The sequence below is a fragment of the Saccharopolyspora phatthalungensis genome (genome assembly GCF_014203395.1).
GTDB lineage: Bacteria > Actinomycetota > Actinomycetes > Mycobacteriales > Pseudonocardiaceae > Saccharopolyspora > Saccharopolyspora phatthalungensis.
The window spans coordinates 5426757-5888129 of the sequence record NZ_JACHIW010000001.1 but is presented as its reverse complement, the minus strand read 5'-3'; the positions used below and the strand labels follow the sequence as shown (position 1 = coordinate 5888129).

Below are 461373 nucleotides of genomic sequence, written 5' to 3'. Positions count from 1 at the left end.
GCCTGGCCGAATGGCCCGGGCTGGACCCGGAAATCGTCAACGTGCAGGGCGGCGCGATCGCGATCGGCCATCCGCTGGGCGCCTCCGGCGCCCGGATCCTGGGCAGCCTCGCCCACCAACTCCACCGCGCCGGCGGGGGCTGGGGCCTCGCCGCCATCTGCATCGGCGTCGGCCAGGGACTGGCCGTCGTCCTGCACGCCTGAGTGCGTCCCGGGCTTGCGTTGGAACGACACCGGAGAACAGGCTCGGCGCAGGGGGAGCTGCGATCACACATGGAACCCGGACGCTGGCCGGGCGCCGCCCACGCCTTCATCGACTGCGCGCTAGTCGCACACGCCGAATGGGAGAACCGGTGAACGTGAACTACGAGCTGACCGGACCGGACGGTGCTCCGGTCGTCGTGCTGTCCAACTCGCTGGGAACCGACCTGACGCTGTGGGACGAGCAGGTTCCCGCGCTGACGCGGGAGTTCCAGGTGCTGCGCTACGACCAGCGCGGCCACGGTGCCACCCCGGCCAAGCCCGGTCCGTACACCCTCAAGCAACTCGGCCGCGATGTACTGGCGTTGCTGGACGCCCTCGGCGTCCGCAAGGCGCACTTCGCCGGGCTATCGCTGGGCGGCATGACAGGCATGTGGCTGGCCGAGCACGCGCCGGAGCGCATCGACCGGCTCGCGCTGATCTGCACCTCCGCCGAGCTGGGCCCGGCGTCGATGTGGCGGGACCGCGCTGCCCTGGTACGGCAGCGGGACACCCGGGCGATGGTCGTGCCGTCGCTGCCGAAGTGGTTCACGCCGGAACTGGCCGGACGGGCGGACATCGTCGAAAAGTTCGGCGGCATGCTCGTCGCCGCCGACGCCGAGGGCTACGCGGGCTGCTGCGAGGCCATCGCGGAGATGGACCTGTTGCCCAAGCTCGGTGAGATCACCGCGCCGACGCTGGTCATCGCCGGCGCCGAAGACCCGGCCACGCCGCCGCCGCACGCCGAACGGATCGCCGCCGCCGTTCCGGGTGCCCGCCTGGAGGTGCTGTCCCCGGCAGCGCACCTGGCCAACGCCGAACAGCCGGAGGCGGTCAACCGGCTGCTGCTGGACCACTTCACGAGGAACCTGTGCGCAGCATGCTGACGCTGGCGATCCTGGCGGCGGTGGGCTGCGAGGATGAGTTCGCGATGCACGTGAAGGAGGCCCGTCGCAACGGGGTCGTACCCGAGCAGAGCCGCGAGGTGCTGATGCACGTCGCGCTCTACGCCGTGGTTCCCCGCGCCAACAGCGCCTTCGCGATCGCCAACAAGAGCCGCACCGAACAGCGGCCGGATTGACCCGAGACCCGCAGGAGATCGTCATGGAGTCCGTGTCCGACACGAGCGGCGGTTACGTCCAGTCGCTGGCGCGCGGGCTCATGGTGATCCGCGCGTTCAACGAGTCCAATCCGGAGATGACGCTCTCCGAGGTCGCCCGCGCGACCGATCTGTCGCGCGCGGCGGCCCGGCGGTTCCTGCATACCCTGGTGCACCTCGGTTACGTGTGGACCGACGGCCGGGTCTTCGCGCTGACGCCACGCGTGCTGGAGTTGGGCTTCGCTTACCTGTCGAGTGTGTCGCTGCCGGAGATCGCCCAGCCGTACCTGGAGCGGCTGGTGGCCGAGGTGCACGAGTCGGCGTCGGTGTCGGTGCTGGACGGCGCGGACATCGTCTACGTCGCCCGGGTGCCCACCTCGCGGATCATGACCGTGTCGATCAACATCGGCACCCGCTTTCCCGCCTACGCCACCTCGATGGGTCGGGTCATCCTCGCGGACCTCGACCCCGCCGCGCTGGACGGCTATCTGTCCGAAGTGGACCTCGCGCCGCTGGGCCCGCACACCATAACGAGCCCCGCCGAGCTCAAGACCGAGCTGGCGCGCATCCGCGAGCAGGGCTGGGCCCTGGTGGACCAGGAGCTGGAGGCGGGCCTGCGCTCGATAGCGGCCCCGATCCGGGACCGCGCCAACCGGGTGGTCGCGGCGGTGAACGTCTCCTCGCACGCCTCCCGCACCAGTCCCGAAGACGCGCGCCGGAACCTGCTGCCACCACTGCTGGAAACGGCGGCCCGGATCGGTGCCGATCTCGCCGTCGCCCCCAGTTCCCGCGCCGTCTCCCGCCGTGCCCCGGGGTATGCCGATTTCCGTTGAAATCGCGGCGGTCCCGGGTGACATGCGCGAGTTCCGACCCGTGCACACTGATCATCGGGATCAGTGACGGCGAGGGAGTCGACCATGTGGACCGATGCGCGGGAGGACCTCATCAGACGGGCGGCGGCGCTGCGGCCGCTTTTGGAGCGCAATCGCGCCGAGGGCGAGCAGGAACGCCGGCTCGCCGACCAGTCGATCGCCGCGCTCGACGAGGCCGGTCTGTTCCGCGCGTGGGTGCCGCGCCGGTTCGGCGGGCTGGAGCACGACCTGCGCACCGTCATGGACGCTACCGTCGAGGTGACCCGGGGCGACGCGTCGGCGGGCTGGCTGGTGCTGATCCTCGGCTGCGGGGACTGGCTGACCGGGCTCTTTCCCGACCGGGCCCAGGAAGAGGTCTTCGGCACCGACCCGGACACCAAGGTGTGCCAGGTGCTCACGCCGAAGACTGCGGCCCAGCGCGTCGACGGCGGCTGGCGGGTCAGCGGCAGCTGGGCACCGGCCTCCGGCTGCTTGCACGCCGGTTGGGCGATTCTCGGCGTGTCGTTACCGGAGCACGGCGACGAGCCGGCGGGTGCCGCGTTCGCCTTGACCCCGATGAGCGAGCTGAGCATCAAGGACACCTGGTTCACCCTCGGCATGCGCGCGACCGGCAGCAACCTGCTGATCGGCGAGAACGTGTTCATTCCCGACCACCGCGTGCTGCGCCGAGCACCAGCGGCGCGGGGCATCTTCCCGCGCAAGCTGAACGATTCCCCGCGTTACCGCACCGCCCTGATCCCGACGCTGGCCACCTTCCTGATCGCCCCGGTGCTCGGCATGGCCGAGGAAGCGCTGGAGCACGTCGTCTCCCAATCCGGCCACAAGGGCATCGCGTTCACCAGCTACGAGCGCCAGCGCGATTCGACCGCCTTCCAACTGGCCGTGGCCGAATCCGCGATGAAGATCGACGTCGCGCGGCTGATCGCGCACCGGTTGGCGGCAGTGGTGGATGGCCATGCGCTGTCCGGAACGTACCCGGACTACGTGGAACGAGCCCGACTGCGCCAGCACTCCAGCCACGCGATCCGGCAGTGCCGGGAGGCCGTCGACGGGCTCGTCGGCGCCTACGGCGCGGCCGCGATGTCCGAATCGGACTTGCTGCACACGATCCTGCGCGACATCCAGACCGCCAGTCGGCACGCGATCGCGCACCCGGACAGCAATGCCGAACTGTTCGGCCGCGCCCTGCTCGGCATCGAACCCAACATCACCGAGATGATTTGAGCGCCACCACGTCGGCCAGCACGATGCCGGGCTCGGGAAGCCGGTGCGCCGCGGGGCTGTCGTAGACCGCCAGGAGTTCGCCGGAGGGCAGCAGCGCGATTCCTTCGGCGTGGTCGTCGCCTTCCCCGTGCGGCAGGTCGAGCTCGCGGTGCAGTTCCTCGCGATGCACCACGTCCGGGGCCTGGATTTGGGCGGCGCCGCGCCAGCGGTAGACCCGCACCGGGCCATCCAGGTCCATCGACGGCCCGGCCAGGAGCAGCAGGTCGTCGCCCTGCGCGCAGATGTCGCGGATCCCGAGGCCGTCGAGGTCCAGGAAATGCTTGGCGTAGCGCCCGCCGTCGAAGGACTTGGTCAGTTTCAATTCGCCGTCGTCCTCGCGCGGCGCCACCTGCAGCACGACCGCCCAACCCCGCAGCACCGGTCCGCGCAGCCCGAGCAACACCCGCTCCTGGCCGGGATCGCCGTGTACCGCGATGCCCTCGATGTCCAGCCCGTTGTCCTTGCCCGGAATCGCCAGGAACGACGCCAGGTGGTCATCGCCGTCGAGCACGTCGATCAGGCCGGGTCCGCCGAGCGCGGCGCTGCGACCGCCTTCCGGGGTGGTGCCGGCTGGAACGTCGTCGGCTAGGGCGATGCGCGCGAGCACCCGTCGGCTCGGCTCGGGGCTGACCGAGGCCAGCCGCTTCGCCGCCTTGGCGTCGGAATGCCCGTCCTTGATCTTCTTGCGCGTGGTGCTGTGCGAACCCACCACCCACAGATACGGGCCGTTGCGACAAATCCCTTCGATGTCGACCTCGTCGTCGGCCTCGCCCGGTAGCGGCACGACATCGGCCAGCGGGAAGCTGACGTGGTCGCGGTATTCGGTCGGCCGGTCGGCGGAATCGCCGGTCAGCCGTTCCACGGTGGCGGTCTCGTCACCGGCGATCCACAGGTGCTCGCCGTCGGTGCGCACCGCGGAGAGGTTGGCGTGCGTTGCGTCGGCGACCGCGGCGGCTCCGAAACGCAGCCGGACTCGGCGTTCGACGTCCATGTGTCGTTTCTAGCAGTACCGCCCCACCTGGTCACCTCCGCGAACCACTCGATCCAGTGACAAGCGGAACCGCGTGCCGGGCGCACCGGTCGAAGCGGTGTCATCGTCGATCATCGAAGGGAGGTTCGCGTGGCAGACATCCGGGTCAGCTTGCGCGGTGGGCCGGCGGACGGCCGCGAGGTCACCGTGTCGGCGGACGCGTCGGGTAAGCCGATCCCGCGTATCACGTTGCCCGCGCACGCCCGGAACGCCCAGGCCGTTCCGCCCCTGCTGATCTACGAACGCGGTGCCCGGCGCCCGGATGACAGCTGGGAATTCGACTACGCCGGCGTCGAAACCTAAGGTCTGTTTTATCAGCGGCGTAGGCCGCGTGCGGTGTGGGACTCGGCTTGCACCGCCGCAAGTTCTGACGAGATCGCATGTCTCTAGGCCGGCAGGACTCCCGCACGGGGCAGCCCGTAACGCGTCAACACGCGCAGAACGATGGCAACCTCGACGGTCTTGATGCCATCGAGCGCGGCCAAGTCCCTGGTAAGCAGCTCGGCCAGGTCGTCCTCGTCGCGGAACGCCCCGTGGTAGATCATCGAGGAAGTGCCGGCCACCGTCGACACCCAACGCGCCGTGGGAAGGCGGCCCAGTTCGGCGGCGATGCCGTTGATCGAGCGCAGCTCGGTGGTCAGCGAGATCACCGCTTCCAGCGGAAACCCGAGCACCGCCGGATCGATCTCCACATGCGGGATCACGATCCCACGCTCCAGCAGGGACTGGGCGAGCCGGTAGGCGGTGGACTGGCTCAGTGCCAGCCGACGCGCGATGTCGGCGGCGCTGGCCCGCCCGTCCTCCTGCAACGCGCGCGCCACCCGCCGCTCGTCCTCGCCGAGTTGCGTGCGGATCACGCCCCCGACGGCCGGATTCCGCTCGCGCAGCCGGGTTTCCTGGTCTGGGGTGAGCCGGTCGAGCTGCCAGGTTGCCGCCGAGGCGTAGCAGCGCAAGGCGATTTCGGTGTGGCTCGACGTGACTCCGGGGATGCCGCCGATGCGTTCCGCGATCAGGTCCGCCTTCGCGGCTCGCACGGCAGGTTGCAGGATGCAGTAGACGTCGGCCCGGCCGGAGATGATCGCGGCGAATTGCGTTTCCGGCAGCGCCGCCACGTCGTGGACGACCTGCCCGGCAGCCCCGGGCCGCGTGGCGATCCACAGGTGCAGCGGATGCGCCGCGCGCACCGACCAGTTCAGCTGACCGACGATCTTCAGCAGTCGCGCTTCGAGCAGCCGGGTCAGCCGCCGGCTCGCGGTGCTAGCCGACATCCCGAGTATTTCGGCCAGCAGCCGCACGCCCGCGCGCGGCGCGCGCTGCAGTGCCGCGACCAGGTCGAGGTCAACGGCGTCCAGCGACTCGGCCATACCGCTGAGCGTACGAGGCGCTGCTTGACCCGACCCCGGGGTGCGTGGCGAGGGTTTGCGGGTTCGGCCGGGGTGCGGTGCCACGGTGGACGCGGTTTCAATCGAAACTGCGGACCGCGGACGACTGCCCGGGGGTTCGCCACATCGGGTAGAGGGTCGGGCCGTCGCCGGAGAGGAGCATCGGGCCACCCAGGTCCCCGAAGCCGAGGCGCAGGTAAAGGTTACGGCTTCGGGCGCTGCTGGCCTCCAGGTAGCACGGGACGCCCTCGGCGTCCCATTTCCGCAGGGATTCGCGGAGTTCCCGGGTGCCGACGCCGGTGCCCTGCACCGCCGGGTCGACGCCGATCATGGACAGGTACTCATGAGGCTCGTGCGGATGGCGTTGCGCGCTGAGAGCGCCGAACTCGCGGAAGCGGTGGGCGCGAGGCCCCGCCAGGTCGTACAGGCGCTGGGTGTCGGCATCGGCGAGCATGCTCGGCGGCCCGGTGCGCGCCGACAGCCAGACCTGCACCGCGAGACCGTCCCGACTGCTGATCACTCGACCAGCCGTTTCGGTGTGCGCGAGGACCATCGTGAACCATTCGCGGTACACCTGGTGGCGGTGTGCTCGGTCGGGCATCAGCCACCGGGCGAAGGCGTCGTCACCGAAGGCCCGCAGCAGCGTGCGCACCCGCAGATCTTCAGTTGACATCCGCGGTCTCCTTCTCCAGTAGGACCGTGCTGGCGCGGGCCCCCATCCCGATTCGGGCGTAGGCCACCGGCCGGACTCGCTTCAACACCGCGCCCCAGATCGCGCCGAGCAGCAGCACGACGAGGAAGCCCAGCGGCACCGCCCACGCCGCCGGGTCGCCGTCGGGCACGCCGAGCACGGTGCCGAACGAAGCCACCGTCAGGATCAGCACGACTGCGAGCAGCAGCGCGGCCATCGTCGGGGCGATGGTGGTCCGCCACCGGCCGTGCGCATGGTCGTGCTCGCGCACGAAGTAGCCGACGACCGCAAGCGAGGTCAGCAGCACCAGCGTCAGCACCCCGAGCGCGCCGATCGAGGCCCCCCAGAAGAACAGGTAGGTGATCGGGTCCAGGCCGGTGACCACGACCAGCGCCACCACGGCCACCGCGATCGCGGTGGTGGTCCACGAGCCCGCGGCCGGGGCCGAGGTGCGCGGGCTGATCGTCGCCCACCAGCGCAGACCGATGCCTTCCCGGCCCAGCGCGAAAAAGTACCGGGCGCAGACGTGGTGGAACGACAGCGTCGCGGCGAACAGGCTCGTGACGTAGAGCGCCGAACCGATGGTCACCAGCGCCGTCGGTAACCGGCCCGCGGCGAGCACGAAGAGCAGTTCCGTGGAGTGGTTTTCGGCCTGCGACACGATGTTGTCCGGCCCGGTGGCCACCGTCATCGCCCAGGTCGACAACGAGTACAGGCCGCCGATGACGACCAGGGAGATATAGGTCGCGTAGATCACCGTGCGCGGGTCCTTCGCCTCCTCGGCCAGCACCGTTGAGTTCTCGAACCCGATGAACCCGGTGAAAGCGATCACCAGGATCACCCCGGCCGCGCTCGTCATCAGCTGGGTGGGGTTGAGCGTGTCGAGCACGACACCGGCATCCGATGGCGCGGACACGAACGCCGCGTCGTAGATCAGGATGATCGCGATCTCGGCAAGCAGTAGCACGCCCAGCACGCGCCCGTTGACGTCGATGCGCAGCACGCCGAGCACCGCGATCACCGTTAGGCCGATGCCCGAGAACACCCACCACGGCACCGAAAGGCCGCTGACCTGCCCCACGAAATCGACCGCGCCCACGCCGAAACCCCCGGCCAGGCTGGCCAGGACCATCAGGTAGGAGACCAGCGCGACCCCACCGGCCGCGGTGCCGGCCTCCCGGCCCAGCCCCTTGGCGATGTAGGCGTAGAACGCGCCGGCGTTCTCCACGTGCTGGGACATCGTGACGTACCCGATCGCGAACAGCCCGAGAACCAGGGCTATCGCCAGGTAGCCCAACGGGATCCCGGTCACCCCGGACACCGCGAACCCGCTGACCGCGCCGCCACCGACCACCGTCTCCGGGGCCGCGGCGGCGACGGTGAAGAACACGATCGACGTCACGCCCAACCGGGCGCGAGCTAAGGCGGCGGTCACTTTGGACGGTGGCAAGGGCTCGCTCCTCAGGAAGTCTCGATCAGTGCCTCGGGGTGATCGCCGACTGCCCACGGGCGGCCGCGACCTCATTGATGAGGGTCCGCAGCGGACCAGGGATGCGCGGCTCCCAGGACTCCATCCGGTAGTCGCCCTGCCGCGCGATGTGTTTGGGCAGCCGGACCTGGCGGAGCAACCCGGTCTCGCGCACCAGCAGCGCCAGGGTGATCTCGGCGAGCCGGGCCGGGATGGTGATCACGTCGCTGCCGGCCGTCGTTTCGGAGCTGGTGAACAGCACCTCCAACTCTTCCTCCGCTTTGCTCGCCCCGGTTTCGGCGAACCGCCAGGCCGCGGCCGTGCCGCCACGCCAGCCGGCCGACACCGGCACCTCGCGCAGCACATCGGTCATGGTCAGCCGGGCGCGCACCTTCTCGGTGGCCGTCAGGCCCAGATACTCCAGCCAGGTCCGCAGGTCGTGTCCGGGCTCCTGACGGATTTCCCGCAGAATCACCCAGGACAGGAAGTCCGGGCATCGGCCCTTGCCACTGGGCCGGACGCTCGGCGTCACCGCGATCTCCTCTTCCAGGATCAGCTCCGCCAGCAGTGCCCCGGCGCAGCCCAACGCCACCAAGGCGCCGTCAATCCTGGCCGAAAGCCGATTTTCTCCGGTGTGCGCCGCCAGGAAGAACCGGTCCGCCACGCGCAGCGGGAGACGCGCGGGCTCCTGCCCGGAAGCCGTCAACGGTCACCCCCGGCCGAAGTGCCGATCAACACGCGGTCGCTCCTGTCCGATGGATGCCCGAGTTCTTACCGTGCCCGAGACGGCGCACAGAGTAACGTACGTGAAGCACTGTTCAAGATCGTCGCCGGGGGCGGCACAGATCAAAAACAGTGCGCGTTTCAGGGCCGGGGAAGCCGGGCGGGAATGGGCGCTCGCCCGGCGACGTTGACTTCGACCTAACGCGAAGTTCGAGGATGGTGCCCAACCACGTCGGACCCACCTGAAGGGGACTGTGATCATGACGGTGAGCTGGGAGACCATGCGCTCCTTCGCCAGCGACAAATCCGTGACCCGGCAACGCCTTTCCCCCGGCCTGGCACGGCGGATCCTGCGCTACGCCCGGCCCTACACCCGCGACATCGTCCCCTTTCTGGTGCTGGTGGCCTTCGCGGCGGTGCTCGGCATCGTCAACCCGCTGCTGTTCAAGGCGATCATCGACGACGGGATCGTGCCTCGGAACATGGCAGTGGTCGTCTGGCTGGCGGTGGCGGTGGCCGGTGTCGCGTTCATCGAGGCAGCGATTTCGCTGTTGCAGCGCTGGTACTCCGCGCGACTCGGCGAGGGCCTCATCTACGACCTGCGGTCGGAGGTCTTCGACCACGTGCAGCGGATGCCGGTGGCGTTCTTCGTGCGGGCCCAGACCGGCGCGCTGGTCAGCCGGCTCAACAATGACGTCATCGGCGCGCAGCGGGCGCTGACCAGCACCCTGTCGTCGGTGGTGTCCAACGTGCTGAGCCTGGTGCTGGTGATGGCCACCATGTTCACCCTGTCCTGGCAGATCACCCTGATCGCGTTGGCGCTGCTGCCGCTGTTCCTGCTGCCGGTGCGCTGGATCGGGCGGCGGCTGCAGCGGGTGACCCGGGAGCAGATGAAGGTGGACGCCGAAATGAGCTCGCTGATGACCGAGCGTTTCGGCGTCGCCGGGGCGATGCTGACCAAGCTGTACGGCCGTGCCGACGAGGAGTCCGAGCGGTTCTCGCGGCGGGCCGCGCGGGTGCGCGACATGGGCGTGGTCTCGGCGATGTACAGCCGGGTGTTTTTCGTCGCGCTGACGCTGCTGGCGGCGCTGGCCACCGCGGTGGTCTACGGGCTCGGCGGCGGACTGGTGCTGGCCGGGGCCTTCCAGCTCGGCACCCTGGTGGCGCTGGCGACGCTGCTCAGCCGCCTGTACGGGCCACTGACCGCATTGTCCAATGTGCACGTTGACGTGATGACCGCGCTGGTCAGCTTCGACCGGGTCTTCGAGGTGCTGGACCTGCGCCCGATGATCCGGGAGAAGGCGGACGCGCAACCGCTGCCCGCCGGGGCGGCCGACATCGAGTTCGACGCGGTGTCGTTCGGCTACCCGGCGTCCAGCGAGGTTTCGCTGGCGTCGCTGGAATCGGTGGCGCGACCGGACAACGCGCCCGCGCACGACGTGCTGCACGACATCTCGTTCCGCGCCGCCCCGGGTCAGACGATCGCACTGGTCGGGCACTCCGGCGCGGGCAAGACGACCATCACCAACCTGGCCGGACGGCTCTACGACGTCGATGCCGGCGCGGTGCGCATCGGCGGCGCGGACATCCGCGACGTGTCGCTGGCCTCGCTGTACGCCACGGTCGGCGTGGTCACCCAGGACGCGCACCTGTTCCACGACACGATCCGGGCCAACCTCACCTTTGCCCGGCCCGACGCCACCGACGCGGAGCTGACCGAGGCCCTGCGCACCGCGCAGCTGGGACATCTCGTCTCGTCGCTGCCGGACGGGCTGGACACCGTGGTCGGCGACCGCGGCTACCGGCTCTCCGGCGGGGAGAAGCAGCGGTTGGCGATCGCGCGGCTGCTGCTCAAGGCACCGCCGATCGTCGTGCTGGACGAGGCGACCGCGCACCTTGACTCGGAATCCGAAGCGGCCGTGCAGAAGGCGCTGAAGACGGCGCTGTCCGGACGAACGGCGCTGGTCATCGCGCACCGGCTGTCGACGATCCGCGAGGCGGACCGGATCCTGGTCGTCTCCGAAGGGCGCATTGCCGAGGAGGGCACGCACGCCGAACTTCTGGTTCGCAACGGCCTGTACGCCGAGCTGTACCGCACCCAGTTCGCGCAGCAGGACGACGGCGAGGAGGCCGCCTGAGTCAGCTCGACTTCGGCGGGCCGGTGGTGAGGTCTCGTGCCGGGTCCAAGTGGGCGAGCACGGCGGTGCAGAGTTCGTCGAGTTGGCGCACCTGGGCCTCGGAGAGCCCGTCGAAGATCAGCTGGCGCACCTTGTCCACATGCCCGGGGGCCGAGGCGACGAGCTTTTCGTACCCCGTGTCGGTGAGCTCCGCGACGTAGCCGCGCCCGTCGCTGCACGCGCGGTGCCGACGCACCCAGCCCTGCTGTTCGAGCCGGGCGACCACGTGCGAGACCCGGGACGGCGAGGCGTTGGACCGGGCCGCGAGATCACTCATCCGCAGGGCGCGCGCGGGTTCTTCGCTGAGCATCGCGAGCACCCAGTAGCCGAAGTGGGTAAGCCCGGCGTCCCGTTGCAGTTGCGTGTCGAGCGCGGCGGGGACCACGGTCATCAGGGCGGCGAACTTCCGCCAGGCGCACTGCTGCTGCTCGGTGAGCCATCGCGATTCGATCACCCGGCAAGCATACGCGGAAGTAATTGAACCTTCATATACCAGGGCTTACCGGCGGTCCAGCAGTTCCCCGGCGGTCCGGGTGTTGATCACGCGCTCGGCGGGCACGTCGCACTCCTCGGCCCGCACGCACCCATAAGACAGCCAGTCCAGCTGACCGGGGGCGTGCGCGTCGGAGTCGATGCTGAACACGCATCCGGTGTCGCGGGCGAGCCGGATCAGCTCGCGCGGCGGGTCGAGCCGATCCGGACGCGAGTTGATCTCGACCGCGACACCGTTGTCCCGGCATGCCTCGAACACCGCCACGGCGTCGAAGGTGGACTGCGGGCGTTTCTTCTCACCGATCAAGCGGCCGGTGCAGTGCCCCAGCACGTCTACGTGCGGATTGCTCACCGCCGCACACATTCGCCGCGTCATCGCCGGTGCCGCCATCCGCAGTTCGGAATGCACGCTGGCCACTACGACGTCCAGCTCGGCGAGCAGATCCTCGTCCTGGTCCAGCCCGCCGTGCGCCAAGATGTCGACCTCGATGCCGGTGAGGATGCGAAACGGGGCGAGGCGCTGGTTGAGTTCGGCGACCACGTCCAGCTGCCGGCGCAGTCGCTCGGCCGTCAGGCCGCGGGCCACGGTCAGCCGGGGCGAGTGGTCGGTGAGCACCATCCACTCGTGCCCGAGTTCCCGGGCGGTAGTGGCCATCTCGGCGATCGGGCTACCGCCGTCGGACCAGTCGGAATGCGTGTGGCAGTCGCCGCGCAGCGCCGCGCGAAGCCGCCGCCCGTGCTCAGGAACGTCCACTTCGGACCGCAGTCGCTCCAGGTACTCCGGTGTCTCGCCGCGGTGTGCCGCCGCAATCACGGCTGCGGTGGTTCTGCCGATGCCCTCCAGCTCGGTCAGCCGACCGGATGCCACCCGCTCGTCCAGGTCCGGCAGGTCGTCCACGACCGCGGCCGCGCGCCGGAACGCGCGCACCCGGTAGGTCGGAGCGCCTTCGCGCTCCAGCCAGAACGCGATCTCGCGAAGTGCTCGTGCCGCATCCACGCCGTCCTTCGTAGCCGCTGCCCGGCCCTCGCGCCACCGGCGATTCGTCCCGGAGCTCTATCGCCGGGGCGGCACGCAGCGTTAGATAGCCTTCAGAAAATCGTTTTCCGCGAGCGCGAGGTGGAGAGTGCAGCAGTACGAACTGGCGGTGCTGCCCGGCGACGGGATCGGCAACGAGGTGATGCCGGAAGCGTTGCGGGTGCTCGACGTGGTCGGCGCGAAGTACGGTGTGCGGTTCGGCTACCGGCATTTCGACTGGAGTTGCCAGACCTACCGGAGCACCGGGCGGATGATGCCCGCCGACGGCCTGGACCGGTTGCGCGACCACGATGCGATCCTGCTCGGCGCCGTCGGCTGGCCGGGCGTGCCCGACCACCTCTCGCTGTGGGGCCTGCTGCTGCCGATCCGTCGCGAGTTCGACCAGTACGTCAACCTGCGGCCGGTCCGGCTGCTGCCCGGGGTGACGCCCCCGGTCCGCGACAAGCGGCCCGGCGACATCGACTTCTGGGTGGTCCGGGAGAACACCGAGGGCGAGTACTCGCAGCTCGGCGGCCGCCAGGGCGAGGGCACCCCGAACGAGATGGTGCTGCAGACAGCCGCATTCACCCGGCGCGGCACCGACCGCATCATGCGCTACGCCTTCGAGCTGGCCCGCAAGCTCGGCAAGCCGCATGTCACCTCGGCGACCAAGTCCAACGGCATCTACTACTCGATGCCCTACTGGGATGAGCGGTTCGCGGCGATCGCCGCGGAGTACCCGGACGTCACCGTCGACCAGGACCACATCGACATCCTCTGTGCCCGGTTCGTGCTCAGCCCGGAGCGTTTCGACGTGGTGGTCGCCAGCAACCTGTTCGGCGACATCCTGTCCGACCTGGGGCCCGGCGTGACCGGCACGATCGGGGTGGCGCCATCGGGCAACATCAACCCGGAGCGCACCTACCCGTCGACGTTCGAACCGGTGCACGGCTCGGCACCGGACATCGCCGGCCGGGGCATCGCCAACCCGATCGGTCAGATCTGGTCGGCGGCGATGATGCTGGACCACCTCGGCTTGACGGAGGCCGGGGCCGACGTGGTCCGGGCCATCGAGCACGTCCTGGCCGACACCACGGCACCGCGCACCCCGGACCTCGGCGGCAAAGCCACCACCGAAGATCTCGGCAAGGCCGTCGCCGCCGCGCTGCCGGGCTGACCTGCTAGGTGCCGATTCGCGCGGCGACCGCGAACAGCAGGTCTTCCTGCCCGGGGGAGCAGGCCAGCTGGACCCCGACCGGAAGGCCGTCGATGGTGCCCGCGGGGACGGACACGGCCGGGAGGCCCGCCACGTTCCACGGCTTGGCCAGCGATAACAGGGCGCCCCGGACCGTCGAGACCGTGCCGTCGATCTCGATCTCGCGCTGGCCGACTTCGGGCGCTACCACACAGGTGGTGGGCGTGGCCAGCAGATCGACCCGGGACAGCAGGTCGTGGACCTCACTGCGCCACTGGTCGCGGGCCCGCAACGACCGCACGTGCTGCCAGCCCGTCGTCTTGGCGGCCGCTCCCAGGAGCTCCAGCACGTCGGGGGTAAACAGCTGCGGATTCTGCGCCACGCGCTCGGCATGGATCGCGTAGGCCTCGCTGTACTGGATGCCCGCGAACGCCTTGTGTATGCCCACTGGATCGCGCAGCTCGACGTCCCGCATCGAAAGGCCCCCGACGTCCAGCGCCGCGCGAGCGATCCGTTCGACCCGCGGATCGGTTGGGTGCAGCGTGCCGGGCGGGATCCAGCCGATGCGCGCGGCTTCCCCCGTCTCATGGCAGAAACTGCTGCGCAGTCCGGCAAGCACCCGGTAGGCGGTCCGGCAGTCGTGGGCGGTCCGGGCCAGCACGCCGACGTGATCCAGCGACTGCGACAGCGGGAACACGCCGTCGGTCGGGATCGCGTTGAAGGTCGGCTTGAAGCCCACCACCCCGCACAACGCCGACGGGATCCGCACCGACCCGCCGGTGTCGGTGCCCAGCGCCAGCGGCACCATCCCGGCGGCGACCGCGCCCCCGCTGCCACCGCTCGACCCGCCGGTGACCCGGCTCGTGTCGTGCGGGTTGCGGGACGGCCCGTTGTGCGCACTGTCGCCGGTGGCCCCGAAGGCGAACTCGTGCGTCGTGGTCTTGCCGACCAGCACCGCGCCACCATCGCGCAGTCGCCGCACGCATTCGGCGTCCGTCGCGGCCACGTAGTCCGCGAAGTGCGCCGAGCCCATCCTGGTGGGCAGCCCGGCGACATCGATGACGTCTTTGATCGCCACGGGAATTCCGTGCAGCGGGCCGCGGTCCACGCCTTCGGCCAGTTCCGCGTCGGCCTTCGCGGCGGCCTGCCAAGCGCCCTGCCGGTCCACGGTGACGAAGGCGTTCAGGCCGGCGTCGAGCTCGTCGATGGAATCCAGCGCGCCGCGCACCAGTTCCGCCGCGGTCACCAGACCGGCACGAAGTTGATCGGCGAGCTCGTTGATCGTGCGGTTGGCGAAGTATCCCGCCGGGCTGTGCTGGGTCAAGTACGCGCACCCTTCTCCCCTGCGATCGCCGCAGCGCGGCACCGGTGCGCGATCATCCTGCGCTCCGACCGGCGAATCCGTCAACGTTCCTACCGGCAGCCGCCGCTGTAGGAAATCACAGCGGTAGTAGACGCGGCTCGCCCACCAGCGTCAGCGCGGGTACCGGCGCCCGAAGGCCGTCATGACCGGCGAAACTGCCGGTTGCTGGACCGCGTGAGCAAGCCGCGCGCGATGATTTCGAGCACGACCAGGATCGCCACCGACTCGACCGCAAGCAGCGCCACCAGCACGTACAACTGGACGACCCCGGCCTGGATGGGGGTGGCGCCGCCGAGCAGCATCCCGACGAACGCGCCGGGCAGCGTCACGGTGCCGACGGTGCGGGTCTGGTCCAACGCCGGCATCAGGGCACTACCGGCCACCGGCCGGGCCACCTCCAGGCGCGCCGCGCGATCCACCATGCCCAGGGCCAGCGCCGCCTCCACCTCGCCGCTGCGCTGTTGCAGCTCGTCCAGCAGCCGCCGCCCGGCCAGCGCGGTGGCCACCAGTGCGCCGCCGATCAGCTGCCCCACCAACGGAATCAGCACCAAGCCGGTCAGCGGCACGGCACCGGTGACGACGAGCAGCAACACCGCCGGGGCGACCCCGGCGGCGATCGGCAGCGCGGCCCACAGCCACGTGCGATCGTCGGTGATTCGCCGCCCGGCGGTGTGCGCGGCGATCGCGAACATCAGCACGATGAAGGCGGCCGCCAGCGCCGTCCACCTGACGATGTAGGCGATCAGCAGCGAGACCACGAGCAATTGCACCGCGCCGCGCACGCCGGCGAACAGTACGTCCCGATACCGGGCCAGCCCGCCGAGCCCAGCTACCGCCGCGGCGGCGACCAGAAGCAACGCGATAGCCACCCCGAGAGCCGGGGTGACCGGAATGGATGCAGAAGACACTGCTCGACTCTAGGGCGCGCGGCCGACTCCACCGCGCTGACCGGTCCGGTCAGCGCGGACTGTCGCGGAGCTCTTCCGGCTCGGCAATCACGTCGACCAGCGCTCCGTTGCGGGTCACGGTGATTTGCAGCGGTCGGCCGATGGCCTCGGCGAACATCAGCCGTTGCAAGCCCTGCGCATCGCGCACCGGGCTGCCGCCCGCGGTCAGGACCAGGTCCCCGCGGTGCAGCCCGGCCCGCGCCGCCGGGCTTTGCCGCACCACATCGACCACTCGCAGGCCCGTGTCCTGCCCGGTGCGTTCGGCCAGCTTGTCCGGCAGCGGCGCCGGGATGGTCACCAGGCCCAGGAAGGCGCGGCGGACCCGGCCGTGCCCGACCAGCGAGTCGATGATGCGGCGGGTGGTGGCGTTGATCGGGATCGCCAGGCCCAGCCCGACCCCGGCGACCGCGGTGTTGACCCCCACCACCACACCCCGCGAGTCCGCCAGGGCACCACCCGAGTTGCCCGGGTTGAGCGCGGCGTCGGTCTGGATCACGTCTTCGATGATCCGGGCCGCATTGCCGCTGCGCGCGGGCAGCGACCGCCCCAGCCCGCTGACCACCCCGGCGGTGACCGAGCCCGCCAGCCCGAGCGGATTGCCCACGGCGACGACGAGTTGGCCGACCACCAGCCGGTCGCTGTCGCCGAGCTGCACGGGTGGCGGTGTCTGTCCGGCCGCCCGGACCACGGCCAGGTCGGAAAGCGGATCCGTGCCGACCACGGTGAACGGGGCGCTGGTGCCGTCGGCGAAGCGCGCCGTGCCGTCGGTGGCCCGGCCGATGACGTGCGCGTTGGTCAGCATGAAGCCGTCGGCGGTGAACACCACCGCCGACCCTGCCGCATCGCCCCACTCGCTGGACGAGTGCAAGCCCGCCACGCTGGGTGTGATCGCTGAAGCCACGGCGGCCACCGTCTGCGAGTAGGCGTCCAGACCGTCGAACCGCTCTTGCCAAGCACCGGCCATCTCGGCCTCCAACCGCAATGTCTGCTACTGCGAAACGCCGGATGAGCCCCGCTCATTCCACCGCGGATCGGTCGTTGACATCGGTGGTCGCGCCCGCGCGACGGCGGGCCGGTCACGCGGATGGAGCCCGCCCTTGTCACCGCAGGTCGCCTGGTCGGTGCGACGACACGTGGTCTTCGCACCGAAGCGGCGGCTCGGGCGCGGCGGGCGCGGCGGTGTGCGCTAACGCAACGCCGCTGGAAAGCAACAAGGCCGACGCGACACCCAACGTGATTCGCCGAAGTTCCTTCGTGATCATGGTCGTGACTCTAGGCACGGGGCGGATCGAGCCCTACCGCAGTAATACTCGGAGGCGCGTAGGGAATAGTGAGCACGCGGAGCGCGAGGGGCGCCCGATCGAATTCGGATCACTCCGGCTCCTGCGATTTCGCACCGGAAACCGGGAATCTTCCGGCCCCACCCGGCGGACGGCACCGACTCACACCACGACGATCTCGGTCCCGGCCAGCGCTCGGAACGGCGCTAGGTCTTCGTCGGTGGCGCCGTGATGGCAATAGTGGGCAGCCGCGTAACAACAGGGCCGAAAGGCCCGAAATTGTGATTTTCCACTGCTTCCCGGGACCGGTGGGCGCCGCGGAATCGCCCCTGACGGCACATCAGCAACAGCCGTCCCGGCCGTTGCGCACGTTAGGGGCCCGCCCTGCCGAGCGGCCTTCCACCCCCGGTTATCGTGGTCGGCAACAGCCTGCGAACTATTGACGTTGGGAACCGCCATGGCTGAACCGCACGGCATCGACCCCTTCGACGCGACCTTCGCGCGTGACCTCGCGTGGGCCCAGAAGCTCCGCGAGCAGCTCGCCGAAATGCCGACGATCGAAGAACCCGAACAGGTCGACTGAAAGCCTCATCCCTCCGGCTCGGCGGCTCGCCCCGCCGGCAGGTGTTCGGCCAGCAGTTCCAGGAGCTTGTTGACCTCGACCGGCTTGCTCATGCACTCGGTGGCTCCCGCCGCGATGCTCGCCTCCCAGTCGCCCTTCATCGCCTTCGCGGTAATCGCGACGATCGTCAGGTCCCGGTAGCGCGGCATCTCCCGGATGATCCGGATCGTGGCGTTGCCGTCCATCTCGGGCATCATCACGTCCATCAGCACGATGACGATATCGGCGTGCTGCTGCAACGCGCACAGCCCGGCCAGCGCGTTGTCGGCGTGCACCACCTGCAGGCCGTGCTGTTCCAGCAGCAGGGTCATGGCTTGCACGCTGCGGTAGTCGTCGTCGACGACCAGCACCTTCTCCCCGTTGAACCGCAGTGACGCGTGCTCCTCGGGCTCGCTGCCGCGCAGCATGTGCTGGTGGCCTTCCTGCCGGATCAGTTCGGTGGACCGCATCGGCGGATCGATGCCCTCGACCGCCACGTCCAGGCTGGTCTCCGCCGCGCTCGGCACGTAGGTCCGCGGCACGCGTTCCGGCTCGGCCACCGGCTCCCGCTCCGGCTCAGCGCGCTCGCCGCCCTTGCCCGTCGGGGGTTCGACCGGCAGGTAGAGGGTGAAGGTGCTGCCCTGGCCGGGTTCGCTGTGCACCTGGAGTTCACCGCCGAGCAGGGTGGTCAGCTCGCGACTGATGGACAGCCCCAGCCCGGTGCCCCCGTACTTGCGCACCGTGGTGCCATCCACCTGCTGGAACGCCTCAAAGATCAGGGTCAGCTTGTCGGCTGGGATGCCGACCCCGGTGTCGCGCACCGAGAAAGCCAGCCGCTGACGGGCGCGTTGCAGGCCCTGGCTGTGCACCTCGCTGGGTTGGGCCGAGCGGATCCGCAGCTCGACGCCGCCCCGGTCGGTGAACTTCACCGCATTGGACAGCAGGTTCCGCACGATCTGCTCCAGGCGGTTGCGGTCGGTGCGCAGCGTCGACGGCACCGCCGGGGACACCACCACGCTGAAGTCCAGTCCCTTGTCCGCCGCCAGCGGCCGGTAGAGCGACTCCACGTGCGCGGCGAGGTCTGCCAGCTCGACGTCCTCCGGCAGCAGGTGCATCTGACCTGCCTCCACTTTGGACAGATCCAGCACATCGTTGATCAGCTGCAACAGGTCAGTGCCCGCCTGGTGCACGGTCTTGGCCAGGTCCACCTGCTGCGGGGTGAGGTTGCCCTCCATGTTGTCGGCCAGCAGCTTGGCCAGGATCAGCACGCTGTTCAGCGGGGTGCGCAGCTCGTGCGACATGTTGGCCAGGAACTCGGACTTGTAGGCCGATGCCTGGGACAGCTGCCGCGCCCGCTCCTCCAGCTCCTGACGGGCCTGCTCGATCTCGATGTTCTTCAGCTCGATGTCCCGGTTCCGGCTGGCCAGCAGCGCGGCCTTCTCCTCCAGCTCGGTGTTGGAGCGCTGCAGCTCGGTCTGCTGCTGCTGAAGTTGCTCCGAGCGCGCCTGCAATTCCTTGGCCAGGTGCTGGGACTCGGCCAGCAGCGCCTCGGTGCGCGAGTTCACCACGATGGTGTTGACGTCGACGCCGATGGTCTCCTTCAACCGCTCCAGCAGGTCCAGGTGCACCGGCGTGAACAAGTTGACCGACGCCAGCTCGATCACCGCCAGCACCTCGCCCTCGAACAGCACCGGCACGATGGCCACGTTCGTCGGCGAGGTGGCGCCGAGCCCGGAGCTGATCCGGACGTAATCCGGCGGTGCGTCGCTGACCAAGATCGACTTGCGGTCCGCCGCGACCTGCCCGACCAGCGACTCACCCAGCTCGAACCGCAGCGGCGGCGTACCGTTCCGGTCGCTTGGGCGGCCGTAACCGGCGGTGCGCTCCAGGATGGAGCGGCCGTCCTCCCCCGGTCGCCGCAGGAAGAACGCCCCGTATTGGGCCGACACCAGCGGGGCCAGTTCGGTCATGATCAGCTGGGCGAGCGCGTCGAGGTCGTGCTGGCCCTGCATCAGTGCCGAGATCCGCGCGAGGTTGGTCTTCAGCCAGTCCTGCTCCTGGTTGGCGTTGGTGGTTTCCTTGAGGTTGCTGATCATCGCGTTGATGTTGTCCTTGAGCTCGGCGACCTCGCCGGAGGCGTCCACCGTGATCTGCCGGGTCAGGTCGCCCTCGGTGACGGCCGTGGCGACCTGCGCGATCGCGCGCACCTGGGTGGTGAGGTTGCCGGCCAGCCGGTTGACGCTCTCGGTCAGCCGCCGCCAGGTGCCGGACACGTCGGCGACCTCGGCCTGGCCGCCGAGCTTGCCCTCGGTGCCGACCTCGCGGGCAACGCGGGTGACCTCGGCGGCGAACGCGGAGAGCTGGTCGACCATCGTGTTGATGGTGGTCTTGAGCTCCAGGATCTCGCCACGGGCGTCCACGTCGATCTTCTTGGACAGGTCGCCACCGGCCACCGCCGTGGTCACCTGGGCGATGTTGCGCACCTGGTTGGTCAGGTTGCGGGCCATGATGTTGACGTTGTCGGTCAGGTCCTTCCAGGTACCCGCCACGTTGGGCACCCTGGCCTGGCCGCCGAGGATGCCCTCGGTGCCGACCTCGCGGGCCACCAGCGTGACCTGCTCGGCGAACGCGCGCAGCGTCTCGACCATCCCGTTGATGGTCTCGGCGAGCGCGGCGACCTCGCCCTTGGCCTCCACGATGATCTTCTTCGACAGGTCGCCGCCAGCCACCCCGGTCGCCACCTGGGCGATGCTGCGCACCTGGTTGGTCAGGTTGTCGGCCATGATGTTGACGTTGTCGGTCAGGTCCTTCCAGGTACCCGCCACGCCGTGCACCCGCGCCTGGCCACCGAGCTTGCCCTCGGTGCCGACCTCCCGGGCCACCCGGGTGACCTCGTCGGCGAACGCGGAGAGCTGGTCGACCATCGTGTTGAGGGTGTTCTTCAGCTGCAGGATCTCGCCGCGCGCGTCCACGTCGATCTTCTGCGTCAGGTCACCGCGGGCGACCGCGGTCGCGACCTGCGCGATGTTGCGGACCTGCACGGTGAGGTTGTTGGCCATGAAGTTCACCGAGTCGACCAGCCCGCGCCAGGTGCCGGCCGCGCCGGACACCTCGGCCTGGCCGCCCAGCCGCCCCTCGCTGGCCACCTCGCGGGCCACCCGGGTGACCTCCTCGGCGAACGCGGAGAGCTGGTCGACCATCGTGTTGATGGTCTCCTTGAGCTCGCGCGTCTCGCCGGAGACCTCGACGGTGATCTTGCGGGTCAGGTCGCCGGCGGCGACGGCCTTGGCGACGTGCGAGATGTCGCGCAGCTGGCCGGTGAGGTCGGCGGCCATCCCATTGACCGAGTCGGCCAGGTCCTTCCAGGAGCCCACCAGCCCCGGCACCTGCGCTTGGCCGCCGAGCTTGCCCTCGGTGCCGATCTCCCGCGCCACCCTGGTGATCTCCTGCGCGAACAGCGACAGCTGGTCGAGCATGTCGTTGACCGCCGCGCTGAGCCCGGCCATCTCGCCGGGCAACGCCACGTCGGCCGAGCGGCGCGGCATGCGCTGTGACAGGTCGCCGCGAGTCAGCGCCCCCAGCACCCGGTTCAGCTCGGCCATCGGCGCCAGCAGGGTGCGGATCATCTCATTCACGGAGTTCGCGGCGATCGACCAGCCACCGCGCGAAGACCCGTTGAAGTCGACCTTCGCGATCGGCCATTCGCCCCGCTCCGCGGCGGCGCTGAGTCGCTGCAGCTCGCTGACCAGGAACTGGTTGCGTTCGGCGAGCTCGTTGAACACCGTTGCGACTTCGCTGGCCATGCCGCCACCGGAGAACACCAGGCGACGGCGGAAGTTGCCATCCCGCAGCTCACGCAGCCCCATCACCAGGCGCGTGAGCATCGCGTCATCGGTCATCAGCGGGAGGGAATCGGGCTCCGCGGACGGGATGTCCGGCGGCTTTGACGACATGACGGCCTCCGCACCCGGTCAGCGCTTGCCGCGCGAATCACGGTCCAACCGCAGCTCGGTGGCCAGCACGGCGGCCTCGCTGCGGTGCCGCATCGCCAGCTTGGCCAGCATTTGGGACACGTAGTTCTTGATGGTCTTCTCGGCGAGATACATCCGCTTGGCGATCTCCCGGTTGGTGAGCCCCTCACCGATCAGTTCCAGCACCTGCCGCTCCCGCACGGTCAGTTCGCGCAGCGGGTCGGCTTGCTCCTGCTCCTTGCGCAGCCAGGACAGCATCGCCTCGGTCTTCTTCGGGCTCAGTAGCGACTGCCCGGCCCCGGCGGTGCGGATCGCGGTGACCAGCTCCTCGCTGACCACACCCTTGAGTACGAATCCGGCAGCGCCAGCCATTATCGCGTCCATCAGGGCGTCGTGGTCGTCGAAGGAGGTCAGCATCAGGCAGTGCAGCTCCGGCAGCTGCGACTGCAGTTCACGGCAGAGCTCGACGCCGTTGCCGTCGGGCAGGCGCACGTCCAGGACCGCCACCCGCGGTTGGGCCTTCGGCACCCAGGCCAGCGCTTCGGCCACCGTGGCGGCCTCACCGACCAGCTCCAGGTCCTCCTCGGCGGCCACCAGTGCGGCGACTCCCCGCCGGATCACATCGTGGTCGTCGACCACGAACACGCGTGTGGTCATCTGAAATCCTCGCCCCCTTCGACCCGGACTCCTAGGGCGGGCACTGACCAGGATAAATAGCCCTACTTCGAAGCGCCGGTCAGAAGTCGCCGAACAGGGGCGGCGTCCGGCGCCCGGCTCGGCGCCGGACGCCGGGCGCTGGCCTCACTTCGTCGCGCAAACGCTCTCCACGAAGTGCGCCAACTGGTCGTCGCTGAGGTGCCGGGCCAGGTCGGCCTCGCTGATCATGCCGACCAGCCGGTGGTCGGCGATCACGGGCACCCGCCGGATCTGGTGCTGCTCCATCATCGACAGCACCTGGCCGACGTCGGAACGGGCGTCCACCCAGTACGGGATGCCCTGTGCCAGTTCGCCGGCCTTCACCTCGGCGGGGCTGCGGCCTTCCGCGCAGCAGCGCAGAACGATGTCGCGGTCGGTGATGATGCCGTGCAGCCGGTCGTCCCGGCCGCAGATCGGCAGCGACCCCACGTCGAGGTCGCGCATCATCTGCGCGGCCTTGTACAGGCTGTCGTCCTCACCGATGCATTCCGCCCCTGCATGCATGATGTCGCGCGCCGTGGTCATGACTGATCCTTTCGACTGCCCCTGCAAGTGCTCTCGCACTACCCGCGCAGCTCACCGGCAAAACGCCTCCGGGACCGTTGCCGATTCAATGGAAATCAGCGGGTTGATCTCCATTGAAATCGACGACGAAGGGTCAGAATTCGCGCATGAACCGGTCGAATGCGGCGTTGGCCGACGCCCACTCGTGGGTGATCAACTCGGTCGGCACTCCTGGCCGCCGTTCGGCGTCGACGGTGACGACGAACCCCGGCTCGGAAACCCGGCGGCGCAGCTGCACCAGGCACCCACTGGCCGAGCGGCCGAACCGTTCCCCGTTGTCCCTGGACTCGACCTGCCCGGGTTGCAGGGCAGACGCGTTGTTGTTCGGGTTATCCGCCATGAGCCCGTTGTAGCCCAATCCGGCGGCCCAGGCACAGTGTTTACCGCTTCGTATTTCACCGAGGCGGCCAACCGCCGGGCCGCGGGCCGTTCGGCCAGGGTGGCTGCGGCGGACGCCCCGGCGGCGGACGGTGCCCGCCAGGCTGGTAGGTCGGCAATTGCGCCGCCGCCAGTTGCGCGGGCGGGGCGAAGAAACCCGACCGTTCCTGGCGCGCCCACGGCGGCGCGGGCGCCTGCGGCAGCCGCCGGAAGAACGCGTCCCGCGCGCTCCGCATCAAACCCAGGATGGCCTCCCGCCGGGCGAAGAACGCCTCCGGCGCGATCGTGTTCTTCTCCGCCTGGGCGTGCAAGAGCGCGAGTTCGGTGGCCGCCAACTGGTAGTCGCCCATCGCCCGCGCGCCGGTCGTGCCCGCCTGCGCGCGCGCCCAATGCCTGGCCTGTCGCCGACCGGCCATGCTGCCGAGCATCTGCACGTCATTGGGCTGTACCAAACCGCTCGGGATGTAGGCCGGCAGATACCTGCGGATCAGATGCACCAGCCGCTTGCGGTCCAGCACCAGCACCACGATCACCGCGATAAGCACCAAGAACTGCAGCAGGTAGGCCGCCACCATGCCCGGGAAACCGGCCAGTGTCAGGCTGCCGTTCCACAGCGCGTGCAGGAACACTGCGCCGCACCAACCGCCGACCACGGCGAAGAACCGGCCTACGCCGCGGTGCGTCGCGGCGTAGGCGACGCCGAGCCCGGTCATCGCGGTGTACAGCGGATGCCCGAGCGGCGCGATCACGCCGCGGATCAGTACCGTCACCCAGATGTCGCCGGTCTCCGCGCCCAGGCCCTGCATGTAGTAGAGGACGTTTTCGACCAGCGCGAACCCCAGCCCGCACATCCCGGCGTAGACGATCCCGTCCGTCGGCCCATCGATCTCGTGCCGCCGCACCCACAGCAGGTAAAGCAGCAGCGCGCCCTTGAAGCTCTCCTCGACCACCGGCGCCACGATCGACACCGTGATCGCTGCGGCGGTCTCGGCGCCCAGCACCGGTGCCATCAGGATCTCGCTGCCGGTGTTCACGATCAGCGCCCCGATGATGGCCACCCCGGCACCCCAGCCCAGGGCCAGCCACAGGTTGAGCTGCGGCTCCGGTTCCAGCCGGTCGATCAAAAGGATCAGCGAGATGAGCACCACCGCGGTCGGCAGCGCGAGCCCGGTGCCGATCACGACGTTCACCGGGCCGCCCTGCCACAGGTAGAAAGTCAGCGCCAGCAGCAGGCAGAAACCGGAGACCGCCAGGCCGATGATCAACGGTATCGGCGCGCGGTTGGAGCTTCGGCCTTCCAGGACGGACCGAGGACTGAGTGCGGGCATGCCCGCGAGCGTAGGAGATGAGCCCGGGTCCCCGACGCCGAACCCGGCCAATTCGCGGCAGCGTCTCGCCGTCCGGATCAAGGCCGCCTGGTTCGCGGTGTTCGAGATGCCAGGTGGTGCCGACTCCCGCATCGGCGTCGGCACCACGCTCCGGCGTCAGTTGTTCTGCGGGAATCCGAGATTCACGCCGCCGTGCGAGGGATCCGGCCAACGCGTGGTGACGACCTTGGTGCGGGTATAGAACTGGAGGCCGTCCGGGCCGTAGGCATGCGCGTCGCCGAACAGCGAATCCTTCCAGCCGCCAAAGGAGTAGTACGACACCGGTACCGGGATCGGCACGTTCAAGCCGACCATGCCGACCTCGACCTCTTCGCAATACTGCCGCGCGGCGCCACCGTTCTCGGTGAAGATGGCCGTGCCGTTGCCGTAAGGGTTGTTGTTGAGCATTTCGATCGCGGCGTCGTAGCTGGGCACTCGCAACACCGACAACACCGGACCGAAGATCTCGTCGGTGTAGATCGACATGTCGGTGCCCACGTGGTCGAACAGCGTCGGCCCGAGCCAGAAGCCGTCGGCCCCGCCGTCGGCCCGCACCCCGCGCCCATCGACCACCAGCTTGGCGCCCGCCGCTACCCCGGCGTCCACATAGGACGTCACGCGATCCCGGTGCGCGGCGGTGACCAGCGGGCCCATGTCGCAGTCGCGGCGGCCGTCGCCGATGTTGAGCTTCGCCATCCGCTCGGCGATCTTGGCTACCAGCTCGTCGCCCACCGGATCGACGGCGACGACCGCGGAGATCGCCATGCAGCGCTCCCCCGCCGAGCCGAACCCGGCGGACACCGCGGCGTCGGCGGCCAGGTCGAGGTCGGCGTCCGGGAGCACCACCATGTGGTTCTTCGCGCCGCCGAGCGCCTGCACCCGCTTGCCATTACCCGTGCCGGTCTCGTAGACGTAGCGCGCCACCGGCGTAGAGCCGACGAACGACACCGCCTTGACCGTCGGGTGCGCCAGCAGCGCATCGACCGCGACCTTGTCGCCGTGCACGACGTTGAGCACACCCTCTGGCAGCCCGGCCTCGTGCCAGAGCTGCGCGATGAAATTCGCCGCCGACGGGTCCTTCTCACTTGGCTTAAGCACCACGGTGTTGCCGCAGGCGATGGCGTTCGGCACGAACCAAAGCGGCACCATGGCCGGGAAGTTGAACGGCGAGATGACCCCGACCACGCCGACTGGCTGACGTACCGAGTGCACGTCGACGCTGGTCGAGGCGTTCTCCGAGAAGCCGCCCTTGAGCAGGTTCGGGATGCCGCAGGCGTATTCGACGTTCTCCAGGCCGCGCTGCACCTCGCCGGCGGCATCGGAGACGACCTTGCCGTGCTCAGCGGTGATGATCTCGGCGAGCTCGCCCTTGCGCTGGTTGAGCAACTCGCGGAAGGCGAACAGCAGGGTGGACCGCTTCGCCAGCGAGGTACGCCGCCAGGTCTTGAGCGCTTCGGCGGCCCGCGCCACCGCGGCGTCCACATCGGACTCCGCGGCGAAGGCGACCCGCTTGGTCACCTGCCCGGTGGCGGGGTCGAAGACCTTTCCGGTGCGCTGCGGGGGCGCGTCGTCGAACCTGCCCGCGATCCAGTGCCTGATCATGTCTGTCATGCGTGGATCTCCTGCCCGGCCAGCGAGATGGTTTCGGTGAGGATCCGCAGCGCCTGCGCCGCTTCTTCCTCCGTCAGCGTCATCGGCGGCGCCAGGCGCAGGACGTTCCCGTGCAGCCCGCCCTTGCCCACCAACAGTCCGCGCTGCTTGGCCAGTTCCATCACCCTCGCGGCCGACGCAGCCGCCGGCCGCCGGGAACCGGGTTCGACCAGCTCGACGCCGATCATCAGGCCCTTGCCGCGCACGTCGCCGATCAGCGGGCACTGCCCGGCGTGCCGCCGAAGCCCGTCCAGCAGCCGGGACCCGAGCTTGGCGGCGTTGTCCTGCAGGTCGTGGTCGAGCAGGTAGTCCAGCGCGGCCTTGGCGCCGCCGGTGGAGATCGGGTTGCCGCCGAAAGTCGAGATCGAGTTCGCGGTCAGGCAGTCCATCAGCTCGGCCTCCGCGACCACGCCGCCGATGGCCAGGCCGTTGCCCAGCCCCTTCGCGAAGGTCATTGCCGCCGGGGTCACGCCGTGCGCCTGGATGCCCCAGAAGTGCTCGCCGGTGCGTCCCCAGCCGGTCTGCACCTCGTCGGAGATCAGCAGGATCCCGTACTCGGCCAGGACCTCGGCGAAGGCGCCGAACAGCCCGTCGGGCGGGGTGGCGAAGCCGCCGACGCCCTGGATCGGCTCGGCGATCATGCAGGCGACGTCGCCGGCGGTGGTGGTCTCGATGACCTCACGCAGGTCGTCGACGCACGCGGCGATGTAGTCGGCGTCGGAATAGTCCCGGAACGGGCTGCGGTAGCGGTAGCCGCCGTGCACATAGCTCACCTTCAGCGGGGACAGCGAGCTCGCCGCCCAGCCGCGGTTGCCGGTCACGCCGAGGGTGCCGAAGGCCCGCCCGTGGTAGGAGTTGCGTAGCGCGAGGACCTGGTTGCTGCGCCGGTATTGGGTGGCCAGCAGCAACGCGGTCTCGTTGGCCTCGGTGCCCGAGCCGGTGAAGAAGACCTTGGGGTTGTCCAGCCCGGACAGCTCGCCGATCTGCTCGGCCAGCTCCACCTGCTGCCGGATCAGGTACAGCGTGGAGGTGTGCAGGATGCCGGTGTCGACCTGGCGGCGGATCGCGTCGCTGATCTCGGCGACGTCGTAGCCGATGGCGTTGGTCAGGATCCCGGCGAAGAAGTCCAGGTAGGTGTTGCCCGCCGCATCGGTGACGTGCCGTCCCTTGCCTCCGACGATCTCGATGGGCTCCTCGTAGTAGAGCGCCAGCCAGTTCGGCATGGCGGCGCGGTGCCGGGCCAACAAGGATTCCGTCATCAGTTCCCTCTCTTGGCTGATGTCCTGCTCCGGCCAGTCTGCTCGGCCCGGGTTGCCGCTGCCAGGGACAACCTGTATCGATATGTCCCGGTAAGCATTACAGTGTGTGCACCGGGGAGGGTTCGATGAAGCCGATCTCGCCGGATGTGCTGGCGCTGCCGACCGTGTCCGAAGTGCTCGACCTGCCGGTGCTGCGGCGCGGCAAACCGCGGGTGGTCGCCGGGGCGTCCGGCCTGGACGGGCGGGTGCGCTGGGTGCACGTCGCCGAGATCGCCGAGATCGCGCCGCTGCTCAGCGGCGGCGAGCTGGTGCTGACCACCGGCATCGCGCTCCCCGAGGAGCCCGCGAAGCTGGTGCGCTACGTCGGCGAACTCGCCGAGGCCGGGGCGAGCGGGCTGGTCGTCGAGCTGGTGCGCAGGTGGCGCGACCGGGTGCCGACGGCGCTGGTGGACGCGGCGCACCGGCACGATCTTCCGCTGGTGACGCTGTCGGAAGAAACCAAGTTCGTCACCGTCACCGAGGCGGTGATCGCCCGGATCCGCGATGCCCAGCTGGCCGAACTGCGTGCGACGCACGCCATCCACGAGACCTTCACCGCGTTGACCATCTCCGGCGCCGAACCTGCCACAGTCCTGCGCGAGGCGGCTCGGATCGTCGGTCGCCCGGTCGTGCTGGAGACCCTCGCGCACCAGGTGCTGGCCTACGACTCCGCAGGCCAAGATCCGGTCGCGCTGCTGTCGGAGTGGTCCGAGCGCTCCCGTTCGGTGGTGCAGTCCGGCCGCACCTCCTACGACCCGGGCCAGCAGTGGCTGACCACGGTGGTCGGGGCGCGCGGCGACGACTGGGGGCGGCTGGTGATGCTCGGTCCGGAGCCGCCGCACCGGCACGTCGTGGTCGTCGAGCGGGCGGCGTCGGCGCTGGCGGTGAACCGGCTGGTGACCCGCGACCGGGAGAGCCTGGAGCGCCAAACCCACCGCACGCTGATCACCGAGCTGCTCGCGGGCAATGCCGACACCGCGGATCTAGCGGCGCGGGCCGCGGGCGTCGGCGTGCCGCTCGAAGGGCCGCTGGTGGGCATCGCCGTCCGCCCGCACACCACGACGACGGTTGCCCCGGCCATGGAAACCCAGCAGGTGCTCCGAGATCTCGCCGAGGCGACCGCGCTCGCCGCGCGCAAGGCGAAGCTGCCGGTGCTGGTCGGCGTGGTCGACGACCTGACGGTCCAAGCCTTGGTGGTGCTGCAACCGCCCGATACCGACGCCGTGCTGACCCGCTTGGCCGCCGATCTGCGCCGCTCGGCCGGGACTCATTCGCTGGCGCTGGTGATCGCGGTCGGCAGCACAGTCGGCTCGATCTCCGGAGCTCGCCGGACGCTCACCGAGGCCGCGCAGGTGGCCGAAGCGGCGCTGCATATCGACGACGGCACCCGCGAGTTTCACCGCCTGGACGATGTGCGACTGCGCGGACTGCTGCACCTGTTGCGCGGCGATGAGCGCCTGACCGCGTTCGCGGAGCGCGAGCTGGGGCCGATCATGGCCAATGAACGGCTGCTGGATGCGTTGCGGTCGCTTTGCCAGCACGGTGGGAACAAGTCCGCCGCAGCTGCAGCGGCGCACCTGTCCCGCACCGCTTACTACGCCCAGCTGGCGCGCATCGAGCAACTGCTCGGCGTATCGCTGGACACACCGGAATCACTGGTTTCCCTGCATGTCGCGCTGCTCGCTTGGGACCTGCACAGCCGAACGTGAAATCCGGATTGATAGCCCAGATTGATAGCTCCGGGGGGGAATGGTGGGCCGAAGCCCGCCTCGGGTGCCGGAATCGCCCACATTTAGGCGAAATCGGAAACTACCGTGGCGGGTGCGGCGCTACTACGGTGTTGCCGCCGCTGTGGCGTTCCGGATTCACGACTCTGGACCTCCGGCTCTCGCAAGCCGGTCGATTCCCCAGTTGCGGCACCAAGTTCTCCAGGGCTGGACCGCGCACCTGGTCAGGAACCGCGCCTGCATTCGAGCGCCGTAGCGCTTCGCAGCATGCCCGGTTCCGGCACCGGCGGTAACCGCACGGCCACCCGAGAAAAGCGCCCCGGGGGCGGGTGTAGCCTATGGCCGCTGGCCGCGTGCTGACGGCACCTCCCCCCAGTGGCTGTCGGTGCGCGGCTGGCCTTGAGTGGCCATTGCGCAGAACTGGTTTCCCGCGCAACCACTCGCTGGGCGCAACGGAAAGGGCGCTGGTGTCACCGGTTCTCGTGCTGGTCATCGCCGGCTTGGTGGTGTTCGTCGGCGCGGTCGTACAGGGCAGCGCGGGCCTGGGAATGAACCTGCTCGCCGCGCCGCTGCTGGCCATCATCGAACCCGAACTGGTTCCGGTCCCGCTGCTGGTCGCTTCGTTGATCCTGTCGGTGCTGGCGATGCGCCGCGAGTTCGACGACATCGACTGGCGCGGCACCGGGTACGCGATCGCCGGGCGCGCCCCCGGCACCGTGCTTGGGGCGCTGGCCGTGGCGATGCTGCCCGCCCGCGGATTTTCCCTGGCAGTGGGCGGATTCGTGCTGTTGTGCCTGGCCGCCTCGATGGTGTCCTGGCGGCCGCAGCCCACCGGCCCGGCGCTGGTGTTCGCGGGGTTCGTCGGCGGGGTGCTGGGCACCGCTTCGTCCATCGGGGCGCCGCCGGTCGCGTTGCTCTACCAGCACGAGGACGGGCCGCGGATCCGCGCGACGCTTGCCGCCTACGTGACCTTCGGGTGCATCCTGTCGCTGGTCGCGTTGGGCGTCAGCGGGCAGATCGGGTTGCCCCAGGTCTACGGCAGCCTGGTCCTGCTGCCGTTCATGGGCGTCGGCTTCGCGCTGTCCACACCGCTGCGGCGTTTCCTGGATGCGGGCTGGATGCGGCCTTGTGTGCTGGCCCTGGCCGGTGGCAGCGCGCTGTTCCTCATCAGCCGAGCCCTGATCGGACGCCGGACCGTACACACCCGCACCGGCGGTTGGCGCCCTTCGGGTGACGAAGTGACACCTGTCGCAGGGGCGTTGAGCTGAACGGGTCACGCTTGACCACCACACGTCACACGCGCCGCGCGCGTGCGTCTCCTCCGCGGAGGTGGGGAAAATGTTTCAACCCCAACATCATTGTCAACCGGCCGAACACCAGCGGCACCCGGTCGGCGGAATACCACCGCAAGGCCGACCGGAAAGCGAGTCCATCGACACCCGCCATAGACGCACCGCCTCGGCGGTCGAGCGCACCGACCTGAGCAAGCCGCGGCCGACCTGCCTGGATTTCCTGCCGGTGGGCAGGCTGCTCAACCGGATCGCCTCGTGAGCGCCACCGTCGCGGTGCGCTTCGCCTTCGGCGTGGTCGGCGAATCCCGCCGCCAAGCGCACCTTGCGACCGCCCCCGACACCGGCATCCCCGACCGCTGGCGGACGTTCTGTGGCCTGGAGATCCCGGCAAGTCTTGCCGAGGTGTCGGCACGCCCCGCCGGCATGCCGTGCATGCGATGTCTCGGCACTCCCGGCGGAACCGGACGGCTGCTCCCTGGCCCGGCATGATCTCCGCACAAGACCAACCGCACCCGCTCGGAGATCGGGCGGGTGCGGTTGGTCGCGACGGTCAGCGCGAGCGTCGATCAGCTTTACCGAGCAACAGCCAGGGAAAGCGCGAAGTCCTCGGCGTCGTCGAGCCACCAGTGCCGTAGCTCGAAGCCCGCGACCGCGAGCTCGTCGCGGACCCGGTTGTGCCGGAACTTCGCCGAGATCTCGGTGCGGATCTCCTCGCCCTCGGCGAATTCGGCGGTCAGCCCCGGCTCCGGCAGCCGGACCCGCATCGGGCGGTCGGCCCGCAGCCGCATCTCGATCCATTCCTGCTCGGCGTTCCATAGCGCCACGTGCCGGAAACGCTCGGGATCGAAGTCGGCGCCCAGTTCCCGGTTGAGCACCCGCAGCACGTTGCGGTTGAACTCAGCGGTCACGCCCTGCGAATCGTCGTAGGCGCGGACCAGCCGGTCGGGATCTTTCACCAGGTCGGTGCCCAGCAGCAGCCACTCCCCCGGCCGCAGCGCCGCGCGCACCGCGGCGAAGAAAACCGCGCGTTCGGTTGGCAGCAGGTTTCCGATGGTGCCGCCGAGGAACGCGACCAGCCGCGCGGTGCCCGCATTCAGCGCGGCCAGGCCACTGGTGAAGTCGTCGACGACGCCGCGCACCTCAAGCTCCGGGTAGTCCACCGCGATGGATTCCACCGCCGCGCGCAGCGCGGAACCCGAGACGTCCAGCGGCACGAACCGCTGCAAGGTCTCGTTCTTGCGCAGTGCGTCTAGCAGCAACCGGGTCTTCTCCGACGATCCGGAGCCAAGCTCCACCAGGGTGGCCGCGCCCGTGATCTCGGCGATCTCCAGCGCCCGCCGGTGCAGGATCTGCTGTTCGGCGCGGGTCTGGTAGTACTCCGGCAGGGCGGTGATCCGCTCGAACAGGTCGCTGCCGACCGCGTCGTAGAACCACTTGGGGGACAACCACTTCGGACGGTCGGTCAGTCCTTCGCGGACGTCGGCGCGCAACTCGCGGGCCGCGTCGGCGTCGGTGAATCGGATGACCAGTTCCGGCTCGCTCATCGCTTCCCCTCCGACAACGACGTCACCTGCACGTGCTCGGTGTCCGCGACGAGCAGGCACCGGTCCGGAACCTGCACCCACCCGGCCTCCGGACCGAAGGGCTCGGAGGCCACCGCCACGGCCCCTTCGCCGCGACGCACCCATAAGGAATGCCACCAGGTGGTGGCGATGAGCCGGGTACCGTCGGTGAGTAGCAGGTTCAGCCGTGAATCCGGCGCGGCGGCGACGACCTCGTCCACCATTTCCCGCACCGCCAGGTCCGGCTCGGTGCCTTCGGTCAACCGCTGCCGAAGCAGCGCCCACAGCACCGCCGAGTCGGTCAGCGCGGGCAAGGTCAGCAGGTCCACGATCTCCAGCCGGGCGGCCGGCTTCGCCAGCGAATCGGGCCAGCCGGTGACCCGGCCGTTATGGCTGAACAGCCACCTGTCGTCGGCGAACGGGGCGCACGCGCCGACCGCCACCGGCATGCCGACGGTCGCCGAGCGCACCGATGCGACCGCCGCGCCGCTACGCACGTCCACGGCCGTCTGCCGAAAGGATTCATCCGTCCACATCGGAATGGCGGCCCGGTAGCCGGTGACGGTGCCGTCAGTCCGGTACCAGCCGACGCCGAAGCCGTCGGCGTTTACGGTGCCGCCGCCGCGCATGTCGTTGGGTGCCCACGACTGCTCCAGCAGTGAGTGGTCCGGTTCCAGCAGCAGTTCGGCCAGCGAGACCGCTGGCCCCAGATACCCCAGGTGCCGGCACATCGGTCAGTCTCGCTCCTCGCGTCGTGGTGTCCGGGCGCACCGGAACCCGGCGAAGATCTGCCGCCGGATCGGATAGTCCCAGTTCCGGAAAGTGCCGCGGCAGGCGGCCGCGTCGGTGCCGAACGAACCGCCGCGCAGCACCTTGTAGTCCGGGCCGAAGAACACCTCGGAATACTCGCGGTAGGGAAATGCCGAAAATCCCGGGTAGGGCGCGAAATCCGTGGCGGTCCACTCCCAGACGTCACCGATCAGCTGCCGCGCGCCGCACGGCGCGACCCCGCCCGGATACGCCCCGGCGGGCGCCGGTCGCAGGTGCCGCTGGCTCAGGTTGGCGTGCTCGGGCCCCGGTTCGTCGTCGCCCCACGGGTACCGCCGGGACCGGCCGGTGGCGGGATCGAACCGCGCTGCCTTCTCCCACTCGGCTTCGGTGGGCAACCGCTTGCCCGCCCACGCCGCGTACGCCTCGGCCTCGTGAAAGCTGACGTGCACCACCGGTTCTCCCGGCGGCACCGGTTCAACGTGGCCGAACCGGCGGCGCAACCAGCGCTCGCCGTCGTGCCACCAGAACCGCGGCGCCCGCATGCCGGTTCGCTGCCGGTAAGCCCAGCCCCCGTCGCTCCACCAGCGCGGATCGTCGTACCCGCCGGCGTCGATGAACGCCAGGTACGCGCCATTGGTGACCGGGGTGGTGTCGAGGTAAAAGTCCTCGACGTGCACCCGGTGCGCCGGCCGCTCGTTGTCCAGCGCCCAGGGCTCCGCGGAGGTCCCCATGGTGAACGGCCCGCCCGGTACGAACACCTCGGGCGGCAGCCCGGCGTCCACATCGGACGGAGGCGGATCCGCCGTGAGGGCAGGCGGCCCGTCCCGCAGCTGGTGGGTGGCCAGCATCGTTTCGTCGTGCTGCTGCTCGTGCTGCACGATCATGCCGAAAGCGAACGCGTGCTCGACGAGCCGCCGGCCTTCCAGCGGAGCGCGGTCGAGCAGGTCGAAGACCTTCGAGCGCACCGTTGCGACGTACTCGCGCGCCTCGACCGGGCCCAGCAGCGGCAACTGCGGGCGGTCGGCGCGGGAGTGCTGGAACGCGTCGTAGAGGTCGTCGATGTCCGGGCGGATCGCCGGTGCGCCGCCGACGTCGCGGACCAGCCACAACTCCTCCTGGCTGCCGATGTGCGCCAGGTCCCAGACCAGCGGCGACATCAACGGCGAGTGCTGCTTGATGAGGTCCCCGTCGTCGACGGCCTCGGTCAGCACGGCACTACGCTGCCGGGTGCGCGCCAACTCCTCGGCCACGTGCGCGCGCAGGTCCGCTATCCCCAGATCGGCCAGTTTTCGCGTGCTTTCCACCGGTCACCTCCGGTTCTTCAGCGGTCGCCGACGGCGGCGAGCCGCCGTGCGACGAAGTCCGCCAGCCGGTCGGACAGCCCGGCGGGACTGTCCGGTTCCTCCAAGCACCGACACGCCAGCTCGAACACGTCGCGGGCGCCGCGTGCCAAAGTCCGGTCCAGCAGCCCGTGCCGCGCGGCGTGCACCCACCGCCCGACCGCCGGGGACGTCATCGCCAGCACCTTGTCCACTGTGGACTCCTCGCGGAACAGCGCGATGATCGCCCCGGCGGGCAACATCCAGTCCTGGCCGGGTTGCGCGTCGAGGTAACGGACCTCGAGATAGCCACGCGGCCGCACCGGCGGGAACACCGTCGACAGGTGGTAATCGAGATCGTCGCGGGTGGGCGGATCCGGCAGCGCGCCGTGGATCCACTCGGCGAAGCTGACGCCGCTGGGCGCGGTCCAGTCGCTGCTGTTGCGGCGCAGGCACACGATCGCGGTGTCGAGCACCCGTTTGGCCCAGCTTCTCGCCGGGTCGGCCGTGATCGGACCGGGCCGGGTACGCGGCGGATCGGTGCGCAGCAGCGCGCGGGTCCGGGTGGACACCCAGCCGGTACGTTCGCCGAACAGCATCGGCGAGTTCGCGAACGTCGCCATCATCACCGGCCCCAGCGCGTGCAGCGCCGCCCAGCGCGCCGCGACCCGGTGCGGCTCACCGGCGTCGAGGCAGACCTGCACCCCGGCGGTGCTGCACATCATCAACCGGCCGTCCAGTCCGGTGCGGTCGAAGGCGGTCTCCATCGCGGCGTAGCGCGGCACCTGCAGGAGCCGTTTCGGATGCCGCCACGGGTCGGTGCCCTGGTCGCCGAGCACCAGCCCGGCGGCGCGCAACCGGCGCTCGACGTAGGCGGCGTCGGCGGCCACGACGCTGAACAGCGACTGCATGGACGTGGTGGGAAGGCTGGAGACCTCGACCTGGCCACCGGGTTCGACGGTGAGCACCGAGCCGTTGGGCAACCTGCGGTGCGGACTGTCCGGGACCAGGGAGCGCGGAGCGTGCGGGCCGAGTGCGGATATCAACGTCGCGGCGTCGAGCGTTCGGCCCGGATCGTCGGAATGGTGAACGGTCCATTCGAGTTCGACGCCGAGCAGTCGCGGAGGGCCGTGCTTGAAGCACACTGACGCGACGTACGCCTCGGCCTCGGCTCGGGTGCGGACCTGCGAGGTCGGAAAGTCAGCGGCAGCATGGTCGGTCGAAACGGGCAATATCATCACCGCCTGAAATTGGCCGGTTACCGACGCTACCGCGCCCCCCTGATGACCGCGACCCTTGTTCTTATTCCCGACAACGGCTAGCAGCCTATGATCTGGAGGTAGCTCGATCGGCTGGTACCCGCGCAGCAAAACGTACGTACGGATTGCATTGTGGCGGCTCGACCTGCGACGATCAATGCATGCCTCGGGTCAGCCAGGACCACCTCGACGCCAGGCGCCGTCAGATCCTCGACGGCTCCCGGAAGTGTTTCGCGCGTTTCGGCTACGAAGGCGCGACCGTTCGGCGGCTGGAAGAAGCGACCGGCCTGTCCCGCGGCGCGATCTTCCACCACTTCAAGGACAAGGAGTCGCTGTTCCTCGCGCTCGCCGGGGACGACGCGACCCGGATGGCCGACGTGGTGGCCGAGCAGGGGTTGGTGCAGGTGATGCGTAACCTCCTCGACGAGCCCGCCGACGGCAGCAGCCAAGGCCCCGGGGCGGACTGGCTGGGTACCCGCCTGGAGGTGTCCCGGCGACTGCGCACCGACGAGGATTTCCGGGCCCGCTGGGCGCAACGCTCCGAACAGTTGACCAGCGCCACCCGCGCCCGTCTGAAGTGGCAACGCGACGCCGGCAATCTCCGCGACGACGTCGACGTGGACGTGCTGACCGCCTACCTGGAGCTGGTGCTGGAAGGCCTCGTGTCGCACCTGGCGATGGGCCTGCCCGCCGAGCACCTCAACGCGGTGCTGAATCTCGTCGAGGAAAGTGTCCGTCGCCACCGCGGCATCTGACCCGGCGCGCCGGACCGCGCCCTCGGCGTAGTCTCGCTACGGCGAACGGCTGAACACGAGCCGATCGCACGGACCGGGTACACGCATACGCGAGTCGGGAATACCGCGGCCGGGGCGGATCCGAAGGTTACGGGGACCGCCCGCGGGAGATTGCCCGGCACGCACTTCGAAGGAGCTTGCGGCGCATGTGGAGCGAGTGGTGGAACCGCTTCCTCGCCTCTGATCCGTCCCTGCGTCGACTGCGCACCGCGACCCGGGTGACGCTTTCGGTCGCGCTCACCCTCGCCATCATGCTGCCGCTGCTGGCGTGGTGGGGGCAGCCGCTACCGCTGGCACTGATCGGCGCGGTGGTAGCGATCAACGCCTCGCTCGGCGTCAACGACCCCGACCGCCGCCAGCAGCAGGTCACCAACCTGCTGATGCCGCTGCCCACGGCATTCGCGCTACTGCTGGCGATCCTCACCGCTCCGTGGCCGCTCGTGCACGCCCTGCTGTTCCTCGTGGTGATCTTCGTGTCCACCTACGTCCGCAGGTTCGGGCCGCGGTTCTTCCCGCTGGGCATGGTCGCGTTCATGGGCTACTTCTTCGCCATGTTCCTGAACCCGCAGCTGCCCCAGCTGCCCGCGCTGATCATGGCGGCGGTGGCCGGAGCGCTGGCGGCGTTCTCGATGCGGTTCCTAGCGCTGCGAGACGACCCCGAAGGCGTGCTCGAACGCGGCCGTCGCACGCTGCGCGCCCAGGTACACGGCCTGCTGCACGCCGTGCGCGACGTCGGCGAGCACCCGGATTCGGCGCAACGGCGCCGCGAACTGCACAACCGGTCGGTCCGCCTCAACGAGACCTCGCTGATGCTGGAGAACACCGTCGGCCAGCTCGACACCCTCGACGAGGCAGGCCGCGAACTGCTGCGGCAGCGCATCCTGGACGTCGAGCTTGCGGCCGAGAACCTGCTCACCCCGCTGATGCGGCTCATCGACCACCCAAGCGGCGGCGACGCCGCGCCGCACGCGATCGGCGCTCTGCTCGCGGTGCTGCGCACCGAACCACGGGAGATCCGCGAGGCCACCCGGCTCGTCGCCGAGCGGATCGAACGGCAGGGGTCGGTGGCGGTCGCGATGGCGGTGCGGCGACTGGGAGCCGGGCTCGCGGAGCTCGCCGACGCGACCGGTCAGCTCGGCGAACGCCAGGCCGAGGTGCCGCAGGAACCGGCCGGGGAACGGGAGCCCGAGGCCGATGCCGAGACCGGGTTGCGGCGGCCGGAGCTGCGCGTGGCGGTCCAGGTGACCTGCGCGACGGCGCTGGCGATCATCCTCGGCCAGGTGGTCTCGCCGAACCGGTGGTACTGGGCGGTGATCACCGCGTTCGTCGTGTTCATCAGCACCAACAGCCGCGGCGAACTCCTGATGCGGGCGTGGCAGCGCACCGCGGGCACCCTGCTCGGCGTGGTGGCCGGCATCCTGGTCGCCGCGCAGATCACCGGCAACGCTCCGGCGGAGATCGCGATGATCCTCGTCTGCGTGTTCCTGGGCTTCTACTTCGCCGGTTATTCGTACGCGATGATGACGTTTTTCATCACCATCTTGCTCGGCGCGCTCTACGGGATGCTGGGCACCTTCGACGCGTCGGTGCTGGAGACCCGGCTGTGGGAGACCGCGATCGGCTCGGCGGCGGGCGTGCTGGCCGCGGTGTTCGTGCTGCCGACCCGAACCCGCTCCGTGGTGCGCACCAACATCCAGGACTTCCTGCTGTCGCTGCGGGACTTCCTGCGCGGCACCGGTACCGAGATCGGCGAACGCGGCGAGGTCACCGGGCTGCAGGAGTCGATCCGGGAGCTCGACGACGGGCTGCAACAGGTGATCAACAGCGCGAAGCCGCTGACCAGCTACCGGCTGCGCTCCCGGCGCAGCCAGCTCCAGCGGTCGGTGGCGATGCTCAGCGGCTGCGCCTATTACGTGCGCAATCTGGCGGTCGCGCTGTCGGCCACAGTGGACATGGTCGACGACGACACCCGCAATCGACTGGCCGAACTGCTGTGGGCACTGGCCGACGCGGTGGAGTCGTTGACCGACGAGGCCCAGGTGAGCTTCGAGGCGGCGATCACCTTGGCGCACCGCACGGCCGACGCGCTGCACGACATCGCCGAATCCCTGCCGGACGGCCCGACTTCCCTGCACCGCAGCATCCGCTGGCTGGACCGCACCGCGCAGGTCGTCGAAGACCTGGCCCGTGAGCTCGGCGCGGCCGCCCCCGAGAAGCAACCCACCGCTTGAGCAGTCCAACGAAGGTGGATTAGACCGAGACACCGCGCCCGGTGGCAGTTACGTTCACCGTGCGAAGCGCCTGCGCGCGTGACCGGTTTTTCCGGTCTCGATCGATCAGCCACGAGCGCGAGCTTTCGCTTACCCACCGGACCGCACCACATCAGGGATGTCGCCTTGGACCCGAATCTCTCCGACGAACTCGCCCGGCTGCCCGACCTGCTCGACGGCATCCGGCGATATGCCGTCGAGGTGCTGTCCGGGATCGCGGACCGGCCGGTCGCGGTCCCGCCGCAGGCACCGAGGCCGACGCCGCTGTCCGACTCGGGGATGGGCACCGAGGGCGCGCTCGAACGCTTCCGGAGCCACTGGGCACCCGGTTTCTCGGGCAGCGCAGGACCGCGCTACCTCGGGTTCGTGACCGGCGGCGCGACCCCGGCCTCCCTCGCGGGAGACTGGCTGACCAGCACGTTCGACCAGAACGCGGTAATCGCCGGTGACTCGTCGGCGCTGGCCCTGGAACGCGAAGCGGTCGGCTGGCTGCGCGAGTTGTTCGGCCTGAGCGCGGGGCACGCCGGTGCGTTCGTCACCGGCGCCACGATGTCGAACTTCGTCGGATTGGCCCTCGCCCGCGAATGGGCTGGCGAGCGGATCGGGGTTTCGGTGGCGCGGGACGGAGTTGCGGCGCTCGGGAACCTGCCGGTGCTGTCCGGCAGTCCGCACACGAGTGTCTACAAAGCACTCGCGATGCTGGGCCTGGGTCGTGGGTGCGTTCGCGAGGTGGCCACGCTCCCGGATCGGGAGGCCGTCGACGTCGATCGGCTCGCTGCGGAACTGTCCGCGCTGAACGGTCGCCCCGGTGTCGTGGTGGCCAACGCGGGCACCGTCAACACCGTGGACTTCGACGACCTGCGGGCGATCTCGGCCCTGCGGCGGCGCTATCCCTTCTGGCTGCACGTCGACGCCGCCTTCGGGGGGTTCGCGGCGGTGTCCCCGCAATACGCCGAGCTGGTCGCCGGGCTCGACGAAGCCGACTCGGTGTGCGCGGACTTGCACAAATGGCTGAACGTGCCCTACGACAGCGCGATCCAGTTCACCCGTCGCCGAGACCTTCAGGTGCGCATCTTCCAGAATTCGGCCGCTTATCTGGGCCTGCCCACCGACGATCCGGACTTCATGCACCTCACGCCGGAGAATTCGCGTCGACTGCGCGCCCTGCCGGCGTGGTTCACGCTCGCCGCCTACGGGCGGCAGGGGCACCGCGAGATCGTCGAGAGCGATGTGGCACTGGCGCGCGAACTCGGCGAGCGCATCGAGGAGATGCCGCACCTGCGGCTGCTGGCACCGGTACGCCTCAACGTCGTCTGCTTCACACTCGCCGGTGCTCCCACGACGGAGCGAGTCGCCGAGCTGGCGCGCACCGTCACCGAATCCGGGGTCGCGTTCCTCACCCCGACCGTCTACAAGGGAACGCCGGGCCTGCGGGCGGCGTTCAGCAACTGGCGCACCACCGACACGGACATTGTTCGCATTGCGGATGTCCTGCGAGGGTAACCGTCCGTCCTTATCGGACATTCGAATCGACCCGGCAATACGGGCTTTCGAAAATAGGTGCGCAACGACTTGGATCAACTACGCTGCGAGGCTGTCCGGTTCCATTCGGTGAGGAGACACCAGTGAAGCGCTCGATCGCACTCGGTCTCGCCGGGGCGGCGGTGCTGGCCAGCACCGCTGTCCCGGGGATGACCGCCCAGGCCTCGCCCGGCCTGCAGTTCGGGGCGTGTCCGGAGGACATCAGCCGGCCCTTCCCGCAAATACAGTGCGCCAACCTCGACGTGCCGCTGAACTATGGCGCGCCGCACGGTGAGAAGCTGCAACTGCTGATCTCGAAGTTGCCCGCACGCAAGCCCGAGGCTCGCCGGGGCTCGCTGCTGATCAACCCCGGCGGCCCGGGCGGTGCGGGCGTGACCTTCGCTGGCGCGCTCGCCGGTAAATTGCCCGCCCAGGTGCTGGACTCCTACGACCTGATCGGCTTCGACACCCGCAACACCGGGCACAGCACCCCGATCACCTGCGTAGATCCGGCGACCTACTGGAAGAACCCGCTGCCCGACCCGGACTCGCCGTACACCCGGGAGCAAAACTGGCAGCGTGCGCAGGAGTACGCCGACGGCTGCCAGCAACGGGCCGGCAAGTACCTGCCGCACCTGAACACGCTGACCAACGCCCAGGACATGGACAGCATTCGGAAAGCGCTGGGCGAGCAGAAAATCAGCTACCTCGGCTACTCCTACGGCACCTACCTGGGCGCGGTGTACGGCCAACTGTTCCCGGCACGCGTGGACCGGATGATCCTGGACAGCGCGGTCAACCCGGACACCTCCGAGGTCTGGTACCGCAACAACCTCAACCAGGACATCGCCGCGCAGCGGCGGCTGGGCCAGTACTTCGACTGGATCGCCCAGCACGAGCGGGTGTTCCACCTCGGCACGGACCGCGCCCAGGTGCAGGCTGCCTGGAACGGTATCCAGGCCGAACTGCGCAAGGCCCCGCGCGGCGTGCTCGGCCCGTCGGAGTTCACCGACATCACCTTCAACGCCCTCTACAGCGAGAGCGACTGGACCGCGCTGGCCGAGGCACTCGCCGACTTCCGCCTCCGCAACGACGACCACAAATTGCTCGCCAAGGTGTCGGCCAAGGACGCGGCGGCAGAAAACAGCAACGCCATCTACAACGCCGTGGAATGCGCGGACGCCCCCTGGCCGACCAGCCGCCGCGAATGGGAGCGCGATTCCACGGAAATCGCCGCCGAGAACCCGCTGGCCGCCTGGTACAACAGCTGGACCGTCGCACCCTGCCGGGTCTGGCACGGCCCGCGGCAGCGGCCGCTGAAGATCACCGGGGCCGGACTCCCGCCGGTGCTGGTGGTCAACTCGGTGCACGACGTGGCCACGCCTTACGAGGGCGCGCTGGAGATGCACCGGTCACTGCCGTCGTCGGTGCTGATCACCGAGGACAACGCCGGCAAGCACGGGGTGTGGGCGGTGGCCGGGAACGCCGAGGTGGACCGGATCGGGACCGACTACCTGGTCGGCGGCATGGTGCCGGCCGGCGACGTCCACGTCCCGGGTCACCCGTATCCGGACCCGGGCAACCCGCAGAACGTCCGGGCCGAAACCCTGAACCTGCCCTGAGCCACTGCCGAACCGCCCGAGAGGCCGGTCCCGGGATCGCCGGGACCGGCCTTGTCACGTCAGTTGACGCCATGCATGTAGCGCTTGATGCTCTTCGAAGCCATCAGCAGCAGGATCGCGCAACCGATCGTGGCCGCGCCGACAAGGCCGAAATAGCTCTGCTGGTTCTGCACCGAATACAGCTTCACCACCTGCGCGCCCAGGCCCTGCCCCATCGCGATGGCCAGGAAGTACAGGCCCATCGTCTGGGAGGCGAAGACCTTCGGTGCGAGCTTGGTGCTCGCCGACAGGCCGACCGGCGAGAGCATCAGCTCGCCGACGGTCATGATCACGAACACCAACGCCAGCATGATCGGCAGCTGCTTGCCGTCGCCGACGACAGCCTTCGACAGCACCGCCCACAGGAACGCGACGCCCACGAAGAACAGCCCGCCGACGAACTTCTGCGGGGTGGACGGCTGCCGCTCGCCGAGCCTCATCCACAGCGCGGCCATCACCGGCGCCAGCGCGATGATCGCCAGCGGGTTGATGGACTGGAACCACGACGCCGGGATTACGAACCCGAAGATATCCAGGTCGGTGTCCGCCTCGGCCAGGTTGGCCAGCGTGTTCGGCTGCTGCTCGAACAGCAGGAAGAACAGCGCGGTCGCCAGGAACAGCGGGATATAGGCGATCAGCCGGTCGCGCTCGATCTTGGTGATCTGCTTGCTGGAGAGCATCACCGCGAAGTACACGATCGGGAGCAGCGCGGAGATCACGCTGATCACGTTGACCAGGCCGCCCAGCCCCATCACGCCGGTCACCGACAAACCGACCAGAACCGCGACGAACAACAGGGCGATGCCGCCGACCCGCCCCAGCACCCGGCCCTTGTGCCCGGCGGGCAACGGGTTGACCGGCAGCGACCCGGCCGAGCCGAGGTTTTTGCGCCCAAGCATGAACTGGATCACGCCGAAGGCCATACCCACGGCGGCGGCACCGAAGCCGAGGTGCCAGCTAACCTTCTCGCCGAGCGTGCCGGCGACGAACGGGGCGACGAACGCGCCGAGGTTGATGCCCATGTAGTAGATCGAGAAACCGGCGTCGCGGCGCGTGTCGTGCTCGCCGTAGAGGCTGCCCACGAGACCCGAGATGTTCGGCTTCAGCAGGCCGGTGCCGATCACCAGCAGCACCAGTCCGAGGGTCACGGTGCTGATACCGCCGGGCAGGGCCAGGCTGATGTGACCCAGCATGATCACGCAGCCACCGTAGAACACCGCCCACTGGGCGCCCATCACCCGGTCTGCCAGCCAACCGCCCAGGATGCCCGTCATGTAGACCGAGGCGCCGTAGACCCCGACCACTGACAGCGCCGTCGACTCGGGGATGCCCAGGCCGCCCTCGGCGACCGCGAAGTACAGGTAGTACCCGAGGATCGCGCGCATGCCGTAGTAGGAGAACCGCTCCCACATCTCGGTGAAGAACAGCGTCAGCAAACCACGGGGATGTCCGAAGAACCCCTGCTGCGGTGCGTCCGCAACCGTGGATGTACGCACGATCACGTCCTCTCGTATCAGTGACCAGGCGGCGGTAGCCGCTCGAAAGACCGGCGGCAGGCTACGTCTCCGGCAAGTGGATTAGACCAGCGAGGCGTAAACCCGCCGCGACGCGGGACCGCACCCGCGCCTCGAACCGGCCACACTGGACGCATGGCCAGGGATTTCGCCGTCACCGCAGACACCCCAGTGACGGAATTCACAATGGACGCCAGGAGGAATCATGCAACTGTTGGACGCGCACCGCAGGGCAATGTCGGAGTTCGACGATCGGGTGGGTCGCATCGGCACTGAGCAGTGGGACGCTCCGACGCCATGCACGGACTGGAGCGTGCGGGATCTGCTCAACCACCTGGTGTTCGAGCAGCTGTGGGCGCCCTGGCTGCTCGATGGCGCCACGCTGGACGAGGTCGGCGACAGATTCGACGGTGACGTGCTCGGCGCGGATCCGGTTGGGGCATGGCGCGAGGCCGCCGCGGCGGCCCGGCGGGCGTGGGACGAGCCGGCGGCGACCAGCGGCGAGGTGAACGTCACCGGCGGAGTGATCCCGACCGAGGACTACGGCTGGCAGATGACCCTGGACCTGGCCGTACACGCCTGGGACCTGGCCCGCGCCATCGGCGCCGACGACCGGCTGGACCCGGCGCTGGTGGCGGCGGTGCACACCGTGTTCGCCCCGCAGATCACCGCCTGGGAGGGGATGGGGATCTTCGCCCCGCCGCGACCGGTGGCGGCCGATGCCGACGAACAGACCAAACTGCTCGCGCTGCTCGGACGATCGCGATGATGTCGGCGCCGCGGCAGCACCGGCGATCACGGTATACTCGCGTCGTATTTCTCCGTTTTCCGTCGAGGAGTGAGTTTTTCGGTGCCTGCGGCACAATCCCCTGATGGCAGTACCGGGCCGGGAGTTAGTCCCGGCTTTCCGTTGCTGATGGCCGGTGTCCCAGGGCGGGGTGGCCGGTAATGGATGTCTTGTGGGCCGTGCTGGGCCTGGTGTTCGTGGGTGTTCTCACGCTGGGCACAGGTCTGGCGGTCGCGGCGGAGTTCTCCCTGACGTCTCTGGAGCGCAGCACCGTCGATGCTCATGCGCGCCGGGTGGGTGACCGGCGGGCCAGGGCGGTGCAGCGGGCGCACCGGACGTTGTCGTTCCAGCTTTCCGGTGCTCAGGTCGCGATCACGTTGACCACGTTGGTGACCGGGTATGTGGCCGAGCCCTTGATCGGTGATCTGATCCAGCCGCTGCTGACTGGGGTGGGGTTGGCCGGTGACGCGGCCGAGGCGGTGTCGTTGGCCGCGGCGCTGTTGCTGGCCACGACGTTGTCGATGGTCTTCGGTGAGATGGTGCCCAAGAACCTCGCGATCGCGCGGCCGCTGCCGACCGCGCGGGCCGTCTCGGGGTATCACGCGGGGTTCTCGCGGGTGTTCCGGTGGTTGATCGATGGGATGAACAACAGCGCCAACTGGGTGGTGCGCCGGTTCGGGATCCAGCCGCAGGAGGAGTTGCGGTCGGCGCGGTCGCCCGAGGAGTTGGGCTCGATCGTGCGGTCCAGTGCCGAGCAGGGCACGCTGGATGAGGCCACCGCGGAGTTGATGGACCGGTCGTTGCGGTTCGGCGACCGCAGCGCCGAGGAGCTGATGACCCCGCGGGTGCGGGTGGAATCGCTGTCGGCCGACGACAGCGTGGTCGATCTGCTGGATCTGGCCCGCCGGAGCGGGTTTTCCCGGTTTCCGGTGCAGGGCGATGATCTGGATCAGGTGCACGGGGTGGTCCATGTCAAGCAGGCTTTCGGTGTTCCTGCGTCCGCCCGCAGGTCCACCCCGGTCGGGTCGCTGGCGCGTCCGGTTCCCACGGTGCCGGCCACGCTGGACGGGGACGCGCTGCTGAACACGCTGCGCGGTTCGGGGCTGCAGCTGGCAGTTGTGGTCGATGAGTACGGCGGGACCGCAGGCATCGTGACCCTGGAAGACGTCGTCGAGGAGATCATCGGCGACGTCCGTGACGAACACGACCGCCGGGAGATTCCCGCGGTGCGCCGGACCGGGGAGGGCACCTGGATCATCTCCGGGCTGCTGCGCCCGGACGAGCTGGCCGAGGCCACCGGGGTCGGGCTGCCCGAGGGCGACTACGAGACCGTCGCCGGGTTCGTGCTGGCCCAGCTCGGCCGCATCCCCGAGCCCGATGATCACCTCAGTGTGGGTGAGCAGGTGCTGACGGTGACCCGGATGGACCGCCACCGCATCGCCGAGCTGCGCCTGGAGGACACCCCTGCCAGCGATCCCGCCGAGGTGACCCGATGAGCGACGGTCTCGCGATTTTGCTCGCTGTGGTGCTGCTGCTGCTCAACGCTTTCTTCGTGGGCGCGGAGTTCTCCCTGCTGTCCTCGCGGCGAGATCGGCTGGAAGCGCTGCTGGCCCAGGGCACCACCCGGGCCCGGGTGGTGATCAAGGCCAGCCAGGAAGGCTCGCTGATGCTGACCAGCGCCCAGCTGGGCATCACGCTGTGCTCCCTGGGCCTGGGACGGCTGGGTGAACCGGCCGTGGCCCACCAGCTGCAGGCCCCGTTCGCCGCCCTGGGCGTGCCCGAGCCGGTCACCCACGCCGTGGCCTTCACCCTCGCGCTGGCGCTGGTAGTCGTGCTGCACGTGCTCGTCGGGGAAATGGTGCCCAAAAACCTGGCCATCGCCGAACCCGAACGCCTCGCGCTGTGGCTGGTGCCCCCGCTGGTGGGCTTCGTCACCCTGGCCCGGCCTCTGATCGCGTTGTTCAACCTGATGGCCAACACCGTGCTGCGGCTGCTGCGGATCACTCCCAAAGACGAACTCGACACCGCCTACACCTCCAGCGAGCTGGCCGAACTGCTGGTGGAATCCCGCCGCGAAGGCCTGCTCGAACACGCCGAACACCGCAGGCTGGCCCAGACCCTGTCCTCGGCCGAGCACACCGTGGCCGACGTGCTCGTCGCCCTGCCCGAGTTGACCACCCTGCCCGCCCGCCCCACCCTGGGCGATGTCGAACGCGCCGTGGCCGGCACCGGCTTCTCCCGGTTCCCCCTCCGGCACCACGACGGCACCCTGCACGGCTACCTGCACATCAAAGACGTCCTCGACCAAGCCGGACACGACCCCGCCACCCCCATCGCCCCCACCCGCATCCGCCCCCTGCCCACCGTGGCCGCCCATGCCCGCCTCGACCACGCCCTGACCACACTCCGCCGCGCCGGAAGCCACCTCGCCGCCGCCACCGACACCCACGGCACCCCCATCGGCGTGGTCGCCCTCGAAGACCTCGTCGAGGAATACGTCGGCACCGTCCGCGACACCACCCACGTCAACTAACACGGGCCACTGCCCCCGAGGTCCGCCAATTTCCCTTGAAATCGCCGTCGCCGGTGCACATCGGGCCGGGCGGCCGATGAGAATCGGCGGCAGAACGGGTCTATTCAGGCGGAAGCAGCCGCACACGAAGGAGCCGTCGATGACCGCGCTGCCCGACCTCGGGCCCGCCGCACGCCAGCTGGCGAGCCTGCTGGAGAACATCCCCGACGAACAGCTCACCGCCCCGACGCCGTGTGCCGAGTACACCCTGGGCGATCTGATCGACCACGTCGGCGGTCTGACGCTGGCCTTCGCCGACGCGGCCCGCAAAGACCTCGGCGGGATCACGTCACAGGGCCCGTCCGGCGACGCTGCCCGGCTGCCCGACGACTGGCGCACCCGCATCCCCCAGCAACTGGCTGCGCTTGCCGAGGCGTGGCAGCAGCCCGCGGCGTGGGAAGGCATGACCCGGGTCGGCGGGATCGACCTGCCCGGCGAGATCGCAGGCAAGGTGGCGATGAACGAGCTGGTGGTACACGGCTGGGACGTCGCCAAGGCGTCCGGGCAACCGTTCCGCTGCGACCCGGAAACAGTGGCCGCGAACCTGGAGTTCGTTTCGCGTTCGGCGGCCGAGGGAGGGCTGTTCGGTCCACCGGTCGAAGTGCCCGCCGACGCCCCCGCGCTGGACCGGACGATCGGGCTCACCGGCCGGAACCCCGACTGGCAGGCCGCCTGACTCGCCAGTCCCGCACGTTCCAGGGCCGTGCTCCACCACAGCCGTCCGCCGGGACGACCCCGGCGGACGGCGAATGGTTTCTCTCTCCCCGGTGCCTCGCAGCGACAAGGGAATCGCTCGCACGCCGCGACGGGTCAAGGAACCCGGAAGCCGAAAGGGAGTTCGAGGCGGTGCGCGGCGAGTAGCTCGGCATCGGCCAGCAACTCTGCGGTGGGGCCGTCGGCGACCACCGTGCCGTTGTCGATCAGCACGCTGCGCGGGCACAGTTGCAACGCGTACGGAAGATCGTGGGTGACCATCAGCATCGTGCCGCCCCACGCCAGCAGCACCTCGGCGAGTTCGCGCCGCGCCACCGGTTCGAGGTTCGACGACGGCTCGTCCAGCACCAGCAACTCCGGTCGGCAGGCGAGCACCGCGGCCAGCGCGACCCGTTTGCGCTGGCCACCGGAGAGATGCAGCGGCGAGCGGTGCGCATGCTCGGCCATGCCCACCGCGTCGAGCGCCGACTGGACGCGTTCTTCCAACTCCGCACCACGCACCCCGAAGTTCGCCGGGCCGAACGCGACGTCCTCGCGGACCGTCGGCATGAACAACTGGTCGTCGGGGTCCTGGAACACCAACCCGACGCGGCGGCGGATCTCCTTCAGATTCCGCGAATCCACCGGCAGCCCGCCCACCTCGATGCGCCCCGACTCGGCTCGCAGCACGCCGTTGAGGTGCAACGTCATGGTGGTCTTCCCCGCGCCGTTGGGGCCGAGCACCGCCACCCGCTCGCCGCGTTCGACACGCAGGTCGACGCCGGCCAGCGCGCGATGGCCGTCCGGGTAGCGGAAGGCCAGCCCGAACGCCGCCAGCGCCGGGACCGACTCCGGCGCGGCGGTGCGCTCGGGCAGTGGTTCGCTCAGACAGTCCACAAGGCCACTCCCAGGACGACTGCTGCGACCGCAGGCGGGGCCATGCCCAGCCACCATGCCGCCGAGGACGTTCGGCGCGACTCGCCGAGTTCGGGCATCGCACCGCTCCAACCCCGCGAGACCATCGCCAGGTGCACGCGTTCGCCACGCTCGTAGGACCGGATGAACAGGGTTCCGATCCCGCGTGCGGTCGCGCCGACCTGCCACAGGAACCGCGGATCGTGGCCTCGGCAGATGCGCGCGATCCGCATCCGCTTGGCCTCGTCGACGATCACCTCCGCGTAGCGCAACATTAGCGTGATGATCGTGATCAGCAGCCGCGGCGCCCGCAGGCGCTGCAAGCCGACCACGATCTCCCGGGGCGCGGTCGTGGCTGCCAGCAGCAGCGACGCGGCCAGGCCGAGCGTGCCCTTGACCAGGATGTTCCAGCCCGCCAGCAGCCCCTCGGTGGACAGCGCCAGCCCCGCTACCTCGGTGGTCGCGCCGCCCGCGGTGAACGGCAGCACCAGCGCGAGCACCACGAACGGCACCTCGATCAGCAGCCGGCTGGTCAGCCAGCGCGGCGGAATCCGGGCCACCAGCGCCAACCCGATCAGCAGGACGGCATACCCGGCGAACGCCCAGAAGACCTCGCGCGGCGTCGCGACCACGCACAGCACCAGCAGGAAAGCGGCCACGATCTTGACCTCGGGCGGCAGGCGGTGCAATACCGAATCACCGGGCAGGTGCAGCGCACTGGCGTGACCGGCGCCCACCGTTACTCGCCTCCGGTCCGGCGGCGCAGGCCCCAGAACAAGCCGCCGGCGGCCCCAAGCGTGACGGCCGCCCCGATAACGCCGGCCAGACCGGTCCAGCGGTCATCGCCGCCGACGGTGTAGTCGGCCAGCGGCCCCCCGGAAAACACGTGTTTCGTGACGTTCTGCGCGATGCAGTGGCCTTCCAACCGCTCGCCCTGCGCTGTCTGGACCACGGTGCAACCGCGCTGGGTCACCGAGTCCAGGCCATCCGGGGCGGAATCCGCGAAATAGGCCACTCCGCCCGCGATGACGAGGACGAACAGCCCGAACACCAGCAGGAAACGCCGACGCGGGACGCTCATCGAACGGCCTCCTTAGCTTGCTTCCCGGTGCGCAGCAGGTGGATCAGGTCTGGTCGGGCGGCGGCGACGGCACCCACTGTGACAGCTGTGATCACGCCCTCGCCGATGCCGATCAGGCAGTGCACCCCGACGACCGCGAGCGCGGCGGTGCCGGTGCCGTAGCCCGCGGCACCGCCGATGGCGTATTCGAGGACGAAGCCGCAGGAGGCGGCCACGGTGTTCACCCAGGCCGCGACGAAGGCCGTCACCAGCAGCCCGGCCCGGCTGCGCGATGCGTAACGGCGTAACGCGAGCGCCACCAGGTAGCCGATGGCGGTGCCGATCAGCGCCATGTTGGTGATGTTCGCGCCGAGCATGGTCAGCCCGCCGTCGGCGAACAGCAGCGCCTGCACGACCAGCACGATCGCCACGCACAGAGCGCCGACCCACGGCCCGGCCAGGATCGCCGCCAGCGCCCCGCCGAGCAGGTGGCCGCTGACACCGGGCAGTACCGGAAAGTTGATCATCTGAACGGCGAAGACGAACGCGGCAACGAGCCCTGCCATCGGCGCCGTTCGGTCATCGAGGTCGGCCCGCGCGTTGGCCAGCGCGACGGCCAGCCCGGCGATCGCCACGACCGCGAAGAGCAGCGCCGTCGGTGCGCTGAGCAGCCCGTCACTCATGTGCATGGCGAGCGTGGTGGTCGGCACGTCGCGTTCCCCCTCCTGGCCGGAACAGCTGCGCATCGAGGGTAGTTGCCGCAATGCCGTTATCACCAGTAGTTGGCAGGAGGTCTAGATCGCAGTTCGGCGAGAAAAAACCGTCGGCCCGGACAAAATTCCCGGGCCGACGGTTCAAGTCGTTCGATTAGTCGCGGACGGCCAGCGCCAGCTCTCCGTTGGCGTCCCGTTCGGCGTCCAGCACCTTGTCGCCGAGCAGCGTCGCGACCTGCGGTTCGAGAAACACCCGAACGCCGGATTCCTCGATCACCTCGTCGCCCTCCTGTGGCTGGTCGGTGATCGACGCCTGCAGCCCTTCGTCGGCCGGCGCAATGCGCAGGCCCGAACCTTCCGGAGAGTCGCCGCCGACGAGGACAAGCTTGATGACCTCCACGGCGCTCTCACTGATCGTGAGCATGTGCTCCACTCCCTCTCGGAGCTTTTCAGATGAAGGGGCCACCGTGTCATCCGGTCCAGCCCGGGCGCAAACCGAAACCTGATCGGCGTGTCGCATCTGCCCCGAGCACCACAACGCCCCCAGCCGCAACTAAGGGCCGGGGGCGCTGCGGGCGGTCACACCTGGTAGGCGTCCAGCGGCGGGCAGGAGCAGACCAAATTGCGGTCGCCACGCGCACCGTCGATGCGCCGCACCGGCGGCCACACCTTCACCACATCGGTGCCCAACGGGTAGGCCGCTTCCGCACGGGAGTAAGCGTGGTCCCAGTCCTTGGCCAGCGAGGCCGCCGTGTGCGGGGCGTGCACGAGCGGGTTGTCGTCGGCCGGCCACTGCCCGGCGACGACCTTGTCGATCTCGGCCCGGATGGCGATCATCGCCTCGCAGAAGCGGTCCAGCTCCGCCAGGTTCTCGCTCTCCGTCGGCTCGACCATCAGGGTGCCGGCCACCGGGAACGACATCGTCGGCGCGTGGATGCCGTAGTCGGCCAGCCGCTTGGCGACGTCGTCGACGGTGATGCCGCTGGTCTTGCTGATCTGCCGCAGATCGAGGATGCACTCGTGCGCCACGAAGCCGCCCTTGCCGGCGTAGAGCACCGGGAAGTAGCTGTTGAGGCGGCGGGCGACGTAGTTGGCGGCGGCCACCGCGGTCAGCGTCGCGCGGCGCAGACCGTCGGCGCCCATCATCCGCACGTACGCCCAGGAGATCGGCAGGATCGAGGCGCTGCCCCACGGGGCGGCGCTGATCGGACCGACGCCGGTGGCCGGTCCGGCCGCCGGCTGCATCGGGTGGTTCGGCAGGAACGGCGCCAGGTGCTCGCGCACGCCGATCGGACCGACACCCGGACCGCCGCCGCCGTGCGGGATGCAGAACGTCTTGTGCAGGTTCAGGTGCGAGACGTCGGAACCGAACTTGCCCATCCGGGCCAGGCCGATCAGGGCGTTGAGGTTCGCGCCGTCGACGTAGACCTGGCCGCCCGCATCGTGCACGAGGCCGCACACCTCGCGCACGGTGTCCTCGTACACGCCGTGCGTGGACGGGTAGGTGATCATGATCGCGGCGAGGTCGTCGGCGTGTTCGGTGACCACCTCGCGCAGGTGTGTCATGTCGATGTTGCCGGCGTCGTCGCAGCGCACCACGACCACCCGCATCCCGGCCATCACCGCACTGGCGGCGTTGGTGCCGTGCGCGCTCGCCGGGATCAGGCACACGTCCCGGTCGGCGGCACCCCGGCTGTGGTGGTAGGCCTGGATCGCCAGCAGGCCGGCGAATTCGCCCTGGCTGCCAGCGTTGGGCTGCAGGCTCACGGCGTCGTAGCCGGTGACCTCGGCAAGCCAGGTCTCCAGGTCCTTGACGATCGACAGCAGCCCTTCGGCGTCCTGGGCGGGCGCGAACGGGTGCAGCGAACCGAACTCGGGCCAGGTGATCGGCTCCATCTCGGCCGTCGCGTTGAGCTTCATCGTGCACGAGCCCAGCGGGATCATGCTGCGGTCCAGCGCGATGTCCTTGTCGGACAGTTGCCGCAGGTAGCGCAGCAGCGAGGTCTCGGAGCGGTGGGTGTGGAACACCGGGTGGGTGAGGTATTCCGAGGTGCGGGACAGCGCCTTCGGCAGCGCGTCCGGGGTCTCGGCGTCGAGCTCGTCGATGTCGACGCTCGCGATGCCGAATGCCTGCCACACGGTCGCCAGGTGCGCCCGCGTGGTGGTCTCGTCGCAGCTGATGCCGACATGGTCGGCGTCCACCCGGCGGAGGTTGATGCCGCCCCGGCGGGCCGAGGCGACGACGTCATCGGCCTTGCCCGGCACCTTCGCGACGACGGTGTCGAAGAACTCCCGGTGCAGCACCTCGATCCCGCCGCGGCGCAACTGCTCGGCGAGCACTGCCGCCATCCGGTGCGCGCGGGTCGCGATCGACCGAAGCCCGGCCGGGCCGTGGTACACCGCGTACATCGACGCCACGACGGCCAGCAGCACCTGCGCGGTGCAGATGTTGCTGGTGGCCTTCTCGCGGCGGATGTGCTGTTCGCGGGTCTGCAGCGCCAACCGGTAGGCCTGGTTGCCGTCGGCATCCACGCTCACCCCGACCAACCGGCCCGGGAGTTGCCGCTCAAGTCCCTTGGCCACGGCCATGAACCCGGCGTGCGGACCACCGAAGCCGATCGGCACGCCGAAGCGCTGCGTGCTGCCGACCACCACGTCCGCACCGATCTCGCCGGGCGAACGCAGCAGCGTCAGCGCGAGCAGGTCGGCCGCGACGACGACCTTCGCGCCGCGCCGGTGTGCCTCGGCGATGATTTCCTCCTGGTCGCGCACCGCACCGGAGGCGCCCGGGTAGGACACCAGCGCGCCGAAGAACTCGCCCTCCGGCAGCGCCTGCGCGCCTGGAGACAGATCGGCGACGACGACCTCGATGCCCAACGGCTCCGCGCGGGTCTCGATCACCGCGATGGTCTGCGGCAGCGTGTCGGCGTCCACCACGAACCGGGGCGACTTCGACCGGCCCGCCCGGCGCGCCAGCGTCATGCCTTCGGCCGCGGCGGTGGACTCGTCGAGCATCGACGCGTTCGCCACCGGTGCCCCGGTCAGGTCGGCCACCATCGTCTGGAAGTTCAGCAGCGCTTCGAGCCGGCCCTGCGAGATCTCCGGCTGGTATGGGGTGTACGCGGTGTACCAGGCGGGGCTCTCCAGCACGTTGCGCCGGATCACCGGCGGCGTGATCGTGCCGTGGTAGCCCAGCCCGATCATCTCGGTGTGCGGGTGGCAGCGGCGCGCCAGCGCGCGCAGTTCGGCCAGCGCCTCCGCTTCGGTGGCCGGCTCGGGCAGCGCGAGTTGCAGGTCGCCTTCCCGGATGGTGTCCGGCACGGCGCTCTGTCCCAGCTCCTCCAACGAGCCGACGCCGATCACGTCGAGCATGTGGGCCAGCTCGGCCGGCATCGGCCCGACGTGCCGGTCGGCGAACGGCGTACCGTGCTCCAGGGCGGCCAGTGGGATGCGGTCGTGGGTCACGTCGGTCATCGCCAAACCTCAATCATCGCGGCGAACAAAGGGCGGCAGTGCAGCCGCGGCTGCTCTGCTCTCCCCCTCTGTCACTGTCCGCGAAGCGAACGCCTGAGAGCTTCACCCGGAGCCCGGGCTTGCACCGTCGGCGGGATGCACCACGGCCGTGGTGCGCCCTCTTTCCAGAGGTATCTCGCCCGTGCGGTCCAGGTGGCCTGAGAGGTTGACGGGGAGGCTTGCTCCTTCGGCGCCGACCGCGGCCGAAGCCGGGGCCGGACTCTCCCGCACGGGGTCGGCGATGTAAGCGGCAGCTTACCCGATCAGCCGGCCACATAGGACCCGCGATGTCACCCGCCGCACACCGCCCGGTCGGGCACCGGGCCGGGATCAGCCGGTTTCGGCCTGTCGGTCCCGCCGCCGACGGGACAACTCGTCGTCGACCGCCGGTGCCAGTTCGCCGCCATCGGCCCGTTCGGCCGGGAAGTCGTGGATCGTGCCGCTGATCTCGCGCATCGCGCCGCTGACGGCGATACCGAACACCCCTTGGCCACCCTGCAACAGGTCGACCACCTCCTCGGCAGAGGTGCACTCGTAGACCGTCGTCCCGTCGCTGAACAGCGTGAGCCGCGCCAGGTCCTGCACGCCTCGGTTGCGCAGGTGCTCCACCGCGACCCGGATGTTGTGCAGCGACACCCCGGTGTCCAGCAGGCGCTTGACCACCTTGAGCACCAGGATGTCCTTGAACGAGTACAGCCGCTGCGAGCCGGAACCGGCGGCGCTGCGGATGGACGGGCCGACCAGCTTGGTGCGCGCCCAGTAGTCCAATTGGCGGTAGGTGATGCCGGCGATCTGGCAGGCGGCCGGGCCCCGGTAGCCGACCAGCTCATCTGGTAGCGAGGCGTCGGGGAACAGCTCGCCCTGCTCCGCGGCAGCATCCCGGTTGGGTGCTTCCTCGACCACGCCTGCCTCCCCTCGTCCGGCACCAAGCCGACGACGACGATCACCAGCGCCCGAATCATCACGATCCAAGGCCGCGAACACCGCCCAGCGGCCGAATCACACCGGAGCAATTCGCGTAACTTGACGGTATGCCCGGCCCGCGGGGAGGTCAACGCGACGCGCGGACACCCGGACGACCCGGCCCCCGCCTGCGGGCGCAAGCGGGGGCCGGGATGTCTCGTCGGGCGGATCGGCAGGATCAGGTGTCGGCGCCGCGGAAGTCCTCCGGCGATACGGAGTCCAGGAACTCGCGGAACTTCTCCACCTCGTCTTCCTGCTCGTCCGGGATGACCAGCCCCGCTTCGTCCAGCACCGATTCATCGGCGTGGATCGGTACCCCGATGCGCAGCGCCAGCGCCACCGAATCGCTCGGCCGCGCCGAGACCCGCACATCCCCGTCGAACACCAGCTCGGCGAAGAAGGTGCCGTCCTGCAGATCGGTGATCCGCACCTGTTCCAGGTCGCGCCCCAGGGCGCCGATAACGTCCTTCAGCAGGTCGTGAGTCAGGGGTCTTTGCGGCCGCACGCCCTGTTGCTCCAGTGCGATGGCGGTCGCCTCGACCGAGCCGATCCAGATCGGCAGGTAACGCTCGCCGTGCGCCTCGCGCAACAGCAGAATCGGCTGGTTTGCTGGTAGTTCAACTCGCACGCCGACGACGCGCATCTCGCTGCTCATCGTCACATCGCCTCCTCCAGCGCGCCGAAGCGTGACATCCCCGTCGAGGATCGCGCACCGACGCCTCCGACGCTACCCGCGATACGGCGGACACGCCCATCCCTGATAGCGGTCTGGTCGACCACCGAATTCGCGGCCTTCCTGCCGGGTGCATCTGGCCCGAACCGCTGGCTGAGCTCCTCATCGAGCATTACCCAGCACGATACACCGCCCACCGGCCGGTGAAACCGGTGCGGAGGAAGGCACTGGGACGGAGAAACCGGTTGCGACGTTGGGAAATTCCCCGCGCGAGGACGCAGTTGATCTCGGCTGCGCAGTACCTTGACGCGCCAGCGGGGCGACGCCGCCTCGGCGTCGCCCCGCTGGCAGATCGAAAAATCGTTTCCGAAGCCCTCAGCGGGCGCCTGGCCCCCCATCGATCGGGCCGGTCAGGAACACCAGTCGAAACTTCCCGATTTGCACCTCGTCACCGTTGGCCAGTACCGAGGTGTCCACCGGTTCCCGGTTGACGTAGGTGCCGTTGAGGCTGCCGACGTCGACGACCACGAAGTCGTTGCCCTCGCGCCGGAACTCGGCGTGCCGACGGGAAACCGTGACGTCGTCGAGGAAGATATCGCTGTCCGGGTGCCGCCCCGCGCTGGTGGTCTCCCGGTCCAGCAGGAATCGCGATCCCGCGTTCGGGCCGCGCTTGACCACCAGCAGGGCGGACCCTGCGGGTAGCGCATCGACCCCGGATGCGGCGGCGGGCTCCGGGGACGCACTCTCGGTGCTTTCCGGCTCCGAGAGGAAGGGCCTGAAGACCGAGGTGGTCTCCGGTGACTGCTCCGGCGGAACGTCGCCGAAGCCGCTGTTTTGGCTCACCTGAGCTCTCCTCTACGCGGATAGATCGTGCCAAGTATGTGCCCAACGTACCGTGCTGGGACAGGCACGGGGCGCGCGACTCCCGACATCTTTCTCCCTCGCCCCGACGGGCCGACGATCATGCCTGGTCGGTTAGCTTCCGGTAGCCCTCGGCGTCGAGCAGGCCCGTCAGCTGGGCTGGGTCGGCGAGCCTGAGCTCGACCATCCAGCCGTCATCCAGCGGCGCCGAGTTGACCAGCTCGGGCTCGTCCTCCAACTGCTCGTTGCGGGCCACCACCTCGCCGGTCACCGGGGCGTAGATCTCCGAGACGCTCTTGGTCGATTCCACCTCGCCCATCGGGTCACCGGCGGCGACCTGCCGACCAAGCTCCGGCAACTGAACGAACACCACGTCGCCCAGTTGCTGCTGGGCGTAGTCGGTGATCCCGATGCGCACCCGGTCCTCGGCGGTGCGCCGAACCCACTCGTGTTCTTCGGTGTATTTGATCTCGTCCGGGGCCGTCACCTGGTCCCGCCTTCCTGGTCCGCTGGTGCTGTGGATCACCGGCCACGGTGGTTCGCGTGATCGGTCCGGCGAGCGTATTCACCATGCCGCGCGGGCCGCAAGGCGACCCCGCAACGGTTCGGCTAAACCGACTTGGAGCGTGCCTGGTGGACCGCCGCCACGACCTGTCCGAGGTAGAGGATGCCCGCCCACAGGTAGAGCGCGCCGCCCCAGCAAGTCAGGGCGTAGGCGATCGGACGCGCCACATCGGACAGCGGGAAGTCCTCCTGCACCAGCAGCAACAGCGGGAACGCGTACATCAGGCAGAAGGTCGCGGCCTTGCCGAGGTAGTGCACGTCCGGCGGTTCGTAGCCGTGCCAGCGCAGCACCGGCAGGCACAGCGTCAGCACCACGTCGCGGATGATGAGCGCGGCGGCGACCCACCAGGGCACCACGTCGCGCAGCACGAAGGCGACCAGGGTCGCGACGATGTAGAGGCGGTCAGCGGCGGGGTCGAGCAGTTCGCCGATGCGGCTGTACTGGTTGAGCCAGCGGGCGAGCTTGCCGTCCAGCCAGTCGGTCAAGCCGCTGATCACAAGGACCAGCAGGGCGAGCAGATCGGCCTTCGGGCCGAGCAACAGCCAGAGGAACACCGGAACGCCGGCCAGCCGGATCACGCTAAGCAGGTTCGGCAGTGTCCACCAAGGATCCGCCCACACGCCGGCGGCGGCCTCCCGGATCCGGGCCATGCCGGGATCGGGGCGCCCTGCCGAGGGGTCCTCGCCCGCCGGGCCGGGATTCATCCCGCGGCTCCCGCTCGTGGTGTCGTCCGTGGTGCGCTCAGCATCCTGCACCACGAGCCTCCCCTGAGTGGTTGAGCGTCTTGCCCCGTTTTCGGGCGCAACCTGTGCGTCCCTACTGGATCAGGGTCTCACATTCATCGCACAACACACTGGGCGGCCGGGTGCCGCGGAGCAGGTCGATCGGGTCACGCTGCGTAGCGGGAGCCCGCCTGGGCCGCCGGTTGCGAGCTAGGCACGCGTGCGGCTCCAGCCGCGGCGGAGGAGGTCGGCATCGGTGAGGAACCTGGCCCGACCGCGGTCGTCGACGCCCGCCCAGCGGGCCCCGGCGGAACCCTCAAGCACATACGAATGGCCGCCGCTCCACACCACGCTGCATGGCGCGGTTGGCAGTTCGGCGGCCGAGGAGCCGTCGCGGGATTCGACCCGGGCGGCGGAAGCCTCGGGGGCGGCAGCCTGGGCGGCGGTTGCCTGGGTATGCAGGGCCGGTTCCGTGCTCATCGTTCGTAGCACCTCCGATTCGTTTGTCGGCGCGATGCGTGCCGGCGTTAGCCCGATCTTCGACCTCGGCTCGATTGTGGGCGTCCGAATACGCTCTGTCGCGCGGATTCCCCCTTGTAGAGACAAATGGGCACATTGCGTCGCCGAACTGCACACCGCACGGGCACGGCTGTCGGCGCGGCTGAAGACCGATTGCCGTTCATCCGATCATCCGTGTTTCGGCTGTGACAAACGTGTTTCGCGGTGTCAGGGTCGGATCGGCCTGCGCGTAACCGGCACCGTCGCGAGTTGTGCGGGCCGGGGATCCCAGCGCCGACCGCGACTGGCGGACCGGGACGCTCACCGGACGGCGGCAGCCTCGAACGACCTGTGACCCTGGCGTCACGCAAGGTAGTGCGGTAGGACCACAGGCAACATCGGCGCGTGTTGGAGGTATGTGGTCATGGGTGCCTATGCCGAGGCCTACCGGCGGAGTTTGACCGACCCGGGGGGTTTCTGGCTCGACGCGGCGGCCGCGATCGAATGGGAGCAGGCACCGTCGCGGGCCTTGGACGCAACCGCTGATCCGTTCTTCCGGTGGTTCTCCGACGGCGTGCTCAACACCTGTTTCAACGCGCTGGACCGGCACGTCCGCGACGGTCGCGGCGAGCAGACGGCGCTGATCTGGGACTCGGCGATGACCGGCGAGGTGCTTCGCTGGACGTATCGGGAGTTGCTGGACCGGGTCGCGTTGTTCGCTGGGGCCTTGCGGGCGCAGGGCGTGGCGGCGGGCGATCGGGTCGTGATCTACCTGCCGATGATCTCCGAGGCCGTCGTGGCGATGCTGGCCTGCGCCCGCATCGGGGCGGTGCACTCGGTGGTGTTCGGCGGCTTCGCGCCGAAGGAATTGGCGGCGCGGATCGACGATGCCCGGCCGACCGTGATCGTCGCGGCGTCGTGCGGCCTGGAGCCCAACCGGATCGTCGAGTACAAACCGATCGTCGACGAAGCGCTGCGGATGACCGAGCACCAGCCGGACCGGGTGATCGTCTTCCAGCGCGAGCAGTCCCGCGCCGAACTCGGGCCCCGCGATGTGGACTGGCACGACGCGCTGGCACAGGCCCAACCGGCCGACTGCGTGCCGGTCCAGGCCACCGATCCGCTGTACGTCCTCTACACCTCGGGCACCACCGGGCGCCCCAAGGGTGTGGTGCGCGACAACGGTGGGCACGCGGTCGCGCTGCGCTGGTCGATGGCCAACATCTACGACATCGGGCCCGGCGACGTGTTCTGGACCGCCTCCGACGTCGGCTGGGTGGTGGGCCACTCCTATATCGTCTACGCGCCGCTGCTGACCGGTGCGACCACGGTGGTCTACGAGGGCAAGCCGGTCGGCACGCCGGACGCCGGTGCGTTCTGGCGGGTCATCGCCGAGCACCGGGTGAAGGCGTTGTTCACCGCGCCGACCGCGTTTCGGGCGATCAAGCGGATGGACCCCGACGGCGAACTGCTGGCCAAGCACGACATCACGAGCCTGCGGACGCTGTTCCTGGCCGGTGAGCGGCTGGACCCGGAGACCTACCACTGGGCGTCGCAACGGCTCGGCGTGCCGGTGATCGACCACTGGTGGCAGACCGAGACGGGCTGGCCGATCTGCGCGAACCTGCGCGGGCTGGAGCCGATGGCGGTCAAGCCCGGGTCGCCGACCGTACCGGTGCCCGGCTACGACGTGGCGGTCCTGGACCAGGCCGGGCAGCCGCTGCCACCGGGGACCGACGGCGCGATCTGCCTCAAGCTGCCGCTGCCGCCGGGTACGCTGCCGACGCTGTGGGGCGACGACGAGCGGTTTCGCGAGTCCTACCTGTCGCGTTTTCCCGGCTACTACCTCACCGGCGACAACGGCTTTGTCGACGCCGACGGCTACGCGTTCGTGATGGGCCGAACCGATGATGTGATCAACGTCGCCGGGCACCGGTTGTCGACCGGGTCGATGGAGGCGGTGCTCGCGGCACACCCCGCGGTCGCCGAGTGCGCCGTGATCGGCGTGCACGACGCGCTGAAAGGCCAGGTGCCGCGCGGGTTCGTGGTGCTGAAGTCGGGTGTGGAGATCGCCGAGGCGACGCTTCGGGACGAGCTGGTCGCGGCGGTGCGTGCGCAGATCGGTCCGGTGGCGGCGTTCCGGGACGTCGCGGTCGTCGACGGGCTGCCCAAGACCCGCTCCGGCAAGATCCTGCGCAAGTCGATGCGCGAGATCGCCGATACCGGGAACACCAAGGTGCCATCGACCATCGAGGACCCGGCGGTGCTGGACAAGCTGCGCCCGGCGCTGCGCGGCGACTGGTAGGCGACCCCGCCGGCGCACGGGTGATCATCCGAAGTAATGGGGTGGACCGCGGCTTCGATTGAAGCCGCGGTCCACCCACCCCCAGGGATCGTGACGTTCCGGTTGAAATCGTTGTCCCGTAGGAGATGCGCCGGTCGCCGTCGACAACGGCGGTGCGGTCGGGATCTCTCAGACGACCTGGTCCAGGCCCATTGCCGACAGCGCCGTGCGGAACTTCGCGGCGCTCTCGGCGAGTTCGTCGGCCGGGTCGGAGCCCGCGAGGATGCCCGCGCCCGCGAACAGCCGCAGCGAGTCCGCCTCGATGTCGGCGCAGCGGATGGCGACCACCCACTCGCCGTCCCCGGCGGCGTCGCACCAGCCGACCATGCCCGCGTAGTAGCCCCGCTCGAACGGTTCGGTTTCGGCGATGACCTCGCGGGCCCGCTGCACCGGCGTGCCGCACACCGCCGGCGTGGGGTGCAACGCGTCGGCCAGCTCCAGCGACGAGGTCGCCGGGTCCCGGAGTTCGCCGGTGATCTCGGTGGCCAGGTGCCACATGGCGCCGGTGCCGACCACCGAGGGCGCAGGCACGCCCAGATTGCCGCAGAACGGCCGCAGTGCCTGCACCACCGCGTCCACGACGGCGGCGTGCTCGCGATGATCCTTATCCGAAGTGGACAGTTCGGCGGCGAGACGCCGGTCTTCGACCGGATCGGCGCTGCGCGGCCGGGAACCGGCCATCGGATTCGACCGCACCTGCGTGCCGCGCCGGGACACCAGTAATTCCGGGCTGGCCCCAAGGAAGGTGCGCTGCAGCCGCGGCTGCGGGCCGAAGCTGTCCCGGGTGCCGTCCTCGCCACGTCGCGGCAGGTCCACTGCGAAGGTGTAGCTCGCCGGATCGGCCAGCGCCAGGTTTCGGAGCATGCCGCGGACGTCGACCGGTCCGCCGGCGGTCAGCTCCAGCGAGCGTGCCAGGACCACCTTGCTCAGCTCGCCGTCGGCCATCCGGCGCAGCACCCGGCTGACGCTGCGCTCGTACTCGGCGGGCGTGGGCACCGAGCGCACCGCGCAGTCCGGTGCGCGGCTGCGCGGAGCCTGCGGTACCACGACGTTCAACGGGGCCGCCCGAACGACTTCCTCGGGCATCACCAGGTGCGCGGGCAGGCTCCCGCCGAACGGGACGGCGCCGACCACTATCGGATTGCGACGGCCGAACTCGGTTGCGCTGTACAGGAAATCCGACACTCGCCGAGGCAGTTCCTCGCGCGCGCAATGCGTCTTGGGCACGGTCGCGGCCACCCCGCGAGCCAGCAGCACGCTGTGCGGCGCGGAGAAGAAGAACGACGAACCCGCTTCGTAAGCCGCCAGTAATCGGGCCGCGTCATCGGCGACGACGCCAATACTGTCGATTTCGGTGTCGAACGTGGTCATGACAACCTTTCCGGGTTCACGTCAGGCGCGCAGCGTGGCGCAGCGCCGAGCTCGGCGAGCGCGGTGGTCACCGCAGCCCCGGTACCCTGGCCTGCGCCTGTCACGATGGCGACATTGCCGCCGATCCCCGTCCGGTTCATCGCACCCTTCTGTTAACTCAGGCTAGCCTAACCTTTGTAGGCGAGCCCGAGTTTAAAACACGGATGGGCGCAGGTGGCACTCCACCAAAGGTGGCATTGATCACCGAGGGCGATGAATAATGCGCGGTCTCTCGACCGCTGGTGGCCGCCATTACTTCCACAATCGGCCATTACAAACACAATCGGCCAGTACAGCCCAACCGGCCAGTGCAGCTACAACCGCTTACGACGGTGCGCGGTCAGTCGGCGATGCCCTGGACGAAGCCCAGGTCGAGGAGGTCTTGCGGCCGCAAGCGCAGCAGTCCGGCGAGCTCCGGGGCCTCGGCCGAGTCGCGCTTGAGGATCGCCGCGCTGGACTCCGGTGCGATCACGGCGAAATACGCGTCCGACGTGATCCAGGTCCGCTCCGGAGCGGTCAGCGCCAGCGCACCGCCCGAACCGCCCTCGCCGATGACCAGCGTGGTGATCGGCACCCGCGCTTCGGCGACCGCGGCGAACACCTCCGCGATGGCCGGACCGATGCCGCCGCGTTCGGCCGCTTGGTCGTTGGCCGCGCCCGGGGTGTCCACCAAAGTCAGCACCGGGATGCCGAGCTGGTCGGCGAGCCGGATCAGCCGGGCCGCGGTGCGGAACCCGGGTGGGGTGTTCGCCGTTCCGGTTTGCGCGACGAAGGCCACGGTGCGTCCGTCGTAGTCGCCGAAACCGCAGATCATCCGGTCATCCCGGCCGCCGGCCCGGTCGCCGCCGATCTCGAAGCGACTCGCGAAGTAGGCGTCCAAGTACGCCTGCGCTCGCGGCCGGTCCGCCGATCGCGCCCGCTGCACCGCGTCCCAGCCGGTCACCGGCAGCTCACCACTGGTCAGCGCGGCCGGGACCGGGGCCGGCTCCGGCGGACGGACGAATCGCTGCGGATGCAGCAACGACACCAGCTCCGCCAGCGCCCCGGGCAATTCGGCGTCGCCGACGATCTGGTCCACCTGGCCGTCGGCGAGCTTGCCCTCGGCGTGGAACGCCTCGCCGGTGTCGGCCGCGCTGCGGACCCGGCTGCCGCCGAAGGCGACCGCCGCGCCGGGCGAGGCCAGCACGACGTCGGCCGCCGCCGCCAGCGCCGCCCACATGCCGCCGGTGGTCGGATTGCGCAGCACCGTGACGTGCGGAATCCGGTCCCGGCGGGTCAGTAGGCAGGCCCGCGCGATCGCCTGCAACTGGCGCAGGGCGCAAATCCCCTCCTGCATCCGGCTGCCGCCCGAGGCCACCAGGGAGATCACCGGCAGCCGCAGTTCCCGGGCCTGCTCGAACGCCGCCACGATGCGCGCCCCGGCCGCCTCGCCGACCGAGCCACCGAGGAAGGCGAAGTCGAAGACGACGAGCACCGCCTCCCGCGACCCGAGCCAGCCCCGCCCGCACAGCACCGACTCGTCCGCGCCGGTCCGGGCGGTCGTGCGGGCGCGCTGCTCGTCGTAGCCGGGCCAGCCCAGCGGGCCGTCCACAGCCGTCGGCCTGGCCGGGGGCTCGAACTCCTCGAACCCCCGGCTGATCGACTCGACCAGCCCGCGAGCAGCGGTGTGTTCAGCCATCCCGCAGCGCCTTCTTCTGCACCTTGCCCATCTCGTTGCGCGGCAACGCATCGAGGTACCGGACCACGCGCGGTCGCTTGTGCGGGGTGAGCAGCCGGGCCACGTGGTCGGCCAATTCCTGCTCGGCAACCTGCTGGCCGGGCGCGCGCACGATCCAGGCAACGATGCGCTCGCCTAGGTCGGCGTCGGGCTCGCCGGTGACCGCGACCTCCGCGACCGCCGGGTGTTCGAGCAGGCAGTTCTCGATCTCGCCCGCCCCGATCTTGTAGCCGCCGCTTTTGATGATGTCGGTGGCCTTGCGGCCGACGATCCGGATGTAGCCGTCCGGCGCGCGGGTGGCCACGTCGCCGGTGCGGAACCAGCCGTCCGCGAATGCCTCGGCGGTGGCGTCCGGCCGGTTGAGGTAACCGCTGAACAGGTTCGTGCCCCGCACCAGGATCTCGCCGACCGTCTCGTCGTCGCTGGCCGTGATCTCGCCGCCCTGCTCGTCGACGAGCTTGAGCTCGACCCCGGCGAGCGGGCGGCCCACGTATCCGGGTCGCCGGTCACCGTCGGCCCGCACGCCGCAGTTCATGATCGTCTCGCTCATGCCGTAGCGCTCGACGACCCGCAACCCGGTCAGCCGCTCGATGCGCTCGTGCTCCGCGGCTGGCAGCGCCGCGGACCCGGAGACCAGCAGCCGCGCCTTGCCGACCGATTGGCCGATCCACGGGTCGCGCTCGGCATCCTCGGCCAGCCGGTGGTACATGGTCGGCACGCCGAACATCATCGTCGCGGGCCCGGCGAGCTCCTCGGCCACCGCCGCCGAGGAGAACCTGCCCAGGTGGTGGACCGTGCCGCCCAGCCGCACCGGCCCGAGCGTGCCGAGGATCAACCCGTGCACGTGGAAAAGCGGCAGCGCGTGCACCAGCACGTCGCGCTCGGTCCACTCCCAAGCCTCGGCGAGCGCGTCGAGGTTGGCGCGAATCGCCCGGCGCGGCAGCACCACGCCCTTCGGCGGCCCCGTGGTGCCGGAGGTGTAGACGATCAGCGCGGGGTCGTCGTCCTCGGCCTCCGGCGGCAACTCACCGCCGCGGACGCTCAGGTCCACCTCGTGCACCGGCACGTCACTGAGACCGTCCGGCGGCTGGAAACCGGGCGGAGCGAGCAGGAGCTCCGGCTTGCTGTCGCCGAGGATGTGCGCGAGTTCCCGCTCCCCCACCTTGGGGTTGATCGGCACCACCGCGGCGCCGGCGCTCAGCCCGCCGATGACGGCCGCGCAGGTTTCCGGCGTGGCGGTCGCCCACACCGCGATCCGCCTCGCCGCGCCGACGCGCTCGGCGATCCCGGCGGTCACCGCCGCCAGATCCCGGTAGTTCAACGCGTGCACGCCGAAGCGCAGCGCCTCCTTCTCGTCGGGCTTCCGCAACTTGGGGAACAGCACCTGCGCCGCGCCGGCCATGACCACCTCCACGCCTCTCAATGTCCCGCCTGTGAACCCACGACGCCCGGCGAAGAGAGCCGAAAGTGGTCCACTGGCTCGACCACTTTTGCGCCGTTCGCGACACCGCGTCAAGAGAGTGTGGCAAAATTGGCTCATCCACTCGGCCACATGGTCGGTGTTAGCCTGATCACTATCCACTGTCCGGCCTGGAGGAACCCGGTGTCCGAAGCGCTACGCCCGCTCGCCCGCCCGCGCCTGTACGAACAGGTGGTGCAGCGGCTGCGGGAGCATGTGGCGGACTGCGGGCTGCGCGTGGGCGACCGGCTGCCGCCGGAGCGGGAACTCGCCGAGCGGCTCGGTGTCAGCCGCGCATCGGTCAAGCAGGCGATCGTGGTGTTAGAGGTGCAGGGCCTCGTCGAGGTGCGCCACGGCGGCGGGACCTACCTGCGCCGCGCATCGCTGGATGCGGAACCCGTCGCCGAGCTGGTGGCGCGCAAGCGGCGCCTGCCGGACGTGCTGGAGGCGCGGGAGGCGTTGGAAACCAAGCTGGCCGAGCTGGCCGCGCAGCGGCGCACCGAGGCCGACCTCGCCGAGATCGACGCGGCGCTGGCGGACATGCGCCGCGAGATCGCCGAGGGCGAACTTGGCAGTGCAGGCGATCGCCGGTTCCACGCCGCGATCACCGCCGCCGCGCACAGCTCCCTGCTGGCCGACTTCATGAGCACCATCGCCGCGGAGATCGCCGAGAGCCGGCAGGAATCGCTGCGTCAACCCGACCGGCCGGGCAAGTCGCTCGCCCAGCACGAACGCATTGCCGAAGCGATCCGAACGGAAAACCCGCGCGCGGCCGTCACCGCGATGCGCCGCCACCTGCAGACCGTCAGCCGGGTCCGGCTGCTCACCTGGGACCCCGACGCCGAACCCGCCGCACCCGGTGATGATTGAGGCGCGCCGTCGATCGACTCGGTCAAGGCTTTGGTCAAGGCCGCCGGGCAGCCGGATGGGTCGCGACGAGCGGCGGTAGGTAAGCTCGGCCAGCCCTGTTTCAGCTGCTACGGAGCATGTGACGTGATCGACCGCCCTGATTCGCGATGCGGGCATGCCGCCGGTCGGGTAGCCGGGTGATCGCGTGGCTGCTGACCACTGCGGGCACCGCCGCGCTCGGCAGCGTGTTCCCGCTGGTCAACATCGAGCTCTACCTGCTCGGCGTGGTATCCACCGTGCCCGGCGTCAGCTGGTGGGCATTGGGGCTGGCCGCTGCCGTCGGCCAGGTCGCCGGAAAGACATTGTTCTACCTGGCGGGCAAGGGCGGCTTCACGCTCGGCGAGCGGCTGCGTGAGCGCGTCGAAGCCAAGCGGCGGGGCAGGTGGGCCGCCTGGTTCGAGAAGTTCCACCGGCGGACCGAGGAACGCCCATGGTGGGGCCTGGGTGTGCTGTTCCTCAGCGCCATCCCCGGCATCCCGCCCTACAGCCTGATGTGCTTCCTATCCGGCGCGGCGGGCATCCCGCTGACGGGCTTCCTGGTCGCGAGCCTCATCGGCCGGTCGCTGCACTTCCTAATCGTCGCCGGCGCGCCGGAACTGTTGCACTGGCTTCCCGCCGCGCTGGGCTCGTGAGGGCAAGCCCGGGCATACCGAGGCGCTCGGCCGGGAATCCCCGTAGTTCAGCCAACACTGAGGGGAGCCAGCCGCGATGGCCAATAAGGACGAACAGGATGCCAAGCAACGACAGCTCGACCAGGTCCGCCAGGACCTCACCGACACCGAACTGACCACCCAGCAGGGCGTGCGCATCGACCACACCGACGACGCCCTGAGCGTGGGCGATCGCGGTCCGACGTTGCTGGAGGACTTCCACGCCCGGGAGAAGATCACCCATTTCGACCACGAACGGATACCCGAGCGAGTTGTGCACGCCCGCGGCGCGGGCGCCTACGGGCACTTCCAGCCCTACGGCGACGGGCTCGCTGGCCTCACGAGCGCGCAGTTCCTGACCGATCCGAGCGAACGCACCCCGGTCTTCGTGCGGTTCTCCACCGTCGCGGGTTCGCGCGGCTCCGCCGACACGGTCCGGGACGTACGAGGTTTCGCCACCAAGTTCTACACCAAACAGGGCAACTACGACCTGGTCGGCAACAACATGCCGGTGTTCTTCATCCAGGACGGCATCAAATTCCCCGACTTCGTGCACGCGGTCAAGCCCGAACCGGACAACGAGATGCCGCAGGCCGCCTCGGCGCACGACACGTTCTGGGACTTCGTCTCCCTGCAACCGGAGACGCTGCACATGGTCATGTGGTTGATGTCCGATCGCGCGCTGCCGCGCAGTTACCGGATGATGCAGGGCTTCGGCGTGCACACCTTCCGGCTGGTCGATGCCGAGGGCCGCGGGACGTTCGTGAAGTTCCACTGGAAGCCGTTGCTGGGCAGCCATTCGCTGGTGTGGGACGAGTGCCAGAAGATCGCCGGCAAGGATCCCGATTACAACCGGCGCGACCTGTGGGAGTCGATCGAGGCCGGGCAACACCCCGAGTACGAGCTCGGGGTGCAGTTGGTCGAGGAGTCCCGGGAGTTCGACTTCGACTTCGACCTGCTGGACGCCACGAAGATCATCCCGGAGGAAGTGGTACCGGTACGCCCGGTGGGAAAGATGGTGCTGGACCGCAATCCGGAGAACTTCTTCGCCGAGACCGAGCAGATCGCCTTCCACACCGCCAATGTGGTGCCGGGCATCGACTTCACCAACGACCCGCTGCTCCAGGCCCGCAACTTCTCCTACCTCGACACCCAGCTGATCCGGCTCGGCGGTCCGAACTTCGCGCAACTGCCGGTCAACCGCCCGGTGGCGGAGGTCGCCAACAACCAGCGGGACGGCTACGGCCAGCAACGCATCCACAAGGGACAGAGCAGCTACTTCAAGAACAGCCTCGGCGGGGGCTGCCCGGCGCTGGCCGACGAAGGCGCCTTCTCGCACTACCAGGAGAAGGTCGAAGGCCACAAGATCCGCAAGCGCAGCGAGAGCTTCAAGGACTTCTACAGCCAGGCCACCCTGTTCTGGAACAGCATGGCGTCCTGGGAGAAGGAGCACATCGTCGCGGCGTTCCGCTTCGAGCTCGGCAAGGTCGACCACCAGCACGTGCGCGTGGGCGTCGTGCAGCAGCTCAACGACATCGATCATGAGCTGGCCGTGGCGGTCGCGGCAGGCGTCGGGGTGAGCCCGCCGAGCGGCGGCACGCCCAACCACGGGCGCAGCTCCCCCGCGCTGAGCCTGGCGAATTCGGTCACCGGCACCATCGCCACCCGCCGGGTCGCGGTGCTGGTCGCCGACGGCGTGGACGCCGCCGAGGTTGCGCAGATCCGGCACGAGCTGGCCGAACGCGGCGCGACGGCGGAGGTCCTCAGCCCGCGCGACGGCAAAGTCAGCAGCGCGGACGGCGACGAGGTCCAGGTCGACCGCGCCATCAACACGATGGCCTCGGTGCTCTACGACGGGGTGATCGTGGCGGGCGGTGCGGGCAGCGCGCGCATGTTGTCCGCCGACGGGTATGCCGTGCACTTCGTCACTGAGGCCTACAAGCACAACAAGCCGGTGGCGGCCAGTGACGAGGGCATGGAGCTGCTGCAACGGGCCGGCGTCGCCGAAGCCCGCAAGACAGGCGGCGCCAACGGTGTGGTCACCGAGCTCGGCGTGGTCACCGCGGCCCACACCGGTGGTGCCCTGCCGGACGGGTTCATCGCGGAGTTCGCCACCGCGCTCGGCAAGCACCGCGTGTGGGAGCGTGACACCTCTGCCGTGCCTGCCTAGCCTTCGTCCAAGATCACGCGGGGTTCGCGCCGCGCACCGAGGGTCACGTTTCGTACCGAATGGATCACGTACCGCGAGGCTGATTAGCTCTCCGTGCCCGGGTCTTCTACGGTGCGTGCCCGTGAGTGTTTTGCGAACGATGCCCGTCGAGGACGTTCTGAACCGTGGCGAGCGGAGCGGACTGATCCGCCGGCTCTCCGGGCGCGATCTGATCGGCTTCGGCATCGGAATCATCATCGGCACCGGCGTGTTCACCCTGGCCGGGATCCAAGCCAAGGAGCACGCCGGTCCCGCGGTGGTGCTGTCGTTCGTCGTCGGCGGCATCGTCGCGGCGCTCGCGGCACTGGCCTACGCCGAACTCGCCTCGGCGGTGCCGACCGCGGGCAGCGCCTACACCTACGCCTACGCCACGCTCGGCGAGCTGTTCGCCTGGATCATCGGCTGGGACCTGCTGCTGGAGTTCGCGCTGGGCGCGGCGGTGGTCTCACGCAGCTGGTCGGGCTACGTCGCGAACCTGCTCGGCCTGCCGGAGGCGTGGTTCGGCGAGGGCGCCACGGTCAACGTCGGGGCAATCCTGATCATCGCGATCCTCACCGTCATCGCGGTGGTCGGCATCCGCGAGTCGTCCTGGGTGACCAACGCGCTGGTCGTGGTCAAGGTCGCGGTGTGCGTGCTGGTGATCGTCGCCGGGCTGTTCTTCTTCAATGGCGCCAATCTCGACCCGTTCATCCCGCCCGCACGGCCGGCCGAGGCCACCGCGAACGTGCTGGAACAGCCGCTGGTGCAGGCGGTGCTGGGCATGGAGCAGTCGGTGTACGGCCTCGGCGGCATGCTCACCGCCGCGGCCGTCGTGTTCTTCGCCTACACCGGCTTCGAGGCGCTGGCCAACCTCGGCGAGGAAACCAAACGGCCCAAGCGTGACCTCCCCGTCGGGCTGCTCGGCAGCCTGATCGTGTGCACCCTGCTTTACGTGGCAGTCGCGGTCGTGCTCAGCGCGATGGTCGACTACCGGCAGATCGACGAGGGCGCCCCGCTGGCCGCGGCGTTCCAGGCCGTCGGGCAGCCGTGGGTGGCGGCGCTGATCGCGCTCGGCGCGGTGACCGGGCTGACCTCGGTGATGATGGTCGAACTGGTCACCATCGGCCGGATCGGCTTCGCGATGAGCCGCGACGGGCTGCTGCCGCCCAAGCTCTCCCAGGTGCACCCGAAGTGGGGCACGCCGCACCGGATGACCATCGGCGGAGCCGTGGTGATCATGTTGTTGGCCGGGTTCATCCCGATCTCCGAGCTGGCGGACATGGTCAGCATCGGTGCGCTGTCCGGTTTCATCATCGTCGCCCTCGCCGTGCCGGTGCTGCGCCGGCGCAAGCCCGAACTCAACCGGCCGTTCACGATGCCGCTGTCGCCGGTGCTACCGATCATCACGGCGCTGGCCTGCCTGTACTTGATGTCCAACTTGGACATCATCACCTGGCTGCGGTTCGCCGCGTGGCTGGTGCTGGGGCTGGCGATCTACTTCGGCTACGGCCGCCGCCGCGCCCGGCTCGCCACGCCTGCGGCCGAACGGGCCCGCAACTGAGCCTTTTCCGGGGTTCCGGTCACCCCGCGCCGCGCCGGCCGAGCACGACTTCGGCGATGGCGACCAGGAGCGCGGCGGTGACGAAGCCGACGGAGACGATCAGGCCATTGGAGATAGCCGCGTCGAAGCCGCCGGTGGTCAGGGTGCCGAAGAACAGGCCGGAGGCCGCCGCGGTGCCCACGGCGGAGCCGATGCGCTGGCCCGTCTGCTGCACGCCGGCCGCGGTGCCGCCGTGCGCGGAGTCGATCTCGCTGAGTGTCACCGTCTGGTTCGGCGAGATCACCAGGCCGCTGCCGATTCCGGCGATCAGCAGCGGCAACGCGGTCACCAGCCCGACCATTGGGCCCGGGTGCACGGCCAGCAGCAGGTCTGTCGCCAGCAGCCCGGACAGCGCGGCGGCCAAGCCGATGATCACCAGTCGTCGGCCCATCCGGTGCACGATCCGGCCGCCGAGCGCCGACGCGACCGCCGAGCCGACCGCGAACGGCGTCAGCGCCAGCCCGGCATGCAGCGCCGAATACCCGAGCCCTCGCTGGAAATACACCGCCAGCACGAAGAAGATGCTGGTGAACCCGGCGAAGTACAGCAGCCCCAAGGTGGTGCCGAAGGAATAGCTGCGGATCTTCAGCAGCCGCAGGTTGATTAGCGGCGCGTACCCCCGCGCCTGGTACCAGTATTCCCACGCCACGAAAAGCACCAGCAGCACCGCCGCGATGATCAATAGAAACCACGGGGTGTCCCGGCCGCCCTCCTGCTCGACCAGCGGGAGCAGCAGGCACAGCAGGCCGCCGCCGAGCAGCAGCACTCCGACGAGGTCGAGGCTGCGGGTCTGTTCGCGTCCGCCGTCGCGCGGCAGCACCCGCAACCCGTAGAGCATCGCGACGACCCCGATGGGCAGGTCCACGAAAAACACCCAACGCCAACCGTGTTCCTGCCCGGCCAGCTGGATGATCAACCCGCCCAGCAGCGGACCGATCGCCGTCGAGATGCCTACCACCGCGCCGAACAGGCCGAAGGCCTTGCCGCGCTCGCGGCCGTGGAACAACTGCTGCATCAGGCCCAGCACCTGCGGGTTGAGCAGGCCCCCGGCAACGCCTTGTAGGAGCCTGGCCACGACCAGCCACAGCGGGTTCGGGGCGAACCCGGCCAGCGCGCTGGCCAGTGTGAAGGCCAGCAACGCCAGCAGGAACATCCGGCTGCGGCCCCGGTCGTCGCCGAGCCGGCCGGCCGGTACCAGGACCAATCCGAAGGTCAGCGCGTAGCCGGAGACCACCCACGACAGCGCGGCCGCGGGCGCGTCCAGGCCCTGCTGGATCGACGGCAGTGCCACGTTGACGATGCTGACGTCGAGCAACGTCATGAACCCGGCGACCAGGCAGAGGGCGAGGACCCGCCAGCGTCGTGCGGCTTCGTTCTCCACAGCAGTCCTGACCGCCGGCTTGGTGCGATTCACCGTTTCAGCTCAGCACGTTCGTTCTACGCGCGCAGCATCCGGTGCGGACTGGGACAGCGGCCGACTGACTCATCAATCGAATTCGATGCACAGTGAGCCATCGGAAGTCGTCTCATATAGGAAACTGACCATTCATTATGTTCGGAATCGACATGAGAGCGACGGATCGCAACACCGCTGGACGATTGCGATTATCGCAATGGCTTGTTAGCGTTCCGGCCTGTGCAGGACACGACAGCGGCGTTGCGCCAGCGGGTGCGCGACGTCTTGCGGAAGCATCCGGGCAGCCAGCGAGCCTTCGCCGAGCGAATCGGGCTGGACCCGACCAAGCTCTCCAAGTCGCTGAGCGGGGCCCGGCGGTTCACGCCGGTCGAACTCACCCGAATCGCCGAGCTCACCAATGTCACGGTGAACTGGCTGATCAACGGCGACGACGAGTTCGAGACCGTGGCCGCCGCGCCGCAACGCACCGCGCGCCCCGAGCGCGAACCGGCCGATTTCCGCGAAGCGGGCCGCTACCAGCAGATCCTCGATGCCGCCTGGAAGCTGATCGCCGAGCGCGGTTACCACTCGGTGCGGGTCGCCGACGTCGCCAAGGCCTGCGGCACAAGCGCCGCGACGATCCACTACTACTTCCCCGGCCGCAACGACCTGCTCACCGAGACCCTGCGGTACTCGGTGCGGTTGGCCTTCGACCGGCAGGTCGCCGAACTGCACACCATCGACGGCGCCCACGAACGCTTGCTGCGGTTGGTCGAGCTGCAGCTGCCCACTCCCGGACTGTTGCGCTCGGAGTGGTCGATCTGGTTACAGGTGTGGAACGAGAGCGCCCTCAACCCCGATCTGCAGGTGCTGCACAGCGATTCCTACACCCGCTGGCACGAGACGATCGCTCGCACCATCCGGCAGGGCCAGCGGCAGGGCGTGTTCGCCGAGACCGACGCCGAAGAACTCACGGTGACGCTGACCGCGCTGATCGACGGGCTGGGCATCCAGGTGCTCACCGGACGTCCCGGCCGGTCGGTGGAGCGGATGCGCCGGGTGCTGCGTGAGTTCGTCGAACGCGAGATCGTCCGGCACTGACCGGCGACCCCAAGCCACCTGGGCGCGGAATCCGGTGCGCCCAGGCGATCAGACGCACCTCACGAGAGGAGTGCCCGATGGGCAACGAAGTGATCGTCACCGCCGCGCTCACCGGAGCCGGTGACACCACCGGCAAGAGCGAGTTCGTTCCGGTCACCCCGGAACAGATCGCCAAGTCCGCAGTGGAGGCCGCCGAAGCCGGCGCGGCCGTCGTGCACATCCACGTCCGCAACGTCGAGACCGGGCAGGGCTCCCGCGAGGTGTCGCTCTACCGCGAGGTGGTCGAGCGGATCAAGGAAACCGGCGTCGACGTGGTCATCAACCTGACCGCCGGGATGGGCGGTGACCTGATCATCGACCAGGAGGACCCGCTCAAGCCGGTCGACGGCACCGACCTGGTCAACGGCCTGGACCGGTTGCCACACGTCGAGGAACTGCTCCCGGACATCTGCACGCTGGACTGCGGTTCCCTGAACTTCGGCGAGGGCAGCCAGCTCTACATCTCCACGCCGGACATGTTGCGGGCCGGCGCCAGACGGATCCAGGAGTTGGGCGTCAAGCCGGAGCTGGAGATCTTCGACACCGGCAACCTGTGGTTCGCCACCAAGCTGATCGAGGAGGGGCTGATCGACGCCCCGCCGCTGTTCCAGCTGTGCGCGGGCATCCCGTGGGGTGCCCCGCCGAATCCGGGCCTGCTGCAGGCGATGGTGACGATGCTGCCGGGCGGCGCGAACTGGGCCAGCTTCGCCATCGGCCGCGACCAGCTGCGTTGGGTCGGCCTGACCGCGGCGCTGGGCGGCAACGTCCGCGTCGGGTTGGAGGACAACCTGTACCTGCGCAAGGGCGTCAAGGCCACCAACGGGCAGCTCGTCGAGCGCGCGGTGACGATCGTCGAGGGCATGGGCATACCGGTGGCCTCCCCCGACCAGGCCCGCGAACAGCTCGGCCTGAAGAAGCGTTGCCCCGAAGGGAACTCCGCAAAGTGAACGAGCACATCCCCTCCCCCGCGATGGTTCGGCGGGTCGCCTGCATCGGTACCGGTGTCATCGGCGGCGGTTGGGTCGCGCACTTCCTGGCGCGCGGCTACCGGGTGACCGCCTGGGATCCGGCGCCGGACTTCGAGGCGAAGCTGCGCCGGCTGGTCGACGCCGCGTGGCCCGCCCTGGCCGAACTCGGGCTGGCCGCGGGTGCCTCCGGCCAGAACCTCGTCATCGCCGCGACGCTGGAAGACGCCGTCGCCGATGCCGAATTCGTGCAAGAGAGCGCGCCGGAAGACCTGGCGCTCAAGCGCGACCTGCTGGCCCGCATCGACGCGGCGACCCCGGTGGGCGTCGTGATCTCATCCTCCACCTCGGGATACGGCATGACCGAGATGCAGGTGGACTGCCCGACACCGCAGCGGCTGGTGGTGGGGCACCCGTTCAACCCGCCGTACCTCATCCCTTTGGTCGAGGTGGTCGGCGGCGAGCGCACCGAGCAATGGGCGGTGGCGTGGGCCTCGGAGTTCTTCGAGGTCGCCGGCAAGTCCGTGATCACCATGCAACGCGAGGTGCCGGGCTTCATCGCCAACCGGCTACAGGAGGCGATCTGGCGCGAGGCCCTGCACATGGTCGCCAACGGCGAGGCCACTCCCGCGCAGATCGACGCGTCGATCACCGAGGGTCCGGGCCTGCGCTGGCCGCTGCTCGGGCCGTGCCTGACCTTCCACCTGGCCGGCGGCGAGGGCGGCATGGCGCACATGCTGGACCACTTCGGCCCGTCGCTGAAATCGCCGTGGACTCGGCTGGCCGCCCCGGAGCTCACCGACGAACTGCGCGACGCCATGATCAAGGGCTGCGAGGAGGCCGCCGGCGGCCGCAGCATCGCCGAGCTGGTCGCCGAGCGCGACCGAGCGGTGATCGCGGTGATGCGGGCGATCGACGGCGTGCGCAACGGCAAGCCGTGACCGTGCTGCGCAAGTATCGTCAGCGGGTCCGTCCAGAGTGGATCGACTACAACGGTCACCTCAGCGAGGCGTACTACGTGCTGGTGTTCGGCCTCGCCACCGACGCTGTGCTGGACCAGGTCGGTGTCGATGCGGCATACCGCGCCGACACCGGGTGCTCGGTGTACACAGTGGAGGCTCACGTGCGCTACCTGCGGGAGGTCAAGCCGGATTCGGACCTGGTGGTCACCAGCCGCATCGTGGGCATCGGCGCGAGGAAAGTGCGCATCTGTCACGAGATGGCGGTAGGTGGCACGCTCGTCGCGACCGAGGAGATCATGGCGTTGCACGTCGACAGCAAGCAGGGCGGCACGACACCGTTCCCGGATGCGGTGGCCGAACGGCTCACCGCGCTGATCGAGCCGCCGCCGGATTACGCGGGCCGGTCCATCGGCTGAGCGTCGGCGGGTGCGCGGAAACCCCATTCGGCGGGTTCCGCGCACCCGGACCCACGGCTCTGTCGACCAGCACCGTCGTCGCGCGGCTGGCAGCGACGCGCACGGAGTTGGCGGCATCCGTTCGGCCGCTCCGGGCGTACCGTGGTCACCTGGGGTGAGCCTCGCGCCGCACGGTCGAGCTCGTTACCGTGGCGGTTACTCGGACCAGCTACCCACTGGAGGATCGATGGACCCCGAAACTCCGGAAGGCGACGCCGCCGAACAGGCCCGCCTGGCCGAGGACGTGCTTGACGACGAGGAGCCGGAGCCGGTCGAGGTGCCCCTCGACGCCGACCCGGCTGACCTTGCCGAGCAGCACCGCGCTGTCCCGGTCGACGAGGAGTACGACTGACCGGCCTAGTGGCGATTTCAATGGAAATCGGCGCGTTGATTTTCGTTGAAATCGCCGCACCCCGGGTCCGGCAGCACGCGGCCGGGGTTGAGGATGTTGTGCGGGTCAAGGGCGTTCTTGATCGCGTGCTGGGTCCACAGCCCCGCTTCGTCGAGTTCCTTGCCCAGCCACCGCCGCTTGAGATAGCCGACGCCGTGCTCGCCGGTGATGGTGCCGCCGAGCTCCAGCCCCAGCGCCATGATCGCGTCGAACGCCTCCTGCGCACGGACCGTTTCGTCCGGGTCGCTGGCATCGAAGGCCACCACCGGGTGCATGTTGCCGTCTCCCGCGTGCCCCGCGCACATCACCTGCACCCGGTGCCGCTCGGCGATCCGCCCCAACCCCTCGACCAGGTCCACCAAGCGTCGCCGGGGCACGCACACGTCGTCGATCAGTAGCGACAGGCCCATGTTCTCGTGCGCGTCGCCGCACAGCCGCCGGGCCTGCATCAGCAGCTCTCCCTCGGCCGGGTTGTCGGCGACGACCACCTCGGAGGCGCTGAAGGAACGCGCCACCCGCTCGAAGGCCGCCAGATCGCCCGGCGCGGCCTCCCCTCGGTCGGACTGCACGAGGAGCATGCCGGCCATGCCGTCCGGGAAGCCGAGATCGGCGATGCGCTGCACCGCGCGCACCGTCGGATCGTCCATGAACTCCAGAACCGACGGCCGGTAGCCCTCCCCCAGGTAGCCTGCGACGGCGCGAGCCGCGTCCGCGATGGCCGGGAAGAACGCGACCGCGGTCAGCGGTTGCGCGGCGGCCGGCCGCAACGCGACGGTGACCTCGGTGACCACGCCGAGGGTGCCTTCGGAACCGACGATCAGCCGGGTCAGGTCGTAACCGGCCACGCCCTTGGCGGTGCGGCGGCCGGTGCGCATCACCCGGCCATCGGCGAGCACTACCTCCAGACCGCGCACGAAGTCACCCGTGACGCCGTACTTCACGCAGCACATGCCGCCCGCGTTGGTGGCCACGTTGCCGCCGACGGTCGAGATGCTGCGCGAGCCGGGGTCGGGCGGGTAGGACAGCCCGTACTCGGCGACCTTCGCCGCGAGCACGCCGTTGATCACGCCGGGTCGCACGACCGCGATCTGCTCCTCGGCGTCGATCTCGACGATTTCGTCCATCTTCTCCAGCGACAGCAGGATGCAGCCGTCGATGGCGTTGGCCGCGCCGGACAACCCCGAGCGAGCGCCCTGTGGCACCACCGGAATCCGGTTCTCGTGCGCCCACTTCAGCGTCGTGGCAACGTCCTCAGTGGACCGGGCGCGGACCAGCACCGAGGGCGTCCCCGCCGGGCAGAACGTGGCCCGGTCGCTGCGGTGGGCCTCCAGCACGTCGAGGTCGTCGAACACGGTGCCTTCGGGCAACTTCTGCCGCAGCGGGTGCATATCAGTGGCGGTCATCGGCTGTTCTCGTCTCCGGCCTCGGGGACATGGTCTTACCACTGAACCTAACCTGTGCCGCCCCTGGTCTCCCAGTCCCGCGCCAGCCCTGGAACGATCATAACTAGCCAAACCGCAACAAGCGGCTGCGCGCGGGCGCGAGGAATCAACCCGCCCAGAGGCCGAACAAATTGGCGAATCCCTCGCGCCAGCTCGGCCACGTCGGTCGCCAGCCCATCGTTTCGCGCAACCGGAAGTTGGTTGCGCCGCGCTGTTCGGTCAGTTGGTGCACTGTCAACCAGTCCAGTTGCGCCTTGGCCTGGTCCAGGGTCAGCGACACCGGGGCCGGGCCGCCCGCCATTCGCGCGTAGGCCGGTAACCACTCCGTGGATTCGGCCGGCTCGTTGTCGACGACATTGTAGGTGCCCGGCTCGCCGTTGGTGAGCATTTCGAGCACCGCCCCGGCCGCATCGTCAACGTGGGTGAACGACGTCAGGCCGACGCCGTCGTACACCAACGGCAGCTCGCTGCCACAGACCCGCTCATGGATCGCCCCGCCCGGGGCGTAATGCGTGTTCGGTCCGTAAAGCGCACCGTAGCGCAGCGCCACGCCCTCGATGTCCGGACAGGTCAGCAGCGCTTCTTCCATCGCCGCTAGGGCCCGGACGGCGCTGCCCCAGCAGCCCGGCGCGTCCGTCCACAGTGGTGATTCCTCGTCGAGCACATCGTGCCCGTGCGGCCGGTAGGCGGCCGTCATGCTCTGCCCGATGATGCGCCGCGCACCCACTTCGACGGCGGCGTCGACGAGGTGCTTCGCGCCGCGCTCGCGCAGCTGTGCGGTGCGGCGCAGGCCCTCGTCCTGATCGGCTTTCCCGAAGCCAGAGGTCTGATCGATCACCACGTCCGGGGCCGCGCGGCGCAGCTCCCGGCTCAACCCGGCCGGGTCCAGCAGGTCGGCCACGGCGACATCGTCGACCGGCGCCGTGCCGTCCAGCCGGCCCGCGTGCCGCACGAGCGCGGTCACGTGATGACCGCGCTCCCGCAACAACGGAAGCAGTGTTCTCCCGACCACGCCGGTCGCACCGGCGACAACCACACGCAGGGGCACTTCGACCTCGCACCGGGTTAAACGTCAGCGGGCTGGAAGCGTACCCCGGCGGCATACCCCGTATTGGGTGAAAAGGTTGTCCTCCTCGGCGGCAGACCGGCACCGCAGACGGCCCGAATCTGCCGCCCATCGGAGGCGGCACCAGAGCTCACTCCGATGCGTTCGTCATGCCTGACAGGCACGACCTGTTTCAGATGGCGCGGATACCCGCGGCCTGCGGCCCCTTCGGGCCCTGGGCGATCTCGAACTCCACCCGCTGGTTCTCCTCCAGCGTGCGGAAACCGGAGGAGTCGATCGCGGAGTAGTGGGCGAAGACGTCAGCGCCACCGCCGTCGGGCGTGATGAACCCGTAGCCCTTCTCCGCGTTGAACCACTTGACCGTACCGGTAGCCATTCCTTGTTTCTCCTGATTCTGCTGGCCAGGGTCAACACTGCGCAGACCCCAGGTCGCCGAGCTGATCACCCGTACCCGACGCGGCGCCGAAGCACCACGGCATAAAAAAAGTGCCTGCGTTCTGGCAGGCACTTTCCAGTACTGCTAGGACCAAAACTGCAACCGATGCAACGCTAGCACTCCGACTGCGGGTTGTCACACTTCGATTGCCCCATGTCAGCAGGCTGCTTGGCGCGTCGCCACAGTGGATCCACAGGGCCGCTCAGGGGATGCTGAGCAGAGCTTGGCCACGCGCCTCGGCGGCGATGTTCTGCTCGGTCCGGTGCTCGGCGAGTTGGAGCGCCGCGGCCCGCGGCGTGAGCCTCTCGGTGTCCCAGGCCGCCAGCAACGGCGGGATCTTGGCCAGCATCTCCTCCCGCAACACCTGGAAGGACAGCACCGGGTCGGCGTCGACCCGCCCGAGCAGCAGCCACCAGGCCCACGCCGCCGCCCCGGCGTTGGCCACGAAGTCCGGGATCACCGGAATGCCACGGGTCGCCAGCATCTCCTCCGCGTCCGGGGTGACCGGGGTGTTGGCCGCCTCGATGATCACCTTCGCGTTGACCTGCGGCACCTGCGGCGCCTGGATCGCATACGAGACGGCAGCCGGAATCAGCACGTCCGCCTCGACGGCGAGGACGGCTTCGCGCGGCAGCTGGCGCACGTCCGGGGGAACCTGAGCGCGGTCGATCTCGCCGAAGCGGTCACGAGTCTCCAGCAACGCCGGAACATCGAGCCCGTCCGGGTGGAACAGGGTGCCCACCGCGTCGGCCATCGCGACGACCTTCAGCCCCGCCTCGTGCAGATAGAACGCCGCGCCGCCACCCATCGTGCCGACGCCCTGCACCGCCACCGATGTCGTTTCCGGCACCCAGCTGCGGGCGTGCACCACACCCAGGCAGCACTGCGCGACGCCGTACCCGCCGACCACGTCGCCGAGCAGCAGGCCGCCCGGTACCGGGGCGTTGAGTCCGGCGCGGACCCGACGCAGCGTGCGCTCGGCGTCCGGGGCCCGGCGGATCGCCGCGTGATAGGACTGATGCAGCCCAAGCTCGGCGAACACGTCGTCGATCAGGTGTTGCGGCACCCCGAGGTCCTCAGCCGTCACCCAGTGGGCGTCCAGCCACGGCCGCATCGCCTGCAGGAAGCGGCTGAGCACGCCGCGGGCTTCCGGATCCTTCGGGTCGCAGTCGATGCCACCCTTCGCACCGCCAACCGGTAGGTCGAACACGGCGGTCTTGCGCGCCATGCCGCGCGCCAGATCCTCAACCTCCGACAAAGTGCAGCCGGCGCGCATCCGGGTGCCGCCGGTCGCGAGACCGGACACCAGGCTGTGCACGACCAGATAGCCATTGCATCCGGTCACCGAGTCCGTCCAGATCACCCTCATCAGCGGGTCGCGGTCGACGAGTGCCACGGGCCGAACCTCCTCTCAGAGCGCATACCTGACACGGGCGCGAACGCCCGAGATTCATCTGGGAATAGATGTTTCGGCGACCCGCGGGGCACCCGCGTCGGTCACCGGCACTGCCGAAGACTTCGGTCAGTGATGTCGCAGCCAGAGCGAGGAAGAAGACAACCAACGAGCCGGGCTCGGATTGCGGCAGGAATCAGTTCGCATCGCACACCTCCCGCGTCGGCCCGGATGGCTCGAAATTAAACGGGGAGTCGTCGGATTGTCAACAATCTTCGCTTCGCTCATGTGTTACATCATCGGAACGGGTGCGTGTCCCGCGGTTACCCCCCGGTTGGCATGCGCGGAGGGCAATCGCGAGCCCGATCAACTCGGCCGAATGCGTCACTCCGATGGGGCCTTAAGCTTCCACGCACGACGTACGACGGATCGCGCGAACCGGGCCACGAACTTTGGCGGAAACGCCACCCGAGGTTCCCGCGCGACTGGGAGGATGCAGGCATGAGCCAACCGGGACCCCACGACCGACCGGGATCGCTGGACGAGGTCGCGCAGCAGCAGCTGATCCAGGAGATCGGCCGGGTTGTCGTGCGCGCCCTGCCCCCTGGCTGGCAGGAAGCCACCGTCGAGTACCGGGAACTGGGCGACCACCACGAACTGGTCGCGCAACTGCTCGCCCCCAACGGCACGGCCGTCCCGCTGGCCGCGCCCGCCGATGTCCCGGAACTGTTCGTGCGCTTGCGCAACGGCATGTACCAGCCGGATCGCGGCACCTGGGTTAGCGCTTTGTACCGGCTGCAACGACCGGGCAGCTACACCGTCGACTTCAACAGCGACTACGAGCCCAACTGGCGCATCGCTCCCCCGCCCGAAGCCTTCGCCGACGAGCTGCGCCGCTATCCGCGTCCCGCGGCAGTCACGCCGGAATGGCTGGCGACGCAGGCCGGGGGCGGCGACGGCGAACAGGGGCTGCGCACCGCGGAGGTCTTCGACGACGACGGGCGGCCGATCACCGAGCGGCCGGAGGTCAACCCAACGGAGCGCGACCAGGTCGTGGAATACCTGGAGCAGGCGCCGATCGTGCTGGCCGCGCGCAGCTACGACACCGACCGGCTGGACCCGAACCGCAGCCCCGCGGTGCCGATGACCTTCCACACCGACGGCAGCTGGATCTGGCCCGGCGCGGTCGGCTACTACCTGCGCCAGCACGGTGTCGCGCCGGAAGCGGAACTACTGGCGCACATCCGCAGCCGCGGCTTCCGGCTCCCGGAGGTCGACGAACCGGTGCGGGAGCAGGCTGTCGCCGTCATCACCGGCGAATGGCGCGGCTGACCGAGCATCCGCGGGCTTCAGCGGCTACGCCGTTGCCCGGAAGTTGGGGTCTGACGGGTCTGCTTCGCGACGCTGACTCCTGCGACAATCCCGGCATGCGCGAGGTGGCCTTCGTGGGCGGGCCGGTGGCCACAATGGACGCCGCCCGCTCGTTCACCGACGCCGTCGCGGTGCGCGACGGCCGGATCGCGGCCGTCGGACACCAAGCGGTGCGAGCTCAGCGGACCGCGGCCACCGAGGTGATCGACCTCCGCGGCCGGCTGCTGCTGCCCGGCTTCCACGACGCGCACGTGCACCCGGTCTTCGGCGGCATCGAGCGGCTGCGCTGCGACCTCACCGAATGCCGGGATGCCGCGGACTGCCTGCGGCGCATCGGCTCCCACCGGCCGGATGCGGGCTGGGTGCTGGGCGGCGGCTGGGACATGGGTCAGTTCCCGCACGGCACGCCGAGTCGGGCCGCCCTGGACGTCGTGACCGGCGATCGCCCGGCGTACCTGCTCAACCGCGACCACCACGGCGCGTGGGTGAATTCCGCGGCATTGCGGTTGGCCGGGATCGACCGGGACACCCCGGATCCGCCGGACGGCCGGATCGAACGCGACGTCGCGGGTGAACCCGCCGGGGCCTTGCACGAGGGGGCCACCCGCCTCGTCGAACGGGTGCTACCACCGACCAGCCCGCAGGAGTACTTGACGGGACTGCTGGAGGGCCAGCGGCACCTGCAGTCCTGCGGGGTGACGTCCTGGCATGACGCCATCATCGGGCCTTACCTCGGCTACGACGACACGCTGGAGACCTACCTGACGGCCGACCGGGCAGGGCTGCTGACCGGCAAGGCGCGCGGCGCGCTGTGGTGGGACCGCACCCGGGGCCGGGAGCAGATCGAGGAGCTGCGCGACCGACGCCGGAAGGCGCGCGGGCGACGGTTCCGCGCCGATGCGGTGAAGATCATGCAGGACGGGGTGTGCGAGAACTTCACCGCCGCATTGCTGCTGCCCTACCTCGGCAGCCACGGCAGCGGGCTGTCCTTTGTGGATTCCGAGGTCCTGTCGGCCGTGGTGCCGGAACTGACCGCCGACGGCTTCCAGTTGCATTTCCACGCCATCGGCGACCGGGCGGTGCGCGAGGTGCTGAACGCACTCGCTTCGGAACCTACCGGTCGGGACCTGCGCCACCAGATCGCGCACGTGCAGGTGGTGCACCCCAGCGATGTCCCGCGGTTCCACGAACTCGGTGTCGCCGCGACGATCCAGCCCCGGTGGGCGGTCAACGACGCGGCGATGACCGAGTTGACCGTGCCGCACCTGGGACATCGGCGGGCCGGGTGGCAGTACCCGTTCCGGTCGCTGCGCGCGACCGGTGCGGTGCTGGCGGCAGGCAGCGATTGGCCGGTGTCCGACGCCGATCCGATGCAGGCGGTGCACGTAGCGGTCAACAGGCGCGAACCGGACACCGACGATGCGCCGTTCTTACCGGAACAGGCACTGGATCTGGTGGATGCGCTCGCCGCGTACACCGTCGGCAGTGCCTGGGTGAACCACGTCGAAGGCGAGACCGGCACCGTCGAAGTGGGCAAAGCGGCCGATCTCGTCGTACTCGACAGGGATCCGTTCTCGTTGCCGCCGGAGGAGATCGGGCAGTGTCAGGTGGACCTGACGATGGTCGACGGCGTGGTCGTGCACGAGCGGAAGGCGTAACGCACCGCATCCCCCCATTGGGCTGGTCGGGCGACGTCGATTCCCGATCGTGTGGAACCACCGTCGCAGGCATTGGCCGCGATGATCTTCGCTGGTTTCGTGCGCAGGGTCCGTGAACAACGCAGAGAGGCCAGGTACGCGAACAATGCAGCCCTTTCGACTGCCGGACTTTTATCTGTCCTACCCGGCACGGCTGAACCCGAACCTGGAACGGGCACGCGAGCACAGCAAGACGTGGGCTTACCAAATGGACATGATCGACGTGCCGCAGCACGGCGTGCCGATCTGGGACGAGGCCGACCTCGACCGGCACGACTACGCGTTGCTGTGCGCCTACACACACCCGGACGCGGACGGACCGGAGCTGGACCTGATCACCGACTGGTACGTATGGGTGTTCTACTTCGACGACCACTTCGTCGAGCTGTACAAGCGGAATCCGGATCTGACCGGGGCTCGCGAGTACCTCGACAGGCTGCCTGCCTTCATGCCGGTCGAGGGTCCGATCACGGCGGAACCGACGAATCCGGTGGAGCGCGGCCTGGCCGACCTGTGGACGCGCACGGTACCGACGATGACGCTGGACTGGCGGCGGCGCTTCGCCGAGAACACCAAGCACCTGCTGGACGAATCGCTGTGGGAACTGGCCAACATCACCGAGAACCGGCTGTCCAATCCCATCGAATATGTCGAGATGCGCCGTAAGGTGGGCGGCGCGCCGTGGTCGGCGAACCTGGTGGAGCACGCCGTCGGCGCCGAGCTGCCCGCCGAGATCGCCGAGTCTCGCCCGATGGAGGTGCTGCGTGACACGTTCTCCGATGCCGTGCACCTGCGCAACGACCTGTTCTCCTACGAGCGCGAGGTGCGGGACGAGGGCGAGCTCAGCAACGGCGTGTTGGTCTTCGAGAAGTTCCTCGGCTGCACGACGCAGGAAGCCGCGAACGCGGTCAACGACCTGCTGACCTCACGGCTGCATCAGTTCGAGCACACCGCGGTGACGGAGGTGCCGCGGCTGCTCGACGAGTACGGCATCGACCCGGCGGGCCGGTTAGCGGTGCTCGGCTACGTGAAGGGGCTCCAGGACTGGCAGTCCGGGGGCCACGAGTGGCACATGCAGTCGGGTCGGTATCCGGACGGCTCCGCCACGTCGACCGTGTTGGCCGGACCGACCGGTCTGGGCACCTCGGCGGCCTACATCGTCTCGGCGCTGATTTCCACCGCGCCGCAACGGATGCGCAGCTTCACGCGGGTTCCGTTCCAGAAGGTGGGTGAAATCCGGCGGCGCGAGATCTACCTGCCCTACGAGGTCTCGATGTCCCCCCACCTCGACGTCTCGCGGGAGCACACCGTGGAATGGGCCCGCGCCATGGGAATGTTCGACGAAGTGCCACTGATCTGGGATGAGCGGCTGTTGCGGGCCAACGACCTCCCGCACTGCTCGGCCGGCCTCGACCCGGACGCCACGGTCGAAGAGCTGGACCTGTCTTCGGCCTGGCTGACGTGGGGCACCTACGGCGACGACTACTACCCGCAGATCTTCGGCCGCACCCGCGACATGGCCGGCGCGAAGGCGCTCGCCGCCCGGCTGAAGGAACTCATGGCCATCGAGGGCACCAGTCCGATCGTTCCGGTCAACATGCTCGAAAGGGGCCTGGCCGATCTGTGGAGCCGCACCACCGGCCCGATGCCGCGGGAAGCACGCCTGAACTTCCGGAAAACCGTCGAAGTCATGCTCGACTCGTGGCTTTGGGAACTGGACAACCAGCACCGGAACCGCATTCCCGACCCGATCGACTACATCGAGATGCGGCGACAGACCTTCGGTTCGGACCTCACGATGAGCCTGTCCCGGTTCTCGCACGGGCAGTCCGTGCCGCCGGAGATCTACCGGACCCGCACGATCCGCAACATGGAGAACTCGGCCATCGACTACGCGACGATGGTCAACGACGTCCATTCGTACCGCAAGGAGGTCGAGTTCGAGGGCGAGGTGCACAACTTGGTGCTGGTGACGCAGAACTTCCTGGACTGCGACCAGGATCGGGCCTTCGACGTCGTCCACGACCTGATGACGGCGCGGATGAAGCAGTTCCAGCACACTGTGGACGAACTGCCGACCTTGTTCGAAGAGTACGGCCTGGACTCCGAGGCCCGGGCCACCCTACAGCGCTATGCCTCGGAACTGCAGGACTGGATGGCCGGAATCGTGAACTGGCACCGGGAATGCCGCCGGTATTCGGAGCTGCGCTACAACGTGCCGCTCGGCTCGACGCCGAGCGTGCCCTCGGGGCCCACCGGCCTGGGCACCTCGCTGGTTCACTTGGCGCCGGACTGGGACCCGGTGCTGGGATGAGCTGGAGTTGATGGCGTTTTCGCGCGAAATTGACGGTCTTTGTGTGCAGGGGCCGGTGATTTCGCGCGAATCGCCCACCCGACGTTCCGGCCACATTCGTCCGGAGCTCGCGTTGGCGGCTCGGTCCCGTTGCTCAAGCCAAGGCGTCGAACACGTGCCGACCTACCATCGCGATGCGATCGCAGGCGGGCCCGCCGCGGTAACTGGTGCGGGAGCGTTCGTCGGCGAGCTCGTCGACCAACACCGCGACCACCGCGCGCGGGCGGTCGGTGCCGATCAGCCCGACATCGTGGCGCAACGCCAGCAACTCGCCGGTCTTGTTCCAGCACCGCACGCCGTCGGGCAGCAATGCGGGAAGCCGGTCCCGGACCCGCTGCCGGGACAGGACGTCCAGCGCATGCTCGGTCAGCTGCGGCGGCAGCGCCACTCCCCTGGCCAGCGCGTCGAGCACGCGCGCCTGGTCCAACGCGGTGGTCTCGTTTCGCCCGGGCGCATTGAGATCCATCAGCCGCCGCTGGACGCGGGTCGCCTTGCAGCCGAGGTCGGCGGCGCAATCCCGGATCGCCCCGAATCCGACCACGTCGATCACGGCGTTGGTGGCGGCGTTGTCGCTGATCACGATCATCAACGCGATCAGGTCACCGAGCGAGATCCGCGACACGCTGGGGAGTTCGCGCAGCACCCCGAACCCGCCGGCGCGCTCGGCAGGCAGCTCGACCTCGGTGTCCAGCCCGACCCGGCCGGCCTGCACGGCGCGCAACGCGGCGATCATGATCAGCACCTTGATCGTGCTGGCGGCATGCACCATCCGCTCCGCGCCGACCAGCACGGGCTCCCGCTCTTCGAGGTCCCACGCCGCGAAACCCACCCGCCCCGGAAACCCGTCCAAGACCAGTTCGGCGCGCAGCCGCTCCGCAAACCCCACGCTTGCCTCCACCGGTCTCGTGCAAGGCACTGGTCTCTCCGGGCTCGATACGACCTGGCTCCCGCTGCGCGGCGATCGCGGTGTCCATGTCCAGTGCCGCGGCGACCTCGGCGTCGCTCCACACTCTCATGCGCTTGCACCCTGCCACATCAGCCAGTGCGGCCACACCGGCCGCAGTGTTGGCAGGAATGGACTTCATCGCGCCCGGAGATCGATCACGAGCATCAGCGTTACTGTCGCTCAGGAGGAACAGAAATCACTCTTCTGATTCTCCGCGAACGTGGCTTCGACGATTTACGGTGATCCCGGCGGCGGAGGTGGCCGCGGCACACCTGCGCACGAGTACACCAACGAGCTGGAAGAGGTGCATGTCGGTGCAGTCGACGTTGAACTCCGTGATCGGTCCGGACGCCCCCGCCCGGGTCGACGGCGGAGGCGAGTACCTCTCGCGCAACCCGGCGAACCTGGAGGACGTGGTCGCCAAGGTCTCCCTCGGCGGACCCGAGACGCTGCCGGCCGCGACCGAGCAGGCGCAGCGGGCCCAGCGGGAATGGGCCCAGGTGCCCGCGCCGGTGCGCGGACGGGTGGTGGCCGGGCTCGGCCGGCTGGTCGAGGCGAACAAGGAGTCGCTGGCGCGGCTGGTCACCCGCGAAATCGGCAAGCCCTACGCCGAGGCGCTCGGTGAGGTGCAGGAGATCATCGACACCTGCGACTTCTTCCTCGGCGAGGGCCGCAGGCTCTACGGGCAGACGGTCCCCTCGGAGATGCCGGACAAGCAGCTGTTCACCTTCCGCGTGCCGGTGGGCGTGGCGGTCGTGATCACCGCGGGCAACTTCCCGGTGGCGGTGCCTTCCTGGTACATGGTGCCCGCGCTGCTGTGTGGCAACGCCGTGGTGTGGAAGCCCGCCGAGTACGCCGCGGGTGCGGCGCGGGCGCTGGCCGAGCTGGCCTGGCGCGCCGGGGTGCCCAAGGGCGTGCTCAACCTCGTCTACACCGATGGCGAGGCCACCTTCAAGGGGCTGGAGTCCGCGCTGGCGGCGGGCACCGTGAACAAGGTCGGCTTCACCGGTTCCAGCGCGGTCGGCGCGCGGGTCGGCGAGCTGTGCGGCCGGTACCTGCAGAGCCCGTGCCTGGAGCTGGGCGGCAAGAACCCGATGATCGTCGCGCCGGATGCGGAACTGGACCTGGCGGTGGAGGGCGCGCTGTTCTCCGGGTGGGGCACCGCCGGGCAGCGCTGCACCTCGCTGGGCAACCTGATCGTGCACCGCGACGTGCACGACGAGTTCATCCGGCGGCTCGACGCGGCGCTGCGGGCAGCCGCGATCGGTGACCCGACCGGTGATGTGCTCTACGGCCCAATGCTGGACCAGAAGTTCGCCGACAACTTCGAGACGATCCTGGGCACCATCGCCGACCACCACACCGTGCTGGGCTCGGAATCGGTCGGGCGGATCGGCGAGTCCAAACCGCGCAAGGGTTTCCGGGGCGATGCCTCGACCGGCCTGTACTACCACCCGGTGCTGCTGGACGGGCTGCGCCCGGACGACCACGTGTTCCGCAACGAGACCTTCGGCCCCATCGTCGGGGTCACCACCTACGACACCTTGGACGAGGCCATCGAACTGGGCAACGCGCCGGGGTACGGGCTGTCCGCTGCGATCTACACCACGGACCCGGCCACCGCATTCCGGTTCCGGGAGGGCATCGGCGCGGGCATGGTCAGCGTGAACAATTCGACCTCCGGCGCGGAGGCGCACCTCCCCTTCGGCGGCAACGGCAAGTCCGGCAACGGCAGCCGCCAGTCCGGCATCTGGGTGCTCGACCAGTTCACCCGCTGGCAGTCGTTGAACTGGGACTTCTCCGGCAAGCTGCAGAAGGCCCAGATGGACGTCGACACCGTCGAGCCGGAGCTGGACTTCCGGCTACCGCCCGAGCTCGGCGGTGCCCGGTGATGCTGCCGGGCCGGGCCGAGGTCGTGGTGATCGGCGGCGGGGTGGTGGGCGTCAGCACCGCCTTCCACCTCGCCGAGGCCGGGGTGAATGTGCTCCTGCTGGAGCGCGACGAGCTGGGCGAAGGCAGCACCAGCAAGGCCGCGGGCGGGGTGCGGGCGCAGTTCTCCGAACCGGTCAACATCGAGCTCGGGCAGCGCAGCTTGCGCGCGTTCGAGAACTTCGCGCAGCGGCCCGGCGGCGAAATCGACCTCAAACAGGTCGGGTACCTGTTCCTGCTGGCCTCCCCCGAAGACGTCGCGACGTTCGAGAACAGCGTGCGGGTGCAGAACGAGCTCGGCGTGCCGAGCAGGATGCTGACCGTCGCCGAGGCATGCGAACTCTCGCCCTACGTCGTGCCCAACGGGCTACTGGCCGCGGCCTTCTCCCCCACCGACGGACACTGCACGCCCGAAGCCGTGGTGCAGGGTTATGCGCAGGCGGCCCGCCGGCACGGCGCCCTGCTGCGACGGCACTGCCCGGTCACCGGGATCGAGGTCACCAGCGGACAGATCAGCGCGGTGCACACCGACTTCGGCACCGTCGAGACGTCCACTGTGGTCTGCGCCGCGGGTGCCTGGTCGGCGACGGTCGGTGCGTACGCCGAGGTCGAGCTGCCGGTCCTGCCGTTACGCCGGCAGATCCTGGTCACCGAGCCCGTGCCGGATCTGCCGCCAAGACTGCCCTTCACCATCGACTTCGAAACCAGCTTCTACTTCCACGACGACGGCCCCGGCCTGCTCATCGGCATGTCCGATCCCGACGAGGAGTACGGCTTCCGGCTGAGCACCGACGACCGCTGGCTCGGTCGGCTCACCGACGCGGTGGGGCAGCGCGCGCCGCGGCTGGCCGACATCGGCGTGGCGCACTGCTGGGCCGGGCTCTACGAGATCACGCCGGATCACAACGCCCTGGTGGGCGAGGCCGAAGGACCGGGCCGGTTCCTCTACGCCACCGGGTTTTCCGGCCACGGTTTCCTGCAGGGACCGGCCATCGGCGAGGTGATGCGCGACCTCGTGCTCGGCCGGCCGCCGGTGGTCGACGTCACCGGACTCGACGTCCGCCGCTTCGCCGGGGCCGAGATCCGTCCCGAGCACAACTGTGTCTGAACCCTCCTCTCCCCCGACCGGGCTGCGCGCGGCGCAGCTGAAGAAGGAGCGCGAACCGTGCGTGATCTGTTGCAGGAGATCGACGAGTGGGGCCCGGAGAAGGTCGTGTGCGTCTCGGACGCACGCACCGGCATGCGCGGCGTGCTGGTCATCGACAACACCGCCCGCGGCACCGGCAAAGGCGGCACCCGGATGAGCCCGACCGTCACCGTCGGCGAGATCGCCCGGCTGGCCCGCGTGATGACCTGGAAGTGGGCCGCGGTCGACCTCTTTCACGGCGGCGCGAAGGCGGGCATCTTCGCCGATCCGGACTCGCCGAACAAGGAGCGGATCGTGCGGGCCTTCGCGCGGCGGCTGGCCGACCAGATCCCGGCCAGCTACGTCGCCGGGCTGGACATGGGGATGACCGAGCACGACGCGGCGATCATCCAGGACGAGCTCGGCGATCGTGGCGCGGCGGTCGGCGTGCCGGAGTCGCTGGGCGGGGTGCCCTACGACCAGCTGGGCGTGACCGGTCATGGCGTCGCCGAGGCAGTGGACGCGGCGCTGGCGCGGCAGGGCCGCGGCGTTGCCGGGGCGCGGGTCGCGGTGCAGGGCTTCGGCGCCGTCGGGGCGGCTGCGGCGAAGCGGCTGCATGAGCTCGGCGCCCAGCTCGTCGCGTTGTCCACAATAGACGGATCGGTGCACGATCCGGCCGGGCTCGACGTGCCCCGGTGGCTGGATGCCCGCGCCGAGTTCGGCGACGCGTGTGTGGCCAAGGCGTCGGCCGATCAACGGATACCGCGCGGCGAGGAGCTCGTGGTGGACTGCGACGTGCTGATCCCGGCCGCCGGGCAGGACGTCATCGACGAAGCCGTCGCGGCCCGGATCCGGGCCGGGTTGGTGGTGGAGGGCGCGAACCTGCCCACCACGCCCAAGGCCCGCGAAGTGCTGGCGGCCCGCGAGGTCACCGTGGTGCCGGACTTCATCGCCAACGCCGGCGGCGCCATCGCGGCCGGTTTCGCGATGGACGCTCGGCATTCCGCGTTCCGGCCGGAACCGGCGGCGATCCTGCGGACCGTGGCCGAGCGGACCCGCGCCAACACCGTGCTGGTGCTGGACACGGCGCGGGCCGAAGGGGTGCTGCCGCACCATGCCGCGCTGGGCCTGGCCAAGCAGCGCGTGCGAACTGCGATGGAGCTGCGGGGCCGGGTGCCCGAGCCCGCCACCGCATGAGGGCTGTCCGTGAACTCGACTGGCGTGGCGGAACCCCGGGCGCGATCCCGGTCCGGGGTTCCCGGATCAGGCGTGCCCGATGCACAGTGGGGCTGTCATCCAGGGACGACGCCTGAGGACCCGCGGCGGTGCCGTCCGAGGACATCGGCCGAGCGGCTGTGCCGCTGCGAAGACAGGAACTGAGCAGCCTATGAGGGCGAAGTCAATTGGTGATGTTTCCGGTTTTGGGCGTGCGGCAGTGTCCCCGCGGGTGTGCGGGGTTGATCATGGTGGGTGGTGATGTGGTGGGTGGCGTGACTGGCCGGGGTGGCGGGTGCCTGCGCCCACTCTCCGTGCTCGACCTAGCGAACAACCGGGTTTGTCCCAACAGCCCTCATCCGAGCTTGGGTGGAGGGTGGGCGGGGCGCCCCTGCTCAGTTCCGGGTTCTGCCCAAGGAGGAGTCGGGTTCGCCCCGCCCATGGCCAGTGTCGCGCTATGCGGCCTGCGGCGCCACCTCCTTCGTAGTGCCGGCGGCAACCGCCGGATCCCAGGCCACCCGGCGGGTGACGACCACGAACAGCTGTCGCAGCAGTGCCGCTGCGAGGGCCGTGCGGGCTTGTCCCGGGCGCAGCGGGTTGGTTTCACGGGTGGTCAGGTGCGTATAGCGGGCGGTGTAGACCGGGTTGTGGGTCAGTGCGCCCCAGATGGCCCGCCAAGCGGCGGTGCGCAGTCCGGGGCGGCCGCGGCGGGAGACCGTGGTGATGCCGTGAAAGTTCCCGGATTCGTTGGCACGTGGGCACAACCCCGCATGCTTGACCCAGGTTCGGGCACAGTCGAAGCGCGCTGGGTCGCCGGTCTCGGCGAGGATGGCGGCGGCCCCGACGACCGACAACCCCGTGATGGTGGTGACCAACGTGGACAGTTCCAGGGTGTCGAGGACCTCGATCATGCGGGCCTCAACGTCGGCGAGCTGCCCCAGGGCATGGTGCCAGTCGTCGAGTGCGTAGGCCGCTCGTTCGCAGGCCGCGGCTTGCTCGGTAGCAACCCCGCCAGGTGTGCGAGCGGCGTCGAAGATCGCGCGCAGAATGCGCAGATTGCGGCGGCTGCCACCCCAGCGGGGAAGTTCGTCACGCACTGCCGCGGCAAAGGCATCAAAGCCCATCGCCATGATCCGGGCCGGGTCGGTGGACACCGCCATGGCCACCCGCCAGGTCAGCGTGTCCAAAGGCTTGCTCGCGGTGGACAGCACCGCAGGCCAGGCACACTCCAGCAGATCACGCAAACGCTGCCGGGCCGACCCCGCGGCAACAAGCTGATCGGCACGGCGAGCCCCCAGATGCCGCAGGCGACACCAGTGCCCCTCCAGCACATAGGGCACGTAACAGCGCAGTTCCGCGACGCGTTTGGCGATGATCGTGGCGTCTTTGAAGTCCGACCGGTCGCGGGTGAAGTCCTCTTCCTCCCGGCCACGGTGCACCAGCATCGGGTTCACACACACCAGCTCAACTCCGCGAGCGCGGGCCCGGTCCAGCAGCGGCTTCCAGCGATGCCCGGTCGGCTCGCACCCCAGCACCACACCGGCGAACCCCGCCTTGGCGGCGACCGGCCCGGCCCAGTCCAGGATGTCATCGATCACCCACGCATCCCCGCTGAACATGCGTCGGCCCAGCACCCGCGAATCGTGATCGGCGACCACCGCCGCCTGCTTGGCCAAGGCCAGATCGACCGCGACCACCGCGAACTCGCGGCGCACGATCGATCGCAACCGGGTCAGCCGCTCGTTCCGACGACGATCACCGCGCGTAAGCGCCCTGACATGAGACACAGCATCCTCCTCGATAGCAACTGATCCAGAACCCGAACACTCACAAGAAGGAGACCTGCGCAATGAACTCCGGATCAACCACTACCCGTACTTACTAGGGGTCAGGCGTGTTCAACCCGATCCACTTGAGGACGCTGCAGGAATGCGTCCGTACCGGCTCGTTCGCCGAGGCCGGGCGGGTGCTCGGCTACACCGCATCCGCCGTGTCCCAGCAGATGGTGCTGCTGGAACGCGCGATCGGCGCGACGCTGTTCGAGCGCTCCGCGCGCAGTGCTCGCAGCACCGCGCTGGCGATCCGGCTCGCCGACCGCAGCCGCGACGCGCTCGGCGCGCTCGACGCGCTGGAGCGCGAGGTCCGGTCGATGGTCGCCGGCGAGGAAGGCAGCCTGCGGCTGGCCAGTTTCGCGACCGCCAACGCCCGGGTGCTGCCGGACGTGCTCGCCGCCGTGATCGCCCAACGGCCCAGCGCCGAGGTCCAACTCGACGAGGGCGAACCGGACGAGGTGCTCGACGGTGTGCTCGACGGCGTCCTGGACGCCGCCGTGGTGTTCGAGTACGACCTGGACCCCCGGCAGTGGCCGATCGAGCTGTGCGTGGAGGAACTGATGGCCGAACCGCTGCGGCTCGCGCTGCCCGAGACGCACCGGCTCGCCGGAGCCCCCGAGGTGGACCTGCGCGAGCTCGCCGGGGACGCCTGGATCTGCACCCGGCAGGACACCTCGGGCGCGCGGGCGCTGGTGCGACTGGCCGCCGCGGTCGGCTTCGTACCGAAAATCACCTTCCGCAGCAACGACTATGCCGTGATCCGGGACCTGGTGGCCCGCGATCTCGGGGTGGCGGTGCTGCCGGGGCTAGCGATCCCGGACGATCGCGTGCGGATTTCCCGGATCGCCGGCTGGCAGCCGCACCGCCGGGTCAAGGCGCTGTACCGCAAGCAGAACACCAACCCGCTGCTGCCGATCGCGCTGGAATGCCTGGCCAAGTCCTGCGCCCAGGTGGCCAACGACTGGCACGGGGAACCGGAGGCGTCATGAGCGGGGATGTCCAGGAAGGCCGACCGGGTATCGGCGTCCCGCACCACGCCGAGGCGCCATGTGGTCGTGAGTGATCGTTGCGGCGAGAACCGGGGCCGTCGCCGACGAGCGGCGTTGCGCAGAACACGGAGGAACGATGAGCGACAAGACCGAGCCGGTCGACGAGCACTTCCGGAACGCGGTCGCCGCGTTGCCACCTCGACCACCCGCGACGTCCGGGCTGGCCGAGGAGTTGCTGGCATTGTTCGACGCCCAGGCCGGTAGCAGGCACCTGGACTTGCGGGCGCGGCTGCTGGGTTCGCAGGGGAAGGGCTTCTACAGCATCGGTTCGTCCGGGCACGAGTCCAACGCCGCGGTCGCCGCCGCGCTGCGGCCGACGGATCCGGCGTTGCTGCACTACCGCTCCGGCGGTTTCTACGTGCGCCGCGGGTTGCAGGTGCCGGGCCAGCACCCGCTGCGCGACGTGCTGCTGGGCATCGTCGCCTCGGCCGACGAGCCGATTTCCGCCGGGCGGCACAAGGTTTTCGGTAATGCCGAACTGTCCGTCATCCCGCAGACCTCGACCATCGCCTCGCACCTGCCACGCGCGGTCGGATTGGCGTTCTCGCTGGGCCGGGCGGCCAAGCTCGGGGTGCCGGCGACCTGGCCCGCGGACTCCGTGGTGGTGTGCAGTTTCGGCGACGCCTCGGCCAACCACTCCACCGCGACCGGCGCGATCAACTCGGCATTGCACTGCGCTTTCCAGGGCTTGCCGATGCCGTTGCTGCTGGTGTGCGAGGACAACGGCATCGGCATCAGCGTGCGCACGCCGCAGGGCTGGATCGAGTCCACCTATGGTGACCGCAACGGCTTGCGGTACTTCACCGTCGACGGCGCGGATCCGCTGCGTTGCCTGGCGGTGGCCAAGGAGGCCGCGGACTGGGTTCGGGAGAACCGCGCTCCGGCTTTCCTGCACCTGAGGACGGTGCGGTTGATGGGGCACGCCGGGTCGGACGTGGAGTCCGGTTACCGGTCCCGAACCGAGATAACCGGGGATTACCGACGCGATCCGCTGCTGGCCACGGCAAAGGCGCTCGTCGACAACGGGATTCTGCGGCCCGACCAGGTGCTCTCGCGCTACGAGGACAAGCGTGCCGAGGTCGCGCGAATCGCCGATGAGGCGCTTGGCCGGCGAAAGCTGCGCAGCGCCGCCGAGGTGATGGCCACGATCTGCCAGGACCGACCGGACGCCGTCGCACGCCGGGCGGGCGAGGTTCCCCCGCGACGCCAGGAATCCTTCGGCGACCGGCTCCCGGAATCCGAGGGGCCGCTGACCCTGGCGCAGGCGATCAACCGGTCGCTGGCCGACGAACTGGCCCGCGACCCGCGCGTCGTGGTCTTCGGCGAAGATGTCTCCCGCAAGGGTGGGGTGTACGGCGTGACGCGCGGGCTGCGCAAGAAGTTCGGCGGCAGCAAGGTGTTCGACACGCTGCTGGACGAGCAGAGCATCTTGGGCACCGCGCTCGGCGCCGGGTTGGCCGGCCTGCTGCCGATCCCCGAGATCCAGTACCTCGCCTACGTCCACAACGCGGCCGACCAACTGCGCGGTGAGGGCAGCACGCTGAGCTTCTTCTCCAACGGCCAGTACCGGAACCCGATGGTCCTGCGCATCGCCGGTTATGGATACCAGAAGGGCTTCGGCGGTCACTTCCACAACGACAACAGCGTCGCCGCCCTGCGCGACCTGCCTGGCGTGGTGATCGCATCGCCGTCCCGGCCGGACGATGCCGCCGCGATGTTGCGCACCTGCGTGGCGGCCGCGCACGAGGACGGCCGGATGAGCGTGTTCCTGGAGCCGATCGCGCTCTACCACAGACGCGACCTGCATGAACCCGGCGATGGCGGGTGGCTGGCGCGGTATCCCGCGCCCGGCGAACACCACGTGCCGATCGGGCGCGCCCGTGGGTATGGCGACGGCGACGACCTCACCCTGGTCAGCTTCGGCAACGGTGTGCCGATGAGCCTGCGAGTCGCGAACCGGCTGCGGGAGCGCGGTATCGGGGTCCGCGTGCTCGACCTGCGGTGGCTGGCGCCGCTGCCGATCGAGGACCTGCTCGCCGCGGCAGGTGCGACCGGCCGGGTCCTGGTGGTGGACGAAACCCGGCGCAGCGGAGGCGTTTCCGAACCGGTGGTGACGGCGCTCGTCGACGGTGGGTTCGACGGCCCGATCGCCAGAGCCACCAGCGAGGACAGTTTCATCCCGCTCGGCGCGGCGGCCTACCACGTTCTCCTCGACGAAGACACCGTCGAAACGGCGGCCCTGGAACTCGCGAAGAAGTGACCCGCGAGCACACTCGACCTCATTCGGTACGCCAGCAACTGATCGTTTGGGTGTGCCCAGCTTCCCCAAGGGACGCCGGGGAATTCGCGTGACGCTCAGCGGTCCGGATCGCCGAAGACCTTGCCGGGGTTGAAGATCCCGGCGGGATCGACGGCGCTTTTGACCGCTTGGTGCATGCCGATCACCGCCGGGCTGAGCTCGGCGTGCAAGCCCTTGCGCTTGAGCAGGCCCACGCCGTGCTCCCCGGTCACGGTGCCGCCCAAGGAAATGGCGTCCGCGACGATGTCGTCGAAGGCCCGTTGCGCGCGCAGCCGGGCTTCCTCGTCGCCGGGCGGCGTGATGATCAGGGGGTGCAGGTTGCCGTCTCCGGCGTGCGCGATGTTGGCTATCCGGGTGTCGTGGCGCCGCGCCGCCGCCTCGATGCGGCCCAGCATCTCCGGCACCTTCGCGCGCGGCACGCACACGTCCTCGGTGAGCACCGGGCCGAGCCGTTCCAGCGCCGGGTACGCCAGTCGGCGCGCGGCGAACAGCGCGTCCGCCTCGTGCTCGTCGGTGGATCGGGCGCTCCAGGTCGCACCCGCCGCGTCGAAGCAGCGCAGCAGCGCGTCGACTTCCTGTTCCCCCGCTGCGCCAGGCGCGTCCGAACGGCCGAGCAGCAACACGTTCGCCTCCGCGCTCAGGCCCATGTTCTTCCACTCGTCGACCGCCTTCAGGCAGTGCCGGTCGAGCAGTTCCAGCGCCGAGGGAACCACCCCGGCCGCCGCGACGGCAGCCACCGCTTCTCCTGCCTCCACAAGGGAATCGAAGTAACCGACCACGGTGCGCTCCGGGGCGCGCAGGCCGGGCAGCAGCTTCACGGTGATCTCGGTGATCACCCCGAGCGTGCCTTCGGAGCCCACGAACAGCCCGCACAGGTCGTAACCGGCAACGCCTTTGGCGGTGCGGCGCCCCAACCGCACCACGTCGCCGTTGCCGACGACAGCCTCCAGGCCCAGAACGTAGTCGCGGGTCACGCCGTACTTCACGCAGCACACGCCACCGGCGTTGGTGGCGACGTTGCCGCCGATGGTCGACCACGGCGAGCTGGCCGGGTCCGGTGGATACCAGGCCCCGTGCTCGCGGCAGGCCGCCCGCAGATCGTCGTTGACCACGCCCGGCTGCACCACCGCCAGTTGCTCCCGCGGATTGACCTCCAGGATCTCGTCCATCCCCTGCAAGGAGATGAGCACGCAACCGTCGATCGCGTTCGCACCGCCCGACAGACCGGTCCCGGCACCTCGCGGCACCACCGGAATTCCCAGCTCGGCGCAGATCCGCACCACGGCGACCACATCATCGGTGCTGGTCGTGCGCGCCACCGCCAGCGGCTTGCCGTACGGGGCCCATTCGGCATCGTCGTGCGCGAAGCGAGCAACGGAATCGGGGTCGGTCAACAGCACCGGCTCCGGCAGTCCCGCGCGTAGCGCCGCAAGTGCCTTCTCCGCCGTGCCCGACATGTCCTCCTCCGTCCGCTGCGAACTCCTCCCACATTAACCAATGCGGACCACGCCGTTGCCCCGCGGCGACCGTGACCCACCGACTGCTCGCCGTGCGTTCGCCACGATGACGGCGTTCAGCGACCGCCAGACGGCTTGCCTACCGCGACGGCTCGAACGACGAGAAACAGCCAGGTGTCACGCCGAGAAGTGGCGCTGCCAGATCTTGCGCGACGTGGCGATCGGGTCGGCGACCACCGTCGAGGGGACGTTCCACACCCGGGCCCGGCGATCGGCGGTGGTGTAGGGGGGCCAGCCCGGATCGCCCGTGGCGGCAAAGGAAACCCAGGCCTTGCGCAGCTCCCCCGACAGGGCCTCGAATTCGGGCGGGGGCGCGCCACCGAACATCGGCTGGGTCAGCTCGCTCTCGGCGACGCCGAAGGTGAACGGCACGTCCAACCCGTGGCACGCGCCAAGCGCGCCGCCGCGCGCCGGGCTCGGCCAGGCGAATTCGTACAGGTAGCTGCGCCCACCACCGGCGGCGTGTCCCTCGGCGCACCACAGCGACGGCATCCGGAACACCTGGTCGCTGACCATCAGGGTGTACAGGTCCGCATCGCCGATACCGGGGAATCCGGTGCGGTACTCGTCGACCATCGACGGTGCGAGCCGCAGTCCTTGCGCCAACTCCGCCGGATCCTGTGCCTCGGCCGGCAGGTCCACCGTGAACAATCGGCCCTCGTCGGTCAGGTAACCGCTGATCAGGTCGACACCGCGGCCCGCGCCGCCGCGCAGCGCAACCCACGGCAGTTCGCTGAGCACTAAGCCGTCGAGGACGACCGCATACGGCGTGGCGTTGGTCCAAGCCGAGCGGTTCTGGTTCATCTCCATCATCGCGGGCATCTGCGCCCCGTGCACCGCCTCCGGCGGCAGCTCCCCGAGCGCCTCCGCGGTGGCACGCACTCCCAGCCTGCCGATGATCAGCTCACCGAGCTCGCGGCTTTCGTCTTCGTCGCAGAACAGGCTGCCGACGCTCTGCGCGATGGCGCGACGGAACAGCCCAGTTCCGGCAGAGCCGCCGAGCAGCGTGGCCACCGAGGTGCCGCCGGCGGATTCGCCGAAGATCGTCAGGTTGTCCGGGTCCCCGCCGAAGGCGGCGATGTTGTTGTGCACCCAGTGCAGCGCGGCGAGCTGGTCCAGGATGCCGCGGTTGGCCGGGGCGTCGGAGACCCAACCGAAACCCTCGTAGCCGACCCGATAATTCACCGTCACCACGACCACGCCGGCGCGGGCCAATCCGGCGCCGTCGTAGGACAGGGCGTCACTGGTGCCGCCCAAGAACGCGCCGCCGTGCAGCCAGACCATCACCGGCAGGCCGCCGCCGCGGTCCGGGGTCCACACATTGAGGCTGAGGCAGTCAGTGCTGTCGCCGGGATGCCACACCGCCGGGAGGCCCGGCACCATCGCCAGCTGCGGCACCGATGCGCTGAACGCCGAGGCGTCGCGCACGCCACCCCAACGCTCCGGGGCCAATGGGGCCTGAAACCGCCGCGCGCCGTCCAGCGGTGCCGCGTACGGAATCCCCTTGAAGACGCTCAGTTCACCGTCGGCGGTGCCACGGACTGCGCCGTACTCGGTCCGGACTACAAGATCCACGCCTCCATACAACCACCAGAACCCGGGCTGCGCGGGTCTAGGGCGATCGGCGCGGGTCATGCCTTACGACCAGTCGTCGAGTTCTGCCACCGACAGCGGCAACGCCGCACTGAACTTCTCTAGGTCCGGCAGCGCCGCGCGGTTGGCTTGCACGCCGACGTGCACAGTGTCGCGGTACTGCGACACCGCGAGGGACAACGCATGCCCGGGCGCCAGCGGGGCCACCGGGAAAAGCTCGGTCAGTGCCGCTCCGTTCAACGTGGCCGGGAGGTCCGGCAGCGGCACGTTGGTGATCACCGTGTCGAACAGCAGTGCCGCGCTCTGCCCGGCCAACGGGGTGGCCACCTGGTGCACGATCTGCGGCATCCGCCCGGCCAGCACCGGGAACGCGCCGGGCCCGCGCAGCGGACCCGCGCTCTTGTTGCGGCCCATGTCGGCCCGGATCGCCTGCAACCGCGCAACCGGGTCCGACTCCCCCACCGGCAGGTCGCAGAGGTAGCCGGAAAGCTGGTTGTTCCCACGCGTGTTGTTGCCGCGCCGCCGGCTAACCGGGATCAGCGCCCGCACCGGCAATTCGTCGAGCGGGTGTCCGCGGTCTGCCAGCCACCGGCGAAGCGCACCGGTGAGCACCGCGAGGACCACGTCGTTAGTGGTGCCGCCGTGCCGGGCGCGGATCCGCCGCAGGTCGGCCAGGTCGATCGGGATCAGTGCCAGGCGCCGCGCCACCGACGAGGAAGCGCGCAGCGGGGAATCCGGGAGCGGCACCCGCATGTTGCGCACCACCGACGAGGCGATGCTCAGCGATTCACCGGATTTCGACAGGGTTCCGCGCACCGTGTCGATCAGCTGCTGCGGTCGCCGGAGCAAGTCCAGCGCGCCGCCGCGCGGGCTAGGCGGTGCCTGCGCCGCAGGTACGAAGCCGTCGAGCAGCCCCAAACCCACCTCGACGGCGTCCCTGCCGTCGACCAAAGCGTGGTGGAACTTCACCAGCACCGCGAACCGGCCGCCGTCCAGGCCGGTGATCAGATGCAGCTCCCACAGCGGACGACGCCGGTCCAGGGGGTAGGCGATCAGGTCCGAGATCAGCTCGGCCAGTTCCTCCCGGCCACCCGGCGACGGCACCTGGTGGCTGTGCACGTGGTCGGCCGCATCGAAGTCGCGCGCTTCCGCCCAGCGGGCTTGGCCCGGGAGCCACGACTGGTCGATCCGCAGCCGTAGCCGCGCGATGCACTGGGCCCGCTCGGCCAGCAGCTCCATCAGCCGCACCCGGGGCACCGGTTCCGTCGGCTGGAACACCGCGACCGCACCGACATGCATCGGTGCAGTCTCCTGTTCCAGGCACAGAAACGCCCAGTCAAGCGCGTTGACCTCACTCATCGTCGCCATCGCCGTACCTCGCCGCGCAATTCGAAAACAGGTTTCGGACATCATCGATTCGGGACCGGAATAGCCAATTTGTCAGCCGCGTTACGGAATGGTTTCCGACCCCGAAACACCTAGCGACCGGCAGATCCGGGCGGCGATCTGATCCGCGAGCGTGTCGAATGATCGCCCGGCGGACGTCGCGGCGGGTTCGTTCTCGGCAGGCGGTGCGATCTCGGCGCCGAGGTCACTTCCGACGTGCGGCGCTGGCGGCGGCAATCCTGGTAGCAACGGCACTGACATGGTCCTTCCTGTCTGTACGGGCAACGTCCGACAGCGCCAGAGCCGCGACAACGCTTGCGTCACGGCACTCGGCGGCGCCGTTTTCGACCCGGTGCGCCGTTGCACTTAGGTCCGAATTGGACTGAGTGTGACTCGCTGGACTGAATTGTGCCAACCGAACGGGCGTCGACTTTAGCGAAAAAAGGAAAGATGAAACCGACGGTACTCGGAAATGGTGAATCGGCGCGAGCATTGATCGCTCCGGTGGGTGGCAATCCGGCCCGTGCCGGTCACCCGCAAGCGTGCGCGATAGCCGCCCGGAACGGTCCCGGCGACCGGCTTCGATGACCCCTCGCACCGACCCGTCCCGAAGCCGAAGCCTGTTCACGTGACCGAAATCACTCCAATTTCAAGATCGGCAAGGTGCCCGCCGGGCTGTACGACAACGAAAAACCCCGCCGCCCCCGGCGGTGTTCTCCGGGGGCGGCAGGGTTTCGGCTCGACGCGTCAGGCGGCTTTCAGGACGCCGTCGGAGAGCCCGAGGTTGGCCACCACCTCGCGGGTGGCCTTGGCCCGGTTGAGGCTGTAGAAGTGCAGCGCCGGCACCCCTTCGGCGATCAGCTTCTCGCACAGCCGGGTGGTGATCTCCAGCCCGGCCGCCCGGAAACCGGCCGCGTCCTCGCGCAGCGGGTCCAGCACCGCCGACACTTCGTCCGGGATGGTCATGTTGCTCAGCTGCGTCGTCATGCCCAGCACCCGCGGCGTGGTGATCGGCATGATTCCGGGCAGCATCGGCTGGTGGCAGCCGCGCTGCGCCAGCCGGTCCCGCAGCCGCAGGAAGTACTCCGGCTGGAGGAACATCTGCGCCACCGAGAAGTCCGCCCCGGACCGCAGCTTGTTGACCATGTGCACGGTGTCGGACTCCAGGTCCACCGAACGCGGGTGCATGTGCGGGAACGCCGCGACACCCACGCTGAAGTCACCGCACTCGCGCACCAACCGGACCAGTTCGTCGGCGTAGGTGATGCCCTCCGGGTGTGGGGTCCACTCGCCCATCGGGTCGCCCGGCGGGTCGCCGCGGATCGCCAGCACATTGCTGATGCCCTCGGCCGCGTACGAGCCGATGACATGCCGCAGCTCGGCGATCGAGTGGTTCACCCCGGTCAGGTGCGCGACCGGCAACAGGGTGGTGTCGCTGGCGATCCGGCCGGTGGTGCGCACCGTGCGGTCCCGGCTCGAACCGCCCGCGCCGTAGGTCACGGACACGTAGGCGGGATCCAGCGGCTCCAACTCCCGGATGGCCCGCCACAGCTGGCGTTCCTCCTCGTCGGACTTCGGTGGGAAGAACTCCACCGAGAACACCGTGCGGCCGGGGCGCAAGCGGTCAATGACCCGAGTCATCCCTGGTCTCCTTCTCCCCAACTAGGTCGTTTCCAAGCGGTGCCGGTCGCGTACCGCAGGCACGCGACCCACACCGCCGCGGACTCCCAGACGCCGCCTCGCGAGGCCGACCCGATGTGGTGCACAACGCTTGCACACGAGACGGGATCCGACAAATAGGCGAGGTCTGCGGTTCCGCCGCCCGCACCGCCGAACAAGTCGCGTGCGCAGACGTCCTCGGTCGATCAGTAGCGGTAGTGGTCCGGCTTGTACGGGCCGTTGACGTCGACGCCGATGTAGGCCGCCTGCTCCTTGGTGAGCTTGGTGAGCTTGACGCCCAGGGCATCCAGGTGCAGCCGCGCGACCTTCTCGTCGAGGTGCTTGGGCAGCACGTAGACCTGCTTGTCATACTCGCCCGGCTTGGTGAACAGCTCGATCTGCGCGATCGTCTGGTTGGTGAACGAGTTCGACATCACGAAGCTCGGGTGCCCGGTGGCGTTGCCCAGGTTCAGCAGCCGGCCCTCGGACAGCACGATGATCGAGTGACCGTCGGCGAAGACGTACTCGTGGACCTGCGGCTTGATCTCCTGCTTGCGGATGCCCGGGACCTTCTCCAACCCGGCCATGTCGATCTCGTTGTCGAAGTGGCCGATGTTGCCGACGATGGCCTGGTGCTTCATCTGCGCCATGTGCTCCGCGGTGATGATGTTGAAGTTGCCGGTCGTGGTGACGAAGATGTCCGCGGTCGACACGACGTCTTCCAGGGTGGCGACCTGGTAGCCGTCCATCGCCGCCTGCAGCGCGCAGATCGGGTCGATCTCGGTGACGATCACCCGGGCGCCCTGGCCGCGCAGCGACTCCGCCGAACCCTTGCCGACATCGCCGTAGCCGCAGACCACCGCGACCTTGCCGCCGATCAGCACGTCGGTGGCGCGGTTGATGCCGTCGACCAGCGAGTGGCGGCAGCCGTACTTGTTGTCGAACTTGGACTTGGTGACCGAGTCGTTGACGTTGATCGCCGGGAACAGCAGATCACCGGTCTTGGCCAGCTCGTAGAGCCGGTGCACGCCGGTGGTGGTCTCCTCGGTGACGCCCTTGATCTCGCCGGCGATCTTGGTGAACCGCTTGCCGTCGGCGGCGAGGCTGTTGCGCAGCGTCTCCAGGATGACCTTGTACTCGTCGGGGTCGTCGGCGGTCGGCTGCGGCACCGCCCCGGCGGCCTCGAACTCGACGCCCTTGTGCACCAGCAGCGTGGCGTCGCCGCCGTCGTCGAGGATCATGTTCGGGCCCTGGTCACCGAACTGGAACAGCTGGTCGGTGCACCACCAGTACTCCTCCAGCGTCTCGCCCTTCCAGGCGAACACCGAGACGCCCGCGGGCTTGTCGGGCGTGCCGTTCGGGCCGACGACGACGGCCGCGGCCGCCTCATCCTGAGTGGAGAAGATGTTGCAGGACACCCAGCGGACCTCGGCGCCCAGCGCGACCAGCGTCTCGATGAGCACCGCGGTCTGCACCGTCATGTGCAGCGAACCGGCGATCCGCGCGCCCTTGAGTGGCTGCGAGGCCGCGTACTCCTTGCGGGTGGCCATCAGCCCGGGCATCTCGTGCTCGGCCAATCGGATCTGGTGCCGCCCGGCCTCGGCCAGCGCCAAGTCCTTGACGGCGAACTCCAGGCCGTTGACCTGCTGCAGCTTCGCGCTCATGGTTTCCTTTCTCGTTTCCCCACGGGTACGGGTGTCGTACGGGTGAATCAGGTGTTGAAGTACTTCGCCTCGGGGTGGTGGGCGATGATCGCGTCGGTGGATTGCTCGGGGTGCAGCTGGAACTCTTCGGAGAGCACCACGCCGATGCGCTCGGCCGCCAGCAGGTCGACGATCTTGGCCCGGTCCTCGATGTCCGGGCAGGCGCCGTAGCCGAAGGAATACCGCGCGCCGCGGTAGCCGAGCTTGAAGAACTCCCGCACGTCGGCCGGGTCCTCCTCGGCCACCGAACCGCCCGAGGCCCAGCGGAGTTCCCGCCGGACGCGGCGGTGCCAGTATTCCGCCAGCGCCTCGGTCAGCTGCACGCCCATGCCGTGCACCTCAAGGTAATCCCGGTAGGCGTTCTTCGCGAACAGCTCGTTGGCGTAGTCGGCGATCGGCTGACCCATGGTGACCAGCTGCATCGGCAGCACGTCCACCTGGCCGGTCTGCTCGGCCTTCTCCCGGCTGCGGAAGAAGTCCGCCAGGCACAGGCGCCGGTCGCGCTTCTGCCGCGGGAAGAAGAACCGGTGCCGTTCCGGAGCGTCCGGCTCGTCCTTGTCCAGCACCAAGAGATGGTTGCCCTCGGTCACGCACGGGAAGTAGCCGTAGACCACGGCCGCGTGCTGCAGGATGCCCGCGGTGGACAGCTCGTCGATCCAGTGCCGCAGCCGTGGCCGGCCCTCGGACTCGACGAGTTCCTCGTAGGACGGTCCCTCGCCCTTCTTCGCGCCGCGCAGCCCCCACTGACCGAAGAACGTGGCCCGCTCATCGAGCAGCGCGAGGTAGTCGGCGACCGCGACGCCCTTGACCACCTTCGAGCCCCAGAACGGCGGCGTCGGCACCGGCGAGTCGGCATCCACATCCGATCGCGTGGTGTCGTCGTAGCCGGGTTCCTCGCCCTGCTCGGCTTTGCGCTTCTCGGCGATCCGCAGCGACCGCTCGCGGCGCGCCTTGCGCTCGGCCTTCTTCGCCGCTTCCGCCGCGTCTTCCTCGGGGGCGTCGCCGCGCTTGACCGACATCAGCCGGTCCATCAGGTGCAGGCCCTCGAAGGCGTCCTTGGCGTAGCGCACGTCGCCCTGGTAGATGTCGTCGAGGTCATGCTCCACATAGGACCGGGTGAGCGCCGCGCCGCCCAGCAGCACCGGGTATTTCTCGGCGATGCCCCTGGAGTTCATCTCCTCCAGGTTGTCCTTCATGATCACGGTGGACTTCACCAGCAGCCCGGACATGCCGATGGCGTCGACCTTGTGCTCCTCGGCGGCCTCCAGGATGGCGTTGATCGGCTGCTTGATGCCGATGTTGACCACGTCGTAGCCGTTGTTGGACACGATGATGTCGACCAGGTTCTTGCCGATGTCGTGCACGTCGCCCTTGACCGTGGCCAGCAGCAGCTTGCCCTTGCCGCCGGAGTCGTCCTTCTCCATGTGCGGTTCCAGGTAGGCCACCGCCGCCTTCATCACCTCGGCGGACTGGAGCACGAACGGCAGCTGCATCTGCCCGGAGCCGAACAGCTCACCCACGACCTTCATGCCGGCCAGCAGGTTCTCGTTGATGATCCGCAGCGGCGGTTTCTCGCCCATCGCCGCGTCCAGGTCGACTTCCAGGCCGTTGCGCTCGCCGTCGACGATCCGCCGTTCCAACCGCTCGAACAGCGGCAGCTTGGCCAACTCCTCGGCCCGCGAAGCACTGCTGGACTTCGCGGTCTGGCCCTCGAAGATCTGCATGAGCTTCTGCAGCGGGTCGTAGCCCTCGCTGCGCCGGTCGTAGACCAGGTCGAGCGCGACCTGCCGCGGCTCCTCCTCGATCTTGCTCATCGGCAGGATCTTCGAAGCGTTCAGGATCGCGGTGTCCAGTCCCGCTTCCCGGCATTCGTTGAGGAACACCGAGTTCAGCACCTGACGCGCCGCCGGGTTGAGTCCGAACGACACGTTCGACAGGCCGAGCGTGGTCTGAACGTCCGGATGGCGCTTCTTGAGTTCCCGGATCGCGTTGATCGTCTCGATGGCGTCCTTGCGGACCTCTTCCTGACCGGTGGTGATCGGGAAGACCAGGCAGTCGATGATGATCGCGGACTTGTCCAGCCCCCAGTTGGTGGTCATGTCCTCGATCAGCCGCTCGGCGACCCGCAGCTTCCACTCGGCGGTGCGCGCCTGGCCTTCCTCGTCGATGCAGGTCACCACGACGGTGGCACCGTGCTCGACGACCAGCTTCATCACGCGTTCGTACCGCGATCCCGGCTCGTTGCCGTCCTCGTAGTTCACCGAGTTGACCGCGCACCGGCCGCCCAGGTGCTCCAGACCCGCCTCGATCACGTCCGGCTCCGTGGAGTCCACCATGATCGGCAGTGTCGAGGCGGTGGCTAGACGGGACGCCAGTTCCCGCATGTCGACCGTGCCATCGCGGCCCACGTAGTCCACGCACAGGTCCAGCATGTGCGCGCCCTCGCGGGTCTGCGCCTTCGCGATCTCCACGCAATCGTCGTAACGGCCGTCCAGCATCGCCACGCGGAACGCCTTGGAACCGTTGGTGTTCGTGCGCTCGCCGATGTTGAGGATCGATGCGTCCTGCTCGAACGGCACCGACTGGTACATCGACGAGATCGACGGGATGTGCTCGGGCTCGCGCGCCTGCGGCGTCAACGGCGCGACCGCCTCGGCCACCGCGCGCACGTGCTCGGTGGTGGTACCGCAGCAGCCGCCGACCAGGCGGGCGCCGTAGGAGTTGACGAACCCGACTAACGCCTCGGCCAGCTCGTCGGGCTGCAGCGGGTACACCGCACCATTGGGGCCGAGCTGGGGCAGACCGGCGTTGGGCATCACCGAGATCGGGATCCGGGAGTTCTGCGCCAGCACCCGCAGATGCTCGCTCATCTCCGCGGGACCGGTCGCGCAGTTCATCCCGATCAGGTCGATGCCCAGCGGCTCCAGTGCGGTCAGCGCCGCACCGATCTCCGAGCCGACCAGCATCGTTCCGGTGGTCTCCACGGTGACCTGCGCGATGATCGGCAGCTTCCGGCCGGCCTGGGCCATCGCCCGCTTCGCGGCGACGATCGCGGCCTTGGTCTGCAGGAGGTCCTGCGAGGTCTCCACCAGCACCACGTCGATGCCGCCGTCGAGCATGCCCAGCACCTGCTCGACGTAGGCGTCGCGCAGCACGGCGTAGGGCGCGTGCCCCAGCGTCGGCAGCTTCGTGCCGGGCCCGACCGAACCCAGCACGAACCGCGGCCGCTCCGGCGTCGAGTACTCGTCGGCGGCCTCGCGGGCCAGCGCCGAGCCCGTCTCGGCCAGTTCCCGGATCCGTTCCGGGATGTCGTACTCGCCGAGGTTGGCCAGGTTCGCGCCGAAGGTGTTGGTCTCGATCGCGTCCGAGCCGGCCTCCAGATACCCCCGGTAGATCGAGGACACCACGTCGGGCCGCGTCACGTTCAGGATCTCGTTGCAGCCCTCTAGGTTGGCGAAGTCGTCCAACGTGAGGTCGAACGCCTGCAACGCGGTGCCCATGCCGCCATCGGCGACGAGGACCCGTTCGCCGATGGCGGCCAGGAACCCGCTCGGATCGTTCTGCCGGTCTGCCATGCCCGTACTACTCCTGTCCTCAGCGAAGCTTCGGCTGGACCTCGGCTGCGGCGGCGTCACCGTATGCCTCGGCGATGCGGGCGACGAACGAGTCGCGTTCCACCTCGTACTCCTGCGGTCCGTCGGTCTCCAGCGAGACTGTCGCCAACGTGCAGCCCAACTGCAACGAGCGCTCCAGCCCGAGGTCGTGGGTCAGACCGGCCAGGAATCCGGCGCGCAACGCGTCGCCGACGCCGGTGGGATCGCCCTTCTGCTTCTCCTTCGGGGGCTCGACCTCCAGGGTCGGCTCCGTCTTAGAGTCCACCTGGACGCCCTTCGGGCCTAGCGATGTCACCCAGATGCCAACCCGCGATAGCACCTCGGCGTGCGTCCAGCCGGTGCTCTGCAGCAGCAGCCCGTGCTCGTACTCGTTGGTGAACAGGTACTCGGCGCCGTCCACGAGCCGGCGGATCGCGTCGCCGTCCATCCGGGCCAGCTGCTGGCCGGGGTCGGCGAGGAACCGGTAACCGCGGTCGCGGCACTCCTGGGTGTGCCGCAGCATCGCGTCCGGGTCGTTGGCCGAGATCACCACCACGTCCAGGCCGCCGAGCCGGTCGGCGACCGGCTTGAGCTCGATCTCGCGGGCCTCGGCCATCGCGCCCGCGTAGAACGAGGCGATCTGGTTGTGGTCGGTATCGGTGGTGCACAGGAACCGCGCGGTGTGCTTGGTCTCCGAGACGTGCACCGAGCCGGTGTCCACCCCGTGACGCTCCAACCACGAGCGGTAGTCGTCGAAGTCGCGGCCGACGGCGCCGACCAGGGCCGAGCCGACGCCAAGCTGGCCGAGACCGAAGGTGATGTTGGCCGCGATCCCGCCGCGCCGCACCTCCAGCTCGTCGACCAGGAACGACAACGACACCTGCTCAAGACGATCAGCGACGAGCTGCTCGGCGAACCTACCGGGGTAGGACATCAGATGGTCGGTGGCGATCGAACCGGTCACCGCAATCCGCAAGGCAATACTCCTTCACCAGGGTCGGCGGCTGCCGCCGCCGACCATGTAGCTCAACTGGACCCCCGGGCCGGCACAGGAGAGTGCGGGACGCGGTCCCCACGCCCCGCAATCTGCCGCGACGGCTTCCATCGGTCGAGGTCAAATACCGGCGGCGCTCTTCAGTGCGGCCGCCCGATCGGTGCGCTCCCACGGCAGGTCGACGTCGCTTCGTCCGAAGTGACCGTACGCCGCCGTCTGGGCATAGATCGGCCGCAAGAGGTCCAGGTCACGCACGATTGCGGCGGGACGCAGGTCGAACACCTCGTTGATCGCGGCCTGGATCTTGACCGGGTCGACGTTTTCCGTACCGAAGGTCTCCACGAACAGGCCCACCGGGGCGGCCTTGCCGATCGCGTAGGCGACCTGCACCTCGATGCGACTCGCCAGGCCCGCGGCGACCGCGTTCTTGGCCACCCAGCGCATCGCGTAGGCGGCCGAACGGTCCACCTTCGACGGGTCCTTGCCGGAGAAGGCACCGCCGCCGTGGCGGGCCATGCCGCCGTAGGTGTCGACGATGATCTTCCGGCCGGTCAGGCCCGCGTCGCCCATCGGGCCGCCGACGACGAACCGGCCGGTCGGGTTCACCAGCAGCCGGCTGTCGGAGGACTCCAGGCCGACCCGCTCGATCTCCGGGTCGATGACCTTCTCCTTGATGTCGCCGGTCAGCATGCCGTCGATGTCGATGTCGGCGGCGTGCTGGGTGGACAGCACCACGGTGTCCAGCCGCACCGGCTGGTCGCCGGCGTACTCGATGGTCACCTGGGTCTTGCCGTCCGGCCGCAGGTACGGCAGCACGCCGTCCTTGCGGACCCGGGTCAGCCGCCGCGACAGCCGGTGCGCCAGCGCGATCGGCAGCGGCATCAGCTCGTCGGTGTCGGTGCAGGCGTAGCCGAACATCAGGCCCTGGTCACCGGCACCCTGCTTGGCGATCTCGTCGAGCACGCCCTCGACCCGGGATTCGTGCGCGGTGTCCACGCCCTGCGCGATGTCCGGGGACTGGGAGCCGATCGCGACGTTCACACCGCAGGAGGCACCGTCGAAGCCCTTCGCCGAGGAGTCGTAGCCGATCTCCAGGATCTTCTCCCGCACGATGGTCGGGATGTCCGCGTAGGCGTCCGTGGTCACCTCGCCCGCCACGTGCACCTGCCCGGTGGTCACCAAGGTCTCCACCGCCACCCGCGAGCGCGGGTCCTGGGCCAACAACGCGTCCAGCACGGCGTCGCTGATCGCATCGCAGATCTTGTCCGGGTGTCCCTCGGTCACCGACTCACTGGTGAACAACCTGCGGTTGATCTCACTCACGACTGCTCCTCACCTCACAGCTGATGCAGCATTGATCCTTGCGTACGATAGTGATGTTCCCCGGCATGGGGGGAGGGGTTCAGGCGCGGGCGTGGATAATGCCCCAAGCGAGGTTGCCTGCTTTTCCACCGGCCACCCAATTCTTCAGCCCGGTTTTCATCTTGGTGCGGTACTCGTCGCTGATCCGGTCCGCCAGCTCCGCTTCCTGGCTCTCCAGCACCTCCAGCACCCGCGCGTAGTGCGTCGGCAGGTGCTCGGTCAGGTCCTCGAAGTCGAAATTCTGCAGCCCGAGCCGGGCCAGCTCGCGGCGGTAGAAGCCGGGTGAGCCCATCGTGTCCAGGTTGAGCCGGTCTAGGATCGGCCCGAGGTCCTTCATCCTGGCGCCGTCGGCGGCCATCGGATCGGTGAAGATGAAGGAACCCCCGCCCTTGAGCACGCGGGTCACCTCTTCCAGCACCCGCTCCCGGTCGCCGCTGTGCAGGATCGCATCCTGCGACCAGACGATGTCGAAGGCATTGTCCTGGAACGGGATGTCCTCGAAGGAACCGTCCTTGACCTCGATGAGCTCGTCCAGCTTGGCGGCGCGGTTGAACTCGACGTTGCGGGCGTTCTCGACCTCGCTGAGGTTCAGGCAGGACACCTTGCAGCCGTAGGTGCCGGCCAGGTAACGGGCGGCGCCGCCGTAGCCGGAACCGATGTCCAGGATGCGGGTCTCCGGAGTAATCCGGACCTTGCCGGCCATCTGCTCGACGGTGCGCCGCGAGGCGGCGTCGATGTTCTCCTCCGGGGTCCGGTAGAGGCCGACGTGAATGTCGTTGCCGCCCCAGACGTGGTAGTAGAAGTTGTCCGCGTCCTCGGAGTTGTAGTAGTCGCGGGCGGTGTGCACCGCGGTGGAGTACACATCGGACAGTTCTTCGTCCGGCCGGTACTTCTTCTCCGCCACGTGGATGAAGAAGTCCGGTTCGGAGTCATGGTAGGTTTCCTGGAAGTCACCGTAGGTGTCGATCCGCTGGAAACCGACCTCACGCATGAGCCGCCGCATGTAGTTCTTCCGCAGCGGATACATGTTCAGGAAGAATTCAGATTTATCCGGGAACGTGTACTTGAACCGCGCCAGCCCCTCGTCCACGTAATCGGGCTCCGCGGAAACGTCCTCACCGGCGTAGTAATAGGTGTGCTTCGAGGAGAACCCGCTGTCCAGAATCGAGTCATAATTGCGCTGATCGATGATCAAAACGCCGTCGTGCTTGAGCATCGCGTAGAACTCGGCGAGCGCCTTGCGCCGATCTCGCTCGGAGAACAGGTGGGTGAACGAGTTGCCCAGGCAGATGATCGCGTCATATTCACCGTGGACGTCACGATTCAGCCAACGCCAGTCGGCGTGCACCACGCGCAGAATATGCCCGCCGTAGGTAAGCCCGTTGCTGAATGCCTTGGCCAGCATCTGCGGGCTGCCGTCGGCACTGACCGCCTCGAAGCCCTCCTCCAGCAGCCGCACGGAGTGGAACCCGGTGCCGGTGGCCACGTCGAGCACCGAGCGGATGCCGCGGGCCTTGAGCTGGTCGATGAAGAACGAGCCCTCGCTCTGGTAACGCTTCTTCCAGTCGATCAGCTCATCCCACTTTTCGACGAAACCGCCGACGTACTCGTGGGTGTAGTGGTCAGATTCGCGCACTTCCAACGGGTTCTCGCCGAACACCTGCTCCTCGCGCGCCACCAGATCAGCGGTATCCGGCGATCCGGGGCGCTCGCTTGAGGCAAGATCGTCCACGCTCTTGGCCATTCTTCACTCCCACCACTCACGTTGGTCATGCGCCACCGCAGGACTCGGGTACGCACAAATCCGTGCCCCGAGATCGTCTCGTGGCCGTGTAGGGTCGCCACTGCGAAAAAGGCAACGCCAGGACCGGCGCGGGCAGCCGAGAAATGCTCAAGGCCGCAACAGCTACGCCGATCACGCCCGGTCGGCACCTTTGCCAACCAGCGCTGACGCGATATTTCTGCGTCGGTTAACCAAACTAGGCGAAGGAGATCGCAAAGCAAGCGTACGAACGTGTGACACTAATCACTGAAATGCGATGATTGCGTGATTGGGATTGTCACCCTGGGTGAAAAAATGCGCCGCTACCTGCGCCGATTCAACGCATTTTCGGAACAGATAACAATCACGCAAGTGCGGAACGTCAGCAAACTGTGTATACTAGCGCGCGCACCCCGTACCACAACAACCGAAAATTGCACAACCGCGAGTGCCGACAAAAATGTTAAGACTAGGCGTCGGGGCGGTTGACTTTTCTGTTTTCAGTATTTCCTATCGCGCCGCGGAGCACGGATGTTACGATGCCCGCCGCTCCGGCGCGAACCATTTTCGTACCGCCAGGCCCGGCCCACCGGTCTTCATCCACTGCCCTCCCCCCCGTCAGGCTCGCACCACGTTCCCCCTGCTGAGACGCCGGCGGGAAGATCATCGCCGGATCAGCTCAGGAGAAAGTGTGGCACGCGCTATGAGCACGTGCCACCGCAAAATCCCCCGTCCGGAGTCAGCCCGTCAACTCCGGGAAGTCCTCTTCGCGGAATTCGCCCTCGGCGCCACCCCCCGACCGGTGCAATTCGTTCTCCCGGCCGCGTAGTTCCACACGCCTGATCTTGCCGGAGATCGTCTTCGGCAATTCGTAGAACTCCAGCCGCCGCACCCGCTTGTACGGGGCGAGGTGCTCACGTGCGAAGCGCAGGATGGACAGCGCCGTCTCCCGCGTAGGTTCGTGCCGCCCGGCCAGAACCACGTAGGCCTTCGGCACCGCGAGCCGGATCGGGTCCGGTGACGGAACCACCGCCGCCTCGGCCACCGCCTCGTGCTCCAGGAGCACGCTCTCCAGTTCGAACGGCGAGATCCGGTAGTCGGAGGCCTTGAACACGTCGTCGGTGCGGCCGACGTAGGTGATGTAGCCGTCGGCGTCCCGCGCCCCGACATCGCCGGTGTGGTAGTGACCTGCGCGCGTCACCTCGGCGCTACGCTCGGTGTCGTCGGCGTAGCCGGTCATCAGGCCCACCGGCCGCGGCTGCAACGCGAGGCAGATCTCCCCCTCATCGGCGGGCTCGCCGGTGACCGGGTCGAGCAGCGCCACCTCGAAGCCGGGCAGCGGGCGGCCCATCGAACCGGGCCGGACCGCTTGGCCGGGCGTGTTGGCGACCTGCACGCTCGTCTCGGTCTGGCCGAACCCGTCCCGGATGGTCACCGACCACGCGCGCCGCACCTGCTCGATGATCTCCGGATTCAGCGGTTCCCCGGCACCGACCACTTTGGACGGCGGCGTGGCCAGCGTGCTGAGATCTGCCTGGATGAGCATCCGCCACACCGTCGGCGGGGCGCAGAAGCTGGTGATGCCGCAGCGTTGCATTTGCGTCATCAGCCCTGCGGCGTCGAAGCGGGTGTAGTTGTAGATGAACACCGTCGCCTCGGCGTTCCACGGCGCGAAGACGTTGCTCCACGCGTGTTTCGCCCAGCCCGGCGACGAGATGTTCAGGTGCACATCACCCGGCTCCAACCCGATCCAGTACATCGTGGACAGATGACCGACGGCATAGGACACATGCGTGTGCTCGACCAGTTTCGGTTGCGCCGTGGTGCCGGAGGTGAAGTAGAGCAGCATCGGGTCGTCGGCGCGGGTGGGACCGTCCGGCGTGAACCCCTCCTCGGCGGCAGCGCTGTCCGCATAGGATTCCCATCCCGGGACCGACTCGCCGACGGCGATGCGCGTGTAGTCGCCGGGCACGTCGGCGAACTTCGCCGCATCGGCCGACGTGGTCACCACGTGCCGCGCCCGACCGCGGTCGATGCGGTCGCGCAGGTCGGCCGGGCCGAGCAGCGGGGTCGCCGGGATGATCACCGCGCCCAGCTTCATCGCGGCCAGGATCGTCTCCCACAGCTCGACCTGGTTGCCGAGCATCAGCACCAGCCGGTCACCGCGGGACACACCGAGCCCGCGCAGCCAATTGGCCACCTGGTTGGAACGGTGCGTCATGGCGCGAAACGACACCTGGTGCTCGCTGCCGTCGGCGTCGACGATCCACAGCGCGATGCCGTCCCGCCGCTCGCCGATCGTGTCGAACCAGTCCAGCGCCCAGTTGAACTCGGCCGGCCGCGGCCAGTCGAACTCGGCGCGCGCGGTGTCGTAGTCCTCGCGGTGCCGCAGCAGGAAGTCCCGGGCGGCCCGGAACTCCTCGGTCGCGGTGCCTTGCTCGGGTGGAGAATTGACCGTCACGTGCACTTCCTCCTGGACTCGGCAGCTTCGCCGGATTGCTTGAGCGGGCCAACAACGTAACCTCAGGAGCCTTACCGATCCATGCCGCTTGCTCCGATTTGCGGAGGTTCTTTCGCCCGCGTTGACTGTGCGTGCGGGCATGGTCATTGTTGTCGATTAATGGTGATTTCCCGTCACCTTGCCGACAAGTCGGTCTGGAGGCACTTGTGCTGCTGCGCGCCCTGCTGCTCACCACGCTGTTGGCCACCGCATCGGGGATTCCCGCAGCCGCCGCGGCGGCCACCCCGTGGCGCCTCAAGCCGCCGCCGCTGACCACGCCGTGGACCGACCAGGTCGGGCCGGACAACGCCCTCCCCGAATATCCGCGCCCGCAGCTGACCCGCGAACGCTGGTTGAACCTCAACGGATTGTGGAGCTACGGCGGCGGATCCACCCCACCGGCCGAGGCGACCGAGCAGATCCTAGTGCCCTATCCACCCGAATCCGGGCTTTCCGGGATCCAGCGCCACGACGACCACATGCGGTACCAGCGGACCTTCGCGGTGCCGCCGGACTGGGCCGGGCAGCGACTACTGCTCCACTTCGGCGCGGTGGACCAGAAGGCCGAGGTGACGGTCAACGGCCGGACCGTAGCGGTGCACGAAGGCGGCTACACCGGGTTCAGCGCCGACATCACCGACGCGATCAAGCCGGGCACCCAGCAGGAACTCGTGGTGGTCGTCGAGGACCGCAATGACGCCAACCCGTATCCGGTGGGTAAGCAGCGCAACAAGCCCGGCGGGATCCTCTACACCGGGGCATCCGGCATCTGGCAGACGGTCTGGCTTGAGCCGGTGCCCGACGCGCACATCGCCAAGCTCGACATCACCCCGGATCTCGGCGGTTTCAACCTGACCGCAAGGACTTCGGCACGCGCGGGCGAGCGGGTCGAGGCCGCCGTCCTGGACCCCGAGGGCCGCGAGGTGTCACGCGCGAGCGGTCCGGCCGACGAGGCATTGCGGCTGCCGGTGGCTGATCCGCACCTGTGGACCCCCGAGGACCCCTACCTCTACAACATCTCGGTCCGGCTCCTGGGCAGCGATGGCCGGACCGTGGACGCGGTCGGCAGCTACGCCGGGTTGCGCACCGTCGAGCTGCTCAAGGACCCACAGGGGCGCCCGCGGATGGCGCTCAACGGGCGGATCCTGTTCCAGCACGGGCCGTTGGACCAGGGCTACTGGCCGGACGGGATCTACACCGCGCCGACCGACGAGGCGCTGCGGTTCGACCTGGCCGAGACCAAGCGGCTCGGCTTCAACATGGTCCGCAAGCACGTCAAGGTCGAACCGGCCCGCTGGTACAACTGGGCAGACCGGCTGGGCCTAATGGTGTGGCAGGACATGCCGTCGCTGCCGATCGATCTCACCGACCCGCCGGGCAGCAACCCGCCGCCGAATGAGCAGGCCCGCGCGCACTTCCGCAGCGAGCTCACCGCGATGATCGACCAGCTGCGCAGTGTCACGTCGATCGTGGCGTGGGTGCCGTTCAACGAGGGCTGGGGCGAGTTCGAGACCGCGGCGATCGCCGAGCTGGTCCGGCACACCGACCCGACCCGGCTGATCGACGCCAGCAGCGGCGTGAACTGCTGCTACTCGCTGCCGGACAGCGGCGCGGGCGACATCTACGACGACCACACCTACGTCGGGCCGGGCAGCCCCGAGGCGCGCGGGGCGCGGGCGTCGGTGGACGGCGAGTACGGCGGGTTGGGGCTGGTCGAGGAGGGCCACCTCTGGCCGGGGCAGCCGGGCGCGTACGAGATGACCACCAGCCGCGCCCGGCTCACCGACCGCTACGCCGAGGTCAGCCGCGACCTGGCGCGCATCGTCGAAAGCCGCGGGCTGTCCGCGGCGATCTACACCCAGACCACGGACGTGGAGAACGAGGTCAACGGGTTCTTCACCTACGACCGACGGATCCGCAAACCCGATTTGGACGTCGTCCACGCCCACAACCGGGCAGTGATCGACGCGGGCACCCTGTGACGATCGGCGGACCGGGACGATCGGCGGACCGGGACGATCGGCGGACCGGGACGATCGGCGGACCGGGAGGACTGGCGGACCGGCCGCCCTTCCGGCCACAGTGGAACGGGATCACGATGGGTGATCGGCGCTTGGCCTCGTCATCTCCAGGAGGTTCAGGATGCGACGCATAACTCGACGAGCCGCACTCGCCACCGCGGCGGGTGCGACCACCGCCGTCACCCTCGCCGGGCAGACCGCCGCTCAGCCGCCCGGCAGCGCGCAGACCGCGAACGGTCGGCTGTACGAGATCCGCTCGGAGCGGCAGCGCGCGGTGATCGCCGGGGTGGCGGCGACGCTGCTCTCCTGGCAGGTCGACGGTGTGGAGCTGCTGCTGACGCATCCGGCCGACGACGTCGGCGAGGGCTACCGGGGCAAGACGATCCTGCCCTGGCCGAACCGGATCGACCACGGCCGCTACACCTTCGGCGGCCGCGAATTGCAGGTTCCGATCAACGAGCCGAAGCGGGATGCGGCACTGCACGGGCTGATGAGCTTCGTGGAGTGGCAGCCGGTGCGGCACGACCGCGACGGCGTGGTCCTTGAGTACCTGCTCCCGCCGCAATACGGCTACCCGTTCCGGTTGGCGTTCCGCATCAAGTACGAAGTGGACGCCACGGGAGTGCGCAGCACGCTGAGCGCGAAGAACGTCGGCAGCACCGATGCCCCGTTCGGCACCGCCAACCACACCTACCTCGCCGCCGGTGGGGACCGCATCGACGACATCGTCTTCGAGCTGCCCGCCGACACCTACTACCTGGTCAACGACCGGCTGATTCCGACCGGCACCGCCCCGGTCGGTGGAACCGAGTACGACTTCCGGTCGCCGCGGCGGATCGGGTCGACCGAAATGGACACCGCGTTCACCGGCCTGCGCCGCCGACCCGGCGGCGAAGCGGTGGTGCGGTTGGCCCGTCCGGACGGCGTGACGGCCGAGCTCTGGGTCTACCCGACGCACGGCTACCTGCAGGTCTACACCGACGACAGCCCGCCGACCGACCGGCCGAAGCGAGCCGGGATTACCGTGGAGCCGATGACCTGCGCGCCAAACGCGTTCGTCACCGGCGACGGTCTGATCGTCCTGCGGCCGGGCGAGTCCCACTGCGGTAGCTGGGGTTACCGGATCGCGGACTGACCGGCCGGATCCGCACCATGCCGGTGCGGTGCCGCCGCGGCCGATGATCGGCCGCTTCGCCGACCAGTACAGTGGCCGGGTGGCCGAGTACATCCAGATCCCTACTCCTGCCGGGAAGTTCGACGCGCTGGCGGCCGGTCCCGAGGACGGCCGTCCGGTGCTGCTGCTGCACGGCTTCCCGGAGGCGGCGGTGCAGTGGAGCGAGCAGTTGTCGGTGCTCGGCGGTGCCGAGTGCTTCGCGGTCGCCCCGGATCAGCGCGGCTATTCCCCCGGTGTGCGGCCGCAGCAGGTGGCCGACTACCGGATGGAGGAACTCCTCGGCGATGTGCTGGCCATCGCCGAGCACTTCGGCTGGCAGCGCTTCGACCTGGTCGGACACGACTGGGGCGCGGCGGTCGCCTGGACGATGGCGGCGGCGCACCCGGACCGGATCCGCACCCTGACGGCGGTCTCGGTACCGCACCTCGACCCGTTCGGCGACGCGGTGCGCAACGACGAAGACCAGCACCAGCGTTCGGCCTACACCCAGGCCTTCCAGTCCGCCGGTGCGGAGAAGGCGCTGCTGGCGGACAACGCGAAGAAGCTGCGCCAGATCTACTACCCGGGCGTGCCCCAGCACCACATCGACGACTACGTCCAGCGGCTGACCGAACCGGGCGCGTTGACGGCGGCGCTGAACTGGTACCGCGCCACGCGCCTCGGCGGCGGCCAGATCGGCCCGATCACGGTGCCGACGCTGTACGTCTGGAGCACCGAAGACGTCGCGATCGGATCGACGGCCGCCATGGCCACGGCCGATCACGTCACCGGCCCGTACCGGTTCGAAATGCTGGAGGACATCTCCCACTGGATCCCGGAGGAGACCCCGGAGACCTTCACCCGCCTCCTCCTCCAACACCTGGTGTCCCATCCGGAATAAACGCCTGTGGCTGGGCGGAACCGCCGGCGGCGTCAGTCGAGGGTGGGTAGGGCGTCGGCGAGGAAACCGACGAACTCGCCGCCGATGGCTTCGAAGACCGTTGGGTCGTGACCTCCTGGGCGCATCGTCACCACCGGGGTGTTCGGGTGTTGCTCGACCAGGCGGAGGATTCCGGGCAGGAACGGGTCTTCGTCGCCGGTCCAGACGCCGACGGGCACGTCCGCCAGGTCTTCCAGGCGCCGCAGAGGATCGACACTCTGCCACTCCTCTTCCGTGGCGAAGGCGTTCTTCTCCCGCATGTGATCCCAGGTCAGCGGCAGGGCGGGCGCGACATCGGCCACCGCCGCAACCGGTTGGCCGGACCGGTTGCGTTCGGCCGCGTAATTCAGCGCGCCGAAGCCTCCGGTGGAGATGCCCGCTACCGCGAACGGCAGCCCGTCGGCGTTGCCCATGCCGCGTTCGCGCAACCAGCGCGGCAGCTCTTCGTGGAGCATCGCGGCGAGTTCGCCGTTGGCTGATCCGTCGTTCCAGTAGGGGTTGTAGCCGCCGTCGACGACGGCGAAGCCGAACGGCGGGATCGAGCCCTCGCGGTGCAGTCGCTCCAAGGCCGCGAGCGTGTCGTACGGGATTGGGGTCGGTCGCACGCCGTCCCGGCCGTGCAGGTAGAGCACGATCGGCAGGTCCACAGTGGACTCCAGTCCGGCCGGATACGCGAGGTAGAGCTGCACCGGGGCCTGGCGGTGCTCGGAGTGCACGTACTCCGCCCGGATGACCGGCACATCCTGTGCCGGCAGAGCCGGTTCGACCGCCGGTGCGGTTTGGGGCGGTGTCGCGCAACCAGCCAGGCCCGCAACCAGCAACGCCGCCAGCGGCAGGCGACGCCGTCGGAAGGTCCGTTTGCGCGCCACGCCACCTCCGTAGTCCGGTTGATGCGGTTCAGCAGCGTATCGCCCCGTTCGACCGTTCCTTGGACCGCAGGGGGCGGCGAGCAGGGCAGCAACTGCCAATCCCGCGCCGTAATCGCACACCACGAACCCGCCCGCACCATCGCCACCCTGCCGTCGGGTCTCGTAGCTGATTTCATTTCATCATGGGCGGCTTCCTTTCCGCTTTATTTATGAAGTGTGGTTGAGACCGGGCCGTCTGGGCGGTGTCGACCTTCATGTCCGGATCCTCTCGAACCGCGTAAAACACGGCCGTAAGTTCGAATCCGAAAGGCTCCAGCAGGGGCAAGCCACATTTCGATATGCCCACTTTCAGTCCGGCTACCGGAGGTGCCGCCACTACTGCCAACGGGTGAATATGCGTGGTCATCTGCGGCCCTCAGCTGCGCCTTCGCTGCTCGACCAGTCTCGCGTGACGGCCGACACTTGCCGGATGCTTGATCACGCGAGTAAATTCTAGATCACCACTGGGGCGGTTACTGGCGTGTTCACATGCGTCAAAGGGGGACTCATGACTTCCACGGGATTCGGGCGCGCGCGGCGCGGCCACGATCTCCTGTGATCAAGCGAGCTCGGCTTAGAACAATTTTCGCGATTTCTCACGGATAACCCGATTTCGGGTTGTCCAGCGCCGCGCGCGATTCGGCGTCGGCGCGCGAACGGACTACTTCCTGGGGGCTACACCTGTGCAAACCAACGAAGCCCTGCTCGGCTTCGGCGCGCTCGTCGACCTGGTTCGGTCCCGGCAGGCTGACGTGTGGGAGCCGTGGCTGCCGATGGGCGATCCCGATCCGGCCTCCGACGGGCCAGTGGCCGCGCTGCTGCGGCTGATGCACCACGGTGAGCCTGCGCCCGCAGCGGCGCTCGACGCCGCGGCGGTGGACTTGCTGCTCGGCAGCGGGTTCTGCACGGAGGAAGGCGACCTGCTCGTGCCCGGCCGGTTCCGCGCGACCGCCTTCCGCGGGCTGGTCGTGGCCGCCGACCGCGACTACGGCCACGGCGGCGACGAGGTGCATGTTGGCAACGAGTCGCTGCGCTACACCGCGGCCGTGCTGGCCGCCCGACCGCGCGGGCGGGTGCTGGACGTCGGCTGCGGCTCGGGCATCGCCATGCTCGCCGCAGCGCGCACCGCCGATGAGGTCGTCGGGCTGGACATCCTGGACAGCGCGATGACCGCGACGGCGATCTCCACCGCGTTCAACGGGCCGCCCGCGCGCTGCCGCGCCGAGCGCGGCGACTTCCGCGACATCGGTTCCGGCGACGTCGACTGGGTGATCGCCAACCTGCCGGGCGTGCCAGTGCCCGACGGGCTCGCCTACCCCGCGGCCGGGGCGGCGGGCGCCGACGGGCTGGCGCTGATCCGCGCGCTCTGGGAGTGGTTCGCCGGATCGCGCGCGCGGCGACTGGTCATGCGGTTTCAGTCCCTGGGGACGGCGAGCGAGCCGATGGCCCTGGACGAGTTGGAGCGCATCCTGCCGCCGGACGCCGACATCTCGGTTGTAACGGACTCCACGGTGCCCGTCCTGATACGCAACGCGATCACGGCCGCGCGCGCCGCGCAGCTGAACCCGGGGCACACCGAGGCAGAGGTGCTCGACCTGCTGCAACGCGCTTGCCTCGACCGGGGTTGGGACCACTACCACTGCTCGACGCTGCACGTGACCCGGGCGGGCTCCGGAGTCCGGCGGCACGTCCTCGGCGGGGCCGACCACCGGCCCGGCGCCCGCTACCGGGCGGGCGCGGAAACGGTGTCCGATGTGGAGATCGCCGCGGCCACCGGGCTGCGGCTGCGCGAGTTGCCCGACGAGTTCTGGTCGCTCGACGGCTCGGCGGCGACCGCGCTGGTCGTGGACCGGCTCCCCGAGGTGCGCGCGGAACTGCGCGACGGGCGCAGCCCCTTGGCCATCGCCGCGGCGATGGCGGGCGACGACGCGCCCCAGCAAGCCGCGCTGTGCCTGGCGCTCTCTCTGGTCGCGCGGGTGCTGTGCGACCGCAAGGCCCTAGAACTCCGCGGTGGCACGGACCACCCGAGCCCGGTGAGGAACTTATGGCTGGTGCCTGGGAAGTAATCGACTCCATCGACCGCGTGGACGCCGAGGAGTGGAACCGGGTCGTTGCACTGTCCGGCGGCTCGGTGTTCCACACCCACGAGTGGCTGCGCTCCTACGAGACGGCACCGCCCGCCCCGCTGTTCGCCGTGCGGCACCTGCTCTGGCGCCGGGACGGGGAACTCCGCGCGGTCGCGCCGATGTACGAGGTAGCCGAGGACCCGCACTACACCGGCTACGGTCCGGACTACGGTTTCGACCACCCGATCCTGCACACCCGGATGCTGGTCGGGCACTCCTGGTACTCCTACTTCAACGGCATCTGCTCGCTGGACCCGGCCCCGGTCGTCGCCCCCGGGCTGGTGGCCACCATGGGCGAGGTCGCCGAGTCCTTGGACACGCCCCTCTACGGGTTCCCCGGCGTCCCCGAGGGCGACGCGTTAGGCCCGGAGCTGGCCGCGCGCGGCTTCACGCCGATGTACACCGAGGCGGCCAGCGGGGTCGACTTCGCCGGCACGGCCGAGGCGCACATCGCGCGGCTGCGGCCGAAGGTGCGTCGCGAGTTCGGCAGGCTGGTGCGCCGGTCGGAGTCGCTGGGGACGCGGGTCGAGTTCGCCGCGGACCCCGACCACCTCAACCGGTTCGCCAAGCTGGTCGAGGACGTGTGCGCCCGTCACGGCGTGCCGTCGATCAACCCTCCGGAGAGCCTGCGCAGCATTTTCGAGCACCTGCGCGACCATGTGCATTTCACCACGGTGTGGAAGGACGACCGGCTGCTCGGCGGGTTCGTGCTGCTGCACCACGAGTCCACTTTGTACGCCTGGATCGCCGGGCTGGACTACGAGCACCACAAGGAGTACGGCACTTACCACGTCCTCTACGCCCACACGCTGCGCCTCGCCGAGCGGTTGGGGGTGCGCCGCATCGAGATGGGCCGCAGCATGTACGGCTTCAAGGTGCGGATGGGCTTCCATCCGAGACTGCTGGTCTCCTGGTTCCGGTCGGGCACCGAGCGCGGCCGGGAGCTCCTGGCCGACGGCTCGGCGGTGCTGTCCGCGGCGGTGCGCACCCGCGAGCGGATCGCCGAGGCGTACCTGGCCGACAAGGCCGCTCCCCCCGCCGAGTTCGTGGGCGCGCCCCGGTTCCGCGCCGAGGCGGGGCTATGCATGTGACGGCGGTGTGGCACCGCTGGCGGACCGCGCTGCTGGCCGGTCTGGTGCTCGGCGTGGTCTTCGGGGTGGTCGAGGGGTTCTCGATCTTCTACTCGGCGTTCGTGGTCGACCTCGGGCTCGACCGCGCCGACGCCTCCGGCATGTACGCGTTCTACCTGCTGACCAGCGTGCTGGCCGCGCCGCCCGGGGCCCGCCTCGTCGCCTGTTTCGGCCCGCGGCGGGTCATCGCCGCGGCGTTCCCGGTGTTCGCCGCCGCGGTCGCCGCGTGCGCGCTGCTGAGCAGCCTGTGGCAGTTCTACGCGATCTACGTCCTGGTGCTGGCGGCCACGACGACCCTGCTGGTGGTGGCTAGCCAGGTGCTGATCAGTGCCTCCTACGACCGGGACCGGGGCAAGGCGACCGGCATCGCCTACGCCTGCCTCGGTGTGGGCGACTTCCTGCTGTTCACCGTGCTGGGCTTCGTCGTGGAGCAGGCGGGGTGGCGGGTGGGCTACCTCGCGGGCGGGGCATTGGGCCTGGCCGGGGCGCTGGTCTTCCTGCGCGCCAGCCGGGGCCTGGGCGGTCCCGCGCCGGCCCTGCCGGCCGAGAAGCCGGTCGAGCCACGGCCACGGCGCCCGCTGGGCAACCCCGTCCTGTGGCTGGCCTGCACTGCGGCGCTGGCCGCGAGCGTGACCGACTTCTTCACCTTTCAGACGGTCGTGCCGTACCTGACCTCGCAGGGCTGGGGCACCTCGCTGTCCGGCTTCATGCTCGGCCTGGCCGGGCTGAGCTACGCGGCCGGACAGTTGGCGGGCGGCGCGATCTCCGACCGCTGGTCCCGGGAGCTGGTCGCCGTGGGCAGCGCCGCGCTGTTCCTGGCCGGCCTGGTCGTGCTGTGGCTGCTGCCCGGCCCGCTGCTGCTGACCGGCGCGGTGGTGCTCCTCGGGTTGTCCGTGGGCTGCACCATCGGCTGCCGGGTTGCCGCGGTCGGCGACCTGTTCGCCGGGCCCACGCTGAGCGCGGCGACCGGGACCGTCCACATCGCCAGCGCCATCGGCTCGGCCTTCGCGACCTGGTTCGGCGGGCTGAGCTACTCCCTGACCGGCCACTACGGCTGGAGCTTCGCCGTCGCGGGCGGGTTCGCCTGCCTGTGGGTGGTGGCGCTGGTGCTCGCCGCCCCGCGCCGGGCTCGCCGCGCGCTCCCCGCGACCCCCGAACCGTTAGCCGCCGGATGACCGCCGTGAACCCACACAAAGGAGGCACGCACGTGGAGGTCGAACGGGCCCACGGACTCACCACCGGCCGGGTCACAACCGCCGAGGCGCTGGCGGCGCGCTGGACGGCCCGTTCCGCCGACGTCGACCTGGTTCGCGTCGTCGACCCGGCGCCCTCGGACTGGGCGCGGCTGGCGCGGGCCGGGTTCGCGGTCAAACCCGCGTGGATCACCTGGCTGTCGCCGACCTGCGGCTCGGAGGAGGAGTTTCTCAGCCGGCTGTCGGTCAACGAGCGCCGCAACGTCCGGCTGGGCTCGCGCTTCACCTCGGAGAACGGCATCGAGTTGCGGACGACCGACCCGCTAGACCCGGAGTCGTTCGACGCGTTTCTCGTCCTGTACGACCGGCAAATCGCCGGGATGCGGTACGGGGTCCCGTTCGCCCGCCAGCAGCGCGAGGACATCCTGGACCTCGGCGGGGACTACTTCCTCGTGCGGGCCGTCGACGGCGGCGCCCTGCTCGGGTGCTGCGTGTGCTGGAAGCGGCCGGAGTTGTCCACGGTGCAGATCCGCTTCGTCACCACGGCCGAGGACAGCAGGCGCAACCGGCTGGTGCGGGCCATGTACATGCAGGTGTTCCAGGCCGCCCGCGAGCTCGGCTTCGGCACCGTCTCGCTGGGTACCGACCCCGCCCTCTACGGCCACATCGCCAAGCCCGGCCTTTTCGGCGCCAAAAGCAGGCTGGGGTTCACCCCGATCCCGGCGCGGATGTTCGCCTCCGACGACGAGCCCGACGAGGCCGTCCGGGTGCTGCGCCTGTCCGCCCTCACCGACCCGTCCCTGCTTATCTCCTACCACCTGCCCGCCGACCACGCCGAGCCCGTGGACGAGAAGACCCCGCTGCGGCTGGACGTGCTCACCGCGGGCCAGGAGGTCGATACCAGCCCCTACCGTGCCTCGTTCCTGGCCGAGGTCGGGGTGCGGCGCGTCGGCCACGGGTGATCCGCCCGGGGCCGACCGCCACCGCAGTTGCCGGAGCCGAACCATCCATCAAGGTCCTTGAAGGGGACTACTACGCCATGTCTATCGAACTGAGCGTCACACCGCGTTTGGAGATCGACTCGACCAGCCCATACTGGCATCGCGACCAGCCGACGACGACCGCGTTCCGGGTCGACCCCGGCCACGCGCGGCTGCGGGCGGCGTTCCCGGGGTCGTGGTCGCGGCTGGTCGAGGTCAAGTCGCTGCTCGACTGCTACGCCATGGTCGACGCCGGGGTCACCCCGCCGGGCGACGGGCCCGACGGCGTGCGACTGGAGCTGGCCCGCCGCGTCGCGGGCGCACTGTGGTCGGTCGCCGAGATCGAGCGCGCCGGGGGCCGCGCGGCCCTGGCCGACACGGTCTCCGCGTCGGCCGAGCTGTTCGCCCTGTACGCGGCCACCGGCGAGTGGAAACCGTTCATCGTCGAGCCGCCCACGGGCGACCAGCCGTGGCTCTACTGCGGCAGGCTCAGCACGTGGAGCCCGCGGACGGCCCGCGACCCGTTAAGCCTGCTCGTGGTCGTCCCCGACGCCGACCGGCAGCGGGTGATCACGGACACCGACGCCGCGTTCGCCACCGTCACCGACCTCGCGGGCCGCGCGCTGGGCGGGCCGGCGCGGCTGTGCGACGAGAAGCCGGACATGCACATCGGCGAGCTGGTCCTGGTGGGCGGGGAGTCGGCCTTCGGGCACAAGAACTTCGCCCACTTCTTCCCGCTGGAGACCCCCGGCGGCTCGGTGCTGGGCCGCGACTTCACCGTCGTGTTCGGCAACGTCTTCGAGGAACGCGTCGGCCGGTGCTCGGTGCCGCTGCTGCGTGCTGCCCTGGGTAACGAGCCCGCCCGGCACGCCCCCGGCCGGTTGGTCGACAGCCTGCTGGTGTGGTTCCGCGGCCACGACTTCGGCCACTTCTGGCGCCGCGCCGACCGGCCGGATACCGGGGCGGCGGTGCGCGAGGAGCTGGGGCCGTTCATGGCCATGGCGCTGGAGGAGACCTACGCCGACTGCCACGGCGTGCTGACCGCCGCGGCGCTGAGCGACCGCGACGACTTCGGGGTGGCGTTCTGCGCCGAGCACATCCGGTACCTCTCGCGGCGGGCCAGCGACTTCGCCGACAGCGTCGCCGCGACCCTGGAGCTGGGCTGGCTCGGCGAGCGCGGGATCACCCTGCCCGCGGGCTCCAAGGCGTGGTTGGCCCAGGCCGAGCCCGCGATCGCGGAGCTGATCAGAACCATCCACGCGGTGCTGTGGGAGGGCGACCGGGCGGGGATCGACCCGCTGTTCGACGCGATCGGGGCCGGGCAGCGCGCCGCGGCCCGGTTCGAGGGCAGCCTCGCCAGCCACCCGACCGATCTGTCCTACGTGTTCGCCTGACCGGCGGCCGGCCCGGGGCGCGCCCAGCGGGGGCACCCCGGGCCGGCGTCCACTGTGGAAGTCACGCCGCTCTGGCGTGCCTACCCGGCGGCAGAGAACGACACTCACACCATCACCGGCGCGACGTCCCGCACCACCAGCACGACCGCCAAACCGACGAAGATCAACGCCGACAGGGCCGTCATCACCGCCTGCCCCCGCACTCCGACCTTTTTCCCTGACCCGGCGACCGCGAACGCGATCACCGCTTCCAACCCCGAGGCGACGCCGAACCAGGTCACCGTGAACAGGACCACCCCCGGCAAGCCCCCCACCTCCTGCGCCCGCACCATGCTCGGCGTCCCCGTCGCCACCCAGAACGTCCACGTCAGCGGATTGGCCAGGTTGCTGGCAACCCCCTTCCAGAACGCCCACCCCTCGATCGGCTTGCTCCCACTACCCCGCCACAACACCCGACTGTCCCGCACGGCTTGCGCCGCGAACACCAAGAACAACACCGCCCCCACCGCACTGACCCAGACCTGGGCCTCAGCCACCGCCACCATCACCCAGGCGAACGCCAACGCGGGCACCAGCAGCACCAGATCGGCCGTCGCCGACCCCAGGATCACCTTGAAGCTGTCCCAGAATCCCCGAGCCGCCGCCTCCTGCAGGATCGTCACGAAGATCGGCCCCACCGACAACGCCGCGCCGACCCCGAGCAGCGCGCCCAGCCAAAGGATCTCCCCCATCACCCACCACTCCCCACGCCGGGCGGGCAAGGCTCGGCCAGGTGTGCGCCCCCGCGGATCTCCTTGAGTGTCAACAAAACGATGGACGACACCGTCCGGGTCACCCCGGGCAACGCTCTGATCTCGGCCAGCAGAGCCCGCAATTCGTCCGGCGACCCAGTACGCGCCTTCAGGACGTAGCTGTCCTCCCCATCCACGTCATGGCACTCCACGATCGCCTTGCTCTCCCGCACGTAGGACTCAAACGGCTCCTGCTCGTCGTGCGAAGCCACCGTCCCCACCCGGATGAACGACACCAGCGCCTGCCCCACACTCCCCGGCGCGACAATCGCGCTGTATCCCCGAATCACCCCCTCGCTCTCCAACCGCTTAACCCGCGCGTACACCGACGGCCCCGTCAACCCCACAGCCTTGCCAAGAGCGGCGTGCGTACTGCGCCCGTCCTCCTGCAGCAGCGTCAACAACTGCAGGTCAACCTCATCGAGTTGAGTCACAGATCGTTAGCCTTTCACCGCTAACACGAATCTTTCCTAGGACAATAGAGTAGGATACAAACGACTCGTTGACTACCGGGCAGTACGGGTGAAGCACCCCGGTGAGCGGTCAACTACCTCGGCAGCGGTAGTGCGGCAAAGGACCGCTCGTTAGCACGAACGCTCACGAGCGGTCACGTTTCGAACCGTGAGTCCCTCCGGACCGTCGCCAAAGGGACTCACGGACCCCCAGCGGTCAGCCCGCGACGAGCATTCGTTCGTCGTCGAGCAAGTTGTGCCGCATCGCGAAGGACGCCGCCTCCAACCGGGAATGCACACCGAGCTTGGTCAGCACGGATTGCACGTGCGTACGCACCGTCGTGGGCGCCACGCCGAGTTGCTTGGCCATCGCCGTGGTGTGCGCGCCGTCGACGAGCATCCGCAAGCACTGCCGTTCTCGCGCGGTCAGGTGGGTTGCGAGCCGACGGGCGTCGGTCGTGCCGGCCAGCCGAGGTGCTCGCGAGGCGGCCATTTCGACGACGACCTCGCCGTCCATGACCCCGCGAATCGCTCCGCCTAGCACCGCCAGCCCGCACATCTTGTTCACGTACCCCGCGGCCCCCTTCCCCAGCGCGTCGCGCATGCCCTGCACGTCTCCGTCGGCGGTGAGCACCAAGACCTTCGTGTGCTCGCCCGCGTTGAGGATCTCGCCGATCACGTTCAGCCCGTCGCCGTCGCCGAAATACCGGTCCAGCAGGCAGATGTCCGGCTGGTGCTCCCGGACGGTCGCGACGACACCGGCCATGTTGTCGGCGGTGCCGACGATGCGGCAGCCGTGCCGCGGCAGTGTCGCGACCAGCGCATCGACGAAGATCGTGTGATCGTCGCCGAGTACCAGATCCACCATGTCGTCGTTGCCCCCTCGATCGCCGTGCTCAGGCCGCGCAGCCGGGCGGAAACACCAGCCGCGCGCGGGTACCCCGGCGCGGCGCCGGGTCGATTCGCAGGTCGGCCCCGCAGCGACGCGCCAGGGCCAGCACGATGCCCAGCCCGAGCGAGGACGAACCGCTCGGCCCGTTGCCGAAACCCGGCCCGTCGTCGGTGATCTCGATGCGCACCGCACCAAAGTCGCCGCGCCGCACGGCCACCGCGACACGTCCGCCGCGCCCGGCGGCCCGCACCGCGTTGTCCACCAGATTCGACACCATTCGCCACAGCAACGTCTGGTCGGTGCGCATCCGGAGGTTCTCGGCTGCGTGCAGCGTGATCTCGGCCGGTCCGGACAGCGATTTAACCGCGACGAGCTGGGCCAGCAGATCGCGCGGCGCGAAGACCTCCACGACTGGTTGCGCGGCCCGCAGCTCCACCAACTCCTTGAGCCGGTCCAGCTCCAGCTCCATCATCTGCAGCCAGCGGACCGTGTCGCCGGGCAGCGATGGGTCGCCGCGCAGCCCGTCCGCGAGATAGGACAGCGTCGCAAGTCCGTGCCCGAGATCGTGCAACAGGCTGTGCAACTCCGTGCCACCTCGCGAACCTGGACCCCGAGTTCTCGTGTGTCCAGGCGGTCTTGCCGAATCGGTCATCGTGTGCACCGTGACTCCTCTCCCCCGCAGCAGTCTGTGCTACCCGGCAAATCGGATGGCCCGCGCGCTGTGTTGCAGCTATTCCCCGAAGGTGTCTGCGGCTACTCCTCGTGCGGAGCGCGACCGGACTCCAGGCACGAGGAAGTACCGTCCCTGCGGTAACCCCACTACCGTCCGTCATCGGCCCTCGTACGCTCCGACAAGAGCATCAGCGAGCGCCGCGACCCCGTAGCGGCCGTCCACCCGGGCGCGGGCCGTGGCGGCCAGCCGCTCGGCGACGTGGGGCGAATCCAGCAGGTGCGCCACCGAGGCGGCCAGCAACTCGGGGCGCCGGGGCGGCACCAGCAACCCGGTCTCACCCGGGGCCACCACGTCGCTGACCGCGTTGACGGCGGTGGCCACCACCGGCACCCCGCACACCATGGCCTCGACGATCGCCAACGGCAGCCCCTCGTAGCGGCTGGGCAGCGCGAACACGTCGAACGCGGGCAGCAGCTCGGCGACGTCATCGCGCTCACCCGCCAGCACCACGCGGACGCCGCTCGCGGCGATGTGCGCGCGCATCCGCTCGGCCAGCTCCCCGCCGCCGACCCACACCCCGACCACACCGGGGCGGCCCAGGGCTCGCAAGGCGGAGACGAAGTCCTCCGGGGACTTCTGGTAGGTCAACCGTCCGACCGCACCGACCACGACGTCCGTCGGCGCCAAACCCAGCTTCCGCCGCGCAAGCTGCCCGGCCCGCTTGGAACGCCTGGGCGCGTCCTGGTCGACGGCCACCCCGATGGTGCGGATCCGTTCCGGGCGGACCAGCCCGAGACGCAGCGCCTCGACCGCCACCCCGTTGCCCACGCACAATGCGAAATCGGTGATCCGCCCGAGACCACGCTCGATCCCGACGTAACCACGTCGCCGGAACCCGCTCTGGAACTCGTGGAACGGGAATCCGTGGTAGGTGTGCACGATCCGGCCGACACCGGTCCGCCGCGCCGCGATCCGGCCCACTGCACCGGCTTTCGCGCAGTGGGTGTGCACGACGTCGAAGCGGCGCCGGTGCAGCAACGCCGTCAACCTGTGCAGGGCGAATAGGTCGTGACCCGGTGAAATGGGCGCACGCAGCGCAGGCTCGACAATCACCTCCAGCCCGGCGGCCTCGGCGTCGGCCACCAGCTGGCCGGAGCCGGCGATCACCGCGACCTGGTGCGTCGCCGGATCCAGTGCTTTCGCCCCGCGTAGGGCCATCACGCCGGCGCCGCCTTCCAGGCGGGTGATCACCGTAGCCACCCGCAACGGCCGGGCGCTCATCGCTCGGTGTTCCCGTCCGCCTCGGCGCCCTCGTTCGCGTCCAATCCGGCGGCGCGGGCCACGCTGACCGCCTCCAGCTGGCTGTGCACCCGGAGCTTGGCCAGGATGCTGCGGGTGTGGGTGCGGACTGTTTCGGTGGAGATCAGCAACTCTTCGGCGATCTGGGCACCGCGCTTGCCGGCGACCATGCCGGAAAGCACGTCCCGCTCACGGTCGCTGAGCACATCCAGCGGCCCGTTGCGCTGCTCCGCCCGCACGGTGTCCTCACGCAACTCGCGCAGCACCGCGCCGAGCAGTTCCGGCGGGTACCAGCTGTGGCCGCGGCACACCCCATGCAGCACCTCGGTGAGGTCCTCGACGCTGCTCTCCTTGCGCACCCAGGCCGCCGCGCCCGCCCGCGCGGCCTCGACGGCCCGCCTGGCGTCGCGGACCCCGGTCAGCACCACGATTCCCGCGGTGGGCCGGATTTCCCGCAGGCGGCACACCAGCCGCCCGGTGCCGGTCCCGGCCGCTTCCACGTCGAGCGTGATCACGTCCGGCCGGGACCGCTTCACCACATCGAACAGTTGCGGGTCGCTGGTGGGACAGTGCCCCACGACCCACAGGTCCGGAACCTCCGCCAGCCGGGCGCTGAGCGCCTCGGCAAGCATGAGCTGGTCATCCACCATGAGCAGTCGCACCATGTCCACCGACCCAGCATGGACCGATCCGTCCGGTTGCTCCTCCCTCAAATGCACGAGAACAGAACCCCGTGGCCGCACGAGATGCCCCCTCGGGTTCAACTGGCCGAAAGGTCCGCTGGCGGCGGAACGGGGCTGGTCACCGGATCGATCGCCCGTCGGCCCGGGCTGCGCCAGCGGCCCGAGGACTTGGACAGCCAGGCCCCTGGGATCGCATACAGCGCGACCGCCGCGTCCAACACCCGCAGCATGAGGAAGAAGCAGCCGAACAGCAGGAAGCGCGGCTGGCGCTGCAGCAGTGCCACGATGCAGGTCAGCATCAGGTCCGGGATGAGCACGCCGAACAGCAGGCTCGGCAGTGTCGCGAACCCGGCGATGAACGCATGGACCTCGCTCACCCCGGGCACCGCCAGCACTCCGCTGAACAACTCCGGCACGACGAGCACTGCCGCTACGAACGGCAACAGCACCAACAGCACGCTGCTGGTCAACATCTCCATTAGTAGCAACGCCAGCATCAGGCTGAACAGGTTGACCCGCGGCGGGTGCAACCGAACCGTCTGCCACAGCCCCAGGGCCCAGCGTTTGCACTGCTTCACGTAGTCCTTCAAGTTGCCCGGGTCCTGCGTCGCGGCCACGGCCGACGGCGTGAAACCGACCTTGCCGAGCCGCTTCTGGTAGACCTCGAAGGTCATGTTGAAGTCCTCGATGACCAGCCCGGGCGGGTTGACCTCGATGTGCGGCAGCACCGAGGTGCGGTACATGCTGGCGAAGCCCGGCACGATGTGGGTGGCGTTGACCCGCCGCCAGGTCTGGCCGAACTTCAGCAGGTACTGGGTCATGGTGTAAATCCGCTGCCGGTGGAAGGCCACCAGCTTGCCGATCGGCCCGAGCGCGCGATCCTGCCACGATGTCTTGACGCAGCCCGCCACCGCGACCACGTCGGGATCCTCGAACAGCGGCAGCGCCGCCCGGAAATATCCCGGATCGACGTGCGTGTCGGCGTCCAGCAGCATCACGACCTCGAACCGTCCGGCCAGGTCGAATCGGCGGATCGCCTCCTGCAACGCGCCCGCCTTGCCGACGTTGCGCGCGGTGCTGATCACGTTGACCCCGCAGCCTTGCGCGAGTTCCACCGTGCGGTCGGTCGAGCCGTCGGAGACCACGTGCACGTTCTCCGGCGGCACGAGGGCCGTGATCGCCTGGATGCTGTCGACGATGACGGTTTCCTCGTTGTGCGCGGCCATCAGCACCGCCACGTCCTCGACCCCCGGTCGCCTCGGCGGATCGGTGAGCAGGCGATACCGCCCGCTGACGGCGCTCTGGTCGGCCGGCGCCGTCTTGCCGCGGCGCTGCCACCAGCGCCGGGTCGAGGTGTCGAGCACGCGCATCAGCCCGATCAACCCCCACAAGGTGAAGTTAGTGCCGAACACCGCGATGGCCAGCACCCACCAAGGAATCATCCCGCCCTCCGGATCCGCGCGCCGCTCAATCGTCGAGCGGCAGGCTCTGTTGCAGCTCCCGCCACGTGTCGGTGTCTTCGTAGCCGTACATCCACAGGTAGACGCCGCGGATCCCAGAGCCGCGCGCCGCCTCGAACTTCGCCTTGGAACTGGCGGTGTTCTCGAACCACACCTCGTGTTCGCGCCCGTGCGCGTCGGTGTACCGGAACCACGGCGACTGGGTCGGCGGGTCGTAATTGACCTTCGCCCGGTGCTCGGTCGCCAGCCGGAACGCCTTCAACCAGGTCAGTGCGGTGCCGTGGCCGTCCACCCAGTCGTAGCCGTAAAGCGGCACGCCGAGCACGACGCGTTCCGGCGGGATCTGGGCTTTGGCGTAGTCCAGCACTTCCCGGATCCAGGTGATCGGCGCGATGGAGCCGGGCGGCGAGGTGGCCCAGTGGAAGTCGTAGCCCATCAGCCGGACCTCGTCGGCGGCCCGGCCGATCGCGGCGTAATCCTGCGCCACGTTGCGTTCGTCGTACCCGGCGTCCGAGGTCTTCGCGAACACCGCCACCGACAGCGTCTTACCTTCCTCGTCCAGGGCCTTGCCCAGTTCCGTGACGAAGGCGGTGAACACCTGCCGGTCGCCGGCGCGCAGGTTCTCGTAGTCGATATCGATGCCCGCGTAGTCCTCGCGCTTGACCAGCTCGACGATCTCCTCCACGTGGTCGTGCCGCTTGACCGGGTCGTGCAGCATCCTGGCTACCGGCTCGTACTCCCATTTTCCGTCCGTGATGTTGGCCAGTGACGGGACAATGGGAATGCCCGCCTCGCGCAGTTGCTCGATCCGCCAGCCGATCTCCGCGGTCTGCTCCGGCGGATACTGGTTGGTCAGGCTGCTGTCCCGGCCCAGTCCGTATATCCAGGGCGAGACCTCGTTGACGGACTGCTGGTTCTGCACCACCATCGACATGCCGTTGTCCAGGTTCCAGAACGGCAGCGACGCGACGATCAGCGAACCGGGCTTCGCCGGCCCGGTGTCCCGGGGCATGACCATCAACGTGACCAGCAGCGCCGACAGTGCGATCAGCGCCAGAAACCACAACGAACCGCCGAATCGGCGCGAGGTCCGGACCCGGGGCGTGCCCCCCGGATCGTCCGAAGTGGACGTCGGGTTCTCGCGGCGGCGCCGCCACCGGAGGGCCGCCGGCCGAGCCCATGCAATGCGCCGCCGCTTCGTCTCGGTGCTCTGCTGCATGCCTGCTCCCCGCCTCAGGCCGTCACGGCTTTTCCGGCTAGCACCTGTTCGTCGATCACGGCGCTGATGATGTCCTCCAGCGAGTGATCCGGGCGGAAGTCGACCAGCTCCCGCGCGCGGGTGCAGTCCGGGACACGTCGCTGCATGTCCTCGTAGCCCGGCCCGTACGCCTCCTCGTAAGGCACTTGGATCGTGCCGCTGCGTGAGCCGGTCATCGCGATGATCCGGGCCGCAAGTTCCTCGATGGACACCTGCTCGGTGCTGCCGAGGTTGACCGCCATGCCCTGCGCCGTGTCCAGCAGCGCCAGCCGTACCAGCGCCGGCACCACGTCCGCGACGTGGCAGAAGCAGCGGATCTGCTTGCCGGTGCCGAAAATCGTCAGCGGTCGCCCCTGCAACGCCTGTCCGACCAGCCGCGGGATGACCATGCCGTACCGGCCGCTCTGCCGCGGCCCGACCGTGTTGAACAGCCGCACGATCACCGCTTTGAGCCCGAGCTCCCGGACGTAGCAGTAGGTGATGCTCTCGTCGATGGACTTTGCCTCGGCATAGGTCCAGCGCGATTTCAGCGGCGAGCCGATGATCCGGTCGTCGCCCTCGGCGAGCCCGATCTTGGTGTTCTTGCCGTAGACCTCGCTGGTGGAGGCGACCAGCACCCGCGCGTCGTGCCGCAGCGCGGCATCCAGCACGTTCTCGGTGCCGTGGATGTTGGTCAGCATGCCTTGCAAGGTCCGCTCCTGGATGACGAACGCGCCGACCGCGGCGGCCAGGTGGAACACCACGTCGGCATCGGCCATCACCTCGTCCACCACGGACCCGTCCAGAATGGTGCCCGTCACGAACCGCAGGTTCGGATCGCCGATCGGGAGGTTTTCGGTCCGCCCGGTACTCAGGTCGTCGAGCCCGATCACCTGGTGGCCGTCCGCGAGCAGCCGCTCGACCAGGTGAGATCCGATGAAACCGGCCGCGCCGGTGACCAATGCGCGCATCACGGCCTCCCCACCGCAACGGCGCCGCCGCGCCGCTGCCACAGTCGCGTGTACAGATCGTCGATGCGGTCGGTGACGGCCTCAATGCCGTAGGCCTGCCGGATCGCGGGCTCGTCGGCACGGGGCCGAGCGGCCATGATCTCGGCGGCGATCTCCGCGCGCATCAGCTCGGCATGGCCGGGAATCTGGCGAGCCCGGTCGGTGTCGATGCCGATCAGGGCCGGGCAGGTGGTGTAGAGGACCGGGATCCCGTTGGCCATCGCTTCCAGCACCGAGAGGCCGAAGGTCTCCTGCTCGGAAGAGGCGATGAACAGGTCCAGGGCGGACAGCATGGCGGCGACGTCGTGCCGCTCGCCGGCGAAGATCACGTGCTCGGCCACGCCGTGCTCGCGGGCCAGCACCTCCAGCCGCGCCCGGTCCGCACCGTCGCCGACGATCAGCAGTTTGGTCTGCTGACCCAGCAGCGGCACCATCGCGTCGATCACCAGGTTGAACCGCTTGTTCGGGTCCAGCCGCCCGAGCACGCCGACCACGTAGGCGTCTTCACCGATCCCGTGCTCGCGGCGCACCCTGGCGCGCTCGGCGGGGTCGAACTCGACCCGGCCGAAGTCGACACCGTTGGGGATGACGGTGATCTTTCGGGCGGCCATGCCCCAGTTCCGCAGCCGTTCGGCAACGGTTTCCGACACTGCGATCGTGGCGTCCGAGCACAAGTCGGTGCCGAGGTAGAGGGCGCGAACGCCGAGCGTCATGCGGCGGCGTTCCAGGTGGGTTTCGCCGATGGAATGCTCGGTGGAGACCACCACCTTGGTACCGGCCAGCCGGGCCGCGAGCCGTCCGTACACGCACGCCCGGTACAGGTGGGTGTGCACCACGTCGTAGCCGCCGTCGCGGATCACGTCGCGCAGCCGCAGCACGGTGCCGACCTGGGTGTTGCGGGTCATGCCCAGATCGCGCACCCGCACTCCGTCGCCGGTGATCATCTGGGCCACGTCGCCAGGGTTGTACAGCGAGACCACATCGGCCTCGTGCCTGGTGTGCTGCAGAATCGACCGCAGCTGCAGCTCGGCCCCGCCGACGCCCAGCCCGGTGATCACGTGCAGAACCTTCATCATCGTCCCCTTCGAGGTTTCGCGGTCATCCTTGGTAGCGGTGGGTGATGCGTATGTGGTGAGCTGACGCCGGTTGGCCGATGCCGGGCACAGGTGGGGCGGCCGTCGACTTTCCCCCTGCCCGGCGTTGTGGCCGGACTCCGATCAGCGCGACGGCCCGGATCACGATCGCGACCGTCCGGGCCACGATCACCACGTCCCACCACGGCGACCAGTACTCGATGTACTGGTTGTCGAACCGTGCCCGGTCCGGGATGGACGTGTCGCCGTGCAGACCCTGCACCTGCGCCCAGCCGGTCATGCCGCCGGGAATCCGGTGCCGGTCGGCGTAGCGCGGGATCTCCCGCCCGAAGCGCATCGCGTAGTACGGCCGTTCCGGGCGCGGCCCCACCAGCGACATCTCGCCGCGCAGCACGTTGATCAGCTGCGGCAGCTCATCCAGGTGTGTGCGGCGCAGCCACCGCCCGAGCGCCGTGCACTGGTCGGCGGTCACCGCCCAGCACCGGCCGAGGTCCCCGTCGACCTCGAATTCGGTCTTGACGCTGCGCAGCTTGATGACGTCGCTGGTCCGCCCGGCGCGCGTTACCCGTGGCTGGCGGAAGAACGTCCGGCCCCGGCCGCTCAGCCCGACCATCGCGGCCAACAACGCCAGCAACGGCCCGAGCACCACCAGCATCAGTCCACTGAGGACAATGTCGACGGCGCGTTTGACCAGCGCGCCCGCCCGGCTGTGGCCGAAGCGGCGCAACGGGATCAGCGGTACGCCCCAGAGCTCGTCCATGCTGGCGCGCGGCAGCGCCATGCCCAGTTCGTGCAGCCGAGGCACGACGCACACGTCCGCGGCCAGCGGGCGGCAAGCGCGGATCACCGCGACCAGATCCGCATCGCGGCCACCGTCGGCGCAGACGAGCACCCGCGTGATGCCTTGCGCGGCAACGACTTTCGCCAGCTCGTCCGCACGACCGAGCGACTGCGGCCGCAATCCGAACTCGGGACGCTCGGTCGCCATGTCGGCGATCTCCCCGGCCAACGAGCCGGTTCCGAGGATCAACGTCGGCTCGTTCAGGATCCGGCGCCGGTATCCGGCCCGCAGCGCCGAGTACAGGCCGGCGCGGGCCACGAGCAAGCCGACCGCTCCCCAGACACCCAGCATGAACAGGGCGCCGCCGGAGAACCACGGCAGCAGCACCACCAGCGGTGCACCGGCCGCGATCGCGAGCTGCGGCAGTTGGTCCGACACCCGCAGGCAGATCCGCAACCGGTGCTGGCCCTGCGCGGCGAGCACCGCCAACGCCGCTAGCGCGTAACCCGCTCCCAGCAGCCAAGCCGCGCCGGTGAGCGGGATCAGCAGCGCCAGCACCGCGATGTCGACCGCGGGCAGCAACCAGCCCCGAACCTGCCGCCGGCCCCGCGGCCGCGCGTGGCTCGCCGCGAGCGGCCACGACGGTGCCACGGCGGGGTCGGTCACGCTCACCCCGCACTTCCGACGACAACCGGTCTCGCCGTGGTCGCGGTGAGCCGTTTGGTCATCATCCGCACCGCGTAGTCGGCGCCGTAGACGAACCGCATGACCGGTCCGTGGCTCGGCGCCACCAGCGGCCCCGCGAAGTACAGCCCCGGCACCGACGATTCGAAATCTCGGCCGACGCGCGGTGTTCCGTCGATCGTGTGGATCGCCGACCGCAGCCGGTGCGACAGCATCGGCAGCCGGCTGAGGTCCGGCGGGTAGCCGGTGGCGCTGATGATGTGGTCCGCGGTGAACTCCCGGATCTCGCCGCCGACGCGGACCCCCAGCCGCACCTGCTCGCCGGTGGCCTTGGCCCACTCCAGCCGGTGCCCGACGTGCACCGGGAGGCGGCCTTCGACGCGCTCCCGCAGCCACCAGCCCCCGGCCGGGCCCAGCGCGGTGCGTGCCCGGTCCACCCGCACCGACCTCGGCAGGTGCCGGAACAGCTTCGGCTGCTCGGAATAGAACCAGGTGGACAACCCCGAACCCAGGCCGGCCTCCGGCTCGCGCATCCGGTGCCACAGCGGGCGATCCGGCAGCAGCGGTTTCCCGTTCCACGCCACCCTCGGCGCACGCGCCACCAGCCGCGCGTTGGCGCCGTTCTCGTGCAGCAGTGCCGCCGTCTCCAACGCCGACTGACCAGCGCCCACGACGATGACGTCCTGTCCGTCGAAGCCGCTCAGGTCGTCGTGCACCGAGCTGTGCGTGCAAAGCTCGGCGGGCAGGTCCGACAGCATTCCCGGAACCCGCGCGAAGAACTCGACGCCGACCACGACCACGACCTGGCTCGCATCGACGTGCTGTCCGTCGCTCAGCGTCAGCTGGAACCGACCCGGCCGCTGCTGGATGTCGGCGACCAGTAGCTCCTCCACCTCCAGACCGCGGCCCTGCTGGAACCACTCGCCGTACTCGACGAAGTTCTCCAGCGACACCGGCACGCCATAGTCCGCGTAGCGGCGCCCGGCCTCCAGGCAGAAGTTGCGCAGTGTGTGGGTGCCGTCCGGGTCGGACAGGTTGGAGGCGAAACCCTGCGACTTCAGGTACATGCCGCGCGGCATGTGGGCGCGCCACAGGTTCATCGGCAGCCCGAACTGCCGGTAGGACAGGCCGGCCCGGCGCAGGTGCGCCGCCAGCGACAGGCCGTAAGGCCCGGCTCCGACGATGGCCACATCGACAAGATCGCTCATCTGTACTCCTCGAACAGCCGCTCCCGGCGGCGTCTGGTCGGATTCCCCGAGTCGTGGTTACGTCCCGGGACGTACTGGGGTTCGGCCAGCTCCGGATGGCGGATGCGGCGACGCCACGGCCGGGCCACCGCGCGGCAGACCATCCAGGTGCACATCAGGACGAACGGCAGCAGATCGTCGCGAGCGAACCAGGCGACCTCGTCCACCCGCCGCACCGATGCCAGCCACGACCGCAGCCCGAGCTCACGGCGCCGCCAGTACCGCAGCGCCGAGATCGGGTCGTAGTTCTCCACCAGGAACCGCCGGCCGACTGGTTGCCGACCGGCCCGGATCTGCTGCCCGGTGAGATCCAGGTAGGACGCGAGTGCGACGTCCATGCCGGCGCTGTCGCGGAACAGCCGGAACTGGGCGCCCAGTCGCGGGTTGAAGTCCAGCAGCTTGTAGCGCCCGTCGCGGGCGTCCCACCGGAAATCCAGGTCCACGATGCCGCTGAACGCAAGCTTTTCCAGCAACGTCGTGGCTTCCCGCAATAGCTCGTCGTTGTCCTCGCAGCGCCCCAGGCTGGTCAGTCCGGCGTGCGCCGGATAGGAGCGCTCCTTGACGCCGGTGAAGGCCGGGCGGCACACCGATGCGGCGTCGCAGTAGCCGTGGAAGAACCAGTCGTGGCCGCGCCCGCCGGGGATGTACTCCTGCAGCATCAGTCCGCCGACAGCGGCGGGCCCGCAGCGCTGGTAGACCTCGACGAGTTCGTCGGCATTGCCGACGATCATGGTGCTGCGGAGCTTTCCCTTCCGCGGTAGCCACGGCGCGGAGAGCTTCGCCACCAGCGGAAATCCCACCTTGTCGGCGAAGTCCAGCGCCTGGTCCCACGCGCCGATCAGTGTCGCCTCCGCGGATGGCACATCGAGCTGGCGGCACAGCTCGTGCATCGAGTACTTTCCGGCCACCTGGCGCGGCAGGTCCCGAGGCGGTTGCGCGAACCGGAAGTAGCTCGCCAGCGCGCCACCGTGCTCGGCAAGGAAGATCGCGGCGGCGTCGTCGGTGGGGATCAGCACCGACGGACGCCCGATCCGCTTGGCGAGCTGCGCCAGTCCCTCCAGGATCAAGCCGTTCTCGGTCGGGTCCGGGCTCCACAGCCAGCGGCCGCGCACGTAACGGGAATGCGCCGCCGGAGCCAGGGAATCCTCGTGCACCGCGTACACCGGCACACCGACCCGGCCGAGGCTGCGGATCACGCCGAGCCCGCCGTGGTGCAGGACGTTCGCGTCAAGCTTGAACACCACCGCGGGGGTGGTCGTGTCGAAGGGGAGCATCAGCGCCCTGCCCCTCACAGCACGCGCCGGTGCGGCACGGCGTCGAACTGGTAGGTCGCGTCGAGCACCCGCGGGCAATCCCGCGCCCAGCTGTAGTCGATGCCGGGGTGCAGGGTGTGCAGCACCGTGACGTCCCAGTCCCGGCCGCGCGGCGACTGCTCGCCGGTCAGCGCAGTGCCGTCGGCCAGCGTGATCTCGGGCAGCAGCGGATCGTAGTAATGCACGTCGATGCCGAGCCGCCGCAGCCCCGCCAGGATCGGCAGTGCCGGGGACTCACGCAGGTCACGCACGCCTGCCTTGTAGCTGACCCCGGCGATCAGCACCCGCGCACCGGAGTGGTCGAGAACCGCCTCACCGAGCATCTCCACCACCCGCTGCACCACCCGGCCGGGCCGCTGGTCTATCGACTGCATCGCCTGCTCGATGACCGGCACCGAAAGGCCCTGCCGACCCAGCTGCCACAGCAGGTAGTACGGGTCGCACGGGATGCAGTGCCCGCCGACTCCGGGCCCGGGGAAGCTGCCCAGGAACCCGTACGGCTTGGTCCCGGCCGCGATGGTCACCTCGATCGGGTCCAGGTCCAGCACCGCGCAGGCGTCGGCGATCTCGTTGGCCAGCGCCAGGTTCACCGCGCGGAAGATGTTCTCGTAGAGCTTGGTCAGCTCGGCGACCTCCGGCGAGCTCACCAGGTACACCGAATCGGTCATCCGCCGGACGACCTCGGCGGCGCGCTCGGCGCACCGCTGCGTGGCGCCCCCGACCACCCGCGGGGTTTCCCGTTGCACGTGGTCGAAATTCCCGGGATCGATGCGCTCCGGGCTGAACGCCACGTGCACGTCGGTGCCCACCCGAAGGCCCCGCTCGGCCAGCGGTTCGACCAGCAGTTGCCGAGTGGTGCCGACGAACGTCGTCGACGTCAGGATGATCACTTGACCGCGACGCGCGAACGACACCACGGTCTCGCACGCCGCCCGCAGCGCCGCCAGGTCTGGCTCGTGCGCGGTGTCGACCGGCGTGGGCACGCAGACGATCACCGCGTCCGCGCCGCCGAGCACCGAGGGGTCGCAGGACAATTGCAGGTCTCCGGCGGCCAACGAGGCCGACAGCGCCTTGCGCTCCAGCTCGGGCAGGTCCACCTCGCCGGTCTTGATGGCCCGCAACCGGTCCTCGCTGATGTCGAAGCCGGTGACTTGCGCCGTCGGCGACCGGAGCGCGCATGCGGTGGGCAACCCGACGTAGCCCAACCCGACGACTACCACCGAATCGGTGCGCTCGGGTTCCCTCGGTTCGAACGCGATCAGCCGGTCCGCCAACAGCCGCTCCCGGCCGTTGACCGCCAACGCCAGCGGGTGTTCGGTCACGGTTCCTCCCCCAGTTCGCCGTGCTACTGGAGAAACCCTCGCATCCAGTTACCGGCGAGTTCTCCCACAGCAGGGGGAGCGCGATTACCGAAACTTGAGGAGACTTGCGGTTGCGCGGCGGGGGTCGTCCGTTGCGATGCGGGCGATTTCGCGCGAAATCAAGCGCCACCCCACGGGATTCTGGCTTTTTCGCACGAAATCTGCGTCTCGTTACCCGAGCCGAACCTGTCGCTAGCGCTTGATCGTCAGCTCGTGCCGCAGGCGCTTGGCCAGCAGCCGCAGCGAGCCGTCCCGATCACCGACGTAGGTGCGCGGCAGGGCGTGCCGACCGGACAGCGGGGAACGCCAGATGGCGCAGGCGTAGTCGTATCCGGCCGCCTCAACGGTGTTCATCACCCGCAGGTCGACATCGCCGTACGGGTAGCAAAAACCGCCGATGTCCGCACCGGTGATCTCGCGCAGCGACTCCCGGCTCTCGGCCACCTCGCTGAGGAGTTCCTCATCGTCCAAATAGGACATCTGCTGGTGCAGCATTCCGTGCGAACCGACCTCCAGGCCCGCTCCGGAGACCTCGCGGACCTCATCGGCGGTCATCAAGCGCTTGCGCGGACCATCGGCGTCCCAGACGTTGTGCCCACCCATGCGCCCAGCGATCACGAAGACGGTCGCGGTGCACCCGTGGCGCAGCAGCGCGGGCTGGACGTTGTGGACGAAGTCGGCGTAGCCGTCGTCGAAGGTCAACCCGACCAAGCCGCGCGCGTCGCCGACTCGGCGCGCCTGCATCAGCTCGCGCATGGACACCCCGCGCAGCCCATTGCGGCGCAGCCAGGCCAGCTGCCGGTCGAACCGGCGCGGGTCGACGGTCACCAGGTACGGGTCGCTGCGGTAGACCGCGACCGAGTGGTACATCAAGACGTACGGAAACGGGCGTCCGGTGTCGTTCCAGGCCCACTTACTCACGGTCTGCGTCATGGCAACGCCGCTTTCCTAGGCAGCAGATCACGCCACTGTAGGCAACCGGCGCCACACCCGGATCAAACCGTTGCGGTAGTCCCGCTACCGCAACGGCACGAACCGCGTTTCTCGCTCGCGACAGCGCCGCGCCCGGTCACCAGGTGACCGGCAAGGACTCGGGGCCGCGGTTGATCGTGCCGCGCCGCCAGCTCATCTCAGCCGGTTGGCACGCCAGGCGCAGTCGCGGGAACTGCCGCAGCAAGCTGGAGATCACGACCTGCGCCTCCATCCTGGCCAGTGCCGCTCCTGCGCAGAAGTGGGTCCCGTGCCCGAACGCCAGGTGTGGGTTATCGCCGCGGCCCAGGTCCAGCCGGTGCGGATCGGTGAAGAACTCCGGGTCGCGGTTGGCCGCTAGATAGGAGACGTACACCGCCTCGCCCGTTGCAATGGTCACGTCGCCGATGCGGATGTCGTCCATGGCGATGCGTGGCAGACCGACGCCGTTGCGGTGCGGCACGTACCGGAACAGCTCTTCGACGGCCTGCCGCACCAGCGACTCATCCCGCAGCCGCGCGCGTTGCTCGGGGTGGGTGAGCAACGCGTAGATCATGTTCGAGCTGTTGTTGCCGACCGCGTCCATGCCATTGAGTTGGAGGATGACGGCCAGGGAGATCAGCTCGGCCTGACTCAGTTCGCTGGCCTCCCGTGCGGCGACCAGTGCGCTGAACGCGTCGTCCCCGGGTGTGCTCCGCAGGTGCTCGGCCAGGTCGGTGAAGTACTTGCGGAGCTCGGCCTTGACCGCGTCGGCCTCCGCCCGCGAATGGTTGCTGGACAGCAGGATCTGCCGCCAGTGGTGCATCCGGGGCCAGTCCGCCCGCGGGACGCCCATGAGCTCGCTGATGACCTGTGTGGACAGTGGCCCAATGAAAGATCCGGCGAGGTCCGCCGGCGGGCCTTGCGCCAGCATGCGCCGGAACAATTCGTCCGCGATCCGCTCCGTGCGCGGCCGTATCGCCGCCACTCGTCGCGGCGTGAAGCTTTGCGCCAACAGCCGCCGCAGCCTGTTGTGGTCGGGAGGATCCGTGCGCCCGATTCCCCCGGGCAGCCCCACAACGTGCGGGGTCATGCTAGTCACGGGCCGGTCGACGGTGGCCGCACGGCTGAATCTCGACTCCGCGGCGACCGCGCGGACATCCGCGTGCCGGGTGACCAACCAGGCATCACCCTCGCCGAACCGGAGCCGAATCCGGGCGATCGGTTCCTCGACCAGCAGCCTCGACAGCAGCGGGTCGAAATCGAGCCCGTCCAGATCATCGACCGGCCACCTGTGGGTGCGGCGATCCGGAGCCGTGTGTGCACCGCCCATGCGCGGTTCCTCCTCCGCGAGGCGGCCGACCAGCCCTGGCCGGACTGGCCGCCGCATCGTTGCCAACAGACGGCGTCCAGCGTCTCGTCTGCGCGCTCCACCCGCCTCCGGAAGCCCCCGATCCAGTGCCCCACTCAGGTCGTGAACGCAGGGCGTTACCGGAGACGCCCGGCCCACCACGAACCGCACTCACGACGCCGCAGCCGTAGTCACCCGCCCCCGTGCCCTAGACCGGCACGAAGCTCGCGGACGGCCTGTTCGCCTTGCGTCAGAAGCCTTTCCAAGCTCCGTTCGGTGAAGACGATGTCCATCCCCTCCAACTGCCCACCTACGCGGAACTCCACCTCGTCGCCGAAGACCGCGTAGTTCATCGAACAGTCCTCGATCCTGCCCCAAGCAGCAACCCGCAACCCACTCATGCCCCGACCTTTCTTCTACGTACTACGGATTTGGTTAGTACTAAAGGTATTTCATGCAATCTTCGTCGGTGTGGCACACACCGACGATCATGAAAACTATCGTCAGCGATAATTTTCACTGAGGCAAGGAGGCGCACACGATCAGGAGCCTTGTTCACACGATCCGCCGAACGGACGCACGGTAGGCTCCGCAAGGCGTACCGGCTGATCATCGGCAATCGGGTGCCAACGGAGGTGTCGGGTGTCCCAGAACGTCGCGAACGTCCGACAGAGACGAGTTGCTCGGACGTTGCGTGATTGGCGTAGATCGAAGGGCGCGACGCAGGAAGAAGTAGCCAAACCGCTGAACTGGTCGGTACCCAAACTCAGCCGCTTCGAACGCGCCGACACGATTGCGGGACCCGCCGAGATCATCGCCATCGGCACAGTGCTCGGTATCGAGGACGCAGAACGCGACCGCCTGGTCCGATTGGCAACAGCATCGATCGAGCCCGGCTGGTGGAACACCTACACACCCGACGCGGTTCGCCTCGGCTTCGAGGATTACCTCGAAGCCGAGGAAATAGCCAGGCGCCTGCAATCCTTCGAGATCCACCTGGTGCCCGGACTTCTGCAAACTGCCGGGTATTACGAGGCGATCCTCCGAGAAGCCGTCAAGGGTTCGCACGAAGAACTGCTGAACGAGCGTCGTCAACTTCGCCAGGAACGTCAGGCCCGGCTCAACGCATCCGACAACCCGCTGACCTACCACGCGATCGTCCACGAATCAGCGCTGCGCCTGCCGATCGGTGGGCCCGAAGTCATGCGAAATCAACTGCGGCACCTGCTCTCCCGGAACGAACTGCCGAACGTAACCATCCAGATCCTGCCGATCGACGCGGGTGCCTACCCTGGGCTCGGATGCGCGTATCACCTGATCACTTCCGGCCCGGACGACGTCCAGGGCGTGTATCTGGAGAACCTGCACGACGGCCTCTACTTGGAGGATGACGCAGAGATCCAGGTATATACGCTGGCGTTCGAGCGGCTTGAAGGAAGAGCGCTCAGCCCGGCGGCATCGGTCCGGCGGATCACGGAACTGCATGAGCATTGGAAGTAGAGACAGGAGTCACGGCATGGCCGCGCCAGACTTCACCAGCGCCCACTGGTTCAAGAGCACCAACAGCAACGAGGCGAACGCCTGCGTCGAGGTTGCTTCGATACCAGGCACAACCGGTGTACGAGACTCCAAGCACCGCAGCCACGGTCCGATCCTCGCGTTCGACCGCGAGTTATGGAACGGCTTCATCAACAAGCTCAAGTCCGGCATCTTCGATCGGCCGCAGCAACCCGCCGCCGCCCAACCGGCCGCACTCCCAGCCGGTCACGGGCCGGCGAGTCTTTTGGGCAGTCATAGATGAGCCACATTTAGTTACCCACCCGTGAGCTGGGCTCGGGCGTCAGGCGGCGGGGGCAAGCCCCGGCGGCGCATGATCGAGCGGCGGCGCAGAGGCACCGCGCTCGATCGTGCAGCGAGGTTCAGGAGATCGAAATGGGCTCACGCACGCTCGTTGTTCTCTACCTCGGATTCCTTTGCCCAGGTGAGGCAGGTCGGAAGCTCGGCGGTCTCGATGAACTCCTTCAACGCCCGCTTGAGGAGGGGCAACGAGACGCCGGTCGTCGGAAGATAGTCCACGTTGAACGTTCCGTGAGTCATCGGCGACTTCGGGTCCCCAACCGGCACCATCGCATCGGTGATCTCGGGGTGTCCGGCGACCGGACCTAGGTAGCGTATGTACCCCCAGCAGTCGCGGACCGCCAAGTACAGCACGTGGTCCCCGACCTCGTCGCCCTCGTCGGGGTCGATCTGGCGCGGGCGCCCCATGTGCTCGATGTAGGCATCATCGGCGCTTGCCTCGGCGAGCGACGCAACGAAGTCCTCAACTGCGTCCGGCGTCCCCGCTTCGAGAGTGCGGCCGCCCGATAGATATGTGCGGACGCTAGCCCGTAGACCCGCCATCGAGTCGGACACGCCGTTGCCCCCTTCGGGCAGGCGTTACAGCCTGCCCGCGTAGCCCTCGGATGCTACTGCCCCGCGTCGCAGTGCCAAGTGCCTGCTGTGCTTCCTCCACCGTCAGCACCGCATGCTGGATGGCTCCCGGGCTCTGGGTGGCCTAGTGAATCACCGGGTCAGATCGTCCAGGTGTCGTTGCCGGTCAGCAGGGCCTGGAGGTTCGCGGGCTTCGCCTGCTGCGCTTCCGCGACCTGGGCGCGGGCCAGGTCGTCGTAGGTCGGGCGCGACGTTGCCCGGAAGATGCCCGTTACGGCTGGGCTCAGGTCTTGCCCACCCAACCGGGACAGGGCAAAGGCGTAAGACGGGTCTTCCCGGGTGATGTCGTGCACCACCACGTCGCTCTCGTCCACTTCGGACAGTTTCTGGATGCGGAAGCCGTCTGGGGTGCTGACCACCGCGCGTCGATCGTCCTCCGGGCCGAAGACGATGGGCTCGCCGTGGCGCAGCGCGACGATCCGGCGCTGCTTCTCGTCGTTGTCCTTGAGGACGTCGAACGCGCCGTCGTTGAAGATCGGGCAGTTCTGGTAGATCTCCACCAGCGCGCTGCCCCGGTGCTCCGCGGCGGCCTTCAGCGTCTCCGTCACGCTCGCGCGGTCCGAGTCGATCACACGCGACACGAACGACGCCTCCGCGCCCAGCGCCAGCGACACCGGGTTGAACGGGTGGTCGAGCGAGCCTACCGGGGTCGACTTGGTGACCTTGCCGACCTCGCTGGTCGGCGAGTACTGGCCCTTGGTCAGCCCGTAGATCCGGTTGTTGAACAGCAGGATCTTCAGGTTCACGTTGCGGCGCAGGGCGTGGATGAGGTGGTTGCCGCCGATGGACAGCGCGTCGCCATCACCGGTCACCACCCACACCGACAGGTCCGGCCGGCTGGTGGCAAGGCCGGTGGCGATCGCCGGTGCGCGACCGTGGATGGAGTGCATCCCGTAGGTGTTCATGTAGTACGGGAACCGGGACGAGCACCCGATGCCCGAGATGAACACGATGTTCTCCCGCTTGAGCCCCAGCGACGGCAGGAAGCTCTGCACCGCGTTGAGCACCACGTAGTCGCCGCACCCCGGGCACCAGCGAACTTCTTGGTCGGACTTGAAGTCTTTCGACTTCTGCGGCTCGTCGGTGGTCGGCACGCCGGCCAACCCGCCGAGCCCCGGCATTCCCAGCTCGGTGGCGGTCACGCGGACACCCCCTGCACGACATCTGTCAGCACGTTCTGCAGCTCCTCTGCGCGGAACGGCAGTCCGGCCACCTTGGTGTAGGACTGCACGTCGACCAGGTAGCGGGCGCGCAACAGCATCGCCAGCTGGCCGAGGTTCATCTCCGGGACGATCACCTTGTCGTAGCCGCGCAGCACGTCACCAAGGTTGCCCGGCATCGGGTTGAGGTGGCGCAGGTGCGCCTGCGCGATCGACATGCCGTTGCTGCGCACCCGTCGGCAGGCGGCCCCGATCGGCCCGTAGGACGAGCCCCAGCCGAGCACCAGCACGCGGGCGTCGCCGCCGGGGTCGTCGACCGTGATGTCCGGGACCCGCACCCCGTCGACCTTGTCCTGGCGGATCCGCACCATCTTGTCGTGGTTGTCCGGATCGTAGGAGATGTTGCCCTTGCCGTCGGCCTTCTCCAGCCCGCCGACGCGGTGCTCCAGGCCCGGCGTGCCCGGCACGGCCCACTCGCGGGCCAGCGTCTCCGGGTCACGCACGTAGGGCCAGAACTCCCCGGAGCCGTCCGGGGAGTTGGGCTCGGTGGCGAACTGGACCCGCAGGTCGGGCAGCTGATCGACCGGCGGGATCAGCCACGGTTCGGAACCGTTGGCGATCGCGCCGTCGGACAGCAGCAGGACGGGGGTCCGGTAGGTCAGCGCGATCCGCGCCGCATCCAGGGCCGCGTCGAAACAGTCGGCCGGGGAGCACGGCGCGATCACCGGCACCGGCGACTCGCCGTTGCGGCCGTAGAGCGCCTGCAACAGGTCGGCTTGTTCGGTCTTGGTCGGCAGCCCGGTCGACGGCCCGCCGCGCTGGATGTCGCACACCAGCAGCGGCAGTTCCAGCGTCACTGCCAGGCCGATGGTCTCCGACTTCAGCGCCAGCCCCGGGCCGGACGTGGTCGTCACGCCAAGCGCCCCGCCGAAGGAGGCGCCCAGCGCCGCACCGACGCCCGCGATCTCGTCTTCGGCCTGGAAGGTCGTCACGCCGAAGTTCTTGTGCTTGGCCAACTCGTGCAGCACGTCCGAGGCGGGCGTGATCGGGTAGGTCCCGAGGAACACCGGGAGCCCGCTGCGCTGACCAGCGGCGACGATGCCGTAGGCGAGCGCGGTATTGCCGGTGATCTGCCGGTAGTTCCCGGCGGGCAGCTTGGCGGGCGCGACCTCGTAGGTGACCGCGAACGCCTCGGTGGTTTCGCCGTAGTTCCAGCCCGCCCGGAATGCCAGGATGTTGGCCGCGGCGATGTCCGGCTTCTTGCCGAACTTCTCGCGCAGGAACCGTTCGGTGCCCTCGGTAGGCCGGTGGTACATCCACGACAGCAGGCCGAGGGCGAACATGTTCTTGCAGCGCTCGGCGTCTTTCTTGCCCAGGCCGGTGCCTTCGAGCGCGCCCTGGGTGAGGGTGGCCATCGCGACGTGGTGCACGGCGTAGGGCTCCAGCTCGCCGCTTTCCAGCGGGTTCGAGTCGTAGCCGACCTTCGCGAGGTTGCGCTTGGTGAACTCATCGGTGTTGACGATCAGCATGCCGCCGTGCGGCAGGTCCCCGATGTTCGCCTTCAGCGCCGCCGGGTTCATCGCCACCAGCACGTCCGGCCGGTCGCCGGGGGTGAGGATGTCGTAGTCGGCGAAATGCAGCTGGAAGCTGGACACGCCGGGCAGGGTCCCGGCGGGAGCCCGGATCTCGGCCGGGAAGTTCGGCAGTGTCGCCAGGTCGTTCCCGAAGGCCGCCGCCTCCGAGGTGAACCGGTCGCCGGTCAGCTGCATCCCATCGCCGGAGTCGCCGGCGAACCGGATCACCACGCGGTTCAGCTTCCGGGTTCCGTTCGACCGGTGCCCGTTCGTCGTACTCAATTGACCCGTTCCCTTTCACCTGCAGGCAACGTCCATCCCGTGGCGAACGATACAGCCCCGCCCTTTATTCCGATCACAGCCGGAGCTTGCACTGTGGTCTTCCGCACGTGACCGCACGCCACTTATGGGAACGACCAAGTTTCACATCTAACCACGGGGCCACGACCCCCATCTCGACGTACCCGGAATACCAGCTATAACAACGGATCGCGGCGCCCACCATCCGGCCGCGAAGATTGTGTGATATGTGACACTAATTTGAGTTTCCCGCGATGCGGGACAGCGTCCCAGGGAACGGTCGATGCTTCGGCCGCTACACCCTCGGCTCACACCAACGGACTAACCACCCCGGGCAGGAGTCCTATATGGACAGTGCCCCAGACGGCGATTTCAGTGGAAATCGAACGGGGTGATTTCCGGTGAAATCAACAGCCGGCGGAACCGCCTGCCGAGGTGCGCAGCCCGGCCCGTGGTGTTGCGCTTGGAACCTACACCGAGCACGGAAGCGGGGTGGGTGTGGTGACCGAAGAGGCCGACGTCGTAGTCATCGGCATGGGTCCGGGCGGCGAGGATCTGGCAGGCCGGCTGGCGAATGTAGGCCTGGCCGTGATCGCGGTCGAATCGCGGCTGGTCGGCGGCGAATGCCCGTACTTCGCCTGCGTCCCGACCAAGATGATGGTGCGGGCCGCCGATGCCCTGGGCGAGGCGCGCAGGGTGCCCGAACTCGCCGGGCAGACGACCGTGCGGCCGGACTGGACACCGGTCGCGAACCGGATCCGGGATGAGGCCACCACCGGGTGGAACGACGAGATCGCGGTGCGCCGCTTCGAAGACACCGGCGGCCGGCTGGTGCGCGGCGTCGGCCGGATCACCGCGCCCGGCGAAGTCACCGTCGACGGCCAGGTGTTCCGGGCCCGCCGCGCCATCGTGCTCAACCCCGGCACCGATCCGGTGGTCCCGTCGATCGACGGCCTCGCCGACACCCCGTACTGGACCAACCGCGACGCGGTGCCCGCGACCCAGGCGCCGAAGTCGCTGCTGGTGCTCGGCGGCGGCCCGGTCGGACTGGAGTTCGCGCAGGTCTTCGCCCGGTTCGGCACCGCCGTAACGGTGCTGGAGATGCAGCCCCGGCTGCTGGCGGTGGCCGAGCCGGAGGCATCCGAGGTGGTCACCGCGGCGCTGCGCGCCGAGGGCATCGAGGCCCACACCGGCTGCGCCGTCAACCGGGTCAAGCACGATGAACAGTTCCAGGCGCAGCTGGAGACCGGCGATGTGCTGACCGCCGAACGCCTGCTCGTGGCTACCGGACGCCGCACCGACCTGCGCGCCCTGGGAGTCGCGGCCGTCGGGCTGGACGAGGGGGCCAGGACCATCCCGGTCGACGATCGGATGCGGGCCGCCGACGGCGTTTGGGCGATCGGGGACGTCACCGGCCACGGGGCCTTCACCCACACGTCGATGTACCAGGCACGGATCGCGGCGGCCGACATCCTCGGGCAGGGCACCGAAGTCGCCGACTACCGCGCGATGCCCTCGGTCATCTTCACCGATCCCGAGGTCGCCACCGTCGGGCTCACCGAGTCCCGAGCCCGGCAGCGTGACATCCAGGTTCGCACCGCGACCACCCCCTTGCCGTCGTCGACGCGCGGCTGGATCCACAAGGTCGGCAACGAGGGGATCATCAAGCTCGTGGCCGACGCCCGTCGCGGCGTCCTGATCGGCGCCACCGTGGTCGCACCGGCGGGCGGCGAGGTGCTCGGGGCGCTTGCCGTCGCCGTGCACGCCGAGGTCCCGGTGCGGCGCCTGCGCGAAATGATCTTCGCCTACCCGACGTTCCACCGGGCCATTGAGGCGGCCCTGGATGAACTCGACGCTTGACCGGGCGGTCAGCGCCCGCCGCGACCCTCGCGGCGGCTCCGCTTGCTGACGTACATGTCGCGGTCGGCGGCGTGCAGCAGCATGTCCGGCGCGATCGACGGATCCGAGGTCGTGGCGCAGCCGACGCTGGCGCCCAGCCCGATCTGGACGCCTTGCACGGTCACCTTGGTGTTCAGATGCTGCTCGACCCGGTCCCGCAGCGCCTGCGCGGCGTCCTCGTCCGGAAGCAGGCTGACCACGACGAACTCGTCGCCGCCGATGCGGGCGACCGTGTCGCCGGCCCGCACCGCCAGCTGCAACTCCTGGGCCGTGGCGATCAACAGCTGGTCACCCAGCGCATGGCCGTAGCGGTCGTTGACCGGCTTGAGCTGGTCGAGGTCGGCCAGCACCACCGCGAGCACACCGTCCCCGCGAGCGAGCTGCTGCAGCCCGTGGTCGAGGCGGTCGGCGAGCAGGGCCCGGTTCGCCAGCCCGGTCAGCGGGTCGTGCAGCGCGAGGTGCGCGAGGTGGGCGTCCACCAGGCGCTGCTCGCCGATGTCCTCGTACTGGCTGACCACGTACGCCGGTGTCCCGTCGGCACCCGGCACCGTTGTCGCCCGGATCAGCATCCAGATCGGATGGCCCTCTTTGTGCCGGTAGCGCTTCTCCACGCTAGTGCTGTCCACCTCGCCCGCGACGAGGTCGGCGAGCGCGGCCATGCCCTGTTCTTCGTCGTCCTCGTAGGTGACATCGGTGAACGACATCGAGAGCAGTTCCTCGCGCGTGTAACCAAGCGTGTCGCAGAGGGTGTCGTTGACCGCTGTCCACGCGCCCTTGAGGTCCAGCACCGCCATGCCGATCGGCGCGTTGGCGAAGCTGCGCTGCCACAGCAGCTCGGCCTCCCGGCGCCGCGTGATGTCCTGGATCTGGGACAGGAAGTAGACCGCCCGGCCGTGGCTGTCCCGGATGAATGACCGCGCCACCAACGCCCAGATGACGCTGCCGTCGGAGCGGATGTAGCGCTTCTCCAGGGGCTCCGGGGACTCGACCGGCCCTTCCTGATCGATGTCCTCGGGGTGCGTGACCTTCCGGTAGTCCAGGCCCTCCAGTTCCTCCCGCCGGTAACCGAGCAAGCGGCACATGGCCTCGTTGACGTACAGGTAACGGCCCTGCAAGTCGAGGACGGCCAACGCAGCCGACGCCTGGTCGAAGACGCGCTGCCACGGCACGCCGGCCGCGAAGTTCGGCTCCGAGGGAGACATGAGAACCGAACCATAGCGGGCCGGGCAGCAAGACGCAGCGGTGCGGTGACGGTCCGCGCTCGTCAGGCGTCGCTGCGGTTCATCACCGGCAGTTGGTCCGGCACCGCCGGAGACGCCTTGAGGTCGTCGTGCCGCTAACCCGAACTCGCGGATTTCGTGCCGTTTGTACCGATTCCGCTGCCTGGTCGGGGTCGGCGAACATGTCGTCGTCGGCGCAGGCGACCTGCGCGGGCAGCAACCGCGAGTTGAACAGCTCGAAGTCGGACAAATACGGTGCGTTACTCTCGCCAACATCTGTTGAGCGGAGCGTGAGGTGAGGCAATGGCGGAGACTTCGGTGGGCCGCGCCGTCGAGCAGATCCGGCAGATGCTGCGCAGTCAGGAACTGCTGCCGGGTCAACCGCTGCGGCAGGAGGCGCTCGCCGAACGCTTAGGAATGAGCCGGGTGCCGGTGCGCGAAGCGCTGAAGGCCCTTGAAGCAGAGGGCGTCTTGCGCCACCAGCCGAACGTGGGCTACACGGTGGCCCGCCTGTCGTCGGAGGAACTGCGCCAGGCCTACCTGATGTGCGGGGCACTGGAGGCGATCGTGCTGCGGGAGCTGCCGCGCCTGGGCACGGCCCAGATCATCGAGCTGACCGAGCTCAACGAGCGCATGGCGGAGGCGGCGGAGGCGGTTGACGTCCTGCGGATCGCCGAGCTCAACCACGATTTCCACTTCGTCATCTTCCGCAGTTCGGGCCTGCACCTGATCGTCGACGAGATCGAACGCATCTGGAAGATGACGGAGGCGTACCGCTCGGTCTACCTGTACGACGAGTCGGCCCGCCGCCGGAGCGTCCGCGAGCACCGCCAGCTGATCAACGCGCTGCGGCGGGGGCAGACCGAAAGACTGGTGACGATCATGGATACGCACCGCGACGCCGCCCCCGTGCAGTTGTCCCCGACACCGCCCGTGAGCGTCCATTGTGGACATCAGTGATCGCCACCCGGGGTACCCAGCACCATGCCCGATCAGGGGTCGTAACCCTTATTCTGGTGGCGTGACGACGGCATCCGAATCCTCGTCCCACAACGGCTCCGCCATTCCGCGCGGCCAGGGCGGCGACGCGCTCTCCGTTGCGGCGCGCGAGATCTTCGCCGAGCGCGGATACCACGGCGCGTCCATCCGGGACATCGCCAAGCGGGCCGGGTTGAGCCTGTCCGCGCTGTACTACTGGCATGCCAGCAAGCAGGAACTTTTCGCGGGGCTGATGGAGGACAGCGTCAACGACTACGTGCAGGCCTGCGACGCGGCGCTGCGCGGCTGCGGCGATGATCCGGCCGAGCGGCTGCGCGCGATCGTGCGCGCAACCGTGGACTACCGGGTGCGGCGACGGGTGGAAAGCGCCATCGCGGCGCGGGAGATCCGCAACCTGGAGACCGAGCATGCGCGCCGGCTCGCGGCCCTGCGCGAGTCGGCGACGCGGCTCTTCCAGGACATCATTGACGAAGGCGTGCGGCGCGGTGACTTCCACTGCGAGCACCCCACCGAGGCCCGCCGCGCGATCCAGGCCGCCTGCAACGCGATCCCGCAGTGGTACGACCCGGACGGCGACGTAGGGCCGACCGAACTGGCGGATCGCTACGTCGCCATCGCCGAACGCATCGTCGGCCACCGGCCCTGACCTTGCCCGCAACCGGGCCTCCCGCAACGGTCCGGCCGGGCGATTTCACTGGAAAACGATACTGATTTCCCTTGAAATCAAGGTCCTTAACGCCGTTAAACGACAGAACCATGTCACTGTCCATTGTGCTCCTGTTTCCCGTGAAGTCAGCATCCGGCAACTCCACCTCCCAAGCATCGATTCGGCGCTTGAAAAGGGTCCGGCGAAGTGGAAAAGTTCAGCGAAACGCCCGGCGGCGGCGGCGCGCGATGACCGGCACCGTCCGACACAGTTGGTACGCGGGCGAGTACGGACGGATGGCGGCGAACTCGCCGTTCTCCCTGATGGAATCTGGAAACGCACGAAGCAGCCCGATCCGGCCCGCTTCCGGCTGCTGGGCAGAGAAAGCGAGTGAGCATGTCCGAAGTGGAGTATCGGCAGGCGCGGTTTACGGCCCCGGCCGGATCCACCGATGTTCTGCTGATCCGGCACGGCGAATCGGCGCCGGCCCGCCCCGACCGGCCCTTCCGGCTGGTCGACGGGCAGGGCGACCCGGAGTTGGCCCCGGTCGGCCGGGAACACGCCGAGCGGATCGCCGAACGGCTCGCCGACGAACCCCTGGACGCGATCTACGTGACCAAGCTGCAGCGGACCGTGCAGACCGCCGCGCCGTTAGCCGACCGCCTCGGCCTGGTCCCGCGGGTCGAGCCCGACCTGCGGGAGGTGCACCTGGGCGACTGGGAGGGCGGGCTGTTCCGGCAGAAGGTGGCGCAAAACGACCCGCTGATCCAGAAAATGTACGCCGAACAGCGCTGGGACGTCATCCCGGGCGCGGAATCCACCGAGTCGCTGACCGCTCGGGTGCGCGGGGCCATCCAACGTCTCGCCGCCGCACACCCGGACCAGCGCATCGCGGTGTTCACCCACGGCGGCATCATCGGCCAGGTGATCGCACTGGCCACCGGGTCCCGCCCGCTGGCCTTCCTGGGCGCGAACAACGGCTCGATCTCGCAGATCGTGGTCACCGCCGAGGATGGCTGGATCGTCCGCCGCTTCAACGACTCCGGCCACGTCGAGGACGGCCTGAACGGGGCGGCCGGCGCGCTAAGCTGAGCCCTCGGGATGTGTTCGCCGCCAGCTGGCGGACCCCATCCGGGCCGACAGCAGCCGCCCTGGAAATCGCAGCGGACGGCGCGGTCGTGGTCGTGACGGCAATCGACACATCCCGGACGGCCGGGCGATCCGGGACGATCTACCCGCACGTGGTGGCGATCGCCGCCGATGCCGCTGTCCGAATCCGGCCGGTGGGCAGCCCACCCGCCGCGCACCGCCTGCCGAGGAAATCCGGCAACGCCTGCTCGGACTTGACGCCGCGACCAACAACCAGATCGCGGCGGTCGGCACTTACCGTCGTGGCCCGCGCCGGTCGGTGGCGGTGGTGGGTTCGATGGCGTGTCGGGCACGGTCACGCCGTTGCAGGTCGGCGAAGAACCGCACCATCCCGGCTTGCCCGCGCAGGACCAGGGCCGGTTCCCGATGCGCCTCGTCGGCTGCGCGGTCGAGCTCGTCGGCCATGCGCTCCAACAGGGCTGCCCGCTCGGCGGGATCGTGCGTGGCAGCGCAGCGCCGCATGAGCTCGCGCACGCGCACCACGCCCGACTCTGGATACCGCTCGAAGGACATATCAGCCACGCTCATGCGCCGTCCTTTCCCGGCTGGTGGTGCAGCGAGATACAGCCGAGTAATACCGCACCTAACCGATTTGGGCAGTGCGCACTGACGCCCCGCGTCGGCCGTCACGGCGACAATGCCGCCGCGACGAAGGTATTCATGCAGCGTGGCAGGGCCCTACCCCCTGACCGAGCGGATTCGCACCATCGCCCGTCCGCGCTGCCCACGACAACGGGGCGGTTGCCTGAAGCAAGTCCCGGAGCCACGGCACCCGGTGACGCGGATCAGGCGACCGCTACCGCACCCGGCCCCCCAGTGCCTCTCACCGGGCCTGCGCACCGGCGGGCCGCACCCGGTGCCGGCCGGCGGTTGCCCATCGAGAACATGATCCACCCGCCTAACTTCGCGAATCGCCGACCAACGACTCGGCCAACGGCAGCAGGCGGCGCTGATGCCAATCGACGAGAGCGCCACGTCGACCGCCCCGGCAGGCCGCGAGACAGCCGACGTGGCCTGCTCCGGTCACGCGGGCTGCATCGCCTGCGGCGTCATCTGGCGGCACATGCTCGCGCACCGCGTCATCATGTCCGCCAACTCGGTCATCTCGCGGGTTTCCATCCGCCTGCACATCTCGGCGGTCATCTCGCACATGTCCGCACACATCCCGCACATTCGCACGCACATCTGCACCATGTCCGCGCCGGCTTTCGTCATGCTCGAACAGCGCATCATCATGTCCGCGCACATGCGACACATGTCCGCGCAGGACATCATCATCATGCTCATTTGCATGGCTTGCTCACTGCGCGTCTCCATGCAGCGGGACAACATCTGCTCGCACATGTCGTGGCACTTATTGCACATTTCAATGCATTGCTGCATCTCGGTACTCATCTGACGTGTCATTTGCGAACCTCCAACGATCTTCGCTGCGGGCAGCACCTCTGAGAAGTCCTGGGTACCCCTGGCCACGCAAGATCGCACCTCGGCCGGGCCCGGGGTGGACGGTTTCAATGGAAATCAGCACGGGATTTTTCTTTGAAGTCGACAGGATCGGGATCAGCAGCAGGTGTGGCCGGTGAGGTAGTCGTCCCGGTGCCACCAGAAACCGGCCTGCTTCGGCGTGTTCCGGAAGGCGTGCACCGGGGCTGCGGCGGGGCTCACGGCCGGTGCACCGATCAGGTCTTCGACGGTATGCAACACGCCGTTGAGCATCACCTGCCGGACCTGCGCGGCCGCGTTCACGTCTTCGAGCGGATCGCCCTGCACGAAGACGAGATCAGCCAGCTTGCCCGGTGCCACCGTGCCGAGGTGCTCGCTCATCCCGATCAGCCGCGCTCCGCCCACCGTCGCGGCGCGCAGCACGTCGTACGCACTGATTCCGTTGCGCGCCAGCGAGTCCATGTTCAGGTGGTAGTAGATCCCGTGCGACACCAGCGGTGAATCGGTACCGATGCCGACGTGCGCGCCGGCGTCGATCATCCGCCGCACGGTCGCCGCCTGCCGGGCATTGAACGCCAACGCCGACTCGGGATTGCCGCCCACCGCCTCCTCGACACGAGCGCGAAACTTCTCGAACATCGTCGCCGGGAGCAGCGCCTTCAGCCGCGGATCGTCTAGCGCCCACTCAGCGTAGTGGTACAGCGCGGGCGCGGCGGCAGGGTGCAGGCCGAGGGTCGGCGTGAACGTCATGCCCGACCGCGCCACCGGATCGACGACGTCGGCGTAGGCATTGCCGAGGTGGGTTTCCTTCTGCTGGTGGCCGTAGCGGCTGGTGCCGCCGTGGTGCTCGACCGCGTCCGCACCCAACGCCGCCGGGCCGAACAGGTAATGCGAGCTGACCGGAACACCGCTGGCGTGCGCCTGCTCGATCGCCTCCCGCTGCATGGAATACGGCATTCTGACGTAGGTCTTGACCATATCGTGGCCGAGTTCGCCCACCCGCTCCAGCTCGCGTCGCAGTTCGCCGGGGTCGGTGATCGCCCGGTTGCTGTTGTAGTACACCCGGCTTCCGTCGATGAGCTCACCGGCGCAGAACACCCGGGGCCCCAACCGGTTGCCCGACTCCTGCGCCTCCTTGGCCTCCACCGAGGCGTAGTGCCCGCCCCCGGGCGAGCGCACGGAGGTGATGCCGAAGGACAGCCACAGGCGAGGAACCCGGCTGCTGTTCTCCCACGGCAGGTGCTCGTGGGTGGCGATCATGCCCGGTAGCACCGTCAGATCACCGGCGTCGATGACTTCCGCTCCTCCCGGGATCGCCACACCACGACCGACCGCCGCGATTCGGTTTCCCTGCACCAAGATCTCGACATCGCGGCGCAGTTCCCGGCGTTGCCCATCCCAGAGCGCACCGGCCCGGATCACCCGGTGCCCGTCCGGCTTCGACGGCCGCCAGCTCAGCTCGGTCGGCATGGTCCGCACGGCGCCGCTGCACACGTCGGCCAGCCGCAGTCGGCCGTTGGCGAGGTAGAGCAGGGTGCCGGAGTCACCGCTCCAGCTGGGGCAGTCGCCGGTCTCGTCACTGATCTGCCGGGGCGTGCCGGTCGGTCTTCCCTCCTCGTCCACATCGGACACCCAGACCGTTCCCGAGACCACGAAGGCCATGCCGCGGCCGTCCGGCGAGTACACCGGGCCCGCATCGAGCCGGTTGGCCAGCGACTTGCCCGGGACCGGCGGCGTGTAGCTAGCCGCGCCGGTGGCGATATCCACGGTCAGCACGTGGTTGGCACCTTCCCGGTAGCGCGCCGTGGCCGGCATGAAGCCCGCCAGGCTCAACTTGGTCCCGTCCGCGCTGAAGCTCGGCCTACCGGGCGCGTTGAGCGGGCCGATGACCTTGCGCACCTCGCCGGTCTCGATCGCCACGGTGCACACCGAATCGCCGGACCGGAACGCGACGGTTGTCCCATCCGGGCTGAACGCGGGCGCGCTCTCGTCGCCGTCGAGATTGGTGAGCTGCCGCTGCTCGCCGGTCGCGAGATCGTGCAGCCAGAGGTCGAGCTGCCCGGCCCGGTCGCTGGCGTACACCAACGTCCGGCCGTCCGGCGACCAGGCCGGGTCTCCGTTGAAGTTGCCGTCCGCGATGGCGCGTTCCGGCTCCCGATCCGGCCGCAGCAGCCAGATGTCGCCCAACGCACGGCAGGCGATTTGGCGGCCGTCGGGCGACAGCGCGGGGCCAACCAGCCCCTTGACCGGCCTCGGCGTTGTCGCGTGGAAGTCTCGTACGCTTGGCCGCTCGGCCACCGGACGCACCGAGACCTCAGCGGTGAAGGGCACGTCACGCGCGGCGCCGGTGCGCAGATCGCGGCGCCGGATGCGACCGTCGGCCGTGTAGAGCAGCTCATCCCGCGAGATCCAACGTGGCGCGAACGGGAACACGTCCTCTCCCGGCTGCGAAACCGTGCGGTCACCGACGACCAGGGCCGTCTCCTTCACGGTGAGGTGCACGTAGCTCAGCGAACCGTCGGGCGCGAAGGCTGGTCCGGCGAGGTGCCCGTCGGAAACCTCGACCAGGGTGCGCCGGGTTCCGGCGGCGTCGACCGCTTCGATCGCCTGCGGAGCGTTGTCCTCGCCGCTGGTGAAGGCGATCATCGAGCCGTCCGGCGACCAGACGGGGTGCGCCTCCTGCCGCGCACCGCTGGTCCAGTCGGCGATCTCGCCGGTGGCCAGGTCCAGCACCCGGATGGCGTAGCGGCTGCCGGTCTCGCCCGAGAAGGCGATCCGGGTGCCGTCCGGGGAGAACCGGGGCTCGCGGTGGTCGCCGGGGCCACCGGTGAGCACGCTCCACCCGGACCCGTCGATGTTCAGCAGCACCAGGCGAAACTGTCCGTCCTCATAGGACTGACACACGATACGCCGCCCGTCCGGGGCGATGTCGGGCTCGCTGGCCTCCTGCATCACGTTGGTGAGCCCTACCGCCGCGCCACCGGCCACCGGCACCACCCACAGCATGTTCAGCAGGTCTAACACGATGGTGCGCCCATCCGGCGACACCGCCGTGGCGGCGTTGGTCATCTCGCGGAGCGTGATGCGCTTGGCCCCGACCGCGTCCGGAGCCGCGGAAGCGACGGATTCACCGGCCAACTGGCTCAACAGCAAGGCGGAACCGACCCCGGCCGCCGCGCGACCGCCGTGCCGGAAGAGCGCTCGCCGCGAAAGATCCACCACGCACCTCCTGGAAGCCACCCCTGCCGAACCGGCGTTGAACGCGCCCCCGGCAACTTCTGTCAAGATCGTCAGCCAAACAGCATCGCGCTCCGGATGCACGGTTTTCCGGCAACTATGGGCAACTTTCAGCCGATCGGTCGCCGCCGCGCCGAGCCGTTGGCCGCAACCTCCCGGTCGCCTGGCGTTCTCGCTTCGGACCGCTGCTCGTGGTTCACAACGCCGTCACATTCCGGAATAGTCGAGCGCCGAGTTGGCCGAACCGGCATGGAGGTGACCCGAGTTGGCCCCGGACGGCCAGTTCACCCGTGGCGAGCGTTTCACCGCCGTCACGACCGGCCTGATGATCGCGTTCTTACCGGTGCTGACGCTGCACGGTGACGCCCCGATCGAACCCGCCGACCGGTCCGCGCAAGCCGCGCCGGAACTCCCGCCCGGCGTGGGCACCGACGGCGAACTGCCGAGGGACGAGCAGCTGAGCCCCGAGTTCCTGGAAGAACTGCGCACCGAGCAGGACCTGTCCGCGCGCGCCGAACCGGCCGACCGGGTGCCGACGGGCCCCCTGGGGATCCCCGGCTCGGTGCTGGCCGCCTACCAGCGCGCCGAACGGACGCTGGCGCGCACCGATCCGGGTTGCGGCCTGCGCTGGCCGGTCTTGGCCGGGATCGGGCGCATCGAGTCGCACCACGCAAGGTCGGGGCAGGTAGACGGGAACGGCCGAACGCTGTCGCCGATCCTGGGCCCGCGGTTGGCAGGCGGCCCCGGCACAGCGGCCATCCCCGACACCGATGGCGGGCGATGGGACGGCGACAGCGTGTGGGACCGGGCGGTCGGGCCGATGCAGTTCATCCCGTCCACCTGGCGCAGTCACGCCGCGGACGGCAACGACGATGGCATCAGCGATCCGCACAACGTCTTCGATGCGACGCTGGCGGCCGGCCAATACCTGTGCAGCGGCGGCGGCGACCTGCGCGACCGGACACAACTCGCGACGGCGGTGTTCCGCTACAACCACTCCGAGTCCTACGTGCGCTCGGTACTCGCCTGGGCCGACGCATATGCCCGCGGCGTCATGCCGACACCGAACGACACTTCGGTCCCAGGGGATCCGGCCGTGTTCGCGCTCGGCCCACTCCCACCGGCCGCACCGATGCCGGCCGCAGGGGCTCCGCCGGCCCCGCCCGCGCCACCGCCCCCACCCGCGCCCGCGCCACAGCCACAGCCACAGCCACAGCCACAGCCACAGCCACAGCCACAGCCACAGCCACAGCCAGGAGCGGTACCACCACCCAACACACCACCGCCACCCGGCGCATCCCCGCCGCATCCTCCTGCGGGCACGTCAGCGCCGCCATCCGTACCGCCACCACCGGCAGATTCGCCCCCGTCGTCGCAACCGCAACCACTGCCGAGCTCGACGCCGCCGCCGACCAGCCCAGAACCGCCGCCGAGCGGCGCCGCATCGACCAGCTCGCCCACCACGTAAGCGAACGGCCTGCTCACCCCTTAGCAAAGGAGAACAGGCCGTTCGCCGCACCACGACCACCGGGGTCAGCCGATCACGTCATGGGACGGTCCGTCGGTGCGATCGGGGCGGGCAGGACTTCACGGTTGGTCAAATAGCGGTCCACACCGGCCGCCGCGGACCGGCCTTCCGAGATCGCCCAGACGATCAGCGACTGGCCCCGGCCCATGTCGCCCGCCGCGAAGACACCGTCCACACTGGACATGAAGTGCTCGTCGCGGGCGACGTTGCCGCGCGCGTCCAGCTCCACGCCCAGGTCGTCGAGCAGCCCCGCCCGCTCCGGGCCGACGAAGCCCATCGCGAGCAGCACCAGCTGCGCCGGCAACTCCCGCTCGGTGCCCGCCACCGGCTCGAACCCGGAGTCCGTGCGCTGCACCTCGACCAGCCGCAGCGCCCGCACCCGGCCCCGCTCGTCGCCCACGAACTCCTGGGTGTTGACCGAGTACAGCCGCTCCCCGCCTTCCTCGTGCGCCGAGGAAACCCGGTAGATCATCGGGTAGGTCGGCCACGGGTGCTGCTCGGAGCGCGATTCCGGTGGCATCGGCATGATCTCCAGCTGCGTCACCGAAGCCGCGCCCTGCCGGTGAGCCGTGCCCACGCAGTCGGCACCCGTGTCACCACCGCCGATGACCACGACGTGCTTGCCCTCGGCGTGGATCGGCGAGCGCGCAAGGTCGCCCTCCTGCACCTTGTTGGCCAACGGCAGGTACTCCATCGCCTGGTGCACGCCGCCCAGTTCGCGCCCCGGCACCGGCAGGTCGCGGGCCTGCGTCGCGCCACCGGCGAGCACCACCGCGTCGTAGTTGGCGCGCAACTGCTCGACCGTGACATCAACCCCGACGTTCACGCCGACGCGGAATTCGGTGCCTTCGGCCCGCATCTGGCCGAGTCGGCGATCCAGTCGGCGCTTCTCCATCTTGAACTCCGGGATGCCGTAGCGCAGCAGCCCGCCGATGCGGTCGGCCCGCTCGTAGACCACCACGCTGTGGCCGACGCGGGTCAACTGCTGCGCCGCGGCCAGTCCGGCCGGTCCGGAGCCGACCACCGCGACCTTCTTGCCCGTGCCTGAGCGCGGCAACTGCGGCTTGACCAGGTCGGAGTCCCAGGCCCGGTCAATGATCGTGATCTCGACCTGCTTGATGCTGACCGGGTCGGAGTTGATGCCGACCACGCAGGCCGCCTCGCACGGCGCGGGGCACAACGTCCCGGTGAACTCCGGGAAGTTGTTCGTGGCGTGCAGGCGCTCCGCGGCCTCCTGCCAGTCGTCCCGCCACACCAGGTCGTTCCACTCCGGGATCAGGTTGCCCAGCGGGCAGCCCTGGTGGCAGAACGGGATCCCGCAGTCCATGCAGCGGCCGGCCTGCTTCCGCAGCCTGGGCTGCTCGAACTCCAGGTAGACCTCGCGCCAGTCCTTGATGCGCACGTCCACCGGGCGACGCTGCGGCGTTTCCCGCGGCGTCGTCATGAACCCCTTGGGATCAGCCATGTGCGGCCTCCATGATCGCCTCGTTGACGTCGCGCCCGTCACGTTCGGCGGCGCTGCGGGCCGCGAGGACCCGCTTGAAGTCCTTCGGCATGACCTTGCCGAAGCGCTGGACGGCGGCGTCCCAGTCGGCCAGCAGTTCCCGCGCCACCTGCGACTCGGTCTGCTCGTAGTGCCGCCGCACACGGTCATGCAGGAACTCTCGGTCGGCGTCGTCCAGCGGATCCAGGTCCACCATCTCCGGGTTGACCCGCTTGGCGTCCAGGTCCAGCAGATAAGCGATGCCGCCCGACATGCCGGCCGCGAAGTTACGCCCAATCCCGCCGAGGACCACCACCCGACCACCGGTCATGTACTCGCAACCGTGGTCGCCGACGCCTTCGACGACGGCCACCGCACCCGAGTTCCGCACGCCGAACCGCTCACCGACCACTCCGCGCACGAACATCTCGCCGCCGGTCGCGCCGTAGAGCAGCACGTTGCCCGCGATGATGTTGTGCTCGGCCGCGAACGGCGCCGACGCGTCCGGGCGCACCACGATCCGCCCGCCGGACAGGCCCTTGCCGACGTAGTCGTTGGCGTCGCCCAACAGCCGCAGGGTGATGCCGCTCGGCAGGAAAGCGCCGAAGGACTGCCCGGCCGAGCCGGTGAACGTTACGTCGATGGTGTCGTCCGGCAGGCCCTCGCCGCCCCACCGCCGGGTCAGCTCCGAACCCAGCATGGTGCCGACCGTGCGGTTGACGTTGCGCACCGGCATGTCCAGCCGCACCGGGGTGCCTTCCTTCAGCGCACCCTCGCACAGCTGGATCAGCGTGTTGTCCAACGCTTTCTCCAGACCGTGGTCCTGCTCGGTGGTCTGGTGCCGCGCTACGCCCCGCGGCAGGTCCGGCACGTGCATGATCGGGGCGAGATCGAGCCCCTGGGTCTTCCAGTGCCGCACGGCATCGGAGGTGTCCAGCAGGCCGGCGTGCCCGATCGCCTCGGCCAGCGACCGGAATCCCAGCGCCGCCAGGTATTCCCGCACCTCCTGCGCGACGAACTCGAAGAAGTTCACCACGTATTCGGCCTTGCCGGTGAACTTCTCGCGCAGCTGCGGATTCTGGGTGGCCACCCCCACCGGGCAGGTGTCGAGGTGGCAGACGCGCATCATGATGCAGCCGGAGACCACCAGCGGCGCGGTGGCGAAGCCGAACTCCTCGGCGCCCAGCAGCGCCGCGATCATCACGTCGCGACCGGTCTTGAGCTGGCCGTCGGTCTGCACCACGATCCGGTCGCGCAGGTTGTTGGCCAGCAGCGTCTGCTGCGTCTCGGCCAGTCCGAGCTCCCACGGGCCACCGGCGTGCTTGATCGACGACAGCGGCGAAGCACCGGTGCCGCCGTCGTGTCCGGAGATCAGCACGACATCGGCGTGCGCCTTGGACACGCCGGCGGCGACCGTGCCGACGCCAACCTCGGACACCAGCTTGACGTGGATCCGCGCCCGGGGATTGGCGTTCTTCAGGTCGTGGATCAGCTGCGCCAAGTCCTCGATCGAGTAGATGTCGTGGTGCGGCGGCGGGGAAATCAGCCCCACACCGGGCGTGGAGTGCCGGGTCTTGGCGATCCACGGATACACCTTGTGGCCGGGCAGCTGGCCGCCCTCGCCGGGCTTGGCGCCCTGGGCCATCTTGATCTGGATGTCGTCGGAGTTGACCAGGTACTCGCTGGTCACCCCGAACCGGCCGCTGGCGACCTGCTTGATCGCCGAACGCCGCGAATCACCGTTGGCGTCGGCGGTGAACCGCTCGGCGTCCTCGCCGCCCTCCCCGGTGTTGGACTTGCCGCCCAGCCGGTTCATCGCGATGGCCAGCACCTCGTGCATCTCCTGCGAGATCGAGCCGTAGGAGATGGCACCGGTGGCGAACCGCTTGACGATGGCGGAAACCGGCTCGACCTCGTCGATGGGCACCGGCTTGCGCGCGTCCTCGCGGAACTTGAACAACCCGCGCAGGGTCATCAGGTCGCGCGACTGGTCGTCGACGGCCTTGGTGTACTCCTTGAACACCTCGTAGCGTCCGCTGCGGGTGGAGTGCTGGAGCTTGAACACCGTCTGCGGGTTGAACAGGTGCGGCTCGCCCTCGCGCCGCCACTGGTATTCGCCGCCGACCTGCAACGTGCGGTGCGACGCGGCCACCCCGTCGGACGGGTACGCCCGCCGGTGCCGCTCGGCGACTTCCCGCGCCAGCACGTCGAATCCGACGCCGCCGAGCCGCGAAGTGGTGCCGGCGAAGCATTGCTGCACGACCTCTTCGCCGAGCCCGATCGCCTCGAAGATCTGCGCCCCGGTGTAGGAGGCCACTGTCGACACGCCCATCTTGGACATGGTCTTGCGAACGCCCTTGCCCAGCGCCTTGATGAGGTTCGCGGTGGCCTGCGCGGCGTCCACGCCCTGGATGACACCGCCGCGCACCAAGTCCTCGACGGTGGCCATCGCCACATACGGGTTAACGGCGGCGGCGCCGTAACCGATAAGGAGAGCGACATGGTGCACTTCGCGAACGTCACCGGCTTCGACGATCAGGCCCACCTGGGTGCGCTTCTTCTCGCGCACCAGGTGGTGGTGCACGGCGCCGGTGGCCAGCAGCGACGGGATCGGAGCGTGCTCGGCGTCGGCCGAGCGGTCCGAGAGCACCAGCACGTGCGCCCCGGCCGCGACGGCCGCCGAGACCTCTTCACGGATCTCGTCGAGCCGGGTGCGCAGCGCCTCCCCGCCGCCGGCGACGTGGTAGGTCATCTCGATCACCGCGGGCTTGAGTCCCGGCCGGTCGCCGTCGTCGTTGAGGTGCACGATCTTGGCGAGCTGGTCGTTGTCCAGCACCGGGAACGGCAGCACCAGCTGGCGGCAGGCCGCCGGGTGGTGATCGAGCAGGTTGTGCTCCGGCCCGACGTGGGTGCTCAGCGAGGTGACCAGTTCTTCCCGGATCGCGTCCAGCGGCGGGTTGGTGACCTGCGCGAACAGCTGGGTGAAGTAGTCGAACAGCTGCCGCGGCCGCGCGGAGAAGGCGGCGAAGGGCACGTCGTTGCCCATCGAGCCGATCGGTTCGGCGCCGGCGGTGGCCATCGGCTTGAGCAGGACGCCCAGCTCTTCCTGCGAATAACCGAAAACCTGCTGTCGGTGCACCAGCGAGTCGTGCGTGGTCACTTCGCGTTCGCGGTCCGGCAGGTCGGCCAGGTGCAGCACACCAGCGTCGAGCCATTCCTGGTACGGGTATTCGGCGGCGAGTTCGCCCTTGATCTCGTCGTCGTCGATGATGCGGCCCTTGTCGGTGTCGACCAGGAACATCCGGCCCGGCTGCAACCGCCCCTTGCGGACGACCTTGTCCGCCTCGATCTCCAGCACGCCGACCTCGCTGGCCAGCACCACGAGCCCGTCTTCGGTGACCCAGTAGCGACCCGGACGCAGTCCGTTGCGGTCGAGCACCGCGCCGATCTGGGTGCCGTCGGTGAACGCCACCAGCGCCGGGCCGTCCCACGGTTCCATCAGATAGTTGTGGAACTCGTAGAAGGCGCGGCGAGCCTGGTCCATCTCGGCGTGGTTCTCCCACGCCTCCGGGATCATCATCAGCACCGCGTGCGGCAGCGACCGACCGCCCAGGTGCAGCAGTTCCAGCACCTCGTCGAAGGTCGCCGAGTCGCTGGCGTCCGGCGTCGCGATCGGGTAGAGCCGCCGCAGGTCACCGGGAATCAGGTCGGTAGCCAGCATGCTCTCCCGGGTCCGCATCCAGTTGCGGTTGCCCTTGAGCGTGTTGATCTCGCCGTTGTGCGCGATGAACCGGTACGGGTGCGCCAGCGGCCAGGATGGGAACGTGTTGGTGGAGAACCGGCTGTGGACCAGGCCGATCGCGCTGGCGAACCGCTCGTCGTTCAGGTCGGGGTAGAACGCGCCGAGCTGGGCCTCGGTGAGCATCCCCTTGTAAACGATGGTGCGCGCCGACAGGCTCGGAAAATACACGTCGGCCTCGTGTTCGGCCCGCTTGCGGACGCAGAACGCGCGCCGCTCGAACTCCAAGGCCGTCTCGCCGTGCGCGGCATCGGCACCGTGACCGAGGAAGAGCTGGCGGAAGCTCGGCATGGTCTCGCGCGCGGAGGTGCCGGTGCAGGTGGGCTCCACCGGGAGTTCGCGCCAGCCGAGCAGTCGCAGGCCCTCCTCGGCCACGATCCGCTCGATGTCCGCCACGGCCTGCGCCGCATCGGCGGCGTCCGCGGGCAGGAACGCGGTGCCCACCGCGTAGCGGCCGCGCTCGGGCAGGTCGAAGGGTACGACGGCCCGGAAGAAGGCGTCCGGGATCTGGGTCAGCAGGCCGACGCCGTCTCCGGTGTCCGGATCGGCGCCCTTGGCACCGCGGTGCTCCAGATTGCGCAGCGCCGTCAGCGCTTTGGCAACCAGGTCATGGCTCTGCCGACCACGCAGGTCGGCGACGAACGCGACGCCGCACGCGTCGTGTTCGTAGGCCGGGTCGTAAAGACCCCCGGCCGCGGCGCCGCGCTGCGCCAGATTTCTCACATCGTGGGAATGGGGCATCTGACCTCCCGTCGTCAGGCCGCGGGCCGCAGCAGGGCATGACTCACCCACTGCGATCCCGCAAGAGCCTTTGGGGGCACTGACAAAAGGATGCGCCGTTGCACTCTTGGTCAGTTTGAGGCACTCTACATAGCAAGCGGCCGGAAAGCTACCATTAGGTAACGCGAAGTTACGCGAAGATGACAAATCTCCCAGCCATTGGGACATCGTTGTCGCAGACCCGGTGAACCCGGGGAATTCTGCACCATGACAATGTCCATACGCGACTGTTTGGCGCCGACGAGTGGCATTGTTCACGATCTTCTTGCGGATCACCGAAACACTGTTCAGCCTCTTTCAGATTCGGTTCAGAAGCAATCCTTTTTCGTGATTGCTCGCCCACGGTGCGTGCGCAGGTGCCGAATCACTCGAATGCCAACGAGTTCGCCCGGCATACCGTCCAATGTCGAGCCAACGCCGGAAATCCCGGCGCCAGCGGTACTCCGCGCGGCGGGGTCAACTCCGAATCCCGGGCGTTGCCAGTGGTTCTTCTGGCGCAATCGAGGGCCCATGATTCCGGGCAAACCGACCGAGCAGTACAAGCAACACCAACCCGAGCAGCAGGTAAGGGTTGCCGAACAAATGCTGCAGCGGCGTCCAAGGCGGACCGGTAGGAAGCATCCGGAACGATGCGACGAGCACGGTCACCAATGTCGCCCCGGCGATGACGAGCCAACCCGGGCTGCGCAGACGAACGGCATAGCCGAGCATCACCAGCACGGCCGGGGCGCACCACACCCAGTGATCCGACCACGACGTCGGCGACACCAGCAGCGCCAGCAGGCCGTTGGCCATCACGGCCAGCGTCGGCTCCGTGCGGCGGATCGCGTAGGCCACCACTGCGGCGCAGGCCAGCGAAAGCACCAGCCACAGCCCGTCCTCCGCCGCCGCCGGCAGTTCCAACCGGGCCAGTCCGGCCATGATCGACTGGTTGGTGTGGAAGGCGGAGCCGCTGACGCCGTGCGCCGGCCCCTGGCCAAACCAGTACTCCACCGCGGCCTGGTAGTTCAGCGCGAAGCTCGCCACCGTGCCGAGGACCGCAGTGGCCACCGCGGTCCGCGCCGCCCGAAAGTCCTTGCGAAATAGGAAGAACAGCAGAAAAGCGGCGGGCGTGAGCTTGATGGCGGCAGCAATGCCGACCAGCAGGCCACGCGGCCAGCGGGGGTTGCGCACCAGGCAGTCGACGATGACCAGCCCCATCAGCACGATGTTGATCTGGCCGAGCCCGAACGAGGCGTACACCGGCTCCAGGAACAGCGCCCACGGCAGTAGCGCCAGCGCCACCGCGAGCGCGCCGCGCTCGCCCACCACTGGCCACATGTGCCGGGTGATCAGGTACAGTGCCGCGCCGATGGCGAGCAGGTCGACGACGTAGAGCGCGACCAGCCCGGCGACGAACGGCAGCAGCGCGAACGGCAGCAGCGGCAGCAGGGCGATCGGCGGGTACACCCACGGCAACACTCGCCCGATGCTCACGGTCGGGGCGGTGTTCATGATGTCGCCGCCGGCCAGCCAGGTGTGCACGGCCCAGCGGTACACCTGGTAATCGATGCCGGAGCCCTGCTCCAACCCGGCCCGCCGCATCAGCACCATCAGGACGAAAGACGCGATCAGCAGCGGTACCGAGGCCGCGATGATGGCGCGGGAGTGGTTCACGACGAATCCGCGAAGCCGGTCCGGCAAGCCGCCGAGGTTCAGGACAACATGGCCGGACTCGAATTGCACCGTGGCCAACTGGGTCCTCTCGATCAGGCGACCGACGTCGACCACCGGTGCGCGATCGACCGATCGCGCCGAGTTCGCCGGGTCGCGGTAAACACCCGTGAAGAACCGGAAAACTCTAACCTACCGCGAACCGGGTCCAGCACGCGCCTCGGCGCTGCGCATCGGGTTATCGCACGCTTCCAGCGAGTGATTTCAGCACCTTGGCGAGCAACTCGCCCGGCTTCTCTCGTTCGTCCGGTTCCGGCGGTGCGACGCGCTCGCGCCCCAGCCGTGCCGGGAAGAGCCGATCGATCGGCTCCCGCCCCGCCTCGGTGAGGCGCAAGTCGACCTCCCGCCGGTACCGCCGGGACGCCGTTCGGCTGATTAGTCCTCCGGCCTCCAGCCGGGCCAGCCGCCGCACCCGGCCGATCACGTCGTCCACTCCTGCACAAGTAAATCACCCTGCAACATTTTACCAGCGAAATTCTTTCGCATACCTCGCTCATCCGCCTCCGGCGAACCCTGCGCACCCGCGAGGCGCTAAGGCTCAACTGGACGGTCGGCGGCGTAATGGCGGCCGGCGTGCACTGACGTTCGCGACTCCCGTTGCCGCGGAACTCGGCAGCAAGGCGGTCACTACGCGAAGCCATTTCGCATCCGATGACCACTGTGGACGATTCCCCGCCTAAGGCAAGTTAGTCGTGCCCGAGTCGTCGCGGGGGCGCGAAATTTCCTCGTGTCTCAGTCACCCGGCTCCAGGTGGTAGAGCTCGGGCAGGTTGACGACGATCGCCTCCTGGGTGCTGCGGGCGATCACCACCACCGCCGGATCGTTCGGGTCCGGGTTCTCCTCGCGGTGCGGGACGAACGGCGGCACGAAGATGTAGTCGCCCGGCTCGGTCTTGAAGCGCACCTCCTCGGCGCCGTCGTGGAAGACGAACTCCGGATGGCCGCTGACCACGTAGATCGCCGTCTCCGACTCGCTGTGGTGGTGGTTGTCCGATGCCGTCGACGGGCCCACGTGGGTCTCGCCCATCCAGATCCGCTCCGAACCGACCAGGTCACCGCTGATCGCCGCGAGCCGCCGCATGCCCTCGGTCTGCGCGGTCTTGTTGTCGAGGTCGGCGGCCCGGACGTGGTGCAGCCGGGCGCGCAGCGAGCGGCGCTGCTCCTCGGGCACCGAGGTCGAAAGATCCGGGTGAAACGCATCGTGCTGGGTCATCGGAATCCTTCCTGCTCACCGATCGCCGACCAGCGGAACCTCGTCGAGGAACGCGCTGACCTGCTTACCGAGTTCCCGCCACACCTCGGCGCCAGGCGAACCATCGTGCACCGAGGTAACCCCACCCTCCACCGCTCGCACAACCTCGCCGACCGTGATTTTCCCGGCCGGCCGAGCCAGCCAGTAGCCACCCTCGCAGCCGCGCCGGCTGGTGACCAGTCCGGCGCGCCGCAGCTCGATCATCAGGTTGACCAGCGAGTTCAGCGGAATTCCCCGGCGCCGGGCGATGACCTCGCACGGGACCGGCTCGGTGCCGCTTCCGGCGAGTTCGCGCAAGGCCCGCAGCGAGTAGTCGGCGCGGGCCGAGACGTGCACGGGCGTGGACCGGCGGGCGCGTGGCGCGGCCGGGTTCTCCGGCAGCAGCAGCGCGCCCTTGCCGATCTCCTCGCAGAACAGCACGATGCGCGCGGCCACGCTCCGGTGGAACTGGTCGTTGAGGATGTCATGCACGCCGTCCTTGAACACCGCCAGCGAACTCTGCGGATTCTGGGCGGCCAGCGAGATCACCGGCGCGGCCGGGGCAACCGTGTCCGCGTCGCCGTGCAGCAGCAGCGTCGGGACCTCGGGCAGCCGCTCCGGCGGTCCGGGGATGTCGCCGGTCAGCTGTCCCCACTCGAACTCCGGATCGTTCTCCAGCAGTTCGCGGTGCACCGGGCACGATGTGCGCACCCCGATCTCCGCAGTCCGGTCGGCGGGCCGCTGCCCTCGCGTGAGCGGTGTGCCCGCGAGGATCAGCCCGTCCACCTCGATCTCCAAGGCGAGCGCCCAAGCACGCAGGGCGCCGACATCGGTTCCGGCCAGGAAACGCGCTGCGCCCGGCCGGAACCACGTCTCGGGATCGGTGGCCGGGTCCGGCACCACCACCGCGTAGCCGTCGGCGGAGAGCCGTCGGCCGAAGCGCTGGTAGACGGCCGGGGTCTCGCCCCTGCCTGGCAGCAGCACGACGGTGCCGCGGCACGCCCCGTCCGGGGCCCAAGTCCGAGTCATGTCAGCTCCGATCATTTGCCGGTGTACAGGTCCCGCTCGCAGGCCGGAGCCACGGTCACCGGCTCGCGCAGCACGCCCGCGCGGTGGAACCGGTCCGCCACCGCTTGCAGGCCGGCGACCACGTCATCGGTCAGCGGTCGGACCTCCTGCCGGGTCCGGGTCAAGATCTGCCGTGCCACCGGCGGGTCCAACGAGGTCAACTTCTCGTATACGCGCTGGTATTCGTCGGGGTGCTCGTCGCTCCAGCGCCACGCCGCCGCGAACCGGCGCATCGCGTCGGCCAGCGCCTCTCGCTTGAGCGGGTCGGCAGCGGCCATGGTCGACACCGACAGTATTCCGTTGCGCCCATTGATTCCTTCACCGTCGCGGATCACCCGGGCCCCGGCGTGCTCGGCGATCGCCAGGTACGGGTCGAAGGTCGCCCAGGCATCGATGTGCCCGGCGCTGAACCCGGCCTGCGCATCGGTCGGCAGGCTGAAGGTGATCTGCACGTCCTGTGGTCTCAGCCCGGCCTCGTCCAGCGCACCGAGCGCGGTGTAGTGCGAGACGCTGCCGGGCGCGGTGGAAACCACGATGTGTTTGCCGCGCAGGTCCGCAACGGTGCGGATCGGCGATCCCGGCGGCACGATGATCGCCGTGGCGGCCGGAGCCGCCGAGGTCGCCAGGGCGGGCCGAGCCGGAACGCCACCGGCGATGGCCTGCACGGTGGGCGCGTCGGCGGCGATCGCGGTGTCCACTTCGCCGGATCGCACGGCTTCGAAAAGCGGCGCTGCGCCTTGGAAATTGGCCCAGCGGACCCGATAAGGCGCGTCCTTGAACGCCCCAGATGCCTCCACCCTGGCCCGCACCCCGCCGGCCTGGTCGCCGAGCACCAGGGTCACATCGGACAGCGACTTGGGCGCGTTGTCCCCGGTGCAACCGGCCACCGTCAGAAGTACCGCGGCCAGGACCGCTACCAGGGCTCTTGTCATTCGTACTCGGTACACTGTTTCCCGTTTCGCTCTTGATGTTCAGTCGGGCAGATCCGGCTGCTCGTGTACGATCTCCCGGAAATAGCGGGGCGAAGGTCACCCGGCCCGGTCAGGCCGCTTCTCGGCGGGCGATTTCCTGGCGTACCAGCGGGATCAGCTCTCGGCCGTAGTCGACGGCATCGTCGAACGGGTCATAGCCGCGAATCAGCAGCGTCGTGACGCCGATGTCGACGTAGTCCAGTAGCGCCGCCGCGACCGTCTCCGGGGTGCCGACCAGCGCGGTGGAGTTGCCTGCCGCGTTGGTGGCCGCCGCCGTTGGCGTCCACAGTGCTCGGTCGTGCAGCTCCCCTGCCGCCGCCGCGGCAAGCAGGCGTTGCGAACCGACATTGGCCACCTGCTGGCCAGGATTCAAGGTCTTCGGGCCGGTGAAGGACGCCAACCCGCCCCGCGCCGCGTTGATCTGATCGAGGATGCGGTGCGCCCGCTCCCACGCCTGCTCCTCGGTGGCACCCAGAATCGGCCGGAACGACACGCTGATCCGCGGCGGTTGCGTCCGTCCCGCCTCCGCGGCGGCCTTATGGACCGCGGCGATCTGCTCGGCGGTTTGTGCCAGCGGCTCGCCCCACATCGCGAAGACGTCCGCGTGCTTGCCGCCGACCCGCAGTGCGGCCTCCGAGGAGCCGCCGAAGTACAGCGGAATCCTGGGCTGCTGAACCGGGCGGACGGCCGCGTTGTAGTCCTCGAACCGGTAGTGCGTGCCGTCGTGGCTCAGGGGCCCTTCGGCGGTCCACACCCGCCGGAGGACGTCCAGGTATTCATCGGTGCGTGCGTAGCGCTCGTCCTTGCCCAGGTAGTCGCCGTCACGGCGCTGTTCCGCGTCGTTGCCACCGGTGATGATGTGCACCGCGATCCGGCCGCCCGTGAGATGGTCGGCGGTGGCAAAGGTGCGGGCCGCCAGGGTCGGGGACACGAAACCGGGTCGATGCGCGACCAGGAAGCCCAGCCGCTCGGTGTGCGCGGCCGCATAGGCGGCCAGCTGGGTGTTCTCCGGACTGCTCGACCCGTAGCCGATCAGCACCCGGTCGAACCCGGCTTCCTCATGGGCCCGGGCGAACCGGCGCAGGAACGCCGGATTGACCACCGGCCCCGCCGCCGCGTGGATCTCCGAAACGTGCTGCGCCCCGATCATCCCGATGAACTCGACGGTCACGACGAACTCCTCGCTCCGGTCCCGACTCCCAGCCAGGACAGCAATTCGGCGCGCAGCGCCAGGAAAGCCGGGTCGGTGACGTCACGCGGGCGATCCAGGTCGAGCACCTGGTCGTAGCCGATGCGGCCGTCGCGCATCACCAATACCCGGTCGGCCAGCAGCAGGGCCTCCTCGACGTCATGCGTGACGAGCAAGATCGCGCAACCGTGCCGCTGCCACAGCTCCCCGACCAGTTGCTGAGCCTTGATCCGGGTCAGCGCGTCGAGCGCCGAGAACGGCTCGTCCAGCAGCAGCAGGTCCGGTTCGCGCACCAGCGCTCGCGCCAGCGATGCCCGCTGCGCCTCGCCGCCGGAGAGCACTTTCGGCCAGACGTCGACCCGGTGGCCGAGGCCGACCTCCTCCAGCGCGGCCACCGCCCGCTTCTTGTCCGGACGGCCGGGCAGGCCGAGGGTCACGTTGTGCCACACGCGTTTCCACGGCATCAGCCGCGGTGCTTGGAACGCCACCGCGCGACGCACGGCCACCTCGACTTCGCCGGTCACCTCGCGGTCGAGGTCGGCCAGGATCCGCAGCAGCGTGCTCTTGCCGCAGCCGCTCGGGCCGAGCAGCGCCACGAACTGGCCGGGGTCGATCTCCAGGTCGAGGTCATCGAGCACGGTGCGGTCGCCGAAACGGCGGCTCAGGCCGCGCACCGACGCGGGTTTCACTACGCTCCGCTGAACGCCGGTCGCCATGCCAGCACAGTCCTTTCGAGCAGTCGGACGATGAAATCGGCGATGAGGCCGAGCACTGCGTAAAGCACCAGGCAGACCACGATCACGTCGGTCTGGAAGAACTCGCGGGCCGTGTTCATCTCATAGCCGATGCCCGCGGTGGCGTTGATCGTCTCGCCGAAGACCAGCGCCAGCCACGCCGAACCCAGCGAATACCGCAGCCCCACCAGGGCGTTCGGCATCGCGGCGGGCAGGATGATGTGCCGGACCTGGGCGAACCAGCCGAGCCCCAGGGTCTTGGCCGCTTCCACCAGGCCCGCGTCGACGTTGCGGATGCCGCCGTAGATGTTCATGTACAGCGGGAAGGTCACGGCCAGCGCGATCAGCACGATCTTGGGCTGTTCGCCGATGCCGAACCAGATGATCAGCAGTGGAATCAGGCCGATCACCGGCACCGTGCGCAGCATCTGCATCGGCGCGTCGATGATGTCCTCGCCGCGCCGGAACAACCCGGACAAGGTCGCCAGCACGGTCGCGGCCACGACGCCGATCGCCAGCCCCGCCCCAACCCGTTGTATCGATGCGGCGATCGCCTCCTGCAACCGTCCCTCCGACCACAGGTCCACAGCGGTCCCGGCGACCGTCGCGGGCGAGGCCAGCGTGTCGTCGCTGAGCAACCCGGTGCTGCTGAGCAACTGCCAGAGCAGTACCAGGCCGATCGGGCTGATCAGCTTGAAAAGCCAACGGGGGAGGCGATTTTCGCGCCGTTCCGTCCGGGTTCGCACGGTCGTGACGGCGATCGGGCCTCGTTTGGTCGGCGCGCCGGTGGGCGCGCGCTCGGTGGAAACACTCATTTGCACTCTCCGCAAGGCATGGGGACGCAACGCGGCCACGACGCTTCGGCCGCGTTGGGAATCTCGTACCACCGGCGCCCCGGCACGCCCGTTTTCGCCGGTCAGGTGCCGTGCGCGCGTCCGGGTGCCAATGCGCCCAGCAGTGCGTACGGGTGTGTACCAGCGATGCGCCGGGGCTCCGGTGGAGCCGAAGGTGAACGCGCGTTACGACGCGCGCGAAACAGGAGAAAAGGCCGTTACCGGCGACAGAGGGCCGAGGACACGCGCACGAAGTCCACGTAACCTCGTGTGGTCAGGGCCGCTGTCGGGATCATGCCGCCGACGGTAGCGGGGTCCCGGTGCCATGTAAACCCAACTCCACGGACTGGGATTGCGAGCACGAACCGCCGTCTCAGCAGGTCGCGCACACGAGCTGAGCTATACCCCAACCAAGGTTTCCTGGCCGAGGCACTAGATGGAGCCGATTCTGGTCACGTGTCAACACTTTGCGGGTAGTTGTCGGCAATTTTGCGCGGCGCTACTGTGGACCGGTGCAGCCAGAACCGTCAAGCGAGCCGCGAATACCGCGCTCGGGCCGACTCGTGACCGAAGTACTCGAAAGGCTGCGCGCACAGATTCTTTCCGGCGACCACGCCCTGGGGAGCGGGACACCGTGTCGGCCGCCGAGCTAGGTGTCAGCCGACGGCTGGGGTGCGAGGTGCCGCGCATGCGGGAGCAGCCCGGGTTGCCGGTCAAGACAACCAACCGCGGCTGTGTGGTCGCGTCGTGCGATAACCGGGACCGGCGTTCGTGATCGAAGAACTGCTGCCTGCCGAAGTCAGCTCGGCCGAAGCCTTCACCGACCCGCCCGATGTGATCCTTTTCCCGGAAGAGGAAGCGCTGATCGCACACGCCCGGGATAAGCGGCGCCGGGAGTTCACGACCGGGCGTTGGTGTGCACACCAGGCGTTGAGCCGACTCGGCGTGCCTCCCGCGCCGCTGCTGCGCGGCGAGCGCGGCGCACCGAAGTGGCCAGCGAGAATCATCGGCAGCATCACGCACTGCGCCGCCTACCGAGCCGCGGTCGTGGCGCGCGCCGAGCAGGTGCGCACGCTCGGTATCGATGCCGAGCCGCACGCACCCCTGCCTGCCGGAGTGCTGAACGTGGTCTCCTTGGCGGCGGAACGGACCCACCTCGCCGAACTGTCCACAGTGCACCCCGATACACATTGGGACCGGATCCTCTTCAGCTGCAAGGAAACGGTCTACAAGGCGTGGTACCCGATCACCCGGCAGTGGCTGGGCTTCGAAGACGCCCGGCTCGAACTGGGCACCGGAACCTTCACCGCGCACCTCCGCAAGGAAGGCGCCGAGCTGGCAGGTCGGCCGCTGACGGCCTTCACCGGCCGGTGGCTGGTCCGCAAGGGCCTCGTCGTCTCGGCCATCGCCGTACCCAACCGATCGTGGGGCGATCGGCCCACACATGAGGGGCACCCGCAAACCAACTTGCTTGGTTGAGGGTGCCCCGCACGCGTCAGCCGAAGAATGGGGTCCGTCAGGCGGCGAGCCCGTTCTTCAGAGCCCGGGCGACGGCAACCACGCGCTTGGCCTGTACTGCCGCGGCCGAGCGGGTGACATCGTCGACCTTGTTCGCACCCTGCGCGTCGACATGGCTGGTGCCGTACGGGTTGCCGTCGGCGAACTTCGCGCCGTCGGTGTAGCCCGGCGCCACCACGATGCCGCCGAAGTGATGGAAGGTGTTGTACAGCGCCAGCAGCGTCGACTCCTGGCCGCCGTGCGCGGTGGAGCTGGAGGTGAAGCCGCTGTAGACCTTGTCCGCCAGCTGACCCTGCGCCCACTGGCCGCCGAGGGAATCGATGAACTGCTTGAGCTGCGAGGCGATGTTGCCGAAGCGGGTGGGCGAGCCGAACAGCACCGCGTCGGCCCACACCACATCTTCCGGGGTGGCCTCGGGAATGGAGCGGGTAGCCTCCACGTTGGCGCGCCACGCCGGATTGCTGTCGATGGCCGCGTCGGGCGCGAGCTCGGGGGCGCGACGCAGCCGCACCTCGGCGCCGGCCGCCTCGGCCTCGGCGACTAGCGTGTTGGCGATCTCGGTGCCGGTACCGGTGGCCGAGTAGTAGATGACGCTGACCTTTACTGGGGTGCTCACTGTCGGACTCCTGTTCACGGGGCGGCTGAGTCAGGACCATTCACGGGTCTCTTTCGGGGAAAACAATACCCTGAGTAAACTCTTCGCCGCAAGAGATTTCCTGGCGAGCTGTTTCGGGTAGACTTAGGTCGCTGTATCCGCAGGAAGAAGGAGCATTCCGGTGAGCAACAAGACCGGTCCGGACCCGTGCACCGACGACGACGAGATCATCACCTGGTGGGGGTTGGTGATCGAGGGCTACCACGTCACGCAGGAGCACATCGGCGCCGAGATCAACGAGCGCTTCGACCTCCCGCCGGCGTCGTTCGACATTCTGGTCCGCCTGGTCCGCACCCCCGGGTACCGGATGCCGATGACCAAACTCGCCCACGAAGCCGCGCTCAGCAGCGGCGGCTTCACCAAGGTCGCCGACCGCCTCGCCAAGGCCGACCTCATCCGCCGCGAGCCGTGCGAGAACGACCGCCGGGTCACCTACGCGGTGCTCACCGACCACGGCCGGGACGTCGCCGAACGGTCCCGGGCGGCGTGCGCCGAGATCCTGCGAAAGCGTGTCCTGGCTCCCCTCGGCAAGGCCGACTCGGCCGCCCTCGCCGAAGCAATGCGCACCCTCCGCGCCGCCAACGGCTGAACTCCTTCTGGCGATTTCAATTGAAATCGACACACCGTACGGGAGTCCGCGGTCATGCTACGACGTTCACGACATCGAGCCGCGATGCTGCCGGATCGTTCGACGCTTCGAGGTCTCAGTGCACCTCCGACCGCGTCGATGGGGCACCGATGTCGTCGAGTTCTCGGCCCCGGGTCTCGGGTGCGGCCGCCGCCATCCACAGCGACGCCAACACCAGCAGCACGCCGATGACCACGAACGTCAGCGGCAATCCCAGGTACGGCCACAGCAGCGACCCGAAGATCACCGGCACGAACCCGGCACCCACCCGGCTGACCGTCGACGCCCAGCCGAATCCGCTGGCCCGCAACCGGGTCGGGTAAAGCTCGGAGACGTAGGCATAGAGCGCGGGAATGGTCAGCTCGATGAGGAATCCGAAGGCGGTGATCCACCACTTGGCCGCGGTCTCGATGTCCAGCTGCACCGCGAACAGCACCAGGGCGAGCGCGGCCAGCGGCCCGCTTAGCCCGATCACCCACTTGCGCCCGATCACGTCGACCAGCCACGCCGAGACCACCACGCCGACGATGCCGATCGCGGTCATCAGGGTGGTCACCATGAACGCCGCGTAGTTCCCGTATCCCTGCTTGACCAGGATGCTCGGCAGCCAGGTCAGCGCCCCGTAGTAGACCAGGAACACGGTCAGGAACAGCGCCCAGGACACCGAGGTGATCGCGGCGCTGTACCGCCACAGGTCGCGCGCCTGCCGGACGAACGCGCTCGCGGTCATCTTCGGCTGCTGTACGGGTTCGGGAAGGGTCCAGGGCTCGACCGTGGCACCGGTCCGGTGCACCAGAGCGTCGATCACCGACCGCGCCTGCTCGGCTCGGCCCTGGCGGACCAGGTACATCGGCGACTCCGGTACCGAGCGCCGGACCCAGAACAGCAGCAGCGCGGGCAGCACCATCACCACGAGCAGCAGCCGCCAGTTGTCGAACGCCAGCAACGCGGCCGAGATGATGCCGCACAGCGTCGCACCGACGGGCCACCAGATGTCCATCGCGGTAAGCACCTTGCCACGCACCTTCGCCGGGGTGAACTCGCCGACCAGCGCGTAGTCCACCGGGATGCAGCCGCCCAGCCCGATCCCGGCCAGGAACCGGAACACGCAGAACGTCACGAAATCCGGGGACGCGGCGCCGGCCAGCGAGAACACCGAGAACATCAGCAGCGTCAGGCTGAATGCGCGTTTGCGGCCGATGGTGTCCGCGATCGCGCCCCAGACGACGGCACCGACGGCCATCCCGATGAGGTTCGACGTGCCCACCCAGCCCCGCGCCGCGGGCGAGAGGTCCCATTCCGCACCGACCAGCGGGATCAGGAAGCCGTTGAGCGTGACGTCCCAGGCATCGAACATGAACCCGAGGCCGCCGATCAGGAAGATCGTGCCTTGGGTGCGCCATTTCCACGGTAGTTCCTGAACGATCTGATCTCCGGTCTTCATGGGGCTCCCCTTAGTTGCTCGGACTGGGTGTCGGCTTGGCGGTTCCCCCAGGTGTTCCGGCGATTTCAAGAAAATCGACCTACAGGTCCATCAGGGCCTTACGTTGGCCACCGTCGACCGGGATGTGGGCGCCGTTGAGGTAGCTGGCGCGCGGCGAGGCCACGAAGGTGACCACGTTGGCGACCTCTTCGGGCTCGCAGATCCGGCCCAGCGGCAACGACGACACCGCGAGCTCGTGCGCCCGTTCGCCGTCGACCTTCTTATCCCGCGCGAACGCGGCCTCCAGTCCGGCCCACCGGTCGGTGTTCACCGGGCCGGGGTTGACCGTGTTGCACCGGACGCCCAGCGGTCCGTACTGCTCGGCCACCGAGGAGGCGAAGTTGATGTCGGCGGCGTTGGCGACGCCGGCGGTCATCTCCCAGTAGGACGGCTTGAGCCCGTCGTTGCCGACCACCAGCACGATGGAGCCCTCGCCGCGTTCGCGCATGTGCCCGATCACCGCGCGCACGGTACGGACGTAGCCGAGGAACTTCAGCTGTAGGCTGCCGAGCCACTGCTCCTCGGTGAGTTCTTCCAGCAGGCCACCGGGCGACGAGCCGGCGCAGGTGATCACGATGTCGATGTGACCGAAGTGCTCGATGGCCGTGTCGACGCAGCGCTGCACGTCGGCGGTGACACTCATGTCCCCGGCCAGCCCGAGCACTTTACGGCCGCTGGCCGTGGCGATCTCCTCGGCCGCGCGGACGATGTCCGCCTCGGTGCGCGCGGTGACGACCACGTCGCAGCCCTCGGCGGCCAACTGCTCCGCGCACGCCCGGCCGATCCCCTTGCTGGCACCGGTGATGAGCGCGATCTTGCCGTCCAGGTGCATGTCCATTGCGGATTTCCTCCTTGGGTGGTTACTTGGCGCCGGTGGTAGAGGTGGCCAGCGAACGCGGATCCCGGGCGGGCCAGCGGTCGTGGTCGGCCTGCGCCAGGAAGCGTTCGACGTGGTGGTTGAACAGTTCCGGTTCTTCGAGATTCGTCACGTGGCCGGTCTTGGGCAGCACGAGAAGGCCGCTGCGCGGGATGGTCCGCTTGAGCATCAGGTCGGTCTCCAGTACGCCGTCGTCCTCGTCACCGGCGACGATCAGCGTGGGCACGTCCAAGGCGGCCAGTTCCGCTGGCAGGTCGTAAAGGGACGGACGAGCCTTCTGCACGCCACGCATCGTCAGCGCCGCCCCCACCGGGTCGTGTTCGGCGAGGACCGCCACGTGTTCGGCGTGTCCGCGCGGGTCCTTGTGCTCGAACTGCACGCGGGCCGGGCCGAAGCCGTACCACTTGGCCATCTCCGCCGAGCCCTCGGATTCGAAGGCCACCGCGATCTTCTCCGACTCCGACCGGAACTTCTCCCGGGCGTCGGGGTGCGCGCCGTAGCCGCAGCCGGCGACCACCAGCGATCGGGCCCGTTCGGGGTGGCGGAGTCCGAAGTGGAGCGTGCAGAACCCGCCCATCGAGTTGCCCACGACGTGCGCGCGGTCCGCACCGATCGCATCGAGGATCGTCACCAGGTCATCGACCGCGCGGTACTGGCCGTACCGATCCGGCTCGGGGGGCACGTCCGATGGCGGATAGCCGCGCGCCGCGTACACCACGCAGCGGTACCGGCGGGCGAAATGCCGGACCTGCGGCTCCCACGAGCGGTGGTCACCGGCGAACTCGTGCACGAAGACCAGGGGCACACCGGTGCCGGTTTCCTCGTAGTACAGGCGTATTCCGTCGTCGGTGGTCGCGTACGGCACTCGAACCTCCCACTTGAGATTTGATATATCAGCTGCCGCGGATCAGTTGCCGCGCCGGACTTCGCCGGTGAACACCGCAGCGTTCGCCGACCGTTCCTCGGCGAGGCGGGCCAGCAGCCGCTCCCCCTCGACCACTTGCTGCTTGGCCCGCCGCACGGCGTCGCCATCCAGCCGGGCGACCGAGTCCGCGAGCTCGACCGCCGCCCGGAGCGGATCTTCGGCGAGCCGGTCGAGCAGACCGATCGCCACCGACTCCTCGGCGTCCACGAAGCGCTGGCTGAGCACCAGTTCCAGCGCTCGGCGACCGATGGTCGAGGGCAGTCCCCACGGGCCGACCGACAACCCGTGCCCGGGTCCGACGAACCGGAACCTCGCTTGCGGAGATCCCAGGCGGACGTCGGCGGCCAGGGCGAGCTGCGAGCCGCCGCCCACGGCGGCTCCGTCCACGGCAGCCACCACCGGAATCGGGAGCGTGAGCATCTTTTCGTAGAGCCCGTAGAGGTCGTCGCTGACCTTGCGGCGCTCGGCGTCCGGCACCGCCAGATCGGCACCGGCGCAGAACTTTCCCGGCGTACTGGAGCCAAGGACGACCGCACGCACCGTCGCATCGGCTGCCGTTGCGGCTAGCTGCTCGTGCAGCGCATCGACCAGCGCCGCGTTGAGTGCATTGTGGACATCTGGGCGGTCCAGTGAAAGCAGCAGCACGGCGGGACAGGGACGGGTACAACGCAGCATGGCCGTCACTTCCTCAGCAGGGTCAGGACTCGTCGGACCGGAACCGAGAAGCTTTCCGTTCCGAGCTGGACCACGGCGTCGACGCGCTCATCGGAGAGCACGCGCCGCGACGAGCCCAGCGCCCTCCCGGCCACGATGCCGACCGCCAGCGCGGCCGCGACCGGTGCGATCTTCTTCAGGACCGGCACCACGACCAGCGACAGCCCGTCCAGCTCCGATTCCGTTGGTGTGCGGTCGTGGTCGCCTCGACGACCGTTGCCGCTCACAACTGCCGGCCGTGAGCGGTCGGTCCGGTGCGGGCCGGATTCCCCGCTCACGCCGACCGTCGGGGCTGCGGTGAGCAGATCGCTGATGTTGCGGGCGAACTGTTCCATGAGCCGCTGCGAAATGCTGGCCAGGGCGCCGCGACCGAACTGTGCGACCTTGCCGCGGATCACCAGGTCGGTGTCCAGCGCGAGCACGCTGCCCTCGTCGTGCGGTCGCACCCGGACCTCGACCTTGGCCTCGGCATTGCCGCTGCCGTGCTGGTCGGTGCCCTTGGCGTCGAGCACCAGGCGGTTGCCCGGCTCGTCGACCTCCAGGAAGCGGACCACGCCCTCGTACGCGGCCGAGACCGGCCCGACCTTCACCTTCACCCGGCCCCGGTAGGCGTCATCGCTCCGGCCTTGCAGCGTCGCGCCCGGCATGCACGGAGCGACCCGCTCCACGTCGTTGATCAGCGCGAATACGGTCTCCGGCGGTGCCGGTAGCACGACTTCGTTGGTCAGCCGCATGCATTGCCTCCTGTCAGCCCAGCTCGGTGCAAATCCATTGTGGACTCAGCGGCAGCCGTCCCACCGCTTCGCCGAGCCCCAGCGCGTCGCGCACCGCATTGGCCAGGGCCGCGCCCGCGGCGGTGATACCGCCCTCCCCGGCACCCTTGGTGCCCAACGGGTTGTCCGGGCTGGGTGCGTCTTCGGCGACGATCGTGTCCACCAGGCCCGGAACCTCGGCGGCGGTCGGCATCAGGTAGTCCATGAACGTCGCCGCCTGCGGCTGGCCCTGGTCGTCGTAGTGGAAGTTCTCGTACAACGCGCCGCCGAGCCCCTGCGCCACGCCGCCGACCAGCTGCCCCTCGACCAGCGTCGGGTTGATCGCCTTGCCGATCTCGTAGGCGACCAGGTAGCGCGGCACCGTGACGTGCCCGGTTCCGGGATCGATGTCGACGAGCGCCACGTGCACGCCGTAGGGGTAGGTCATGTGGTCGACCTCGAAGACCCGCCGCGCCGCGAGTCCGGGCTCCGTTCCCGGCTCCAGGTAAGGACTTCCGGGTGCGCACGCGGCGGCGATCTCGCCCAGCGCGACGCTGCGATCGCCGAAGGCGAACGCGCCGGCGGCGTGCTCCAGCAGGTCCTCGGGCGCGCCAAGCATGCGCGCGGCGAGCGAACGCGCTCGTGCCAGCACGGCGGTTGCCGCGAGGTCCACGGCGTTGCCCGCCAGCACCGTGGAACGGCTCGCCCAAGAGCCGAGCCCGAACGGTTGCAGGTCGGTGTCGCCGTTGACGACCTGCACGTCCTCATGGTCGACGCCCAGCCGGTCCGCGGCGATCTGGGCGAGCACGGTCTCGATGCCCTGGCCCAGCGACGTGCCGCCGGAGTGCACCCGGATCCGCCCGCTGGGTTCGACGATCACGTCCGCCGTCTCGTGTGGACCGAGTCCGCTCTTCTCCAGGAACACCGCGAAGCCGTACCCCGCCTTGCGGCCGCTGTTGCGCAGCCGCGCCACTTCGTCCCGCCAGCCGCTAGTCCGTGCCAACGCGGTTTCCAGCAGTGCTGGATAGTCCCCCGCGTCGAGCACCATGTCGGTGCCCAACGCCCGCAGCGGGCGGACGTGCGGAATCTCCTCGGGCCGCAACAGGTTTCGTCGCCGGATCTCGGCGCGGTCGATGCCGATCCGGTCCGCGGCGACGTCCAGCAGGTGCTCGCGCGCGAAGGTCCCCTCGTAGCGACCGGGCGCGCGGTAGGTGCCGCACGGTGTCTTGTTCGTGAGCACCACCTCGACACTGGCCTGGTATGCGGGCACCCGGTACGGGCCAGGCAGCATGCCGATGGTCAGCTCCGGCACGAGGAGTCCGTGGGTGCGCAGGTAGGCGCCGTTGTCGTGGGTGATCCCGTCGCGCAACGCCAGCAGCCGGGCATCCGCGTCGAAGGCCGCCGCGATGCGGTGCCGCTGCTGCCGGGAATGGTTGAGCGCGACGAGGTTCTCGGCTCGGTCTTCGGTCCACTTCACCGGCCGCCGCAGGCGCCGGGCCAGCCACGGGATCAGCAGGTCTTCCGGGTAGAACTCGCCCCGCGCGCCGAACCCGCCACCGGCATCCATGGCGTGCAGCCGCACCTGTTCGGCGGGCATGCCCAGCATCCGGGCGAGCACGTTGCGGTTGAACACCGGCACCTTGGTCGCGCCCCACACCTGAAGTCGCCCGTTCGCCGCGTCGTACTCGGCGACCAGCCCGCGCGGCTCCATCGGAACGGCGGCGTGCCGGCCCACATCCAGATCCAGCTCGACGACGTGCGCGGCGGCGGAGAACGCGGCATCCACTTCGCCGAAACCGGCCTGCATCCGGGCGGACGCGGGACCGTCTGCCGCGTCGAGGACCACCGGCAGTTCCCGGTACTCCACCGTGACCAGTTCGGCGGCGTCTTCAGCGAGGTAGGGATCCGCGGCGACCACCGCGGCCACGGGTTCGCCGACGTAGCGGACCTCGTCGGGCAAGATCCGCTGCAAACAGCCGTCCGGTTCGTCACCGCGCGGCAGCCGGATCGGGATCGGCGGGATATCACCGAGATCGGCCCCAGTGATCACCGCCAGCACCCCGGGCAACGCCCTGGCCTCTGCCGTGTCGATCCGCAGGATCTCGCCGTGCGCCAGGGTGGACCGCACGATCCGCGCATGGACCTGCCCGAGCCGGTTGACGTCGTCGGCGAACCGGCCCAAGCCTTTGAGCAGCCGGTCGTCCTCATGCCGCCGCACCCGGGCCCCGACAACTCCGCCGGTCCGCTCCGGCGTCGCGGTGCTCATGAAGCCTCCCGGCGGGCGGCGGCGACATCGGTGATCGCTTCGACGATTCCTTGGTACCCGGTGCAGCGGCACAGGTTCGACGAGACGACGTCGCGGATCTCCTCCTTGTCCGCCGCCGGGTTCTCCGCCAGGTATGCCTCCGCGAGCATCAGGAACCCCGGCGTGCAGAAACCGCATTGCAGCCCGTGGCGGCGGGAGAACGCCTCTTGCAGGTCCGACAGCCGATCGCCGTCGGCCAGGCCCTCCACGGTGCGCACCTCGGCGCCGTCGGCCTGCACCCCGAACATCAGGCATGCCCGCGCGGGCGTGCCATCGACCAAGATCGTGCACGCCCCGCAGATCCCGTGCTCGCAGCCCAGGTGAGTGCCGGTGTAGCCGAGGTCGTGACGCAGCACGTCGGCCAGCGTGCGGCGGGACTCCACCAGCACCTCGTGCTCGGCGCCGTTGACCGTGACGTTGATCAGATGCTGGTCCTTCATCGGCTGCACTCCAGGGCTCGCAGGACATGCTCGGGCGTGATGGGCACGGCGTCCAGCTCCACGCCGGTGTCGCGCAGGGCGTCGTTGACCGCGTTCAGCACCGCCGCCGGCGCCCCGATCGTGCCGCCCTCACCCATCCCCTTGGCTCCCGTTTCGGTGAAGGCGCAAGGGGTTTCGAGGTGTTCGATGTCGATCTCGGGGATCTCCGCGGCGGTGGGCACCAGGTAGTCGATCAGGCTGCCCGCGGTCGGCTGCCCGTCGGCGTCGTAGCCAATCTGCTCGTAGAGCGCCCCGGCGATGCCCTGCGCGACGCCGCCGCGAACCTGGCCGTCGACGATCTTCGGGTTGATCACCACCCCGCAGTCCTCGACCACGAGGTAGCGCAGCAGCCGGGTCTGACCGGTGCGCGGGTCCAGCTCGGCCACCACGCCGTGCGTGGCGTTGGAGAAGGTGCCCGAGGTCAGCACGTCGAAGGTCGCCTGCGCGGACAAACCGGGGTCGAGGTCCTTGGGCAGCCGGTGCGCACGCAGGTAAGCCACCTCGGCGACCTCCGCGATCGGCACCGCGCCGTCCGGGTCGTCACGGCGCCGGCACCAACCGTCGTCCAGATCGATGTTGTCCTCGTCGGTGTCCAGCAGGTGCGCGGCGATCACCCGGATCCGCGTCGCGAGCTTTCCGGAGGCGAGCCGGACCGCACCGCCGCCGATGGCCGCCGAGCGGCTGGCGAACGTCCCCCACCCGTAACTGACCTGGTCGGTGTCGCCCTGGCGGACCTTCACCGCGTCCGGGCGCAGGCCGAGCTGATCGGCGGCGATCTGCGCGAGCGTCGTCTCGTGCCCCTGGCCGTGGGCCGAGGTCCCGGTTGTCACGGTCACCCCGCCGCCGGGATCCATCCGGACCTCGGAGATGTCGTAGCCGGGCACCACCGACATCTTGCGCTGCGCGAACGCCTCCGTGCCGTACCCGGTTCGCTCGTTGAAACACGCGAAGCCGATGCCGATCACCCGGTCCGCCGCGCCGTCGCGCAGTTCGAACCAGCCCTCCTCGCGCAACCGCTGCTCGCAGCGGTCGAGGGATTCCCGGTACGAGCCGGGGTCGTAGGTGATGCCGTTGACCCCGATGTACGGGAAGGTGTCGATCAGGTTCCGCCGCCGGACCACTAACGCGTCGAGGCCAAGTTCTCGCGCCGCGCGCTCCATGAGCCGCTCCATGACCAGCACGATCTGCGGCCGGCTGACCCCGCGATACGGCGCAGTGGGCGCCTTGTTCGTGGCGATGGCGCACGCGCGGGCGCGGTAGCGGGGCACCTGGTAGACCCCCGGCAGTTCGGCGGCGGCCATCAGCGGTTCGACGCCGCTGGTGAATGGGAACACCGAGTACGCGCCGACGTCGCAGCGGATGTCGGCATCCAACGCCAGGATCCGGCCGTCGCCGTCGAACGCCGCGCGCACCTGGTGGCGCTGCTCGCGGCCGAGGAAGCTGGCGAACAGCCCTTCGCGCCGGTCCTCGATCCACTTCACCGGGCGGCGAAGCCGCAGGGCCGCCGCCGCGACGGCGATTTCTTCCCGCCCTACCACGCATTTCAGCCCGAAGCCGCCGCCGACGTCCGGGACGATGACGCGGACCTGCCGTTCCCGCAGGCCGAGGCACCGGGCCAGCGCGGTGCGCACCTGGTGCGGGACCTGGCTGGAAATGTGCACGACGAGTTGATCGTCGCGATCCACCCATTCCGCAAGGCAGCCGCGCGGCTCCAGCGGCAGCGCGTTCTGCCGCTGGCTGCTCAGCGAGGTCCGCACCACGCACTCGGCGGCGGCGAAAACCTCATCCACGTCATCGCTGAACGGGTTCACCGCCAGAAACGTGTTCGCGCGCAACTCGTCATGCACGCTCGGCGCGTCTGCGGCCAGGGCATCGCCGATGGAAGTGACGAGGCGCCCCGGCGAATAGTCCACAATGGCCTGTTCGATGCCGTCCTCGGCCGCGTACGGATCGTCGGCGACGACTATCGCGACGGGTTCACCGGCGTAGCGGACCCGGTCTGCGGCCAGGATCGGCATCGTCGTGGGCGTGAACTCGGCGCGCTCCAACAACGCGGTCAGTCCGGAAAGGCCCAGGTCAGCCGCGGAGAATGCGGCCAGCACACCGTCCACGGAGCGCACCCCGGACAGGTCGACGGCGTTGATCTGCGCTGCGGCCAACGGGCTTCGCACGAATGCGGCCGACAGGGCACCGGCCTGTCGCAGGTCGTCGACGAACCGCCCGCGCCCGGTCAGCAGCCGCGGGTCTTCCTTGCGCGGGACGGACGCGCCGACCCAGGTTCGTTGCCCGGTCACCCGGCCATCGCCTCCTGACATGCGCGGACCACCAGCGTGCGGGCGAGCTTGCGGCGGTAGTCCGCGCTGCCGTGCGCGTCGCTGCCCGGCTCGATGGCGCCGGCCGCCGCGTCCGCGCACGCGGCGAACAGCTCGCCGCCCAGCTCACCGCCGGCCAGCACGGCCTCCGCCGACGGAATCCGGATCGGCACCGCGTCCACGCCGCCCAGCGCGACCCGGCCGGACCGGCACACCCCACCCGCCACGTCGAGACTGACCGCCGCCGCGACGATCGCGAAATCCCCTTTCCGCTGGGCGAACTCGGTCAGCGCGGCGTGCGGCGCCGGGCTCGGGAACACGACCTCGACGATCATCTCGTCGGGTTCCAACGCGGTGGTCAGGAAACCGAAGAAGAAGTCGGCGGCCGCGATCGTGCGCCGCCCACGGGTACTCGCCACGACGATTCCGGCATCCAGCAGCACGGCGAGCAGGCACCACTCCGCGGTGGAGTCCGCGTGCGCCAGGCTGCCGCCGATCGTGCCGCGCGTCCTGATCGGATAGTGGCCGATCCAGCGTGCCGCGCGGCTGAGCACCCCGAAGGGACCGACGATCTCGGCAGCGGTCGCGGTTTCGATCGCGCGATGCGTGGTCAACGCGCCGATGTGCAGGGCGTCGAGGTCTGGTCGCAGGTATTTCAGCCCATCGATGCGTCCCACGTCGACCAGCGCGGCGGGGCGTGCCAGCCGGAAGTTCATCATCGCCACCAGACTCTGGCCGCCGGCCAGCAGCTTCGCCTCGTCACCGAGTTCCGCGAGCAGTTCGGTCGCCCCGCGAACGTCGTGGGCCCGGTGGTAATCGAACGATGCCGGTTTCACGGCTCTCCTCTCCCCGGATGCCGCTGGCATAGTCTGCAACTTGATATATCATGATTCAAACAGCGCGAGCCCTCTCGCGCAAGCATCCGACAGCACTCCATTTCGTTGGCCCGGCGCGGAAATCAACTCGTCATCGCGGAAACCCGACCGTCATAGGGAGCATGCCTTGACACAAAACCCGACCTGGCAGGACACTTCCGCACGCGACCGTGCGGCATGGCGGCGGCACGGCGCAACAGACGTCACCGAACTCGACATCGGCTCCCTGCCCACCGCGTGCACCGGTCGTCCCGACCTGCGCGCGCTGCTGTTCCCCGCCGAGTCGAACAGGTGGCTCACACACGGAGAAATCGCGGAACGCAGCGCCGGGACGGCAAGTTGGTTGCGCGCCAACGGTTTGCGGCCCGGAGCGCGCGTTCTGCTGTGCGGACATAACAGCGCAGCGCTGGTTCTCGCCTACTTCGCGGTGCTGCGTGCGGGCGCCACAGTGGTCCTCGCCAATCCCGCCTACACCAGCGAGGAACTAGCCCACCTGGTCACCGACAGCCAGGCGGAATGGGCTTTTGCCGCGCACCCCGCCACCGAACGGATCGCCGGCCTCGGGCTTCAACTCGTGCCGCTCGATGAACCGCTGCCCGAAGCGGCACTCGACCGCGTCACGGACGATGAACACGAGCTCGCGCTCCTCGCCTACACCTCGGGCACGACCGGCACGCCCAAGGGCGTTCCGCTGACGCACGGTAACTTGCTCGCCTCGATCCGTGCCGCCATGCAGGCGTGGCGCTGGCGCGAAGACGACGTGCTCGTGCACTCCCTGCCGCTGAGCCACCAGCACGGCCTCGGCGGTGTGCACGCGACGTTGCTCGCCGGGTCATCCGCCGTCATCCTCCCGGACTTCGACCCCGCGAGGCTCACTGAAGCGATGCGCGCGCACGGTGCCACCGTGCTGTTCGCCGTCCCCGCGATCTACGAACGGCTCGTCGACGACGCTCCCGAGGCGCTGGCCACGCCGACACTCCGGCTGGCGGTCAGCGGCTCGGCACCGCTGAGCCCCGCGCTCGCCGACCGACTGGCGCAGGTCATGGGCGTGCCGCCGCTAGAACGGTACGGCAGCACGGAAAGCGGTCTGGACGTATCCAATGTGATCGACGGCCCCCGCATCCCCGGCACGGTCGGCCTGCCGTTACCCGGGGTCGAACTCCGGATCGCCGACGAATCCGGCGACGACGCACCGGAAGGAGAGATCCTGCTGCGCGGACCGCAGGTCTTCACCGGCTACTGGAACCGCCCGGAGGCCACCCGCGAGGCGTTCCACCCCGGTGGCTGGTTCCGCACCGGCGATCTCGGCCGGCTCGATCCCGACACCGGCTATCTGCGCATCACCGGCCGCAAGAAGGAATTGATCATCACCGGCGGCCTCAACGTCTACCCGCGGGAAGTCGAGCTCGCGCTGGAAAGGCACCCGCGGATCGCGGAAGCCGCGGTCGCCGGACTGCCGTCGCCGCGCTGGGGCGAGCAGGTCACCGCCTGGGTGGTCCCGACCGGGCCGGTCGATTCCGACGACCTCCGCGCGCACTGCCGAAAACTACTGGCCGCCTACAAGTGCCCGAAGCAGGTCTTCGTGGTGGATTCGTTGCCCCGCAACAGCATGGGCAAGCTCCGCCGATCGGCCCTCGAACCACCGGAACGCCAAGCTCGTTGATCCCCCGCCCGGCTAGAATCCGTCTCTATCAACACAGAATGGATGACCCGTGATGCAGCCGCTGTACACCAGTAAGACCGAGCTGGTCACCAGCATGCTTCGCGAACTCATCGTGACCGGCGAGCTGGAAGCCGGCACGTCACTGCGGCAGCGTGACCTGGCAACCCGGCTGGGGGTGAGCCCGACCCCGGTCCGCGAGGCGCTGCGACGGCTGGAAAGCGAAGGACTGGTCACCACCGATCAGCACCGCAGCGCGATCGTCGCGGAATCCTGGCTGGACGCCACCGAGGAGAACTACCTCGTCCGCGCCGCGCTGGAATCGCTGGCCGCCAAGTTAGCCGCCAAACGGATCACGGCCGAACAGCTCGCGACCATCGAGAAGATCAACGCGCGAATCCTCGATCTCGACGACGATTCCCTCGCCTACGGCACCCTGAACCGGGACTTTCACTTCGGCATTTACCAGGCGGCGGGCACCCCGGTGCTGATGTCGCTGATGCGCATGCTTTGGCAAGCGATGCCGGACGGCCCGAAAGTAGTTCGCAGCCACCGGGAATCGGCCGCCGAGCACGCGGCGATCATCGACGCGCTCCGGGAGGGCGACGCCGAGCTGGCCGGCGAGCTCACCTACCGGCACATCGTCGGCAGTGCCCACCTAGCCGACGAACGCCCCACCAAACGAACGGGCTAGAAGCCTGGTAGAGGAAGCGGCTATTTCCGCTTGAAATCGCCGACACCGGACACCTACCGGTGGTGCGCGACGAGGTCGTGGTCCGCGCTGGCCGCCGGGCCGGACGGGTGGGTGTGCAGGACCGCGCCGCCGAGCCGCGGAAGGGCGTGCCACAGGCGGTGTTCGGCCTCGTGCGCGATGCGATGCGCCGCGGCCAAGCTGAGCTCCGCTGCGACCTCCAGTTCGGCCTCGGCGCGCAGCGCGTGGCCGATCCAGCGCATCCGCAGCCCGCCGACCGCTACCACCCCGGGCGCGGTGGCCAGCGCCAGCTCGGCTCGGGCGACCAGCTCGGGATCGACCGCGTCGAGCACCCGGGCGAGGACTTCCTTGGCCGAGCCCCACAACACCGCGACGATCGCCGCAGTGATCAGCAAGCCGATCACCGGATCGGCCCACCACCAGCCCAGCGCGGCGCCAACGGCCGAGCCGAGCACCGCGAGGCTGGTGAACCCGTCGGTGCGCGCGTGCAGCCCGTCGGCGACCAGGGCGGCTGAGCCGATCTCCCGGCCCACCCGGATACGGTAGCGGGCGACCAGTTCGTTGCCGGCGAAACCCAGCAGCCCGGCCGCGGCGAGCCAGCCCAGGTGCTCGACCTGCCGCGGGTCGACCAGCCGCTGGACCGCCTCCCAGCCCGCCATCGCCGCCGATGCCGCGATCACCGCGAGGATGACCAGCCCGGCGAGGTCTTCGGCGCGGCCGAGCCCGTAGGTGAAGCGGCGGGTCGCCGCGCGCCGGGCGAGCACGAACGCGATCGCGAGGGGGACCGCGGTCAGCGCGTCGGCGAAGTTGTGCAGCGTGTCGCCGAGCAGCGCGACGGACCCGGTGAAGGCGACCAGGAAGGCCTGCCCGATCGCGGTGATCAGCAACGCCGCGAAGGAGATCCACAAGGTCCGCATGCCCTTGCGGCTGGCTTCCAACGCGCCGTCGACGACCTCGGCGGCGTCGTGGCTGTGCGGCGTCACCGCGTGCGTCAACCGCGCCCACGCGCCACCGTGGCGATGACCGTGCCCATGCCCGTGTCCATGTCGCGGCGTCGGCCTTCCGGATTCCACCGTGCCTCCTCGGGTTCGGCCCCCGGATTACCCCAAACGATAGGCCGCTGAACGCGAACGCGACAACGATGCTATTGAGAATGGCTTGCAGGAGAAGGCCACTCACGAAAGCCGATCTATCCACATTGGACCCGCGAACGCCCCTGAGACGGCACTCGCGGGTCTCGACACCGACCGCAAGGCGCGGCCATGACCTCGGTCATCGACCGAGGCGACGGACCGCGGCGCTGCCACCGATCAGCAGCAGCACCGTCGCCAGCGCCCAGCGGCGCTTCTCCTTGGTGTCATGGCCGGAGTGCTCAATGCCCGCCTCCTGAGTCGGCGGGGCGTACGCCCCGGGCTCCGGGGGTGGCACCGGCGGTGTTCGGATGGAGCGCGGCTCTGGCGTCGAGGGCGCGGGCGTGCTGGGCGTCGCCGAGGGCACCGGGCTTTGGACGGGTGGTGCCGGCGGCGGAGTCGCCGCCAGCATCGGCGTGGTCGGCAACTCGGGCGCCGGGGGCCGGGGCGTCGGGGGCCGGGGCGTCGGGGGCCGGGGCATCGGGGCGGCCTGGGTCAGGCAACCGGCGGCGTCGGAACTCGACATCGGCAGGACGCCGGCCAACTTCGTCACCGAACCATCCCGTTCGACCCGATACAGCCCGCCGACCTCGTTGGCCGTGACGTACAGAGCCCGGTCCGAACCGATCACCACCGACCCGTAAGTGCTCGGCGGCAACCCCGGCGCATCCACCAGCTTGGTAACCCGCCCGCTATCCGGGTCGATACGCACGATCGCCGCCGCGGCCGAGAAGGTCATCGATACGCCGTACAACTCGCCGTCCACCGGATCCACGTCGAAGTCGTCGAGCGCGAACGGCCAGTGCGATGACTGGACCGCGGTCCTCGACAGGACGCTGAGATAGGTCCGGCTGGCCGGATCCACGTCGACCGCGTACAGCTGGTTTCCGTCCTGCACATACCAGCGGTTTCCCTTGATGGCACCGGCCGTGGCGGTGTTCGCCGGATGCCACGGCGTCCCCCGCTGATCGGCCCGCACCGGCCCCAGGTCGCGCACCTCACCGGATCGCCCCAGCGTCACCACGTGGATTCCCTCGGTATACAGCCCGAACCGGCCGCGCTCTGCCATGGCATACACCAAGCCCTGCGAAGCGGCGTACCCGAGCGCATTGACCCGGTAATCGAGTTGGCCGAGCCGGGTGCTTTCCGCCGTCGGCAACATCACCCGGTACAGCGTGGAATTCGCCCCCGGCACGGTACTGCGGACCTGGAGCACCGTGCACCCAGGTGCCGCACCCGCGGAAACCCAGGCCACCGACGCCGCCAATACCGCCATCGCCAGAGCGGCCGTTACCGCCGCGACCCGCCTCCACATCAACTTCGACCGAGCCGCGCAAGTGCCCACTGGAACGCGTCCGGGCCGATCTGCGAGCCGAGGCTGAACGGGTTCTGCAGCTGGAAGATCGCGAACAGCAGCAGCGCCAGCGCACCGGCTAATGTGGACACCAGCACGATGTGCGGCCCCAATCTGGTGCCACCAAAGAGGTTCGGCAGCAGCACGCACACCACGCTGCCCGCGATCAGCACGAACCACACCACTGCCACCACGCCGCTGTCGAACGCCCTGGTGACCCGCTCGTGCCGCTCCTGGTAGACCTGACCGAGCTGGGTAACGGCGTCGGTCTTGCGGCCCTCCTGGAAGTCGCCGTCGGCGGGAGCCTGCAGCACCGCGGCGCGGAGCTTGTCCAGCTGCGCCCAGCCCAGCCCGGAGACCTGGCCGCCCTGCTGCATGACCGGCCACTCCTGGTCAAGGACCGTGTGCGCGTACTGCGCGCTGAGTGCGCGTGCCTCATCGCCTACCGGGCCGGGCAGCGAATCCACCGCCCAGGAAACCGAAACCAGCGCCTGCGCCTCGCGGTAGGCGCCATCCCGCGCATCGCCGACGGTGTCGAACAGGGTCACCAGCACGAAAGCCAGCACCACGGCCTGCAGGCCGCTGACGATGGTGAAGACCTGGCCCGCCGCATCGTTGTTGCTCGGTCGCCCCTCGTCCTGGCCGAGCCGGCGGACCAGGTAGCCGATCACCGCGGCGGCCACCGACGCGCTCAGCACCCAGAGTAAACCGTTGAGGTAGATACTCATTCCACCCCCCCTGCGATCGTCTCGCTGCACGCGGAGGTCTGGCGCTGCTCGGCCACCAGCAGTTCGCCGACGTCGCACCTGAGCACCGCGCAGATGATGTCGAGGTCGTCCAACTTCAGGCTGGCCGGGGTCTTCGACCACAGCCCGGACATCTTCCCGGCGGAGATCACCAGGCCTCGCTCAGCGAGCATCCGCTGCAGCTCGGTGGCCTTCCAGATGCCGCGCTGGGCCGCGACCAGTCGCAAGTTCCATTTCACGTCGACATCGCCTCTCGACCCGTTTCGATCGACTGAACACCGCATTCGCACACGCTTCCCCCATCTCCTATCTCATGCCGCGGGCGGGGCCCGCCCGGCGACGCAACTTCAGAACGGCCGAAGAACACCCAGGAAGAACTCGGATTCAACCGTGGCCCGAACAGTACTACTCGATCACCTAAGCACGGATAACCCGATTTGTGGAATCCGAGATCACAACGCCAATCGCCCACCCGGAGCAGTCCCCCGCGGAGACGTCCCGAAAAATCCGAATTTGGTTGGTACAAGCGGGGAGAAGATCCGCCGAATATCGGAATGAGATGCGCCGATGATTACGCAGCGTCCCGAGCAAGCGGCATATCAGGTGATCTTGATATTGTGACATTCCGCCTAACCCATCGCGGCACATGCAGCACTTTCGGGTGACTGTACGGTCATGATCACTGGTGCTAACGTCGCCGTCGGCAGCGAAAAACGGTGTCACGCGACCAACGCGGTGAATATTCCAATTTGGACAATCTCCATTCGGACCTATTGAATTCATTAGCACAATCGCAATTCGTCTTTTCCTGCCTGCCTCTTTACGACCGGAGAAGATTGGTGGTATTGGCGTGACTGTGACGGATCCGCTCAACCCGGGCGAGACCGAAGCGCCGCAGTTGAGCCTGAGCACGGCGGCGGCGCGGAATCTGGCCACCACGACCAAGTCCGTCCCGCAGATGCAGGGCATCACCTCGCGTTGGCTCCTGCGCATGCTGCCGTGGGTGCAGGCGGCCGGCGGCGCCTACCGGGTCAACCGACGGCTGAGCTACACCCTCGGCGATGGTCGGGTCACCTTCACCAACACCGGTGCCGACGTGCGGGTCATCCCGCAGGAATTGCAAGAACTCCCGCTGCTTCGCGGATTCGATGACGACGCCACGCTGCGCGCCCTGGCGGATCGTTTCGTGCAGCAGGAATTCGAGCCGGGTCAGGTGATCGCGACCGCCGGGCAGCCAGCGGATGAGGTCGTGCTCATCGCGCACGGCAAGGTCAACAAGATCGGCACCGGCGAGTACGGTGACGACACCGTGCTGAGCATGCTCGCCGACGGCGAGTTCTTCGGCGCGCAGGCCCTGGCCGAAGAATCGTCCACCTGGGAGGCGACCTTCAAGGCGGTCACCCCCTGCACCGTGCTTTCCTTGCGGCAACAGGACTTCCGGGACATGAACGGCAGTTCCGAACCGCTGCGAGAGCACATCCGGAACACACTGTCCGGCCCGAAGCGCCCGCACAACGTGCACGGCGAAGCGGACATCGAGATCGCCTCCGGGCACGCCGGCGAGCCCGCGCTGGCCGGAACCTATGTGGACTACGAACTGGCGCCCCGGGAGTACGAACTCAGCGTGGCACAAACGGTTCTGCGCGTGCACAGCCGCGTTGCCGACCTCTACAACCAGCCGATGAACCAGACCGAGCAACAGCTCCGGCTGACCATCGAAGCGCTGCGCGAACGGCAAGAAGAAGAACTGATCAACAACCGCGACTTCGGCCTGCTGCACAACGCCGACCTCCGCCAGCGCATCCACACCCGCAGCGGCCCGCCCACCCCCGACGACCTCGACGAGCTGCTGGCGCTCGTGTGGAAGGATCCCGGGTTCTTCCTCGCCCACCCGCGCACCATCGCGGCGATCGGGCAGGAATGCAGCAAACGCGGCCTGTACCCGCAGAGCATCGACCTCAACGGTCACCAGGTGCCCGCCTGGCGCGGCGTGCCGATCCTGCCGTGCAACAAGCTGCACGTCAGCAAGACCCGCACCAGTTCCATCGTGCTGATGCGCACCGGCGAGGAAAACCAGGGCGTCATCGGCCTGCACCAGACCGGGATCCCGGACGAGTACCGGCCCGGCCTGTCGGTGCGCTTCATGGGCGTCAACGACCAGGCGGTTATCTCGTACCTGGTCAGTGCCTACTACTCGGCGGCGATCCTGGTACCCGACGCGATCGGAGTGCTCGAACACGTCGAACTCGGCCGGGAGAGCTGAGCCGAGCCCTGGCGCGCGGCCCGCGCTGCCGGCACCGGGCGCGTTTTCGAGGGAAATCAGCGCATTGATTTCCCTCGAAAACGCCATCACCCCGGGCAACCGCACCACTACGCACCACAAGGAGATCGGAAATCGTGACCGTGACAGAGCCGGACCTCGGCGCCGTAGAACAGGCCGCACTGAGCCTGACCACCGCGGCGGCGCGGAAGCTGTCGACGACGACCAAATCCCAGCCGCAGATGCAGGGCACCACCTCACGATGGCTGCTTCGAATGCTGCCGTGGATGGACGTCTCGGCGGGCACGTATCGGGTCAACCGCCGGTTGACCTACGCCGTCGGGGACGGGCGGATCACCTTCACGAACACCGGTTCCGATGTTCGCGTCATCCCGCAGGAACTCGCCGAACTGCCGCTGCTGCGCGGTTTCGACGACGACTCGGTGCTGGGCGCGTTGGCCGACCGGTTCGTGCAGCGCGAGTTCGAGCCGGGTCAGGTGATCGCGACCGCCGGGCAATCAGCGGACGAGGTCGTGCTCATCGCGCACGGCAAGGTCAACAAGATCGGCGCCGGCGAGTACGGCGACGACACCGTGCTCAGCGTGCTCGCCGATGGCGAATTCTTCGGCGCCCGGGTGTTGGCCCCTCATCAATACACTTGGGACCACACGTACAAGGCGGTCACCCAGTGCATCACCCTCACACTGACCACCCAGGCGTTGCAGGAGTTGAACAACCAGTTCGACCGGCTGCGGGCGCACATCGCCAACAACCACGACAATCCCGCGCCGCCACAGAACAAACACGGTGAAGCCGCCATCGATATCGCCTCCGGGCACGCCGGCGAGCCCACACTGGCCGGAACCTATGTGGACTACGAACTGGCGCCCCGGGAGTACGAACTCAGCGTGGCACAAACGGTTCTGCGCGTGCACACCCGCGTTGCCGACCTCTACAACCAGCCGATGAACCAGACCGAGCAACAGCTGCGGCTGACCATCGAAGCGCTGCGCGAACGACAAGAGCACGAGCTGATCAACAACCGCGACTTCGGCCTGCTACACAACGCCGACCTCCGCCAGCGCATCCACACCCGCAGCGGCCCGCCCACCCCCGACGACCTCGACGAACTGCTCTCCCGCCGCCGCAAGACGCGGTTCTTCCTGGCCCACCCCCGAACCATCGCCGCGTTCGGCCGGGAGTGCAATCGCCGCGGCATCTACCCGCAGACCACCGAGGTCCAGGACCGCCAGGTGCACGCCTGGCGGGGCGTGCCGTTCCTGCCCAGCGACAAGATCCCGATCAGCGACAGCGGCACGAGTTCGATCCTGGCGATGCGCACCGGCGAGGAGGACCACGGGGTCGTCGGCCTCCGGCAGACCGGCATCCCCGACGAGTACCAGCCCGGCCTCAACGTCCGGTTCATGGGCATCAACGACCAGGCGGTGATCTCCTACCTGGTCAGCGCCTACTTCTCGGCCGCGGTACTGGTCCCGGACGCGCTCGGCGTCCTCGAACGCGTCGAAATCGCCCGCTGATCCCTGTTCTGTATCTCGATTTCCAAAGCGGCGGGGCCGATCGGCCCCGCCCACTACCGCAAATCCCCCAGTGGAAACGCGACAGCAACTCCCCGCGGGAGGTCGTAACCGGCACCACCGCGCAGGACGACCCCGGTTCAACAAGTCCTCTGGTCGAAGGGAAATCGCATGGCCACCATGCAGCAGGATGCCAATAAGGCGGGTGCGGCCTACGAAGCTTTGACACGTAGCCGTGCGATGGTCGAGCCCGCCCTGCGGGCCGCGGTCGACCGGTTGCCCACCCGGATGCAGCAGGTCTCCGGATACCACCTCGGTTGGTGGGACGAGCACGGCAATCCGGTTCGCGCCGACCGGGGTAAGGCGTTGCGGCCCACGATGGTGCTGCTCGCGGCCACCGCTGTCGGTGGCGATCCCGCGGTCGCGGTGCCCGCCGCCGTCGCGGTGGAGTTGGTGCACAACTTCTCGCTGCTGCACGACGATGTGCTGGACGGTGACGTCACCAGGAGACACCGCCCCACGGCGTGGACGGTGTTCGGCAGTGGACCAGCCATCCTCGCCGGCGACGCGATGCTGTCGTTGGCTTCCGATGTCTTGAGCTCGTGCAAACATCCCAAAGCGGCCGCTGCGATACGAACGCTGAGCACCGCCGTGCTGAACCTGATCAACGGTCAGACCGCGGACCTCGCCTTCGAGGACCGGCCCAACGTGGAGCTGGCCGAATGCCAGCGGATGGCCCACGACAAAACCGCCGCACTGCTGGGCTGCGCCTGCGCGCTCGGCGCATTGTTCGGCGGCGGCACGACCGAGCAGATCGCCCGGCTGCGCAGCTTCGGCGAGCGGCTTGGGCTGGCGTTCCAACACATCGACGACCTGTTGGGCATCTGGGGCGATCCGGCGATCACCGGCAAACCGGTGTTCTCCGACCTGCGCACCCGCAAGAAGTCCCTTCCGGTAGTGTCCGCGCTGACCTCCGGCACCACGGCCGGTCAGCGGCTGGCCAGTCTCTACCTCCGCGAGCAGCCGCTGTCCGGCAGCGATCTGGCCCAATCCGCCGAGCTGATCGCGTTGGCAGGCGGCCGCACCTGGAGCCGGAACCAGGCCGACGAGCTTCTGGCCGCCGCCCTGAGCGACTTGCGCCGCTCGGACCCGACCCCACGTGCGGCCGAAGAACTCAGTGCCTTGGCCCAGCTGATGACCCACCGGGATCACTGAGCAGCGGGACCCTGCGGACTCGACCGGGCCGGCCCCGGTCGAGTCCGCAGGAGCATGCCGACCACTGGTGTTCGGCAGCGGGCTTCGTTTCCGCGCACAGCCAACCGATTTGGGAATGCAATCATGCCGGGTCAGTCCGTCGAGCCGAACGGATCAGCGGCGGCGGAAAGCACCGATGACCCCGGCCGCCAGGGCGGCGGTGAGGAAGGACGCGATGGAGGCGCTCATCCAGGTCGGCGGGGTGAAGCCCAGCACGGCCTGCACATCGGTCCAGAGCTTCGACCACCAGCCGAGCTCGCCGGGGTTGATCAGTTGGAACACCGCGAAGCCGAGCAGCCAGGCCACCAGCATTCCCCAGCGAGACGGTGCGCGCTGCGACAGGTCCCAGGTCCGGCGGCGGCCATGCGCGAAGTAGTCGACCGCCAGCACGCCGAACATCGGCACGAACACCGATCCGATCAGCAGCAGGAAGTTTGAGAACTGGGAGATGTCCAGCGTCAGCGCCAACAGCGTCGTCATCGCGCCGACGCCCAGGCTCAGTAGCCGGCGGTCCGTGCTGGGCCGCAGGTTCTGGATCGACACCGCGGTCGAGTAGATGTCGGCGAAGGACTGGTCGACCTCGCGCAGCACCAGGATCCCGAAGAAGATCACCCCGAGCGGCACCGCCAGCAGCGGATCGAACGCCTTGTCCGCATCACCGCCGACCATCGCCAACCCGAGCAAGCCCAGCAGGTAGCAAGCGATCTGGGTGACCGAATAACCCAGCGTCGCGGCGGTGAAGGCGCCCGCCGCGGACTTCGAGTGCCGGGAGTAGTCCGAGGCGACCGGGATCCAGGACACCGCGACCGCCAGCGCGGCGTCCGCGCCGGGCCAGAACCCCTGCCAGGAGCCGGTGTTCATGTCCGGCAGCGGGTGACGCAGCAACTGGACGAAGAAGTACACCATCGCGATCGCCACGGCGATGCTGACGTAACGACGCAGCAGGCGCAGGGCACCGAGTGGGCGCAACGTGAGCGCGGTGGTCAGCACCCCGGCCACCAGCACGTACAACCATTGCGGGCCGCCGCCGAACAGCGCCTCCGCGCCCTGCGCGATCACCAGCAGCTCGAAGGTCCCCCAGCCGACCAGTTGCAGGATGTTCAGCACGGTCGGCAGGTACGACAACTTGGTGCCGAAAAGCCCGCGCAGCAACATCATCGATGGCGCGCCGGTGCGCGCACCGGGAATCGCCGCGATGCCGACCATGATGCTGCCCAGCACCGTGCCGACCACGCACGCCGTGACGGCGGCGAGGAAGGAAAGCTGCGGCACGCCGCTCGGTGCGAGCACTGCCAGCGCGCCGCTGAAACCGAGCAGGCTCACGCCGAGATTGCCCCAGAACGCACCCTGGTCGAGCACGCCCAACGTCCTGGGCGCCGGTTCATCGAGGGTGTGCGGAACTTCGGAACGTTCGACGTCAAGCGCCATCAACAGCTCCCTACGCCGGCATTATCCGGACAGGTTCAGCGGTCGGTGGCGCGGCGGTGCCACCCTCTCAGCCCGGTGCGCCCGAGCTCCCGCGTGGATATGTCGGCGACACCCTACCTCGATCAGGTGAGCGATGAGCAGGTGGGCCTGCTCACCACGAATCGGCCAAGGGGCCCTCGACGAGAAAATGTCGGCGGACCAGCGCCAGAACGTCGACGGCGGGAACGTCGCATGATCGTTTCCGCGGACTTCGACCACACGGTATGCCGGCGGGTACCCGATCCGGCCATTGGCCACCCGGATGAGCGATGCGCCGGTTGATTCCGGCACCGGTGTGCATTGACCTCGACCTTGGTAGAGCTCCTAACCTCGGGGATACGGCAGTACGACGAGTGAAAGCGAGCAAACCGATGTCCGTTCAGCTCAACCACACGATCGTCGCCACCTCGGACAAGGTCGCCGGCGCACGGTTCCTGGCCGACCTGCTCGGCCTGCCGGCCCCGGAGCCCTTCGGTCCGTTCATGTGTGTGCAGACCGGCAACGACGTGTCCCTGGACTACCTGGAGACCGGGGACGCGATCGTCCCGCAGCACTATGCGTTCCTGATCAGCGAGGAGGAGTTCGACGAGATCTTCGGGCGGATCAAGGCGCAGGAGCTGGCGTACTGGGCGGGTCCGAGGCATCAGGAGCCCGGGCGGATCAACACCCGGGACGGCGGCCGTGGCGTCTACTTCGACGACCCCGACGGCCACATCCTGGAAATCCTCACCCGGCCCTACGGCAGCGGCGGGTAGCCGCGAGGCCACATTTCAGCTGGTCAGGCCAGGAACTTGTCCAGGGTGATGGGAACGTCCCGGACTCGGATCCCGGTGGCGTGATACGCGGCGTTGGCTATCGCCGCCGCGGTGCCCACGATGCCGATCTCACCGATTCCCTTGGCTCCCATCGGGTTCACGTACGGGTCGTGCTCGTCGATCCAGTCCGCCTCGATGCTGCCGATATCGGCATTGGTCGGGATGTGGTACTCCGCGAAGTCGTGGTTGACCACGTGACCGAACCGGGGGTCCACGACGCTGTGCTCGTGCAGCGCCATCGACAGCCCCATGGTCATTCCACCGAGCAGCTGTGAGCGGCCGGTCTTGGCGTTGATCATCTGGCCGATCGCGAAGATCCCCAGCAGCCGCGGTACCCGCACCTCCCCGGTGCCGGTGTGCACCTTGACCTCGGCGAACTGCGCACCGAAGCTGTGCATGGCCAGCTGACCCGCGTACGGGTTGTCCGGGAGCGTCCCGGTGATCTCCACGCCCTCGTCCGGGATCGGTTCCCCGATGGGCAGTTCCGCACGCAGCTTGCGCGCCGCGTCCACGATCGCCGAGCCCCAGCACATGATCCCGGTCGAGCCGCCGGCGCCGGAGGCATACGGCAGGTCGGTGTCGCCGATGCTCAGCATCACGTCGGACATCTCGACGTCCAGCGCGTCGGCGGCGATCTGGGTCAGCGCGGTCCAGGCCCCGGTGCCGATGTCGGCGGCCCCGATGAGCACCCGGTACCGGCCGTCCGGCCGGGCCCGGATGGTGGCGCGCGAGCCCGGCATGCTGAACACCGGATAGGTCGAGGCGGCCACGCCGGTGCCCACCAGCCAGGGCCCGTCGCGGTGGGTGCGCGGTCTCGGGTTCCGCTCCGGCCAGCCGAACCGCCGAGCTCCCTCTTGCAGGCAGGCGACCAGGTTCCGGCTGGAGAACGGCCGACCGGTTTCGGGATCGGTGTCCGGTTCGTTGCGGATGCGGAACTCAATGGGGTCCAGCCCGCAGGCGATCGCCATCTCGTCCACGGCGACCTCCAGCCCGAACATGCCCGGTGCCTCCCCTGGGGCCCGCATCCACGTCGGCGCCGGAACGTCGAGTTCGGCGAGCCGGTGGGTGGTGCGGCGGTTCGGTGCGGCGTACATGACGCGAGTCGGCACGGCGGTCTGCTCGGCGAACTCCTTGATGCGGGAGGTCTGCTCCACCACGTCGTGGCTGATCGCGGTCAACTGTCCGGTCGAGTCGCTGCCGAGGCGGATCCGCTGAATGGTGCCGGTGCGGTAGCCGACCACCGAGAACATCTGCTGTCGGGTCAGCACAAGCTTCGCCGGGCGCGGGGTGACGAGCCGCGCGGCCATCGCGGCCAGCACCACGTGCGCGTGCGGCAGCCCCTTCGAGCCGAATCCGCCACCGGCGTGCGGGCACACCACGTGGACCGACTCCGGATCCAGGCCGAACAGCGTCGCGATGGCGTCGCGCACCCAGTGCACGCCCTGGGTAGAGTCGTAGAGGGTGAGCTCGTCGTCGGTCCACATCGCGATGGTGGTGTGCGGCTCCAGCGGATTGTTGTGCTCCTGCGGGGTGGTGTAGGTGGCGTCGAGGACGACCGCCGCGGTGGCCAGTGCGCCGTCCACATCCCCATCGGCGGTGTCGGTCGGGAAGCCGCCGTTGACCTCGCCGGGCCGGACCAGGTCCGCACGGGCCGGGTGGAGCTCGACGTCATGGGTGAGCTGTTCGTAACTCAGCCGCACCAGGCTCGCCGCGCGCCGTGCGACTTCAGCGGTTTCGGCCAGCACCGCGCCGATGAACTGCCCGCGGAAGGCGACCTCGGGCGACTGTAGGATCGCCAGTTCGGCGTCCTGGGCCGAGGCCAGCCGGGGCGCGTTCTCGTGGGTCAGCACGTCCACCACATCCGGTTCGGCGATCGCCGCCGAGGCGTCGATGCCGGTGACCCGGCCCAGTGCGATGGCGGCCTGCAATGGGAACACGTACACCGGCCGCTCGACCGGGTGCTCGGCGGCGTACAGCGCGGCGCCCCGGACCTTCTCGGCGCCGTCGATGCGGTCGACCGGTGCGCCTATCAGGCTGGTCGTGACGGTCATCGCCGCGCCTCCGCGAGCTCGGTGAGGATGCCGACGATCATGTTGCGCGCCAGCGGGATCTTGAACTCGTTGTCTGGCAAGGGGCGGGCGTCGGCGAGTTCCGCCTCCGCTGCCTCGCGGAAAGCCTCCGCGGTCGCGCTAACCCCGCGCAGCGATGTCTCGGCCCGAGTCGCGCGCCACGGCTTGTGCGCGACACCGCCCAGCGCCAGCCGGACGTCGCGCACCTCGCCGTCGGCCACGTCCAGCGCGGCGGCCACCGACACCAGCGCGAACGCGTAGGACGCGCGGTCGCGTGCCTTGCGGTACCGGGAGTTCGTCGCGAAGCCCAGTGACGGGATGTCGATCGAGGTGATGAGCTCCCCATGCTCCAGAACCGTGTCGCGCTCGGGGTGATCACCGGGCAGCCGATGCAGTCCGACCAGTGGAATCGCTCGTGGCCCGCGCGGTCCCTGGGTGTTCACTACCGCGTCGAGGGCGACCAGCGCCACTGCCATGTCGGACGGATGCGTGGCGATGCATGACTCGGAGGAACCGAGTATCGCGTGCTCGCGGTGGAAACCTTTCCGCGCCGAGCAGCCCGTCCCCGGTTCCCGCTTGTTGCACGGTGTCGTGACGTCCTGGAAGTACACGCATCTGGTCCGCTGCAACAGGTTCCCGCCGGCGGTGGCGAGGTTTCGCAGCTGCCCGGACGCGCCCGCGAGCACCGCCTGCGACAGCATCGGGAAGCGCTCGCGGATGGCCGGATCGGCGGCCAGGGCGCTGTTGGTGACCGAAGCGCCGATGCGCACGAAGTCGGGGTGCAGGTCGATCCGGTCGGAGGTGAGCCGCCGGACGTCGACGAGCAGGTCGGGCACCGCGACCTCAAGCTTCATCAGATCGACCAGGTTGGTGCCGCCGGCCAGGTACGCCGCGGTGGATATTTCGGAGAGGGTGCGCACCGCGCTGTCGACGTCGGCCACATGCTGGTAGCGGAACGGTTTCATCGCTGCGCCACCTCCGCGATGGCCGGCACGATGTTGGCGTACGCGCCGCAGCGGCAGAGGTTTCCGCTCATCCGCTCGCGGATCTCATCTTCGAGCCCGGCCCCGTCCGGGGTGACCGCGCTCGGCTCGTCGTCGTGCATCTCGCACAACACGCCCACCGCCGAAACCACCTGGCCGGGCGTGCAGTACCCGCATTGGAACGCGTCGTGCTCGATGAACGACCGCTGCACCGGGTGGAGGTCGGCGCCGGCCAGCCCGTCCGCGGTGCGGATGTCCGCGCCGTCGAAGGCCACCGCCAGCATCAGGCAGCTGTCGACCCGGCGGTTGCCTACTAGCACGGTGCAGGCGCCGCACTGGCCGTGGTCGCAGCCCTTCTTCGGGCTGGTGATCCCCAACCGCTCCCGCAGAGCGTCGAGTACCGTCGTTCGCGTATCGACGATCAGCCGGTGCTCGGTTCCGTCCACCACAAGGGTGATTTCGGTTTCCACGGTCGCCTCCCCTAGAGCCTGTTCACCAGGCTTACCCGGGAAGCCGCCGCATCACGCACGCGGTTCAGGGCTCCTCGCCGGAGTCGGCCACCTCCTCGGCGGCACGCTCGTCGGTGGTGTCGTCGAGCGCGTTGATGCCCGATTCGGCGAGCGGCACTTGCTCGACCGGCTCGATGTCGGGTACCTCCTCGGCCAAGTGCTCGTTGAGCGATTCGCCTTCCCGATCCTCTCGTGGCGTCGGGCGGCTCTCGGTCACCGCGGACCAGTGTTCGGGCGGCTCGACTTCCCGTTCCGTCGGGTCGCCGCCGAGCTCGTCAGCGTCGAAGCTCTCCTCGGGCCGCAGGGTGGTCGGCTCCGACTCCTCGGCGCCCTGCTGCCGGTCCGACATCTGCCTCTCCTTCCAGCTAGCTAGTCGTGTTTGTCGGGATGTGGAAAGTCACTCCCGTATCGCGTGTCTTCCAGGCCCGCCCAGGGGTCTTCCTTCTGGGCCAGCCGACGCGCCATGTTCGCGAGGCCGTACGACTGCGGTGCCACGCGGCCGAGCTCGTTTAGATCGAGCGGCGTCGCGGCCGGGGCGCCGGGGCGGGCACGCAACGAATAAGGCGCGATCATCGTCTGGCCGTAGGCGTTGCGGTTGGTGTCCAGGAAGATCCGGTCCCCCCGCTTGTCCTTGCGCTGCTCGACGGTGAGCCGATCCGGTTCGTCGCGCACGGCTTGCTCGGCGAGCGCCCGCATGCCCGCCCGGACCTCGTCGAAACCCCGCTCGCCGCGCAGTGGAGCGGCCACATGGAAGCCCTTGCCGCCGGTCGCCTGCACGCGCGGCGACAGCCCAGCGTCCCGGAACCGCTCGCACATCAGCCGTACCACGCCGCGGAGTTCGGGCAACGGCACGCCCTCCGGTGGGTCCAGGTCAAGCACCACGAGAACCGGGTGCTCCAAATCCTCCACTGTGGACAATACAATGTGGAACTCCAGGCACGCTTGGTTCATCAGGTAGAGCAGGGTCGCCGCATCGTCGAGGACGACGTGGTGCACCGCGCCGGCCGCGCCCCGCTGCGGCACGGCCTCCACCCGCACCCAGTCCGGGAAGTAGTCCGAGGCTTCCTTCTGGAAGAAGCCTCCGGAGCCGATGCCGTCCGGAAACCGGCGCAAGGTGAGCGGTTTGCCGCGCGTGTGCGGCACCATGACGTCCGCCACGGAGCGGTAGTACTCGGCGACGTCCCGCTTCCGGTAGCCGTCATCGGGGTAAAGGGACTTGTCCGGGTTGGACAGCTCAATCCGCCGCCCCTCGACCTCCAACTGCGCAGTCACTGGCTTCACCGCACTTCGTCGTTGGTCCGGTCGGTGAGCACCGACTCGGGTTGGGTGCTGACCGGATTGCGCCGCCGGTCGGCGCCCTCGTCGTCCACCTTCACCAGCAGCCACTGCTCGCGGCCGCGAAACCGGGTGCGGGACAGGGCGAAATCGCCGCGCAGCTTCTCGCCGCGGAGCCATACCTTGACGTGCCCGGCGGCGAGCGCATCGGCCATCGCGACCCGCTGGCCGTCCTTCTCGGTGTCGTTGCGGTAGGTTCCGGTGTCCCACACGACGACCGTGCCCGAGCCGTAGCCCTCCGGGATCTCGCCTTCGAATTCGAGGTAGTCCAACGGGTGATCCTCGGTCGGGGTGGCCAGCCGTTTCTCGCGGGGGTCCAGCGACGGCCCCTTCGGCACGGCCCACGACTTGAGCACCCCTTCGACCTCCAGCCGGAAGTCGTAGTGCAGGCTCGATGCGTCGTGCTTCTGCACTACAAAGCGGGGCTGCTCGGCCGGCTCGCCGCCGACGGGTTCCCCGGATCTGTCGAGGTCTCGTTTGCGGCGGTACGTAGCCAACTTGTCCTTGGACATGCCGTCGGCGTACCCGGGTGGCCGACGGGTTAACCGTGGGCCACCACCACATCAGGCCAGGAGGCCGGCCGAGGACAGTGCCGTTTTGATCGCCTCACTTTCGGCCTCCGAGACGGGGGTGAACGGATGCCGGGGCAAGCCGCCGCCGCGCCCCTGCAAGCGCAACGCTTCCTTGATCCGGGCCGGCAGGTTGGGTGCTTCGATGGCCCGCCAAACCTTCAGGATCCGCGCGTGCAGGCTGCGGGCCAGCGCGTGATCACCGGCCTGCACGGCATCCCACAACTGCACGCTCAATTGGGGCGTGACGGTCGGGATCGCCGCCAGCGCGCCGTCCGCGCCCAGCACGAAGGACGCGTACATCAGGTCGTCGACGGCCGCCAGCACGGTCAACCGGTCGCTGACCCGTTCCATCAGGTCGGCGACCAGGTGCATGTCCCCGCCGCTCTGTTTGATCCCCACCACCTGCGGCAGGTCGGCGACGCGGTCCATCACCTCGGCCGGGATCAGCGCCCACGGCACGACGTTGTAAACGATGATCGGCAGCCCGACCTCGTTACCGATCCGCTCGTAGTACCCGACGATCTCGTCGCCGGAGGGCGCGAAAACGTAGTGCACCGGCGTGATCTGCAACGCGTCCACGCCGGTGGCCTTCAGCGCGTGTCCGTAGCGGACGGCCTGCGCGGTGGAGTTCTGGATGATCCCGCCGATCACCGGCACCCGCCCGGCCACCTCGTCGACCACGATCTCGCAGATGCGAGCGCTTTCCTCGACCGACAGGGTGTGCCCCTCACCGGTGCTGCCGCACGCGCAGATGCCGTGCACCCCGGTGTCGAGCAGGTAGCGGATCTCGCCGCGTAGGAGATCTTCATCGATGCCGTCGTCGGCGTCGAACGGCGTCACCACGGTGGAGACGATGCCACCGAGCGGTTTCCCCTGGACTTGCTGCTGAACCATTGCTGTCCTCCAGCATCGACGGGCGTCCGGATTGGGCCTGGACGCGACACCGGCATGCAATCTAACATCTGATATTCCAGTTCTGAAGTATCAGTTGGGCGGCGACCAATGACGGTATCCACGAGCACCAACGCACCTGTCGACACCGCACTCGTGCGACGGGTGGCCATCGCCAGCGCGATCGGCACGACGATCGAGTACTACGACTTCGTTCTCTACGCCAGCGCTGCCGCGCTGGTCTTCGACAAACTCTTCTTCCCCGCGCACGACCCGCTGGTCGGCACGATGGCCGCGTTCGCCACGTTCTTCGTCGGCTACCTCGCCCGCCCGCTCGGCGGGCTGCTCTTCGGCCACTTCGGCGACCGGCTGGGGCGCAAGAAGATGCTCGTCGCCACGCTGCTGATCATGGGCTTGAGCACGGTGGCGATCGGCCTGCTGCCGACCTACGGCGCGATCGGTCTCTGGGCACCGATCACCCTCCTGCTCATCCGCCTGCTGCAGGGCCTCGGCATGGGAGGCGAATACGGCGGCGGCGCTGTGATCACCATCGAGCACGCCCCCGCCGACCGCCGCGGTTTCTACGGCAGCCTGGTGCACATCGGCACCCCCGCCGGGGTGCTGCTGCCCACCGCGCTGCTCGCACTGTTTTCCGCGGGCATGCCCGAAGACCAATTCCTGTCGTGGGGCTGGCGGCTGCCGTTCCTGGCCAGCATCCTGCTGGTCGCCGTCGGGCTTTACATCCGGCTGCGGATCACCGAAAGCCCGTCGTTCCAACAGCTCCGGCGCACCGACCGCCCGGCCGCCAAACCACCGCTGCTGCAGGTACTGGCCCGGCATCCCAAGGACGTGCTGCTGAGCATCGGCGCCAAGCTCGCCGAAAGCGGCCTGTTCAACGTCTACTACGTGGTGGCGATCAGCTATGTGACAACGCAGCTCGACGTTGCGAAATCGACGGTTCTCGTCGCGGTGCTCATCGGCTGCGCCCTGGAATGCGTCACGTTGCCGCTGTTCGGTGCCCTCTCCGACCGGATCGGCCGACGCCGCCTCTACGTGTTCGGCGCGCTGTTCCAGGTAGTCCTGGCCGCACCGTTCTTCCTGTTGCTCGGCAGCACCGACCCGCTGCTGATCGGGGTGGCGATCACGCTGGGCCTCGCCGTCGGGCACGGCGCGATGTACGGCCCGCAATGCGCGTTCTTCGCCCAGCTCTACCCGGTCGCCGTCCGCTACACCGGCCTGTCGCTGACCCAGCAGGTCGGTGCCACCCTCGGCGGCGGGCTCTCCCCACTGATCGCCACCGCCCTGCTCACCGCCGCGGGCGGCGCGCCCTGGCTAGTGGTGGCCTACATGGTCGTCGTCGCATTGCTGTCGGCCGTTTGCGCACTGCCGCTGAGCGCCGGTGAGCGGCGTCGCATTGAGACGATCGGGTGAAGTCTGGGACCGGAAGCGGCCTGATTTGGTCATATGGGAGGCGAGGAACCGACTGGTGGTGTGGCCGAGGGAGACGACCTATGCAGCAGCATGTACACGCCGAGCTGATCGGCGGCCCGGAGGACGGCCGCTCGTTCATTATCCCCGCGCCGGAAACGGACTTACCGATCGGGCAGTTCACCTTCCCGTCGCCGCGCGACGACGAAGCGCCCTGCGCCCGCTACGACCGGCAAGACCGCCGCGCGGACGGCGTGTGGCGCTACCAGTACGCGGGCGAACAGGCCATGTTCCACTGAGCGGACGCCGCCGCGCGCAAGTCGATCACGCGGCACCTAGCGGAGTTGGGCGAAGTCTTCGATGGTCCACACCTTGACTTCTTCGACATGTATGGCTGCCGCGTCTCGCGCCTGCTCCGCTTTTCCGGCCAGCATGGCGTCGACGATCTCCAGGTGCCGGCGGGTGGACCCGGCGATGCGGTGCACTCCGGTCGCGCCGACCACCCGCATCCAGTCCACATAGGCCTCCAGCGCCTCGCGCGCACGGATCAGCCGCCGGTTTCCGGAATGCTGCACGATCGTCCGGTGCAACCGCAGGTCGCTGGCGAAAAACGGGTCGTAGTTGCCGTCGCGAGCCTGCTGTTCCGCGTCGACGATCTCGGCCCGCAGCTCGCGCAGCAGCGCGGCGGGCATCTTCGAGGTCGCCTCGAAGGTGGCCACCCACTCGAATCCCTTGCGCAGGTCGCAGACCTCGCGGATGTCCTCGACGGTCAACTCCGCGACGTAGGTGCCCGAGCGGGGCTTGGTGACCACCAGGTGGTCCAGTTCCAACCGGGCCAGTGCCTCCCGCAGCGGCGTCTTGGAGATCCCCAGCTCGGCCATCAGCGCGGGCAGATCGATCCGCGACGCCGCCCGGAGCTGGCCGCGCACGATGCGCTCTCGCAGCAGCCGGTAGATCTGGTCGGACAGCTTGTCGGTCACGATGCCGACCTGCGCCCGGTTTTCGACCGGATAGGCGTTCACCCCGAGCCCTCCTGTGCCTTCGCCGGTGCCAGCATTCACCGCCCCGGACCCCGCCATAGAACTGTACATCTGATGCGCCAGTTCACCGTGGTCACACCGGGCAGGATGAACATCGAAGGCGACGGCGAAAGCTCTCGGTTGCTTAAGGGTGCCCCGCAACCGTTGGCGGCGGTGTGTGACAAGGTTCGGGTATGCGGATCGCTTCCTGGAACGTCAACTCCGTCGGTGCTCGGTTGCCCAAGCTGCTCGACTGGCTGGGCACCGCCGAACCGGACGTCCTGTGCGTCCAGGAGCTCAAGTGCGCCGCCGATGCCTTCCCCTCCGACGAAGTCGGCGAGCTCGGTTACGAGGTCGCCGCGCACGGCACCGGGCGCTGGAACGGCGTGGCCGTGCTGTCCAAGGTCGGCATCGACGAGGTGCGCCACGGGCTGCTCGACGAGCCGGGCTACCAAGCCGATGGCGCGATGTTCGAGACCCAGGAGCCCCGGGCGATCGGCACGACCTGCGGCGGCATCCGGGTGTGGTCGGTCTACGTCCCCAACGGCCGTGAAGTCGGCCACCCGCACTACTCCTACAAGCTGCGGTGGCTCGACGCGCTGCGCGCTACCGCCATCGAGGAGCTCACCGCGCCCCGGCCGTTCGCCGTGCTCGGCGACTTCAACATCGCCCCGACCGACGCCGACGTCTGGGACATCACTGCCTTCGCCGACAGCACCCACGTCACCGACGACGAGCGCAAAGCCCTTGCCGCGCTCACGGAAACCGGCCTGACGGAAGTCCATCCGCGCGCCCTGAAGTACGACGTCGCCTTTACCTACTGGGACTACCGGGCGCTGCGCTTCCCGAACAACCAGGGCATGCGCATCGACTTGGTCTACGGCAACGAGAAGTTCACCAACGCGGTCACCGACTCCTACGTCGACCGTGAGGCCCGCAAGGGCAAGGGAACCTCGGACCACGCCCCGGTGGTCGTCGACCTCGACCTGCCCTGAGCCGAGCGGCTCGTGAGCGGCGAACCGGTTACCGGAAACATCCGCTCACGAGCGCTCATGGACCAGCTTCGCGATCCGGCTTTCCAGCGCGTCAAGCGCCACGGACCGGGCGAGGTTGGCCATTGCGGCACGCAGCGAGCGCACGGGTCAGCAGCCGCTAAGGGGCGACGCAGCCAGTCACGGCATCCACGGCGAGGGCTGTCGCTGACTCTGTAACGCATGTGACCGCGGCGAGGGGGTCTACTTGCGCACTTGCCTTGCCAATGTTGCCGCAGCCGCCATCACCAAGCCGCTCAGCAGGAATGCGGTTACCGCACGACGCAACATGAAGCCTCCTTTTTCAAGAAATGCAACAAAAATCGGGGCACCTCGACTACGCCAGGAACCCCCGGTACGCGCCGCACAAGTCGCCAAAATGATCGTCACCCACCCACCACCCAGGGTCTTTATAAGCGGCGTAAGCCGCTTGCGGTGTGGGACTCAGCTTGCACCGCTGCGGGTTCTCAGGCGTCGTCTGGCGAGGACAGCCCCAGCGCCGTGTATTGGGCATACATCAGTCGGGGATCGGCGGAGTCCAGGCGGCGTCTGAGGTTCCGCTGCCCGCACCGCTAAGCAAACCACTTTTGAAACCCTCTCTAGGTGGCTGGTGTCGAACGGGGTTTTGAGGTGTTTGCTCTGGTCTTAGCGTGGCGGGCGGTGGGTGTGATTGCCGATCGTTTTCGAGTGTGGTCGGTGGGTTTGTGTGTCGCGTGTGCCGGTTATCGGTGGGGAGGACGTGTGGTGTTGGTGATGGGCTGGGCGTTGGTCTGGTCAGGCGGTCGTCACGGCCCATCCGCCTGCCTTGCGGGTTATCCCGAGCACGCCCAGTCGAGCGAGGTTGACCGCGGCGGCCAGCAGCGAGAAATCAGCGGCCACTTTCCGCAGTCCTCGGACACGGGCCCGTCGTCCGCCGTGGCGGTGGCGCATCAGGTGGCCGATCTTGCGTTCGACTTTGGGCCTGGTGGCGCGGTAGTCAGCCTTCCAGGCGGGGTCGGTCTGGCGGGCACGACCGGCGGCCAGTGCGGCTTCGTGGGGGCTGATGGTGATGGTGCGGCCGGTCTTGGCGGTGGTGCACTGTGCGGCCAGCGGGCAGGTGGCGCACACGACGCCGAAGTTGGCCGCCCCAGCGTGACGCTCACGGGCGCGAATGGGTGCGGTATGCCCGGCCGGGCAGGTCACGGTCTGCTGCTCAAGGTCGATATCGAAACGGTCCTTGGGAAAATGGCCTTTCACCGCAGCCGGCGGTTGCACCTTGAGCCCATTGTGGATCCCATTCTCGTCCAGCCTTTCCAGCAATTCCCCCGCCCCATAGGCCGCATCCCCATATACCGCGGCCTGACCCTCATCCCCGGCTTCGGCTTCGGCTTCGGCTTCGGCTTCGGCTTCGGCTTCGGCTTCGGCTTCGGCTTCGGCTTCGGCTTCGGCTTCGGCTTCGGCTTCGGCTTCGGCTTCGGAGGGCAGGATGTCGGACAGGAGGGTCTCGGCGGTCTCGGCGTCGCCGCTGTTGCCGGGGGTGACTTCGGTGGCGGTGACGATCTCACTGTCGGGGTCGATGGCGAGATGTCCTTTGTAGCCGTCGAAACCGCGGGCCTGCGTTTTGTGGCCATGGCGGGTTTCGGGATCGACGGTGGAGATGACCCGGTCCGGGGCGACCCGGCGGGCGATCCGGAACACCCCGTCGCTGTCTTCGGTCAGGTCCTGGCCCAGCACCGTGGCCAGCAGGCGCGCGGCCTCATCCACGCACTTGGTCCACTTCTGGCCTTCCATCAGGGTCAGCATCGCGAACCCGTCCCGGGCCCGGGAGTCGATCAACGCCTCCCGGGCGGCCTGGTCGTCCCAGTCGATCAGGGGTTTGCCCGCTCCGGCGTAGTCATCTCCGGAGGTGAGCACCGCCCGCAACCGGGCGGCCAGTCCGGCCTCAGCGGTGGCCAGCAGACCACGGATCGCCGAGCGGATCAGGGTGATGGTGTCCATCGTCGCGACCGCGTCATACAACGGGGTCGAGTCCAGCACCCTCCTGCACCCGACCAGACCCGCCTGACGCGCGACATCCAGCACCGTCTCGAAGATCCGGTCCGGCCGAGCCGAGCGGGCCAACCGGGCCCGCATGTCCACCAGCACGGTGTGCACGAACCCCGGATAGTCGAAATCCAGGCCACCGGCGGCGTACTTCCAGCGCGTGTCAAATGCGAACCGCTCCACCGCCTCCCGATCCGACAGGCCCTCGACACGCTGCAACACCATCACCACCGCCACGATCATCGGCGGCACCGACCGGCGACCCACATCGGTGAACAGATCCGCGAACATCTCATCCGGGAACAGACTGAAGCACTCCCGATGCAACACCCCATAAATCGAACCCGCCGCGACCCGGCCCTCACAGTAATCCACCGTCGATCGCAGCAGATCACCCTGCCGCGGCGCGCGTCCCAACGTCACCCCCGACATCCTGCCAAACGATCACCCCGACGGAACACCGACACACCCCGATCCTTAGCAACCCAAAACACCAGCCACCTAGCGGTGTTCTGGTTCGAATTCGTCGAAGATGAGCCAGGTGTGGCAGGTGCGGACTCCCGGTAGCGACTGGATCTGGTCGAAGACCAGGTTCCGCAAGGACAGGTTGTTCTCCGTGCGGACCCGGACCACGATGTCGAACTCGCCCGCCACCAAGGCCACGTGCTCGACGTAATCGATCGCCGCGAGCCGCTGGGCCACCTCGCGCCAGGTGTCCTGCTCGATGGACAGGCCGATCAGCGCCGCCGTCCCCAGCCCGACCTTCGCCGGTGCCACCCGCGCGTGGAACCCGGTGATCACCCCGCTGTCGATCAGCCGCTCAACACGGCCGTGCGCGTTGGTCCGGGAAATGTTCACCTGCTCGGCCAGCGTGCGGATGGACATCCGCCCGTCCCGGCCGAGTTCGTCGACGATCCGTGCGTCTACCTCGTCCAGCGCCGGAGCCGATCGTCCGGCCCGGCCGCGCCGCGAATCGATCCGGATGGACATTTGGTCGGCCATAATGCGTCTCCGATGCCGTTCGTTCCGATTATCTTGGGATGACTTGTATCACATGACGGACTTGCCGGACTATTTCAAGCCAGTCGTCCTGAGGAGGTGTCGGCCGTGGAATGGCTTCCGTCGAGCAGCCCGGTGCGGCTGCTGGAGCAGCCCGATCCGAACTACCGCTTACCGGCACCGGAACGCCTGCTCGCCGCCTACCGGGCGATGGTGATCGGCCGCCGCTTCGACGCGCAGGCCACCACGCTCACCAAGCAGGGGCGATTGGCGGTCTATCCTTCCTCGCGGGGTCAGGAGGCATGTCAGGTCGGCGCGGCATTGAGCATCGGTGCCGAGGACTGGCTGTTTCCGACCTACCGGGATTCGGTTTCGCTGGTGACGCGCGGCATCGACCCGGTCGAGGTGCTGACGCTGTTGCGCGGGGATTGGCACTGCGGCTACGACGTCCCGGCCACCCGGACCGCGCCGCAATGCACCCCGCTCGCCACCCAAACCCTGCACGCCGTCGGCCTGGCCCACGGCGAGGCCCGCAAGGGCAACACCACGGTGGCGATGGCGTTGCTCGGCGACGGTGCCACCAGCGAAGGCGACTTCCACGAAGCGCTCAACTTCGCGGCGGTCTTCCGCGCCCCAGTGGTCTTCTTTGTGCAGAACAACGGCTACGCCATCAGCGTCCCGCTCGCCAAGCAGTCCGTCGCGCCTTCCCTGGCGCACAAGGGAATCGGCTACGGCGTCCGCAGCGAGCAGGTCGACGGCAACGACGCCGCCGCCGTGCTGTCCGTTTTGGACAGTGCGGTGGCGCACGCCCGAGCCGGGAACGGACCGTTCCTGGTCGAGGCCCACACCTACCGGATGGAACCGCACACTAACGCCGACGACGCGGCGCGATACCGGCCGCCGGAGGAAGTCGAGCACTGGCAGCAGCGTGATCCGATCGGCCGCCTGGAACGTCACCTGCGCGCCGACGGCCACCTCGATGACCTCGGGGCGCAGCGGATCGCCGCGGAAGCCGAGGAGTTCGCCGTGGCGGTGCGCACGCGCATGCAGGCGGAGCCGACGGTCGATCCCGAAGACCTCTTCCGGCACGTCTACGCCGAACCCACGCCGCAGTTGACCGAGCAGCTCGCCCAGCTCCGGTCCGAACAGGAGGCGCTGTAATGGCACCGACCAGCATGGCGCAGGCGCTCAACGCGGCCCTTCGCGACGCCATCGCCGAGGACGAGCGCGTGATGGTCTTCGGCGAGGACGTCGGACGGCTTGGCGGGGTCTTCCGGATCACCGACGGGCTGCAGGCCGAGTTCGGCGAGGACCGCTGCTTCGACACGCCGCTGGCCGAGTCCGGCATCGTCGGATTCGCGGTGGGCCTGGCCATGGCCGGATTCCGCCCGGTGGTGGAGATGCAGTTCGACGCGTTCGCCTTCCCCGCCTTCGAGCAGGTCGTCTCGCACGTGGCGAAGATGCGTAACCGGACGCGCGGCGCGGTCGGCCTGCCGATCGTCATCCGGGTCCCCTTCGCCGGCGGCATCGGCGGCGTCGAGCACCACTGCGACTCCAGCGAGGCCTACTACGCGCACACGCCCGGCCTCAAGGTCGTCGCCCCGGCGACCGCCGCGGACGCCTACTCGATGCTGCGCGAGGCCATCCGCGACCCCGATCCGGTGGTGTTCCTGGAAGCCAAGAAACTCTACTGGTCGAAGCAGGACATCGAGCTGCCGACGACCGCCGAGCCGATCGGCCGCGCCGTGATCCGCCGACCCGGACGCGACGCCACGCTGATCGCCTACGGCCCCGGGGTGCCGCTGGCGATGGAGACCGCCCAGGCCGCGAAGGAAGAGGGCTGGGACGTCCAGGTGGTCGACGCACGCAGCCTGGTCCCGTTCGACGACGAGACGATCAGCGCCGCCGTGCGCGGCACCGGGCGTTGCGTGGTGCTCCAAGAAGCACCGGGATTTGCCGGAGTGGCAGCGGAAATCGCGGCTCGGGTGCAGGAGCGCTGCTTCCACTCGTTGGCCGCGCCGGTGTTGCGCGTCGCGGGATTCGACGTGCCGTACCCGCCGCCGAAGCTGGAGCACGCGCATCTGCCGAGCGTCGACCGAGTGCTCGACGCGCTGGCCCGGCTTCAGTGGGACGACCGGCCGGACACCAGGTGGCTCAACGGCGTCGGCACGAGCGTGCCCGCCGCTCTTGTCGCCGACCGCGAACGGGAGGGCGCGGCATGACGCGCTTGGCGGAATTCGCGCTGCCCGATCTCGGTGAGGGCCTGACGGAGGCGGAGGTCGTCCGCTGGCATGTCGCGGTCGGGGACCGGGTCGAGGCCGACCAGGTGGTTGTCGAGGTGGAGACCGCCAAAGCGGTCGTCGACGTGCCCTGTCCCCACGCGGGCGTTGTCGAGGCGCTGCACGGCGCGGCCGGTGACGTGCTGGCCGTGGGAGCGCCGCTGACCACGATCTCCTGCGATGACTCGACCCACGAGCAGCACCGGAGCGAGGAACGCGCCGGTTCGGGCCATGTGCTCGTCGGCTACGGCACTGGTAGCACGGCGCCGCGCCGACGCCGACGCGCCAACCCGGCGCATACCGAGCCACAAAAACCATCGGACGCGGGGTCGCGATTTAATGGCGCCGGTGCGCCGCGAGTTCTTTCGCCGATCGTGCGTCGGCTCGCCCGACAGCAAGGCGTCGATCTATCCAATGTGGATGGAAGCGGGCCGGGAGGCATTATCCTGCGCCGTGATGTGGAAGCCGCCGCAAATGCCGAACCGGTCCAGGCGGCTCAGCCGGACGGCGAGATCCGCACGCCGCTGCGCGGCCTGCGCGGCGCCGTTGCCGACAAGCTCACCCGCAGCCGCCGGGAGATCCCCGACGCCACCACCTGGGTGGACGTCGACGCGACCGGTCTGCTCGACGCCCGCGCAGTGCTCAAACAGCGCAGCGATGTCGGCCTGTTGTCGTTGATCGCCCGGTTCTGCATCGCCGGCCTGCGCCGTTTCCCGGAACTCAACGCCTCGGTGGACATCGAGCGCAACGAGATTGTCCAGTTCGGACACATCAACCTCGGCTTCGCCGCGCAGACCCCGCGCGGCCTGGTGGTTCCGGTGGTCCGCGACGCCCACCAGATGAGCACGGCACAGCTGTCCGAGGCGATCGCGCACCGCACCGGGCTGGCCCGAACGGGAGAACTCGAACCACAGCACCTGACCGGAGGGACGTTCACGCTCAACAACTACGGCGTGTTCGGCGTGGACGGCTCGACCCCGATCATCAACCACCCGGAGGCCGCGATCCTGGGCGTCGGCCGGATCATCGACAAACCGTGGGCGTTCAAGGGCGAACTAGCCCTCCGCAAGGTGACTCAACTTTCCCTCACCTTCGACCATCGGGTCTGCGACGGAGGCGCCGCGGGAGGATTCCTGCGCTATGTCGCGGACTGCGTCGAAAACCCGGTCGCGGTCCTAGCCGACCTCTGAGCCTGAGCCACACCGATCTTCCCAAGTTTAGGCAAAATCGGAGACCACCGCCCCCGGATCGGTTCGGTTCCGCGCGGCCCGACCTCACGACGGGTTGACAACGCCGGAATCGCGGCCTACCTTTCTCGCCAAGTCGTCTATACAACTAGTCATTTCGGTGCCCCCTCGCCGGGGCCGATGTGGAGGTGACAATGGCGTCGCAGCTGAAAGATGCTCGCTTCGAGCTGGTCGAGGTTCCCGAGCCGATGGGGCCGGTTAGCGTGACGGTCGACCGACGCAAGGTGCTCGACTACGCCTACAGCGAGGACGACTTCGGGTCCTGGTACTTCGACGACTCACCGTTCGGCGGCCCGGTCGGCCACCCGCTCGTGCTCGCCAACGATCTGCTGTTCCTCTTTTACGAGAACTACGACGGGAACACGGCGCAGGGCCTGCACACCCACGAGCACCTCACGTTCCACTCCCCCATCCCCGTGGGCGAGACGGTGACGATCGAGGGCGGCTACGTCGAGAAGTACGAGCGCCGTGGCCAGGGCTACGTCGTACTCGAAGCCGAAGCACGCGGGGCGGACGGGCGGCTGCTGGTGCGCCACGTCGGCAAGGAGATCATGCGCACCGTCGCGGGCGAGGTCGTCGGCAAGAGCCGGGCCGCGAACGACCAACGCCCGCGCACGGTACGAGGCACGGTCGACGCGAGCCTGCCCGTGGTCAGCCGGGCCCGGCTCGACGCCCCCGAGCACGCCGCCATCCCCACGCGGACAACGACATTCACCCAGGACCAGATGTCGGTCTTCTCCTGGGCCGGGCGCGGCTACGCCAACGTGCACACGCACCAGACCAAGGCAGCCGCTTCCGGGCTCGACCGCACGATCGTGCAGGCTCAGCAGCAAACCGGGCTCATCATCGCCAACCTGGTCGAGGTCTTCGGCGCGAGCTTTTTCACCTCCGGCGAACTCGACCTGCGCTTCGTTTCGCCCGCCTTCGTCGGGGACGAACTGACCACCGGCGGTGCCGTCGTCGGCGCCAGCGACGACCGGCTTGACCTGGAAGTCTGGGTGGACAAGTCCGACGGGACGCGCACCGCGCTCGGCTGGGCCTCCGCACGCGTCGAGGACGACCCGAATCGTCCGCATTCGTTGATCTGACCGGCCAGCCCCGCTTCCCCCTGCTCAACGAACTGCCTTCAGATCGACAAGGGAGTCATCATGGCAGAAACCTCCTCCACCGCGCCCCCCGCAACCGAGCGGGAACGTACCAAGCTGGCCCAGCGGGCCGCCGTCGCCAGCCTCGTCGGTACCGCGGTCGAGTGGTACGACTACTTCATCTTCGGCACCGCCTCCGCGCTGGTGTTCGGCAAATTGTTCTTCCCCAACAACGCGGATCCGATCATCGGAACGCTCTCTGCCTTCGCGGTCTTCGGCGTCGGCTTCGTCGCCCGCCCGGTGGGCGGCATCGTCTTCGGCCACTTCGGCGACAAATTCGGCCGGAAGGCCGCGCTCATCACCACCCTCATGATGATGGGAATCTCGACCTTCCTCATCGGCTTGCTACCCACGACCAAGGACATCGGGATCTGGGCCCCGACGCTGCTGGTCGTGCTCCGGCTCGTGCAAGGTTTCGGCGTCGGCGGGGAGTGGGGCGGCGCGTCGCTGGTCGCGGTCGAATACGCGCCCGAGAACAAACGTGGCGCATACGGCAGTTTCCCGCAGATCGGCAACGCCGTGGGTCTGGTCTTCTCCACGAGCATTTTCGCGCTCGTCTCACTGCTGCCCGACGATGCGCTGCTCTCGTGGGGCTGGCGCGTCCCATTCCTGCTCAGCGCCGTGCTCATCGCGGTCGGGCTGTTCATCCGTTTCAGGCTCACCGAGACACCCGCCTTCCAAGCCGCACAGGAACGGCTGGAGCAACAAAGCGCCGACGCCAAAGAGAAGATGCCGATCGCCGAACTGTTCCGGAAGTTCAAGCGGCCGCTGCTGCTCGCGATGGGCATGCGGTTCGGTGAGGCGGTCTTCGGCTACATCATCCTCACGATCGGCCTCACGTTCGCGACGAACTACACCAAGATCCCGCGCACGGACGTACTCCTCGCCAGCACGATCGCGGCTGCGCTGGCGATCTACACCTACTACTACTTCGGCAAGCTGTCCGACCGGATCGGCCGGCGCGCGGTCTTCATCATCGGCTCCGTAGTCGGAACCGTTGTCGCGTTCCCATTCTTCTGGATCCTCGACTCCGACTCCATCCTGCTGATGTACGTGATCTACGCCGTTGCCTACGCGATCGGAGTAGGCGCGGTCTACGGCGTCGAACCGGCGTTCTTCTCGGAGTTGTTCGGCACGAAGGTCCGCTACACCGGTATCTCGTTGGCAGCGCAGATCCCGAGCATCCTGATCGGCCTGTGGCCGCTCGCCTCGACGGCGCTGCTGGCCGCCACGCACGGAGATCCTTGGCCGATCGCCCTCATCACGGCGATCTCCACGCTGATCGGCTTGGCCTGCGCGGTCATGGCCCCCGAGACCAACAAGTCCGACATGGCGCGCATCGGCGAAGAGAGCGAGGAAGCCCGATGACCGACCCGTCCGAAAGCCCGTGGCGGGACCTGACCGATCCGCGTCGAGCCCTCAAGACCGAGGATCTGGAGGCGGGGCTCAAGGAGCCGGAGTTCGAGAACCTCGACATCCCCGAAAAGCTCGGCACCGCGCAAGTGGTCGTGGACGAGCACAAGATCAAGCGCTTCGCCTTTACCCACGACGACTACTCGCCCTGGCACCTGCACGAAAGCCCCTTCAACGGGCGACGAATCGGTCACGCGGCGTTGCTGGGCAATGACCTCGTCCAGCTCTTCACGCTCGTCTACGCCGCCAGCAAGGTCGTCGGCTACCACACCGAAGAACAGATGTGGTTCGACAACCCGGCCTTGCTGGACGAGATCGTCACGCTCACCGGAACCTACACGGAAGCCTACGAACGCCGTGGCGAGGGCTACGTCGTGATGGAGGCTCAGGCGACCGGCGAGGACGGCCGCAGTCTCGTCCGCCACCGCGGCGTCGAGATCCTCAAGACCACCCCCGGCGCGATCGGCGGGCGCGGCTCGGCGACGCCGAGCCGCCGGGTCACCGGCGAAGTGGACGACAACGCACGGGTCATCGAGACCGTGGACGCCGACGTCCGGGTCGGCGACGTGCTCGCGCCACTGCGCAAAACGATCACCGCCGAGCAGGCGGCCGTGTTCAGCCGCATCGGCGAATACGTCCGCAACATCCACAACGACATCGACGTGGCCCGCGCCGGTGGCCTGCGAGCGCCGATCGTGCAGGGCCAACAGCAGTTCGGGGTCCTCGCCCAGCTGCTCACCCTCCGATGTGGACCGAACTTCCTCACCTCGGGGTGGATGCGAGTCAAGTTCCTCGCACCGCTCGACGTCTTCGAGCAGTTCACCACGACCGGCGTGGTGACCGCCGTCACCCCCGTCGACGACGGTCACCACGTCGACATGGAGATCTGGGTACGCCGCGACTCGGACGGCCGTCTCATGACGGCCGGCTGGGCCAGCGCGACCGTGCCCGCGTCCTGACCGACCGCACCGACACAGAAAGCCGATCCGCTACATGAGCACTCCCAAGACCGGCGGCCAGCTCGTCGTTGACATGCTGCGCTCCTTCGGCGTCGAGTACGTCTTCGGCGTCGTCGGCGGCCAGACCCTCGCCATCACCGACGCGATCATCGACACCCCCGGGATCGAGGTCATTCACACCCGCCACGAGAACGCGGCCGCCGTGATGATGGATGCCTACGGACGACTCACCGGCAAGCCGGCCGCCTGCATCTCGACCACCGGCCCCGGCGCGACCAACCTCCTGACCGGCGTCGGCGGCGCCTACCGCGACTCCAGCCCCGGCTTTGTTCTCACCTGCAACAACAACGGCGAGAACATCCACAAGGACGACGCGCAGAACGCCGACCACGTCGAGCTCATCAAGCCGCTCGTCAAGTACTCCCGACTCGTGGCCCACGCCTCGTCGATCAAGCAGGCCATGGAAGAGGCCTACGTCAACGCGCTCACCGGCAACCCCGGCCCGGTGCACCTCGACTTCGCCCGCGACACCATCGAGGGCGAAGTCCTCAACCCGCCCAGCGTTCCCGAGGTGCACCCGAGCCAGCAGTGGGTCAGCGAGCGCCCCTCCGCCAACCCGGTCGCCCTCGCCCGGGTCGCCGAACGCGTGCTGAGTGCCGATCGGCCGGTCATCTGGCTGGGCAACGGCGGCAACCGCGCACGCGCCAGCGATGACGTGCTGGCCCTCGCCGACGCCCTCGGCATCCCCGTCGTCACGACCTTCAACGGCATCGGCTCGGTTCCGACGACCCATCCGCTCGTGTTCGGCGCTGTCAGCCGGATGGGCACCGCGCTGTCCGGCGAGGTCCTCGCCGATGCCGACGTCGTGCTCGCCCTCGGCAACAGCCTGAACGCCGTGTCGACGGGACGGTGGAAGCGCAAGCTGCCCGAGGTCATCCAGGTCGACGTCGACCCGACCATGATCGGCCGCTACTACTCCGAGGTCACCCAGGGGGTGGTGAGCGATCTCGGCTCGTTCGCCCGTGACCTCGTCGCGGCCGTCGGCGAGCGTGCCGAGAATGCCAGGCACGGGCGCGCGGAGTGGATCGCGTCGCTGCAAAAGGCGCGCACCGTGTGGTGGCAGGGCTCGGAGGTCCAGAACACCGAGGCCGAGGGAGACCTCTCACCGGCCGACATCGTGCGCACCCTCCGCGAGGTCTCGCCGGAAGAGACCCTGCTGATCCCCGACGCCGGAAACCCCGGTGTGTGGTCGTTCCTCTGGGAGATCACACGGCCCAACACCTACATCAAGCCGGTCGGCTTCGGCAACATGGGGTTCGCACTGCCCTCTGCGATCGCGGCGTCACTGATCGACCCTCGCCGCCCCGTACTCGCCATGATCGGAGACGGTTCGCTCGGCATGAGCCTCGGCGAGATCGAGACGCTCGCGCGCGTCGGCGGCAACGTCTGCATCGTCGTCCTCAACGACTCCAGCTACGGCAACATCCGGCAGGAACAGGAACTGCACTTCAACGGCCGTACGATCGGCGTCGACTTCGGACCCGTCGACTTCGGCATGGCGGCCCGCGCGATGGGAGTCGACGGCGAGGTGATCAACAGCCTGCCTAAGCTGCGCCGACGCGTCGCGGACGCCTTCGCCGCGGGTGCGCCGGTGGTCCTGGACGTGCGGATCGACCGCACCGTCAACGCGTGGACCTTCCCGTCGTTCGTCGCGCAGCAAACGAAGGAGGGATGACGAGGATGCCGGAAGCGACAACGGGGCCGCTCACCGGAGTGAAGGTCCTGGACCTCTCACGGTTCATCGCGGGGCCGCTGTGCACTCAGATCCTGGCCGACTTCGGCGCCGAGGTCGTCAAGATCGAGCGTCCCAGCGGGGAGGACTCCCGCCACCACGGGCCCTACCATCGGGACGAAAGCATCTACATGTTCCTGTACCACCGGAACAAGTACGACGCGAGCCTGGACACCCGCCACCCCGAAGCCCTCGGCATCCTCGAAAGGCTCATCGAGTGGGCGGATGTCGTGGTGGAGAACTACCGCCCGGGCACGATCGAGAAGATGGGCATCGGCTACGAGCGCATGAAGGAGCTCAACCCCGACATCGTCCTCGTGTCGGTCTCCGGCTTCGGCCAGACTGGACCGGACTCGCGTCGCGCCCTCTTCGACGCCATCTCGCAAGCGTCGTCCGGGCTCATGAGCATGACCGGTGAGCCCGACGGGAAGCCGACCTTAAGCGGCACCTACATCGCCGACTACACCACGGCCTACCAGGCCGCGATCGGTACCCTGCTGGCGATCCTGCACCGCGAACGCACGGGCGAAGGTCAACTCGTGGACGTCGCGTCGTTCGACACGATGTTTTCCGCCCTCGGCATCCGCCTCATCGCCCAGCTCATGCTCGACCTGGACATGCCGCGCAGCGGATCGCGTGACCTGCTGACGGCACCGGTCAACGTCTACGAGGCCGCGGACGGCCCGATCTACATCCAGGCGGGAACGGCCTCGCTGTTCCCCAAGCTCTGCGCGGTGATGAAGCGGCCGGACCTTACCGAGGACCCGCGCTTCGCCACCGTGCAGGGCAGGATGGAACACCAGGAATTCCTGGAGGGCGAGATCGGCGCGTGGGCGGCCACTCGCACGTCGGACGACATCGCGCACACGCTCGATGAGGCGGGCGTGCCGAACGCCAAGGTCGCCTCCGTCGCCGAGGTAGCGAAGTCACCGCAGATCGCCGCGCGTGACATGATCGTCGAGTCCGAACACCCGGAACTCGGAACCATTCGCATGCCCGGCAACCCGATCAAGATGGAAAAAACCCCGCCCACCGTCCGCAAAGCGCCGCCGCGGGTGGGCGAGGACAACGAGCACGTGTACCGGGCGATCCTGGGGATGTCCGACGAGGACCTGATCCGGCTACACCAAGCAGGAGCGATCTGATCATGGTGCGCGCACCCAGGTATCGGATCATCTACGACGACATCGTCTCGCAGATCCAGGCCGGCGCGCTGGCCCCGGCAGCGCAGCTGCCCGGCGAGAACGATCTCGCCAGGCAGTACGGGGTCAGCCGGATGACCGTGCGCCAAGCGCTCGATCTCCTGGGCTCCGAGAATTTCGTCGTGCGCAAGCAGGGCAGCGGCACCTTCGTCAGCGAGACCGCGAAACGCGGGCGTCGGCTCAACCGGCTGCGTTCCTTCGCCGACGAGATCGCGGGCACCTCCGGGGAGGTGTCGAGCCGGATCGTGCGTGCCGAGACGACGCGGGCGACTGCCGAGGTGGCCGAGGTCTTCGGCATCGCCAAGGGCGATGTGGTCAACCGCATCACCCGAGTGCGGTTGATCGGCAATACCGCCGCCGCCCTGCAAGATGCCTGGGTGCCGTACGCCGTGGCACCGTCGCTGTGCCGCGAGCCCTTGCTCGGCGGCTCCCTCTACCGGACGCTCAATGAGCGCTTCGGTGTCCAGTTGCGTTATGCCGACCAGTCCATGACCGGGGCCCTGCTCACCCTGGAGCAGGCCGCGATGCTCGGTACTGAGCAGGGAAGAGCCGTGCTCGAATCCCGCCGCACGACTTACGGTGGGGCCGGCGAGATCGTGGAGTTCACCACGAGCTGGACCCTGCCGGAGTTCCCCGTGCTGCTCCGGATCGATGCCGAATGAGCGCCCACGTCATCGCCGTCGACGTCGGCACCTCCGCCGTTCGCGCCGCTCTTGTGCACGCCGACGGGCACATAGTCTCCGCCAGCCACCTCCCGCGCGCGTCGAGCCTGGGCGGCGAGACCTTCGAAGCGGAGTCGTTGCACAAGGAGGTGCTGGCCGCGCTCGCCGGGCTGGCGGACCACCCTGTCCCGTCGGCGCTGGCGATCGCCGCGCACATCGGAACGGTCGCGGTCGCCGCCGACGTCGAACCCGTCGACCTGGGCGGCGGTTGGGCCGACTCCCGAGGCACTCACCAGCTCAGCGCCATCGACCACGCGACGGCGCAGCAAATCCTTCGGGCCTCAGGCCGTCCGGCTCTGACCGGAGGGGCACTCGCCTACCTGCTCGGCCTGGACCCGGGGCATGCCGTGCGCGTCGGCACCGTGCTTTCGCCCAAGGACTACCTGGTGGCACGGCTGACCGGGCGGCTCGCGACCGACACCATCAATGCCGCCTACACGCTGGCCGCTGACGTACGCCGACGCTCGTGGAACATTTCCGCGCTGGAACAACTCGGGCTGGAGCCGTCGTTGTTCCCGCCTCAGGTGGAACCGGTATCCGTCGTGGGTGAGCTGACTGCGGGGGCAGCCGCGGCCACCGGCCTGCCGGTCGGATTGCCCGTGGTGGCGGGCGGCCCGGACGGCTCCGTCGGCATCGGCCTGCTCCTGGGTACGGACCAGGATCTCATCGCCGATGTCGCGGGCACGACCGACGTCGTCGGTCGCCTGCTGCCGCGCGCCGCGGAGGCGCCCGATGGCGCGGTGCTCAACCCCTCGGTACTACCTGGGCGCTTCGTCGTCGGCGGAGCGACCGGCCTGACCGGTGGTGCGGTCGCACGATGGCGCTCCCTGGTGGGCTCGGTCGAGGACGCACGGCTCGCCGAGATCCCACCAGGCGCCAATGGACTCACCGTGATACCGACCATGACGGGTTCGCGCTTTCCGCGTTGGCGCCCCGGGTCGCGCGGCGCGGTACTCGGACAACGGCCCGAGCACGAGGCAGCGCATCTACTCCGAGCCGCCCAGGAAGCCGCGACGTTCACGGTGCGCGAAGGTCTCGATCTGCTCGACCCATCCGGACGGCTTCCGGTCGCCCTCGCCGGAGGCTCTGCCCGCAGCGCGCACGTCGCGCAGCTACGCGCCGACGCTCTGGCGCGCCCGCTCCTGGTCTCATCGGAGCCGGACGTGACCCTGCTCGGCGCGGCATCGCTGGCCTTCGCCGGATCCGGCGAAGCCACGGATCCGGACGAGCTACGGTCACGTCTGCTCGGCGGCGTGCGCGAGATCGAACCCGACGCGGCCCGCTCGGCGCGCTACGCGGAGCTCTACTCGGCCTGGCTGCGGACACGCGACACGATCGACGAAGCACAGGACTGACGGCTCGTTCCCCGGACCACGGCGATTTCAATGGAAACGCGCCGATATCCATTGAAATCGCCATCGGACCAGGGTGGAGGGCCGCCGGGAGCAGGTCCCGAGATGCGGTTTACGACCGTTCGGACTCGTATTTCTTCGTCATGTGCGCGATCGCCTCGTGCTGGGCCTGGGCGTAGCCGGCCCGGGTGGCACTGGCCCGATCCCTGGCGTCCAGTGTGGACTGTCGTTGCCCCTGGAAGGCGGGCATCACGTGCTGGGCGATCAGTTCGTAGGAGCGCTTCGTCGCCGCCGGGTTGGCCCAGTCGTGCGCCATCAGCAGCATCGCGCCGAAGCCGCCGGACTGGTCGACCAACCGCTGCACCTGCTCGGCCGCGTCTTCGACGGTGCCGATCACGCCGACGCCCGATTCGCGGATGAACGCGATCATCTCCCCGAGGTCGCCGCCTTCCACGTGCATCTGCGGGAAGGCCGCGATCTTCTGGAAGTAGTCGAACCAGCCCTCGATCCCGTGCTCGACGTCCCAGTACGCCTGCTCCCGCGTCTCGGCGACGTGCATCGGGCCGACCAGCCGCCACGCGCTGCGGTCCACCTCCCGCTCGAACGCCTCGGCGCGCTCGGTCATGATGCCCCAGTGGTGGCCCAGGGCGTCGAAACCGTCGGCGGTGAGGGTCGCGCCGATCGACAACAGCCCGATGCCGTGCCGCCCGGCCAGCCGTGGACCGGTCGGCGAGGCCACCGCGGCAACCGCCACGTCGAACAGGGGGTCGGAATAGGGGCGCAACTGCAGGCGGGCGTCGATGAGGTTGTGCGTGCGGGTCTGCGCCGTGACCGTTTCGCCTCGCAGGAGCCGCAACACGATGTCGATGTTCTCCTCGAGGAGTTCACGGGTGTCGGTCGGGTTCAGACCGATCATCGCCGAATCCGTGGGCAGCGAGCCCGGCCCGACACCGAGCATCACCCGGCCGCGGGTGAGGTGGTCCAGCAGCACCATCCGGTCGGCCACCCACAGCGGGTTGTGGTAGGCCAGCGAGATAACGCCGGTGCCGAGCTTGATGTGCCGGGTGCGTTCGGCCGCGGTGGCGATGAAGATCTCCGGCGAGGCGATGAGTTCGCTGCCCGCGGAGTGGTGTTCGCCGATCCACGCCTCGTCGTAGCCGAGCGCGTCGAGGTGCCCGACGAGTTCGAGATCGCGGTGCAGTGCCAGGGTGGGGTTCTGGCCTGCGGTGTGGAAGGGGGCCAGGAAAACACCGAAACGCAGCTTGCTCACGCCTACCTCCAGTGGACTGATGATCAGGCCCAGTGCACTAGTAGGGCTTTGTTACTTGTAGATCATCGTGTGGGATGATCTTGGGATGCTGCCGGCTGAGCTTGACGCTGTCCGTGACCGTTTGGAGGAATTCGCGGGTGAGGTGTTCACGTCGTTCGTCCGTAGTGAGCAGCGGGCGAATGGTGGGCTGTATCTGCGGGGGCTGATGCTGGACGGGCGGCGTAAGTCGATGCAGCCGATGGCCGAGCGGTTGGGGGTGGATCATCAGCGGTTGCAGCAGTTCATCACGTCCTCGACGTGGGATTATGCGGTGGTGCGGCGGCGGTTGGCGGCGCGGGCGGTGCAGGTGGTGTGCCCGGAGGCGTTCGTGCTGGATGACACCGGGCATCTCAAGGACGGCGAGGCCTCGCCGGGGGTGGCCCGGCAGTACACCGGCACGGCGGGCAAGGTCACCAACTGCCAGGTCGCGGTGAGCGTGCACGCGGTCACCGATGCCTGTTCGGCCGCGCTGGACTGGCGGTTGTTTCTCCCGCAGAGCTGGGATGATGAGTGCGCGACCGGCGCCGAGGCCGAACGCATCGCCGCCCGGCGGGCACGTTGCGGCATTCCTGAGGATCAGGGGTATCGCCCGAAGTGGCGGCTGGTGTTGGAGATGCTCGACGAACTGGCCGCCTGGGGGCACATTCCGCCGGTGGTGGTCGGTGATGCCGGCTACGGCGATAACGCGACCTTCCGGTGCGAACTGGGCGCACGAGGACTGCCGTATGTGATGGCCGTCAAGGCGGCCGCCACCGCTCATCCCGCAGACGCCGAGCCGGTGGCCGCGTCGTATTCCGGCCGGGGACGGCGGCCCGCACCCCGCTACCAGGACACGCCCGCCACGTTGCGGGATCTCGTGCTCGCCGCCGGACGCACGGGCCTGCGGTGGGTGACCTGGCGGCAGGGAACCAAGAAAACCCAGGGCAATCCCACCGCTGCGATGCGCTCTCGGTTCCTGGCCCTGCGGGTGCGGCCGGCCAACCGCGATATTCCCCGGGAGGCTGACGGCAGTCTGCCGGTGTGCTGGCTGCTGGTCGAATGGCCGCCCCGCGAGCCCGAACCCACCGACTACTGGATCTCCACCCTGCCCGAGGACACCCCGGTGCGTGAGCTGGTGAGGCTGGCCAAGATCCGGTGGCGCATCGAACACGACTACCGGGAACTCAAGACCGGGCTCGGGCTCACCCACTTCGAAGGGCGTTCCTTCACCGGCTGGCACCGCCACGTCACCCTCACCTCCGCCGCCCATCTGTTCCTCACCGAACTCCGGTTGACCAGCCCAAAAGCACCTGGGGCGGCCTGACTCTCTACAAGATCCTCCACGCCCTCCAGGTCCTGCTGGCCACCTGGACAGGCCGATGCCCCACCTGCCACCAGCAACCACCATGACCACCTAACAAAGTCCTACTAGAGTCCCCGCCGGTCCGCAATCGCCCGACTGGACACGCCGACCGGGGGGCGCGGGGTTCGGCGATTGCCCTTGAAATCGCCTACGGCATCGGCCGGGGCCCCGACTGCGGCCGGAATCCCCGCCAGAGATCGTCCATAGTGGATGATTGCGTGATCGAAACACACCCAGCGGTACTGAATCGAACCCGGAAACATCTTGCGACATGTGGTGAACACGAGTTTACTTGCTTGGTGAACACAAGTTCACTGTCGAGAGCGAGGAGCCCGATGAGCAGCGCCACGCCCGCTTCCCCGGCCGCACCAGGACGCTCGAAGATCGTCATAGCGGTGCTCGCATCGTGCGGGATCGCGGTGTCGTTGATGCAAACCCTGGTCGTACCGCTGCTCCCGGAATTCCCCAGACTCCTGGGTACGACGCCGTCCAACGCGGGCTGGCTGGTCACCGCGTCGCTGGTGGCGGGCTCGGTGTGCGCCCCGGTCGCCGGTCGGCTCGGCGACATGTACGGCAAGCGCCGGATGCTGCTGATTTCCCTGGCCATCATGGGGGTGGGCAGTGCGATCGGCGCCGTCAGCGACGACTTCGCCGCCGTGCTCGTCGGCCGGGTATTGCAGGGCGCGGCCGTCGGCGTGGTGCCGTTAGGCATCAGCATCATGCGCGACGAGTTACCCGAGCACCAGGTCGGCTCCGGGGTGGCGCTGATGAGCGCGACGCTGGGCATCGGCGGGGCGGTGGGATTACCGGTGACCGGGGTGGTCGCCGAGCGCCTGAACTGGCACTGGCTGTTCGCCGGCGCGGCCGTGTTCGCGATCATCGAGATGGTTTTGATTCTGCGGGTGGTGCCCGAGTCGCCCCTGCGCAGCGGCGGCCGGTTCGACTTCCTCGGCGCTGTCGGGCTCTCGGCGGCGCTGACCTGCCTGCTGCTGGCGATTTCCAAGGGCAACGAGTGGGGCTGGGCCGGCGGGGTAATCCTTGGCCTGGTCGCCGCGGCGGCGGTGCTGTTCGTCGTGTGGGGCCTCTATGAACTGCGTGTCGCCTCGCCGTTGGTGGACCTCCGGGTATCGGCGCGCCCCACGGTGCTGCTGACCAACATCGCCTCGGTGCTGGTGGGCATCGCGATGTTCGCCGGTTTCCTGGTGGGCTCGCAGATCATCCAGGCCCCGGCGGCCACCGGATACGGCTTCGGCCTGTCGCTGGTGGTGACCGGCCTGGTGCTGCTGCCGATCGGCGCCGCGATGGGCGTGTTCTCCCCCGTGTCGGCGCGGATCTCCCGTCGACGCGGGCCGCGGACCGCGCTGATTCTGGGCGGTGCGGTGCTGATGCTGGGTAACTTCGCGGGATCCCTCCTGCACGCTCCGCTGCCGCTGGTGGTGCTCAACCTGACCGTAGGCTCGATCGGCGGAGCGCTGTCCTACGGCGCGCTGCCGACGCTGATCATGCAGGCCGTGCCGCAGACCGAGACCGCCGCCGCGAACAGCTTGAACACCCTGGCCCGCTCGATCGGGACGGCCAGTTGCAGCGCCATCGTGGTCGCGCTGACTACCGGGTCGATAGTTCAGGTCTCCGGGGTGCACTATCCGTCGGTGTTCGCTTATTCCTCGGTGTTCCTGGTGGCCAGTGGGGCGGCGCTGCTTGCTGCGGTGATCGCCGCGGCGACCCCGAGCCCCCGTCGGTACGCGCCGGTGCCCGCTCGGGTGGCGACTCCGGTCGGACGGTCGCGCTAGCCTGACTGCATGTCCAGCACGGGGCCGGCCACCGCGGTCGGCGAGGACCAGCGGCGCGACGCGTGCGCCACCCGCGAAGCCATTCTCAAGGTGGCGCGTCGCCGCTTCTCGTTGTGCGGCTATGCCGACGTGACGCTGCGCGACATCGCGGCGGACGCGGAAGTCAGCGCGGCGCTGGTGGTGAAGTACTTCGGCAGCAAGGAAAGCCTGTTCGCCGAGGCATCGGGCTTCGAGCAGGACGCGGAGCGGCTCCTGGACTGCGAACTCCCTCACCTCGGCGAACACCTGGTCCGGACGTTGCTGGACTATCACGACCGCACCCAGGGCGACCCGCTGGTGCGGGCGGTGTTCACATCATCGCGACCGGCGGGCGCCCAGTTCCGCGCGAACTTCGAGCGCCAACTCGTGACCCGCCTGGCCAAGCGGCTGACGGGCCCGAAGGCCCGCCTCCGGGCGGAACTGGTCTGCAGCCACCTGATGGGCCTCGGGGCCGCCCGCCTGGTCCTGCGCACCAAAGCGATCAGCGCGGAGCCGAAGGAGAACCTGATCGCGATCACGGCACCGCTGCTTCAGACCTGGATCGACGGACCGCCGTAGCCGCGTCAGGGCCAAAGAACGACCGCACCCAACCGGAGAGACACTCGGCCAGGTAATGGCCGTGAGTACCTTGGGTTGCCATAGCGTCCCGAAGTACCCACGGGCCTTCACCAAGCCAAACCGACACCTGTGCCGACCACCAAACCAATGCCCATGCCGATCAGATCAGCGCTCGAACCGCCCAGCCTTGACCGCACGGACGAAAGCGAGTACGTCGACTCGCAGCCACGGGCCGTTCGGATCCTTCGAATCCCGCACTAAGCCTCGCGGCTCCGAGACCTCGACGCAGTTCCCGTTCACTCCGGTGTAACTGGACTTCTGCCAGCTAATCTCTTCCACAACCCGTTTCCTTCCACTGATCGATGGCATTGGCGATGAAGTTCGAGGTATCTTCCGCGCTCATTGCGATGCGTCCCAGCCATTCCACTGCCTTGCGGTACTCCTCGACATCATGTTCGGCAGGTATGAACGCACCAGAACTATGATGCTCGAAAGACCTGGATTGACGGCCCGCCGTAGCCGCCCCGGGGCTCCAGGACGACCGCACACAACCGGAGAGACTTGGCCAGGTAACGGCCGTGAGTACCTTGGGTTGCCATAGCGTCCCGAAGTACCCACGGGCCTTCACCAAGCCAAACCTATACTCGCGCCGATCCGATCAGCGCTCGAACCGCCCACTCTTAACCGCACGGACGAACGCGGGCACATCCACACGCAGCCACGGGCCGTTCGGATCCTTCGAATCCCGAACTAAGCCTCGCGGCTCCGAGACCTCGACGCAGTTCCCGTTCGGGCCTGTGTGACTGGACTTCTGCCAGGAATAGCTGATCATAGCTCACCTTTCCCATTTCGCTTTCGCTCTAATGACGAACTCGGCGGAGCCCTCTTGATCCATCGCCAAGTTTTCGATCTGCTGAACCGCACTGCGATATTCATTCACATCGTGCTCGGCCGGAACGAAGGCACCTGAGCTGTAGTGCTCGAAGTGAACTACCGATGATATGTCGTCGAACTCGTACAGCACGAACGGCCCCAGCAAGCCCGGGTGCCAACCGGCCCGCAACGGCACTATTCGGACGGCAACGTTGCTCCTACCAGCGAACTCAACAAGCTGGTCGAGCTGATCCAGCATCACCTCACGCGGTCCGATTGGCTCGAACAGCGCCGCCTCACCGATGAAAGCGTTGAAGCTCACCGGGTTCGTTCTCCGCGTGATGACTTCACGTCGGCTGGCGCTCAACATCACCCGAAGCTCTGTATCCGCCTCCGACAAACCGCTAGCTGTCTTGATGGCCCGGTTGTAGTCGAGAGTTTGGAGCAGACCTGGTACCAGCATCGGCGCCCACTCCGCGATCGCCGATGCCGCTCGCTCGCATTCGACCGCACCGGCCAGTTGTTGCGGGATACCGTTCAGACCGACGGTGAGCCAGTTCGGTTCGTGCACGTTGCGGGCCAGATCGAGGATGCGGTCCCGCTCCTCGGCCCGCACACGCAGCGTCGCGAGGATCGCAGCGACGGTTTCTATCCTCGGGACCCGCTTACCGGTCTCCCAGTTCGAGACCTGGACGTGGGTGTATTCGAGCATGCGCCCCAGTTCGCGAACCCCGATACCCGATGCTAGCCGGGCTTCCCGCAACGCAGACGACAGCGCCCTGGCACGTGGCGTGCCTACGGTAGCAGTCATGAAAACACATCCTATCGGCTTGTTGAGCCAGTTGATCACCCAATTTGAGGAGTAGTGGAGCTGTCGCGCTACCAGGCACTCTAGCCCCTGTTGAACGTTCGGTTGCAGTACCAACTTAGGGAAAGCCTTGACGCACAAAGAAATGGTCCCAGCAACGCACATCCGACCAGCGCCCGACACGCCGCGATGTGACCCGATGCGGTACTTCCAATATCGGCGCGGGATCGTGCCGGACTGGTGCCGGTTCGCCCACATCCGTTGCAACACAAGTGAATCTCTCGTCAGCTCGTGGTGCCGGCAACTCTTCCGGGGCGATGAAGTGGAAGCGTGCTCAGCACTAGACGCCCCGGAGCCCGGTCTGCCCAACGCGGCCCTGGCATGCTCCGACTGCATCGTGTCCTTCGCCTTCCGCGAATCCGGCGAAACTACGCTCGGCATTGACCCCACCGGCATTCCGGCGCGGATCGACACACCCGACCAAATGGTCTCGGCGATGCGATTGCTCCAAGAAGACCTGACCTACGAGGCCGACCGGATCCAGACCGGCGACGTGGGCACCTCGCGGCTCGGTCACTTGGCCACCGAAGTGGAGACGTTCGCCCAGGCGTTGCGGCGCTTCGGCTGGCTCGCTGCCCGCGAACTCCCGTGAGCTAGCGTGGTCGGACCGTTCGTTGACGGCGACATTTCGGTGTATTCGGCGCGCTCACCGCGCTGGTCGGCGCATACGGCATGTCCACCTTGGCCAGCCTCGGCGCGTTCATTGGGCTGTACTGGGCCACCGCGGCGGCATTCGTGGTTGTCGTGCTCGGCGCGGTGCTGCGTTTGGTCGGACTCACCATCTTCAAGCTGTTGCGCTACATCAAGGAAGAGAATCCTCAACGTCTTCGGCACGTCCTCGTCCGAGGCTCACAACACCCGTTGTAGGAATTCCTGGGTACGGCGTTGTTGCGGATCGTCGAGGACCTGGTTCGGCCGGCCCGATTCGACGACTTCGCCGTGATCGAGGAACACGACCGTGTCGGCGACTTCCCGAGCGAAGCCGATCTCGTGGGTAACGACCACCATCGTTTGGCCTGCCTCGGCCAAGTCGCGCATCGCCGCCAGCACCTCCCCCACCAGCTCCGGGTCCAGGGCGCTGGTCGGCTCGTCGAACAGCAGCAGCTTCGGCTCCATCGCAAGCGCGCGGGCGATGGCGATCCGCTGCTGTTGGCCGCCGGAGAGCTGCCGGGGGTAGGCGTCCTCGCGGTCGCCCAAGCCCACGCGACGAAGCTTCTCCCGGGCCCGCGATCGAGCTTCCTTTTTAGACAGGCCGAGCACGCCGACCGGCGCTTCGGTCAAGTTCTCCAGAACCGTCAGGTGGCCGAACAGGTTGAAGTGCTGGAACACCATGCCGATCTCGGCGCGCTGGCGGGCGATCGCCCGGTCGCCGAGCTCGTGCAGCCTGCCCGCGGATTCGCGGTAGCCCACCAGCACCCCGTCGACCTCGACGCGTCCGGCGTCGATCTTCTCCAGGTGGTTGATGCAGCGCAGCAGCGTGCTCTTGCCCGAGCCGGACGGTCCGATCACGCAGGTGACCTCGCCTTGCCGCACCGCGAGATCAACACCCCGCAATACCCGCGTCGGGCCGAAACTCTTGTGCAGATCCCGGATTCGGAGCATCACCGGGCTCCCTTCACCACGGCCCGGAACCGCTGCAACGGCGTCGGCGGCAGTTCCCGCCGACTGCCGCGCGCATAGTGGCGTTCGACGTAGTACTGACCCGCGGTCAGGATCGAGGTGACCACCAGGTACCAGACGGTCGCGACCAGCAGTAGCGGGATCACCACGTAATTGCGGTTGTAGATCAGCTGCACCGAATAAAGCAGGTCGTGCACGGCGATCACGCTGACGATCGAGGTTCCCTTCAACGTGCCGATGAGCATGTTGCCCGCCGGCGGGATGATCGCGCGCATCGCCTGTGGCAGCACGATCCGGCGCAACACCCGCAGTCTGGTCATGCCCAGCGCTTGCGCGGCTTCGGTCTGCCCGGCGTCGACGGACAGGATCCCGGCGCGCACCACTTCGCCGGCGTACGCGGCTTCGTGCAGCACTAGACCGATCACTGCCGTCGCGGTGCCGCCGATCAGGTTCACGGTGTCCACAGTGAACCAGGGACCGATGCTCAGCTTCGGGTACAGCGCCCCGATGTTGAACCAGAACAGCAACTGCACCAGCAGCGGGATGGAACGGAAAAGCCAAATGTAGAGCCAGCTCAGCCAGTTGAGCACGGGATTGCCGGACAGCCGCATGACGGCCAGGACGGTGCCCAGCGCGAAGCCGAGGAGCATGGTGACGGCGGTCAGCCACAGCGTCAGCCACAACCCGCTCAGCACGGCCGGGAGCGTGAAATAGGCTGCGACGACGGACCACTGGAAGTTCGGGTTCGTGGCCATCGAATACACCACGAGCGCGAATACCACCAGCGCCGCCGCAGCGGCGAGCCACCTGCCGGGATGCCTTGCGGGCACGGCCTGCGGCGGCGCAGCGGCGACGGCGGGCTCGGTGTCCGGCACCGCCTGCGGATACGAAGATCGGGTCATCGGACTTTCCTGTTGGCTGGAGGGAAAGCCTCGACGGTCCTGCCACGACCGCGACTTTTCGACGCGATCCGACCACCACCGTCTGTGAAGATAGCCGGGGCCGCCGCGACGGCAAAGCGCATCCCACAGGTTGATCGGCGTTGACACCACCCGTGGGCCGGGCGATTCTCGGGACGTGACCAGGCAACTGCGTTTGGTGAAACGCAACCACATCGACCTCGCACTGGTGTGGTCCGCCGCTTGTCGCGGCTGACGCCGTTCGCCTCGCCTCGCGCCGTCAGCCGCTTCAGCTGACCATTTTCCCTCCTCGCACGGGTATCGCCACCCCCACCACCACCGTGCCCGTTGCCGTTCCCCCGAAGGGTTTGCACCGAATGCTCACGCGTGTGAGAACGATCGTTGTGATGCTGGCCGCGGCCGGATTGCTCGCCGGCTGTGCGCCCGGCGCGGTCCCGACCGAAGCCGCACCCGGCCTGGACGCCACCGCCGACGTGGTCTCTTCGATTCGCAAGGACGAGGCGGCCGCGGCGCTGCTGCCGCCGGAGGTCCGGCAGGCCGGGGTGCTGACCTTCGGCAGTTCCGTCGGCGGCAGCCCGCCCGGAGCGTTCTACCTGCCCGACAACCGCACCGCGGTCGGACAGGACATCGACATTGCCGACGCCGTGGCCCGCGTTCTCGGCGTGCGCATCGACCGGCAGGACGCCGCGTTCGAGACGATCCTGCCCGCGCTGGGCAGTGGAAAGTACCAGGTCGGCACCGGCAACTTCGGGGTCACCGAGGTGCGCAAGAAGGCCATCGACTTCGTCACCTACATCGACGACGGCCAAGGCTTCGCGGTGCGCCAGGACAGCGATCTCGCGCCGGTCACCGACGTCACCCAGCTCTGCGGCCGGACGATCGGCACGGGTGCGGGCACCACGTTCGAGGCGACGCTGAACGCCGGCCAGCACCGCTGCGGCGAGATCGGCCGCCCGCCCTACCAGGTGCAGGTCTTCGCGGAGCAGAGCGCGCAGTACTCCGCACTTCAGCAGGGCAAGATCGACGTGCTCATGAGCACGATCAACGGCCTGCGCTACGCCACCAGCCAGCAGCCGAACCTGCGTTTCCTCAACGAGTTCCGGCGCCTCGACGTCGGTTTCGCGGTGGCGAAGGGCTCGCCGCTGGCGCCCGCGCTCCAGGCTGCCGTGAACAAGCTGATCGCGGATGGCAGCTACCAGCGCATCCTGCGCAAGTGGCGCACCACAGCCTCGGCGATCCAGACCTCCCAGATCAGCCCGCCGGAACTGCGCTGAACCCGCGTGCGGGGCGCCCCTGACCACGCCGGTCAAGGGTGCCCCGCACGCGGCATTAGGCGGAGCGGCCGAGGACCGTGGCGTGCGGAACGCCGTCGAGCGCCTTGCTGAACTGCTCGATCACGTCGGCCAGCGGCTCCGCGCTGTCCGGGTGGACGCTTAGCTGGTCGTCCACCGCCGAGATGTGCTTGTCCAGCAAGAAGAAGCTCTGCACCGCGTGGCGGGCGCCGAGCGAGTGCACCACCGGGCGCAGCGCGTAATCGATGGCGAGAACGTGCGCGGTGCTGCCGCCGGTGGCCAGCGGCAGCACCGCCTTGCCGGCGAAGCCGAACTGCGGCAGCAGGTCCAGAAACGCCTTGAGCAGGCCGGAATAGGCGGCCTTGTAGGTTGGGGTGGCCAGCACGATGCCATCGGCCTCGGCGACCCTGCCGATGGCGTCGGCGATCGCCGGGGCGCGGGTATCGGCACCGAGCAGCGCATCCGCGGGCAAGGTGCGGACGCGCAGGTGATCGACGTCGCGGCCGGACGTCGCGAGGCGCTGGGCGATGTGCTCGCCGACCCGTTCGGTCTTCGAAGTGCGCGAGGGGCTACCGGAAATGACGAGAACGCTGGACACACGTGCTCCCTGGGGCCGAGTTGGGGTCCGTTGTGGACTGTTGCGGGTCCGGGTCCGCGCTCAGCGGCGGGAAACCGGGCTGGCGGAGCGCCAGGGTCGACACGCTTGGGCGGACACGCGGCGGAGATCCACGTGTCGCCGCTTCGTGAACACCGGGAACATCACGAATCAATCGCAACAGAGCATCACCGGCATGTCAATCAGCGGCCCGCATTTCCCATCAGCCGGACGTTCACAGCGTGGCCGGGATCGCCAAGCCCGGCACCGACCCGTGGTTCTCGGCCATGGTTTGTGACCACAGTGGATGGTCAGCCCGCGAACAAGTCCGGCAATGGCCAGCGGCCCCGGTTCGGCACCGGGGTCGCCGCCGGGTAGCCGACCCGCATCAACAGCTGCGGCACCCCGGCGAGACCGAGTTCGTCGCGCAACCCGAAACGCACCCCGGAAAGCCGCAACGGCTGGGTCGTCACCGACGCGGCCAGGCCCAACCGGGCGGCCTCCAAGCAGGCCCGCCCGGCGGCCTCGCCGGGCGGGCCCGGCGGCCTCGCCGGCCAGCAGGTGGTCCCGCGCGCCGTCCGCCATCGTGCTGAAGACCAGCACCGACCCCGGCGCCAGCCACCGGGCGATCCGGTCCTGGTCGAGCCGATGGGTTCCGGAGGTCGCTAGGCCGACGGCGGGCAGCCCACGGTCCGACAACGAGTCTTCGATCTTCCCCTTGCCCGAAATCTTCTGGTCGTCCGAAAGCAGCCTCTCGTCCGAAATCGGCGCGATCCACGCGCCCAGCTCTCGCTGATAGCTCTTGTCGGTTTGGTCGGCCGCCGCGCAGACCAGCAGACGCGCCAGGGCGTGTTTCTCAGCTGGTCCGTCCACCCAGGTCGCTTGCGTGGTGGACGCGCACACCACGGCAGTGCGAGCCAGGTGCGGGATCGGCCGGTCGGTGATCGGCTGATCGGCGAAGGGGCGCCGGAAGCTCACCTGGCGGCCGATGGCCCGCTGGCGGTCTCGGTCGATCGCCGTCGCAGGGCTCCGGTGGCTACCGATCACCGTCGCTTCGCCGCCCGTGTGCTCGTCGTCGACCTGCCAGCGCACGTCGGTCGCCCAGCCGAGCCCGCGCATCGCGATCACCAGGTCCGCGACCGCCGAACCGCACGAGATCCGCCGGTCCCGGCCATCCGGATCCTGCTGGACCAGGTCGGGCGTCGAACGCATGCGCAGGATGGCGGTTCGTCCGTGCACCCGCAGCGACCAGGGCTGCTTGTAGTGCACCGAAGGCGCGCGGTGCACGGCCTCGGCCAGCATCGCCACCTCCTGCGGCGTCCACCGGCGTTCGCCGGGAGATTCGCTTGGGCGTCGGCGAAGCATCGGGAACCAATCCATGCGTTGATCACTTCCACGCGAGGGGTAAACAACCGAGACCGTGCCCTCGGCCCGCGGAGCGTCGGCAGAGGACAAGGTCCCCTCTGTAGTCGGCGTCGCCGCGACCGCGATCTGGCCAACTCGTCCGGCTAATTTCGGCGTTTTGGCACTGTCGTACCGGCGGGCCCGGCGACGAGGCTGGGGCGCGACACCGAAGGAGGAAGCCATGTCGACAGCACCGCGCAATACCGCGTTGTGGCACCCGTTCGCGGACATGTTCGAGGTCAAGAACGGCCAGTTCTGCGTCAGCAAGGGCGACGGGGTCTGGATCTACGACCAGGAGGGCCGTCGTTACCTCGACGGCACCGCGAGTCTCTGGTACGCCAACGTCGGCCATGGCCGCACCGAGATCGCCGAGGCCGCCGCGGCGCAGATGCGCGAGCTTGAGTCTTACTCCGTGTTCAACGACTTCACGAACCGGCCGGCCGAGGCGCTCGCCGATCGGCTCTCGCAGCTTGCCCCGATGGACAACGCGAAGATCTTCCTCACCACCGGTGGCGGCGAGTCGATCGACACCGCCGCCAAGCTGGCCCGGCAGTACTGGGTGCAGCGCGGGCAGCCGCGGCGCACCCACATCCTCAGCCGCGGCCACGCCTATCACGGCACCAACGGTGTGGGCACCGGCATCGGCGGGATCGAGGTCAACCGGGCCGGATTCGGCGAGCTCGTGCCGGAGACCAGCCGGGTCGCCCACGACGACGCCGAAAGCCTGCGGGAGGCCATCGACCGGATCGGCGCCGACCGGATCGCGGCGTTCTTCGCCGAACCGGTGATGGGTGCCGGCGGGCTGTACCCGCCACAGCCTGGCTACCTGGAAGGGGTCGCCAAGATCTGCGCCGAGCACGAGATCCTTTTCGTCGCCGACGCGGTGATCTGCGGGTTCGGCCGGGTCGGCAGCTGGTTCGGCGTCGAGCGGTGGGGTCTACGGCCGGACATGATCACCTTCGCCAAGGGCGTCACCAGCGGATACCTGCCGCTGGGTGGCGTGGTGATCGCCGAGCGGGTGGCCGAACCGTTCTGGAACCACCCGGGCCGCCCGTTCCGGCACGGTGCGACCTACTCCGGGCACCCCACGGCGGCCGTCGCCGCGCTGGCCAACCTCGACATCCTGGAGCGCGAGAAGCTGCTGGCCCGGGCCGACAAGCTGGAGCTCCCGCTGCACGACGCGCTGCGGCGGCTCGCCGACCACCCCGCCGTGGGCGAGGTGCGGGGCGGCACCGGTGTGCTCGGCGCGGTCGAGCTGGCACCGGATCTGCTGGCCGCCGACCCCGGCGCGCTGGTCCGCACCCAGCTCGCGATCCGGGAACTCGGCGTCATCGTGCGCCCGCTGGGCAAGGCACTCGCCGTGTCGCCGCCGCTGATCATCAACGAGTCGGAGATCGACCTGATCGGCACCGCGATGCGGGAGGGGTTGGACCGCCTCGCGTGAGCCTGTTCGGGGTGCCCGCGGACCGCCGCGGGCACCCCCGATATCGTTCGGCCGGCTGGGTCATCATCCGCCCGATACCGCATGATCATCGGGCTGGAATATTCCTGTTGCGGAACCGATACGCAGCGGTCTGTACCAAACGGGTTTCGTGCCGTACGTTTCTCGCCAGACCACGGGGACCGGCGCACCGGTCCGGCACGTTCCACATGCGACACCGGAATGCGCTGCGCCGAAACGGGGTTCACCGAGGACAGTCCACAGCAGACAGTCAAGGGATGTCGACATGCACCAAGTCACCTGAGGCCGCGAGCCGGGCGGGGCCGACCGGTCGCCGCGCGGTGGCACATCGGAGAAAATCGACATGCGACCCGGAAACCGACCCGCGAGCAGCGGTTTGAGAACTCGCCGCCCCTGTGGACATGCCACCCGATCGAGTTGGCAAAATACGGCTGGCAGGTGATGACGCGCAGCGGACGCGGATGGAGGACGACAACCAGGTGAACACCCAGACCGCACAAGTCGACGACCTGCGACTCATCGCGCTTCCCAGCGCGGTGAATTGCGCCGAAATGTTCGTCCGGTTCTCCCTTACCGAGTGGTCCCTGCGGGACCTGATCGACGAGACCTCCCATCTCACCACGGCACTGGTGACCGCGGCCGTGGACAGCGCCGTGCCCGGCTCGCCCGGTTTCCTCACGGTCCGGCTGCGACTCAGCGGCGAGAGCCTGGTGGCCGAGGTCGAGGACGAGCAGGCGAGGGTCCCACCAATGCTGGCCCCCGGGTTCGCCAACGGTCGCTGCGGCGCGACCGCGCTGCGCGGTGGCGGCACGCTCGTGTGGTGCGAGCTGCCGCTGCCGGGTGGTGTCTCGGCGAACGCGGTGCCGCTGCCCCGCCGTTCCCGGAAGCGCGGAGCGCCCGCCGAACACCCCGTCGAGGAAACCGCCGAGATCGACCCCGAAGTGATCAAGCGCCTGCTCTCCGGCCTCAGCAAATCCGACCTGCGCTGACGCCGCCGACAGCTGGGGTTTCAATCGAAGCCGCAGATCACCGGCGGTGGTTTCGCCGGTGCAGCCGGTGGGCATTTCCCGGGGCATGGACCATCTGACCTTCCGATTCGAGCTGGCACAGCAGTTGCGGGTCGACTCCGTGCGGGCCAGCAACGCCGCCGGTTCCGGGCACCCCACTTCGTCGATGTCGGCGGCCGACCTGATGGCCGCGTTGCTGGACGGCCACCTGCGGCTGGACTTCGACCACCCGGACGATCCCCGCAACGACCATCTGATCTTCTCCAAGGGGCACGCCTCGCCGCTGCTGTACTCGTGCCTGAAGGCGGTCGGCGCGATCGACGACGCCGAATTGCTGTCCTTCCGCAAATTCGGCAGCCGTCTGGAGGGCCACCCGACTCCGGTGCTGCCGTGGGTCGACGTGGCGACCGGGTCGCTCGGCCAGGGCTTGCCGATCGGGGTGGGCCTGGCGCTGACGGCGCAGCGGCTGGACCGGCTGCCCTACCGGGTCTGGGTGCTGCTTGGTGACAGCGAGATGGCCGAGGGGTCGATCTGGGAAGCGCTGGAGCACGCCGGGCACGAGCAACTGGACAACCTCATCGCGCTGGTGGACGTCAACCGGCTCGGGCAGACCGGCCAGACGATGCACGGCTGGGACCTCGATTCCTACGCCGCGCGGGCCTACGCCGCGGGGTGGCGCGTGCTGCAGATCGACGGCCACGACCCGGAGCAGATCGAAACCGCGCTGAAAGACGCCACGGCCGGTGATGGGCGGCCGGTCGCCGTGCTGGCGGCGACAAAGAAGGGCAAGGGCGTCGGCGAGGTCGAGGACAAGCAGGGCTTCCACGGCAAGGCACTGGTGCACTCGGACGAGGCGATCCGCGAGCTCGGCGGCATCCGAGACCTGCGCGTCGACTACGCCAAACCGACCGGCGACGAAACGCCGCACGTCTTCCCGGTGCGCGGCGGTGGACTGCCCGCGTTCGAGCTGGGCGCCGAGGTCGCCACCCGCAAGGCCTACGGTGAGGCGCTGCGTGCCCTCGGCGATCGGCGCGGAGACGTGGTCGCGCTCGACGGCGAGGTGTCCAATTCGACCTTCTCCGAGCTGTTCCGCGAAGCCCACCCGGACCGCTTCTTCGAGATGTACATCGCCGAGCAGCAACTCATCGCCGCGGCGATCGGCATGCAGGTGCGCTCCTGGGTGCCGTTCGCTTCGACCTTCGCCGCCTTCCTCACCCGCGCCTACGACTTCATCCGGATGGGCGCGGTGAGCCGGGCGAACCTTCGGTTGATGGGCTCGCACGCGGGAGTCGCCATCGGCGAGGACGGGCCGTCGCAGATGGCGTTGGAGGATCTGGCCGCGTTCCGCGCGGTGCACGGCAGCACGGTGTTGTACCCGTGCGACGCCAACCAGACCGTGCGGCTGGTCGAGGAGATGGCCGACCTCACCGGCATCAGCTACCTGCGGACCAGCCGCGGCGCCACGCCGGTGATCTACCCGCCCGGTGAGGACTTCCCCATCGGCGGCTCGCGGGTGGTGCGCGGGGGCGAGGACGTCACGCTCGTCGGCGCGGGCGTCACCCTGCACCAGGCGCTCGGCGCGGCGGAGACGCTTGCTCGGGAAGGCATCGAGGCCCGCGTCATCGACCTGTACTCGATCAAGCCGGTGGACGTCGACACGCTGCGCCGGGCCGCTGCGGAAACCGGCGGGGTGGTCACGGCCGAGGACCACTGGCCGCAAGGCGGTCTCGGCGAGACCGTCCTCAGCGCCCTGGCGGGCTCCGGAACCCCGGTACGACCACTGGCCGTGCGCACCATGCCGGGTTCCGGGACCCCTGCCGAACTGCTGGCGCAGGCCGGCATCGACGCATCCGCCATCGCCACGGCGGCCCGCGAGCTGCTCGCCGCCTGACCAGTCCGGTGACCACTGTGGATGGTCAAGGGGCGGGATTGGTGATCCCGTAGTGCGACCTACGTCCTCACTGAGTAGGCGCTGGGGCCCGGCGTCAACTCCCAACCGACCCATCCGCCACATCCGCACGGTCATCGCGACACCGTGTGTGCTCGTTGAATGGGTGGGGTAGCCGGTTGTCAACACGACTGGCCCAAGGGGCGGTGGACGCGATGCCCGTACCCGACCGCGGAGAGTTGCTCCGGTTCCTCTGCCACGTGCGTTTCCCGGCCACCAAGCAGGAGATCTTCCAGCAGTGCGTCGCACTCGGCGCGCCGATGTCGTACCTGGAACGCATCGAGAGCCTGCCCGAAGGCGTCTACGTCGAGCCCGACACGGTGCTGCAAGCCCTGCCCCGCCAAGCGCCGTGACAGTCCCCAGCGCACGCATCGCCCACCACGCCCGGCCCACCGCGCCGGGCCCACCGCGCCGACAGGGTCCACTTCGGACAGATCAGTGTCCCGGATGCCGCTTCCGCCGGGCGTGCCACCATACGCCGACGGCCCCGGCGACGGCGCCCGATGCCAACGTGATCGAGCTCAGCATCAACCCGCTCACCAGGCACAACAACGCCAGCAAGGCGACGAGGGCAAGCAGCAGGAACCCCAGCAGCCTGCGCACTCCAGCCCGGTGCCGACAAGCGTCGAACCGGTCGAACTGCTCCGCCAACCGCGGATCGGCGGACACCAGAGCGGATTCGATCTCGGCCAACCTGTCCCGCTCATGCCTGCTCAACATGACGAGCTCCTACCGACGTTCCCTTCGACCCCAACGAGGTACCCGCCCCCCACCAGCCTCAAGCCCGGATGGGCCCATCCAGATTGGCACGCCGAGGTTCGTCACCGAACGCGGCAGCCGGGTGATTTTCCCTTACGCACAGCAACATCCGGCGACGACCGAGGTTGCTCTGAGTAACGACCAGCGGTATCAAAACGACCATGAGCTCACCACCCGCGTCGGCACCGCGCCGGTCTCCACAGCACCCGAGAACTCCCAACGCCGACCGGTTTCCGCTGGTGTGCCGCTCAGTTCGGCCGGTGTCGCTGCTGCGCGCCGGTCAGACGGAGGCGTAGTGCACGACTCCTTCGATCTTGTCCCTGCTGAGTTTGCCCTGCAGGCCCAGCACGTCCAGGTGCGCGGCGGTTTCCAGCACCGCCATCATCTGGTTGAAGGGGTCGAGTTCGTCGAGGGTGCGTTCCCGACGGGTCCAGGTCAACGCCCGGGCCACCTCGTATGCGGTGCTGGCCCCCTTGGCCACGACCGCAGCGGTCGCGTCCAAGCGGGTGTCGTGGTGATCGAGCAGTTCGTCGACGCGCTGGTGGACGCTGTCGGTGACCGGCCCGTGCGCGGGCAGCAGCCGCATGTCCGGCAGTGTGCGAACGAGCCGCAGCGAAGCCAGGTAATCGCGCAGCGGAACCTCGCTGGGCGACTGCTCGAAGCCGATGGACGGCGTGATGTGCGGCAGCACGTGGTCGCCGGCGAACATCAGCTCGCTGGCGTCGTCGATGAACACCAGGTGCCCGCGGGTGTGGCCCGGGGTGGCCATCGCGCGCAGCGGCCGGTCGGCGAGGGTGATATCGGTGGAACTGCCGATCCACTCGTCGGGCTCTTCCCAGAAGTGCGGCGGGCGGGGGCCGTTGTCCCGGGCGGCCACGATCGCATCGCGCACCGGCTTCGCGCCGCATTCGGCGAGCATCTCGATCTGCTTGGCCAGAGGCTCGTGCTCGGGGTCTATCAGGTTGCGGATGGTGTGCCGCTCGTCCGCGCCCAGTAGCACCTTGGAACCGAACTCCTGCCGCAGCGCCACCGCCTGGGTGTAGTGGTCGCGGTGGGCGTGGGTGACCAGGAATCGGCTGATGTCGCCCAGCCCGGCGCCGATCTGGCGCAGCGCGGCGCTGAGCTGTTCCCGCGACTCCTCCAATGCCCAGCCGCCATCGACGAGGGTCAGCGTGTCCCCGTCCGCAATCGCGTAGACGTTCACGGCGCGCAGGCCGTCGTTGGGAAGGGGCAGCGGAATCCGGTGCACGCCCGGCGCGACGGCGTATGCACCCGGCTCCATCCACTCATGCCGCGACTCGCCCATGACCACACCTCCAACCACGCCCGGGCCCGGGCGTTCCATCAGGAGTACCACACACATACCAACTGGTCAGTGTGCTGATGGCCGCACCGGCCGGACCGGCGGAGCCGCGGAATCCGGCGTGACGGCGCCGCCGGACACGGCTGCGGACCGGTCGGCGCCGGAGGCCAAGACGGGCGGCGAATCGCGGCCGAGCTGCGAAATTTAGCTGCGCGAACGGTCCGGTGCCGCACCGTCCCACCCGGCCGGCCCGCCCCGGCGCCGAGCTCCGAAGAGGACACGAAACACCGCAAGCCATGCCGAAAAAGTGTGATTCATCACGCTCAACTCACGCTCGGATCGAGCCCGGAACACCTGTGCGCGCTCGGTGACGGTTCGTTTCACACCCGATTACCGACTGTCGATATGGATCTTTCATCCTGCGCGGCGGCTGCACCTTTCGCCGCTGGCCGGATGATTCGTTAAAGGCGGCGCGCAAAGCACCGGAGTCCGATGATGTGGTGCGATCGTGGTTCGACCCGAGCCGACGACCACCCAGCTGTCGGTGAAGCGCGTCGAACTCGCGCACCTCGACGGATTCGACGATGCGGAACGAGGATCGCGGATGTCTACGCAGGACCTGACGACTGTCATCGATGCCCTGCCGCTGGTGGACCACCACGTGCACGGCGCGCTGGCCGGGTCGGTCGACCGACCGACGCTGGAGCTGCTGCTCACCGAGTCCGACCGGCCGGTGCCGCCGTGGATGACCCAGTTCGACTCGCAGGTGGGCTTCGCCATCCGCCGCTTTTGCGCGCCGGAGCTCGGTCTGCCGGCACACGCCGACGCCGCCGACTACGTGGCGCGGCGGGAAGAACTCGGTGCCGAAGAGGTCACGCGGCGGCTGCTCACGGCAAGCGGCGTCGGGCACTACCTGGTCGAGACCGGCTATAAGGGCGACGAGCTCCTCTCCCCCGCCGAGATGGCGTCGGCCTCCGGCGTCCCGGCCGACGAGGTCGTTCGCCTGGAGACGGTGCTGGAAGACCTTGCGCGTGACGAGATCGGCGCGGCTGAACTTCCCTCGCGATTCCCGGAAGTGCTAGCCGAGCGCACCACCGGCGCGGTCGCGCTCAAGAGCGTCGTCGCCTACCGCTACGGTTTCGACTTCGACCCGGAACGGCCATCGGACGCGGAAGTCGTAGCCGTGGCGGGAAACTGGCTGCGGTCCGGTTCGACCCGGGTGGACGACCCGGTGCTGCTGCGGTTCCTGCTGTGGTCTGGCATCGACCGGGGGCTGCCGTTGCAGCTGCACGCGGGGTACGGCGATCCCGATGTCGAGCTGCACCGCAGCGATCCGCTGCTGCTGACGAGGTTCATCAAGCTCATCGAGCCCTCCGGGGTCGACCTGATGTTGTTGCACTGCTACCCCTTCCACCGCAATGCCGGATACCTGGCCCAGGTGTTCCCGCGCGTGTACTTCGACGTTGGGCTCGGGGTGAACTACAGCGGGGTCCGGTCGTCGGCGGTGGTGGCCGAGTCGCTGGAGCTCGCGCCGTTCGCGAAGATTCTCTTCTCCTCCGACGCCTGTGGACCGCCGGAGTTGCACCACCTCGGCGCGCTGCTGTGGCGGCGCGGGATGCGCAAGGCGCTTTCGGAGTGGGTCGCGGCCGGCGAATGGTCCGAGCCGGACGCGATCCGGGTGGTCCGCATGATCGGCCGGGACAACGCGCGCCGGATCTACCGGCTGGGACACCGGTCGTAACGGCTGATCCGCCGCCTGGTTGGTGAATTTCCGTCAACCTCGATGAAAATCGGTGGTGATTTCCCTCGAAATCACCACCCCGCCCTGGCCGTCAGGCTTGGCAGAGCTGTGTGCACAGCGTTTCGAAAGCCCACTGTTCCCAACGCTCGGACGGCCAGCCGCAATCGCGCACGAGGATCAAGTAGAGCTCGGGGCTCAGCAGGCCGAACAGCACATCGGCGGCATGCTCGGCGGACACATCCGCACGCGCCCCCGGTTTGCTCATGAGGGTCTTGGCGACGGATTCCTGGACGGGGTAGCGCGGGTGGGTATCCGCCTGCCACAGACCGGCGATCTCGGGGTCGCCCGCGGCGGCGATGCGCACCATCTCGGTGATCCTCGCGACCCGTTCCAGGACCTGCCGACTGCCCGCGATATGCGCGCGCAGCTGATCCTCGGCGGTCTCGGCGTCGAGGGCGTCGCGGAACCACGGCCGGTCCATCACGGCGATCGGCTCGTCGTCGCCGCCGATCGCGGTGTCCACGACCTCCTTCAACAGGGTCCGCTTGTTGCGGAACGTGAAGTAGATAGTCTGCACCGCGACACCGGCCCGGTCGGCTATGTCCTGCAGCGGCGTCGCGCCGTAACCTCGTTCGACGAATAGCTCCCCGGCGGCCCGCAACATCCGCAGCCGCGTCTGCCTGGCCTTCGCGGCCCGCTTGCCGCCCTCGTTGACCGGACTCATATCGGGAGTTTATAGCTAGAGTGCGCCACTAGAAATTAACTCTAGCGAAACTCGCAATCTCGAAGCACGACGGCGACCTCCTAGCCGTAACGGGAAAGTGCCTCGGCGAGCGACCACCATGATCACAGTTGCCCGAAACCGGTTGATCAACGGCCGGGCGTGCCCTAGGACTGGGTGGGCTGCCGCAGTTCTAGGGGGAACGGGATGGACCGGTTCGCTGTCCGTTACGCCGCGGTCGGTGAGGCGTGGGAAAGCGTCCGCAACGCCACCTATCAGATCCGGGTGAAGCTGGCCGATATCGCCGCATCGCTCGGGCCGCTGCGGGCGTCCTGGACCGGCCAGGCCGCGGAGAGTTTCGAGGCCGCACGTGCGACGTGGGTTCACGAAGCCGAGGAGATGACCGAGTTCCTCGACGGCATGGCGGACCTGTTGTCGCTGATCGACGAGAACTACCGCAGCGCGCACCAGGCGAACCTGGCCATCTGGGACGCCGCTGCCGGCTCGTCAGGCGGGTCTGCGACCGTGCCGATGTCGGCGGGCCCGGCCGCCGGACCCGACGGCGAAGTCGACGTCTCCATCGAGGAACTGCGCCGCGCCGCCCGGTCGTTCCACGGACTCCAGCAGCAGCTGGCCGACAACATGGGCTGGATCAGCCGGAACCTACACGCCAGTGCCGCAGGTATGGCCGGAGCCGATCCGGTGCTGGCCCCGTGGCGCACCCTCTACGACGACACCGCCCGCGCGGTGTGGGCGGTGCTCGGCGCGGCCACCGACCTGCTGGGCGGTATCGCGCAGGGCATGACCGACACCGGCAATAACTACGTCGCCTCCGAAGAAGCATCCACCGCCGGGCACGGCGGCCAACTACCCGAACGGTTAACGCAGCTCCCGGTCGACGCCGTGCGCCCCGGCGCCGAACCACCACCCAGCGGCTCGGGAGCCCCGGCGCAGGCCCTTGAGGACTGGGGCTACGAGTACTGGCCCGACGCCGACCCGGCGGGGCTCATGTACGCCTATAACGAGTGGAAAGAGCTCGCAGGAAAACTTGCGACCATCTCCCAGTCCGGCGACTCCCTGATCAACGGCTTGGTGGGGAACAACCACGGCGCGGTCTTCGACGGCATCCGCCAGTACTGGGCCACCAAGTCCCAGCTCTGCGGAACCTCGGAGATCCTGCCGGTGCTCACTGCGACCTGCACAGGGTTGAGCGAGTCTTGCAGACTACTGTCAAACGGGGTGAAGCTCGCCCAGGACCAGATAGCGGAACTCAACCAAAGACTTGGCGATACAGACCTCTTCTCGATCCTCGGGATCCTCCGGAACACCCCGCTTATTCGCGCCGCCGAGCTAGGCATCGAAATCGGCCAGTTCATGGCGATCAAGAAGAGGATTCCGGAGATCAAGAGCATTTACGAGTACGAGCGGGAAGAAGCCGTCAGGGTCCTGTCGGCCGGAGGCAGGCTCGGTCTGCTTCAGGCATGGGCCGCGAGCGCCCAAGCCGTGACCGTAGAGTCCGAGCGACGCGCTTACGACCAAGCCGATCAGGGACTCGAACGGCACATCGGCGTTGCACCCTACAGCGGTTGGGATAACGCACCCGTACCGCACCCCGATCCGGCCGCCACGCACATCACCGCCGACCGCGCGACACACATCCTCGACGGCGACCCACCTCCAGGGCGCGGTGGTGGCCACGTATCGGGGACCGGAAAGCCTGGCAAGACCGAGTTTCCGCCTGACTGGAGCCGCATGGAGATCCTGGGGCATGTCCAAGACATTGCGCGCAACCCGGACCAGATATCTGAAAAGAGGGGCGGCCGCTGGGAGGTCTACGGGTCTCGTGATGGCGTTCGGATCAAGGTCGTGCTCGAATCAGACGGGGAAGTGGTGACGGCCTACCCTGTGAGCGGCCCCGGCGTACATGAAAACCCGCGACGGAAATGATGGATGATGGATGACATCGAATTCATGGATCGAGTTGAAGCTCTGATCCAGGCAATCACCAAACGGTCTTCTGGAAAGCTGGGCTCGTCCCTAAGTGAAGACACTCACGCCGGAGAGCACACCTTGGCGCTGGACAGCCTGGCTTGGTCCCTCGCCCACGAAAAAATTCCGATCTCACGCGCTGAAAGCGCGGAGCTTCGGGAGCTCTTGTACGACCACGAACTTCCGGTTCCATACATGCACTCGATCAACGATCGGGACAACATCATGTCATCGCTGAACATCATCGATGACGAGCCGGCGAAGGACGAAGCCGAGTTCTACGTTGGGCCACCAATTGTGGTGCACGAGAAACCCGACTTCGCCCGGACGCTTCGCACACAGGTGGGCGTGCACGTTGATCTCCCTGTGAGTCTTTACGACCCTTTCGTAGATCACTTCACCACTGACGTCGGCGTCGGCGCGGAAGTGAACGTGGCGCGTACCAACCCGGACCAGTACATGCGCACCGGAAAGATCCACAAGCCCAGCGCTGAGGAAATCCTGTTCACCAGTGAGCTGGTTCGGCTAGTCGGGAGCAGCTCGATCTGGGGCGGCGGCATCCTGCTCCGCAGTTTCGAACAGTGGTGGGTCAAGGATCGGATCGAAGCAGAATCTCTTGTGAGCGACCTGCCCAGGATGATGCTGAGCGCCCGGGCGACGAGCAAGACTTTCCACGTCGCACTCGCCGACCTGTCGCAGTCCACAGTGGATCAGGTGCTGGCCGTGCTAACAGGAGCTGATCTGAACCTCGACCCCAGGACGCCACCAGTCCCGGTGTTCAAGTACCCGCCCATGTGACGGTCAGGCTCGCGAGGCGAGCCAGCCGAAGCGGCGTAGGGCGCTGGCGAAGCGCTCGGTGTCGGCGGCCAGGCGGCGGAGGCGCGCGGTGTCCACGTCACCGGCCGGGATGCGGCGCGCCTCGTCGGCCAGGTCCTGTTGCAGCACCAGCATCGCGGACGCCATCTCGCGCGGCGTATCGATCCTCGCCGGGACCATCCCGTCCACCGGCGCTCGGCCGGCGGACCCCGGAAACGCAACGGCCACAATGCAATCTGTGCATTCGCGCATCCCAACCGGCAGTCCAGGACACGGCTCCCCCGGCGGCGAACACTCCTCAACCTCGGTAGCCTGAAACAGCTGGCCGCACCAAGAGCCAACCAAGGAACCGCTTGCGCCGCAACGGATATGCGCGAACCGGCACCACTCCGGCACAGCCCCTCGCCGGTACTGGAAATACCGGATCTGGTTAGTCGTCCGCTCCGCGTGTCGCATTTCTTCCAACCGCTCGTGCATTAAACTTTGTCCCCTAGCAAGCGTTTTCGTTGCCACGATCTACCCAGTACTAACAATCGAGCAACGTGGCATCGTCAACAAGGTCGTGACCGTGGGCGCAACAGGTGATGCGAGCAGGTCATGGCGCTGGGGGTGCCGTTGCATCGGCGACAACACGGAGACGCACCATGACCAAGACACCGAAAGGACGGGCTCTGGGGAGCGCGTTGCGGCAAGCACGGCAGGACCGGGACCTGACGGTGAGAGCATTCGCCGCTCAGCTGGGGCGAGACCCCGGAGTTCTTTCCCGCTGGGAAACCGGCGAGCGAACGCCGAAACCCGAGCACGTCGCACAGATCCTCACATCACTCGGCGTCAACGGCGAACAGTACGAGGAGATCATCCAACTGACCTACGGCGCGAATGACCCCAACTGGGTTGCGACGACTCTCCCGGCGCAGCGCCAGCAGCTGGCCGCCTTCATCGAATTCGAGCAGAACGCGACGAAGATTCTTGAAGCTGCGCCGCTGCTGATCCCCGGACTGCTCCAAACTAGCGACTACACCAGGGCGCTCATGACCGAAGCACGCATCCCCGCCGGTGAGCTGGCTACTCGGGTCGCAGTTCGTATCGGGCGGCGCGAAGTGATCACGCGAAATCGGCCCGCTCGGTTCACCGCACTGGTCGGCGAAGCCGCCCTGCGGCAGATCATCGGCAGCAGAGAACTGGTCGCAGCACAGCTAAGGCATCTCCTCGAAACGGCCCGGCGACCTAACGTCGACTTGCGAGTCTTCCGTTTTGACAGCGGATGGCACCCCGCGCTTGAAGGTCCGTTCCATCTCATCGAAACAGATGATGCGACGGTCGTGCACCTGGAGATGCGCAATTCGGCCTTGTTCCTGCACAGGGACTCAGACGTACGCGCCTACCGACAAGCAGCAGAGAGAGCACTTGACACCGCGATGAACCCAGTCGAATCTGTCAAGCTGATCAGGTTTATCGCCGACAGCATGGAGGACGGTAATGAACGCTGAGACCACCTGGCGCAAGTCCAGCTACAGCACCAGCACGTCGACCTGCGTCGAGCTCACGAGCACCTTAGACCAAGTCCGCGACTCCAAGGACCCGAACGGCCCCACGCTGCGGGTCGACGTCGCTGGTTTCGTGCGGGCCGTCAGGAACGGCCGGTTCGACCGCTGAAACACAGGTCGGCCCCGCCCGAATCCGGGCGGGGCCGACCTGCGCTCGATCTCCTTACTGGTCGCGCATCTTGGGCACGCCACCTGGAGAGTGGGGAGGGCGATTTCGCGCGAAATCGCCCTCCAGGAACATCGCCGTCGACGGGTGTACCACCAAGGCCCCCGGCGGCCGTTGTCCAGCTCCCACATGGCTGGGAACCGGTGTGGCTACGCCCGACTGGCCGATCTCGTCACACGCGGGAGGGCGACGCACCCGAAGCGTCCTGAAGTGCCTGCACCCACATCCGGGCAACCCACCAACATCAATCCGCGCGAGCTCTAAACCTCAGTCCTTGAGCTCGCAGAGGGTGGTGCCCTGGGAGACCGAGTCTCCCGGCTGGGCCGACAGGCCGGTGACGGTGCCCGATTTGTGGGCCGTGACCGGGTTTTCCATCTTCATCGCTTCCAGGACCGCGATCAGGTCGCCGGCGGCGACCTCCTGGCCGTCGGCCACGGCGATCTTCACGATGGTGCCCTGCATCGGCGCGGTCACCGCGTCGCCGGACACCGCCGCGCCGGACTTGCCCGCGGAACGCTTGCGTGGCTTGGCCTTCACCGCCGGGGCGGCCGACGGCGCGGCCAGCTCGGCGGGCAGCGTGACCTCCAGCCGACGGCCCCCGACCTCGACGATGACCGTCTGGCGGGGCTCCGGCTCCTCCGCCTCGGCGCCGCCGGTGAACGGCTCGATGGTGTTGTCGAACTCCGTCTCGATCCACCGCGTGTGCACGGTGAAACCGTCGGTCCCGACGAACGCCGGGTCGCGGACGATCGCGCGATGGAACGGCAGCACCGTGGCCATGCCTTCGACCACCATCTCGTCCAGCACCCGCCGGGACCGCTCCAGGGCCTGCTGCCGGTCGGCACCGCTGACGATCACCTTGGCCAGCAACGAGTCGAACTGGCCGCCGATCACGCTGCCCGTCTCGACCCCGGCGTCCACCCGCACGCCCGGCCCCTGCGGCGCGACGAAGCGACTCACGGTGCCCGGCGCGGGCAGGAAGTTACGACCCGCGTCCTCGCCGTTGATCCGGAACTCGATCGAATGGCCGCGTGGCTCCGGGTCCGCGGTGATCCGCAGCTTCTCCCCGGCGGCGATGCGGAACTGCTCGCGGACCAGGTCCAGGCCGGTGGTCTCCTCCGAGACCGGGTGCTCCACCTGCAACCGGGTGTTGACCTCCAGGAACGAAATCGTCCCCTCTAGGCCCACCAGGAACTCCACGGTGCCCGCGCCGTAGTAGCCGGCCTCGGCGCAGATGGCCCGCGCCGCCTCGTGGATGGTGCGGCGCTGCTCGTCGGTGAGGAACGGCGCCGGGGCCTCCTCGACGAGCTTCTGGTGCCGCCGCTGCAACGAGCAGTCTCGGGTGCCCACGACCACCACATTGCGGTGCTGGTCGGCGAGGACCTGCGCCTCGACGTGGCGCGGCCGGTCCAGGTAGCGCTCCACGAAGCATTCGCCGCGACCGAACGCGGTCTCGGCCTCGCGCACCGCCGAGGAATACAGCTCGGGGATCTCCTCCAGCGTCCGGGCGACCTTCAGGCCCCGCCCGCCGCCGCCGAAGGCGGCCTTGATGGCCACCGGCAGGCCGTGCTCCTCGGCGAAGGCGACCACCTCGTCGGCGCCCGAGACCGGGTCCTTGGTCCCCGGAACCAGCGGCGCCCCGGCGCGGGTTGCGATGTGCCGGGCGGTGACCTTGTCGCCGAGGTCCCGGATCGCCTGCGGCGACGGCCCGATCCAGATCAGCCCCGCGTCGAGAACCGCCTGGGCGAACTCGGAGTTTTCGGACAGGAACCCGTAACCGGGGTGCACGGCGTCGGCTTCCGCGCGCTTCGCCGCGTCGATGATCTTGTCGATGCTCAGGTACGACTCACCGGGGGTCGAGCCGCCCAGCGCGAAGGCCTCGTCGGCCAGCCGAACGAACGTCGCGTCGGCGTCGGGCTCGGCGTAAACGGCGACAGAGGCGATGCCCTCGTCCTTGCAGGCGCGGATCACCCGCACCGCGATCTCACCGCGGTTGGCGATCAAGACCTTGCTGATCGGCGTCACGTCCACAGTGGTCAACTCCTCATTTCCCGGCGCGACGCCGGACAACTGGCGAAATCTTGTTGGCGGGGAACATCAGCCCGGCAGGGCCGACGCGCGCCAGGCGTGCGGGCCCGGGCGCAGCGGCCGGCGGCCCGCCGGGTGTCGCACCGCGGCGGCCGGGTCGCCCCACAGCGACATCGGCTTCTGCTCCGGCGTCGCCGCCGCGGCCTTCGCGGCGGCCAGGCCGGTCAGAGCCGCGGTCAGCGCGGCGATCTCGACCGGGTCGGGATCGCCGCGCACGATGCGCAGCACCGGACGCTGGTCCGGCGTCGCGTCTGTGTCCTGGCTCATCTCGGGTACCTCCTCGTGAGTGGGAATCCGCTCACGACCGTCACAGGGGGATGTTGCCGTGCTTCTTCGCGGGCAGGCTGGCGCGCTTGTCGCGCAGCATCCGCAGCGATCGCGCCACATACCCGCGGGTGTGGGATGGCGGGATCACCGAGTCGACGTAGCCGCGTTCGGCGGCCACGTACGGGTTGCAGAGGGTGTCCTCGTACTCCGCCTGCAACTGCGCCCGCACCGCCTCGACGTCCTCGCCGGCCTCGACCGCCTCCGCCAGCTGCCGCCGGTACAGGATGTTCACCGCGCCCTGGGCGCCCATCACCGCGATCTGCGCGGTCGGCCACGCCAAGTTGATGTCGGCGCCCAAGTGCTTGGAGCCCATCACGTCGTAGGCCCCGCCATAGGCTTTGCGGGTGATCACCGTGACCAGCGGGACGGTGGCCTCGGCGTAGGCGTACAGCAGCTTCGCGCCGCGCCGGATGATGCCGTTCCACTCCTGGTCGGTGCCGGGCAGGAAGCCCGGCACGTCCACGAAGGTCAGCACCGGAATGTTGAAGGCGTCGCAGGTGCGCACGAACCGCGCGGCCTTCTCGCTGGCATCGATGTCCAGGGTGCCCGCGAACTGGGTGGGCTGGTTGGCCACCACGCCCACCGGGCGGCCCTCGATGCGCCCGTAGCCGGTGATGATGTTGGGGGCGAAAAGCCCCCCGACCTCAAGGAATTCCTCGTCGTCCACAACGCGGGTGACGACCTCGTGCATGTCGTAGGGCTGGTTCGGCGAATCCGAGACAAGCGTGTCCAGTTCGCGGTCGGCATCGGTGATCGAGTCGGCCACCGGCCCGGTGCCGGTATCGGCACCCTCGAACACCGGCGCCTCGGCCAGGTTGTTGCTGGGCAAGAACGACAGCAGCTCCTTGACATAGGCGATGGCGTCCGCCTCGTCGGTGGCCAGGTAGTGCGCGTTGCCGGAACGCGAGTTGTGGGTGCGCGCGCCGCCGAGTTCCTCGAAGGTCACGTCCTCCCCGGTTACCGTCTTGATCACGTCCGGCCCGGTGATGAACATGTGCGAGGTCTGGTCGACCATCACGGTGAAGTCGGTGATCGCCGGGGAGTACACCGCACCGCCCGCGCACGGGCCCAAGATCAGCGAGATCTGCGGGATCACGCCGGAGGCGTGGGTGTTGCGCTTGAAGATCTCGGCGTACAGGCCCAGCGCCACGACGCCTTCCTGAATTCGCGCGCCGCCGGAGTCGTTGATGCCGATCAGCGGGCAGCCGGTCTTGAGCGCCAAGTCCATGACCTTGACGATCTTCTCGCCGAACACCTCGCCCAGCGATCCGCCGAAGACGGTGAAGTCCTGGGAGAACACGCACACCTTGCGGCCGTCGATGGTGCCGTACCCGGTCACCACGCCGTCGCCGTAGGGGCGGTTGGCGTCCATGCCGAAATTCGTGGACCGGTGCCGCGCGTGCTCGTCGAGCTCCACGAACGAACCCGGGTCCACCAGCATGTCGATGCGCTCGCGAGCGGTGTTCTTGCCCTTCGCGTGCTGCTTGGCCACCGCGCGCTCCGAGCCGGCGTGCACCGCCTCGTCACTGCGCCGGTACAGGTCCGCCAGTTTGCCGGCGGTCGTGTGGATGTTCGGCACGTCCACCGGCGGCTGACCGACCGGCTCCGTCGCGCTGCTCATGCAACCAACCCGTCCTCGTTACCTGCTCGGCTCCAGTGTCTGCCGCCTACCCGCGGCAATCCAGGCTCGGGCGCGGGTGACCACCTCGGCACACGGGGCCAATTGGTCACACTAGCCCCAGATGCGATGTACGCGCGGGCAGACCTAGTCGTCGGGAGCTTAGTGCCGCACGATTTCGGAAGTCAATCCCGAAGTGAGCAGGCACTAGCCAGCCAGATTGAGACTAAGGCGCTCCTTGCCAGCTGGTTCGAAGGCTAAGTGAATCGTTAGTAGTAGTTCAGTCGGGATTCACTGTGGCCGGTCGCACGTCGGTGACCGGGGTGTCCAACATCAGCGCCGACCCGATCCGCAACAGCGCGTCGACGTCGCGCACCGCGCCGGTGCGAGCCATGTCGTTGGCCGCCGTCAACGCCGCCTGAACCAGGATCCGGGAGCGCACCGGGTCGAGTTCCGGCCGGGCCTCGCACAACAGGCCGACCCATTCGGCCACGTAGGCGTGCTGGGTCTGCCGCGCCCGGTGCCGTTCCGCATCCGGCAGGTGGTTGACCTCGCTGACCAGGATGTCGATGAACCGGCCGTGGTCGAAGGCGAACGTGATGTAGGAGCGCAGCAGCTCCCGCAGCGCGTCGTCGGCGGCCGGGGTGTTGGCCAGGGTGCGTTCGAGCTCGACCTCCAGCCACGCGTTGCCGCGGGTGATCACGGTGCCGAGCAGTTCCTGTTTGCTGGCGAAGTAGTTGTACAGGCTGGGTCCGGCGATGCCCGCCGCCGCACCGACGTCCTCGGTGGTCACCTTGGTGTAGCCGGCGTCGGAGAACAGCCGCATCGCCGCGGACAGCAGCAACCGGCGCCGGGAAGCGCGCCCGGCGAACAGTGCGGACCGCTGGTCGGAGTCGGCCGCGCGGCGGTCGGCGAAGCGCTGCGGCGGCTGTCTTCCGATGACGACCACCATCGCCCGCAACAGCTGCTCGAACTCGCGCCGGGGCAGGTCCACCTGGTGGTAAGACGGGCTGGTCAGAACGCTGAACATGCACCAGGCGCGGAACCGGGCGTCCTCGCCGGTCAGCTCGGGTTGGAAGGCTCGCGCGACCTCGGCGAGCCCGCTGGCGACGCCGCGCAACTCCTCGCGCAGCAAGTCGCGCTGCTCATCCGGCAGGTGGCGGGCCTCGCGCTGCCACAGCACGCCGAGCTGGCGGTGGTCCAGCGCGGCGGCGGCGAGCTCGGCGACCACCTCGTCGAGGTCGCGGTCGGTCACCTGCGCGGCGATCGCGCTGAACGGGTGGAGCTCGTCGAGCACCACGCGGATCAGCAGTTGCTGCTTGCCCGCGAAGTGCCGGTACAGCGCCGACGATCCGACCCCGACGGCCTCGGCGATGTCGCTCATCCCGACCCGTGCGTATCCAAGCCGGTAGAACAGGTCCGCCGCGGCGGCGGTGATCAGGGCCCGGCGGTTGCGCGGGCGCGTGTTGCGGGCAGGTGGGTTGGTCACCTCAGCCATCGCCGCCTCCCCTGCTCGCCCGGCGGTACGAGCATACTTGCGCGCTGTGTTCGGCTCGCGCACAGTGTTCGGCCGACCAGCGCGGCACGACCAAGCACCGGCCCCACCGAAACGGCCGTCCGGTGGCCGATCTTCGCCGCCGCGTCCACTGTGGATCCACGGTGCGCATCAGCCGGATTCCCGGGTATCGGCGGCGAAATCCTCGCTCAGGGATCACCAGCGCCAGCGAGTGACAGCGGCGAGTTCGCCGGGGTCGGTGTCGGCGAATCGCTGCGCCTCGGCGCGGCGAACCGTGAGCATAGCGTCGTGCAACTCCTTGCCCAGCGCATCGGACAGCACCACCGACGTCTCCAGCGCGTCCGCCGCCTCCGCCGCGTTCGTGGGCAGTCGGCGGATTTCCGCCGCGGCTCGCTCGTCGTCGGACAGGGACGCCGGGTCACCGGTGATCTCCGTGGGCAGCCGCAATTCCTCGCGCACGCCCGCGAGCCCTGCCGCCAGCACGGCACCGACCGTCAGGTACGGGTTTGCCGTGGCGTCGAAGCACTTCACCTCGGCGTTGGCGGCCCATTGCCGGGTGCCGATCGTGCCGGTGATCAACCGGATCGCGGCCTCCCGCGTCTCCCGGCCCCACACCTGCCACACCCCGGCCCAGCGGGACGGCTCAAGCCGGAGGAAACTCGCCGGATTACCGCCGCCGATGGCCTGCAGCGCGGGCAGTTCCCGCAGCACACCGGCCAAGAACGCCTCCCCGGCGGGCTGCATGCCGTAGCGTCCGGGGCCATCCGCGAGCAGGTTGCCGTCCGCGTCGTGCACCGACAGGTGCAGGTGCCCACCGGAGCCCGCGCCGCCGGGAACGAGGCAAGGCGCGAAGCTAGCGCGCCAGCCGTGCCGACGCGAAACCGCCCGCACCGTGTGCCGCACCAATATCGCGTCGTCGGCCGCACCGAGCGGATCCTTCGCCGCCACGGACAACTCCACCTGGCCGACCGCGTATTCGGGGTGGAACTGCTGAACGTCCAACCCCTGCTCCCGCAGCGCGGCGACGAGTTCTAGCGCGTAGTCGGCGGTGCTCTCCAAACGCACCTGGCCGTAGGCGGGTCCGGTGAAGGCCGGGACGAACTCGTCGGTGTCGGACGCAGCCAGCGCCCATTCGTGCTCGAAAGCGGCGAGAGTGGTCAGCCCCGCGTCGGCCGCGGCCTGCACCTGGCGAGCCACGAACGCCCGCTGGCAGGCGACGAACCGCTGCCCGTCCTGGCCGAACTTGTCGGCCGGGGCCCAGGCCCAGCCGGGCAGCGCCGCCAGCCGCACCAACCGGTCCAGGTCGGGCACCAGCCGCAGGTCGCCGTCGGGCCCGCCGAGGTAGCGGCCCGGCACCATGACATCGTCAAAGGTGAACGTCTCGAAGCACGGCGAGGCCCCGACACCGAAGCGCGCCGCGGCGGGCAACCGGTCCAGTGGCACAGACTTGACCCGCACGATCCCGGCGTTGTCCACAAAGGACATCTCGACCATTTCGACGCCCTCGGCGCGCAGCCGCGCGACGGTGTCGGTCAACCCGGCCCGCTCCGAACCCGGGATCCGTTCGCTCATGCCTGCCACCGTATCCGGCAACTCGGTGCGGGGCACCTTACCGGGCGATTTCACTCATTTCACTGTCTCCGTCTGCTTCGTTTCGGCCGCGGCCACCAGCGATGCGTGCGTCGGGGCCGCCGGGACGTGCTCGGGCCGACGCAGTTCGAACTCCTTGCGCAGCACCGGGACCACCTCCTCGCCGAGCAGGTCGAGTTGCTCCAGGACGGTCTTGAGCGGCAGCCCGGCATGGTCCATCAGGAAAAGCTGGCGCTGGTAGTCGCCGACGTATTCGCGGAACTTCAGCGTGCGGTCGATGACCTCCTGCGGGCTGCCCACGGTCAGCGGCGTCTGCTCGCTGAACTCCTCCAGCGACGGCCCGCCGCCGTAAACCGGGGCGTGGTCGAAGTAGGGCCGGAACTCGCGGACGGCGTCCTGGGAGTTCTTCCGCATGAACACCTGGCCGCCGAGCCCGACGATCGCCTGGTCCGCCGAGCCGTGCCCGTAGTGCTCGAACCGCCTCCGGTAGAGGTCGACCATCCGCTGGGTGTGCTCCTTGGGCCAGAAGATGTGGTTGTGGAAGAAACCGTCGCCGTAGTAGGCGGCCTGCTCGGCGATCTCCGGGCTGCGGATGGAACCGTGCCAGACGAACGGCGGCACGCCGTCCAGCGGCCGCGGGGTCGAGGTGAACGACTGGAGCGGGGTGCGGAACCTGCCCTCCCAGTCGACCACGTCCTCCCGCCACAGCCGGTGCAGCAGGCCGTAGTTCTCGACCGCCAGCGGGATGCCCTGGCGGATGTCCTGGCCGAACCACGGGTACACCGGGCCGGTGTTGCCGCGGCCCAGCATCAGGTCGACCCGGCCGTCGGCCAGGTGCTGGAGCATCGCGAAGTCCTCGGCGATCTTGACCGGGTCGTTGGTGGTGATCAGCGTCGTCGCGGTGGACAAGATCAGGCGCTCGGTCCGCGCCGCCACGTAGCCGAGCATGGTGGTCGGCGAGGAGGGCACGAACGGCGGATTGTGGTGCTCGCCGGTGGCGAAGACGTCCAGCCCGATCTCCTCGGCCTTGAGCGCGATTCGCACCATGGCCTTGATCCGCTCGGGCTCGGAGGGGGCGCGGCCGTTGGTCGGGTCGGGGGTGACGTCGCCGACCGTGAAGATCCCGAACTGCATGTGAACTCCCTCGCTGGCCAGATCCCGCTCATTTAGTACGAGATTAAACTACTTCCACGAACGATTCTGTCCTGCGAGTTATTCCCTGCGGGAAGGCACCGGCCCGCCGGGACGCATGTCACAAACAGACCGCCCGCCCGAGCCAGCAGGTCCGCCCCGAGCCCGGCGCGCCAGAGCAGCGGCCGCCGGGGCCCGCTTTGGCGATCGACTTTGTTGTCGCCTCCGATCTTGCCCAGCTGAGTGAGGTCGTCCAGCGGGTGCGGGACGGACGACTGCGGACGAACATCGGCAAGGTCGCGTCCCTCGACGATGCCGTCGCCGCCTTCAATCCGACCGAGCGGATCAGCGGGCAAACGATCATCCGCGTTCGTCCGGGAGCGACACACGCCCATCGATGCAACATTTCCACCAAAGAGACAAATGACGGAGGAGACAATTCCCATGAAGGCGATCGTGGTGACGGATCAGGCTGCGGGAACGGCCGGGATGACGCTGGTGGAGCGGCCCGAGCCGCCGGCAGCGATAAACGACGTCGTTGTTCAGGTTCATTCGTCGGGATTCGTTCCGACTGAGCTGGCGTGGCCCTCGACCTGGACCGATCGCGCCGACCGTGACCGAACACCGTCGATCCCTGGGCACGAGCTGGCCGGAGTGGTCGCCGCTCTCGGGTACGGCACGACGGGGCTGTCGGTGGGACAGCGGGTGTTCGGCCTCACGGACTGGCATCGCAACGGCACCCTGGCGGAGTACGTGGCCGTCGAGGCACGCAACCTCGCGCCGCTGCCGGGCGACGTCGACTTCACGGTGGGCGCGAGCCTGCCGATCTCGGGCTTGACCGCATGGCAAGGGCTGTTCGAGCACGGCCGCCTTCAGGCGGGGCGGAGCGTCCTCGTGCATGGCGCGGCCGGCTCAGTCGGGACGATGGTGACGCAACTCGCACGCGAGTTCGGCGCCTACGTCATCGGCGCCGGACGCGCCGCCGACCGCCGGAAGACGCTCGACTTCGGCGCGCAAGAGTTCGTCGACCTCGACAACGATGCGCTGGAAGACGTCGGCGGAGTCGATGTGGTTTTCGATGTCATCGGCGGCGACATCCAGAGGCGGTCCGCAGGCCTGATTCGGGCCGGAGGAACGCTGGTGTCCGTCGTCGGGCCGACCGAGGCGCGGCCCACCGACGGCCTGGCGGTCGACTTCGTTGTCGAGTCCGATCGCGGCCAACTGGGTGAGATCGTGCAGCGGGTGCGGGACGCACGACTGCGGACGAACATCGGCAACGTCGCGACCCTCGACGACGCCGTCGCGGCCCTCAACTCGACCGAGCGCCGCAAGGGCAAGACGATCATCAGCGTTCGTCCATAAGGACTCGGGGATTCCGTCGGAGGTGAGGCGGGCCGCGCCTCGGGCGGGCCGGCAATGGTCACCAGCGTTCCTCCGGCCCGTTCCCGGTCGGGGGTGCTGCGTAAGATGCGCGCCGTGGCTTCCCCCGATCTTGCGCCCGAGGTGACCGACGCCAAGAAAGTCTTGCAGCGGGTATTCGGCTACGACGCGTTCCGAGGCTCGCAGCAGGAGATCGTCGAGCTCGTGATCGGCGGTGGCGACGCGCTCGTGCTGATGCCGACCGGCGGCGGCAAGTCGCTCTGCTACCAGATCCCGTCGCTGGTGCGCCCCGGCGTCGGCGTCGTGGTGTCGCCCTTGATCGCCCTGATGCAAGACCAGGTCGACGCGCTCAACGAGCTCGGCGTCCGGGCGGGCTTCCTCAACTCGACGCAGACCTTCGCGCAGCGCCGCCAGACCGAGGACGCGTTCATCGCCGGCGACCTCGACCTGCTTTACCTGGCCCCGGAACGGCTGCGGCTGGACTCGACGCTGGACCTGCTCGACCGCGGCGAGGTCTCGGTGTTCGCGATCGACGAAGCGCACTGCGTGGCGCAGTGGGGCCACGACTTCCGCCCCGACTATCTGGCGTTGTCGGTGCTGCACGAGCGCTGGCCGTCGGTCCCGCGCATCGCGCTGACCGCCACCGCCACCCAGGCGACCCGCCAGGAGATCGCCACCCGCCTGGAGCTGACCGGGGCCCGGCACTTCGTCGCCGACTTCGACCGGCCGAACATTCAGTACCGGATCGTGCCGAAGAACGAGCCGAGAAAGCAACTCCTGCAACTGCTGCGCACCGAGCACGCCGGGGACGCGGGCATCGTCTACCGGCTCTCCCGCGCCGAGGTGGAGAAGACCGCCGAATTCCTGGTGGCCAACGGAATCGAAGCGCTGCCCTACCACGCGGGCCTGGACAAGGAGGTCCGGGCCGCCCACCAGGCCCGGTTCCTGCGCGAGGACGGCCTGGTCATGGTCGCCACCATCGCCTTCGGCATGGGCATCGACAAGCCCGACGTGCGATTCGTCGCCCACCTCGACCTGCCCAAGTCGGTCGAGGGCTACTACCAGGAGACCGGCCGCGCGGGCCGCGACGGGCTGCCCTCGACGGCTTGGATGGCCTACGGCCTGCAGGACGTGGTGCAGCAGCGCAAGCTGATCGATCTCTCCGAAGGAGACGACGCGCACCGCCGCACGCTGTCGAGGCACTTGGACTCGATGCTGGCGCTATGCGAGACGGTCGAATGCCGCCGCACGCAGTTGCTTGCCTACTTCGGACAGGAAGCCTCGGCGGCGTGCGGGAACTGCGACACCTGCCTGGCGCCGCCGGAGTCGTGGGATGGCACAGTCGCCGCGCAGAAGCTGCTGTCGACCGTGGTGCGGCTGGACCGCGAACGCAACCAGAAGTTCGGGGCGGGCCAGATCATCGACATCCTGCGCGGCAAGAAGACCCCCAAGATCGAGCAGTTCCGGCACGAGTCGCTGAGCGTGTTCGGCGTCGGCGCCGACCTAAGCGACAACGAGTGGCGCGGCGTGATCCGCCAGTTGCTGGCCCAACGCCTGCTTTCCGTGGAAGGCGACTACGGGACCCTGGTGCTCACCGAATCCAGTGGCGAGGTGCTGCGTCGCGAAGACCCGCGCCAGGTCCTGCTGCGGACCGAACCCAAGCGCGCCGCCGCACCGGCCGCCAAGTCCAAGCCCGCCAAGCAGGCGGCGCAGGACATGCCGCCGGAGGCGGAGCCGGTCTTCCAGCGACTCCGGGCCTGGCGCGCCGCCACGGCCCGCGAGGAGAACAAGGCCCCGTTCATCATCTTCCACGACTCCACCCTCCGCCAGATCGCCACGATCCAACCATCCACTTTGGACGATCTCGCCACCATCAGCGGAGTCGGCGAACAGAAACTGGCCAAATACGGCCAAGCCGTCCTCAACGCCCTCGCCACCGAGTGATTTTGATTCGCCAGAACCCCCGACGCAGGGGCGCGCCGGGGGTTCAGCTGTGGAAGGTATCGACGCGGATGCCAACACTGGTCGATCCGCGTCAGTCAGTTTCGGGGGTGACCGTGAGCATGGCCAGTATCTCGTCGCGCTTGTTGATGTAGTCGTAGCCTTCGACAGGGACCGGGTACTCGGCGAGCACGCCGACCAGCAGCTCTCGTTCCTTCTGTGTAACTGGAATTTTGTTCTTATAGAGGATCGCGCACATGACATCGACCAACTCGGCCAACTCGCCTGCTCTGGACAAGGATTGACAGGTGTCTGCTTGATCTTCCGTAAGTCGATCCGCGAGCTGTTCGAGCAATGTCCGCGCATCGCGGCGGATCTTCGCAATATCCATAACCTGTAATCAACCTACTATGTCTCGGATTAATCGGGATGGGCGGTCCAAATCCGCCCGTCTTTCTGCACGATCACCTTGATCCTTTCGCCCTCTCTGGTTCCCCAGACAGCCCAGCGATCGTTGGGCTGGAGTACGGGCGGAGATTCTGGGTTTTTCGCGACGTCCTCTACGACGCTGGCGATCTTGTCCTCGTCCTTGGCGTCGCCTCTGCCGCTGGAGTTGCGACCGGCGTGAACGGAACCGCCGGGGTGCCGGGCGGCGCTTGCTGCACAGCCTTGTCGTGCTCGGCGGCGGCCTGGCGAGTGGGGGCTGCCCCTCGTCCCACAACCGGATCGCCTCAGCCGCCTGGCCCTGAGCCCACGTCAGCGTGGCGGTGTAGGCATCCAGTGCCTTACTTGCCGCGTGAAAGTATCGGGGCCGCCACCCTGGAGGATCTGGGCGAAGCGGTCCTGCGCCCCTTGATCCACTTCCTCGTACGACTTGACCAGGCCACCGTGCGGTGCCGCGCGGCGATGAGCAGGACAGCGGCCAACGAGCGTTCCAGGCAGGCGATGCGTAGTGGGAGCCAGTCCGCACCTGCGTCGACCGCGTGCAGCGTGGCTGCGATCTCTTCGCCGGTGGCCGGTCGGCCGAGGTTGCTGAGCTGCTCCACTGTGGATGATCCGAACCAAAAGATCCTACGCTCCCAGCCCTTGGTTCCGCTGGTGTAGTTGATCGACAGCAGCGACCGCTCGTCGGTCACCTCGACCCGGTGCGGTTCGGCCTCGTCGCGCAGCGAGTCATAGCATTCGGAATCGATCACCACGAGATCCGGGCCGGGGGCCGCCTCGTCGAGCACCCGTCGGTACTCGGTGTCCACAATGGCCAGTTGCGCGCCGCTGTGTTCGAGGATGTAGCCGATTTCGGCTGCCGCCAGTCGGGTGTTCAGCGCGACCAGCACCGCTCCGGCCAGCGGCACCCCGTAGTGCGCTTCCACCAGCACATGCGTATTAGGCGACAGGACCGTGACCCGGTCACCTGGCGGAACTCCGTGCGCGGCGAGCATTCCCGCCAGCCGTTGCGCGCGGTCCCAAAACTGCGAGTAGGTGTAGCTCTGCGCGCCGTCGACGACCGCCGGACGATCGGCGAACACCACCGCCGCACGCTCCAAGAAGGACACCGGCGACAGTTCCCGAAAGGCAATCCCGCTCACCAACGCGACCTCCCGGCTAGCGAGTGTTTCAAAAGTGGTTTGCGCAGCCTCATTTCTCCCTGCTGGGAGGCCCGTTCCGGGCCGAGATCGCCAGATCGTCCGGTCAGACGGGGAAGGCGAAGCCGCCGGGTTTGCCGTTTCGGTCGGCCAGCAGACCCGCGAGGGTCGCGATGGCGATCTCCGGTGGCGTGCGGGAGCCGATGTTCAGGCCGATCGGCCGGTGCACCCGCTTGATCTCGGCATCCGGGACGCCGAGATCCTGCAGCGCGGCCACGTGCGGTCCGACGTGACGCGGGTTGCCCATGATGCCAACCCAGCGGACGTCGTGCTTGAGCACCTCCCGCAGCACCGGACCGAGTTCCGCTCGGTGATGGTCGGTGACCACGACGTCCGCGTCGGCGTCCAGCTCCGGCACCGCCGATACCGCGTCCGGCCCGGCCGACGCCGCGCGCTCGGCGTCGGGTTCGATCAGCAGCGGCCGGAATCCGAGGTCCCGGCCGTAGCGCAGCAGGTATTCGGCCACCGGCGAGGCGAAAACCGCCGCCAGCGTGCGGCCACCGGGCTCCACCGGAACTTCACCGTGCGCCACCGCGCACGCAGCATCCTCGGTCATCCACCCAGTGTGCCAGCCGCACAGGTCCGGGACCACACCCTCAGTGGTCCACTGTAGACGATCAGAGTCGGGTGGCGGTGGCCAGCCAGGCCGGGACGTCGACCAGCGCGCCCTCGTCAACGTCGAACGCCTTCGCATGCTCACCGCGGGCGACTCCCCGGTAGCTGCTCGGACGGATCCCCTCCACCCGCCAGCCCTCGGCGAAGGTCTCCTTGAACACCGCTTCGCCGACGACCGGGCCAAGGGCCGGCTCGACATCGGCGAGCGCCAGGACGTGCACCCTCGCCCCGGGTCGGCACACGCCGTGCAGACTCCGCACGTAGGCCGCCCGGTCCTCGGCCCCGAACACGTGGAACAACGCGCTGTCCACAACGGTGCCGAATCGCGGCCCCCCATCGAGCCGCAACGCGTCGGCGACCTCGAAGCGGGCGTCGACCTGCTGCCGGGCGGCGTTGGCCCGAGCCTGTTCGATGGCCGCCGCCGAGAAGTCCACTCCCCGCACGTCGTAGCCCAGCCTGGTCAGCAGGATCGTGTGCTCCCCGGTGCCGCAGCCGGGGTCGAGCACCGCGCCGCGGATGCTGCCGGCCCTCTCCAATTCGACGATCGCCGGCTGCGGCGCGCCGATCACCCACGGCGCGGTGTTCGCCGCATAGGTCGAGTCGAACACCGAACGATCCACCGAAGTCCCCATGCCTCGCCCTCCAACGTTCCGCGAGCACAGCCGCAACCAGCCTGAATCTTCCACTTAACTAGAGGTCAAGCCCCGGCGCCTCCTGCCGGCGGATCGGGAACACATCTCAATATTCCAGGAGGCGCATATAAAGCGGCGAGGTGCGACCAGTGGTGACGCGCACCACTCGTGGGACTGGAGGGAATTACCTGGACGAGACTGACGTTGGTTGATAACAACAGACTCAAGTAGATGGCGGTGCAAGCCAGCAACACCGTCGCGAGGAGGTTAGGAATGGCGACGTTCTTCGGACCGGCAGGTGGCCCGTTCGACGAGTACTTCGCGCGCTTCTTCGGTGCCGGCGACGCCGGGTCCGGCTCGCGCCGGATCGACATCACGGAGCTGATGACCGAACAGGCGCAGCAGCTGCTGGCCGGGGCCGCGCGCTTCGCGCGGGACCGCGGGCAGGCCGATCTGGACGCACTGCACCTGTTGTGGTCGGCCGCCCACGAAACCCCGACCCGCGAGCAGTTGCGGCAGGTCGGCGTGGACACCGACGCCTTCGCCGCGCAAGTCGAGGAGCACCTCCCGGCCGCTGCGGCAGTCGGCGACGACGGCAACCAGCCGGTGACGCTCACGTTGGCGGCCCGGACGGTGCTGGCCGACGCGCACCGGGTGGCCCGCGCGCTCGGCTCCACCTACATCGGCCCGCAGCACGTCCTGCTGGCCATGTCGGCGAGCCCGGACTCGGAGACCGGGCGGCTGCTCGGCTCCGCCGGCGCAGGCCCCGAAGCACTGCGGACCGCGAACCAGCGCCAGCGCGCCGACCAGGACCCCAAGGACAGCGACACCCCCACGCTCGACCAGTATGGCCGGGACCTCACCGCCCGGGCCCGCAACGGCGAGCTGGACCCGGTGATCGGGCGTGCCGACGAGATCGAGCAGACCGTCGAGATCCTGTCCCGGCGCACCAAGAACAACCCGGTCCTCATCGGCGAGGCCGGGGTCGGCAAGACCGCGATCGTCGAGGGCCTGGCCCAGCGCATCGCCGCCGGCCAGGTGCCGAGGGCACTGTCCGGCAAGCGGGTGGTCCAGCTGGACCTGTCCGGGATGCTGGCCGGCACCCGCTACCGCGGCGACTTCGAAGAGCGGATGACCAAGGTCATCGACGAGATCTCGGAGCACAGCGGCGAGCTGATCGTGTTCATCGATGAGTTGCACACCGTCGTCGGCGCCGGTGGTGCCGAGGGCGCGATGGACGCGGGCAACATGCTCAAGCCCCGGCTGGCCCGCGGCGAGCTGCACGTGGTCGGCGCGACCACATTGGACGAATACCGCAAGCACATCGAGAAGGACTCCGCCCTGGAGCGCCGTTTCCAGCCGGTCCAGGTGCCCGAGCCGAGCGTGCCGGACACCGTCGCGATCCTGCAGGGCCTGCGCGAGCACTACGAGGCGCACCACCAGGTCCGCTACACCGAGGACGCGGTGCAGGCTGCGGCCCGGCTCGCCGACCAGTACATCAACGACCGCTTCCTGCCGGACAAGGCGATCGACCTGATCGACCAGGCCGGCGCGCGTAAGCGGCTGGCGGCGCTGGGACCGGACCGCGCCGAGCTGCGCAGCCGCATCGAGCGGTTGGAGCAGGAGAAGGACGCGTCGGTCGCCACGGAGGACTACGAGCGGGCGTCGGCGCTGCGCGACGAGATCAGCAAGGCACAGGCCGAGCTCGACGAGGCCGCCGAAGCCGACGTCCTGGAGATCACAGCCGAGGACATCGCCGAGATCGTCGCGCGGGCGACCGGGGTGCCGGTCAGCCGGCTCACCGCCGCCGAGAAGGTCCGGCTGCAAGGGCTGGAGCAGGAGTTGCACCGGCGCGTGGTCGGCCAGGACGATGCGGTGCGGGCGCTGGCCCGCGCGGTGCGGCGGTCGCGCAGCGGGCTGGGCGATCCCGGCCGGCCGGTGGGCAGTTTCCTGTTCCTCGGCCCGACCGGCGTCGGCAAGACCGAGCTGGCCAAGGCGCTGGCCGAGTCGCTGTTCGGCGACGAGCATCGGATGGTGCGGCTGGACATGAGCGAGTTCCAGGAGCGCCACACCGCCAGCCGGCTCGTCGGCGCGCCGCCCGGCTACATCGGGCACGACGAAGCCGGCGAGCTCACCGAGGCCGTCCGGCGGCACCCGTACTCGGTGGTCCTGCTGGACGAGATCGAGAAGGCCCATCCGGACGTGTTCAACACGCTGTTGCAGGTGCTCGACGACGGCCGGTTGACCGATGGTCAGGGGCGCACCGTCGACTTCACCAACACGGTGTTGATCATGACGAGCAACCTCGGCTCGGAAGTCGTCTCCAGCGCCGGGGGCAAGATCGGTTTCAGCGCATCGGAGGCCGACCCGGCGCTCGACGAGCGGATCATGCCGCGGCTGCGCGAGGCGTTCCGGCCGGAATTCCTCAACCGCATCAACGAGATCGTGGTCTTCAAGCGGCTGGACGGCGAACAGCTGCACACGATCACCCGGATGCTGCTGGAGCAAACCGTGCGCCGGCTGCGGGCCATGAACATCGCCATCGAATTCGACCCGGCGGCGGTGGCCTGGATCGCCGAGCGCGGCTACCGGCCCGAATTCGGGGCCCGGCCGTTGCGGCGGGCGATCGAGCGGGAGGTCGACGACCGGATCAGCGACCTGATCCTGGACGGCGACCTGGCCGAAGGGGCCCGGCTGCGGGTGTCCGAGGCCGGCGGCGAGCTGGCCTTCCAGGTCGGCGAACCGGCCGCGACAGCGGCCTGATCGAGCACCGGTGGGGCGGGCGCGAAGAGCGTCCGCCCCACCGGCATGCGGAGCTCGGGAAAAGGCATGCGCGAGAATCGACGATGTGTCCGATCGCATCGCCGTTTACGGCACGCTGCAAAGCGGCGCGGCGGCTTGGCAGCTGCTGGCCCCGCTGGTCATCGGCCCGGCCGAGCCGGCGTCGCTGCCCGGCGCGCTGTACGACACGGAATGCGGCTACCCCGCGCTGAAGCTTGACGGGGTTTCTCGCGTACCGGCGCAGGTTTTCCGGCTGCGCGACCCGGATCGCGCATTGCCGGTGCTCGACGAGTACGAAGGACCCGAGTACGAGCGCCGCCGGATCGAACTCGATGGCGGAGCGTGCTGGGTCTACGTCTGGCTCGGCCCGGTCACCGGCATGCGTCCGCTCCCCCACGGCTGGCCCGTCGGGGCGTAGCGGGAACTGACCGGATCCCCGCCGTGCCGGTTGGACAGTTTCCGGCGGAACCAAGCGGGACTTCCGGGCGTGCACCGGTTTCGGGCGGCGCGGTGGCGATCAGGGCAACACCGACCGCACGGCTTCCGGGGTCCGGGCGACGACGGTGGTGCCGTCGTCGGCCGTGATGATCGGGCGCTGGATGAGCTCGGGGTTCGCCACGAGTGCTTCGATCCATTCGGCACGGCTCACCGGTTCTCGCACCCAGGTCTTCAGGCCGAGCTCCTGGGACACGGGCTCGGTCAGCCGGGCGATGTCCCAAGGCTCCAGGCCGAGCCGGTCGAGCACCTCGGCCAGTTCCGCGGCCGTCGGCGGCTCCTCCAGGTACCGCCGCACCGTGTAGTCCACGCCCGCCTCGTCCAGCAACGACACCGCCGAACGGCACTTCGAACACGCCGGATTGACCCAGATCTCCATCGGCACTCCTAGCCCGCGACGACTGCGGAACAGGCTAGCCGCACCCCTTGACACACGTGTCGTTGGACCCTTCACAGCGGGGAGCTTCGTTGCGATACTTGTTCAACCAGGCGGACGACCCGTTGGAGGTGGCCATGCTACCCAGGGACGAGCGGCGCCGCCTGAGGGAGATCGAGCAGCAGCTCATCGGCGACGACCCCAAACTTGCCCGCCGGTTGACCGAGACGAGTGTGTGGCGGCAAGTGTGGGCGCACATGTCGCCGCGGATGCTGCTGGTGGTGTTCACGTTGATCGTCGCGGTGATGTGCCTGTTCCTCGGGGAGGGCGGTGGCGTGTTCACCGCCGGCGCGCTAGCGGCGATCGTGATCATCACCCGCAACTGGCAGCTCCGCCTCGAATAGGTCCCCGGTCACAGCGCGCAATCGGCTCTGGCTCCGGCCACGGCGACTGCTGCGCGAAGTCTTTTCTCGGCAGACCGCCACCACGATCGCCGTTTCCCGCACCGGACGTCGCGTGCGAACACGCCGAGGTCACGAGGCAACGACTCGCCCGGCCCGGCGGGTCACTGCACAATCGCGAGGAACCCCTTTCCGGTAGGGAGCATGCGATGACCACTGTGGCCTTTCTCGGCACCGGGACCATGGGCACCCCGATGGCGCGTAATCTGCTGGCCGCCGGGTTCCCGGTCCGAGTGTGGAACCGCACGCTCGCCAAGGCGGAGCCGCTGTCGGCCGACGGCGCGACGGTCGCCGAGACGCCTGCGCAGGCGGCTGAGGGCGCGGACGTGTTGATCACGATGCTCCTGAACACTGCCGCCACGGTCGAGGCGGGCCGGGCAGCCGTCGCTGCGCTGCCGCCCGACGCGGTATGGGTGCAGATGGGCACGCTCGGATTGGCCGGCATGAGCGAGGTCCGTGCCGCCGCCGATGGCGTGACGGTCGTCGATGCCCCGGTGCTGGGCACGAAACTCCCGGCGGAACAGGGCGAACTTGTCGTGCTGGCCGCCGGGCCGCCCGAAGTGCGCGACCGCGTGCAACCCTTGTTCGACGCGGTCGGGAAACGCACCCTCTGGCTCGGCGAGGACGCCGCGGCCGCCACCGCAACCCGCTTGAAACTCGTCGTGAACAACTGGATTCTGATCATCACGAACGCGGTGGGCGAATCGGCGGCCTTGGCCGGGGAACTCGGCGTGGATACCGCGGATTTCCTGGCCGCGATCAAGGGAACGGCCACCGATTGCCCGTATGCGCATGTGAAGGCGGCGGCGATCATCAACGGCGATTTCACGCCCTCGTTTCCCCTGCGCGGGGCCAGCAAGGACGCCGAGCTGATCATCGAGGCCGCGGGCGACTCGGTCCGGCTCGACCTCGCCGAAGCGGTACGCGAACGGTTTCGGCGCGCGCTTGCGACCGGGCACGGGGATGAGGACATGGTCGCCGCGTACTTCTCCTCCTTCCTCGCTTGACACTGGTCGCTTAACACGGCTTCTCACGGCTTCGCACGGCGCGATTTCTCGTTCTGTGGGAGCTTTCCGGCCGTCGTTGACGTTCGCACCCGGCCGCTGCCAGCATCATGTGCGTGACCGGACGCCTCGCGTTGACCTGGCGCCTGCACGTCGATCTGCGACGGCAGGCCAGCTCCGCCTGTTGACCCCGCTCAGCTGGCGTCACTGATCTCTTGGCGATTTCACTGGAAATCGGCTTGTCGATTTCCAGTGAAATCGCCCTCCCCTCGTTTCCCCGCACTAATGGAGCAATCGACCGTGCGTCGTCGTGATTTCCTTGCTTCCCTTGCCCTTTCCGCCACCTCAGCCGGACTGCTCAGCGCCTGCGCGGGCGGCCGAGGCGGCCCGGCTCAGGCCCCGGCGCCCGCCCCCGTCGACCCGGGACAGTTGGCACGCGTGACCCTGCGCGTCGGCGACCAGAAGGGAAATGCCCGTTCTCTGCTGCGGGCAGCCCGTCTGGACGACTTCCCATACACGGTGCAGTGGGCGACCTTCCCGTCCGGTCCGCCGTTGCTGGAAGCGGTGTCGGCCGATGCGATCGACCTCGGCGGCGTCGGCAACACGCCACCGCTGTTCGCCGCGGCGGCCGGGGCGAAAATCAAGGTCATCGCCGCATCGAAGGGCAACGTCGCAAGCGATGCGTTGGTAGTGCTGCCTAATTCGCCGCTGCAAGGGCGCGACCAGCTCCGCGGCCGCAAGATCGCCGTCGCCAAGGGCAGTTCGGCGCACGGCCAGATTCTCTTGACGCTGCGCGCGGCCGGCCTGACGCCCCACGACGTCAACCTCGTGTTTCTGCAACCCTCCGATGCCATCGGTGCCTTCAAGCAGGGCGCCGTGGACGCCTGGGCGATCTGGGACCCGTACTTCTCGCAGATCCAACTGGAAGCGGGCGCCCGGGCGATCGCCGACGGGCAGGGCACCGCCAACGGTCTGAGCTTCCAGGTCGCCGGGACCACCGCGCTGGCCGATGCCGGCCGCAACACCGCGATCGCGGACTACCTGGTGCGGCTGGCCAAGGCGCAGCGATTCTCCGACGCCAACCGCGAGCAGCGCGCGCAGGCCTGGTCCGCGGACACCGGGCTACCGATCGAGGTGACGCGCCGGGCCACCGGCCTAGGTCCGGATCTGCCGGTCCCGCTGGACGCCGAAGTAACCCGCTCGGAGCAGGAGCTCGCGGACACCTTCGTGGCCGCGGGGGAGATTCCCCGCCCGTTCAAGTTCGCCGACTTCGTCGACACCAGGTTCGCCGCCACCCTCGCAACCGCCTGAACACCCAGGAGAACACCGATGAGCGTCGTCACGCACTGGTTCCTGCCCACCCACGGCGACGGACGTTCCATTGTGGACCGACCGCACGTCACACCGACCGGGGCCGACACCCCGCGCCGTCCGGATATCGACTACCTGGCCCAGGTGGCGCAGGCCGCCGAGCACCTCGGCTTCACCGGGATGCTGACCCCCACCGGCAGCTGGTGCCAGGACGCCTGGATCACCACGGCGGCGCTGCTGGCCCGCACCCGGCGGATCAAATTCCTGGTGGCGTTCCGGCCCGGTTCGCTGACCCCCACCCTCGCCGCCCAGTTGGCCACCACCTACCAGCGGGTTTCCGGCGGGCGGCTGCTGCTCAACATCGTCACCGGCGGCGAATCCGTCGAGCAGCGGCGTTTCGGCGACTGGCTGGACCACGACCAGCGGTACGCGCGCACCGACGAATTCCTGGCCGTGCTGCGCGGAATCTTCACCGGCGAGCCGTTCGACTTCGACGGCGAGCACTACCAGATCCGCGGTGCGACCGCGTTCGAAGCACCGGATCCGCAGCCACCGCTGTACTTCGGTGGTTCCTCGGACGCCGCCCTCCCGGTCGCGGCGCGGCGCGCGGACGTGTACCTGACCTGGGGTGAACCGCCGGGCGCGGTGGCCCAGAAGATTCAGCGGTTGCGCGAGCTAGCCGCCGACGAAGGCCGAATCCTGCGGTTCGGCATCCGCGCGCACATCATCACCCGGGACACCAACGCCGAAGCCTGGGCCACCGTGCAGAAGTTCGTCGATCAGATGGATCCCGACGACGTGGCCGCCTCCCAAGCGAAGTTCGCGGTCACCGAATCCGCCGGCCAGCGGAACATGGCAGCCCTACACGGCGGGATATTGCACAGCGACGCGCGGAAGTTGGAGATCCACCCCGGGTTGTGGGCAGGCGTGGGGCTGCTGCGCGGCGGTGCGGGCACCGCGTTCGTCGGCAGCCACAGGGAAGTCGCCGATCTGATCGAGGAATACCACGCGGTGGGCATCGAGGAGTTCGTGCTGTCGGGATATCCGCACCTGGAGGAGGCCTACTGGTTCGGCGAAGGAGTGCACCCGGAATTGGCCCGCCGCGGCCTGCTCGCTGCGCCCCAGCCAGCTGCGCCCAAGCTGGTGCGCGCGGGGTGAACACCGTGGATCATCGTCCGAGCCGGTGGGCGATCCAGGGCATCGCGTTGGCGAAGGCCGTGCTCCAGACGTCGAAGGTGTGCTCCCCGCCGGGAATGACCACCACCTCGGTGGCGATCCCGGCGCGGTGGGAGAGCTCCGCGAGCTGCCGCACGGCCTCGAACGGCTCGGGGTCATTGTCCCCGACCACGAAGAACCCGTGGAGATCGGGAAATCTTCGATGGCTCAGCAACCAGGCCGGCTCATGGGCGTCGAAGTCCTGCTGCGAGCCCCCGAACAGGGCGGCAGGAGTACCGGCCGGGTCGTTGGTATCCCCGTCGCGCGGGCCGAGCAGACCGCCGAAGTCCGCGAACGTCGCGAACACGTCGGGATGACGCAACGCCAGCATGATCGCGCAGCTGCCGCCTTCGCTGAGACCGGCCACGGCCCAGTCCCGCCCTGGGTCGCGGGTGAGGAACCTGCTGCGCAGGAAGCGGGGCACATCGCTCGTCAGATAGGTCTCGGCCTTGCCGCGGGGGCTGTCGACGCACTCGGTGTCCCCGAAGACGGTGCCGTTGACATCGGGCATCACCACGATCGGGGCCACACCGCCATGATCGGCCGCCCACCGGTCGGCGGTCTGCTGCGCCTGGCCGCCGTCCAGCCAGTCGGTGGGGCTGCCGGGGGTGCCGTGCAGCAGGACGATCACCGGCAACCGCGGTCGGGGCTTGGCGAACCACGTGGGCGGCAGGTACACGTTGGCCGGGCGGGCCTGGAATCCCGAGGTGAGCCCGGGAATGTCGATGGCGACCACGACCCCCGAAGCCGGCGGCGCCGTCTGCGCGTTGATCATCGCCAACGAGCCCTGGTTCTCCCCCGCTACCCCCAGCACCTGGGAGATCGTCAGGTAGTAACCGAAGTACGCATTCACACCGGTCAAGGCGTTCGCGGCGAGCAGGACCGTGACGAGCGGAGCGAGCGTCAGGCGCAGCACGCGCTCGCGGAATCGCAACACCAGCACCACAAGCAACAGCAGCGTGACTGCCAGCAGCAGCGCGCGCACCGGCCACCAGTTGACGAGCGAGAGGTCCGCGCAGAAATCGGCGATCCACCGCATTCCCGGCAACCTCCCAGTACCCCGACACCGACCGAAGTGGACGTCGGCAAGCGTACCGGGATTTCCGAGTCCCAAAACGGAGAAATCGGCGATTTCACCGAAATCGTCAGGGGGAAAGCGATTCCGGCGGGTGGGTACTATTCAGCCCCGTGCGGATGGCATTCATGAGTGGCATCGGTCCGGGACCACAACTCCCTCCTTCGGTCACCGAACAAGCGGGCGGCCGAAGCCCGCTGGAGTCCGTGGTGCTGGTGGTCGCGTTCGCGTTGTTGACGGTCGGCGCGATCGTGATCGTGAAACGCCGGCGATTGCGCCGGATCGCCCTTGTCGTCCCGATTCTGCTGGCGGTGCTGACGTGCGCGGCCGGGATCAACAGTTACGTCGGCTACGTGCGCTCGCTCGATGATTTCGGGCGGCTGCTGCTGCTCGCCAGCGGCGGCAACGGCGATGCCGAACCTGCCGTGGCGGAGCCGGATCCGGTGCCGGGTGGGGTGCGGGTGACCGATGTGTCGCTGCCCGATCCTCGACTCGGCGTCCCGACGGGCCGCACCCGGGTGCTGCTACCGCCCGGCTACGACGATCCGGCGCACGCCACCGAGCGGTATCCGGTGGTGTACCTGGTGCACGGCTATCCCAGCGGCGGCCCGGACGACTGGCTCGGCCCCGGCGGTGCGGTGCAGACCCTCCAGGCGCTGGCGGACAACCACGCCGCGCCACCGATGATCGTCGTCGCCGTGGACGCCACCGCGGGCACCGGCACGGACTGGGAATGCCTGAACGTGCCCGGCGGCCCACAGCTGGAGTCCTACCTGACCACCACGGTGCCGCAGGCGATCGACGCCCGGTTCCGCACCCTGCCGGGCCGGGGCGGCCGGGCGATCGGCGGGATGAGCGGCGGCGCGTTCTGCGCGCTGAACCTGGGGCTGCACAACCAGAACACCTATTCGGTGATCCTGGCCACCGAGCCCTACGACGATCCCGACACCACCCTGCTGGCCGGTCACCCGGACCTGCTGCGGGCCAACACCCCGCGCGCCTACCTGCCGACCCTGCCGGTGACGCAGCCGCTCGCGGTGATGCTGCACGCCGGTGTCGTCGCGCATTCCGACGTCGACCTCGCCTACCGCCTCGGCGACCAACTCGCCGCCCGCGGCGCGAACGTCGCGGTCCGCACCGAACCGGGCGAGTGGCACACCTGGCGCACGGCCCGCATCGGGCTGCCCTACCTGCTGGCCTTCGCCGCCCAGAACTTCACGACTGGCGGCCTACCGGCCCAGCACTGAAGTCATCGGTCTGCTCGACTGAAGTCATCGGTCTGCTCGGCCGTGATCGGCATTCACGCATCCACCGCAGCGACGACGAGTTATTCCGCCGAGTTCCGCGGCACTCCACGGACAAGCCGCTCGGCATCCGCGTCGACATCGCCCGGATCCCAACCGAGCCGATCGAACCGGCCGATCGGCGCGAGGAACCGAAGCCGCTCATCGTCGACCGGCGAGATCCGGCCGGACCAGCGGGAATGCCAAGGTTTCCCGGATGGAGCCGCCGGTGAGCAGCATGATCAGCCGGTCCACGCCCAGGCCCAGCCCGCCGGTTGGCGGCATCGCGTACTCAAGGGCGGTGAGGAAGTCCTCGTCGAGTTCCATCGCCTCCGGGTCACCGCCGGCGGCGTGCATGGACTGCTCGGTGAGCCGGCGACGCTGCTCGACCGGGTCGACCAGCTCCGAATAACCGGTGCCCAACTCGGTGCCGAACGCGACCAGGTCCCAGCGTTCCGCGAGCCGCGGATCGGCCCGGTGCGGCCGGGTCAGCGGTGAGACCTCGGACGGGAAATCGGTGTAGAAGGTGGGCTCGGTGGTGCGCGACTCGACCAGCCGCTCGTACATCTCCAGCAGCACGACCCCGCGTTCCCAGTGCGTTTCGTACGGCACCGAAGCCACGTCGCATAGCCGTTGCAGGCGGGGCAGCTCGGTGTCCGCGGTGACTTCCTCGCCCAGTGCCGCCGACACCGCGTCGTTGACCGGCACGACCGGCCACTCGCCGCCGAGGTCGAACTCGCCGTCCGGGCCGATCGCCGTCGTCGTCCCGCGCGCGGCAGTCGCGGCGGCCAGCATCAGGTCCCGGCACAGCTCGCGCATCGTCGTGTAATCACCGAAGGCCTGGTACGCCTCCAGCATCGTGAACTCGGGATTGTGCTTGTGCGACACGCCTTCGTTGCGGAAGTTGCGCCCGATCTCGAACAGCCGCTCCACGCCGCCCACGCACAACCGCTTGAGGTACAGCTCCGGAGCGATCCGCAGGTACAAGCGCATGTCGTAGGCGTTGCTGTGGGTGGTGAACGGACGTGCGTTGGCCCCGCCGTGCACCGGTTGCAGGACCGGCGTCTCGACTTCGAGGAAATCCGATCGCACCAAGGTATCCCGCAGGGCGTGCACCGCCGCGCCGCGAGCGCGCAGGGTCTGCCTGGCATCCGGGCGCATGATCAGGTCAACGTGGCGCTGCCGGACCCGGGCTTCGGGATCCACCAGGCCCCGGCGCTTGTCCGGCAGCGGACGCAGGCACTTCGCGGCCAGCAACCAGTCGGTGGCCAGCACCGACACCTCACCGCGCCGCGACGTGACGACTTCGCCGGTCACCGACACCTGGTCGCCGATGTCCACCCGCTGCCGCCAGGTCTGCAGCAGGTCCGGCCCGGAGTCCTTCGCGGTGAGCATCACCTGCAGGTCACCGGAGAAGTCCCGCAGTGTCGCGAAACACACTCCGCCGTGATCGCGCAGCAGCACCACGCGCCCGGCCACCGAGGTGTGCTCGCCGGCCCTGGTGTCCGGCAGCAGGTCCTGGTGGCGGGCGGTGACGGCGTGGCAGCGTTCGGTGCGCGGCACCGCCACCGGATACGGATCGACACCCGCGGCCCGCAAGGTGGCCAGCTTGCCCCGGCGCACCTGCTGCTGTTGCGAGGTGGTGCGCCGCGACATCTCGGGTTCCGCTCGCACCGCCGGGATTTCCACTGATTCATCCAGTGTGGACTTGCGGTTCGGCGCGGGCAGGAAGCCTTCCGCGACCGCCGAGGCGATGCCGACCCGTGCGAGGTCGCGGCGCTCGGCGAACGCGACGTAGCGCGGGTACCAGTGCGGCCGGTACTTGACGTTCGACCGGTACAGCGACTCCAGCTGCCACCACCGCGAGAAGAACAGCAGCAGTCCCCGCCAGGCCCGCAACACCGGCCCGGCGCCGATCCGCGCGCCCTCCTCGAACGCGGCGCGGAACATCGCGAAGTTCAGCGAGATCCGCTCCACGCCGAGCCTCGGCGCGGCCTGCACCAGCGAGCTGACCATGAACTCGACCACGCCGTTGTCCGCATCTCGGTCGCGGCGCATCACGTCCAGCGACAACCCGTTGTGGCCCCACGGCACCAGCGACAGCAGTGCCACCGGTTCGCCGCGGCCGGTCACCGCCTCGACCAGCACGCAGTCACCGTCCTGCGGATCGCCGAGCCGCCCGAGCGCCATCGAGAATCCGCGTTCGGTCTCGGTGTCACGCCAGGCTTCGGCCAGCCGCGCGATCTCGGCCATCTCCGGTTCCGGCACTTCCCGATGCCGACGGATGCGCGTGGTGTGGCCGGCGCGCTGGACACGGCTCACCGCCTGCCGCACCGGGCGCATGTCCCGGCCGTCCAGGCCGAATTCGGCGACGTGCAGCACCGCCTCGTCGCCGAGCTGAAGGATCTTCATCCCGGCGCGGGAGTAGGCCGTGGCGCCCGGCTCGCTGACGCCCATCACCGCGGGGGTCCAGGTGTACTCCCGGCACATCGCCAGCCACTTGTCGATCACCGGCGCCCAAGCCTCCGGGTCGCCCAGCGGATCACCGCTGGCCAGGCAGACCCCGGTGACCACCCGGTAGGTGATCGCGGCCTTGCCGCTGTCCGAGAACAGCACGGCCTTGTCGCGGCGGGTGGCGAAGTAGCCCAGCGAGTCTCGCTCGCCGTGGTCGGTAAGGAGCCGGCGGACCTGCTGCTCGTCCGCGGGACGCAGGGCGGCGGCGAGCCGCTGCGCGCGCAGCAACAGGAACAGCGCGGTGAACAGGGCGGCCGCGCCGAATAGGCCGAGTACGAAGTTGACCCAGCCGGGGGCGTGCCCGACTCCCGTGATGTTGAAGTCGATCGCGCCGCCGAGCACCCGCTCTACGGTCCAGGTCAACCGGTCCTGCGCGCCCCGCAGCGAGCCGGGAAACAGCGTGACCACGCCGTACCCGAGCCCCACGAACAGCGCGAAGAGCAGCACGAACACCATGGCCGCCTGGTACCCGCTGCCGCGTTTGGCGCGACCGTAGAACTCGCCGCGCGCCAACCAAAGCGGCACGAACGCGAGGGCGGAGACGACGATGTTGGTACCGAAGATCCACACGTGGTCGAGCGGCCCGTGGTAGCGGGAGCCCAGCTCGTCCATCCACAGCGCCGCGATGTGATCCCGCAGCACCACGAGCACCACGATGTCGCCGACCACCTGCAACACCAGAATCCCGATCAGGATCCACAGCGCCAGCCGCTTCCGGCGCTTCAGCGCGGCCACCAGCACCGCCAGGAAAGCCCCGTATGCGAGGTTCGGCGGAGCCGGGAACAGCACGTTGTCGACGAACCGGCGCACCGGCTGCACGTGCCCGAACAGAGCCAGGCCCACAGCCGAGGTGACGCACAGCAGTGCCACGACGAGCAGCGTCCCGGCAGTGATGCTCGGCATTCTGCCGCGCCACCGGCGCACCCCGGTTTCTTCCTGCTGGAACACCCTGTCCCTCCCCGGCCGTGGATCGGCGATGAGGGGTATCGGGGTCCGCTCACCGCACTTCCGCCGCCCCCAATCTACGACCGGCCGTCCGCGCCGTGCCGCCGCCCCAGCGGGCCGACCGGAGAATTCCTTGATCTTGCTACCTGATTCGGTGATGTCCGCCCACAAAGGACCAATCGGCCGATTCGGATCCGGCGGTCAACACCCGGCACCCGCCGGCGGGCTCACCAGCGGATCCGGCCGATTCGCGCCGCCGGGCGAGGGAAGAAATCGGACCGGTCACAACTGGCAGCGTCATCCCCCTGCCGATCGGGGTCTCACCCAGCTCATCGGCACTCACCAGCACCACGGGTAGCGTCACTGCCGACGCTCGCTGGGGCCCGGCCGCGCCGCCGGCATCGTCCCAGTGCGATCGCGTCGGCGACGCACTGTCAGCCGAGGTTACTTCTTGCTGAAAGATTTTCTGCAACAAGTGTTTTTGTCGGCACTCCGGTCCAGGCCCGCATGAGTTCACCGTAGTGCGAGGACCGGACGAGCAGATCTTCGTGGTCACCGAGCAGGGTTCGTTTGCCGTCCATGACCAGCACCCGGCCCGCACGCCGCGCGGAGGCGAGCCGGTGCGCGATGATCACGAGCGCTCCGCCCCGGTCGGCGAAAGCCCGCTCGGCGCGGGCCTCCGCGGCGCCGTCGAGGTGCGTGGTGGCTTCGTCCAGGACGACGATCCGGGCCGGGCTCGCGTAAACCCTGGCGAGAGCGAGCAACTGGCGTTCCCCAGACGACAGTCCGGCACCCGCGTGCGAGAGCACGCCAGACAGCCCCCCGAGCTTGTCGACCAGTCCGGCCGCGCCCACCGCATCGGCCGCGGCCAGCAGGTGGGCATCGTCGGCATCCGGGGTCAGCAATGCGAGATTCTCCCGGACGCTGCCGGTGAACACGTAGGTCTCCTGGGGCGTGAACGCCACCATCCGGGCGCGGTGCGCGGGATCGACCGCGTGGATCGGGACTCCGCCGAGCAGGACCTCACCCCGGCATGGCGTGACGGTTCCGGTCAGCAGCCCGGCGAGGGTGGATTTGCCGATCCCGCTGGGCCCGACCACGGCCAGGTGGTCGCCAGCGCGCAGCTGGAGTTCGAAGTCACGCAGCACGGGTTCGGCGTGGTCGCCCCAGCGATGCGTCAGCCCGCGCACCGTGACTGTGCTGTCGCGCGGCGTGGCCCCGCCGCTTTGCCGCACAGGCGGTTGAACCTCCCCGAGCCGGTTGAGCGTGACGAGCAGCCGCAGCACCACCGTGCTCGTGGTCGTGGCGAACCCATGCAGGGCCGGCTGCAACGTGGTGGTCAGGTACACCAGCGCTCCGACCACGGCTCCGGCGCTGAGCCGTCCGTCGGCGTTCATGCCGGGCACCGCAGCGAGCACAAGCGCTACCGGCAGAAAACCGCCGACCGCGACCACGCCGGTGCGCAGGGCGGCCGCGTTCGACATTCGCACGGTGGCGCCGGCCTGAGCCGTGATCGCCGCTCGAACCTCCGCTTCGGCGATGTCCTGGGCGCCGCAGGCGACGACGTCTCGTGCACCGGCGAGCACCGCTCCGGCGGTTGCGGCGGTGTGCTCGTCGGCCAGGGCCAATCCGCGCTGCCTGCGGGCCAGGGCGGGCAGCAGGCACAAGAACGCCACGAGCGCGACCACGACCGGCGGGCCGATGAGCCAGATCAACGAGCCTGACATGGCCGCCACTCCGGCGAGGGCTGCGACCACGGTCACCACAAGTCCTCTGGCCTGCACGAGCAATCCGGCGGTCGCGTCCCTGATGATCTCCACGTGCTGGGTGATCCGTGCGACTCCAGCGGCATCCGGTCCACCGCGCGGCGGGGCTGTTTCGTGCAGTACGCCACGGACCACCGCGCGCACCAAGCTGTCGCGAAGCGGCTCGACGATCGTGCCGAGCCGTTGCCAGACCAGCCGCACTCCGACCGCACCGGCCACTGCGGCAGCGGCGAAAGCGGCCAGCCAGGCGAGCCCTACCGCGAGGCGGCCGGCGGCGAAACCGTCATCCACGGCCCGTTGCACGAGCCCGCCGGACAGGAAAGCCGGAAGCGCTTCCAAGACCGAACATGCCAGCAGCACCGACCAGTCCCGCCAATGCCCGGCGAGAGCACGCCAGTATCCGGTCCCGCCCGTCACAGCTTGTCCTCCTCGGTGAACACCGCGCGGTAGGCAGGGTCATTCCACAGCACGTCGTGCGGGGCGACGCCGCGAATACGACCGTCTTCCAACCACACAACCGCGTCCGCACGGCGTGCGGTGCCGGCCCGGTGGGTGACGACGACGCGGGTCAGACCCGGTAGTCCGGTGGAGATGGCAGCCTCCACGCGCGCTTCGGTCACGGTGTCAAGGCTCGCGGTCGCGTCGTCGAGCACCAGCAGCCGCGGCCGTCGCACCAGGGCCCTGGCCAGGCCGATGCGTTGTGCCTCGCCACCGGAAAGCGGTGCGCGCGCGAGCGGGGTGCGGTATCCCTCGGGCAAGCGGTTGATGAGGTCGTGGACATCGGCCGTGCGGCAGGCCGCGCGCACGGCGTCATCGTCCGCGCCACTGCCGTAGGCCACCGCCGCGCCGACCGAGTCGCCGAGCAGCGTGGGCCGTTCGAAGCCGTAGCCGATGGCGGACCGGGCGACCGCATGAGTGACGAGTCCGTCTAGCAGGACCTCACCCCGATCCGGACGGCGCAGGCCGCCCAGCACTTCGGCCAGCACCGACTTGCCGGAGCCGGACCGTCCGACCACCGCCACCTGGTCACCACCGGAGACGACGAGGTCGACGTCGAAGAGCGCCCCGTCCACACCGACCCCGCGCAGTTCGACACGGCCCGGCCCCGGAGGCGGAAGCCGATCCGGTACGGGTTCGGGATCGGCATCGAGCACAGCCGCGATCCGCGTGGCACACGACCGGGCGCGCGCCAGCACCGTGAACAGCGGCACCTGCCGCGCCAACCCCAATCCGAGCGTCGCGTAACCGAGCGCGGCGAGCACATCGCCGACGCTGATGTCACCGGTCAGAACCGCGACCCCGGCCGTGCCGAGCACCGCCACCTGGACGAACGGCAGCAGCAGGCCCGCGCGCCACATCATCCGCGCCTGGGTGCGCCACACACCCACGCCCGCCGCGCTCAACTCGGGCAGGGGACGCAGCACGCGTGCCGCCTCCTGGTCGGCGACACCTGCGGCGGCGATCGTGCGAAGACCGGCAACGGCGTCGAACAGCCGAGCCCCGAGGTCGCCGGAAAACCCTTGGTAGGCCGCTACATCCGTGGCGGTGCGCCGCAGGTGGGAGCGGGCCAGCAGGACGGCGAGCGGTACCGCGCACAGGAAGACGGCGGCGATACGCCAGTCGAGCAGCACGAGTGCGATCACCGCACCCGCCGGCAGCACCAGCGAGGTGCTCAACTGGATCAGGTTCGCAGTGATCTGCCCGGCACCTGTGCAGTCACCGGCGATCCGGCTGACCGCGTCCCCGTCGGCGAGGGCGGACCGGTTGCCGCTGCGGATCAGCGCGCGGACGAGGCGAGCGCGCAAGCGCGCGGTGGCCGAGGCGGTGAGCCGCGCGGTCAGAGCCACCCCCGCGACCTCGGCGACGATCTGGATCGAACCAAGCACCACGAGCCACAGCACTCGGCCAAGTCCGCCGGCTCCGGTGATGGCGACGTCGACGGCATCCGCGAGGGCCGTGGGAAGCAGGAGACCGACGGCGGTCGCCAGCAGGGCAGTGATCGCGAGCAGGGCCGCGGTGCCTCGATCCCGTTTGACAACCGAGCGCAGCACGCGATCGCCCGCACCGGCCATCCGTCTGCTCCTTGTCGTTCGCGTTGCGGGCGGCCAGACTGGCCGGTGTGGGAGCGGCGCACCTGTCCTGCGCCGCTCCCACAACTACGTCATTCAGTGGCAGGTCGCCAGGCTGAGCGTGCTGGCCGCACACCCGGCGAGCAGGCTCAGGTTGCTCTCGCCGCCGTAGTTGGAACCGCCGTAGGCGAGCTCGTTCGGGGCGTCGAGTTCCTGCAGCTCCAGAACCATTTCCATGGTGATGTTCCCTTCATTTCCTTTTCACTCACCGGCCGCTATCCGGCCGGAGTCTTGGGTGGGACGGGCAGATCAGCCCAGTGCCGCGGATCGACCCAACGCCCCAGATCGACCCAATGCCACGGATCAGCCCGGTGCCGTGGATCGCGCCAATGCCGCGGATCGACCCAGTGCCGCGCTGAAGAACGGCAGCACGCGGCCGTGCCCGTCGAGAGTGGCGGCAACGGTCGTCAGCACCCCGGCACCGCCGGTGCTGAAGTCCATCGACAGCCGCAGCAACTGGTTGCCGGGCATCGCGATTCCGCCTTCGCCGTAAGGGATCGCATGCCAGCCCAGGGCGGCCAGGTGCCGCGAGATCGCATCGGCCCAAACCTGGTCCGGTGCACGTCGCTGCGCCGCGGCCAGCGCCGCGAGCAGGCCGCAGCGACCGAACAGCAGGCCGGGGTGGATGACGAACTCCCCGACGCAACCGCGCAGCAGATCGGACTGCCGTTGCAGGCATGACGCCTCGGGATGCCGCGTGGCGAGTTCCTCGGCCACCAGCGCGATTCCGGCGCTTCCCACCGCCAGGTACGGCAGGGTGCGTGCTGCGCCGTCGCGGACCTGGAGGGCACCGTCGTCGGTGGTCACGCACTCGTCGAGATCCCGGAGCAACGCTCGGTCGGCGAGTTCGAGCCAGCCGCGGTCGCCGGTGTCGTCGTAGAGGTGGGTGAACAGCAGCGCCGGGCCGGACCAACCGTCGAGCAGTCCCGCCCGGCCGACGTCGCCCGGCGGCGGGGCCAGCGGCAGTGCGTCGGCCAGTTGGTCGCCAAGGTTGCGGGCGCGTTCGCGGAATTCGCGGTCGCCCCGGCTACCGGCGAAGTGCAGCAGGTTCAGCGCGATTCCGGACAGGCCGGCGCCGAAACCGTGGTCGCGGGTCTGCGCGACGAGCGGCTCGGCGCTGTCGAGCAGTGCGTCCGCTTCGTCGTGGTGGCCGAAATTCTCCAGCACGTAGGCGGTTCCGTGCGCGCCGTCCAAGAAACCGGGGCGGGTCGGCTGTGTTCGGCGAACCGCGTCGATCAGCCAGCGCTCGTGCTCCGGGTAGCGGCCCATTCCCGCGACATCCAGTGCGTGCAGGACACCCGCCGCACCATAGCCGAAACCGATACCTCCGACTCGGAACTGCTCGATGTCGCCGGGAAACAACCGGTCGTCGCGTTCGGGTGTCGCGGAGCCGAGGATCGCTTCGGCGAGGCCCTTGCGGGCCACACCCCAGTCCGGATCGGGCTGGTCGAGTTCGGTTGTGGAGACGACGGTGTCCGCGGAGCGCAGTTCGTTGCGGATCGCGTCGCCGTAGCCGGCCGGGAGCGGGAATCTGCGTTCGATCATGTCGACGAATCCGGCCAGTTTGCCCGGTTCGAGCTCCAGCAGCGGAATCATCGGCAGGAAGATCCAGAGCTTCAGCGCGGCGAGCGCGTAGCGGTCGATGGCGACGCCGGTGCGGTCCTTGGGTGCGCGGAAACCAGGCGCTCCGAGCGCGGGACGTGACGCGTCCTCGGCCGAGGCCATCTCGAAGTCGATCAGTGCGACGTTGTCGTCCTCATCGACGAGTACGTTGAGCCCGTGCAGGTCGCAGAACACCACTCCCCGCTCGTGCACGCGGTCGAGTAATCGCTCGACCCGTTCCAGCAGGGCGACGGCGCGGCGCGTGTAGTCGGCGACGTCTTGCTCGTCCGCGTGCTGCCGGATGAGCGGATAGGTGCGGGCCAACCACGAACCGAGCGGAATGCCGGGCACCAGGTCCATGGCGAGGAAGGTGTGCTCCCACACCGGGAACAGCTCGTGCGCGGTGGGAATTCCGTCGATGTCCTTGAGGCGGAGCAGGATGTCGTGCTCGCGGTGCAGCCGGGCCACCGCGTCGGTGCCGTCACGGTCCAGGCCCGCATGCGGGCGGGCCTCCTTGAGCACGACCTGCTCATCGTCGGCGTGGCGCACGGCGCGGTAGACACCGCCGCCGTTGGAGAAGTGCAGCGACGATGTCACGCGGTAGGGAAGCGACGCGGGATCACCGCCTTTGCGCGCGTTCAGCGACTCGGTGAGGCAGTCGGGCACGGCAACCCAGTCGGGGGTGGAGAAACTCGGCCCCCGCTTGTCCGGAACCAGAACTCCGTCCGGGCGCAGGATGGCGAGCACGCGAGTCCCGTCCAGCTCCACCCACCGCTCCGCGAATCCGCCGTAACGCACGTACAACGGGCCCGAGCCGTAGCGGAGATCGCTGAGGATGTACGGCCCCCGCTCGCCCCGCAATTGCTCGGACAATTGTGTAAGCACGCGTTCCAGCTGGCGCTCGTCCAAGGGATAAATGGTGACGAGCTTTCCGCTGGCGGAGCGAGGTGCGTATTTGGCGTTGCGGGCCAGCAGAACTCCGGGGCTGCGCAAGTGCTTGAACGCGACGCGTTCCCGCAAGCAGTACTCGTGGACGGTCGACAGCACCCGTTCCGCGTTGTCCATTGTGGCTGAAACGTGGATCTTCCAGCCCTGATCGGGCAGGTCGACGTCTCGTGGACGAAGCATCCGCCACGTCCCGGGCGCGCTCTCGGCCCAGTCGTCGCCCGGCTCGGAAAGCCGTTGCGCGTAGTCGTCTTGCGGACCGGAGGACCGGTGTTGCTCGTCGTAGAAGAGCGGATCTGCGAAGCAGAAAGCCTCGTACCGGAGATCCATTCCAGCCCTCCCGGTGTGCGGACATGTGTCATTGGTTCCGGTTAATGGGAACCGTGTCGGCTAGCGCGGGATTGCCCGGCGCGGTGCCGCCGGTAAATTCCGCCATGTTTTTCCGAAATCTCCAAGCCACCGATTCGGTGATCACCCTAGGCCAAAAGAGTAGATACCTCAGCCGAGTTACCGATGGGTAGATAACTCTCGGTAGTATTGCCCCGGAAAACATTCACCCGTTCGACCAGTAACAAGCCGTCCTTCCAGCGAAAATGAGCGGGGGCCTGATGGGCCCAATACGGCGTGGCCGAGATCGCACGAATTCGGGATAACGCTCATCCGTGGCGAGCGATTGTCGGGCCCCCGGGGTCGTGTCCGTTCCCGACAGTCCTCAGGGGGCGGTGGCCTCGTCGCGCGCGTGCGGCCGCGATCAGGGGGCGATTTCAAGGGAAATCGACACGCAGACTTCCATTGAGATCGTCGGGCACGGTCAGCGGCGGGCGCCGGGAGCGCCGGGGCGACCGCCGGCAGGCCGCTGCCCGCCGGGGTTGCGACGCGGCTGGTTCACCGCACGGGTCGCCCCATTGCGGGCGGCGTTGTTGCGGGGAGCCCCGCTGGGCGCACCACCGTTACGCGGCGCTGCCGCGCGCTCGGGCGCAGCGGGGCGCGCGGGCCGCTGAGCGGGCGCGCGGCGGCGCGGCTCTAGATCCCGGTCGTCCAGATCGTCGTAGCGCGGGCGCCGCGGGGGCTGGCGGCGCGCCGCCGACTTGCGGCGGCTGTTCACCCCGATGTCGAAGGCCAGGATCACCAGCGCGAAGATGAGCATCGTCAGACCCAGGCCCGGCACCCCGATGAGGGTGGTCACCAGCGCGAGGACCAGCATCGGCACCACGGGGATCCAGCAGAAGGGGTCGATGCGGCTGATGATCCCGGAGAAACCTTCGGCGGAAACGTTGCGGTCCCCAACACGTGCCATCGAGACTCTCACTTCCACTCTGCGCCCGGCCGAAGAAGTCTACCGGAGAGACTCCCGCGACAGACCCGACGCCATCGACTCCGCATCGGCCCGGTAATACGGTGCTGGCATGGGCGAAGAGATCAGCAGGTTCGGGTCGGTGCGGTTGGCAGATCTTCCCGAGGACCTCCGGCAACGCATCGGCGCCATCGCGGAGAAGTCGGGCTTCGTGCCCAATGTGTTCCTCGCACTCGGTCACCGGCCCGCCGAGCTGCGGGCATTCTGCGACTACCACGACGCGCTGATGGAGCGTGACTCCGCGCTGTCGAAGGCCGAGCGGGAGCTCGTCGTGGTGACCACCTCGGCGGCCAACCACTGCACGTACTGCATCGTCGCGCACGGCGCGATCCTGCGGGTGCGCACAAAGGACGACCAAGTCGCCGACCTCGTCGCGGCGAACCCGTGGGGCGCGCCGCTGAGCGAGCGGCAGCGGGCCATCGTGGACCTGGCACTGTCGGTGGCGCAGGACTCAGCGCGATTCGGCGAGCGCGAGCTGGCCGCGGCCCGCGCGGCGCAACTGTCCGACGACGAGATCTGGGACATCGGGGCGATCACCGCGTTCTTCGCGATGTCCAACCGGCTGGCGCACCTGATGGCGCTGCGCCCGAACGACGAGTTCTTCCTGATGGGCCGCGTGCCACGGGAGAAGTGAGCCCGAGGCCACCCGGCCCGTGCCCCGACGCCCGCCGGCAACCTTGCCGCCGCCCGTTGTGCCGTCGGCTCGGCAGCGCTAGCGTTAGAGAACGGACCGTTTTCTAACGAGGAAGCGGCATGGCGGCGCACTCCGTCTCGGTGGCCCGGGTGCTGCCCGGGCTGATGCTCGCCATGCTGCTCGGCGCACTGGACCAGACGATCATGGCGCCCGCGCTGCCCTCGGTCGCCGGTGACCTCGGCGGGCTCGACCAGATGCCAGTCGTGGTCACCGCCTACCTGGTCGCCGCCACCGTGGTGATGCCGCTCTACGGCAAGCTCGGCGACCGGTTCGGCCGAAAGCCCGCCATTCAGGCGGCGATCGTGGTTTTCGTCGCCGGCGCCGCGCTGTGCGCGGTCGCCACGTCGATGCCGCAGCTCATCGCCTACCGAGTGGTGCAGGGCGCCGGGGGCGGCGGCCTGATGATCGGCGCGCAGGCGATCATCGGCGAGATCGTCAGCCCGCGCGAGCGCGGCCGGTACCTGGGGCTGATCGGCGCGGCGTACGTGGTCGCGGCCGTCGGCGGCCCGCTGCTGGGCGGGTTCTTCATCGACCAGCTCAGCTGGCGGTGGATCTTCGCGATCTACCCGCCGCTGGGACTGATCGCCTTCGTGGTACTGACCCGCGCGCTGCGGCTGCCGGCACCGACCGCGCGCCCGCCGATCGACCTCGCCGGGTCGCTCTCGCTGGCCGCCGCGATCGTCGGGATCGTCCTGCTGGCCGCGCTGGTGGGCCGGCCCGCAGAGCCCGCCTGGCTGCGGCCCGTGCTCGGCGCGGTGACCGTCGCCGCCGGGGTGACGTGGCTGCTCAGCGCGCGGCTGGCAGCGGACCCGATCGTCCCGCTGCGGTTGTTCCGCGATCCGGCCTTCGCCATCTCGGTCTCGATCAGCTTCGTTGTCGGCTGCACCCTGTTCGGCACCGTGACCTATCTGCCCGCCTTTTTGCAGATAGTCCTCGGCTCGACCGCCACGCACGCGGGGCTGCTGGTGACCGCGCTGATGGCCGGGGTGCTGATCACCACGGTGTCCGCCGGTCGGCTCATCACCCGAACCGGCCGCTACAAGGGATTTCCGGCCGCCGGGATCGCCTTGGCCTCGATAGGCTTAGCGCTGCTGGCCGTGTTCGCCGGGGCCCGGTCCGGCGCGTGGCCGATCGGCGGGGCGATGCTGCTGATCGGCCTCGGGATCGGCCTCGTCATGCAGGTCATGGTGCTGGTCGTGCAGAACGCCGTGGCATACCGGGATCTCGGCACGGCGACCGCATCGGTGACTTTCCTGCGGCAGATCGGCGCGTCGACCGGTGTCGCGGTGGTCGGCGCACTGCTGACCTGGCGGCTCGGCGCGCTACCGACCGGGGACCTCACCCGCCTGTCCGGCGAGCAGCGGGCCGTGATCGGTGCGGCACTGGTGCAGGCCGTCCCGCCGGTTTACGGCGCTATGGCTGCGGTTCTCGTGCTGATGCTGCTACCCGCCCTGCTGTTGCCCGCGCGCCCGCTGCGCACCACTGCCCACGTCGACACCTCTGCTGTGGAGAACCGGCGATGACACAGGTGACAGAGCTGCGTATGGTCGGCCGCGATGACCTCGCGCTGGCCGGCGGCAAGGGCGCCAACCTCGGCGAGCTCCTTCGCACCGGCTTCCCGGTGCCGGACGGATTCGTGATCACCACCGACGCCTACGCCGCGGTCGCCGAAGGTCTCGGCGCGGACACCGGGACCCGGGCGGCGCTGGAGTCGGCGTCGATCCCAGACGAACTGCGGGCCGCCATCGTCGAGGCATACCGGCGGCTGGGCGGCGGGCCGGTCGCGGTGCGTTCCAGCGCCACCGCCGAGGATCTGCCCGGCGCGGCGTTCGCCGGACAGCAGGACACCTTCCTCGGCGTCCTCGGCGAATCGGCATTGCTCGACGCGGTGCGCCGCTGCTGGGGTTCACTGTGGACGGAGCGGGCCGTCGCCTACCGCGCCAAGCTGGGCATTCCGCCGGACGAGGTGCGGATCGCAGTGGTCGTGCAGCGGATGGTCGAGGCGGAGTTCGCCGGGGTCCTGTTCACCGCGAACCCGGTCAGCGGCGATCGAGGGCAGGTGGTGATCGAAGCCAGCGCCGGGCTGGGCGAAGCCGTGGTGTCCGGGCTGGTCACTCCCGATCACTACGTGCTCGATGCGCGGGGCTCGCTGCGGGAGTTCTCCCCCGGCCGACGCGAAGTCGTCCTCCGCAGCGCGACCGGCGGTGGTGTTTCACGCGCCACCGACGACCGCGATTCACCGGGGGCGCAACGGCTCGATGACGCCGTGCTGGCCGAACTCGCCCGGCTCGGCACCGAGGTGGCGGCGCATTTCGGACGGCCGCAGGACATCGAGTGGGCCAGCGCCGACGGGCGGGTGCGGCTTCTGCAGGCCCGCCCGATGACCGCGGTCCCGCCCCCACCGGTGCGGCTCAACTGGATCCAGCGGCGGCTCGCGTCGGTGCTGCTGGAGTACGTTCCGGTGCGGCCCTACCCGATGGACATGAGCACCTGGGTGCCGCACGGGCCAGCCGGCCTGATGGCCAAGGTGACCGAAAGCGTGGGCCTGCACGGCATTTTCGAGGACTTCCTGCGCGAGGCGGACGGCGTGGTCTACCAGCTGGTCCCGGCCACCCCGCGGCTTACACCGAAGTCGTTGACCGCTCCGGTGCGACTGGTCGCCCGGGCCTGGCGACACGATCCGGCCTGCTGGACGGCCGATCCGCGCTTCGCCGAATTCCGCCGCCAGGTCCGGGGACTGGCCGAACTCGACCTCGCGGCGATGTCCTGGACCGACCTGATCCGGCTGCCCCGCCGGATCTTCGCGGTGGTCGCCCCGGTGGCCGATCTGCGCATCGACTACCTGCCGCGAACCGGTCTCGCGCTGCTGCGCCTGTTCGCGGTGTTGAAATTGCTCGGACGCTCGGGGCTGATGCGCGAAGTCATCCTCGGCGCATCGACCCGAACCGAGGATGCGAACCGCGCATTGGCCGGGCTCGCCGAAAAGGTGCGGCGGAATTCCCGGCTGCGGTCCGCCATCGCCGATCGCGATCCGGCGAAGTTGCGGGAATTCGGCGTATTCCGCCACGAACTTGCCGAGTTCCTGGCCGAATACGGGCACCGGGAGACCGCCACCCCGCTGCTCGTTTCGCCACCCACCTGGGGCGAAGCCCCGGAAACCGTCCTCTCGCTGGTGAAGCTGCTGGCCGAACGGCCGCCAACGCCCGCCACGGATCGCGCCGAACAGGCGCTGGCCCGGCTGTGCACGCACCCACTGTTGCGCCGCGGTCGGCTTCGCGATCGCCTGCGGCGCTGGATCGATGCGGCCCGCGCGGGCATCGCCTTCCGCGAGGTCAGCCACTTCTACTTCACCGAGCCGCTGCCGATCCTGCGCCGCAGTCTGCTGGAGATCAGCCGACGGCTCGTCGGCGCAGGCGTGCTAGCTGCCCCGCACGAGGTGTTCCACCTGCGGCTGGAAGAAGTGGAGGAGCTCGCCGAGCCGCTGGCACCGGGCCGAGCTGACCAGCTGCGTGCCGTGGTTCGGGCGCGCACGGCCACACGCGAGGAGCTCGCCGGGGTCCGGCTGATCGATCCGCGCGCGGTCTTTCCGGACCGGTCGAGCGGCGATGCCCTGGCGGCCGGGGCCCCGGCCGGCGGCGGCACCGCCACCGGGCCGGTCCGGATCGTCCGCGACCCGGCGGAGTTCGGCAGGCTGGCCAGTGGCGACGTGCTCGTCTGCCCGTACACCAACCCGTCCTGGACGCCGCTGTTCCAACGCGCGGCGGCGGTGGTCGTCGACACCGGCGGGGTCGCCTCGCATGCCGCGATCGTGGCCCGCGAGTACGGGATTCCGGCGGTGATGGGCACCGCCACCGGCACCGCGGACCTGGTGGAAGGCAGACTCGTCACCGTGGACGGCGACCGCGGGGTCGTCACCGCCGCTACCGGCCCCGAGGGGAGCAGCATTGCCGCCGGATGAGACCACCGGGGTCACCGACCACCGGAAGCGACCGCGACGGCGCGGAAAAGACCTGGACACGGCCATTTTCCAGGCCGTGCTGGCCGAGTTGGCGGAGCGCGGCTACGCGAAGTTGACCATGGAACGGGTCGCCGAACGTGCCCGGACCGGCAAGGCGTCGCTGTACCGGCGGTGGCCGACCCGCATGGAGCTGGTGATGGATGCGGTCTATCACCAACTGCCCGACCCATCGTCCATACCGGACACCGGCAGCCTGCGCGGCGACCTGCTCGCGGTGCTCCGCGAGATCGCCGAATTGCTCGCCGGTCCGGCCGGCGAGGCGTTGCGCGGCGTGCTCAGTGATGCGTTGCACGATCCGGCCCGGACTGCCGAGATGCGGCAGCATTCGCAGGGCGCGGGCCGTCGGCGGATGCAGGAGATCACCCGCCGGGCCGCCGAGCGCGGCGAGATCGACGCGACCGAGATCACCCCGCGACGCCTGGAGGCAGGTCAGGCGTTGCTGCGCAATCACTTCCTGTTCAACGGAGTTCCGATTCCGGACGAAGTCATCGTCGAGATAGTCGACGACGTGCTGATCCCGTTGTTCAACCGGCCGGCGAACCGCCCGTGAACGCAAACCCACCGCAACGGCCAAACCCGAGCAATTTTCGAATAGTCGTAAGCGGACGATGTGGCAGCCCATTTAGACACTCGATTGTCCGCGGTCCACGCATCCAACCCCCGCTACATCACGGTTTGATCTCGACAGCATGTCTAGATGCTTTCGTTACGCTCCGCATTCGCAACTCGTTCCATCGTGCAAGTAAACAATGCGAAAGATCACTCCGACAGGGGTGGTAACCCCCGAATTGGCATATTATCGTAACCGGCCGTCACTTAAACCTGTGCTGTCTTACGCTGAAATCACACTGATCGGGGTTACCATGCTGCGCGATGTCGGTACCACGCTGGGTGAGTTAACCAAGAGCCAGTTGCGGAACCTCTGCCGGGTAGTCGGCATCGACGCCGATGAACCGGTCCGATTACTCGGCGGAGTGCTCGGGGCCGCCGATTCGAGACCTTTGTCCGAACCGCCGCTGTGGCCGTCCGATGTGGCCGATGACGCGACCCCGATCGAGTTCTCCGTCCAATTCGACGACAATGGCGCACGGCACCTGCGGATCCTCGCCGAAACCCTCCCGGCCCACCCCGGCCCCGCGGCCAACCTGCGGGCCGCCCGGAACCTGATCGACGACCTGGCGGACCGCTACGACCTCTCCCTGGACCGGCTGCGCGCCGTTCAGGACCTGTTCTCCGGCACCGACCCGCAGGGCAAGTTCTCCTGGTGGTTCTCGTTCATCTTCGACGCCGACGGCACACCGAAATTCAAGATGTACTTCAACCCCGAGGTGTCCGGGGCGGAGGCCGCACCGGCGCTGGTGGCGGAGGCTTTCGAACGCCTCGGCATGGCCGACGCGTACCGGACGGTCAGCAAGTATGCGTTGCAGCGCGGCGAACTCGACCGGTTGTCCTTCTTCGCGCTCGATCTGGACCACAGCCGGCAGTCCCGAGTGAAGCTCTACATCGGCCATCACGCCGCACAGGCCGACGATGTCGAGTTCGCCGCCTCGGCGGTGCCCGGCATCGATCCCGCGCAGGTCCGCGAGTTCTGCTCGCTGCTCGCCGGGGACACCCCGGTCTTCCGGGGCCGCCCGCTGATCTCCAGCTACTCCTTCGTCGAAGGCGACCAGGACAAGCCCAGCAACTACAGCCTCTACATGCCGATCCGCGACTACGTGCGGGACGACGCCGTGGCACGAGAGCGGCTGCAGCGGCACCTTCGGCAACACCGGATCTCCCCGGCGCTACTGGACGAGGTGATCGCCGCGGTCACGGACCGTGAGCTGGCGGCCAACGCGGGCCTGCTCGCGCACGTGTCGCTTCGGCTGAGTCCGAACCGGACCGGGACCACCGTCTACGTCTCCTCCGAGGCGTACGGCGGGACTCACCGGCAGGCCCGGTAACCCACACGTCGCCGAGCCCACTGCATCCGGACTCGGCGATACGGACAGGAACCCACCTAGGAGCAACGCCACATGCCGCATCTCCGGCCCTTCGTCGCCGCCGTCGTGCGACCGATCCCGATCACCACTCGGGAACAACGCCTGCAGGAACTGGACCGCGCCGGGCACAACCCGTTCAACATCCCGGCCGACCGAGTCAGCATCGACCTGCTGTCGGACTCGGGCACCGGGGCGGTCTCCATCGACCAGCAGGCATGGGCGCAGCGAGCCGACGAGCGCTACGCCGGCGCGGAATCGTTCTTCCGGTTCCGCGAATCGGTGCGCGACATCGTGCCGTACCGGCACGTGCTACCGGTTCACCAGGGCCGGGCCGCCGAGCGGGTGCTGTTCAGCGCGCTGCTCGGTCCGGACAAGATCAGCATCAGCAACACCCACTTCGACACCACCCGGGCCAACGTGGAGCGCCTGGGCGCGGAGGCGCGTGACCTACCGTGTCCGGAGGCCGCCGACCTCGACGGCGAGCTTCCGTTCAAGGGCAACATCGACGTCGAGGCGGTCCGCAACGTCCTCACCGGACCCGACGGCCACCGCGTCGGGCAGATCCTGGTCACCATCACCAACAACGGCCTTGGCGGACAGCCGGTCTCGATGGCCAACCTGGAAGCGATCAGCGCCGTGGCCCGCGCGCACGGCGTGCCGCTGATCCTGGACGCCGCCCGCTTCGCCGAGAACGCCTGGCTGGTCACCCGACGCGAGCCGGGCTACGAGCACTGGAGCCCCCGCGACGTCGCCCGGCGCGCGTTCGAACTCGCCGACGGCGCGGTGGCCAGCCTGAAAAAGGACGGGCTCTCGCCGGAAGGCGCGTTCATCGGCCTGCATGACACCGAACTGGCCGACCGTTGCGAGGTCGACGTCATCGCCACCGAGGGCTTCCGCACCTACGGGGGCCTGACCGGGCACACCCTGGAACAGCTCGGGCAGGGACTGCGCGAAGTGCTGGACCCGCACTACCTCGCCGACCGCGAGCGGGAGGCGGCCTTCCTCGCAAGCCGAGCGCACGAGGCCGGCGTGGACACGGTGCGCCCAGCCGGGCTGCACGGCATCTACCTCAACGCGGGGCGACTGCTGCCGCACCTGGAACCCCGACACTTCCCCGGCCACGCCCTGGCCTGCGCGCTGTACCGGGAAGGCGGAATCCGCTGCGCCGAGGTGGGATCGCTGTACCTCGGCGTGCTGGACGCCAACGACGAGCTGATCACCCCGGCGCCGTTCGAGCTGGTCCGGCTGGCGCTCCCGCGCCGCGTCTACGACCACAGCCACCTCGAATACGTCGGCGAGATCCTGGCCGACATCGCCAAGACCCCGGAGAAGGTGCCCGGCTACCGCCTGACCCACGCCCCGCTGGTGCTGCGTCCCTTCCGCTGCCGCGCCGAACCGGTCGCGAACTAAAGCAGCCGAAGAAATGGGGCGTGACCGGCATTTCCGGTCACGCCCCGCCGAATTTTCGCGCGTCAGCCGGCTTCCGCGGCCGACGGCGTCCGGTCGATCGCGTGGCGCACCAACGTGATCAGCGCGTTCTTGGTCAGTTCGCGATCCCGCGCGTCGCAGATCACGATCGGCACCGCCGCCGGGATCACCAGTGCCTCGCGCACCTCCTCCGGCTCGTAGTGGTAGGCGTCGTCGAAGATGTTGACGGCCACCACGAACGGGATGCCGCGCCGCTCGAAGAAGTCCACCGAGGCGAACGCCTCTTCCAGCTTCCGCGTGTCGACCAGCACCACGGCACCGACCGCGCCGAGCGCCAAGTCGTTCCACAACGGCCAGAACCGGTTCTGGCCCGGCGCGCCGAACAGGTACAGCACGATCTCGTCCGAGATGGTGATGCGCCCGAAGTCCAGCGCTACCGTGGTGGTTTCCTTCCGGTCGACGCCGGTAAGGTCGTCAACACCCTCACTGGCGACGGTCATCTCCTCCTCGGTGGTCAGCGGAGGAATTTCGCTGACCGCACCGACGAGGGTCGTCTTGCCCACCCCGAAACCGCCGGCGACGACCAGCTTGACCGGGATCGGCGCGGCATTGGCACCCGCGGTGTCCCCGATCTGGCCACTCGCTTGCTGGCTGTCCCGCTTCGAGCGCGGCCGGCCTCCGGCAGCGAATCTAGAGTCTGCAAAGCCCACGGTATACCTGCTCCAAGATTTCTCGGCTGACTTCTGTACGAGGCGAGCGCACGAAGACGGCGCCATGGTCGAGCAGATCGCTGCACAGGACCCGGACCACGCCCAACGGCTGGGTCAGCATGACGGCGAGCTCGGCGAGCGACACTGGACGAACGCAAGCGTCCAGGATGATCCGGTGCTCGGGCGTCAACTCCAGCCTCGGTGACTCCGGACGCGGCTCGACGGTCACCACCTGCGTTGCCGTGTCGAGCCGGGTGTGTCTGCCGGGTGTCCGACCGCGCGTGATCGTGTACGGGCGGACTATCGGGCCCGCTTCATCGTCATACCACGCCTCGTCCACCGTCAGGTCCTTTCCGCAGCCACACCGCGCAGTTCCCGCGGAGCGGCCGACAGGAAGGAACCAACCCGGGTGATCAACCGGCCCATCTCGTAGGCCACCAACTCGATGTCGGCCTCGGACGCGCTGAGCACGGCCAGGCACGCACCGCTACCGGCAGCGGAGACGAACAGGAAACCGCGCTCCATCTCGACGTGCGTCTGCGCCACCGTGCCGCGGCCGAAGTCCTTGCTGACGCCCTTGCCGATGCTGCGCATGCTCGACGAAGCGGCGGCCAGCTTGTCGGCGGAGTCACGGTCCAGCCCGGCGGACTTGGCGATCACGAGGCCATCGTTGGACAACACCACGGCGTGGTCCGCGCCGTGCACGCCCTGGACGAAATCGTCCAGCAACCAACTCAGTTTCGAAGCTGTTTCGGTCATGCCCACCTCACACACACTTGCTTGTTATCTGGTCTGCTCACGAGCGGTCGCCGGGTGTATCGCCAAACCCGCCGCGGAATGCCCGCCGGAAGCCGGCCAGCTTGCTCGGAGAAGCGACGACGGCTTGCTCCTCCTGCTCCGGGTCGTCCCGCAACCCATCCGCGAGATGGGTCTGCGGCACGCGCTTCGGCAGCGGCGGACGGCCGCCCGAAGCCCGCCGTCGTTCCGGCGAAGACGCCGACGCCGAGGGCGGCGTCGGGGTCTGGGTCGGCGTCGGCGTCGGGTCGGGTGCCGGCGTCGGATCGGGTGCCGGCGTCGGCTCCGGCAGCGCCGCCTCGAACTGCGTCGTGGGCGCGCTGGCTTGTGCGCTCGGTTCCGCCGCAGGCCACTCGTAAGTGGTCTCGGCCGACTTCGGCGCCTTCGCCGAGGTGGGCTGGTCGGTCATGACACCATTCCAGCTCAACTCCCGTGGTCGCGGCACCATCGTCGGGTTGGCGAGTTGGTGTTTGCCACCACTACTCGCGTAACCGTTGTTGCCGCGGTAGCCGTTTTCACCGTCGTTCCCGGCCGCATCGCCGCTGCTCGCGCCGCTGATGCCGACGGGGAAAACACCGCTGACGTTACCGCCGCCGTTGCTCGTGGTGACCGCCGTGTCGGCTTCCAGGATCCGGTCCGGGAACAGCACCGTGGCACGGGTGCCGCCGTAGGCCGAGACGCCGAATTCCACGCTGATGTCCCGGCGCTGCGCGAGTCGCGCGGCGGTGAACAGGCCCAGCTGCTCGGCCTTGTTGTTCTCCAGCACCAGACGGTCGAACTCCGGCGGACGGGACATCATCGAGTTCGCCCGCTCGCGGATCAGCTCGTCCATGCCCAGGCCCTGGTCGGCGATGTCGACGGCGACACCTCGGGCGACTGCGGTGGCGTCCACGTGCACCTGCGTGTTCGGCGGGGAGAACGCGGTCGCGTTGTCGATCAGCTCGGAGATCAGGTGGATCGCGTCGCCGACGGCCGCGCCGCTGACCATGACCTCCGGGACGTGCCCGATGACCACGCGCGAGTACTGGTCGATCTCGGAGACCGACGAACGTAACACGTCCATCAGCGCGACCGGTCGGCTCCACCGGCGACCGGGCTGCTGGTCACCAAGCACCAGCAGGTTCTCGACCGTGCGCCGCGCGCGGGTGGTCGAGTTGTCCAGTTCGAACAGTTTGGCCAGCTGCGCGGAGTTCTCCTCGTTGCGCTCCAGCTGGTCGATGGTGCCGTGCATGTGCCGCAGCAGGCGCTGGATTCGGTGCGCCATGCCGACGAACACCACACGTGCACCCTGTCGGGCCCGGGTCTCGCCGACCGCCGCTTCCACCGCTTCCTGCTGGAACAGCTGGATCGCCTGGGCCACCTGGCCGACCTCGTCGCTGCCGAAGTGGTCCAGCGCGACCATCTCGGTCTCGACGTTGACGGCCTCGCCGTCGCGCAGCCGGCGCACCACGTCCGGCAGCTTCCGCGCCATTGCCAGCGACTCGGTGCGCAGGCCCTGCAGCCGGGTCAGCAGTGCCTCGTCGACCACCGTGCGGTAGACGCGGCGGGCGAAGATGAACGACACGAGCGCGACAGCCAGCGCGATCAAGCTGCCGTAGAGCACCGTCCACAGTGTTCCGTTACCGCTGATGACGCCGTTCAAGGACACCTGGTCGGCCTGGTTGCGCACCAGTCCGGACATATCGGAGCCGACGTTGTTGGTGATCTGCCGCCACTCGTCCAGCCGCACCGGCGGCGCGTCACTGCGGTCGAAGGGACCTTGGGCGATGATCTTGTTCTCGGCGGCGACCAGCTGCTGCCAGCCCGGGCTGGCCAGCATGTTGCGATAATCCTGCTGGACCGAGGGCAACAGGTTGTTGGCGTTGGTCTCCAGCAGCGTGTGCTGGGCGTCGATGTATCCCACCAACTGCCGGTACTGGTCCGGCTTCAGCTCGCCGTTGGCCAGCGAAGTCCCGACCAGGGACGCCTCGCGGGAGAACATGTCCGAACCACGGAACATCCCCAACCCGGTGAGCGCGCCCTGCAGGGTCACGGAGTCCGGGGTGATTCGCGCCTGCACGTCGAACAGCCGGGTGGCCGTGTCGAACAGCCCATTGTAGAAGTCGTTGATCTCGTTGGTCGAAGCCTGGTGGGTGGCGATCCGGGAACGCAGCTCGGGCAGCCGGGCGAAGTGGCCGGTCAGCTCGGTCATCGGGCGCTTGAGCTCGTCGGGTGCCGAATCGACCAGTGCCGCGGACTGCTGCTGCATGGCGGCCATGGCCCGGTCGGTCTCCCGTTGCTGCGCGGTGAGCTCAGCCGTGCCCAGGCCGGGTTGGCTGACGACCTCAAGGCTGCGCAGGCGTTCCCGCTGGACGTGGTCCAGCGCCGTCACGGCCGGCAGCGACATCTGCCGGACACCCGAGGCGACCTGCTGGGTGTAAATGGCTTCGAAGGCGAACAGCGAACAGCCGACCACCCACAGGACGCCGACGACGACCCAGGGAATGGCGACTGCCCACGTCAGTCGCGATCTGATCGAGATGTCGGAGCGTTTCGTCCGGCGTCTGCTCGCTTCTCCAGGGGGTGCGAAAGACTCGTTCTGGGTTGTCACTTCCACGCACTTTCCATCTTTTAGTCTCGCCCGCGCCCGGGCGAGCTGTTTTGCACGTCGTGCGGACGCATGTCATCGCGCAGCGCGCGGCGGGGTACAGCGCCGCCGGGGCTCGCCTGCGCTGCCCGACAGCATTCCTCGGTCCGAGTGATGTTGGAAGGCCCTCTCCTTTCCCGCTACCGACCACCCGTGGGCCTGCACTCCGCCTTGCTGACACGTCCGTGTCCCCCTGGTGCGAAGGCACTGTATCGGATCAAGATCACTCGTTTGAGATCGGCGTCGGACGTTCAGATCGTTACAAACCACGGGCAACGCACGGACCGCGAAAATTCACCGGAGAAGCCTATTGCGTTTCCCGCCCCGAGGTCTACGGCGCCGCACGGACCGTCCGCCGCGCCGCCGCGGTCGGGATCCCCGCCGACGCGACCAGCACCACCCCGACAACACTGCCGGGTCCGCACGTGGTGTCCAGTGGAGTGTCCGGCAGGGGCGGGGATGGAGAGGGGGAGCCCGCCCCTACCGGACGGCCCCGCCGCGCCAGGGGAAACGCAGCGAGGCCAGACTGGGGATCTGTCAGAAGTCCCAGACCGTGGAGGGTGAGCCGCGTAGCCGGTACTCCTCCAAGCAGCCGTCGCACTGGGCCGTGATGCTGGTGCTTTTCGGTACTGCGGGCAACGGGGTGGGCAGCGGAATCTTCACGCCTTGCCCGCACAGCGCGGACACCTCGGTCCCAGCGGGCCAACGACCGGGCTTGTCGGTGATGCCGTGCCGAACCTTCGCCCCGGAAGGCACGATCCAGTACACGACATCGTCCCGCCGAGCCAACAGTGAGGTCTGTCGCTCTGCCAGCTCCTGCTTCACTTGATCGGCTACGTAGTCTGGTCCAAGCCCACTAGCCAGCGCTGGAGGTCCAGATGGGGCTTTTACTGACGAACTGGCGGACGTCATCGCACTCGAAAAGCGGTGGTCAGTGTGTAGAGGTCGGGAGGGTTGAGTACCTGCCGGAAGGGTGGCGGAAGTCCAGTCGCTCCGGGCAGCAGTCCGCGTGCGTCGAGGTTGGGCGCGTCTCGATCGGCGCTGCGGTGCGGGACACCAAGGACCGTGCCGCCGGGTACTTCACCACGACTCACGCCCAGTGGTCGGCATTCATCTCCGCCGTGAAGGACAACCGCTTCGTCGGCTGACACACGGATACCGGTCGATTTCAATGGAAATCAGCACGCCGACTTCCATTGAAATCGGCGACGCCATGGCCGATCAGTTGCATCACGTGTCGACGAGTTGGAGGGCATCGCATGACCGGACACCCGAAGGATTGGCGGAAGAGCCCATGCAGCGGTGCCAACACGGGCTGTGTCGAGGTCGGGAGGGCGGAGTACCTGCCGGAAGGTTGGCGGAAGTCCAGCCGCTCCGGGCAGCAATCCTCGTGCGTCGAAGTCGGGCGGGTCTCGTTCGGTGCGGCTGTGCGGGACAGCAAGGACCGTGCCGCCGGGTACTTCACCACAACTCACGCCCAGTGGTCGGCATTCATCTCCGCCGTGAAGGACAACCGCTTCCCTGCGTGATGCACGGTTCCATTGAAATCGACCGCTCAATGGACGAGCAGTGGGCGTAGCGTGCGGTGGGCGATGTGTAGGCCCTGGGTGATGCGCTCGTCGTCGCCGCCCCACACCGGGTCTTCGTGCTCCACCGACAGCGTGCCGGTGAACCCGTGCTCGTAGAGCCGGTCCACCACTCGCGTCCAGTCGATCTGCCCCAGGCCCGGCACGCGGTAGCGCCACCAGCCCAGGTCCCAAGGGTTGCCGCCCTTGTTCACCTTGCCGAAGAAGCCGTAGCGCTGCCGTGCCGCCGGGTCCAGCTCGACGTCCTTGGCCTGGGCGTGCACGATCCGGTCGATGTAGGGGGCGATGGTCTCGACCGGGTCGATGCCGATCCAGGTCAGGTGCGACGGATCCCAGTTCAGGTACAGCCCGAGGCCGAACATCCACTCCCACAACTCCGGCGAGTACGCCAGGTTCCCGGGATATCCGTCCGGGTGCCAGCCCTCCATCACGCAGTTCTCGATGATGATCCGCACGCCGCGCTCCCCCGCGTAGTCGACCAGCGCGGGGAACACCCGCTCCGCTTCGGCGAGGTTGTCGGCCACCGACTTCGTCCAGTCCCGCCCGATGAACGTCCCGACGTAGGCCACGCCGAGCGCCTGGGCAGCGTCGATCGCGTGCCGCAGGTGGGTCTGGATCTCCTCGCGCCGCGCCGGATCCGGGTGGAGGTTGTTCTCGTAGTAGGCGAACGCCGACAGCGCGAGCCCGTGTTTGTCGAACAGCGCCCGCGTCTCCTCGACCGCCTGCGGCCCGAAGTCGGCTACCGGCAGGTGGGCGGCCGCGTAGTCGCGGCCGCCGGTGCTGGGCCAAACCGCCACCTCCAGCGCCTCGAATCCGGCCGCCGCAGCCCACCCGGCGATCCGGTCCAGCGTCCACTGTGGAAGACACGCGGTGAGCATTCCGAGCCGCATCGATCACACCTTCGTCCAGGAACCGTGGTGGGCGGAGCGCAGGACCGCGTCGACCAGCCTGGCCGACCGCAAGCCGTCCTCGAACGTGGGCAGCCCCTCCGGGCTGCCGCCGTCGATCGCGGCGTAGGTGTCCGCGACGAACGCTTCGAAGCACTGCGCATATCCCTGCGCGTGACCGGCGGGCAGCGTCGACAGCCGGCGCTGCTCTGCCGAACCGTGTTCGGGGTCGCGGACCAGGATCCGGTTGCCGTCGACCCCGCCGAGCCAGATCCGTTCCGGTTCCTCCTGGTCGAACACCGCGCTGCCCAGCGCGCCATCGAGCTCGAACCACAGCCGGTTCTTCCGCCCAGCGGCGACCTGCGAGATCGTCGCCGAACCGAGCACCCCGGCGGCGGTCCGCAGCAGCAGCGCGGCCGAGTCCTCGGTGCGCACCTCGACCCGATCGCCGGAAGCCCCGGAGACCGCCGCGGGTCCGGCGAAGGTCGGCCCGGCAGCCGCCGGGCGGGTCGGCACCGCGATGGACAGCTCGGCGAACACGTCGGTGAACGTCTCCCCGGAAACCCACTGGACCAGGTCGCACCAGTGCGAGCCGATGTCGGCGAATGCCCGCGACGGCCCACCGAGCTCCGGATCCACCCGCCAGCTCGACGCCTCCGGCGACAGCATCCAGTCCTGCAGGTAGCTGCCGTGCAGCAGATTCCAGGCACCGAACTCGCCGGCCTGTCGCCGGGCCCGGATCTCCCGCACCACCGGGTGGTACCGGTAGACGAACGGCACCGCCGCCACCAGGCCGCTTTCCACCGCCACGGCGCACATCCGCTCGGCCTCGGCCAGCGAAATGCCCAGCGGCTTCTCGCAGATCACGTGCTTGCCCGCTCGCAGGGCTGCCGTCGCGAACGGTGCGTGGGTGGCGTTCGGCGTGCAGATGTGGACGACGCTGACGCGTTCATCGGCCAGGACCTCGGCGAGATCCTGGTAGGCGGCCACCCCCCAGCCGTCTGCCACCTGCCTTGAACGCTGCTGCGATGACGCCAGGACGCCAACCACGTCGGCGCCCGCGAGGATCGCCGCGCGCCGGTGCACGTCGCCGATCATCCCGGCTCCCAGGACCGCCACGCCTCGCCGAGAACCTGCAGGGCTCACGAGGAGCCTCCTTCGGATCAGATGACAACCACGGGTATCACACGCCCGATTTTCGTCGCGGTCAAAGCTAGATCGCCAGATTTAAGTCGGCAACCGCTTCGCCGGGCCGGCCGGCGCGGTGGTGGCCGCGATCGAGAACGTGCTGTCGCCGGAGGGGTTCTTCGGCCTGATGAACGACATGCCTTGACGCAGCACACCCGCACCGCTATCTATTTGACTTGTCTCACGCCGCAGTTCTGATCGGGACCCGGGCCGCCGACGCGCGATCTCGGCGCCATGAACCGCCAAGCGGAAATGACAGATGCAGCTGAAAAGCGTCAGCTCCCCGGCAGTCGTCACCACCGCCGCCGTGCTCGCTCTCGTGAGCCGGCCAGGTGCCCGACCGCCGAGCAGGCACCGAAGGATCACCACCCCCGCGGTCCTGGTGTTCATCTCGGTGGGAAACGGGTTCCTGCGGACTGTCCCGGTCGCCATCCGCCGGCGCGATCAAAGGATCGACCCCCACCTGCGACAGTCGAAGGAGTCCCAGCAATGAGTGACCCCATGCTTCGGGTCGGTGTCATCGGCATCGGTTGGGCGGGCCGCCAACACCTGGACGCCTACCAGGCACTCCCGGACGTCGAGATCGTCGCGATCGCCGGGCAGGAGCCCGAACTCCTCCACTCGCTGGGCGAGCAGTACGGCGCGCGGATGCTGTTCGAGAACTGGGAGGATCTGCTCGAATCCGCCGAACTCGACGCCATCAGCATCGCCGTCCCGACCTTCCTGCACGCCCCGGTCGCCATCGCCGCGCTGAAGCGCGGCGTACACGTGCTCAGCGAGAAACCGCTGGCGCGCAACGGTGTCGAAGGTCAGCAGATGGTCGATGCCGCGCGCTCGGCCGGGCGCGTGCTCGACATCGTGTTCAACCACCGGCTGCGCGGCGACATTCAGACACTCGGCGAGATCATCCACCGCGGCGAGCTGGGGCGACCGTACTACGCGAAGGCGTCCTGGATGCGGCGGCGTGGGATCCCGAAACTGGGCAGTTGGTTCACGGACCAGGAAAAATCCGGCGGCGGCCCGCTCGCCGACATCGGCGTGCATGTGCTCGACTATGCGCTCTTCCTGCTCGGCGAGCCGCGCGTGGAGTCGGTCAGCGCGGTCACCTACGCCGAGCTCGGACACCGCAACATCGGCGAGATGCAGTGGAGCGCCAAGAACGAAGCCGCCTCGAAGTTCGAGGTCGAGGACTTCGCGGCCGCCTTCATCCGGCTGGCGGGCGGCGGCACGCTCGTGCTGGAAACCTCGTGGGCGGCGTTCCGCAGCCCGATCGACCTGATCGACTTCAGCGTCCTCGGCACCGACGGCGGCGCCGAGCTCAGAGCCGTTGGTGCCACGAAGGCCCAGGTCGGCGAGCTCCGCGTGTACCGGGACGTCGATGGCGTGGTCGCGGACTACGCGCCGACGGCGGAACCCGGCCGAGCGCACGCCGGAGTCGTGGAGAACTTCGTCCGCGTGCTGCGCACCCCGGGCGAGTGGGCCGCCAACAACGGTTCGCTCGCCCTGCGGCGTGCCCGGGTGATCGATGCCTGCTACCAGTCCGCCGCCGAGAAGAGGGAGATCACCGTCGAATGAGTCAGCTTCGCGTCACCGTGTGGAACGAAGGCATCCACGAGTCCACAAAGGATCCTGCCGGGATGCCGGAGTACTACCCCAACGGCATCCACGGCGCCATCGCCACTGGCATCGGCGAGCATCTGCCTGATGCGACGGTGCGCACCGCGCTGCTCAGCTATCCCGAGCACGGGCTGACCGAGACGGTGCTGGAGGCCACGGATGTGCTGCTGTGGTGGGGACACAAGGCGCACGCGCAGGTCGATGACGAGGTGGTCGAGCAGGTGCGGCGGCACGTGCTCGGCGGGATGGGCCTGCTGGTGCTGCACTCCGGGCACTTCTCGAAGATCTTCACCCGGCTGCTGGGCACCACCTGCTCGCTGAGCTGGCGCAACGCCGCCGAACGCGAGGTGCTGTGGACCGTCGACCCGACGCATCCGATCGCCGACGGAATACCGAACCCGGTGGTGATCCCGGAGCAGGAGACCTACGGCGAATTCTTCGACATCCCAACCCCGGATGAGCTCGTCTTCATCAGCTCGTTCACGGGTGGCGAGGTGTTCCGCTCCGGGGCGACGTTCCGGCGCGGCCGGGGCCGCATCTTCTACTTCAGCCCCGGCGACGAACGCTACCCGGTCTACAACCAACCGGAGATCCAACGCATCCTGGCCAACGGGATCCGGTGGGTCGCCCAACCCGGCCTGCCCCGCACGATACCCACGGTCTCCAACCCATCCCGCGACTGGTTCCGTACGCAAGATTGATGGGTCGTGCCCCCGGCTTCCCACGTCCGTCACGCATCGCCCCTTGGTTCGCGTACCGGCCAATTCGGCACGACGACACTCTCGTCGTCGTCACCGAGTGTGTTCATGGCTTCCGTCAACGCCTCGCCCAGATCGGCCTTCCCCGTAGGCCGCCCGTACTCGGAACCGGGCACGAACTCGACCCAGCCCGAGGCGTCCGTCACGAGACGCCCGTCCGGGGTGCGCGACAATTCAAAGCATGCCAACACTCGGCGGTCGAGGACCTTCTCTGTCACCAGGTATGGAAGTACCAGGGCAGCGCTGCCGGGAATCGCCAGCACTATCCAGGTGTCGGGATCGGCGTCGGCACCGCGTTCATCGAGCACCCCGGCGAACTCGTCGAAGTCGATAACGCGGCCATCCCAGAGCTGAATCTGGTCCTGGTCCGGTGTCAGCGAGGCCAGGATGAGGTTCGCTTCTTCGTACAGCCGGTAGGAGTATCCGGCCGCGACCGCACTGGCCTTCGAGGTGCCCGGTGCGGGGAACAGCATCGAGTTGTTCGGCAGGTCCACCGTTTGCGTTCGAAGGTTCTCGTCGTAGTTTTCCGTTTCCTGCCAAGGCTGTGTCGCGGCGAAGAGCTGCACCACTTGCCGCTGCGCGGCCGAACTCAACGGAAGTAGCTCAAGAAACTCCAACAGCCGCCCCAGCCTCGCCTCGTCGTCCAGTCCAGGATCCTCATGGCCCAACAGATCCGGGTCGACAATCCGCTGCGCCAGCTCCCGGTAGATCGTGGGATCAGTGGCAGCGACCATCATCCCGGCGCTCAATTCGGCACGCACCTGCCACACCGCGGGGTCCAGGCTCCCCGCCCAAAGCCGGAACTCAGTGCGATCGGTGTCGTGATCCCCCTCGACACCGAAGCGCACCGCGTCGTATTTTCCCGAGTTCAAATAACGGATTGGTTCGTACGCATCGTGCGTTGTTTCGTGTTGTTCCATTGTATTCGGGTCTATCGGAAGGGGAAGAGGTCCGGCCCTGGTGATGTCGCGCTGCTCCGTCCCATCCTGGTCGCCCGGGATGTTGCCGAGCCGGTACAGCAGCGCTTCAAATCCCTTGGCCAACTGTGCCACTCGCACGTACTGCACCGGAGTCAACGGCCAGTCGAAACTGACATTCACATGCCCCCCTGACTCGCTGGCATCACCCCCATGCACCCGCGCCGCGTTCAGCAACCGAGCCACATCGGGCCAGGCGCCGGCACGCAGGATCGGCGATACGGCCTCCACCTCATGTCTCCCCGATTCCCAGACCAAGACCCATTTTCCGCCGGCCACCACGGACGCGGCCGCCGCCTCGCCGGACATGCTCGTGTCCACGTCTACCCAGTCCAGAAGTCCCTCGGCGTTGAGGTGCTGTCCCAGTTTTTCGAGCTGCGGGGTGAGATCTCCCTCCGGAAGCTGGAACTCGACCTCGAACCCGAATCGCACGTCGGGCCGGGAACTCACCCCGCCCGGCACACCCTCCGGGTAGAACTGGATCGGATCACGTCCCTGCGCGATCGACTGCCGCGCCCGGTCATATATCAGCCGAACCATCCGCAGCCGAGTATCGCGCAATGCCCGCTCCATCTGCCGCGCGCCCGGCAGCTTCGACCCGATGGCCGCCAACTGTTGCGGAGTCCAGATCAGCTGCTCCGCCAACGACTTTTTCGCACCTTCGACCCGCGCGCGTACATCCGGACGGAAATCCGGGGGCAGCGTCGCCAGGTGCCGCTGCATCCGCCCGGTCACCTCGGCAAACTCGACAAGCACGTCCGATCGGCCGTACACCAGCGCAAGCCCTGCCCAACCCCACCTCGCGTCCCTCGGGAACACCGCCGGCAATTCCCCGCCGGTGTCCGGCGCATCCGCATCTTGAGTACGACGCGCCTCCGCTTGCCCCGCCTCCCCCACATCAGCAGACCCTTCGGCCGTGCTACTGGGGCCCGCTGGTCTGCGAGCATCAGCTTCGTCGGCCGAATCATCGGATCGCCCCCGCTTGCGGCCACTGCTCTCACCGATTGGGGCCGCTTCATCGACATCGCGATTACCGTCCTCGCCAGGCACCGACAGCGCCGCCGCACCCATATCCGGTACAGGACCCCACCACTGCTCAGCAGCTATCGGATCGAACGACCACGTCGCCAGGTCATCCGCGAACTCGGCCCCGGTCGGACCAAGCCCCCACGACATTGGAATGCCCGTCGACTCGTCGGCCATGTCACCGCTTTGACCGCTATTCGCATCCTCAAGCCCTGGGAGATCCGCCGAGGGCTCCTGCCCGGCTCCGGCCTGGACGGCCAGCCCCGTGCCCTCCGTACCAAGACGGGCCGCCAATTCCCGGGAAAGCCGCATCGCATCAGCACGGCTGACCTCACCGGCCCACGCCGCGACCAAAGCCACCACATCCTCCAGCGACACAACGGCATCGCCGCGAGCCAGCGCCACCACATCATGTGTGCCCTGCACGATCCGAACCGCCACACCACGCGGCCCACCGACCGCCCGTTCAACAGCGACACGCAGATCCGACTCCGTCCACTCCGCGACCGCGGTCGAAGCCGGTTGTTCCTCGGCAGGGTTCGGCGAGCCCAACGCCGTGTCGCGTGCGGTGGGGGCCTCGGCGCCCACCGACATGCTCTCGGCACTCCCGGCCTCGGTCGAGCCTGCAACCACCGTCTCCACTGCGGGAACGGCAGTCGGCGAACTCGCCAAGACATCCAGTCCCTCGCGCCCCTCGTAGAAGGGCTTCGGGACCTCAATCCGGCCGGGCCCGTCCACCGGGCGAGGGCGAGACCCATCGGGAGCAAACCGCATCCAACGCGGACCAAGCAGACCACGCCCCGGCATCAACGCAACAACATCACGTCCCAGACCGCGCGCCACCTCCGAAGCCTGGCGCGACGACACCACGACAGCAACGCCCGAACCCACCCCCGGCACCAGCACCACCGGACCCGCACACGCATCGTCCACCTGGGCGCGTACGAACTCCGCGACTCCACCACCGGCCACGACATCCTCCGGCACCGACACCCGCACCGCACCCGCCGACAACGCAGGCCCCATCTCCAACACCGGACCACTCGAAGACCCCGGCAACGTCAACGAGCCCGGTAGCGCCGGTGACTGCGGCACACCCTCAGTGCCAGTTCGGTCCTCGTGCCTTGAATCGGCACGGGGTTCCCCTGCCGTCACCTCACCGGCAGAGACCAGCGAACCACCCGAGCTCGGTGAACCCGCCCCCATAAGCGGCGCAGGATGCGCCACCGGAACGCCCCTACTGCCCACACCGGAAGTGCCGACACCCGGTTGATCATTTTCTGCAACCGGGCCGTGCACCGGCTGCTGTGCACCCACACGAGAGCCCACCGCCGTCGCCACAACATCGGACTTCGGCGAGCCGCCCCGGCCGCCGTGACCATCCACATCAGACTGTTCTGTGCCGGGGTGGTCGTCGTCGTGCGGCGAATCGGCCCGAGAATTGCCTACCGCCACCATGTCGTCAGCGATCGGGGAGCCGCCCTGGTCGACCGAACCGGCCCCCGGCATCGGCGCCGCATACCCCACCGAAACAATCGAATGCCCGATCCACTCGGCAGGACTGGCCGCACCAGGCGATTCCGTGCCGACCTGGTCGACACCGGCAACCGGGCTGTAGGCCGGTGGCGGCGAACCGGCACGGAAGCCGCCTATCCCGGCCGCACCATCGGAACCCGGTGAGCCACTGCTGAGATGCCCATCGCTCTGCGGCGGGCTGTAGGGTGGCGGCGTGTCGGGCCCGTCCGGGCCCCGCATCTCAGCCGGAGCCCTCGCACCGCTCTCATGTCGGTATCCCGGCGGGATGACAGTACTCGGGGAGCCGGACTTTTCGTCCGGCTGCGAACCGGAATCGGTCTTCGAGTCCTCCGACGTGTCCGCAGTCGTGTCCGCGTTGCCCGAATCCTTGCCCCCGCTCGCGGCGTCCCGGGCCCGGCCCGCCGGAATCAACTGACCCCGCAACGCCAACCCCGTCAATTTCCCGATGCCCGAACCCACCGCCTCCGACACCCCGGCCGTGAAGGAGAACGGATTCCACTGCGCCCCCTGACCACTCATCGCCCCATACCCCGCCTCGCCGAACATCTCGGTCAGACCCTCTTCCAGCGACTCCCCCAGCCCGTGACCAAACCGCGCCGCCCACATCGCCCGCACCGACATTCCCGTGTAATCATCCAGGCTCTTGGCCACCACATCGGCGAAACGCGCCATCGACGACAACGGATACAGCTGCGCATGCTCTTCCGCAGCATGCTTGGCAGCCACCGCCAACACCTCAGCATCGATCTTGTCACCCAAACCCCGCATCAACACCTTGCTGATCGCATTCCCCACCACATTGCCCAACGCCGACAACGGCAACGCCAACACCGCGCTGAACGAACCGACCCCCACCGCCATCTCCGACATCGCCGCATCCCACTTCTTCCGCGCCCCCAACGCAAACTGCAACCCCTGCGCCCCCGCATCCATCACCACCTGCAACCCGATACCTACCACCTGAGCGACCGCCAAACGCATGAACAACTGCCCCCACCACCGCGTCAGCAAAAACCGCATCACCGCGAAGCGCGCCGCCAACCACGCCATACTCGCCCCACCGGTAGGACCCGCCATCGCCACCGCCCACGCAATCTCCGCAAAAAGCAGGAGCAAACCCCCCACCGTGACGAACTTCAGATACTGCACCTGCAACGCCAGATTCCGCACAAACCCCGCCAACTCCCGCAACCCCGCACCACCGGACTCCAACACCGGTCCAAAGGCCTCCAGCCGCTGCGCGAACCGGTCCGCCGCCTTGCCCGAAAACCCACCCCGCACGTGCCACACCACATCCCGCACCACCGGCCCCACTGCCTCTACCGCCACCGCACCCGCCTCCAACGCCCCCGCAACCGCGAACAACGCATCCTCATCCGCATCCGTCATATCCTCACCCGTCAGCACCTGAAAAAGCCGCCGCACCTCCTCCGGCACCAGCACAGACACGCGCAATCACCCAATCAGCTCTCACACGAACCAGCACGAAACACTACCGCGCCGCAGAATATGAAGCTGGAATGAAGCTTTTGCGGCTCACGGGTGCCGATCGGTGCGGAACTCGGTGAGGTCGGCCAACAGCCGATCGGCGACGTGTTCTTCCGAGACCGTGGCCCGATGCTCGCGCAGGGCTTCGGACAGCGCCGGGTCCCACGGGGCGTCGGTGATGGTGCCCGGGTCCGGGCGGCCGGGGCGGACCGCCGCGAGGTAGTCGGCTGCCGACATGGCCCACGGTCGCGCGCCGGTACGGGCGAAGATGTGCGCGGCGATGCGGAGTCCTTCGCCGTCGAAGTCGCCGTGGTAGCGCAGCCGCACGCCCGACTCCGCCAGCTGGCGCAGCAGGGAGGTGGCCGCGCTGTTCGGCCAGCCGGAGGTCGTGATCAGCGGCGGGCAACACGGTCCGAACCGGCTAACGGCCATCGCGAGCACCGCCGGGTTCTCCACCGCGTGCACCACCGGCACGTCAGGAGCACGCGTCACCACATCTGCACAAGTGCGCCCGTCACCCATCGTCAACGGGCCGAAGTCGCTGAGCTGGGCGAGCGTCACCACCGCCGCATGCCCCGCGTCGGTCCACGTTCGCAGCGTGTTCGACAGCGGATCCTCCCCGCTGGGGCGGAATCCGGCGGTGAGCACGGATGTGGACAGCGCGTCGCACGCGACGCCCGCACGCTCCCAACAAGCTCGCCGCTCCTCGGCGGTCTGCGGCGCTTCCTCGTCGTGGATGGCCGCCAGCGCTTTGAGGACCATAGTGGACAGTCGGGTGCCGTCGTCGAGGGCGTGCGTGTCATCGCACAGCGCACCGGCCAGTGTGGACAGTGGTCGCCCATCGGAGGGCAAGGCCGCCAACACCTCGAAGGCCTGTGCCACCAGTTCACGCGTTCGCTCCGGTGAGGCGTCGACCAGCCGGATCCCGGCCGCCCAACCGGCAAGTGCCGGTTCCGCCCGCACCACGGGGTGAGCCTCAAACCACGCGCGGAGCTCGTCACGGGCATCGCGGGCCGCGACGCGCGCTGCGGCCCGGTTCTCCAATGGGCCGACGACGAGCGTCACGACCTCGCGGGCCGTCAACCCGGCCGCCGACTGAAGGACCTCGTCCAGTGCCCTCACCGGCACCGAAACATCCGCCTCCGGAAGCCGGTCGAGCCCGAGCAGGTCGGCGAGCGCAGCCCGCTGGTCCGCCTCTAGGCCGTGCAGCCGGACGCGGCTGACCGCTCGGCCCGAGGAGAAACGTTCCCACAACGCCTGCCACAGCGGCGCGAGTTCGGGGATGCCGTAGCGGGAGCGCACGTCAGCCATCGCCCGGTTCCTCTTCGTCGGCGCGCAACTCGTGGCCATCCCAGGTGAACCGCACCGTGGTCACCGCGTCGTCGTCGGCACCCGTGACGAGCTGGTGAATAGCGATGCCGGTCAGCTCCCGGTAGTCGCACCACTCGTGGTCGGAGGTCAGCACCAGATCCAGGTCGAAGCCCACCAGCAGCTCCAGCAGCTGCCCCCGGTTGGTGCTGTCGACCCCGACGAAAACCTCGTCCAGCAGGATCAGCCGCGGTGCGTCCGGTGTGGACTGATAGTGCGCCGCGGCCGCCGCGAACAGCGGCAGGTGCAGCACGATCGCCTTCTCCCCGCCGGAGAGGGCGCCGTGCAGCCGCTTGGTGACCGACTGCCAGCCCTCGCCCCGGCCGCGCTCGACCTTCACCACGAACTGGTGCCAAGCCGTGTAATCGAGCACCTGCAGCAGTTGCTGCTCCCAGCCGGTCGCGGTGTCGGCGGCCCGTGCCTCGTCCACCCGCTCGCGGAAAAACCGGTGCAGCGCCTCGCGTTCCGGCTCGGCCAGCGTCGCCGGATTGCGCAACAGCAGCTCGCGCGCTTCGCGGGTGCCCGGCGGCAACTGCGGATCGACCTGCCAGACCAGCCGAACCCGGACGTTGGACGCGGTGCGAACGCGCTCCAGGCGCTGGTTCATCGTGTCGACGAGTTCGTTGGCGGCCCGGATGCGGTCGGCGATATGCCGCCTGGTGTCCCCGGTCAACGTCTGGTCGAACAGCGTCCGCTCGTCGGCGGTGATCTGCTCGGCGGTGCGTTGCCGGTCCACTTTCAGCAACTCCAGCAGGGCAGCCGCGCCGTGCCGCACGCCGTCCACCGTCGCGGTGAACAGGCTAATCTCCTCGCCCTGCGCCAATTCCAGATCGGCTCGGCCGGACAACAACGGCTGGGCATCGTGCACCGCCTGGGCAAGCCGCCCTTCGGCATCGCGCACGTTCTTCGGCTCGCAGGGCACCCCGGACAGCTGATCGGCTAGCTTGCGCGCCGCATCCAGCGCCGACCGCTTGCCGGCAAGCGTCCCGTCGAGCTCGATGCGCGCATCTTCCGGCAGACTTCCGGCGACCAGTTCGCGGAAGCGCCCCTCGGCGCCGTCCCGCTCCTCAGTCACCGCCGCAATCATCGACTCGTCTTGTTCCTGCCGTTGGCGCAGCGTGCCGATCAGCTGGTTCAGCCCGTTCTCGGCGGAGCGCAACTGCTGCTGCTCGGCAACGATCTCCTTGCTCTGCGCGCGCAACCCGGCGAGGTCCTCGTCCAGTTTCCGGAACTCGGTGCCGACCGAGTCTTCGACGGTCCGCAGTTTGATCGCGGCATTCTCCGCCTCCTGGGCGCGATCGTCCGCGGTTTCCCGCGCGCCGGCTGAGTGGCCCTCGGATTCGTCCGCCCGGTGCCTGGCATCCTGCGCCCGTTGCGTCGCGGCGCGCGATTCCGCGCGGATGTCCAGCCAGTGATCGGCGGCGGCGCGCAGGTTGCGCACCGCAGCGTCGATGCCGTCCAGCTTTTCCGCATCGGAAGGCAGGCCGTGCGTGGCCGCCTCGTGGGTCAACTCCTGCCACACCGCCGCGACCTCGGCCTCCCGGGACTGACGGTCCTGCTCGGCTGCGGAGACGGCGTCGGCGCGGGCGGCGCACAGCGATTCGGCCTTGGCGAGCTCGTCCTCGGCGGCATCGACTTCGTCGAAGGCGGGCAGTCGCGCGAGCTCGCCGGCGAGCGCATCCCGTTGCCCGCCAATGCTTCGCAGCTGCTCGTCCACGTCGTCGACGCTTGCCCGCAGGACCTCGATCAGCTCCTCCAGCTCGGCGATGCGCCGACGGCGGGCGCGTTCCCGCGCGGCGGAACCGATGAACTCCGCCTCCGCCTTGTGCCAGCGGCCGTGCGCGCTGGCCAGCCGCCAGGTGCCGTCGCCGCCGATGGCCGCCGGGTGGTTCGGTGCGGTGTCGCCGAATGCGATACCGGCCAGTAGCCGCCGCACGCGGTCCGCGTCCACGGGGGAGTTCTCGTCGACGACGAGCAGATCGGCCAGCGATCGGCCAGGCGCGGCCACCGAGAACAGCGTTTCCGCGAAGGTGTCCTGGTCAGGAGCGCTGAGCGTGCCCTTGGGCAGCACCCAGGCATCGACCAATCCGGCCGCCTGCAACCCGGCCTCGACCGCTGCGCGTACGGCCTCCGGCACGTCCGGCCGGAACTCCAGCAGCCGCCACAACGGGGCACCGTCCGCACTCGCCCGGTCCATGCCGCGCGTGTGCGGCGCACGAGGTGGGCGATCGCGGCGTTGCTGCAATTCCCCGCGCTCCGCCTCATGTCCGGCGATCTCCGCGAGCAGCCCGTCCCGAGTCGCGCGCAACCGGGTCTCCGCGCTGGCGAAGCGTTCCCGCGCAACGGTTTCCGCATCGTTCACGATGGCGAGCACGGCGGCACGATCGGTGACCGATTCGGCGAGCCGTTCGGGTTCGCCGATCACCAGCTGTCTACACGCCTGCGCCCACCGAACCAGCTCCCCCGCCAGCTCAACGAACACCCGCTCGCGGGTTTCCCGCGCCGCTGCCGTGACGCTTTCCGCCGCAGCAAGCTGCTCCCGGGTCTCCTCAACCCAGCGCTCTGCGGTGCCACGGCGTTCCACCGCTGCGCGATGTGCCTCCATTGCTCGGCGCACCTGCGCAATCTGCTCCGCCTTGCTGTCCACGGCGGCTCGCAGCAGTCTTCGGCCGCTCGCGCTGTCCGCGCTTCGCGCGATTTCCTCGAACACCGCGGGCATCCCGGCGCGCTCTGCGGCTCTTTGGGCCTCGCCGGACCTGCGGTCGACCTCCTGCTCCGCCACTTCCGCCTCGTGCGCCTGCTTTGCCGCGCGTTCGGCGTCCCGCTCGGCCTGATCACGCAGGTTCGCCGCATGACCGGCGGCCTCCTCTGCGCGGCGCTGCGCCCCGGCGACCTCTTGCCGCAGTTGCGGCAGTCGGCTGCCTTCGCGGTAGGCGTGCGAGTCGACGATGCCTTCGATTCGGCTGTCGATCCGGCTCTTGTCCACGGCAAGCGTCTCGTCCCGCTCGGTCACCGTCGCGAGTTCGGCCAGTGCCGCGGTGTGTTTCTCCCGGCTTTCCCGGGCCGCGCGGGTGACCTCGGTCATCTTCGACGTGGCGGTGACCAGCCCGGCGGCACCGGACCGCAGCACGCGCTGGGCGTAGGTCTTCTGCCGGGCCGCGAGTTTCTCCGCCTCGGCGACCTCGTCGTCGAGGGACTTGAGTTCTTCGCGTTGCCGGTCAAGCCGCTCGAAGCCTTCGGCGATCTCGGCGATGTCTGCCTGGTCCAGCGGAGGCAGCGCCTTGGAGAGCAATGTGGACAGCACGCCGGGATCCAGCCGTTCGGACAGCTTCGGCGTGCGCAGCTGCAACAACGCGGTGATCAGCGCGTCGTAGCGCTGTTCGCTCACCCCGGGGAAGAGGGTCTGCCGGACCGCGCGCCGGTAATCGGCGGGCGAGCCATACACCTCGCCGTCGTCACCGATTTCGTCCACCAGGTCGGCCTTGACCAGTGGTCTTCCGGCGTCGTTGACCAGTTGCACCCCGCCCGGCAGGCCGATCCGCCGGGTGGTGGTGAAGTACGTGCACGTCACGTTCTTGGTGTTGGCGGTGGCCTGCAACCGGGCGCCGCAGCCGAACCAGTCCTGTTCGCCATCGACGACGCGGCCGAATTCCAGCCACACGTAGCCGACCCGCGTGCTGCCGGTGTTGCCTTCCCCCATCAGGTTCCAGTGCATCGTGCGGTCGCCGCTGCCGAACGTGGACAACCGGTGCGGTCGCAGACTGGCATCGAACAGGTACGGCAGGAGTAGTTCGAGCGCCTTGGACTTGCCCGTGCCGTTCGGGCCGCGCAGCAGCAGCCGCCCCTGGTGGAACTCGAAGGTTTCCCCGTAGTAGCGCCAGACATTGACGATGCCGGCGCGGGATGGCCGCCACCGTTGCTGGTGGTCTCGGTCGGGGGCGAGTTCGGTGACGGTCATCGAGGTCCTGGTTCGTCGATCTGGATGCGCTCGACGGCGTAGCGAGCCGCGGCCGGTAGCGAGCGGGTCGCACCGTCGGCGCGCTGCTCGGCCAGGCCGAAAGCGCAGAGGATGTCCACCGCGTCCTGGGCGAGCCGCTGCGCGCCGCCGTCGGAGCGATATGCCTTGCCCCAGGAGCGGAACCGGTCGAGCAGTTCGGCGGCCACGAGCGCCAGGTCGCCGACCGGTAGCCAGTCGCCGGTCTCGTTGAGCCTGTCCAGCAACAGCAGCGCGGACACTTTGGGGTGTGAGCCGTCGTCCGGGAACTTGGTGTCGGTCGCGATCGCGTCCGGATCGACCACCAGGTAACCGTCGGAGCGCTCCTCCAGCACGCAGCCCGCCTGCACGATGCCGCGGGTGATGATCCGCCGACCGGTCGGCGAGGCGAGGTAGCCGAGCTGCGCCGGCGTGAGTTCCGCGCGGTACACGACCGGATCGTCGATCAGCCGCCGCATGACCGAATGCCGCAGCCACAGGTTGCGCTGATTCTCCGACACGGCCGCGTCGGGGTCGGCCGCATCGCCGTAGCGGCTCTCGGCCAGCAGCGCGGTGAGTTCCGGCTCGGCCAGCCGGGACGGCGGAACCGGGGCCGCCAGCAACCGCACCAGCAGCGTGGCGTCGACGTGGTAGAGCACCTTGGCGTCGGCGTGGTCCAGGTAGCTTTCGGTACTGCCGTCCACCGGACGGATCGCGCCGCAGCGCTCCAGCCACTTCAGCGAGTCCACGTAGGCCGACCGCTCGTCGCGCCGGGTGGGGTCGAAGGTCGGCAGCTCCGGCTCTGCGGCGGTGGCCTGCACCATCCGGTCCGCGAGCAGTCCGATCGTGGTCACCGGCGTGGTGAGCAGTTCCGCGGCTGCCACGCACAGCAGCGTGTAGCGGCGGCGGTCGAACGGTGCCCGCGACGAGCGCAGCCGACGGACCGGGCGGCTCGAGTCGGGGCGGTCGGTGACCTTGCTCAGCCGCGCGTAACCAAGCCGTGGCTCGACGAACGCCCGCCAGCCGCAGTAGTAGTCGAACCACTGCGTGATCGGATCGCGGCGGCGGCGCACCAGGTCGAAGGCGTCCTCGTCGGTGGACGCGGTGAGCAGCGGCTTGGCCAGCAGCAGCCGGATTCCCCGGGCTACTTCCGCCGTTTCCTGCTTGACCAGCTGGTTGTTGAGGTTGCTCATCGTGCCTCCTCGGCCTGCGACCGAGCGCCGGTGGTGCGGATGTCCACGACGAAGTCCGGTCCGGTGAACACCCCGTGCGGCGTGCGCAGCGTGGCCGTGGCCGCGTCGTGCGGGCTGCGCAGCGTGATCTCCACGCGCCCATCGGAGGTCATCGCCCGTCGCACGCCGGCGCTGTCCTGGCGGGCGATCAACGCGCGGCCGATCAGCTCCAGCAACCGGTGGAAGCTGGCGTGGTCCAGCCGCCCGATGCAGGACAGTCGCACCGGGCCCGGGGTGGCCAGCTGCCGCCACGCGGCTTCCAGCTCGGCGCGTTCCTGCCGGGCCCGCTCCCTGCGGAGGCGGCGCACCTCCTCGACGTCGCGGACCTTGCCGGTGCGGGCGATCCGCTCGATGCGGCCACTGGTGCGCAGCAGCGGTGAAATCGGCACCGGGGGTGCCTGCGCCCAGCTTTCGGCGCTTGAGATCAGCTCGGCGTCCTCGTGCGCGAGGTGTGCGTGCCGGGCAGGCCACATCCCGAACGCCGCGTTGAACAACTGGTGCGCCTCGGGTTCGCTGCGGCTGGCGGCAAACCATTTCGCCAGGGTGCGGAAATCCGCCGCCGCGCTGGTGGACCGGCGGCGCACGTCGCTCATCCGCTCCAGGGCGCGCAGCAACTGCACGATCGCGCGCCGGGCGATGTCCTGCAGTTCGTCCACCCGGGGCGCCGTACCGTCGACGGGCCGGAACCAGCTGCGTAGCCCGGCCCACTTCGCGGCCCGGTGCCGCAGCCACGCCGCCTCGGGATCCTCGCTGGTCAATTTGGGGAGCTCGGCCCCGGCCATCGCGCGCTGGTGCAGGGCATCGATGCCCTGGTCCTCGACCAGGGCGACGGCCTCGCGGATCGTGTGCCGCCGCTGGTCCAGGTTCGTCACGAACTCCTGCAGGTATCCGACGGTGGCCCGCTTGACCTCCTGGAAGGTCGCCAAGTCCGGTTGATCCGCGCGCAGCAGCCGCTGCAGTTCGCTGTTGAACTGCTTGGTGTTGGTGCGCAGCGCGTCGAGGTGGCCTTCGAGTTCCATCAGCGTGGTGTAGATGCGGCGGTTCGACGCGACTCCCGCCCCCATGAGGCTGTGCAACTCGCCGAGCCGCTCGGCGATCGCGTCCAGCACGGCGGTCTGCAACGCCCCGCTAGAGGCGAGGACCGACAGCGCGTGCTGCACTCCTTCGAACGCCGCCTCGCCGCGTTTGGTGAGGAGATATTGAAGATTCTTGCGCTCGTAGTCCTCGGCGGTGGTGTAGTGCGCGGCGTGGTTCTGCACCACGTCGACATGCCCCCATTGCCGCAACCGGGACAACGTGGCGTCGAGTTCCTCGTCGGAGACCGGCTCGAACCAGCCGACCGACCGCAGCCGGGCATGCACGTCGTCGAAGGTCAGCGCGGTCTCCAGCCGCTCGTTGGCCTCCCCGAACGCGTAGAGCGCGGCGGTGTGCAGGTCGGCACGCTCGGTGGTGGTGAAAACGAACATCTCCCGCGGAATCCGCGGAAACGCAACCACTGCTCACCCCACTCTCACCGATGCATCCGCCGACCACGGTAGCGTCAAGATCACGCAAACCGTGACGGCCTCCAATCCAGCAACGCGCGCCCGACCGGCCGGGCAAGCATCCGTACAGTTCACCATGCCGGTCGGCGTTGAAGCGGCTGACCTCGCAGCCGAGGCCGTCAACACGCGACGTGGTGCGGGACCCGGTCGTTGCGGGGCACCTACACTCGCGAGTGCGGATTTCGGCAGGAAGGCCCCGGAGTGATCAACAAGAGTCGGCTCACCGTGCTGCTGGTGCGCACATCGCTTTTCTTCGTCGCCGCAGTGGTGCTGGGCTTCATCTACGGCTGGCCGACGTTCGCGATCATCGCGGCGGCGCTGACCGGAGGCGCCGCGCTGGTGCAGCTGGGCGGCGTCCTGTGGCTGCGGCGCGCCGAGCAAAACGCCTCGGAGTTCGCGAAAGAGCCGGTCAAACCGGACGGCTTCCTCTGAGCGACGCTTGAATGCATTACCCCCCTGGGGTATAGACTGGTTCGCACATCCCCGAGGAGGTCGCGATGCACGGCTACGCCCAGAACAAGGACGACTACGCCAAGCGGCTCCGCCGGATCGAAGGCCAGGTGCGCGGGCTGGCCCGGATGATCGACAACGACGAGTACTGCATTGACGTGCTCACCCAGGTCTCGGCCACCACCAAGGCCCTGCAGTCGGTGGCCCTCGGCCTGCTCGACGAGCACCTCAAACACTGCGTGACGGAGGCCCTGACCGAGGGCGGCGAGCAGGCCGACGAGAAGATCCGCGAGGCCAGCGACGCGATCGCCCGGCTGGTCAAGTCCTGACCTGCCCCGTATACCCAGCCCCGGTACGGTAGGAGTCGTGCGAATCCGGTCGGAGCTGATGCGGTGGGGGCTGCTGGTGGTCCTCGCCCTGTGCGTGGTGCTGATGCACCACGTGCCAGCACAGCACGACCACGCCCACCATGCACCGGCAGCGGTCGCCACGGCCGCCATGCCGACGCCCGACCACGGCGAACCGCCCCCCGCGCCGGACCACGGCCTGCTGCACCTGTGCTTGGCGATCATCGCCGGGTTCTTTGCGCTCCTGCTCCCCTTCCTGCGCCGCATCGCCAGCGGATTCGCCGAGCTGCCGGGACTGCTCGCGCGGACGGCGCTCGACCGCTTCCGACCGCCTACCCCGGTACCCCGCCGGCTCGCGGTGTTGTGCGTGCTTCGGCGCTGACAGGCAACTGATCGGCCACGGATCCCGTGGCGCGATCCCGCCTGCCTGATTCAGCTCACGAAAGACGAGGACAACACCATGAAACACACACGCGTGCTAACCGCCACGATCGGCGCGCTCGCCGCTGCGGCCATCCTGGCCGGTTGCGGCGACGACGGGATGAGCACCATGCCGGGGCACGGAATGCCGACCAGCGCGGCCCAGCCGGATGCCAGCCCGCAGGCATCCAACAACGCGGCCGACGTCGCCTTCGCCCAGGGCATGATCCCGCACCACCAGCAGGCCATCGAGATGGCGCGACTGGTGCCGGAGCGGGCGCAGTCGGAGGCGGTCCGGAACCTGGCCCGCCAGATCGAGGCCGCACAGGGCCCGGAGATCGAGACGCTCACCGGCTGGCTGCGGGACTGGGGCATGGCCCCCGGCGGCATGGATCACGGCGGCATGGATCACGGCGGCATGGATCACGGCGGCATGGATCATGGCCGCATGGATCACGGCGGCATGGGGGGCATGATGTCCGACGCCGAGATGAAGCAGCTCGACCAGGCTCGGGGCGCGGAGTTCGATCGGCAGTTCCTGTCGCTGATGATCAAACACCACGAGGGCGCGGTCGCAATGGCGCAGACCGAGCTAGGCTCCGGCCAGTTCCCGGCCGCGAAGCAGCTGGCGAAGCAGATCATCGACGCGCAGCAGGCCGAGATCGACACCATGCGCGGACTGCTCGCCCAAGGCTGACCGACCACTGTGGATCGTGCGGCGATTTCAATGGAAACCAGCACGCCGATTTCCATTGAAATCGCCCTCGGTGGAAATTCGGTTGACATTTTCCGAACAGGTTGTTAAGTGTCCATAATGGATAGTTAACGCAACGCGAACGTAACCCTTGCGAAACACCGCCTGGAGCAATGGGTTCCGGACCGATGTATCCCGCATCACAGCACGTTCATCGCCGAGCGGGGAACAAAACGATCGAGTCCATCGCTGAAGCCCGAGTCAGAATCTTCCACTCACCCGCGCGGTGAATTCGAAAGGTAACGATGGACAACGTTGCGGTGCACAGCCCATCGGAGGCACACCGTGCGCAACCGGTGACCGATGAGCCAACCGGACTCGACCGGTTGCGGGTAATCGTCGTGCTGGGGGCGCTCATCGCCCTCGGGCCCCTGACCATCGACATGTACTTGCCGGCCCTGCCGGCAATCGGCAACGACCTGCAAGCCTCCGCGTCCACTGTGCAGCTGACCCTCACCGGCACACTGCTCGGGCTCGGACTGGGCCAACTGCTGATCGGCCCGTTCTCCGACATCGTCGGTCGGCGGATTCCGCTGATCGGCGGAACCGCCTTGCACATCGTGGCGTCGGTGGCGTGCCTCGTTGCGCCGAACGTCGCCGTGCTGGGCACGCTGCGCGCGCTGCAAGGCGTCGGCGCGGCCGCGACCATGGTCGTCGCGCTGGCCGTGGTCCGCGACCTGTTCAGCGGGCGCGCGGCGGCTACCGCGCTGTCCCGGCTGATGCTGGTGATGGGTGTGGCGCCGATCCTCGCCCCGACGCTGGGCGGTGCCATCCTGTTGGCCGGGTCGTGGCGCGGCGTGTTCGGCGCGCTGGCGATCCTCGGCACGGTCCTGCTGGTCGTCGCCATCTTCGCGCTGAAGGAGTCGCTGCCGCCGGAACGCCGCCAGGCGGCGGAGTTCCGCCCGGTACTGCGCACCTACCTGTCCCTGCTCACCGACCGTAACTTCGTGCTGCTAGCGATCGTGGCGGCGCTGGCCATGTCGGCGCTGTTCTCCTACATCGCCGGGTCGTCGTTCGTGCTGCAGGAGCAGTACGGCCTGAACCAGCAGGCGTTCGGGCTGGTCTTCGGCATCGGAGCGGTGGCGCTGATCGGTGCCTCGCAGCTCAACGTCGTGCTGCTCAACCGGTACACGCCCAGGCAGATCGTCACTGGCGCGCTGGTGGCGGCGACGCTCGCCGGCCTGGTACTCACGGCGCTGACGACCAGCGGAACCGGCGGCCTGTACGGGTTCATCATCCCGCTGTGGCTGGTGCTGGGGGCGATGGGCTTCGTGCTGCCGAACGCCCCGGCGCTCGCGCTGTCCCGGCACGGCGAGGCCGCCGGAACCGCCGCCGCGCTGCTGGGTGCCGCGCAGTTCGGCCTCGGCGCACTGATCGCGCCGCTGGTCGGTCTCCTCGGCAACGACGGACCGGCGATGGCGATCACCATGACCGGCGGCGCGGCGGTCGCCCTGCTGGCCCTCGGCGTGGTAGTCAAGCTCGGCAACGAAGCCGAGTCCGTCGCGTAATCGGGTGGCCGACCTCCGGGGCACGACATAACGGACAGGATTAACATCACGGCTGGGTGATGGAAAGCATCGCCCAGCCGTGAGGAGGAACGGATGTCGGACCTGCCGTCGGAACCGGAGAACATCGACCTGGACAAGCCCAACGCGGCCCGGGTCTACGACTATTATCTCGGCGGCGACCACAACTTCGCGATCGACCGGCAGATGGCCGAAGACGCAATCCGGATGTGGCCGGAGCTGCCGCTGATCATGCAGGCCAACCGGGGCTTCCTGCGCCGGGCCGTGCAGTACTGCGTCGGCCAGGGCATTCGCCAGTTCCTCGACCTCGGCTCGGGCATCCCCACGGTCGGCAACGTGCACGAGGTCGCCCAGCAGGAAGCGCCGGGCACTCGCGTGGTCTACGTGGACACCGACCCGGTCGCGGTCGCCTACAGCAAGAACCTGTTACGGGTCAACCCGGACGCCACCATTGTCCGCGCCGACCTGCGGGACCCGGACCAGGTGCTCGGTGCCCCGGAGGTCGCGGAGCTGCTAGACCTCAGCCAGCCGGTGGCCCTGATGATGGTCGCGGTACTGCACTTCGTCGGCGACGAGGCCCAGCCGTACAAGATCGTCTGCCGGTACCGGGACGCGCTCGCATCGGGCAGCTTCCTGATCCTCTCGCACGCCACTGACGAGGGCCGGCCCGATGTGGCACCGTCGCACGCCAACCTCTACCGGGAGCGCACGTCCACCCCGCTGACCATGCGCCCTCGCGCCGCGATCAAGTCCTTCTTCGAGGGATTCGAACTGGTGGAGCCGGGTGTCGTGCACCTTCCGCAGTGGCGGCCCGCCGCCGCGACCGATGTCGGCGAGCACCCCGAGAGGTTCACCGGCATGGCCGGGGTCGGCCGCAAGCCCTGATGCTCTAGACGCGAACGGGGCCGCGAGTCTCTTGAGCAGCTACGGCTGCCCAAATGACTCACGGCCCCGCGCACAACCGCGGGCTCACGGCCGTGGTCAGCGGCGCAGGCGCCGCTTGCGGCCGGTGATCTGGTTGTAGACGACCAGGACGATCACCGCGCCGATGATCGAGCCGATCCAGCCCGCCGGCTGGAAGGTCCGGATGCCGACCGTGAACAGACCGAACAGGAATCCGCCCACCACCGAACCCGCGATGCCGAGCAGGATCGTCCTGATCAGGCCGATGTCGTCCTTGCCCGGGACGATGGCTCGGGCAATGAATCCGGCGATCAGGCCGAACACGATCCAACCGAGGATTGTTAAGAACACCGCACTCCCCTGCTTCCCGTTCTGACCTCAGGTGCTGCCGGTCCAGGGTACGCGGCTTCCGGCCAGTTGAGCCGTTGGCTTGATCACGTGCCCCCGGAACTCGCTGAACAGCGAAAACACGGCAGCGCCCGGGTTGCGCAGTCGTTTGGCGTGGTTGCCGTGGTCGAGCCGGCCAGCGCTGGATCCGGGCGGAGTCGGCGGCACCTCGATCGACGACGACCAGGCCGAAACCTGAAAACCGTTGCGCGGCAAGCACTTCCATCGTCGCGGCGATGCCGGTCGGCGGGCACCACCGCCTGCGGCCGGGTCAGAGCCGGATGACCACGATCCCGAGGCTGACCCCGCCGGCCAAGCCCACCAACGCCACCAGATCCCCCGGCCCGCAACGCCCCAGCTGCTGCGCGACGGCCAGCTGCAACGGCAGGCTCGCCGACGCCACGTTGCCTTGCTCCCGGATCGTCACCACGAGCTTGTCGGCCGGAACCCCGGCCCGCTCGGCGAAAACATGGAGGTACGGCAGCGAAACCTGGTGCACGCACACGGCGGCGAAGTCGTGCCAACCGAGCCCGAGACGGTCCAGCGTCTCGTCCAGCACGCCGGTACCCAACCGCAGGAAGGCCGACTTCAGCCGCCCGCCGTCCATCGCGAAGTAGCTGTACTCGGGATCACGTGGATGCGCCGAACCCCCGCACGGCAGGGTGCCCACGTCCCACTGGGAGGAGTCGGCGCTGAACCCGCTGCCGAGCACCCCGGCTCGCCCCGCCGTCAGCAGCAGCGCGGCACCCGCGTCGGAAAGCGTGTATCCGGGAAACGAGCGCAGGAACGCCCCGATGTCAGGCACGTTCCACCGGATGGCCCGCGACGGCAACTCCCCGCTGACCAGCAGTACCCGCCCGTACCGACCGGCCGTGATCAGCGCATCGGCGACCTCGATGCCGTTGAGCACGCTGTTGCAGGCGTTCTTGACATCCATCACCGGACAGCGCAGTCCCAGCTTGGCGGCCACGATGTGCGCGGTCGCGGGCTCGACCATGTCCTGGCTGGCCGAGGCGAACAGCAACAGCTCGACCTCCTCGGCCGAGGTGCCGGTCTCGGCCAGCAGCTTGCGCGCCGCCGCCACGGCCAGGTCCGATGCCTGCTCCTCGTCGCCGAGCACGTGCCGGGACTCGATGCCGGTCAGTCGCTGGATGATCCCGGCGGGCGGCCGGAACGCAGCGCTCTCCGTCGCGATCCGCCGTTCGACCTCCGTCGTGCTGACCTCCCGTTCCGGCAGATGCACGGCAACTCCGGCCAAGTGCGCGTTCATGTCGTCGGTCCTCCCTAAACCCGAGCGACCGTATAACGCACCGCGCGCACCGATCCTGAGTAGAGCTACTTAACGCGCTCGCGCGAGGCCGAGATCGTCGTCACCTGCCCTTCGCGGGACTTCCGACCGGCCAGGACGACGCAGGCCATGGTGAGAATGCAGGTACCGCGAATCCCCGCACCTACGCCATTGTTGCCCCTTTGCGATGGGCGCTGCTGCGATGGGCGCTGCGCCGGTCACCACTCCACTACGGGAATCCCGAGCAGGTCCGCGGCGGTGCGCAGCCGCGGCCGGACATCGGTCCAGGCGAGCACGGTGTGGTGCGGAAAACCGCCGGCCACCAGCCCGTGCATGAAGGTTTCGGCGTCGGCGTCGAGCCGGATCGCGGCGGTGTTGCCCTGGAAACGGTTCGGCTCGGGCACCGATTCGCCGGAGGCGATCAGCAACCGCAACCCGCCCGGTGCGCCCGGCTGTTCGGCCAGCCGGGCCAGCATCACCGGCCCGGTCTTGAGCGGGAAGTCGCCGACTACGCCGATCTTGCGGTTGCAGTGCACGCTTTGGGTGGCCCGCCGCGGATCGGCGGCGAGGCTGGTCGCCGCGGACCCGCAGTGCCAGGCGCGCACCAGGTTCTGCTCGGTGTCGAGATCGACGGTGTCGACGAGGTAGGTCGTTCCCGATCCAAGCGCCTCCAGCAGCAGCATGGTGATCGCGCCGTAGACGTCGCGCTCGCACGCGGTCGGGATTCCCGCATCGGCGAGCCGGGACAGCGACGAGCAGGGACACACGCCCAACTCGGTCGGGAACTCCGGCCAGCAGCGCACGGCCAGTCCGGCCAGAGCCTCCCGCGCGGTCCACGCCCGCAGGGCTGAGGTCACCGCCGCGGCGAGCTCGACGTGCGCCGGGTCGAGCCGCCGAAGCGTCGGCCGATCCGCGATGGCCGTCCGTAGCTCCTCGTCGCGCTCAGCCTCGGTGACCGCCCTGGCGACAGTCAGCGCCTCGTCGATGGTCAGCTGCACCACCTCGATGCCGAACAACCGCCGGACCAACTCCTGGTCGTATTCGCAGGGGGTGAAGCCGGGCGGAGCGTCACCGATCAGCCCGATCCGCCTGCCGCGCAGCGTCGCCAGCGCCTGCCGCGCCTGGTTCCGGTCGGCGCGTTCCCGTTGCGCCGAAGGCAATTCCGGCGCGTCCGGCGGCGAACCCGCGAGCACCCCGGCCAGCGCCTCGCGGACGCCCTGTTCATCGGGGTCGCCGTAGAGCAAGCGCGCACGCCCACCGGCGCGGACCAGTGCGTGGCCGAAAAGATTCGCGGCGCACAGCGAATTCAGCCACAACCGGTCGCCGACCGGGCCGGGCTCGCGGAACGCCCACAGCAGCACGGGCCGATCCAGCTCGCCGTACAGGCGCTGGGCTGGCCCGGCATCCGAAAAGCTCGCGCACACGTTGATCACGACATCGGGCGCGGGATCCAGGTGCGCCGCTGCGGATTCGGCGTCCTGCGGTGTCAGCACCAGCTCGGTCGGCCCGACGACATCCGCGCCCAGCTCGGCGAGCAGTTCGCGGGCCGCGTGCGTCCGTTCCCGGGCGGCGTCGGTGGCGAAGGTCGCGCGTGCGGTGGGGATGACCGCCACCCGGGGCCTCGTCGCCATCGCCCCTACCTCGCACTCATCGCGCGGCCGACCGTCGCGGCCAGACCTCGCAGGCGTGGCACGGATTGCGTGACATCGGAACTCCCGTGATCGGGTCAACAGATGGCGAGGAAATGTAAACGACAGATGTTCGAAAGTCAACATCTATCTGTGTAAAATCAGACAGGTGACCGACGACGTCTTCCGCTACGACACCGCGCCCGCCCGACGCCGGTGGATCGTCGAGACCCTGCGCGAACAGCGATTCGTCTCCATCGCCGACCTGGCCGGAAGACTCGGCGTCTCGGACATGACGATCCGCCGCGACCTGCGCAAACTGGAGGACAGGGGCGAGGTCTCGGTGGTACGCGGCGGCGTACACCTGCCGCCCGAGGACACCGTCGGCTTCTCCGGCCGCGCGCAGGCCAACGCCCTGGCCAAGCAGCGCATCGCGACGGCCGCAACGGACCTCATCGGCCCGCAGGACACCATCGCGCTGGACGCCGGCACCACCGTTTGCGCGCTCACCGAGACGCTGCCCGCGTCGTTCACCGGCTCGGTCGTGACCCACTCGATCCCGGTCATCCAGCACTTTCTCGCGCAAGGCGGCACTCGGGTCGTGGGCCTCGGCGGCGATCTCTACCCGGTCAGCGAGGCATTCGTCGGCCCGATGACGGTGGATGCCGCCGCCCGGCTGCGGGTACGCACGTTCTTTCTCGGCGCGGCTGCCGTCGACGACCGCGGCGTCTACGTCGCCTCCGACATCGAACGCCCCACCAAACTGGCCCTGATGGACATCGCCGACCAGGTGGTCCTGCTCGTCGACGAGACCAAGTTCGCGATGTCGGCACCGGTTCTGCTTTGCTCGCTGGACCGGCTCGACGCGTTGATCACGGATCGACAGCCGCCGACCGCCGTGGCCGAACGGCTGACCGCGGCCGAAACCCGGCTGGTCGTGAGCCAAATCCCGGCAGGGGCCCAACCGCGGAAACAGGGAACGGCGTAGACTCCGCGTGTGGTCAGGAGACCTGACCACTTGTCTCGGAGGTTGATGCAGAATGTGGGAGCGGTTGTCGCCGGGTTCGGTCGCGAACCGGGTCGAGCAGCAGATCATGCAGGCCATCGACTCGGGCCGCCTCTCCCCCGGCGACCGGCTGCCACCGGAGCGCGAGTTCGCCGAACTGCTCGGGGTGAGCAGGCCGACGGTGCGCGAGGCGATCGGCGCGCTCAAGGCCCGTGGCGTCGTGCGGGTGGTGCACGGTCGCGGCGTGTTCATCGCCGAACCCGAGACCACACGCGAACTCCGCGAGGCGCTGGCCACCCGGCACCACTCGATCAGCGAGCTGTTCGCGATGCGCGAGGTGCTTGAGGTCCCCGCGGCGGGCTGGGCCGCCGAACGGCAGGATGCCGAGGCGCTGCAACGAGTCGCCGACGTGCTCAAGACCATGAAGGAGGTCGCCGATCAGGTGCCGCGCGACTTCGACCGGCTCCAGGAGCTCGACGCCGCCTTCCACCTGGCGATCGTGGAGGCCGCCGGCAACAAGTTCCTCCAGCAGACGCTCGGCGTCCTGCAGCGAATCCTGAACGAAGGCATGCAGACCACGTTGATGGTGCCGGGCCGGGTGGAAAAGTCCCGCGAGGACCACCAGCGGATCCTCGACGCCCTGCTCGCCGGCGACCCCGACGCGGCCAGGCAAGCCGCCCTGAGCCACGTGCACGCGGCCCGCGCCACCGCCCTGCAACGGCTCGAAGAACGCGCCGGAAGCCAGTCCTGACCCGCTGGCCGGGCGGCTCCGCAGTGCAAGCCGCCCGGCCGGGACGCCGTCACTTCGGCCGGATGGCCTTGACCAGGGCGGTCACGTCCTCGCCGCCCCAGCCTGCCGCCGAAGCGGCGACCAATTGCTGCAATGCCTGCGAGGTCACCGGGATCGGCTGCGACCACCTGGCGGCCGCGTCCACCGCCAGTCGCAGGTCCTTGGCCGCCAGGTCCACCGCGAAGCGGTTGCTGTGGTCGTCGGCAGCCAGGAAGCCCAGCCGCATATCGACCTGGGCCGAATGCGCGCCGGTATCGCGCAACGCCGCATCGAATGCATCGGCGGGGATTCCCGCCCGCTGCGCGAGCTGGAAGCCTTCGGCCAGCGCGGCAAGGTTGGCCATCCCCACCAGGTTGGAGATCAGCTTGAACATGGTCGCGGCCTCGACCGCACCGAGGTAGTGCACCGGTTCGCCGATCGCGGCGAGGACGGGTCGCAGCCGGTCCACCACCGCTCGCGGTCCGCCGGTGAACAGCGGGATGGTGCCGGCCTCGGCCTGGGCCGGACCCTTTCCGACCGGGCAGGCGACGAACTCGATCCCGTGCCCGGCCAACTCGTCGGCGACCGCGCGGGCCGTCGTCGGATCTATTGTGGACACGTCGACGCAGACCGCGCCGGCAGCGAGCTTCGCGGTCACCGACCGCGCCCCGCTGTAGAGGTCGAGCAGGTGGTGCGGCATCGGCACGCTGGTGAACACGATCTCCTTGTCCGCCACCGCATCCGCCGCCGACTGCGCCGCCGCCGTCCCGGCCTTCGTGCACTGCTCGACCGCGCGTGGGTTCGGGTCGAACACGGTCACCCGGTGCCCGGCCGCCCGCAGGTTCCGCGCCATCGCGCCCCCCATCCGGCCGACGCCGACGAATCCGATCGAATACTGCTTGCCGTCGCTCACTCGTCATATCCCTTTCTTTGCTGCCAGCCCGGGTCGCGCCGCAGCGAGCTCTTCAGCGTCGATGTCCCGGCCGACCGGCTCCCAGTTGATGAGCAGTGTCGTGAGCAAGCCGATCACCGGGGCCGCGGCCAGGAAGATCAGCGCGCTCAGCCCGAATGACTCGGTCATGATCGGGAAGAAGGTGAGGCCGCCGATGGAACCGATCCGCAACACCGCCTGCGCCATCCCGGTTCCCGCGCCGCGCAGGTGCGTCGGATACGACAACGTCGCCAGCGTCATCCCTTGCGCCGCCGGTCCGCCCGCATGCGTGAAGATGAACAGGCCCACCAGGAGTCCGCCCACGAGGGCGAAACCGCCTTGCAGCGACGGGCCGCTGACCCCGATGACCACCAGCAGCACCGCACTGCAGAAGAAGCCGCGCATCGCGAGCTTGCGGGAACCCCACTTCTGCGTCAGGGCCGAACCGAGCAACGCTCCCCCGACGCCGAAGATGAAGTTGAACCCCAACGGGCCAACGATCTGCAGCAGGGTGGACTTGCCGAACAATGTCGCGGTGATCGCGCTGAGGTAGAACCCGACCGCGAAATACTGCACGCTCTGCATCATCGCCACGAACGCCGCCAGGATCGTCCGCTTGCGGTAATTTCCGGTTGAACAGCACCAGGAAGTTGCGCGGGCTCGCCGTGGTCTCGGCGACCTGCACCGGCGGCGCGTCCGGCGCCACCTGGACGTCGATGCCGTAGGACTTGCGCAGGATCTCCGCCGCTGCGTGCAGGTCCCCACGACCGGCCGCCCACGACGGGCTCTCCTGCATGTACTTGTGCCGCACCAGCATCACCAGCAAAGCCGGCACCGCGCCGAAACCGACCGCGATCCGCCACAGCCAGGTGTGCGACTCCGCCGGGATCAGGAAGTAGAACGGCAGCAGCACGGCGAAGCTCGCGCCGATGGCGATGAACCACACCACCTGCCACAGGTTCACCGACCGGCCCTTGCCGCGCGTGGCGGTGTACTCGGCGATGAAGCTCAGCGCCACCGGGAAATCCAGGCCGATGCCCAGTCCCATCAGGAACCGGAAAAAGATCAGCACCGCAAGGTTGGGCGCCACCGCGCAGCCGATCGCGGCCACCACGAAGAAGATCATGTCGGCCATGAACATCTTGTAGCGGCCGATCTTGTCGGTGTAGTAGCCGCCGAACAGCGCGCCCAGCAGGGCCCCGACCATGATCGAGCCGGTGACCACGGCCTCGGTCAGCGAGCCGAACCCGAACTCCTCCTTCACATATGAGATTCCGAACGACAGGCTGGTGAAATCGTAGGCATCGATGAACACGCCGCCGAGCGCGATGATGACGATCGCCAGCGAATTGCCGCCCTTGACCCGTCCGGAGTTCACCAGCTCCACGACATCGGCGGGGGTTCTGATCACATGGGTTTGTCCGGCCACCGAGACCTCCTTGGCTCACGGCCGCTTTCCCGATCGGCTAAGCGATCAGGCCTGGTTGCTGAGGCGATGCGCCCAGCCGTCGAGTTCCTGGAGCGTAGCCGGAGCCACGTCCAGGACGAATGCATCGTCGAGATCGGACGGCGCGACGCGCTGCCGCCCCGGCAGCCGGCCCCCCGCGTCGGCGATCCGCCGCGCGAGCCGATCGAACCGGTCTGCGCCTTCGGAGTCGAAGAACTCCGGAGTCATCGTCACCACCAGGTGCCCGATGCCCTGGGGGCGGGCGTGGTGCCCGTGGGTGAACATGTCCGGCATGTCGGCCGCCGGTGTCGGCCCGACCAGACCGGCCGTGAGCATTTCCACCAGCAGCGCCAGGCCGTAGCCCTTCGCGCCGCCCAGCGGGGCGAGCATTCCGTGCAGCGCCGCCTGCGCGTCGGTGGTGGGACGGCCGTCGGCGTCGAACGCCCAGCCTTCCTCCAGCGGCTCGCCGCCGCGCGCCCGTGCGGCGATCTTGCCGCGCGCCACGGCGCTGGTGGCCAGGTCCAGCACGAGCGGGTGCGGCCGGCTCGGCACACCGGCGGCCAGCGGGCTGGTGGACAACACCGGCGTGTGCCCACCCCACGGCGGCATCACGGCCGGGCCATTGCTGAACACCAGCGACACCATGCCGGCCTCGACCGCCGGGTAGACGTATGCGCCCAGCGCACCGCAGTGCGATGAATTGCGCACCGCGACCGCGGCGATTCCGGTGTGGCCGCAACGCGTTTTCGCGGTGACCGCGGCCTCCCAGAGCTGCCAGTGCCCGAGCCCGGTGTCGCCGTCGTAGACCACCACGGCGCCCTGGTCGGAAATCTGTTTGAGCTCGGCGTCGGGGCGGCATCCCCCGGCGGCCATCCGTTCCAGGTAATACGGCAGCCGCAGCAACCCGTGCGATGCAATGCCCCACGCCTCGGCCAGCACCAGCAGCTGTGCGCAACGCTCGGCGTGCTCGGGCTGCATGCCGCTGCCGATGAGCAGATCCGCGGCCTGGCGCCGCAGTTCGCCCACGGTGCTCACGCCGCACCTCGCCGCACCCCGGCGAGCTTGCCGACCGAACACCTCGCATCGGCACCGGAGAGCACCGCGCGGATGTCGTCCACCAGCCGCGCCACGATCCGTTCCTGGCTGTCGACCGTGATCCCCGCGATGTGCGGCGTGTAGATCACCGACCCGACCTCGTCCAAGGGGCTGGGGCCGGGCGGCTCGGTGCCGCGCACGTCCAACCCGGCACCGGCGAGGTGTCCGGAACGCAGCGCCGCCGCCAGCCCGGCTTCGTCGACGACCTCGCCGCGTCCGACGTTGACCAGCACCGCACCGGGTTTCATGCGGCCGAGCAGGGCGGCGTCGAGAAGGTTCTTGGTCTCGGCCGTCGCGGGCAGGTGGACGCTGAGCACGTCGGCGCGGGCCAGCACCTCGTCGAGACCGACGGCCTCGACCCGGCCGAGTCGCGGATCCTTCGGGTCCACGTACGGGTCGTGGCCGATGATGCGCATCCCGAATCCGCGCAGCAGATTCGCCACGGCCAGCCCGGTCGCGCCCAGGCCCAGCAGCCCCCAGGTCTTGCCGGAGAGCTCCACGCCGGCCCTGCGCTCCCAGCCACCGGCCCGCACGTCGCGGTCGTGTGCGACGACCTCCCGCAGAACTCCCAACGCGAGCAACAGGGTGTGCTCGGCGACGCTGACCGCGTTGGCGCCGAGCGCGGCCGAGACCACCACGCCCGCACGGTCGGCGGCGGCGACGTCGATGTTGTCCAGGCCGACCCCGGCGCGCGCGACGATCTTCAGATCCGGGGCGGCGGACAGCAGTTCCTCGGTGACCTGCGCCCGGTTGCGCACCACGACGGCGGTGGCTTCGGAGACGGCGTCCCGCAGCATGTCCGGGTCGATCCAGGCGTCCGGGTGCCGCCGGACCTCGTGGGTGCGCGCGAGGTCGCTCAGCGCCGCACCCCAGACGTCCTCGACCACCACGATGCGATCACCCATCACACACCACCCACAGCCACGTACCGGGTCTCGGTGAATTCCTCCATGCCGATCTCGGCGCCTTCCCGGCCCAGGCCGCTCTGCTTGGTGCCGCCCATCGGCGCGAACGCCACCGAGGGCAGCGCGCTGTTGAAGCCGACGATGCCGACGTCCAGGCGCTCCCCGAGCCGGAACAGCCGCGCGGCGTCCCGGGTGTAGGCATAACCGGCCAGGCCCATCTCGGTCGCGTTGGCCAGCCGGATCGCATCGTCCATTGTGGAGAACCGGAAGATGCCCGCAGCCGGACCGAAAACCTCTTCGCGGGCCAGCGAGACGTGCGCCGGGACGTCGGTGAGCAGGGCCGGCGCGGCGAAACTGCCGGTGCCCGGCAGGCCGAACTCCCGCGTCACGCGGGTCGCACCGGCCGCGATCGCTTCCTCGACCACGGCGTTGACCGCCTTGACCCGCGCGTCGTCGATCAGCGCGGACAGGTCCGGCAGCGGATCGGCGGTGCCGGCGCCGACCGTCATCGCGTCGACGCGCTCGGCCAACCGGGAGACGAACTCGTCGTGCACGCCGTCCTGGACCAGGAACCGGTTCGCCCCGATGCAGGACTGGCCGTTGTTGCGGAATTTGGCGACCATCGCGCCGTCGACCGCGGCGTCCAGGTCGGCGTCGTCGAAGACCAGGAACGGCGCGTCGCCGCCCAATTCCAGCAACGGTCGCACGATCCGGTCACTGGCGGCGGCCATGATCCGGCGGCCGACCTCGGTGGAACCGGTGAAGCTGACGACCCGCACCGCAGGGTGCGCGAGCAGCGCCGGAGTCAGCTCGGAGGCCTTGCCGTGCACCATGTTCAGCACCCCGGCGGGCAGCCCCGCATCGGCCAGGCAACGGACGAGCTCGACCGCCGCCAGCGGCGCCTTCTCGGAGGCGCGGGCGACCACGGTGCAACCCGCCGCCAACGCCGGGGCGAGCTTGCGCGCCTGGATGGACACCGGGAAGTTCCACGGCGTCAGCGAGACCGCGACCCCGGCCGGTCGCCGGAACGTCAGGTGCCGCCGGTCGTCCTGCTCGTGCGGGAACACCTGGCCTTCCGGGCGCCGGGCCTGCTCGGCGAACCACCGGAAATACTCGGCGGAGAACCGGATCTCGCCGACCGCTTCGGGCAGTCGCTTGCCGGACTCGCGGGCCAGCAGCAGGCCGATGTCCTCGGCTCGCTCGGCGAGCAGTTCGCCGGCGGCGCGCAGCAGGTCCGCCCGGTAGCGCCCGGGTTTGCCGGCCCAGTCGGCGAAGGCGTCGGCCGCCGCGTCGGCGGCAGCGGTCGCTTCCGGCGCACCGCCGTAACCGATGCTGCCGACGACGGATCCGTCGGCCGGGTTCCGCACGTCGACACGGCGGTCCGGGTCGTGCCACCGGCCCGCGACGTAGGTGGTGGATTGTTCGGCCACAGGGCCTCTCCTCGAAGTCGGGTGGACCGGCCACGCGCGTGCCGTGGCCGGTCGGCACCTGTCCGGTTAAGCGCTCGGGTAGAGCTTGGTGAAGGTGAACTCGCGGTGGCCCAGGGATTCGGCGCAGGTCAGGCGGCCGTTGACGGTGCGGTCGATACACTCCATCAGCCGGTCACCGGCCTCCGACAGGCCGTACTCCAGGCGCAACAGCCCGCTGACGTCGACGTCGATGTGCTCGCCCATGGTGGCGACCGTCGTCGGGTTCGCGCTGATCTTGATGACCGGCTCGATCGGGTTGCCGATGACGTTGCCCTGCCCGGTGGGGAACAGGTGCACCGCGGCCCCGCCCGCCGCCATCAGGGTCACGCACTCGGCCGCCGCCGATGAGGTGTTCATGAAGGTCAGGCCGGGTTTGGTGGGCGCCTCGGCCTCCCGGATCGCGTCGACCACCGGCACCGAACCGGTCTTGGCGATGTTGCCCATCGCCTTCTCCTCGATCGTCGACAGGCCGCCGGTGATGTTGCCCTGGGTCGGCTGCGAGCCCAGCAGGTTCGCCCCGGTGGCCTCGATGGTGGCGATGTAGTCGTCGTAAATCGACTGGAACTTCTTGCGCACCTCGTCGTCCACGCAGCGCTCGGCGATCAGGTGCTCGCCCCCGGTGAGCTCGCTGGTCTCGCCGAACAGCACGGTGCCACCAGCGGCCACCCACCGGTCCACGGCCTCCGACGTGGTCGGGCAGGAGCCCAGTCCGCTGGTGGTGTCCGATTCGCCGCACTTGATCGACATCATCACTTCGTGCCGCTGCACCGGCTCGCGGTGGATCTCCGTGGCGTCCTGCAGCATCCGCTGCGCCTCCCGCGCGGCCTTCTCGATGGTGCGTAGGTCGCCGCTGCGCTCGATGGCGAAGCCCACCACCGGTTTGCCGGTCGCGGCGATGCCCTCGACGACGCGGTTGGTCCAGTTCGGCTCGATGCCGATCACCACGACCGCCGCGACATTGGGGTTGCGGCCGGTGCCGATCAGGGTCCGGAAGGTCAGTTCCAGGTCCTCGCCGAACTGTAGGCGGCCGAAGGCATGCGGCAGCGGGAGCGTGCCCGGTACGACGTGCGCGACTGCTTCGGCGGCGGCGTTGGACAGGTCGTCAACCGGCAGGATCACGACGTGGTTGCGGATCCCGACCGCCCCGTTCGGGCGGCGGAAGCCGGTCAGACCGCGCGACTGGTGGCCCATCGAGCACTCCTCACGTTGTGGACGTGGACGTAGTCGCCCACGGCGATCTGCTTGGTGGTCGTCCCGACCCGAATGCCGTACTTGACCAGGTCGGCGCCCTCGGCCAGTTCGACGACGGCGAACTTGTGCCCCAGCGGCACCTCGTCCTTGATCACGAACTCGCATCGGCGGCCGTTGGCCAGCACCGCGCCCTGCACCGCGCCCGGCTGCAGGTCCTGCACGGCGACGGCCACCGAGTCGCCCTCGTCGTGCAGCAGGAACTGCGGCGGCCCGGCGGCCGCCCCACCCTTGCTCATGGCAAACCTCCTCGTTGCGACCTGAGGTCTGACCTCTGGTCTTGGCGAGAGAAGGTAGCCGACGGATCGACGCCCTGTAAACCCTTCGCGAAGTTCTCCGCCGCGGGAACGATTCAGCTTGTGCGCCACGGGAAGGACGACGATTCGCAACCTTGCGGCCGCTCAATAACGCGAGGCCTGCACCGTCGCGTCAGAGACCGTTTCACAAGTGGTTAGCGTCGCGGTGCGGGTGGCAAAACCTCAGACGCCGCCTGGGCTCCGGGATCCCCGACTTATTTTTGCCCCAGCTCCGCACCGGGACCGCCGATTTCGCGAGTAACTGTAGCCGGTGGCGGCGGTGGGGTCGGGTAGTCCTGTTTCGGCAGGTCACGGGCAGTGTGGGCACCGTCCACTCTGGCCATACGGTGTGGGTGTGGGTGCGATAAATACCCACAAGATCAACACCGGTGCTCGATAGCCCGCCGCCGTCCGTCTACGGTCGCCGTTAGTGCCCACGTGTGCGCGTCTGAGTCGAGAGGGACCGGACGAGCATGGGCACGTGCTACCTGATGAAGGGCCGCGAGAACGCGGCCAAGCCTTACCGCGCTGAGTGGTACGACTTCTTCAGCAAGCCCGGCAAGCGCAAGATCGGCGGCACCAAGACGTTCGCCACCCTGCGCGAGGGCAACCGCTGGTGGCAGGACATGGAGCGCGAGAACGCCGCGTACTTCCGCGGCGAGGCTCGGGTGCGATCCTGCAAGTTCGGCCCGTTCGCCACAGCGTGGGCCGATGATCTCGCCTACTCGGAGAACACGAACAAGTCGTACCGCAGCAACGTCCGCGCCCTGATCAAGCACTTCGGAGAAGAGACCCCGGTCGCCGCGATCACAGCGGCGGACGTGCGGGCGATGAAAGCCGACCTCAAGCGGCGGGGCCGATCCGACGGCACGATCCGGGTCCGGCTGGTGGTGCTGAACAAGCTCATGCAGGCGGCGATCGTCGAGGGGCTGCGCAGCGACGACCCCACGCAGGGTGTGGAACGGCCCGCCGAGGTGCGGCACCGGGCCCGGATCGTCACGCTCGACGAGATCCTGCAGGTCGTCGAGAAGCTCGACGAGCGAGGGCACGACATGACGTGGTCGTGAATCCGCGCCGGGGTGATCGTGCTCGTCGTCGTGTGGGTGGCGTGGTTGACGTGGCAGCTCGCCGCACGGCAGCACGACGCCGCCGAGCAAGCCGGGCGCGCGACGCTGGCCGAGCAGCAAGCCGTCGACAACGCCGAGGACGCCCGGCAGGTCGCCGACCCGCTCGCGGAACTCTGCGCCACCGACCCGAGCATCGCGGCCCGAGTCGGCGATGCGTGCCGCAAGGCCGTCGAGGTACAACGCCAACCCGACCCCACCCCGGCCCGGCCCCGACGGCGCCACCTACGACGGCCTCGCCTGCGTCCGCGAGGAACCCACGCCCACCACCACAACCAGACCCACGACCAGGCCGAGCGACGCGCCCGGTCTGATCCCGACACCCGAGGGGGCCCGTGATCTGGGGTATCGACATTCCCCGGTATCAGGCCGGAATCGACTTGCACCGCGCCAAGCGCGAGGGCATCGACTTCGCGATCATCAAGGCCAGTCAAGGCACGCGCGTCGATCCGCAATTTCGCCGCCACCTCGACCAGGCGCGCGCCGCTGGCCTGCTGCACGCCGTCTACCACTACCAAGAGGGTGACATCGGCGCCGCAGCGCAGGCCGAGCACATCATGCGCACGGTGCCCCGTGAGGTCGGGGTGATCCTCGATGTCGAGGCCGGCGGTGGGAACGCCGCGCTCGCCCGCGATATCACGCACCGGCTCAACGCGGCCGGGTGGCGAACTCCGTTGCTGTACCTGCCCGAGTGGTATCGGCGGCAGATCGGCCGCCCGGACCTGCGTGGACTGCCGCCCCTTTGGTACAGCCGCTATCCGAACAGTCGGGCCGGAGCCCCCGCCGACGTCTACGCCCGCAACCGCGGATGGCTCGACGGCTTGTGGGGCGGCTACGGCGGGCTACCGGTCGCGGTCCTGCAGTACAGCGACGAGGGACGGGTCGCCGGGCGTTCGCCCGTGGACTGCAACGCATTCCGCGGTTCCAGAGACGAACTCGCCGCGCTACTCGGCGGCGGGTCGCCCACGTTCGCAGCACAGGAGGTAGACGACTTGCAACCCGATGAACGCGCCGCGCTGTTCAGCATTCAGAACGAGCTGCTCGGCCCCCGCGGACCGCAAGGACAGATTCAGGGATGGCCGACCGCCCTCGGCCGCCGAACCGTCGTCGCCATGCTCGTGGAGATGTTCAACACCTGGCAGCCCGCCCGACGGCCGCCGGGTGTGGATCACGACGTGTGGCCGATCGACCTGCTCGCCGACGGCAACGCCGCAACGTTCCGCAACGAGGGCAAACTCGGCTCAATCGAGCAGCGCCTCGCCGCGCTTGACGCGACCGCGAACAAGCTCGCCGAACTCCTGGCCACCGACCACGACCTCGACCCCGAGGGGATCAAGGCCGCGGTGCACGACGCCGTCGCGACCGCCCTGCAGCAGAACACCGTCACCGTCGAGGTGCACGGGCGAACTCCCGCCGACCCGGCCAACGCCGACGCCGGGGCGGTCGTTGTCGGTGAGGTCCGCGACCAGATGCCGACCGAGGGGGCGTCGTGAGCGAACCCGCACACCGAGCCCAACCGGCGGGCTTGCCGACGCAGACCGAACCGGCCGCGATCGCCGAGGTGGTGCGCGTCATCTTGGTCGCCCTCGTCGGCGCCGGGTGGCTCGCCCTCGACGACGCGACCCTCGCCTCGATCGTGTCCGTCGTGGGTGTGCTGGCCTCGGTCGCGTTGACCTGGTGGACGCGCCGGAAGGTGACCAGCCTCGCCCGGCCCCGTGCCACCGACGGCACCCCGCTCGTGCCCGCCGCGCCACCGACCCGGCCCGGCGAGTAGCCCCCTGAATGGCCCGGTTCGCTACCGCCGGGCACCGAAACGCCCCCGCCTGCACTCCCGGTTGTGTGCCCGCAACCGGACGCGGGCGGGGGCGTTTCGTCATGTTCACGGGCAGGTCGTCGACCTGCAGCTCGTCACGCTGCGCTCGCGCCGGCCAGCGCGGAACGTGACCGGCGTCGAGCGGCTCATTCGCCCGTGGCCTCGGGGTACAGGTCGCGCCACGTCACCGAGGCGGGCCGGTCGGCAGTGCGGAGGAACTCGACGAGCACCTCGGCGAACCGCTCGACAGGCAGGCCGGAACCGGGCGGAAAGTCATCGTCGTCGAACTCGCAGCCTTCCGAGGCGGGATCGCCCTCGGGGTATGCCTTGCCGCGGGTGGCGTCTTGGTAGGAGAGGTAGCCGAACCCGTCGACGATGGCGGCGAACACGTCGTGATCGGGAAAGTTCGTTTCCGCGTCCCACAGCGGGCGGCCGTTGTGCACCAGCCGGGCCGAGTCCGCTTGTGGGTCGGCGAGCTGCTTGACGAACCCGGCGACTTCGTCCGGGGTGTTCAGGGTCGCGTTCAGACCTTGATACGAGCCGTCGAGGCCGATCACTGCCCAACCTGCCGTGATGCTCATTCCTTCACCTTCCGCCCGACGTAGCGGCGCCCGTCCGGGCTCGATCCGTCCTTCACTGTCAGTTTCCACCCTTCCGGCAGGAACCTCGAAAGCCACTGGTCGCAGGTGTTCGGCCACTGCTGATCTTTCGGGGTCGTGCCGCACACCGGGCGATTGATCTCGATCTCGGCCTCGGTGATGTTCTGGTCGATCATCCGGGCGACGAACTGCGTCTCGACGTGGCGGGCAATCGCCGGTTCCGCGTTGACGTGGCCGCGCGTGAGCCCGTGCTCGACGGCGAGCTGCCGAGTGGCCTCGTAGTACTCGCCGCCCTTGCCGCTTTCCAGCTTCACCGTGTCGCCGTCGCTGTTGATCCACCGGCCGTGCGTCTTACCCGGCTGCGGCGGGCACGGTAGGTCCGAGCGGGCCGGGGCCGACGGCGCCGAGCCGGATGCCGCCGAGCTGGTCGCGGGCGAAGCGGGGGCCGCCGTGGCGCTCGGCGGGGCGCCCGAGGGAATCCCGTTTCGTTCCCGGTAGGCGTCGAGCTGCGCCTCGATCGCCTGCACCTGTTGACGCACCGTCGCGAGTTCCTGCGGCACGGCCTGCTGGGCTTGCGCGGCGGCGAGCACCTCGTCGTCGGCCGCGCCCTGCAGCGCCGTCGCGAGGTGCTCGTTTCCCTCTTCGCACCGCTCGATCGCTTCGGTGAGGGCACCGGCCGCCGCCTTGATCTTGCTCACCGCGGTCGCGATCGCCTGGCCGAGCTGTTCCACTGCGGATGCCAACGGCGCCCCCTCGAACGGGCGGACAGTGACGAGCGCCGATCATGCCCGTCACCCCCGACACCCGCCGGTACGCACCTGCGGAACCGCTACCTCGACGTTCGCGCGGTGCCTCGGCGGCTCTCCGCCCACTCGCGGGTGACCTCGGACATCTTCCGTTTCCACCGGTCCTCGGGCGCCTCGGCGGCGAGCTCATCCCACACGCGGGCGTTGGCGCGGGCGAATACGTCGATCGCCTCGGCCAACGCGGTTGCCCACGCCGGGGTGTCGCGCACCCACGCCTCGGCGGTGGCGGGCGTGTGCCCGTCGGCGATCAGCCGGTACACCAGCACGCACGGGTCGATGAACGCGGCGCCTCGTGTGGGCCACGCCCAGTCGATCAGGTGCGCCGTCCCCGAGCTGTCGATCAGCACGTTCGCCGGGTTGTAGTCGGTGTGCAGCAGCGTCGAGCCGGTGAGCATCTCAAGCTCGGCCGGGTCGTCGACGTACTTGCGCCACCGCTTCTCCGGCCGCTTGACCTCCGGCAGGTCCGGGCAGGTGATGGTGCCGAGCCGCTGCATCATCTCGACGACGGCCGGAAGATCAGGCGAACCGGGACGGTAGTCGGCGTGGCGCCCCTCAATCCACTCGAAGCCGAGCAGATCCCACCCGTCAGCCTCGACCCACCACAGCAGGCGCGGCGACACCGCCCCCACGAACGGCGCGATGACCGCTTCGCGCGCCTGCGTCATGATGCCTACGTGATCGGTACGGAGCCCCTTGACGAACACCCGTCCCCCGGAGCTGTCCAGCAGCAGCGCGACCGCCGAATGCTTCCCGGCCGACACCGTCCGCGCCGACCGCACCGGGCCGGTCCGCGATTCGATGACCTCGCGAACGTGCGGGGACACGTCTTGCCAGTCGACGCGAGCTAGCGCCATGCGTTCTGTTCCCTTGCTTCTGTGGTTGCCCGTCGGCGGAGAGGCTAACGAGACGACCGAACGGGCCTGCACACGGCGCGGCGTGCAGACCCGTTCGGGTGGCGGCGTTGTCGATCAGTACGGATTGTCATCACTTGAGGTGCACGAGCACCTGTTCGACTCAGAAAGCACGTCCAGATTCGGGACGAACTCGATCTCTTCCGGCTCCTTTGACGGAGGTTCGAGCGTCACCAGGACGGCGGGCATAGGGTTCACCTCCCTCCCTGCTGGCAGTAGCTAGCCAAGGGCGCGTTTGCCTCTTGGTAGCGCTTCGCGAGCGGCCTGCAGACCCCACACGAGCCCTGCAGGGCACACCCCGAACACCCGCCGGTGCGAAGCATCAACTTGTCCGCAATCGGCGGGAGCTGTGAGAGCCCCTCGATTCCTTCGGCGATCAGGTCGACCTGCTCGTCTCGGCCGACTTTGCAGATCGACGCCCGGCCGAACGGGTCGGCGTGGAAGTGGGTTACCCCGGCGTTGCACCCGGTGAAGGGCGTGCGGGCGCGCAGGTGCTCGGTTGACTGCGACGTCAGGCTCTCCGGCCCGCTGTGGATTGTCGGCGAGATGTTGCTGTAGACGTGGTGGTCGTCGCCGAACCCGTCGGCGAGCGCCCGCATTTCGGCTTCCTCGTGCTTGTTGTCCTCGACCACGATCACGTTGAACCGCAACGGCAAACCCGCTTCGCGGGCGGCGGCGAGGCCACGCCGGAACAGCTTGAACGTTCCGCGGCGCTGCGTCACGCCGTCGTAAGTGGCTTCCGTGGCGCCGTAGATGCTCACGACGACCCGGTAGGGCAGGTAGCGCGTGAGCAGGTCGAGAATCGTCGAGTTGTGCAGGCGCGAGCCGTTCGTGCTGATCGTGAGCATCATCCCGAGCTCGTAGGCCAAGGCGTAGACCTCAAGGAACAGCGGGTCGATCAGCGGTTCGCCGCCGGTGAGCTGCAGCCACAAGACCCCGGCGTCACGCATGATGCGGAGCAGCCGCGCCCGGTCCTGCCATCCGAGCCCCTCGAACCGCTTCTTGCGAGGTAGCAGAACGGGCAATCGTAGTTGCACCCGAGGTTCAACTCGTAGGACGCGCGGGCGTAGCCGTAGGGCGAGGGCTGCCGGACGAGCACCGTCTCGCCCGTCCGGCGCTCGTTCAGGTCGAGCGCCCACGCCCGGTGGGCGGCGTCGACCAGCCACGAGGGGCACGGCTGGTCGACGCGGGTCTGCTGCAGTTCCCGGTACTTGCTCGTCGGAATCTTGAGCCCCTGCTGTCTTCCCGGCCGCAACAGCAGGTGATGATCAAGAAACGGGGATGCGATCAGTTCGTGCACGCTGTTCCTCCCTATCGTGTCTCCACCGCGGGCCTTCCCTCAGATTCGGGACAAGCCATCGAGCGCAGCGCGAAGAACCTCGCGGGACCTCGCAGTACGGGTGAACGCGACCGCGCTCGCGGCGCGGCGTTCGGCATCGAGCGCTTTCTCATCCGCCAGTGACGGAGTGGTCGGGCTGGGCTCAGCGGGCACGACAGGGGTGAACCAGTTGCGGCAGGGTTCCTCGAACAGATCGCCCGACAATGTCACCTTGAACCCGGCGCCAACGAACCCGCGACGATGTTTCCCTGTCATCACTGCGATTTCCCTCCGTGCGATCGCGCTTCTCGTGGTCGCTGAGCTGGTTCGGCGGGCACCCAGCCGCCCGGTGGTTCGAACGTTCGCCACTGCAGTACGAGGTCGGTTGGCGGTTCCGGCCGCGGTAACGGGCTCGGCATCAGCTCGCCGTTTTGCTCGGGCTCCCCGAGGGGCGCATCGTCACGCCCGCCTCAACAAGCGCGGTGCGCATCGTCGAGTAGGACACGTGAAACTTGCGGGCCAGCTCCCGGATCGACGGGTCTTTTCCGTTGTCGTACAAGCGAACTACGCGGTCACGAGTCTCGCCCGAGATCAAACGCGGCACTAAATGATTCCTTTCCGAATGAGCAGAGCTCGAAGTTTCTTCTCAGAGATGCCGAGGGCAATTTCGAAGCACTCGCCGCAGACTGGGAACCCGCCCACGGGATCGCTCAGCGGACCCCACGCGAGGTGACAGCACAGCGTTTGAGCCACGCTGCGACCGTCGAGCGTGCTGCGGATCGCGTCCGGCTCGACCAGGTGCGAAGCCTCGTCGCCGATCATCGCGAGGCCGTAGGAGTACGCGCGGCCGGACTCGGCTGCTGGGGGCTCCCGTTGTGGGGCACCGACGGGCGGCAGCTTCGCCGCGAGCTCGTCGGGCAGGTCGGGCGCAGGCTCGGCTGCGTCGGCGGCACGGTCGGCGCGGCCACAGCGAGCACCGCCTCGGTGCACAGGCTTGTGCAGCCGGTTCCGTCGTCCGTTGGCGAGGCCGCGCGCGATCACCCACCAGTCGGACAGGTGTTCAGCGACCGACCCGTGCCGCCGCGGGGCGATTGAGCCGGCCGCGCAGGCGACCGCGACCAGCGCGAGCGGCCCCATCCCCTCGGTGTCGCCGCCCTCCCCGCCGTTTACGGCCTGTGGCTCAGGGGCTACGTTGGGTGCTGCTCTTACAACCAGTGAGAGACTCTCAAAGCATGTGTGAGACTCGCAAGACGGCACCATTGGTACTATCAGGTGACGAGCCCTCGCGGGCCGTGCACTGGCTGCGGCTGATCTAGCTCTAAGGTGGCCACATGACGACCGCGACGCCCCGCGCACGTGCGCTAGCGAAAGAACTGCGCGCCGCCCGCAAGGCTGCGCAGCTATCGATGCGCCAAGTCGGCGAAAAGCTCGGTTAATCCGAAAACAAGGTGAGCCGCTGCGAGTTGGCCAAATTCACGCCTAACGAAGCGGACCTTTCGGCAATACTGGCGATCGTTGGCGTCATAGGCGAAGATCGCGAACGGCTTCTCAAGCTCGCTCGCGATATCGACCAGCCTGCATGGTGGGAAGTTGGACTAGAACTGACCACGCAGAACACCGCGCTCATTGACGCGGAGCAACGAGCCCGGCGGATCACCAATGCGACAACGATGCTCGTTCCGGGGCTGCTGCAAACGCGGGGCTACACGCGCGCATTGCTGCCGAAACTCGGCGTGCAAGCCTACCAGATTGAGCGGTACGTCAACGTGCGTCAGGTTCGGCAGGGCATCCTGACTCAGTCGGACCCGGTCGAGCTGATCGCGTACTTCGACGAGGCTGCGTTCGCGCGAAGCGTCGGCGGCCCGTCGGTCATGGCCGAGCAGTTGCGACACCTCGCGTCAGCAGCAGAGCGGGCGAACATCACGCCTCGCGTGATCCCGTTCTCGGCTGGTGCACATACGGTGATGTCGGGCGGGTTCTCGGTGATCGAGTTCATCCGAGACTCGCCGGTCGCACATGTAGAACAGCGCCACTCGGGCGCATTCCTCTCCGAAAAGGAGGACGTACAACCATTTCTTGACGCGATCGAAATACTCGACGAGGTCGCCTTAAATCAAGACGACTCGCTTGAGGTCATTGAGTCCTATGTGGCCAAGCATGAGAGTCAGGAGTGAAATGCAGTTCGACAACTGGCGAAAGAGTTCGCGCAGTGAGGTGATCTCAGAGAAATGGGGGCGGGGTGCGGGAGGCTTGTGAGCAGGGGGTTGTGGAGACAGGACGTGGGGTCCTGGTAGAAGAAGGTCTCGCTACAAGATCGTCTTCGTTACCAAGGACCCCACGTGATTACCTATACTGCCACGCTCGATGTCGACGACGAACTCACCCACTACCTGTCGCGGCTGCTGGCCGCCGAACGCCGCCGGCGCCTCACCCCGCGCGGGCGACGGGCGTTGACCCCGTTCAAACAGGCGGTTCTGGGGCTGCGGTGGTTCCTCGACCGCACCCCGATCCCGAAACTGGCCAGGGACAACAACATCGGCCGCGCCACCGGGTACCGCTATATCGACGAGGTCATCGACGTCCTCGCTGATCAGGCCCCTGATCTGCACGAAGCACTCGAAGACGCCGCCGGGCAGGGGGCGGCCTACGTCATGGTGGACGGCAAACTGTTCAGCACCGACCGCCTCGGCGAAACCACCGAGAACAAAAACGGCATCCTCATCGACCGGTGGTTTTCCGGCAAACACCACACCCAGGGCGGCAACGTCCTGATGATCACCGACCCCACCGGATTCCCACTGTGGACCTCACCGGTGGAACCCGGCAGCGTCCACGACAGCACCAGCGCCCAAGAGCACGTCCTGGGCGCCCTGTACTGGGCCTATTCCGAACTCGACCTACCGACCCTGGGCGACGGCGGATTCCAGGGCTCCGGCATCGGGGTGTTCACCCCGATCAAACACAGCAAAAGCGCCCCCAAGGGCTGCCCACTGGATATCGACAACAAAACCTACAACGCCCTGCTCAGAGGCCTACGCGCACTCTGCGAACGCGGCTTCGCCCTGCTCACCCAACGCTGGCGCACCCTCCAACACATCACCGCCAGCCCCCGCAAGATCACCACCATCGTCCAAGCCGCGCTCACCCTCACCCGCCACGAACACGGCAAAATCCACTGAGATCACCTCAAGTGAAAAGGAAAATTGCGTAGAGATCGGCGGGGCGCCTGGTTTCGCGGGCGTTCGGGACACCAAGGACCGGGCTAGCGGCACGTTGGTGTTCGACATGACCGCGTGGGGCCACTTCCTGAGCGGAGTCAAGGCCGACCGGTTCGACACCCCGCAGGGCTGACTGCACGAAAAAGCGCCGTACCCCGATAAGCCTAGTACCGGGGTGCGGGCGCTTCCTTATGCACGGGTTCGGCCGACCCGGCAGTGATCCTACCTAGCCCCGCCCGGAGGTCGAGCGGACTCGCCGAACAGGACGAGTGAGCGCCTACCGCATCGCGTGAGGGCCTCTCAGTCAACGTGTGGCCCTGAGAAGCTCGGACACTGGCCGCGATGCAACGAGCCCACACTGCGCCTGCGTGGCGACCATCCGGGCGGCGGCGAGCGACGGGTCGACACTTCCCACCGGTGCTGCACCTGCACCCTGGCACGACCGCCGCCGGGAGCCTGCGGGTGTGTGTGCAGGTGTGGGTATAGGGGTGCGTGAGCTGGCCGGTAAGGGGGGTGTCAGTGAACGCCAGTGATAGGCTAGTGCTGCTCGTAACGCCTGGTGAGGGCGCTACGAGCAGCATTTCACCTAGTCACCGCGCCGCGTGTTCATTAACGCGCGAAATCGCCACGGACCCGCGGCGCCGGACAGACACTGTCCGCAATGGACATTCAGGCGGCGCGGCGGGGACTAATTCTGGTTGGGAGTCCACGTTGCAGGTCCGGTCCGCGAACACGCCTCGGGGAGCGAGGTTTCACGCGAGGTCCCCGATGTCAACGGGATCAGGGCCCCGACTCCCGCCTCGGCTCGGCAGCCCGGGCACGGTTCAGCAGGCTTTGCACGCCGGCCACGATGTCGGCATCGTGATCGGCGAGCCAGGTCAACGTAGCGTGGTCCCGGCTGTCCAGGTCCACGCCGTCGAGCGGGGCCCGCAACAGCGCCAGGTTCGCCGCGGTTCGGCGGGTCCGGGCTTGCTGCTCGGCGCGCACTTCATCCCGCACCCAAGGGTGATTCGCGATCTGGATCAGCCGACGCGCGTTCGAGTCGGCCAACCCCGGACCTAGCGAGTTCTTCACGACACCGTCCATGGCAGCGGCTCCCCGCCTGCGTCAATGGGACCTTTGTTTTGGCATACCACCGCAGCGGGACAGCTGAAGAGACCAAAGTCCCAGCGGCCCGGCGATTGCCCCCGTGACCCTTCTCGCTCCGCCGCGTCGTTGACCATTCCCCGGACCGGGAAGATCCAGAACGCCGCTGTTCACGGCGCTCCCGCCCCGACCAAGGACTACCCGTGTGAGTGATGTTCGGGGACGATGAACATCCGTTGCAGCGCTTAGACTTCCGCCCCGTGACTGCAGTACCGCACACCTCGACCGAGGCAGCCCTGCGAGACGCGGTGGACACAGCACTGATCGACTTGCTCACCGCGCAGCACCGTCCCGCCGACCGCGCCCACCAGGAGCTGACCCGTGCGGTCGGCCTCCTCGACCAGCACCCGCACATCGAGATCTCCGCCGAGACGGCGAGCGCAGTACGCACCGCAGCCGACTGCCTTGCCCAGGGCGACCGCGAAGACGCCCGCACCGCCCTGGTCACCGCCCACAGCGGGCTGGCCGCTCCTGGTTCCCGTCTCAACTCCCGCCATACCGGCTGAACGCCGCGTTCTGAAACGCTTACCCGCCAAGAGCTTCGGCACAGGTCATTTGACTCTGCCCGCGTCCGGCGGCTGCTGGCACCGTGACGGTTGCGCACCCCGTGCGTGGGCTGGCGAGGAGTGGGCATGCGACGATTTCCTCCGGTTTTCGATCTCGTACCCGACCAGGTGGCGCAGGTCATCCGGTTGGCCGGACTGGCCCCGTCGGCGCACAACAGCCAGCCGTGGCGGTTCCGGGTGCTGCCGCACGTCATCGAGGTGCACGCGGACCCGGCCCGGCGGTCGCCGACCGGCCCCAATGACCGCGAACTGCGCCTGGCCTGCGGCGCGGCGCTGCTCAACCTCCGGCTCGCGTTGGCGCATGCCGGTGTGCGGCCGGTGGTGACGTTGTTGCCGCGCCTGTCGCCCCCGACGCTGCTGGCGGAGGTCCGCAGCGGTGGACACCAACGACCCGACGCCGAACAAGTCGCGCTGTACGAGGCCATTCCGAATCGCCGCACGCATCGGCGGCAGTTCTGCTCGGCATCGGTTCCGTTCGCGCAACAGCAGGACCTGATGCGCGCGGCGCGGACCGAGAACGCCTGGCTGCATCTCGTCCAGCCGAGCGAGCGCGGCACCTTGGAAGGTCTGGCGCACCTCGCCCACCTCGAACTGGCGGTGTGCCGATTCCGCGCCGATTCCACCGCACTTACCGCGCGCGCCGCCTTTGACGACGAACCGGTGCCGGCGACCGAGTTCGAACCCGACCCGCTTTTGGCCGTGTTGTGCACGGCGGGCAACAGCCCGAAGAACGACCTGCAGGCCGGGCAGGCGTGGCAACGCGTGTGGCTGACCGCCACCGCGCGCGGACTGGTCGCCGCGACGCTGCCGGAAATCGTGGCAGCACCGGGGATCCGCGACGGCCTTAGTCGACTGCTCGGCGACGAGGCCCACCCCCAGGCGTTGCTGCGGATCGGTTACGGCGCGCCGTCCCCTTCGGCGCCGCGGCGGGACCCCGCCGAACTGCTCATCGACGCGGTCCCGACCAACGACCATTCGTGAATCATCACTGTGGAACGGCCTCCCCCCTCGGCCTTGCCTCGCGGTGGGGCCCCTGCCGAAGGCGGTCCGCCAGTTCGTCCAAGAACCAGTTCAGCACCGACTCCGCCACCTCTACGTCGGCGGTCGCGCCCCTCCCCAGGGCCTCTTTGCGCGCCCGCCCGGCAATGTGAATCTCCTCGCACAATTGCTCATACGGGAGGTCACTGCACCTCGTGATCAGATCCATTCCAGACCACTCCCGTGGTCAATCGAGCGACCGGCGACTCGCGATGTGGCGTGTCCCCGACCTCTCGCCCCCATTATTTGATCCCTCGAACCGAGTCGAGGAAGCCAGCCGATCGGCTCTTTCGTGCGCACGTGACACAACAGTAACTCCCAACGCCAATGATTACCCTCACCCACACGGGCAACGTTGGAAATTTTCCGTTTTTTGTGAGATCAATCGAACAGACGCGCGGTGTGCCCTCAGCAACGAGGCCGGTCGTGCCGAATAGTCTGCCGAGGCTTTTAACCATCACAGGCAGCTCAACAGGGAGTCACGAGCATGACCATCGGGATCACCGCAACGTCCGGGCTTCACATCAGCGACGAGTTTTCCCCGTTGCTGCAACGATTGGCCGACCTCGGCCCACTGCTGGCCGAGAACGCCGACAGAAGCGACGAAACCGGGCAGTTGCCCGAAAAAGTCATACAGGCCCTGCGCGAATCCGGTGTGCTCAAGATCGGCATTCCGCGCGAACTGGGCGGCTACGAGTTCTCGCCCCGCCAGCAGATCGAGACGATCACCCAGCTGTCCTACCTCGATGCCTCTGCGGCGTGGGTTTGCATGGTGCTGCAGATGGTCACCGGCACGACCGCCGCGTACCTGGGCGGTACCTCCGTGCGGGACCTGTTCCCCGATGTCGCCGGCGACCGGTTTGCGGTGATTGCCGGGCAGGGCACCAAACCCGGCACCGCGATACGGGTGGACGGCGGTTACCGGCTCAGCGGCCATTGGCAGTTCGCCTCCGGCATCGCGCTGGCCAGCCACCTCCATTCGGCGGCCTGGTGCGAGGAAACCGGGCAGGCACTGATCTGCACCTTCCCCAGGGAGCAGGCGACGCTGATCGACAACTGGGATGTGCTGGGGCTGCGGTCCACCGCCAGCATCGATTACACCTGCGACGACGTGTTCATCCCCGACACGCACGTCTTCGAGGCCGCCACCATGCGGGCGCACCATGGCGGCGCGCTCTACCGCATCGGTTTGGCGAATATGTCTGGGATCTCGCACACCGGCTGGGCGATCGGGGTCGGCCGCCGGCTGCTGGACGAGCTCAAGGCACTGGCCGCCAAGAAGACCGGAAGCCCGAACGCCTCGATCGACACCCAGCAGTTCTTCGCCGACTACGCGAACGCGGAGAGCAAGCTGCGTTCCGCGCAGGCTTGGGCGCTAGAAGTCTGGGGCGCCATCGAGGCGACGCTGGAACGCGGCGAACCGCTCGACACCGAGCAGGAAACCCTGGCCCGGCTGACGCTGAACAACGCGACCTCCTCCGCTCACGAGGTTGGCCGACTGGCCTACAAGTGGGCGGGCACTTCGGCGCTGCGGCGCGGGGTGATCCAGCGGTTCTTCCGGGACCTGCACGCGGGCACCCAGCACATCACCTCCGGCCCCGGCGTGCTGCAGAACTGCGGCAAGTGGCTCAGCGGCCTGGCCCCGGACGCGCGGTGGAGCTTCCTCGGCCTGGAGTCCTGACCGCCGAAGCGGGAGCGGCTCGCGCCCGCTCCCGCTTTCGTCCACTTGCGACGGTCAACGTCACCATATCCGCGCTGCCAACGGAATTCGGGCAAGTGCCTTCGCCCTGCGCCGAGCGCGCGTCACCGAGCCAAGAGCGTGGCCGGCGAAAACCAGCTTCGGCGGCCACCCGAATCAGCCCAGCTCGTGGAGCCGCTCTCGGTACTCGTCGGGGCTGAGCTCGCCCCGGGCGAAGCGCTCAGCCAGGATTTCCCTCGCCCGCTCCACGGCGGAGGGCTGCCGCGGCCGGCCGCGCACGGCCAGCCAGATCACCGTGGCGACCAACGCGACTACCACCAGCACGAAGAACAATCCGATCGGCCAGCCCGGTCCCCAGGGCGGTCCGTGCCAGCCGGGATTCGGGCCCCACTGCGTCAAGAACTCGGTCAACATCACTGCTACCTCCGAAGCTGCGTCCACTTACCGCTCCAGCTTCGGTCCGGCGGGCGTCGATGTCGTCGGTCGGCGAGCGACAGTTGCACTACCGCGCTCGACGTATGCGGCGTACGCAACGCTCAGCACTCACGACCGATCACCCTACCCACCTGGTGCCGGACACTCGTAGCGCAAGCTGGCCGCAGCGGCGTGCATCGGCTGCGCGAAAGTGTGTGTTCGAACCCCCACGGCGCCGGGTACGAGGTTGCGTGGCGGGATCTTCGTGACACGTGCCGATGAGCGCCATCGACCACGGATCGGGTGTTGACGCGGCTCCAGCCCGGCAGCCACCATTGCGCCATGCGCAGACTGGTGCGCATAGAGCAACAGCTTTGACGGTCGCGGCGCGCCCGCGGCCGGGCCCCGGGAAGCCGCCGGCATCCAGGTAGGGAGTTGCTGATGAGGGTCCTGCTCGCCGACGCGTTCCCGGCCGCACGCCTGGCGGAACTGGCCGAACACGGCCACGACTGCACCTACCAACCGGACACCACCACCGATCAGCTCGCCGACCGGCTCGCCGGGTGCGAGGTTCTAATCGTCCGCAGCACCCGCGTCCCAGCCGAGGCCCTCGCCGGCGCTGATGAGCTGCGCCTGGTCGTGCGGGCCGGATCCGGAACCAACACGATCGACTGCGAAGCCGCGTCCAAGCGTGGCATCCGCGTCTGCAACGTGCCCGGGCGCAATGCGGTAGCGGTCGCCGAACTCGCCTTCGCCTTGTTGCTCGCGCTGGATCGCAACATCTGCGACAACGTCGCCGATCTGCGTGCCGGACGCTGGGACAAGAAGCGCTACTCACGGGCGCGGGGAGTCCTCGGCCGCCGGGTCGGTGTCATCGGGCTGGGCCACGTCGGGCTCGCGTTCGCCGAGCGCGCCACGGCATTCGGCATGGCGGTGTACGCGGTCGCCAAGCCGGGGCGTGCGCCGGAGACGCTGGCGCGCGCCCGGGCGATCGGCGTGCACTTCGTCAACGACTTGGACGAACTCGCGGGGATCTGCGATGTCCTGTCCCTGCACGTGCCGGCGACCGACGCGACGCGGCACCTGATCAACGCCGACCTGCTCGCCCGCATGCAGCCGGGCACGATCATCCTGAACACCTCGCGCGGCGAGCTCGTCGACGAGGACGCGCTCGTCGAAGCGATGGAGGACAAGGACATTCGAGCCGGCCTGGACGTGTTCGCCGACGAGCCGGCAACGGGCGCGGGGCGCATCGAGTCCCGGCTGCTCAGGCACCCGAACGTCTACGGCACCCACCACATCGGGGCCTCCACCGAGCAGGCCCAGCAGGCGATCGCCGCCGAGGTGGTGCGGATGGTGGACGAGTTCCAGTCCGGCACCGTGCTGCACTGCGTGAACCTCGACGAGGTGCGTGCTCCGCAGCCCGCAACGCCTTCCGGCGACTTCTCATGAGCGCCATCCGGCAGGACGCACCCGACGGCACGGGGATCACGGCGCGGCCACCGCGCATGCTGCTGGGCGAGACCGGCCGCGCGCTGATCGAACCGTCGGTGGTGGTGTACCGGTTGGAGAGCGGCCGGCACCGGCAGACCGGACTCGTGATCGAGGTCTCCATCGACGACTACCGCAATGGGCGGATCCGCGGCCACGAAGCCACCCAACCGGCCCGCGTACGCCAGCTCGACGAGCAGACCGAGGCCACCGGGATCGAGCGGATGCCCGTGATGCTGGTCCACAGAGGACACTTGCGCACGCGGCTGGACGAGATCACCGCCGAGACCCCCGCCGTCCGGCTGACCAGCAACGGCGTCATCCATACGGTGTGGGTCCGGCACGACGCGGACCTCGCGCGCGCCCTGGGCGACGAGATCGGCGGCATGAGAAACCTTTACATCGCCGATGGCCACCACCGGATGCTGGCCGCCGAGCGCTATGGCGCCCGACGCGGCCGGCTAGGGCCCGACCACCCCAGCGCCTTCACGCTCGCCGCGGTGTTCCCGAGCGACGAAATGCGGATCCTCGGCTACCACCGTTGCTTCGCCCTGACCCCGGGAACATCCGCCCAAGACGTGCTGGACCGCCTCGCCGGAGATCCTTCGATCGCGCGGATCGAAGAGTCCTCGGCGCCGACGAAACCCGGCGTGGTGGCGGTCGGCCTCGGCGAGCACTGGTACCGGCTGTGGCTGCGCACCGCACTGGAACCCGGCGGAATCGACGCGTTCGTGATCGAGCAAGACCTGCTTCCGAAACTGCACGACCTGACCGACCACCAGATCGAGACTCCGCCGAACCGGCACCACGCCCTGGAGGCATGCTGGTGCAGTGATCAGAACGCCCTGCGCCTGATCCCCCATCCCCCCACGATCGAGCAGGTGCTGGCCACCTCGGACGAGGGCCGGTCGATGCCGCCGAAGTCGACCTGGTTCGACCCGAAACCGATCCCGGACCTCTTCCGGCGTGCCCTCACCTGACCCGGTTCGAGCAGCGCCCCGGCCTTGTACCGAGGGCTTGGGCAGGTTCCGGGGCGCGGGGCCGGGTCAGCCGTTGGTGATGTAAGCCTCAAGCTGCTCCTGCTCTTCTTCGAGCTGCCTGATCCGGCTCTTCACCATGTCGCCGATGCTCACGATGCCGACCATGCTGCCTTCGGAGACAACGGGAATGTGCCGAATCCGGCGCTCGGTCATCACCACCGTCAGACTCTCGACCGAGTCTTCGGGGCCGCAGGTGACCACGTCGCTAGTCATGATCCGAGACACCGAGTCCCGCAGAACGTCGGGTCCGTGGTCGTTGAGACCGCGAACGACGTCGCGCTCCGAGACGATCCCGACGATCCCGCCGGAAGCATCGGTCACCACCATGGCGCCGATGTTGTAGTCGGCCAGCGCGGCCATCAGGTCGAACACCGATCTCGTGGCCGAGATGGTCGCCACTTCCGACCCCTTGTTCCGCAGAATGTCGGCGATCCGCATGGCAGACACCTCCGTCGTGGAGTTTCCGGGCCCTCCCGCTGACCAACAGGGTAGCCACCCGGGGACGTTTCGGAAAAACCCCACTCGGGGCATTCCCGACCGATCGGGTCGGGAAGGTCAGGGGCGCCGGGGCCCCGCCAGCCGAGAGCACCTGCCCGAGCCACGGGAGACGAAGTCCACTGAGGACAGTTCGAGCGTGCCAAGGACTCCCACCAGCCGCGAGTAGTTCACCCGTAGTTCCTTGCCCTACGGTGGCGTTGCGGGTTTCGTGGTGGTCGGCGACGATAGCCGGCGTTCCTGCCTACCGATTCGAGGTTCCGCTGCCATGCACGCCACTCAGACGGCGAGCCCCAAGCCCTTGCTGGCCGGGCGGCGTCCGCTGGCCCCGCACCTGTCGGTCTATCTGTTCATCGTCGGGCCATTCCTCGGCTTGATCTCCGCCGTCCCGATCGCGTGGGGGTGGGGGCTGCACTGGTGGGACGCGCTGCTGGCGATCGGCTGGTACGCGCTGACCATCCTCGGCGTGACAGTCGGCTACCACCGCTACTTCACCCACGGTTCGTTCCGCGCGAAGCGTTGGTTGCGCATCACTCTCGCGGTCGCCGGGAGCATGGCCGTGCAGGGCCCAATCCTGCACTGGGTGGCCGATCACCGCCGGCACCATGCCTTCGCCGACCGCGACGGGGATCCGCATTCGCCGTGGGCGTTCGGCACCTCACCCGCTGCCGTGGCGCGCGGCTTCTGGCACGCGCACCTGGGGTGGATCTTCGAACGCGATCTGACCAATCAGCAGCGATTCGTGCCGGATCTGCTGGCGGACCGGGATATCCGGCTGATCCACCGGCTCTTCGGCCCGCTGACCGTGCTCACCTTCGCGCTGCCCGCGCTCACCGGCTGGCTGATCACCGGCACCTGGTGGGGCGCGGCGACGGCCTTCTTCTGGGCCGGTCTCGTCCGCGTGGCGGCCCTGCACCACGTGGCCTGGTCGGTGAACTCGATCTGCCACCTCATCGGCGACCGACCGTTCCACACCCGGGACAAGGCGGCGAACTTCTGGCCGCTCGCGTTGCTGAGCATGGGCGAGTCGTGGCACAACCTGCACCACGCCGACCCGACCTGCGCCCGGCACGGCGTGCGGCCCGGGCAGATCGACATCTCGGCCCGCCTCATCTGGATCTTCGAGAAATGCGGCTGGGCCAGCCACGTCCGGTGGCCTACGCCCCGGCGGCTGGCCCGCCTGTCCGCGTCATGACTCGGGGAGCACTCCGCCGCGCAGTTCCCAGCGGCGGGTGACCGGATTGCGGACCCAGTGCAGCTCCGCGTCCTGGTCCCACGGCTGGAGCGCTGCGAGTTGGCGGGACCACAACGAGTTCTGGATCGCGAAGTACCTCCTGATCCGGGCGAATCGGTTGCGCGACGGCTTGTCTTGCAGGGGCGTGTGCATGGCGCGTCATCCCTGGGGAGGTCGATGGGTGCCTTACTGGCACCAAGTGTCCGATGCACCATTTCCTGCCAACAGTGGCAGTCATGCCGTTGTGCCATAAAATCCTGCCAGCTACCGTTGACGGCATGCTGAGCACCGTCGCGGCGGTTGTTCTGGACGCCGCCGCGCCGTTCGAACTCGGCGTGCTGTGCGAGGTGTTCGGCCTCGACCGCACCGCCGACGGCGTGCCGCCGATCGAGTTCCGGGTGTGCGGCGAACGCCCCGGGGCTCCGCTGCGCACGTCCGTGGGAATGAGTCTCGTCCCCGAGCACGGTCTCGATGGCCTGGACGGGGCCGATGTCGTCGCGGTCCCGGCATGCCGGATCCGGGACGCCTACCCGCCGGGAGTGCTTGCCGGACTGCGGGCGGCCGAGGCTCGCGGGGCCACCGTGCTCTCGGTGTGCACCGGGGCGTTCGTGCTCGGTGCCGCCGGGATTCTCGACGGTCGGCGATGCACGACGCACTGGTACCACGCGGCCGAATTCCGCCGCCGGTTCCCGACCACGCAGCTCGATCCGGACGTGCTCTACGTCGACGACGGCAACGTGGTGACCAGCGCGGGCACCGCCGCCGGCATCGACGCCTGCCTGCACTTGATCCGCCGAGAACTCGGCGCCACGGCGGCGATGAAGATCGCCCGGCGGATGGTGATTCCGCCACAACGCGACGGCGGGCAGCGGCAGTTCATCGACCTGCCGGTCCCGGAGCACTCCGGGGACAGCCTCGAACCGTTGCTGAGCTGGATGCACGAGACGCTGGACACCGAGCACACCGTCGCCAGCCTCGCCGGGCGGGCCCAGATGTCTCAGCGCACCTTCGCGCGGCGCTTCGTCGCCGAAACGGGGACCACCCCGAACCAGTGGCTTGTCACCCAGCGCGTGCTACATGCCCGGCGGCTGCTCGAAGACTCCCCACTGGGCATCGACCAGATCGCGCGCGAATGCGGGTTCGGCACGGCCGCGCTACTGCGCCACCACTTCCGGCGCATCGTCGGGGTCACGCCGCGCGACTACCGGCGCACCTTCTCCCGTCCGGCCGCCGCGGGCGCCGACTGAGCGGTGCAGACTGGGCAGGTGTGGCGACGGGGTCCTTGTCGCGGTATTGACAGTTGTCGTGGTGATGGCGTTGACCTTGGCGTTTCAGCGAAAGCTGATCTACTTCCCGTCCCGCGGGCCACTGCCCCCGGCCGCGGCAGTCATCGCGGGAGCGCAGGAGAAGTCGCTGCGCACCAGCGACGGGTTGGAGCTCGGGGCCTGGTACGTGCCCGCACGCGGGTTCAAGCGAAACTTCGCCGTGCTCGTCGCCAACGGCAATGGCGGCGACCGATCGCTGCGGGCACCCCTGGCGGATGCGCTCACCGACCAGGGCCTCGCGGTACTGCTGTTCGATTACCGAGGTTACGGCGGCAATCCGGGTCATCCCGGTCAAGACGGGCTCGCCCGGGACGTCCGGGCCGCGCGCAGCTTCCTCGTCGACGAGGCCGGGATGCCCGCTGGCCGGTTGATCTACTTCGGGGAAAGCCTCGGTGCCGCGGTGGTCACCGAGCTTGCGGCGCAGGAACCGCCCGCTGGTCTGGTGTTGCGTTCGCCGTTCACCGACCTGACCTCGCTCGGACGGCTGCACTACCCGTTCTTACCGGTGGAACTGCTGCTTCGGGACCGCTACCCGCTGGTCTCGCACCTCGCCGAGGTGCGGTGCCCGGTCACCGTCGTGCACGGCACCGCTGACACGATCGTGCCGCCCGAGCAGAGCCGCGCCGTGGCCGGGGTCCTGCCCGGCACCCGCCGCATCGAGGTTCCGGGGGCGGGCCACAACGACCTGCGGCTGCTCGACGGGCCGGAGGTGATCGGCGCGATCGTGGACCTGGCAAGGCGGTGAAGGAACGCTCAGCGGCGGGTGGCGCAGGCGATGCAGGTCGTCGCGGCCGGCAACGCTTCCAGGCGCTCCGGTCCGATGGGCTTTCCGCACCGTTCGCACACGCCGTAGGTGCCATCGTCCAGGCGGGAGGTGGCCCGTTCCAGCGCATCGAGCTCCCGCCGGGCGTCCGCGAGCAGGCTCTGCACCTGGGCGCGCTCGTAGGCGATGGTGGCGCCCTCGGGGTCGTGCTCATCGTCGGTGCCCGTCCACGTCGAGACCTCGCGGATCGAGGCCAGATGGCGTTCCAGCGACTCGATCCGGGCCATCGCGCTCGCCCGCTCCTCGGCCACTAACTCCCGTGCCGTCCGCGGCTCGGGCGGGGACGGCGCGTCCTGCGGCGTCCGCTTTCTCATAACGAGAGGAACGCCGCCGCCCCGCCTGGTATTCCGCCTGCTCATGCCTCGTGCGCTGGCACGTCCACATCGGATCCTGTCGTCAGGCGGTGCGCTCGCCGCTGTGCGCGGGTTGGCGTGCCTCGGTCGGCGCGTCCCGGTCGGCGGCCTTCGCTGCCGAGCGGGAACGGAGCAGGCTCGCCACCGTCGTCACGGCGAGGGTGAGCACGATGAAGCCCAGGGAGGCGGCGATGCCGATGTCCGGGATCGCGAAACGGATCTCGTCGATGTGCGAGCCGTGCAGCGCCTCGATGATCAGCTTCAGGCCGATGAAGCCGAGGACCACGGACAGGCCGTAGCTGAGGTACACCAGGCGGTCCAGCAGGCCGCCGATGACGAAGTACAGCTGCCGCAGGCCCAGCAGCGCGAAGGCGTTCGCGGTGAAGATGATGAAGCCGTCCTTGGTGAGGCCGAAGATCGCGGGCATCGAGTCCAGCGCGAAGACGACGTTGGCCAGCCCGAGCGCGGCGACGACCACGACCATCGGGGTGAACAGCCGCCGCCCGTCGACCCGGGTGGTCATCTTGCCGCCGTCGTACGAGCCGGAGGTGGGCAGCACACGCTGCAAAGTGCGGATGATCGCGTTGTCCGGCTCTTCGGGTTCGTCGCCGGCGCCGTCCTTGGCGACTTTGAGCGCCGTGTAGATCAGGAACGCGCCGAAGATGTAGAAGATCCAGTTGAAGGCGTTCAGGGCGGCAACCCCGGCCGCGATGCATACCCCGCGCAACACCAGCGAGAGCACGATGCCGATGAACAGCACCCGGTGCTGGTGCTCCTTCGGCACGGCGAACCGCGACATGATGATGACGAACACGAACAGGTTGTCGACCGAGAGGCTATATTCGGTCACGTAGCCGGCGAAGAACTCGGCGCCACTGGTGGGCCCGGCGAAGACCAGCAGGATCCCGCCGAACAGGGCGGCCAAGGCGACGTAGCAGGCGACCCAGAGACTCGCTTCCCGGACTCCGACCGCATGCGGTCGGCGGCCGACGAACACCAGGTCGCCCACGATCAGGGCGGCCAGCGCCGCCAGGGTCGCGATCCACACCCACACCGGGAAGTTCATCGACACCTCACATTCGTGCGCAGCCACGGGACAGGGCGTGCGGCCCGTTCCGGCGCGACTACCATCGCTCGCCAGCATTTCGCATGCAGTATCCGATATGACATCGCTTGCCAACGGGACTGTTCGGACCAATCGCGGCCCGGCAACCGAGGAGTGCCCGTTGGAGCAAGCATCCGGGCAAGCGAGGGAAATTCGTACCAAACGGCCGGATCATCCGCAACGACGTGATTCCACCATCGGGTACCATTCCGAGTCTCCCCAAGAGTCCACAAAGGACATCCAAGCCAATCGCACCGGGGGATCATCGATGCCCGCACGGGGTGGCGTCAACGTTGCCCCGGACACATCGCCGGGCTGGCGCTCCCGGCCAGGGACTCCCACGACGCCGGGTTCGAGTCCAGCGCCGCGAGCCACCGCCCGTGATGTTCGGCGAGCTGGCTCAGGCCGAAACCGCTTACCGCGGCCAGCGCAGCGATCGCATCCGCGCCGACGACCGCCCAGCGGAACGCGGCGCCGCGCCCCTGAGCGTGCGCGACCCGGCCGGTGCCCCGCCACAGCCCGGTACCCGGCGGTTCGACTTCCACCCAGGCACGTCCGCCGGACCGCAGCAGCTGGTAGACCCGGCGCAACAGCGCTCGCGGATCACCGCCGATACCGATGTTTCCGTCGACGAGCAGCGCCTCGCGCCAATTGCCCGCACCGGGAACCGGGCGGAACACGTCGCGGCACAGCGCCACGCCACGCCGGCTGATCGTAAGGCGCACCGCGAGCTGGGAGGTATCGATGCCGAGCGCCACCACGCCCCTGCCGGTGAGCGCCGCCGTGAGCCGACCGGGCCCGCAGCCGATATCGAGCGTCGGGCCTCGGCAGGTGCGCAGCAGGTGCCGGTCGGCGGCGTCGGGTGCGGCGGACCAGCGCCGCCCCGGCAACGTCCGCACGTTGCCGTCGCTGGTCAGCAGGGTGCAAACGGCACCGTGCAGCGCGACATCGAACTCACCGCTCATCGACCGCACCCGCACTATCGCACCGGGACGGCAGGCTCGCCACGAAACGGGAATGCGGCAACAGATCCGCAACGCGCCACGCGTCTTCCATGGTGTCCACATCGGACAGTATGGGCAATGTGGCGACGCGCAGGCCGGCGGCATGCAAGGCCGCCAAGGTTCGCTCGCCGGTATCGGCGCGAGACGTGGGGATTCCGCGCAGCAGCCGGGCATGGGCGACCGACCGGAAACCGGCCGCCCACCAGCCGCCGTCCCCGGCCAAGCCGAGCGCCGCGTCCGCGGTGCCGAGCGCTTCGCACGCCTCGGCTAGCAGCCCGGGTGTCACCTGCGGGGTATCCATCCCGATTTGCATGATCGGGAGGCCGGGATGTGCGTCGGCGGTGTCGGCGTGGGCCGCGGCCAACCGCGCGGGGAAACCATCACCCCGTTGGCCGAGAACCGTCCAGCCGCGCAGCGCGTCGCGCAGCTCTGTCGAACAGGCTGCCGCGTCCAGATCCCCGACCATGGCCACCACCGGCCGGACGTTGGGCGTGCGCCGAACCGCGTCCACTGTGTCCAGCAGGCTCGCGGCGGCGATGTGAGCCGCTTCGGCATACGTTGCGGGCGGGCACAACCTGGTCTTGGCCAGGCCGGGAACAGGGGCTTTCGCCACCACGAGAAGCGCCGTCGTGCTCATCGCAACACCCCCGCCATGTCGCGGACGGCGCGGATCGTGCCGAGCACCGAGCCGGAAACCTTCGACCGGGTTCCGGATGCGCGAGGCCGGTATTCGACATCCAGCTCGCACACTCGCCACTGTGCCGCCGCGGCCTTGCACAGCAGTTCGAGCGGATAGCCGAAGGCGCGGTCGGCGATCCCCAACCGTAGCAAGGCTGTTCGCCTGGCGGCACGGATCGGCGCGATGTCGTGCACCGGCAGGCCGCGGCGCCGCAGCAGCCGGGCGATCAAGGCGTTGCCCGCCCGCGCATGCCAAGGCCACGCCTTGGCCGACACCGGAACCCGCCTTCCGACCGCCAGATCCGCCTGCCCCTGGCGCACCAGGCCTACCAGCGTCGGCAGCACGGCCGGGTCCAGCGAGCCATCGCAATCCAGGAAGCAGACGAATTCCCCCTCCACTGCCATCAAACCGGCGTGCACGGCCGCCCCATAGCCACGGCGGGGCTCGCGGACCACCACCGCGCCGTGCGCAGCGGCGATCTCGGCCGAGCCGTCCCGGGACCCGTTGTCCACCACCAGCGGCCGGAAACCGCGCGGAATCGCCCCCAGCACCCCGGGTATTGCCGCCGCTTCATCCAAGCACGGCAACACTACGTCCACATCGTGCATGAGTGCCAGTGAAGCTCAATGTGGACGGAACCGAAACCCGTGACAGGCTTGAGGAATCTTTACGCCCGCACGCCGGTGCTCAGCGGCGGCGCGCCGATCTGATCGCGTTCACCACCGCCGTGCTGCACAGGCACGCACCGCTGTTCGAGTAGTTCGAGTACTGGCTACCCCGTTGCCGACCCCGGTACACCTCTCGCACCGGCCGCCCGGCCGAAATTCTCCAATTTCAGGCAAAATCAGAAACCACAGCCGCGGGCTCGCGTAGCGGGTCTTGTGCGAAAGCGGCCACGCCCGCGCCGAAATCAACCTCGGCCCGAAACCCCAGCACACGCGCCGCTTTCGCCGGATCGGCCACGATGTGGCGCACGTCGTTGGGCCGCGAACCGCCCACGATGCGCGGAGTCGGCCCGCCGAAAGCCCGGGCGAGCTCGGCGGCTAGTTCGCCGATCGTGTGCGGTCGGCCCGAACAGACGTTCAGCGCGTCCAGTTCTCCTTGCGGAGCCTCGGTTTCCACCGCGGCGACGTTGGCGGCTGCGACGTCGGTGACGTGCACGAAATCCCGCCGTTGGCGGCCGTCTTCCAGGACGATCGGCGCTTCGCCGTGATGCAGCGCGGAGCGGAACAGCGACGCCACCCCCGCATACGGGGTCCCGCTGGGCATCCACGGCCCGTAAACGTTGTGGTAGCGCAACGCCCACACGCCACCGCCGGTTTGCCGGGCCCACGCTGCGGCGAGATGTTCTTGGGCGAGCTTGGTCGCCGCGTAGGTGCTGCGAGGGTCGGGCGCGGCGTCCTCCGGGACGACCTCGGGTTCGAGCGGCGTGCCGCAGGCTGGGCATCTGGGCTCGTACTGCCCGGCGGCGAGGTCGTCGGCTCTCCGGGGGGCCGCCCGCACCAGCGAGTGCTGCGAACAGCGGTAGCGGCCCTCGCCGTAGACGACCATCGACGACGCCAGCACCAGGCGACGTACCCCGGACTCGTGCATCGCGGCCAGCAACACAGCGGTGCCATAGTCGTTGTGCGAGGCGTAGTCGGGCATGTCCGACGGATCGACGCCGTGACCGACCATCGCGGCCTGGTGGCACACGACGTCCACGCCGCCGAGCAGTCCGCGCAGGACCTCGGCATCCCGCACGTCGCCCTGCACCAGCGGGTGGCACGACCGGGGCACGGTCCCGTGTGCCTGCGGGAGGAACGCGTCGAGCAGCACTACGCAGTGGCCTCGGTCGGCCAACGCATCGGCGATGGCTGACCCGATGAACCCGGCACCGCCGGTAACCAGAATTCGCACGCCTCGACGGTAAGGGCGACGGGCATCGGGCGGCCCGTCGAGCGCGCCGCACCGTCATCATCCCGGCAGATCTTGGCCGTCGGTCTTACGTCGGTCTTGCCGTCGCGGCGCTTTCACTGGCCAAGACGCTCCGGCCGACGTCGAATAGGGGTATGACCTCGTTACCGATCCCGCGGCTGCGCGCCGCCGTAGTCGGCGTGCTCGCCGCTGCCGCCGCGCTCGGCGCGGGACACCTCGTCGCGGGCCTCACTTCCCCCCGGACCTCGCCGTTCGCGGTGGTGGGCAACACGCTGATCGACCTCACGCCGGAGCCGGTGAAGGAGTTCGCCATCGCGCTGTTCGGCACTGCCGACAAACTGGCACTGCTGACCGGAATGACCATCGTGATCGCACTGCTGGCCGCCGTGGCCGGGCTGCTGTCCCGGCGGCACTGGTGGCCTGGGGTGCTGGTGATCGGCGTGTTCGGCCTAGTCGGCGTCGGTGCCGCGTTAGCCCGGCCGACGGGCGGCTTGGCCGCGCCGCTGACCTCGTTGGTGGTCGGCGTCGTGGTGTTCTGGTGGTTGCACCACGTCGCCGCGGTGGCTCCCGAGGCTCCGGTCGAGGTGGACGCGGATCGGCGGCGGTTCCTGGTCGCCTCGACCCTGGTGGTCCTCGGCGCGGGAGCCGCCGGCATCGCCGGCGGTTTCCTGCAGCGGGGCGCGGGCGTGACCTCGTCGCAGCTCGCGGCCGCCGCGCGAATCCCTAAGGTCACGGCCCCCCCGATCCCGCCCGACGCCGACTTCGTCGCCTCCGGCACCCCGACGTTTCTGACCCCCAACCGGGACTTCTACCGGATCGACACCGCGCTGGTGGTGCCGCAGGTTCGCGCCGAGGACTGGCGGCTGCGGCTGCACGGGATGGTGCAGCGCGAACTGGTGCTGAGCTTCGACGATCTGCTCCAGCGCCGTTTGGAAGCCCGCCCGATCACGCTCACCTGCGTCTCCAACGAGGTCGGCGGCCCGCTGATCTCCACGGCCACGTTCGTCGGTGTGCCGGTGCGGGACCTGCTGCTGGAGGCTGGGGTGCGGCCGGGCGCCCAGCAGCTGTTCACCACCAGCGTCGACGGCTACACCGCCGGCACTCCGCTCGACGTGTTGCTCGAACCGGACCGGGGCGCGCTGCTGGCCGTCGGCATGAACGGCGAGCCCCTGCCCCTCGAACACGGGTTTCCGGTCCGCATGGTGGTTCCCGGACTCTACGGCTACGTGTCGGCGACCAAGTGGCTGGTGGACGCCGAGGTCACCACGTTCGGCCGGGCGCACTACTGGGAACGGCGGGGGTGGGCCCGGCAGGCGCCGATCAAGACCGAGTCTCGCATCGACCGTCCGCGCGCGGGGGCTTCCGTGCCCGCCGGGGCGTTCACGGTGGCCGGGATCGCCTGGGCGCAGCACACCGGCATCGACCGGGTCGAGGTGCGGGCCGATGGCGGCGCGTGGCAGCCCGCCGAGCTCGCGACCGACGTCAGCCGGGACACCTGGCGGATGTGGCGCACGACCCTGCACCTCCCGCCCGGCGACCACGTCGTGGAATGCCGAGCCACCGACCGCTCCGGGCAGCCGCAGACGCCGGAGCGCCACGCGGTCATCCCGAACGGCGCGACCGGTTGGCATTCCGTGCGGTTCACCTGCGCCGCATGACGTCGTCGGCAGCCCCCGCATCCCGTTGACAGCCCGTCCGCATAGCCGCGCCGAATGCAGTGCACCTGGCCGGATAACGGGGACGGGGGCGCCTGGCCAAAAGGGGAGAACGGCACCCAACCGGGCCGCTTCTCCCGTTGGTCAAATATGTCCAATATCTTTATCAAGACTTTGGTATATACCATGCAGTTAAGGATTCAATGAGATAAACTCCCAGCTCATCGCCACTATTTACCCACATTCGCCGACAAAATGGACAAATGAATTCCAATGAGGCGACCCCCCACAAACCGGTCACTGAGAGTTTCAAATATTAACTTAGTGTGAACTTTCCCATATTTGGTCTCGCTGCGCGGCCTCGTTTCCGGCCGTAGATTTGGCCACGGGACAACGCCGCATTCGCGTCACTGCTTTCCGCGCGAGACCGGGAGAAATCACCATGTGTGCAGCGCCGATCCGGAACGCCGACGGAGCTTCCGGACAATTCGCCGAGGGTCGACCGGGGATCGGCGGCACGGCCGGCGACGCCCTGCTGAGACTGGGGCGGCTGGTGTCCAAAGAGGACACTTCAGCGGATCTGCGCGCGGTATACCGTAGCGGTGGCCGCGAGGGTGACGCGTTCTACCGCGACCGATGGAGCCACGACAAGGTGGTGCCCTCCACGCACGGGGTGAACTGCACCGGGTCCTGCCGCTGGAACGTGTACGTCAAGGACGGCATCATCACCTGGGAAACGCAGGACACCGACTACCCGTCCACCGGGCCGGACCGGCCCGAGTACGAGCCACGCGGCTGTCCGCGCGGAGCCTCCTTCTCGTGGTACTCCTACTCCCCCACCCGCATCCGCTACCCGCACGCCCGCGGGGTGCTGGTCGAGATGTACCGCCAGGCGCGGCGGGAGACCGGGGATCCCGTCGCCGCGTGGCGGTCCATCGTGGACGATCCCGAACGCAGGCGGCGCTACCAGCGGGCCCGCGGTAAGGGTGGGCTGGTCCGGGTGTCCTGGGACGAGGCGGTCGAGATGATCGCCGCCGCGCACGTGCACACCATCGCCGCGCACGGCCCGGACCGCATCGCCGGTTTCTCCCCGATCCCGGCCATGTCGATGGTCTCGCACGCGGTCGGTTCGCGGTTCATGGCACTGATCGGCGCCCCGATGCTGTCGTTCTACGACTGGTACGCCGACCTGCCGGTCGCCTCGCCTCAGGTCTTCGGCGACCAGACCGACGTCCCCGAGTCGGCGGACTGGTGGGATGCCGCCTACCTGGTGATGTGGGGCTCCAACGTGCCGGTCACCCGCACCCCGGACGCGCACTGGATGACCGAGGCGCGCTACCGGGGCCAGAAGGTGGTGGTCGTCTCGCCCGACTACGCCGACAACACCAAGTTCGCCGACGAATGGCTCGCGCCGCACCCGGGTACCGACGCGGCGCTGGCGGTGGCGATGGGCCACGTCGTGCTCAAGGAGTTCTTCGTCGACCGGCCGACACCGTTGTTCACCGACTACGTGCGGCGCTACACCGATCTGCCTTTCCTGGTCAGCCTCGTCGAACGCGGCGGCGGACTCGTGCCGGGCAAGTTCGTCACCGCCGCCGACCTGGGCCGCGAAGGCCCGCACGAGGCGTGGAAGACCGTACTCCTCGACGAGGCCACCGGAGAGCCCGTGGTGCCCAACGGGTCGCTGGGTCACCGGTGGAGCAACGACGAAACCGGGCGGTGGAATCTCGACCTCGGTGCCGTCATTCCGCGCTTGAGCTTGCACGGCAACGGCGGCGAGCCGGTCGAGGTGATGCTGCCGCGCTTCGACGCACCGGACGGCACCGGCGCGGCGATCACCCGGGGCGTCCCCGCGGTGCGACTGCGGCCGGACGGCCCGCTGGTGACGACCGTGTTCGACCTGCTGCTCGCGCAGTACGGGGTCGGTCGCGACGGCCTGCCGGGCAGCTGGCCGTCCGGCTACGACGACGCGGACTCGCCGGGCACCCCGGCTTGGCAGGAGCAGATCACCTCGGTACCCGCGGCGCGGGCGGCGCGGATCGCCCGGGAGTTCGCCGACACCGCGATCCGCTCCAAAGGGCGCTGCATGATCCTCATGGGCGCGGGCACCAACCACTGGTTCCACTCCGACGAGGTGTACCGGACATTCCTGACGCTGCTGCTGCTCACCGGCTGCCAGGGACGCAACGGCGGCGGCTGGGCGCACTACGTCGGGCAGGAAAAGGTCCGCCCGCTCACCGGTTGGGCCACGCTGTCGTCGGCGGCGGACTGGCACCGCCCAGCGCGCCAGATGATCGGCACCGCCTGGTTCTACCTGCACACCGGGCAGTGGCGCTACGACGGGCTCACGGCGGAGGCGCTCGCCTGGCCCGGCTCGGCCGGAACCCTCGCCGGGGCCACGGCCGCCGACTGCATCGCCAGGTCGGCGCGCGCGGGGTGGATGCCGTCCTACCCCACTTTCGACCGCAACCCGCTGGACCTCGCCGACGAGGCCGAGGCCGCCGGGCTCGAACCCGGTGAACACGTCGTGCGGGAATTGCAGGCGGGCCGGCTGGGTTTCGCGGGCGAAGACCCGGATGCGCCGGCCAACTGGCCGCGAGTGCTGACGGTGTGGCGCTCCAACTTGCTCGGCTCGTCGGCCAAGGGCAACGAGTTCTTCCTCAAGCACCTGCTGGGCACCGATGCCTCGCCGCGCTCGACCGAACCCGAGCGACCACCGGCGGAGGTGCGCCGGACCGAGCAGGCGGCGGAGGGCAAGCTCGATCTGCTGCTGTCGCTGGACTTCCGGATGACCAGCACCACCCTGTTCTCCGACATCGTGCTGCCCGCCGCGACCTGGTACGAGAAGCACGACCTGTCCAGCACGGACATGCATCCCTTCGTGCACTCGTTCAACGCGGCGGTCGCCCCGCCCTGGCAGTGCCGAACCGACTTCGACGCATTCCACGGCATCGCCGCCGCGTTCAGCCAACTGGCCACCGGACATCTCGGCGTCCGGCGGGACCTGGTGGCGACCGCGCTCGGCCACGACACCCCCGCCGAGACCGCCCAACCCGGCGGCGTGCTGCGCGACTGGCGCCGCGGCGACGTCGACCCCATTCCCGGCCGGACGATGCCCACGCTCACCGTCATCGAGCGCGATTACCCTGCGGTGGCGGCGAAACTCGGCGCGGTCGGGCCGCTGCTGGACAAGCTCGGCACCACGACGAAGGGCTACACCGTCGAGGTCGGCCCGGAATTGGCGTGGCTGGCCGAGGCGAACGGGGTCGCGGCGGGCGGGCCGGCCGCCGGCCGCCCCCGGCTGGACACCGACCGCCGAGCCGCCGACGCGATCCTGGCGCTGTCCGGCACGACGAATGGCCGGTTGGCCACCGAAGGGTTCCGTGCGCTGGAGGACCGGGTCGGGCGTGCTCTGACCCACCTCTCGTCGCACCACAGTGGACATCGCGTGACCTTCGCCGACACCAGGTCCCGGCCGGCGCCGGTGGTCACCAGCCCGGAGTGGTCCGGCGACGAGTCCGGTGGCCGGCGGTACGCGCCGTTCACCATCAACGTCGAACAGCTCAAGCCCTGGCACACCCTGACCGGACGCCAGCACTTCTTCCTCGACCACGACTGGATGGCGGAGCTGGGCGAGCAGTTACCGCTGTACCGGCCGCCGCTGGACCTGCACCGGCTGTGCGGGGAACGCCAGCTCGGCCCGGACGGCACGGCAGAGGTCGTGGTCCGCTACCTGACGCCGCACTCGAAGTGGTCGATTCACAGCGAGTACCAGGACAACCCGATCATGCTGACGCTCTCCCGTGGCGGGCCGACGTTCTGGATGAGCCCGGCGGACGCGGCGGCCATCGGAGTCGCCGACAACGACTGGGTGGAGGCGGTCAACCGCAATGGCGTCGTGGTCGCCCGCGCGATCGTGTCGCACCGGATGCCCACCGGCACCGTGTTCATGTATCACGCGCAGGACCGGACGGTGAACGTGCCCAAGAGCGAAACCACCGGTCGTCGCGGCGGAATCCACAACTCGCTGACCCGCGTGCAGATCAAGCCGACCCACCTCATCGGCGGCTACGCGCAGCAGACGTTCGCGCTGAACTATCACGGTCCCACCGGCAACCAGCGCGACGAGGTCACCATCATCCGCCGCCGCAACCAGGAGGTCGAGTACTGATGCGCGTGATGGCACAACTGGCCATGGTGATGAACCTGGACAAGTGCATCGGCTGCCACACCTGCTCGGTCACCTGCAAGCAGACCTGGACCAACCGCGGTGGCGTCGAGTACGTCTGGTTCAACAACGTGGAAGCCCGCCCCGGGCAAGGATATCCGCGACGCTACGAGGACCAGCGGCAGTGGCGAGGGGGCTGGACGCTCGACCGCCGCGGGCGGCTGAAGCTGCGCGGCGGCGGCCGGCTGCGCAAGCTCGCGACGCTGTTCGCCAACCCGGACCTGCCGGAGCTCGACGACTACTACCAGCCCTGGACCTACGACTACCGCAGCCTGCTCGAAGCGCCGCTCGGGGACGACACCCCGGTCGCCCGCCCCAACTCGGCGATCACCGGGCGTCCGGCCAGCGTTCGCTGGGGACCGAACTGGGAGGACTCCCTCGGCGGCATCCCCGAGCACGGCGAGGCCGATCCGGTGGTCGCGAAACTGCGCACCGAGCTGGGCACCCGGATCCGGTTCGAGTTCGAGCAGTCGTTCCTGTTCTACCTGCCGCGGATCTGCGAGCACTGCCTCAACCCGTCCTGCGTGGCGTCCTGCCCGTCTGGTGCGATGTACAAGCGGGCCGAGGACGGCATCGTGCTCGTCGACCAGGACCGCTGCCGGGGCTGGCGGATGTGCGTTTCCGGCTGCCCGTACAAGAAGGTCTACTTCAACCACAAGACCGGCAAGGCCGAGAAGTGCACGTTCTGCTACCCGAGGGTGGAGGTGGGCCAGCCGACGATCTGCTCCGAGACCTGCGTCGGCCGCCTGCGCTACATCGGCGTACTGCTCTACGACGCCGACCGGGTCACCGACGCCGCCAAGGTGCGCGACGAGCGCGAGCTCTACCCGGCGCAGCGGGATATCTTCCTCGACCCGGACGACCCCGCCGTCGCCGCGGCGGCCGCGCGCGCAGGCATCCCGCACGACTGGATCGAGGCCGCCCGGCGTTCCCCGGTCCGCGACCTGATCTGCCGGTACCGCGTGGCGCTGCCGCTGCACCCGGAGTACCGCACGATGCCGATGGTCTGGTACATCCCGCCGCTGTCGCCGGTGGTGGACGCCGTCGCCGAGACCGGGTTCGATGGGGAGGACGCCGGTAACCTCTTCGGCGCGATCGACGCGCTGCGCATCCCGATCGAGTACCTGGCCGAGTTGTTCACCGCGGGCGATATCGGCCCGGTGCGTGATTCGTTGCGCAAGCTCGCGGCGATGCGCACCTACATGCGGTCCGTGAACCTCGACGAGCCGCCGGACGAGGAGCCGCTGCGGGCGGTGGGGCTGGACGCCGACGAACTGGCGTCGATGTACCGGCTGCTGGCCATCGCCAAGTACGACGAGCGCTACGTCATCCCGACCGCGGGCATCGGCGACGCGCACGAGCTGGAGTCGCTGGCGACCACGTGCAGCCTGGACACCGACGGCGGTCCCGGCATGGGTGGCTTGCGCTCCGGGAGCACGGATCTGGTCGTGTGGGACGGCAGCGGACGACCGGAGGGCATGTTCCCGACGCTGCGCGGGGGGCGGTCGTGAAACGCCGGCGCCTGGACTCCCGTTCGCGTGCCCTGGTGCGCCAGATCGCCGCCTGGTGCCTGCATTACCCCGATGCCGAACTGGCGCCGCGGATGGACCTGCTGCGGGAAAGCCTTGCCGAACTCGCCGGGCGCGACCCGGCGGCACACCTGAGCGGCACGCTGGACCACCTCGCGCGGACACCCGCGCAGCAGGCCGAGCAGCACTACGTTGAGGTGTTCGACGTCAGCCCGCGCCGCAGCCTGTACCTGACCTGGTACGTGCACGGCGACACCCGGTTGCGCGGTGGCGCGCTGGCCGAGCTGGCGGGCATCTACCGCGCGCACGGCTACCGGATCGCGGGCGGTGAGCTGCCGGATTACCTTCCTGCACTGCTGGAATTCTCCGCCGCTGCGGCGACGCGGCGCGAAGGCGAGCGGCTGCTCGGGCGTTTCCGGCCGGCGATCGAGGTGTTGCACCGCAGGCTGGCCGAGATCGGCACGCCCTACGCCGCAGCCGTGCGGGCAGTGCTCGACGCGGTGCCAAACCAGCGCGAGCGCGCCGCTGTTCCCGCGCAGGCGCCGACGGAGCAGGTCGGCCTGCAGCCCTATCCGCGAACCGTCCAGGAGAGCACCCGATGATCAGCCCGTTCGAGGTCGTGCTGTGGGCCGTGCTGCCGTATGTGGTGCTCGCCGTGTTCGTCGGCGGCACGGTGTGGCGGTACCGGTACGACAAGTTCGGCTTGACCACCCGGTCCAGCCAACTGCACGAATCCCGGCTGCTGCGGATCGGCAGCCCGATGTTCCACTACGGACTGATGTTCGTGGTCGGCGGCCACGTGCTGGGCCTGGTGGTGCCGAAGGGCCTCACCGAGTTGTTCGGCATCACGGAGTCGAACTACCACGTGGTGTCGCTGCTGTTCGGCACGGTCGCGGGCTGCGTCGCGCTGGCCGGGCTGCTGGTTCTGCTGTACCGGCGGCTGCGCACCCACGCGGTGCGCCGGGCGACCAGCCGCAGCGACCCGTTCACCTACACCGCGCTGACGGGCACGATCTGCCTGGGGTTGTGGACCACCGTGATCGACAACGGCGTCCGCGGCCCCTACGACTACCGTGAGACGATAGGGCCGTGGTTCCGCGACATCTTCCTGCTGCAACCGCACCCGGAGCTGATGGCACACGCCCCGCTGGACTACAAGATGCACGCATTGCTCGGCCTCACCCTGTTCGCGCTGTGGCCGTTCGGCCGGCTCGTGCACGCCTTCAGCGCACCGCTGCACTACCTGTTCCGGCCTGACGTCGTGTACCGCAGTCGCACCGGTGATCGAGTTGGCACCCGCCGAGCACCGCGCGGCTGGCAACGGCTCTGACCCCGTGGCCTGGCAACGGATACCGCCCGAGTCCGGCTCCATAGTGATGAGCGTCGGGGTGACGTCGGTCGCCGGGCGGTTGGCGGGACATCTCGTGCTCTCGTGGGCGCTGCTGATCGTGGCCGCCGGGCTTTGGGGGCTACACGGCATCGTGTTCCTGGCCCGGTTGGTGTCCGACCCGGGACGGTGGCGGTCGGAGGCGGGCCGACCCGGCGCGCTGACGTGCGTCGCCGCGACTGGAGTCCTCGGTCTCTCCCTAAGCCTGCACGGCTTGGGGGCGACGACCTGGCCCTTCCTCGGGCTGGCGACGTTGCTATGGATCGTCCTGATGCCCTTGGTGCTGCGCGAATTGGGCACCCCGACCGTCGGGTCGAGCTTCCTGACCTGCGTTGCGACCCAATCGCTGGCGGTCCTGGCCGGTCAGCTCGCCGCCGACACACGATCGACGTTCGTGCTGCTGGCCGGTGCCGTCGCCAACGCCCTCGGCCTGACGCTGTACGTCGCGGTGCTCGCCCGATTCGACTTCCGCCAGCTCGTCCGCGGGGCCGGGGATCACTGGGTCGCCGGGGGCGCGCTCGCGATCAGCACCGTGGCCACCGGCAAGCTGCATTCGGCGATGCAATCGGTGGGCATGCCAGCCACAGCCGCCACCGCAGTGCAAACGGTCGGTCTCGTGCTTTGGGCGATCACCCTGGGCTGGTACCTGGTCCTGGCAGCGTTCGAACTGCTCGCGCCCCGCCTGCGCTACGACCTCCGCCGTTGGGCAACGGTGTTCCCCTTATCCATGACTTGCACGGCGGGCTTTTCCACGGCAGCGGCGACGGGTATCGCCTGGATAGCCGAAACGGCCCAGATTCTCCTCTGGCCAGCCCTGATAGTGCTCTGCCTGACCGCCTGGGGAACCCTGCGCAGCATTACCCGCGCCGACGCCCGGCTGACCCGCCACTGAGCTTGGCGTCGCGGCAAGGCGAAATCCACCCCTCTGGCATCGGGAGCTCGTATGCTGCCGCACTTGTGAACGCTTCTCGCCGGGCCCGTGTCGCGATCGCTCTCGTCGTGGCCTTGATCGCGCTGCCGACGCACGGTGCGCAGGCCGCGCCCGGCAAGGACCTCGACGTGCTCGACTTCAACATCCACGCCGGCATCGGCGCCGATGGGCGGCTCGACCTGGCCCGCACCGCCGCCGCCATCAGCGGCACCGGCGCGGACCTGGTCGGCCTGCAGGAGGTCGACGTGCACTGGTCGGCGCGCAGCGGCTACGCCGACCAAGTAGCGCAGCTGTCCCGGATGACCGGCATGCACGCGTTCTTCGCGCCCATCTACGACCTGGATCCCGAACCCGGGCACGCCGAACGCCGCCAGTACGGCGTCGCCATGCTGAGCAGATTCCCCATCATCTACTCCGAGAACCACCGGATCACCCGGCTGTCCACGATGGATCCCGACCCGGCGCCCAAGCCGACGCCGGGCTTCGCCGAGATCGTCGTCGCGACCCCGGGCGGGCCGACGCACGCGTACGTGACCCACCTCGACTACCGCCCCGACCCGGCCGTCAGGCGCACCCAGGTCGACGAGACGATCCGCATCCTGAACCAGGACCGGCGCGATTCCCGGCAACTCCTGCTGGGCGACTTCAATGCCGAGCCCGGCGCGCCGGAGCTGGCCCCGCTGCTGGCCCGCATGCGGGACGGCTGGGCCACGGCGAACGGACCGGACGGCGGTCAGACCTACCCCGCTTCGGCGCCGCGGAGCCGGATCGACTACGTGACCTCCGCCGGGAAACTGCGCGCGATCCGCGCCGAGGTGCCCGACTCGCAGGCATCCGATCACCTGCCCGTGCTGGTGACCGTCACGGGTTAGGTCTTTCCGCCCTGCCCGCCCGGCCACGATGTGGGCACACTGGCAGGACGCCGAATACGTCGGGAGGGGGTTGGGGGACGATGCCCGACGTGCGTTTCGAACTCAACAACCGGGAACGCGCCACCCTGCGAGCCGTCGCCGCGGGCCGCGTTCAGATCACTTGCAGCTGCGAACCGGACCTGTACATCGACGGCGTGGCCTTCTGCGATCAGCAAACCGCCCGCCATCTCGTGCACCACGGTTTCATGCGCCCGGCCGAGCCCGGCCGACCAGGTGACCTGGTGGCGGCCGAGCTCACCGGGTCCGGGACGGAACAGCTCCGCTGAGTCCCGCCTCCCGGGCGGGACACACGTCGATTTCCATGGAAACCCACTTTCCATGGAAATCGACGGCACAAGATCGCCGAGAGCATCGACGATCGCGACGGGTGCCTCAGAAGTCGACGGCGGTGCGATCGTCGACGCGGGCCACCGATTCCTGCCCGAAGCGAGCGTTGTACTCGGCGCGGATCCGCTCGATCTTGGGATCGTTGGCGGCGTACTCGGCGACCAGGTAGAACAGGGTCAGCTCGTAGGAGCGTTCCCGCTCGATCATGCCGTTGACGTCGCGGTACTGCCCGTAGCCGTCCTGAACCGTCAGCCCGGCCGGGAACTGCGGCGTGACGGACCCGTCGACGAATGCGCGGAACTCATCGTCGGTGACCGGCTGCCCGCCTCCGGGGCGCGCGGTGCCGAAGAACAGGCTGGTCTCCACATACGCCTCGCCGACTCGCGGAGCCGACGCCGGGTCGTCGCCGAAGGCGGCGGAGGCCACCGGGGCACCTAAGCCGATGAATGCGGCGGCCAGCGCCGCAACGGTCAGGCGAACTCGTCGTTTGGTCATCTTCGTCTCTCCAGCCACAGTGGATACTTCGTCCGCTGGAAGACATCGACCCGGCTTCGCCCTACCTTGAGATGCGCTGCCCGCCGATGACCTTGACCGTCGGCGTGCTGTCCTGGATCTCCGGCTATAAGCCGGTTTTCGCCCACGTCACGAGGCAATCCGCCAAGGCCACCGTCCGCACGCAGCTCCCGAGGACGTGCGCACCTTAAGCGGCACTGCGCACCGCATGCGTCACCGACAGCACCACCTACGGCAGCAGTGAGTGGCAACTGTCGCGCCGACAATCTGCCGTCGCTCTGGACCGAGCACGCCCGGGCCGTGCGTGGCGATGATCACTTCGAACGCATCCCTTTCGACTGGTTTGCGCCGATTTGCCCACGGCGGCTCCGGCGACAGGGTCCGGCGTACATTTGTTTGGTGCGCGTCGGGCTGCCCGCGCACGAACACGACAGATCGTTTCCGTCCTGGCCCGGCCGGGACGGCGGCACCGAGAAGGTTGATCGGGTGGTTGTCCCCACGGCTCGTCCGCAGCGCGCTAAGCGGCAGGGCCGCAGCAAGACTGGAGGTCGATCGGTCGGTGCGGTCTGGCTGCGCATGCTCGCGGCCGTCCTCGCCGGGTTCGTGCTGTACGCGGGGTCTCCCCCGCGCGACCTGTGGTGGGTCGCGCCGATCGCGTTCGCGGTGTTCGCGGCGATCGTGCAGAACCGGAAAGCGCGCGCCGGATTCGGCTACGGCCTGCTGTTCGGCTTCGCGTTCCTGCTCCCGCTGCTGGGCTGGCTGCAAGACTTCCTCGGCGCCGACTTCGGTCCCTGGCCGTGGCTCGGGGTGGCCGGCGTCCAGGCGCTGTTCATCGGGCTCGCCGGCGCCGGGATGGCGCGCGTCAGCCGCCTGCCGGGAGCCCCGGTGTGGATGGCTGCGGTGTTCGTCACCGCCGAGACGCTGCGCTCCAGCGTGCCGTTCGGCGGGTTCCCGTGGGGACGGCTGGCCTTTACCCAGGACACCGGCCCGTTCCTGCCGCTGGCCGCGCTCGGCGGCACCGCGCTGGTGTCCTTCGCCGTCGCCCTTGTCGGCGGCGGCCTGGCCGAGATCGTCCACCGAGCACGCGCGCCTCGCCGTTGGAGCGCGCCGCTGGCCGCCGTGCTCGTGCCCGTGGTGGCGGGCCTGGCCATGCTCCCCTTCATCGGCACCGACCCCAACGCCGGCACGGCCCGGGTCGCGATCGTGCAGGGCAACGCGCCCAACCTCGGGTTGGGACTGCTGTACAAGGACAACGTTATCCACGCCAACCACATCGCCGCCGCGCAGAAGCTGGTCGACGACGTCAAGGCGGGCCGGATGCCGCAGCCGGACTTCGTCGTGCTGCCCGAACAGGTCGGCAGCTGGGGGCCCAGCCAGAACGACCCGGACTTGTCCGCCATCGCCGCGCAGCTCGGCGTCCCGCTGGTGGTCGGCGGGCTCGGCCAGGACACCGACGGCGACCTGCACAACGAGATCGTCCGGTGGGACCCGGGCTCTGGCGCCGGCGACCGCTACATCAAGCAACACCTGGTTCCCTTCGCCGAGACCATCCCGATGCGGCCGGTGGCGCGGCTGGTCAGCCCGTTCGTGGACCGCTTCCGCCAGGACATGGTGCCCGACGACAAACCCGGCGTGCTCGACGTCGGAAGCGTCCGGCTGGGCGTCGGGATCTGCTACGACGTCGCCTACGACGACGTCTTCACCGGCGCCGCCCAGAAGGGCGCGACGCTGCTGGCGGTGCCGACCAACAACGCCTGGTACGGCCACTCTGAAATGAGCTACCAGCAGCTTGCGATGTCCCGCCTGCGCGCGGTGGAGCACGGGCGGGCGGTGCTGGTGTCGGCCACCAGCGGCGTCAGCGCGGTGGTCCAGCCGGACGGCACCGTGACCCAGCAGACCGAGCTGTTCACCGCGCAGAATCTGGTCGCCGACGTGCCGCTGCGTTCGACGCAGACGGTCGCCACCGAGCTAGGTAGCGCTCCGATGTGGACACTAGCGGTGCTGGGCGTCGGCGCCGTGGTCCTGTCCTGGTGGCGACCCCGGCGGACAACGGCCGCCTGAACCCGAACGATACGAGTGCACAGCCGGCCGACCGGACCGGCCAGGAGGACATGGATGGCGAACGGGCAAGCCCACGAAGGCGGTGCCGACTCGGCCCTGGTGGTGATCCCCACCTACAACGAGCGGGACAACCTGGAGCCGATCGTGCGGCGGCTGTTCGCCGCCCTGCCCACGGCGCACGCGCTGGTGGTCGACGACGGCAGCCCGGACGGCACCGGCAAGGTGGCCGATGAGCTCGCCGCGGCCGACGAACGGGTGCACGTCCTGCATCGGACCGAGAAGGCCGGGCTCGGCGCGGCGTATGTGGCCGGTTTCGAGTGGGCCCTGGACCGCGACTACCGCGCGATCATCGAGATGGACGCCGACGGCTCGCATTCGCCCGAGGACCTGCCCCGGCTGATCGGCATGCTCGGCCCGGAGGGTACGGGCGCCGATGTCGTGCTGGGGTCGCGCTACGTGCCCGGCGGGCGGACGGTGAACTGGCCCTGGTACCGGGCGCTGCTGTCCCGCGGTGCCAACGTGTACTCCAAGTTGGCGCTCGGCGTGTCGATCAACGACATCACGTCCGGTTACCGCGTGTACCGCCGGGAGGTCCTGCAGACGCTGCGGCTGCACAACGTCGCCTCGCAGGGATACTGCTTTCAGGTGGATCTGGCGTGGCGCGCCGTCGATGCCGGCTTCGTGGTCGTCGAGGTCCCGATCACGTTCGTGGAACGCGAGATCGGCAGCTCGAAGATGGACGCCGAGGTCGTGCGCGAGGCCCTGATCAGGGTGACGAGGTGGGGCCTGCGCCGCCGCACCCACCAGGCAATAGACGTGCTGCGGTCGCTGAAGCGCTAAGACTCGCCTTTGCGCCGCTGTGCCAGTTGTGTATTGGCCACCGCGGATTCCCAGGCTCTGCCCGTCTCGCGAGTGTTCGCCGCGAGGCGGGCGGGAGTGCCCTGGGCGTTTCGAGCACGCCAAAACGCCTGGGCTGCGAAAACCCAGGCGCCTTGTCGAACGCTGTGCTCAGACGGACTGCCCGCGCCGCTCTCGCAGCACGTCGAGGCGCTCGTTGAGCAGCTCCTCAAGTTCCGGAATGGTGCGCCGCTCCAGCAGCATGTCCCAGTGGGTGCGCGGCGGCTTGGCCTTCTTCTGCTCCGGCTCGCTGCCGTCGATGATCTTCGACTCGGCGCCGTGCAGACGGCACTCCCAGGTCGGCGGCACTTCGGCGTCGTCGGAGAACGGCACCTCGAACTCGTGGCTCTTGGGGCAGGCGTAGCGCACCGTCCGGCGCGGTGCGAGGTCGTGGTTACGGTCGGTCTCGTAGCTCACGGCTCCGAGCCGGCTGCCACGCAGAACGCGGTCGGCCATGACGGTTCCTTTCACTTCGGCCCGGGACCAAGCCCGGGCGATTGTGCTCACCGTGTGCAACGACGGGGGACCCGCCGCCTGTTCCCGGTGTAGTGCTTCTGGTTGCCGTCGGTGACATTGTTCACCCATCAACGACGGCTGCTCTCCCTAGAGATGCAGTCGGTCGGCGTTCGTGACGCGTTATCCCACTGGCAATCTATAGGTGCATTCGAACGGGTGATAGTGCCAGATGATGGGTCACTCTGGCCAAGACAAGCCGCGGTAAAGCGGTCGGAGTGGGACAGAGATCACGACACGGACGGCGGGATTGACTCGAAAGTACGTAACCGAATGTAGCGGCATGTAGTTACCTGCTCTCACAACGCTGTGTACCGGCATATTCCGATCACGCGGATAACCCCGGCGGTGCCCGTCACCAGCATGGAGCAACATTGCGACCTTGGCGAGACGGGGGCGGTTCATCACGCACCGCGTACGCGTCGTCGACTACGTGTAACTCACAGAACTTTGGGCGCGGGGTTGCCGACGGCCTCGATCGCCCGCCGCACCGGCACCAGCGTGACCAGCACCAGCCCGACCGCGAAGAACACCACCAGCGAGATGATGGCCAGCCGGAACGACCCGGTTGCCTGTCCCACCCCGGCGAACACCAACGGCCCCAACCACGACGTGGACCGCTCCCCCACCTCATACAGCGAGAAGTACTCGGCCTCCCGGCCGGGCGGCACCATCTGGCTGAACAGCGACCGCGACAACGCGTTGGTGCCGCCGAGCACCAGCCCGATGCCCACCGCGAGCCCATAGAACTGCATGTCCTGCCCCGCCTGCACGAAGTACGCCGCGATGAGCACCACCAGCCAGGTGGCGAGGCTGATCAAAATCGTCTTCTTCGCGCCGATCCGACGCGCCACGATCCCGTGCAGCATTCCGCCGAGAAAGGCGATGAACTGCACGATGAGCAGCGTGATGATCAGCGTGTCCTGCGGTAGCTTGAGCTCCAGGCTGCCGTACTGCGCCGAGACCTGGGCCACCGTCGAGATCCCGTCGGTGTAGATCCAGTACGCGGCGAGGAACGCCAGCGTCAGCGGAAAGTGCCTTGCCTGCCGCAACGTGCCGATCAACTGTTTGAACCCGGCAGTGATGGCGGAAGCGCCGCGCTCGGTGCCCTCCGGGGCGTGGTGGCGCCGCAGGGCAGTCAGCGGCAGCAGCGTGAACACGGCCCACCAGAGGCCCGAAGACAGGAAGATCACCCGCACCGCTGCGGCCGCGTCCAGCCCGAACGCGCCGTGGCCAAGGTAGATCACCAGGTGCATGGCCAGCGCGACGCCGCCACCCAGGTACCCGATTGCCCAGCCGCGGGTGGAGACCTGGTCCCGCTCGTCGGCGTCGGCGATCTCCGGCAGGAACGAGTAGTAGACCACCACCGAGGCGCCGAAGCAGATGTTGGCGATGACGAACAGCACCATGCCCAGCTGCCAGTCCTGACCGCCCACCAGCGCCAGCAGCCCCGTGGTCGCCGCGCCGCCAAAGGCGAAGATCGCCAGCATCAGCCGCTTGCTCTGGGTCCGGTCCGCGATCGCACCGGTGATCGGCAGCACCAGCACCTGCACGACGGTTGCCGCCGACAGCAGGTAGCCCCACAACGAACCGGCCGGAAACGCGAGCCCGAACACCGAGATGTCGCACTGCACCAGCGCGTTGCCCTGCGGGCAGGCGTTGACGCCATTGCGCGCCACATCGGCCCGGGCCGCCTCGGTGGCCACCGAAGTCAGGTAGAGCGAGAGGAAGACCGTCGTCACCGAAGTCGGGAACACCGAGTTGGCCCAGTCGTACCAGCACCAACCCCACTGCTCCCGACGCCGCCTCCGCGCGGCATCCGGTGCCAGGTCGCTGTCCATCACGCTCATCCGTTCGGTCCTCCGGCCAACATCACTCGATTGGGGGTAACCGGACCTTACTGGCTCAGGGAATACGGGGGAGGTCCGTGCGGCGACAATGCGTAGTTCTGCTCAGCCGGTGCGCGGGTCGCATCGAGCAGCGCCGATGGCGACCACTCGCGCCGCTGTCCGGGCCGAGGCCACTTGTCCGTCGTCGGAACGCAATTGACCATGCAAACCACCCAGTCTGCTCCCTCACCCGCCGACTTCCGGCTGCGGCTCGCCGAACCGCTCCTGCAACACCTCACGCAGCACGTCCGGCCGGTCGGTGACCAGACCGTCGACACCGAGATCCAGCAACTCCCGCATCTCCTCGGCCTCGTCGACGGTCCAGGCGTGGACCTCCAGCCCCCACCGATGAGCCTGGCGCACGAACCGGGAGTCGATCAAGCGCAACGGCCCGAACCCCGGCGGAACCTGGGCCGCGCCGCCAGCGACCGAGGACCGCAGCGGCCAGCCGCCCCAGCGCGACCCGAGCCACAGCAACCCGGCCGAACGGCGTCCGGTCGAGGTCAACAGCCGAGGCCCGACGGCCCGGCGCAGCGCGGCTACGCGGTGCTCGGCGAACGACGCCAGGCAAACCCGATCCCAGGCGTTGTGCGCGCGCAGCGTCCGCAGCACCGGCTCCACCGCCGAGTCCGCTTTGACGTCGACGTTGAAGAACGTCTCGGGTAGCTCCTCCAGCGCCGCGTCCAGGCGGCACATCGGCTCCCGCCCGCCGATCAACGCCGAACCGACGGCCGACCACGGCAGGCGCTCGATGGTGCCGCGGCCGTCCGTGGTTCGGTCCAGCGTCGGGTCGTGGTTGACCACCACGACGCCGTCGGCGGTCGAGTAGACATCGGTCTCGATGTAGCGATACCCCTCCTCGGCCGCGCGCCGGAACGCGCTCAGCGAGTTCTCCAGATCGTGCAGTTCACCGAGGTGCCAGCCGCGGTGAGCGAACGCGCGGGGCCGGGGCCCGAGCAGGAAAGGATGCGTCACGAGTGCAACTCTGCCTGATCGGCGTGCCGTCACCGCGCAGGCGGGGCCCTTGGTTAACGTGATCGATCGTGGAAACCTCGGCACCGCCGCCCCGCCGCCAGCGCCAAGCCAGGCACTGCGCCTGGTGCGGACGTCGCGTCCCGGAGGCGGGTCGGCAGGGACGACCCCGCCAGTACTGCGCCCAGTCCTGCCGCCAGCGCGCCTACGAGCGGCGCACGGCGGTGCAGCGCGGCGGCCTCCCGGAAGACTCGGTGGTGCTGTCGGCCGCCGAACTCGCCGACCTGCAGGACCGGCTGTTCCAGCTGCGATGCGCTGCCGAGGACGTGGTCACCGCTGTCGAGGACGCCGCGGACCACACCGAACTGCGCAAGCTGGCGGTTCAGGTCGTCAACGTGGCAGCGGAACTCGAACGGCTGAGGTGAGCTCGCCGAGGCCGACCGCGCGCATCGCGCGCTGAGCGACGACCCGCCGCTTGGCTGTGCTAGTTCGCGGTAGCGGACATCGACGCGATCAGCGCCCGGGAAACTCGCCCACACCGTCATCGACCCGATCGAGCACCCGCTGCTGAGTGCCGGGGCTGCCCCGACCTCACCGGGGGCGACGATCCGCGTGGCCATCGCCCACTCGTGGAGCTAGCCGCCGGACAACTCGCCGAGCACCTGCAACGTCCGGTTCGCCCGCACCGACATCCGCTGCTCCCGGGCGGTCACGTCGATGTAGGTCTGGCTGGAATTGATCGAGGAATGACCGAGCAGCTTGGCGATCTCGGCGGCGCTCGCCCCATCCTCCGCGAGCCGCGTCGCGAAGGTGTGCCGCAGGGCGTGCACCATCGCGCCCGGCTGTACCCGGTCCGAAACCCCAGCGGCCCGCAAGGACTGCCGCACCATGTATTGCAGGCCACCCCGGCGCAGCGGCTCGCCGTGGTGATCGACGAACAATGGCTCACCGCCGGGCAGCCGCTCGCCGAACCGCGCCCGCCGCGACTGCAGGTAGCCCTGGATCAACACGTCCAGGGTGTCCTCGATCGGGATGGAGCGGTTCTTCCCACCCTTGCCGTGCACGTGCAAACGACGATCCCCGGCCCGGCCGGCCAACGACGCAATGGTCAGCTCCAGCAACTCCGCCGACCGCACACCGGTGCACAACAGAGTGGAGAGCACGGCGAGATCGCGCTCCGGCCACGGGTTCCGCGCCCGCCGGGCCCCGGAGGCCACCATGCGCAGCAGCCGCTCGGGCGTGTCCTCGCCTTGCAGCGGCTTCGGCGTGGCCGGCGAGTTGCGCGGCTTCGGCACCACCTGCATCGGATTGCCGGTCACCGCGCCCTCGACCACCAGGAATCCAAAGAACCCGTTCCAGGTCGACCAGGCCCGGGTCACCGACGAGGCGGACCGAGCGGCGGCGAAACGCGCAAACGCCGACCGCAGCACCGAGGCGGTGATCCGGTCCACCGCCAGCCCGTCGGCACCGCGACCGGTGAGCTCGACCAGCTCACCGGCCACCGACTCCAAATCGCGGCGGTAGGCGCGCAGCGAGTTGGCCGCGAGCTTCTTGGCCTGCAGGTGTTCCAGGTAGATCTCGATCAAACGCGCCAGGTCCACGCCGCCCCTCCCCGATGATCAACTCGGGTAGATGAAACCAGACGGCACCGACACTCAACTGCTGCGGATGAACCGGTCCAGCACGCGAGTCCCGAACTTCAGCGAATCCACCGGAACACGCTCGTCAACGCCGTGGAACAAGGCGCTGAAGTCGAGGTCGGCAGGCAACTTCAGCGGCGCGAAGCCGTAGCAGTTCATGCCCAATCGGCTGAACGACTTCGCGTCGGTCCCCCCGGACATCATGTAGGGCAGTGCCTTGGCACCGGGATCCTCGGCAAGCAGGGCGGCGGACATCGCATCGACGATGCGCCCCTCGAACCTGGTCTCCACGGGCGGCAATCCCACCCACTCCCGCTCCACGTCAGGACCGAGCAGCTCGGCCAGCTCGCGATCGAAGGCCTCCTCCCGACCCGGCAGAATCCGGCAGTCAACAGCGGCCTCTGCTACCGAGGGGATCACGTTGTGCTTGTACCCGGCGGTGAGCATCGTCGGGTTGGCGGTATCGCGGAGCGTGGCGCCGACGATCCGCGACAGGTTCCCGAGCTTGGCCACGGCACCCTCGATGTCGTTCTCCGGGAAATCCCAACCTGTGATCTCGGTGACACCATCGAGGAACTCGCGAACGGAGTCGGTCAGCACCAGCGGGAAGCGATGCGTGCCGAGCTTGGCCACGGCTTCGGCGAGCTTGGTGACGGCGTTGTCGTCATGCACCATCGAGCCGTGCCCGGCGCGGGCCCGCACCCGCAGCTTCAACCAGCGAATGCCCTTCTCGGCGGACTGGATCAGATAGGCGCGCACGCCGTCCTTGAAGGTGACGGAGAAGCCGCCGACCTCGCTGATCGCCTCGGTGCAGCCCTCGAAAAGCTCGGGCCGGTGATCTGCCAGCCACTGCGCCCCGTGGAAACCGCCGGCCTCCTCGTCGGCCAGGAACGCGAAGACGACATCCCGCGGCGGGGTAAGGCCGTCCCGCTTGAGCCGCCGGGCGACTGCGAGGCTCATGGCCAGCATGTCCTTCATGTCGACCGCGCCCCGACCCCACACATAGCCGTCCTGCACGGCACCGGAGAACGGGTGCACGGACCACTCGGCGGCGTCCGCAGGCACAACGTCCAGGTGCCCATGCACCAGCAGCCCGCCACGCGAAGAGTCGGCGCCGGGCAGCCGAGCGACGACGTTGCCGCGCCCAGGATGGTCCCCGGATTCCACGTAGGTGACGTCGTACCCGACCTCACTGAGCTTGCCCGCTACGAACTCGGCGGCGACACGCTCCCCGACAAGGGTCTCGGGGTCGCCCGTGTTGGTGGTGTCGATGCGGATCAGGTCACTGGCCAAGCCGACGACCTCGTCCTCGGCCCGCTGCAACCCCGCGTGGTGATCAGTGCCGGAGATATCCTCGTTGTGTGCGCTCACCAGGCATTTCTATCACCCGGAGAACAAGGAGGGGGGTGCCGTTGGAGCGGGAATGACCATGGGCTAATCTATTCACACAACACAGCGGGGCCGCCCGATCAAAAGGGCGGCGCTGAGGCGTCCGAGTGGCGGAATGGCAGACGCGCTAGCTTGAGGTGCTAGTGCCCTATTAATGGGCGTGGGGGTTCAAGTCCCCCCTCGGACACGCACACTATTCACCCGGCTTGCCGGGTGAATTTTTATTTGGGCGGCCCGCTCGGCCGGTTCGTATCGTACTTGCAGGTCAACGGCCTGGTAGAGGTTCGCAAGCCGGTCTGGCTTGGCACCGGACAGCGCTGGGCCGACGTCGCCGAGCGAATCAATCATGGCGTAGATCTCAGCATCGGTGAGCGCGTTGGGTGCTGGCCTGTTCTCCAGCTCGGCGCGGGCTGCGGCGCGCTCGGCTTGCGCCTCGTTGATCGCCTCCGTTAGCGCTGCCGGGTCCACTCCGGCTCCGATCGCCGCTTGGAAGCGGCGTAGCCGCGCCTCTGCGTCGGCAAGCCGCGTCTTGGCTGTTTCCAGCGTGGGGGATGTGGCGTGGGGAGTCTGCTGGGACGCAACCAGTGCCGCGACCGTCCGATCGACGTTCTCAGGTGCGAACAGCCCACCGAGCCACCCGTTGGCGGCGTCTCGGATCAGATCCTCACGGAGGTACACAGCGGGCGGATGCTCGGCCAACGCTGCCGAGCCGGGGGCAAGCGTGCGGGCCGGGCAGCGGTAGTACATGGCGTGGGCTCGCGGGCTGGCCTCCATCTTCCGCGTGCAGACCGCGCACCGAATCCGGCCACGGAACAGGTACGGCCGCTTGGTGGGGCGACCGCTTCGCTCGGCCTTGCGGGCGGTCCGCAGTCCGCCCGCTCCCTTGGATCGGCGGAGAAGCTGTGCTTGGGTGAAGTCCTCGACACTCACGATCTCCGGGTGGGCGGGTCGCCGCGAGCGCACCACGCCGTCAGCGCCAGCGCGTCGGAACCGGATCACGTGACCCGCTGCTACGTCGTCAGGGTCCAGCAGGGTTTCTTGTCGGGTCCAGCGCCCGAAGAACGCGTAGCCGGTGTAGCGGGGGTTGTCGAGGATCGATCGGACCGTGCTGCCCTGCCAGCCGTCGGCAAGCCGGTGCCGATTCTGCTCCGGCCGCCGCGCCGACGGGCACGGGACACCATCCCGGTTCAGCCCGTTGGCAATCGCCCTGTCTCCCTTACCGCTCAGGTACTCCACGAAGATCCGCCGCACGACCTCGGCCGATGCCGCATCGATCGCCAGCACACGCAGCCGGTAACCCTCGGCGGCCTTGCGCGGGTTAGGGTGCGGTCCGCCGTCAACGACGTTGTAGCCGTACGGTGCTCGGCCGCCTTGGTGGCGGCCCTCGTTGAGCACCTGCGCATCCATCGCGGCCCGCACGCGAGCCTGTACGTGCTGGCGCTCAGACTCGCTCATGCCGCCGAGCACGCTCATCAGCATCTTGTGCGACGGGTTGCGAGCATCGAACTTGCCGCCGAGCTCGGGCACCCACAGATCGACACCGTAGGCCGCGAATTTGGGAGCGATCAGCGAGAACTGGTTACCGAACCAGCAACGCGTGCCCTCGCCGACGACCACGGCGTCCCAGCCTCGGTTCGGGTCCTTCAACGCGGTCAGCAACTGCTCGGCCTCCCGACGCCGCTCCCACGGCACCGAGCGGGACTGGCCGACATCGAAGTACTCGGCGGCGACGATTCCGCCGAGCGGTTCGACGAACTTCGTCGCGTTGCCGAGCTGCCAGCCGTGCGAGGTTTCCGGGTCTTGGTTGTCCTCAGTGGAGCAGCGGCCGTAGAAGGCGACCGGCCCGATCCCAGAGTCAACGTTGTCGACCACCTCGACTCCGAGCAGGTCATCCAGCGTCGCCCACGGATCTCCGCTGATTTCAACAGTCATGTGATTCCTTCCTTGGCGGTTCGTCGGGGACCTCGATCTCGGTCAACTCGACCAGTATGCCAAGCAGTATGCGGCTCACTTCTCTCGTTAGTACAGGTAATTCGTCCGGTAGACGAACTGTGACACGGTCCCCGTCGCTGTCATCGGCCGTCATGGCTGGTCAGCTTCCGACTGATCAGCTGAGCTGATTTCATCAGATACCCGGTCGATCGCTGCCCGAATGTCGGCGGTGAAGTAGCCGCGCACCCGACGGACCTCGCCGTCCTCGTCCGGAACGCGGTGCCGGGTCGGTCTGCACTCCAGCTGCCCCATCTGCCGCGCGAACACGCTCGGCTCGACATCCAGCGCGTTGGTCAGCTCGGCGGTCGGCACAAACTCGCGCTGGTCCAGGTCGTCACCGAGGTATTCGACAACCGCCGCGAGCGGTTCCGGCAACTCGACCGGCGAGGTGTCGTCGGCGCGGGTGCCGCTGCCGAGTGCCTTCACGACGGCGGCCTGGTCGATCGCGCGCGGACTGTCGTCTCCGGCCGCGTGACCGGTCAACGTCCTGGCTGCCTCCCGAAGCGTGCGTCCCCGTTCGCAGATTGACCGCCATTCAGCGTTGTCCATGTAGAACGTGCGCACCGCCACCGCAACCGTGTCGGCCCCTGCGTCGGTGTCACCGTCCGGGCGCAGGATGCCAACTCCCTTGTGGCTGGGCAGCAGCGTGGATGCGTCGAAGCCGCGCGTGTTCATCTGCTCGCCGAGCACGATGTTGGAGTCCCGCCAGTCCATCACTCGTAGCGCAAAGCGTGACCCAAGCACGGCCCGCAGCCGTGATGGGATCGTGTTCGAGTCCGGCCGCTGCGTGGCGAGGATGACCACGATGCCGACGGCTGGCCCCTTTCGGGCGAGGTAGGTCAGTAGGTCCGCGATGTACGCGCCGAGCGTAATTTTCTTCCCCTCGATCTCCTGCCGCGTCGGGTTTTCCAGGTACACCTGAACCTCATCGATGATCACGGCTGTGATCGGCATGCCGAGGTCACGGTCACGAGAGATCGCTGGTGTGATCTTCGACTCGGGGCAGATCTCATCGTCCAGGGTGGACATCCGAGCGAACCGCGCTTGTACCTCGGCTACCAGCTCGACCAGGTAGTCCCGGACAGCTTCGGTGTGTTCCTGCTCGTCACCGCAGACGTACCGGTGCGCCACGGCTTCGGCGGCCTGCCAGTCTTTCCCTCCCTTACCGTCGAAGACATACAGCTGCGTGTACGGATCGAGGATCAGTCCGGCCGCCGGTAGTCGGGTGGCGCACGTCTTGCCCTGCCGGGGGATCGCACCGACCACCAGCGACGTCCACACCAGTTGCAGGTCAATCCGGCGGTTGCGCGCGTCGCGGCCGAACGGAATCGACCGCCAGGCGTCCCAGAACTCCACATCCTGCAACGGGAACCGCAACGGCGCACCGGAATACGGGTCCTCATCGGCAACCCACAGGAAGACCCGGCCCGCGTGGCCGCTCCGTCCGCGCACCCTTTCGACGATGAGCTGCAATTCATCGACCGCCAACGCCGACGCAAGCGCCTCACGGTGCTTGATGACGTCAGCAGCCTTGCGGGTTGCGGGTAGATCGACGGTGACGGCCCAGCCCGCGCCATCATGCGCGGCACGCTCCACGAGCCGTAGCGATTCGTCCTTGCCGATCAGCTTCGCGTCCCGGAACGCGTCGACCAGCACTTGCGGGTCCATCGTCCAGGTCAGTGTCCGCGGACCGGCAAGGACCGGTTTACGTCCAGGTGCGCCGTCCTTGCGGCGGCCAAACACGGCCAAGGTCGCCGAGGCAATGCCGGCCGCGATCCAGAGCGCCGGTCCGCCGTAGACCACATAGGCGACGGTGACCGCTGCGGCAGCGGACAGCGCCACAAGGCCGGTCACACGCCAGCGGAAGAGCGTCAACGCGCGGATCTCGGTGAACTTGTCCGCAAGCTTCTCGGACTGCTCGGCAGCGTCCCGGTAGTCATGCACGCGCACCCACCGACGCCAGCCCCGGACGACCGCCGCTATGCCCCGACCGACCGCACTGACGAACCTCCACGGCGACCGCACAATGAACGCCAAGACATCCACGGCCGCGTGTTTCGCAGCCTGCCATGACTTCAACGCGGCTGGCACGCGCGGTGAACGCTGCCACCAGTTCATGAACCTGCGCCGACGATTCGGCTGTGGCTCAGACGGCAGCTCACCGTCGATCAGTTCGGCGTCGAAGATGTGCCGCTCGGCCTCCTGTGATTGCGCGGGAGCGTGAAGCGTCTCACCGCTCATGGCTGCGTCACCTCCGCAGACAGCGCAGCAGCCAGCCGAGACGACAAGCCGCGCGAGCAACTGGTGACCTCCCGAATCCAAGCCGGAGTCACGGCCACGTCCGGACTCCACGCCTCCCGCGCACGGCCCAGGTACTCATCGAAAGATGTCCGCCGCTTGGTGTCCGGCGACCGGTCGGCAGCGGACTCGATTGCCCGCTCGGTGTCCGGACGGGCTTCCGCGTTCGTGAACGCTGTCCGGACAGCTTCGCTGAGCTTGTCCCGGAGATCGGTCACGGCCTCGGCGGCGACGAATACAACCAGCGGCGGGACGGAATGCAGCACCACCGTGTCCGCCGTTCCGGCCGCGTACGCCGCCCAGGTGTTCATCACGTACGTGGCCGCGAGCGTGAACCACTTCGCCCCGCGCACCCATCCGCCGGTCCGGACGCCGTACCGGGCGGTGACCTGCTCGGCCCGCAGGATCGCCAGCAGCACCAGCGACACCATCGGGTCCAGCAGCCACGCCGCCAGCCACGGCAGCCACCACGCAGCCGCACCGTTCGCGGCGAAGCTCTGCACGTTGGTCATCGTGAACGCCAGCCCGAGTAAAATCCCGGTCCAGCACAACCGATCCACCTGCTTGCATACCTGCTCGACCGCTTCGGCCTCGGCGAGGGTGGGCGGCAGCTGCCGCCCACCGTTGACCGTCGGCGACGCGTTCATCGACGCCGCCCTTTCCGCTGCTGAGGAACGTCCATTGTGGTCACGGTCAGTGCCTTGGTCAGCGTGTACGAAGCGAACAACGCAGGTACGCCGAGCACGGCGAGCAGCAGCGTTGTGTTTCCGGGATGCGTGATCACGATCCACTGAACTCCGACGATCGCAGCGGCCGTGACCACGACCCGGCCAGCCAGCGACACCAGCCGGACGCTCGCCCGAGCAGCTTCAGTAGCTCGCCGCGTGGCACGCGCACTCGCCCGCCACACCATGACCAAGCCAATCAGGCCACCGAGCGCGGCCAGGATCTCGATGGGGGTCAGTTGCAGCATCATCACGCGCCACCCCCTTCGGCACGCTCCCCGCGCTGAAGCCAGTGCGGGTACAGCGCGCGCCGATCGTCCTCGGAGAGAGCGCCCCAGACGCCGACAGTGCTTTCCCCAGCGACGCGAAGGTCCAGTTCGAGGCATTCATCCTGGACCGGACAGCCCGCGCACATCCGGGCTGCCAACTCACGATCAGTCATCGGTTCGTCAGCCCAGGCAGGTTCATCCTCCGGGATCCCTGCCATGCAGATGCCGTTGCGGAGCACTGCGTCGGCGAGTACCGCGCTCGGCACCCAACGCACGCGATCCAGCCGCCAAGCGATGCCGATCAAGCGGAGGTCGCTGTACGAGGCCATCACTTCCGACCCCCGTCCTGCTCGACAGGCTGGCCAAGCAGCCGAGCCAACTCGCTGGCCGGGATCACGCGGCGGCCGTTCCGTTGCGTGGTGCGCACCGTGCCGAGCCGGATCGCACGAGAGATCGCCGACGGCTCGACGTTGAGAATCCAGGCCGCTTTTCGAACGGTGAAGTACGCCGGTCGTCCGGCGTTGGACACATCGGTACCCATTGAAGAAGTCCTTCGATAAAAAAGAAAGCTGATTTCAGCATTATTCTGATGATTTCAGCGCACAAAGTGCGCAAAAAGTCCCCGTCGCGCGGTTAGTGCGCGGCCATGTCACGGAATGCGGAACGGAACAGTTAACCTCTGCGCTGAGGCGGAGCGCGGAGGAATAGGTGTCGGAAGATTGGGCGGCAGTCGCCAGAGCCATTAACGAGCGCGTGAACGAGCTCGGCTGGCGACAACGCGAGCTCGCAGAGCGTTCGCACGTCTCGCAGGCGATCGTCCGCGAGATCCAACACCACGTTGTTGAACGCCGCCGAAGCTCCCGGACTCTGGAGTCTCTGTCCGTGACGCTCGGCTGGCATCCTCAGCACCTGAATGCCGTGCTGCACGGCCGAAAACCGCCTGAGCCCAACGAACCGGTTACGGCCGGCCCGGACACAGTCTGGTCCCGTTTGGACACTCTCGAACAGCGCATGGTCGAGATCACCGAGCGGCTTGACGACCTGAAAAGTGATCTCTCGACGGTGATCGAGCATGTCCGCAAGAACCGCTAGAGCCGGGTGGTTTCGCTTGCTGGATCCGACGTTTTCCATGCCTTCAATTCCAGTGCGAATCCGGCGGGGAACCCATGCATCACCGATGCACATCCAGCGCATGAGCAGTGCAGAACCAGTGCACAAAGCAGCTACCGGAGGCGCGCCGCGATGGATTTGGTGACCGGCTGGACGGGCCGCACCGCGTGCGCGCTACAAGCGGCGCTGCGAATGAGCAACGAGGCGTTCGCGGAGCACTTGGGAATTGCCGTGCGAACAGTCAGCGGGTGGCACCAGAAACCCACTTTGGTACCGAAATCCGAGATGCAACAGCTGCTTGACACGGCGTTCGAACAGGCGTCGTCGTCGGTCAAAGCACGGTTCGCCCAGCTTCTCAACGACGCGGCCGATACTGTCCCTGCCGATCCGCCGATCAACGACCAGGCGGCGGCCGATGCCGAGCTACGGCTGAGCGCCGATCCCAACATCGGCGCGGCGCTGGAGTGGCTAGACCAGCATGCATGCTGGGAGCCGGGTACCAGTCGGCGGGAAGTTGCTTCACGGCTAGCTCGGCTGGACGTGAGCGAGCTACAGGGTAGGGCGAGCCGTCGAGGGCGCGTGGATCAACGCACCGTCGCACAAGTTCTCGGAACGTACTACGGCGAGAGGACAGGAAGCCACGGCAGGTACAGCGCCAGGTACGGCACCGACACCAAGGCCGAAACAAGCATTCTGACCAGCGCTGACTGGCTGGACTTGGAATGCCCGCTGATCGCGTCCCACGACCGACTCACCGTCACCAGCGCGGCAGAAGACGCCGACATGCCGTTGGACGACGAAGCAGCCGGACGCGCAGCCCAGCGGTTAGCGGAAACGCTGGCCATGCGGACCAGGCTCGTAGACATGCCGCTGTACCGGCTGCGCGCCGTGGACGTCTCTCCTGGCTCGATTCGCGGATCGGTCGGCGTCACGCGTTTCGTCGAGTATGCCGTCACTATGGATCTACTCGAAGGCGAGCTGATCGACGCGATCGCAGCCGACCCCCAATCGGCACACGAGTCGTTGCCGCTACGCGACAGGTACTTGCCGGACATCGCGTCCGTGATCGATGTCTTCGGGCGACTGTGCGCGGGCGGCCCACTCGCGTTATGCGCGGTCGCCCGGCCTGCTAGTCCGTTCCGAGGCGAAGCGGACTACGTTCTCCTGGTGCAGGAACGCTCGGGCCATGTCCTCAACGCGGCGCGTCGACTGGCGGTGATCCCGAAAGGATTCCACCAGCCGATGACCGATCTGCGCGCGGACGCACAGGTCGGCGCGACGCTGCGGCGCGAGATGGAAGAAGAGCTGTTCGGGCGCGACGACATCGACAACACCTTCGGCGATCAACGGTCTGCTGATCCTATGCACCCGAGTCGACTTTCCGAGCCGATGCGGTGGCTTTTTGAAAACCCGACTCGGTTGCGCATGGAATGTACCGGATTCGGGCTAAACCTACTCAGCGGAAACTTTGAATTCGCTAGCCTGATCGTCATCGACGACGAAGAATTTTGGTCACGCTACGGCGGCCAAGTCGAAGCCAACTGGGAATCGGCAGGACTCCGCCAATACTCCAGCCTGGACGGGGACTTGATCGGCGAGTTGGTCCGTGATGTAGCGTGGAGCAACGAAGGACTGTTCGCACTGCTACAGGGCCTTCGCAGGCTTGGCCAAATCGGTGGTGAGCGAGTGAGCTTGCCATCGATCGAATGGGAGGTACGTTAGGTGAGCCGCAATTGGCACCACGGAAACGCAGCCGAAGACGGCAGCGAAACCCGCGGCTGGGTGCTCGGCCACTTCATCAACCCATCCGAAGGCGTCCGCTCAACGAAAGACCTCGAAGTGAAATGGGGCGTCCACCCGGCTGGCGAAAAGCGACCCGAGTGGACGACTGACGACCGGCGAACCACCATGCTTCTGCTAGTACAAGGACACTTCCGCCTACATCTCACCGAAGGCACGGTCGATTTGGCCAAGCAGGGCGACTACGCGGTCTGGGGACCAGGAATCGACCACTCCTGGGAAGCTCTCGCCGATTCCGTGGTTGTCACCGTCCGCTGGCCGTCGGCGTCCAACTAGCTCCACTCCACAGCGGGCAAGTTCACGCGGTCGCCACCAACTTCGCTCAGACGCCGAATCCCTTGCGACAGCGCAAAAAGACCCTCATCGCTCCAGGACTCATCGGCTGTCAACTCAGCCACCAGATGATCGTCCAAACTGGAGTACAGTCGCAGTCCGGACGACTCCCAGTTCGCTTCGACCTGGCCGCCATAGCGCGTCCAGAACTCATCGTCATCTATGACGACGAGACAGGCGAACTCAAAGTTTCCACTGACCAGGTTCAGCCCGAACCCAGTGCACTCCATCCGCACGCGGCCAGAATCTTCCATGAGCCATTTCATGGGCTCGGACAAGCGACCAGGGTGCAGCGGAACAGCCACACGAGGCGCACCGACCGTGCTGTCTACCTCACTCCGCCCGAACAACTCCTCTTCCATTTCACGCAGCAACGTGGTCCCCAACTGCGCATCGGCATGAATATCCGTCATCGGCTGATGGAAACCTTTCGGAATCACCGCCAGCCTACGTACAGCGTTGAGAACATGACCGGAGCGCTGCTGAATCAGAAGCGCATAGTCCCGCTCACCACGGTATGGATCGGCAGGGCGCGCAATAGCACACAACGCGAGCACACCACCCGCACACAATCGACCAGACAGGTCGAGGACTGATGAAATGTCCGGCAGATACCGATCACGTAGCGGCAGGTTGCCGAGCGGATCTGTGGAGGCGTCACAAATAGCGTCGATGAGTTCTTTTTCGAGCAGATCCATAGTTACGGCATACTCGACAAACGGCGCGACGGCGACCGAACCCGAAATCGCCCCTTCCCTAACGTCGACGCTCAGGAGCCGATAGAGGGGAACGTTCGCGACCCGTACACCAAGCGCGGCGGCTTCGGCGAGCCGATGCACTGCATGACTCACACCGGTGTCGTCCGCCGCAAGACGACTGCCCGGTTCGGCACGCAACGTCAGGCGATCATTGCCCTGCCAGAGCGGACACGCGAGATCCAACCAACTCGGCCGCGTAAGAACACTCGTCTGAGTCTCTCGACGTCCACAACGCACGCGATAGGGGGCGTAGCCCTGCACGCTATCCGCGTAGTACTCCCCCAATGCATTCCCGATCTGGCTTCGACGAACCTTGCCACGCCGCGTATGCCGGACGAGCAGGTCATCCGTGCTCAGCGTCCCGAGCTGGGACATCACCTTCCGCCGAGCCGTCTCAGGACCCCATCCAGCCCAGTCGTCCAGCCACGCGAACGACTGGGCCATGTCGACGCGTGTTTCTGGCGTTTGCACAGCTGGAGTATGCGTTTCCCGGCGGCCCAGACAATGGGTCTCGGCCTGGCCAAAGGTCCACGGCGGCACAGAAGCGCCTCCCGCATGACGTTCGGCGGCCACCTCCACGTCCTGCGTCGGCGTCGGCCGCCCCGGAGGGACAAGCAGCTCATCAATGCTGAGGCCGAAGATGCGTTCGAGCAGCCGCGCGGTTGCCGGGCGCACTTGGCCAAGCGGCTTCCCGTTCGGCCCCCGCCTGGTGGTCAACCGCTGTAGGTGCCGGACGCTGAGCGTTCCGGGCTCGTTGTGTTCGCGAGCGAATACCTCGGCGTACTCCACGAACTCCTGTAGCGTTTGCCGCCGCTCTTTGATCTTCAGTTCGAGCAATGTGCGTGCCGTTTGCATCACCGTCTCCCGTCCGCGCTACGAGGCCGCCCTATGTCGTCAGCAGGTCGCGTCAAGGTCGTTCCGCTGATCGAGCGCTGATGCAAGCATGATTTCAGTCTGACACGAGCCGCTTACACGCGGTCACCCAAGTCGTCCGGCGGCGTCGCACTCCGTTCCCCCCGACCGTCGCCGGACCTGGACCACGGCCGGAATCGGCCGGCCCGCCATGCTCGACTCCGGCCGTGGTCCTCCAGGGATTGGAGTTCAGCGGTGGATGGGTCGACAGAACAGGCGAAGTGGTTTCAGTTCAAGGCTGGGCTCGTGGTCGAGTCACTGCGTGTCGCGCACTGTGCCGCGCCGACCAGCCAGGATGACGAAGTCCAGTCGTGGTGTCGGCTGAAGTTTCGCCCGACGGACATCGAAGAAGCAGCCGACCCAACCAGCCCGCCGGATTCCGCCAAAGCACCCGCATGCGCGCCCTGTAGCGCCTGCTTGCTGAGACTGGCGGCAGTAGCCGACGCGGCGAAGGACAACGCCCAGCCTGCGGTGACATGTTCCGGGACCAGCACGCTCGCAGTCCTTCTACGCAAAGCGCAATGGCTACTCGACGACGCCGCCCACTACTTGCCCGAGGGACAATACAGCGCCGAGGACCGCGAACTGCTCGCGACAACGCTGGACGAACTCGCCGCCCTGATCCGCGAGCAGTGCGCACGGGACCTCGCCGCCAAGCAATCCGGCGCATGACCACGCTCGCAGAACCGGTGGGACGGCACAGCCTCGACCGCGAACCGGACGGCTACGTAACGGCCTGGACCGGCGACCTGAACCCGGATCTGCCGACCAGGATCTTATCCCTCGCAGAGCTGAGAACGCCTGCAATCAAAGAGTTTTCGAAGCCCTCGAACGAAATCCTGGAAACCGTGCTTGACGTCCTTCTACAGCTGTAAACGAAGCAGCCAACGCCTGCCCTGCCTTCCGTCGTCGTTCCGGCGATAGTTCCGTGACACATTCCGTGACAACGGATAGGCTCAGGCGGACGTCACGAAATGCGTCACGATTGGGGTCAGTCGATGTCTGCTGGCGTGTGCTTGGGATGCGGCGAGCCACTACCACCGGGATCACCACGCGGACGACGCGCCCGATACCACGGACCAGCATGTCGCCAACGCGCCCGACGAGCACGAATCCAGGCTGGCGGCGCGCGTTCCTGGGAAGCGGTAGAACGTGCCGACGCCGCAATGGTGGCCGTACGACGAACGCTGAGCGCTGGCGCCGATCCCCAGCAGGCGATTCAAGACCTACTAACCGCCGTAACCGAACTCGCAGAAGCCCACGGCATTGCCACGCCAACTCCAGCGGAGCACGCTTCGATTGAGGGCAGTACCGAGCCCGATGTCACGGAAATCGTCACGGAACCCGTTTCAGGCAACGACCTGAGCAATCCTGCCGAGACCGAGCAGGAAGAGACGACAGCGGAAACCACCGACTTGCCGGAGTCTCGGCAGCTTCCGAGGCCGATCGGCCGCACGGAGACGGTGGATCTGGACACGGTCCGCATGGAACGGTCATCTGATTTCGAGCAGACACGCAGGTGGATCGTCCTATGTCGCGCTGGAGAGAATGAGCGTCTGATCGGGTACTTGGACTCGGATGGCACCAAGACGAAGAAGTGGCAAGCGCTCGGTCCCATGCTGACTCGGGTCTCCGGCGTTCCTTGCCGAACGAGGCAGGAAGCGCTGCTTCGACTTCTGGACCCGCACGTGCCCAGGCGCTGATCCATTCGCCCACAGCGTGTGGGATCGCCGAACCACACGGCTGCTCGTCGCCTGTCAATGGGACGGGTGTCCGTGTCCCATCGGCAGGCGCCATCTGGGTACTTGGACAAGTGCTCCGGGGGACAGTCTGGGACCCGTGACAGCGGCTGTCCCATGCGTGGCGCGTTGACCGATTTCCCAGGTCATCGGACGTCTCGACCTGTCCCCACCGAAGGTGTCCCGGCCGGGACTCGGCGGGCCAGGTGGGACGGCCCGGCCCGCGTTCCCGGCCGAGCACCGTCGCACTACGAACCAATTGATTCTCGTAGCGTCTCATCCTTGGGCAGAAACCAGGACTGGTGCTCCAACGAGCTTCCGGTGCGCGACGCAAGTCAGGCGTGCACTACCAAGCCAATCACAGGGGACCACGTCAAACGCCTAGGACCGGCATCGATACGATCAAGGTTCGTCAGGCAGAGTTCTCAGCATAACGGAGGCTAGGTTGGCAGAGCGATATGACTATGAATCGCTTGGGGCAGATGCCTTTCACCAGCTTTGCCAAGCGTTACTTGTCGCACATAACCCGAATGTTCAGTGTTTCCCGGTCGGCATGCCTGACGGTGGGCGAGATGCCTCCGCACCTCGCGGCCGAGTCGCTGACGCAATTGTGTATCAAGTCAAGTTTCGCAAACCGACGCCAAACAAGTTAGCTAATCCCGACGAGATCGCTAACTGGGTAATCAGCGCGCTCGAAGGTGAGATCGAGAAGGTCCAAGAACTCGCCTCAAAAGGTGCTGAACAGTATGTCCTCCTGACGAATGCGCAGTGTTCCTCGCACCCAGATTCCGGCACACGCGACCGCGTCCAGGCTTGGCTGAGCGAGAAAATGCCGATTCCCGCGCAGGTATGGTGGCGAGACGACCTAGATCGCCGACTAGACCCTGAAACTGAGATCAAGCGTACTTACGGCTTCATAAGGGAGATAACAGGTCTGGCAGAGCTCTTAGGGTTACGAGACCCCGGAGCAGATGACAAGACATTGATCAAGATCGCGCGAGGCGATCAGCGGGTGAGCGCCCTGATGAAGTGTATGGCGCATCAGTACGAACGCGACAGAGTGGTGAAGTTCAAGCAGGCCGAGCTCGAACCTCAGTTGCTCGATGTTTTTATTGACGTACCGCTTGCAGCCAGCGCAATAGAAAGACCTTTCTACCCAGGCAGCGCCTTTACCAGATTTGCAGATTCTCGCTTGGTTTCATCCAGTCATTCAGCAGTGGAAGAGAAATGGGCAGGTCTACTCTCGGGCGACATCACCACCGCTTTCATGACGAGCAACCGGACAAGCGGCCGACCAGCGGCGTCTGTCCTTCTCTCTGAGAGCATGGTTGGAGATGATGCACCGTCATCTTCAAGAATCGTTCTAGAAGGCGCCCCTGGGCAAGGTAAATCCACTGTCGGACAATACGTATGTCAAGCACACAGGGCTCGACTACTCGGCAACAACTCACAGATCAACCGTTTCTCAGCTGAACACCGATCGAGTCCCATTCGCCTGCCGTTTCATGTGGACTTCCGTGATTTGGCTGCCTGGCTGAGACGGCGGGATCCATTTGACATCACAAATGACGGAGCCCCTGAAGGCTGGTCGGACACCCTGGAGGCGTTCCTGGCTGCCCAGGTTAGACGCTACTCGGGTGGACTTCGCTTCTCTGTATCCGATTTGGACGCGGTTCTAAGAGCTACGCCTGCAATTCTGGTTCTCGACGGCCTGGATGAAGTTCCCGATCTCAATGACCGTCGGGCTGTTGTCTCTTGCGTCAATGAAGCATTAAACCGGATCGAGCCGTTTAGTCCATCGTTTCGAACGATGGCATCCAGCCGACCAAGTTCCTTTTCGAAGACGCCTGGATTCTCGAAACGAGAGTGGACTTACTTCGGTCTCGGCGACCTACCACTGACCCTAGTCCTAGAATACACGGACGGGTGGCTCATGTCCCGCAGGGTGACTCATCAGGCGGCCTATGAAATCCGTCAAGTACTCGGCCAGAAACTAGGGCAGCCGCATATTGTCGACCTGGCTCGAAATCCTATGCAGCTCGCGATCCTTCTCTGGCTCGTGCGAAAGAAGGGGCCGTCCCTGCCGGACAAACGAACCGCGCTATACCGAGAATACATGGAGACGTTCCTCGACCGCGAAGCCGAGAAAAGCTCAATCATTCGAGATGAGCGTGAACTGATCCTTGACTTACATGGATATGTTGCCTGGGAACTTCATTGCCTCGCCGAGACAGGAGATTCCAACGGAAGCATCGCAGAACCTAAGCTGAAGGCGCTACTTAAGAAATACCTCCAACTGCGAGGATATAAGAAGAAGAAACTAGAACTCGTTGACCAACTGTTTACCGGAATGACCGACCGGGTCATGGTCTTAACGAGTCGTGTTCAGAATACTTTTGAATTCGAAGTGCAGCCGCTCCGAGAGTACTTTGCAGCAAGGTACCTGTATTCCACGGCCCGCACATCGAGCCCAGGCGCGGAACGGTCCGGTAATCGCTCTGAACGTTTTGAGGCGCTTCTTCGAAACCCGTACTGGTGGAACGTCACTCGATTCTATGCCGGATTTTCCGATGTTGGCGAACTCGCCAACATCGTCGACTTGTTGGAAGATCTCATCAAGTCTAATGGCGATTATTCTCTCATTTCCTACTCGCGAGAAGTTGCTCTGACCCTGCTTCGGGACCAAGTCTTCTCTCAGAAACCACGTTCGGTATCCAGGGTAGTCGACCTAGTTTCGTCGGAGGAATCGGTCGCCCTGCTTGGATCCATCACCAGGGGGCTAGGATCGTCGGTCCTGTCTCTTCCTTTCGATTCCGGAGGTGAAGAGATTGTCGAACGAATGAGGACTCGTATTGAGAAAGGGGTCGCGTCTGGCCTCTTAGATTTTGACGCCGCGCGATTGCTTGCGGAGAATTCCGAGAGTGCTCTTATTGTGGATTGGTGGTACGACAAATGGTCGCACGCCCGAAATAAGCGCGCACGCCGCCTTTGGTTCTTTGTGGGTAAGTCTATGGACCTATTTCATACCCTATCACCGTCTCAAGGCGAAGAAGTATTCGAAAGCATCGGCAACGACACCAATCTCTGGCACAGCATACTTCAGCCAGATGTACGACTCCCTCCCTCTGTAGGCGAAACGAACTTTGATTCCTTCCTCGCGGCATTCCGCGCCGGGGTACAGCTGAATGGAACATTGGATGCACCGCAACAATCTGCACCGGCGCTTTGCACTGAGATAGCATCGCTAAATAGTCTTTCCTACCTGATGCATGTAAGCGATGGACTGCTGCCACGCGGCCGCAGGAGACTTCTGCCGTTCTATAACATTAGGGAGGAGCTAGAAGACGAAGGGAAACACTCTGCGCTTCTCCGCAGACTAGTTGAAGCCGCCTCCATCGTTCAGTCGTCGACAAACACTAAAAACAAGTACAGCCTTTGGGTTGATTTCCATGAGGCGCTCACGGACGCGATTGGAGGTAAATGTCAGCGCACGCTAGCGATGGCTGCGTTTCTTGGCGAAGTTCGTGGCGGCAACATCAGTCGCAAAGTTGCTGGCGGACTATTTGACGAGTCGATCTCGCCAGTGCTCCGAGCCCGCTACGCGCGACAGCGACGCTTGGACCGCGGTTGGTGGGCAGACCAGTTAAAGGATATCGAAAGCTCAGACGATGCATTCTTTGCTCTCTGCTGCATTCTCCGCTGGGCACCTCCGTCAGTGCTAATGGAAAACGAGAAGAGGCTCGACAAATGGATAAGAGGGTTCGATGCATATACGTTGTACATTATCCATTCGATGGCTTCCAATGCCTGGATACGACCCGGCACTGAACCCGATCCTCAGTGGCTCACACGAAGCACAGCTGGGATGCTGTACCTTGCTTCAACACAGATGGATAAAAATACCTCCATAACGACACTGAATAGAATCGCGAAATCATGTCGCGATCAAGACCTGAAAGCCCTGATTAGTGCTGCACGGTTGGCCATATTGCTGCGTTCCCCTAATAAGGAATGGGCCGATTCGCTCGACGATTTCTCCGATTCGTTTGCATCCTGTCAGCCTACGACGCCGATTCATCCAATGAGATATAATTTTGCACGCACTGGAGGAATCGACATCTCGACATGTCGCGAAATTCTCCGCCATTCTCATGAGCTCCCGCCTGTGCTCCGGCATATGGCGAACGAAATCCTTACGGCTGAAGTAGCTGCAAAGGCTACAACTTTAGCAAATGCATCTACCAGGCAGGAATGGTTCGACCAGGAGACTCTTGATTAATGGGCAGGTCAAGGCATCCGGAGACGATCTATACCGAAAACCACGCCAATCGCCAAATGTAGAAACTCTCCGATGGGGCTGCCGCGGTCGGCTCTTGCCTATTACTGGAGCCGACCCGACCGGCAATCTCGTCCAAGAAGGATCGACACGACTATCAGTTGGCATATAACTCTTTAGTATACATATTACGCGGAATTATCGGAATTGACCTGCGGATACATTTATTTGATCTACTTGGCCAAAGTTATCGGACAATGGCGAAACGCTGCGCGTCAGCGTCGCCAGATCAGCTAACGCGAATTTCGTTGATCTTGCCATCTCCGATTGCAAAGAGCTAGATCGCTTCGTTCTCGGAGCTCCGGCCGGTTGGCACAGGCATCCGTGGGTGCGTTCCGCTATGAATTCCGCGTTGGGATCACCCGCGCTGCCACTCGCCGACCCTCAGCGATCAACTCGTCAATCTGAATAGTGAGCGGATCGGACCCGGAAAGTTGCTGGCGTAGCCCCTCGAATGCGACACCAGGTTCGTCCGCTCCACCATAGATAATCTTGTTGTGGTCAATGACGTCGGCCGCAACCAGCTCCGGTAAGTCGTCCAGACGCCGTTCGCTCAACGCAGAATGAAGCCGTGCACGACTTGCCTGTTGTCCACTCTGTTGGCAGCCTCCCCAACGAGCATCGATGTTCGACACGGGCCTACGGGATCGGACAGGGCGACAATGTCTGTTCGGGGAACACCTGCTTGACGATACCGAGCCGTCCCACTCCCACCGCTCTCACACGGGCGGGACCGATCTGTTTCGGGACCCCGGAACGCTTGCCCAGCGCTACGTGGCACTAGCAGGGTCAGGCTCGTTTGCCCAGTTCAGCGACAAAATAAGGTTGTCTCTGTTGCTCGTCCCGAGGGCCGGGTCGCAGGGACACGAAGGACAGCCGTAGACGCGCTTGTTAGTCGCGTTCGGGAAGTTGGATGCGGGTGGATAGTGTGCAACTCGCCCCTCGGACACAAAAATGTGGCATCCCTGCTACATCTCACGTGCCAGTGTTTGAAGGCACTCCAACACGCTGATTCAGCGTTCCCGGGGCTACCCCACCGCACGTGGCGGCGGTGGTCGACGTGACCGGCCCTGTGATCAAGCCGGTGGTTCCCTCCACAACGCGCGCCCGGCAGGACGGCCAGTCGGCCGTAGGCCAGCATGGAACCGTCACCGCCCGTCGGACGCTTCCGCTGCCCGCCGTTCCGGAACCACGTGATCGTGGCGTGGTGTACGGGCTGGCGGCGGTCGATGCCAGGGGCCGGGTCGCCGACCAAGCGGTGCTACGCGCCCTCGGCTGGACACCCGGCACACGGCTAGCAATCCGCGAAACCCGCGGCCTGCTGATCACCCGCACCGATCCCCACGGTGTGTTCAGCGTCACCACACAGGGGCACCTGCGGCTTCCCGCGCCGGTCCGGCACTGCTGCGGCCTGCTGCCCGGCGACCGCGTCCTGCTGACCGCCGAACCCGCACACGGCACTCTCGTCGTACACCCACCTGCTGTGTTGGACGACATGATCGCCCACTGCCACTCCACGCGGCTGGACGGTGATACCGCATGACAACCCACCAACACCAGCCCCCGGGCGCCACTCAGGCCGATCTGGACGCCGCACGCTTGCTACTGGCCCGCCTCGGCCTGTCAGCCGAGGACCTTCTCGCCACACCCGCACACAGGCCGCCGGTACCCACCTTCGCCGAATACATCCCCACCGTCTCGGCCGCCGTCACCGACGGCACCCGCCGCGTCTACCGCTCCTACTGGAACCGCATCGAAGACCACTGGGGCCACCGACGCCTCGACGAACCCACCCCCTCCGAGATCAAGCAGCTCGTCGAACACATCAAGACCCACGTCATCGCCCGCCGCAACGCACGCGGCGGACGCAGCGCCGGCGAACACCTCATCGCCGCCCTGCGCTGCCTCTACCGCCACGCCGAAAACGACGGACTCATCACCCCGGCCAACAACCCCGCCAGCAAAGTCGCCAAACCCCGCCGACTCCCCTCCACCCGCCGAGCCGTCACCGACACCCGTCTAGCCGAGATCAACCACATCGCCGCCACCACCGGCAACGACCCCGCACTCGACACCCTCATCCTGCGACTCCACACCGAAACCGCCTGCCGCCGCGGCGGCGCACTCAACCTCCGCCCCCAAGACCTCGACCCCACCCAAAGCCTCATCCTCCTGCGAGAAAAAGGCGAAACCCACCGCTGGCAACCCGTTTCCCCCACCCTCATGACCCACCTACAGCACCACGCCGAACAACGCGGCGCCCCCCGCACTGGGCAGCTCCTGCGCTACACCAACGGACAGCCGATCACCACCCGCCGCTACGACCATCTCTGGAACCGCATCGGCTCCCACCTACCCTGGGTCGCCACCCAACAAATCTCCACACACTGGCTACGCCACACCACCCTCACCTGGGTCGAACGCAACTACGGCTACGCCATCGCCCGCGCCTACGCAGGCCACACCGACAACGCAGGCGACGCCGGAACCACCACCACCTACATCCGCGCCACCATCCAAGAAATCGCCACCGCACTCACCGGACTCACCGGCGAACCCCACCCACTCGCCTAACCCGAAAACGAAACAACAAGACATCACACAAAATTCAATCAAGACTGAAATATCGATTAAAAAGAGCTACCGAGCCGGGCGATCCAACACAGCGTCCGGCTCCACCTTCTATCGCGCAACCTTTGTCGACGTCCGAAAGGCATGCCCCGATGCTCTAGCTCTGTCGCACCTGACCTTGTCGGTGCCGCGCGTCACGGATGCGGCTTTCCGAGCACCAGGCGTCCCGGGCCCCGAGCCGTCTTCCGTGCCCGCTCCCCCGCCATCGCGCCGAGCACGCGTTGGGAGACGGCGTGTCCGGGGACAGCGAGATCCCCGACCGCGCCCGGCGAGGACTCCACTTCGGCACCACGGGACGCACCTCGAGTCGCGGGTGCGGAGCCTGTGCACGAGCCCGATGCATTTCTCGGCGCCATGCATCCCACGCCGCAGTACGGCTTCATCGGAGAAATCGCCGGCCGCAAGATTGCACTGGGCCTGAACGAGACCCGCACCATCAGCCTCTTTTGCTTCCAAGTCGGCGGGAAAAGCTACACCTCGGCAGCATCATGGTAATGGCGTGCCTGCCCGAAACCCCCGTGCTGGCCCCAGAAGCTCGCAACGTCGACTGGTGGTCCCGAGTCGGCTATGGCGCTCACGTTTCCAGACTCTGACATTCCGCGAAGTTTCCTCGGCCGCCCTAACGAGGGTCTGGGTGTCCTATGCTCTTCGCATGCACAACTCCCACAAGGACCCCACCCAAGAGCATGACTTCATCTACAGCATTGAAGACGGCCAGTCACTCACGGATAACCAGTGCTTCCTATGCGGGGTCGCACTCATCGAGACCAACCGCACGGACGAGCACGTCTTTCCACAGTGGCTACTGCGGCGATTCAATTTGCAAAATCAGAAAATAAATCTACTAAATGGGACTTCGCTACCGTACTCAAAACTCAAAATCCCTTGCTGCAACTCATGCAACAACGAGCATCTTTCCCGTATCGAGATTGAAGTAGGGCGAGCCTTTCAGGACGGCCCGGGTGCCGTGTCTGCATTAGACCGCACGACTCTCTTCCTGTGGATGGGAAAGGTCTATTATGGAATCTTGTATCGAGAGCTGTTTCTACCTGCGGATCGCAAAGACCCGTCGGCCGGATCCATCGTCTCCGCGGACATCCTCAATACATTCCGAATGCACCACACGCTGATGCAGGCAGCTCGAGGAACCGTTCGCTGGCACCAAGGACAGTTTCCCGCTTCAATTTTCGTTTTCCGCACTCAGGAGCCTGCCGATCCCCGCGACCGGTTCGATTATGTCGACATCCTACATTTCCCTTTTCTGGCGATGCGAATTGGCAGCACAGCAGTTGTAGCCAGCCTGCAGGATTGGGGCGCCCTCGCCAATTCAGTCAAGGTTCCTGGCATCGAAGCTGCCAAGAAACTTAGCCTTCATCCTCAACAGTTCCGGGAAGTGTCTGCACTCGCCGCTTACATGACGACACTATTTAACCGCACACCGAAGCACATCGTAGTATCAAGGGAAGACCACGTCGAAATATTTACGCTTCCCATCGCCGGCCTATCAGGCAAGTTCATTTTTGACGAGTTCTCCAGCGAAGCCTACATGCATATACTTGCTCAGATACTCGGCATGGAAGTCAGCGAAATCTACGACGGAAAAAGCTACCGGACGCTCCTTCAGAATACCGATGGAACACCCTACACAATGCCGATTGGCCTGGATGGGCAACCCGAGGCGTAATCCACCGCATTCCTACGGGATCGACCGTCGGCCGCCGACACCTCCCTGCCCACCACAGAGTAACCCAATAAACCCGGGTCCTCCGGCTGACGACGGGCTGGCGAGTGCTCGTTTTCTGCGCACTCGGCACCAATCTCCAGGATCCCCCACAACCGGCGTTGCAGCGGTCTCCTCGAGTTTCTCGGCAAGTACGGACGAGCAACACGCAGGCGTGCGGCACGGACACCGGTAGTACGTCCCGACAAGAAACTGACGGCCACGCTCACTGATTCGCTCCTGGATGCGCCCGATTTGATCACGAACCCCGGCGATCAAGCAAGATCCACCAAAACACGCTTTCGCGCCCGGTCAGCGGGGGCTCATTCGGTTGTCGGGAACGACAGGATTTGAACCTGTGACCCCTTGACCCCCAGCGGCGTCCACAAGAGACACTCACCTGCCAAAACCCTGAAACCGCAGGACAAACCGGTGCAGTTTACTGCCGATCAGTGCAATACAACGCGGTCCAGCTCAACACAATCCTCCCGCTTTCCTCCCATCACCAGCGTCAAAACGGCGCTACTGAACACCGCCCGGTGGGGGGTCAAGACGGTGGACCGAGTTACCCCATACGCCTATCCAACCCAGCACGGCGAAATCGACCTATGAAACCACGCTGACCAGCACAAACAACGCCAACGACCACTACCGTGTCAAGGTAGTAGCGAAAACCGCCCCGACCTGCACAAACGGAGAACCGGCAGGTCGGGGCGGTTCCGCTGTGAACCGTTGGACGCGGTTCAGTGCAGTTCAGCGCAGTTGGCTCCTCCCAATTTCCTCCCAATTCCCCGCTCCCACCAACAGACGACAGGATCTGAGCTTCCAGCCCCGTAGGGTGCGGGGCCAGGTGGTCCTGCCCTTCGTGGTCACCGATTGGCGTGAATTCTGCGCCCCGTCCGAGCCGCGTAACACGGACGTCAAGCCCTGGCCGCGGGTCCCCATCTGGCCAGGCTTGACCTGCATGCCGCCTGTCGCCAGGGCCCAGGACCTTCGCGCGGCAACGCGACGCGGACCGCGCGTGGCGCCGCACCAGGGCTCAGATCGCTGGCGACATGCCTTGAGGTGGAATATTCCTCTCGTAACTCTGCATGTGGTTCGGGGGATGCTGGTCACCGTTGCGCTCATGGTCGAGCAGGAGCCTCCGGTGATCGCGTCAGCGCCCGAACCACACCATGAGCACGCCCCGTACATCGTTACCATTACCGTGGTCGCCCCGATCGAAGCCGCCGGGGTTGAGGTCGCGGCCTTCGACACCGAGGGTTCCTGCGACGATTCCGCTCGGAATGCCAACCTTCAACTCGCGAAGTCCACGCTCGCTGCCTTCGTCAAGGATGTCTCGGTTTTCCTCGGCTGGAGTGAGGAGGACGGCTGGTATTGCCCGGATCAGGACGCACCTCATCGGGGCTGGTGAGACTATGTCGTGTTCATGAACGCAGGCGTCTAACGCCTCGCACAAGAAGGCATCCACGACCCAGGAACCGGCGCAACACTGTCAGATGCAGACTCATCGGAATCCGAACCACCGACGTCGACACCCCCCAGGGCCCCGCACAACAACGCCAAGTCTGCCTCACCCGAACCGGCCGCCACGCCGCGCGAGAAACAGCCCCAACACCCCCACCGCCGACCTGGGCATTACACATCTATCCACAGACCTATCCACAACCGCACGCCAAGGAGCTTGCGCGGTTTCGGGCATCGATATCCAGCCAGGCATGGTCAACTGGAGCGCCGTCCACGGCTCCGCCGGCAGCCTGTCAATGAGCGGGAGTCGTGCCATCGGCGGACCTGAGACTCTGGAAGCTCTATCCACACTCACGTGCTCCCCAGTGGATGCGCCCGAAGCGTCGAAGCCGGCGAACATCTAGAAGCCGTCGGTGAGCACCATCGGCCCATGCTGGAGATAGTTCACCAGTGCTTCACGGGTTGTCGACACGAACTGTGTCGGTACCTGCTCGACGGGGAACCAGGTCACCTGAGAATGTTTGTGCGGCTCTGCGTTGACCGGCTGGCCGGTCCAGGTGTGCGCCACGAAAACAACGGTCAGGAATCCGTTGGGGGCCTCAACGCCCCATGCGCCGTGGATGATGCCCGCGATGTTCAGTTCGGCCGGATCCACGATCAGGCCCGTCTCTTCTTTCAGTTCTCGGACGGCGGTGGTGGTGATGATCTCGCCTTTGTCCGCTTTGCCGACGGGCAGGTCCCAGTGCTGCGGAGCGAACTTGGCATCGGGGCCGCGCTGGATCAGCAGCACCTGCCCCGCCGCCCTGTCGTGAACGATGACGGCGGCGACGAGCAGGGTGTGGGAATCGAGCGCCGGGGGCAGGGCGGTATCGGTCACGGTTCGATCCTTTCATGCAGTTGCTCGCTGGATCCTGTACTCCAGCAACGCCGCGCCGGGAACGCCACGGCGCCGGTAAACGGCAAGAGTAGGCCGGATGGACGCCAACGCCGATCTGCTTCGTGCTGAGGCCATTCCCTCGGCCAGCTCCAGTGCCTGACTCCACGCCGACACTGCCTCATCGACCCGCGCTTGGGCGGCGAGGCAGTCCCCGAGGTCCATATGGGTGAGCAGGTGGACGCGCGGAAAGGCGACCGGATCCCAGGAGGTGAAAGCGGCTCGGTGTCGTGCCTCGGTGCCGGGGTGGTCTCCGATCTCGGTCAAGGTTCTGGCGGTGTGGGAGTCCACGGTGCCGGCAGCCGGCCCCATTAGCAGGGAGTACGTGGGTTGTGGTTCGCCGTCTCGTCCGAGTGCGTCCTCGGCGGCCAACAACGCGTGTGCGGCCTGAGGTTTCTCGCCGAGGGCAGCGTAGGCCCTGGCGTGCGTGATGTGCAGTAGCGCCTGCGTCGCCCCGTCCGTGTAGCCCTCGGCACGCTCAAGCGCACCCTGGGCGAGGTCGAGGCAGTGGCGGCGCTGTTTCAAGCTAAGGGCCTGGTGAGCGACGGCGCGCATCATCCATGCGGCGTGTGCGTGCGGGTCCGCCTCGACCGCGAGCTGGAAGCCGAGCAGGTAATACCGCTGAGCCGCGCCCTCCTGGCCGAGATCGTGATGCTTCCATCCCAGTAGCCATGACAGTTCCGCGGCGGCACCGAAGGCATCGCGGCGGGTCTTGTCGTTGGCGAAGCGGCCGGAGAGCATGGGGGCGGTGGTGTCGGCGAGGTAGGCCGCGACCGTGGACAAGCCGTGTCCTCCGCCGAGCACCTCATCGGCGGCGCCGAAGGCTTTGGTGATCTGCCGGACCACCGCGACCTCCTCCGCTCCTACTCGGCCTTGCCCGGTGCGTGCTTTCAGCAGCCTGGATACCGGCTCGTGGTCGTAGTCCAAGGGCATCGTCATATCGGAGGCCGTGTAGACGGCGGCGGACAGGAAGCCACGGTGCTCAATGTCGGCCCGGCCAAGGAGAGTCGCCGTCGCGATGGGCTCTGCGCCGACCAGTCGAGGTTGTGATCCTGCGGCGAACCCGAGTTGCGTTGGCGTCACCGGCCGTCCCGCTCTTCTCGACAACGCCTCGGCCAGGTACGCGGCTGTTCTTTCGTTGGGCTCGGTTCCGGCGACCCAGTGCGCGACGGCGGACTTGTTGGTCCCTAGTACTTCCCCGTTTTCCGCCGCGATGCGCACGACCGCGCGTGCCACCCCGTCATAGCTCAGGCCGCACGTGGTGATCATCTCGCGCAGGAGATGGTTGGGAGAGCGCTGAACAGGTGTTTTCGGCATCACAACCTCGCGTGGTTAAACCGATTAAACGGTCTGCGACAGCGCAGACCGTAGTCGCCTACCGACTGTCTGTCGTTCACTTGTACCGGACTTGATCGAGGCCTCAGCCCGCTGGTCTGAAGCAATTTCTCCGGAAAACACAGGAGGCAGGAATGAGTACCCCGACCGTCGATCAGCAGACCCCTGCGACCGATGAGGCCCCCGTCGAAGCGGTGGGCGACCCGTTCGATCTTGACATCACCTTCATCGAGGGCACCCCGGCGGCCGAGACGGTGCTGATGTGCAGCACCGGCGACGGGTGCGGGAGTTCCTGCCCGAGCGCCTGCACGACCTCATAGGCCGCAGGTTCGTTCGGCCCGGACTTTCTTTCCAGGAACGGAGTGTTTCGATGACGCGGAGGCGGCGCAGGCTGTATCGGCGCTCGTGCGCGGGGATGCTGCGCGCTGCGCTGAACGTGACGACCCCGGTCCTGCCGACGTGGCCGGGACCGGGCGGCACTGCCGCGCAGTGGCGGTCCTGGCTCGCCCCGGTGTGGGCCGATGAGACGTTCCGGAGGACGGTCGCGGGTGCCAGTCCGGATCTGGCCCGCCGCGTGGACGCGGTCCTGGCGGGGCGATCGATGAACACCCGTAAGGCTCGGCGGGCCGCGCTTGCCCTTGCTCGGTATTCCATCAGGTACGCGCACCGGTCGACACCGTTCGGGGAGTTCGCGGGCGTAGCCCTGGTGGACTTCGGCGAGACCTCCTCCGTGTGTATCGGAGACACACATGAGGTCGTGAGTCGGGCCGACCCAACGGCGATGGATGCGCGGATCAGGGCGTGCGAGTCGGATGCAGCGCTGATGGCAGATGTTGAGGTGTGCGTCAATACTCTGGCGCGGGTGCACGAGAATCGCGTGCACGTCCCGACCGAAGGGCCCTCGGAGTTCTCCCTCGCGCTGACCCCTGCGGTAGTGGCGGTGCTGGAGGTGGCCAGATCTCCGATTCCGCACGACGTCCTGCTAGGCAAGCTCGCCGCCGAGTTCCCCGAGACCAGTGAAGGGCGCCGTGCTGCCCTTGTGGCGGAGCTGCTCCGGACGGGGCTGCTGCGGTCGGCGTTGCGGGCCGCAGCCACCATCGTCGACCCTGCCGACGCCCTGCCCGTCGGCGTTCCAGGCATCAGCGAGCGGGATGCCGCCGATGTCCGGTTGGACGCCGAGGTGCGGCTGCCGGAGGCGGTCGAGGTTGAGATGGAGACCGCAGCCACCGTTCTGGCCAGGCTCGCGACCCATCTTCACGGGACTCCGGCGTGGCGCCGTTACATCGAGAGGTTCGGTGACCGGTGGGGCGAGGGCTCCGAGGTCGGCCTGGAGCAGCTGATCGATCCCGACCGCGGATTGGGATTTCCGGACGGGTTCGACTCGGTGTCGGAGCCACCTAGGCCGATGTCGCGACGCGACCGTCTGCTCCTTGAGCTTGCTGGGACCGCCGCGGTGGAAAGCCGCCAGGATGTGGTGCTCTCCGAGGCGATGATCGAGGAACTGGAGGCCGCGGCAGGCGGGCCGTCGACGGTCCTCGCTCCGCATGTCGAGGTGTGTGGCCAGGTCCAGGCCCGTTCACTGTCGGCGCTGGACCGAGGCGGTTTCCGGCTGCGCGTCCACACCGTCTCGCGCGCAGCCGGTTCGATGACGGGACGGTTCTGGCACCTCCTCCCCGAAGCCGCCGACGGGTACGCTGACCTGCCCACCGTCGCGCCCGGGGCGAAGCTGGCACAGCTGTCGTTCCACCCCTCCCGCGTCGCCGCCGACCTGCTCACCCGCGCACCTCAGGTCCTGCCGGAGTTGGTTAGCGTCGGTGAGTTCCGGGGCAGCGGCGAGACAGTGCTCCGCCCCGCCGATCTGGTCGTCGGGCTATCCGGTGACCACCTCTACCTCGCGGTGGCCTCGACAGGAGAGCGCGTGGAACTGCTGGCCCCGACCGCGATCAACTTTGTGTGGAACAACTTCACACCGCCGATGGTCCGGTTCTTAGCCGAGATAAGCCGCGCCACCACCCCACAGGTGACGTGGTTCGACTGGGGCGCGGCGTGGGCCCTGCCGTTCACCCCGGCGCTGCACTACCGGCGCAGCATCCTCATCCCTGGTCGGTGGCAACTGCGCGCCCGCACCCTGCCCGACCGTACTGCCCCTCTCGACAAGTGGGCCGAGCAGCTGCACGCCTGGAGAGTCCGTGCCGGGGTACCCGACCGGGTGCTGCTGGCCATGGACGATCAGCATCTGCTGCTGGATCTCACCCAGGACCGAGACCTGGACCTGCTCCGCACCCACCTCAGCGTTTCCTCGGTCGCGGTGCTCTACGACGCCCCACCGCGGGATGCCGATGGCTGGATCGGCGGGCGGGCGCACAGCATCGTCGTCCCGGTGAGGTCACATCCATGAGCCCGGCCACCAGGGGGAACACCGTGCGCCCGCCGACAACGCAGGCGCTGTCCGAAGGCGCGCTCGGGGTGGCGCTGCTGCACCTTGAGCGCGGCGATCTCCCGGCCGCTCGCCACTTGATCGCTGAGGCGATCTCCGGCGGGGTGAGCACAGGCGCGAACGCGTCCCTGTTCCACGGCGCCCCCGCGCTGGAGTTCGTGTTCAGCTGCGCCGGGCACACCGACCGTGAGGTGCGCGCGGCCGTCGACCGGATCGTGACCACCCGCCTGGCCACAGCACGTCGGCGGCGGGAGTCCGGAAGCCTGCCACAGTTGGCGGAGTTCGACCTCATCCGAGGCATGACCGGCCTCGCGGCACTGCTGCTGAGGCGTCCGGGGACCTCGCCGCTGCTGGAGAACGTGCTGACCTACCTGGTTTCCCTGGCACACCCCGTCGCCGATCCGGTGCTGCCCGGATGGTGGTCACCAGAGGCCCCAGGCCATGAGGAGGACGTCACCGGCGGCCACGCAAACAACGGTTTAGCTCATGGCGTCGGTGGGGTACTAGCGCTGTTGTCCCTGGCTGCCCGCCATGGCATCCAGGTAGCAGGCCAGACCGACGCGATCGCCGAGTTCACCCGTTGGCTGCAGCAGTACGGTGGCTGCTACTGGATCACCCGTGACCAGCTGTCCTCTACCGCGCCGCCCGGGGCGGTGCCGGGCCGTCCGTCCTGGTGTTACGGGGACATCGGTATCGCCCGCGCCCTGCAACTGGCCGCCCTTGCGGTCGGTGACCCGGCCTTCGGGAAGGCCGAGCAGATCGCACTGGCCGCGCTCACCGATCCGGCCCGCATGAGCCTGATCACCGATGCGTCCCTGTGTCATGGCTGGGCTGGGCTGCTGACCGTCACTCGAGCCATCGCCGCCGACAGCCCCACCCCTGACCGGTTCGCCAAGCCCATCGACCGGCTCGCCGGTCGTCTGGCGGCCTGTATCGGCGCGCTGCCCAAACCCGGATTCATGGAAGGCCGCGCCGGCGCACGGCTGGCGCTGGAGGGCACGGACAGCACTGGCTGGACCCGCGCACTGCTGATCACCTAATACCCCGTTACCCGAGTTGAGCAGGAGCGACCACGACCGATGGACTGCAACGACGAGAACCTGCCGATCCCCGCCGAACAGGGCTGGTGGCACGCCACCGTCGCCTTTCCTGACGATTCAGGGCTGAACGCGAAGGCCGCGACCGCGCTGGTCGCCGCGCTGTCCGGACAACGGTTCCACTTCCTGCGCAAGCAAGGAAAGCTCCGGCTGCGCACCGAGCACCCCGCAGCCGATGTCCTCAACCGGCTCGTCACCGACGGGCTCGTCACAGGCTGGGTCGCCGGGATCTACGAGCCCGAGGTCGACGCGTTCGGCGGCCCGGAGGGCATGGCCATCGCCCACGAACTCTTTTGCGCCGACAGTCCAGCGGCGTTGGCCGAGACCGGCGATGCCTGCCGCCGGGAGCGCTGCATCCTGCTGATCTCCACGTTGAACCGCGCAGCGGGCCTTGATCCGTTCGAAATCGGCGACGTGTGGGCAAAAATCGCCGATCTCCGGCCACCGATCGCCCCTCCCGGCCGAGCCGACCGCGCCGCGGCGATCACCGCCATGCGGCGCCTGATGAATGCTGACGCCGCCCAGCGCGAGACGACTGAGCCGCACTGGTCCGAGCGCGTCGCCGCTTTCGAAGCCGCCGGACTGCGGCTCTCGCGGCTCGCTGCCGCCGGGAGCCTGACGCGGGGCCTGCGCGCCGTGCTCGCCCACCACGCGATCTTCGCGTTCAATCGCGCCGGAACATCACCGGCCGAGCAAGCCGCAGCCGCCTGGCTAGGCCGACATACCGCCTTCGACGATGACGAGGCGACCGCCGTGTTGACCGCCGGTTCCGAACCCGTGACCCCTAACCTCAAGCGGATGGAGACCACGATCACTACGACCGCCGATCCTGCCGAGCTCCGTGACGCCCTGGTGACCAGGCTCATCGAGTCCGGTCACCTCCGGAGTCCTGCGATCATTGACGCGTTCCGCGACGTCGAACGCCACGAGTTCGTTCCGGACACCGACCCGCAGAACGTCTACATCGAGGACACTGTCGCGATCAAACGCGACGACGCCGGGGAGACACTTTCCTGTATCTCCGCTCCGTCCGTCGTCGCGACCCAGCTCGAGCAACTCGATGTGAAGCCCGGCCACAAGGTTCTGGAAGCCGGTGCCGCGACCGGCTTCAACGCCGCTCTCCTCGGCCGCTTGGCCGCCCCCGACGGGCATGTGTGGACCGTGGACGTCGACCAAGACCTCGTCAACAACGCCGCCACCCACCTGGCGGCCGCAGGCGCGCAAAACGTGACCGCGCTGATGGCCGACGGCGCTGCCGGGCTGCCCGAGCACGGCCCGTACGACCGGATCCAGTTCACCGTCGGCGCCGGTGATGTCCCCGTGGGGGTTCTGGAGCAGGTAGCTGCAGGCGGACGTCTAGTCATCCCGATGCGGATCCGCGGCAGCATCTCTCGTTCGTTTGCCTTCGAACGCGACGGCGACACCTGGACCACGGTCTCGTGTGAGATGGCGACGTTCGTCCCGCTGCGCAAGGGCGTCTGCGACGACGTCTACACCCTCGTCCGGCATGAGGGGGAGGGAACCGTCCGGCTGGAGACCTTCAGCGAGCAGGAGGTCGACCGGGAGGCGATGCGCACGATCCTCGACACACCGGCCCACAAGGTCTACACCGGCGTGAAGTTCCGGCAAGGCTCGTCCTGGGAATGGGTATATCTGTGGCTGGCGTGTGTCCTGCCCAACGGACTGTCCCGGATGCCCGGCCAGCGCCCCGGGTTCACACCACATTTCGGGTGGGCTCCATGGCCGCGCTCGAAGCTGACAGCCTCGCTTACCTGACCGTCCGCGAGGGCGAGGACAACGACGGCCGATTCTGGGAGATCGGCGTCATCGGTCACGGCCCGGGCGCCGCCACTCTCGCCGACCAGGTCGTATCCGCGATCATCGAATGGGACCGCGACTACGGCAACGACGCGCCCGAACCCGGCTTCCGGATGGGCGCCACCGCCCATCGCGACATGCTCAAGGCCACCGACCCGCGCTTCATCATCGACAAGACCTTCAGCCGCCTCGTCATCGACTGGGTGTAGCAGGACCGGCGTGATGAACCCCGCGATCACCAGACGCATCCCGCTGGTCTGCCGCCCCAAACCACCGGGACTTCCCCTTGAAACAAGGATCGCGGAGCTCACCGCGCTGACCGTCGAACCGCCTGGCGCGGAACACCACCAGCGGGTGGCCCGCGCCAGCGGAGTCCTCAACGTCGCCGCCCTCATCGCCTCCGACACCGGGCTGCCTGACCTCGCAGCCGACCTGTGCTGGCGGCAGCACACCATCTTCACCGAAGCCGGATCCCTGGACCAGGACATCGCCGTGATGGCGTTGATGCCGCTGGTGAACATCGCACGGCTGCTCATCCGCGAAGGCGACGGCAGCAGCGCCTACGAGGTGCTTCAGCGTCTGTACCGCGCCGCCCAGCAGCGCGCAGCGACCACGATCCGCGACCACGACGTCGACCTGTCGTCCTTGATCCGAACCGAGGAAAACCATCGCACGATCTGCACCGAGCTGTGGGTCACGCTGCTCATCGACGGTGCCAGGGCGCTCGCGCGCAGCGGCCGCTGGACCCAAGCCGCCGAAGCCATGGCCGCACACCGCGGCATCGGCAACCGGCTCCTCGACGGCCGCCAGATCAAGATCATGTCGCTGCTGGAGCAGGGGCTCAACCAGCAGGCCATGACCATGATCGACTCCAGCGTGCCTACCGAGCCCTGGGAGAACAGCGTCGGGGCCCTCCTGCGTATCCATTGCCAGCCCGATGCCCGGCAGACACCACGAGAAGAATTGGATCACGCGGTGCGAGGAACACTCGCACTGATCACCCAGCCCGAACCGACGACCGCAACATTCCGAGTTCGCCTCGGGCTGACCACGCTCGACCTGACCGCCGACCAGCCCACACCGAAAACACCCAACCTGCGGGCCACAGTCATAGACGTGGCATCTTCTGACGCCTACGCCGCCCGAGACGTGCTGGACCACCACGCGATGCGATCCCACATGACTCCTCAGCAGGAACAGGAACTCAGCGTCGTGCTCGCAGCTTCAGGACTCGGCACCAGAAAGCTCTCAGCAGCCCACACCGACGCCCTCACCGCCGCAGTCCACAAGGCAGAAGACCGTCTGCGCAACCTGCTCGTGTAGCGCGGTCTGTGCTGCTGTCGTCGCAGCCTCGCCGGATTCGCCCCGGTGGAGGCTGCGGCTGGGCCAGGCGGGGCCAGATGGCTGGTTCGGCGGATTAGAATCCGCTGTCCGCGCCGGGTTTCACGACCGGGAGCTGATCCGGCTCGCTCTGGGAGTGAAGTGCTTGATACGGAAGAGAATTCGAGTGTCGGTATTTCGTCTTTGTCCGCCAACGCCTGGGATCTCTACGCCTCAACAGCATCGGAAACGCACGATCGCTATCGCGGCCTGGAGGCCCGGATCGCGGCTGAGCGGCCCGACATCGTCGCGATCCAGCGGCGGACGACCAAAACCCGGCTGACGTGGAGCAGGCGCTCAGCGTCGACCTCGCAGAATGGCTAGCGGAACTGCCGCTGATCGAAGGATGGTTCACCACCATCGCGGCGACAAGCTCCCCACCGAACTCCGGGACGAACTCGACAACCTGCGCAATCGCCTCACCAACACCTGACACCCGCAAGCCCCCGGTGCCCGTCCCTCCCACACGGGCACCGGTCCTTACCTGAAGCTGCGTTCGATGGGCTCCCAAGCTGTCGCGATCGCGGTGTCGGGGCGGCCCGAGGTGTCGATGTGGGTGGCTTCGGGCCAGGAGGCGAAGTGGCGGTTCATCTGGGCAGCGATCTCCACAGTCGCGTCCGAGGCGTCACCGACTCGCGCGGTGATGCGGGGTTCGGCGATCTCGGTCGGTGTCACGCAGCACAGTTCGGTCAGCACCGCGAAGGTTTCCCGGGCCACCGCCCTGGCCGGCTCGCGCTCCTCGGAGCTGCTCCAACTCGCGTCCAGCACGACGCTTTCCCCATGGGAGAGCAAAGTTCGCGCGCGGTCGAGCATCTCCTGATAGGTGTTGTGGACGTTCCCGCTGTCGTACAGGCCGCGGCCATAGCCTGCGTGTGCGGCGAGCCCGGCGGTGCCGGGTAGTTCCCGACGAATCTGGTCCGTGCGCAGCAGGACTGCCCCCATTCGGTCGGCCAGCGCTCCGGCGACGGTCGTCTTCCCTGTGCCCGGCAGCCCGCCCACCAGGACCAGCCGGATCTGCGCGGCGCGCAGATGCCGGTGTGTCAATATGGTCAACCGCTGGGCGTCCGAGGCGGCCTCCGCCACGCCTTGTGCGTGCCGGAGGCACGCGACCTTGGCGCGGACGAATGCCCGGTAGGCCACGTAATGGTGGGCCAGAGATGTGGTGCTACGGGCGGCGGAGAACTCGCGGTACCAAGCCAGAAAATCCTGCGCCAGGCCGGGGGCGCCGAGGCGTTCGAGGTCCATGGCAAGGAATGCCGCGTCGTCGAGGCCATCGACGTAGCGCAGCGCGTCGTCGAATTCCAGGCAGTCCAGCACCCGTGGACCGTCGGGCAGGCAGAAGATGTCCTCGGCGAGCAGATCCGCGTGGCCGTCCACAATGCATCCCCGGCGAACGCGTTCCTCCAAGAGCGGTGCGCGCCCGTCGAGGTACTGGAGCGTCAGTTCAACGATCTCGTCGAACAGAGTGCGATCGATGACGGCGCCGACGAACTCTTCGGCTCCAGCGAAGTTGTCGACCCACCGCTTGCGCAGCGCCGCCGAGCTCCCCGCGGCATCGATCTCCGGTCCGCGTCGTGCGGTGCTGTGGAACGAAGCAAGCATGCGTGCCAGCTTCTCCACATCGGCGTGCACGTCCACGCCTTGCGTGACCAGCGTCGACAACCGCCGCGAGGCGGGCATTCGGCGCATCACCACCAGCCAGTCGCAGGTCTTGCCATGGCCGTCGAGGACCTGAGCGACGTCGAGGTAGACGTCGGGCGCGAGTCGGCGGTTCAGTTCCAGCTCACGCCGACAGGCCCGTTCCCGCGCGGCCACCGTGCTGAAGTCGAGGAAGCCGAGATCGACCGGCTTCTTGAGCTTGTAGGCGTGATCGCCGATGAACACCACCACCGCGCAGTGGCTCTGGGCGATGCCGACGCTGTTCGGTGCGACGAAACGCGCCGGGGAGGTTCCGGGCCTGGTCACCATTCTGCGTCCCCCGCATAGTCGATCGTCCACACTGGTTAGAGCCCGGCTGTCCGGGCGATGAGCACCGGGCACGGGGCTGTGTGCAGCAGGGCGCGGCTGGTCGAGCCCAGCAGCATTCCGCTCATGCCGCCCCGGCCTCGGCTTCCTACGACGATCAGCTGCGCGTGCTTGGCGTGCTCGACCAGGTAGCGCACCGGCCGGTCCCGTTCCACCACGCGCAGCACCTCGACGTCCGGGTACTTCTCCTGCCAGCCGGCCAAGCGCTCGGCGAGCACCGCGCGCTCGGTCTCGTCGATCTCCGCCCACTCCCGGTCGTCGTCGATGGCGAACCAGGGCTCGACCGCCACGTCGATCCAGACGTGCACGGCCACCAACGGAACGCGGCGGGCGGATGCCTCATCGAAAGCGACGGCCGCGGCGGCCTCCCCCACACGGGATCCGTCGACGCCGACGATGACCGGACTCGCTTCAGCCGGTTCGGGCACACGGCCGCGCACCACCACGACCGGGCACTTCGCATGTATGGCGACCGTCTCGGCGGTGGAGCCGACCGGCAGGCCGGTGCGCTCACCGAGGCCCCGGATCCCCACCACCATCCGGCGAGCCTGGGCGGATTCCTCCACGAGAACGGCGTACGGGATACCCGCACGGAGCTCCGAGGTCGTCTCAACGCCTGGAGCGGTATCAGTGGCGACCTGAGCTGCGGCCGACAACCAGCCGTCTCGGTCACTCCTGTTCACCTCTCGCGCGGTATCCGGAGCAGGTTTCGGTCCAACGGAGATCAACCGCAGCGGGACGCGGTGCAGCACCGCATCGCGTGCCGCCCACCGCACCGCGTCCAGCGCCGACTCCGACCCATCGACGCCGACGACGTTGGGCTTGCGCATATTCGCCTCCTCCCCGGCTCGACCGTACGACCGCACAGGCACCGCACAACTCGATCGAGTGGCCGCATTGGAGTCCTTCGGCTCTCGTCACCACCGGCTCGCGGACACGAGACTCGAAGCGGATGCATCTGAAGAGGGAGCAGCATCATGCGCGCGGAAGTGGGTGAATGGCTGATCGCCGAACCGGTCCACCTGGATGGTCATCGCCGCAAGGGAAAGATCATCGAGGTGCACGGCCCGGATGGCGAGCCGCCCTACCTGGTGCACTGGCTCGACGACGGCCGCGTGACCCTGTTCTTCCCCGGACCGGACACCCACCTCGAGCGGCTTCTTCCCCAGCATTTGAAGGTGAACGTTCCCGCCGTGTCCCGGTGAGATCGCGATGCCGTGGATTCGATGGTTCTCCGAGCTCAGCCTTGCCGAAGTGCCCGTGGCAGGCGGCAAGGGGGCCAATCTTGGGGAGTTGACCGGTGCGGGTCTTCCGGTGCCCCCGGGGTTTGTTGTGACCGCCGATGCCTACCGCGTCTGCATGTCGCAGGCAGGTGTGGAGCCCGAACTCGACCGTGTGCTGGACGAGGCCGTCCGGGTCGCCGATGACCAAGACCGACTCGCCGAGACCTGTGCTCGGTTGCAGCGGTTGGTGCATCAAGCGGGGCTGGCATCCGCGGTGCATGCCGCGCTGCTCGAGGCCTACGAGGAGCTCGAAGGCGACCCGCGGGTGGCGGTGCGCTCGTCGGCCACGGCTGAGGATGCGCCGGACATCTCGTTCGCCGGTGTCAACGAGAGCTTCACCAACGTCGTCGGCGCCGAGGAGTTGGCCGCCCGAGTGGTGGACTGCTGGGCGTCGCTGTTCAGCCCGCGGGCTATCGTCTACCGGACGGCGCAAGGGGTGCGCGAGACCCCGGCGATGGCAGTGATCGTGCAGCAAATGGTCGACGCGGACCGTTCCGGCGTGGCCTTCACCGCCAACCCTGCCACCGGAGCGCGTGACGAAATGCTGGTCGAGGCCGGATTCGGCCTCGGCGAATCCGTCGTCGGCGGCACCGTGGAACCCGACACCTACACGATCCGGAAAGCCGATTCCCGCCTCACACACGTAGCTGTCGGGCGCAAGACCCACAAGATCGTCCGCGACGCCAACGGGCGGCAGGCCCGCGTCGAGGTGAGCCCGACCGAGACCGATCAACGAGTGCTCGGCGATATCGAGTTGCGCGACCTGGCTCGGCTGCTGGTCGGGGTGGAGCAGCACTACGGCAGCCCGCAGGATGTGGAATGGGCGATCGCCGACGGCACGTGGTGGCTGGTGCAATCCCGCCCGGTCACCACCCTCGACCGGCGCCTCAAGACGGGCGCGATCCTCGTTTCCGGCCTCGGCGCCTCGTTCGGCACCGCATCGGGTGCGGTCCGGGTCATGCAGTCCCCGGCGGAGGCGGGGGCCTTGCAGACGGGTGAAGTGCTGGTCGCGCCGATGACCGCACCGGACTGGCTTCCCGCGATCCGCAAGGCGGCCGCGTTGGTCACCGACAGTGGCGGCATGACCTGCCACGCCGCTATCGTCGCCCGCGAGCTCGGGCTGCCGTGCGTGGTGGGTACCCGCACCGCTACCACGACGTTGCGTGACGGCATGCAGGTCACCGTTGACGGTGCGAACGGCACCGTGATCGAAGGCAGTATCAGCGAGATCCACCGGCCCGCCCACGTAGCCGAACCTCCGGCAGCCGGGGTGCAGCCGTTGGCCACGCGGATCTACGTCAACCTGGCCATGTCCGACCAGGCCGAACACGCTGCGGCCCTGCCGGTCGATGGCGTGGGGCTGCTGCGCGCGGAGTTCCTGCTCACCGACGCGCTCGGCGGTGAGCATCCCGGCCGCATCCTCGCCCGCGGCGACGAGGAGAAGGCGATCAACGCGATGGTGGCAGCGCTGTCCACAATCACCAGTGCTTTCGCCCCACGGCCGGTCATCTACCGCGCGGCGGACTTCCGCAGCAACGAATTCCGGCACCTCACCGGTGGGGAGGACTTCGAACCGGTCGAGGACAACCCGATGATCGGATATCGCGGCTGCTACCGCTACGTCCGCGACCCGTCACTGTTCCGGATGGAACTCGAAGCATTGGCACGGGTCCGGGAGCAGACACCCAACCTGCACCTGATGATCCCGTTCGTGCGCACCCGCTGGGAACTCCAGCAATGCCTGGCCGAAGTCGACCGCAGCCGGCTCGCCGACTCCCGCGGCCTGCACCGCTGGGTCATGGCCGAAGTCCCGTCGGTGCAGTACTGGCTTCCCGAGTACGCGCGTCTGGGCATCGACGGTGTGTCCATCGGCAGCAACGACCTCACCCAGCTCGTCCTCGGCGTCGACCGCGACTCCGAGCTGTGCGCACCGCTGTTCGACGAATCCGACCCCGCGGTGCTGGACGCCATAGGCAATATCATCGGCTCCGCTCGCCGGGCGGGGATCACCTCGTCGCTGTGCGGTCAGGCGCCCTCCAATAATCCGGAGTTCGCCGAACACCTCGTTCGGCTGGGCATCACGTCGATCTCGGTCAACCCCGACGCCGTGCCCGCCGTGCGGCAGGCCGTCGACGTCGCCGAGCGCAAGATCCTCCTGGAAGCGGCCAGGACCCGGACCTGAGTCATTCCTTCGGGAACAACGGTTCGACGAACTCCGACACCGGGCGGCGAGGCGTGAGCGGTCCGGGGAACTCGCGCGTCACCGGCCACCCGATCCGGATCGCCATCTGCGGATAGCCGCTGCCGCCGAGAATCTGTTCCCGGACCAGGTTGCGGGACTCGGCGACCTCGGCGATCTGGCTCAACGGGCAGGTCGCCAGCCCCTGCTCCGTCGCGCTGAGCAGCACCGCGCTCAGGGCCTCCCCCGTGGCCAGCCAGCTGTCGTAGGTGTCGCCGCGGGTCGACAGCACTGCGAGCACCGCGCCGTCGTCCAGGATCGGCACCGCCAGCTCTCCTTCGGCGGCCAGCGCGAAGTCCCGCTCGGGCATGCCGCGCAGGTGTTCGGCCGGGATGCTGCGGACCGGGACACCTTCCGGGGAGGCGTGTCGGCCCGCCCAAGCAGCAAGCTCCTCCCGATACTCGGGCCGTTGACGTTCCTCCGATCCGGCGTGTTCGATCGCCAGTTCCAGCTCCCGGCGTTCCCGGTCTTCCAGGGCGAAGGTGAGCGTGCAATCCTCCACCCGCGCGACCTCCCGCAACGGCGCGAGAACCTCCTGCGGCACCGGGTCGGTCAGAAACGGTCGCCGGTCGCTGCGCCGGTCCGCCGCCGCAGCCGCCAACGTCTCAACGTGCGGATCGACCTCGGTGAGCTCGCGAAACTCGATCGACGCCAGGTGCTCCGGTTGCGCCGGGTTCGGCAACCAATGCACCCGGGCCTGCCACCCCTCGCCGGCGAACGCGATCCGTGCGTGGTTCAGCACCGCGCCGCAACTGATCACCATCTCCCGCCCGGTCGGATCGATAACCCCCAACAGCCGGGAACGGTCAAGGTAGAGGTGCACCGAATGCTCGGCCAGCTTCCACCGCCACGGCTGGCTGTTGTGCACCGACGGCGCCCGGCAGGCCAAGGCCAGCGCCGAACGCATCGTCTCCTGCGACGGGACCGATCTGCCCATCACGACACCCCCGCACCACCGGTTTCACGCCCAACACCGCCCGGGTACCCGCGACGCATCCGGCAGGAACGGGGCCGGTCGGCACTATTCCTCGCCACGCGCATGCCGGACCCTCAAGCACGCTCCAACCAGTCCTTATGGAGGACACCATGACCCACCACTTGCTGCCCCGCCCGAGCATGGGCCTGCCCGACATCTTCCAGATGTTCGAAACCGAATGGCCTTTCGGTGAACGGCACGCGATGCGGGTGGAGACCTACGCCGAGAAGGACGAGTTCGTCATCCGCTGCGAACTGCCCGGGGTGGACCCCGACAAGGACATCCACATCAACGTCGAAGGCAACCAGCTCAAGATCAACGCCGAACGCAAGCACGAAGAACGCACCGACCGGCACAGCGAGTTCTTCTACGGCTCGTTCAGCCGCACCCTGCTGCTGCCGACCAGCTGCAACACCGACGACATCAACGCCGAGTACGAAGCCGGCATCCTCACCATCCGCATCCCACGACGTGAAGTCGAGATGCGGAAGGAAATCCCGGTGGCGCGCAAGGGAAAGTGAGCCGAGCGTCGACGGCTGGTCAGTCGGTGCGGGATAGGGCTTCGATTGGGGAGCCATGACGGAATCGTCTCGCCTCGCGGTGGTAGGAGTCGACGGCTCGCCAGAGTCGACGTTGGCTGCCTCGTGGGCAGCCGCAGACGCGCGACACCGACTCCTACCGCTGCATCTCGTGCTCGTCAACGACGACCCAGCGCGGTCCGAATGGGCTGACGCGACCGTGCGCGAGCTCGGGGCGCGCTGCCGTGCGGAGGCACCGCACGTTGCCGTGACCGAGGAAGTCACCTCGGGCCACCCTGCCGAGGTCCTGATCGGTCGCTCCACCCGGGCGAGCGTGATCGTCGTTGGTTCACGCGGGCTCGGCGGCTTCACCGGCGCGCTGCTGGGCTCGGTGAGCACCGCCGTGGCCATGCACAGTTCCTGCCCCGTCGTGGTCGTCCGCGCGAGAGCTGGGGTCACCGGCCCCGTTGTCGTCGGCTTGGATACCTCACCGCTGAGTCGCGTCGTGCTGGAGTTCGCCCTCGAAGCCGCCGCCGTCCGCGGCCTCGATCTGCTGGCGATGCAACTCTGGCAGCAGCCCGAACACGACGACGTCTTCGCGACACCAATACCACTGCCCAGCCCGGCCGAACTTCAGCAGCGAATGCAACGTCGCCTCGCCGAGCAGGTGGCCGGGTACAGCGACAAATACCCCGATGTCCGGATTCAGAAGATAGCCCAACGCGGTCACCCCGTCTCCGCTCTCACCCGCGCATCCCACGACGCCGAGCTCGTTGTGGTCGGTCATCGAGGTCGCGGTGGATACAGCGGCATGCTCCTCGGTTCCGTCGCGGCCGGAGTGCTGCACCACGCCCACTGCCCAGTGGCTGTCGTGCGTGTCAACGGAGAACGGGACTGAACACATCATTGCCACGGTCCGGTCATCCAGCGGCGGGACGAACAACGACGACCGGACAATGCGCATGGGTCACGCAGTGCAGACTCACCGAGCCCAGCAACGCCCCCACGAATCCACCGTGTCCGCGGCTTCCCACCACCAGCAGATCTGCATCCTGCGCGCAGTCCAACAACGCCCGCACGGCGTGACCGCGAGCCACCTCCTGGCGGACTGGCACCGACGTCTCCAGCGACGCCCGGGTTTCGTCGACTGCCTTCCGCAGCTCCCACTCCGCCCTCGCAACCGAGTCCTCGTCCGACAACACTGGCGGCATCGGCGCGACCTCAGTAAAGGTCGGCGGCGACCACGCGATCACCGCGGTGACCGCACCGCCGCACTGCTCGGCGTACCGCAGCGCCCACCGCAGCGCGGCTCGCGAGCCCGGTGAGCCGTCCACTCCCACCACGATCCGCAGTTCGTTCTCGCTCATGACACTCCCAACGGCCCACAGCTCGACCAGTCGAAGCCGATGTACGCCGCGTCGAGACCGGAGGCCAGCCCAGGTCTGGTCGAAGTCGTTGACGAAGGCCCCTATGAGGACCGCGTTCTAGGTTTGACTGCCCCATCCAGCGGCGCAGCGGACGACGACGACCGGGCACGGCGCGTGGTGGACGCAGTGCTGGCTCACCGACCCCAGGAGAGCCTCGACGAACCCGCCGTGCCCGCGGTGTCCGACCACCAGCAGGTCCGCTTCCTGCGCCTCGTCCAGCAGTGCCCTCGCGGCGTGGTCGCGGACGACTCGTTGCTCCACGGGAGCCCGCGTCCCCAGCAAAACGCGGGTCTCTTCAACCGCCTTCCGCAACTCGCGTTCCGCTTGGGCGGCTACATCGTCCTCGGACATCGGCAGCACCACATCGATAAGGGCCGGAATTCCGCACGCGATCAGGGCAACGATGTGGCCGTTGCTGTGCTCGGCGTACCGTAGCGCCCACCGCAGCGCCGCGCGGGAGCCGGGCGAACCGTCCACGCCCACCACGATCCGCGGCTTGTTCTCGGCCATGACTCCCCCGGTATCCAGGTCAATGATCGACGCCCGCAGTGGCAATAACGCCGGGTGTACTCGCCATGACCCGAGATCGCATGCCGACGCCGACGAGCCCCCGTTGGAGTCGCTGACGAAGTCCTCTAGGGACGAGACCTGGTCGCGATAACGCTGGTGAGGACACGGGACCTGCAACGCGGCGAGGTGGAGCGATGGCAGAGCAGGAAGAGGTCACGGTGACCCTGTCGCTGCAGGAGGGCTACCAATTCCTCGTCGATTTCCACCAACCGGGAGTGCCCCCTCTGGTCGTGGACGAGCCGGAACCGCTTGGCGCCGAAGCGGGCCCCAATGCCGCGCGGCTGCTCGGCGCCGCCATCGCCAACTGCCTGTCCGCGAGTGCGTTGTTCTGCCTGCGCAAAGCGCGGATCACGGTGTACGGCATGAGCACGTCGGCTGATGTCTCCTTCGCCCGGGACGAGCGTGGGCATCTGCGACTGGGCGGTATCACCGTGCACATCCACCCCGAGGTCGCCGAAGATGATGTCGGCCGGATGCACCGATGCGTCGACCTGTTCGAGGACTACTGCGCTGTGACCCAAAGCGTTCGATCGGGCCTGAACGTTTCCGTCGAGGTCGAACCCGTGCCGGTCCTGGCGGATGGAGCGACCCCGGCCTCCTGACCGTCCGGCCGTACGCTTCCCGCCACTGCATCGGTGTGTGATGCGGTCAATGATGCTCTTCACTGGGACCTGTACCGCTAAGGAGCAGCGATGTCGCAATCTCTTGCCCGCGGCACCAACGGGTTCGGCCATGGCTGATTTCGGCCCCAAGGTCGGCTCGGGCGCAGCGCTGTTGCCCCGCGGGGACCGGCGGGCACCCAACGACGCCACCGACCTCGCGCGGCTCGACGAGCTGGAACGCGACGTCCCCGACTGAGGCGACCCGGTGGACACCACGACCGCGCTCGTGCACTTCGCCACCGCCCTGGCGATCGGGCTGCTGCTGGGTTTGGAGCGCGAGCACAGCACTGCCGGGCAGCCGTTGCGCCCGGCCGGTTCCCGGACGTTCTCCTTGCTCGGCGTCGCAGGGGCGATCTCCGCGGCGCTCGGCCCGGCCGTGCTGATCGTCACGATCAGCGCCGCCAGCGTGCTGGTCATCGTCTGGTACGTGCTCACCGCCCAGGCGTCCGCCGAGGCGGACATCGGGGCGACCACCGAGGTCGCCGCGATCGCCACCGTGCTCCTCGGGGCGCTGGCGTGGACGCAGCCGACCTGGGCGGTGCCCATCGCGGTCGCCGTCGTGGCGCTGCTCGCCGCGAAACGACCGCTGCACCGCTTCGCGACCCGCCTGGTCACCGACGACGACATCGCCGACGCCATCCGGCTGTTCGTCGTCGCTTTCGTGATCTACCCCCTGCTCCCGGACCGGCCACTGGGCCCCTACGGGGTCCTCAACCCGTCCCGGATCTGGTTGCTGGTCATCGCCATCACCGTCATCGGCTGGGCCGGGTACGTGGCCGTGCGTGCACTGGGCGAACGCCATGGACTGCTGATCGTCGGATTTCTGGGCGGATTCGTGTCCGCCTCGGCGACCACCGTCGTGCTCGCCCGCCGGACCGGCCGCAGCGTGCAGGCGGTGGTGCTGCCCGCAGTACTCGCCGCGAGCGTGGCCACCCTGGTGCAGCTCATCGCACTCACCGCCGTCGCCAGCCCACCGGTCGCCGTCCGGCTGGTTCCGGCCTCGGTCGCCGGCGCGGTCGTGCTGCTGGTTGAGGCCGGGTGGCTCACCTGGCGAGCGGGGCGTGCCGGTGAAGGCCAAGATTCATCGGGCCCGACAAACACCGGTGCCGCGCCGTCGGCGTTCCAGCGACCGCTATCGCTGCGGGTCACGCTGTCACTGACCCTGTTGCTGGTGTTGCTCCTGCTGGCCACCCGGGCAGCTGCAGCCCTGCTCGGCGAGCAGGGTGTGCTCGCCGCGGCCTTCGTGGGCGGACTCGCCGATGCCCACACCTCAGCAGTCGCGGCTGCCTCACTGGCCGAAACCGTCGTCCCCACCAGCGTCGCCGTGCTCGGGGTTGGGGCAGCCTTGCTCAGCAACACCCTGATCAAACTCGTACTCGCCGCCGCAGCCGGCGGACTGCGGTTCGCACTGCGCCTGGCAGCCCTGCTGGTGCTGCCTGCCACCGCAGTCGCCGTGGGGATCGCACTCGCCCTGTGAAACCAACACCGAGTCGGCTCTTCCGCGCTGCGCGCCCCGCACCCGACACGCCTCGCCGGTGGATTCCTACGACGGTGGGTACTCCACGAACACATCGCGGCCAGGCAGGGAGTCACCGTGGCTACCACCAGCATCGATCCATGTCGCCACCGTGCAGTGCTGTTCGACATGGACGGTGTGCTCACCGACACCGCCAAGGTGCACGCCGCCGCGTGGGCACGGCTGTTCGACCTCTATCTGGCGGATCGCCCACCCCCGGCACGGGAAGATCACCGTTCGTTCACCGACGCCGATTACCTCCGGCACGTCGACGGCAAACCCCGTGTCAACGGGGTGCTCGACTTCCTGTGCTCCCGTGGCATCGACCTGCCACGTGGTGCCCCGGACGACGAGGCCGGGATCGAGACCGGTCACGGCCTGGGCAAGCTCAAGGACCGCTACTTCCGCGAAGCCCTCGCCACCGGTGGAGTCGAGGTGTTCGACGACGCGGTCACCCTGATCGAATCGCTGCGCCGTCACCACATTCACACCGCAGTGATCTCCGCCAGTCGGAACTGCGCCCTCGTGCTCGAACAAGCCGGGATAGCCGACCTGTTCGACATCCGGGTGGACGGCGTCCTCGCCGAGGAACTCGGGCTGCCCGGCAAGCCCGATCCCGCGGTCTTCCTGGAGGCGGCACGCCAGCTCGACACCCCGCCCTCGGCGGGTGTCGTCGTCGAAGACGCGCAGTCCGGGGTGCACGCCGCCAGAGCAGGAGGTTTCGCCCTCGTCGTCGGCGTGGCCCGCACCGGACCACCGGGCCGGTTGCTGGACGCCGGGGCCGACGCGGTGGTGTCCACGCTCACCGACGTCGCCGTCGCGGAATCCGCCGAGCGCCGTCTGTCCGAGGTCCCCGACGGACTCGAGCATTGGGACGAGATCGCAGACCGCCTGCGGGGCCACCGGCCGGTGCTGCTGCTGGACTTCGACGGCACGCTCGCCCCGATCCGCAACGACCCCGCCAAAGTCACGATGCCGGTCCGCACCCGTGAAGTCCTGCAGAGACTCGCGCGGCACTGCCCAGTGGCGATCATCAGCGGCCGAGACCTGCACGACGTGCGCCGCCGGGTCCGCCTCGACGGCCTGTGGTACGCGGGCAGCCACGGGTTCGAACTCGCAGGCCCCGGCGACGAATCGATCGCACAAGACGCCGCCGAATCGGCACTACCCGATCTCGACGAGGCCGAACGACTCCTGACGATCGAACTGGACCCAATAGCCGGTGTGCTGGTCGACCGCAAGCGATTCGCCCTCGCCGTGCACTACCGCAACGTCCGCCCGGACGACGTCGACCACGTGATCTGGACTGTGCGCCGGATCGGTGACTGGCTGCCTGCGCTCCGGATCGCGCACGGCCGACGCGTGGTGGAGTTGCTGCCGAACATCGACTGGAACAAAGGCCGGGCACTGCGCTGGCTGCTGGACAAGACGGGGCTCGCAGCCACCGATGTCACCCCCGTCTTCGCCGGTGACGACTACACCGACGAAGACGCCCTCCACGAGATCCACGACGACGGCATCGGCATCGTGGTCCGCAGCGCCGAACACGGCGACCGCCTGACCTGGGCCCACTACTCGGTCGAGGATCCCCGCTCGCTGAGCGCGCTGCTTACCCGCATCGCGTCCGCAGTAGATGCCTCATGAGTCCGCGGCCCGCGGTTGTCGCACGGTGATCACCTGTTCGACGGCGCGGTGACGGCGAACTTCGCGGATGCTCTCGCCCTGCATTCCAGGTTTGCACGCGGTGGTGTACTTGCCGCTCTGCGGCACCTCGACGACGAGCTGCCGGGTCAGGCCGGGGCCGATGTTCTCGACCTCGCTGATCACCCGGTCGCCCTCGCCGTAGAGGTAGAACTCGGTGACCTGGCTACCGACATTGGTGACGTCGAAACGGATCGTGCCGGCAGGCGCGGAGGTCGCCGACAGCGCGCAGCTGTTGTCCCCGGCCTGCACGATGATCGCGCCCGGTGCGTTGCCGGCGGGTTGCCCGCCGCAGCCAGCGAGCAGGACGGCGCAGAACACGGGAACCAGGGTGCGGGCGATGATCGTCATGTGGCCTCCCCTGTGCGGGCGCGGGCGGGCCGGATGGCGCCGCGGCGCGGACGGAGAAACAGCGAGAGCACGACCACGACGTAGCCGACCCACGCGATCGCTTCGAGCACGGTGGTCTGCGGCGAGAAGTTGAAGATCCCCTTCAGCAGCGCGCCGTACCAGGACGTCGGCGGCACGCTTGCGCTCACGTCGAAGGCGAGGGCGTGCAGGCCGGGCAGCAGCGCGGCCTCCTGCAGATCGTGCACCCCATAGGCCAAAACCCCGGCCGCGACGAAGACCAGCAGCACACCGGTGACGGTGAAGAACTTCGACAGGTTGATCCGGATCGCCCCGACGTAGAGCAGAAAGCCCAGCATGATCGAGATCGCGATGCCGATCAGGAAGCCGACCAGCGGCAGCACCGTGCCGCCGCCGGCGGATCGCACGCTGGAGAAGAAGAACACCGCGGTCTCCAGCCCTTCCCGCCCAACCGCGAGGAACGCCACGGTGATCACCGCGACAGGCCCCAGCCGAAGTGCTTCGTCGAGCTGCCCGCGCAGTTGCGCGGCTAGGGTGCGTCCGGCGCGGCGCATCCAGAAGATCATGGTGGTCACAAAGGCGACCGCGACGATCGAGGCAATGCCACCGAAGGCCTCCTGCGCCTCGAAACTCAGCGTCGCCGCCGTGTAGGTCAGCACTGCGCCCACGGCCACCGACAGGGCCACCGCGACGCCGACCCCGGCCCACACCAGCGGCAACGCGCGACGGCGCTCGGTGCGGACCAGGAATGCGATCAGAATGCTGACCACGAGAACGGCCTCCAGACCTTCCCGCAGCCCGATCAGCGCGTTGCTGGTCAGCATGCGCACGCTCCTTGCCCGTGGCCCGAGAGACACCACAAGAAAATAGGCAAGGCTCACCTTAGTTCAAATTGAGTATGGGTGCGATACCACCAGTCGTCTCTGGGGCACCACCGACCGGTTCAACAGGTCACGGGGTCAGCGGCGAGTACGCGGTGTGCTGCCGGGCTATTCGGCGGTCCGGCGTGCTGGTGCGCGCTGCTCATCCGCGGCACATCCTTGGTGCGGGCACCGTCGGGGGAGGCCGCCATGAGCAGCAACGAACACCAGTACACGATCGTGGTCGGGGTGGACGGGTCGCCGTCGTCGAAGGCCGCCTTGCGCTGGGCGGCCTGGCATGCGGGCCTGGTCGGCGGGAGCATCACCGCGATCATGGTGTGGGACCTGCCGATGATCTACAACTGGGAAGTCCCCGGCCCCCAGGACTTCGCGCACAACACCGCCACCACACTCAGCACCGTCATCGACGAAGTACTGGGCGACACCAGCCCAGTAGAGATCCACAAAGAAGTCGCTCAGGGCCATCCCGCGCGCGCCTTGCTCGACGCCGCCGATGAAACCCGGGCGGATCTGATCGTCGTCGGCAACCGCGGGCACGGGGGATTCACCGAGGCGTTGCTCGGCTCGGTCAGCCAGCACGTCGTGCACCACGCGCACTGCCCCGTCGTCATCGTCCGCGAGCCCGCGGAAACCTGACCGCGGCCCTCATGACCACCTGGCAGTACCGCTTTGGCGACTTCAACCCGGATGACGAAGGCCGCCGGGAGGCCTTGAGCACGCTGGGCAACGGGTACTTCGCGACCCGTGGCGCCGCGCCGGAATCCCGTGCCGATGCGGCGCACTACCCGGGCACCTACGTCGCGGGCTGCTACAACCGACTTACCTCGACGGTGTCCGGCCGCGAGGTGGAAACCGAGTCGTTGGTCAACATGCCGAACTGGCTGCTGCTGACCTTCCGGATCGATGAGGGCCCGTGGTTCGATCTGGCGCAGGTCGAGGTGCTCGACTACGAGCAGGAGTTGGATCTCGAACGCGGTATCCTGGTCCGACGGCTGCGCTTCCGCGACGGGCACGCGCGGACGACCAGGATCGTGCAGCGCCGCTTCGTGCACATGGCCTCGCCCCACCTCGCCGGTCTGGAGACCACGCTCGTCGCGGAAGACTGGTCAGGGCCGCTGACGTTCCGCAGCGGCATCGACGGCAACGTGACCAACAGCGGGGTCGCCCGCTACCGTGCCCTGGGCGGCCGACACCTCGTCGATCATCGCATCGCTGAAGTCGCCCCGAACATCGTTGTCCTGCAGGCGCTAACGTCCCAGTCGCACATCCGCATCGCTGAGGCCGAGCGCGTCCGGGTGTTCGTCGGCGGCGAACTGGTCGACGCCGACCGGTCACTCCTACGTCGCGAGGACCTGATCGCCCACGATCTCACCGTCGAGGTCGACCGGAACACCGAAGTGCGGGTGGAGAAGATCATCGCGCTGCACACCTCGCGGGACTTCGCCAGCACCGAACCCGCTGCCGAGGCCGTCGAGCAGGTGCGGGACGCAGCCGGTTTCGACGAGTTGTGCCGATCCCATAGCCTGGCATGGGCACGCCTGCACAGCGCTTTCCATTGTGGACTATCGATGAGTGAGGACGCGCAGCAGGCGGTGCACCTGCACCTGTTCCACCTGCTGCAAACCGTGTCGCCCAACACCACGGATCTCGACGTCGGGCTACCGGCCCGTGGTCTGCACGGCGAGGCGTATCGCGGCCACGTGTTCTGGGACGAGCTGTTCGTCCTGCCGAGTCTCAACCTGCGGATGCCGCAGTTGAGCCGGGCATTGCTGCTCTACCGCTACCGCCGACTGCAACAGGCCCGGAACGCCGCTCGCGATGCGGGATTCGCCGGGGCGATGTTCCCGTGGCAGAGCGGCAGCAACGGCCGGGAGGAAAGCCAGCTGCTGCACCTCAACCCCCGCTCGGGGCGGTGGCTTCCGGACAACACGCATCTTCAGCGCCACATCGGCATCGCCATCGCGCACAACATCTGGCACTACCACCAGGCCACCGGGGACGACGAGTTCTTCAGCGACTACGGCGCGGAGATGATCCTGGAAATCGCCCGGTTCTTCGCCTCGCTCGCCCACTACGACCGCAGCCGCGACCGCTACGTCATCCGCGGCGTCGTCGGCCCGGACGAGTACCACACCGCCTACCCCGGAAGCGACCGACCGGGAATCGACAACAACGCCTACACCAACATCATGACCGCCTGGCTGTGCCACACCGCGGTACAGGTCCTGCACGAGCTGCCGGTCGAGCGCCGCACCGAGCTCACCGACGCACTCGACCTCCGCCACGGCGAGATCGACCGCTGGAAACGCATCGCACATCGCATGTTCGTGCCCTTCCACGGCAACGGAATCATCAGCCAGTTCGAAGGCTACGACCGGCTCGCCGAACTCGACTGGGACGCCTACCGGCAGCACTACGGCGACATCCAACGCCTCGACCGCATCCTCGAAGGCGAGAACGACGACCCGAACCGCTACCAGGTGTCCAAGCAAGCCGACGTGCTGATGCTGTTCTACCTGCTGTCGGCTGAAGAACTCGAAGAGATCCTCACCAGGCTCGGTTACCCGATGCCCGCCATTCCAGACAACATCGAGTACTACCTCAAGCGCACCAGCCACGGATCTACCCTCAGCGCCGTCGTGCACGCCTGGGTCCTCGCCCGCGGCCGCCGCCACCAGGCACTGGAGTTCTTCGACAATGTGCTCGCCAGCGACATCCACGACACCCAGCACGGCACCACGGCCGAAGGCATCCACCTAGCCGCCATGGCCGGCAGCATCGACCTCCTGCAACGCTGCTTCGCCGGCATCGAAGTCCGCGACGACACCCTGCGGTTCAACCCCTTGTGGCCCGCCGAACTAGGCCCGCTGGAGCTGTCCATCCGCTACCGCGGCCAACCCCTCACCATCAAGATCACCGGCCGAACCGCCACGGTGAGAACCGCACCCGGGCGGGCCCGCCTCCCCGTGGCCTGCGCCTGCGGTCCGCGCATCATCCCCCTCGGGCCAGGAGAAACCGCACGATTCTCCCTGGAACGCCCACCCCGAGGTGGGGACCCCACGGCTTTCGCTCCTTGAACACCAGCACCGGCACGCCCGTATCAGAGCGAAGCGGCGTGGTCAGGCACGTAGGTGTAGTTCTCCCGGGACGGCCGCTCGTAGTCGCCGGGCTGCTGCCGCGCGGGCAGGTCCACCTGGGGGCGCGGCACCTCGTAATAGGGGACGCTGGACAGCAGGTGAGCGATCATGTTGATCCGCCCCCGGCGCTTGTCCTCGCTCTCCACCAGGTACCACGGCGCCTCGGGCGTATCGGTAGCCGCGAGCATCTCGTCCCTGGCCCGCGAATACTCCTGCCAGCGGGACACCGATTCCAGATCGATGGGCGACAGTTTCCACCGGCGCATCGGATCATCAACGCGCTTGCGCAGGCGCCGTTCCTGCTCGACCTGGCTGATCGAGAACCAGTACTTCCGCAGCAACAGGCCATCCTCGACGAGCAGGCGCTCGAACACCGGGCACTGCCGGAGAAACAGCCGGTACTCCCGCTGTGTGCAGAACCCCATCACGTACTCGACGCCGGCGCGGTTGTACCAACTGCGATCGAACAGCACCATCTCCCCCGCCGCAGGCAACTGCTCGACGTAACGCTGGAAGTACCACTGCGAGCGCGCTCGCTCGGACGGCGCCGGAAGCGCCACGATCCGCGCTACCCGGGGATTGAGGTACTCGGCCACCCGCTTGATCGTGCTCCCCTTACCGGCCGCATCACGCCCCTCGAAGACCACCACAAGCCGCGCACCCTCGGCCCGAACCCACTCCTGCAGCTTCACCAACTCCGCCTGCAACTGGAAAAGCTCACGCTCGTAAACTCGACGCGGCAGCCGTCTCCGCACCTCGACGCTAGTCTCTTCGGCCCGCTCCACGCTCTCGCCGCCAAGCATTCCGCTCACCCCCTGGCCCACGGCCGGACCAGCCCTTCACCCGCCCGGCTACCCCGATCCGGGACCTCATCGACCCGGAGCCGACGCGTTCGCGGGTCAACTCCCCTGCCCTGCTCGGATCGCCTCGGCCGCATCCGTCATCCTGCGCATCTGTGCGGTCGCTCGTCTTCGGCTGCCGCGATCACCTCCCATGCGGCGGAGGCGATTGGGCGGGCCCGGCGGGGAGGTGTAGTCGTTTGAGGGCGAGGGCGTTGACGGCAACGATCACGCTGGATCCGGACATGGTCAGCGCTGCGATCTCCGGGCGGAGCATGAGACCGAAGGCGGGTTCGAACACGCCGGCGGCGATGGGCAGCGCGATCGCGTTGTAGCCGATGGCCCAGCCGAGATTCTGCCGCATCTTGCGCAGCGTGCCGCGGCCTATGCGCAGCGCGGTGGGAACACCGACGGGATCGGAGCGCATGAGCACGACGTCGGCGGTCTCGATGGCCACGTCCGTGCCGGCTCCGATCGCGATCCCCACGTCGGCTTGGGCGAGGGCGGGTGCGTCGTTGACGCCGTCGCCGACCATGGCGACCGTGCGGCCGGTGCTTTGCAGTTCGGCGATCTTGGCCGCCTTGTCGCCGGGCAGGACTTCGGCGATGACGGTGTCGATGCCCAGCCGCTGCGCGATCCGCTCGGCAGTGGCTTGGTTGTCGCCGGTGAGCATCGCGACCTCGACGCCGAGGCCGTGCAGGGCTGCCACCGCGTCGGCCGAGGTCTCGCGCGGAGCGTCGGCAATACCGATGACCCCGGCCGCGCGCCCGTCGACCGCAGCAAGCACCACGGTGCGGCCGGTGGTGGCCAACTCGTCCCGGCGCTGGCTCAGCGTCCCGAAGTCAATGCCTTCTCGCTCCAGCAGCTTCCGGTTGCCCACCACGACCTTTCGACCCGCCACTTCGGCGATGGCGCCATGTCCGGGGACCGCCTCGAACCGTTCGGCGCGCAATGTGTCGAGGTCCTGGCTGCGCGCGTGGCCGACGATCGCCGACGCCAGCGGATGCTCGGACTCCCGTTCAACCGCGGCCACCAACCCGATCAACGCATCCTCGGAGATGCCGTCGGTGTGGACGTCGGTCACCTCCGGCTCACCCTTGGTCAGGGTGCCCGTCTTGTCCATGACCACGACCTGGACACGAGCCGATGTCTCCAGCGCCATCGCGTTCTTGAACAGCACCCCGCGCGCGGCGCCCAGACCGGTGCCGACCATGATCGCCGTCGGTGTCGCCAACCCCAGGGCGTCCGGGCAGGTGATGACCACGACCGTGATGGCGAACAGGATCGCCGCGCTGAACGGGCTTTCGGCAACCAGCCACGCCGCCAGCGTCAGCCCACCGCCGACCAGTGCGACCAGCACCAGCCAGAACGCGGCGCGGTCGGCCAGCCGCTGGCCCGGCGCCTTGGAGTTCTGAGCCGCCTGCACGAGCTGCACGATCTGAGCCAGAGCGGTATCCGAACCGACCTTGGTCGCCCGCACCCGCAGGGTCCCGTGGGTGTTGATCGTGGCCCCGACGACTACTGAACCGGGATGCTTGTGCACCGGGAGGCTCTCGCCGGTGACCATCGATTCGTCGACCTCGCTGTCGCCGTCGACGACCACGCCGTCGACGGCGATCTTGGCTCCCGGCCGCACCAGGAGCAGATCGCCCACGACCACCTCGGCCGTCGGGATTTCCACCGGCTCGGTGTTGCGGACGACGAGCGCCTTGGGCGGTGCGAGGTCGAGCAGGGTGCGGATCGCGTCGTTTGCTCCTCCGCGTGCTCGCATCTCGAACCAGTGCCCGAGCAGCACGAACGCCGCCAGCACGGTCGCGGCCTCGTAGAACACCTCCCCACCGCCGGTGGCCGTGACCACCAGCGAGTACAGCCACCCGGCGCCGACCGCGACGGCGACCAGCACCATCATGTCCAGCGTGCGCGCCCGAAGCGCCCGCATCGCACCGGCAAAGAAGATCGAACAGGAGTAGAAGATCACCGGCAGGCTCAGCAGCAACGCCCACACATCCTGCCGCAACCCAAACGGCACCGGCACGTCCAAGCCCAGGACCTCGACCCCGATCGGCGACCACACCACGATCGGGATCGAGAACACCAACGCCACCAGGAACCGGTTGCGCATGTCGGCGACCATCCCCGCCATCGACACGGCCTCCGGCGGCGCCTCCACGACCTCAGCAGGCGGAGCCGCTACCCGCGCACCCGGTTCCAGCAACGGGTCGCAGATGTGGGACGGCACAGACTGACCGGCGCAGTGGTAGCCGCACTCCCGCACCCAGCGACGCAACTCGGCCAGCGAAGTCCGCCCAGGGTCGAAGGTCACCGTCGCCGTCTGGGCCACCGGATTCGTCTCGACCACGACCACCCCTGGTCGTCGGGCCAGCACCGAGCCCACAATGCTCTGCTCCGACGCCCACAACATCCCGCTGACATCGAGCACAGCGGTGCGGTGCCCGTCGCGAGCACCCCGATCGGCCTGGCCACTCACCTGCCGCCTCCCATCCACGTATACGACCCGCGATGACTGCGCCCAGCCCGTGGGTGACCGCGTCCTCAGCGCGAGGTCGCGCACCTCCAAGCCCTCACCGCAGCGTCGACACCTGTGAGTACCCGCTCGCCACGCGAGCCACCGGTCACGCGGGAAGAGCCACCAGGCCAGGTGCGTCCCTGCGAGAGCCGTTGGCCTCTAGCGGGCGTAGTCGTCAGCGGGCTTGCCTGGTCAGGCATGGCGGGAAGGAGGCCCGATGCGGTGGGAGCCCATCAGCAAGCCGGACGAGCAGCGCATTGTGTCGAACCTCGGCGAGTACGACCAGGTCCGACGTGAGTTCGACTGGTCGGTCGCCCGGTTGCAGCTGTCCGGCCTTCCTGGGTGCCGGGGCTTGAACATCGCTCACGAAGCGGTGGACCGGCATGCCGCTGGGGAGCGGGCGCACGTCGCTGCGCTGCGTTGTGTGGACAAGCAAGACCAGGTGACGGCAGTCAGTTACGCAGAGTTGCGGGAGCAGACCAGCCGGTTCGCGAACCTCCTGCGCGGGCTCGGAGTCCGACGCGGCGAACGGGTGTACACCTTGCTCGGTCGCGTTCCCGCGCTGTACGTGGTTGCCCTGGGGACCTTGAAGGCCAACTGTGTGCTGGCACCGTTGTTCTCGGCGTTCGGGCCGCAACCGGTCTTCGATCGGCTTCGGATCGGTGCCGGGGCCGTGCTGGTGACGACGCCGCGGCTGTACCGGAACAAGATCCGACAGATCCGCGCCGACCTGCCACAGTTGCGGCACGTGCTTCTAGTCGGCGACGGAGACGCGGAACCTGGGACCATCGATTTGGCGGACGCGCTCGCGCGGGCTGGCACCGATTTCGAGATCCCGCCGACGTCGCCAGAGGATTGGGCGTTGCTGCACTTCACCAGCGGCACCACAGGCAGGCCAAAAGGCGCCGTGCACGTGCATGACGCGGTGGTCGCGCACCACGCCACCGCAGCGTATGCGCTGGACTTGCGTCCGGATGACGTGTTCTGGTGCACCGCAGATCCCGGCTGGGTCACCGGCACTTCCTACGGGATCATCGCTCCCTTGACGCACGGCACCACCGTGGTCAGCGATGAGGGCGAGTTCGACGCGCGGCGCTGGTACCGCGTGCTCGCCGAGCAGCGCGTCACCGTCTGGTATACCGCCCCGACCGCGCTGCGCATGTTGATGCGACACGGTCCGGAGCTGGCGTCCCGCTACGACCTGTCCGCCCTGCGGTATGTCGCCAGCGTCGGAGAGCCGCTCAACCCCGAAGTCGTGGTGTGGGGTCAAGACGTGCTGGGGCTGCCCGTCCACGACAACTGGTGGCAGACTGAGACCGGCGCGATCATGATCAGTAACTATCCGGCCGAGGAGGTCCGGCCCGGGTCGATGGGCCGCCCGGTGCCCGGCGTCGAAGCCGGCCTGCTGGAGCGCGGCGAGGACGGCCGGGCCCGCGTCGAGCACGGGAAGGTGCGCGAATTGACCGGCGCCGACGTCGAGGGCGAGCTCGCGTTGCGGCCCGGGTGGCCGTCGATGTTCCGCGGTTATCTGCACGACGAGGCCCGGTATGCGGCGGCGTTCGCCGACGGCTGGTACCTCACCGGCGACATCGCCGCGCGGGACTCCGATGGCTACTACTGGTTCGTCGGCCGAGCTGACGACGTGATCAAGTCCGCCGGTCATCTCGTCGGGCCCTTCGAAGTGGAAAGCACCTTGATGGAGCACCCGGCGGTGGCCGAAGCCGGAGTGATCGGCAAACCGGACCCGGTCGCCGGAGAGCTGGTGAAGGCGTTCGTGTCGCTACGCCCGGGGCATACACCAAGTGAGGAGCTGCGCACCGAATTGCTGGCCTTCGGTCGACGTCGGCTCGGCGCGGTGGCCCCGAAAGAACTCACCTTCGACGACGACCTTCCGCACACCCGCAGCGGAAAGGTCATGCGCCGGTTGCTCAAATCCCGGGAACTCGGCCTCCCGGAAGGAGATCTGTCCACACTGGAGAAGACGCGATGAGCCGACGAGGATCACCAGCGACCAGCGCTAAGGCCAAGCACCGCACCGAATTGCTGCGGCAAATGCTGCGGATCCGCCGCTTCGAAGAGCGCTGCGTCGAGCTCTACAGCACCGCGGAAATCCGCGGATTCATGCACCTCTACATCGGCGAAGAAGCCGTCGCGGCGGGTTTGATGCAGGCGCTGAGCCCCGACGACGCCGTGGTGTCCACTTACCGCGAACACGGCCACGCCCTCGCCCGCGGGGTCCCAATGGTCTCGGTGATGGCCGAGATGTTCGGCCGCGTCACCGGATGCAGCCGGGGACGTGGCGGATCGATGCACCTCTTCGACGTCTCCCGGCGGTTCTACGGCGGCAACGCGATCGTCGGAGGAGGACTGCCGATCGCCGTGGGGCTCGCGCTGGCCGATGCGATGCGCGGTCGTCCGCAGGTCACTGCGTGCCTGTTCGGCGACGGCGCCGTCGCCGAGGGCGAGTTCCACGAATGCTTGAACCTGGCCGCACTGTGGCGGCTGCCGGTGCTGTTCTGCTGCGAGAACAACCTCTACGCCATGGGTACCGCTCTTGCCCGAGCGCAGGCCGAGACCGACCTGGCGCTGCGGGCGAGCTCCTACGGGATGCCGTCGTGGGCCGTCGACGGGATGGATGCGGAGGCCGTCGCCGCTGCGGGCCATCGCGCGGTGGAGACCATGCGTGGCAGCCCCGGGCCGTGCTTCCTGGAACTGCGGACCTACCGGTTCCGGGCGCACTCGATGTACGACGCGGAACGCTACCGCGACAAAGCCGAAGTTGAACACTGGAAGCAGTACGACCCGATCGACCGGCTCACCGCCCGCATGCGCGACGACGGCGAACTCACCGACGAGACCCTGACCGCATTGGGGTCCGAAATGGACACCGAGCTGGATGGGGCGGTTTCCGAAGCACAGGCCGGAGCGCTCGAGCCCGTCGAGGACCTGACCCGTTTCGTTTATACCGAGCAGCCATGACCGCCGTGCACACCACCTACCGCGACGCCATCCGGGAGGCGCTGCGCGAAGCACTCCGCGACGACGAGCGTGTGTTCCTCATGGGCGAGGACGTCGGCCGCTACGGCGGCTGCTTCGCCGTCAGCCTCGGCCTCCTGGAGGAGTTCGGCCCAGAGCGCATCCGGGACACCCCGCTGTCGGAGTCGGCGTTCGTCGGCGCCGGCATCGGCGCGGCACTGGCCGGGATGCGCCCCATCGTGGAGATCATGACCGTCAACTTCAGCCTGCTGGCCCTGGATCAGATCCTCAACAACGCCGCCACCCTGCTGCACATGTCCGGCGGGCAGCTCAGCGTCCCGCTGGTCATCCGCATGACCACCGGTGCCGGACGTCAGCTCGCCGCGCAGCACTCCCACAGTCTGGAAGGCTGGTACGCCCACATCCCCGGACTGCGCATCATCACCCCGGCCACCCTGCCGGACGCCCGTGGCATGCTGCGCCCGGCGCTGGAGTGCCCGGACCCGGTGCTGGTGTTCGAGCACGGCTCGCTCTACAACGCCGCCGGGGACCTTGATGAACCGGCCGATGCGGTGGATATCGACAACGCAGCCCTCCGCCGCACAGGCACCGACATCTCACTCATCACCTATGGCGGCACCCTGCCCACAACGCTGGCCGCCGCCGAACAACTCGCCGCCGAGGGCATCGAGGCCGACGTCATCGACCTACGCACGCTGCGCCCGCTGGACGAGGCGAGCATCCTCGACTCCGTCCGGCGCACCCACCACGCCGTCGTGGTCGACGAGGGATGGCGCAGCGGCAGCCTTTCGGCCGAGATCGCCGCGCGCATCACTGAACACGCCTTCTACGACCTCGACGCCCCTGTGGAACGGGTGTGCACCGCCGAGGTCCCCATGCCCTACGCCAAACACCTCGAAGACGCCGCCCTGCCCCAGACCGACGACGTGGTGGCCGCGGCGCGGCGGGTGGTGGGCTGAGATGGCCGAGTTCCGGATGCCGTCCCTGGGTGCGGACATGGAGCAGGGCACCCTCGTCGAATGGCTTGTCCAGCCCGGTGACACCGTCCACAAGGGAGATCTCGTCGCGGCCGTGGACACCGAGAAGGCCACCATCGAGGTGGAATGCTTCGACACCGGCATCATCGACCGCCTACTCGTGCAACCGGGCCAGACGGTACCGGTCGGCAGCCCGCTCGCTATCATCTCCACCGGTGCGCACGGAGCCCCCTCCGGCCCCGCACCACTCCAACCCGCCGCGCCGACACCCCAACCTCACCCGACGGTTGCCACGCCCCCGGTGCGCAAACTCGCCGCACAACACGGCATCGACCTCACGACGATCCACGGCACCGGCCACGGAGGAGCCGTCACTCACGCCGACGTCGAAGCCGCCATTCACCGGCGCATCGAAACACCACCCGTCAAGGCACCCGCAGCAACGCGGCCGCGGATCTCGCCCTACGCCCGACGGCTGGCCACCGAACTCGGCGTCGACCCGAACCGGCTGACCGGAACCGGCGCCAACGGATCCGTTCGAGCACGCGATGTACGCGCCGCAGCGGAGAAACCTCCTGCCGCGCCATCACGCCCAAGCACGGGCGAACGCAGCGCGGAGGCCATGCGGCACGCCATCGCAGCGCTCATGGCCAGGTCGAAACGCGAGATCCCGCACTACTACCTCATCAGCACCATCGACCTCGCGAATGCACTCGAATGGCTACGTGAACGCAACCGCCACGCCCCGGTGGCAGACCGCATCGTACCCGCCGCACTCTTGCTCAAAGCCAGCGCACTCGCCGCGCGCGAGGTCCCCGACCTCAACGGCCACTGGACCAACGACCGCTTCCAGCCCGCAGACGCAGTACACCTGGGTGTCGCCGTGTCACTGCACGGCGGCGGTCTGCTTACCCCCAGCATCCCCAACGCCGAACAGCTCCCCCTCACCGAAGTCATGCGCCGCCTGCGCGAGCTGGTCTCCCGCGCCCGCAATGGTCGTCTGCGTTCCTCGGACACCGCACCGGCCACCATCACCGTGACCAACCTCGGCGAGCTCGGTGTCGAATCCGTCCAAGGCGTGATCTACCCACCACAAGTGGCTCTCGTCGGATTCGGCGCGGTCAGTCACCGACCGTGGGCGATCGGCGATCTGCTCGGTATCCGGCCGCTGGTCACCGCAACGCTCTCCGGCGACCACCGAGCCACTGACGGCGCCACCGGCGCCCGCTTCCTCACTGCCGTCGACACGTTCTTGCAACACCCGGGGGACCTGTGATGCCCCAGCCGATCACGCCGGACCGCGCCCGCGACCTCGTGCACGACGCGCTGCGCAAGGCCATGCCCGGGGCCGACCTCGACACCCTGGACGAACACGAGAACTTCCGCGAGGCACTCGAACTGGACTCGCTGGACTTCCTCACCTTCGTCGAAGCGCTCGGCAACGCCGCCGGCATCCGCATCGACGAAGACGACTACGACAAGCTCACCACAATGCGCTCCACAGTGGACTTCCTCACCACCCGGACATGAGGTTGGCCGTAACGTCGCCGCGAACCCCGGCACCAGCGCGCGAGGTGAGCCGCTCCGCCCAGATCGTCAGCAGCCGTGACCACTGCCTGCCGATCCAGCGGCTCGACGGTGCCGTCGGCAGCCATCTCGTCCGCGCACAACGCAAGAATCCGCTCGATCGCACCCTTGGCGAACACCACATACCGGTGATGGGCGGCTTCTTCGTGCAGGGTGGCCATGTACTGGCGTTCGGAGCTGAACGGGATCACAGCGGTGCGCGGAAACGCGTGAGCGACATCCGTGTCGAGATCGAGACCGGCCTTGCCCGCAACCACCAGCATGGCACCCTCGGTGGGGTCGCCGACCACACCTGGTCTGCCATCACGAGAGATGAGTGTGGCGTCGTTGCAGGACGCGCCCGCAAGCAGACACCAACGCAACGCCTCGCTGTTGACCATCGCCTCGGCTTGGCCGGTGCTGTCGAGGACGGTTCCGTCGGCGGCGTAGCCCGAGCCGGTCACGTCGAACCGGTCGTCCGGCGTCCATACCGTGCGGACGGTCATCTGGTTTTCGGTGAGCGTGCCGGTCTTGTCCGAACCGATCACGGTCGTGCTGCCCAGGGTCTCCACCGCAGGCAGCCGCCGGATCACCGCCCGTCTGCGGGCCATGCGCGCCACACCGATGGCCAGGGTGATGGTGACCGCAGCTGGGAGTCCCTCGGGGATGGCCCCCACGGCCAACGCCACCGCTGCGGTGAACATCTCCACCGCCCTGGCCCGGGGCCACGCCGATCGCGAAGGTCACCGCTGCCAGAGCAAGGATGACCACGGTGAGGACCTTGCTGACCTAGGAGAGCTTGCGGGTCAGCGGTGTCGCCAGCTCCTCGGCGGCGCCGACGAGCCGGTGGATCTTGCCCAGTTCGGTTTCGGCACCGGTGGCCACCGGGATCATCTCGGGCAGCGTTACCTCGTCCTTGACCACCGGGACCGACTCGCCGGTCAATGCGGACTCGTCGACACGCAAGTTGGTCAGCCGGATCAGCCGAAGATCCGCCGGAACCTTGTCCCCGACCCCGACCAGCACCACATCACCTGGCACCAGGTCCTCGGACGGAACCGTCCACTCCCGCACCACCCTCGCGTGGGTACGCACCATCGCCCGCAGCGCGTCCAGCGCCGCCTCGGCCTTCGACTCCTGCACGAACCCCACGGCCGTGTTCAGCAGCACCACACCGAAGATCACGCTCGCGTCGACACCCTCCCCGAACGCCAGCGCCACCGCCCCCGCGACCAGCAACAGATACACCAGCGGGTAGTGCAGTTGCCGCACCACCCGGAGGACCGGACCGGCAGTGCGCGCCTGGGGTAACGAGTTCAGCCCGTAGCGTTCCGGCGTCGACTCGCCTCGGGCTGGGTCAGCCCACGATGCGGGTCGGTTTGCAACAGCAGCACAACCTCATGCACTCCCAGGTTGTGGTGTACGTTGCCGGTGTGCCCGGCTGTCTTCGGTGCCACCTCACCAGCCCACCCGCATCCCCCCAGCCAGGTAAAACGGACCTTCGGCTTCAATCCAGCGGCATCAGCACCCGTAGGGCACCTTGCCCGGTTGCGGTCGCCCGCAATGAAACCCAACAACAGCCACCGCTTGGCCCGGCGTGCTGGCGCAGGGTATGCACTCTGACCACCGGCGCCAGCTCAAACGAGAGATCCACAGCATGCGTCGACCCGTCGCAGAGCACCTGGCTGGGATCACTCGCTGCGGTTACTGAGCGGGCCTGCGGCAGTCAGTGCTGGTGTACTGAATTCTCCATTCACATCTTTCGATTCAGATCGTTGTCTGGAAGGGGCTGCTCTCATGCGCCGCTTGCTGATCATTGCCGTGGCGATCGCTGGGTTGACGCTGGCCGGATTGCTTGCCTATCGCCGCACAAATCGTCAACTGTAAGTAGCACCCGTCGACGACCTCGGCTGCAAGATAGAGGGTCAGGCTAAGCCTGTCGATTCCTGTCGGGGCTGCTCGCCGGAGCTGGTGCTGTGTTGGGTCACGCGTGCCACCAAGCGTTGGAGTTGGGCGTTGACGCCTTGTGGGGATTCCAGGATCACCATGTGCGCTGCACCGGCGATGGCGACCATTTCCGCCCCCAGGATTTCCCGGGCGAGGGCTTCGCTGTGGCTTACCGGCGTGATCGTGTCTCGTTCCCCGACCAGGATCAGCGTGGGAATCTTTCCGAGTGCCGACAGCGCCGTGCGTTTGTCGAAGGTGTCGAGTTCGGGGAAGAATTCCGCGATCACCGAAATCGGGGTCGAGGCTATCGGGCGGGCCGTCGATTCGACAACAGACTCCAGGACCTGTGCGGCAAACAGGTAGCGGTGGGTGAGCCGTAACGACGTGCGGCTAGTCGCGCGGCGAACGGCATCGACCATGCGTGGTTGCCGACGCAGCAGGGACAAGCTGGTGCGAACGGCCTGGTGCAGCAGGCGGGCTACTGGCTCGGGCAACCCCAGGGTGATTCCAGACAAGCCGCCTGCGGAGGTGGCGATGAGGGCGGTGCCCACCACGCGGTCACCGAAGAGCTCGGGATGCGACTCGGCGAGCCCCAGGATGGCCATCCCGCCCATCGAGTGACCGACCAACACCACCGGACCCTGCGGGGCGGTCGCTAGCAGGACCGCGTAGAGGTCCTGACCCAGTTGGTCGATGGTGGCGTTGGACGGTGTTGCCCACCCGGACAGGCCATGTCCCCGCTGGTCCCACAGCACGAGCCGGGCCTGGTCGGCCAGCGCCGCCCGCTGGAAGTGCCAGCTCTGCGAGTCGAGCATGTAGCCATGGCAGAAGATCACGGTCGCGTCGTTCGCGACGTTGTCGACGATTTCCGCGTGCAGCGGCACCCCGTCCGATGCAGTCACGGTGAGCCCTTCCGACGCCAGCGATCCCTGGGCGTCAGGTTCAAATTCGACGTCATTCGCGCGCGCAGTCCCGAACCACCACATCGCACCCCACCAACCCCCAAATTCCGGCAGAGCATGTCACCACTAACAACGCCGGGGGTAGGGACAAACTTCCCGAAAACCCAGCAGTCAAGACACCCGGTTAGGTCAGAATTTCTCGATGCTCACCGCTGCCGAGCTTGGATCGGCCACGCTCCGTCGTTTCGACGCACCCATCGAGCTCATCCAATGCCCGTTCCAGCGAGTCGGCGAAGTTCGCGAGGTCGGGCACGGTGCGTGGGTCTGCATAGATGCCCAGGCACATGGCATCGCCATAGCTGCAGGCGGCGATGCCCATCGCTTGTCCGGTCGCGAGCGGAACAAAGGGATAGACCTCGCGCAGTCCTGCGCCTCCCAGGGCCAGCGGGACAGCGGGCAGTGGCACGTTGGAGATGACGAGGTCGTACAGCAGAGGGGCCATGCCACCGACCGCCGGTGTCACGATTCGATGCACGGCCCGTGGGAGCTGGTCAGCAAGCAAGGGGAAGGCACCGGCTCCTCGCCGGGGACCGGCCGCTTTGTTGCGATCCATCGCGGAGCGGATCGCGTGCAGCCGCTTGACCGGGTCGGGCTCGCCCACCGGCAGCTCGCACAAATAGCCCGACACCTGGTTGCGGCCGAACCCGGATTCTCCGCCCTGACGGAGGTTGACCGGCACCAAGACTCGCACGGTGCGTCCCGCGAGATCGCAGTCCTGCGACGAGAGCCACGCGCGCAGTGCCCCTGCCACCAGCGCCAGCAGGACATCGTTGATCGTGCCCCCATGCAGCGCTCGAACTCGCTGCAGGTCTGACAAGCTCAATCGGGACAGTTCGATCCGTCTTCTGGGCCAGTGGGCGCACCGCAGCGGCGAGGCGGGATCGAGCCGTCGGATTCCGCCGACGATCGCTGAGAAGATCCCCGCTGCCTCGTAGCCCTGCTTCACCAGATCGGCCGCCTTCGTGGCCCCTCCGATCAATCGGGCTGGGTGGGTCAGCACGTCGCTGGCTGAGCGCGCGGCAGCCAAACCGCGAGCTCGGAAACCACCCTCACATGGTGCCGGAGGTTGTTCCGGCGCCGTGAATCCGTCGAACAAACCCAGACCCAACTCGACTGCCCCGGGGCCGTCGCAGACGGCGTGATGCAGCTTGGCCAGCACGGCGAAGCCACCGTCGGCCAGCCCGCCGATCACCTCCAGATGCCACAAAGGATGGGTCAACTCCAGCGGGCGGGCCATGAGTTCGGCGACAACAGCGATCAACTCCTCGCGATCACCCGGATGTTCCAGGTAGTGCAGAGCCAGGTGGTCATCGATGCGAAAGCCAGGCTCCTCCACCCACGTCGCGCCTCCTGGGGGAAACCACGTCGACCGAACTCGTTGACGCAGCGGTGGTAACCGTCCTGCCCGCTCTCCCAGCAACGTCACCAGCCTGCGGAGATCGGCTGCAGGCGGTGCGCTGAACATCAGGAGAGCGCCGAAATGCATCGGCGTCGTCTCCTGCTCCAAGCACAGAAACGCCACGTCAAGTGCGCTCAGCTGCTGACGTCCCATCGGAGTCCCCTTGCGACCGGGGTGAGCCGGACCCGACACCCGGTCTCGCACCGCAGTGTGCTCCCGCGATGGACGTCCCGCACTGTTCGGACCGGCGGCCACCAGGCGCGGACCCGGTCGCCGTCGCGCCCTGAGACCGGCCGGACGCGGACTATGCGGTGGTGGCTCTGTGTCGCAATGCGGTGTAGGTCAGCAGGGCGCAGAGCATCGCGGTGACGGCCAGCAGTACCAGGCCGTAGGTGTAGTCGCCCACGGTTCCGTAGATCGAGCCCATGACCAGGGGCGGGAAGAACCCACCCAGGCCGCCGGCGGCGCCCACGACACCGGTGACTGCTCCTACCTTGCCTTCGGGTGCGAGTGTGCCGACGAGCGCGAAGACGGCCCCAGCGCCGGCGCCGAGTACTGCGGCCAGGCTGAGGAACGCGATCGTGCCGATGGGGATCAAGGGCAGTTCGACCGATGCCAGTGCCGCGAGGAGCCCGGCGAGCACGCAGCATCCGCCGAGGACGTGGGTGCCGGAGAGGTGGTCGGATAGCCAGCCCCCGAGGGGTCGGGCGAGGACGGCGAGCACGATGAATCCAGCTGTGCGGAAGGCCGCGTCTGCTGGGTCGAGGTCGAAGGCGGTCTTGAGGTAGGTGGGCAGGTAGACGCTGAAGGCCACGAACCCGCCGAAGGTCAGCGCGTAGAGGATCGCCAGTTGCCAGGTCACCGGCATTCGCAGGGTGTCGGTCGTGCGGCGGATCATGGATTCGGTCGGGGCCACGCGGTCGGCGGGGTCACGCAACAACGCCCAGCACAGCCCGGCCACCACGGCCAGGGCGAAGGCCACGGTGTTGAACGGCGCGGTTGGGCCGAAGGTCTTGGTCAACGGGATGGTCGTGAACGAGGCGATGGCGGTGCCGCCGGTGCCGAGGCCGAACAGGCCTAGGGCCATGCCGCGCCGCCTGCGGGGGAACCAGGCGTTGACGGCCGGGACGCCGATGGCGAAGGTCGTGCCGCCCACCCCGAGCAGGATCGCGCCGGTCATGAGGACCGGCATCGAACGGCCCAAGTAACCGATGGTGAGCACCGGGATGATCGTCAGCGCGCTGAACAGGGTGAACATCGGGCGGGCGCCGTAGCGGTCTGTGAGCGAGCCGACCGGGACCCGGCCGAGTGATCCGATCATCACCGGCAGCGCGACCAGCAGGGCTTGGGTGAACGGCGTCAGCCGCATGCTCTGTCCCAGTGATGGTGCCAGTGGGGCGAGCAGTGCCCAGGCCCAGAAGTTGACCAGGAAGGCCAGGGTGGCCACCACCAGCACAATTCGCGCTCGGCCGGAAATCCGCTCGCTCGCTACGCCATGCCGGATGTCGTGGGCCGCCTCCGCTGAGGCCGACTCCTCTCCGGCGTAGTCGCTGTGCTCGCTCACGAGACCCCCTCTGAGCCGGCTGAAGGTGTCGTGCGCTGCACGAATCGGGTCCAGGGCGCATTGTGGTCCACACGGTCACGGACGGCGACTCGACCTGTCCGTGCAGCCCGACCAAGCATGGAGGGGAGGTCGGGGTGGACCAGCGTCCTGCGGGTCTCGACGGGCCGGTGTCGGACCTGCTCCTACGCACCCGCAGGCTCCTGCGGCCGGGCAAGGTGTCCGATGATCTGCGCACGATCACCTATCAGGGCGGGCGTGCGGGGGATGTCTTCTACCGGGACCGGTGGAGCCACGACAAGGTGGTGCGCTCCACCCATGGGGTGAACTGCACCGGCTCGTGTTCGTGGAAGGTTTACGTCAAGGACGGGATCATCACTTGGGAGGCGCAGGAGACCGATTACCCGTCGGTCGGACCGGACTCACCGGAATACGAGCCGCGAGGCTGTCCGCGTGGTGCGGCGTTTTCCTGGTACACGTACTCGCCGACCCGGCTGCGCTACCCGTACGTGCGCGGCGTGCTGCTCGAGATGTACCGCAAGGCGAAAGCCTCTACCGGTGATCCGGTGGAGGCATGGCGGTCGATCGTCGATGATCCAGCAGCTCGCCGCCGCTATCAGCGGGCGCGTGGCAAGGGCGGGTTGGTGCGCGCCGGCTGGGATGAGGCTGCCGAACTCATCGCCGCGGCCCACGTGCACACGATCCGGCGGCATGGACCGGACCGGATCGCCGGGTTCTCCCCGATCCCGGCGATGTCGATGGTCTCGCACGCCGCCGGAGCACGGTTCATCTCGCTGATCGGCGGAACCATGCTGTCGTTCTACGACTGGTACGCCGACCTTCCGGTGGCTTCCCCGCAGGTGTTCGGCGACCAGACCGATGTGCCGGAGTCCGCGGACTGGTGGAACACCTCGTACTTGGTGATGTGGGGGTCCAACGTCCCCGTTACTCGTACGCCGGACGCGCATTTCATGACCGAGGCCCGTTACCGGGGGCAGAAGGTCGTCGTGGTGTCCCCGGACTACGCCGACAGCACCAAGTTCGCCGACACCTGGATCGCCCCGCACCCCGGAACCGATGGGGCACTGGCGATGGCCATGGGACACGTGATCCTCACCGAGTTCTTCGTGCGGCGGCCCACTCCCCGATTCCTGGATTACTGCCGCCGCTACACCGATCTTCCGTTTCTGGTGACACTGCGCGACACCGGGGACGGCTTTGCCGCGGACAAGTTCCTCACCGCCGCCGATCTCGATCCTGCTCCGGGCGATCCGGAGAAGTTCAAGACCGTTGTGATCGAAGAGGCCACAGGCCGCCCGCATGTGCCGGGTGGCAGTCTCGGTTTCCGGTTCGGTGCCGACAATGCCGGGAAATGGAATCTCGACCTCGGCGGAGTCACACCCCGGTTGAGCCTGCTGGAACACCCCGGCACCGAACCAGTGGAGGTACTGCTCGCCCGTTTCGACGACGGCAGCCACACGATGCGGCGCGGCGTACCTGCGCTCCGGGTCGGAGGGCAGCTGGTCACGACGGTGTTCGATCTCGTTCTCGCCCACTACGGCGTCGCCCGGGACAGGCTGCCCGGCCGGTGGCCCACCGGCTTCGGCGACCCGGAACCGCACACTCCGTCCTGGCAGGAAGAAATCACCGGCGTGCCCGCTGCCACGGCCGTCCGCGTGGCCCGCGAATTCGCCGCCAACGCGGAGGAATCGGGCGGGCGATCGATGATCCTCATGGGAGCGGGCACCAATCACTGGTTCCACTCCGACACCATCTACCGCGCGTTCCTGGCGCTAGTGACCCTGACCGGCTGCCAGGGAGTCAACGGCGGTGGCTGGGCCCACTACGTCGGCCAGGAGAAGTGCCGCCCGGTCACCGGCTGGGCAACCCTGGCAGGGGGCACGGACTGGTCCCGGCCGCCACGGCAGATGATCGGCACCGCCTACTGGTACCTGGCCACCGATCAGTGGCGCTACGACGCCCTGGGCGCCGACGAACTGATGCACCCGCTGGGGCCGGGCACGTTGCACGGCATGTCGATGGCCGACTGCCTCGCGAAGTCCGCCCGGCTGGGCTGGATGCCCTCCTATCCCACGTTCAACCGCAACCCCCTCGACCTCGCCGCCGAAGCACGGGCCGCCGGAGACGATCCCGCGCAGTACGTGACCGAGCAGCTGCGATCAGGGCGGCTGCGTTTCGCCTGCACGGACCCGGATGCCCCGGAGAACTGGCCGCGCGTGCTCACGGTGTGGCGGGCGAACCTGCTGGGGTCGTCGGCGAAAGGCAACGAGTATTTCCTCAAGCACCTCCTCGGAACCGACTCCGCCGTGCGTGCCGGGGAGGTCCCGCCCGAACTTCGTCCCCGGGACGTCACGTGGCGCCCGCAGGCGCCCGAGGGCAAGCTCGATCTGCTGGTGTCGCTGGATTTCCGGATGACCAGTACCGGATTGTTCAGCGATGTACTGCTGCCGGCGGCGACCTGGTACGAAAAGCACGACCTGTCTTCGACGGACATGCATCCGTTCGTGCACGCCTTCACTCCGGCGATCGCACCCCCGTGGCAAACCCGCAGCGACTTCGACACCTTCCACACCCTGGCCCGCACGTTCTCCGCACTGGCCGGAAAACACCTGGGCACGCGTGAAGATCTCGTCGCCGCACCGCTACTGCACGACACCCCGGACGAAATGGCCACCCCGGGCGGGGTGGTGCGGGACTGGGCCCACGGCGAGGTATCTCCGGAGCCCGGCGTCACCATGCCGAAACTGATCGTCGTCGAACGCGACTACGGTGCTGTAGCGGAGAAAATGGCCGCGCTGGGACCCCTGGTGGACACACTCGGAGTCACCACCAAAGGCTGGACCGTTGTGCCGGACAAGGAAGTCGACTACCTGCGCGGGATCAACGGCGAGGTTCGGGACGGTGTCGCGGCGGGCCGTCCCTCGCTGGCCCGGGATGTGGATGCCTGCGAAGCGATCCTCGCGCTGTCGGGCACCACGAACGGGCGGATCTCGGCCGCCGGATTCCGGGAACTGGAGAAGCGCACCGGCACGCAGCTGGCCGACCTCGCCGCCGGTCACGAGGGCACTCGCATCACGTTCGCCGACACCCAGGCCCGGCCGGTTCCCGTGCTCACCTCACCGGAGTGGAGCGGCAGCGAGCACGGCGGGCGCCGCTACACCGCGTTCGTGCTCAACACCGAGCGGCTCAAGCCCTGGCACACCCTCACCGGCCGGCAGCACTTCTACCTCGACCACGACTGGATGCACGAACTCGGCGAGACACTGCCCGTGTACCGGCCGCCGCTGGACCTCCAGCGGATATTCGGAGACGAGACCACAGGGGTGACCGTCCGCTACCTCACACCGCACTCGAAGTGGTCGATCCACTCCGAGTACCAGGACAACCTGCTCCTGCTGTCGCTGTCCCGAGGCGGCCCGGACCTGTGGATGAGCCCGGCCGACGCGAAACGTATCGAGGCACGCGACAACGAATGGGTCGAGGCGGTCAACCGCAACGGTGTCGTCGTCGCCCGCGCCTGCATCTCCCACCGCATCCCCGCGGGAACCGTCTACATGTACCACGCGAAGGACCGCGTGATCGACGTGCCCAGATCCGAGATCTCCGGGCTGCGCGGCGGAATTCACAACGCGCTCACCCGGCTGCTGATCAAGCCCACCCACCTCATCGGTGGCTATGCGCAACTGTCGTTCGCCTTCAACTACCTGGGTCCCACCGGCAACCAGCGGGACGAGATCACCGTGATCCGCCGCCGCAGCCAGGAGGTCGAGTACTGATGCGCGTCATGGCGCAGCTGGCGATGGTGATGAACCTGGACAAGTGCATCGGTCGCCACACCTGCTCGGTCACCTGCAAACAAACCTGGACCAACCGGCCCGGTGTCGAATACGTGTGGTTCAACAACGTCGAGACCCGCCCCGGCCAGGGCTATCCCCGCACCTACGAAGACCAGGACGCCTGGCGCGGCGGGTGGCGGCTCAACCGGCGAGGGCGGCTGACGCTGCGCGGCGGCGGACGGTTCAAGCGGCTGCTGTCGTTGTTCGCCAACCCCAAGATGCCGTCGATTCAGCACTACTACGAGCCGTGGACCTACGACTACGACCACCTGATCTCCGCGCCTGCGAGCGACCACACCCCGGTCGCCCGGCCCCGGTCGCTGATCTCCGGCGAGCCGATGAAGATCTCGTGGAGCGCCAACTGGGACGACAGCCTGGCCGGCGGCCCCGAGCTCATCCCCGAGGACCCGGTACTCAAGAAGGTCTCCGAGGAGGTCAGGCTCTCCTTCGAGCAAACGTTCATGTTCTATCTGCCGCGGATCTGCGAGCACTGCCTCAATCCGTCCTGTGTGGCCAGTTGCCCGTCCGGGGCGCTGTACAAACGCACCGAAGACGGCATCGTGCTGGTCGACCAGGATCGCTGCCGAGGCTGGCGGATGTGCGTCACCGGCTGCCCGTACAAGAAGGTCTACTTCAACCACCGCACCGGAAAAGCCGAGAAGTGCACCCTGTGCTACCCGCGGATGGAGGTCGGCCAGCCCACGGTGTGCTCGGAAACCTGCGTCGGACGGCTGCGCTACCTCGGCGTCGTCCTCTACGACGCCGACCGCGTCCTCGCCGCCGCCTCCGTGCCCGACGAGCACGATCTCTACCCAGCCCAACTCGACGTCCTGCTCGATCCCCACGACCCGGACGTGATCGCCGGGGCGCGACGGGCCGGGATCCCGGAGGACTGGATTGAGGCGGCACAACACTCCCCGATCCACGCCCTGGTCAAGGAATACCGGATAGCGCTGCCATTGCACCCGGAATTCCGCACATTGCCGATGGTCTGGTATGTACCGCCACTGTCGCCCGTGGTCGACACCCTCGCCGGCACCGGTCATGACGGCGAAGACATAGGCAATCTCTTCGGCGCCATCGACAGCCTGCGCATCCCCGTCGAGTACCTGGCCGAACTGTTCACCGCCGGGGACACCGAACCCGTCACCGCGGCGCTGCGCAAGCTCGGTGCGATGCGCTCCTACATGCGCGACCTCAACCTGGGCCGACCAGCCGATCCATCGATTCCCCAAGCCGTGGGCATGGACGCCGAGGCGATGGAGCGGATGTACCGGCTGCTGGCGCTGGCCAAGTACGAGGAGCGCTACGTCATTCCCCACGCGCACACCGAAATGACCGAGCAACTCGACGAACTCGCCTGCTCCCTGGACTACGAAGGCGGCCCCGGCATGTACGAATCCGGGCCGCTCGGCGAAGCCTCCGGCAGCCCCGTCCCAGCGTCGGTGGAAACCTTCCACGCCCTTCAACACCGCCAGAGCTCCGGCTACTTCACCGGACCCGACGGCACCCCGCGCGTCAACCTTCTCAACTGGGACGGCCGCGGCACACCGCCGGGTCTGTTCCCGGAAAACCACCGGGACCATCCGGAGGAAGGATCACCGTGACCCAGCGCTTCGACCTCAACCGTGCGATGACCCATCGCATCGCAGCATTCCTGCTGTCCTATCCGGACACGGAACTGTCCGCCATGCTGCCCACTCTGCGCACCGCGGCGGTCTGCCTCACCGCCCCGACCGGGACACCGCTGGTGGAGCTGATCGACGACCTCCGGCAAACACCACTGCTGGCCGCGCAGCAGCACTACGTCGACACCTTCGACATGCGGCGCCGCTGCAGCCTCTACCTGACCTACTGGACCACCGGCGACACCCGCAACCGCGGCCAGGCGATTCTGGAGGTCAAGCGCCTCTACCGCGAGGCCGGCGTGATACCCGCAGAGGAGGAGCTCCCCGATCACCTGACCGTGGTGCTGGAATTCGCCGGCACCACGAACCAGACCGTGGGAACCGCGCTGCTGCTCCAACACCACGCCGGCCTGACCCTGCTCACCAGCGCGCTACGCGAACAGGGCTCGCGCTACGTCCTCGCGCTGGACGCGGTGCTGGCAACCCTGCCCGAACCCACCGAGACCACCCTGCGAGCCGCAGCCCAGATCGCAACCACCGGCCCACCACACGAAACCGTCGGCATCACGCCCTACCGAGCTGGGGCCGATCAGACCGGAGGACGCCGATGACACCGTGGGACCTCCTGCTGTGGGTCGTAGCGCCGTACGTGACGATCGCCATCCTGATCCTCGGAACCATCTGGCGCTACCGCTACGACAAGTTCGGCTGGACCACCCGCTCCTCACAGCTCTACGAAAGCCGGCTGCTGCGCATCGGCAGCCCGATGTTCCACTACGGACTTCTGGTCGTCATCGTCGGCCATGTCATCGGACTGATCATCCCTGAGTCCTGGACCGCGGCCATCGGCGTCAACGAAACCCTCTACCACGTGCTCGCCGTCGGACTCGGCGCCATCGCAGGGGTCGCCACCCTACTCGGCGTGGCACTGCTGATCTATCGTCGCCGCACCACCGGACCGGTGTTCTCCGCGACCACCGTCAACGACAAAGCCATGTACCTGGTCCTCGTCGGCGCAATCGTGCTCGGACTCCTCACCACACTGCTGGCAGGCGCCATCGGCGATGGCTACAACTACCGCGCCACCGTCTCACCCTGGTTCCGGAGCATCTTCATCCTGCAACCCCGCGGCGAACTCATGGCGCAAGCACCACTGCCCTTCCAACTCCACACACTGATCGGAATGCTGCTGTTCGCGATCTTCCCCTTCACCCGGCTCGTCCACGCCTTCACCGCCCCCATCGGCTACCTGTTCCGCCCCTACATCGTCTACCGCAGCCGCTCCAGCACCCACCCACGCCAGCAATACCCCAGCCGCCCCACACGCTGAAGGCACCGCACGACTACGGGTCTCACTGCTCCGGACGAGACTGGCCCCGAGGATGCGCACCACCACATCCGGTCGCGCTTTGGCCCGGGCCGTAGGCGGCGCGCGCTTTGCAAACATGAGATTTCGTGTTACAGCGAGGACACCAGACATCAGCTGTGCGCAACCTGGGACTGGGTAGCGAACGGCGCCTCTCTGTGTCAAACAGCGACTCGCCCTATATCCGAAAGATCATTAAGACAAGCCACCGCTTACCGTGGTGTCTCGGCCCCGTGTGGAGTCTCCTGCATCTGGATGAACTGACCGTGCCAGGTGTGGTACCAGACGTCGCCCGTCGCAGCGTTCACCGACAGCATCCCGACGATCTTGTCGTCGCGTAGGGAGTGCAGCGTGTAGTAGCCGGGGAAGGCGGTCGGCTCAGCGGCATGCAACCCGGTGCCGCTCTGCTGCAGCCATTGGTCGGCGATCCGAGTGGCCTCCGCGGGCCCGACGAGTGTGGCACCGGTTTGCGGGCGGGACGGCATCATTCCGTAGGTGGTGTTCCACATCATCGCCGGGCCCCACTCCAGCTGCACGCTGCCGCTGCCGGGGTCTATGAGGACTTCGGTGGCACCGTTACCACCTGGATCAAGCACTTCGGCGTAGTAGCCGTTGCTGAAGCGCATAACCTCGCCCGTGTGCAGCCCGCGCTCGTCCGCGAATCGTTGGGCGGCACGGCCCGCCTCGGTGAGATCGCCCACCGGTCCCGTGCCGGGTGTGCCGGGCATCATCCCGCCCTGCCCAGGCATCATCGGCATCCCATACGGCCCCGGTGTCGTCGGAGCAGGGCCGCCCATCCAGGACGACACCCCGCCCACCATCACCATGATCGAAGCGATCAGGGCCACGACCGCCACGATCAGGACGGTCCACGGCACCCATCGGCTCCGCGCCGCGGTCATCGCGACCCCCGACGCTGTTCGGCCAAGGTTGCCCGTGCTTTCTGATAGTCGTCCGCGTCGAGCTCACCGCTAGCGAAGCGCCGATCGAGAATCTCTTCAGGAGTCTCACCGCGACCCTGATCGTGATACCGACGGGAACCTCCCCGGGTAAGCGTGACGGCAGCCCAGACAATGAGTCCGATCAGCACAATCCACACCAACGGCATCAGCGTCATCCAGAACATTCCACCGTCCCACCCGTACATCATCGCGAACACCCACCTCGGATCAACGTTTCCGCCACCGAGATTCCGAGGCAGCATGCCGCGGTGCTAGGGCCGTTGGCCCTCCACCTGCCGTACACCCCGCGGGTCGGCCGATGAGGCTGTCCGGGCACCTGGTCGGTTAAGGTCACGTAGTCGCTCATGATTCGGGTCAGTGGACGTTCCCTGCAGAGCGGCCAACATCCAAATGAGGGTCCGTAACGGGAGCGGCGCTGCGTAGCGACGCACCCAGAACTCTCAGACGGCTGCGGAAAGCGGGCTTGCGCCGGCTGGTCATGTTCACCGGCGACCGCGCCGAACCCGCCCGTGAGTCGCCACCGTGTTGGGGCTGGACTGGGTGCATGCTGAGCAGACACCGGCAGGAAAGGTGGCCTGCGTCCGAGTTGAGAGCGAAACAGCGACCACCATCATGGTCGGCGACGGGGTCAACGACGCCCCTGCCTTGGTAGCCGCCACAGTCGGGATCGCCGCGGTGACTGCCGCGCAGCGCGCAGTGCGTTGCCGCGCTGCGCCAGACACAGGAATTCCTGGATCAACAGCCGTCCAACGCCCCGATACCGATTCCTGATCAGCTACGGCTGCACGGCGCGCACTGTTGCGCTGCCGAGGTCCATGGGTACTCGAGGAACAACTGCGCTTGGTGTCGGAGGTCGCCATGCCCTGGTCCGCAGCACGAGAGCACGTTCAGATCGACACCCAGATCACCGCGATTCCCACCCCAGGTGTCGCCAAGTACGTCGAGAAGCGGATCCGATCGGTTCTCCGCTTCGCCCACGAACCCGTGCTCCACGCTCGGGTCCGCGTGCTCCGGCACGGAGACCCGGCCGTCGCCCACCCCGTCACCGCCCAGGCCAACCTCGACCTCAACGGACGGCTCGTCCGCGCCCAGGTCTCCGCATCGACGGTAGAAGAAGCAGTCGACCTCCTGCACGATCGACTGCAACAGCGCCTCGAACGGCTCGCCCGGTACTCGGAGACCGGACGTGGACGGCGAGTTTCCGGGCTCCCTCACGAGTGGCGCCACGGCGACGTGCCCACGCACCGCCCGCCCTATTTCCCCCGCCCCGCCGGAGAACGGAAGATCATCCGGCACAAGTCCTTCGAGCTCGGGGACTGCGACCTCGACGAAGCCGCGTTCGACATGGCGTGCCTGGACTTCGACTTCCACCTGTTCACCGAACGCGGCACCGGTCAGGACAGCGTCCTGTACCGGGCCGGGCCGACCGGTTACCGCCTCGCCCAGCTCGAACCGCACCCTGACGACCTGGCACCGCACACCCTCACGGTCACCGTCAGCGACCAACCTGCACCGGTGCTGACCACGACTGAAGCCGTCGACCGGATGGCTGCGGTGAACTTGCCCTTCCTGTTCTACCTCGACGGGGAGCGCGGACGGGCTGCCGTGTTGTACCGACGTTACGACGGCCATTACGGCCTGATCACGCCGTCTTGAGGCGGATTCCCGTGTTGATCTGATGGGCCAGCATGCCCGGCGCGACGCGGGCATCCTGGCTGCAACGCGGGTTGTGGGGTGGAGGACATGCGTACGTTCCCGACCGAAGCCGTCGTTGCCGGATTCGATGGGTCCACCGAATCGCGGCGGGCGGTGTGGTGGGCGGCGCTCGAGGCCACGACACGCAGCCAGCCCCTGCTGGTGGTGCATGCCTTCGCCGTCCCGTTGGAAGAACTGACCCGGATCCACCTGCCCAGCGAGGCGGTCGCGCTCGAACCAATGCGCAACGCCGCGGAACGCACGGTGGACGGCATGGCCGCCGAGTGCCGTCGGCAACTGCCCGGCTTGGACGTGCGGACCACCGTGCGGTTGGGGCATCCGGCCACGGTGCTGACCGACGCTGCCGCCCACGCCAGTGTCCTGGTGCTGGGCCCACCGACGCTCAGCCGCACCCGACGGGTGCTGCTGGGCTCGACCGCGGCCGAGGTAGTGCGCACGGCGCACGTTCCCGTCGTCGTGGTGCGCGGCGAGCGTGAGCACGTGCAGGCGCTGACACCGGCGTTCGAGCGGATCGTCGTGGGGGTGGACGGCTCCGAGTGCAGCGTGCGGGCCGTCGGGTTCGCCTACGACTTCGCCGCCCGGCACGACTCCGAACTGACCGCAGTCCTCGCCTACACCGAGCAGCCACCGGACGCCCTGCCGCCGAACCGGGGGTGGCGGTTCGACTCCGACATGGTCGAGGCCGGCCGTCGTGAGCTGTCCGAAGCCCTGGCGGGCTGGGGTGAACACTACCCGGATGTCGCGGTGCACCAGAACGTCACGGCGGTCGAACACCCCGCCGAAGCGCTGCTCACGGCCGCCGTCGACGCCGATCTGCTCGTCGTCGGGACCCACGGCCGCGGTGTCGTCCGCACCGCGCTGCTCGGCTCGGTCAGCCACGCGGTGGTGCATTACGCAGCGTGTCCCGTCGCCGTCGTCCGCTGATGAATGGGGCCGAGAGTCCCTAGCGTCCGGCAACTGCGCCTCGTGACCCTTGCCTGAAGCGAGCGCGACTCGCGACCGCTTGACGCCAGCAGTGACCAGGCGTTGGGGCGCGCATCGACCGCAGGAGGTGCGGAATGCGTCAGGAGAAGAATCGCCGACACACCCGTTCCGAAGAAGAGCCGCCTGAACCGACGCGCCTCGGTGCGGATCGGCGTGACAAGCTCGACGATGCCGCCGAAGCCCTCCTGGACGAGATCGACGACGTCCTCGAAGAGAACGCCGCGGAGTTCGTGCGCTCCTACATCCAAAAGGGCGGTGAATGAGCCCTGACAGCCCATTTGGGGCGGCTGTGTTGCCACGGCGACCACCAACGGTTGCCTCCTACGGGCTCCAAGACGGGCTGGTAACTCGGGCAGTCCACAATGCCCTCTTCGTAACCGACGCGATTCAGCCGAAAGTCTCGCGGCAGTCATAGTCCTAGCTGTGCAGGTGCGCGGGTTCGCCGGTCAGCTGCTCAACATCGACGGTAGCGGCTCTGAGCAGGTGGTGGGCGAGTTCGAACAATGCTCGGGCTGCGGCGAGTTCGGCACCGATCTCGGGAACGTTGATGTCTTCGGGGTTCCGCTTGGCCAGTCCGTTGCCGCGCAGGTCGGTGGCATCCCGGGTGTGCAGTTGTGCTTGGGCGTGAGTGCGGTCTTCTTCCTCGGTGAGGTAGATGTCGACCGACCAGTGTTCTGTCGTAGGCATCACGAACCTCCTTGTTATTCGGTCTGAATCTTCCAGGCGGCGGACGCGAACAGTGCTCCGGCGAGCGTTGCGGCGGCGAGGAATCCCGCGCTCTCGTTAAAGGTCAGACACAGCAGGGCAAGGAAAGCCGTCACGACACCGAGAGCTCTGCGGAAGGTCAACCACGCCACGATCCGCGTGAACGGGTGTACCCGGGTCATCCTGCGTGCGAACTCCGGGTCTTCGGAGCGCAGTTGCCGCTCGATCTCCTCTAGCAGGCGCCGTTCGTAGCGTCGAAGCATGGGAACCTCCCGAGGACGATCGGGCGACGAGCCAAACCCGCTGGGGAAAGGGTTACGAGTCCGAGGTCGGACAAATAGAGCCCATCGGCCTCCAGTTCCGACCGGTCCGCGACTCAACTTCGAATGCCGAGAGACCGAGAGACCGGTGTTGGAGCCGAGTGACGCCAGCCCGTGAGGAGGCGTAGGGTGCAGATCGAGCCCCGGAGCGATGCTATTGGCGCAGGCGGAGGTACCAGCACTTGGTCGCCGTCCTCGACCATGACGATGTCGACTGTGCACCACTCCCTTGGCCAGGATTGTCCACTTTCGACCTCGGCAGCGCAGGTCGCGGTTCAGCGCGGTGCGGGCACCGCTGCTTCGGGCATCGCCTGCCACCGTTCGGCCAGGCGTTTTTCCAACTCCGCCATGGTGGTGTACTCCAGGTCCTCCAACGGCAGCCGGTGGGGCTCGAATGGTCCGTGGCGGCGCAGGTAGTCCATCACTTCGTTGGTCTGCGCCCGCACGCGGTCGAAGGACGGGTCGTCGAAGAGGTCCCGAGGCCCGATCAGCTTGCCCTCGTGGATCTGGAATCCCAGGGCCACGACCCGCGGTGGCCCGTCGAACCGGGCGGGGTGGGCGTCTGCGACGCTGACCGGCATCATCGGCGCGTGGTGCGAGCCGCGCATGCATCCACCGGCGGTGTAGGCGAAGGCGAACGGCTCCAGCACCTCGCCCAGCGCGGGCAGCCCGGACTGGCAGCGCACGATCATCACCGGGTCATCCTTGCCGACGTACTTCCCGGCGATCAACGACAGCCGCTGTGTGGAGGTCGCCACCGCCTGCTCGTGCAGGGTCTTGGACTCCACCGAGTGGATCACGTAGCGGGCCGGGGCGCCGATGAACATCAGCATCTCGTAGAGCTCGCGCGGGCAGTCGAACCAGATCCGCTTCTCCTCGTACAGGTCGTAGACCTCGAACTGGAACCCGGCGTGCATCTTCGCGTCGATCACCAGACCGGCGGTGTTGAACGGGTCGGCGAACATCTTGTACAGTGGCAGGTTCCACGCGCCGGGCTCGGTCTTGTCGGCCAGGAAGCACACCACCGGTTCGCTCGGGCGTTCGGTGAACTCCAGCTCCGCATACCCCGGCCCCATACCGCGCAGGTTCCCGCTGAAGGCATCGGAAAGCAGGTCCTGGCCAGCGCCGTAGAGACCGAGCCGTTTGGCGATCTCCGTGGTCTGGAGGAACACGTCCCAGGCGAAGGAGTGCACCTCCTCGGCGTCGGCACCGTGCTCATGGGTCATGATCAGGGAGAGATCGTCGCCGCAGCTGGCGGCTTTCCCGTCCAGCAGCAGCCGATCGCCCACCGCAGTGCTCAGCGCGTCCTGCGCCGCGCTCATCATGTCCGGGTGCACCGCCGAATGGCCGACGAAACCGCCGGTGTCGGCTTTGATGATGCTCAGCGTAACCATCCCGACCTCCAGTCCGAGAATCCGTGGCCACCCTCCGCCGCGCCGACCAGCGCTGGCTAGGGCCGACCGGCCTTTTGCCGTCGCCCTCATCCGGGGTACCCAGGACGCGACAGCCATGCCTGAGCGGCCGGGGCCCCGGGCTCGTATTTGGGGGATTGATCATGACGGCGGACAGGCCCGTAGTCGCCGGGGTGGACGGATCCGTGCACTCCATCGACGCGGCGATGTGGGCCGCCGGTGAGGTCAGGTCCCGGCGTGCGCAGCGGTTGCGCCTCGTGATGGCCACCAGTGATCCGCTGCGCGACGACGAAGCGTGGGACATCGCCGAAGCTGTGGTAGGCCAGCTGAAGGCCCGTCACCCCTGTTTGGAGATCTCGCCGGAGGTCGTGCCTGGGCACCCGGCCGAGGTGTTGGTTCGCCAGTCCGATGACGCGCAGCTGGTCGTGGTCGGCTCTCGGGGGCAAAGCGCGCTGAGCGCGACCTTGATCGGCTCGGTCAGCACCAAGGTCGCCATGCACGCGCGCTGCCCGATCGTCATCGTCCGGGACCACCGCAACACCGGCCCAGTCGTGGTCGGGCTGGACAACTCCCCCTTCAGCCACGCTGCCCTGCAATTCGCGTTCGACGCCGCGGCCCGTTACGAGGCCGAGCTCGTGGCGATGCGGGTGTGGCGGGACGTCGGGTACGCCCCGAGCGTGCCCACGCTCAGCGAGGAGACGACCGAGCTGCGGGAGCAAGCGCAGCGCGGTCTCGCTCAACAGCTCTCCGGCTGGGCGGAGCGGTACCCCGATGTGTCGGTCCACAAGGTCGTGCAACGTGGGCATCCGGTGGCCGAGCTCGCCGCCGCGTCCGCTGCGGCACGGCTGCTGGTCGTCGGGCACCGCGGTCGGGGTGAGTTCACCGGGTTGCTGGGGTCGGTGGCTGCTGGGGTGATCCGCCACGCGTCGTGCCCGGTGGCTGTCGTCCGCGGCGAGAGGAGATGAGGTGACCGAGATGGCGACACCGGACCAACCTGTCGTGGTGGGCGTGGACGGGTCGGAGAGCTCCGGCAAGGCGGCGTTCTGGGCGGCTGCGGAGGCAAGTCGCCGCAACGCCGCGCTGCAGCTCGTGATCGTCAACGACGACCCCGCCCGAGTGGACTACGCGGAGCAAGCCGTACACAAGATCGCCGCAAAATGCCGGGTGCAGACGCCAGAGGTCGAGCTGACAGCCGAAGTCGCCCCCGGGCACCCCGTCGAGGAGTTGTTGCGTCGCAGCGCGACAGCGCAGTTGGTGGTCCTCGGCGCGCGCGGGCACGGCGGTTTCACGGACGCCTTGTTGGGTGGGGTGAGCACTGGTGTGGCCACCCACGCGTCCTGCCCGGTGGTCATCGTGCGCAAGGACATTCCGACCACGGTGGGCCCGGTGGTCGTGGGTGTGGATGATTCCCCGTGCAGCCAGGAGGCGCTGCGGTTCGCATTCGCCGCCGCAGCCCGGCTGGGCACGGATCTGGTCGTGATGCAGGCGTGGCACGAGGAGGGGCTGCTCGCGGTGCCCCTGACGCCGCCTGATCGTGAGCGGGTGCAGCGGGACATCGAACATTCACTCGCCAAGCAGACCGCGTCACTGCGAGAGCAGAATCCGAAGGTCAGGACCCGCGAGGTGGCGCAACGGGGTCACCCGGTTGCGGCACTCACCGATGCCGCCCGCGATGCGCGGCTGCTCGTCGTGGGACACCGCGGCGGCGGTGGGTTCGACGGGCTGTTCCTGGGCTCGGTAGCAGCCGGCGTGCTGCACCACGCCCCGTGCCCTGTGGCCGTGGTCCGCGCCGCAGCAGGAGCGTCGTGAGCCGCCGATAGCGGACAAATCATCGGCTCAAGCTTCACCCGGCGCGCAGGACCGCGACTGGGCAAGGTGCACGGTTAACGACGGCGTGACTGACCGAGCCGAGCAGGGTTCGGCGGATGCGGCCCCGGCCGTGACTGCCCACCACCAGCAAGCTCGCGTCCTGCGCTTCCCGGAACAGGGCCTCGACGGGCTTTTCCGGTGTGACCGCACGCCGAACGCTGACGTCGGGATACCGTTCGCCCCACCCAGCCAGGGATTCGGCGAGTACTTCCTCGGCGTCGTTGCGGACCTCGTGCCAGGGCAGCTCCCATTGCTGTACTCGGGCGAAGGGGTCCAGCGGCAGGTCGCTCCAGGCATGCACGGCGACCAGTTCGCTGCCGTGGCGGGCGGCGAAGTCGTAGGCGAAGCCGATGGCGAGTTTGCTGGCCGGTGATCCGTCGACGCCGACCACGACCGGCGCCGTGTCCGGATGCTCGCGGTCGCCGCGGACCACGACGACCGGGGCTCCGGCGCGTCGCGTCAGCAGTTCCGCCGAGCTCGAGCCCAGGACGCCGAGTTCCACTTCGATG

Annotated in this window: 412 protein-coding genes, 1 tRNA gene, 2 pseudogenes and 2 riboswitches (2 of these 417 running past the window's edge); of the genes and pseudogenes, 188 read left to right on the top strand and 227 right to left on the bottom strand. The window is 68.4% G+C overall.

The window, feature by feature from the left end; all coding sequences use genetic code 11:
• The 5 genes from BJ970_RS26875 to BJ970_RS26855 form a co-directional block, all read left to right on the top strand.
• A protein-coding gene (locus tag BJ970_RS26875) for a thiolase family protein (RefSeq protein ID WP_184728783.1) crosses the window boundary here: on the top strand, positions 1-203 show its 3' portion. Its footprint begins 976 nt before the window's first position; only the last 203 of its 1179 coding nucleotides appear in the window; the start codon falls outside the window, past its left edge; the stop codon is at positions 201-203.
• A 149-nt stretch (positions 204-352) separates the two neighbouring features.
• Positions 353-1126, top strand: a complete 774-nt coding sequence (pcaD, locus tag BJ970_RS26870; RefSeq protein WP_184728782.1) for a 3-oxoadipate enol-lactonase — start codon at positions 353-355, stop codon at positions 1124-1126.
• Entirely contained in the window at positions 1120-1320 is a 201-nt protein-coding gene (locus tag BJ970_RS26865) for a carboxymuconolactone decarboxylase family protein (protein ID WP_246471021.1), read from the top strand. The genes pcaD and BJ970_RS26865 overlap by 7 nt, the downstream gene beginning before the upstream one ends.
• A gap of 23 nt (positions 1321-1343) precedes the next feature.
• Positions 1344-2171 carry an IclR family transcriptional regulator gene (locus BJ970_RS26860; protein WP_184728780.1) on the top strand — a complete coding sequence of 276 codons (828 nt, stop codon included), beginning with the start codon at positions 1344-1346 and terminating at the stop codon, positions 2169-2171.
• Positions 2172-2255: 84 nt separating this feature from the next.
• On the top strand, positions 2256-3434 hold the full coding sequence (locus BJ970_RS26855; protein WP_184728779.1) for an acyl-CoA dehydrogenase family protein: 1179 nt from the start codon (positions 2256-2258) through the stop codon (positions 3432-3434).
• Here the strand turns inward: BJ970_RS26855 and BJ970_RS26850 are convergent.
• Positions 3418-4464 (bottom strand): DUF3616 domain-containing protein, encoded by a 1047-nt coding sequence (locus BJ970_RS26850; RefSeq protein WP_184728778.1) that lies wholly within the window; start codon positions 4462-4464, stop codon positions 3418-3420. The two genes, BJ970_RS26855 and BJ970_RS26850, sit on opposite strands and share 17 nt — an antisense overlap.
• Positions 4465-4593: 129 nt before the next feature.
• Here BJ970_RS26850 and BJ970_RS26845 point away from each other — a divergent pair, with 129 nt between their 5' ends.
• Complete coding sequence (locus BJ970_RS26845) at positions 4594-4806, top strand: DUF8847 domain-containing protein (RefSeq protein WP_184728777.1); 213 nt, start codon at positions 4594-4596, stop codon at positions 4804-4806.
• 83 nt (positions 4807-4889) lie between these two features.
• On the opposite strand, the gene BJ970_RS26840 is transcribed toward BJ970_RS26845, so the two are convergent.
• The 4 genes from BJ970_RS26840 to BJ970_RS26825 all read right to left on the bottom strand — a co-directional run bounded on the left by BJ970_RS26840 (position 4890) and on the right by BJ970_RS26825 (position 8750).
• Positions 4890-5867, bottom strand: coding sequence for an Lrp/AsnC family transcriptional regulator (locus BJ970_RS26840; protein ID WP_184728776.1), 978 nt, complete (start codon positions 5865-5867; stop codon positions 4890-4892).
• Between the two features lie 97 nt (positions 5868-5964).
• Positions 5965-6558: a GNAT family N-acetyltransferase gene (locus BJ970_RS26835; protein ID WP_184728775.1), complete on the bottom strand. Its 594-nt coding sequence runs from the start codon at positions 6556-6558 to the stop codon at positions 5965-5967.
• The gene (locus BJ970_RS26830; protein ID WP_184728774.1) at positions 6548-8026 is read right to left on the bottom strand and encodes an APC family permease; all 1479 of its coding nucleotides are present in this window, start codon (positions 8024-8026) and stop codon (positions 6548-6550) included. The genes BJ970_RS26835 and BJ970_RS26830 overlap by 11 nt, the downstream gene beginning before the upstream one ends.
• Before the next feature lie 25 nt (positions 8027-8051).
• Positions 8052-8750, bottom strand: coding sequence for a GPP34 family phosphoprotein (locus BJ970_RS26825; RefSeq protein ID WP_221467324.1), 699 nt, complete (start codon positions 8748-8750; stop codon positions 8052-8054).
• Positions 8751-9027: 277 nt separating this feature from the next.
• Between BJ970_RS26825 and BJ970_RS26820 the strand changes: the two genes are divergently transcribed.
• Entirely contained in the window at positions 9028-10905 is a 1878-nt protein-coding gene (locus BJ970_RS26820; protein ID WP_184728773.1) for an ABC transporter ATP-binding protein, read from the top strand.
• Position 10906: 1 nt separating this feature from the next.
• Here the strand turns inward: BJ970_RS26820 and BJ970_RS26815 are convergent, their stop codons facing one another.
• Both BJ970_RS26815 and BJ970_RS26810 read right to left on the bottom strand, forming a co-directional pair.
• Entirely contained in the window at positions 10907-11398 is a 492-nt protein-coding gene (locus BJ970_RS26815; protein ID WP_184728772.1) for a MarR family winged helix-turn-helix transcriptional regulator, read from the bottom strand.
• A gap of 45 nt (positions 11399-11443) precedes the next feature.
• Positions 11444-12433 (bottom strand): PHP domain-containing protein, encoded by a 990-nt coding sequence (locus BJ970_RS26810; RefSeq protein WP_184728771.1) that lies wholly within the window; start codon positions 12431-12433, stop codon positions 11444-11446.
• 127 nt (positions 12434-12560) lie between these two features.
• Here BJ970_RS26810 and BJ970_RS26805 point away from each other — a divergent pair, with 127 nt between their 5' ends.
• On the top strand, positions 12561-13628 hold the full coding sequence (locus BJ970_RS26805; RefSeq protein ID WP_184728770.1) for a tartrate dehydrogenase: 1068 nt from the start codon (positions 12561-12563) through the stop codon (positions 13626-13628).
• A 4-nt stretch (positions 13629-13632) separates the two neighbouring features.
• Here BJ970_RS26805 and BJ970_RS26800 read toward each other — a convergent pair whose 3' ends face one another.
• The 4 genes from BJ970_RS26800 to BJ970_RS26785 form a co-directional block, all read right to left on the bottom strand.
• Complete coding sequence (locus BJ970_RS26800) at positions 13633-14970, bottom strand: amidase (RefSeq protein ID WP_184728769.1); 1338 nt, start codon at positions 14968-14970, stop codon at positions 13633-13635.
• 179 nt (positions 14971-15149) lie between these two features.
• Positions 15150-15917 (bottom strand): ABC transporter permease, encoded by a 768-nt coding sequence (locus tag BJ970_RS26795; protein WP_184728768.1) that lies wholly within the window; start codon positions 15915-15917, stop codon positions 15150-15152.
• Between the two features lie 49 nt (positions 15918-15966).
• Positions 15967-16920: a S1C family serine protease gene (locus BJ970_RS26790; protein WP_184728767.1), complete on the bottom strand. Its 954-nt coding sequence runs from the start codon at positions 16918-16920 to the stop codon at positions 15967-15969.
• A 136-nt stretch (positions 16921-17056) separates the two neighbouring features.
• Entirely contained in the window at positions 17057-17218 is a 162-nt protein-coding gene (locus tag BJ970_RS26785; RefSeq protein ID WP_184728766.1) for a hypothetical protein, read from the bottom strand.
• A gap of 475 nt (positions 17219-17693) precedes the next feature.
• Between BJ970_RS26785 and BJ970_RS39065 the strand changes: the two genes are divergently transcribed.
• Positions 17694-17819: a hypothetical protein gene (locus BJ970_RS39065; protein ID WP_281399494.1), complete on the top strand. Its 126-nt coding sequence runs from the start codon at positions 17694-17696 to the stop codon at positions 17817-17819.
• 5 nt (positions 17820-17824) lie between these two features.
• Here BJ970_RS39065 and BJ970_RS26780 read toward each other — a convergent pair whose 3' ends face one another.
• The 7 genes from BJ970_RS26780 to BJ970_RS26750 form a co-directional block, all read right to left on the bottom strand.
• Positions 17825-21790, bottom strand: coding sequence for a HAMP domain-containing protein (locus tag BJ970_RS26780; RefSeq protein WP_184728765.1), 3966 nt, complete (start codon positions 21788-21790; stop codon positions 17825-17827).
• An 18-nt stretch (positions 21791-21808) separates the two neighbouring features.
• On the bottom strand, positions 21809-22465 hold the full coding sequence (locus BJ970_RS26775) for a response regulator (protein ID WP_184728764.1): 657 nt from the start codon (positions 22463-22465) through the stop codon (positions 21809-21811).
• A 144-nt stretch (positions 22466-22609) separates the two neighbouring features.
• Complete coding sequence (locus BJ970_RS26770) at positions 22610-23029, bottom strand: CBS domain-containing protein (protein WP_184728763.1); 420 nt, start codon at positions 23027-23029, stop codon at positions 22610-22612.
• A gap of 133 nt (positions 23030-23162) precedes the next feature.
• A complete protein-coding gene (locus BJ970_RS26765; RefSeq protein WP_246471020.1) occupies positions 23163-23408 on the bottom strand; it encodes a hypothetical protein in 246 nt (81 codons plus the stop codon).
• Between the two features lie 55 nt (positions 23409-23463).
• Positions 23464-24774 (bottom strand): PrsW family intramembrane metalloprotease, encoded by a 1311-nt coding sequence (locus BJ970_RS26760; RefSeq protein ID WP_184728761.1) that lies wholly within the window; start codon positions 24772-24774, stop codon positions 23464-23466.
• Positions 24775-24930: 156 nt separating this feature from the next.
• Positions 24931-26424, bottom strand: coding sequence for a CoA-acylating methylmalonate-semialdehyde dehydrogenase (locus tag BJ970_RS26755; protein WP_184728760.1), 1494 nt, complete (start codon positions 26422-26424; stop codon positions 24931-24933).
• Positions 26421-27722 (bottom strand): aspartate aminotransferase family protein, encoded by a 1302-nt coding sequence (locus tag BJ970_RS26750; protein WP_184728759.1) that lies wholly within the window; start codon positions 27720-27722, stop codon positions 26421-26423. The genes BJ970_RS26755 and BJ970_RS26750 overlap by 4 nt, the downstream gene beginning before the upstream one ends.
• A 125-nt stretch (positions 27723-27847) precedes the next feature.
• Here BJ970_RS26750 and BJ970_RS26745 point away from each other — a divergent pair, with 125 nt between their 5' ends.
• The 4 genes from BJ970_RS26745 to BJ970_RS26730 all read left to right on the top strand — a co-directional run bounded on the left by BJ970_RS26745 (position 27848) and on the right by BJ970_RS26730 (position 31269).
• Entirely contained in the window at positions 27848-29470 is a 1623-nt protein-coding gene (locus BJ970_RS26745) for a PucR family transcriptional regulator (RefSeq protein ID WP_184728758.1), read from the top strand.
• 485 nt (positions 29471-29955) lie between these two features.
• On the top strand, positions 29956-30756 hold the full coding sequence (locus tag BJ970_RS26740; RefSeq protein WP_312864423.1) for a sulfite exporter TauE/SafE family protein: 801 nt from the start codon (positions 29956-29958) through the stop codon (positions 30754-30756).
• A 70-nt stretch (positions 30757-30826) separates the two neighbouring features.
• Complete coding sequence (locus tag BJ970_RS26735; protein WP_184728756.1) at positions 30827-31039, top strand: hypothetical protein; 213 nt, start codon at positions 30827-30829, stop codon at positions 31037-31039.
• Complete coding sequence (locus tag BJ970_RS26730; RefSeq protein WP_184728755.1) at positions 31036-31269, top strand: hypothetical protein; 234 nt, start codon at positions 31036-31038, stop codon at positions 31267-31269. Before BJ970_RS26735 ends, BJ970_RS26730 begins: the two co-directional genes overlap by 4 nt.
• A gap of 83 nt (positions 31270-31352) precedes the next feature.
• Here BJ970_RS26730 and egtD read toward each other — a convergent pair whose 3' ends face one another.
• From egtD to egtA, 4 genes are read right to left on the bottom strand one after another with little or no spacing between them, the layout of a single operon-like run.
• Entirely contained in the window at positions 31353-32324 is a 972-nt protein-coding gene (gene egtD / locus BJ970_RS26725) for an L-histidine N(alpha)-methyltransferase (protein WP_184728754.1), read from the bottom strand.
• Complete coding sequence (egtC, locus tag BJ970_RS26720) at positions 32321-33073, bottom strand: ergothioneine biosynthesis protein EgtC (protein ID WP_184728753.1); 753 nt, start codon at positions 33071-33073, stop codon at positions 32321-32323. The genes egtD and egtC overlap by 4 nt, the downstream gene beginning before the upstream one ends.
• A gap of 3 nt (positions 33074-33076) precedes the next feature.
• On the bottom strand, positions 33077-34417 hold the full coding sequence (gene egtB, locus BJ970_RS26715; protein WP_184728752.1) for an ergothioneine biosynthesis protein EgtB: 1341 nt from the start codon (positions 34415-34417) through the stop codon (positions 33077-33079).
• A gap of 17 nt (positions 34418-34434) precedes the next feature.
• Positions 34435-35670, bottom strand: a complete 1236-nt coding sequence (gene egtA / locus BJ970_RS26710; RefSeq protein WP_184729383.1) for an ergothioneine biosynthesis glutamate--cysteine ligase EgtA — start codon at positions 35668-35670, stop codon at positions 34435-34437.
• Between the two features lie 182 nt (positions 35671-35852).
• Between egtA and BJ970_RS26705 the strand changes: the two genes are divergently transcribed.
• From BJ970_RS26705 to BJ970_RS26690, 4 genes are all read left to right on the top strand, one after another.
• Positions 35853-36446 carry a TetR/AcrR family transcriptional regulator gene (locus tag BJ970_RS26705; protein ID WP_184728751.1) on the top strand — a complete coding sequence of 198 codons (594 nt, stop codon included), beginning with the start codon at positions 35853-35855 and terminating at the stop codon, positions 36444-36446.
• Positions 36447-36631: 185 nt separating this feature from the next.
• On the top strand, positions 36632-38716 hold the full coding sequence (locus BJ970_RS26700; protein ID WP_184728750.1) for an FUSC family protein: 2085 nt from the start codon (positions 36632-36634) through the stop codon (positions 38714-38716).
• Between the two features lie 165 nt (positions 38717-38881).
• A complete protein-coding gene (locus tag BJ970_RS26695) occupies positions 38882-40258 on the top strand; it encodes a pyridoxal phosphate-dependent decarboxylase family protein (protein ID WP_184728749.1) in 1377 nt (458 codons plus the stop codon).
• A 122-nt stretch (positions 40259-40380) separates the two neighbouring features.
• Positions 40381-41898, top strand: coding sequence for an alpha/beta hydrolase (locus BJ970_RS26690; protein WP_312864422.1), 1518 nt, complete (start codon positions 40381-40383; stop codon positions 41896-41898).
• Positions 41899-41957: 59 nt separating this feature from the next.
• Here the strand turns inward: BJ970_RS26690 and BJ970_RS26685 are convergent, their stop codons facing one another.
• Positions 41958-43433: a peptide MFS transporter gene (locus BJ970_RS26685; protein ID WP_312864421.1), complete on the bottom strand. Its 1476-nt coding sequence runs from the start codon at positions 43431-43433 to the stop codon at positions 41958-41960.
• 223 nt (positions 43434-43656) lie between these two features.
• Here BJ970_RS26685 and BJ970_RS26680 point away from each other — a divergent pair, with 223 nt between their 5' ends.
• From BJ970_RS26680 to BJ970_RS26665, 4 genes are all read left to right on the top strand, one after another.
• Positions 43657-44220 (top strand): TIGR03086 family metal-binding protein, encoded by a 564-nt coding sequence (locus BJ970_RS26680; protein WP_184728748.1) that lies wholly within the window; start codon positions 43657-43659, stop codon positions 44218-44220.
• Between the two features lie 179 nt (positions 44221-44399).
• Positions 44400-45734: a hemolysin family protein gene (locus BJ970_RS26675; protein WP_184728747.1), complete on the top strand. Its 1335-nt coding sequence runs from the start codon at positions 44400-44402 to the stop codon at positions 45732-45734.
• Positions 45731-46771 carry a hemolysin family protein gene (locus BJ970_RS26670; protein ID WP_184728746.1) on the top strand — a complete coding sequence of 347 codons (1041 nt, stop codon included), beginning with the start codon at positions 45731-45733 and terminating at the stop codon, positions 46769-46771. Before BJ970_RS26675 ends, BJ970_RS26670 begins: the two co-directional genes overlap by 4 nt.
• Before the next feature lie 139 nt (positions 46772-46910).
• Positions 46911-47486: a TIGR03086 family metal-binding protein gene (locus tag BJ970_RS26665; protein ID WP_184728745.1), complete on the top strand. Its 576-nt coding sequence runs from the start codon at positions 46911-46913 to the stop codon at positions 47484-47486.
• Positions 47487-47620: 134 nt separating this feature from the next.
• Here the strand turns inward: BJ970_RS26665 and BJ970_RS26660 are convergent, their stop codons facing one another.
• The 12 genes from BJ970_RS26660 to BJ970_RS26600 all read right to left on the bottom strand — a co-directional run bounded on the left by BJ970_RS26660 (position 47621) and on the right by BJ970_RS26600 (position 57968).
• Complete coding sequence (locus tag BJ970_RS26660; protein WP_184728744.1) at positions 47621-48400, bottom strand: energy-coupling factor ABC transporter ATP-binding protein; 780 nt, start codon at positions 48398-48400, stop codon at positions 47621-47623.
• On the bottom strand, positions 48388-49155 hold the full coding sequence (gene cbiQ / locus BJ970_RS26655) for a cobalt ECF transporter T component CbiQ (protein WP_184728743.1): 768 nt from the start codon (positions 49153-49155) through the stop codon (positions 48388-48390). Before cbiQ ends, BJ970_RS26660 begins: the two co-directional genes overlap by 13 nt.
• A gap of 2 nt (positions 49156-49157) precedes the next feature.
• Positions 49158-49499 carry a PDGLE domain-containing protein gene (locus tag BJ970_RS26650; protein WP_184728742.1) on the bottom strand — a complete coding sequence of 114 codons (342 nt, stop codon included), beginning with the start codon at positions 49497-49499 and terminating at the stop codon, positions 49158-49160.
• On the bottom strand, positions 49496-50224 hold the full coding sequence (locus BJ970_RS26645; RefSeq protein ID WP_184728741.1) for an energy-coupling factor ABC transporter permease: 729 nt from the start codon (positions 50222-50224) through the stop codon (positions 49496-49498). Before BJ970_RS26645 ends, BJ970_RS26650 begins: the two co-directional genes overlap by 4 nt.
• A gap of 121 nt (positions 50225-50345) precedes the next feature.
• Entirely contained in the window at positions 50346-50615 is a 270-nt protein-coding gene (locus tag BJ970_RS26640) for a HesB/YadR/YfhF-family protein (protein ID WP_184728740.1), read from the bottom strand.
• 155 nt (positions 50616-50770) lie between these two features.
• Complete coding sequence (gene gcvP / locus BJ970_RS26635; protein ID WP_184728739.1) at positions 50771-53665, bottom strand: aminomethyl-transferring glycine dehydrogenase; 2895 nt, start codon at positions 53663-53665, stop codon at positions 50771-50773.
• A 174-nt stretch (positions 53666-53839) separates the two neighbouring features.
• Positions 53840-53942: riboswitch (glycine riboswitch) on the bottom strand.
• A gap of 92 nt (positions 53943-54034) precedes the next feature.
• On the bottom strand, positions 54035-54607 hold the full coding sequence (locus BJ970_RS26630) for a MerR family transcriptional regulator (RefSeq protein ID WP_184728738.1): 573 nt from the start codon (positions 54605-54607) through the stop codon (positions 54035-54037).
• 238 nt (positions 54608-54845) lie between these two features.
• Complete coding sequence (locus BJ970_RS26625; RefSeq protein ID WP_184728737.1) at positions 54846-55322, bottom strand: bifunctional nuclease family protein; 477 nt, start codon at positions 55320-55322, stop codon at positions 54846-54848.
• A 393-nt stretch (positions 55323-55715) separates the two neighbouring features.
• Positions 55716-56183, bottom strand: a complete 468-nt coding sequence (gene garA / locus BJ970_RS26615; RefSeq protein WP_184728735.1) for a glycogen accumulation regulator GarA — start codon at positions 56181-56183, stop codon at positions 55716-55718.
• 118 nt (positions 56184-56301) lie between these two features.
• A complete protein-coding gene (gcvH, locus tag BJ970_RS26610; protein WP_184728734.1) occupies positions 56302-56688 on the bottom strand; it encodes a glycine cleavage system protein GcvH in 387 nt (128 codons plus the stop codon).
• Positions 56689-56810: 122 nt separating this feature from the next.
• Positions 56811-57416 carry a cardiolipin synthase ClsA gene (gene clsA / locus BJ970_RS26605; protein WP_221468258.1) on the bottom strand — a complete coding sequence of 202 codons (606 nt, stop codon included), beginning with the start codon at positions 57414-57416 and terminating at the stop codon, positions 56811-56813.
• A 282-nt stretch (positions 57417-57698) separates the two neighbouring features.
• Positions 57699-57968, bottom strand: a complete 270-nt coding sequence (locus BJ970_RS26600) for a hypothetical protein (protein ID WP_184729430.1) — start codon at positions 57966-57968, stop codon at positions 57699-57701.
• A gap of 442 nt (positions 57969-58410) precedes the next feature.
• Here BJ970_RS26600 and BJ970_RS26595 point away from each other — a divergent pair, with 442 nt between their 5' ends.
• Positions 58411-60291 carry a propionyl-CoA synthetase gene (locus BJ970_RS26595; protein ID WP_184728732.1) on the top strand — a complete coding sequence of 627 codons (1881 nt, stop codon included), beginning with the start codon at positions 58411-58413 and terminating at the stop codon, positions 60289-60291.
• A 168-nt stretch (positions 60292-60459) separates the two neighbouring features.
• Here the strand turns inward: BJ970_RS26595 and dhbC are convergent, their stop codons facing one another.
• The 3 genes from dhbC to BJ970_RS26580 form a co-directional block, all read right to left on the bottom strand.
• Positions 60460-61701, bottom strand: a complete 1242-nt coding sequence (dhbC, locus tag BJ970_RS26590) for an isochorismate synthase DhbC (RefSeq protein WP_184728731.1) — start codon at positions 61699-61701, stop codon at positions 60460-60462.
• A gap of 379 nt (positions 61702-62080) precedes the next feature.
• Positions 62081-63418, bottom strand: a complete 1338-nt coding sequence (locus tag BJ970_RS26585) for a carboxyl transferase domain-containing protein (RefSeq protein ID WP_184728730.1) — start codon at positions 63416-63418, stop codon at positions 62081-62083.
• Complete coding sequence (locus BJ970_RS26580; RefSeq protein ID WP_184729380.1) at positions 63411-64859, bottom strand: acyl-CoA synthetase; 1449 nt, start codon at positions 64857-64859, stop codon at positions 63411-63413. The genes BJ970_RS26585 and BJ970_RS26580 overlap by 8 nt, the downstream gene beginning before the upstream one ends.
• 201 nt (positions 64860-65060) lie before the next feature.
• Here BJ970_RS26580 and BJ970_RS26575 point away from each other — a divergent pair, with 201 nt between their 5' ends.
• The 4 genes from BJ970_RS26575 to BJ970_RS26560 all read left to right on the top strand — a co-directional run bounded on the left by BJ970_RS26575 (position 65061) and on the right by BJ970_RS26560 (position 70224).
• The gene (locus tag BJ970_RS26575) at positions 65061-65786 is read left to right on the top strand and encodes a FadR/GntR family transcriptional regulator (RefSeq protein WP_184728729.1); all 726 of its coding nucleotides are present in this window, start codon (positions 65061-65063) and stop codon (positions 65784-65786) included.
• 176 nt (positions 65787-65962) lie between these two features.
• Positions 65963-66457, top strand: a complete 495-nt coding sequence (locus BJ970_RS26570; RefSeq protein ID WP_184728728.1) for a VTT domain-containing protein — start codon at positions 65963-65965, stop codon at positions 66455-66457.
• Between the two features lie 76 nt (positions 66458-66533).
• Positions 66534-68645, top strand: coding sequence for a catalase (locus BJ970_RS26565; protein ID WP_184728727.1), 2112 nt, complete (start codon positions 66534-66536; stop codon positions 68643-68645).
• A 139-nt stretch (positions 68646-68784) separates the two neighbouring features.
• A complete protein-coding gene (locus BJ970_RS26560; RefSeq protein ID WP_184729379.1) occupies positions 68785-70224 on the top strand; it encodes an amino acid permease in 1440 nt (479 codons plus the stop codon).
• Between the two features lie 19 nt (positions 70225-70243).
• Here BJ970_RS26560 and BJ970_RS26555 read toward each other — a convergent pair whose 3' ends face one another.
• The gene (locus BJ970_RS26555) at positions 70244-71677 is read right to left on the bottom strand and encodes an MFS transporter (RefSeq protein ID WP_312864419.1); all 1434 of its coding nucleotides are present in this window, start codon (positions 71675-71677) and stop codon (positions 70244-70246) included.
• Positions 71678-71899: 222 nt separating this feature from the next.
• Between BJ970_RS26555 and BJ970_RS26550 the strand changes: the two genes are divergently transcribed.
• The 5 genes from BJ970_RS26550 (at position 71900) to BJ970_RS26530 (ending at position 75533) form a co-directional block, all read left to right on the top strand.
• Positions 71900-72760, top strand: coding sequence for a TetR/AcrR family transcriptional regulator (locus BJ970_RS26550; RefSeq protein WP_184728726.1), 861 nt, complete (start codon positions 71900-71902; stop codon positions 72758-72760).
• 77 nt (positions 72761-72837) lie between these two features.
• Positions 72838-73746: a beta-keto acid cleavage family enzyme gene (locus BJ970_RS26545; protein ID WP_184728725.1), complete on the top strand. Its 909-nt coding sequence runs from the start codon at positions 72838-72840 to the stop codon at positions 73744-73746.
• A gap of 23 nt (positions 73747-73769) precedes the next feature.
• Positions 73770-74705 (top strand): 3-hydroxyacyl-CoA dehydrogenase NAD-binding domain-containing protein, encoded by a 936-nt coding sequence (locus BJ970_RS26540; RefSeq protein WP_184729377.1) that lies wholly within the window; start codon positions 73770-73772, stop codon positions 74703-74705.
• 5 nt (positions 74706-74710) lie between these two features.
• On the top strand, positions 74711-75142 hold the full coding sequence (locus BJ970_RS26535) for a thioesterase family protein (RefSeq protein WP_221468256.1): 432 nt from the start codon (positions 74711-74713) through the stop codon (positions 75140-75142).
• A gap of 226 nt (positions 75143-75368) precedes the next feature.
• A complete protein-coding gene (locus tag BJ970_RS26530) occupies positions 75369-75533 on the top strand; it encodes an Rv3202a family protein (RefSeq protein WP_184728723.1) in 165 nt (54 codons plus the stop codon).
• Positions 75534-75550: 17 nt separating this feature from the next.
• Here the strand turns inward: BJ970_RS26530 and BJ970_RS26525 are convergent, their stop codons facing one another.
• The 4 genes from BJ970_RS26525 to BJ970_RS26510 form a co-directional block, all read right to left on the bottom strand.
• Positions 75551-76975, bottom strand: a complete 1425-nt coding sequence (locus BJ970_RS26525; protein WP_184728722.1) for an FAD-binding oxidoreductase — start codon at positions 76973-76975, stop codon at positions 75551-75553.
• Between the two features lie 145 nt (positions 76976-77120).
• Complete coding sequence (locus tag BJ970_RS26520; RefSeq protein WP_312864418.1) at positions 77121-78062, bottom strand: NAD-dependent epimerase/dehydratase family protein; 942 nt, start codon at positions 78060-78062, stop codon at positions 77121-77123.
• Between the two features lie 190 nt (positions 78063-78252).
• On the bottom strand, positions 78253-78456 hold the full coding sequence (locus BJ970_RS26515; RefSeq protein WP_184728721.1) for a cold-shock protein: 204 nt from the start codon (positions 78454-78456) through the stop codon (positions 78253-78255).
• 262 nt (positions 78457-78718) lie between these two features.
• A complete protein-coding gene (locus BJ970_RS26510; RefSeq protein ID WP_184728720.1) occupies positions 78719-79912 on the bottom strand; it encodes a Glu/Leu/Phe/Val family dehydrogenase in 1194 nt (397 codons plus the stop codon).
• Between the two features lie 498 nt (positions 79913-80410).
• On the opposite strand from BJ970_RS26510, the gene BJ970_RS26505 reads away from it, so the two are divergent.
• The 3 genes from BJ970_RS26505 (at position 80411) to BJ970_RS26495 (ending at position 85291) form a co-directional block, all read left to right on the top strand.
• Positions 80411-81241, top strand: coding sequence for a hypothetical protein (locus tag BJ970_RS26505; RefSeq protein WP_184728719.1), 831 nt, complete (start codon positions 80411-80413; stop codon positions 81239-81241).
• Between the two features lie 95 nt (positions 81242-81336).
• A complete protein-coding gene (locus BJ970_RS26500) occupies positions 81337-82938 on the top strand; it encodes an amidohydrolase (protein ID WP_184728718.1) in 1602 nt (533 codons plus the stop codon).
• 145 nt (positions 82939-83083) lie between these two features.
• Positions 83084-85291 (top strand): terpene synthase family protein, encoded by a 2208-nt coding sequence (locus BJ970_RS26495; protein WP_184728717.1) that lies wholly within the window; start codon positions 83084-83086, stop codon positions 85289-85291.
• Between the two features lie 133 nt (positions 85292-85424).
• On the opposite strand, the gene BJ970_RS26490 is transcribed toward BJ970_RS26495, so the two are convergent.
• Complete coding sequence (locus tag BJ970_RS26490; protein WP_312864417.1) at positions 85425-86216, bottom strand: serine hydrolase; 792 nt, start codon at positions 86214-86216, stop codon at positions 85425-85427.
• A gap of 368 nt (positions 86217-86584) precedes the next feature.
• Between BJ970_RS26490 and BJ970_RS26485 the strand changes: the two genes are divergently transcribed.
• Genes BJ970_RS26485 through BJ970_RS26475 form a run of 3 tightly spaced genes read left to right on the top strand, consistent with a single transcriptional unit; the run spans position 86585 to position 90528 of the window.
• Positions 86585-88168 (top strand): aldehyde dehydrogenase family protein, encoded by a 1584-nt coding sequence (locus BJ970_RS26485; RefSeq protein WP_221467321.1) that lies wholly within the window; start codon positions 86585-86587, stop codon positions 88166-88168.
• A complete protein-coding gene (locus BJ970_RS26480) occupies positions 88168-89313 on the top strand; it encodes an NAD(P)/FAD-dependent oxidoreductase (protein WP_184728715.1) in 1146 nt (381 codons plus the stop codon). Before BJ970_RS26485 ends, BJ970_RS26480 begins: the two co-directional genes overlap by 1 nt.
• Before the next feature lie 57 nt (positions 89314-89370).
• The gene (locus BJ970_RS26475) at positions 89371-90528 is read left to right on the top strand and encodes a Glu/Leu/Phe/Val family dehydrogenase (RefSeq protein ID WP_184728714.1); all 1158 of its coding nucleotides are present in this window, start codon (positions 89371-89373) and stop codon (positions 90526-90528) included.
• Positions 90529-91001: 473 nt separating this feature from the next.
• Here BJ970_RS26475 and BJ970_RS26470 read toward each other — a convergent pair whose 3' ends face one another.
• Positions 91002-92333 carry a transposase gene (locus BJ970_RS26470; protein ID WP_184722754.1) on the bottom strand — a complete coding sequence of 444 codons (1332 nt, stop codon included), beginning with the start codon at positions 92331-92333 and terminating at the stop codon, positions 91002-91004.
• A 107-nt stretch (positions 92334-92440) separates the two neighbouring features.
• Here BJ970_RS26470 and BJ970_RS26465 point away from each other — a divergent pair, with 107 nt between their 5' ends.
• Both BJ970_RS26465 and BJ970_RS26460 read left to right on the top strand, forming a co-directional pair.
• Positions 92441-93367 carry a LysR family transcriptional regulator gene (locus tag BJ970_RS26465; RefSeq protein ID WP_184728713.1) on the top strand — a complete coding sequence of 309 codons (927 nt, stop codon included), beginning with the start codon at positions 92441-92443 and terminating at the stop codon, positions 93365-93367.
• Between the two features lie 136 nt (positions 93368-93503).
• The gene (locus tag BJ970_RS26460) at positions 93504-95687 is read left to right on the top strand and encodes a thiamine pyrophosphate-dependent enzyme (RefSeq protein ID WP_184728712.1); all 2184 of its coding nucleotides are present in this window, start codon (positions 93504-93506) and stop codon (positions 95685-95687) included.
• A gap of 95 nt (positions 95688-95782) precedes the next feature.
• On the opposite strand, the gene BJ970_RS26455 is transcribed toward BJ970_RS26460, so the two are convergent.
• The 11 genes from BJ970_RS26455 to BJ970_RS26405 form a co-directional block, all read right to left on the bottom strand.
• Complete coding sequence (locus BJ970_RS26455; protein WP_184728711.1) at positions 95783-97183, bottom strand: FAD-binding oxidoreductase; 1401 nt, start codon at positions 97181-97183, stop codon at positions 95783-95785.
• Between the two features lie 177 nt (positions 97184-97360).
• Positions 97361-98818: a carboxylesterase/lipase family protein gene (locus BJ970_RS26450; protein ID WP_312864416.1), complete on the bottom strand. Its 1458-nt coding sequence runs from the start codon at positions 98816-98818 to the stop codon at positions 97361-97363.
• A 63-nt stretch (positions 98819-98881) separates the two neighbouring features.
• A complete protein-coding gene (locus BJ970_RS26445) occupies positions 98882-100204 on the bottom strand; it encodes a wax ester/triacylglycerol synthase family O-acyltransferase (RefSeq protein WP_184728709.1) in 1323 nt (440 codons plus the stop codon).
• An 81-nt stretch (positions 100205-100285) separates the two neighbouring features.
• On the bottom strand, positions 100286-100483 hold the full coding sequence (locus tag BJ970_RS26440; protein WP_184728708.1) for a hypothetical protein: 198 nt from the start codon (positions 100481-100483) through the stop codon (positions 100286-100288).
• 486 nt (positions 100484-100969) lie between these two features.
• Positions 100970-101863, bottom strand: a complete 894-nt coding sequence (locus BJ970_RS26435) for a methylenetetrahydrofolate reductase (RefSeq protein ID WP_184728707.1) — start codon at positions 101861-101863, stop codon at positions 100970-100972.
• A 224-nt stretch (positions 101864-102087) separates the two neighbouring features.
• Positions 102088-103545, bottom strand: a complete 1458-nt coding sequence (ahcY, locus tag BJ970_RS26430) for an adenosylhomocysteinase (protein ID WP_184728706.1) — start codon at positions 103543-103545, stop codon at positions 102088-102090.
• Between the two features lie 47 nt (positions 103546-103592).
• The gene (gene metH, locus BJ970_RS26425; protein WP_184728705.1) at positions 103593-107159 is read right to left on the bottom strand and encodes a methionine synthase; all 3567 of its coding nucleotides are present in this window, start codon (positions 107157-107159) and stop codon (positions 103593-103595) included.
• A 19-nt stretch (positions 107160-107178) separates the two neighbouring features.
• Positions 107179-108153, bottom strand: a complete 975-nt coding sequence (locus BJ970_RS26420) for a carbohydrate kinase family protein (RefSeq protein ID WP_184728704.1) — start codon at positions 108151-108153, stop codon at positions 107179-107181.
• A gap of 138 nt (positions 108154-108291) precedes the next feature.
• A complete protein-coding gene (gene metK, locus BJ970_RS26415) occupies positions 108292-109494 on the bottom strand; it encodes a methionine adenosyltransferase (protein WP_184728703.1) in 1203 nt (400 codons plus the stop codon).
• A gap of 79 nt (positions 109495-109573) precedes the next feature.
• Positions 109574-111277 carry a glycine/sarcosine N-methyltransferase gene (locus tag BJ970_RS26410; RefSeq protein WP_184728702.1) on the bottom strand — a complete coding sequence of 568 codons (1704 nt, stop codon included), beginning with the start codon at positions 111275-111277 and terminating at the stop codon, positions 109574-109576.
• 757 nt (positions 111278-112034) lie between these two features.
• Complete coding sequence (locus tag BJ970_RS26405) at positions 112035-113756, bottom strand: AMP-binding protein (RefSeq protein ID WP_376775087.1); 1722 nt, start codon at positions 113754-113756, stop codon at positions 112035-112037.
• 206 nt (positions 113757-113962) lie between these two features.
• On the opposite strand from BJ970_RS26405, the gene BJ970_RS26400 reads away from it, so the two are divergent.
• The 3 genes from BJ970_RS26400 to BJ970_RS26390 all read left to right on the top strand — a co-directional run bounded on the left by BJ970_RS26400 (position 113963) and on the right by BJ970_RS26390 (position 117870).
• On the top strand, positions 113963-115777 hold the full coding sequence (locus BJ970_RS26400; RefSeq protein WP_184728700.1) for a glycoside hydrolase family 2 protein: 1815 nt from the start codon (positions 113963-113965) through the stop codon (positions 115775-115777).
• 160 nt (positions 115778-115937) lie between these two features.
• Positions 115938-116951, top strand: a complete 1014-nt coding sequence (locus BJ970_RS26395) for an aldose 1-epimerase family protein (RefSeq protein WP_184728699.1) — start codon at positions 115938-115940, stop codon at positions 116949-116951.
• Positions 116952-117030: 79 nt separating this feature from the next.
• Positions 117031-117870: an alpha/beta fold hydrolase gene (locus BJ970_RS26390; protein ID WP_312864472.1), complete on the top strand. Its 840-nt coding sequence runs from the start codon at positions 117031-117033 to the stop codon at positions 117868-117870.
• A gap of 32 nt (positions 117871-117902) precedes the next feature.
• On the opposite strand, the gene BJ970_RS26385 is transcribed toward BJ970_RS26390, so the two are convergent.
• A complete protein-coding gene (locus BJ970_RS26385; protein WP_312864415.1) occupies positions 117903-118778 on the bottom strand; it encodes an alpha/beta hydrolase-fold protein in 876 nt (291 codons plus the stop codon).
• A gap of 722 nt (positions 118779-119500) precedes the next feature.
• On the opposite strand from BJ970_RS26385, the gene BJ970_RS26380 reads away from it, so the two are divergent.
• The 5 genes from BJ970_RS26380 (at position 119501) to BJ970_RS26360 (ending at position 125640) form a co-directional block, all read left to right on the top strand.
• A complete protein-coding gene (locus BJ970_RS26380; protein WP_184728698.1) occupies positions 119501-120883 on the top strand; it encodes a methyltransferase domain-containing protein in 1383 nt (460 codons plus the stop codon).
• Positions 120862-122034: a GNAT family N-acetyltransferase gene (locus tag BJ970_RS26375; protein WP_184728697.1), complete on the top strand. Its 1173-nt coding sequence runs from the start codon at positions 120862-120864 to the stop codon at positions 122032-122034. Before BJ970_RS26380 ends, BJ970_RS26375 begins: the two co-directional genes overlap by 22 nt.
• Positions 122025-123248, top strand: a complete 1224-nt coding sequence (locus BJ970_RS26370) for an MFS transporter (RefSeq protein ID WP_184728696.1) — start codon at positions 122025-122027, stop codon at positions 123246-123248. Before BJ970_RS26375 ends, BJ970_RS26370 begins: the two co-directional genes overlap by 10 nt.
• Before the next feature lie 32 nt (positions 123249-123280).
• Positions 123281-124228, top strand: coding sequence for a GNAT family N-acetyltransferase (locus tag BJ970_RS26365; protein WP_184728695.1), 948 nt, complete (start codon positions 123281-123283; stop codon positions 124226-124228).
• Between the two features lie 77 nt (positions 124229-124305).
• Positions 124306-125640, top strand: coding sequence for a DUF8614 domain-containing protein (locus BJ970_RS26360; protein ID WP_184728694.1), 1335 nt, complete (start codon positions 124306-124308; stop codon positions 125638-125640).
• A gap of 104 nt (positions 125641-125744) precedes the next feature.
• On the opposite strand, the gene BJ970_RS26355 is transcribed toward BJ970_RS26360, so the two are convergent.
• The 17 genes from BJ970_RS26355 to BJ970_RS26275 form a co-directional block, all read right to left on the bottom strand.
• Positions 125745-126371, bottom strand: coding sequence for a LysE family translocator (locus BJ970_RS26355; protein ID WP_184728693.1), 627 nt, complete (start codon positions 126369-126371; stop codon positions 125745-125747).
• Positions 126371-126865, bottom strand: a complete 495-nt coding sequence (locus BJ970_RS26350; RefSeq protein ID WP_184728692.1) for an Lrp/AsnC family transcriptional regulator — start codon at positions 126863-126865, stop codon at positions 126371-126373. The genes BJ970_RS26355 and BJ970_RS26350 overlap by 1 nt, the downstream gene beginning before the upstream one ends.
• A 235-nt stretch (positions 126866-127100) precedes the next feature.
• A complete protein-coding gene (locus BJ970_RS26345) occupies positions 127101-127751 on the bottom strand; it encodes a response regulator (RefSeq protein ID WP_184728691.1) in 651 nt (216 codons plus the stop codon).
• A gap of 28 nt (positions 127752-127779) precedes the next feature.
• Complete coding sequence (locus BJ970_RS26340) at positions 127780-128358, bottom strand: sensor histidine kinase (protein WP_184728690.1); 579 nt, start codon at positions 128356-128358, stop codon at positions 127780-127782.
• Positions 128359-128604: 246 nt separating this feature from the next.
• Positions 128605-129729 (bottom strand): glycosyltransferase, encoded by a 1125-nt coding sequence (locus BJ970_RS26335; protein WP_184728689.1) that lies wholly within the window; start codon positions 129727-129729, stop codon positions 128605-128607.
• The gene (locus BJ970_RS26330; RefSeq protein WP_221468246.1) at positions 129726-130412 is read right to left on the bottom strand and encodes a response regulator transcription factor; all 687 of its coding nucleotides are present in this window, start codon (positions 130410-130412) and stop codon (positions 129726-129728) included. Before BJ970_RS26330 ends, BJ970_RS26335 begins: the two co-directional genes overlap by 4 nt.
• Before the next feature lie 95 nt (positions 130413-130507).
• Positions 130508-131872, bottom strand: a complete 1365-nt coding sequence (locus BJ970_RS26325; protein WP_184728687.1) for a glycosyltransferase family 2 protein — start codon at positions 131870-131872, stop codon at positions 130508-130510.
• A 25-nt stretch (positions 131873-131897) separates the two neighbouring features.
• Positions 131898-133109: a glycosyl hydrolase family 18 protein gene (locus BJ970_RS26320; protein WP_184728686.1), complete on the bottom strand. Its 1212-nt coding sequence runs from the start codon at positions 133107-133109 to the stop codon at positions 131898-131900.
• 14 nt (positions 133110-133123) lie between these two features.
• A complete protein-coding gene (locus tag BJ970_RS26315) occupies positions 133124-134098 on the bottom strand; it encodes an NAD-dependent epimerase/dehydratase family protein (RefSeq protein WP_184728685.1) in 975 nt (324 codons plus the stop codon).
• Positions 134098-135210 carry a glycosyltransferase gene (locus tag BJ970_RS26310; RefSeq protein ID WP_184729372.1) on the bottom strand — a complete coding sequence of 371 codons (1113 nt, stop codon included), beginning with the start codon at positions 135208-135210 and terminating at the stop codon, positions 134098-134100. Before BJ970_RS26310 ends, BJ970_RS26315 begins: the two co-directional genes overlap by 1 nt.
• Before the next feature lie 25 nt (positions 135211-135235).
• A complete protein-coding gene (locus BJ970_RS39645; protein ID WP_312864414.1) occupies positions 135236-136684 on the bottom strand; it encodes a sugar transferase in 1449 nt (482 codons plus the stop codon).
• The gene (locus BJ970_RS26300; protein WP_184728684.1) at positions 136681-137904 is read right to left on the bottom strand and encodes an NAD(P)-binding domain-containing protein; all 1224 of its coding nucleotides are present in this window, start codon (positions 137902-137904) and stop codon (positions 136681-136683) included. The genes BJ970_RS39645 and BJ970_RS26300 overlap by 4 nt, the downstream gene beginning before the upstream one ends.
• A complete protein-coding gene (locus BJ970_RS26295; protein WP_184728683.1) occupies positions 137901-139217 on the bottom strand; it encodes a carboxylate--amine ligase in 1317 nt (438 codons plus the stop codon). Before BJ970_RS26295 ends, BJ970_RS26300 begins: the two co-directional genes overlap by 4 nt.
• Positions 139218-139231: 14 nt before the next feature.
• Entirely contained in the window at positions 139232-140578 is a 1347-nt protein-coding gene (locus BJ970_RS26290; RefSeq protein ID WP_184728682.1) for a nucleotide sugar dehydrogenase, read from the bottom strand.
• Positions 140579-140809: 231 nt separating this feature from the next.
• Positions 140810-141550 (bottom strand): polysaccharide deacetylase family protein, encoded by a 741-nt coding sequence (locus tag BJ970_RS26285; RefSeq protein WP_184728681.1) that lies wholly within the window; start codon positions 141548-141550, stop codon positions 140810-140812.
• A 136-nt stretch (positions 141551-141686) separates the two neighbouring features.
• A complete protein-coding gene (locus tag BJ970_RS26280) occupies positions 141687-142898 on the bottom strand; it encodes a cytochrome P450 (RefSeq protein ID WP_184728680.1) in 1212 nt (403 codons plus the stop codon).
• 209 nt (positions 142899-143107) lie between these two features.
• Positions 143108-143317: a hypothetical protein gene (locus BJ970_RS26275; RefSeq protein WP_184728679.1), complete on the bottom strand. Its 210-nt coding sequence runs from the start codon at positions 143315-143317 to the stop codon at positions 143108-143110.
• A 241-nt stretch (positions 143318-143558) separates the two neighbouring features.
• Here BJ970_RS26275 and BJ970_RS26270 point away from each other — a divergent pair, with 241 nt between their 5' ends.
• Together BJ970_RS26270 and BJ970_RS26265 are read left to right on the top strand one after the other, a co-directional pair.
• Positions 143559-144416: a helix-turn-helix domain-containing protein gene (locus tag BJ970_RS26270; protein ID WP_184728678.1), complete on the top strand. Its 858-nt coding sequence runs from the start codon at positions 143559-143561 to the stop codon at positions 144414-144416.
• Between the two features lie 16 nt (positions 144417-144432).
• On the top strand, positions 144433-144717 hold the full coding sequence (locus BJ970_RS26265) for a DUF397 domain-containing protein (RefSeq protein ID WP_184728677.1): 285 nt from the start codon (positions 144433-144435) through the stop codon (positions 144715-144717).
• 137 nt (positions 144718-144854) lie between these two features.
• On the opposite strand, the gene BJ970_RS26260 is transcribed toward BJ970_RS26265, so the two are convergent.
• From BJ970_RS26260 to BJ970_RS26250, 3 genes are all read right to left on the bottom strand, one after another.
• The gene (locus BJ970_RS26260; RefSeq protein WP_184728676.1) at positions 144855-145328 is read right to left on the bottom strand and encodes an Imm1 family immunity protein; all 474 of its coding nucleotides are present in this window, start codon (positions 145326-145328) and stop codon (positions 144855-144857) included.
• A 158-nt stretch (positions 145329-145486) separates the two neighbouring features.
• On the bottom strand, positions 145487-146548 hold the full coding sequence (locus BJ970_RS26255) for a 2-oxoacid:ferredoxin oxidoreductase subunit beta (protein WP_184728675.1): 1062 nt from the start codon (positions 146546-146548) through the stop codon (positions 145487-145489).
• Entirely contained in the window at positions 146545-148422 is a 1878-nt protein-coding gene (locus BJ970_RS26250; RefSeq protein WP_184728674.1) for a 2-oxoacid:acceptor oxidoreductase subunit alpha, read from the bottom strand. The genes BJ970_RS26255 and BJ970_RS26250 overlap by 4 nt, the downstream gene beginning before the upstream one ends.
• A 519-nt stretch (positions 148423-148941) precedes the next feature.
• Between BJ970_RS26250 and BJ970_RS26245 the strand changes: the two genes are divergently transcribed.
• Positions 148942-150300 (top strand): dihydrolipoyl dehydrogenase family protein, encoded by a 1359-nt coding sequence (locus BJ970_RS26245; RefSeq protein WP_184728673.1) that lies wholly within the window; start codon positions 148942-148944, stop codon positions 150298-150300.
• Between the two features lie 8 nt (positions 150301-150308).
• Here BJ970_RS26245 and BJ970_RS26240 read toward each other — a convergent pair whose 3' ends face one another.
• Positions 150309-151541, bottom strand: coding sequence for a PAS domain S-box protein (locus tag BJ970_RS26240; protein ID WP_184728672.1), 1233 nt, complete (start codon positions 151539-151541; stop codon positions 150309-150311).
• Between the two features lie 321 nt (positions 151542-151862).
• Here BJ970_RS26240 and BJ970_RS26235 point away from each other — a divergent pair, with 321 nt between their 5' ends.
• From BJ970_RS26235 to BJ970_RS26225, 3 genes are all read left to right on the top strand, one after another.
• Positions 151863-152519 (top strand): GntR family transcriptional regulator, encoded by a 657-nt coding sequence (locus BJ970_RS26235; protein ID WP_184728671.1) that lies wholly within the window; start codon positions 151863-151865, stop codon positions 152517-152519.
• Between the two features lie 61 nt (positions 152520-152580).
• On the top strand, positions 152581-153204 hold the full coding sequence (locus BJ970_RS26230) for a TetR/AcrR family transcriptional regulator (protein ID WP_184728670.1): 624 nt from the start codon (positions 152581-152583) through the stop codon (positions 153202-153204).
• 396 nt (positions 153205-153600) lie between these two features.
• Positions 153601-154296, top strand: a complete 696-nt coding sequence (locus BJ970_RS26225; protein WP_184728669.1) for a histidine phosphatase family protein — start codon at positions 153601-153603, stop codon at positions 154294-154296.
• Between the two features lie 291 nt (positions 154297-154587).
• Here BJ970_RS26225 and BJ970_RS26220 read toward each other — a convergent pair whose 3' ends face one another.
• The 3 genes from BJ970_RS26220 to BJ970_RS39640 form a co-directional block, all read right to left on the bottom strand.
• Positions 154588-154881 (bottom strand): hypothetical protein, encoded by a 294-nt coding sequence (locus BJ970_RS26220; RefSeq protein WP_184728668.1) that lies wholly within the window; start codon positions 154879-154881, stop codon positions 154588-154590.
• A 495-nt stretch (positions 154882-155376) separates the two neighbouring features.
• On the bottom strand, positions 155377-155685 hold the full coding sequence (locus tag BJ970_RS40425) for a four-helix bundle copper-binding protein (RefSeq protein WP_512700298.1): 309 nt from the start codon (positions 155683-155685) through the stop codon (positions 155377-155379).
• Positions 155686-155913: 228 nt separating this feature from the next.
• A complete protein-coding gene (locus BJ970_RS39640; protein WP_221467320.1) occupies positions 155914-159015 on the bottom strand; it encodes an amidohydrolase family protein in 3102 nt (1033 codons plus the stop codon).
• 283 nt (positions 159016-159298) lie between these two features.
• Between BJ970_RS39640 and BJ970_RS26205 the strand changes: the two genes are divergently transcribed.
• Complete coding sequence (locus tag BJ970_RS26205) at positions 159299-160501, top strand: lytic transglycosylase domain-containing protein (RefSeq protein WP_184728666.1); 1203 nt, start codon at positions 159299-159301, stop codon at positions 160499-160501.
• Between the two features lie 73 nt (positions 160502-160574).
• Here BJ970_RS26205 and BJ970_RS26200 read toward each other — a convergent pair whose 3' ends face one another.
• From BJ970_RS26200 to BJ970_RS26155, 10 genes are all read right to left on the bottom strand, one after another.
• Positions 160575-162026 carry a glutamate synthase subunit beta gene (locus BJ970_RS26200; protein WP_184728665.1) on the bottom strand — a complete coding sequence of 484 codons (1452 nt, stop codon included), beginning with the start codon at positions 162024-162026 and terminating at the stop codon, positions 160575-160577.
• Entirely contained in the window at positions 162019-166584 is a 4566-nt protein-coding gene (gene gltB / locus BJ970_RS26195; protein ID WP_184728664.1) for a glutamate synthase large subunit, read from the bottom strand. The genes BJ970_RS26200 and gltB overlap by 8 nt, the downstream gene beginning before the upstream one ends.
• A gap of 495 nt (positions 166585-167079) precedes the next feature.
• Positions 167080-168393: a glycosyltransferase family 87 protein gene (locus BJ970_RS26190; RefSeq protein WP_184728663.1), complete on the bottom strand. Its 1314-nt coding sequence runs from the start codon at positions 168391-168393 to the stop codon at positions 167080-167082.
• A gap of 121 nt (positions 168394-168514) precedes the next feature.
• A complete protein-coding gene (locus BJ970_RS26185) occupies positions 168515-168760 on the bottom strand; it encodes a helix-turn-helix domain-containing protein (RefSeq protein ID WP_221467319.1) in 246 nt (81 codons plus the stop codon).
• A gap of 308 nt (positions 168761-169068) precedes the next feature.
• Positions 169069-169548, bottom strand: a complete 480-nt coding sequence (locus BJ970_RS26180; protein WP_184728661.1) for a cupin domain-containing protein — start codon at positions 169546-169548, stop codon at positions 169069-169071.
• Between the two features lie 15 nt (positions 169549-169563).
• Positions 169564-170595, bottom strand: a complete 1032-nt coding sequence (locus BJ970_RS26175) for an Rrf2 family transcriptional regulator (RefSeq protein WP_184728660.1) — start codon at positions 170593-170595, stop codon at positions 169564-169566.
• A gap of 11 nt (positions 170596-170606) precedes the next feature.
• Positions 170607-171566 carry an ABC transporter substrate-binding protein gene (locus tag BJ970_RS26170; protein ID WP_184728659.1) on the bottom strand — a complete coding sequence of 320 codons (960 nt, stop codon included), beginning with the start codon at positions 171564-171566 and terminating at the stop codon, positions 170607-170609.
• Between the two features lie 109 nt (positions 171567-171675).
• Complete coding sequence (locus BJ970_RS26165; protein ID WP_184728658.1) at positions 171676-172776, bottom strand: LLM class flavin-dependent oxidoreductase; 1101 nt, start codon at positions 172774-172776, stop codon at positions 171676-171678.
• On the bottom strand, positions 172773-173510 hold the full coding sequence (locus BJ970_RS26160; RefSeq protein ID WP_184728657.1) for an ABC transporter ATP-binding protein: 738 nt from the start codon (positions 173508-173510) through the stop codon (positions 172773-172775). Before BJ970_RS26160 ends, BJ970_RS26165 begins: the two co-directional genes overlap by 4 nt.
• Positions 173483-174343, bottom strand: a complete 861-nt coding sequence (locus tag BJ970_RS26155; RefSeq protein WP_184728656.1) for an ABC transporter permease — start codon at positions 174341-174343, stop codon at positions 173483-173485. Before BJ970_RS26155 ends, BJ970_RS26160 begins: the two co-directional genes overlap by 28 nt.
• Positions 174344-175132: 789 nt before the next feature.
• Here BJ970_RS26155 and BJ970_RS26150 point away from each other — a divergent pair.
• On the top strand, positions 175133-175840 hold the full coding sequence (locus BJ970_RS26150) for a 4'-phosphopantetheinyl transferase family protein (RefSeq protein ID WP_184728655.1): 708 nt from the start codon (positions 175133-175135) through the stop codon (positions 175838-175840).
• Positions 175841-175877: 37 nt separating this feature from the next.
• On the opposite strand, the gene wrbA is transcribed toward BJ970_RS26150, so the two are convergent.
• On the bottom strand, positions 175878-176495 hold the full coding sequence (gene wrbA, locus BJ970_RS26145; protein ID WP_184728654.1) for an NAD(P)H:quinone oxidoreductase: 618 nt from the start codon (positions 176493-176495) through the stop codon (positions 175878-175880).
• A gap of 160 nt (positions 176496-176655) precedes the next feature.
• Here wrbA and BJ970_RS26140 point away from each other — a divergent pair, with 160 nt between their 5' ends.
• A complete protein-coding gene (locus tag BJ970_RS26140; protein WP_184728653.1) occupies positions 176656-177123 on the top strand; it encodes a MarR family winged helix-turn-helix transcriptional regulator in 468 nt (155 codons plus the stop codon).
• Between the two features lie 115 nt (positions 177124-177238).
• Here BJ970_RS26140 and BJ970_RS26135 read toward each other — a convergent pair whose 3' ends face one another.
• From BJ970_RS26135 to BJ970_RS26095, 9 genes are all read right to left on the bottom strand, one after another.
• Positions 177239-178606: an MFS transporter gene (locus tag BJ970_RS26135; protein ID WP_184728652.1), complete on the bottom strand. Its 1368-nt coding sequence runs from the start codon at positions 178604-178606 to the stop codon at positions 177239-177241.
• Between the two features lie 79 nt (positions 178607-178685).
• Complete coding sequence (locus BJ970_RS26130; protein ID WP_184728651.1) at positions 178686-179483, bottom strand: SDR family oxidoreductase; 798 nt, start codon at positions 179481-179483, stop codon at positions 178686-178688.
• A 22-nt stretch (positions 179484-179505) separates the two neighbouring features.
• Positions 179506-180387, bottom strand: coding sequence for an alpha/beta fold hydrolase (locus BJ970_RS26125; protein WP_184728650.1), 882 nt, complete (start codon positions 180385-180387; stop codon positions 179506-179508).
• A gap of 42 nt (positions 180388-180429) precedes the next feature.
• Positions 180430-181122, bottom strand: coding sequence for an enoyl-CoA hydratase/isomerase family protein (locus BJ970_RS26120; RefSeq protein WP_184728649.1), 693 nt, complete (start codon positions 181120-181122; stop codon positions 180430-180432).
• Between the two features lie 5 nt (positions 181123-181127).
• Positions 181128-181895, bottom strand: coding sequence for an SRPBCC family protein (locus BJ970_RS26115; protein WP_184728648.1), 768 nt, complete (start codon positions 181893-181895; stop codon positions 181128-181130).
• Positions 181896-181908: 13 nt separating this feature from the next.
• Positions 181909-184179, bottom strand: a complete 2271-nt coding sequence (locus BJ970_RS26110; protein WP_184728647.1) for a xanthine dehydrogenase family protein molybdopterin-binding subunit — start codon at positions 184177-184179, stop codon at positions 181909-181911.
• Complete coding sequence (locus BJ970_RS26105) at positions 184176-184658, bottom strand: (2Fe-2S)-binding protein (RefSeq protein WP_184728646.1); 483 nt, start codon at positions 184656-184658, stop codon at positions 184176-184178. The genes BJ970_RS26110 and BJ970_RS26105 overlap by 4 nt, the downstream gene beginning before the upstream one ends.
• Positions 184655-187012, bottom strand: coding sequence for a xanthine dehydrogenase family protein molybdopterin-binding subunit (locus tag BJ970_RS26100; RefSeq protein WP_184728645.1), 2358 nt, complete (start codon positions 187010-187012; stop codon positions 184655-184657). Before BJ970_RS26100 ends, BJ970_RS26105 begins: the two co-directional genes overlap by 4 nt.
• Positions 186988-187845: an FAD binding domain-containing protein gene (locus BJ970_RS26095; protein ID WP_184728644.1), complete on the bottom strand. Its 858-nt coding sequence runs from the start codon at positions 187843-187845 to the stop codon at positions 186988-186990. Before BJ970_RS26095 ends, BJ970_RS26100 begins: the two co-directional genes overlap by 25 nt.
• Before the next feature lie 166 nt (positions 187846-188011).
• On the opposite strand from BJ970_RS26095, the gene BJ970_RS26090 reads away from it, so the two are divergent.
• Positions 188012-189547, top strand: coding sequence for a class I adenylate-forming enzyme family protein (locus BJ970_RS26090; RefSeq protein WP_184728643.1), 1536 nt, complete (start codon positions 188012-188014; stop codon positions 189545-189547).
• Between the two features lie 52 nt (positions 189548-189599).
• Entirely contained in the window at positions 189600-190238 is a 639-nt protein-coding gene (locus BJ970_RS26085; protein WP_246471829.1) for a GntR family transcriptional regulator, read from the top strand.
• A 53-nt stretch (positions 190239-190291) separates the two neighbouring features.
• Here the strand turns inward: BJ970_RS26085 and BJ970_RS26080 are convergent, their stop codons facing one another.
• From BJ970_RS26080 to BJ970_RS26065, 4 genes are all read right to left on the bottom strand, one after another.
• The gene (locus BJ970_RS26080) at positions 190292-191329 is read right to left on the bottom strand and encodes a cation diffusion facilitator family transporter (RefSeq protein WP_184728641.1); all 1038 of its coding nucleotides are present in this window, start codon (positions 191327-191329) and stop codon (positions 190292-190294) included.
• A 199-nt stretch (positions 191330-191528) separates the two neighbouring features.
• Positions 191529-192662, bottom strand: a complete 1134-nt coding sequence (locus BJ970_RS26075; RefSeq protein ID WP_184728640.1) for a DUF6923 family protein — start codon at positions 192660-192662, stop codon at positions 191529-191531.
• Between the two features lie 38 nt (positions 192663-192700).
• On the bottom strand, positions 192701-193468 hold the full coding sequence (locus BJ970_RS26070) for a bestrophin-like domain (protein WP_184728639.1): 768 nt from the start codon (positions 193466-193468) through the stop codon (positions 192701-192703).
• Positions 193465-193725 (bottom strand): helix-turn-helix domain-containing protein, encoded by a 261-nt coding sequence (locus tag BJ970_RS26065; RefSeq protein ID WP_184728638.1) that lies wholly within the window; start codon positions 193723-193725, stop codon positions 193465-193467. The genes BJ970_RS26070 and BJ970_RS26065 overlap by 4 nt, the downstream gene beginning before the upstream one ends.
• Positions 193726-194336: 611 nt before the next feature.
• Here BJ970_RS26065 and BJ970_RS26060 point away from each other — a divergent pair.
• The 3 genes from BJ970_RS26060 (at position 194337) to BJ970_RS26050 (ending at position 198496) form a co-directional block, all read left to right on the top strand.
• Positions 194337-195749, top strand: a complete 1413-nt coding sequence (locus BJ970_RS26060) for a family 2B encapsulin nanocompartment shell protein (protein ID WP_312864413.1) — start codon at positions 194337-194339, stop codon at positions 195747-195749.
• Between the two features lie 134 nt (positions 195750-195883).
• Entirely contained in the window at positions 195884-197284 is a 1401-nt protein-coding gene (locus BJ970_RS26055; protein WP_312864412.1) for a family 2B encapsulin nanocompartment shell protein, read from the top strand.
• A gap of 168 nt (positions 197285-197452) precedes the next feature.
• Positions 197453-198496 (top strand): family 2 encapsulin nanocompartment cargo protein polyprenyl transferase, encoded by a 1044-nt coding sequence (locus tag BJ970_RS26050; protein ID WP_184728637.1) that lies wholly within the window; start codon positions 197453-197455, stop codon positions 198494-198496.
• Between the two features lie 153 nt (positions 198497-198649).
• Here BJ970_RS26050 and BJ970_RS26045 read toward each other — a convergent pair whose 3' ends face one another.
• The gene (locus tag BJ970_RS26045) at positions 198650-199963 is read right to left on the bottom strand and encodes a purine-cytosine permease family protein (protein ID WP_184728636.1); all 1314 of its coding nucleotides are present in this window, start codon (positions 199961-199963) and stop codon (positions 198650-198652) included.
• Positions 199954-200066, bottom strand: a riboswitch (TPP riboswitch). It overlaps the preceding gene by 10 nt.
• Before the next feature lie 307 nt (positions 200067-200373).
• Between BJ970_RS26045 and BJ970_RS26040 the strand changes: the two genes are divergently transcribed.
• Positions 200374-200757 (top strand): VOC family protein, encoded by a 384-nt coding sequence (locus BJ970_RS26040; protein WP_184728635.1) that lies wholly within the window; start codon positions 200374-200376, stop codon positions 200755-200757.
• Positions 200758-200780: 23 nt separating this feature from the next.
• Here the strand turns inward: BJ970_RS26040 and BJ970_RS26035 are convergent, their stop codons facing one another.
• The 7 genes from BJ970_RS26035 to BJ970_RS26005 form a co-directional block, all read right to left on the bottom strand.
• On the bottom strand, positions 200781-202868 hold the full coding sequence (locus BJ970_RS26035; protein ID WP_184728634.1) for a xanthine dehydrogenase family protein molybdopterin-binding subunit: 2088 nt from the start codon (positions 202866-202868) through the stop codon (positions 200781-200783).
• Positions 202865-203851 (bottom strand): FAD binding domain-containing protein, encoded by a 987-nt coding sequence (locus BJ970_RS26030; protein WP_184728633.1) that lies wholly within the window; start codon positions 203849-203851, stop codon positions 202865-202867. Before BJ970_RS26030 ends, BJ970_RS26035 begins: the two co-directional genes overlap by 4 nt.
• Positions 203848-204339, bottom strand: a complete 492-nt coding sequence (locus tag BJ970_RS26025) for a (2Fe-2S)-binding protein (protein ID WP_184728632.1) — start codon at positions 204337-204339, stop codon at positions 203848-203850. Before BJ970_RS26025 ends, BJ970_RS26030 begins: the two co-directional genes overlap by 4 nt.
• A gap of 64 nt (positions 204340-204403) precedes the next feature.
• On the bottom strand, positions 204404-204727 hold the full coding sequence (locus BJ970_RS26020; RefSeq protein WP_184728631.1) for a hypothetical protein: 324 nt from the start codon (positions 204725-204727) through the stop codon (positions 204404-204406).
• A 20-nt stretch (positions 204728-204747) separates the two neighbouring features.
• On the bottom strand, positions 204748-205650 hold the full coding sequence (gene ligD, locus BJ970_RS26015) for a non-homologous end-joining DNA ligase (RefSeq protein ID WP_312864411.1): 903 nt from the start codon (positions 205648-205650) through the stop codon (positions 204748-204750).
• Positions 205651-205655: 5 nt separating this feature from the next.
• Complete coding sequence (locus BJ970_RS26010; protein ID WP_184728630.1) at positions 205656-206225, bottom strand: DNA polymerase ligase N-terminal domain-containing protein; 570 nt, start codon at positions 206223-206225, stop codon at positions 205656-205658.
• A 51-nt stretch (positions 206226-206276) separates the two neighbouring features.
• Positions 206277-207179, bottom strand: coding sequence for a dihydrodipicolinate synthase family protein (locus BJ970_RS26005; RefSeq protein ID WP_184728629.1), 903 nt, complete (start codon positions 207177-207179; stop codon positions 206277-206279).
• 108 nt (positions 207180-207287) lie between these two features.
• On the opposite strand from BJ970_RS26005, the gene BJ970_RS26000 reads away from it, so the two are divergent.
• The gene (locus BJ970_RS26000; RefSeq protein ID WP_184728628.1) at positions 207288-208607 is read left to right on the top strand and encodes an MFS transporter; all 1320 of its coding nucleotides are present in this window, start codon (positions 207288-207290) and stop codon (positions 208605-208607) included.
• Positions 208608-208687: 80 nt separating this feature from the next.
• The gene (locus BJ970_RS25995; protein WP_184728627.1) at positions 208688-208903 is read left to right on the top strand and encodes a DUF8847 domain-containing protein; all 216 of its coding nucleotides are present in this window, start codon (positions 208688-208690) and stop codon (positions 208901-208903) included.
• A 36-nt stretch (positions 208904-208939) separates the two neighbouring features.
• Here the strand turns inward: BJ970_RS25995 and BJ970_RS25990 are convergent, their stop codons facing one another.
• A complete protein-coding gene (locus BJ970_RS25990) occupies positions 208940-209626 on the bottom strand; it encodes a GntR family transcriptional regulator (RefSeq protein WP_221467316.1) in 687 nt (228 codons plus the stop codon).
• A gap of 191 nt (positions 209627-209817) precedes the next feature.
• Here BJ970_RS25990 and BJ970_RS25985 point away from each other — a divergent pair, with 191 nt between their 5' ends.
• A complete protein-coding gene (locus BJ970_RS25985; RefSeq protein ID WP_184728626.1) occupies positions 209818-210618 on the top strand; it encodes an exodeoxyribonuclease III in 801 nt (266 codons plus the stop codon).
• 810 nt (positions 210619-211428) lie between these two features.
• On the opposite strand, the gene BJ970_RS25980 is transcribed toward BJ970_RS25985, so the two are convergent.
• Entirely contained in the window at positions 211429-213099 is a 1671-nt protein-coding gene (locus tag BJ970_RS25980; protein ID WP_446689094.1) for a transposase, read from the bottom strand.
• A 78-nt stretch (positions 213100-213177) separates the two neighbouring features.
• The gene (locus tag BJ970_RS25975) at positions 213178-213666 is read right to left on the bottom strand and encodes an Lrp/AsnC family transcriptional regulator (RefSeq protein ID WP_246471019.1); all 489 of its coding nucleotides are present in this window, start codon (positions 213664-213666) and stop codon (positions 213178-213180) included.
• Positions 213667-213783: 117 nt separating this feature from the next.
• Here BJ970_RS25975 and pdhA (BJ970_RS25970) point away from each other — a divergent pair, with 117 nt between their 5' ends.
• From pdhA (BJ970_RS25970) to BJ970_RS25925, 10 genes are all read left to right on the top strand, one after another.
• The gene (gene pdhA, locus BJ970_RS25970) at positions 213784-214836 is read left to right on the top strand and encodes a pyruvate dehydrogenase (acetyl-transferring) E1 component subunit alpha (RefSeq protein ID WP_184728623.1); all 1053 of its coding nucleotides are present in this window, start codon (positions 213784-213786) and stop codon (positions 214834-214836) included.
• Entirely contained in the window at positions 214836-215897 is a 1062-nt protein-coding gene (locus BJ970_RS25965) for an alpha-ketoacid dehydrogenase subunit beta (protein WP_184728622.1), read from the top strand. The genes pdhA (BJ970_RS25970) and BJ970_RS25965 overlap by 1 nt, the downstream gene beginning before the upstream one ends.
• Before the next feature lie 5 nt (positions 215898-215902).
• A complete protein-coding gene (locus BJ970_RS25960) occupies positions 215903-217144 on the top strand; it encodes a dihydrolipoamide acetyltransferase family protein (protein ID WP_221468228.1) in 1242 nt (413 codons plus the stop codon).
• A 191-nt stretch (positions 217145-217335) separates the two neighbouring features.
• Entirely contained in the window at positions 217336-218289 is a 954-nt protein-coding gene (locus BJ970_RS25955; RefSeq protein WP_184728620.1) for a MaoC/PaaZ C-terminal domain-containing protein, read from the top strand.
• A 60-nt stretch (positions 218290-218349) separates the two neighbouring features.
• Entirely contained in the window at positions 218350-219714 is a 1365-nt protein-coding gene (locus BJ970_RS25950; protein WP_184728619.1) for an MFS transporter, read from the top strand.
• Positions 219711-220718 carry a MaoC family dehydratase gene (locus BJ970_RS25945; RefSeq protein ID WP_184728618.1) on the top strand — a complete coding sequence of 336 codons (1008 nt, stop codon included), beginning with the start codon at positions 219711-219713 and terminating at the stop codon, positions 220716-220718. Before BJ970_RS25950 ends, BJ970_RS25945 begins: the two co-directional genes overlap by 4 nt.
• 34 nt (positions 220719-220752) lie before the next feature.
• Positions 220753-222453, top strand: a complete 1701-nt coding sequence (locus BJ970_RS25940; protein ID WP_184728617.1) for a thiamine pyrophosphate-binding protein — start codon at positions 220753-220755, stop codon at positions 222451-222453.
• A gap of 5 nt (positions 222454-222458) precedes the next feature.
• On the top strand, positions 222459-223655 hold the full coding sequence (locus BJ970_RS25935; RefSeq protein WP_184729366.1) for a CaiB/BaiF CoA transferase family protein: 1197 nt from the start codon (positions 222459-222461) through the stop codon (positions 223653-223655).
• A 2-nt stretch (positions 223656-223657) separates the two neighbouring features.
• On the top strand, positions 223658-224374 hold the full coding sequence (locus BJ970_RS25930; RefSeq protein WP_221467315.1) for a GntR family transcriptional regulator: 717 nt from the start codon (positions 223658-223660) through the stop codon (positions 224372-224374).
• A complete protein-coding gene (locus tag BJ970_RS25925; RefSeq protein WP_184728616.1) occupies positions 224371-225789 on the top strand; it encodes a xylulokinase in 1419 nt (472 codons plus the stop codon). Before BJ970_RS25930 ends, BJ970_RS25925 begins: the two co-directional genes overlap by 4 nt.
• Positions 225790-225898: 109 nt before the next feature.
• On the opposite strand, the gene BJ970_RS25920 is transcribed toward BJ970_RS25925, so the two are convergent.
• Positions 225899-227056: an LLM class flavin-dependent oxidoreductase gene (locus tag BJ970_RS25920; RefSeq protein WP_184728615.1), complete on the bottom strand. Its 1158-nt coding sequence runs from the start codon at positions 227054-227056 to the stop codon at positions 225899-225901.
• An 85-nt stretch (positions 227057-227141) separates the two neighbouring features.
• Between BJ970_RS25920 and BJ970_RS25915 the strand changes: the two genes are divergently transcribed.
• The 3 genes from BJ970_RS25915 (at position 227142) to BJ970_RS25905 (ending at position 230824) form a co-directional block, all read left to right on the top strand.
• Entirely contained in the window at positions 227142-228398 is a 1257-nt protein-coding gene (locus tag BJ970_RS25915) for an IS701 family transposase (RefSeq protein ID WP_184726914.1), read from the top strand.
• A gap of 374 nt (positions 228399-228772) precedes the next feature.
• Positions 228773-230227, top strand: coding sequence for an MFS transporter (locus tag BJ970_RS25910; protein WP_184728614.1), 1455 nt, complete (start codon positions 228773-228775; stop codon positions 230225-230227).
• A gap of 9 nt (positions 230228-230236) precedes the next feature.
• A complete protein-coding gene (locus BJ970_RS25905; protein WP_184728613.1) occupies positions 230237-230824 on the top strand; it encodes a TetR/AcrR family transcriptional regulator in 588 nt (195 codons plus the stop codon).
• Positions 230825-230989: 165 nt separating this feature from the next.
• On the opposite strand, the gene BJ970_RS25900 is transcribed toward BJ970_RS25905, so the two are convergent.
• The 3 genes from BJ970_RS25900 to BJ970_RS25890 form a co-directional block, all read right to left on the bottom strand.
• Complete coding sequence (locus tag BJ970_RS25900) at positions 230990-231193, bottom strand: DUF397 domain-containing protein (protein ID WP_184728612.1); 204 nt, start codon at positions 231191-231193, stop codon at positions 230990-230992.
• Positions 231194-231482: 289 nt separating this feature from the next.
• A complete protein-coding gene (locus BJ970_RS25895) occupies positions 231483-231656 on the bottom strand; it encodes a DUF397 domain-containing protein (protein WP_184728611.1) in 174 nt (57 codons plus the stop codon).
• Between the two features lie 3 nt (positions 231657-231659).
• Positions 231660-232508, bottom strand: coding sequence for a helix-turn-helix domain-containing protein (locus BJ970_RS25890; protein WP_184729364.1), 849 nt, complete (start codon positions 232506-232508; stop codon positions 231660-231662).
• A 394-nt stretch (positions 232509-232902) separates the two neighbouring features.
• Between BJ970_RS25890 and BJ970_RS25885 the strand changes: the two genes are divergently transcribed.
• Positions 232903-233157 (top strand): hypothetical protein, encoded by a 255-nt coding sequence (locus BJ970_RS25885; protein ID WP_184728610.1) that lies wholly within the window; start codon positions 232903-232905, stop codon positions 233155-233157.
• An 80-nt stretch (positions 233158-233237) separates the two neighbouring features.
• Positions 233238-233432 (top strand): hypothetical protein, encoded by a 195-nt coding sequence (locus tag BJ970_RS25880; protein WP_184728609.1) that lies wholly within the window; start codon positions 233238-233240, stop codon positions 233430-233432.
• Here the strand turns inward: BJ970_RS25880 and BJ970_RS25875 are convergent.
• On the bottom strand, positions 233415-234167 hold the full coding sequence (locus BJ970_RS25875) for an amino acid ABC transporter ATP-binding protein (RefSeq protein WP_184729363.1): 753 nt from the start codon (positions 234165-234167) through the stop codon (positions 233415-233417). The genes BJ970_RS25880 and BJ970_RS25875 overlap by 18 nt on opposite strands.
• Positions 234167-235087 (bottom strand): amino acid ABC transporter permease, encoded by a 921-nt coding sequence (locus tag BJ970_RS25870; protein WP_184728608.1) that lies wholly within the window; start codon positions 235085-235087, stop codon positions 234167-234169. Before BJ970_RS25870 ends, BJ970_RS25875 begins: the two co-directional genes overlap by 1 nt.
• Positions 235088-235473: 386 nt before the next feature.
• Between BJ970_RS25870 and BJ970_RS25865 the strand changes: the two genes are divergently transcribed.
• Positions 235474-236379: an ABC transporter substrate-binding protein gene (locus tag BJ970_RS25865; protein ID WP_312864410.1), complete on the top strand. Its 906-nt coding sequence runs from the start codon at positions 235474-235476 to the stop codon at positions 236377-236379.
• Between the two features lie 55 nt (positions 236380-236434).
• Here BJ970_RS25865 and ssuE read toward each other — a convergent pair whose 3' ends face one another.
• Genes ssuE through BJ970_RS25855 form a run of 3 tightly spaced genes read right to left on the bottom strand, consistent with a single transcriptional unit; the run spans position 236435 to position 238372 of the window.
• Complete coding sequence (ssuE, locus tag BJ970_RS25860; protein WP_184728606.1) at positions 236435-236995, bottom strand: NADPH-dependent FMN reductase; 561 nt, start codon at positions 236993-236995, stop codon at positions 236435-236437.
• Positions 236996-237055: 60 nt separating this feature from the next.
• Positions 237056-237157 (bottom strand): putative leader peptide, encoded by a 102-nt coding sequence (locus tag BJ970_RS40195; protein WP_376775135.1) that lies wholly within the window; start codon positions 237155-237157, stop codon positions 237056-237058.
• 6 nt (positions 237158-237163) lie between these two features.
• The gene (locus tag BJ970_RS25855) at positions 237164-238372 is read right to left on the bottom strand and encodes a nitroreductase family protein (protein ID WP_184728605.1); all 1209 of its coding nucleotides are present in this window, start codon (positions 238370-238372) and stop codon (positions 237164-237166) included.
• Positions 238373-238577: 205 nt separating this feature from the next.
• Here BJ970_RS25855 and BJ970_RS25850 point away from each other — a divergent pair, with 205 nt between their 5' ends.
• The 4 genes from BJ970_RS25850 (at position 238578) to BJ970_RS25835 (ending at position 243166) form a co-directional block, all read left to right on the top strand.
• Entirely contained in the window at positions 238578-239840 is a 1263-nt protein-coding gene (locus BJ970_RS25850) for an aminotransferase family protein (protein WP_184728604.1), read from the top strand.
• A 497-nt stretch (positions 239841-240337) separates the two neighbouring features.
• Positions 240338-240847, top strand: a complete 510-nt coding sequence (locus tag BJ970_RS25845) for an ATP-binding protein (RefSeq protein WP_184729362.1) — start codon at positions 240338-240340, stop codon at positions 240845-240847.
• Positions 240848-240932: 85 nt separating this feature from the next.
• Positions 240933-242756 carry a transketolase gene (locus tag BJ970_RS25840; protein WP_184729361.1) on the top strand — a complete coding sequence of 608 codons (1824 nt, stop codon included), beginning with the start codon at positions 240933-240935 and terminating at the stop codon, positions 242754-242756.
• Positions 242757-242968: 212 nt separating this feature from the next.
• A complete protein-coding gene (locus BJ970_RS25835; protein ID WP_184728603.1) occupies positions 242969-243166 on the top strand; it encodes a DUF2795 domain-containing protein in 198 nt (65 codons plus the stop codon).
• A gap of 82 nt (positions 243167-243248) precedes the next feature.
• Here BJ970_RS25835 and BJ970_RS25830 read toward each other — a convergent pair whose 3' ends face one another.
• Both BJ970_RS25830 and BJ970_RS25825 read right to left on the bottom strand, forming a co-directional pair.
• The gene (locus BJ970_RS25830; RefSeq protein WP_184728602.1) at positions 243249-243533 is read right to left on the bottom strand and encodes a DUF3040 domain-containing protein; all 285 of its coding nucleotides are present in this window, start codon (positions 243531-243533) and stop codon (positions 243249-243251) included.
• Between the two features lie 319 nt (positions 243534-243852).
• Positions 243853-244878: an MBL fold metallo-hydrolase gene (locus BJ970_RS25825; RefSeq protein ID WP_184728601.1), complete on the bottom strand. Its 1026-nt coding sequence runs from the start codon at positions 244876-244878 to the stop codon at positions 243853-243855.
• Between the two features lie 505 nt (positions 244879-245383).
• Between BJ970_RS25825 and BJ970_RS25820 the strand changes: the two genes are divergently transcribed.
• Positions 245384-246616: an amidohydrolase family protein gene (locus BJ970_RS25820; RefSeq protein ID WP_312864409.1), complete on the top strand. Its 1233-nt coding sequence runs from the start codon at positions 245384-245386 to the stop codon at positions 246614-246616.
• Between the two features lie 91 nt (positions 246617-246707).
• On the opposite strand, the gene BJ970_RS25815 is transcribed toward BJ970_RS25820, so the two are convergent.
• Complete coding sequence (locus tag BJ970_RS25815; protein ID WP_184728600.1) at positions 246708-247340, bottom strand: TetR/AcrR family transcriptional regulator; 633 nt, start codon at positions 247338-247340, stop codon at positions 246708-246710.
• Between the two features lie 204 nt (positions 247341-247544).
• On the opposite strand from BJ970_RS25815, the gene BJ970_RS25810 reads away from it, so the two are divergent.
• Both BJ970_RS25810 and BJ970_RS25805 read left to right on the top strand, forming a co-directional pair.
• On the top strand, positions 247545-249284 hold the full coding sequence (locus BJ970_RS25810; RefSeq protein WP_184728599.1) for an EndoU domain-containing protein: 1740 nt from the start codon (positions 247545-247547) through the stop codon (positions 249282-249284).
• A 3-nt stretch (positions 249285-249287) separates the two neighbouring features.
• Positions 249288-250124, top strand: a complete 837-nt coding sequence (locus BJ970_RS25805) for a hypothetical protein (RefSeq protein WP_184728598.1) — start codon at positions 249288-249290, stop codon at positions 250122-250124.
• Positions 250125-250127: 3 nt separating this feature from the next.
• On the opposite strand, the gene BJ970_RS25800 is transcribed toward BJ970_RS25805, so the two are convergent.
• Positions 250128-250289 carry a hypothetical protein gene (locus BJ970_RS25800; RefSeq protein ID WP_184728597.1) on the bottom strand — a complete coding sequence of 54 codons (162 nt, stop codon included), beginning with the start codon at positions 250287-250289 and terminating at the stop codon, positions 250128-250130.
• Between the two features lie 497 nt (positions 250290-250786).
• Here BJ970_RS25800 and BJ970_RS25795 point away from each other — a divergent pair, with 497 nt between their 5' ends.
• Positions 250787-251632 carry a helix-turn-helix domain-containing protein gene (locus BJ970_RS25795; RefSeq protein WP_184728596.1) on the top strand — a complete coding sequence of 282 codons (846 nt, stop codon included), beginning with the start codon at positions 250787-250789 and terminating at the stop codon, positions 251630-251632.
• Positions 251622-251798 carry a DUF397 domain-containing protein gene (locus tag BJ970_RS25790; protein WP_184728595.1) on the top strand — a complete coding sequence of 59 codons (177 nt, stop codon included), beginning with the start codon at positions 251622-251624 and terminating at the stop codon, positions 251796-251798. Before BJ970_RS25795 ends, BJ970_RS25790 begins: the two co-directional genes overlap by 11 nt.
• Positions 251799-252122: 324 nt before the next feature.
• On the opposite strand, the gene BJ970_RS25785 is transcribed toward BJ970_RS25790, so the two are convergent.
• The 6 genes from BJ970_RS25785 to BJ970_RS25760 form a co-directional block, all read right to left on the bottom strand.
• Complete coding sequence (locus BJ970_RS25785; RefSeq protein ID WP_184729359.1) at positions 252123-253886, bottom strand: acetyl/propionyl/methylcrotonyl-CoA carboxylase subunit alpha; 1764 nt, start codon at positions 253884-253886, stop codon at positions 252123-252125.
• 66 nt (positions 253887-253952) lie between these two features.
• Positions 253953-254210, bottom strand: a complete 258-nt coding sequence (locus BJ970_RS25780; RefSeq protein WP_184728594.1) for an acyl-CoA carboxylase epsilon subunit — start codon at positions 254208-254210, stop codon at positions 253953-253955.
• 40 nt (positions 254211-254250) lie between these two features.
• Positions 254251-255891 (bottom strand): acyl-CoA carboxylase subunit beta, encoded by a 1641-nt coding sequence (locus tag BJ970_RS25775; RefSeq protein ID WP_184728593.1) that lies wholly within the window; start codon positions 255889-255891, stop codon positions 254251-254253.
• Positions 255892-256168: 277 nt separating this feature from the next.
• Positions 256169-257386 (bottom strand): TetR/AcrR family transcriptional regulator, encoded by a 1218-nt coding sequence (locus BJ970_RS25770; protein ID WP_184728592.1) that lies wholly within the window; start codon positions 257384-257386, stop codon positions 256169-256171.
• Between the two features lie 213 nt (positions 257387-257599).
• Positions 257600-258976, bottom strand: coding sequence for a type I glutamate--ammonia ligase (locus BJ970_RS25765; protein ID WP_184728591.1), 1377 nt, complete (start codon positions 258974-258976; stop codon positions 257600-257602).
• A 54-nt stretch (positions 258977-259030) separates the two neighbouring features.
• A complete protein-coding gene (locus tag BJ970_RS25760) occupies positions 259031-260128 on the bottom strand; it encodes an LLM class flavin-dependent oxidoreductase (protein ID WP_184728590.1) in 1098 nt (365 codons plus the stop codon).
• A gap of 441 nt (positions 260129-260569) precedes the next feature.
• On the opposite strand from BJ970_RS25760, the gene BJ970_RS25755 reads away from it, so the two are divergent.
• Together BJ970_RS25755 and recQ are read left to right on the top strand one after the other, a co-directional pair.
• Complete coding sequence (locus BJ970_RS25755; protein ID WP_184728589.1) at positions 260570-261487, top strand: NADP-dependent oxidoreductase; 918 nt, start codon at positions 260570-260572, stop codon at positions 261485-261487.
• A gap of 105 nt (positions 261488-261592) precedes the next feature.
• Entirely contained in the window at positions 261593-263449 is a 1857-nt protein-coding gene (recQ, locus tag BJ970_RS25750; RefSeq protein ID WP_184728588.1) for a DNA helicase RecQ, read from the top strand.
• Positions 263450-263540: 91 nt separating this feature from the next.
• Here recQ and BJ970_RS25745 read toward each other — a convergent pair whose 3' ends face one another.
• The 5 genes from BJ970_RS25745 to BJ970_RS25725 form a co-directional block, all read right to left on the bottom strand.
• A complete protein-coding gene (locus BJ970_RS25745) occupies positions 263541-263837 on the bottom strand; it encodes a hypothetical protein (RefSeq protein ID WP_184728587.1) in 297 nt (98 codons plus the stop codon).
• A gap of 9 nt (positions 263838-263846) precedes the next feature.
• Positions 263847-264206 carry a hypothetical protein gene (locus BJ970_RS40190; RefSeq protein ID WP_376775134.1) on the bottom strand — a complete coding sequence of 120 codons (360 nt, stop codon included), beginning with the start codon at positions 264204-264206 and terminating at the stop codon, positions 263847-263849.
• 25 nt (positions 264207-264231) lie between these two features.
• Positions 264232-265032, bottom strand: a complete 801-nt coding sequence (locus BJ970_RS25735; protein WP_184728586.1) for an AMP-binding protein — start codon at positions 265030-265032, stop codon at positions 264232-264234.
• Positions 265033-265135: 103 nt separating this feature from the next.
• Positions 265136-265645 carry an XdhC family protein gene (locus BJ970_RS25730; RefSeq protein WP_184728585.1) on the bottom strand — a complete coding sequence of 170 codons (510 nt, stop codon included), beginning with the start codon at positions 265643-265645 and terminating at the stop codon, positions 265136-265138.
• 61 nt (positions 265646-265706) lie between these two features.
• A complete protein-coding gene (locus BJ970_RS25725; protein ID WP_184728584.1) occupies positions 265707-266336 on the bottom strand; it encodes a class I SAM-dependent methyltransferase in 630 nt (209 codons plus the stop codon).
• Positions 266337-266609: 273 nt separating this feature from the next.
• On the opposite strand from BJ970_RS25725, the gene BJ970_RS25720 reads away from it, so the two are divergent.
• Together BJ970_RS25720 and BJ970_RS25715 are read left to right on the top strand one after the other, a co-directional pair.
• Positions 266610-269099 (top strand): ATP-dependent Clp protease ATP-binding subunit, encoded by a 2490-nt coding sequence (locus BJ970_RS25720; RefSeq protein WP_184728583.1) that lies wholly within the window; start codon positions 266610-266612, stop codon positions 269097-269099.
• 85 nt (positions 269100-269184) lie between these two features.
• A complete protein-coding gene (locus BJ970_RS25715; protein WP_184728582.1) occupies positions 269185-269535 on the top strand; it encodes a gamma-glutamylcyclotransferase family protein in 351 nt (116 codons plus the stop codon).
• 99 nt (positions 269536-269634) lie between these two features.
• Here the strand turns inward: BJ970_RS25715 and BJ970_RS25710 are convergent, their stop codons facing one another.
• Positions 269635-269991 (bottom strand): arsenate reductase family protein, encoded by a 357-nt coding sequence (locus BJ970_RS25710; protein ID WP_184728581.1) that lies wholly within the window; start codon positions 269989-269991, stop codon positions 269635-269637.
• An 89-nt stretch (positions 269992-270080) separates the two neighbouring features.
• On the opposite strand from BJ970_RS25710, the gene BJ970_RS25705 reads away from it, so the two are divergent.
• The 4 genes from BJ970_RS25705 (at position 270081) to BJ970_RS25690 (ending at position 273922) form a co-directional block, all read left to right on the top strand.
• Complete coding sequence (locus BJ970_RS25705) at positions 270081-270392, top strand: DUF3040 domain-containing protein (RefSeq protein ID WP_246471016.1); 312 nt, start codon at positions 270081-270083, stop codon at positions 270390-270392.
• Between the two features lie 164 nt (positions 270393-270556).
• Positions 270557-271456: an NAD(P)-dependent oxidoreductase gene (locus BJ970_RS25700; protein ID WP_281399622.1), complete on the top strand. Its 900-nt coding sequence runs from the start codon at positions 270557-270559 to the stop codon at positions 271454-271456.
• Positions 271457-271738: 282 nt separating this feature from the next.
• Positions 271739-272764 carry an ABC transporter substrate-binding protein gene (locus BJ970_RS25695; RefSeq protein ID WP_184728579.1) on the top strand — a complete coding sequence of 342 codons (1026 nt, stop codon included), beginning with the start codon at positions 271739-271741 and terminating at the stop codon, positions 272762-272764.
• Positions 272765-272782: 18 nt separating this feature from the next.
• Positions 272783-273922: an LLM class flavin-dependent oxidoreductase gene (locus BJ970_RS25690; protein WP_184728578.1), complete on the top strand. Its 1140-nt coding sequence runs from the start codon at positions 272783-272785 to the stop codon at positions 273920-273922.
• Positions 273923-273932: 10 nt separating this feature from the next.
• On the opposite strand, the gene BJ970_RS25685 is transcribed toward BJ970_RS25690, so the two are convergent.
• Complete coding sequence (locus BJ970_RS25685; RefSeq protein WP_184728577.1) at positions 273933-275018, bottom strand: alpha/beta hydrolase; 1086 nt, start codon at positions 275016-275018, stop codon at positions 273933-273935.
• A 164-nt stretch (positions 275019-275182) separates the two neighbouring features.
• Between BJ970_RS25685 and BJ970_RS25680 the strand changes: the two genes are divergently transcribed.
• Positions 275183-276301, top strand: coding sequence for an alpha/beta hydrolase (locus BJ970_RS25680; protein WP_184728576.1), 1119 nt, complete (start codon positions 275183-275185; stop codon positions 276299-276301).
• Between the two features lie 198 nt (positions 276302-276499).
• On the opposite strand, the gene lysX is transcribed toward BJ970_RS25680, so the two are convergent.
• The 6 genes from lysX to BJ970_RS25650 form a co-directional block, all read right to left on the bottom strand.
• The gene (lysX, locus tag BJ970_RS25675; protein WP_184728575.1) at positions 276500-279799 is read right to left on the bottom strand and encodes a bifunctional lysylphosphatidylglycerol synthetase/lysine--tRNA ligase LysX; all 3300 of its coding nucleotides are present in this window, start codon (positions 279797-279799) and stop codon (positions 276500-276502) included.
• Between the two features lie 431 nt (positions 279800-280230).
• Positions 280231-281979 (bottom strand): ATP-binding cassette domain-containing protein, encoded by a 1749-nt coding sequence (locus tag BJ970_RS25670; RefSeq protein ID WP_184728574.1) that lies wholly within the window; start codon positions 281977-281979, stop codon positions 280231-280233.
• Positions 281976-283634 (bottom strand): ABC transporter ATP-binding protein, encoded by a 1659-nt coding sequence (locus BJ970_RS25665; protein ID WP_184728573.1) that lies wholly within the window; start codon positions 283632-283634, stop codon positions 281976-281978. Before BJ970_RS25665 ends, BJ970_RS25670 begins: the two co-directional genes overlap by 4 nt.
• Positions 283635-283727: 93 nt before the next feature.
• Positions 283728-283868, bottom strand: a complete 141-nt coding sequence (locus tag BJ970_RS25660; RefSeq protein WP_184728572.1) for a SapB/AmfS family lanthipeptide — start codon at positions 283866-283868, stop codon at positions 283728-283730.
• Positions 283869-283994: 126 nt separating this feature from the next.
• Positions 283995-286568, bottom strand: a complete 2574-nt coding sequence (lanKC, locus tag BJ970_RS25655) for a class III lanthionine synthetase LanKC (RefSeq protein WP_184728571.1) — start codon at positions 286566-286568, stop codon at positions 283995-283997.
• 481 nt (positions 286569-287049) lie between these two features.
• Entirely contained in the window at positions 287050-287535 is a 486-nt protein-coding gene (locus tag BJ970_RS25650; protein ID WP_184728570.1) for a hypothetical protein, read from the bottom strand.
• 109 nt (positions 287536-287644) lie between these two features.
• On the opposite strand from BJ970_RS25650, the gene BJ970_RS25645 reads away from it, so the two are divergent.
• From BJ970_RS25645 to BJ970_RS25620, 6 genes are all read left to right on the top strand, one after another.
• Complete coding sequence (locus BJ970_RS25645; RefSeq protein ID WP_184728569.1) at positions 287645-288226, top strand: peroxidase-related enzyme; 582 nt, start codon at positions 287645-287647, stop codon at positions 288224-288226.
• A 119-nt stretch (positions 288227-288345) separates the two neighbouring features.
• Entirely contained in the window at positions 288346-289809 is a 1464-nt protein-coding gene (locus BJ970_RS25640; RefSeq protein WP_184728568.1) for an MFS transporter, read from the top strand.
• Entirely contained in the window at positions 289806-292244 is a 2439-nt protein-coding gene (locus BJ970_RS25635; RefSeq protein WP_184728567.1) for a PEP/pyruvate-binding domain-containing protein, read from the top strand. The genes BJ970_RS25640 and BJ970_RS25635 overlap by 4 nt, the downstream gene beginning before the upstream one ends.
• Positions 292231-292854: a TetR/AcrR family transcriptional regulator gene (locus BJ970_RS25630; protein ID WP_184728566.1), complete on the top strand. Its 624-nt coding sequence runs from the start codon at positions 292231-292233 to the stop codon at positions 292852-292854. The genes BJ970_RS25635 and BJ970_RS25630 overlap by 14 nt, the downstream gene beginning before the upstream one ends.
• 313 nt (positions 292855-293167) lie before the next feature.
• Entirely contained in the window at positions 293168-294247 is a 1080-nt protein-coding gene (locus tag BJ970_RS25625; RefSeq protein WP_184728565.1) for a tryptophan dimethylallyltransferase family protein, read from the top strand.
• A gap of 72 nt (positions 294248-294319) precedes the next feature.
• The gene (locus tag BJ970_RS25620; protein ID WP_184728564.1) at positions 294320-295696 is read left to right on the top strand and encodes a tryptophanase; all 1377 of its coding nucleotides are present in this window, start codon (positions 294320-294322) and stop codon (positions 295694-295696) included.
• 62 nt (positions 295697-295758) lie between these two features.
• On the opposite strand, the gene BJ970_RS25615 is transcribed toward BJ970_RS25620, so the two are convergent.
• From BJ970_RS25615 to BJ970_RS25595, 5 genes are all read right to left on the bottom strand, one after another.
• Positions 295759-296346, bottom strand: coding sequence for a GTP-binding protein (locus tag BJ970_RS25615; protein ID WP_312864471.1), 588 nt, complete (start codon positions 296344-296346; stop codon positions 295759-295761).
• Positions 296347-296404: 58 nt separating this feature from the next.
• Entirely contained in the window at positions 296405-296764 is a 360-nt protein-coding gene (locus BJ970_RS25610; protein WP_184728562.1) for a DUF742 domain-containing protein, read from the bottom strand.
• Between the two features lie 2 nt (positions 296765-296766).
• Positions 296767-297183, bottom strand: a complete 417-nt coding sequence (locus BJ970_RS25605; protein ID WP_184728561.1) for a roadblock/LC7 domain-containing protein — start codon at positions 297181-297183, stop codon at positions 296767-296769.
• A gap of 37 nt (positions 297184-297220) precedes the next feature.
• Complete coding sequence (locus BJ970_RS25600) at positions 297221-299815, bottom strand: sensor histidine kinase (protein WP_184728560.1); 2595 nt, start codon at positions 299813-299815, stop codon at positions 297221-297223.
• Between the two features lie 567 nt (positions 299816-300382).
• Positions 300383-300670: a hypothetical protein gene (locus BJ970_RS25595; RefSeq protein WP_184728559.1), complete on the bottom strand. Its 288-nt coding sequence runs from the start codon at positions 300668-300670 to the stop codon at positions 300383-300385.
• 137 nt (positions 300671-300807) lie between these two features.
• Between BJ970_RS25595 and BJ970_RS25590 the strand changes: the two genes are divergently transcribed.
• Positions 300808-300993: a DUF397 domain-containing protein gene (locus BJ970_RS25590; RefSeq protein WP_246471820.1), complete on the top strand. Its 186-nt coding sequence runs from the start codon at positions 300808-300810 to the stop codon at positions 300991-300993.
• Between the two features lie 195 nt (positions 300994-301188).
• Positions 301189-301374: a DUF397 domain-containing protein gene (locus tag BJ970_RS25585; RefSeq protein WP_246471819.1), complete on the top strand. Its 186-nt coding sequence runs from the start codon at positions 301189-301191 to the stop codon at positions 301372-301374.
• Positions 301375-301400: 26 nt separating this feature from the next.
• On the opposite strand, the gene BJ970_RS25580 is transcribed toward BJ970_RS25585, so the two are convergent.
• Both BJ970_RS25580 and BJ970_RS25575 read right to left on the bottom strand, forming a co-directional pair.
• A complete protein-coding gene (locus BJ970_RS25580) occupies positions 301401-302321 on the bottom strand; it encodes a sugar phosphate isomerase/epimerase family protein (protein ID WP_184728556.1) in 921 nt (306 codons plus the stop codon).
• Between the two features lie 3 nt (positions 302322-302324).
• A complete protein-coding gene (locus BJ970_RS25575) occupies positions 302325-303464 on the bottom strand; it encodes a Gfo/Idh/MocA family protein (RefSeq protein WP_184728555.1) in 1140 nt (379 codons plus the stop codon).
• Between the two features lie 531 nt (positions 303465-303995).
• On the opposite strand from BJ970_RS25575, the gene BJ970_RS25570 reads away from it, so the two are divergent.
• Both BJ970_RS25570 and BJ970_RS25565 read left to right on the top strand, forming a co-directional pair.
• Complete coding sequence (locus BJ970_RS25570) at positions 303996-305081, top strand: Gfo/Idh/MocA family protein (RefSeq protein ID WP_184728554.1); 1086 nt, start codon at positions 303996-303998, stop codon at positions 305079-305081.
• Positions 305078-305824, top strand: a complete 747-nt coding sequence (locus tag BJ970_RS25565; RefSeq protein WP_184728553.1) for a ThuA domain-containing protein — start codon at positions 305078-305080, stop codon at positions 305822-305824. Before BJ970_RS25570 ends, BJ970_RS25565 begins: the two co-directional genes overlap by 4 nt.
• Before the next feature lie 29 nt (positions 305825-305853).
• Here BJ970_RS25565 and BJ970_RS25560 read toward each other — a convergent pair whose 3' ends face one another.
• The 5 genes from BJ970_RS25560 to BJ970_RS25540 form a co-directional block, all read right to left on the bottom strand.
• Entirely contained in the window at positions 305854-310869 is a 5016-nt protein-coding gene (locus tag BJ970_RS25560; protein ID WP_184728552.1) for a WXG100-like domain-containing protein, read from the bottom strand.
• An 87-nt stretch (positions 310870-310956) separates the two neighbouring features.
• A complete protein-coding gene (locus BJ970_RS25555) occupies positions 310957-312219 on the bottom strand; it encodes a TIGR02679 family protein (protein WP_184728551.1) in 1263 nt (420 codons plus the stop codon).
• Positions 312212-316234, bottom strand: a complete 4023-nt coding sequence (locus tag BJ970_RS25550) for a TIGR02680 family protein (protein WP_184728550.1) — start codon at positions 316232-316234, stop codon at positions 312212-312214. The genes BJ970_RS25555 and BJ970_RS25550 overlap by 8 nt, the downstream gene beginning before the upstream one ends.
• Positions 316231-317442, bottom strand: coding sequence for a TIGR02678 family protein (locus BJ970_RS25545; protein ID WP_184728549.1), 1212 nt, complete (start codon positions 317440-317442; stop codon positions 316231-316233). Before BJ970_RS25545 ends, BJ970_RS25550 begins: the two co-directional genes overlap by 4 nt.
• Complete coding sequence (locus BJ970_RS25540; RefSeq protein WP_184728548.1) at positions 317439-318947, bottom strand: TIGR02677 family protein; 1509 nt, start codon at positions 318945-318947, stop codon at positions 317439-317441. The genes BJ970_RS25545 and BJ970_RS25540 overlap by 4 nt, the downstream gene beginning before the upstream one ends.
• Positions 318948-319226: 279 nt before the next feature.
• Between BJ970_RS25540 and BJ970_RS25535 the strand changes: the two genes are divergently transcribed.
• The 6 genes from BJ970_RS25535 (at position 319227) to BJ970_RS25510 (ending at position 323407) form a co-directional block, all read left to right on the top strand.
• Positions 319227-319457 carry a hypothetical protein gene (locus BJ970_RS25535; protein WP_184728547.1) on the top strand — a complete coding sequence of 77 codons (231 nt, stop codon included), beginning with the start codon at positions 319227-319229 and terminating at the stop codon, positions 319455-319457.
• Positions 319458-319522: 65 nt separating this feature from the next.
• Entirely contained in the window at positions 319523-319804 is a 282-nt protein-coding gene (locus BJ970_RS25530) for a metal-sensitive transcriptional regulator (RefSeq protein WP_184728546.1), read from the top strand.
• Between the two features lie 37 nt (positions 319805-319841).
• On the top strand, positions 319842-320204 hold the full coding sequence (locus tag BJ970_RS25525; protein ID WP_184728545.1) for a hypothetical protein: 363 nt from the start codon (positions 319842-319844) through the stop codon (positions 320202-320204).
• A gap of 78 nt (positions 320205-320282) precedes the next feature.
• A complete protein-coding gene (locus tag BJ970_RS25520) occupies positions 320283-320939 on the top strand; it encodes a DUF305 domain-containing protein (protein WP_184728544.1) in 657 nt (218 codons plus the stop codon).
• 353 nt (positions 320940-321292) lie between these two features.
• Entirely contained in the window at positions 321293-322504 is a 1212-nt protein-coding gene (locus BJ970_RS25515; protein WP_312864406.1) for a multidrug effflux MFS transporter, read from the top strand.
• 93 nt (positions 322505-322597) lie between these two features.
• Positions 322598-323407, top strand: a complete 810-nt coding sequence (locus tag BJ970_RS25510; RefSeq protein ID WP_184728542.1) for an SAM-dependent methyltransferase — start codon at positions 322598-322600, stop codon at positions 323405-323407.
• Between the two features lie 96 nt (positions 323408-323503).
• Here BJ970_RS25510 and BJ970_RS25505 read toward each other — a convergent pair whose 3' ends face one another.
• The 4 genes from BJ970_RS25505 to BJ970_RS25490 form a co-directional block, all read right to left on the bottom strand.
• On the bottom strand, positions 323504-323776 hold the full coding sequence (locus BJ970_RS25505) for a GlsB/YeaQ/YmgE family stress response membrane protein (protein WP_184728541.1): 273 nt from the start codon (positions 323774-323776) through the stop codon (positions 323504-323506).
• Between the two features lie 27 nt (positions 323777-323803).
• Positions 323804-324028, bottom strand: coding sequence for a hypothetical protein (locus tag BJ970_RS25500; RefSeq protein ID WP_184728540.1), 225 nt, complete (start codon positions 324026-324028; stop codon positions 323804-323806).
• 55 nt (positions 324029-324083) lie between these two features.
• Entirely contained in the window at positions 324084-325082 is a 999-nt protein-coding gene (locus tag BJ970_RS25495) for a 3-oxoacyl-ACP synthase III family protein (RefSeq protein ID WP_184728539.1), read from the bottom strand.
• Between the two features lie 236 nt (positions 325083-325318).
• On the bottom strand, positions 325319-326731 hold the full coding sequence (locus BJ970_RS25490) for a hypothetical protein (protein WP_184728538.1): 1413 nt from the start codon (positions 326729-326731) through the stop codon (positions 325319-325321).
• 166 nt (positions 326732-326897) lie between these two features.
• Between BJ970_RS25490 and BJ970_RS25485 the strand changes: the two genes are divergently transcribed.
• A complete protein-coding gene (locus BJ970_RS25485; protein ID WP_184728537.1) occupies positions 326898-327716 on the top strand; it encodes a DeoR/GlpR family DNA-binding transcription regulator in 819 nt (272 codons plus the stop codon).
• Positions 327717-327768: 52 nt separating this feature from the next.
• Positions 327769-328485 carry a FadR/GntR family transcriptional regulator gene (locus tag BJ970_RS25480; protein ID WP_184728536.1) on the top strand — a complete coding sequence of 239 codons (717 nt, stop codon included), beginning with the start codon at positions 327769-327771 and terminating at the stop codon, positions 328483-328485.
• A 49-nt stretch (positions 328486-328534) separates the two neighbouring features.
• Here BJ970_RS25480 and BJ970_RS39635 read toward each other — a convergent pair whose 3' ends face one another.
• The 8 genes and pseudogenes from BJ970_RS39635 to BJ970_RS25445 form a co-directional block, all read right to left on the bottom strand.
• Entirely contained in the window at positions 328535-329416 is an 882-nt protein-coding gene (locus BJ970_RS39635; protein WP_221467314.1) for an NAD(P)-dependent oxidoreductase, read from the bottom strand.
• A 3-nt stretch (positions 329417-329419) separates the two neighbouring features.
• The gene (locus BJ970_RS40185) at positions 329420-330199 is read right to left on the bottom strand and encodes an MFS transporter (RefSeq protein WP_376775133.1); all 780 of its coding nucleotides are present in this window, start codon (positions 330197-330199) and stop codon (positions 329420-329422) included.
• Positions 330168-330812: pseudogene (locus BJ970_RS40180) on the bottom strand (MFS transporter); the annotation flags it as partial. The pseudogene BJ970_RS40180 and the gene BJ970_RS40185, both read right to left, overlap by 32 nt.
• Before the next feature lie 96 nt (positions 330813-330908).
• Positions 330909-331916: an Ldh family oxidoreductase gene (locus tag BJ970_RS25465; RefSeq protein ID WP_184728534.1), complete on the bottom strand. Its 1008-nt coding sequence runs from the start codon at positions 331914-331916 to the stop codon at positions 330909-330911.
• Positions 331913-332881: a hydroxyacid dehydrogenase gene (locus BJ970_RS25460; protein ID WP_184728533.1), complete on the bottom strand. Its 969-nt coding sequence runs from the start codon at positions 332879-332881 to the stop codon at positions 331913-331915. The genes BJ970_RS25465 and BJ970_RS25460 overlap by 4 nt, the downstream gene beginning before the upstream one ends.
• Positions 332881-334311 (bottom strand): aldehyde dehydrogenase family protein, encoded by a 1431-nt coding sequence (locus BJ970_RS25455; RefSeq protein ID WP_184728532.1) that lies wholly within the window; start codon positions 334309-334311, stop codon positions 332881-332883. The genes BJ970_RS25460 and BJ970_RS25455 overlap by 1 nt, the downstream gene beginning before the upstream one ends.
• 66 nt (positions 334312-334377) lie before the next feature.
• Complete coding sequence (locus tag BJ970_RS25450) at positions 334378-335541, bottom strand: UxaA family hydrolase (protein ID WP_184728531.1); 1164 nt, start codon at positions 335539-335541, stop codon at positions 334378-334380.
• Complete coding sequence (locus tag BJ970_RS25445; RefSeq protein ID WP_184728530.1) at positions 335517-335837, bottom strand: UxaA family hydrolase; 321 nt, start codon at positions 335835-335837, stop codon at positions 335517-335519. The genes BJ970_RS25450 and BJ970_RS25445 overlap by 25 nt, the downstream gene beginning before the upstream one ends.
• A 530-nt stretch (positions 335838-336367) precedes the next feature.
• Here BJ970_RS25445 and BJ970_RS25440 point away from each other — a divergent pair.
• From BJ970_RS25440 to BJ970_RS25425, 4 genes are read left to right on the top strand one after another with little or no spacing between them, the layout of a single operon-like run.
• On the top strand, positions 336368-336961 hold the full coding sequence (locus BJ970_RS25440) for a tyrosine-type recombinase/integrase (RefSeq protein ID WP_184728529.1): 594 nt from the start codon (positions 336368-336370) through the stop codon (positions 336959-336961).
• Positions 336962-336973: 12 nt separating this feature from the next.
• Positions 336974-337357 (top strand): hypothetical protein, encoded by a 384-nt coding sequence (locus tag BJ970_RS25435; protein WP_184728528.1) that lies wholly within the window; start codon positions 336974-336976, stop codon positions 337355-337357.
• Positions 337354-338511 (top strand): glycoside hydrolase family 25 protein, encoded by a 1158-nt coding sequence (locus tag BJ970_RS25430; RefSeq protein WP_184728527.1) that lies wholly within the window; start codon positions 337354-337356, stop codon positions 338509-338511. Before BJ970_RS25435 ends, BJ970_RS25430 begins: the two co-directional genes overlap by 4 nt.
• Complete coding sequence (locus tag BJ970_RS25425; protein WP_184728526.1) at positions 338508-338792, top strand: hypothetical protein; 285 nt, start codon at positions 338508-338510, stop codon at positions 338790-338792. Before BJ970_RS25430 ends, BJ970_RS25425 begins: the two co-directional genes overlap by 4 nt.
• Positions 338793-338977: 185 nt before the next feature.
• On the opposite strand, the gene BJ970_RS25420 is transcribed toward BJ970_RS25425, so the two are convergent.
• From BJ970_RS25420 to BJ970_RS25390, 8 genes are all read right to left on the bottom strand, one after another.
• The gene (locus BJ970_RS25420) at positions 338978-339412 is read right to left on the bottom strand and encodes an Imm1 family immunity protein (protein WP_184728525.1); all 435 of its coding nucleotides are present in this window, start codon (positions 339410-339412) and stop codon (positions 338978-338980) included.
• Entirely contained in the window at positions 339409-340173 is a 765-nt protein-coding gene (locus BJ970_RS25415; protein ID WP_184728524.1) for a DddA-like double-stranded DNA deaminase toxin, read from the bottom strand. The genes BJ970_RS25420 and BJ970_RS25415 overlap by 4 nt, the downstream gene beginning before the upstream one ends.
• 86 nt (positions 340174-340259) lie before the next feature.
• Positions 340260-341090: an aminoglycoside phosphotransferase gene (locus BJ970_RS25410; RefSeq protein WP_246471015.1), complete on the bottom strand. Its 831-nt coding sequence runs from the start codon at positions 341088-341090 to the stop codon at positions 340260-340262.
• A 251-nt stretch (positions 341091-341341) separates the two neighbouring features.
• Positions 341342-342097, bottom strand: a complete 756-nt coding sequence (locus BJ970_RS25405) for a radical SAM protein (RefSeq protein WP_221467313.1) — start codon at positions 342095-342097, stop codon at positions 341342-341344.
• Positions 342046-342447: a hypothetical protein gene (locus tag BJ970_RS37185; RefSeq protein ID WP_221467312.1), complete on the bottom strand. Its 402-nt coding sequence runs from the start codon at positions 342445-342447 to the stop codon at positions 342046-342048. Before BJ970_RS37185 ends, BJ970_RS25405 begins: the two co-directional genes overlap by 52 nt.
• Positions 342448-342486: 39 nt before the next feature.
• Positions 342487-342741 (bottom strand): hypothetical protein, encoded by a 255-nt coding sequence (locus BJ970_RS25400; protein WP_184728523.1) that lies wholly within the window; start codon positions 342739-342741, stop codon positions 342487-342489.
• 142 nt (positions 342742-342883) lie between these two features.
• Entirely contained in the window at positions 342884-343069 is a 186-nt protein-coding gene (locus BJ970_RS25395) for a helix-turn-helix domain-containing protein (RefSeq protein ID WP_184728522.1), read from the bottom strand.
• Complete coding sequence (locus BJ970_RS25390) at positions 343069-343602, bottom strand: hypothetical protein (RefSeq protein WP_184728521.1); 534 nt, start codon at positions 343600-343602, stop codon at positions 343069-343071. Before BJ970_RS25390 ends, BJ970_RS25395 begins: the two co-directional genes overlap by 1 nt.
• 311 nt (positions 343603-343913) lie before the next feature.
• Between BJ970_RS25390 and BJ970_RS25385 the strand changes: the two genes are divergently transcribed.
• The 3 genes from BJ970_RS25385 to BJ970_RS25375 all read left to right on the top strand — a co-directional run bounded on the left by BJ970_RS25385 (position 343914) and on the right by BJ970_RS25375 (position 345816).
• Entirely contained in the window at positions 343914-344639 is a 726-nt protein-coding gene (locus BJ970_RS25385) for a DUF5753 domain-containing protein (protein WP_184728520.1), read from the top strand.
• A 168-nt stretch (positions 344640-344807) separates the two neighbouring features.
• Complete coding sequence (locus BJ970_RS25380) at positions 344808-345644, top strand: transposase family protein (protein WP_312864469.1); 837 nt, start codon at positions 344808-344810, stop codon at positions 345642-345644.
• Position 345645: 1 nt separating this feature from the next.
• Entirely contained in the window at positions 345646-345816 is a 171-nt protein-coding gene (locus BJ970_RS25375; protein WP_184729354.1) for a DUF397 domain-containing protein, read from the top strand.
• Positions 345817-346463: 647 nt separating this feature from the next.
• On the opposite strand, the gene BJ970_RS25370 is transcribed toward BJ970_RS25375, so the two are convergent.
• Entirely contained in the window at positions 346464-346769 is a 306-nt protein-coding gene (locus BJ970_RS25370; RefSeq protein ID WP_184728518.1) for a hypothetical protein, read from the bottom strand.
• A gap of 260 nt (positions 346770-347029) precedes the next feature.
• On the opposite strand from BJ970_RS25370, the gene BJ970_RS25365 reads away from it, so the two are divergent.
• Both BJ970_RS25365 and BJ970_RS25360 read left to right on the top strand, forming a co-directional pair.
• Positions 347030-347335, top strand: a complete 306-nt coding sequence (locus BJ970_RS25365; RefSeq protein ID WP_184728517.1) for a hypothetical protein — start codon at positions 347030-347032, stop codon at positions 347333-347335.
• 126 nt (positions 347336-347461) lie between these two features.
• Positions 347462-348376: a nitroreductase family protein gene (locus tag BJ970_RS25360; RefSeq protein ID WP_184728516.1), complete on the top strand. Its 915-nt coding sequence runs from the start codon at positions 347462-347464 to the stop codon at positions 348374-348376.
• Between the two features lie 4 nt (positions 348377-348380).
• On the opposite strand, the gene BJ970_RS25355 is transcribed toward BJ970_RS25360, so the two are convergent.
• Positions 348381-348602, bottom strand: a complete 222-nt coding sequence (locus BJ970_RS25355; RefSeq protein ID WP_184728515.1) for a hypothetical protein — start codon at positions 348600-348602, stop codon at positions 348381-348383.
• Positions 348603-348920: 318 nt separating this feature from the next.
• On the opposite strand from BJ970_RS25355, the gene BJ970_RS25350 reads away from it, so the two are divergent.
• A complete protein-coding gene (locus tag BJ970_RS25350; RefSeq protein ID WP_184728514.1) occupies positions 348921-350114 on the top strand; it encodes an acyl-CoA dehydrogenase family protein in 1194 nt (397 codons plus the stop codon).
• 174 nt (positions 350115-350288) lie between these two features.
• On the opposite strand, the gene BJ970_RS37180 is transcribed toward BJ970_RS25350, so the two are convergent.
• Entirely contained in the window at positions 350289-350546 is a 258-nt protein-coding gene (locus BJ970_RS37180) for an SHOCT domain-containing protein (RefSeq protein WP_221467311.1), read from the bottom strand.
• A 441-nt stretch (positions 350547-350987) separates the two neighbouring features.
• Here BJ970_RS37180 and BJ970_RS25340 point away from each other — a divergent pair, with 441 nt between their 5' ends.
• Both BJ970_RS25340 and BJ970_RS25335 read left to right on the top strand, forming a co-directional pair.
• Entirely contained in the window at positions 350988-351998 is a 1011-nt protein-coding gene (locus BJ970_RS25340; protein WP_184728513.1) for an NAD(P)-dependent oxidoreductase, read from the top strand.
• Positions 351995-353017: a DUF1015 family protein gene (locus BJ970_RS25335; RefSeq protein ID WP_184728512.1), complete on the top strand. Its 1023-nt coding sequence runs from the start codon at positions 351995-351997 to the stop codon at positions 353015-353017. Before BJ970_RS25340 ends, BJ970_RS25335 begins: the two co-directional genes overlap by 4 nt.
• Before the next feature lie 66 nt (positions 353018-353083).
• Here BJ970_RS25335 and BJ970_RS25330 read toward each other — a convergent pair whose 3' ends face one another.
• Positions 353084-353515 carry a CBS domain-containing protein gene (locus BJ970_RS25330; RefSeq protein ID WP_184728511.1) on the bottom strand — a complete coding sequence of 144 codons (432 nt, stop codon included), beginning with the start codon at positions 353513-353515 and terminating at the stop codon, positions 353084-353086.
• A 325-nt stretch (positions 353516-353840) separates the two neighbouring features.
• Here BJ970_RS25330 and BJ970_RS25325 point away from each other — a divergent pair, with 325 nt between their 5' ends.
• On the top strand, positions 353841-354767 hold the full coding sequence (locus BJ970_RS25325) for an acyl-CoA desaturase (protein ID WP_184728510.1): 927 nt from the start codon (positions 353841-353843) through the stop codon (positions 354765-354767).
• Here the strand turns inward: BJ970_RS25325 and BJ970_RS25320 are convergent.
• Positions 354762-354959 carry a hypothetical protein gene (locus BJ970_RS25320; RefSeq protein WP_184728509.1) on the bottom strand — a complete coding sequence of 66 codons (198 nt, stop codon included), beginning with the start codon at positions 354957-354959 and terminating at the stop codon, positions 354762-354764. The genes BJ970_RS25325 and BJ970_RS25320 overlap by 6 nt on opposite strands.
• A gap of 125 nt (positions 354960-355084) precedes the next feature.
• Between BJ970_RS25320 and BJ970_RS25315 the strand changes: the two genes are divergently transcribed.
• Together BJ970_RS25315 and BJ970_RS25310 are read left to right on the top strand one after the other, a co-directional pair.
• Positions 355085-356053 carry a GlxA family transcriptional regulator gene (locus BJ970_RS25315; protein WP_184728508.1) on the top strand — a complete coding sequence of 323 codons (969 nt, stop codon included), beginning with the start codon at positions 355085-355087 and terminating at the stop codon, positions 356051-356053.
• 64 nt (positions 356054-356117) lie between these two features.
• Complete coding sequence (locus BJ970_RS25310) at positions 356118-356876, top strand: alpha/beta hydrolase (protein WP_184729352.1); 759 nt, start codon at positions 356118-356120, stop codon at positions 356874-356876.
• A gap of 8 nt (positions 356877-356884) precedes the next feature.
• On the opposite strand, the gene BJ970_RS25305 is transcribed toward BJ970_RS25310, so the two are convergent.
• The 5 genes from BJ970_RS25305 to BJ970_RS25285 form a co-directional block, all read right to left on the bottom strand.
• Positions 356885-357268 (bottom strand): TraR/DksA family transcriptional regulator, encoded by a 384-nt coding sequence (locus BJ970_RS25305; protein ID WP_184728507.1) that lies wholly within the window; start codon positions 357266-357268, stop codon positions 356885-356887.
• Positions 357269-357350: 82 nt separating this feature from the next.
• Positions 357351-358400, bottom strand: a complete 1050-nt coding sequence (locus BJ970_RS25300) for a TerC family protein (protein WP_312864405.1) — start codon at positions 358398-358400, stop codon at positions 357351-357353.
• A gap of 299 nt (positions 358401-358699) precedes the next feature.
• Positions 358700-359377 carry a class I SAM-dependent methyltransferase gene (locus tag BJ970_RS25295; RefSeq protein ID WP_184728506.1) on the bottom strand — a complete coding sequence of 226 codons (678 nt, stop codon included), beginning with the start codon at positions 359375-359377 and terminating at the stop codon, positions 358700-358702.
• Positions 359367-360053 carry a TIGR04282 family arsenosugar biosynthesis glycosyltransferase gene (locus tag BJ970_RS25290; protein ID WP_184728505.1) on the bottom strand — a complete coding sequence of 229 codons (687 nt, stop codon included), beginning with the start codon at positions 360051-360053 and terminating at the stop codon, positions 359367-359369. Before BJ970_RS25290 ends, BJ970_RS25295 begins: the two co-directional genes overlap by 11 nt.
• A complete protein-coding gene (locus BJ970_RS25285; protein ID WP_184728504.1) occupies positions 360050-360703 on the bottom strand; it encodes a glycosyltransferase family 2 protein in 654 nt (217 codons plus the stop codon). Before BJ970_RS25285 ends, BJ970_RS25290 begins: the two co-directional genes overlap by 4 nt.
• 2 nt (positions 360704-360705) lie before the next feature.
• Between BJ970_RS25285 and BJ970_RS25280 the strand changes: the two genes are divergently transcribed.
• Complete coding sequence (locus BJ970_RS25280) at positions 360706-360855, top strand: hypothetical protein (protein ID WP_184728503.1); 150 nt, start codon at positions 360706-360708, stop codon at positions 360853-360855.
• Positions 360856-360929: 74 nt separating this feature from the next.
• On the opposite strand, the gene BJ970_RS25275 is transcribed toward BJ970_RS25280, so the two are convergent.
• Positions 360930-361994, bottom strand: coding sequence for an NAD-dependent epimerase/dehydratase family protein (locus BJ970_RS25275; RefSeq protein ID WP_184728502.1), 1065 nt, complete (start codon positions 361992-361994; stop codon positions 360930-360932).
• 152 nt (positions 361995-362146) lie between these two features.
• Between BJ970_RS25275 and BJ970_RS25270 the strand changes: the two genes are divergently transcribed.
• From BJ970_RS25270 to BJ970_RS25235, 8 genes are all read left to right on the top strand, one after another.
• Positions 362147-363670, top strand: coding sequence for a molybdopterin-dependent oxidoreductase (locus BJ970_RS25270; protein ID WP_184728501.1), 1524 nt, complete (start codon positions 362147-362149; stop codon positions 363668-363670).
• A gap of 439 nt (positions 363671-364109) precedes the next feature.
• Complete coding sequence (locus BJ970_RS25265) at positions 364110-367838, top strand: nitrate reductase subunit alpha (protein WP_184728500.1); 3729 nt, start codon at positions 364110-364112, stop codon at positions 367836-367838.
• The gene (gene narH / locus BJ970_RS25260) at positions 367838-369406 is read left to right on the top strand and encodes a nitrate reductase subunit beta (protein WP_184728499.1); all 1569 of its coding nucleotides are present in this window, start codon (positions 367838-367840) and stop codon (positions 369404-369406) included. Before BJ970_RS25265 ends, narH (BJ970_RS25260) begins: the two co-directional genes overlap by 1 nt.
• Positions 369403-370026: a nitrate reductase molybdenum cofactor assembly chaperone gene (narJ, locus tag BJ970_RS25255; RefSeq protein ID WP_184728498.1), complete on the top strand. Its 624-nt coding sequence runs from the start codon at positions 369403-369405 to the stop codon at positions 370024-370026. The genes narH (BJ970_RS25260) and narJ (BJ970_RS25255) overlap by 4 nt, the downstream gene beginning before the upstream one ends.
• Positions 370023-370754: a respiratory nitrate reductase subunit gamma gene (gene narI / locus BJ970_RS25250; RefSeq protein ID WP_184728497.1), complete on the top strand. Its 732-nt coding sequence runs from the start codon at positions 370023-370025 to the stop codon at positions 370752-370754. Before narJ (BJ970_RS25255) ends, narI (BJ970_RS25250) begins: the two co-directional genes overlap by 4 nt.
• Entirely contained in the window at positions 370705-371703 is a 999-nt protein-coding gene (locus tag BJ970_RS25245; protein WP_184728496.1) for a tellurite resistance/C4-dicarboxylate transporter family protein, read from the top strand. Before narI (BJ970_RS25250) ends, BJ970_RS25245 begins: the two co-directional genes overlap by 50 nt.
• Before the next feature lie 65 nt (positions 371704-371768).
• A complete protein-coding gene (locus BJ970_RS25240; RefSeq protein WP_312864404.1) occupies positions 371769-372614 on the top strand; it encodes an endonuclease/exonuclease/phosphatase family protein in 846 nt (281 codons plus the stop codon).
• 80 nt (positions 372615-372694) lie between these two features.
• Positions 372695-372940, top strand: coding sequence for a hypothetical protein (locus BJ970_RS25235; protein ID WP_184728495.1), 246 nt, complete (start codon positions 372695-372697; stop codon positions 372938-372940).
• 106 nt (positions 372941-373046) lie between these two features.
• Here BJ970_RS25235 and BJ970_RS25230 read toward each other — a convergent pair whose 3' ends face one another.
• On the bottom strand, positions 373047-373496 hold the full coding sequence (locus BJ970_RS25230; protein WP_184728494.1) for a DUF3574 domain-containing protein: 450 nt from the start codon (positions 373494-373496) through the stop codon (positions 373047-373049).
• Between the two features lie 594 nt (positions 373497-374090).
• Between BJ970_RS25230 and lnt the strand changes: the two genes are divergently transcribed.
• Positions 374091-375575: an apolipoprotein N-acyltransferase gene (gene lnt, locus BJ970_RS25225; protein WP_184729349.1), complete on the top strand. Its 1485-nt coding sequence runs from the start codon at positions 374091-374093 to the stop codon at positions 375573-375575.
• Between the two features lie 54 nt (positions 375576-375629).
• Complete coding sequence (locus BJ970_RS25220; protein ID WP_184728493.1) at positions 375630-376415, top strand: polyprenol monophosphomannose synthase; 786 nt, start codon at positions 375630-375632, stop codon at positions 376413-376415.
• Between the two features lie 168 nt (positions 376416-376583).
• Here the strand turns inward: BJ970_RS25220 and BJ970_RS25215 are convergent, their stop codons facing one another.
• The 3 genes from BJ970_RS25215 to BJ970_RS25205 form a co-directional block, all read right to left on the bottom strand.
• A complete protein-coding gene (locus BJ970_RS25215) occupies positions 376584-376928 on the bottom strand; it encodes an RNA polymerase-binding protein RbpA (RefSeq protein WP_184728492.1) in 345 nt (114 codons plus the stop codon).
• Positions 376929-377425: 497 nt separating this feature from the next.
• On the bottom strand, positions 377426-378835 hold the full coding sequence (locus BJ970_RS25210; protein WP_184728491.1) for an MFS transporter: 1410 nt from the start codon (positions 378833-378835) through the stop codon (positions 377426-377428).
• A gap of 225 nt (positions 378836-379060) precedes the next feature.
• Positions 379061-379849 carry a glycerophosphodiester phosphodiesterase family protein gene (locus BJ970_RS25205; RefSeq protein ID WP_184728490.1) on the bottom strand — a complete coding sequence of 263 codons (789 nt, stop codon included), beginning with the start codon at positions 379847-379849 and terminating at the stop codon, positions 379061-379063.
• A gap of 68 nt (positions 379850-379917) precedes the next feature.
• On the opposite strand from BJ970_RS25205, the gene BJ970_RS25200 reads away from it, so the two are divergent.
• Positions 379918-380271, top strand: a complete 354-nt coding sequence (locus BJ970_RS25200) for a hypothetical protein (RefSeq protein ID WP_184728489.1) — start codon at positions 379918-379920, stop codon at positions 380269-380271.
• Positions 380272-380481: 210 nt separating this feature from the next.
• Here the strand turns inward: BJ970_RS25200 and BJ970_RS25195 are convergent, their stop codons facing one another.
• Positions 380482-381447, bottom strand: a complete 966-nt coding sequence (locus BJ970_RS25195; RefSeq protein WP_184728488.1) for a tyrosine-type recombinase/integrase — start codon at positions 381445-381447, stop codon at positions 380482-380484.
• A 54-nt stretch (positions 381448-381501) separates the two neighbouring features.
• Positions 381502-382857 (bottom strand): M20/M25/M40 family metallo-hydrolase, encoded by a 1356-nt coding sequence (locus BJ970_RS25190; protein ID WP_312864402.1) that lies wholly within the window; start codon positions 382855-382857, stop codon positions 381502-381504.
• 119 nt (positions 382858-382976) lie between these two features.
• Here BJ970_RS25190 and BJ970_RS25185 point away from each other — a divergent pair.
• Positions 382977-383062, top strand: a tRNA-Leu gene (locus tag BJ970_RS25185).
• Here BJ970_RS25185 and BJ970_RS25180 read toward each other — a convergent pair.
• From BJ970_RS25180 to BJ970_RS25155, 6 genes are all read right to left on the bottom strand, one after another.
• Positions 383044-384807, bottom strand: coding sequence for a recombinase family protein (locus BJ970_RS25180; RefSeq protein ID WP_184728487.1), 1764 nt, complete (start codon positions 384805-384807; stop codon positions 383044-383046). The two genes, BJ970_RS25185 and BJ970_RS25180, sit on opposite strands and share 19 nt — an antisense overlap.
• A 150-nt stretch (positions 384808-384957) precedes the next feature.
• Positions 384958-387108 carry an FtsK/SpoIIIE domain-containing protein gene (locus BJ970_RS25175; RefSeq protein WP_184728486.1) on the bottom strand — a complete coding sequence of 717 codons (2151 nt, stop codon included), beginning with the start codon at positions 387106-387108 and terminating at the stop codon, positions 384958-384960.
• Complete coding sequence (locus BJ970_RS25170; RefSeq protein WP_184728485.1) at positions 387105-387812, bottom strand: hypothetical protein; 708 nt, start codon at positions 387810-387812, stop codon at positions 387105-387107. Before BJ970_RS25170 ends, BJ970_RS25175 begins: the two co-directional genes overlap by 4 nt.
• A complete protein-coding gene (locus BJ970_RS25165; protein WP_184729347.1) occupies positions 387809-388141 on the bottom strand; it encodes a hypothetical protein in 333 nt (110 codons plus the stop codon). Before BJ970_RS25165 ends, BJ970_RS25170 begins: the two co-directional genes overlap by 4 nt.
• The gene (locus tag BJ970_RS25160) at positions 388141-388488 is read right to left on the bottom strand and encodes a WhiB family transcriptional regulator (protein ID WP_184728484.1); all 348 of its coding nucleotides are present in this window, start codon (positions 388486-388488) and stop codon (positions 388141-388143) included. Before BJ970_RS25160 ends, BJ970_RS25165 begins: the two co-directional genes overlap by 1 nt.
• Positions 388488-388700 (bottom strand): helix-turn-helix domain-containing protein, encoded by a 213-nt coding sequence (locus tag BJ970_RS25155; RefSeq protein ID WP_184728483.1) that lies wholly within the window; start codon positions 388698-388700, stop codon positions 388488-388490. The genes BJ970_RS25160 and BJ970_RS25155 overlap by 1 nt, the downstream gene beginning before the upstream one ends.
• 341 nt (positions 388701-389041) lie before the next feature.
• On the opposite strand from BJ970_RS25155, the gene BJ970_RS39630 reads away from it, so the two are divergent.
• From BJ970_RS39630 to BJ970_RS25140, 3 genes are all read left to right on the top strand, one after another.
• A complete protein-coding gene (locus BJ970_RS39630; protein WP_312864401.1) occupies positions 389042-389251 on the top strand; it encodes a hypothetical protein in 210 nt (69 codons plus the stop codon).
• A 150-nt stretch (positions 389252-389401) separates the two neighbouring features.
• Complete coding sequence (locus BJ970_RS40175; RefSeq protein WP_184728481.1) at positions 389402-390991, top strand: transcriptional regulator; 1590 nt, start codon at positions 389402-389404, stop codon at positions 390989-390991.
• Positions 390992-391345 carry a signal peptidase I gene (locus BJ970_RS25140; RefSeq protein ID WP_184728480.1) on the top strand — a complete coding sequence of 118 codons (354 nt, stop codon included), beginning with the start codon at positions 390992-390994 and terminating at the stop codon, positions 391343-391345. It abuts the gene before it with no gap.
• On the opposite strand, the gene BJ970_RS25135 is transcribed toward BJ970_RS25140, so the two are convergent.
• Positions 391342-393015 (bottom strand): transcriptional regulator, encoded by a 1674-nt coding sequence (locus BJ970_RS25135; protein WP_184728479.1) that lies wholly within the window; start codon positions 393013-393015, stop codon positions 391342-391344. The genes BJ970_RS25140 and BJ970_RS25135 overlap by 4 nt on opposite strands.
• 252 nt (positions 393016-393267) lie before the next feature.
• Between BJ970_RS25135 and BJ970_RS25130 the strand changes: the two genes are divergently transcribed.
• The 6 genes from BJ970_RS25130 (at position 393268) to BJ970_RS25105 (ending at position 401721) form a co-directional block, all read left to right on the top strand.
• A complete protein-coding gene (locus BJ970_RS25130) occupies positions 393268-393744 on the top strand; it encodes a hypothetical protein (protein ID WP_184728478.1) in 477 nt (158 codons plus the stop codon).
• Entirely contained in the window at positions 393741-393947 is a 207-nt protein-coding gene (locus BJ970_RS25125) for a hypothetical protein (protein WP_184728477.1), read from the top strand. The genes BJ970_RS25130 and BJ970_RS25125 overlap by 4 nt, the downstream gene beginning before the upstream one ends.
• A gap of 291 nt (positions 393948-394238) precedes the next feature.
• On the top strand, positions 394239-394775 hold the full coding sequence (locus BJ970_RS25120) for a hypothetical protein (protein WP_184728476.1): 537 nt from the start codon (positions 394239-394241) through the stop codon (positions 394773-394775).
• A gap of 481 nt (positions 394776-395256) precedes the next feature.
• Positions 395257-399090, top strand: coding sequence for an NACHT domain-containing protein (locus BJ970_RS25115; protein WP_184728475.1), 3834 nt, complete (start codon positions 395257-395259; stop codon positions 399088-399090).
• Positions 399091-400207: 1117 nt separating this feature from the next.
• Positions 400208-400690 (top strand): AbrB/MazE/SpoVT family DNA-binding domain-containing protein, encoded by a 483-nt coding sequence (locus BJ970_RS25110; RefSeq protein ID WP_246471014.1) that lies wholly within the window; start codon positions 400208-400210, stop codon positions 400688-400690.
• Positions 400687-401721: a tyrosine-type recombinase/integrase gene (locus tag BJ970_RS25105; protein ID WP_184728474.1), complete on the top strand. Its 1035-nt coding sequence runs from the start codon at positions 400687-400689 to the stop codon at positions 401719-401721. Before BJ970_RS25110 ends, BJ970_RS25105 begins: the two co-directional genes overlap by 4 nt.
• 191 nt (positions 401722-401912) lie before the next feature.
• Here BJ970_RS25105 and BJ970_RS25100 read toward each other — a convergent pair whose 3' ends face one another.
• The gene (locus BJ970_RS25100) at positions 401913-402059 is read right to left on the bottom strand and encodes a hypothetical protein (protein WP_184728473.1); all 147 of its coding nucleotides are present in this window, start codon (positions 402057-402059) and stop codon (positions 401913-401915) included.
• A gap of 43 nt (positions 402060-402102) precedes the next feature.
• Between BJ970_RS25100 and BJ970_RS25095 the strand changes: the two genes are divergently transcribed.
• The 3 genes from BJ970_RS25095 to BJ970_RS25085 all read left to right on the top strand — a co-directional run bounded on the left by BJ970_RS25095 (position 402103) and on the right by BJ970_RS25085 (position 404912).
• Entirely contained in the window at positions 402103-402273 is a 171-nt protein-coding gene (locus BJ970_RS25095) for a hypothetical protein (protein ID WP_184728472.1), read from the top strand.
• A gap of 157 nt (positions 402274-402430) precedes the next feature.
• Entirely contained in the window at positions 402431-403462 is a 1032-nt protein-coding gene (locus tag BJ970_RS25090) for a hypothetical protein (RefSeq protein ID WP_184728471.1), read from the top strand.
• A 1141-nt stretch (positions 403463-404603) separates the two neighbouring features.
• A complete protein-coding gene (locus tag BJ970_RS25085) occupies positions 404604-404912 on the top strand; it encodes a hypothetical protein (protein WP_184728470.1) in 309 nt (102 codons plus the stop codon).
• A gap of 453 nt (positions 404913-405365) precedes the next feature.
• Here BJ970_RS25085 and BJ970_RS25080 read toward each other — a convergent pair whose 3' ends face one another.
• Positions 405366-405842, bottom strand: a complete 477-nt coding sequence (locus tag BJ970_RS25080) for an NUDIX domain-containing protein (RefSeq protein ID WP_184728469.1) — start codon at positions 405840-405842, stop codon at positions 405366-405368.
• 12 nt (positions 405843-405854) lie between these two features.
• Positions 405855-407216 carry an NsdA family TPR-like regulatory protein gene (locus BJ970_RS25075; RefSeq protein ID WP_184728468.1) on the bottom strand — a complete coding sequence of 454 codons (1362 nt, stop codon included), beginning with the start codon at positions 407214-407216 and terminating at the stop codon, positions 405855-405857.
• 152 nt (positions 407217-407368) lie between these two features.
• On the opposite strand from BJ970_RS25075, the gene BJ970_RS25070 reads away from it, so the two are divergent.
• The 7 genes from BJ970_RS25070 to BJ970_RS25045 all read left to right on the top strand — a co-directional run bounded on the left by BJ970_RS25070 (position 407369) and on the right by BJ970_RS25045 (position 414290).
• Positions 407369-407554, top strand: a complete 186-nt coding sequence (locus BJ970_RS25070; protein ID WP_184728467.1) for an FxLD family lanthipeptide — start codon at positions 407369-407371, stop codon at positions 407552-407554.
• Between the two features lie 50 nt (positions 407555-407604).
• Entirely contained in the window at positions 407605-409632 is a 2028-nt protein-coding gene (locus BJ970_RS25065; protein WP_184728466.1) for a lantibiotic dehydratase family protein, read from the top strand.
• Entirely contained in the window at positions 409629-410711 is a 1083-nt protein-coding gene (locus BJ970_RS25060) for a lanthionine synthetase C family protein (protein ID WP_184728465.1), read from the top strand. Before BJ970_RS25065 ends, BJ970_RS25060 begins: the two co-directional genes overlap by 4 nt.
• A 39-nt stretch (positions 410712-410750) precedes the next feature.
• Entirely contained in the window at positions 410751-412544 is a 1794-nt protein-coding gene (gene fxlM, locus BJ970_RS25055) for a methyltransferase, FxLD system (protein ID WP_221467308.1), read from the top strand.
• On the top strand, positions 412508-412795 hold the full coding sequence (locus tag BJ970_RS37175; RefSeq protein WP_221467307.1) for a class I SAM-dependent methyltransferase: 288 nt from the start codon (positions 412508-412510) through the stop codon (positions 412793-412795). The genes fxlM and BJ970_RS37175 overlap by 37 nt, the downstream gene beginning before the upstream one ends.
• A 13-nt stretch (positions 412796-412808) precedes the next feature.
• The gene (locus tag BJ970_RS25050; protein WP_184728464.1) at positions 412809-413909 is read left to right on the top strand and encodes a hypothetical protein; all 1101 of its coding nucleotides are present in this window, start codon (positions 412809-412811) and stop codon (positions 413907-413909) included.
• Positions 413910-414068: 159 nt separating this feature from the next.
• The gene (locus BJ970_RS25045; protein ID WP_184728463.1) at positions 414069-414290 is read left to right on the top strand and encodes a hypothetical protein; all 222 of its coding nucleotides are present in this window, start codon (positions 414069-414071) and stop codon (positions 414288-414290) included.
• A gap of 156 nt (positions 414291-414446) precedes the next feature.
• Here the strand turns inward: BJ970_RS25045 and BJ970_RS25040 are convergent, their stop codons facing one another.
• Positions 414447-415934 (bottom strand): bifunctional aminoglycoside phosphotransferase/ATP-binding protein, encoded by a 1488-nt coding sequence (locus BJ970_RS25040; protein ID WP_184728462.1) that lies wholly within the window; start codon positions 415932-415934, stop codon positions 414447-414449.
• 35 nt (positions 415935-415969) lie between these two features.
• Positions 415970-416821, bottom strand: a complete 852-nt coding sequence (locus tag BJ970_RS25035; protein WP_184728461.1) for a universal stress protein — start codon at positions 416819-416821, stop codon at positions 415970-415972.
• 147 nt (positions 416822-416968) lie between these two features.
• Between BJ970_RS25035 and BJ970_RS25030 the strand changes: the two genes are divergently transcribed.
• Entirely contained in the window at positions 416969-417196 is a 228-nt protein-coding gene (locus BJ970_RS25030) for a DUF1918 domain-containing protein (RefSeq protein ID WP_184728460.1), read from the top strand.
• Between the two features lie 7 nt (positions 417197-417203).
• Positions 417204-419456, top strand: coding sequence for a phosphoenolpyruvate synthase (gene ppsA / locus BJ970_RS25025; RefSeq protein ID WP_184728459.1), 2253 nt, complete (start codon positions 417204-417206; stop codon positions 419454-419456).
• A gap of 1 nt (position 419457) precedes the next feature.
• Here ppsA and BJ970_RS25020 read toward each other — a convergent pair whose 3' ends face one another.
• The gene (locus tag BJ970_RS25020; protein ID WP_184728458.1) at positions 419458-420450 is read right to left on the bottom strand and encodes an Acg family FMN-binding oxidoreductase; all 993 of its coding nucleotides are present in this window, start codon (positions 420448-420450) and stop codon (positions 419458-419460) included.
• Between the two features lie 149 nt (positions 420451-420599).
• Here BJ970_RS25020 and BJ970_RS25015 point away from each other — a divergent pair, with 149 nt between their 5' ends.
• Both BJ970_RS25015 and BJ970_RS25010 read left to right on the top strand, forming a co-directional pair.
• Positions 420600-421010 carry an Hsp20/alpha crystallin family protein gene (locus BJ970_RS25015; RefSeq protein WP_184728457.1) on the top strand — a complete coding sequence of 137 codons (411 nt, stop codon included), beginning with the start codon at positions 420600-420602 and terminating at the stop codon, positions 421008-421010.
• Between the two features lie 55 nt (positions 421011-421065).
• Positions 421066-421905, top strand: a complete 840-nt coding sequence (locus BJ970_RS25010) for a universal stress protein (RefSeq protein WP_184728456.1) — start codon at positions 421066-421068, stop codon at positions 421903-421905.
• A gap of 22 nt (positions 421906-421927) precedes the next feature.
• On the opposite strand, the gene BJ970_RS25005 is transcribed toward BJ970_RS25010, so the two are convergent.
• Positions 421928-422374, bottom strand: coding sequence for a universal stress protein (locus tag BJ970_RS25005; protein WP_184728455.1), 447 nt, complete (start codon positions 422372-422374; stop codon positions 421928-421930).
• A 117-nt stretch (positions 422375-422491) separates the two neighbouring features.
• Positions 422492-422944 (bottom strand): universal stress protein, encoded by a 453-nt coding sequence (locus tag BJ970_RS25000; RefSeq protein ID WP_184728454.1) that lies wholly within the window; start codon positions 422942-422944, stop codon positions 422492-422494.
• Positions 422945-423138: 194 nt separating this feature from the next.
• Here BJ970_RS25000 and BJ970_RS24995 point away from each other — a divergent pair, with 194 nt between their 5' ends.
• The 4 genes from BJ970_RS24995 to otsB all read left to right on the top strand — a co-directional run bounded on the left by BJ970_RS24995 (position 423139) and on the right by otsB (position 426826).
• On the top strand, positions 423139-423606 hold the full coding sequence (locus BJ970_RS24995; RefSeq protein WP_184728453.1) for an OsmC family protein: 468 nt from the start codon (positions 423139-423141) through the stop codon (positions 423604-423606).
• A gap of 130 nt (positions 423607-423736) precedes the next feature.
• A complete protein-coding gene (locus BJ970_RS39040; RefSeq protein WP_281399487.1) occupies positions 423737-423862 on the top strand; it encodes a hypothetical protein in 126 nt (41 codons plus the stop codon).
• Positions 423863-423871: 9 nt separating this feature from the next.
• Positions 423872-425143, top strand: a complete 1272-nt coding sequence (locus tag BJ970_RS24990; protein ID WP_184728452.1) for an MgtC/SapB family protein — start codon at positions 423872-423874, stop codon at positions 425141-425143.
• A gap of 117 nt (positions 425144-425260) precedes the next feature.
• On the top strand, positions 425261-426826 hold the full coding sequence (gene otsB / locus BJ970_RS24985; RefSeq protein ID WP_184728451.1) for a trehalose-phosphatase: 1566 nt from the start codon (positions 425261-425263) through the stop codon (positions 426824-426826).
• Here the strand turns inward: otsB and BJ970_RS24980 are convergent.
• Both BJ970_RS24980 and efeU read right to left on the bottom strand, forming a co-directional pair.
• Positions 426821-427234 carry a cupredoxin domain-containing protein gene (locus tag BJ970_RS24980; protein ID WP_184728450.1) on the bottom strand — a complete coding sequence of 138 codons (414 nt, stop codon included), beginning with the start codon at positions 427232-427234 and terminating at the stop codon, positions 426821-426823. The genes otsB and BJ970_RS24980 overlap by 6 nt on opposite strands.
• On the bottom strand, positions 427231-428076 hold the full coding sequence (gene efeU / locus BJ970_RS24975; protein ID WP_184728449.1) for an iron uptake transporter permease EfeU: 846 nt from the start codon (positions 428074-428076) through the stop codon (positions 427231-427233). The genes BJ970_RS24980 and efeU overlap by 4 nt, the downstream gene beginning before the upstream one ends.
• 246 nt (positions 428077-428322) lie before the next feature.
• Here efeU and BJ970_RS24970 point away from each other — a divergent pair, with 246 nt between their 5' ends.
• Both BJ970_RS24970 and BJ970_RS24965 read left to right on the top strand, forming a co-directional pair.
• Positions 428323-428769 (top strand): universal stress protein, encoded by a 447-nt coding sequence (locus tag BJ970_RS24970; protein ID WP_184728448.1) that lies wholly within the window; start codon positions 428323-428325, stop codon positions 428767-428769.
• An 11-nt stretch (positions 428770-428780) separates the two neighbouring features.
• Positions 428781-431210, top strand: coding sequence for a glycoside hydrolase family 65 protein (locus tag BJ970_RS24965; RefSeq protein WP_184728447.1), 2430 nt, complete (start codon positions 428781-428783; stop codon positions 431208-431210).
• 23 nt (positions 431211-431233) lie between these two features.
• On the opposite strand, the gene ppk2 is transcribed toward BJ970_RS24965, so the two are convergent.
• Together ppk2 and BJ970_RS24955 are read right to left on the bottom strand one after the other, a co-directional pair.
• The gene (gene ppk2, locus BJ970_RS24960; protein ID WP_184728446.1) at positions 431234-432073 is read right to left on the bottom strand and encodes a polyphosphate kinase 2; all 840 of its coding nucleotides are present in this window, start codon (positions 432071-432073) and stop codon (positions 431234-431236) included.
• A gap of 181 nt (positions 432074-432254) precedes the next feature.
• Positions 432255-434597 (bottom strand): heavy metal translocating P-type ATPase, encoded by a 2343-nt coding sequence (locus tag BJ970_RS24955; protein ID WP_184728445.1) that lies wholly within the window; start codon positions 434595-434597, stop codon positions 432255-432257.
• A gap of 256 nt (positions 434598-434853) precedes the next feature.
• On the opposite strand from BJ970_RS24955, the gene acsA reads away from it, so the two are divergent.
• Genes acsA through BJ970_RS24930 form a run of 5 tightly spaced genes read left to right on the top strand, consistent with a single transcriptional unit; the run spans position 434854 to position 440140 of the window.
• Positions 434854-436626: an acetate--CoA ligase gene (gene acsA / locus BJ970_RS24950; protein WP_184728444.1), complete on the top strand. Its 1773-nt coding sequence runs from the start codon at positions 434854-434856 to the stop codon at positions 436624-436626.
• Positions 436623-437615, top strand: coding sequence for a pyruvate dehydrogenase (acetyl-transferring) E1 component subunit alpha (gene pdhA / locus BJ970_RS24945; protein WP_184728443.1), 993 nt, complete (start codon positions 436623-436625; stop codon positions 437613-437615). The genes acsA and pdhA (BJ970_RS24945) overlap by 4 nt, the downstream gene beginning before the upstream one ends.
• On the top strand, positions 437612-438592 hold the full coding sequence (locus BJ970_RS24940) for an alpha-ketoacid dehydrogenase subunit beta (RefSeq protein WP_184728442.1): 981 nt from the start codon (positions 437612-437614) through the stop codon (positions 438590-438592). The genes pdhA (BJ970_RS24945) and BJ970_RS24940 overlap by 4 nt, the downstream gene beginning before the upstream one ends.
• 1 nt (position 438593) lies before the next feature.
• The gene (locus tag BJ970_RS24935) at positions 438594-439886 is read left to right on the top strand and encodes a dihydrolipoamide acetyltransferase family protein (protein ID WP_184728441.1); all 1293 of its coding nucleotides are present in this window, start codon (positions 438594-438596) and stop codon (positions 439884-439886) included.
• Positions 439886-440140, top strand: coding sequence for an acyl carrier protein (locus tag BJ970_RS24930; RefSeq protein WP_184728440.1), 255 nt, complete (start codon positions 439886-439888; stop codon positions 440138-440140). Before BJ970_RS24935 ends, BJ970_RS24930 begins: the two co-directional genes overlap by 1 nt.
• On the opposite strand, the gene BJ970_RS39035 is transcribed toward BJ970_RS24930, so the two are convergent.
• The 6 genes and pseudogenes from BJ970_RS39035 to BJ970_RS24910 form a co-directional block, all read right to left on the bottom strand.
• The gene (locus tag BJ970_RS39035; protein ID WP_281399484.1) at positions 440083-440880 is read right to left on the bottom strand and encodes an HAD-IC family P-type ATPase; all 798 of its coding nucleotides are present in this window, start codon (positions 440878-440880) and stop codon (positions 440083-440085) included. The genes BJ970_RS24930 and BJ970_RS39035 overlap by 58 nt on opposite strands.
• Before the next feature lie 85 nt (positions 440881-440965).
• A complete protein-coding gene (locus BJ970_RS39030; RefSeq protein ID WP_312864468.1) occupies positions 440966-441451 on the bottom strand; it encodes an HAD-IC family P-type ATPase in 486 nt (161 codons plus the stop codon).
• A gap of 3 nt (positions 441452-441454) precedes the next feature.
• A pseudogene (locus BJ970_RS39025) lies at positions 441455-441570 on the bottom strand (cation-transporting P-type ATPase); the annotation flags it as partial.
• A 531-nt stretch (positions 441571-442101) separates the two neighbouring features.
• Positions 442102-443025, bottom strand: coding sequence for an alpha/beta fold hydrolase (locus BJ970_RS24920; RefSeq protein ID WP_184728439.1), 924 nt, complete (start codon positions 443023-443025; stop codon positions 442102-442104).
• A gap of 184 nt (positions 443026-443209) precedes the next feature.
• Positions 443210-444637 (bottom strand): wax ester/triacylglycerol synthase family O-acyltransferase, encoded by a 1428-nt coding sequence (locus BJ970_RS24915; protein ID WP_184728438.1) that lies wholly within the window; start codon positions 444635-444637, stop codon positions 443210-443212.
• 151 nt (positions 444638-444788) lie between these two features.
• On the bottom strand, positions 444789-446048 hold the full coding sequence (locus tag BJ970_RS24910) for an MFS transporter (RefSeq protein ID WP_312864398.1): 1260 nt from the start codon (positions 446046-446048) through the stop codon (positions 444789-444791).
• Between the two features lie 134 nt (positions 446049-446182).
• Between BJ970_RS24910 and BJ970_RS24905 the strand changes: the two genes are divergently transcribed.
• The 4 genes from BJ970_RS24905 to narI (BJ970_RS24890) are packed head-to-tail and all read left to right on the top strand — an operon-like array spanning position 446183 to position 452860.
• The gene (locus BJ970_RS24905) at positions 446183-449842 is read left to right on the top strand and encodes a nitrate reductase subunit alpha (protein WP_184728437.1); all 3660 of its coding nucleotides are present in this window, start codon (positions 446183-446185) and stop codon (positions 449840-449842) included.
• The gene (narH, locus tag BJ970_RS24900) at positions 449842-451509 is read left to right on the top strand and encodes a nitrate reductase subunit beta (protein ID WP_184728436.1); all 1668 of its coding nucleotides are present in this window, start codon (positions 449842-449844) and stop codon (positions 451507-451509) included. Before BJ970_RS24905 ends, narH (BJ970_RS24900) begins: the two co-directional genes overlap by 1 nt.
• The gene (narJ, locus tag BJ970_RS24895; RefSeq protein WP_221467306.1) at positions 451506-452141 is read left to right on the top strand and encodes a nitrate reductase molybdenum cofactor assembly chaperone; all 636 of its coding nucleotides are present in this window, start codon (positions 451506-451508) and stop codon (positions 452139-452141) included. The genes narH (BJ970_RS24900) and narJ (BJ970_RS24895) overlap by 4 nt, the downstream gene beginning before the upstream one ends.
• Positions 452138-452860: a respiratory nitrate reductase subunit gamma gene (gene narI / locus BJ970_RS24890; RefSeq protein ID WP_184728435.1), complete on the top strand. Its 723-nt coding sequence runs from the start codon at positions 452138-452140 to the stop codon at positions 452858-452860. Before narJ (BJ970_RS24895) ends, narI (BJ970_RS24890) begins: the two co-directional genes overlap by 4 nt.
• Before the next feature lie 248 nt (positions 452861-453108).
• Here narI (BJ970_RS24890) and BJ970_RS24885 read toward each other — a convergent pair whose 3' ends face one another.
• Positions 453109-453774, bottom strand: coding sequence for a hypothetical protein (locus tag BJ970_RS24885; RefSeq protein ID WP_312864397.1), 666 nt, complete (start codon positions 453772-453774; stop codon positions 453109-453111).
• Positions 453775-454701: 927 nt separating this feature from the next.
• Here BJ970_RS24885 and BJ970_RS24875 point away from each other — a divergent pair.
• From BJ970_RS24875 to BJ970_RS24865, 3 genes are all read left to right on the top strand, one after another.
• On the top strand, positions 454702-455514 hold the full coding sequence (locus BJ970_RS24875; RefSeq protein ID WP_312864395.1) for a sigma 54 modulation/S30EA ribosomal C-terminal domain-containing protein: 813 nt from the start codon (positions 454702-454704) through the stop codon (positions 455512-455514).
• A gap of 87 nt (positions 455515-455601) precedes the next feature.
• Positions 455602-456498 (top strand): universal stress protein, encoded by an 897-nt coding sequence (locus BJ970_RS24870; protein ID WP_184728433.1) that lies wholly within the window; start codon positions 455602-455604, stop codon positions 456496-456498.
• Positions 456499-456632: 134 nt separating this feature from the next.
• Positions 456633-456821: a ubiquitin-like protein Pup gene (locus tag BJ970_RS24865; RefSeq protein ID WP_184728432.1), complete on the top strand. Its 189-nt coding sequence runs from the start codon at positions 456633-456635 to the stop codon at positions 456819-456821.
• Positions 456822-456975: 154 nt separating this feature from the next.
• Here BJ970_RS24865 and BJ970_RS24860 read toward each other — a convergent pair whose 3' ends face one another.
• The 3 genes from BJ970_RS24860 to fbp all read right to left on the bottom strand — a co-directional run bounded on the left by BJ970_RS24860 (position 456976) and on the right by fbp (position 458977).
• The gene (locus BJ970_RS24860) at positions 456976-457245 is read right to left on the bottom strand and encodes a DUF1876 domain-containing protein (protein ID WP_184728431.1); all 270 of its coding nucleotides are present in this window, start codon (positions 457243-457245) and stop codon (positions 456976-456978) included.
• A gap of 14 nt (positions 457246-457259) precedes the next feature.
• On the bottom strand, positions 457260-457526 hold the full coding sequence (locus BJ970_RS24855; protein ID WP_184728430.1) for a DUF3040 domain-containing protein: 267 nt from the start codon (positions 457524-457526) through the stop codon (positions 457260-457262).
• A gap of 332 nt (positions 457527-457858) precedes the next feature.
• Positions 457859-458977, bottom strand: coding sequence for a fructose-1,6-bisphosphate aldolase/phosphatase (gene fbp, locus BJ970_RS24850; RefSeq protein WP_184728429.1), 1119 nt, complete (start codon positions 458975-458977; stop codon positions 457859-457861).
• 161 nt (positions 458978-459138) lie between these two features.
• Between fbp and BJ970_RS24845 the strand changes: the two genes are divergently transcribed.
• Both BJ970_RS24845 and BJ970_RS24840 read left to right on the top strand, forming a co-directional pair.
• Positions 459139-459960, top strand: a complete 822-nt coding sequence (locus BJ970_RS24845; protein WP_184728428.1) for a universal stress protein — start codon at positions 459139-459141, stop codon at positions 459958-459960.
• A gap of 10 nt (positions 459961-459970) precedes the next feature.
• Positions 459971-460804 carry a universal stress protein gene (locus BJ970_RS24840; RefSeq protein WP_184729342.1) on the top strand — a complete coding sequence of 278 codons (834 nt, stop codon included), beginning with the start codon at positions 459971-459973 and terminating at the stop codon, positions 460802-460804.
• Between the two features lie 34 nt (positions 460805-460838).
• Here the strand turns inward: BJ970_RS24840 and BJ970_RS24835 are convergent, their stop codons facing one another.
• Positions 460839-461373 carry the 3' portion of a universal stress protein gene (locus BJ970_RS24835; protein WP_184728427.1) on the bottom strand. The gene runs 353 nt beyond the window's last position, so 535 of the gene's 888 nt are visible here — the last part of the coding sequence; the start codon falls outside the window, past its right edge; the stop codon is at positions 460839-460841.

Excerpts from the sequence above, each read along its gene's own strand:
- BJ970_RS26865 (WP_246471021.1), top strand. The coding sequence starts at position 1,120 with ATGCTGACGCTGGCGATCCTGGCGGCGGTGGGCTGCGAGGATGAGTTC.
- BJ970_RS26860 (WP_184728780.1), top strand. The coding sequence starts at position 1,344 with ATGGAGTCCGTGTCCGACACGAGCGGCGGTTACGTCCAGTCGCTGGCG.
- BJ970_RS26855 (WP_184728779.1), top strand. The coding sequence starts at position 2,256 with ATGTGGACCGATGCGCGGGAGGACCTCATCAGACGGGCGGCGGCGCTG.
- BJ970_RS26850 (WP_184728778.1), bottom strand. The coding sequence starts at position 4,464 with ATGGACGTCGAACGCCGAGTCCGGCTGCGTTTCGGAGCCGCCGCGGTC.
- BJ970_RS26840 (WP_184728776.1), bottom strand. The coding sequence starts at position 5,867 with ATGGCCGAGTCGCTGGACGCCGTTGACCTCGACCTGGTCGCGGCACTG.
- BJ970_RS26835 (WP_184728775.1), bottom strand. The coding sequence starts at position 6,558 with ATGTCAACTGAAGATCTGCGGGTGCGCACGCTGCTGCGGGCCTTCGGT.
- BJ970_RS26820 (WP_184728773.1), top strand. The coding sequence starts at position 9,028 with ATGACGGTGAGCTGGGAGACCATGCGCTCCTTCGCCAGCGACAAATCC.
- BJ970_RS26790 (WP_184728767.1), bottom strand. The coding sequence starts at position 16,920 with ATGGCCGGTGCTTGGCAAGAGCGGTTCGACGGTCTGGACGCCTACTCG.
- BJ970_RS26785 (WP_184728766.1), bottom strand. The coding sequence starts at position 17,218 with ATGATCACGAAGGAACTTCGGCGAATCACGTTGGGTGTCGCGTCGGCC.
- BJ970_RS39065 (WP_281399494.1), top strand. The coding sequence starts at position 17,694 with ATGGCTGAACCGCACGGCATCGACCCCTTCGACGCGACCTTCGCGCGT.
- BJ970_RS26780 (WP_184728765.1), bottom strand. The coding sequence starts at position 21,790 with ATGTCGTCAAAGCCGCCGGACATCCCGTCCGCGGAGCCCGATTCCCTC.
- BJ970_RS26775 (WP_184728764.1), bottom strand. The coding sequence starts at position 22,465 with ATGACCACACGCGTGTTCGTGGTCGACGACCACGATGTGATCCGGCGG.
- BJ970_RS26770 (WP_184728763.1), bottom strand. The coding sequence starts at position 23,029 with ATGACCACGGCGCGCGACATCATGCATGCAGGGGCGGAATGCATCGGT.
- BJ970_RS26765 (WP_246471020.1), bottom strand. The coding sequence starts at position 23,408 with ATGGCGGATAACCCGAACAACAACGCGTCTGCCCTGCAACCCGGGCAG.
- BJ970_RS26760 (WP_184728761.1), bottom strand. The coding sequence starts at position 24,774 with ATGCCCGCACTCAGTCCTCGGTCCGTCCTGGAAGGCCGAAGCTCCAAC.
- BJ970_RS26755 (WP_184728760.1), bottom strand. The coding sequence starts at position 26,424 with ATGACAGACATGATCAGGCACTGGATCGCGGGCAGGTTCGACGACGCG.
- BJ970_RS26750 (WP_184728759.1), bottom strand. The coding sequence starts at position 27,722 with ATGACGGAATCCTTGTTGGCCCGGCACCGCGCCGCCATGCCGAACTGG.
- BJ970_RS26745 (WP_184728758.1), top strand. The coding sequence starts at position 27,848 with ATGAAGCCGATCTCGCCGGATGTGCTGGCGCTGCCGACCGTGTCCGAA.
- BJ970_RS26735 (WP_184728756.1), top strand. The coding sequence starts at position 30,827 with ATGTTTCAACCCCAACATCATTGTCAACCGGCCGAACACCAGCGGCAC.
- egtD (WP_184728754.1), bottom strand. The coding sequence starts at position 32,324 with ATGAGCGAGCCGGAACTGGTCATCCGATTCACCGACGCCGACGCGGCC.
- egtC (WP_184728753.1), bottom strand. The coding sequence starts at position 33,073 with ATGTGCCGGCACCTGGGGTATCTGGGGCCAGCGGTCTCGCTGGCCGAA.
- egtA (WP_184729383.1), bottom strand. The coding sequence starts at position 35,670 with ATGATATTGCCCGTTTCGACCGACCATGCTGCCGCTGACTTTCCGACC.
- BJ970_RS26705 (WP_184728751.1), top strand. The coding sequence starts at position 35,853 with ATGCCTCGGGTCAGCCAGGACCACCTCGACGCCAGGCGCCGTCAGATC.
- BJ970_RS26700 (WP_184728750.1), top strand. The coding sequence starts at position 36,632 with ATGTGGAGCGAGTGGTGGAACCGCTTCCTCGCCTCTGATCCGTCCCTG.
- BJ970_RS26680 (WP_184728748.1), top strand. The coding sequence starts at position 43,657 with ATGCAACTGTTGGACGCGCACCGCAGGGCAATGTCGGAGTTCGACGAT.
- BJ970_RS26675 (WP_184728747.1), top strand. The coding sequence starts at position 44,400 with ATGGATGTCTTGTGGGCCGTGCTGGGCCTGGTGTTCGTGGGTGTTCTC.
- BJ970_RS26670 (WP_184728746.1), top strand. The coding sequence starts at position 45,731 with ATGAGCGACGGTCTCGCGATTTTGCTCGCTGTGGTGCTGCTGCTGCTC.
- BJ970_RS26665 (WP_184728745.1), top strand. The coding sequence starts at position 46,911 with ATGACCGCGCTGCCCGACCTCGGGCCCGCCGCACGCCAGCTGGCGAGC.
- BJ970_RS26650 (WP_184728742.1), bottom strand. The coding sequence starts at position 49,499 with ATGAGCGTCCCGCGTCGGCGTTTCCTGCTGGTGTTCGGGCTGTTCGTC.
- BJ970_RS26645 (WP_184728741.1), bottom strand. The coding sequence starts at position 50,224 with ATGCGCAGCTGTTCCGGCCAGGAGGGGGAACGCGACGTGCCGACCACC.
- BJ970_RS26640 (WP_184728740.1), bottom strand. The coding sequence starts at position 50,615 with ATGCTCACGATCAGTGAGAGCGCCGTGGAGGTCATCAAGCTTGTCCTC.
- gcvP (WP_184728739.1), bottom strand. The coding sequence starts at position 53,665 with ATGACCGACGTGACCCACGACCGCATCCCACTGGCCGCCCTGGAGCAC.
- BJ970_RS26625 (WP_184728737.1), bottom strand. The coding sequence starts at position 55,322 with ATGAGCAGCGAGATGCGCGTCGTCGGCGTGCGAGTTGAACTACCAGCA.
- clsA (WP_221468258.1), bottom strand. The coding sequence starts at position 57,416 with ATGGCCCGGATCCGGGAGGCCGCCGCCGGCGTGTGGGCGGATCCTTGG.
- BJ970_RS26600 (WP_184729430.1), bottom strand. The coding sequence starts at position 57,968 with ATGAGCACGGAACCGGCCCTGCATACCCAGGCAACCGCCGCCCAGGCT.
- BJ970_RS26595 (WP_184728732.1), top strand. The coding sequence starts at position 58,411 with ATGGGTGCCTATGCCGAGGCCTACCGGCGGAGTTTGACCGACCCGGGG.
- dhbC (WP_184728731.1), bottom strand. The coding sequence starts at position 61,701 with ATGACCACGTTCGACACCGAAATCGACAGTATTGGCGTCGTCGCCGAT.
- BJ970_RS26585 (WP_184728730.1), bottom strand. The coding sequence starts at position 63,418 with ATGGCTGAACACACCGCTGCTCGCGGGCTGGTCGAGTCGATCAGCCGG.
- BJ970_RS26580 (WP_184729380.1), bottom strand. The coding sequence starts at position 64,859 with ATGGCCGGCGCGGCGCAGGTGCTGTTCCCCAAGTTGCGGAAGCCCGAC.
- BJ970_RS26565 (WP_184728727.1), top strand. The coding sequence starts at position 66,534 with ATGGCCAATAAGGACGAACAGGATGCCAAGCAACGACAGCTCGACCAG.
- BJ970_RS26560 (WP_184729379.1), top strand. The coding sequence starts at position 68,785 with ATGCCCGTCGAGGACGTTCTGAACCGTGGCGAGCGGAGCGGACTGATC.
- BJ970_RS26545 (WP_184728725.1), top strand. The coding sequence starts at position 72,838 with ATGGGCAACGAAGTGATCGTCACCGCCGCGCTCACCGGAGCCGGTGAC.
- BJ970_RS26540 (WP_184729377.1), top strand. The coding sequence starts at position 73,770 with ATGGTTCGGCGGGTCGCCTGCATCGGTACCGGTGTCATCGGCGGCGGT.
- BJ970_RS26530 (WP_184728723.1), top strand. The coding sequence starts at position 75,369 with ATGGACCCCGAAACTCCGGAAGGCGACGCCGCCGAACAGGCCCGCCTG.
- BJ970_RS26525 (WP_184728722.1), bottom strand. The coding sequence starts at position 76,975 with ATGACCGCCACTGATATGCACCCGCTGCGGCAGAAGTTGCCCGAAGGC.
- BJ970_RS26515 (WP_184728721.1), bottom strand. The coding sequence starts at position 78,456 with ATGGCTACCGGTACGGTCAAGTGGTTCAACGCGGAGAAGGGCTACGGG.
- BJ970_RS26505 (WP_184728719.1), top strand. The coding sequence starts at position 80,411 with ATGAGCCAACCGGGACCCCACGACCGACCGGGATCGCTGGACGAGGTC.
- BJ970_RS26500 (WP_184728718.1), top strand. The coding sequence starts at position 81,337 with ATGCGCGAGGTGGCCTTCGTGGGCGGGCCGGTGGCCACAATGGACGCC.
- BJ970_RS26495 (WP_184728717.1), top strand. The coding sequence starts at position 83,084 with ATGCAGCCCTTTCGACTGCCGGACTTTTATCTGTCCTACCCGGCACGG.
- BJ970_RS26485 (WP_221467321.1), top strand. The coding sequence starts at position 86,585 with ATGTCGGTGCAGTCGACGTTGAACTCCGTGATCGGTCCGGACGCCCCC.
- BJ970_RS26480 (WP_184728715.1), top strand. The coding sequence starts at position 88,168 with ATGCTGCCGGGCCGGGCCGAGGTCGTGGTGATCGGCGGCGGGGTGGTG.
- BJ970_RS26460 (WP_184728712.1), top strand. The coding sequence starts at position 93,504 with ATGAGCGACAAGACCGAGCCGGTCGACGAGCACTTCCGGAACGCGGTC.
- BJ970_RS26455 (WP_184728711.1), bottom strand. The coding sequence starts at position 97,183 with ATGTCGGGCACGGCGGAGAAGGCACTTGCGGCGCTACGCGCGGGACTG.
- BJ970_RS26445 (WP_184728709.1), bottom strand. The coding sequence starts at position 100,204 with ATGGCGACGATGAGTGAGGTCAACGCGCTTGACTGGGCGTTTCTGTGC.
- BJ970_RS26440 (WP_184728708.1), bottom strand. The coding sequence starts at position 100,483 with ATGTCAGTGCCGTTGCTACCAGGATTGCCGCCGCCAGCGCCGCACGTC.
- BJ970_RS26435 (WP_184728707.1), bottom strand. The coding sequence starts at position 101,863 with ATGACTCGGGTCATTGACCGCTTGCGCCCCGGCCGCACGGTGTTCTCG.
- ahcY (WP_184728706.1), bottom strand. The coding sequence starts at position 103,545 with ATGAGCGCGAAGCTGCAGCAGGTCAACGGCCTGGAGTTCGCCGTCAAG.
- metH (WP_184728705.1), bottom strand. The coding sequence starts at position 107,159 with ATGGCAGACCGGCAGAACGATCCGAGCGGGTTCCTGGCCGCCATCGGC.
- BJ970_RS26410 (WP_184728702.1), bottom strand. The coding sequence starts at position 111,277 with ATGGCCAAGAGCGTGGACGATCTTGCCTCAAGCGAGCGCCCCGGATCG.
- BJ970_RS26395 (WP_184728699.1), top strand. The coding sequence starts at position 115,938 with ATGCGACGCATAACTCGACGAGCCGCACTCGCCACCGCGGCGGGTGCG.
- BJ970_RS26375 (WP_184728697.1), top strand. The coding sequence starts at position 120,862 with ATGGCTGGTGCCTGGGAAGTAATCGACTCCATCGACCGCGTGGACGCC.
- BJ970_RS26370 (WP_184728696.1), top strand. The coding sequence starts at position 122,025 with ATGCATGTGACGGCGGTGTGGCACCGCTGGCGGACCGCGCTGCTGGCC.
- BJ970_RS26360 (WP_184728694.1), top strand. The coding sequence starts at position 124,306 with ATGTCTATCGAACTGAGCGTCACACCGCGTTTGGAGATCGACTCGACC.
- BJ970_RS26355 (WP_184728693.1), bottom strand. The coding sequence starts at position 126,371 with ATGGGGGAGATCCTTTGGCTGGGCGCGCTGCTCGGGGTCGGCGCGGCG.
- BJ970_RS26345 (WP_184728691.1), bottom strand. The coding sequence starts at position 127,751 with ATGGTGGATCTGGTACTCGGCGACGATCACACGATCTTCGTCGATGCG.
- BJ970_RS26335 (WP_184728689.1), bottom strand. The coding sequence starts at position 129,729 with ATGAGCGCCCGGCCGTTGCGGGTGGCTACGGTGATCACCCGCCTGGAA.
- BJ970_RS26330 (WP_221468246.1), bottom strand. The coding sequence starts at position 130,412 with ATGGTGCGACTGCTCATGGTGGATGACCAGCTCATGCTTGCCGAGGCG.
- BJ970_RS26325 (WP_184728687.1), bottom strand. The coding sequence starts at position 131,872 with ATGATTCCTTGGTGGGTGCTGGCCATCGCGGTGTTCGGCACTAACTTC.
- BJ970_RS26320 (WP_184728686.1), bottom strand. The coding sequence starts at position 133,109 with ATGCAGCAGAGCACCGAGACGAAGCGGCGGCGCATTGCATGGGCTCGG.
- BJ970_RS26315 (WP_184728685.1), bottom strand. The coding sequence starts at position 134,098 with ATGCGCGCATTGGTCACCGGCGCGGCCGGTTTCATCGGATCTCACCTG.
- BJ970_RS26310 (WP_184729372.1), bottom strand. The coding sequence starts at position 135,210 with ATGAAGGTTCTGCACGTGATCACCGGGCTGGGCGTCGGCGGGGCCGAG.
- BJ970_RS26300 (WP_184728684.1), bottom strand. The coding sequence starts at position 137,904 with ATGAGCGATCTTGTCGATGTGGCCATCGTCGGAGCCGGGCCTTACGGC.
- BJ970_RS26295 (WP_184728683.1), bottom strand. The coding sequence starts at position 139,217 with ATGCTCCCCTTCGACACGACCACCCCCGCGGTGGTGTTCAAGCTTGAC.
- BJ970_RS26285 (WP_184728681.1), bottom strand. The coding sequence starts at position 141,550 with ATGACGCAGACCGTGAGTAAGTGGGCCTGGAACGACACCGGACGCCCG.
- BJ970_RS26280 (WP_184728680.1), bottom strand. The coding sequence starts at position 142,898 with ATGGGCGGTGCACACACGGCTCCGGATCGCCGCACCCACAGGTGGCCG.
- BJ970_RS26275 (WP_184728679.1), bottom strand. The coding sequence starts at position 143,317 with ATGAGTGGGTTGCGGGTTGCTGCTTGGGGCAGGATCGAGGACTGTTCG.
- BJ970_RS26265 (WP_184728677.1), top strand. The coding sequence starts at position 144,433 with ATGGCCGCGCCAGACTTCACCAGCGCCCACTGGTTCAAGAGCACCAAC.
- BJ970_RS26240 (WP_184728672.1), bottom strand. The coding sequence starts at position 151,541 with ATGTCTCCCTCGGAGCCGAACTTCGCGGCCGGCGTGCCGTGGCAGCGC.
- BJ970_RS26235 (WP_184728671.1), top strand. The coding sequence starts at position 151,863 with ATGGCGGAGACTTCGGTGGGCCGCGCCGTCGAGCAGATCCGGCAGATG.
- BJ970_RS26225 (WP_184728669.1), top strand. The coding sequence starts at position 153,601 with ATGTCCGAAGTGGAGTATCGGCAGGCGCGGTTTACGGCCCCGGCCGGA.
- BJ970_RS26220 (WP_184728668.1), bottom strand. The coding sequence starts at position 154,881 with ATGAGCGTGGCTGATATGTCCTTCGAGCGGTATCCAGAGTCGGGCGTG.
- BJ970_RS40425 (WP_512700298.1), bottom strand. The coding sequence starts at position 155,685 with ATGTTGTCCCGCTGCATGGAGACGCGCAGTGAGCAAGCCATGCAAATG.
- BJ970_RS26200 (WP_184728665.1), bottom strand. The coding sequence starts at position 162,026 with ATGGCTGATCCCAAGGGGTTCATGACGACGCCGCGGGAAACGCCGCAG.
- gltB (WP_184728664.1), bottom strand. The coding sequence starts at position 166,584 with ATGCCCCATTCCCACGATGTGAGAAATCTGGCGCAGCGCGGCGCCGCG.
- BJ970_RS26180 (WP_184728661.1), bottom strand. The coding sequence starts at position 169,548 with ATGACCCAGCACGATGCGTTTCACCCGGATCTTTCGACCTCGGTGCCC.
- BJ970_RS26175 (WP_184728660.1), bottom strand. The coding sequence starts at position 170,595 with ATGACTCGGACTTGGGCCCCGGACGGGGCGTGCCGCGGCACCGTCGTG.
- BJ970_RS26170 (WP_184728659.1), bottom strand. The coding sequence starts at position 171,566 with ATGACAAGAGCCCTGGTAGCGGTCCTGGCCGCGGTACTTCTGACGGTG.
- BJ970_RS26160 (WP_184728657.1), bottom strand. The coding sequence starts at position 173,510 with ATGGCGACCGGCGTTCAGCGGAGCGTAGTGAAACCCGCGTCGGTGCGC.
- BJ970_RS26155 (WP_184728656.1), bottom strand. The coding sequence starts at position 174,343 with ATGAGTGTTTCCACCGAGCGCGCGCCCACCGGCGCGCCGACCAAACGA.
- BJ970_RS26135 (WP_184728652.1), bottom strand. The coding sequence starts at position 178,606 with ATGAAGACCGGAGATCAGATCGTTCAGGAACTACCGTGGAAATGGCGC.
- BJ970_RS26130 (WP_184728651.1), bottom strand. The coding sequence starts at position 179,483 with ATGGACATGCACCTGGACGGCAAGATCGCGCTCATCACCGGTGCCAGC.
- BJ970_RS26120 (WP_184728649.1), bottom strand. The coding sequence starts at position 181,122 with ATGCTGCGTTGTACCCGTCCCTGTCCCGCCGTGCTGCTGCTTTCACTG.
- BJ970_RS26115 (WP_184728648.1), bottom strand. The coding sequence starts at position 181,895 with ATGCGGCTGACCAACGAAGTCGTGCTACCGGCACCGCCGGAGACCGTA.
- BJ970_RS26110 (WP_184728647.1), bottom strand. The coding sequence starts at position 184,179 with ATGAGCACCGCGACGCCGGAGCGGACCGGCGGAGTTGTCGGGGCCCGG.
- BJ970_RS26105 (WP_184728646.1), bottom strand. The coding sequence starts at position 184,658 with ATGAAGGACCAGCATCTGATCAACGTCACGGTCAACGGCGCCGAGCAC.
- BJ970_RS26100 (WP_184728645.1), bottom strand. The coding sequence starts at position 187,012 with ATGTCAGGAGGCGATGGCCGGGTGACCGGGCAACGAACCTGGGTCGGC.
- BJ970_RS26085 (WP_246471829.1), top strand. The coding sequence starts at position 189,600 with ATGCAGCCGCTGTACACCAGTAAGACCGAGCTGGTCACCAGCATGCTT.
- BJ970_RS26075 (WP_184728640.1), bottom strand. The coding sequence starts at position 192,662 with ATGGCGGTATTGGCGGCGTCGGTGGCCTGGGTTTCCGCGGGTGCGGCA.
- BJ970_RS26070 (WP_184728639.1), bottom strand. The coding sequence starts at position 193,468 with ATGAGTATCTACCTCAACGGTTTACTCTGGGTGCTGAGCGCGTCGGTG.
- BJ970_RS26050 (WP_184728637.1), top strand. The coding sequence starts at position 197,453 with ATGGCCACCATGCAGCAGGATGCCAATAAGGCGGGTGCGGCCTACGAA.
- BJ970_RS26045 (WP_184728636.1), bottom strand. The coding sequence starts at position 199,963 with ATGGCGCTTGACGTCGAACGTTCCGAAGTTCCGCACACCCTCGATGAA.
- BJ970_RS26040 (WP_184728635.1), top strand. The coding sequence starts at position 200,374 with ATGTCCGTTCAGCTCAACCACACGATCGTCGCCACCTCGGACAAGGTC.
- BJ970_RS26035 (WP_184728634.1), bottom strand. The coding sequence starts at position 202,868 with ATGACCGTCACGACCAGCCTGATAGGCGCACCGGTCGACCGCATCGAC.
- BJ970_RS26030 (WP_184728633.1), bottom strand. The coding sequence starts at position 203,851 with ATGAAACCGTTCCGCTACCAGCATGTGGCCGACGTCGACAGCGCGGTG.
- BJ970_RS26020 (WP_184728631.1), bottom strand. The coding sequence starts at position 204,727 with ATGTCGGACCGGCAGCAGGGCGCCGAGGAGTCGGAGCCGACCACCCTG.
- BJ970_RS26010 (WP_184728630.1), bottom strand. The coding sequence starts at position 206,225 with ATGTCCAAGGACAAGTTGGCTACGTACCGCCGCAAACGAGACCTCGAC.
- BJ970_RS26005 (WP_184728629.1), bottom strand. The coding sequence starts at position 207,179 with ATGGTTCAGCAGCAAGTCCAGGGGAAACCGCTCGGTGGCATCGTCTCC.
- BJ970_RS26000 (WP_184728628.1), top strand. The coding sequence starts at position 207,288 with ATGACGGTATCCACGAGCACCAACGCACCTGTCGACACCGCACTCGTG.
- BJ970_RS25995 (WP_184728627.1), top strand. The coding sequence starts at position 208,688 with ATGCAGCAGCATGTACACGCCGAGCTGATCGGCGGCCCGGAGGACGGC.
- BJ970_RS25985 (WP_184728626.1), top strand. The coding sequence starts at position 209,818 with ATGCGGATCGCTTCCTGGAACGTCAACTCCGTCGGTGCTCGGTTGCCC.
- BJ970_RS25975 (WP_246471019.1), bottom strand. The coding sequence starts at position 213,666 with ATGTCCATCCGGATCGATTCGCGGCGCGGCCGGGCCGGACGATCGGCT.
- BJ970_RS25965 (WP_184728622.1), top strand. The coding sequence starts at position 214,836 with ATGGCACCGACCAGCATGGCGCAGGCGCTCAACGCGGCCCTTCGCGAC.
- BJ970_RS25955 (WP_184728620.1), top strand. The coding sequence starts at position 217,336 with ATGGCGTCGCAGCTGAAAGATGCTCGCTTCGAGCTGGTCGAGGTTCCC.
- BJ970_RS25950 (WP_184728619.1), top strand. The coding sequence starts at position 218,350 with ATGGCAGAAACCTCCTCCACCGCGCCCCCCGCAACCGAGCGGGAACGT.
- BJ970_RS25945 (WP_184728618.1), top strand. The coding sequence starts at position 219,711 with ATGACCGACCCGTCCGAAAGCCCGTGGCGGGACCTGACCGATCCGCGT.
- BJ970_RS25940 (WP_184728617.1), top strand. The coding sequence starts at position 220,753 with ATGAGCACTCCCAAGACCGGCGGCCAGCTCGTCGTTGACATGCTGCGC.
- BJ970_RS25935 (WP_184729366.1), top strand. The coding sequence starts at position 222,459 with ATGCCGGAAGCGACAACGGGGCCGCTCACCGGAGTGAAGGTCCTGGAC.
- BJ970_RS25930 (WP_221467315.1), top strand. The coding sequence starts at position 223,658 with ATGGTGCGCGCACCCAGGTATCGGATCATCTACGACGACATCGTCTCG.
- BJ970_RS25925 (WP_184728616.1), top strand. The coding sequence starts at position 224,371 with ATGAGCGCCCACGTCATCGCCGTCGACGTCGGCACCTCCGCCGTTCGC.
- BJ970_RS25915 (WP_184726914.1), top strand. The coding sequence starts at position 227,142 with ATGCTGCCGGCTGAGCTTGACGCTGTCCGTGACCGTTTGGAGGAATTC.
- BJ970_RS25910 (WP_184728614.1), top strand. The coding sequence starts at position 228,773 with ATGAGCAGCGCCACGCCCGCTTCCCCGGCCGCACCAGGACGCTCGAAG.
- BJ970_RS25905 (WP_184728613.1), top strand. The coding sequence starts at position 230,237 with ATGTCCAGCACGGGGCCGGCCACCGCGGTCGGCGAGGACCAGCGGCGC.
- BJ970_RS25900 (WP_184728612.1), bottom strand. The coding sequence starts at position 231,193 with ATGCCATCGATCAGTGGAAGGAAACGGGTTGTGGAAGAGATTAGCTGG.
- BJ970_RS25895 (WP_184728611.1), bottom strand. The coding sequence starts at position 231,656 with ATGATCAGCTATTCCTGGCAGAAGTCCAGTCACACAGGCCCGAACGGG.
- BJ970_RS25890 (WP_184729364.1), bottom strand. The coding sequence starts at position 232,508 with ATGACTGCTACCGTAGGCACGCCACGTGCCAGGGCGCTGTCGTCTGCG.
- BJ970_RS25880 (WP_184728609.1), top strand. The coding sequence starts at position 233,238 with ATGTCCACCTTGGCCAGCCTCGGCGCGTTCATTGGGCTGTACTGGGCC.
- BJ970_RS25875 (WP_184729363.1), bottom strand. The coding sequence starts at position 234,167 with ATGCTCCGAATCCGGGATCTGCACAAGAGTTTCGGCCCGACGCGGGTA.
- BJ970_RS25870 (WP_184728608.1), bottom strand. The coding sequence starts at position 235,087 with ATGACCCGATCTTCGTATCCGCAGGCGGTGCCGGACACCGAGCCCGCC.
- BJ970_RS40195 (WP_376775135.1), bottom strand. The coding sequence starts at position 237,157 with ATGTTCCCGGTGTTCACGAAGCGGCGACACGTGGATCTCCGCCGCGTG.
- BJ970_RS25855 (WP_184728605.1), bottom strand. The coding sequence starts at position 238,372 with ATGGATTGGTTCCCGATGCTTCGCCGACGCCCAAGCGAATCTCCCGGC.
- BJ970_RS25850 (WP_184728604.1), top strand. The coding sequence starts at position 238,578 with ATGTCGACAGCACCGCGCAATACCGCGTTGTGGCACCCGTTCGCGGAC.
- BJ970_RS25840 (WP_184729361.1), top strand. The coding sequence starts at position 240,933 with ATGGACCATCTGACCTTCCGATTCGAGCTGGCACAGCAGTTGCGGGTC.
- BJ970_RS25835 (WP_184728603.1), top strand. The coding sequence starts at position 242,969 with ATGCCCGTACCCGACCGCGGAGAGTTGCTCCGGTTCCTCTGCCACGTG.
- BJ970_RS25830 (WP_184728602.1), bottom strand. The coding sequence starts at position 243,533 with ATGTTGAGCAGGCATGAGCGGGACAGGTTGGCCGAGATCGAATCCGCT.
- BJ970_RS25825 (WP_184728601.1), bottom strand. The coding sequence starts at position 244,878 with ATGGGCGAGTCGCGGCATGAGTGGATGGAGCCGGGTGCATACGCCGTC.
- BJ970_RS25815 (WP_184728600.1), bottom strand. The coding sequence starts at position 247,340 with ATGAGTCCGGTCAACGAGGGCGGCAAGCGGGCCGCGAAGGCCAGGCAG.
- BJ970_RS25810 (WP_184728599.1), top strand. The coding sequence starts at position 247,545 with ATGGACCGGTTCGCTGTCCGTTACGCCGCGGTCGGTGAGGCGTGGGAA.
- BJ970_RS25805 (WP_184728598.1), top strand. The coding sequence starts at position 249,288 with ATGATGGATGACATCGAATTCATGGATCGAGTTGAAGCTCTGATCCAG.
- BJ970_RS25800 (WP_184728597.1), bottom strand. The coding sequence starts at position 250,289 with ATGGCGTCCGCGATGCTGGTGCTGCAACAGGACCTGGCCGACGAGGCG.
- BJ970_RS25795 (WP_184728596.1), top strand. The coding sequence starts at position 250,787 with ATGACCAAGACACCGAAAGGACGGGCTCTGGGGAGCGCGTTGCGGCAA.
- BJ970_RS25790 (WP_184728595.1), top strand. The coding sequence starts at position 251,622 with ATGAACGCTGAGACCACCTGGCGCAAGTCCAGCTACAGCACCAGCACG.
- BJ970_RS25780 (WP_184728594.1), bottom strand. The coding sequence starts at position 254,210 with ATGAGCCAGGACACAGACGCGACGCCGGACCAGCGTCCGGTGCTGCGC.
- BJ970_RS25775 (WP_184728593.1), bottom strand. The coding sequence starts at position 255,891 with ATGAGCAGCGCGACGGAGCCGGTCGGTCAGCCGCCGGTGGACGTGCCG.
- BJ970_RS25770 (WP_184728592.1), bottom strand. The coding sequence starts at position 257,386 with ATGGCTGAGGTGACCAACCCACCTGCCCGCAACACGCGCCCGCGCAAC.
- BJ970_RS25765 (WP_184728591.1), bottom strand. The coding sequence starts at position 258,976 with ATGAGCGAACGGATCCCGGGTTCGGAGCGGGCCGGGTTGACCGACACC.
- BJ970_RS25760 (WP_184728590.1), bottom strand. The coding sequence starts at position 260,128 with ATGCAGTTCGGGATCTTCACGGTCGGCGACGTCACCCCCGACCCGACC.
- BJ970_RS25755 (WP_184728589.1), top strand. The coding sequence starts at position 260,570 with ATGAAGGCGATCGTGGTGACGGATCAGGCTGCGGGAACGGCCGGGATG.
- recQ (WP_184728588.1), top strand. The coding sequence starts at position 261,593 with ATGCGCGCCGTGGCTTCCCCCGATCTTGCGCCCGAGGTGACCGACGCC.
- BJ970_RS25745 (WP_184728587.1), bottom strand. The coding sequence starts at position 263,837 with ATGGATATTGCGAAGATCCGCCGCGATGCGCGGACATTGCTCGAACAG.
- BJ970_RS25730 (WP_184728585.1), bottom strand. The coding sequence starts at position 265,645 with ATGACCGAGGATGCTGCGTGCGCGGTGGCGCACGGTGAAGTTCCGGTG.
- BJ970_RS25725 (WP_184728584.1), bottom strand. The coding sequence starts at position 266,336 with ATGGGGACTTCGGTGGATCGTTCGGTGTTCGACTCGACCTATGCGGCG.
- BJ970_RS25720 (WP_184728583.1), top strand. The coding sequence starts at position 266,610 with ATGGCGACGTTCTTCGGACCGGCAGGTGGCCCGTTCGACGAGTACTTC.
- BJ970_RS25710 (WP_184728581.1), bottom strand. The coding sequence starts at position 269,991 with ATGGAGATCTGGGTCAATCCGGCGTGTTCGAAGTGCCGTTCGGCGGTG.
- BJ970_RS25695 (WP_184728579.1), top strand. The coding sequence starts at position 271,739 with ATGGAGCAATCGACCGTGCGTCGTCGTGATTTCCTTGCTTCCCTTGCC.
- BJ970_RS25690 (WP_184728578.1), top strand. The coding sequence starts at position 272,783 with ATGAGCGTCGTCACGCACTGGTTCCTGCCCACCCACGGCGACGGACGT.
- BJ970_RS25685 (WP_184728577.1), bottom strand. The coding sequence starts at position 275,018 with ATGCGGTGGATCGCCGATTTCTGCGCGGACCTCTCGCTCGTCAACTGG.
- BJ970_RS25680 (WP_184728576.1), top strand. The coding sequence starts at position 275,183 with ATGAGTGGCATCGGTCCGGGACCACAACTCCCTCCTTCGGTCACCGAA.
- BJ970_RS25665 (WP_184728573.1), bottom strand. The coding sequence starts at position 283,634 with ATGGCCGGTGCGGGCGATCGCGTGCTGCGCTCGGTTGTCAAACGGGAT.
- BJ970_RS25660 (WP_184728572.1), bottom strand. The coding sequence starts at position 283,868 with ATGGAAATGGTTCTGGAGCTGCAGGAACTCGACGCCCCGAACGAGCTC.
- lanKC (WP_184728571.1), bottom strand. The coding sequence starts at position 286,568 with ATGGATCTCCGGTACGAGGCTTTCTGCTTCGCAGATCCGCTCTTCTAC.
- BJ970_RS25650 (WP_184728570.1), bottom strand. The coding sequence starts at position 287,535 with ATGGCACGTGTTGGGGACCGCAACGTTTCCGCCGAAGGTTTCTCCGGG.
- BJ970_RS25645 (WP_184728569.1), top strand. The coding sequence starts at position 287,645 with ATGGGCGAAGAGATCAGCAGGTTCGGGTCGGTGCGGTTGGCAGATCTT.
- BJ970_RS25640 (WP_184728568.1), top strand. The coding sequence starts at position 288,346 with ATGGCGGCGCACTCCGTCTCGGTGGCCCGGGTGCTGCCCGGGCTGATG.
- BJ970_RS25635 (WP_184728567.1), top strand. The coding sequence starts at position 289,806 with ATGACACAGGTGACAGAGCTGCGTATGGTCGGCCGCGATGACCTCGCG.
- BJ970_RS25625 (WP_184728565.1), top strand. The coding sequence starts at position 293,168 with ATGCTGCGCGATGTCGGTACCACGCTGGGTGAGTTAACCAAGAGCCAG.
- BJ970_RS25620 (WP_184728564.1), top strand. The coding sequence starts at position 294,320 with ATGCCGCATCTCCGGCCCTTCGTCGCCGCCGTCGTGCGACCGATCCCG.
- BJ970_RS25605 (WP_184728561.1), bottom strand. The coding sequence starts at position 297,183 with ATGACCGAAACAGCTTCGAAACTGAGTTGGTTGCTGGACGATTTCGTC.
- BJ970_RS25580 (WP_184728556.1), bottom strand. The coding sequence starts at position 302,321 with ATGCGGCTCGGAATGCTCACCGCGTGTCTTCCACAGTGGACGCTGGAC.
- BJ970_RS25570 (WP_184728554.1), top strand. The coding sequence starts at position 303,996 with ATGAGTGACCCCATGCTTCGGGTCGGTGTCATCGGCATCGGTTGGGCG.
- BJ970_RS25565 (WP_184728553.1), top strand. The coding sequence starts at position 305,078 with ATGAGTCAGCTTCGCGTCACCGTGTGGAACGAAGGCATCCACGAGTCC.
- BJ970_RS25555 (WP_184728551.1), bottom strand. The coding sequence starts at position 312,219 with ATGGCTGACGTGCGCTCCCGCTACGGCATCCCCGAACTCGCGCCGCTG.
- BJ970_RS25550 (WP_184728550.1), bottom strand. The coding sequence starts at position 316,234 with ATGACCGTCACCGAACTCGCCCCCGACCGAGACCACCAGCAACGGTGG.
- BJ970_RS25545 (WP_184728549.1), bottom strand. The coding sequence starts at position 317,442 with ATGAGCAACCTCAACAACCAGCTGGTCAAGCAGGAAACGGCGGAAGTA.
- BJ970_RS25540 (WP_184728548.1), bottom strand. The coding sequence starts at position 318,947 with ATGTTCGTTTTCACCACCACCGAGCGTGCCGACCTGCACACCGCCGCG.
- BJ970_RS25530 (WP_184728546.1), top strand. The coding sequence starts at position 319,523 with ATGCACGGCTACGCCCAGAACAAGGACGACTACGCCAAGCGGCTCCGC.
- BJ970_RS25520 (WP_184728544.1), top strand. The coding sequence starts at position 320,283 with ATGAAACACACACGCGTGCTAACCGCCACGATCGGCGCGCTCGCCGCT.
- BJ970_RS25510 (WP_184728542.1), top strand. The coding sequence starts at position 322,598 with ATGTCGGACCTGCCGTCGGAACCGGAGAACATCGACCTGGACAAGCCC.
- BJ970_RS25495 (WP_184728539.1), bottom strand. The coding sequence starts at position 325,082 with ATGAACGCGCACTTGGCCGGAGTTGCCGTGCATCTGCCGGAACGGGAG.
- BJ970_RS25490 (WP_184728538.1), bottom strand. The coding sequence starts at position 326,731 with ATGGCGACGAGGCCCCGGGTGGCGGTCATCCCCACCGCACGCGCGACC.
- BJ970_RS25480 (WP_184728536.1), top strand. The coding sequence starts at position 327,769 with ATGTGGGAGCGGTTGTCGCCGGGTTCGGTCGCGAACCGGGTCGAGCAG.
- BJ970_RS25460 (WP_184728533.1), bottom strand. The coding sequence starts at position 332,881 with ATGGGTGATCGCATCGTGGTGGTCGAGGACGTCTGGGGTGCGGCGCTG.
- BJ970_RS25450 (WP_184728531.1), bottom strand. The coding sequence starts at position 335,541 with ATGGGCCACCAGTCGCGCGGTCTGACCGGCTTCCGCCGCCCGAACGGG.
- BJ970_RS25445 (WP_184728530.1), bottom strand. The coding sequence starts at position 335,837 with ATGAGCAAGGGTGGGGCGGCCGCCGGGCCGCCGCAGTTCCTGCTGCAC.
- BJ970_RS25440 (WP_184728529.1), top strand. The coding sequence starts at position 336,368 with ATGGGCACGTGCTACCTGATGAAGGGCCGCGAGAACGCGGCCAAGCCT.
- BJ970_RS25420 (WP_184728525.1), bottom strand. The coding sequence starts at position 339,412 with ATGAGCATCACGGCAGGTTGGGCAGTGATCGGCCTCGACGGCTCGTAT.
- BJ970_RS25410 (WP_246471015.1), bottom strand. The coding sequence starts at position 341,090 with ATGGCGCTAGCTCGCGTCGACTGGCAAGACGTGTCCCCGCACGTTCGC.
- BJ970_RS25405 (WP_221467313.1), bottom strand. The coding sequence starts at position 342,097 with ATGCGTGACGCCGGGGTCTTGTGGCTGCAGCTCACCGGCGGCGAACCG.
- BJ970_RS25400 (WP_184728523.1), bottom strand. The coding sequence starts at position 342,741 with ATGACAGGGAAACATCGTCGCGGGTTCGTTGGCGCCGGGTTCAAGGTG.
- BJ970_RS25390 (WP_184728521.1), bottom strand. The coding sequence starts at position 343,602 with ATGGGGCCGCTCGCGCTGGTCGCGGTCGCCTGCGCGGCCGGCTCAATC.
- BJ970_RS25370 (WP_184728518.1), bottom strand. The coding sequence starts at position 346,769 with ATGGACGGTGTCGTGAAGAACTCGCTAGGTCCGGGGTTGGCCGACTCG.
- BJ970_RS25360 (WP_184728516.1), top strand. The coding sequence starts at position 347,462 with ATGCGACGATTTCCTCCGGTTTTCGATCTCGTACCCGACCAGGTGGCG.
- BJ970_RS25355 (WP_184728515.1), bottom strand. The coding sequence starts at position 348,602 with ATGGATCTGATCACGAGGTGCAGTGACCTCCCGTATGAGCAATTGTGC.
- BJ970_RS25350 (WP_184728514.1), top strand. The coding sequence starts at position 348,921 with ATGACCATCGGGATCACCGCAACGTCCGGGCTTCACATCAGCGACGAG.
- BJ970_RS37180 (WP_221467311.1), bottom strand. The coding sequence starts at position 350,546 with ATGTTGACCGAGTTCTTGACGCAGTGGGGCCCGAATCCCGGCTGGCAC.
- BJ970_RS25340 (WP_184728513.1), top strand. The coding sequence starts at position 350,988 with ATGAGGGTCCTGCTCGCCGACGCGTTCCCGGCCGCACGCCTGGCGGAA.
- BJ970_RS25335 (WP_184728512.1), top strand. The coding sequence starts at position 351,995 with ATGAGCGCCATCCGGCAGGACGCACCCGACGGCACGGGGATCACGGCG.
- BJ970_RS25330 (WP_184728511.1), bottom strand. The coding sequence starts at position 353,515 with ATGCGGATCGCCGACATTCTGCGGAACAAGGGGTCGGAAGTGGCGACC.
- BJ970_RS25325 (WP_184728510.1), top strand. The coding sequence starts at position 353,841 with ATGCACGCCACTCAGACGGCGAGCCCCAAGCCCTTGCTGGCCGGGCGG.
- BJ970_RS25320 (WP_184728509.1), bottom strand. The coding sequence starts at position 354,959 with ATGCACACGCCCCTGCAAGACAAGCCGTCGCGCAACCGATTCGCCCGG.
- BJ970_RS25315 (WP_184728508.1), top strand. The coding sequence starts at position 355,085 with ATGCTGAGCACCGTCGCGGCGGTTGTTCTGGACGCCGCCGCGCCGTTC.
- BJ970_RS25310 (WP_184729352.1), top strand. The coding sequence starts at position 356,118 with ATGGCGTTGACCTTGGCGTTTCAGCGAAAGCTGATCTACTTCCCGTCC.
- BJ970_RS25305 (WP_184728507.1), bottom strand. The coding sequence starts at position 357,268 with ATGAGAAAGCGGACGCCGCAGGACGCGCCGTCCCCGCCCGAGCCGCGG.
- BJ970_RS25295 (WP_184728506.1), bottom strand. The coding sequence starts at position 359,377 with ATGAGCGGTGAGTTCGATGTCGCGCTGCACGGTGCCGTTTGCACCCTG.
- BJ970_RS25290 (WP_184728505.1), bottom strand. The coding sequence starts at position 360,053 with ATGAGCACGACGGCGCTTCTCGTGGTGGCGAAAGCCCCTGTTCCCGGC.
- BJ970_RS25285 (WP_184728504.1), bottom strand. The coding sequence starts at position 360,703 with ATGCACGATGTGGACGTAGTGTTGCCGTGCTTGGATGAAGCGGCGGCA.
- BJ970_RS25270 (WP_184728501.1), top strand. The coding sequence starts at position 362,147 with ATGACCTCGTTACCGATCCCGCGGCTGCGCGCCGCCGTAGTCGGCGTG.
- BJ970_RS25265 (WP_184728500.1), top strand. The coding sequence starts at position 364,110 with ATGTGTGCAGCGCCGATCCGGAACGCCGACGGAGCTTCCGGACAATTC.
- narH (WP_184728499.1), top strand. The coding sequence starts at position 367,838 with ATGCGCGTGATGGCACAACTGGCCATGGTGATGAACCTGGACAAGTGC.
- narI (WP_184728497.1), top strand. The coding sequence starts at position 370,023 with ATGATCAGCCCGTTCGAGGTCGTGCTGTGGGCCGTGCTGCCGTATGTG.
- BJ970_RS25235 (WP_184728495.1), top strand. The coding sequence starts at position 372,695 with ATGCCCGACGTGCGTTTCGAACTCAACAACCGGGAACGCGCCACCCTG.
- BJ970_RS25230 (WP_184728494.1), bottom strand. The coding sequence starts at position 373,496 with ATGACCAAACGACGAGTTCGCCTGACCGTTGCGGCGCTGGCCGCCGCA.
- lnt (WP_184729349.1), top strand. The coding sequence starts at position 374,091 with ATGCTCGCGGCCGTCCTCGCCGGGTTCGTGCTGTACGCGGGGTCTCCC.
- BJ970_RS25220 (WP_184728493.1), top strand. The coding sequence starts at position 375,630 with ATGGCGAACGGGCAAGCCCACGAAGGCGGTGCCGACTCGGCCCTGGTG.
- BJ970_RS25215 (WP_184728492.1), bottom strand. The coding sequence starts at position 376,928 with ATGGCCGACCGCGTTCTGCGTGGCAGCCGGCTCGGAGCCGTGAGCTAC.
- BJ970_RS25210 (WP_184728491.1), bottom strand. The coding sequence starts at position 378,835 with ATGAGCGTGATGGACAGCGACCTGGCACCGGATGCCGCGCGGAGGCGG.
- BJ970_RS25180 (WP_184728487.1), bottom strand. The coding sequence starts at position 384,807 with ATGACTGTTGAAATCAGCGGAGATCCGTGGGCGACGCTGGATGACCTG.
- BJ970_RS25175 (WP_184728486.1), bottom strand. The coding sequence starts at position 387,108 with ATGAGCGGTGAGACGCTTCACGCTCCCGCGCAATCACAGGAGGCCGAG.
- BJ970_RS25170 (WP_184728485.1), bottom strand. The coding sequence starts at position 387,812 with ATGAACGCGTCGCCGACGGTCAACGGTGGGCGGCAGCTGCCGCCCACC.
- BJ970_RS25165 (WP_184729347.1), bottom strand. The coding sequence starts at position 388,141 with ATGATGCTGCAACTGACCCCCATCGAGATCCTGGCCGCGCTCGGTGGC.
- BJ970_RS25160 (WP_184728484.1), bottom strand. The coding sequence starts at position 388,488 with ATGGCCTCGTACAGCGACCTCCGCTTGATCGGCATCGCTTGGCGGCTG.
- BJ970_RS25155 (WP_184728483.1), bottom strand. The coding sequence starts at position 388,700 with ATGGGTACCGATGTGTCCAACGCCGGACGACCGGCGTACTTCACCGTT.
- BJ970_RS40175 (WP_184728481.1), top strand. The coding sequence starts at position 389,402 with ATGGATTTGGTGACCGGCTGGACGGGCCGCACCGCGTGCGCGCTACAA.
- BJ970_RS25135 (WP_184728479.1), bottom strand. The coding sequence starts at position 393,015 with ATGCAAACGGCACGCACATTGCTCGAACTGAAGATCAAAGAGCGGCGG.
- BJ970_RS25125 (WP_184728477.1), top strand. The coding sequence starts at position 393,741 with ATGACCACGCTCGCAGAACCGGTGGGACGGCACAGCCTCGACCGCGAA.
- BJ970_RS25120 (WP_184728476.1), top strand. The coding sequence starts at position 394,239 with ATGGTGGCCGTACGACGAACGCTGAGCGCTGGCGCCGATCCCCAGCAG.
- BJ970_RS25105 (WP_184728474.1), top strand. The coding sequence starts at position 400,687 with ATGACAACCCACCAACACCAGCCCCCGGGCGCCACTCAGGCCGATCTG.
- BJ970_RS25090 (WP_184728471.1), top strand. The coding sequence starts at position 402,431 with ATGCACAACTCCCACAAGGACCCCACCCAAGAGCATGACTTCATCTAC.
- BJ970_RS25085 (WP_184728470.1), top strand. The coding sequence starts at position 404,604 with ATGCTGGTCACCGTTGCGCTCATGGTCGAGCAGGAGCCTCCGGTGATC.
- BJ970_RS25075 (WP_184728468.1), bottom strand. The coding sequence starts at position 407,216 with ATGCCGAAAACACCTGTTCAGCGCTCTCCCAACCATCTCCTGCGCGAG.
- BJ970_RS25070 (WP_184728467.1), top strand. The coding sequence starts at position 407,369 with ATGAGTACCCCGACCGTCGATCAGCAGACCCCTGCGACCGATGAGGCC.
- BJ970_RS25065 (WP_184728466.1), top strand. The coding sequence starts at position 407,605 with ATGACGCGGAGGCGGCGCAGGCTGTATCGGCGCTCGTGCGCGGGGATG.
- BJ970_RS25060 (WP_184728465.1), top strand. The coding sequence starts at position 409,629 with ATGAGCCCGGCCACCAGGGGGAACACCGTGCGCCCGCCGACAACGCAG.
- fxlM (WP_221467308.1), top strand. The coding sequence starts at position 410,751 with ATGGACTGCAACGACGAGAACCTGCCGATCCCCGCCGAACAGGGCTGG.
- BJ970_RS37175 (WP_221467307.1), top strand. The coding sequence starts at position 412,508 with ATGGCCGCGCTCGAAGCTGACAGCCTCGCTTACCTGACCGTCCGCGAG.
- BJ970_RS25050 (WP_184728464.1), top strand. The coding sequence starts at position 412,809 with ATGAACCCCGCGATCACCAGACGCATCCCGCTGGTCTGCCGCCCCAAA.
- BJ970_RS25040 (WP_184728462.1), bottom strand. The coding sequence starts at position 415,934 with ATGGTGACCAGGCCCGGAACCTCCCCGGCGCGTTTCGTCGCACCGAAC.
- BJ970_RS25035 (WP_184728461.1), bottom strand. The coding sequence starts at position 416,821 with ATGCGCAAGCCCAACGTCGTCGGCGTCGATGGGTCGGAGTCGGCGCTG.
- BJ970_RS25030 (WP_184728460.1), top strand. The coding sequence starts at position 416,969 with ATGCGCGCGGAAGTGGGTGAATGGCTGATCGCCGAACCGGTCCACCTG.
- ppsA (WP_184728459.1), top strand. The coding sequence starts at position 417,204 with ATGCCGTGGATTCGATGGTTCTCCGAGCTCAGCCTTGCCGAAGTGCCC.
- BJ970_RS25020 (WP_184728458.1), bottom strand. The coding sequence starts at position 420,450 with ATGGGCAGATCGGTCCCGTCGCAGGAGACGATGCGTTCGGCGCTGGCC.
- BJ970_RS25015 (WP_184728457.1), top strand. The coding sequence starts at position 420,600 with ATGACCCACCACTTGCTGCCCCGCCCGAGCATGGGCCTGCCCGACATC.
- BJ970_RS25010 (WP_184728456.1), top strand. The coding sequence starts at position 421,066 with ATGACGGAATCGTCTCGCCTCGCGGTGGTAGGAGTCGACGGCTCGCCA.
- BJ970_RS25005 (WP_184728455.1), bottom strand. The coding sequence starts at position 422,374 with ATGAGCGAGAACGAACTGCGGATCGTGGTGGGAGTGGACGGCTCACCG.
- BJ970_RS25000 (WP_184728454.1), bottom strand. The coding sequence starts at position 422,944 with ATGGCCGAGAACAAGCCGCGGATCGTGGTGGGCGTGGACGGTTCGCCC.
- BJ970_RS24995 (WP_184728453.1), top strand. The coding sequence starts at position 423,139 with ATGGCAGAGCAGGAAGAGGTCACGGTGACCCTGTCGCTGCAGGAGGGC.
- BJ970_RS39040 (WP_281399487.1), top strand. The coding sequence starts at position 423,737 with ATGGCTGATTTCGGCCCCAAGGTCGGCTCGGGCGCAGCGCTGTTGCCC.
- BJ970_RS24980 (WP_184728450.1), bottom strand. The coding sequence starts at position 427,234 with ATGACGATCATCGCCCGCACCCTGGTTCCCGTGTTCTGCGCCGTCCTG.
- efeU (WP_184728449.1), bottom strand. The coding sequence starts at position 428,076 with ATGCTGACCAGCAACGCGCTGATCGGGCTGCGGGAAGGTCTGGAGGCC.
- BJ970_RS24970 (WP_184728448.1), top strand. The coding sequence starts at position 428,323 with ATGAGCAGCAACGAACACCAGTACACGATCGTGGTCGGGGTGGACGGG.
- BJ970_RS24965 (WP_184728447.1), top strand. The coding sequence starts at position 428,781 with ATGACCACCTGGCAGTACCGCTTTGGCGACTTCAACCCGGATGACGAA.
- ppk2 (WP_184728446.1), bottom strand. The coding sequence starts at position 432,073 with ATGCTTGGCGGCGAGAGCGTGGAGCGGGCCGAAGAGACTAGCGTCGAG.
- acsA (WP_184728444.1), top strand. The coding sequence starts at position 434,854 with ATGCGGTGGGAGCCCATCAGCAAGCCGGACGAGCAGCGCATTGTGTCG.
- pdhA (WP_184728443.1), top strand. The coding sequence starts at position 436,623 with ATGAGCCGACGAGGATCACCAGCGACCAGCGCTAAGGCCAAGCACCGC.
- BJ970_RS24940 (WP_184728442.1), top strand. The coding sequence starts at position 437,612 with ATGACCGCCGTGCACACCACCTACCGCGACGCCATCCGGGAGGCGCTG.
- BJ970_RS24935 (WP_184728441.1), top strand. The coding sequence starts at position 438,594 with ATGGCCGAGTTCCGGATGCCGTCCCTGGGTGCGGACATGGAGCAGGGC.
- BJ970_RS24930 (WP_184728440.1), top strand. The coding sequence starts at position 439,886 with ATGCCCCAGCCGATCACGCCGGACCGCGCCCGCGACCTCGTGCACGAC.
- BJ970_RS39035 (WP_281399484.1), bottom strand. The coding sequence starts at position 440,880 with ATGTTCACCGCAGCGGTGGCGTTGGCCGTGGGGGCCATCCCCGAGGGA.
- BJ970_RS24915 (WP_184728438.1), bottom strand. The coding sequence starts at position 444,637 with ATGGGACGTCAGCAGCTGAGCGCACTTGACGTGGCGTTTCTGTGCTTG.
- narH (WP_184728436.1), top strand. The coding sequence starts at position 449,842 with ATGCGCGTCATGGCGCAGCTGGCGATGGTGATGAACCTGGACAAGTGC.
- narI (WP_184728435.1), top strand. The coding sequence starts at position 452,138 with ATGACACCGTGGGACCTCCTGCTGTGGGTCGTAGCGCCGTACGTGACG.
- BJ970_RS24870 (WP_184728433.1), top strand. The coding sequence starts at position 455,602 with ATGCGTACGTTCCCGACCGAAGCCGTCGTTGCCGGATTCGATGGGTCC.
- BJ970_RS24865 (WP_184728432.1), top strand. The coding sequence starts at position 456,633 with ATGCGTCAGGAGAAGAATCGCCGACACACCCGTTCCGAAGAAGAGCCG.
- BJ970_RS24860 (WP_184728431.1), bottom strand. The coding sequence starts at position 457,245 with ATGCCTACGACAGAACACTGGTCGGTCGACATCTACCTCACCGAGGAA.
- BJ970_RS24855 (WP_184728430.1), bottom strand. The coding sequence starts at position 457,526 with ATGCTTCGACGCTACGAACGGCGCCTGCTAGAGGAGATCGAGCGGCAA.
- fbp (WP_184728429.1), bottom strand. The coding sequence starts at position 458,977 with ATGGTTACGCTGAGCATCATCAAAGCCGACACCGGCGGTTTCGTCGGC.
- BJ970_RS24845 (WP_184728428.1), top strand. The coding sequence starts at position 459,139 with ATGACGGCGGACAGGCCCGTAGTCGCCGGGGTGGACGGATCCGTGCAC.
- BJ970_RS24840 (WP_184729342.1), top strand. The coding sequence starts at position 459,971 with ATGGCGACACCGGACCAACCTGTCGTGGTGGGCGTGGACGGGTCGGAG.